Annotated in this window: 421 protein-coding genes, 10 tRNA genes and 8 pseudogenes (2 of these 439 running past the window's edge); 243 read left to right on the top strand and 196 right to left on the bottom strand. The window is 59.2% G+C overall.

What is annotated here, in order from left to right; all coding sequences use genetic code 11:
* Together AB4N44_RS27020 and AB4N44_RS27025 are read left to right on the top strand one after the other, a co-directional pair.
* Window positions 1-469, top strand: partial view of an exodeoxyribonuclease III gene (locus AB4N44_RS27020; protein WP_150773982.1) — the 3' portion only. Its footprint begins 326 nt before the window's first position; only the last 469 of its 795 coding nucleotides appear in the window; its start codon lies off the left edge, out of view; the stop codon is at window positions 467-469.
* Between the two features lie 101 nt (window positions 470-570).
* The gene (locus AB4N44_RS27025; RefSeq protein WP_460111334.1) at window positions 571-1,413 is read left to right on the top strand and encodes an arylamine N-acetyltransferase family protein; all 843 of its coding nucleotides are present in this window, start codon (window positions 571-573) and stop codon (window positions 1,411-1,413) included.
* Here the strand turns inward: AB4N44_RS27025 and AB4N44_RS27030 are convergent.
* Genes AB4N44_RS27030 through AB4N44_RS27040 form a run of 3 tightly spaced genes read right to left on the bottom strand, consistent with a single transcriptional unit; the run spans window position 1,395 to window position 3,120 of the window.
* The gene (locus AB4N44_RS27030; RefSeq protein WP_127926565.1) at window positions 1,395-1,826 is read right to left on the bottom strand and encodes a DUF4952 domain-containing protein; all 432 of its coding nucleotides are present in this window, start codon (window positions 1,824-1,826) and stop codon (window positions 1,395-1,397) included. The genes AB4N44_RS27025 and AB4N44_RS27030 overlap by 19 nt on opposite strands.
* On the bottom strand, window positions 1,827-2,576 hold the full coding sequence (locus AB4N44_RS27035) for a hypothetical protein (protein ID WP_460111331.1): 750 nt from the start codon (window positions 2,574-2,576) through the stop codon (window positions 1,827-1,829).
* Window positions 2,577-2,625: 49 nt separating this feature from the next.
* A complete protein-coding gene (locus tag AB4N44_RS27040; protein ID WP_102900938.1) occupies window positions 2,626-3,120 on the bottom strand; it encodes a PAAR domain-containing protein in 495 nt (164 codons plus the stop codon).
* 210 nt (window positions 3,121-3,330) lie between these two features.
* Between AB4N44_RS27040 and AB4N44_RS27045 the strand changes: the two genes are divergently transcribed.
* Window positions 3,331-4,854: a nucleobase:cation symporter-2 family protein gene (locus tag AB4N44_RS27045; RefSeq protein ID WP_460158142.1), complete on the top strand. Its 1,524-nt coding sequence runs from the start codon at window positions 3,331-3,333 to the stop codon at window positions 4,852-4,854.
* Between the two features lie 144 nt (window positions 4,855-4,998).
* On the opposite strand, the gene AB4N44_RS27050 is transcribed toward AB4N44_RS27045, so the two are convergent.
* A tRNA-Asn gene (locus tag AB4N44_RS27050) sits at window positions 4,999-5,074 on the bottom strand.
* A 219-nt stretch (window positions 5,075-5,293) separates the two neighbouring features.
* Here AB4N44_RS27050 and AB4N44_RS27055 point away from each other — a divergent pair.
* Window positions 5,294-5,524 (top strand): hypothetical protein, encoded by a 231-nt coding sequence (locus AB4N44_RS27055; protein ID WP_127926567.1) that lies wholly within the window; start codon window positions 5,294-5,296, stop codon window positions 5,522-5,524.
* Here the strand turns inward: AB4N44_RS27055 and AB4N44_RS27060 are convergent.
* The gene (locus AB4N44_RS27060) at window positions 5,521-5,721 is read right to left on the bottom strand and encodes a hypothetical protein (protein WP_016983541.1); all 201 of its coding nucleotides are present in this window, start codon (window positions 5,719-5,721) and stop codon (window positions 5,521-5,523) included. The two genes, AB4N44_RS27055 and AB4N44_RS27060, sit on opposite strands and share 4 nt — an antisense overlap.
* A gap of 222 nt (window positions 5,722-5,943) precedes the next feature.
* Complete coding sequence (locus AB4N44_RS27065; RefSeq protein WP_038363598.1) at window positions 5,944-7,140, bottom strand: amino acid aminotransferase; 1,197 nt, start codon at window positions 7,138-7,140, stop codon at window positions 5,944-5,946.
* A gap of 337 nt (window positions 7,141-7,477) precedes the next feature.
* Between AB4N44_RS27065 and uvrB the strand changes: the two genes are divergently transcribed.
* On the top strand, window positions 7,478-9,493 hold the full coding sequence (uvrB, locus tag AB4N44_RS27070; RefSeq protein WP_007913411.1) for an excinuclease ABC subunit UvrB: 2,016 nt from the start codon (window positions 7,478-7,480) through the stop codon (window positions 9,491-9,493).
* A 114-nt stretch (window positions 9,494-9,607) separates the two neighbouring features.
* On the opposite strand, the gene AB4N44_RS27075 is transcribed toward uvrB, so the two are convergent.
* Both AB4N44_RS27075 and AB4N44_RS27080 read right to left on the bottom strand, forming a co-directional pair.
* Window positions 9,608-11,158, bottom strand: coding sequence for an MDR family MFS transporter (locus AB4N44_RS27075; protein ID WP_160039034.1), 1,551 nt, complete (start codon window positions 11,156-11,158; stop codon window positions 9,608-9,610).
* The gene (locus AB4N44_RS27080; protein WP_316917955.1) at window positions 11,148-12,197 is read right to left on the bottom strand and encodes an HlyD family secretion protein; all 1,050 of its coding nucleotides are present in this window, start codon (window positions 12,195-12,197) and stop codon (window positions 11,148-11,150) included. The genes AB4N44_RS27075 and AB4N44_RS27080 overlap by 11 nt, the downstream gene beginning before the upstream one ends.
* Before the next feature lie 227 nt (window positions 12,198-12,424).
* On the opposite strand from AB4N44_RS27080, the gene gltX reads away from it, so the two are divergent.
* The 12 genes from gltX (at window position 12,425) to AB4N44_RS27140 (ending at window position 21,976) form a co-directional block, all read left to right on the top strand.
* Window positions 12,425-13,906, top strand: coding sequence for a glutamate--tRNA ligase (gene gltX / locus AB4N44_RS27085; RefSeq protein ID WP_077571914.1), 1,482 nt, complete (start codon window positions 12,425-12,427; stop codon window positions 13,904-13,906).
* A 203-nt stretch (window positions 13,907-14,109) separates the two neighbouring features.
* Window positions 14,110-14,185, top strand: a tRNA-Ala gene (locus tag AB4N44_RS27090).
* Between the two features lie 79 nt (window positions 14,186-14,264).
* Window positions 14,265-14,340, top strand: a tRNA-Glu gene (locus AB4N44_RS27095).
* A 53-nt stretch (window positions 14,341-14,393) separates the two neighbouring features.
* A tRNA-Ala gene (locus AB4N44_RS27100) sits at window positions 14,394-14,469 on the top strand.
* 80 nt (window positions 14,470-14,549) lie between these two features.
* A tRNA-Glu gene (locus AB4N44_RS27105) sits at window positions 14,550-14,625 on the top strand.
* 182 nt (window positions 14,626-14,807) lie between these two features.
* Complete coding sequence (locus tag AB4N44_RS27110) at window positions 14,808-15,347, top strand: TetR/AcrR family transcriptional regulator (protein WP_007913421.1); 540 nt, start codon at window positions 14,808-14,810, stop codon at window positions 15,345-15,347.
* Window positions 15,348-15,377: 30 nt separating this feature from the next.
* Window positions 15,378-16,211, top strand: a complete 834-nt coding sequence (locus AB4N44_RS27115; protein WP_150773989.1) for an alpha/beta fold hydrolase — start codon at window positions 15,378-15,380, stop codon at window positions 16,209-16,211.
* A 46-nt stretch (window positions 16,212-16,257) separates the two neighbouring features.
* On the top strand, window positions 16,258-16,707 hold the full coding sequence (locus AB4N44_RS27120; RefSeq protein WP_127926571.1) for an acyl-CoA thioesterase: 450 nt from the start codon (window positions 16,258-16,260) through the stop codon (window positions 16,705-16,707).
* 158 nt (window positions 16,708-16,865) lie between these two features.
* Window positions 16,866-17,825 (top strand): tRNA dihydrouridine synthase, encoded by a 960-nt coding sequence (locus AB4N44_RS27125; RefSeq protein WP_150773990.1) that lies wholly within the window; start codon window positions 16,866-16,868, stop codon window positions 17,823-17,825.
* Between the two features lie 121 nt (window positions 17,826-17,946).
* On the top strand, window positions 17,947-18,393 hold the full coding sequence (locus tag AB4N44_RS27130; RefSeq protein WP_127926572.1) for an Hsp20 family protein: 447 nt from the start codon (window positions 17,947-17,949) through the stop codon (window positions 18,391-18,393).
* 188 nt (window positions 18,394-18,581) lie between these two features.
* Window positions 18,582-19,277 carry a DUF1266 domain-containing protein gene (locus tag AB4N44_RS27135; protein ID WP_460111327.1) on the top strand — a complete coding sequence of 232 codons (696 nt, stop codon included), beginning with the start codon at window positions 18,582-18,584 and terminating at the stop codon, window positions 19,275-19,277.
* Window positions 19,274-21,976 (top strand): DUF805 domain-containing protein, encoded by a 2,703-nt coding sequence (locus AB4N44_RS27140; protein ID WP_460111324.1) that lies wholly within the window; start codon window positions 19,274-19,276, stop codon window positions 21,974-21,976. Before AB4N44_RS27135 ends, AB4N44_RS27140 begins: the two co-directional genes overlap by 4 nt.
* On the opposite strand, the gene AB4N44_RS27145 is transcribed toward AB4N44_RS27140, so the two are convergent.
* The 3 genes from AB4N44_RS27145 to AB4N44_RS27155 form a co-directional block, all read right to left on the bottom strand.
* Complete coding sequence (locus AB4N44_RS27145; protein ID WP_460111321.1) at window positions 21,973-23,664, bottom strand: Hsp70 family protein; 1,692 nt, start codon at window positions 23,662-23,664, stop codon at window positions 21,973-21,975. The two genes, AB4N44_RS27140 and AB4N44_RS27145, sit on opposite strands and share 4 nt — an antisense overlap.
* 86 nt (window positions 23,665-23,750) lie before the next feature.
* Window positions 23,751-27,029, bottom strand: coding sequence for a sensor domain-containing protein (locus tag AB4N44_RS27150; protein ID WP_460111319.1), 3,279 nt, complete (start codon window positions 27,027-27,029; stop codon window positions 23,751-23,753).
* A 74-nt stretch (window positions 27,030-27,103) separates the two neighbouring features.
* Window positions 27,104-27,988, bottom strand: a complete 885-nt coding sequence (locus AB4N44_RS27155; RefSeq protein ID WP_460111318.1) for a LysR family transcriptional regulator — start codon at window positions 27,986-27,988, stop codon at window positions 27,104-27,106.
* A gap of 140 nt (window positions 27,989-28,128) precedes the next feature.
* Between AB4N44_RS27155 and leuC the strand changes: the two genes are divergently transcribed.
* The 23 genes from leuC to AB4N44_RS27270 all read left to right on the top strand — a co-directional run bounded on the left by leuC (window position 28,129) and on the right by AB4N44_RS27270 (window position 53,309).
* Window positions 28,129-29,547 carry a 3-isopropylmalate dehydratase large subunit gene (leuC, locus tag AB4N44_RS27160; RefSeq protein WP_016984527.1) on the top strand — a complete coding sequence of 473 codons (1,419 nt, stop codon included), beginning with the start codon at window positions 28,129-28,131 and terminating at the stop codon, window positions 29,545-29,547.
* Between the two features lie 11 nt (window positions 29,548-29,558).
* Window positions 29,559-30,203, top strand: a complete 645-nt coding sequence (leuD, locus tag AB4N44_RS27165) for a 3-isopropylmalate dehydratase small subunit (RefSeq protein ID WP_007913445.1) — start codon at window positions 29,559-29,561, stop codon at window positions 30,201-30,203.
* Window positions 30,204-30,338: 135 nt separating this feature from the next.
* Window positions 30,339-31,106 (top strand): class I SAM-dependent methyltransferase, encoded by a 768-nt coding sequence (locus tag AB4N44_RS27170; RefSeq protein WP_460111315.1) that lies wholly within the window; start codon window positions 30,339-30,341, stop codon window positions 31,104-31,106.
* Between the two features lie 54 nt (window positions 31,107-31,160).
* Entirely contained in the window at window positions 31,161-32,243 is a 1,083-nt protein-coding gene (gene leuB, locus AB4N44_RS27175; protein WP_003226430.1) for a 3-isopropylmalate dehydrogenase, read from the top strand.
* 66 nt (window positions 32,244-32,309) lie between these two features.
* A complete protein-coding gene (gene asd, locus AB4N44_RS27180) occupies window positions 32,310-33,422 on the top strand; it encodes an aspartate-semialdehyde dehydrogenase (protein WP_007913448.1) in 1,113 nt (370 codons plus the stop codon).
* 251 nt (window positions 33,423-33,673) lie between these two features.
* Window positions 33,674-34,684, top strand: coding sequence for an aspartate-semialdehyde dehydrogenase (locus tag AB4N44_RS27185; protein WP_460111314.1), 1,011 nt, complete (start codon window positions 33,674-33,676; stop codon window positions 34,682-34,684).
* Between the two features lie 208 nt (window positions 34,685-34,892).
* Complete coding sequence (locus tag AB4N44_RS27190) at window positions 34,893-37,538, top strand: FimV/HubP family polar landmark protein (RefSeq protein WP_460111312.1); 2,646 nt, start codon at window positions 34,893-34,895, stop codon at window positions 37,536-37,538.
* A 269-nt stretch (window positions 37,539-37,807) separates the two neighbouring features.
* Window positions 37,808-38,632 (top strand): tRNA pseudouridine(38-40) synthase TruA, encoded by an 825-nt coding sequence (truA, locus tag AB4N44_RS27195; protein WP_460111673.1) that lies wholly within the window; start codon window positions 37,808-37,810, stop codon window positions 38,630-38,632.
* Between the two features lie 65 nt (window positions 38,633-38,697).
* On the top strand, window positions 38,698-39,324 hold the full coding sequence (locus AB4N44_RS27200) for a phosphoribosylanthranilate isomerase (protein WP_160039050.1): 627 nt from the start codon (window positions 38,698-38,700) through the stop codon (window positions 39,322-39,324).
* Between the two features lie 204 nt (window positions 39,325-39,528).
* Window positions 39,529-40,449 carry an acetyl-CoA carboxylase, carboxyltransferase subunit beta gene (gene accD / locus AB4N44_RS27205; protein WP_016984535.1) on the top strand — a complete coding sequence of 307 codons (921 nt, stop codon included), beginning with the start codon at window positions 39,529-39,531 and terminating at the stop codon, window positions 40,447-40,449.
* Entirely contained in the window at window positions 40,446-41,753 is a 1,308-nt protein-coding gene (gene folC / locus AB4N44_RS27210; protein WP_460111309.1) for a bifunctional tetrahydrofolate synthase/dihydrofolate synthase, read from the top strand. The genes accD and folC overlap by 4 nt, the downstream gene beginning before the upstream one ends.
* Window positions 41,737-42,387: an SPOR domain-containing protein gene (locus AB4N44_RS27215; protein WP_127926583.1), complete on the top strand. Its 651-nt coding sequence runs from the start codon at window positions 41,737-41,739 to the stop codon at window positions 42,385-42,387. Before folC ends, AB4N44_RS27215 begins: the two co-directional genes overlap by 17 nt.
* Window positions 42,388-42,485: 98 nt before the next feature.
* Window positions 42,486-43,046: a CvpA family protein gene (locus AB4N44_RS27220; protein ID WP_007913461.1), complete on the top strand. Its 561-nt coding sequence runs from the start codon at window positions 42,486-42,488 to the stop codon at window positions 43,044-43,046.
* A gap of 41 nt (window positions 43,047-43,087) precedes the next feature.
* A complete protein-coding gene (gene purF / locus AB4N44_RS27225; RefSeq protein ID WP_007913462.1) occupies window positions 43,088-44,593 on the top strand; it encodes an amidophosphoribosyltransferase in 1,506 nt (501 codons plus the stop codon).
* 73 nt (window positions 44,594-44,666) lie between these two features.
* Window positions 44,667-45,878, top strand: coding sequence for an O-succinylhomoserine sulfhydrylase (locus AB4N44_RS27230; protein ID WP_460111306.1), 1,212 nt, complete (start codon window positions 44,667-44,669; stop codon window positions 45,876-45,878).
* A complete protein-coding gene (locus AB4N44_RS27235) occupies window positions 45,875-46,651 on the top strand; it encodes an SDR family oxidoreductase (RefSeq protein ID WP_077571931.1) in 777 nt (258 codons plus the stop codon). The genes AB4N44_RS27230 and AB4N44_RS27235 overlap by 4 nt, the downstream gene beginning before the upstream one ends.
* 217 nt (window positions 46,652-46,868) lie before the next feature.
* Window positions 46,869-46,944: transfer RNA gene (locus tag AB4N44_RS27240), tRNA-Val, on the top strand.
* Between the two features lie 55 nt (window positions 46,945-46,999).
* Window positions 47,000-47,076: transfer RNA gene (locus AB4N44_RS27245), tRNA-Asp, on the top strand.
* A 94-nt stretch (window positions 47,077-47,170) separates the two neighbouring features.
* Window positions 47,171-47,247: transfer RNA gene (locus AB4N44_RS27250), tRNA-Asp, on the top strand.
* Between the two features lie 487 nt (window positions 47,248-47,734).
* Entirely contained in the window at window positions 47,735-50,566 is a 2,832-nt protein-coding gene (locus AB4N44_RS27255; protein WP_127926586.1) for a xanthine dehydrogenase family protein molybdopterin-binding subunit, read from the top strand.
* Window positions 50,559-51,098: a (2Fe-2S)-binding protein gene (locus tag AB4N44_RS27260; protein WP_122609025.1), complete on the top strand. Its 540-nt coding sequence runs from the start codon at window positions 50,559-50,561 to the stop codon at window positions 51,096-51,098. The genes AB4N44_RS27255 and AB4N44_RS27260 overlap by 8 nt, the downstream gene beginning before the upstream one ends.
* A gap of 2 nt (window positions 51,099-51,100) precedes the next feature.
* Complete coding sequence (locus AB4N44_RS27265) at window positions 51,101-52,336, top strand: c-type cytochrome (RefSeq protein WP_460111304.1); 1,236 nt, start codon at window positions 51,101-51,103, stop codon at window positions 52,334-52,336.
* A 1-nt stretch (window position 52,337) separates the two neighbouring features.
* Window positions 52,338-53,309 (top strand): XdhC family protein, encoded by a 972-nt coding sequence (locus AB4N44_RS27270; RefSeq protein ID WP_150751561.1) that lies wholly within the window; start codon window positions 52,338-52,340, stop codon window positions 53,307-53,309.
* 47 nt (window positions 53,310-53,356) lie between these two features.
* On the opposite strand, the gene AB4N44_RS27275 is transcribed toward AB4N44_RS27270, so the two are convergent.
* Complete coding sequence (locus tag AB4N44_RS27275) at window positions 53,357-54,640, bottom strand: NAD(P)/FAD-dependent oxidoreductase (protein WP_127926589.1); 1,284 nt, start codon at window positions 54,638-54,640, stop codon at window positions 53,357-53,359.
* Between the two features lie 183 nt (window positions 54,641-54,823).
* On the opposite strand from AB4N44_RS27275, the gene AB4N44_RS27280 reads away from it, so the two are divergent.
* The 4 genes from AB4N44_RS27280 (at window position 54,824) to AB4N44_RS27295 (ending at window position 56,985) form a co-directional block, all read left to right on the top strand.
* Window positions 54,824-54,900, top strand: a tRNA-Val gene (locus AB4N44_RS27280).
* A 209-nt stretch (window positions 54,901-55,109) separates the two neighbouring features.
* Window positions 55,110-55,460 (top strand): Rap1a/Tai family immunity protein, encoded by a 351-nt coding sequence (locus tag AB4N44_RS27285; RefSeq protein ID WP_224790141.1) that lies wholly within the window; start codon window positions 55,110-55,112, stop codon window positions 55,458-55,460.
* Between the two features lie 196 nt (window positions 55,461-55,656).
* Window positions 55,657-56,007, top strand: coding sequence for a hypothetical protein (locus tag AB4N44_RS27290; protein WP_150774001.1), 351 nt, complete (start codon window positions 55,657-55,659; stop codon window positions 56,005-56,007).
* 522 nt (window positions 56,008-56,529) lie between these two features.
* Window positions 56,530-56,985 carry a DUF2214 family protein gene (locus AB4N44_RS27295; protein ID WP_460111672.1) on the top strand — a complete coding sequence of 152 codons (456 nt, stop codon included), beginning with the start codon at window positions 56,530-56,532 and terminating at the stop codon, window positions 56,983-56,985.
* 227 nt (window positions 56,986-57,212) lie between these two features.
* Here AB4N44_RS27295 and csrA read toward each other — a convergent pair whose 3' ends face one another.
* Entirely contained in the window at window positions 57,213-57,407 is a 195-nt protein-coding gene (gene csrA, locus AB4N44_RS27300; protein ID WP_003179932.1) for a carbon storage regulator CsrA, read from the bottom strand.
* 250 nt (window positions 57,408-57,657) lie between these two features.
* Between csrA and AB4N44_RS27305 the strand changes: the two genes are divergently transcribed.
* On the top strand, window positions 57,658-58,023 hold the full coding sequence (locus AB4N44_RS27305; protein ID WP_034152756.1) for a sporulation protein: 366 nt from the start codon (window positions 57,658-57,660) through the stop codon (window positions 58,021-58,023).
* A gap of 87 nt (window positions 58,024-58,110) precedes the next feature.
* Complete coding sequence (locus AB4N44_RS27310; RefSeq protein WP_150751558.1) at window positions 58,111-59,013, top strand: siderophore-interacting protein; 903 nt, start codon at window positions 58,111-58,113, stop codon at window positions 59,011-59,013.
* 53 nt (window positions 59,014-59,066) lie between these two features.
* Here the strand turns inward: AB4N44_RS27310 and AB4N44_RS27315 are convergent, their stop codons facing one another.
* From AB4N44_RS27315 to AB4N44_RS27325, 3 genes are all read right to left on the bottom strand, one after another.
* On the bottom strand, window positions 59,067-59,756 hold the full coding sequence (locus AB4N44_RS27315) for an endonuclease (protein WP_095111733.1): 690 nt from the start codon (window positions 59,754-59,756) through the stop codon (window positions 59,067-59,069).
* Window positions 59,757-59,760: 4 nt separating this feature from the next.
* Window positions 59,761-60,030 carry a DUF1654 domain-containing protein gene (locus AB4N44_RS27320; protein WP_166219800.1) on the bottom strand — a complete coding sequence of 90 codons (270 nt, stop codon included), beginning with the start codon at window positions 60,028-60,030 and terminating at the stop codon, window positions 59,761-59,763.
* Window positions 60,031-60,227: 197 nt separating this feature from the next.
* Window positions 60,228-61,316, bottom strand: coding sequence for an asparaginase (locus AB4N44_RS27325; RefSeq protein ID WP_460111299.1), 1,089 nt, complete (start codon window positions 61,314-61,316; stop codon window positions 60,228-60,230).
* A gap of 349 nt (window positions 61,317-61,665) precedes the next feature.
* Here AB4N44_RS27325 and AB4N44_RS27330 point away from each other — a divergent pair, with 349 nt between their 5' ends.
* From AB4N44_RS27330 to AB4N44_RS27365, 8 genes are all read left to right on the top strand, one after another.
* Window positions 61,666-62,115: a hypothetical protein gene (locus AB4N44_RS27330; RefSeq protein WP_127926593.1), complete on the top strand. Its 450-nt coding sequence runs from the start codon at window positions 61,666-61,668 to the stop codon at window positions 62,113-62,115.
* A gap of 200 nt (window positions 62,116-62,315) precedes the next feature.
* Window positions 62,316-63,272 (top strand): sugar ABC transporter substrate-binding protein, encoded by a 957-nt coding sequence (locus AB4N44_RS27335; protein ID WP_077571943.1) that lies wholly within the window; start codon window positions 62,316-62,318, stop codon window positions 63,270-63,272.
* Between the two features lie 56 nt (window positions 63,273-63,328).
* Window positions 63,329-64,882 (top strand): sugar ABC transporter ATP-binding protein, encoded by a 1,554-nt coding sequence (locus tag AB4N44_RS27340; RefSeq protein ID WP_160039060.1) that lies wholly within the window; start codon window positions 63,329-63,331, stop codon window positions 64,880-64,882.
* Window positions 64,879-65,856, top strand: a complete 978-nt coding sequence (locus AB4N44_RS27345; protein WP_127926595.1) for an ABC transporter permease — start codon at window positions 64,879-64,881, stop codon at window positions 65,854-65,856. Before AB4N44_RS27340 ends, AB4N44_RS27345 begins: the two co-directional genes overlap by 4 nt.
* A gap of 3 nt (window positions 65,857-65,859) precedes the next feature.
* A complete protein-coding gene (locus AB4N44_RS27350; RefSeq protein ID WP_127926596.1) occupies window positions 65,860-66,879 on the top strand; it encodes a LacI family DNA-binding transcriptional regulator in 1,020 nt (339 codons plus the stop codon).
* 24 nt (window positions 66,880-66,903) lie between these two features.
* Window positions 66,904-67,821: a ribokinase gene (gene rbsK, locus AB4N44_RS27355; protein WP_460111295.1), complete on the top strand. Its 918-nt coding sequence runs from the start codon at window positions 66,904-66,906 to the stop codon at window positions 67,819-67,821.
* On the top strand, window positions 67,818-68,222 hold the full coding sequence (rbsD, locus tag AB4N44_RS27360) for a D-ribose pyranase (RefSeq protein ID WP_123592850.1): 405 nt from the start codon (window positions 67,818-67,820) through the stop codon (window positions 68,220-68,222). The genes rbsK and rbsD overlap by 4 nt, the downstream gene beginning before the upstream one ends.
* A gap of 31 nt (window positions 68,223-68,253) precedes the next feature.
* A complete protein-coding gene (locus tag AB4N44_RS27365; RefSeq protein WP_016984942.1) occupies window positions 68,254-69,282 on the top strand; it encodes a nucleoside hydrolase in 1,029 nt (342 codons plus the stop codon).
* Between the two features lie 33 nt (window positions 69,283-69,315).
* Here the strand turns inward: AB4N44_RS27365 and AB4N44_RS27370 are convergent, their stop codons facing one another.
* The gene (locus tag AB4N44_RS27370) at window positions 69,316-69,522 is read right to left on the bottom strand and encodes a hypothetical protein (RefSeq protein WP_102901219.1); all 207 of its coding nucleotides are present in this window, start codon (window positions 69,520-69,522) and stop codon (window positions 69,316-69,318) included.
* Window positions 69,523-69,652: 130 nt separating this feature from the next.
* Between AB4N44_RS27370 and AB4N44_RS27375 the strand changes: the two genes are divergently transcribed.
* Entirely contained in the window at window positions 69,653-69,958 is a 306-nt protein-coding gene (locus AB4N44_RS27375) for a hypothetical protein (protein ID WP_007913485.1), read from the top strand.
* A 169-nt stretch (window positions 69,959-70,127) separates the two neighbouring features.
* Window positions 70,128-70,445: an I78 family peptidase inhibitor gene (locus AB4N44_RS27380; RefSeq protein ID WP_150751553.1), complete on the top strand. Its 318-nt coding sequence runs from the start codon at window positions 70,128-70,130 to the stop codon at window positions 70,443-70,445.
* Window positions 70,446-70,517: 72 nt separating this feature from the next.
* Here the strand turns inward: AB4N44_RS27380 and AB4N44_RS27385 are convergent, their stop codons facing one another.
* Both AB4N44_RS27385 and AB4N44_RS27390 read right to left on the bottom strand, forming a co-directional pair.
* A complete protein-coding gene (locus tag AB4N44_RS27385; protein WP_003179963.1) occupies window positions 70,518-70,730 on the bottom strand; it encodes a cold-shock protein in 213 nt (70 codons plus the stop codon).
* 288 nt (window positions 70,731-71,018) lie between these two features.
* On the bottom strand, window positions 71,019-71,321 hold the full coding sequence (locus AB4N44_RS27390; protein WP_460111291.1) for a hypothetical protein: 303 nt from the start codon (window positions 71,319-71,321) through the stop codon (window positions 71,019-71,021).
* 371 nt (window positions 71,322-71,692) lie between these two features.
* Here AB4N44_RS27390 and thrS point away from each other — a divergent pair, with 371 nt between their 5' ends.
* From thrS to AB4N44_RS27435, 9 genes are all read left to right on the top strand, one after another.
* A complete protein-coding gene (gene thrS / locus AB4N44_RS27395; protein ID WP_007913488.1) occupies window positions 71,693-73,615 on the top strand; it encodes a threonine--tRNA ligase in 1,923 nt (640 codons plus the stop codon).
* Complete coding sequence (infC, locus tag AB4N44_RS27400; RefSeq protein ID WP_171057393.1) at window positions 73,615-74,166, top strand: translation initiation factor IF-3; 552 nt, start codon at window positions 73,615-73,617, stop codon at window positions 74,164-74,166. The genes thrS and infC overlap by 1 nt, the downstream gene beginning before the upstream one ends.
* A gap of 60 nt (window positions 74,167-74,226) precedes the next feature.
* Window positions 74,227-74,421 carry a 50S ribosomal protein L35 gene (rpmI, locus tag AB4N44_RS27405; protein ID WP_002553160.1) on the top strand — a complete coding sequence of 65 codons (195 nt, stop codon included), beginning with the start codon at window positions 74,227-74,229 and terminating at the stop codon, window positions 74,419-74,421.
* 28 nt (window positions 74,422-74,449) lie between these two features.
* A complete protein-coding gene (gene rplT / locus AB4N44_RS27410; RefSeq protein ID WP_007913489.1) occupies window positions 74,450-74,806 on the top strand; it encodes a 50S ribosomal protein L20 in 357 nt (118 codons plus the stop codon).
* A gap of 109 nt (window positions 74,807-74,915) precedes the next feature.
* The gene (gene pheS, locus AB4N44_RS27415; protein WP_003226365.1) at window positions 74,916-75,932 is read left to right on the top strand and encodes a phenylalanine--tRNA ligase subunit alpha; all 1,017 of its coding nucleotides are present in this window, start codon (window positions 74,916-74,918) and stop codon (window positions 75,930-75,932) included.
* A 26-nt stretch (window positions 75,933-75,958) separates the two neighbouring features.
* Window positions 75,959-78,337, top strand: coding sequence for a phenylalanine--tRNA ligase subunit beta (pheT, locus tag AB4N44_RS27420; protein WP_460111288.1), 2,379 nt, complete (start codon window positions 75,959-75,961; stop codon window positions 78,335-78,337).
* Between the two features lie 3 nt (window positions 78,338-78,340).
* Window positions 78,341-78,643: an integration host factor subunit alpha gene (gene ihfA, locus AB4N44_RS27425; RefSeq protein ID WP_002553164.1), complete on the top strand. Its 303-nt coding sequence runs from the start codon at window positions 78,341-78,343 to the stop codon at window positions 78,641-78,643.
* Window positions 78,624-78,980 carry a MerR family transcriptional regulator gene (locus tag AB4N44_RS27430; protein WP_003179985.1) on the top strand — a complete coding sequence of 119 codons (357 nt, stop codon included), beginning with the start codon at window positions 78,624-78,626 and terminating at the stop codon, window positions 78,978-78,980. Before ihfA ends, AB4N44_RS27430 begins: the two co-directional genes overlap by 20 nt.
* An 89-nt stretch (window positions 78,981-79,069) precedes the next feature.
* A tRNA-Pro gene (locus tag AB4N44_RS27435) sits at window positions 79,070-79,146 on the top strand.
* Between the two features lie 69 nt (window positions 79,147-79,215).
* Here the strand turns inward: AB4N44_RS27435 and AB4N44_RS27440 are convergent.
* Window positions 79,216-80,397 (bottom strand): annotated as a pseudogene (locus AB4N44_RS27440) (tyrosine-type recombinase/integrase).
* On the bottom strand, window positions 80,283-80,939 hold the full coding sequence (locus tag AB4N44_RS27445; RefSeq protein ID WP_460111286.1) for a hypothetical protein: 657 nt from the start codon (window positions 80,937-80,939) through the stop codon (window positions 80,283-80,285). Before AB4N44_RS27445 ends, AB4N44_RS27440 begins: the two are co-directional and overlap by 115 nt.
* Before the next feature lie 40 nt (window positions 80,940-80,979).
* On the opposite strand from AB4N44_RS27445, the gene AB4N44_RS27450 reads away from it, so the two are divergent.
* Window positions 80,980-81,648, top strand: coding sequence for a hypothetical protein (locus tag AB4N44_RS27450; protein WP_460111283.1), 669 nt, complete (start codon window positions 80,980-80,982; stop codon window positions 81,646-81,648).
* Between the two features lie 6 nt (window positions 81,649-81,654).
* Here the strand turns inward: AB4N44_RS27450 and AB4N44_RS27455 are convergent, their stop codons facing one another.
* Entirely contained in the window at window positions 81,655-82,113 is a 459-nt protein-coding gene (locus AB4N44_RS27455; RefSeq protein WP_460111282.1) for a hypothetical protein, read from the bottom strand.
* A gap of 205 nt (window positions 82,114-82,318) precedes the next feature.
* Between AB4N44_RS27455 and AB4N44_RS27460 the strand changes: the two genes are divergently transcribed.
* The 3 genes from AB4N44_RS27460 to AB4N44_RS27470 all read left to right on the top strand — a co-directional run bounded on the left by AB4N44_RS27460 (window position 82,319) and on the right by AB4N44_RS27470 (window position 84,219).
* Window positions 82,319-83,092: a hypothetical protein gene (locus AB4N44_RS27460; protein ID WP_460111279.1), complete on the top strand. Its 774-nt coding sequence runs from the start codon at window positions 82,319-82,321 to the stop codon at window positions 83,090-83,092.
* Between the two features lie 87 nt (window positions 83,093-83,179).
* A complete protein-coding gene (locus AB4N44_RS27465) occupies window positions 83,180-83,836 on the top strand; it encodes a hypothetical protein (RefSeq protein WP_460111277.1) in 657 nt (218 codons plus the stop codon).
* Between the two features lie 182 nt (window positions 83,837-84,018).
* On the top strand, window positions 84,019-84,219 hold the full coding sequence (locus tag AB4N44_RS27470) for a hypothetical protein (RefSeq protein ID WP_460111275.1): 201 nt from the start codon (window positions 84,019-84,021) through the stop codon (window positions 84,217-84,219).
* Here the strand turns inward: AB4N44_RS27470 and AB4N44_RS27475 are convergent.
* Window positions 84,214-84,555: a hypothetical protein gene (locus tag AB4N44_RS27475; RefSeq protein ID WP_460111274.1), complete on the bottom strand. Its 342-nt coding sequence runs from the start codon at window positions 84,553-84,555 to the stop codon at window positions 84,214-84,216. The two genes, AB4N44_RS27470 and AB4N44_RS27475, sit on opposite strands and share 6 nt — an antisense overlap.
* Window positions 84,556-84,617: 62 nt before the next feature.
* Window positions 84,618-84,919, bottom strand: a pseudogene (locus AB4N44_RS27480) (VOC family protein); the annotation flags it as partial.
* 335 nt (window positions 84,920-85,254) lie between these two features.
* Between AB4N44_RS27480 and AB4N44_RS27485 the strand changes: the two are divergent.
* A pseudogene (locus AB4N44_RS27485) lies at window positions 85,255-85,371 on the top strand (YceK/YidQ family lipoprotein); the annotation flags it as partial.
* 98 nt (window positions 85,372-85,469) lie between these two features.
* Here the strand turns inward: AB4N44_RS27485 and AB4N44_RS27490 are convergent.
* From AB4N44_RS27490 to gspH, 3 genes are all read right to left on the bottom strand, one after another.
* A complete protein-coding gene (locus AB4N44_RS27490) occupies window positions 85,470-86,027 on the bottom strand; it encodes an NADAR family protein (RefSeq protein ID WP_460111271.1) in 558 nt (185 codons plus the stop codon).
* Between the two features lie 77 nt (window positions 86,028-86,104).
* Entirely contained in the window at window positions 86,105-86,716 is a 612-nt protein-coding gene (locus AB4N44_RS27495) for a type II secretion system protein GspJ (RefSeq protein WP_460111269.1), read from the bottom strand.
* Entirely contained in the window at window positions 86,713-87,174 is a 462-nt protein-coding gene (gene gspH, locus AB4N44_RS27500) for a type II secretion system minor pseudopilin GspH (protein WP_460111266.1), read from the bottom strand. The genes AB4N44_RS27495 and gspH overlap by 4 nt, the downstream gene beginning before the upstream one ends.
* Window positions 87,175-87,288: 114 nt before the next feature.
* On the opposite strand from gspH, the gene AB4N44_RS27505 reads away from it, so the two are divergent.
* Window positions 87,289-87,720: a type II secretion system protein N gene (locus AB4N44_RS27505; protein WP_127926605.1), complete on the top strand. Its 432-nt coding sequence runs from the start codon at window positions 87,289-87,291 to the stop codon at window positions 87,718-87,720.
* 6 nt (window positions 87,721-87,726) lie between these two features.
* On the opposite strand, the gene gspI is transcribed toward AB4N44_RS27505, so the two are convergent.
* Window positions 87,727-88,113 (bottom strand): type II secretion system minor pseudopilin GspI, encoded by a 387-nt coding sequence (gene gspI / locus AB4N44_RS27510; protein ID WP_127926606.1) that lies wholly within the window; start codon window positions 88,111-88,113, stop codon window positions 87,727-87,729.
* Window positions 88,114-88,260: 147 nt separating this feature from the next.
* On the opposite strand from gspI, the gene gspG (AB4N44_RS27515) reads away from it, so the two are divergent.
* The 7 genes from gspG (AB4N44_RS27515) to gspF are packed head-to-tail and all read left to right on the top strand — an operon-like array spanning window position 88,261 to window position 96,395.
* Window positions 88,261-88,710, top strand: coding sequence for a type II secretion system major pseudopilin GspG (gene gspG, locus AB4N44_RS27515; protein ID WP_460111264.1), 450 nt, complete (start codon window positions 88,261-88,263; stop codon window positions 88,708-88,710).
* Between the two features lie 8 nt (window positions 88,711-88,718).
* Window positions 88,719-89,705, top strand: coding sequence for a type II secretion system minor pseudopilin GspK (gene gspK, locus AB4N44_RS27520; RefSeq protein ID WP_455805051.1), 987 nt, complete (start codon window positions 88,719-88,721; stop codon window positions 89,703-89,705).
* Window positions 89,702-90,880, top strand: a complete 1,179-nt coding sequence (gene gspL / locus AB4N44_RS27525; RefSeq protein ID WP_455805050.1) for a type II secretion system protein GspL — start codon at window positions 89,702-89,704, stop codon at window positions 90,878-90,880. The genes gspK and gspL overlap by 4 nt, the downstream gene beginning before the upstream one ends.
* Window positions 90,873-91,415, top strand: coding sequence for a type II secretion system protein GspM (gene gspM, locus AB4N44_RS27530; protein WP_150751545.1), 543 nt, complete (start codon window positions 90,873-90,875; stop codon window positions 91,413-91,415). The genes gspL and gspM overlap by 8 nt, the downstream gene beginning before the upstream one ends.
* Window positions 91,412-93,781: a type II secretion system secretin GspD gene (gene gspD / locus AB4N44_RS27535; protein ID WP_460111262.1), complete on the top strand. Its 2,370-nt coding sequence runs from the start codon at window positions 91,412-91,414 to the stop codon at window positions 93,779-93,781. The genes gspM and gspD overlap by 4 nt, the downstream gene beginning before the upstream one ends.
* Window positions 93,778-95,184 (top strand): type II secretion system ATPase GspE, encoded by a 1,407-nt coding sequence (gspE, locus tag AB4N44_RS27540; protein ID WP_316918185.1) that lies wholly within the window; start codon window positions 93,778-93,780, stop codon window positions 95,182-95,184. The genes gspD and gspE overlap by 4 nt, the downstream gene beginning before the upstream one ends.
* Complete coding sequence (gspF, locus tag AB4N44_RS27545; RefSeq protein ID WP_460111259.1) at window positions 95,184-96,395, top strand: type II secretion system inner membrane protein GspF; 1,212 nt, start codon at window positions 95,184-95,186, stop codon at window positions 96,393-96,395. Before gspE ends, gspF begins: the two co-directional genes overlap by 1 nt.
* A 235-nt stretch (window positions 96,396-96,630) precedes the next feature.
* Here the strand turns inward: gspF and AB4N44_RS27550 are convergent, their stop codons facing one another.
* On the bottom strand, window positions 96,631-97,773 hold the full coding sequence (locus AB4N44_RS27550) for a pectate lyase family protein (RefSeq protein WP_127926613.1): 1,143 nt from the start codon (window positions 97,771-97,773) through the stop codon (window positions 96,631-96,633).
* A gap of 198 nt (window positions 97,774-97,971) precedes the next feature.
* Here AB4N44_RS27550 and AB4N44_RS27555 point away from each other — a divergent pair, with 198 nt between their 5' ends.
* A complete protein-coding gene (locus tag AB4N44_RS27555) occupies window positions 97,972-98,727 on the top strand; it encodes a FadR/GntR family transcriptional regulator (protein ID WP_038364752.1) in 756 nt (251 codons plus the stop codon).
* A gap of 4 nt (window positions 98,728-98,731) precedes the next feature.
* Here AB4N44_RS27555 and AB4N44_RS27560 read toward each other — a convergent pair whose 3' ends face one another.
* The 3 genes from AB4N44_RS27560 to AB4N44_RS27570 form a co-directional block, all read right to left on the bottom strand.
* Window positions 98,732-99,625 carry an SMP-30/gluconolactonase/LRE family protein gene (locus AB4N44_RS27560; RefSeq protein WP_160039191.1) on the bottom strand — a complete coding sequence of 298 codons (894 nt, stop codon included), beginning with the start codon at window positions 99,623-99,625 and terminating at the stop codon, window positions 98,732-98,734.
* Complete coding sequence (locus AB4N44_RS27565) at window positions 99,622-100,464, bottom strand: NAD-dependent epimerase/dehydratase family protein (protein WP_150774021.1); 843 nt, start codon at window positions 100,462-100,464, stop codon at window positions 99,622-99,624. The genes AB4N44_RS27560 and AB4N44_RS27565 overlap by 4 nt, the downstream gene beginning before the upstream one ends.
* Window positions 100,465-100,561: 97 nt before the next feature.
* Window positions 100,562-101,287, bottom strand: a complete 726-nt coding sequence (locus AB4N44_RS27570; RefSeq protein WP_122597771.1) for an oligogalacturonate-specific porin KdgM family protein — start codon at window positions 101,285-101,287, stop codon at window positions 100,562-100,564.
* Window positions 101,288-101,648: 361 nt separating this feature from the next.
* Here AB4N44_RS27570 and AB4N44_RS27575 point away from each other — a divergent pair, with 361 nt between their 5' ends.
* The 9 genes from AB4N44_RS27575 to AB4N44_RS27615 all read left to right on the top strand — a co-directional run bounded on the left by AB4N44_RS27575 (window position 101,649) and on the right by AB4N44_RS27615 (window position 112,082).
* On the top strand, window positions 101,649-102,803 hold the full coding sequence (locus AB4N44_RS27575; RefSeq protein WP_460111255.1) for a mandelate racemase family protein: 1,155 nt from the start codon (window positions 101,649-101,651) through the stop codon (window positions 102,801-102,803).
* A gap of 72 nt (window positions 102,804-102,875) precedes the next feature.
* A complete protein-coding gene (locus AB4N44_RS27580) occupies window positions 102,876-104,486 on the top strand; it encodes an ABC transporter substrate-binding protein (protein WP_150707340.1) in 1,611 nt (536 codons plus the stop codon).
* Between the two features lie 84 nt (window positions 104,487-104,570).
* Window positions 104,571-105,584, top strand: a complete 1,014-nt coding sequence (locus AB4N44_RS27585) for an ABC transporter permease (protein ID WP_410479220.1) — start codon at window positions 104,571-104,573, stop codon at window positions 105,582-105,584.
* A gap of 46 nt (window positions 105,585-105,630) precedes the next feature.
* Window positions 105,631-107,241 (top strand): ABC transporter substrate-binding protein, encoded by a 1,611-nt coding sequence (locus AB4N44_RS27590; RefSeq protein WP_150774023.1) that lies wholly within the window; start codon window positions 105,631-105,633, stop codon window positions 107,239-107,241.
* Between the two features lie 62 nt (window positions 107,242-107,303).
* Window positions 107,304-108,221 (top strand): ABC transporter permease, encoded by a 918-nt coding sequence (locus tag AB4N44_RS27595; protein ID WP_038364768.1) that lies wholly within the window; start codon window positions 107,304-107,306, stop codon window positions 108,219-108,221.
* 11 nt (window positions 108,222-108,232) lie between these two features.
* Window positions 108,233-109,072, top strand: a complete 840-nt coding sequence (locus AB4N44_RS27600; protein WP_026000816.1) for an ABC transporter ATP-binding protein — start codon at window positions 108,233-108,235, stop codon at window positions 109,070-109,072.
* Between the two features lie 10 nt (window positions 109,073-109,082).
* Window positions 109,083-109,859: an ABC transporter ATP-binding protein gene (locus tag AB4N44_RS27605; RefSeq protein ID WP_095120124.1), complete on the top strand. Its 777-nt coding sequence runs from the start codon at window positions 109,083-109,085 to the stop codon at window positions 109,857-109,859.
* 23 nt (window positions 109,860-109,882) lie between these two features.
* The gene (locus AB4N44_RS27610; protein WP_460111251.1) at window positions 109,883-110,251 is read left to right on the top strand and encodes a 5-carboxymethyl-2-hydroxymuconate Delta-isomerase; all 369 of its coding nucleotides are present in this window, start codon (window positions 109,883-109,885) and stop codon (window positions 110,249-110,251) included.
* A gap of 13 nt (window positions 110,252-110,264) precedes the next feature.
* Window positions 110,265-112,082, top strand: a complete 1,818-nt coding sequence (locus AB4N44_RS27615; protein WP_460111250.1) for a glycosyl hydrolase family 28 protein — start codon at window positions 110,265-110,267, stop codon at window positions 112,080-112,082.
* 8 nt (window positions 112,083-112,090) lie between these two features.
* Here the strand turns inward: AB4N44_RS27615 and AB4N44_RS27620 are convergent, their stop codons facing one another.
* A complete protein-coding gene (locus AB4N44_RS27620) occupies window positions 112,091-112,369 on the bottom strand; it encodes a hypothetical protein (RefSeq protein ID WP_150774050.1) in 279 nt (92 codons plus the stop codon).
* Between the two features lie 100 nt (window positions 112,370-112,469).
* Window positions 112,470-114,074: an RNA repair transcriptional activator RtcR gene (gene rtcR, locus AB4N44_RS27625; RefSeq protein WP_460111248.1), complete on the bottom strand. Its 1,605-nt coding sequence runs from the start codon at window positions 114,072-114,074 to the stop codon at window positions 112,470-112,472.
* A gap of 204 nt (window positions 114,075-114,278) precedes the next feature.
* Here rtcR and AB4N44_RS27630 point away from each other — a divergent pair, with 204 nt between their 5' ends.
* The 5 genes from AB4N44_RS27630 (at window position 114,279) to AB4N44_RS27650 (ending at window position 119,706) form a co-directional block, all read left to right on the top strand.
* On the top strand, window positions 114,279-115,826 hold the full coding sequence (locus tag AB4N44_RS27630; RefSeq protein ID WP_150774028.1) for a TROVE domain-containing protein: 1,548 nt from the start codon (window positions 114,279-114,281) through the stop codon (window positions 115,824-115,826).
* A 336-nt stretch (window positions 115,827-116,162) separates the two neighbouring features.
* On the top strand, window positions 116,163-117,389 hold the full coding sequence (locus tag AB4N44_RS27635) for an RtcB family protein (protein WP_460111246.1): 1,227 nt from the start codon (window positions 116,163-116,165) through the stop codon (window positions 117,387-117,389).
* Window positions 117,390-117,402: 13 nt separating this feature from the next.
* On the top strand, window positions 117,403-118,191 hold the full coding sequence (locus tag AB4N44_RS27640; protein ID WP_127926625.1) for a nucleotidyltransferase domain-containing protein: 789 nt from the start codon (window positions 117,403-117,405) through the stop codon (window positions 118,189-118,191).
* Between the two features lie 8 nt (window positions 118,192-118,199).
* Entirely contained in the window at window positions 118,200-119,225 is a 1,026-nt protein-coding gene (gene rtcA, locus AB4N44_RS27645) for an RNA 3'-terminal phosphate cyclase (RefSeq protein ID WP_460111244.1), read from the top strand.
* 151 nt (window positions 119,226-119,376) lie between these two features.
* Window positions 119,377-119,706 carry a hypothetical protein gene (locus AB4N44_RS27650; protein WP_016987808.1) on the top strand — a complete coding sequence of 110 codons (330 nt, stop codon included), beginning with the start codon at window positions 119,377-119,379 and terminating at the stop codon, window positions 119,704-119,706.
* Window positions 119,707-119,763: 57 nt separating this feature from the next.
* Here AB4N44_RS27650 and AB4N44_RS27655 read toward each other — a convergent pair whose 3' ends face one another.
* Window positions 119,764-120,177, bottom strand: a complete 414-nt coding sequence (locus AB4N44_RS27655; protein ID WP_150752119.1) for a VOC family protein — start codon at window positions 120,175-120,177, stop codon at window positions 119,764-119,766.
* Window positions 120,178-120,400: 223 nt separating this feature from the next.
* On the opposite strand from AB4N44_RS27655, the gene AB4N44_RS27660 reads away from it, so the two are divergent.
* A complete protein-coding gene (locus tag AB4N44_RS27660; RefSeq protein ID WP_460111240.1) occupies window positions 120,401-122,212 on the top strand; it encodes an ABC transporter ATP-binding protein in 1,812 nt (603 codons plus the stop codon).
* Here AB4N44_RS27660 and AB4N44_RS27665 read toward each other — a convergent pair.
* From AB4N44_RS27665 to AB4N44_RS27675, 3 genes are all read right to left on the bottom strand, one after another.
* A complete protein-coding gene (locus AB4N44_RS27665) occupies window positions 122,209-123,153 on the bottom strand; it encodes an alpha/beta hydrolase (RefSeq protein WP_460111238.1) in 945 nt (314 codons plus the stop codon). The genes AB4N44_RS27660 and AB4N44_RS27665 overlap by 4 nt on opposite strands.
* A gap of 112 nt (window positions 123,154-123,265) precedes the next feature.
* Window positions 123,266-124,264, bottom strand: a complete 999-nt coding sequence (locus tag AB4N44_RS27670) for an NAD(P)H-quinone oxidoreductase (RefSeq protein WP_460111235.1) — start codon at window positions 124,262-124,264, stop codon at window positions 123,266-123,268.
* Between the two features lie 61 nt (window positions 124,265-124,325).
* Window positions 124,326-125,525: a YbfB/YjiJ family MFS transporter gene (locus AB4N44_RS27675; RefSeq protein ID WP_460111232.1), complete on the bottom strand. Its 1,200-nt coding sequence runs from the start codon at window positions 125,523-125,525 to the stop codon at window positions 124,326-124,328.
* Between the two features lie 111 nt (window positions 125,526-125,636).
* Here AB4N44_RS27675 and AB4N44_RS27680 point away from each other — a divergent pair, with 111 nt between their 5' ends.
* Both AB4N44_RS27680 and AB4N44_RS27685 read left to right on the top strand, forming a co-directional pair.
* Complete coding sequence (locus AB4N44_RS27680; protein WP_460111230.1) at window positions 125,637-126,512, top strand: LysR family transcriptional regulator; 876 nt, start codon at window positions 125,637-125,639, stop codon at window positions 126,510-126,512.
* A 179-nt stretch (window positions 126,513-126,691) separates the two neighbouring features.
* A complete protein-coding gene (locus tag AB4N44_RS27685; RefSeq protein WP_224794560.1) occupies window positions 126,692-127,231 on the top strand; it encodes a hypothetical protein in 540 nt (179 codons plus the stop codon).
* 48 nt (window positions 127,232-127,279) lie between these two features.
* Here AB4N44_RS27685 and AB4N44_RS27690 read toward each other — a convergent pair whose 3' ends face one another.
* A complete protein-coding gene (locus tag AB4N44_RS27690) occupies window positions 127,280-128,002 on the bottom strand; it encodes a pirin family protein (protein ID WP_127926633.1) in 723 nt (240 codons plus the stop codon).
* Between the two features lie 214 nt (window positions 128,003-128,216).
* Here AB4N44_RS27690 and AB4N44_RS27695 point away from each other — a divergent pair, with 214 nt between their 5' ends.
* Together AB4N44_RS27695 and AB4N44_RS27700 are read left to right on the top strand one after the other, a co-directional pair.
* Window positions 128,217-129,170 carry a GlxA family transcriptional regulator gene (locus AB4N44_RS27695; protein ID WP_127926634.1) on the top strand — a complete coding sequence of 318 codons (954 nt, stop codon included), beginning with the start codon at window positions 128,217-128,219 and terminating at the stop codon, window positions 129,168-129,170.
* A 90-nt stretch (window positions 129,171-129,260) separates the two neighbouring features.
* Window positions 129,261-130,718: an ATP-binding protein gene (locus tag AB4N44_RS27700; RefSeq protein ID WP_460111227.1), complete on the top strand. Its 1,458-nt coding sequence runs from the start codon at window positions 129,261-129,263 to the stop codon at window positions 130,716-130,718.
* Here the strand turns inward: AB4N44_RS27700 and AB4N44_RS27705 are convergent.
* Both AB4N44_RS27705 and AB4N44_RS27710 read right to left on the bottom strand, forming a co-directional pair.
* Window positions 130,695-133,583 carry an ATP-binding protein gene (locus tag AB4N44_RS27705; protein WP_460111224.1) on the bottom strand — a complete coding sequence of 963 codons (2,889 nt, stop codon included), beginning with the start codon at window positions 133,581-133,583 and terminating at the stop codon, window positions 130,695-130,697. The genes AB4N44_RS27700 and AB4N44_RS27705 overlap by 24 nt on opposite strands.
* Window positions 133,584-133,674: 91 nt before the next feature.
* A complete protein-coding gene (locus AB4N44_RS27710; RefSeq protein WP_460111221.1) occupies window positions 133,675-134,139 on the bottom strand; it encodes a helix-turn-helix domain-containing protein in 465 nt (154 codons plus the stop codon).
* Between the two features lie 248 nt (window positions 134,140-134,387).
* Here AB4N44_RS27710 and AB4N44_RS27715 point away from each other — a divergent pair, with 248 nt between their 5' ends.
* The 7 genes from AB4N44_RS27715 (at window position 134,388) to ycaC (ending at window position 141,049) form a co-directional block, all read left to right on the top strand.
* A complete protein-coding gene (locus AB4N44_RS27715; RefSeq protein ID WP_460111218.1) occupies window positions 134,388-135,371 on the top strand; it encodes an MBL fold metallo-hydrolase in 984 nt (327 codons plus the stop codon).
* Between the two features lie 54 nt (window positions 135,372-135,425).
* Window positions 135,426-136,349, top strand: coding sequence for a LysR family transcriptional regulator (locus tag AB4N44_RS27720; RefSeq protein WP_455805030.1), 924 nt, complete (start codon window positions 135,426-135,428; stop codon window positions 136,347-136,349).
* A 522-nt stretch (window positions 136,350-136,871) separates the two neighbouring features.
* On the top strand, window positions 136,872-137,231 hold the full coding sequence (locus tag AB4N44_RS27725) for a DUF6124 family protein (protein ID WP_127926639.1): 360 nt from the start codon (window positions 136,872-136,874) through the stop codon (window positions 137,229-137,231).
* Between the two features lie 209 nt (window positions 137,232-137,440).
* Window positions 137,441-137,854 (top strand): DoxX family protein, encoded by a 414-nt coding sequence (locus tag AB4N44_RS27730; RefSeq protein ID WP_460111215.1) that lies wholly within the window; start codon window positions 137,441-137,443, stop codon window positions 137,852-137,854.
* A complete protein-coding gene (locus tag AB4N44_RS27735) occupies window positions 137,847-138,473 on the top strand; it encodes an antibiotic biosynthesis monooxygenase (protein WP_460111212.1) in 627 nt (208 codons plus the stop codon). Before AB4N44_RS27730 ends, AB4N44_RS27735 begins: the two co-directional genes overlap by 8 nt.
* 43 nt (window positions 138,474-138,516) lie before the next feature.
* Window positions 138,517-140,355, top strand: coding sequence for an amidohydrolase (locus AB4N44_RS27740; RefSeq protein WP_460111210.1), 1,839 nt, complete (start codon window positions 138,517-138,519; stop codon window positions 140,353-140,355).
* A gap of 70 nt (window positions 140,356-140,425) precedes the next feature.
* Entirely contained in the window at window positions 140,426-141,049 is a 624-nt protein-coding gene (gene ycaC / locus AB4N44_RS27745; RefSeq protein ID WP_007913541.1) for an isochorismate family cysteine hydrolase YcaC, read from the top strand.
* 273 nt (window positions 141,050-141,322) lie between these two features.
* Here ycaC and AB4N44_RS27750 read toward each other — a convergent pair whose 3' ends face one another.
* Window positions 141,323-142,750, bottom strand: a complete 1,428-nt coding sequence (locus AB4N44_RS27750) for a mechanosensitive ion channel domain-containing protein (protein ID WP_460111207.1) — start codon at window positions 142,748-142,750, stop codon at window positions 141,323-141,325.
* 108 nt (window positions 142,751-142,858) lie between these two features.
* A complete protein-coding gene (locus AB4N44_RS27755) occupies window positions 142,859-143,881 on the bottom strand; it encodes an alpha/beta hydrolase (protein WP_460111204.1) in 1,023 nt (340 codons plus the stop codon).
* Window positions 143,882-144,042: 161 nt separating this feature from the next.
* Here AB4N44_RS27755 and AB4N44_RS27760 point away from each other — a divergent pair, with 161 nt between their 5' ends.
* Window positions 144,043-144,942 carry a LysR family transcriptional regulator gene (locus AB4N44_RS27760; protein ID WP_127926645.1) on the top strand — a complete coding sequence of 300 codons (900 nt, stop codon included), beginning with the start codon at window positions 144,043-144,045 and terminating at the stop codon, window positions 144,940-144,942.
* Window positions 144,943-146,536: 1,594 nt separating this feature from the next.
* Here the strand turns inward: AB4N44_RS27760 and AB4N44_RS27765 are convergent.
* The 3 genes from AB4N44_RS27765 to gspG (AB4N44_RS27775) form a co-directional block, all read right to left on the bottom strand.
* On the bottom strand, window positions 146,537-147,037 hold the full coding sequence (locus AB4N44_RS27765; RefSeq protein ID WP_460111201.1) for a hypothetical protein: 501 nt from the start codon (window positions 147,035-147,037) through the stop codon (window positions 146,537-146,539).
* Window positions 147,038-147,102: 65 nt separating this feature from the next.
* Window positions 147,103-148,290, bottom strand: coding sequence for a type II secretion system F family protein (locus tag AB4N44_RS27770; RefSeq protein ID WP_460111199.1), 1,188 nt, complete (start codon window positions 148,288-148,290; stop codon window positions 147,103-147,105).
* A 14-nt stretch (window positions 148,291-148,304) separates the two neighbouring features.
* On the bottom strand, window positions 148,305-148,733 hold the full coding sequence (gspG, locus tag AB4N44_RS27775) for a type II secretion system major pseudopilin GspG (RefSeq protein ID WP_095124788.1): 429 nt from the start codon (window positions 148,731-148,733) through the stop codon (window positions 148,305-148,307).
* Window positions 148,734-148,938: 205 nt separating this feature from the next.
* On the opposite strand from gspG (AB4N44_RS27775), the gene AB4N44_RS27780 reads away from it, so the two are divergent.
* The 22 genes from AB4N44_RS27780 to AB4N44_RS27885 all read left to right on the top strand — a co-directional run bounded on the left by AB4N44_RS27780 (window position 148,939) and on the right by AB4N44_RS27885 (window position 172,974).
* Entirely contained in the window at window positions 148,939-149,547 is a 609-nt protein-coding gene (locus AB4N44_RS27780; protein ID WP_095124787.1) for a lytic transglycosylase domain-containing protein, read from the top strand.
* A 200-nt stretch (window positions 149,548-149,747) separates the two neighbouring features.
* A complete protein-coding gene (gene mnxG, locus AB4N44_RS27785) occupies window positions 149,748-155,582 on the top strand; it encodes a manganese-oxidizing multicopper oxidase MnxG (RefSeq protein ID WP_460111196.1) in 5,835 nt (1,944 codons plus the stop codon).
* Window positions 155,583-155,878: 296 nt separating this feature from the next.
* On the top strand, window positions 155,879-157,801 hold the full coding sequence (locus AB4N44_RS27790) for a YncE family protein (RefSeq protein WP_150752137.1): 1,923 nt from the start codon (window positions 155,879-155,881) through the stop codon (window positions 157,799-157,801).
* 14 nt (window positions 157,802-157,815) lie between these two features.
* Entirely contained in the window at window positions 157,816-158,466 is a 651-nt protein-coding gene (locus tag AB4N44_RS27795) for an SCO family protein (protein ID WP_150752138.1), read from the top strand.
* On the top strand, window positions 158,463-159,083 hold the full coding sequence (locus tag AB4N44_RS27800) for an SCO family protein (RefSeq protein WP_150752139.1): 621 nt from the start codon (window positions 158,463-158,465) through the stop codon (window positions 159,081-159,083). The genes AB4N44_RS27795 and AB4N44_RS27800 overlap by 4 nt, the downstream gene beginning before the upstream one ends.
* 9 nt (window positions 159,084-159,092) lie before the next feature.
* Window positions 159,093-160,643: an ABC transporter substrate-binding protein gene (locus AB4N44_RS27805; protein WP_460111192.1), complete on the top strand. Its 1,551-nt coding sequence runs from the start codon at window positions 159,093-159,095 to the stop codon at window positions 160,641-160,643.
* A gap of 15 nt (window positions 160,644-160,658) precedes the next feature.
* The gene (locus tag AB4N44_RS27810; RefSeq protein WP_460111189.1) at window positions 160,659-161,420 is read left to right on the top strand and encodes a SurA N-terminal domain-containing protein; all 762 of its coding nucleotides are present in this window, start codon (window positions 160,659-160,661) and stop codon (window positions 161,418-161,420) included.
* A 219-nt stretch (window positions 161,421-161,639) separates the two neighbouring features.
* A complete protein-coding gene (locus AB4N44_RS27815; RefSeq protein ID WP_064392623.1) occupies window positions 161,640-162,170 on the top strand; it encodes a response regulator in 531 nt (176 codons plus the stop codon).
* Window positions 162,171-162,251: 81 nt separating this feature from the next.
* Window positions 162,252-163,958, top strand: coding sequence for a GspE/PulE family protein (locus AB4N44_RS27820; protein ID WP_460111186.1), 1,707 nt, complete (start codon window positions 162,252-162,254; stop codon window positions 163,956-163,958).
* Window positions 163,939-164,742: a hypothetical protein gene (locus tag AB4N44_RS27825; protein ID WP_460111184.1), complete on the top strand. Its 804-nt coding sequence runs from the start codon at window positions 163,939-163,941 to the stop codon at window positions 164,740-164,742. Before AB4N44_RS27820 ends, AB4N44_RS27825 begins: the two co-directional genes overlap by 20 nt.
* Before the next feature lies 1 nt (window position 164,743).
* A complete protein-coding gene (locus AB4N44_RS27830; protein ID WP_460111182.1) occupies window positions 164,744-165,289 on the top strand; it encodes a PilN domain-containing protein in 546 nt (181 codons plus the stop codon).
* The gene (locus AB4N44_RS27835) at window positions 165,276-165,824 is read left to right on the top strand and encodes a GspMb/PilO family protein (RefSeq protein ID WP_316918001.1); all 549 of its coding nucleotides are present in this window, start codon (window positions 165,276-165,278) and stop codon (window positions 165,822-165,824) included. The genes AB4N44_RS27830 and AB4N44_RS27835 overlap by 14 nt, the downstream gene beginning before the upstream one ends.
* Window positions 165,824-166,336: a hypothetical protein gene (locus tag AB4N44_RS27840; RefSeq protein WP_316918002.1), complete on the top strand. Its 513-nt coding sequence runs from the start codon at window positions 165,824-165,826 to the stop codon at window positions 166,334-166,336. The genes AB4N44_RS27835 and AB4N44_RS27840 overlap by 1 nt, the downstream gene beginning before the upstream one ends.
* Entirely contained in the window at window positions 166,333-168,180 is a 1,848-nt protein-coding gene (locus AB4N44_RS27845; RefSeq protein ID WP_150752147.1) for a secretin N-terminal domain-containing protein, read from the top strand. The genes AB4N44_RS27840 and AB4N44_RS27845 overlap by 4 nt, the downstream gene beginning before the upstream one ends.
* A 2-nt stretch (window positions 168,181-168,182) precedes the next feature.
* Complete coding sequence (locus AB4N44_RS27850; RefSeq protein ID WP_460158143.1) at window positions 168,183-168,656, top strand: type II secretion system protein; 474 nt, start codon at window positions 168,183-168,185, stop codon at window positions 168,654-168,656.
* Window positions 168,657-168,661: 5 nt separating this feature from the next.
* The gene (locus AB4N44_RS27855) at window positions 168,662-169,036 is read left to right on the top strand and encodes a type II secretion system protein (protein ID WP_095047570.1); all 375 of its coding nucleotides are present in this window, start codon (window positions 168,662-168,664) and stop codon (window positions 169,034-169,036) included.
* Window positions 169,011-169,550 carry a type II secretion system protein gene (locus AB4N44_RS27860; RefSeq protein WP_460111178.1) on the top strand — a complete coding sequence of 180 codons (540 nt, stop codon included), beginning with the start codon at window positions 169,011-169,013 and terminating at the stop codon, window positions 169,548-169,550. Before AB4N44_RS27855 ends, AB4N44_RS27860 begins: the two co-directional genes overlap by 26 nt.
* Window positions 169,547-169,939, top strand: a complete 393-nt coding sequence (gene csgE / locus AB4N44_RS27865; protein ID WP_160039237.1) for a curli production assembly/transport protein CsgE — start codon at window positions 169,547-169,549, stop codon at window positions 169,937-169,939. The genes AB4N44_RS27860 and csgE overlap by 4 nt, the downstream gene beginning before the upstream one ends.
* Complete coding sequence (locus tag AB4N44_RS27870; protein ID WP_095047567.1) at window positions 169,936-170,367, top strand: curli assembly protein CsgF; 432 nt, start codon at window positions 169,936-169,938, stop codon at window positions 170,365-170,367. Before csgE ends, AB4N44_RS27870 begins: the two co-directional genes overlap by 4 nt.
* Window positions 170,368-170,395: 28 nt before the next feature.
* Window positions 170,396-171,256, top strand: a complete 861-nt coding sequence (locus tag AB4N44_RS27875; RefSeq protein WP_038364894.1) for a CsgG/HfaB family protein — start codon at window positions 170,396-170,398, stop codon at window positions 171,254-171,256.
* Between the two features lie 445 nt (window positions 171,257-171,701).
* A complete protein-coding gene (locus tag AB4N44_RS27880; RefSeq protein ID WP_460111175.1) occupies window positions 171,702-172,274 on the top strand; it encodes a hypothetical protein in 573 nt (190 codons plus the stop codon).
* A 328-nt stretch (window positions 172,275-172,602) separates the two neighbouring features.
* Complete coding sequence (locus tag AB4N44_RS27885; protein WP_460111173.1) at window positions 172,603-172,974, top strand: DUF6124 family protein; 372 nt, start codon at window positions 172,603-172,605, stop codon at window positions 172,972-172,974.
* 173 nt (window positions 172,975-173,147) lie between these two features.
* Here the strand turns inward: AB4N44_RS27885 and AB4N44_RS27890 are convergent, their stop codons facing one another.
* The 6 genes from AB4N44_RS27890 to AB4N44_RS27915 form a co-directional block, all read right to left on the bottom strand.
* Window positions 173,148-173,432, bottom strand: a complete 285-nt coding sequence (locus tag AB4N44_RS27890) for a type II toxin-antitoxin system RelE/ParE family toxin (protein ID WP_460111171.1) — start codon at window positions 173,430-173,432, stop codon at window positions 173,148-173,150.
* On the bottom strand, window positions 173,422-173,628 hold the full coding sequence (gene relB / locus AB4N44_RS27895; RefSeq protein ID WP_034152589.1) for a type II toxin-antitoxin system RelB family antitoxin: 207 nt from the start codon (window positions 173,626-173,628) through the stop codon (window positions 173,422-173,424). Before relB ends, AB4N44_RS27890 begins: the two co-directional genes overlap by 11 nt.
* Before the next feature lie 276 nt (window positions 173,629-173,904).
* On the bottom strand, window positions 173,905-175,356 hold the full coding sequence (locus tag AB4N44_RS27900; RefSeq protein ID WP_160039239.1) for a curlin: 1,452 nt from the start codon (window positions 175,354-175,356) through the stop codon (window positions 173,905-173,907).
* A gap of 27 nt (window positions 175,357-175,383) precedes the next feature.
* Window positions 175,384-175,848 carry a curlin gene (locus AB4N44_RS27905; protein WP_455805009.1) on the bottom strand — a complete coding sequence of 155 codons (465 nt, stop codon included), beginning with the start codon at window positions 175,846-175,848 and terminating at the stop codon, window positions 175,384-175,386.
* Between the two features lie 73 nt (window positions 175,849-175,921).
* A complete protein-coding gene (locus AB4N44_RS27910) occupies window positions 175,922-178,150 on the bottom strand; it encodes an Ig-like domain-containing protein (protein WP_460111166.1) in 2,229 nt (742 codons plus the stop codon).
* Between the two features lie 35 nt (window positions 178,151-178,185).
* Entirely contained in the window at window positions 178,186-179,532 is a 1,347-nt protein-coding gene (locus AB4N44_RS27915) for a hypothetical protein (RefSeq protein WP_038364907.1), read from the bottom strand.
* A gap of 417 nt (window positions 179,533-179,949) precedes the next feature.
* On the opposite strand from AB4N44_RS27915, the gene AB4N44_RS27920 reads away from it, so the two are divergent.
* From AB4N44_RS27920 to AB4N44_RS27940, 5 genes are all read left to right on the top strand, one after another.
* On the top strand, window positions 179,950-181,398 hold the full coding sequence (locus AB4N44_RS27920) for an ATP-binding protein (protein WP_460111163.1): 1,449 nt from the start codon (window positions 179,950-179,952) through the stop codon (window positions 181,396-181,398).
* Window positions 181,399-181,676: 278 nt separating this feature from the next.
* A complete protein-coding gene (locus AB4N44_RS27925; protein WP_460111162.1) occupies window positions 181,677-184,484 on the top strand; it encodes a multicopper oxidase domain-containing protein in 2,808 nt (935 codons plus the stop codon).
* The gene (locus AB4N44_RS27930; RefSeq protein ID WP_460111160.1) at window positions 184,481-185,584 is read left to right on the top strand and encodes an SCO family protein; all 1,104 of its coding nucleotides are present in this window, start codon (window positions 184,481-184,483) and stop codon (window positions 185,582-185,584) included. The genes AB4N44_RS27925 and AB4N44_RS27930 overlap by 4 nt, the downstream gene beginning before the upstream one ends.
* Window positions 185,585-185,678: 94 nt before the next feature.
* The gene (locus tag AB4N44_RS27935) at window positions 185,679-187,169 is read left to right on the top strand and encodes a sensor histidine kinase (RefSeq protein ID WP_150752156.1); all 1,491 of its coding nucleotides are present in this window, start codon (window positions 185,679-185,681) and stop codon (window positions 187,167-187,169) included.
* The gene (locus tag AB4N44_RS27940) at window positions 187,138-188,586 is read left to right on the top strand and encodes a sigma-54-dependent transcriptional regulator (protein WP_460111157.1); all 1,449 of its coding nucleotides are present in this window, start codon (window positions 187,138-187,140) and stop codon (window positions 188,584-188,586) included. Before AB4N44_RS27935 ends, AB4N44_RS27940 begins: the two co-directional genes overlap by 32 nt.
* 150 nt (window positions 188,587-188,736) lie before the next feature.
* Here the strand turns inward: AB4N44_RS27940 and AB4N44_RS27945 are convergent, their stop codons facing one another.
* Both AB4N44_RS27945 and AB4N44_RS27950 read right to left on the bottom strand, forming a co-directional pair.
* Window positions 188,737-189,084 carry a hypothetical protein gene (locus tag AB4N44_RS27945; RefSeq protein WP_460111155.1) on the bottom strand — a complete coding sequence of 116 codons (348 nt, stop codon included), beginning with the start codon at window positions 189,082-189,084 and terminating at the stop codon, window positions 188,737-188,739.
* 98 nt (window positions 189,085-189,182) lie between these two features.
* Window positions 189,183-189,320 (bottom strand): annotated as a pseudogene (locus tag AB4N44_RS27950) (helix-turn-helix domain-containing transcriptional regulator); the annotation flags it as partial.
* Window positions 189,321-189,639: 319 nt separating this feature from the next.
* On the opposite strand from AB4N44_RS27950, the gene AB4N44_RS27955 reads away from it, so the two are divergent.
* Window positions 189,640-190,437 (top strand): class I SAM-dependent methyltransferase, encoded by a 798-nt coding sequence (locus AB4N44_RS27955; protein ID WP_460111152.1) that lies wholly within the window; start codon window positions 189,640-189,642, stop codon window positions 190,435-190,437.
* A gap of 125 nt (window positions 190,438-190,562) precedes the next feature.
* Here AB4N44_RS27955 and AB4N44_RS27960 read toward each other — a convergent pair whose 3' ends face one another.
* From AB4N44_RS27960 to AB4N44_RS28035, 16 genes are all read right to left on the bottom strand, one after another.
* Window positions 190,563-191,255, bottom strand: a complete 693-nt coding sequence (locus tag AB4N44_RS27960) for a GNAT family N-acetyltransferase (protein WP_460111150.1) — start codon at window positions 191,253-191,255, stop codon at window positions 190,563-190,565.
* Entirely contained in the window at window positions 191,252-192,442 is a 1,191-nt protein-coding gene (locus AB4N44_RS27965) for a GNAT family N-acetyltransferase (protein ID WP_460111148.1), read from the bottom strand. Before AB4N44_RS27965 ends, AB4N44_RS27960 begins: the two co-directional genes overlap by 4 nt.
* Before the next feature lie 4 nt (window positions 192,443-192,446).
* The gene (locus AB4N44_RS27970) at window positions 192,447-193,136 is read right to left on the bottom strand and encodes a GNAT family N-acetyltransferase (RefSeq protein ID WP_160039263.1); all 690 of its coding nucleotides are present in this window, start codon (window positions 193,134-193,136) and stop codon (window positions 192,447-192,449) included.
* A 68-nt stretch (window positions 193,137-193,204) separates the two neighbouring features.
* The gene (locus AB4N44_RS27975) at window positions 193,205-195,124 is read right to left on the bottom strand and encodes a hypothetical protein (RefSeq protein WP_460111146.1); all 1,920 of its coding nucleotides are present in this window, start codon (window positions 195,122-195,124) and stop codon (window positions 193,205-193,207) included.
* A complete protein-coding gene (locus AB4N44_RS27980) occupies window positions 195,121-196,428 on the bottom strand; it encodes an oligosaccharide flippase family protein (RefSeq protein WP_460111144.1) in 1,308 nt (435 codons plus the stop codon). The genes AB4N44_RS27975 and AB4N44_RS27980 overlap by 4 nt, the downstream gene beginning before the upstream one ends.
* Window positions 196,425-197,426 (bottom strand): polysaccharide deacetylase family protein, encoded by a 1,002-nt coding sequence (locus tag AB4N44_RS27985; protein WP_038369605.1) that lies wholly within the window; start codon window positions 197,424-197,426, stop codon window positions 196,425-196,427. Before AB4N44_RS27985 ends, AB4N44_RS27980 begins: the two co-directional genes overlap by 4 nt.
* A gap of 13 nt (window positions 197,427-197,439) precedes the next feature.
* On the bottom strand, window positions 197,440-198,576 hold the full coding sequence (locus AB4N44_RS27990; protein ID WP_095047547.1) for a glycosyltransferase: 1,137 nt from the start codon (window positions 198,574-198,576) through the stop codon (window positions 197,440-197,442).
* Window positions 198,569-199,537: a glycosyltransferase gene (locus AB4N44_RS27995; protein WP_460111142.1), complete on the bottom strand. Its 969-nt coding sequence runs from the start codon at window positions 199,535-199,537 to the stop codon at window positions 198,569-198,571. Before AB4N44_RS27995 ends, AB4N44_RS27990 begins: the two co-directional genes overlap by 8 nt.
* The gene (locus tag AB4N44_RS28000; protein ID WP_127926681.1) at window positions 199,534-200,901 is read right to left on the bottom strand and encodes an O-antigen ligase family protein; all 1,368 of its coding nucleotides are present in this window, start codon (window positions 200,899-200,901) and stop codon (window positions 199,534-199,536) included. The genes AB4N44_RS27995 and AB4N44_RS28000 overlap by 4 nt, the downstream gene beginning before the upstream one ends.
* Window positions 200,898-201,989, bottom strand: coding sequence for a glycosyltransferase family 4 protein (locus AB4N44_RS28005; protein WP_460111139.1), 1,092 nt, complete (start codon window positions 201,987-201,989; stop codon window positions 200,898-200,900). Before AB4N44_RS28005 ends, AB4N44_RS28000 begins: the two co-directional genes overlap by 4 nt.
* Window positions 201,986-203,575, bottom strand: a complete 1,590-nt coding sequence (locus AB4N44_RS28010) for a GumC family protein (protein WP_460111137.1) — start codon at window positions 203,573-203,575, stop codon at window positions 201,986-201,988. The genes AB4N44_RS28005 and AB4N44_RS28010 overlap by 4 nt, the downstream gene beginning before the upstream one ends.
* A 16-nt stretch (window positions 203,576-203,591) precedes the next feature.
* Complete coding sequence (locus AB4N44_RS28015; RefSeq protein ID WP_038369600.1) at window positions 203,592-204,614, bottom strand: polysaccharide biosynthesis/export family protein; 1,023 nt, start codon at window positions 204,612-204,614, stop codon at window positions 203,592-203,594.
* Window positions 204,615-204,635: 21 nt separating this feature from the next.
* Entirely contained in the window at window positions 204,636-205,283 is a 648-nt protein-coding gene (locus AB4N44_RS28020; RefSeq protein ID WP_435036056.1) for a CpsD/CapB family tyrosine-protein kinase, read from the bottom strand.
* Window positions 205,283-206,029 carry a sugar transferase gene (locus AB4N44_RS28025; RefSeq protein ID WP_038369594.1) on the bottom strand — a complete coding sequence of 249 codons (747 nt, stop codon included), beginning with the start codon at window positions 206,027-206,029 and terminating at the stop codon, window positions 205,283-205,285. The genes AB4N44_RS28020 and AB4N44_RS28025 overlap by 1 nt, the downstream gene beginning before the upstream one ends.
* 18 nt (window positions 206,030-206,047) lie before the next feature.
* Entirely contained in the window at window positions 206,048-207,085 is a 1,038-nt protein-coding gene (locus AB4N44_RS28030) for an NAD-dependent epimerase (RefSeq protein ID WP_460111134.1), read from the bottom strand.
* Window positions 207,082-208,434 (bottom strand): UDP-glucose dehydrogenase family protein, encoded by a 1,353-nt coding sequence (locus tag AB4N44_RS28035; RefSeq protein WP_150774474.1) that lies wholly within the window; start codon window positions 208,432-208,434, stop codon window positions 207,082-207,084. The genes AB4N44_RS28030 and AB4N44_RS28035 overlap by 4 nt, the downstream gene beginning before the upstream one ends.
* A 388-nt stretch (window positions 208,435-208,822) precedes the next feature.
* Between AB4N44_RS28035 and AB4N44_RS28040 the strand changes: the two genes are divergently transcribed.
* From AB4N44_RS28040 to AB4N44_RS28070, 7 genes are all read left to right on the top strand, one after another.
* A complete protein-coding gene (locus AB4N44_RS28040) occupies window positions 208,823-210,520 on the top strand; it encodes a sulfatase-like hydrolase/transferase (protein ID WP_460111131.1) in 1,698 nt (565 codons plus the stop codon).
* Window positions 210,521-210,694: 174 nt separating this feature from the next.
* Window positions 210,695-211,348: an ABC transporter ATP-binding protein gene (locus AB4N44_RS28045; protein WP_435036064.1), complete on the top strand. Its 654-nt coding sequence runs from the start codon at window positions 210,695-210,697 to the stop codon at window positions 211,346-211,348.
* Window positions 211,345-213,816: an FtsX-like permease family protein gene (locus tag AB4N44_RS28050; RefSeq protein ID WP_460111129.1), complete on the top strand. Its 2,472-nt coding sequence runs from the start codon at window positions 211,345-211,347 to the stop codon at window positions 213,814-213,816. Before AB4N44_RS28045 ends, AB4N44_RS28050 begins: the two co-directional genes overlap by 4 nt.
* Window positions 213,806-214,873 carry a lipocalin-like domain-containing protein gene (locus tag AB4N44_RS28055; RefSeq protein ID WP_460111127.1) on the top strand — a complete coding sequence of 356 codons (1,068 nt, stop codon included), beginning with the start codon at window positions 213,806-213,808 and terminating at the stop codon, window positions 214,871-214,873. The genes AB4N44_RS28050 and AB4N44_RS28055 overlap by 11 nt, the downstream gene beginning before the upstream one ends.
* Window positions 214,874-215,067: 194 nt before the next feature.
* Window positions 215,068-215,310: a hypothetical protein gene (locus tag AB4N44_RS28060; RefSeq protein ID WP_127926691.1), complete on the top strand. Its 243-nt coding sequence runs from the start codon at window positions 215,068-215,070 to the stop codon at window positions 215,308-215,310.
* 10 nt (window positions 215,311-215,320) lie between these two features.
* Window positions 215,321-215,518 (top strand): hypothetical protein, encoded by a 198-nt coding sequence (locus tag AB4N44_RS28065; protein WP_064392911.1) that lies wholly within the window; start codon window positions 215,321-215,323, stop codon window positions 215,516-215,518.
* A gap of 85 nt (window positions 215,519-215,603) precedes the next feature.
* Window positions 215,604-216,188, top strand: coding sequence for a hypothetical protein (locus AB4N44_RS28070; protein ID WP_460111125.1), 585 nt, complete (start codon window positions 215,604-215,606; stop codon window positions 216,186-216,188).
* Window positions 216,189-216,529: 341 nt separating this feature from the next.
* On the opposite strand, the gene AB4N44_RS28075 is transcribed toward AB4N44_RS28070, so the two are convergent.
* On the bottom strand, window positions 216,530-217,333 hold the full coding sequence (locus AB4N44_RS28075; protein ID WP_095111611.1) for a glycosyltransferase family 2 protein: 804 nt from the start codon (window positions 217,331-217,333) through the stop codon (window positions 216,530-216,532).
* Between the two features lie 223 nt (window positions 217,334-217,556).
* Here AB4N44_RS28075 and AB4N44_RS28080 point away from each other — a divergent pair, with 223 nt between their 5' ends.
* Complete coding sequence (locus tag AB4N44_RS28080) at window positions 217,557-218,375, top strand: VanW family protein (RefSeq protein WP_460111122.1); 819 nt, start codon at window positions 217,557-217,559, stop codon at window positions 218,373-218,375.
* 52 nt (window positions 218,376-218,427) lie between these two features.
* Window positions 218,428-219,402, top strand: coding sequence for a tetratricopeptide repeat protein (locus AB4N44_RS28085; RefSeq protein ID WP_150774479.1), 975 nt, complete (start codon window positions 218,428-218,430; stop codon window positions 219,400-219,402).
* 70 nt (window positions 219,403-219,472) lie between these two features.
* Here the strand turns inward: AB4N44_RS28085 and AB4N44_RS28090 are convergent, their stop codons facing one another.
* The 17 genes from AB4N44_RS28090 to AB4N44_RS28170 form a co-directional block, all read right to left on the bottom strand.
* The gene (locus AB4N44_RS28090; RefSeq protein WP_150774480.1) at window positions 219,473-220,498 is read right to left on the bottom strand and encodes a hypothetical protein; all 1,026 of its coding nucleotides are present in this window, start codon (window positions 220,496-220,498) and stop codon (window positions 219,473-219,475) included.
* A gap of 124 nt (window positions 220,499-220,622) precedes the next feature.
* Entirely contained in the window at window positions 220,623-220,997 is a 375-nt protein-coding gene (locus tag AB4N44_RS28095; RefSeq protein WP_150774481.1) for a hypothetical protein, read from the bottom strand.
* Window positions 220,998-221,117: 120 nt separating this feature from the next.
* The gene (locus AB4N44_RS28100) at window positions 221,118-221,486 is read right to left on the bottom strand and encodes a hypothetical protein (RefSeq protein WP_460111119.1); all 369 of its coding nucleotides are present in this window, start codon (window positions 221,484-221,486) and stop codon (window positions 221,118-221,120) included.
* Between the two features lie 428 nt (window positions 221,487-221,914).
* Complete coding sequence (locus AB4N44_RS28105) at window positions 221,915-222,343, bottom strand: SMI1/KNR4 family protein (protein ID WP_460111117.1); 429 nt, start codon at window positions 222,341-222,343, stop codon at window positions 221,915-221,917.
* Between the two features lie 172 nt (window positions 222,344-222,515).
* Complete coding sequence (locus AB4N44_RS28110) at window positions 222,516-222,803, bottom strand: barstar family protein (RefSeq protein ID WP_460111114.1); 288 nt, start codon at window positions 222,801-222,803, stop codon at window positions 222,516-222,518.
* 184 nt (window positions 222,804-222,987) lie between these two features.
* On the bottom strand, window positions 222,988-223,161 hold the full coding sequence (locus tag AB4N44_RS28115; RefSeq protein WP_460158144.1) for a hypothetical protein: 174 nt from the start codon (window positions 223,159-223,161) through the stop codon (window positions 222,988-222,990).
* A 270-nt stretch (window positions 223,162-223,431) separates the two neighbouring features.
* Entirely contained in the window at window positions 223,432-223,833 is a 402-nt protein-coding gene (locus AB4N44_RS28120) for a hypothetical protein (RefSeq protein WP_150774485.1), read from the bottom strand.
* A complete protein-coding gene (locus AB4N44_RS28125; protein ID WP_460111111.1) occupies window positions 223,830-228,500 on the bottom strand; it encodes a polymorphic toxin type 47 domain-containing protein in 4,671 nt (1,556 codons plus the stop codon). The genes AB4N44_RS28120 and AB4N44_RS28125 overlap by 4 nt, the downstream gene beginning before the upstream one ends.
* Window positions 228,500-229,237 carry a DUF4123 domain-containing protein gene (locus tag AB4N44_RS28130; protein WP_455804987.1) on the bottom strand — a complete coding sequence of 246 codons (738 nt, stop codon included), beginning with the start codon at window positions 229,235-229,237 and terminating at the stop codon, window positions 228,500-228,502. The genes AB4N44_RS28125 and AB4N44_RS28130 overlap by 1 nt, the downstream gene beginning before the upstream one ends.
* A complete protein-coding gene (locus AB4N44_RS28135; RefSeq protein WP_460111109.1) occupies window positions 229,227-231,269 on the bottom strand; it encodes a type VI secretion system Vgr family protein in 2,043 nt (680 codons plus the stop codon). Before AB4N44_RS28135 ends, AB4N44_RS28130 begins: the two co-directional genes overlap by 11 nt.
* A 130-nt stretch (window positions 231,270-231,399) precedes the next feature.
* The gene (locus tag AB4N44_RS28140; RefSeq protein WP_007919523.1) at window positions 231,400-231,915 is read right to left on the bottom strand and encodes an Hcp family type VI secretion system effector; all 516 of its coding nucleotides are present in this window, start codon (window positions 231,913-231,915) and stop codon (window positions 231,400-231,402) included.
* Between the two features lie 430 nt (window positions 231,916-232,345).
* The gene (gene hglS, locus AB4N44_RS28145; protein ID WP_460111106.1) at window positions 232,346-233,725 is read right to left on the bottom strand and encodes a 2-oxoadipate dioxygenase/decarboxylase HglS; all 1,380 of its coding nucleotides are present in this window, start codon (window positions 233,723-233,725) and stop codon (window positions 232,346-232,348) included.
* Between the two features lie 88 nt (window positions 233,726-233,813).
* Window positions 233,814-235,034 (bottom strand): glycolate oxidase subunit GlcF, encoded by a 1,221-nt coding sequence (glcF, locus tag AB4N44_RS28150; RefSeq protein WP_460111105.1) that lies wholly within the window; start codon window positions 235,032-235,034, stop codon window positions 233,814-233,816.
* Between the two features lie 2 nt (window positions 235,035-235,036).
* The gene (glcE, locus tag AB4N44_RS28155) at window positions 235,037-236,086 is read right to left on the bottom strand and encodes a glycolate oxidase subunit GlcE (RefSeq protein WP_460111103.1); all 1,050 of its coding nucleotides are present in this window, start codon (window positions 236,084-236,086) and stop codon (window positions 235,037-235,039) included.
* Window positions 236,086-237,585, bottom strand: coding sequence for a glycolate oxidase subunit GlcD (gene glcD / locus AB4N44_RS28160; protein WP_460111102.1), 1,500 nt, complete (start codon window positions 237,583-237,585; stop codon window positions 236,086-236,088). Before glcD ends, glcE begins: the two co-directional genes overlap by 1 nt.
* Window positions 237,586-237,723: 138 nt before the next feature.
* Window positions 237,724-238,650, bottom strand: coding sequence for an alpha/beta fold hydrolase (locus AB4N44_RS28165; protein WP_150774494.1), 927 nt, complete (start codon window positions 238,648-238,650; stop codon window positions 237,724-237,726).
* Window positions 238,651-238,671: 21 nt separating this feature from the next.
* Window positions 238,672-240,126 carry a flavin-containing monooxygenase gene (locus tag AB4N44_RS28170; protein WP_460111100.1) on the bottom strand — a complete coding sequence of 485 codons (1,455 nt, stop codon included), beginning with the start codon at window positions 240,124-240,126 and terminating at the stop codon, window positions 238,672-238,674.
* Window positions 240,127-240,303: 177 nt separating this feature from the next.
* Between AB4N44_RS28170 and AB4N44_RS28175 the strand changes: the two genes are divergently transcribed.
* The 3 genes from AB4N44_RS28175 to AB4N44_RS28185 all read left to right on the top strand — a co-directional run bounded on the left by AB4N44_RS28175 (window position 240,304) and on the right by AB4N44_RS28185 (window position 243,694).
* On the top strand, window positions 240,304-241,377 hold the full coding sequence (locus AB4N44_RS28175) for a diguanylate cyclase (protein ID WP_127926705.1): 1,074 nt from the start codon (window positions 240,304-240,306) through the stop codon (window positions 241,375-241,377).
* A gap of 216 nt (window positions 241,378-241,593) precedes the next feature.
* The gene (locus tag AB4N44_RS28180; protein WP_127926707.1) at window positions 241,594-242,832 is read left to right on the top strand and encodes a M20/M25/M40 family metallo-hydrolase; all 1,239 of its coding nucleotides are present in this window, start codon (window positions 241,594-241,596) and stop codon (window positions 242,830-242,832) included.
* A 559-nt stretch (window positions 242,833-243,391) separates the two neighbouring features.
* Entirely contained in the window at window positions 243,392-243,694 is a 303-nt protein-coding gene (locus AB4N44_RS28185; RefSeq protein ID WP_038369113.1) for a hypothetical protein, read from the top strand.
* A 133-nt stretch (window positions 243,695-243,827) separates the two neighbouring features.
* Here AB4N44_RS28185 and AB4N44_RS28190 read toward each other — a convergent pair whose 3' ends face one another.
* The 8 genes from AB4N44_RS28190 to AB4N44_RS28225 all read right to left on the bottom strand — a co-directional run bounded on the left by AB4N44_RS28190 (window position 243,828) and on the right by AB4N44_RS28225 (window position 252,085).
* Window positions 243,828-244,697 (bottom strand): isocitrate lyase/PEP mutase family protein, encoded by an 870-nt coding sequence (locus AB4N44_RS28190; RefSeq protein ID WP_007919546.1) that lies wholly within the window; start codon window positions 244,695-244,697, stop codon window positions 243,828-243,830.
* 167 nt (window positions 244,698-244,864) lie between these two features.
* Entirely contained in the window at window positions 244,865-245,899 is a 1,035-nt protein-coding gene (gene astA, locus AB4N44_RS28195) for an arginine N-succinyltransferase (RefSeq protein ID WP_016983246.1), read from the bottom strand.
* 58 nt (window positions 245,900-245,957) lie between these two features.
* On the bottom strand, window positions 245,958-246,974 hold the full coding sequence (locus tag AB4N44_RS28200) for an arginine N-succinyltransferase (protein ID WP_150774497.1): 1,017 nt from the start codon (window positions 246,972-246,974) through the stop codon (window positions 245,958-245,960).
* Window positions 246,975-247,092: 118 nt separating this feature from the next.
* Entirely contained in the window at window positions 247,093-248,442 is a 1,350-nt protein-coding gene (locus tag AB4N44_RS28205; protein ID WP_007919552.1) for an APC family permease, read from the bottom strand.
* Window positions 248,443-248,519: 77 nt separating this feature from the next.
* Window positions 248,520-249,272: an N-formylglutamate amidohydrolase gene (locus AB4N44_RS28210; RefSeq protein ID WP_127926709.1), complete on the bottom strand. Its 753-nt coding sequence runs from the start codon at window positions 249,270-249,272 to the stop codon at window positions 248,520-248,522.
* A complete protein-coding gene (locus tag AB4N44_RS28215; RefSeq protein WP_460111095.1) occupies window positions 249,256-250,587 on the bottom strand; it encodes a type I glutamate--ammonia ligase in 1,332 nt (443 codons plus the stop codon). Before AB4N44_RS28215 ends, AB4N44_RS28210 begins: the two co-directional genes overlap by 17 nt.
* A complete protein-coding gene (locus tag AB4N44_RS28220; RefSeq protein ID WP_116031288.1) occupies window positions 250,584-251,228 on the bottom strand; it encodes a cysteine hydrolase family protein in 645 nt (214 codons plus the stop codon). The genes AB4N44_RS28215 and AB4N44_RS28220 overlap by 4 nt, the downstream gene beginning before the upstream one ends.
* A gap of 2 nt (window positions 251,229-251,230) precedes the next feature.
* Entirely contained in the window at window positions 251,231-252,085 is an 855-nt protein-coding gene (locus tag AB4N44_RS28225; RefSeq protein WP_016983252.1) for a MurR/RpiR family transcriptional regulator, read from the bottom strand.
* Window positions 252,086-252,416: 331 nt separating this feature from the next.
* On the opposite strand from AB4N44_RS28225, the gene AB4N44_RS28230 reads away from it, so the two are divergent.
* Both AB4N44_RS28230 and cobF read left to right on the top strand, forming a co-directional pair.
* Window positions 252,417-252,971, top strand: coding sequence for a histidine phosphatase family protein (locus AB4N44_RS28230; RefSeq protein WP_460111093.1), 555 nt, complete (start codon window positions 252,417-252,419; stop codon window positions 252,969-252,971).
* The gene (gene cobF, locus AB4N44_RS28235) at window positions 252,971-253,726 is read left to right on the top strand and encodes a precorrin-6A synthase (deacetylating) (protein WP_460111090.1); all 756 of its coding nucleotides are present in this window, start codon (window positions 252,971-252,973) and stop codon (window positions 253,724-253,726) included. Before AB4N44_RS28230 ends, cobF begins: the two co-directional genes overlap by 1 nt.
* Window positions 253,727-253,944: 218 nt before the next feature.
* On the opposite strand, the gene AB4N44_RS28240 is transcribed toward cobF, so the two are convergent.
* Genes AB4N44_RS28240 through AB4N44_RS28250 form a run of 3 tightly spaced genes read right to left on the bottom strand, consistent with a single transcriptional unit; the run spans window position 253,945 to window position 256,525 of the window.
* Window positions 253,945-255,126 carry an acetyl-CoA C-acetyltransferase gene (locus tag AB4N44_RS28240; protein ID WP_460111088.1) on the bottom strand — a complete coding sequence of 394 codons (1,182 nt, stop codon included), beginning with the start codon at window positions 255,124-255,126 and terminating at the stop codon, window positions 253,945-253,947.
* Window positions 255,127-255,137: 11 nt separating this feature from the next.
* Window positions 255,138-255,803 (bottom strand): CoA transferase subunit B, encoded by a 666-nt coding sequence (locus AB4N44_RS28245; RefSeq protein WP_016983256.1) that lies wholly within the window; start codon window positions 255,801-255,803, stop codon window positions 255,138-255,140.
* Window positions 255,804-255,826: 23 nt separating this feature from the next.
* Entirely contained in the window at window positions 255,827-256,525 is a 699-nt protein-coding gene (locus AB4N44_RS28250; protein ID WP_007919568.1) for a CoA transferase subunit A, read from the bottom strand.
* A 272-nt stretch (window positions 256,526-256,797) separates the two neighbouring features.
* Between AB4N44_RS28250 and AB4N44_RS28255 the strand changes: the two genes are divergently transcribed.
* The gene (locus AB4N44_RS28255; protein ID WP_322846715.1) at window positions 256,798-257,685 is read left to right on the top strand and encodes a LysR family transcriptional regulator; all 888 of its coding nucleotides are present in this window, start codon (window positions 256,798-256,800) and stop codon (window positions 257,683-257,685) included.
* Window positions 257,686-257,901: 216 nt separating this feature from the next.
* Here AB4N44_RS28255 and AB4N44_RS28260 read toward each other — a convergent pair whose 3' ends face one another.
* Both AB4N44_RS28260 and AB4N44_RS28265 read right to left on the bottom strand, forming a co-directional pair.
* On the bottom strand, window positions 257,902-258,744 hold the full coding sequence (locus AB4N44_RS28260) for an NAD-dependent protein deacetylase (protein WP_460111084.1): 843 nt from the start codon (window positions 258,742-258,744) through the stop codon (window positions 257,902-257,904).
* A gap of 55 nt (window positions 258,745-258,799) precedes the next feature.
* The gene (locus AB4N44_RS28265; RefSeq protein WP_460111671.1) at window positions 258,800-259,846 is read right to left on the bottom strand and encodes a class I SAM-dependent methyltransferase; all 1,047 of its coding nucleotides are present in this window, start codon (window positions 259,844-259,846) and stop codon (window positions 258,800-258,802) included.
* Window positions 259,847-260,260: 414 nt separating this feature from the next.
* Here AB4N44_RS28265 and AB4N44_RS28270 point away from each other — a divergent pair, with 414 nt between their 5' ends.
* Both AB4N44_RS28270 and AB4N44_RS28275 read left to right on the top strand, forming a co-directional pair.
* The gene (locus AB4N44_RS28270; protein ID WP_150774503.1) at window positions 260,261-261,100 is read left to right on the top strand and encodes an HvfB family MNIO-type RiPP peptide maturase; all 840 of its coding nucleotides are present in this window, start codon (window positions 260,261-260,263) and stop codon (window positions 261,098-261,100) included.
* Complete coding sequence (locus AB4N44_RS28275) at window positions 261,093-261,845, top strand: HvfC family RiPP maturation protein (protein ID WP_460111081.1); 753 nt, start codon at window positions 261,093-261,095, stop codon at window positions 261,843-261,845. Before AB4N44_RS28270 ends, AB4N44_RS28275 begins: the two co-directional genes overlap by 8 nt.
* Window positions 261,846-261,973: 128 nt before the next feature.
* Here the strand turns inward: AB4N44_RS28275 and AB4N44_RS28280 are convergent, their stop codons facing one another.
* Together AB4N44_RS28280 and AB4N44_RS28285 are read right to left on the bottom strand one after the other, a co-directional pair.
* Entirely contained in the window at window positions 261,974-263,281 is a 1,308-nt protein-coding gene (locus AB4N44_RS28280; RefSeq protein ID WP_460158145.1) for an ATP-binding protein, read from the bottom strand.
* Window positions 263,278-264,018, bottom strand: a complete 741-nt coding sequence (locus tag AB4N44_RS28285; protein WP_064392669.1) for a response regulator — start codon at window positions 264,016-264,018, stop codon at window positions 263,278-263,280. The genes AB4N44_RS28280 and AB4N44_RS28285 overlap by 4 nt, the downstream gene beginning before the upstream one ends.
* A 297-nt stretch (window positions 264,019-264,315) precedes the next feature.
* On the opposite strand from AB4N44_RS28285, the gene AB4N44_RS28290 reads away from it, so the two are divergent.
* Genes AB4N44_RS28290 through AB4N44_RS28300 form a run of 3 tightly spaced genes read left to right on the top strand, consistent with a single transcriptional unit; the run spans window position 264,316 to window position 266,195 of the window.
* Window positions 264,316-264,579: a DUF2790 domain-containing protein gene (locus tag AB4N44_RS28290; RefSeq protein WP_077572182.1), complete on the top strand. Its 264-nt coding sequence runs from the start codon at window positions 264,316-264,318 to the stop codon at window positions 264,577-264,579.
* A gap of 27 nt (window positions 264,580-264,606) precedes the next feature.
* Window positions 264,607-264,945, top strand: coding sequence for a hypothetical protein (locus tag AB4N44_RS28295; RefSeq protein ID WP_460111077.1), 339 nt, complete (start codon window positions 264,607-264,609; stop codon window positions 264,943-264,945).
* 38 nt (window positions 264,946-264,983) lie between these two features.
* Entirely contained in the window at window positions 264,984-266,195 is a 1,212-nt protein-coding gene (locus AB4N44_RS28300) for a cytochrome c biogenesis protein DipZ (protein ID WP_455805781.1), read from the top strand.
* Window positions 266,196-266,212: 17 nt separating this feature from the next.
* Here AB4N44_RS28300 and AB4N44_RS28305 read toward each other — a convergent pair whose 3' ends face one another.
* A complete protein-coding gene (locus AB4N44_RS28305; RefSeq protein WP_460111075.1) occupies window positions 266,213-266,674 on the bottom strand; it encodes a GNAT family N-acetyltransferase in 462 nt (153 codons plus the stop codon).
* Between the two features lie 225 nt (window positions 266,675-266,899).
* On the opposite strand from AB4N44_RS28305, the gene AB4N44_RS28310 reads away from it, so the two are divergent.
* Together AB4N44_RS28310 and AB4N44_RS28315 are read left to right on the top strand one after the other, a co-directional pair.
* Window positions 266,900-267,172 (top strand): DUF4242 domain-containing protein, encoded by a 273-nt coding sequence (locus AB4N44_RS28310; protein ID WP_095047497.1) that lies wholly within the window; start codon window positions 266,900-266,902, stop codon window positions 267,170-267,172.
* Window positions 267,173-267,204: 32 nt separating this feature from the next.
* Window positions 267,205-268,017 (top strand): class I SAM-dependent methyltransferase, encoded by an 813-nt coding sequence (locus AB4N44_RS28315; protein ID WP_460111072.1) that lies wholly within the window; start codon window positions 267,205-267,207, stop codon window positions 268,015-268,017.
* Between the two features lie 124 nt (window positions 268,018-268,141).
* Here AB4N44_RS28315 and pcsA read toward each other — a convergent pair whose 3' ends face one another.
* Window positions 268,142-268,864 (bottom strand): phosphatidylcholine synthase, encoded by a 723-nt coding sequence (gene pcsA / locus AB4N44_RS28320; RefSeq protein ID WP_007919592.1) that lies wholly within the window; start codon window positions 268,862-268,864, stop codon window positions 268,142-268,144.
* Between the two features lie 257 nt (window positions 268,865-269,121).
* Between pcsA and AB4N44_RS28325 the strand changes: the two genes are divergently transcribed.
* The 4 genes from AB4N44_RS28325 to ligD all read left to right on the top strand — a co-directional run bounded on the left by AB4N44_RS28325 (window position 269,122) and on the right by ligD (window position 275,009).
* On the top strand, window positions 269,122-269,895 hold the full coding sequence (locus AB4N44_RS28325; RefSeq protein ID WP_150752199.1) for a tellurite resistance TerB family protein: 774 nt from the start codon (window positions 269,122-269,124) through the stop codon (window positions 269,893-269,895).
* Window positions 269,896-270,058: 163 nt separating this feature from the next.
* On the top strand, window positions 270,059-271,435 hold the full coding sequence (locus AB4N44_RS28330; RefSeq protein WP_460111070.1) for an iron-containing redox enzyme family protein: 1,377 nt from the start codon (window positions 270,059-270,061) through the stop codon (window positions 271,433-271,435).
* Between the two features lie 11 nt (window positions 271,436-271,446).
* Window positions 271,447-272,400: a methyltransferase gene (locus tag AB4N44_RS28335; protein ID WP_460111068.1), complete on the top strand. Its 954-nt coding sequence runs from the start codon at window positions 271,447-271,449 to the stop codon at window positions 272,398-272,400.
* Window positions 272,401-272,417: 17 nt separating this feature from the next.
* Window positions 272,418-275,009, top strand: coding sequence for a DNA ligase D (gene ligD, locus AB4N44_RS28340; protein ID WP_460111067.1), 2,592 nt, complete (start codon window positions 272,418-272,420; stop codon window positions 275,007-275,009).
* Here the strand turns inward: ligD and AB4N44_RS28345 are convergent, their stop codons facing one another.
* The 3 genes from AB4N44_RS28345 to sodC all read right to left on the bottom strand — a co-directional run bounded on the left by AB4N44_RS28345 (window position 275,010) and on the right by sodC (window position 276,488).
* Window positions 275,010-275,411, bottom strand: a complete 402-nt coding sequence (locus tag AB4N44_RS28345) for a hypothetical protein (RefSeq protein ID WP_177413854.1) — start codon at window positions 275,409-275,411, stop codon at window positions 275,010-275,012.
* Window positions 275,412-275,491: 80 nt separating this feature from the next.
* Entirely contained in the window at window positions 275,492-275,806 is a 315-nt protein-coding gene (locus tag AB4N44_RS28350; protein WP_008082402.1) for a DUF2388 domain-containing protein, read from the bottom strand.
* A gap of 160 nt (window positions 275,807-275,966) precedes the next feature.
* Window positions 275,967-276,488: a superoxide dismutase family protein gene (gene sodC, locus AB4N44_RS28355; protein WP_127926729.1), complete on the bottom strand. Its 522-nt coding sequence runs from the start codon at window positions 276,486-276,488 to the stop codon at window positions 275,967-275,969.
* 304 nt (window positions 276,489-276,792) lie between these two features.
* On the opposite strand from sodC, the pseudogene AB4N44_RS28360 reads away from it, so the two are divergent.
* Window positions 276,793-277,440 (top strand): annotated as a pseudogene (locus AB4N44_RS28360) (methyl-accepting chemotaxis protein); the annotation flags it as partial.
* Between the two features lie 312 nt (window positions 277,441-277,752).
* Window positions 277,753-278,346: pseudogene (locus AB4N44_RS28365) on the top strand (methyl-accepting chemotaxis protein); the annotation flags it as partial.
* A 178-nt stretch (window positions 278,347-278,524) separates the two neighbouring features.
* Here AB4N44_RS28365 and AB4N44_RS28370 read toward each other — a convergent pair.
* Entirely contained in the window at window positions 278,525-278,956 is a 432-nt protein-coding gene (locus AB4N44_RS28370) for a nuclear transport factor 2 family protein (protein WP_150774513.1), read from the bottom strand.
* Between the two features lie 522 nt (window positions 278,957-279,478).
* On the opposite strand from AB4N44_RS28370, the gene mqo reads away from it, so the two are divergent.
* Complete coding sequence (gene mqo / locus AB4N44_RS28375) at window positions 279,479-281,125, top strand: malate dehydrogenase (quinone) (RefSeq protein WP_127926730.1); 1,647 nt, start codon at window positions 279,479-279,481, stop codon at window positions 281,123-281,125.
* Window positions 281,126-281,289: 164 nt separating this feature from the next.
* On the opposite strand, the gene AB4N44_RS28380 is transcribed toward mqo, so the two are convergent.
* The gene (locus AB4N44_RS28380) at window positions 281,290-281,721 is read right to left on the bottom strand and encodes a nuclear transport factor 2 family protein (protein WP_127926731.1); all 432 of its coding nucleotides are present in this window, start codon (window positions 281,719-281,721) and stop codon (window positions 281,290-281,292) included.
* Between the two features lie 438 nt (window positions 281,722-282,159).
* On the opposite strand from AB4N44_RS28380, the gene AB4N44_RS28385 reads away from it, so the two are divergent.
* A complete protein-coding gene (locus AB4N44_RS28385) occupies window positions 282,160-282,606 on the top strand; it encodes an NUDIX hydrolase (protein ID WP_127926732.1) in 447 nt (148 codons plus the stop codon).
* A 6-nt stretch (window positions 282,607-282,612) separates the two neighbouring features.
* Here the strand turns inward: AB4N44_RS28385 and AB4N44_RS28390 are convergent, their stop codons facing one another.
* From AB4N44_RS28390 to AB4N44_RS28405, 4 genes are read right to left on the bottom strand one after another with little or no spacing between them, the layout of a single operon-like run.
* Window positions 282,613-283,770 carry a DUF3396 domain-containing protein gene (locus tag AB4N44_RS28390; RefSeq protein WP_238704394.1) on the bottom strand — a complete coding sequence of 386 codons (1,158 nt, stop codon included), beginning with the start codon at window positions 283,768-283,770 and terminating at the stop codon, window positions 282,613-282,615.
* A 1-nt stretch (window position 283,771) separates the two neighbouring features.
* On the bottom strand, window positions 283,772-284,713 hold the full coding sequence (locus tag AB4N44_RS28395; protein ID WP_174245055.1) for a PoNe immunity protein domain-containing protein: 942 nt from the start codon (window positions 284,711-284,713) through the stop codon (window positions 283,772-283,774).
* Window positions 284,714-284,718: 5 nt separating this feature from the next.
* On the bottom strand, window positions 284,719-286,290 hold the full coding sequence (locus AB4N44_RS28400) for a hypothetical protein (RefSeq protein WP_127926734.1): 1,572 nt from the start codon (window positions 286,288-286,290) through the stop codon (window positions 284,719-284,721).
* Complete coding sequence (locus AB4N44_RS28405) at window positions 286,287-288,578, bottom strand: type VI secretion system Vgr family protein (protein WP_127926735.1); 2,292 nt, start codon at window positions 288,576-288,578, stop codon at window positions 286,287-286,289. The genes AB4N44_RS28400 and AB4N44_RS28405 overlap by 4 nt, the downstream gene beginning before the upstream one ends.
* Before the next feature lie 130 nt (window positions 288,579-288,708).
* On the opposite strand from AB4N44_RS28405, the gene AB4N44_RS28410 reads away from it, so the two are divergent.
* Together AB4N44_RS28410 and AB4N44_RS28415 are read left to right on the top strand one after the other, a co-directional pair.
* Entirely contained in the window at window positions 288,709-289,920 is a 1,212-nt protein-coding gene (locus tag AB4N44_RS28410) for a helix-turn-helix domain-containing protein (RefSeq protein WP_160039357.1), read from the top strand.
* 31 nt (window positions 289,921-289,951) lie between these two features.
* Entirely contained in the window at window positions 289,952-290,584 is a 633-nt protein-coding gene (locus AB4N44_RS28415; protein WP_127926737.1) for a Vgb family protein, read from the top strand.
* Window positions 290,585-290,706: 122 nt separating this feature from the next.
* On the opposite strand, the gene AB4N44_RS28420 is transcribed toward AB4N44_RS28415, so the two are convergent.
* Entirely contained in the window at window positions 290,707-290,898 is a 192-nt protein-coding gene (locus AB4N44_RS28420) for a hypothetical protein (RefSeq protein WP_038366183.1), read from the bottom strand.
* Window positions 290,899-291,096: 198 nt separating this feature from the next.
* Here AB4N44_RS28420 and AB4N44_RS28425 point away from each other — a divergent pair, with 198 nt between their 5' ends.
* The 3 genes from AB4N44_RS28425 to AB4N44_RS28435 all read left to right on the top strand — a co-directional run bounded on the left by AB4N44_RS28425 (window position 291,097) and on the right by AB4N44_RS28435 (window position 295,114).
* Window positions 291,097-292,593: a helix-turn-helix transcriptional regulator gene (locus AB4N44_RS28425; protein ID WP_460111056.1), complete on the top strand. Its 1,497-nt coding sequence runs from the start codon at window positions 291,097-291,099 to the stop codon at window positions 292,591-292,593.
* Between the two features lie 137 nt (window positions 292,594-292,730).
* Complete coding sequence (locus AB4N44_RS28430) at window positions 292,731-292,988, top strand: DUF1652 domain-containing protein (protein ID WP_150650731.1); 258 nt, start codon at window positions 292,731-292,733, stop codon at window positions 292,986-292,988.
* A gap of 1,532 nt (window positions 292,989-294,520) precedes the next feature.
* A complete protein-coding gene (locus tag AB4N44_RS28435) occupies window positions 294,521-295,114 on the top strand; it encodes a trimeric intracellular cation channel family protein (RefSeq protein ID WP_460111054.1) in 594 nt (197 codons plus the stop codon).
* Window positions 295,115-295,238: 124 nt separating this feature from the next.
* Here the strand turns inward: AB4N44_RS28435 and AB4N44_RS28440 are convergent, their stop codons facing one another.
* Window positions 295,239-296,006, bottom strand: a complete 768-nt coding sequence (locus tag AB4N44_RS28440) for an SDR family oxidoreductase (RefSeq protein ID WP_034152479.1) — start codon at window positions 296,004-296,006, stop codon at window positions 295,239-295,241.
* A gap of 22 nt (window positions 296,007-296,028) precedes the next feature.
* Window positions 296,029-297,096, bottom strand: a complete 1,068-nt coding sequence (locus tag AB4N44_RS28445; RefSeq protein ID WP_150751799.1) for a phosphotransferase family protein — start codon at window positions 297,094-297,096, stop codon at window positions 296,029-296,031.
* 190 nt (window positions 297,097-297,286) lie between these two features.
* On the opposite strand from AB4N44_RS28445, the gene AB4N44_RS28450 reads away from it, so the two are divergent.
* Complete coding sequence (locus tag AB4N44_RS28450; RefSeq protein WP_007911072.1) at window positions 297,287-297,682, top strand: DUF4280 domain-containing protein; 396 nt, start codon at window positions 297,287-297,289, stop codon at window positions 297,680-297,682.
* Between the two features lie 227 nt (window positions 297,683-297,909).
* Here the strand turns inward: AB4N44_RS28450 and AB4N44_RS28455 are convergent, their stop codons facing one another.
* The 11 genes from AB4N44_RS28455 to tssB all read right to left on the bottom strand — a co-directional run bounded on the left by AB4N44_RS28455 (window position 297,910) and on the right by tssB (window position 310,895).
* A complete protein-coding gene (locus AB4N44_RS28455; protein ID WP_150751800.1) occupies window positions 297,910-298,452 on the bottom strand; it encodes a toxin-antitoxin system YwqK family antitoxin in 543 nt (180 codons plus the stop codon).
* Window positions 298,453-298,464: 12 nt separating this feature from the next.
* Entirely contained in the window at window positions 298,465-300,474 is a 2,010-nt protein-coding gene (locus AB4N44_RS28460; protein ID WP_460111051.1) for a type VI secretion system Vgr family protein, read from the bottom strand.
* Between the two features lie 64 nt (window positions 300,475-300,538).
* Window positions 300,539-301,609, bottom strand: coding sequence for an OTU domain-containing protein (locus tag AB4N44_RS28465; protein ID WP_150751802.1), 1,071 nt, complete (start codon window positions 301,607-301,609; stop codon window positions 300,539-300,541).
* 68 nt (window positions 301,610-301,677) lie between these two features.
* Window positions 301,678-302,361 carry a hypothetical protein gene (locus tag AB4N44_RS28470; protein ID WP_174245056.1) on the bottom strand — a complete coding sequence of 228 codons (684 nt, stop codon included), beginning with the start codon at window positions 302,359-302,361 and terminating at the stop codon, window positions 301,678-301,680.
* Between the two features lie 111 nt (window positions 302,362-302,472).
* Complete coding sequence (gene tssH / locus AB4N44_RS28475; protein ID WP_460111049.1) at window positions 302,473-305,013, bottom strand: type VI secretion system ATPase TssH; 2,541 nt, start codon at window positions 305,011-305,013, stop codon at window positions 302,473-302,475.
* Between the two features lie 2 nt (window positions 305,014-305,015).
* Complete coding sequence (tssG, locus tag AB4N44_RS28480; protein WP_150751804.1) at window positions 305,016-306,041, bottom strand: type VI secretion system baseplate subunit TssG; 1,026 nt, start codon at window positions 306,039-306,041, stop codon at window positions 305,016-305,018.
* The gene (gene tssF, locus AB4N44_RS28485; RefSeq protein ID WP_460111046.1) at window positions 306,005-307,798 is read right to left on the bottom strand and encodes a type VI secretion system baseplate subunit TssF; all 1,794 of its coding nucleotides are present in this window, start codon (window positions 307,796-307,798) and stop codon (window positions 306,005-306,007) included. The genes tssG and tssF overlap by 37 nt, the downstream gene beginning before the upstream one ends.
* Entirely contained in the window at window positions 307,782-308,225 is a 444-nt protein-coding gene (gene tssE, locus AB4N44_RS28490; RefSeq protein ID WP_460111044.1) for a type VI secretion system baseplate subunit TssE, read from the bottom strand. Before tssE ends, tssF begins: the two co-directional genes overlap by 17 nt.
* A gap of 15 nt (window positions 308,226-308,240) precedes the next feature.
* On the bottom strand, window positions 308,241-308,738 hold the full coding sequence (locus AB4N44_RS28495; protein ID WP_150650720.1) for an Hcp family type VI secretion system effector: 498 nt from the start codon (window positions 308,736-308,738) through the stop codon (window positions 308,241-308,243).
* A gap of 102 nt (window positions 308,739-308,840) precedes the next feature.
* On the bottom strand, window positions 308,841-310,322 hold the full coding sequence (gene tssC, locus AB4N44_RS28500; RefSeq protein ID WP_007911038.1) for a type VI secretion system contractile sheath large subunit: 1,482 nt from the start codon (window positions 310,320-310,322) through the stop codon (window positions 308,841-308,843).
* A 30-nt stretch (window positions 310,323-310,352) separates the two neighbouring features.
* Window positions 310,353-310,895 (bottom strand): type VI secretion system contractile sheath small subunit, encoded by a 543-nt coding sequence (gene tssB / locus AB4N44_RS28505; RefSeq protein WP_127926750.1) that lies wholly within the window; start codon window positions 310,893-310,895, stop codon window positions 310,353-310,355.
* A gap of 227 nt (window positions 310,896-311,122) precedes the next feature.
* Between tssB and AB4N44_RS28510 the strand changes: the two genes are divergently transcribed.
* Genes AB4N44_RS28510 through tssA form a run of 5 tightly spaced genes read left to right on the top strand, consistent with a single transcriptional unit; the run spans window position 311,123 to window position 318,630 of the window.
* The gene (locus tag AB4N44_RS28510) at window positions 311,123-311,569 is read left to right on the top strand and encodes a type VI secretion protein (protein ID WP_316918068.1); all 447 of its coding nucleotides are present in this window, start codon (window positions 311,123-311,125) and stop codon (window positions 311,567-311,569) included.
* Window positions 311,570-311,615: 46 nt separating this feature from the next.
* On the top strand, window positions 311,616-312,947 hold the full coding sequence (gene tssK / locus AB4N44_RS28515) for a type VI secretion system baseplate subunit TssK (RefSeq protein WP_460111040.1): 1,332 nt from the start codon (window positions 311,616-311,618) through the stop codon (window positions 312,945-312,947).
* A gap of 18 nt (window positions 312,948-312,965) precedes the next feature.
* Window positions 312,966-313,730, top strand: coding sequence for a DotU/TssL family secretion system protein (locus AB4N44_RS28520; RefSeq protein ID WP_460111038.1), 765 nt, complete (start codon window positions 312,966-312,968; stop codon window positions 313,728-313,730).
* Complete coding sequence (locus tag AB4N44_RS28525) at window positions 313,727-317,551, top strand: type VI secretion protein IcmF/TssM N-terminal domain-containing protein (RefSeq protein ID WP_460111036.1); 3,825 nt, start codon at window positions 313,727-313,729, stop codon at window positions 317,549-317,551. The genes AB4N44_RS28520 and AB4N44_RS28525 overlap by 4 nt, the downstream gene beginning before the upstream one ends.
* Window positions 317,548-318,630 (top strand): type VI secretion system protein TssA, encoded by a 1,083-nt coding sequence (tssA, locus tag AB4N44_RS28530; RefSeq protein ID WP_127926755.1) that lies wholly within the window; start codon window positions 317,548-317,550, stop codon window positions 318,628-318,630. Before AB4N44_RS28525 ends, tssA begins: the two co-directional genes overlap by 4 nt.
* On the opposite strand, the gene AB4N44_RS28535 is transcribed toward tssA, so the two are convergent.
* The 5 genes from AB4N44_RS28535 to AB4N44_RS28555 all read right to left on the bottom strand — a co-directional run bounded on the left by AB4N44_RS28535 (window position 318,627) and on the right by AB4N44_RS28555 (window position 322,165).
* Complete coding sequence (locus AB4N44_RS28535) at window positions 318,627-319,595, bottom strand: 2-hydroxyacid dehydrogenase (RefSeq protein WP_150773967.1); 969 nt, start codon at window positions 319,593-319,595, stop codon at window positions 318,627-318,629. The genes tssA and AB4N44_RS28535 overlap by 4 nt on opposite strands.
* A gap of 171 nt (window positions 319,596-319,766) precedes the next feature.
* Window positions 319,767-320,195 (bottom strand): hypothetical protein, encoded by a 429-nt coding sequence (locus tag AB4N44_RS28540; RefSeq protein WP_127926757.1) that lies wholly within the window; start codon window positions 320,193-320,195, stop codon window positions 319,767-319,769.
* 15 nt (window positions 320,196-320,210) lie between these two features.
* Complete coding sequence (locus AB4N44_RS28545) at window positions 320,211-320,693, bottom strand: DUF4822 domain-containing protein (RefSeq protein ID WP_127926758.1); 483 nt, start codon at window positions 320,691-320,693, stop codon at window positions 320,211-320,213.
* A gap of 345 nt (window positions 320,694-321,038) precedes the next feature.
* On the bottom strand, window positions 321,039-321,563 hold the full coding sequence (locus tag AB4N44_RS28550; RefSeq protein ID WP_460111034.1) for a cysteine hydrolase family protein: 525 nt from the start codon (window positions 321,561-321,563) through the stop codon (window positions 321,039-321,041).
* A 218-nt stretch (window positions 321,564-321,781) separates the two neighbouring features.
* Window positions 321,782-322,165, bottom strand: coding sequence for a tautomerase family protein (locus tag AB4N44_RS28555; RefSeq protein ID WP_127926760.1), 384 nt, complete (start codon window positions 322,163-322,165; stop codon window positions 321,782-321,784).
* A gap of 250 nt (window positions 322,166-322,415) precedes the next feature.
* On the opposite strand from AB4N44_RS28555, the gene AB4N44_RS28560 reads away from it, so the two are divergent.
* The 3 genes from AB4N44_RS28560 to AB4N44_RS28570 all read left to right on the top strand — a co-directional run bounded on the left by AB4N44_RS28560 (window position 322,416) and on the right by AB4N44_RS28570 (window position 324,376).
* Window positions 322,416-322,610: a hypothetical protein gene (locus tag AB4N44_RS28560; RefSeq protein ID WP_034152472.1), complete on the top strand. Its 195-nt coding sequence runs from the start codon at window positions 322,416-322,418 to the stop codon at window positions 322,608-322,610.
* A 69-nt stretch (window positions 322,611-322,679) separates the two neighbouring features.
* Entirely contained in the window at window positions 322,680-322,862 is a 183-nt protein-coding gene (locus AB4N44_RS28565; protein WP_150751816.1) for a hypothetical protein, read from the top strand.
* A 233-nt stretch (window positions 322,863-323,095) separates the two neighbouring features.
* Entirely contained in the window at window positions 323,096-324,376 is a 1,281-nt protein-coding gene (locus AB4N44_RS28570) for an HAAAP family serine/threonine permease (RefSeq protein WP_460111031.1), read from the top strand.
* 134 nt (window positions 324,377-324,510) lie between these two features.
* Here the strand turns inward: AB4N44_RS28570 and acnB are convergent, their stop codons facing one another.
* Entirely contained in the window at window positions 324,511-327,120 is a 2,610-nt protein-coding gene (acnB, locus tag AB4N44_RS28575; protein ID WP_042704862.1) for a bifunctional aconitate hydratase 2/2-methylisocitrate dehydratase, read from the bottom strand.
* Window positions 327,121-327,589: 469 nt separating this feature from the next.
* Here acnB and AB4N44_RS28580 point away from each other — a divergent pair, with 469 nt between their 5' ends.
* Window positions 327,590-328,060, top strand: a complete 471-nt coding sequence (locus AB4N44_RS28580; RefSeq protein WP_127926763.1) for a DUF1289 domain-containing protein — start codon at window positions 327,590-327,592, stop codon at window positions 328,058-328,060.
* Between the two features lie 167 nt (window positions 328,061-328,227).
* Here AB4N44_RS28580 and AB4N44_RS28585 read toward each other — a convergent pair whose 3' ends face one another.
* Window positions 328,228-329,091 (bottom strand): universal stress protein, encoded by an 864-nt coding sequence (locus tag AB4N44_RS28585; RefSeq protein ID WP_127926764.1) that lies wholly within the window; start codon window positions 329,089-329,091, stop codon window positions 328,228-328,230.
* A 158-nt stretch (window positions 329,092-329,249) separates the two neighbouring features.
* Here AB4N44_RS28585 and AB4N44_RS28590 point away from each other — a divergent pair, with 158 nt between their 5' ends.
* The 3 genes from AB4N44_RS28590 (at window position 329,250) to AB4N44_RS28600 (ending at window position 332,097) form a co-directional block, all read left to right on the top strand.
* The gene (locus AB4N44_RS28590) at window positions 329,250-329,858 is read left to right on the top strand and encodes a MiaE family protein (RefSeq protein ID WP_127926765.1); all 609 of its coding nucleotides are present in this window, start codon (window positions 329,250-329,252) and stop codon (window positions 329,856-329,858) included.
* 244 nt (window positions 329,859-330,102) lie between these two features.
* Complete coding sequence (locus AB4N44_RS28595) at window positions 330,103-330,810, top strand: winged helix-turn-helix domain-containing protein (protein ID WP_127926766.1); 708 nt, start codon at window positions 330,103-330,105, stop codon at window positions 330,808-330,810.
* The gene (locus AB4N44_RS28600; RefSeq protein ID WP_460111028.1) at window positions 330,811-332,097 is read left to right on the top strand and encodes an ATP-binding protein; all 1,287 of its coding nucleotides are present in this window, start codon (window positions 330,811-330,813) and stop codon (window positions 332,095-332,097) included.
* 132 nt (window positions 332,098-332,229) lie between these two features.
* Here AB4N44_RS28600 and AB4N44_RS28605 read toward each other — a convergent pair whose 3' ends face one another.
* Together AB4N44_RS28605 and AB4N44_RS28610 are read right to left on the bottom strand one after the other, a co-directional pair.
* Window positions 332,230-334,428, bottom strand: a complete 2,199-nt coding sequence (locus tag AB4N44_RS28605; protein ID WP_460111026.1) for a TonB-dependent siderophore receptor — start codon at window positions 334,426-334,428, stop codon at window positions 332,230-332,232.
* Window positions 334,429-334,656: 228 nt separating this feature from the next.
* Complete coding sequence (locus AB4N44_RS28610; protein WP_160039389.1) at window positions 334,657-335,145, bottom strand: GFA family protein; 489 nt, start codon at window positions 335,143-335,145, stop codon at window positions 334,657-334,659.
* A gap of 138 nt (window positions 335,146-335,283) precedes the next feature.
* On the opposite strand from AB4N44_RS28610, the gene glsB reads away from it, so the two are divergent.
* A complete protein-coding gene (glsB, locus tag AB4N44_RS28615) occupies window positions 335,284-336,192 on the top strand; it encodes a glutaminase B (RefSeq protein WP_316918078.1) in 909 nt (302 codons plus the stop codon).
* A 189-nt stretch (window positions 336,193-336,381) separates the two neighbouring features.
* Window positions 336,382-337,884, top strand: coding sequence for an aldehyde dehydrogenase family protein (locus tag AB4N44_RS28620; RefSeq protein WP_460111022.1), 1,503 nt, complete (start codon window positions 336,382-336,384; stop codon window positions 337,882-337,884).
* Between the two features lie 122 nt (window positions 337,885-338,006).
* On the opposite strand, the gene AB4N44_RS28625 is transcribed toward AB4N44_RS28620, so the two are convergent.
* The 3 genes from AB4N44_RS28625 to cynS all read right to left on the bottom strand — a co-directional run bounded on the left by AB4N44_RS28625 (window position 338,007) and on the right by cynS (window position 339,463).
* On the bottom strand, window positions 338,007-338,666 hold the full coding sequence (locus AB4N44_RS28625; RefSeq protein WP_460111019.1) for a carbonic anhydrase: 660 nt from the start codon (window positions 338,664-338,666) through the stop codon (window positions 338,007-338,009).
* A 12-nt stretch (window positions 338,667-338,678) separates the two neighbouring features.
* Window positions 338,679-338,915: a DUF2790 domain-containing protein gene (locus AB4N44_RS28630; RefSeq protein WP_316918081.1), complete on the bottom strand. Its 237-nt coding sequence runs from the start codon at window positions 338,913-338,915 to the stop codon at window positions 338,679-338,681.
* An 80-nt stretch (window positions 338,916-338,995) separates the two neighbouring features.
* Complete coding sequence (cynS, locus tag AB4N44_RS28635) at window positions 338,996-339,463, bottom strand: cyanase (RefSeq protein ID WP_016982959.1); 468 nt, start codon at window positions 339,461-339,463, stop codon at window positions 338,996-338,998.
* Window positions 339,464-339,584: 121 nt separating this feature from the next.
* Here cynS and cynR point away from each other — a divergent pair, with 121 nt between their 5' ends.
* Window positions 339,585-340,472 (top strand): transcriptional regulator CynR, encoded by an 888-nt coding sequence (gene cynR, locus AB4N44_RS28640; protein WP_460111016.1) that lies wholly within the window; start codon window positions 339,585-339,587, stop codon window positions 340,470-340,472.
* A 258-nt stretch (window positions 340,473-340,730) separates the two neighbouring features.
* Here the strand turns inward: cynR and AB4N44_RS28645 are convergent, their stop codons facing one another.
* The 3 genes from AB4N44_RS28645 to AB4N44_RS28655 form a co-directional block, all read right to left on the bottom strand.
* Window positions 340,731-341,060 carry a hypothetical protein gene (locus tag AB4N44_RS28645; protein WP_016982961.1) on the bottom strand — a complete coding sequence of 110 codons (330 nt, stop codon included), beginning with the start codon at window positions 341,058-341,060 and terminating at the stop codon, window positions 340,731-340,733.
* Window positions 341,061-341,570: 510 nt separating this feature from the next.
* Window positions 341,571-342,074 carry a GNAT family N-acetyltransferase gene (locus tag AB4N44_RS28650; RefSeq protein WP_460111013.1) on the bottom strand — a complete coding sequence of 168 codons (504 nt, stop codon included), beginning with the start codon at window positions 342,072-342,074 and terminating at the stop codon, window positions 341,571-341,573.
* A gap of 48 nt (window positions 342,075-342,122) precedes the next feature.
* The gene (locus tag AB4N44_RS28655) at window positions 342,123-344,066 is read right to left on the bottom strand and encodes a DNA topoisomerase III (protein WP_460111011.1); all 1,944 of its coding nucleotides are present in this window, start codon (window positions 344,064-344,066) and stop codon (window positions 342,123-342,125) included.
* A 277-nt stretch (window positions 344,067-344,343) separates the two neighbouring features.
* Between AB4N44_RS28655 and AB4N44_RS28660 the strand changes: the two genes are divergently transcribed.
* Window positions 344,344-345,750 (top strand): serralysin family metalloprotease, encoded by a 1,407-nt coding sequence (locus AB4N44_RS28660; protein WP_460111009.1) that lies wholly within the window; start codon window positions 344,344-344,346, stop codon window positions 345,748-345,750.
* Between the two features lie 290 nt (window positions 345,751-346,040).
* A complete protein-coding gene (locus AB4N44_RS28665; RefSeq protein ID WP_460111007.1) occupies window positions 346,041-346,409 on the top strand; it encodes a DUF427 domain-containing protein in 369 nt (122 codons plus the stop codon).
* Window positions 346,410-346,464: 55 nt separating this feature from the next.
* Here the strand turns inward: AB4N44_RS28665 and AB4N44_RS28670 are convergent, their stop codons facing one another.
* Window positions 346,465-348,087 (bottom strand): MFS transporter, encoded by a 1,623-nt coding sequence (locus AB4N44_RS28670; RefSeq protein WP_007910646.1) that lies wholly within the window; start codon window positions 348,085-348,087, stop codon window positions 346,465-346,467.
* Window positions 348,088-348,221: 134 nt separating this feature from the next.
* On the bottom strand, window positions 348,222-349,883 hold the full coding sequence (locus AB4N44_RS28675) for a GMC family oxidoreductase (protein ID WP_460111005.1): 1,662 nt from the start codon (window positions 349,881-349,883) through the stop codon (window positions 348,222-348,224).
* A 133-nt stretch (window positions 349,884-350,016) separates the two neighbouring features.
* On the opposite strand from AB4N44_RS28675, the gene AB4N44_RS28680 reads away from it, so the two are divergent.
* The 5 genes from AB4N44_RS28680 to AB4N44_RS28700 all read left to right on the top strand — a co-directional run bounded on the left by AB4N44_RS28680 (window position 350,017) and on the right by AB4N44_RS28700 (window position 353,872).
* Entirely contained in the window at window positions 350,017-350,901 is an 885-nt protein-coding gene (locus tag AB4N44_RS28680; protein WP_123593896.1) for a LysR family transcriptional regulator, read from the top strand.
* A gap of 208 nt (window positions 350,902-351,109) precedes the next feature.
* Window positions 351,110-351,457, top strand: coding sequence for a metalloregulator ArsR/SmtB family transcription factor (locus tag AB4N44_RS28685; RefSeq protein ID WP_460111003.1), 348 nt, complete (start codon window positions 351,110-351,112; stop codon window positions 351,455-351,457).
* 10 nt (window positions 351,458-351,467) lie between these two features.
* Window positions 351,468-351,938 (top strand): arsenate reductase ArsC, encoded by a 471-nt coding sequence (locus AB4N44_RS28690; protein ID WP_460111001.1) that lies wholly within the window; start codon window positions 351,468-351,470, stop codon window positions 351,936-351,938.
* 9 nt (window positions 351,939-351,947) lie between these two features.
* Window positions 351,948-352,643, top strand: a complete 696-nt coding sequence (gene arsH, locus AB4N44_RS28695) for an arsenical resistance protein ArsH (RefSeq protein ID WP_460110999.1) — start codon at window positions 351,948-351,950, stop codon at window positions 352,641-352,643.
* Window positions 352,644-352,798: 155 nt separating this feature from the next.
* The gene (locus AB4N44_RS28700) at window positions 352,799-353,872 is read left to right on the top strand and encodes an NAD(P)-dependent alcohol dehydrogenase (protein WP_134173893.1); all 1,074 of its coding nucleotides are present in this window, start codon (window positions 352,799-352,801) and stop codon (window positions 353,870-353,872) included.
* Between the two features lie 49 nt (window positions 353,873-353,921).
* Here AB4N44_RS28700 and AB4N44_RS28705 read toward each other — a convergent pair whose 3' ends face one another.
* The 8 genes from AB4N44_RS28705 to AB4N44_RS28740 form a co-directional block, all read right to left on the bottom strand.
* Complete coding sequence (locus tag AB4N44_RS28705; RefSeq protein ID WP_455805744.1) at window positions 353,922-354,485, bottom strand: GNAT family N-acetyltransferase; 564 nt, start codon at window positions 354,483-354,485, stop codon at window positions 353,922-353,924.
* Window positions 354,486-354,640: 155 nt separating this feature from the next.
* Window positions 354,641-356,056, bottom strand: a complete 1,416-nt coding sequence (locus AB4N44_RS28710; RefSeq protein ID WP_455805742.1) for an ATP-binding protein — start codon at window positions 356,054-356,056, stop codon at window positions 354,641-354,643.
* A complete protein-coding gene (locus AB4N44_RS28715) occupies window positions 356,053-356,715 on the bottom strand; it encodes a response regulator (RefSeq protein WP_007910671.1) in 663 nt (220 codons plus the stop codon). Before AB4N44_RS28715 ends, AB4N44_RS28710 begins: the two co-directional genes overlap by 4 nt.
* 11 nt (window positions 356,716-356,726) lie before the next feature.
* Window positions 356,727-357,371: a tetratricopeptide repeat protein gene (locus tag AB4N44_RS28720; RefSeq protein ID WP_460110996.1), complete on the bottom strand. Its 645-nt coding sequence runs from the start codon at window positions 357,369-357,371 to the stop codon at window positions 356,727-356,729.
* Complete coding sequence (locus AB4N44_RS28725; protein ID WP_460110994.1) at window positions 357,368-358,177, bottom strand: SDR family oxidoreductase; 810 nt, start codon at window positions 358,175-358,177, stop codon at window positions 357,368-357,370. The genes AB4N44_RS28720 and AB4N44_RS28725 overlap by 4 nt, the downstream gene beginning before the upstream one ends.
* The gene (locus AB4N44_RS28730) at window positions 358,164-358,838 is read right to left on the bottom strand and encodes a TenA family transcriptional regulator (protein ID WP_460158146.1); all 675 of its coding nucleotides are present in this window, start codon (window positions 358,836-358,838) and stop codon (window positions 358,164-358,166) included. Before AB4N44_RS28730 ends, AB4N44_RS28725 begins: the two co-directional genes overlap by 14 nt.
* Complete coding sequence (locus AB4N44_RS28735; protein WP_460110991.1) at window positions 358,835-360,316, bottom strand: AMP-binding protein; 1,482 nt, start codon at window positions 360,314-360,316, stop codon at window positions 358,835-358,837. Before AB4N44_RS28735 ends, AB4N44_RS28730 begins: the two co-directional genes overlap by 4 nt.
* Window positions 360,306-360,983, bottom strand: a complete 678-nt coding sequence (locus AB4N44_RS28740; protein ID WP_460110988.1) for a thermostable hemolysin — start codon at window positions 360,981-360,983, stop codon at window positions 360,306-360,308. The genes AB4N44_RS28735 and AB4N44_RS28740 overlap by 11 nt, the downstream gene beginning before the upstream one ends.
* 209 nt (window positions 360,984-361,192) lie before the next feature.
* On the opposite strand from AB4N44_RS28740, the gene AB4N44_RS28745 reads away from it, so the two are divergent.
* The 6 genes from AB4N44_RS28745 (at window position 361,193) to AB4N44_RS28770 (ending at window position 365,951) form a co-directional block, all read left to right on the top strand.
* A complete protein-coding gene (locus AB4N44_RS28745; protein ID WP_460110986.1) occupies window positions 361,193-361,741 on the top strand; it encodes a cytochrome b in 549 nt (182 codons plus the stop codon).
* A gap of 230 nt (window positions 361,742-361,971) precedes the next feature.
* Window positions 361,972-362,184 carry a DUF4287 domain-containing protein gene (locus AB4N44_RS28750; RefSeq protein ID WP_150730017.1) on the top strand — a complete coding sequence of 71 codons (213 nt, stop codon included), beginning with the start codon at window positions 361,972-361,974 and terminating at the stop codon, window positions 362,182-362,184.
* Between the two features lie 13 nt (window positions 362,185-362,197).
* Window positions 362,198-362,677: a GNAT family N-acetyltransferase gene (locus tag AB4N44_RS28755; protein ID WP_123593881.1), complete on the top strand. Its 480-nt coding sequence runs from the start codon at window positions 362,198-362,200 to the stop codon at window positions 362,675-362,677.
* Window positions 362,678-363,254: 577 nt separating this feature from the next.
* Window positions 363,255-363,617 (top strand): DUF6124 family protein, encoded by a 363-nt coding sequence (locus tag AB4N44_RS28760; protein ID WP_016982978.1) that lies wholly within the window; start codon window positions 363,255-363,257, stop codon window positions 363,615-363,617.
* 136 nt (window positions 363,618-363,753) lie between these two features.
* Window positions 363,754-365,295: a phospholipase effector Tle1 domain-containing protein gene (locus tag AB4N44_RS28765; protein ID WP_460158147.1), complete on the top strand. Its 1,542-nt coding sequence runs from the start codon at window positions 363,754-363,756 to the stop codon at window positions 365,293-365,295.
* Complete coding sequence (locus AB4N44_RS28770; protein ID WP_460110981.1) at window positions 365,295-365,951, top strand: DUF2931 family protein; 657 nt, start codon at window positions 365,295-365,297, stop codon at window positions 365,949-365,951. Before AB4N44_RS28765 ends, AB4N44_RS28770 begins: the two co-directional genes overlap by 1 nt.
* Window positions 365,952-366,102: 151 nt before the next feature.
* Here the strand turns inward: AB4N44_RS28770 and AB4N44_RS28775 are convergent, their stop codons facing one another.
* The 6 genes from AB4N44_RS28775 to AB4N44_RS28800 all read right to left on the bottom strand — a co-directional run bounded on the left by AB4N44_RS28775 (window position 366,103) and on the right by AB4N44_RS28800 (window position 372,383).
* Window positions 366,103-367,572, bottom strand: a complete 1,470-nt coding sequence (locus tag AB4N44_RS28775; RefSeq protein WP_460110979.1) for an RES family NAD+ phosphorylase — start codon at window positions 367,570-367,572, stop codon at window positions 366,103-366,105.
* Window positions 367,573-367,833: 261 nt separating this feature from the next.
* On the bottom strand, window positions 367,834-368,397 hold the full coding sequence (locus tag AB4N44_RS28780; RefSeq protein WP_460110978.1) for a hypothetical protein: 564 nt from the start codon (window positions 368,395-368,397) through the stop codon (window positions 367,834-367,836).
* A 69-nt stretch (window positions 368,398-368,466) separates the two neighbouring features.
* Complete coding sequence (locus AB4N44_RS28785) at window positions 368,467-369,459, bottom strand: SIR2 family protein (RefSeq protein ID WP_460110976.1); 993 nt, start codon at window positions 369,457-369,459, stop codon at window positions 368,467-368,469.
* Between the two features lie 239 nt (window positions 369,460-369,698).
* Window positions 369,699-370,805 carry a DNA alkylation repair protein gene (locus AB4N44_RS28790; protein WP_460110974.1) on the bottom strand — a complete coding sequence of 369 codons (1,107 nt, stop codon included), beginning with the start codon at window positions 370,803-370,805 and terminating at the stop codon, window positions 369,699-369,701.
* A gap of 2 nt (window positions 370,806-370,807) precedes the next feature.
* Window positions 370,808-371,413: a glutathione S-transferase gene (locus AB4N44_RS28795; protein ID WP_110720452.1), complete on the bottom strand. Its 606-nt coding sequence runs from the start codon at window positions 371,411-371,413 to the stop codon at window positions 370,808-370,810.
* Between the two features lie 61 nt (window positions 371,414-371,474).
* Window positions 371,475-372,383 carry a MurR/RpiR family transcriptional regulator gene (locus tag AB4N44_RS28800; RefSeq protein ID WP_460110972.1) on the bottom strand — a complete coding sequence of 303 codons (909 nt, stop codon included), beginning with the start codon at window positions 372,381-372,383 and terminating at the stop codon, window positions 371,475-371,477.
* 401 nt (window positions 372,384-372,784) lie between these two features.
* Here AB4N44_RS28800 and AB4N44_RS28805 point away from each other — a divergent pair, with 401 nt between their 5' ends.
* From AB4N44_RS28805 to AB4N44_RS28815, 3 genes are all read left to right on the top strand, one after another.
* Window positions 372,785-373,189 (top strand): TraR/DksA family transcriptional regulator, encoded by a 405-nt coding sequence (locus AB4N44_RS28805; protein ID WP_003225981.1) that lies wholly within the window; start codon window positions 372,785-372,787, stop codon window positions 373,187-373,189.
* A gap of 598 nt (window positions 373,190-373,787) precedes the next feature.
* A complete protein-coding gene (locus AB4N44_RS28810) occupies window positions 373,788-375,011 on the top strand; it encodes a methyl-accepting chemotaxis protein (protein ID WP_460158227.1) in 1,224 nt (407 codons plus the stop codon).
* Window positions 375,012-375,124: 113 nt separating this feature from the next.
* On the top strand, window positions 375,125-375,328 hold the full coding sequence (locus AB4N44_RS28815) for a hypothetical protein (protein WP_122600076.1): 204 nt from the start codon (window positions 375,125-375,127) through the stop codon (window positions 375,326-375,328).
* 6 nt (window positions 375,329-375,334) lie between these two features.
* Here AB4N44_RS28815 and AB4N44_RS28820 read toward each other — a convergent pair whose 3' ends face one another.
* Together AB4N44_RS28820 and AB4N44_RS28825 are read right to left on the bottom strand one after the other, a co-directional pair.
* Complete coding sequence (locus AB4N44_RS28820) at window positions 375,335-375,571, bottom strand: DUF2789 family protein (RefSeq protein WP_150773924.1); 237 nt, start codon at window positions 375,569-375,571, stop codon at window positions 375,335-375,337.
* A gap of 48 nt (window positions 375,572-375,619) precedes the next feature.
* Window positions 375,620-375,871, bottom strand: a complete 252-nt coding sequence (locus AB4N44_RS28825) for a hypothetical protein (protein ID WP_127926808.1) — start codon at window positions 375,869-375,871, stop codon at window positions 375,620-375,622.
* A gap of 422 nt (window positions 375,872-376,293) precedes the next feature.
* Here AB4N44_RS28825 and AB4N44_RS28830 point away from each other — a divergent pair, with 422 nt between their 5' ends.
* From AB4N44_RS28830 to AB4N44_RS28840, 3 genes are all read left to right on the top strand, one after another.
* The gene (locus AB4N44_RS28830) at window positions 376,294-376,743 is read left to right on the top strand and encodes a hypothetical protein (RefSeq protein ID WP_174245057.1); all 450 of its coding nucleotides are present in this window, start codon (window positions 376,294-376,296) and stop codon (window positions 376,741-376,743) included.
* Window positions 376,740-376,937, top strand: a complete 198-nt coding sequence (locus AB4N44_RS28835; RefSeq protein WP_150693539.1) for a hypothetical protein — start codon at window positions 376,740-376,742, stop codon at window positions 376,935-376,937. Before AB4N44_RS28830 ends, AB4N44_RS28835 begins: the two co-directional genes overlap by 4 nt.
* 127 nt (window positions 376,938-377,064) lie before the next feature.
* The gene (locus AB4N44_RS28840; protein ID WP_460110968.1) at window positions 377,065-378,081 is read left to right on the top strand and encodes an ABC transporter substrate-binding protein; all 1,017 of its coding nucleotides are present in this window, start codon (window positions 377,065-377,067) and stop codon (window positions 378,079-378,081) included.
* An 89-nt stretch (window positions 378,082-378,170) separates the two neighbouring features.
* On the opposite strand, the gene AB4N44_RS28845 is transcribed toward AB4N44_RS28840, so the two are convergent.
* On the bottom strand, window positions 378,171-380,303 hold the full coding sequence (locus AB4N44_RS28845) for a TonB-dependent receptor (protein ID WP_460110966.1): 2,133 nt from the start codon (window positions 380,301-380,303) through the stop codon (window positions 378,171-378,173).
* A 92-nt stretch (window positions 380,304-380,395) separates the two neighbouring features.
* Window positions 380,396-380,785 carry a DUF2946 domain-containing protein gene (locus AB4N44_RS28850; protein WP_016982997.1) on the bottom strand — a complete coding sequence of 130 codons (390 nt, stop codon included), beginning with the start codon at window positions 380,783-380,785 and terminating at the stop codon, window positions 380,396-380,398.
* Between the two features lie 94 nt (window positions 380,786-380,879).
* Here AB4N44_RS28850 and AB4N44_RS28855 point away from each other — a divergent pair, with 94 nt between their 5' ends.
* Entirely contained in the window at window positions 380,880-381,320 is a 441-nt protein-coding gene (locus tag AB4N44_RS28855) for a DUF3995 domain-containing protein (protein WP_455805722.1), read from the top strand.
* A gap of 157 nt (window positions 381,321-381,477) precedes the next feature.
* Here AB4N44_RS28855 and AB4N44_RS28860 read toward each other — a convergent pair whose 3' ends face one another.
* The 7 genes from AB4N44_RS28860 to AB4N44_RS28890 form a co-directional block, all read right to left on the bottom strand.
* A complete protein-coding gene (locus AB4N44_RS28860) occupies window positions 381,478-381,840 on the bottom strand; it encodes a Na+/H+ antiporter subunit G (protein WP_122600082.1) in 363 nt (120 codons plus the stop codon).
* Window positions 381,837-382,115 (bottom strand): K+/H+ antiporter subunit F, encoded by a 279-nt coding sequence (locus AB4N44_RS28865; RefSeq protein WP_007910754.1) that lies wholly within the window; start codon window positions 382,113-382,115, stop codon window positions 381,837-381,839. Before AB4N44_RS28865 ends, AB4N44_RS28860 begins: the two co-directional genes overlap by 4 nt.
* Window positions 382,112-382,600: a Na+/H+ antiporter subunit E gene (locus tag AB4N44_RS28870; protein ID WP_160039453.1), complete on the bottom strand. Its 489-nt coding sequence runs from the start codon at window positions 382,598-382,600 to the stop codon at window positions 382,112-382,114. The genes AB4N44_RS28865 and AB4N44_RS28870 overlap by 4 nt, the downstream gene beginning before the upstream one ends.
* Complete coding sequence (locus AB4N44_RS28875) at window positions 382,597-384,276, bottom strand: monovalent cation/H+ antiporter subunit D (protein ID WP_316918110.1); 1,680 nt, start codon at window positions 384,274-384,276, stop codon at window positions 382,597-382,599. Before AB4N44_RS28875 ends, AB4N44_RS28870 begins: the two co-directional genes overlap by 4 nt.
* Window positions 384,273-384,617 carry a Na+/H+ antiporter subunit C gene (locus tag AB4N44_RS28880; protein ID WP_007910763.1) on the bottom strand — a complete coding sequence of 115 codons (345 nt, stop codon included), beginning with the start codon at window positions 384,615-384,617 and terminating at the stop codon, window positions 384,273-384,275. The genes AB4N44_RS28875 and AB4N44_RS28880 overlap by 4 nt, the downstream gene beginning before the upstream one ends.
* On the bottom strand, window positions 384,617-387,535 hold the full coding sequence (locus AB4N44_RS28885) for a monovalent cation/H+ antiporter subunit A (RefSeq protein WP_160039457.1): 2,919 nt from the start codon (window positions 387,533-387,535) through the stop codon (window positions 384,617-384,619). Before AB4N44_RS28885 ends, AB4N44_RS28880 begins: the two co-directional genes overlap by 1 nt.
* A 247-nt stretch (window positions 387,536-387,782) precedes the next feature.
* Window positions 387,783-388,718, bottom strand: coding sequence for a DMT family transporter (locus tag AB4N44_RS28890; protein ID WP_150794649.1), 936 nt, complete (start codon window positions 388,716-388,718; stop codon window positions 387,783-387,785).
* A gap of 85 nt (window positions 388,719-388,803) precedes the next feature.
* On the opposite strand from AB4N44_RS28890, the gene AB4N44_RS28895 reads away from it, so the two are divergent.
* From AB4N44_RS28895 to AB4N44_RS28905, 3 genes are all read left to right on the top strand, one after another.
* Complete coding sequence (locus AB4N44_RS28895; RefSeq protein ID WP_127926819.1) at window positions 388,804-389,367, top strand: helix-turn-helix domain-containing protein; 564 nt, start codon at window positions 388,804-388,806, stop codon at window positions 389,365-389,367.
* Window positions 389,368-390,762: an FAD/NAD(P)-binding protein gene (locus AB4N44_RS28900; protein WP_460110962.1), complete on the top strand. Its 1,395-nt coding sequence runs from the start codon at window positions 389,368-389,370 to the stop codon at window positions 390,760-390,762.
* Window positions 390,763-390,897: 135 nt separating this feature from the next.
* A complete protein-coding gene (locus AB4N44_RS28905) occupies window positions 390,898-391,236 on the top strand; it encodes a hypothetical protein (RefSeq protein WP_127926821.1) in 339 nt (112 codons plus the stop codon).
* Between the two features lie 119 nt (window positions 391,237-391,355).
* Here AB4N44_RS28905 and ppnN read toward each other — a convergent pair whose 3' ends face one another.
* Window positions 391,356-392,729 (bottom strand): nucleotide 5'-monophosphate nucleosidase PpnN, encoded by a 1,374-nt coding sequence (ppnN, locus tag AB4N44_RS28910; protein WP_150751861.1) that lies wholly within the window; start codon window positions 392,727-392,729, stop codon window positions 391,356-391,358.
* 223 nt (window positions 392,730-392,952) lie between these two features.
* On the opposite strand from ppnN, the gene AB4N44_RS28915 reads away from it, so the two are divergent.
* Complete coding sequence (locus AB4N44_RS28915) at window positions 392,953-393,480, top strand: DUF3087 domain-containing protein (protein ID WP_460110960.1); 528 nt, start codon at window positions 392,953-392,955, stop codon at window positions 393,478-393,480.
* Window positions 393,481-393,499: 19 nt separating this feature from the next.
* Here the strand turns inward: AB4N44_RS28915 and AB4N44_RS28920 are convergent, their stop codons facing one another.
* Window positions 393,500-394,387, bottom strand: a complete 888-nt coding sequence (locus tag AB4N44_RS28920; RefSeq protein WP_150751863.1) for an NAD(P)/FAD-dependent oxidoreductase — start codon at window positions 394,385-394,387, stop codon at window positions 393,500-393,502.
* 133 nt (window positions 394,388-394,520) lie between these two features.
* Between AB4N44_RS28920 and AB4N44_RS28925 the strand changes: the two genes are divergently transcribed.
* Window positions 394,521-394,961: an Rrf2 family transcriptional regulator gene (locus AB4N44_RS28925; protein ID WP_095120329.1), complete on the top strand. Its 441-nt coding sequence runs from the start codon at window positions 394,521-394,523 to the stop codon at window positions 394,959-394,961.
* Here AB4N44_RS28925 and AB4N44_RS28930 read toward each other — a convergent pair.
* Window positions 394,958-395,341: a DUF2784 domain-containing protein gene (locus AB4N44_RS28930; protein ID WP_460110958.1), complete on the bottom strand. Its 384-nt coding sequence runs from the start codon at window positions 395,339-395,341 to the stop codon at window positions 394,958-394,960. The genes AB4N44_RS28925 and AB4N44_RS28930 overlap by 4 nt on opposite strands.
* A gap of 186 nt (window positions 395,342-395,527) precedes the next feature.
* Between AB4N44_RS28930 and AB4N44_RS28935 the strand changes: the two genes are divergently transcribed.
* Genes AB4N44_RS28935 through AB4N44_RS28945 form a run of 3 tightly spaced genes read left to right on the top strand, consistent with a single transcriptional unit; the run spans window position 395,528 to window position 396,737 of the window.
* Window positions 395,528-396,226, top strand: a complete 699-nt coding sequence (locus AB4N44_RS28935) for an AzlC family ABC transporter permease (RefSeq protein ID WP_460110956.1) — start codon at window positions 395,528-395,530, stop codon at window positions 396,224-396,226.
* Window positions 396,226-396,537 (top strand): AzlD domain-containing protein, encoded by a 312-nt coding sequence (locus AB4N44_RS28940; RefSeq protein ID WP_162835977.1) that lies wholly within the window; start codon window positions 396,226-396,228, stop codon window positions 396,535-396,537. The genes AB4N44_RS28935 and AB4N44_RS28940 overlap by 1 nt, the downstream gene beginning before the upstream one ends.
* Before the next feature lie 53 nt (window positions 396,538-396,590).
* Window positions 396,591-396,737 (top strand): hypothetical protein, encoded by a 147-nt coding sequence (locus tag AB4N44_RS28945; protein ID WP_455805713.1) that lies wholly within the window; start codon window positions 396,591-396,593, stop codon window positions 396,735-396,737.
* 47 nt (window positions 396,738-396,784) lie between these two features.
* Here AB4N44_RS28945 and AB4N44_RS28950 read toward each other — a convergent pair whose 3' ends face one another.
* The 4 genes from AB4N44_RS28950 to AB4N44_RS28965 form a co-directional block, all read right to left on the bottom strand.
* Window positions 396,785-397,057, bottom strand: coding sequence for a hypothetical protein (locus tag AB4N44_RS28950; protein WP_077573339.1), 273 nt, complete (start codon window positions 397,055-397,057; stop codon window positions 396,785-396,787).
* A gap of 331 nt (window positions 397,058-397,388) precedes the next feature.
* Window positions 397,389-398,069, bottom strand: a complete 681-nt coding sequence (locus tag AB4N44_RS28955; RefSeq protein WP_460110953.1) for an SOS response-associated peptidase — start codon at window positions 398,067-398,069, stop codon at window positions 397,389-397,391.
* Between the two features lie 29 nt (window positions 398,070-398,098).
* Window positions 398,099-398,941 carry an ABC transporter permease gene (locus tag AB4N44_RS28960; protein WP_316918115.1) on the bottom strand — a complete coding sequence of 281 codons (843 nt, stop codon included), beginning with the start codon at window positions 398,939-398,941 and terminating at the stop codon, window positions 398,099-398,101.
* A 61-nt stretch (window positions 398,942-399,002) separates the two neighbouring features.
* Window positions 399,003-399,983 carry an aliphatic sulfonate ABC transporter substrate-binding protein gene (locus AB4N44_RS28965; protein ID WP_460110951.1) on the bottom strand — a complete coding sequence of 327 codons (981 nt, stop codon included), beginning with the start codon at window positions 399,981-399,983 and terminating at the stop codon, window positions 399,003-399,005.
* 294 nt (window positions 399,984-400,277) lie between these two features.
* Between AB4N44_RS28965 and AB4N44_RS28970 the strand changes: the two genes are divergently transcribed.
* From AB4N44_RS28970 to AB4N44_RS28980, 3 genes are all read left to right on the top strand, one after another.
* Window positions 400,278-401,225, top strand: a complete 948-nt coding sequence (locus tag AB4N44_RS28970; RefSeq protein ID WP_460110949.1) for an ABC transporter substrate-binding protein — start codon at window positions 400,278-400,280, stop codon at window positions 401,223-401,225.
* 131 nt (window positions 401,226-401,356) lie between these two features.
* Entirely contained in the window at window positions 401,357-402,256 is a 900-nt protein-coding gene (locus AB4N44_RS28975) for a polysaccharide deacetylase family protein (protein ID WP_150773907.1), read from the top strand.
* Window positions 402,257-402,366: 110 nt separating this feature from the next.
* Entirely contained in the window at window positions 402,367-402,609 is a 243-nt protein-coding gene (locus AB4N44_RS28980) for a DUF1652 domain-containing protein (protein ID WP_102902094.1), read from the top strand.
* A gap of 15 nt (window positions 402,610-402,624) precedes the next feature.
* On the opposite strand, the gene AB4N44_RS28985 is transcribed toward AB4N44_RS28980, so the two are convergent.
* Window positions 402,625-402,987, bottom strand: coding sequence for an NUDIX hydrolase (locus AB4N44_RS28985; protein ID WP_150773906.1), 363 nt, complete (start codon window positions 402,985-402,987; stop codon window positions 402,625-402,627).
* A gap of 226 nt (window positions 402,988-403,213) precedes the next feature.
* Between AB4N44_RS28985 and AB4N44_RS28990 the strand changes: the two genes are divergently transcribed.
* Window positions 403,214-403,411 (top strand): DUF2188 domain-containing protein, encoded by a 198-nt coding sequence (locus AB4N44_RS28990; protein WP_095120340.1) that lies wholly within the window; start codon window positions 403,214-403,216, stop codon window positions 403,409-403,411.
* Between the two features lie 64 nt (window positions 403,412-403,475).
* Here the strand turns inward: AB4N44_RS28990 and AB4N44_RS28995 are convergent, their stop codons facing one another.
* Window positions 403,476-403,715: a hypothetical protein gene (locus AB4N44_RS28995; protein WP_065259780.1), complete on the bottom strand. Its 240-nt coding sequence runs from the start codon at window positions 403,713-403,715 to the stop codon at window positions 403,476-403,478.
* Between the two features lie 184 nt (window positions 403,716-403,899).
* Here AB4N44_RS28995 and AB4N44_RS29000 point away from each other — a divergent pair, with 184 nt between their 5' ends.
* Both AB4N44_RS29000 and AB4N44_RS29005 read left to right on the top strand, forming a co-directional pair.
* Window positions 403,900-404,235, top strand: a complete 336-nt coding sequence (locus AB4N44_RS29000; RefSeq protein ID WP_127926835.1) for a hypothetical protein — start codon at window positions 403,900-403,902, stop codon at window positions 404,233-404,235.
* A 34-nt stretch (window positions 404,236-404,269) separates the two neighbouring features.
* Window positions 404,270-404,920, top strand: coding sequence for a DUF6338 family protein (locus AB4N44_RS29005; protein WP_460110946.1), 651 nt, complete (start codon window positions 404,270-404,272; stop codon window positions 404,918-404,920).
* 138 nt (window positions 404,921-405,058) lie between these two features.
* On the opposite strand, the gene AB4N44_RS29010 is transcribed toward AB4N44_RS29005, so the two are convergent.
* Window positions 405,059-405,958, bottom strand: a complete 900-nt coding sequence (locus AB4N44_RS29010) for a LysR family transcriptional regulator (protein WP_127926836.1) — start codon at window positions 405,956-405,958, stop codon at window positions 405,059-405,061.
* Window positions 405,959-406,077: 119 nt separating this feature from the next.
* On the opposite strand from AB4N44_RS29010, the gene AB4N44_RS29015 reads away from it, so the two are divergent.
* A complete protein-coding gene (locus tag AB4N44_RS29015; RefSeq protein WP_460110944.1) occupies window positions 406,078-407,445 on the top strand; it encodes an MFS transporter in 1,368 nt (455 codons plus the stop codon).
* Between the two features lie 30 nt (window positions 407,446-407,475).
* Window positions 407,476-408,750, top strand: a complete 1,275-nt coding sequence (locus tag AB4N44_RS29020) for a glucarate dehydratase family protein (protein WP_460110942.1) — start codon at window positions 407,476-407,478, stop codon at window positions 408,748-408,750.
* Between the two features lie 104 nt (window positions 408,751-408,854).
* Here AB4N44_RS29020 and AB4N44_RS29025 read toward each other — a convergent pair whose 3' ends face one another.
* Window positions 408,855-409,739, bottom strand: a complete 885-nt coding sequence (locus tag AB4N44_RS29025; RefSeq protein WP_460110940.1) for a LysR substrate-binding domain-containing protein — start codon at window positions 409,737-409,739, stop codon at window positions 408,855-408,857.
* A 157-nt stretch (window positions 409,740-409,896) separates the two neighbouring features.
* Here AB4N44_RS29025 and ydiJ point away from each other — a divergent pair, with 157 nt between their 5' ends.
* A complete protein-coding gene (ydiJ, locus tag AB4N44_RS29030) occupies window positions 409,897-412,923 on the top strand; it encodes a D-2-hydroxyglutarate dehydrogenase YdiJ (protein ID WP_460110938.1) in 3,027 nt (1,008 codons plus the stop codon).
* Here ydiJ and AB4N44_RS29035 read toward each other — a convergent pair.
* Entirely contained in the window at window positions 412,856-413,542 is a 687-nt protein-coding gene (locus AB4N44_RS29035) for a paraquat-inducible protein A (protein ID WP_455805700.1), read from the bottom strand. The two genes, ydiJ and AB4N44_RS29035, sit on opposite strands and share 68 nt — an antisense overlap.
* A complete protein-coding gene (locus tag AB4N44_RS29040) occupies window positions 413,539-414,135 on the bottom strand; it encodes a paraquat-inducible protein A (protein ID WP_077573324.1) in 597 nt (198 codons plus the stop codon). The genes AB4N44_RS29035 and AB4N44_RS29040 overlap by 4 nt, the downstream gene beginning before the upstream one ends.
* A 217-nt stretch (window positions 414,136-414,352) precedes the next feature.
* On the opposite strand from AB4N44_RS29040, the gene AB4N44_RS29045 reads away from it, so the two are divergent.
* Window positions 414,353-415,522 carry a DUF1624 domain-containing protein gene (locus tag AB4N44_RS29045; RefSeq protein ID WP_460110936.1) on the top strand — a complete coding sequence of 390 codons (1,170 nt, stop codon included), beginning with the start codon at window positions 414,353-414,355 and terminating at the stop codon, window positions 415,520-415,522.
* 3 nt (window positions 415,523-415,525) lie between these two features.
* Here the strand turns inward: AB4N44_RS29045 and AB4N44_RS29050 are convergent, their stop codons facing one another.
* A complete protein-coding gene (locus AB4N44_RS29050) occupies window positions 415,526-416,416 on the bottom strand; it encodes a LysR family transcriptional regulator (RefSeq protein ID WP_460110933.1) in 891 nt (296 codons plus the stop codon).
* A 131-nt stretch (window positions 416,417-416,547) separates the two neighbouring features.
* Between AB4N44_RS29050 and AB4N44_RS29055 the strand changes: the two genes are divergently transcribed.
* Both AB4N44_RS29055 and AB4N44_RS29060 read left to right on the top strand, forming a co-directional pair.
* The gene (locus tag AB4N44_RS29055; RefSeq protein ID WP_160039477.1) at window positions 416,548-417,378 is read left to right on the top strand and encodes an oxidoreductase; all 831 of its coding nucleotides are present in this window, start codon (window positions 416,548-416,550) and stop codon (window positions 417,376-417,378) included.
* A 132-nt stretch (window positions 417,379-417,510) separates the two neighbouring features.
* Complete coding sequence (locus AB4N44_RS29060) at window positions 417,511-419,055, top strand: MFS transporter (RefSeq protein WP_160039479.1); 1,545 nt, start codon at window positions 417,511-417,513, stop codon at window positions 419,053-419,055.
* A 693-nt stretch (window positions 419,056-419,748) separates the two neighbouring features.
* Here AB4N44_RS29060 and AB4N44_RS29065 read toward each other — a convergent pair.
* Window positions 419,749-421,140, bottom strand: coding sequence for an aldehyde dehydrogenase family protein (locus AB4N44_RS29065; RefSeq protein ID WP_460110930.1), 1,392 nt, complete (start codon window positions 421,138-421,140; stop codon window positions 419,749-419,751).
* Between the two features lie 103 nt (window positions 421,141-421,243).
* Here AB4N44_RS29065 and ptrR point away from each other — a divergent pair, with 103 nt between their 5' ends.
* From ptrR to AB4N44_RS29080, 3 genes are all read left to right on the top strand, one after another.
* Complete coding sequence (gene ptrR / locus AB4N44_RS29070) at window positions 421,244-422,125, top strand: putrescine utilization regulator PtrR (RefSeq protein ID WP_150751993.1); 882 nt, start codon at window positions 421,244-421,246, stop codon at window positions 422,123-422,125.
* 204 nt (window positions 422,126-422,329) lie between these two features.
* Window positions 422,330-422,920: a hypothetical protein gene (locus AB4N44_RS29075; RefSeq protein WP_150751880.1), complete on the top strand. Its 591-nt coding sequence runs from the start codon at window positions 422,330-422,332 to the stop codon at window positions 422,918-422,920.
* Between the two features lie 55 nt (window positions 422,921-422,975).
* Window positions 422,976-423,524 (top strand): hypothetical protein, encoded by a 549-nt coding sequence (locus AB4N44_RS29080; RefSeq protein WP_460110928.1) that lies wholly within the window; start codon window positions 422,976-422,978, stop codon window positions 423,522-423,524.
* 119 nt (window positions 423,525-423,643) lie between these two features.
* Here AB4N44_RS29080 and AB4N44_RS29085 read toward each other — a convergent pair.
* Together AB4N44_RS29085 and AB4N44_RS29090 are read right to left on the bottom strand one after the other, a co-directional pair.
* A pseudogene (locus AB4N44_RS29085) lies at window positions 423,644-425,212 on the bottom strand (aldehyde dehydrogenase (NADP(+))).
* On the bottom strand, window positions 425,209-425,847 hold the full coding sequence (locus tag AB4N44_RS29090; RefSeq protein WP_150751883.1) for a cysteine hydrolase family protein: 639 nt from the start codon (window positions 425,845-425,847) through the stop codon (window positions 425,209-425,211). The pseudogene AB4N44_RS29085 and the gene AB4N44_RS29090 overlap by 4 nt, the downstream one beginning before the upstream one ends.
* A gap of 98 nt (window positions 425,848-425,945) precedes the next feature.
* On the opposite strand from AB4N44_RS29090, the gene AB4N44_RS29095 reads away from it, so the two are divergent.
* On the top strand, window positions 425,946-426,443 hold the full coding sequence (locus AB4N44_RS29095) for a winged helix-turn-helix transcriptional regulator (RefSeq protein ID WP_150751884.1): 498 nt from the start codon (window positions 425,946-425,948) through the stop codon (window positions 426,441-426,443).
* 6 nt (window positions 426,444-426,449) lie between these two features.
* On the opposite strand, the gene AB4N44_RS29100 is transcribed toward AB4N44_RS29095, so the two are convergent.
* Window positions 426,450-427,073 carry a glutathione S-transferase family protein gene (locus tag AB4N44_RS29100; protein WP_460110925.1) on the bottom strand — a complete coding sequence of 208 codons (624 nt, stop codon included), beginning with the start codon at window positions 427,071-427,073 and terminating at the stop codon, window positions 426,450-426,452.
* A 100-nt stretch (window positions 427,074-427,173) separates the two neighbouring features.
* On the bottom strand, window positions 427,174-428,589 hold the full coding sequence (locus tag AB4N44_RS29105; protein ID WP_127926849.1) for a purine-cytosine permease family protein: 1,416 nt from the start codon (window positions 428,587-428,589) through the stop codon (window positions 427,174-427,176).
* Between the two features lie 235 nt (window positions 428,590-428,824).
* Here AB4N44_RS29105 and AB4N44_RS29110 point away from each other — a divergent pair, with 235 nt between their 5' ends.
* A complete protein-coding gene (locus AB4N44_RS29110; RefSeq protein WP_316918127.1) occupies window positions 428,825-429,736 on the top strand; it encodes a LysR family transcriptional regulator in 912 nt (303 codons plus the stop codon).
* Between the two features lie 18 nt (window positions 429,737-429,754).
* Here AB4N44_RS29110 and argE read toward each other — a convergent pair whose 3' ends face one another.
* From argE to AB4N44_RS29140, 6 genes are all read right to left on the bottom strand, one after another.
* A complete protein-coding gene (gene argE, locus AB4N44_RS29115; RefSeq protein WP_460110921.1) occupies window positions 429,755-430,903 on the bottom strand; it encodes an acetylornithine deacetylase in 1,149 nt (382 codons plus the stop codon).
* Complete coding sequence (locus tag AB4N44_RS29120; protein WP_460110920.1) at window positions 430,900-431,577, bottom strand: DUF1028 domain-containing protein; 678 nt, start codon at window positions 431,575-431,577, stop codon at window positions 430,900-430,902. The genes argE and AB4N44_RS29120 overlap by 4 nt, the downstream gene beginning before the upstream one ends.
* Window positions 431,578-431,697: 120 nt before the next feature.
* Window positions 431,698-432,114, bottom strand: coding sequence for a RidA family protein (locus AB4N44_RS29125; protein ID WP_127926852.1), 417 nt, complete (start codon window positions 432,112-432,114; stop codon window positions 431,698-431,700).
* A 57-nt stretch (window positions 432,115-432,171) separates the two neighbouring features.
* Window positions 432,172-433,491, bottom strand: a complete 1,320-nt coding sequence (locus tag AB4N44_RS29130; RefSeq protein WP_127926853.1) for a flavin-containing monooxygenase — start codon at window positions 433,489-433,491, stop codon at window positions 432,172-432,174.
* A 206-nt stretch (window positions 433,492-433,697) separates the two neighbouring features.
* Window positions 433,698-433,964, bottom strand: coding sequence for a FecR/PupR family sigma factor regulator (locus AB4N44_RS29135; RefSeq protein WP_455805691.1), 267 nt, complete (start codon window positions 433,962-433,964; stop codon window positions 433,698-433,700).
* Window positions 433,965-434,027: 63 nt separating this feature from the next.
* The gene (locus AB4N44_RS29140; RefSeq protein WP_160039497.1) at window positions 434,028-434,846 is read right to left on the bottom strand and encodes an alpha/beta fold hydrolase; all 819 of its coding nucleotides are present in this window, start codon (window positions 434,844-434,846) and stop codon (window positions 434,028-434,030) included.
* 177 nt (window positions 434,847-435,023) lie between these two features.
* Between AB4N44_RS29140 and AB4N44_RS29145 the strand changes: the two genes are divergently transcribed.
* From AB4N44_RS29145 to AB4N44_RS29185, 9 genes are all read left to right on the top strand, one after another.
* Window positions 435,024-435,473 (top strand): winged helix-turn-helix transcriptional regulator, encoded by a 450-nt coding sequence (locus AB4N44_RS29145; protein WP_455805690.1) that lies wholly within the window; start codon window positions 435,024-435,026, stop codon window positions 435,471-435,473.
* Between the two features lie 97 nt (window positions 435,474-435,570).
* A complete protein-coding gene (locus AB4N44_RS29150) occupies window positions 435,571-436,119 on the top strand; it encodes a hypothetical protein (RefSeq protein ID WP_095125771.1) in 549 nt (182 codons plus the stop codon).
* A gap of 48 nt (window positions 436,120-436,167) precedes the next feature.
* Window positions 436,168-436,578, top strand: coding sequence for a lipocalin-like domain-containing protein (locus AB4N44_RS29155; RefSeq protein ID WP_095050056.1), 411 nt, complete (start codon window positions 436,168-436,170; stop codon window positions 436,576-436,578).
* A gap of 155 nt (window positions 436,579-436,733) precedes the next feature.
* The gene (locus tag AB4N44_RS29160) at window positions 436,734-438,440 is read left to right on the top strand and encodes a ShlB/FhaC/HecB family hemolysin secretion/activation protein (RefSeq protein WP_127926856.1); all 1,707 of its coding nucleotides are present in this window, start codon (window positions 436,734-436,736) and stop codon (window positions 438,438-438,440) included.
* A 24-nt stretch (window positions 438,441-438,464) separates the two neighbouring features.
* Window positions 438,465-448,892, top strand: a complete 10,428-nt coding sequence (locus AB4N44_RS29165) for a two-partner secretion domain-containing protein (RefSeq protein ID WP_460158148.1) — start codon at window positions 438,465-438,467, stop codon at window positions 448,890-448,892.
* Window positions 448,893-449,377: 485 nt separating this feature from the next.
* On the top strand, window positions 449,378-450,070 hold the full coding sequence (locus tag AB4N44_RS29170; protein ID WP_460110912.1) for a transposase: 693 nt from the start codon (window positions 449,378-449,380) through the stop codon (window positions 450,068-450,070).
* 224 nt (window positions 450,071-450,294) lie between these two features.
* The gene (locus tag AB4N44_RS29175) at window positions 450,295-450,927 is read left to right on the top strand and encodes an SMI1/KNR4 family protein (protein WP_460110910.1); all 633 of its coding nucleotides are present in this window, start codon (window positions 450,295-450,297) and stop codon (window positions 450,925-450,927) included.
* Between the two features lie 471 nt (window positions 450,928-451,398).
* The gene (locus tag AB4N44_RS29180; RefSeq protein ID WP_191629875.1) at window positions 451,399-451,662 is read left to right on the top strand and encodes a hypothetical protein; all 264 of its coding nucleotides are present in this window, start codon (window positions 451,399-451,401) and stop codon (window positions 451,660-451,662) included.
* Between the two features lie 141 nt (window positions 451,663-451,803).
* Window positions 451,804-452,205, top strand: coding sequence for a hypothetical protein (locus tag AB4N44_RS29185; RefSeq protein ID WP_150773878.1), 402 nt, complete (start codon window positions 451,804-451,806; stop codon window positions 452,203-452,205).
* Between the two features lie 71 nt (window positions 452,206-452,276).
* On the opposite strand, the pseudogene AB4N44_RS29190 reads toward AB4N44_RS29185, so the two are convergent.
* A pseudogene (locus AB4N44_RS29190) lies at window positions 452,277-452,882 on the bottom strand (IS4 family transposase); the annotation flags it as partial.
* 183 nt (window positions 452,883-453,065) lie between these two features.
* Here AB4N44_RS29190 and AB4N44_RS29195 point away from each other — a divergent pair.
* The 4 genes from AB4N44_RS29195 to AB4N44_RS29210 form a co-directional block, all read left to right on the top strand.
* Window positions 453,066-453,302 (top strand): hypothetical protein, encoded by a 237-nt coding sequence (locus AB4N44_RS29195; protein WP_150751900.1) that lies wholly within the window; start codon window positions 453,066-453,068, stop codon window positions 453,300-453,302.
* 192 nt (window positions 453,303-453,494) lie between these two features.
* Window positions 453,495-453,896: a hypothetical protein gene (locus AB4N44_RS29200; protein ID WP_150751901.1), complete on the top strand. Its 402-nt coding sequence runs from the start codon at window positions 453,495-453,497 to the stop codon at window positions 453,894-453,896.
* Between the two features lie 13 nt (window positions 453,897-453,909).
* Window positions 453,910-454,416: a hypothetical protein gene (locus AB4N44_RS29205; protein ID WP_460158149.1), complete on the top strand. Its 507-nt coding sequence runs from the start codon at window positions 453,910-453,912 to the stop codon at window positions 454,414-454,416.
* A gap of 99 nt (window positions 454,417-454,515) precedes the next feature.
* Window positions 454,516-454,524, top strand: partial view of a hypothetical protein gene (locus AB4N44_RS29210; protein ID WP_150751903.1) — the 5' end (the start) only. 360 nt of this gene lie beyond the right edge of the window; only the first 9 of its 369 coding nucleotides appear in the window; the start codon lies at window positions 454,516-454,518; the stop codon falls past the right edge of the window.

Raw genomic sequence — 454,524 nt, forward strand, 5'->3', positions numbered from 1 at the left:
CCTGCCCAACGGCAACCCGCAGCCCGGACCGAAATTCGATTACAAACTGGCCTGGTTCGAACGACTGATCAGCTATGCGAAAGACCTGCAAGGCAGCGATCACCCGGTGGTGCTGGCCGGTGATTACAACGTCGTGCCCACCGACATGGACATCTACAACACCCGCTCCTGGCTCAAGGATGCGTTGCTGCAACCCGAGAGTCGCGAGTGTTATCAGCGTTTGCTTGATCAGGGCTGGACCGATTCGCTGCGGCATCTGTATCCCGAGGATCGCCTCTATACGTTCTGGGATTACTTTCGCCAGCACTGGCAAACCAACTCCGGGCTGCGCATCGATCATCTGCTGCTCAACCCGGCGCTGAGTCCCTATCTGCACGAGGCCGGCGTAGACGCCTGGGTGCGCAACGAACCGCACGCCAGTGACCATGCGCCGACGTGGATTCGTATCGGTTCACGCAAGAAACGCTAGCGGGCGATTGGCGAAATCAATTGTCGAAAACAGTGCCCGATCCCGTATACATGGCGACCATCAACGCAGTGACCTGCGGCCCCATGCATAAGGATCGAGCAATGAGTGAGCCACGCCTGACGAATCTGAAGCTGTACCTGCAACGCCTCGGTTTCGAAACGCCACCAGCACCGACACTCGAGACCTTGCGCCTTCTGCAATTGCGCCACACCGGCGTGTTTCCATTCGAGAACCTGGCGACGATTACCGGTGCTCCGGTGTTGATCGATCTGCCGTCCATCGAAGAAAAAATCCTCGTCGGTGGCCGTGGTGGTTACTGCTACGAACTCAACAACCTGTTCTTTGCCTTGTTGCTTGAACTGGGCTTCGACGTACGCGCTATCAGCGGGCGCGTGGTGATGAATCAGCCGGAAGGCAGCTGGACGGCGCGCACGCACCGCTTGAGTCTGGTGACCATCGACGATGTGCGCTACATCACCGATGTCGGTTTTGGTGGCATGGTGCCGACTGCACCGCTGCTGCTCGACACCGAAGCGGAGCAACCAACGCCACACGAACCTTATCGCATTGAAAAACAGGCCGACGGCTACATGCTGCGTGCCAACGTGGCGGGGGAATGGCGGCCGATGTACCTGTTCGACCTGCAACGCCAGGAAGACATCGATTACACCGTCGGCAATTGGTATGTCTCGACTCACCCTGAGTCACTGTTCAGCCAGCGTCTGATGGTGGCGCGCACCGGGGAGGGCTGGCGCAAGACGCTGAACAACGGCAGCTTCGCTGTGCATCGAATGGGCGCCGAAAGCAAGCGGCGTGAGGTCGCGGACGTCGAGGATCTACTCGATCTGCTTGAGGTTGAGTTCGGGATACGTGTCGCGCGCCCAGAGTTGTTAAGGCCGGTGCTCGGACACCTTATCCAGCCTGGTCAGGGATCCTCAGCGTAAGCATCGACTTGGATCGTGAAGCGATTGATCTTCGCCCACGACTCCCGTTGCCTGACCTCTGTTTCCTCTGAGCCAATGCTGATCAGGTAGTTGATGCCTGTTGCTGGATCTCTGAATCCATTTTGGGTCGAGTCCCAGACACAACAGGCGCGCGTGATCGGCGAAATCCCGAAGTGCTGTTCAAGGTACTGTTCGGCTTTCGAAGCATTGGCCCCGGATACTTCATAGCTGGCGGAAAATGGCTGGCCCATGCGATCAAGCGCCTGTGTGCAGCCTTTGAATTCAACAAACGATGGCTTGTCTGCGAGCTTCGACAGAAAGTCATCACAGCCAAAGTCGGCACTGGCACTGGCACTGCTGGCAATGACCAGCAACAGCGCGGGTATCAATCGGATAAGTAGCAACCGTTTCAATTATTTCTCCACCAGCAATTCACCGACATATTTCCCGCCTTCACCTTTGACTCGCCGGCAGATCAGGTAGTCGTAGACATCGTTCCATTTGATCAGCTCATAAAAGGTGACACAGCCGTCGGACAAATGACCGACATGGATGTAACGGCTGCTGTTGCCTTTTGTGCCTTGCAGTTCGATTGGAAACCAGACGTCGGTGCAATGCAGATTACCTTGTGCCTTGTAGCCACCTGTGGAGATATTTCCGTGGGAGCGGTCGGGTGCCATGATCCGGTGGCGTCCGGGAGGAATCGGGGTAAATTCGCCGCCCCACTGGCTGTTCAGCGTCACCTTCGCCGTTTTTCCATTGAAGCTGACCTGTGCCCATTGCTGCAGAAGTTTGCCTTTGAACTCCGATATCGCATGGGCCGGTGCTCCGGTGTACTTGACCTTAACGGTGGCCGGCGCTGTGGGCGGGGTGTCCATCAGGTACTTCACGGCATTTTCGGTTTTCAGGCTGGCCGTCTGCCCGACGAACTCCGAATTGCCGTCGGCAATCCGGAAGTAGGTTCGACCACCGGACTCCTTGGTGAAGGTCACTTTGGTGTATTCGCAGAGGGCGACAAGTGTGCCCTTAGGCTCGAGTTTGACACTCAGCCAACCGTTTTCGTCAGCCCGTTTGGTGTATTTGGTGACAACGACCGCCGGATGCGTACTGCCACCCTGTCGGTTCGAGGGAGCCTGGTTATTGTTGAGGATTGCCTGCGCCATGCTGGTTACAGCTCCTTTCAGGTGAATTCAGCCGCTGGTTTTTTTCTGCTCAGGCTAGGTCGTCAGGCTCCAGATGCAGCATTTCGCTCGCGCGGGTCGACACTCTTTGAGTCAGTCCGCGCTCATTGGTGACACCGCGGATTACCTTGCCCGACGCGGTGGTGATCTTGTAAGCGAAGTCGGGTACGGGCTCGCCATCGGCGTCCAGCAACGTGAACTGTTCGTCGAAACCCAAGTTGATCGGCGGAACGGGGCTGATCGCTGCGCCACCGCCGCTCTGGCCAATGATGACGGTGCCGGAACCGCCGACGATAACGTCGCCGTGGCTGCCCAGGCTGCCTTGCGTGGCGGCGTTTTTACCATTGATGAAAACGGTCGCGGAAATGTTGCCGCTGATGGAGCTGCCGCAAGAGGCGGGGTCGCCGAGTCGCGCGGCTGGCAAACCATCGAAGAATACGTCGGGGGAGCCGGCAACTATTTTCTGTGCCGCATGGGCAGGGCATGTCGTGGCATCTGTTGCGCGTGCAGCGGGCTTTCCACTCATGGTGATGTCCTTTTCTTGCCCGGCAGCGGGCATCCATTAATCCGTACGGCATGGTGCTTGATCCTGCCACGTGATAGGGGAGCACTCAAGTGGTCAGGCCGTTTGAGTGATGAGTAACCCTCCGCTGTTTTTTTGTATACAAAACCATGGACACTTGTCGCGAGTTTTGAATACAGTGTGCGCATAACAAAAACCAGGGAACCCCCCACCATGAAAACGCCCCATGTTTCACACCAACGGCCCGAGGACGAAAATCTCGGGGTCGGCGCGAATATGGCTTACGGCCTGCAACATGTTCTGACCATGTACGGCGGTATCGTTGCGGTGCCACTGATCATCGGCCAGGCGGCCGGCCTGTCGCCGGCAGACATAGGTTTGTTGATTGCTGCTTCATTGTTTGCGGGGGGGCTGGCGACACTGCTGCAAACCCTGGGTCTACCGTTTTTTGGCTGTCAATTGCCGCTGGTGCAGGGCGTGTCGTTCTCCGGCGTGGCGACCATGGTCGCGATCGTCAGCAGTGGTGGGGAGGGCGGCTTTCAATCTGTGCTCGGCGCGGTGATAGCGGCGTCGTTGATTGGCTTACTGATCACGCCGGTGTTCTCGCGAATTACCAAGTTCTTCCCGCCCTTGGTCACCGGTATCGTGATCACCACCATCGGCCTGACGCTGATGCCAGTGGCCGCACGCTGGGCGATGGGCGGCAACAGCCACGCGCCGGACTTCGGCAGCATGCAGAACATCGGTCTGGCGGCGGTCACGCTGGTATTGGTGCTGCTGCTGAGCAAGGTCGGGAGCTCGACCATCTCGCGTCTGTCGATCCTGCTGGCCATGGTGATCGGCACGGTGCTGGCGGTGTTCCTCGGCATGGCGGACTTCTCCAACGTCACCACCGGCCCGATGTTCGGCTTCCCGACGCCGTTCCATTTCGGTATGCCAACCTTCCACTTCGCCGCGATCCTGTCGATGTGCATCGTGGTCATGGTGACGCTGGTAGAAACGTCGGCAGACATTCTGGCGGTCGGTGAAATCATCGGCACCAAGGTCGATTCCAAGCGCCTGGGCAACGGTCTGCGGGCGGACATGCTGTCGAGCATGTTTGCGCCGATCTTCGGCTCGTTCACCCAGAGCGCTTTCGCCCAGAACGTCGGGCTGGTGGCGGTCACCGGGATCAAGAGCCGTTACGTGGTCGCTACGGGCGGTATCTTCCTGGTGATCCTTGGCCTGCTGCCGTTCATGGGCCGGGTCATCGCGGCTGTGCCGACTTCGGTGCTCGGTGGTGCCGGTATCGTGCTGTTCGGTACCGTGGCGGCAAGCGGCATCCGTACGCTGTCGAAAGTTGATTACCGCAACAACGTCAACCTGATCATCGTCGCTACTTCGATCGGCTTCGGCATGATCCCGATTGCTGCGCCGAACTTCTACGATCATTTCCCGAGCTGGTTCGCGACCATTTTCCACTCGGGCATCAGCTCGTCGGCGATCATGGCGATCCTGCTCAACCTGGCGTTCAACCACTTCACCGCCGGTAACTCGGATCAACAGTCGGTATTTGCCGCAGCGGAAGAGCGCACCCTGCGTTATCGCGATCTGGCGGCGCTGCGTGAAGGTGATTACTTCAGCGACGGCAAGCTGCATGACTGCGACGGCAAGGAAGTGCCGGTGATCGAACGGGATGATCACGATCATGGGCATGGTGCGCCGAAGGTGCAGGTGAAAAGCAGCGAGCATGTCTGACGCTGTAATGGAATAGAAAAGGGCCGATCTGTTTGTTGCAGATCGGCCCTTTTCATTTCGAGATCAAAAGATTGCGATCTTTTTGATCTTTTCGAGCGCCCACAAAAAAGCCCCTGAATCTTTCGATTCAGGGGCTTTGCTATTTGGCTCCACAACCTGGACTCGAACCAGGGACCCAATGATTAACAGTCATTTGCTCTACCAACTGAGCTATTGCGGAATTGGTGCGTATGTTACTGATTCAAAAAGAGAAGTCAAGCACCGGTTGCAAAAATGAGTGAATTTTCGGGATGGATGGCGGTTTGTCAGCGATTGGCGGTTACCAGAACCGTAGCAGAGGTCTACCATGGCCGCCCGGAAGTGGTCACACGCGCTGCCGGCCATTCGCCGCAAAGGTACGTGCCATGAAGCAGTCAATCCGCAACAACGAGGTGTTCGCATGAGCATCGCGCAAATCAGCTTGCCCAAAGGCGTCGGCCCCCACGCCGAAAAACTCTTGGATGCAATCACCCAGGCCAGTACCGCCGAGGAATTGAACCGCGCGGGCGGTAAGGCTGAAGGTTTTGTCCTGGGTCTTGAAAGCACCAAGGCGATCAAAAGCCAGATCGCCGAATCGCTGTACGTCGTCTATGACGATGCCGCGACTCAGCGCGCGACTGAACTGGCTTAACTGCCGAAGGTGATAGTGCCCAGCATCAGTTTGGCGTAGGCCGCAGTGGCTGCCAGTTGCACCAGCCACAGCGCCAGGCCACCCAGAAACACCCCGGCGGCGACTTGCAGCACCAGGCTTTTTTCGCGTTTGGCCGAGGCGCGGGGGATGAAATCATCCAGGTCGTCACGGTCGGCGCGCAGGTTGTCGTTTTTCATGTGGTTTCTCGCAAATTCCAAGGTGTACTCAATCCCTGTAGGAGTGAGCCTGCTCGCGATAGCGTCGTGTCAGCCGAAGATTCATTACCTGACACGCCGCTATCGCGAGCAGGCTCACTCCTACAGTTTGATTTGTGTGCAGTCTAGAGGGTGTGGGGCGTTATCCGGGACAAATAAAAACGGGAAGCCCCAAGGCTTCCCGTTTTTCATCACGCGGCGAGATCAGATGACCTGAACAATCGCATCCGTCACAGCCTTGATGTTGCTCTGGTTCAGCGCTGCCACACAGATACGGCCGGTATCCAGTGCGTAAATGCCGAACTCGTTACGCAGGCGATGCACTTGCTCAGTGGTCAGGCCAGAGTAGGAGAACATCCCGCGCTGACGACCAACGAAGCTGAAGTCGCGGCCCGGTGCTTTCTCGGCCAGCAGGGCAACCATCTGCTCACGCATGCCGCGAATGCGCAAACGCATTTCAGCCAGTTCCGCTTCCCACTGCGCACGCAGTTCCGGGCTGTTCAACACCGCAGCAACGATGCTTGCACCGTGGGTCGGCGGGTTGGAGTAGTTGGTACGGATCACGCGTTTGACCTGCGACAGCACGCGCGCGCTTTCTTCTTTCGATTCGCTGATGATCGACAGCGCACCCACGCGCTCGCCGTACAGCGAGAACGACTTGGAGAACGAGCTCGAAACGAAGAAGGTCAGGCCGGATTCAGCGAACAGGCGCACGGCAGCGGCGTCTTCGTCGATACCGTCGCCAAAACCCTGATAAGCCATGTCGAGGAACGGCACGTGACCTTTGGCTTTAACCACTTCCAGTACGTTGTTCCAGTCCGCCGGGGTCAGGTCGACGCCGGTCGGGTTGTGGCAGCACGCATGGAGGATAACGATCGAGCCGTTCGGCAGGGCGTTGAGGTCTTCGAGCATGCCGGCACGGTTAACGTCGTGGGTGGCAGCGTCGTAGTAACGGTAGTTCTGCACCGGGAAACCGGCGGTTTCGAACAGCGCGCGGTGGTTTTCCCAGCTCGGGTCGCTGATCGCCACAACGGCGTTCGGCAGCAGTTGCTTGAGGAAGTCGGCACCGATTTTCAGGGCGCCGGTCCCGCCGACGGCCTGAGTGGTGATGACGCGACCGGCGCTGATCAGCGGCGAGTCGTTGCCGAACAGCAGCTTTTGCACGGCCTGGTCGTAGGCAGCGATGCCATCGATCGGCAGGTAACCGCGCGAAGCGTGTTGAGCGACGCGAATCGTCTCGGCTTCGATCACGGCGCGCAGAAGTGGAATTCGCCCCTCTTCGTTGCAGTAAACACCCACGCCCAGGTTGACCTTGGTGGTCCGGGTATCGGCGTTGAATGCTTCGTTGAGGCCCAGGATTGGATCGCGGGGTGCCATTTCGACAGCGGAGAACAGGCTCATTATTGCGGCGGCTCTGAATGGAGAATGGAGGGACGTGTCGCGCTCCAGCCGGATGCACTAGAGCGGTGCACAAACGGGGAGCTAGTATAGAGGCCATTACGGAACAATGGCGACAGGCGATTCGGCTTTTAGGGTAAGTTTTTCCGATTATTTCTTGACCGTTAGTCGACTGCTCGTGTCAGAGTCTTTAGCGGATGTAGGACGTTTGCCTTGAAAGAGCGGGCAATCGCCACCACATTGAGCACAATCCAGGTTTTTTCTTGCGCGACACCGGTCGTTTGCGGTCGTCCCCGTGGTGCTCCGCTTTGCTCGGAATGCCGCGATCCCAGAGGTGTATATGTCCGAATTCCAGCTCGTCACCCGCTTCGAGCCCGCCGGCGATCAACCGGAGGCCATCCGCCAATTGGTGGAGGGCATCGAGGCCGGGCTGGCGCACCAGACGCTGCTCGGTGTGACCGGCTCAGGCAAGACCTTCAGCATCGCCAATGTCATCTCGCAGATTCAGCGTCCGACCCTGGTGCTGGCGCCGAACAAGACCCTCGCTGCGCAGTTGTACGGCGAGTTCAAGGCGTTTTTCCCGAACAACGCCGTCGAATACTTCGTTTCCTACTACGACTACTACCAGCCCGAAGCCTATGTGCCGTCGTCCGACACCTTCATCGAGAAGGATGCATCGATCAACGACCACATCGAGCAGATGCGTCTGTCGGCGACCAAGGCGCTGCTCGAGCGCAAGGACGCGATCATCGTCACCACGGTGTCGTGCATCTACGGTCTCGGTAGCCCGGAAACCTATTTGAAGATGGTCTTGCACGTTGATCGCGGCGACAAGCTCGATCAGCGTGCGCTGCTGCGGCGTCTGGCCGACTTGCAGTACACCCGCAATGACATGGATTTTGCCCGCGCGACCTTCCGTGTGCGCGGCGATGTCATCGACATTTACCCGGCGGAATCCGATCTGGAAGCGATCCGCATCGAGCTGTTCGATGACGAGGTCGAAAGCATTTCCGCATTCGACCCGCTGACCGGCGAAGTCATCCGCAAGATGCCGCGCTTCACCTTTTACCCGAAGAGCCACTATGTGACGCCACGGGAAACCCTGCTCGACGCCATCGAACACATCAAGGTCGAACTGCAGGAACGCCTCGAATACCTGCGCAGCAACAACAAACTGGTGGAAGCCCAGCGCCTTGAACAGCGCACCCGTTTCGACCTGGAAATGATCCTCGAACTGGGTTACTGCAACGGTATCGAAAACTACTCGCGCTACCTGTCCGGGCGTCCGGCCGGTGCCGCGCCGCCAACGCTCTACGATTATCTGCCGGCCGACGCTTTGCTGGTGATCGACGAATCCCACGTCAGCGTGCCGCAGGTCGGCGCGATGTATAAGGGCGACCGTTCGCGTAAGGAAACACTGGTTGAATACGGTTTCCGTTTGCCGTCGGCGCTGGACAATCGGCCAATGCGTTTTGACGAGTGGGAAGGGGTCAGCCCGCAGACCATTTTTGTCTCGGCGACACCAGGCAACTACGAAGCCGAGCACGCCGGGCGCGTGGTCGAGCAAGTGGTGCGGCCGACCGGTCTGGTCGACCCGCAGGTAGAAGTGCGGCCGGCGCTGACTCAGGTCGACGACCTGCTCTCGGAAATCAGCAAACGTGTGGCGGTCGAGGAACGGGTGCTGGTCACCACGCTGACCAAGCGCATGGCCGAAGACCTTACCGATTACCTCGCCGACCACGGTGTGCGCGTACGTTATTTGCACTCGGACATAGACACCGTCGAGCGCGTGGAAATCATCCGTGATCTGCGCCTCGGCACCTTTGACGTGCTGGTGGGTATCAACCTGCTGCGTGAAGGCCTGGACATGCCGGAAGTGTCGCTGGTGGCGATTCTTGATGCGGACAAGGAAGGCTTCCTGCGTTCCGAGCGCTCGCTGATCCAGACCATCGGCCGGGCGGCGCGTAACCTCAATGGTCGGGCGATTCTCTACGCTGACCGCATGACCGGTTCGATGGAGCGAGCGATTGGCGAGACCGAGCGTCGTCGCGACAAGCAGATCGCCTTCAACCTGGAAAACGGCATCACCCCACGCGGGGTGATCAAGGACGTTGCCGACATCATGGAAGGCGCCACCGTGCCAGGCTCGCGCAGCAAGAAGCGCAAAGGCATGGCCAAAGCGGCCGAAGAGAACGCCAAATACGAAGCCGAACTGCGCTCGCCGAGCGAGATCACCAAACGCATTCGTGCGCTGGAAGAGAAGATGTATCAGCTGGCGCGGGATCTGGAGTTTGAAGCGGCGGCGCAGATGCGCGATGAGATTGCCAAGCTGCGCGAGCGGCTATTGGCTGTTTGATCTCTAGCGCCGGACAGGGCCTCTTCGCGAGCAGGCTCGCTCCCACATTGGAATTGTGTCGTTCACAAATCCCCTGTGGGAGCGAGCCTGCTCGCGAATGGCGGCGACTCGGTCTTAATGAGACTCCCCAGCCTTCAATCCTTGTGGCAATTTTTTGGTCAACAAAACCGCCAGCATGCTGATCCCCAACGCAATCCCGACAAAGTGAAACGCATCGTTGTAAGCCATGATCGCCGCCTGCTGATGGACGATCTCGCTCAACTTGCCCAACGCCGCCGTGTCACTGCCAAACCGATCGGTCATCGATGCCAGTCGCTCGGCCACTTGCGGATTGGTCGGCACCACCGCTTCACGCAGATAATCGAAGTAAGTCTTGGTGCGCGCATCCAGCAGCGTCGCCAGCAGAGCAATGCCAATCGCACCGCCAAGGTTACGCAGAATATTGAACAGACTCGACGCCGACCCCGCATCCTGCGGCAGGATGTACGCCGTGGCGATCAGCGAAATGGTCACCATGATCAACGGCTGGCCCAGTGCGCGGATGATCTGGATCTGATTGAACTGCGGCCCGGCAAAATCCGGGTTAAGCACCCCCGACGAAAAACTCGCCAGACCAAACAAACCAAACCCCAGCGTGCACAGCCATTTCGGCGAAACAAACTTCATCAGCTTCGGCACCAGCGGAATCAGAAACAGCTGTGGCACGCCCATCCACATGATCACTTCGCCGATCTGCAGGGCGTTGTAGTTCTGAATCTGCGCCAGATACAGCGGCAACAAATAGATCGAACCGTACAGTCCGACACCCATGCCCAGGCTGGAAATACTCGATAAACCAAAGTTGCGATTGCGCAGGATTCCCAAGTTGATCAGTGGATTCGGTTTGGAGATCTGCACGATGACAAAGGTGATCAGACTCACCAGCGCAATGCTGCCCAGCGTCACAATCAGGCTCGATTCCAGCCAGTCCTTGCGATGGCCCTCTTCAAGAAACACCTGCAAGCACCCGAGGCCGATGCCCAGCGTGAGGATGCCGGTGTAGTCGGTGCTTTTCAGTAATTCCCAGTGCGCTGCTTTCTTTTCCAGTCCGTACATCAACCCGGCGATCATGATCAGGCCCGGCGGAATGTTGATATAGAAGATGTATTCCCAACCCCAGTTTTCCGTGAGCCAGCCGCCCAGCGTCGGGCCGATGGACGGCGCGAAGGTCGCGGTCATGGCGAACATCGCCATGCCTTTGGCGCGGTGGTGTTCGGGGAGTTTGATCAGGGTCAGGGTGAACGCCAGCGGGATCAGCGCGCCGCCGGTGAAACCCTGCATGGCGCGGAAGACGATCATGCTCTCCAGGCTCCAGGCCATCGAGCACAGCAGCGATGACAGCAGAAAGCCCAGCGACACCCACACCGCCAGACGGCGCGCCGACAGCAGCTGCACCAGCCACGCGGTCAGCGGGATCATGATGATTTCCGCGACCAGATACGAGGTGGAAATCCACGAGCCTTCTTCCAGCGTCGCCGACAGTGCGCCCTGAATATCTTTCAGCGACGAGTTGGTGATCTGAATGTCGAGCACCGCCATAAAGGCGCCGAGCATCACGCTCATCACCGCAATCCAGTCGCGCCGGGTCGGCTCGCCGACCGGGCGGATCAGCGAATCACCGGCCATTTTCCGGGGCGTCTTTGATGTTCACGGTGGCGGTGACGGACATGCCCGGACGGATCTTGCCGTGCAGCGGGTTGTCGGCCTTGAAAGTCAGTTTCACCGGAATCCGCTGTACGACTTTGGTGAAGTTACCGGTGGCGTTGTCCGGCGGCAGCAGGCTGAACTGCGCGCCGGACGCGGCGAACAGACTATCGACCCGCGCTTCGATCGGCGTATCGCCATAGGCATCGAAGGTCAGCTCGGCTTTTTGGCCGGGTTGCATATGACCGATCTGGGTTTCCTTGAAGTTGGCCTGCACCCAGATGTCTTCGTCCGGGACGATCGACAGCAGATAAGCGCCGGCCTGCACCACTTGACCATTGCGCGCGGCGCGCTGGCCGACAAGACCGCTGATCGGCGCGTGGATTTCGCTGCGGGTCAGGTTGAGTTCGGCTTGCGCGAGATCGGCGCGGGCGTTGGCAATCTGTGCGTCGAGGCGTTTGATTTCCGCGTTCAGGGCGTTGACCTGTTGGCGCTGGCCTTGCGCATCAGCCTGCGCCTTGGCCACTTGCGAGCGAGCAATGTGGGCGTCGGCGGAGAGGGTGGTCACCCGTTCTTCGGAAACATAGCCGGGTTTGCGCAGGGTTTCGGCACGCGACAAATCCATCTGCGAGCGGCCGAGGGTGGCTTGGGTGGTTGCCACTTGCGCATCACTGGAAGCAATCAGACTGGCTTGCTGAGTCAATTTGCTTTGCGCTTGCAGGCGTTCCGCTTCGCGGGTGGCGAGGGCGGCATTGGCGCGATCGATGGCCAGGCGGAAATCATTGGGTTCGAGGCGCACCAGCAACTGGCCTTTTTCGACGTGCTGATTGTCCTGTACCAGCACTTCGTCGATGCGCGCGCTCAACTGGCTCGACACACGGGTGATTTCGCCCTGGACATAAGCGTTGTCGGTGCTTTCATAGAAGCGTCCCTTGAAAAACCAATGGGCGAAAAAGCCCCCGGCGATCAGCAGGACGAGCAGCAGGAAAATCAACAGGCGACGCTTGAGTTGGGCAGGCATGGGCAAACTGTAGTCAGGAATTGTAAGGAAAGTTATCAGCAGGCGAATCTGGCATACAGCCGATAAACGGTAAATGCCATCCTCTGATATTTGCCCATTCACCACGACTTACCGGCGTTCCAGAGGCAAACTTGGCTTAAATGCCCTGCCTGCTGGAGCGGGGCGGGTGTCGCCTGTTACCATTCGCCGCTTGATTGTTTTGCTTTTCATTCTTTTCGAGACATGCCATGACCACCGTCCGCACTCGCATCGCGCCATCGCCTACCGGGGATCCCCATGTAGGTACCGCTTACATCGCATTATTCAACTACTGCTTTGCCAAGCAGCATGGCGGTGAGTTCATCCTGCGGATCGAAGACACCGACCAGTTGCGTTCGACCCGCGAGTCCGAACAGCAGATCTTCGACGCCCTGCGCTGGCTGGGTATCGACTGGAGCGAAGGCCCGGACGTCGGCGGCCCGCACGGTCCATACCGGCAGAGCGAGCGCGGCGAGATCTACCAGAAGTACTGCCAGCAACTGGTCGACATGGGCCATGCGTTCCCATGCTTCTGCACCGCTGAAGAGCTGGATCAGATGCGCGCCGAGCAAATGGCTCGCGGCGAAACTCCACGTTACGACGGTCGCGCGCTGCTGCTGTCGAAGGAAGAAGTCGCCGCCCGTCTGGCTGCCGGCGAACCGCACGTGATCCGCATGAAAGTGCCGAGTGAAGGCGTTTGCGTGGTGCCGGACATGCTCCGTGGCGATGTCGAGATCCCGTGGGATCGCATGGACATGCAAGTGCTGATGAAGACCGACGGCCTGCCGACGTACTTCCTCGCCAACGTCGTCGACGACCATTTGATGGGCATCACCCACGTGCTGCGCGGCGAAGAGTGGCTGCCATCGGCGCCAAAACTGATCCTGCTTTACGAATACTTCGGCTGGGAACAACCGGAGCTGTGCTACATGCCGCTGCTGCGTAACCCGGACAAGAGCAAGCTGTCCAAGCGCAAGAACCCGACCTCGGTGACGTTCTACGAGCGCATGGGCTTCATGCCTGAGGCGATGCTCAACTACCTCGGTCGCATGGGTTGGTCGATGCCGGACGAGCGCGAGAAGTTCTCGCTGCAGGAAATGGTCGACAATTTCGACCTCAAGCGTGTGTCCCTTGGCGGGCCGATCTTCGACATCGAGAAGCTGTCGTGGCTCAACGGCCAGTGGCTGCGTGATCTGCCGGTGGAAGAGTTCGCCAGCCGTCTGCAAACCTGGGCATTGAACCCGGAATACATGATGAAGATCGCGCCGCTGGTTCAGGGTCGCGTCGAAACCTTCAGTCAGGTTGCACCGCTGGGCGGGTTCTTCTTCGCTGGTGGCGTCAATCCGGATGCCAAGTTGTTCGAATCGAAGAAACTCTCCGGCGATCAGGTTCGGCAGTTGATGCAGTTGATCCTGTGGAAGCTGGAAAGCCTGCGTCAGTGGGAGAAGGACAACATCACCGCGACGATTCAGGCAGTGGTCGAATCGCTGGAGTTGAAATTGCGCGATGCGATGCCATTGATGTTTGCCGCGATCACCGGGCAGGCGAGTTCGGTGTCGGTGCTCGATGCGATGGAAATCATTGGCCCGGACCTGACCCGTTATCGTCTGCGTCAGGCGATTGACCTACTGGGCGGCGTGTCGAAGAAAGAAAACAAAGAGTGGGAAAAGCTGCTGGGCGCTATCGCTTAAGCACGCCTGACTCTGCAGGAACCACCGAAGGCCGGGATCTTTTGATTCCGGCCTTCGGCGTTTTTCCCCCCGAATTTACGGGGGAGGGCGGTAAGTGATTGTTATGCCGACGAAAAACTTTGAAAAATTTCAAAAATAAGTTTGACAGGCTTTCGATACGCCCTTAAGATTCGCCCCGTCCTCAGCGATGACATCAACGATGAGGGGCTATAGCTCAGCTGGGAGAGCGCCTGCATGGCATGCAGGAGGTCAACGGTTCGATCCCGTTTAGCTCCACCAATTTACACTTCGAAGCCTGGCCACACCGGCTTCGAAGCGATCAACACTCAGCGTTGATCAGTTGTATAGAAGGGTTTGCGTCCCCTTCGTCTAGTGGCCTAGGACACCGCCCTTTCACGGCGGTAACAGGGGTTCGAGTCCCCTAGGGGACGCCAGTTTTACAGAAGCGATGTTGCAAGATGTCGCTCCGCCGCGAGGCGAAAAATCCGGGGCTTTAGCTCAGCTGGGAGAGCGCCTGCATGGCATGCAGGAGGTCAGCGGTTCGATCCCGCTAAGCTCCACCAATTTTACACGTTCAAGGTCTGGCCACACCGGCCTTGAATCGATCAGTTCTCAGCGCTGATCAGTTGTATAGAAGGTTTGTGTCCCCTTCGTCTAGTGGCCTAGGACACCGCCCTTTCACGGCGGTAACAGGGGTTCGAGTCCCCTAGGGGACGCCACGATTACCCGCTCTGCGGGATTTTATAAGGGTCATTCAATTATTGAATGGCCCTTTTGTTTGTCTGGCGTTTGGCCAACTCTCCTTTTTCCTTACACTGTGCTTCAGACCAGCGGTCATATCCTTGACTTGCAGAATATTATTATGCGAATAATATTCTAGTCGTAATATTCGGAGGCAACGATGAACGATAAAAAAGCTCAAACCCGCGAACGCATCCTTAAGGCTGCCAGCGCCGCACTGATTCAGCGTGGCCCGGCTGACCCGAGCGTGGGCGAAGTGATGGGCGCAGCCGGCCTCACAGTCGGTGGCTTCTACGCGCACTTCGAAAGCAAGGACGCAATGATGCTCGAAGCGTTCAAGCAATTGCTCGGCCGCCGCCGCGACCTGATTGCCGACATGGATGCCGAACTGACCGGCGAAGAGCGCCGCGCCCTGGTCGCTGCGTTCTACCTGTCGCGCAAGCATCGTGATTCCAGTGACGCGGCATGTCCGATTCCAGCTTCGATCGGCGAATTGGGCCGTTTGCCGGAGTCGTTCCGCATCGCGCTGAACGAGCACCTGGAATTGATGATTGCGCAGTTGGCGTCCAGCCCTGAGGACACCGACAAAGCCTTGGCCGATGTGGCCTTGATGGTGGGTGGTCTGGCACTCGCAAGAGCGCTCGGCCCGGGAGATTTATCCGATCGATTGCTGCGCGCTGCCAAGTCGGCGGTGCGTTGACCTGAAGGCAACACGCCTGAGGAGAGAGCGATGAACACGTTGAAGTGGATTCGTGGCGTTAATGGCACCTTGGGCTGGATTGCACCGAAACGGGTTGCGAGCAAAATGCGTCTGGCGTTCATGACGCCGCGCGCGCTGCCATTGCGCGATTGGGAGCTGCCGCTGCTGGCAAGTTCCGAGCGGATCACTTTGCGCTTCGGTCTCTCGGCGCTGCGCTGGGGCCAAGGCCCGGCGGTGTTGCTGATGCACGGCTGGGAAGGGCGGCCAACTCAGTTCGCCGCGCTGATCACCGCGCTGGTCGACGCCGGTTATACCGTCGTCGCGCTCGATGGTCCGGCCCACGGACGTTCGCCGGGGCGTGAAGCCAATGTCGTGTTGTTCGCCCGGGCGATGCTCGAAGCGGCTGCCGAGTTGCCGCCACTGCAAGCGGTCATCGGTCATTCCATGGGCGGCGCCAGCGCCATGCTCGCCGTGCAATTGGGCTTGCGCACCGAAACCCTCGTCAGCATCGCCGCGCCTGCGCGCATTCTTGGCGTACTGCGCGGATTTGCTCGCTACGTTGGTATGCCGCCTCGGGCCCGTTCCGCTTTCATTCGCCAGGTCGAACAAGATGTCGGCATGCGCGCCGCGACTCTCGACGTTGCCCACTATCAACTGGATATGCCCGGCCTGATCGTGCATGCCGAGGACGACAACTTCGTCTCGGTCAAGGAATCGCAACTGATCCACGAATCCTGGTTCGACAGTCGCCTGTTGCGCCTTGAAGGCGGCGGTCATCAGCGTGTGTTGGCCGACCCTCGAGTGGTTGATGGCGTGTTATCACTGCTGGCCGGCCGCAGTCTTCAGGCGCGCCAATCGGCCTGAGCTCCGTTACACTGCCCCGGTTGAATACATTGACCGGGAGTGGGGCATGGGCTGGGATCGGGCAACGCCGTTTACCATTGATCTGCAAGTAGGCGCCGAGGACATCGACGGGCTGGGCCACGCGAATAACGCGGTGTACGTGACCTGGCTCGAGCGCTGCGCCTGGCGCCACTCGCAGCGTCTGGGCCTGGATCTGGTCGAGTATCGGCGACTGGATCGGGCGATGGCCGTGGTGCGCCATGAGATCGATTATCTGGCTGCGGCCTATGAGGGCGATGAGCTGCAATTGGCGACGTGGATTGTTGATTGGGATCAGCGTCTGAAGATGACCCGGCATTTCCAGCTCAAGCGCCCGAGCGACAACACCACGCTGCTGCGCGCGCAAACCACGTTTGTCTGCATTGAACTCTCCACGGGCAAGCCCAAGCGCATGCCGGCCGAGTTCATCGAGGGCTATGGCCCGGCGATCCAGATCCCGGAATCTGCCCGAATCTAAACTGTAGGAGTGAGCCTGCTCGCGATAGCGGTGTGTCAGCCGACATATGCCTCACTGACACACCGCTATCGCGAGCAGGCTCGCTCCCACAAGGTTTCTGCGATTTCTTGCGATATCCAGTAAACTGCCGCACGTTTTTCTTCAAGTAGTGTTTTCCCATGCAAATTGCTCTGGCGCCCATGGAGGGGTTGGTCGACGACATCCTCCGCGACGTGCTGACCCGCGTTGGCGGCATCGACTGGTGCGTGACCGAATTCATTCGGGTCAACGATCAGTTGCTCACGCCGGCCTATTTCCACAAGTTCGGCCCGGAGCTGCTCAACGGTGCGCGCACCGCGTCCGGTGTGCCATTGCGCGTGCAATTGCTCGGTTCCGACCCGGTGTGCCTGGCGGAAAACGCTGCGCTGGCCTGCGAACTCGGCTCCGAAGTGATCGACCTCAACTTCGGCTGCCCGGCCAAGACCGTGAACAAATCCCGTGGCGGCGCCGTGCTGCTGAAAGAGCCGGAACTGCTCAATCAGATCGTCGAACACGTGCGCCGCGCCGTACCCGCGCATATTCCTGTGACTGCGAAAATGCGCCTGGGCTTCGATAGCCCCGACGGTTCGCTGGTCTGCGCCACGGCATTGGCTGAGGGCGGCGCCGAGCACATTGTGGTTCACGCCCGAACCAAGATGGATGGCTACAAACCGCCCGCACACTGGGAGTGGATTCCGCGTGTGCAGGACGTGGTCAAAGTCCCGGTGTTCGCCAACGGTGATATCTGGAGCGTCGAAGACTGGCGTCGTTGCCGCGAGATCAGTGGCGTGGAGGACATCATGCTCGGTCGCGGTCTGGTGTCGCGCCCGGATCTGGCCAAGCAGATCGCTGCCGCCCGCGCTGGCGAAGAAGTGGTCGAGATGACGTGGGCCGAGCTGATGCCGCTGATCCAGGACTTCTGGTTGCAAGCCAAAGCGCAGATGACCTCCCGCCAATCGCCGGGCCGATTGAAGCAATGGCTGGCGATGCTGACGCGCAATTATCCCGAGGCCACCGAGCTGTTCACTGTTCTGCGCCGTGAGACGGAACCGGATCACGTCTCGCGTTTGCTCGGTCTGCCGGTCGCCGAAGCGGCCTGAAAAAAATCTGCAAATAGTCTCTTGAAATCATTTCAGCGGTCCCTATCTAAGGGTTACGCGATGCCGAATTCGGGTCGCGGAGTCAAAAAAACTTGCTGATTGTTTTCAGGAGATTTGAACCATGAGTACTGCATTTTCCCTCGCGCCACTGTTCCGTTCCTCGGTAGGTTTCGACCGTTTCAACGACCTGTTCGAAACTGCCCTGCGCAACGAGCCAGGCAGCAGCTACCCACCTTACAACGTCGAAAAGCACGGTGATGACCAGTACCGTATCGTCGTTGCCGCCGCCGGTTTCCAGGAAGATGACCTGGAGCTGCAAGTCGAAAAAGGTGTGCTGACCATCAGTGGTGGCAAGCGTGATGCCAACGAAGGCGTGACCTTCCTGCACCAGGGCATCGCCCAGCGTGCGTTCAAGCTGTCCTTCCGTCTGGCCGATCACATCGAGATCAAGGCTGCCGATCTGAAAAACGGTCTGCTGAGCATCGACCTGTTGCGCGTGATCCCGGAAGAAGCGAAAGCCAAACGCATCCCGATCAACGGGACGCAGAAGCCGGCGTTGCAGCACTGAGTCATGAGCCGCAACACAATCGCCTGAACCGGCGATGAGCCGCTGAATGAAGGCCCCGATACGTCGGGGCCTTTTTTGTGCGCGCAAGAAAACCGTTGTTCGACTTTGCCACTGGCGGCGGTTTCTCTACAATCCGCGGCAGTTTTGCCGACCCCCATTCCTCACCGGTCGGCCTGGAGCCTTTTTTCATGGACGAGATTCAACAGCGCTGGCTGTGCGCCCTGTCTGCACCCATGGCGGCGATCAATACCGGCGCCAGCTACGACGACCCCGCGTTCTGCGACGATCGCTACATCGACCTGAAGGACAGTTGGGGGATCGATGACCGTGGCCAGCTGTTCGACATGCTCGTACGGATGACCGACGACGGCCATGCCAAGCACCTCAGCGCGGCCTACTTGGCGTGGCAGCGTTGTCTGCCAAGTGAATGGCAGGCTCTGCTTGACGACCTGAGTCCCCGCGAACGCATCCTGCATGAGTTTGCCAGTCGCACGTTCGGCAGTTGCGGGCCGGGCGGGATTTTGTCCTGGGACTATGGCCGCATGGGCTTTCTCTTGCGTTGCGCGGTGCGCAATCAGTGGGTCGACCTGGACGAAAGCAATTGGCTGCACAGTCGTTTGGCCCTCAGAGCGCAATTTCACTACGGTAGCTGGATGGCTTACTTCGACGGCTTTGTCGTGGGCCGGACCTTTTGGTCCTGCCTGAGCGCCAGCGACGATAAGCTGGCGCGCGAACTCGATCGACAAGGCGCCAACGCCCTTAACGTGCGGATTGCCCGTGGCCTTGCCGAGAACATTCCCCAGTTCCTTGCTGATTTGCCGTGGCACATGGAAATTGATTTGCCGCCGCGCCCGGCATCGCTCAAGGAGTTCGACTGGTCATGAGTTGCTGGATCCGCCTGGGCATCGAGCCTACTAACGACGAAAACCTTATCCGCAACGCCTACCGCGCACGTTTGCCGGCGCATCATCCGGAGACCGACCCGCAAGGCTTCCAGGCGCTGCGCGCGGCCTACGAAAACGCCCTGCGTCTGGCGCGTGAAGACGAGGAAGAAGAGCCCGAGGACGAGTACGAGTCCCAAGCCTCAGAACAGACTGTCGTTGAGGTCCCTCCGGTGTTCGGGGATTTTTGCGAGCTGCTGGATGATCCCGCGCGTCGGTTCAATTTCGCCGCGTGGCAGGTATTTGTCCGAGGGCTGGATGAGCTGTCGCTGGACGTGCTCGATGAAGTCAGCTGGGGCCTGTACCACCGGATGGCCGACGCCGGTCCGTTGTCGTACCGCTGCGCGAATCTGTTGGCCAAGCGTATGGCCTGGGATCAACAGTTGCTGGATCTGGGCTTCGACGACGCACATCAGGTGGGGTTCTTTCTCCAGCGAATCGAAACGCCGGACCCGTTTGATACGGATCTGATGAGCACATGGTCAGAGGCAGCCCAGACTGAATCGCTGTGGTACGCCCGTAGCCTCGACTTCATCTTCAACCAGCGTCCACTGCAGGAGTTCGCCGACTTCGCCAGTCAGCACACCTGCCTGCCGTTGCCGGAGGATGCCGCGTTCCTCAAGCGGCTGCTGGTGCAGTTCACTCAGGCAGGTATCGGCGGCCCGACGTTTTTGCAGTGCTGTGTCGAACAGCAGCTTGCTGCACCGGATGATGTCGACTGGCTTTACCTGTTGGCCTGTCAGAGCAGTCTGCTGGGCCGGGACGATCAGGCATTGCCGTGCTGGATCCGGCTGTGGAACGAGCATCGCCATCCGATGGCGGAAAGTCGTCTGCTGGAGCTCTGCGCCAAGCGCCAGCCGACTTTTCTGCCCCTGTTGATTCAGGCATTCGATCGCCTGCAGGGCGTCTGTGACTGGCCAGAGGATCTTGGCGATGACACCCAGGTGTATGGCTGTCCGTCACAACACCCCGAGACGCTGAACCGCTGGCTGGGTGTCGGACGGTTAAAGCTTGAGAGCCTTGCGCAAAGCTTTGTCGATTGGCGCATGAGCGGTGATGAGCTGCCCTTGCTCGCGCAATTGCTGGGCGAAAATTCCGATAGCCGATTGCTGCATTTGTACCGCCACGCCTGGGCGCTGCATCGGGGTGATACGGCGTTGTTGCAGCAGATTGTGGATGCGCCGCTGCCCATTGATGCCCTCGAAAGCCTGGTGATGAGCGGATTCAAGTATCAGGCCGCGCAACACCTGCTCTGGCTGAACGAGGCACCGATAGCGCTGGCCATGAGTGCTTTCTGCGATGCGCATTCAAGTGCCCGGCCATTGCCGCAGGTGCTGACAAAAGGTGAGCCGCACAAAGTCTGTCGTCTGTGGTTGTGTCGCTTGCGGCCTTACAGCGACGCTGCGCTGGAACGACTGGCAGACGCGTTCACGCTGGCCGCGGTCAAAGATGATTGCGACTTGTCCGAACTCGATTTGATTCTGCAGTTGAGCCGTCGCGGGATTCAGTTGCCGCCGGTCGGGCTGGGTGAGGCCACCTGGGAGTGGCACGCGCAGACCTTGTTCTTGCTGGCATTGCTGGAACAACCCGAACGCTGGCTGCAAATGATGGATGCGCAGTGCGTGGAGCGCCTGCCTTTCAATCCGGCCCATCCCTTGAGTCGCCTGCAACCTTTGTTGCGGCGCTTGCAGCGTGAGCAAGGCCACTGCGCCGGCTTGCTCGGATGGCTGCAGGGCAGTGACCCGGTGCACGGCTTGTTGGTGCAGCAATTGTTCAGCGTACAGCAGGCACTCGACAGCGCGCGATTGCCGGCCAATACCCTGCTTTACACCTGCCTCGAAAGTGATCGTGCGGCATGCGGCGATGATTTGCTGGGTTTGATGATGTTCTGGGGCGTGCTCTATCACGACCCGAGCCTGAGTGCCGAACAGCATCGTGCATTGTTGCAGTCGATCGCGGCGGTCAGCTGCGAGGACGATTGGTTCGAAGGCTTCCGCGACGGCTTGATCAAGGGCGAACCGGTGTGGCCGCCGCGCAAAGTGCTGACCGATTTTGGCGTCGACAAACTGCTGGCGTACGAGGCGCTGGACGCGCTCAAGGGCTTGATTCGCTATGGCGCTGCCGGGGTGCCGAAAACGCGCGTCCTGCGCCAACTGCAACAGGGCAAGGACGATGTGCAGAACAGTGTCGGGTTGCGCCTGGCCCTGTGCGCGATATTGTCCTGGTCGGAACGATTACTGTTGGCGAAAAGCGATGTGCAGCCGGTACCGGCGAGAGCGATCTGGCGTCTCGGCTCGCGGTTGGGGCGCAAGGCTTTTATCGCTCAGGTCTTGGGGTGTTTGGTGATTGCTCCGGTGGCAGGTCTGATCAGTGGCACTACGGGCGCAGGCATTCTTATCCTGCTATTGGGCGTGCTGCTGGTGTTCGGCGCTATTCTGCGCCGCTTGCACGACATGGGCCGGGGCATTCCGACGTTGCTGATCTTCATGGCGCTGACGCCGGTTCTGCCATTTTTGCCGTTGGTGTTGTTCGGGCTTGCCGGTGACAAGTTGCCCAACCGCTATGGTGTGCCGCCGGACAGCGGCGATTCCGAGATGCTGTCCGGCGGCTTGCAGGCTGCCTTGCGGCGACTCAACGGCTAGAGGCGCAGTTGATCCAGCGCCTTGTTCAGCTCTGAGCGATGGCTGGCAATCTCCGAGGGTTGCTGGCCGCCGAGCACGGTGGTGAAGTTGTGCAACCATTCGGCAATGTGCTCGCGTTGCGTGCCGAGGCTTTGCATCCATGCCCGCTCCAGACGGGCGAGCAACGTGCGGTTGGGCAACGCATCGCGCGGATGGACTTTCAGTGTCGACAGCCGGTTATGGCTGTCGCGACGTGCTTGCTCATTCAGACCGGTGGGGCTGCGGTCGATGCTGTGACTGTGGCGCTCACCGGTTTCGAGCAGGGTGACGTCCACCTCGAGCAAACCGTTGATGTCATAGCTGAAGCGTACATCCAGCTCCTGGATGTGTTCAGTGGGCGTCAACGTCACATCGAAAGCATCAATCAGAATGTTGTCGCAAACCCACGGCCGTTCACCCTGATAGACGGCGATGCGCAGCAGCGATTGCTTAGGCTGGGTGGTGTAATAGCGCTCCACCCTTGACGTCGGAATGATGGTGTTACGTTCGATGATGGGCGAGAACGCGCCTTTGATGTCTTCGCCACGCATGGTCGCAATCCCCAGCGTATACGGGCAGACATCCGTCAGAATCAACTCTTCAACCGCACCGTCACGCGCCTTGCACGCCGCTTGCGTCGCCGCCCCCAGCGCAACAATCGTGTCCGGATCAAGATGCCGGTAAGGCAGGCGTCCGAACAGCGTGGCGACCATTTGCTGGACTGCCGGCATGCGCGTGGCGCCGCCGACCAGCACCAGGCTGTCGAGGTCGCGAGGTTTGAGGCGAGCATCGCGCAAGGCCTGTTCGATCGGCGCGCGCAAACGCGCCAGCAGCGGCTCCCAGATTTTTACCGCCGCCGCTTCGTCCAGAGACCATTCAAACGTCTTGTCGGCGTGACGCCAACTCAGTTTTTGAATGCCTTCACCGAGTTTGCATTTGAGCTGCTCAAGCGCATCACCGAGGCTGGCCATGCTTTGCGCATCGACCATGGCCGGGGTCAGTTGCCAGTGTTTCAGGCAGGCCTGCAACAGCGCGGCGGTGAAGTCTTCGCCACCGAGAAAGTTGTCGCCGGTGGAGGCGTGCACTTCGATCAGTGGCAAAGCGTATTCCAGCACCGTGACATCGAAGGTGCCGCCGCCCAGATCGAAGATCAGCGTGCGTTCGAATTTCTGCTCATGCAGCCCGTAAGCCATGGCCGCAGCGGTCGGCTCGTTGATCAGGCGTGTCACCGAGAGCCCGGCCAGTTCGGCGGCAAACAGCGTGCGTTTGCGTTGTTCGTCGCTGAAATACGCCGGGACGGAAATCACCGCTTCTGCAACCGGGTGGCCGAGAAAGGCTTCGGCGTCCTGCTTGAGTGAGCCGAGCACCAGCGCCGACAACTCTTCGGGGCTGAACTGACGTGCGCCGAGCTGGACTTGTTTGTCGCTGCCCATGAAACGCTTGAATGCTGCAGCGGTTCGTTCCGGGTGCGTGGTCAGGCGGGCGCGGGCGGCTTTGCCGACCAGAATCGTGTCGTCTTCATCGAGGCTGACCACCGAGGGCGTCAGCACATCGCCCAGAGCGTTGGGAATCAGGCGGGCCTGACCGTCCTGCCAGACGGCGATCAGACTGTTGGTGGTGCCAAGGTCGATGCCCAGCAGAGCCGGGCGGGGGAGGGATGCATCCTGCATGACAGATCTCGAAACGGCGCAAAAAACGCGACCCTACAGGTTGCCGCAAATCGTGGCAATTGCGCGTCTGTTGCAACGTGCACCGGTTATGGCAGGAGCTTTTTCAGATCCTCCAGCGCAACCGGTCGACTGTGCAGATAACCCTGATACAAATGGCAGCCCAAACCCTGCAGGAACGCCAGTTGTTCGCGGGTCTCCACACCTTCGGCAATCACCTCCAGCTCCAGACTGCGCGCCATGGCGACAATCGCGCGAATGATCTCGGCGTCGTTGGGGTCAGTGGTTGCATCACGAATAAACGACTGATCGATTTTCAGCGTGTCCACCGGTAGCCGCTTGAGGTAAGTCAGCGACGAATAGCCGGTGCCGAAGTCATCCATGGCGAAACTCACACCGAGCTTTTTCAGCCGGCGCATTTTGCTGATGGTGTCTTCCAGGTTCTGGATGACGATGCCTTCGGTGATTTCCAGTTTCAGCAGCGAGCAGGGCAGACCGTGGCTGGTCATGCTGTGCTCGATGCGCTCGACAAAATCGTTCTGGCGGAACTGTCGCGGGCTGATGTTCACGCACAGGCTGAACTTGAGCGGGTCGACCAGTTTCAGTGCGATCAGTTGTTTGAAGGCATTGCAGGCCTCGTCGAGGATCCACGTGCCGACCTCGAGAATCAGGCCGCTGTCTTCCAGTACCTTGATGAACTCGGTAGGCGACTGCGCGCCCAGTTCCGGGTGATTCCAGCGCACCAGGGCTTCGGCGCCGATGATGCGGTCGTCGCGGGCATCGACCTGCGGCTGAAAATGCACATTGAATTCCCCGCGCGACAGCGCCAGGCGCAAGTCGGTCTCCATGCGCAGCCGTTCGCTGGCCGCTTTCTGCATGGTGTTGTGGTACATCTGCGTGGTGTTGCGTCCGGAGTCCTTGGCCCGGTACAGGGCAATGTCGGCGCGTTTGAGCAAGTCGGTCGGCGTCGAGCCGTGATCGGGGATCAGCGCCACGCCAATGCTCGGCGTCACCTGCAAGCGTTGGCCGTCGAGGAACATCGGTTCCGACAACAATTCGCGCAGAGTGTCGGCCAGATTGCGCACTTGTGTGCTGACGTCGTTACGCGAACCTTCGAGGCCGCTGAGCAATACCACGAACTCGTCGCCACCGAGCCGCGCGACCGTGTCTTCCATGCGCACGCTGGCTTCGAGCCGCGCGGTGATGATCTTCAGCACCGTGTCGCCGACCGGGTGGCCGAGCGAATCGTTGATGTGCTTGAAGTGATCGAGGTCGAGAAACAGCAAGGCACCGCGCAGGTTGTGGCGCTTGAGCAGGGCGATCTGCTGGCTCAGGCGATCCATCAGCAAGGCGCGGTTGGGCAGGTTGGTCAGCGGGTCGTGATAAGCCAGATGACGAATCTGCGCTTCGGCATTTTTCAGCAGGCTGACGTCGCGCGCGGTCAGCAACAGGCACGCGGTTTCATTGAGGGTGATTGGTTCGATCGAAACCTCCACCGTCAGCAACTCGCCGCGCTTGTTGCGGCCGAGCATTTCCTGATGGTGCACACGGCCCTTGATCTGCAGCTCGGCGAGTAATGCCGAGCGCTGCTTTTCTTCGGCCCAGATACCCACCTGATACACCGTTTTGCCCACCACTTCTTCGGCGCGATAGCCGGTGAGCCGGCAGAAACCGTCGTTGACCTCCAGATAACGCCCGGTGTCGCGCTCGGTGATGGTGATCGCGTCGGGGCTGGAGTGGAACGCTTTGGCGAATTTCTCTTCGCTGGCTTTCAGCGCCGCTTCCGAGCGCTGCTGCTGGGTAATGTCGCGCAGGGTCGTAACGATGCACGGCTGATCGCCGACGCTGATCTGCCGGCTGGAAATCACACAGGTCAGCGACTGGCCGTCCTTGTGTTGCACGATGATCGCGACGTTGCTCAAACCCTGTTCGCGGATCACCCGCTCGATGCGCTGCAGGCTTTTCGCCGAGGCGTCCCACAGGCCGATTTCTTCGGCGGTGTGGCCAATGACGTCGGTGGCGCTCCAGCCGAAGGTCTGGGTAAAGCTGTTATTGATTTCGATGAACTCGCCACTGTCCTGGCGGGTGACGCAGATCGGGTCGGGGCTGACCTGGAACAGCGTGGCGAATTTCTCTTCCGAGGCCACCAGCCGCTGCTCGCGCTCGACCTGATCGGTGATGTCGAGCAGCGTGCCGGCCATGCGCAGCGGCGCGCCGTTGTCGTCACGATAGAGGCGCGCGCGACTTTCCAGATAGCGCGAGCTGCCGTCCGGCAGTTGCACGCGATAGGTCAGTTGGTAATTGCCTGCCGGGCCTTCGCGCAGGCTGCGGTAGGCGTCGCGCATGCTGTCGCGCTCTTCGCCGGGCACGCCTTCGAAAAACTCTTCGAACGACTCATGGAACGGTTTCGGCTCCAGGCCGTGCAATTGCGCGGCGCGGGCCGAGCCGTAGAGCATGCCGCTGGGAATGTGCCAGTCCCAGGTGCCGAGTTGCGCGGAGTCCAGCGCCAGGTCGAGGCGTTCCTGGCTGTCCTTCAAAGCGTGTTCGGCGGCTTTGCGTTCGGTGGTGTCGAGGAAGGTGCTGAGCAGATACGGCTGGCCTTCAAGTTCGACTTTCTGCGCACTGAGAATGCCATCGTGAACTTGCCCGTTGCTGGCGCGAAACTGCACCTCCATGCTGATCAGTTCGCCCTTGGTGTTGGTCTTCTTGACCAGTTCGGCGCGCTGCTCGGGGTGCACCCACAGGCCCAGTTCCAGCGTGGTGCGGCCAATAGCGCTTTGTACCGGCCAGCCGAACAGGCTTTCGAAATACTGATTGGCCTCGCTGATCAGGCCGTCTTCCTGGCGGGTCAGCAGGACCATGTTCGGGCACAGGTGAAAAAGTGTCGCGAAACGTTTCTCCGAGCTGCTCAGCGCCTGTTCGCGTTGACGCTGGTGGGTGATTTCACGAATCACCCCGATCATTCGGGGGCGGCCGTGTTTATCCGGCAGCAGGCTGCCGCTGATTTCCAGCCAGTGCAGGCTGCCGTCAGGCCAGCGGATGCGGTGGTGCATCGCTTGTTCCAGCGGTGCACCGGCAATTACCGCGTGGAAGGCGCGAACGGTTTTCGCCCGGTCTTCCGGCGGCAACAGGTCGAGGTATTCCAGATCTTCGGGCAACGGTTGCCGAGGATCGAAGCCGAACAATGCCTGCGTACCGCGCGACCAGCTGATCTGCCCGCGCTCGATGTCCCAATACCAGGCGCCGAGCCGCGCGCCGTTGAGCGCCGCCAGCAATTGCGGCGCGCTTTCCCAGCTCTGCTCGGAATGACGCGGGTCAATCGCCTGAATACGCGGCATCGGCGGAATTCGGTCAACAGATTTCGGCATTGTGGACAGGCCTTGAGCTGATGGTGGCGTTAGGCACAGGAGCAGCGGCTCTATAGGAGTAGCACAAGTTGGCCTCAAGTCTCTGGCAGATCGATTTGTGCGTCGAGCAGTGCCATAAAGGCTTTTGCCGCATTCGATAGCGTCCGTTCGGTGTGCAGGATATAGCCTAGCTGGCGAGTGAGCTGTATGCCCGGTAAAGCGATGCTCGCCACCTGCTCATCGAGCATGGTGCGCGGCAAAACGCTCCAGGCCAGGCCAATCGAGACCATCATCTTGATGGTTTCCAGGTAGTTGGTGCTCATGGCGATGTTCGGCGTCAGGCCCTGAGCCTCGAATAACCGTTGGACAATATGGTGGGTAAAGGTGTTGCCACCGGGGAAAACCGCCGGATGACCGGCAATGTCCGCCAGGCTGACGGCGCCGTTATTGATCAGCGAATGCTCCGGGGCGACCACAAAGTCCAGCGGGTCGTCCCACACCGGCGTGGCTTTGACCAGTGCGTGCGGCTCCGGCGCGAGGGTGATGACCGCCAGTTCGGCGCGGCCATGGAGAATTTCCTCGTAGGCCACTTCCGAATCGAGGAACTGAATATCCAGCGCCACCTGTGGGTAACGGCGGGTGAATTCCCTCAATAGAGGCGGCAAACGGTGCAAACCGATGTGGTGACTGGTGGCGAGGGTCAGGCGACCGCTGACTTCGCCGGTCAGGTTAGTCAGCGCGCGGCGGGTGTCATCCAGCACGTTGAGAATCTGATAAGCCCGGGGCAACAGGGCGCGGCCGGCCTCGGTCAGGCCGACTTCACGGCCCAGCCGATCAAACAGGCGCACCTTCAATTGCTGCTCCAGCCCGGCGATGCGTTTGCTGATCGCCGGCTGCGTCAGGTGCAGGCGTTCGCCGGCGCCGGAGAAGCTGCCGGTTTCGGCAATTGCGATAAAAGCGTTGAGGTTGGCCAGATCCATGTTCGTATTCCAGTTGGTTATCCAAAGCATAAAAAATATGAATTTGAGTTATTTAATCTAACCCCATAGGATCGGCCTCACAAGCCAAAGGGTTATTGATAAGCCCAGGGCATAGAAACAAGCTGATGAGGAACCGTCTGATGGCCGGCAAAACGCTCTACGACAAGCTCTGGGATTCGCATTTGGTCAAGCAGCGCGACGATGGCTCGGCGCTGATCTATATCGATCGTCACATCATTCACGAAGTGACCTCGCCGCAAGCCTTCGAAGGCCTGCGTCTGGCCGGGCGCAAGCCTTGGCGCATCGATGCCAATATCGCAACCCCGGACCACAACGTACCGACGACCCCGGAGCGCAAGGGTGGCATCGAAGCCATTGCCGATCAGGTCTCGCGCTTGCAGGTTCAGACCCTTGATGACAACTGTGATGAATACGGCATCGTCGAGTTCAAGATGAACGACGTCCGCCAAGGCATCGTCCACGTCATCAGCCCGGAGCAGGGTGCAACCTTGCCGGGCATGACCGTGGTCTGCGGCGACTCGCACACCTCGACCCACGGCGCATTCGGCGCTCTGGCGCACGGTATCGGCACTTCCGAGGTCGAGCACGTGCTCGCCACCCAGTGCCTCGTTGCGAAGAAAATGAAGAACATGCTGGTGCGCGTTGAAGGGCAATTGCCTTTCGGCGTGACCGCCAAGGACATCGTCCTCGCAGTGATCGGCAAGATCGGCACCGCCGGCGGTAACGGCCATGCCATCGAATTCGCTGGCAGCGCGATCCGCGATTTGTCCGTTGAAGGCCGCATGACCATCTGCAACATGTCTATCGAAGCCGGCGCCCGCGTCGGTCTGGTGGCTGCGGATCAGAAGACGGTCGACTACGTGAAGGGTCGTCCGTTTGCACCGAAAGGCGCCGAATGGGACATGGCCGTCGAAGCCTGGAAAGACCTGGTCTCCGACGCCGATGCCAAATTCGACACCGTGGTTGAACTCGACGCCGCGCAGATCAAGCCGCAAGTCAGCTGGGGCACTTCGCCTGAGATGGTTTTGGCCGTTGATCAGAACGTGCCGGATCCGGCCAAAGAGATGGATCTGGTCAAACGCGACTCGATCGTCCGCGCCTTGAAATACATGGGTTTGACCGCCAATCAGGCGATCACCGACATTCAGCTGGATCGTGTATTCATCGGTTCCTGCACCAACTCGCGGATTGAAGACTTGCGCGCTGCGGCGGTGATCGCCAAGGGCCGCAAAGTCGCTTCGACCATCAAGCAAGCGATCGTGGTGCCGGGCTCGGGTCTGGTCAAGGCTCAGGCAGAAGCCGAAGGTCTCGACAAGATTTTCCTCGAAGCCGGTTTCGAATGGCGTGAGCCGGGTTGCTCGATGTGCCTGGCGATGAACCCGGACCGTTTGGAGTCCGGCGAGCATTGCGCCTCGACCTCCAACCGTAACTTCGAAGGCCGTCAGGGCGCCGGTGGCCGTACCCACCTCGTCAGCCCGGCCATGGCGGCTGCGGCAGCGGTGAACGGTCGTTTCATCGACGTTCGTGAATTGATTTAAAGGAGCGCAGCATGAAAGCTTTTACCCAGCACACTGGTCTTGTCGCGCCTTTGGATCGTGCCAACGTCGACACTGACCAAATCATTCCGAAACAGTTTTTGAAGTCGATCAAGCGCACCGGTTTCGGCCCGAACCTGTTCGACGAGTGGCGTTACCTCGATGTCGGCCAGCCGTATCAGGACAACTCCAAACGTCCGCTGAACAAGGACTTCGTCCTCAACGCCGAGCGTTACCAAGGCGCCAGCGTGTTGCTGGCCCGCGAGAACTTCGGTTGCGGCTCCAGCCGTGAACACGCGCCGTGGGCCCTGGAAGAATACGGTTTCCGCAGCATCATCGCGCCGAGCTACGCCGATATCTTCTTCAACAACAGCTTCAAGAACGGCTTGTTGCCGATCATCTTGAGCGACGCTGAAGTCGATGAATTGTTTAAGCAGGTTGAGGCTGAGCCGGGTTATCAATTGCAGGTCGATCTGCAGGCGCAGACCGTCACCCGTCCGGATGGCAAGGTGTACAGCTTTGAGATTGATGCGTTCCGTAAGCACTGCCTGTTGAATGGTCTGGACGATATTGGTCTGACCTTGCAGGACGGTGATGCGATTGCGACGTTTGAGGCCAAGCACCGTGTGAGCCAGCCGTGGTTGTTTCGCGACGCATAATTTGCGTATGGCGAATGGCGCCATCGCGAGCAGGCTCACTCCTACATTTGAAATGCGTTCCCCTGTAGGAGTGAGCCTGCTCGCGATGAGGCCCTCAAAAGCACCACAAGACTCACCCTAAAAAGGAAGTCCCCAATGACCAGCACCGCCCAGCACACCCAGGTCGTACAAAAGCAATTCGGTGAACAGGCCGCTGCCTACCTGAGCAGCGCCGTTCACGCTCAAGGCACCGAATTCGCACTGCTACAGGCTGAGCTGGCCGGGCAGGGCGAGGCCCGGGTGCTGGACTTGGGTTGCGGCGCCGGTCACGTCAGTTTTCACATCGCGCCGCTGGTCAGGGAAGTGGTCGCCTACGACCTGTCGCAGCAGATGCTTGATGTGGTCGCCGCCGCGGCCGTTGATCGCGGTTTCACCAACATTGCCACGGTCAACGGCGCCGCCGAGCGTCTGCCGTTTGCCGATGGCGAGTTCGACTTCGTGTTCAGCCGTTATTCGGCGCATCACTGGAGCGATCTCGGCGTGGCCCTGCGCGAGGTGCGTCGGGTGCTGAAGCCGGGCGGTGTGGCGGCGTTCGTTGATGTGTTGTCACCGGGCAGTCCGTTGTTCGACACTTACCTGCAAAGCGTCGAAGTGCTGCGCGACACCAGCCATGTGCGCGATTATTCCGCCGCTGAATGGCTGCGGCAGGTCAGCGAGGCCGGTTTGCACGTGCGCAGTACCACGCGTCAGCGCCTGCGTCTGGAGTACACCAGCTGGGTTGAGCGCATGCGTACGCCTGAAGTGATGCGCGCAGCGATCCGCCAGTTGCAGCAGTCGATGGGCAACGAAGTGCGCGAATATTTTGAGATTGATGCCGATGGTTCGTTCAGTACAGATGTCATCGTGCTGATGGCCGAGCGATAAGAATTTTTCCGGGCGTGCCGGTAAAGGCGCACCGACTGAAGACACGAGGAAAGCATGAGCAAGCAGATTCTGATTCTCCCAGGTGACGGTATTGGTCCGGAAATCATGGCCGAAGCGGTCAAGGTGCTGGAGCTGGCCAACGACAAGTACAGCCTGGGCTTCGAGCTGAGCCATGACGTGATCGGTGGCGCCGCCATCGACAAGCACGGCGTGCCGCTGGCCGACGAAACCCTGGACCGCGCTCGTGCTGCCGACGCTGTGCTGTTGGGCGCCGTTGGCGGCCCGAAATGGGACACCATAGAACGTGACATCCGCCCTGAGCGCGGCCTGCTGAAAATCCGTGCGCAACTGGGTCTGTTCGGCAACCTGCGTCCGGCGATCCTGTACCCGCAACTGGCCGATGCTTCGAGCCTGAAGCCGGAAATCGTTGCCGGTCTGGACATCCTCATCGTTCGTGAGCTGACCGGTGGCATCTACTTCGGCGCGCCACGCGGCACCCGTACTCTGGAAAACGGCGAGCGTCAGTCCTACGACACGCTGCCGTACAGCGAAAGCGAAATCCGCCGCATCGCCCGTGTCGGTTTCGACATGGCCATGGTTCGCGGCAAGAAGCTCTGCTCGGTGGACAAGGCCAACGTGCTGGCCTCCAGCCAACTGTGGCGTGAAGTGGTCGAGCAAGTGGCCAAGGATTACCCGGAAGTCGAACTGAGCCACATGTACGTCGACAACGCCGCCATGCAACTGGTGCGCGCACCGAAGCAGTTCGACGTGATCGTCACCGACAATATGTTCGGCGACATCCTGTCCGACGAAGCGTCGATGCTTACCGGTTCCATCGGCATGCTGCCGTCGGCCTCGCTGGACTCCAACAACAAGGGCATGTACGAGCCTTGCCACGGTTCCGCTCCGGACATCGCCGGTAAAGGCATTGCCAACCCGTTGGCGACCATTCTGTCGGTGTCGATGATGTTGCGTTACAGCTTCAATCTGCATGACGCGGCCGATGCCATCGAGAAAGCCGTGAGCGTGGTGCTGGATCAAGGCCTGCGCACTGGCGACATCTATTCGGCCGGTTGCACCAAAGTCGGTACGCAGGAAATGGGCGACGCAGTAGTCGCCGCGCTGCGGAATCTGTAATCTCTCGGGCCCGCTGCGAAATTCAATACAAAGCAGCGGCCCACTTTTCAAGAAGGTGTAGTTGCGATGAAACGTGTAGGTCTGATCGGTTGGCGCGGGATGGTCGGTTCCGTGCTCATGCAGCGGATGCTGGAAGAGCAGGATTTCGATCTAATCGAGCCGGTGTTTTTCACCACGTCCAACGTCGGTGGCCAAGGCCCGTCCGTGGGCAAGGACATTGCTCCGCTCAAGGATGCTTACAGCATTGACGAGCTGAAGACCCTCGACGTGATTCTGACCTGCCAGGGCGGCGACTACACCAGCGAAGTGTTCCCGAAGCTGCGCGAAGCCGGCTGGCAGGGTTACTGGATCGACGCGGCCTCGAGCCTGCGCATGAACGATGACGCGGTGATCATTCTTGATCCGGTCAACCGCAAGGTCATCGACCAGCAACTCGACGCGGGCACCAAGAACTACATCGGCGGCAACTGCACCGTCAGCTTGATGCTGATGGGCCTGGGTGGTCTGTTCGAGGCCGGTCTGGTCGAGTGGATGAGCGCCATGACCTATCAGGCGGCCTCCGGTGCCGGCGCGCAGAACATGCGTGAACTGATCAAGCAAATGGGCGCGACCCACGCCGCGGTCGCCGATCAACTGGCCGATCCGGCCAGCGCGATCCTCGACATCGACCGTCGCGTGGCCGACGCCATGCGCAGCGAAGCGTACCCGACCGAAAACTTCGGCGTACCTTTGGCCGGCAGCCTGATCCCGTGGATCGACAAGGAACTGCCGAACGGCCAGAGCCGCGAAGAGTGGAAAGCTCAGGCCGAGACCAACAAGATCCTCGGTCGCTTCAAGAGCCCGATCCCGGTCGACGGCATCTGCGTGCGCATCGGCGCCATGCGTTGCCACAGCCAGGCGCTGACCATCAAGCTGAACAAAGACGTGCCGATCGCCGACATCGAAGGGCTGATCAGCCAGCACAACCCTTGGGTCAAACTGGTGCCGAACCAGCGCGAAATCAGCATGCAGGAGCTGAGCCCGACCAAGGTCACCGGCACCCTGAATGTTCCGGTGGGTCGTCTGCGCAAGCTGAACATGGGTTCGCAATTCGTCGGTGCCTTCACCGTCGGCGACCAACTGCTGTGGGGCGCGGCCGAACCGCTGCGTCGCATGCTGCGGATTTTGCTTGAGCGTTGATCGTTTGAAGCAATGAAAGAACCCGTGCCTTGTGAGAGGTGCGGGTTTTTTTATGCTTTGGATTTCTCGGTTGCCTGGTCTGGCCCCTTCGCGAGCAGGCTCGCTCCCACAGGGGGAATGCATTTCAAATGTGGGAGCGAGCCTGCTCGCGAAGAGGCCGGTGCAGCCGCCCCAAATCCCGGACAGAAATTGCCTGTGCGCCAGTCACCCGGTAAAGTGCCGCTCCCCCCGTTTCGCCAGAGGCTCGCACCATGACCCAGACCCTAGATATTGCCGTGATCGGCGCCACCGGTACTGTCGGCGAAACCCTCGTACAGATTCTCGAAGAACGCGACTTCCCGGTCGGCAACCTGCATCTGCTGGCCAGCAGCGAATCTGCCGGCAGCTCGGTGCTGTTCCGCAACAAGAACGTGCGCGTTCGCGAAGTCGACGAGTTCGATTTCAGCAAGGTCAAACTGGTGTTCTTCGCTGCTGGCCCGGCGATCACTTTGAGCTACGCTGCGCGCGCTCATGCCGCCGGTTGCTCGCTGATCGACCTGTCCGGCGCCTTGCCGGCCGATCAGGCGCCGCAAGTGGTGCCGGAAGCCAATGCCAAAGTGCTCGCCGCTTTGAAAGCACCGTTCCAGGTCAGCAGCCCAAGTCCGTCGGCTACTTCGCTGGCCGTGGTATTGGTGCCGCTGCTCGATCTCATTGACCTGCAATATGTCAACGTCACCGCCAATCTGGCTGTTTCCGCGCAGGGTCGTGAAGCCGTGACCGAGCTGGCGCGGCAGACCGCCGAGCTGTTGAACATGCGCCCATTGGAGCCGACTTTCTTCGACCGGCAGATGGCCTTCAACCTGCTGGCCCAGGTCGGCACGCCTGACGCGCAGGGCCACACGCTGCTGGAAAAACGCCTGGTGCGCGAGTTGCGTCAGGTGCTGGCCAAGCCTTTATTAAAGATTTCCGCAACTTGCGTTCAAGCCCCGGTGTTTTTTGGCGATAGCTTTAGCGTGACCTTGCAGTCAACGTCGGCTGTCGACCTGGCAAAAGTCAACGCTGCACTCGAAGATGCGCCGGGTATCGAGTTGGTCGAGGCCGGCGATTATCCGACAGCGGTCGGTGACGCGGTGGGGCAGGACGTTGTCTATGTCGGTCGCGTGCGCAGCGGTGTCGACGACCCGGCGGAACTAAATCTGTGGCTGACGTCAGATAACGTACGCAAAGGCGCGGCCCTTAACGCTGTGCAGGTGGCTGAGTTGTTGATAAAAGACCTGCTGTAAAAGATACTTGGCAACAATTTGTCGACTGATTCTAGGTGAGCGCTATGCTTGCCCAGATTGCTTGATAACGTGTCACCCTCCGGGACATTCCGGGGCATCAAAGAAATGATCGCGCGCGACATCTGTCGTCGTCGCGCGCAATGCCTTACGGCAGCGGTATTCAACATCTTCTCGCTGGCCGAGGAACGTTCAAACAAAGGATGAGGCTATGGTTCAAGTTCGCAAACTGGTGTTAGCAATAGCGGCCGCCTCGGCGCTGTCCTCCGGTATGGCGCATGCCCTCGGGCTCGGGGAGCTGACCCTGAAGTCGACCCTGAACCAGCCGCTGGTGGCCGAGATCGAGTTACTCGACGTCAAGGATCTCACCGCTGCCGAAGTGGTGCCGAGCCTGGCTTCCCCTGAAGATTTCACCAAGGCCGGCGTCGATCGTCAGGCCTTCCTCAATGACCTGACCTTCACTCCGGTACTCAACGCCAGTGGCAAAAGCGTGCTGCGCGTAACGTCGAGCAAGCCGCTGTCGGAGCCGATGGTCAAATTCCTCGTGCAGGTGATGTGGCCGAACGGCCGTTTGCTGCGCGATTACAGTGTGCTGCTGGATCCATCGAAGTTCTCGCCAGAGACCGCTGACGCCGCCGCACAACCGGCGCCGTCGCAGACCATCACCGCACCGACCACTGGCGCCACGCACCCGACGCAATACACCACCACGCCGCGCGATACCCTCTGGGAAATCGCCGCGAAGGCGCGCAACGGTGGTTCGGTGCAGCAGACCATGCTGGCGATTCAAGCGTTGAACCCTGATGCGTTCATCGGCGGCAACATCAACCGTTTGAAAACTGGCCAGGTATTGCGCCTGCCGGATGCGGTGCAGAGCACGGCGTTGCCACAGTCCAAGGCCATTGCCGAAGTCGCGGCGCAGAACGAGGCCTGGCGCTCGGGCCGTCGTTATGTGGCGAAGCCGGGCACCGGTCAGCAGCAACTCGATGCGACCAACCGTGGTCGTGGCAATACCGGTGCAGCACAGAACGCCCAGGACAATCTGAGTCTGGTCTCCGCTGAAAGCGCCAAGGCGCGCGGTAAAGGCCCGGCGGGTGACGCCAAGGCGCTGAGTAACAAGCTTGCGGTCACTCAGGAAAGCCTCGACACGACCCGTCGTGATAACGAGGAACTGAAAAGCCGCATGTCCGATCTGCAAAGCCAGATGGACAAGCTGCAAAAACTGATCGAGCTGAAAAACAATCAACTGGCGAAACTGCAGGCTGAAGGGGCGGGCGCTGCGCCAGGCGCCAACGCAGCTGCACCGACGGTGCCTGCAATCACGGCTGAACTGGCCGCCACGCCGCCAGCCACTCCGGCAGAAGCGGCGCCGACGCCAGAGTCTGCCATTGCGCCGCCGGCTGAAACACCAGTCGTCGAGCCAGTGGTCGCGCCGAAGCAGCCTGTCGATGAAGAGAAAACCTTCAATGAGCTGCTGACCAACCCGATTCTGCTGGGGCTTATCGGTGGCGGTGCGGTGGTTCTGCTGCTCCTGCTGTTGCTGCTGGCACGTCGTCGCAAAGCTCAGCAGGAAGCCGAGAAACATCTGCGCATGGCCCGCGCCCTGTCAGAAGAGCAAGAGTTCTCCGCCGAGCAGGATCTGCCGGAAAGCAGCTTCGAAGGTCTGGAAACCCCGGCGGCGAGCGTCAAGCTCAACACCCCGGCGCCTGCTCCTGCTCCAGTCGTGGCTCCGGTAGTGGCGCCGATCGTGATGGCTGAGCCGATCGCCGCGCCGCTGGTGGCACCGGCCGCCGAACGTTCCGATGACGTGCTCGACAAGGCGCAATCGCACATCAACGCCGGTCGCCTGAATCAGGCTGCCGCGTTGCTGGAAGAGGGCGTCAGCCTGGAGCCGCAGCGCAGTGATCTGCGTCTGAAGCTGATGGAAGTCTACGGTCAGCAGGGCGATCGCGATGCGTTCGTCGGTCAAGAGCGTCAGTTGGTGGCCAATGGCGACAACTTCGCCAAGGTCGAAGAGCTGAAAAGCCGCTTCCCGGCCATGGCCGTGGTCGCGGCTTCGGGTCTGGCCGCTGCTGCGGTGGCCGCCGAACTGGACGCGCAATACGTCAAGGATCTGCTGCTGGACGAGCCAGAAGCACCTGCGCCAGCGCCAGCTGAAGATGACCTGGACAGCGCGTTTGATCTGAGCCTGGACGATCTCGATAACATCACCCCGGTAGAGCCTGCGCCCGTGGTTGAGCCGGAAGCGCCGGTCGAGCTGGACGAATTCCCGTCCGACGATGACCTGAGCTTCGAATCGGTGCTGCAACAGCAGACCGATATCAAAGAGAATCTGGATGACCTGTCGGACTTCGACCTTGATCTGGACCTCGGTGCCGAGCCGGCGGCTCCGGCAGTTGACCTGGCGGACGATGACTTCCTGCTGGATCTGGACGAAGGCGTGAAGGATCTGCCGCCGGTCGAGGCACCGGTGGTGGCTGACGTGCCACAGGATGATCTGGAGCTGCCGGCCGATTTCGATCTGTCGCTGGCCGACGAAATGGACAGCAATCCTGCGGCCGAACCTGATGCGTTCGCTACCGAACTGGATGATGTCAACGCCGAGCTGGATCGCCTGTCGCAAAGCATGGCCGAGCCGACCTTCACCGAAGCCGATGCCATGAAGGGGGATGATCTTGGCGAAGACGATTTCGACTTCCTCGCCGGCACCGATGAAGCGGCGACCAAACTCGATCTGGCTCAGGCCTATATCGACATGGGCGACAGCGACGGTGCGCGCGACATCCTCAACGAAGTGTTGACCGAGGGTGACGAGAAACAGCGTGGCGAGGCCAAGGACATGCTTTCGAGCTTGTAGTAAGTCCAGCGGTAAACGAAAGCGGCAGCCCATTGAGGCTGCCGTTTTTGTTTGGGCCGGATTCAGTGGTGTCTGAAGGATTGCTATCGCGAGCAGGCTCGCTCCCACCTTTGGAATGCGTTCCCCTGTAGGAGTGAGCCTGCTCGCGACAGGGCCAGAACTGCCAATAGAGAGTTCTGGCATCCCTGAACCACAGCCTTATAATGCCCGCCTTTGCACAAACAGCAGGCTGCCCCACCTTGGCAAACATAGATAACCCGGTCGCCGAAATGGCCCCCGATGGCTTTTACCGCGTCGCGCTGGGCGTTGAGTACAAAGGCTCGCGCTACAGCGGCTGGCAGCGTCAATTGACGGGTGTGGCGACGGTCCAGGAAGAACTCGAAAAAGCCCTGTCGAAAGTCGCCAATTCGCCGGTTTCGCTGCAGTGTGCCGGGCGCACCGACGCCGGCGTGCATGCCTGCGGACAAGTGGTGCATTTCGATACGACGGTTGATCGTTCGCTGAAGGCCTGGGTCATGGGCGCCAATATCAATCTGCCGCATGACATCAGCGTCAGTTGGGCGCGGGTGATGCCAGCGCATTTCCATGCGCGGTTCAAAGCCATCGCGCGGCGTTACCGCTACGTTATTTACAACGATCAGATCCGCCCGGCGCATCTCAACGAAGAAATCACCTGGAACCACCGCCCGCTGGACGTCGAGCGCATGGCCGAGGCCGCGCAATACCTGATTGGCACCCACGATTTTAGTGCTTTTCGTGCCGGCCAATGCCAGGCCAAGTCGCCGATCAAGAAGATGCATCACCTGCGCGTGACCCGGCACGGCAAGATGGTCGTGCTCGACATCCGCGCCAATGCGTTCCTGCATCACATGGTGCGCAATATCGCTGGCGTGCTGATGACCATCGGTGCCGGCGAGCGCCCGGTGGAGTGGATGAAGGAAGTGCTTGAAAGCCGCGAGCGCCGTTCCGGCGGTGTCACGGCGCATCCGTACGGCTTGTATCTGGTGCAGGTCGAGTACCACGATGAATTCCCGTTGCCCGAGCGTTTTATCGGGCCACATTTCCTTACGGGTTTCTCCGAACTTGACGGCTGACGCCCTCGAACGCTTTTGTTACCATCCGGGACTTTCCCGGATTTTGCCTCGGAGTTTTTCTCGAAATGTCAGCCGTTCGCAGCAAGATCTGCGGGATTACCCGCATAGAAGATGCGCTGGCCGCCGTTGAGGCCGGGGCGGATGCGGTCGGGTTTGTGTTCTACGCAAAGAGTCCACGTGCTGTCACCGTGCAGCAGGCGCGGGCGATTATTCAGGCATTGCCGCCGTTCGTAACCACCGTGGGCCTGTTCGTCAACGCCAGTCGCTGCGAGTTGGGGGAAATCCTCGATGCCGTGCCGCTGGATCTGTTGCAGTTCCATGGCGATGAAGTCGCTGAAGATTGTGAAGGCTGGCATCGTCCGTACATCAAGGCGTTGCGGGTCAAGGCCGGCGATGACATTGCGGCAGCGGTTGATGCCTACCCGAGTGCCAGCGGCGTGCTGCTCGACACTTATGTCGAAGGTGTGCCCGGCGGAACCGGTGAGGCGTTCGACTGGTCATTGATTCCGCAGGTTTTGAGCAAACCGTTGATTCTCGCGGGTGGTTTGACGCCGGAGAACGTCGCAGATGCCGTGGCTCGGGTAAAACCCTATGCGGTAGACGTCAGTGGTGGAGTAGAGGCAAGCAAGGGTATCAAGGATCACGCAAAGGTTCGGGCGTTCATCGACGCTGTACGCAAAGCGCCATATTGATGTGACGGCTGGCAGTCTGCCGCCGTCCATCAATGCACTTGCACAAAGCAGGCGCGGCTGAGGGTTTCTGGATCGCACGCAGGTCATGTTTCGCGCTGACCGTGGCTGTCCATCAACCATCGCCACACACATGAATTTAGCTGAAGGGCATACGCGGGGCTGCGAACCAGAGCGTTCGGGCCGCCGGTACTGGAGAAAGAAAGCATGAGCAACTGGTTAGTAGACAAACTGATCCCTTCGATCATGCGTTCCGAGGTCAAGAAGAGCTCGGTCCCTGAAGGTCTGTGGCACAAATGCCCGTCTTGCGAGGCGGTGCTGTATCGTCCGGAGCTGGAAAAGACCCTGGACGTTTGCCCTAAATGCAACCACCACATGCGCATCGGCGCACGTGCACGCATCGACATCTTCCTCGATGCTGAAGGTCGCAACGAACTGGGCGCCGATCTGGAGCCGGTTGACCGTCTGAAATTCCGCGACGGCAAGAAGTACAAGGATCGCCTGACCGCTGCACAGAAGCAGACCGGCGAAAAAGACGCGCTGATCTCCGTCAGCGGCACCTTGCTGGGCATGCCGGTGGTGGTTTCGGCGTTCGAATTCAGCTTCATGGGCGGTTCCATGGGCGCCATCGTCGGTGAGCGCTTCGTGCGCGCCGCCAACTACGCCCTGGAAAACCGCTGCCCGATGATCTGCTTCGCCGCTTCCGGCGGTGCGCGCATGCAGGAAGCGCTGATCTCGTTGATGCAGATGGCCAAGACCTCGGCAGTGCTGGCACGCCTGCGTGAAGAAGGCATTCCATTCATCTCCGTACTGACCGATCCGGTCTACGGCGGTGTTTCCGCGAGTCTGGCGATGCTCGGCGACGTCATCGTCGGTGAGCCGAAAGCCCTGATCGGCTTCGCCGGTCCGCGTGTTATCGAGCAAACCGTGCGTGAAAAGCTGCCGGAAGGCTTCCAGCGCAGCGAATTCCTGCTGGAACACGGTGCAATCGACATGATCATCCACCGTCAGGAACTGCGCCCGCGTCTGGGTAACCTGCTGGCACAAATGACTGGCAAGCCGACGCCGAAATTCGTCGCCGCGCCAATCGAGCCGATTGTGGTTCCACCGGTACCTGCTGGCCTATGACCGAGCGCACCCTTGGCGAATGGCTCGCCTACCTTGAGCAGTTGCATCCGTCGGCCATCGACATGGGCCTGGAGCGTTCGCAACAGGTAGCGTCCCGCATGGGGCTGGGCCAGCCGGCGCCTCGGGTGATCACGGTCACCGGCACCAACGGCAAGGGTTCGACCTGCGCTTTCGTGGCTTCATTGCTGCGGGCGCAGGGCCTGAGCGTTGGTGTCTACAATTCTCCGCACCTGCTGCGTTACAACGAGCGGGTGCAGCTCAATGGCCTCGAAGCCACTGACGCGCAGCTGTGCGAAGCCTTTGCAGCAGTCGAGGCCGGGCGCGGCGACACTTCCCTGACTTACTTCGAAATGGGCACCCTTGCGGCGTTCTGGCTGTTTCAGCAGGCCGGGCTCGATGCGGTGGTGCTGGAAGTCGGGCTGGGCGGGCGTTTGGACACGGTCAATGTGGTCGATGCCGACATCGCGCTGGTCACTAGCATTGGCGTCGATCACGCCGATTATCTGGGCGACACCCGCGAATCCGTGGCTTTCGAGAAAGCCGGAATTTTCCGTCAGGGCAAACCTGCCTTGTGCGGCGATCTGAATCCTCCGCAACCGTTGCTCGACAAGGCGCGTGAACTGGCCTGCCCGTTCTTCCTGCGTGGGCGTGATTTCGACCTCGGCATTACTGATGAGCACTGGCAATGGCGTGGCACCGATGCGCGCGGTCAGGCTGTTGAGTTGCGTGACTTGCCGCTGCTCGATCTGCCGATGGAAAACGCCGCGTTGGCGTTGCAGGCGTACTTGCTGCTCGGTTTGCCGTGGAATGCGCAGCAGATTGTGGCGGCGTTGCAGGCGACTCGTGTGGTCGGTCGACTGGATCGCCGCTCGTTCGAGTGGAACGGCAAGCGTCTGAACCTGTTGCTGGATGTCGGGCATAACCCGCATGCCGCCGAGTATCTGGCCCGTCGTCTGGCCTCGCGCCCACCGGTCGGCAAGCGTCTGGCGGTATTTGGTTTGCTGTCGGACAAGGATCTGGATGGTGTTGTCAGCGAATTGAATGCTAGTGTCCAGCACTGGGCTGTGGCGCCGCTTGATTCACCGCGCGCGCGCCCTGTGGCTGAGTTGCACGCGGCATTGCAGAACCTTGGTGCCGCTGTCACGTCTTATGACAGTGTCGCGGCCGCACTGGAAGGGCAGTGCGCAGTAGCTACCAGCGACGACGAGATTCTGTTGTTCGGATCATTTTATTGTGTCGCCGAGGCCCTCGAATGGCTGTCCCGGCGCTCCACGGAGGAAGCGGCAAATGGCTTTGCTGGATAAAGCGTACAAGCAGCGCATGGTTGGCGCTTTGGTGCTGGTTGCGCTGGCGGTGATCTTCCTGCCAATGCTGTTTTCCCGTCAGGATGAGCAGCGTCAGGTGACGGTCGAGGCGCCTGCCGCTCCGCAAGCGCCTGTCGTGCCGCAAGTGCAAATGGAAACCGTGGCTGTTCCCGAGCCGCAAGCCTTGCCGCAAGAGCCAGTGCCAACGGATGAAGAGGTCGCCGAAGACACGGCGCCTGCTGCGCCCGTCGCACCGGCACCAACGGCTCCCATCATGATCACCAAGCCTGTTGCGCCGCCCGCGGTGGCCAAGCCGATTCCTGCGCCAGCCCAGCCGATTACCTCTGCATCGAGTAAGCCCGACACCACGCAAAGCCGCGTCGATGCCAACGGTCTGTCGGTGAGCTGGTCGGTGCAACTGGCCAGTCTGTCGAGTCGCGCCAGTGCCGAGAGTCTGCAGAAAACCCTGCGCAGCCAAGGCTATAACGCCTATATCCGTTCGGCCGATGGCAAAAATCGGGTTTTTGTCGGTCCGCTGATCGAGCGTGCCGAAGCCGATCGTCTGCGTGATCTGTTGGGTCGTCAGCAGAACCTCAAGGGTTTTGTTGTGCGCTTCCAGCCTGAGCGCGGTTAAAAACTATCGCCTCGATTGAAATGCACTGACAATCGCAGCTTACCGAGAGGCATGCGCTCTGCTAAAATGCGCCGCCTTATCCGTCTGTAGGCTGCACTGTGCCATTTACCTGGGTTGACTGGGCGATCGTTGCAATCATCGCCATCTCCGCTTTGATCAGTTTGAGCCGCGGCTTCGTCAAGGAAGCATTATCGCTGGTGACCTGGATCATCGCAGGAGTCGTCGCCTGGATGTTCGGTGGCTCATTGTCCGAGTACCTCGCCGGATACATAGAAACCCCATCGGCTCGCGTGATCGCGGGCTGTGCCATCATGTTTGTCGCCACACTGATCGTGGGCGCAATGATCAATTATCTTATCGGCGAGTTGGTTCGCGTCACCGGGTTGTCCGGGACCGATCGATTCCTCGGCATGGCCTTCGGCGCAGCGCGTGGCGTGTTGCTGGTGGTCGTGGCGGTCGGGCTGTTGAGCCTGGGGCCGGTACAGCAGGACGGGTGGTGGAAAGAATCACAGCTCGTACCAAAATTTCTATTGGTCGCTGATTGGTCCAAAAACCTGATTCTCGGGTGGAGCAGTCAGTGGCTTGCCAGCGGAATCAGCGTACCCGCTGATATTCCGTTCAAGGAGCAACTCTTGCCGTCGGCGAAAACGCCTCAGTGAGTGTTGTTCAGTTCAGATCCATTAAGTAGGGGTTGCGTCGCATGTGTGGCATCGTCGGTATCGTCGGTAAGTCGAACGTCAATCAGGCGCTGTATGACGCGCTAACCGTGCTCCAGCACCGCGGCCAGGACGCTGCCGGTATCGTGACCAGCCATGATGGCCGGTTGTTCCTGCGCAAGGACAATGGCCTGGTGCGTGACGTGTTTCAACAGCGTCACATGCAGCGTCTGGTCGGCCACATGGGTATCGGCCACGTCCGTTACCCGACCGCGGGCAGCTCGACTTCGGCCGAAGCCCAGCCGTTTTACGTCAACTCGCCTTACGGCATCACCCTGGCGCACAACGGTAACCTGACCAACGTTGAGCAGTTGGCCAAAGAGATCTACGAATCCGACCTGCGTCACGTCAACACCAGTTCCGACTCGGAAGTGCTGCTGAACGTGTTCGCTCACGAGCTGGCCCAGCGCGGCAAGCTGCAGCCGACCGAAGAAGATGTGTTTGCCGCCGTGACCGACGTGCACAACCGTTGCGTTGGCGGTTACGCCGTTGTGGCCATGGTGACCGGTTACGGCATCGTCGGTTTCCGTGACCCGCACGGCATCCGCCCGATCGTGTTCGGCCAGCGTCATACCGACGAAGGCGTCGAATACATGATCGCGTCCGAAAGCGTTTCGCTGGACGTGCTCGGTTTTACCCTGATTCGCGACCTGGCACCGGGCGAAGCGGTCTACATCACTGAAGACGGCAAGCTGCACACCCGTCAGTGCGCGACCAATCCGTCCCTGACCCCGTGCATCTTCGAACACGTCTACCTGGCGCGTCCGGATTCGATCATCGACGGCGTGTCGGTCTACAAGGCCCGTCTGCGCATGGGTGAGAAGCTCGCCGAGAAGATCCTGCGCGAGCGTCCAGAGCACGACATCGACGTGGTGATCCCGATTCCGGACACCAGCCGTACCGCGGCACTGGAGCTGGCCAACCACCTGGGCGTGAAATTCCGCGAAGGTTTCGTCAAGAACCGTTACATCGGCCGTACCTTCATCATGCCGGGCCAGGCGGCGCGCAAGAAGTCGGTGCGTCAGAAGCTCAACGCCATCGAGCTGGAATTCCGCGGCAAGAACGTGATGCTGGTCGATGACTCGATCGTGCGCGGCACCACGTGCAAGCAGATCATCCAGATGGCCCGCGAAGCCGGCGCGAAAAACGTCTACTTCTGCTCGGCAGCCCCAGCGGTGCGCTTCCCGAACGTGTATGGCATCGACATGCCAAGCGCCCACGAACTGATCGCGCACAACCGTTCGACTCAGGACGTGGCGGATCTGATCGGCGCTGACTGGCTGATCTATCAGGACCTGCCTGACTTGATCGAAGCGGTCGGTGGCGGCAAGATCAAGATCGAGAACTTCGATTGCGCTGTGTTCGACGGCAAGTACGTCACCGGCGACGTCGACGAGGCGTACCTGAACAAGATCGAACAGGCGCGTAACGACTCCTCGAAGATCAAGACCCAAGCGGTCAGTGCGATCATCGATCTGTACAACAACTGAGTTGTCACCGGCCCTGAGGGGCCGGTTTTGTATCTGACTTTCAATTTTCGCGAACAGGGCAAGGAGTGACAGCATGAGTCAGGAATGGGATGCCGGTCGGCTGGACAGCGACCTTGAAGGCGTAGCGTTCGATACCCTGGCCGTACGTGCCGGTCAGCACCGTACGCCGGAAGGCGAGCACGGTGATCCGATGTTCTTCACCTCCAGCTACGTGTTCCGCACCGCTGCCGACGCAGCCGCGCGGTTTGCCGGTGAAGTGCCGGGCAACGTTTACTCGCGTTACACCAACCCGACCGTGCGCGCGTTCGAAGAGCGCATCACCGCGCTGGAAAGCGCCGAGCAGGCTGTTGCGACTGCAACCGGCATGGCCGCGATCATGGCGGTGGTGATGAGTCTGTGCAGCGCCGGCGATCACGTGCTGGTTTCGCGCAGTGTGTTCGGTTCGACCATCAGCCTGTTCGAGAAGTACTTCAAGCGTTTCGGTGTGGAAGTCGATTATGTGCCTTTGGCTGACCTGTCAGCCTGGGATGCGGCGATCAAACCGAACACCAAACTGCTCTTCGTCGAATCGCCATCCAACCCTCTGGCTGAGCTGGTCGACATCGCCGCACTGGCGGAAATCGCTCACGCCAAAGGCGCGATGCTGGTAGTCGACAACTGCTTCTGCACTCCGGCGTTGCAACAGCCGCTGAAAATGGGGGCGGACATCGTCGTGCACTCGGCGACCAAGTTCATCGACGGCCAGGGCCGTTGCATGGGCGGTGTGGTAGCCGGTCGCAGCGAACAGATGAAAGAGATCGTCGGCTTCCTGCGCACCGCCGGGCCGACCTTGAGCCCGTTCAATGCGTGGATCTTCCTCAAAGGCCTGGAAACCCTGAACCTGCGGATGAAGGCCCACTGCGCCAACGCGCAGGAGCTGGCCGAATGGCTGGAGCAGCAGGACGGCATCGAGAAAGTCCATTACGCCGGTCTCAAGAGCCATCCGCAGCACGAACTGGCCCAGCGTCAGCAGAAGGGCTTCGGCGCGGTCGTAAGCTTTGAAGTCAAGGGCGGCAAAGAGGGCGCCTGGCGCTTTATCGATGCCACCCGGTTGATTTCGATCACTGCCAACCTCGGTGACAGCAAAACCACCATCACGCACCCGAGCACCACGTCTCACGGCCGTCTGGCGCCGCAGGAGCGGGAAGCGGCGGGCATTCGTGACAGTCTGATTCGCATCGCGGTCGGTCTGGAAGATGTCGCGGATCTGCAAGCCGATCTGGCGCGCGGTCTGGCAGCGTTGTGATCGAATTGTCGACCCCGAAAGCCGGTACCCATGGCCGCGTTGCGCTGGTCACGGGGGCCGCGCGTGGTATCGGTCTGGGGATTGCGGCGTGGCTGATCAGCGAAGGCTGGCAGGTGGTGCTGACGGATCTGGATCGTGCGCGCGGTTCGAAAGTGGCGAAGGTGCTGGGCGAAAACGCCTGGTTCATCGCGATGGATGTTGCCGATGAGGGCCAGGTAGCGCTCGGTGTTGCTGAAGTGCTGGGGCAGTTTGGTCGTCTCGATGCGCTGGTGTGCAACGCGGCGGTGGCTGACCCGCACAACATCACCCTGGAAAGTCTCGATCTGGCTTATTGGAATCGCGTGCTGGCGGTGAATCTCAGCGGACCGATGCTGTTGGCCAAGCACTGTGCGCCTTATCTGCGCGCGCACAACGGTTCGATCGTCAATCTGGCCTCGACCCGAGCGCGGCAGTCGGAGGCGGACTCTGAGGCCTATGCGGCGAGCAAGGGTGGCTTGCTGGCGCTGACGCATGCGCTGGCGATCAGCCTGGGGCCGGAGATTCGCGTCAACGCGGTCAGTCCGGGCTGGATCGATGCGCGCGATCCATCTGCGCGTCGAGCCGAGCCTTTGGCCGATGCCGATCATGCTCAGCATCCAGCGGGCAGGGTAGGGACAGTTGAAGACGTCGCGGCCATGGTTGCCTGGTTGCTGTCGAGGAATGCCGGGTTTGTCACCGGGCAGGAATTCGTCGTCGATGGCGGTATGACGAAAAAGATGATCTATAGCGAGTAGATCGCCTTTTTCTACTGAATTTGCGTTGAATGAACTGACGCCTTCGCGAGCAGGCTCGCTCCCACATTTGGAATGCATACCCCCTGTGGGAGCGGGCTCGCTCGCGAAAGCGGTTTTGCAGGATGGAAACAATTTCGTCTTTTTTAGAAAAACTTCAATCCTGCTATTGACTTAGGTTCGCTACCTGCGTAAATTTCGCGGCCTCGGAGATGCAAACGGGTGATTAGCTCAGCTGGGAGAGCGTCTGCCTTACAAGCAGAATGTCGGCGGTTCGATCCCGTCATCACCCACCACTCCCGAGATACTTGCGTAAGCAAGAGCGTAGGCTGAAAGTGCCTGCACCGACGCGCAGCGGTAGTTCAGTCGGTTAGAATACCGGCCTGTCACGCCGGGGGTCGCGGGTTCGAGTCCCGTCCGCTGCGCCATATTTTACGAGTCAGACGTTGTCTGGTTCGCGATTGCAAAGCACCGAAGCTTGCAGTCAAAACGAGTTACTTGAGCGCAAGCTCAAAGCGATACGCAGCGGTAGTTCAGTCGGTTAGAATACCGGCCTGTCACGCCGGGGGTCGCGGGTTCGAGTCCCGTCCGCTGCGCCATATCTGCTTCAAGGACCACTGAACGCCTTGACGCACCGAAAGCAACCTTTGGTTGATTCGGAATCGATAGCAAAGACCCTGGTCGAAAGACCGGGGTTTTTTGTGTCTGGAATTTGACATTTCCTCTCTTTTTCGCCTGCCCCCACTCCTGAAGCCAACACAAATCCCTGTAGGAGTGAGCCTGCTCGCGATGGCGTCAGTTCAGCCATGCTGCTGGTGACTGACACTCCGCCATCGCGAGCGGGCTCACTCCTACAAGTGTCTACCCGCCTGCTGCGGTGCCACGTCGCATTGATTTTTTGATTCTTTATTCAAATTTTTGTAACTGGTTGTTTGCTGCGAGCGCAGAAACCTTTAAAGTTAACCTTTCGGTCAGCTTTGCACTGTCAACACGCCCTTTGTTTCGCCAAAGAGGGCTTCTGCAAGACTCGAGATTCCCCAGTAGATAACCAGAAGGGCGGACACATAACCGCCCAGAGGATGATCCATGTCCAACCGTGATATATCCCGGCGCTCGTTCCTCCAGGGCGGGCTGGTGGCGGGTGTGAGCGTCACGCTCACGCCGCTCAGCAGTCAGGCGCTGGCTGCCTTGATGGAAAACAGCGTCACCGTGCCGTCCGAGAAATGGCTCGGCAATAACGGCAAGGCGCGTCAGCGTAACGACGCACTGTCCAAGGTCTGCGGCAGCAAAGTCTTTGCCCGCGACATCCGCTCCAAGGACATGCCGGGCTGGCCTGAACAGCAAGGCCACGCCATGCTGCTGAAAACCATCAAGGCTGACCGCATCTACGCCGGTTACGACCTGTCGTGGCTCGGCGCCGATTTGCAGCCGGACCGCATCGTCACCGCCGCGGATCTGGACAAGGACGGCATTGTCTTCCCGGAAGAGCACGCGCCGGACCCACTGCTGCCGGAAGGCAAGGTGCCGATGTTCATCGGTCATCCTGTGGCGATCCTGATCTGGAACGACTTCGAGCGTTTCCGTCAGGCCAAGAACAAACTCAAATTCAATGACAAGGCGATTCGTTACGGTGCCCAAGTGCCGTTCTACGAAGGCGACCCCTATGGCAGCTTCCGCTACGTACGTGTGGGCGGCGCGACCTCGGCAGACGAAGATGAGTTCGCCAGCCTCAAGGACTCGATCCTGTTCCCGATGCTGAAAAACCGTCGTCCGGTGTGGAATTCCCAGCCGAACCTGCACGGCAACCTGACCGAGCGCGGCCTGTTCTACGCCGATCGCATGAAGAAAGAGATCGATACACCGCCGAACAACTGGCTGGTGTTCGACGAGCGCTACAAGACCCCGTCGATCGAACCGGCCGCGATGGAGCCGGACAACGGCAACGGCTGGTACGACCCGAAAACCAAAACCCTGCACTTCGTGGTGGCCACCCAGTGCCCGTTGGAAGCGGCGACCGAGACCGCGAAAATGATCGCGCCGTCGCGCTTCGGTCTCGACAACCTGAACATGCACCCGGGTTATACCGTCGGTTACGGCTCCAAAGACCACAACATCTTCGTTTACTACGCAGCCCTTGCTGCGCTGTATGGCGCCGGCGTGCCAGTGCGTCTGGCCAACGACCGCTACGAACAATTTCAGAGCGGCATCAAGCGTCACCCGTTCGACATTCGCTACCAACTGGCGGTGGACAAGAACGACTACACCTTCAAAATTTTCCGCGCGGAAATGAGCGTCGACGGTGGTGGTCGCATCAACTACAGCCCATCTGTAGCGGCGGTTGGCGCCACGGCCGCGCAGTCGATCTACTACATGCCGCAGAACGATCTGCAAGTCACCGCCTACCACTCGCGTGGCGTTGAGGCCGGTTCGATGCGTGGCTACGGCACTCTGCAAAGCATGGCGGCGACCGAGATGATGGTCGACGAAATCGCCAATCGCCTCGGTGTCGATGCGATTGACCTGCGTCGCAAGAACGCCCTGCGTTCGGGCATGAAAAACACCCAGGGTGCGATCCCCGCTGGTGCTTTGCGCCTGCATGAAATTCTCGACAAGGCCTCGGTGCACGAAGTCTGGAAAAACCGCGACGCGATCAAGAAGCAACGCGAAGCCGCCGACCCGGACAACTGGTACGGCGTCGGTTTCGCCATCTGCCAGAAAGACTTCGGCACCGGTTCCGAAGCGCCGATGGCCAGCATCGAATTCACCGCCGACGGTCGCATCACCCTGCGCCACATCGGCATCGAAATCGGCACCGGAATGTCCACTTCGCAAGCCCTGGTCGTGGCCGATTTCCTCGGCAGCCCGGCGCACGAAGTGAAGACCGGTGAAACCGAATGGAAGGAAATGCAGCTGATCACCAGCGGCAACCCTTACATCATGAGCCAGACCGAGCAGGACAACCTGCTGCGCAACCCGCGTTGGGTTGGCAAATTGGCCTCGGCCTCGTCGGCGACCAACTCGGCTTACTACTTCAGCCACGCCACCCGTGAAGCGGCGCGCGTGCTGTTCAACAACGGTTTGTGGCCGGCGGCCATGGAAATCTGGCGTCAGGGTCCTTACGGCGGTCAAGCCAACCCTTACGTTGTACGTCGCGAAGATGCGCATTGGGTTGACGGCAAACTTACCGCCAACGGCATGCAGCCGTTGAGCTTCGAAGAGCTGGCCAAACACGCTCACGAGCGTGGCCTGGTGACCGGCGCCACCGTTCATGCGTTCAACCGCTGGAGCTGGGCTGAAGCCGAATACAGCATCGACGGTGTGCGCGAGCGTCTGCCGCTCGATGGTCTCGCCGTGAAATACGGTGACGGCGCGCCGAAAGCGAAGAAAGCGTTGATGACCACGTCCGGTTTCCACCTGTTGGATCGCCAGAACATCAATTACCCGGTTGTCCAGTTGAACAACGCCGCGGTGACTTACTACAGCCCGGTCGCCACGTTGGTCGAACTGAAGGTCAACAAAGGTTCGGCAGAAGTCGAAGTGCTCAATCACCACTCGTGGGTCGAGTGCGGTCGTGTGCTGGTCGAAGAGCTGGTCAAGGGTCAGCTCGAAGGCGGTATCGCCATGGGCATCGGCCACGCCTTGATGGAAGAGATGCCGCTGTATGAAGGCGGGCCGGGGGAGGGTGACTGGAACTTCAACCGTTACCGTCTGCCGATGGCGCGTCACGTTGCCGTGTGGAAGCAGACTGCGGAGATTCTGCCGCCGCTGTCGCCAAGCGATCCGTCGAAAGGCATCGCCGAAGTGGTGATGATCCCGATTGTCGGTGCCATCGGTAACGCCGTGGCGCACGCCATCGGTAAACGTGTTCGCGATCTGCCAATCACTGCTGCGCGCATCAAGGAGGCCCTCAATGGCTAACCGTCCGCTTCAACTGACCCTCAATGGTCAATCCGTCGGCCCGGTGGACATCCCTGATGACCTGCCGATGATCGACTACCTGCACGAATACAAAAACCTCACCGGTTCGCGTCTGGGCTGTGGCCAGGGCATCTGCCACGCCTGCGTGGTGATCGTCGATAACCCGGACGGGACCAGCGAAGAGGTGCGCACCTGCATCACTGGCGCGCATTATTTCGAGGGCAAGAAAGTCCGCACCATCGAATCGCATGCCAAGCGCGACGAGGCGGGCCAGGTCACCGAGCTGAACCCGATCCAGCAGCGCTTTGTCGACGAGTTCGCTTTCCAGTGCAGCTACTGCGCGCCGGGCTTCGTCAACGCCGCGACCGTGCTGGTCGAAAAGCTGCAGCGCCAGCCGACCGTACAAAGCAAGCTCGAACAAGTCATCGAGGACAGCCTCGGCCACCACGTCTGCCGTTGCACCGGGTACGTGCGTTATTACAACGCCACCCGCAACGTGCTGACCGATCTCGGCCTGGTCAAGGAGGGTTAAGCATGAAGCTTTTTCTGACCCGCCTGACCCTGGCGGTCGGCCTCGCTGCGCCGGTGTTGTTTGCCCATGCCGATGATCAGGTCAAGCGCGGCGAGTATCTCGCTCGAGCCGCTGACTGCATGGCCTGCCACACGGCAGCGGGCGGCGCACCATTTGCTGGTGGCCTGCCGATTGTGTCGCCGTTCGGCACGATCTACGGCACCAACATTACGCCGAGCAAGGAGCACGGCATCGGTCTGTACAACGATGACGAGTTCTTCGCTGCACTGACCGAAGGCAAGCGTCGCGATGGCGCGAACCTGTATCCGGCGATGCCGTACACCTCGTATCACTTGATGCCGCGTGCAGATTCGGATGCGATTCATGCGTACCTGAAAACCATCGAGCCGATCGAGCGCGCAGCTCCGGTCACCAGCCTGAGCTTTCCGTTCAACGTACGTCCGGGTCTGATTGGCTGGAACATGATGTACGGCAAAGCGCTGAAGCTGGAGCCGGCCGAAGGCAAAAGCGAAGCCTGGAAGCGTGGCCAGTACATGGTCGAAGTGCTCGGTCACTGCGGCGAATGCCACACTCCGCGCGGTCTGCCCGGTGCGATGCAACTGGACAAGCGCCTCACGGGCGGCATCCTCAATGGTTATCTGGCGCCGAGCCTGCTGGCCACGGATCTGGCCGCTCGCGGCTGGAACGAGCAGGATCTGGGCACGTTCCTCAAGCACGGCATGAGTGCGCAGGGGACGATGTTCAACGAGATGTTCCCGGTGTTCCATAACAGCACCCAAGGCCTGAGCGATACGGATCTGGCGGCGATGGCGACGTTCCTGCTCGGCGACAAACCGCCGGCAGCCAAAGCGCTGGTTGAAGTGCCGGTGGAGAAACTCAGCGCCAGTGCCCAGCGCGGCCAGCAGGAATACCTGAACGTCTGCGCCGGTTGTCATGCGGTCGGTGGCGAAGGCAAGCCGCACATTGCGGTGGCCATGCGCGGCAACACCACGTTGCGTCTGGAAGACCCGCGCAACCTGTTGCGGGTGATCGAGGATGGTATCGGCGAGCAGAAGTTCTCCGGTTTCGAGCGCATGCAACCGATGCCGGGTTTCGCCGACAAGCTCAAGCCTGAACAACTGACCGACCTGCTCAACTACTTGCGTCAAGGTTGGGGCGGTCAGTCGGCTGAACTGGCGGTGAGCGACGTGCAGAAACTGCAAGCCGACGCACCGTCCATCGAGCACAAGGCGCACTGACATGCAGCATCTCGATCTACAAGTGGTGCGGCGAGCGCTGGAGTGGTCGGTGGCGGGGCAGCGCATCTGGCTCTGCACCGTGCTGACCACCTACGGTTCGGCACCGCGTGCGCCGGGTTCGCTGCTGGCGGTGAATGACGGCGGACAGTGGATCGGCTCGCTGTCGGGTGGCTGCGTTGAAGAGGATTTTCTCGAACGCGTTGCCGAGGGGGCGTTTCTCGATGCAGTCAATGTCGTGCGTTACGGCGAAGGCGATGATCCGCGCTCGCGGGTCAGTCTGCCCTGTGGCGGCATTCTCGATGTGCTGGTAGAGAAATTTGACGCTGGCTGCGAGGTGCAGGCGCATCTGCGCGAATTGGAGTCGGCGCTGCTTGGTCAGCGTCGCTTGATTCGCGAGGTTGATCTGGCCAGCGGTGCGCGCACTCTGTTCGCTGATTGCGAGCAGGGTGCGCGGATCGAGCGCGAGATTGATCGGGTGCGGATTCGCGTTGGCGCGGCGCAGCGTTTGTTGCTCGCCGGCTATTCCAGCGTGGCGCAGGCGTGTGCCGAATTTGCCGTCGGCCTCGGGTTTGAAGTGATTCTCTGTGATCCTCGCGATGAAGTGCTGGAAGGCGTGGTGCTGGGTGGCGTTGAGATTCGTCGGCAATTGCCGTCGGTGTTTATTGCTGACGGTGGTTGTCATCGTGATACGGCGGTCGTCGCGCTGACGCATGATCCTCGTATCGACGATCTGGCAATGATGGAGGCGGTGCGCACAGAAGCGTTCTACATTGGCGTAATGGGGTCGCTGCAAACATCGCAGAAGCGTTTCGAGCGGTTACGTCGGATTGGCGGCTTGGGGGAGGCTGAGCTGGCGCGGATTCATGCGCCGATTGGTCTTAATCTTGGCAGCAAGACGCCGGCGGAAATCGCCCTGGCGGTGCTGGCGGATATCCTGCGCATCCGTAGCGGGATTGCTCGGGATCAGCTCTGAAACCGTTCAGTGTTGAATAAAAAGGGCCGCTGTTCAGCGGCCCTTTTTTACATCCCGAATTTGTCGCGTAAGCCGTAATACCAAGCGCCCAAGGCAGCAAACGGCGTGCGTAACAGTTGCCCGCCGGGGAACGGGTAGTGCGGCAAGTCGGCAAACGCATCGAAGCGCTCAGCCTGACCGCGCAACGCTTCGGCGAGGACTTTGCCTGCCAAATGCGTGTAGGTCACGCCATGGCCGCTGCAGCCTTGCGAGTAATAAATGTTGTCGCCCAGGCGCCCAACCTGTGGCAAGCGCGACAGGGTCAGCAGGAAATTTCCGGTCCAGGCGTAGTCAATCTTCACATCCTTGAGCTGGGGGAACGCCTTGAGCATTTTCGGGCGGATGATCGCTTCGATATTGGCTGGATCGCGCGCGCCATACACCACGCCACCGCCGAAGATCAGGCGCTTGTCACCCGTGAGACGGTAGTAGTCGAGCAGGTAGTTGCAGTCTTCAACGCAGTAGTCCTGCGGCAGCAGCGCTTTCGCCAGCTCGTCTCCCAGCGGTTCGGTGGTGATCACTTGCGTGCCGCATGGCATCGATTTGGCCGCCAGTTCCGGTACCAGGTTGCCGAGATAGGCATTGCCGGCGACGATGATGAACTTGGCCCTGACCTTGCCTTGCGGCGTATGCACCACCGGATTGGCACCGCGCTCGATGCGCACGGCGGGTGACTGTTCATAGATAGTACCGCCGAGGGATTCAATCGCAGCCGCTTCGCCGAGCGCGAGGTTCAGCGGATGAATATGCCCGCCGCTCATGTCGAGCATGCCACCGACGTATTGATCGCATGCCACCACTTCGCGAATACGGCGTTGGTCGAGCAATTCGAGTTGTGTATGGCCGAAGCGCTCCCAGAGGCGTTTCTGCGATTCCAGATGGCCCATCTGCTTGGCGGTAAGGGCTGCGAATACGCCGCCGTCCTTCAGATCGCACTGGATGTTGTACTTGGCCACACGCTCGCGAATGATCCGGCCACCCTCGAACGCCATATGTCCGAGTAGCTGCGCTTGCTTGGGGCCGACGCTGCGCTCGATCACGTCGATGTCGCGGCTATAGCTGTTAACGATCTGCCCGCCATTGCGCCCCGAAGCGCCGAAACCGACCTTGGCCGCTTCCAGCACGGTGACGCGAAAACCGTTTTCCAGCAGAAACAGGGCAGAGGACAATCCGGTATACCCGGCGCCGATCACACAGACGTCCGTCTCCACATCATCCTGCAAGGCAGGGCGGGGCGGTACGGCATTGGCCGACGCAGCGTAATAAGACTCTGGGTAAGGGGTGTTCGCCATCCTGCAGCCTCTGTTTAATATATTTTACGAGTGCGTCGATCCTACCCGAGTTGAAAAACCTCCGCCAGCCACCGGAAAATCTTCGTCGGAGCCCCGAAATTAAATATTTTGCATATTCATAGGGTTAGGTGAAAAAAAGGTGTTGACACCCCTCCGGAATTCCGTAGAATGCCGCCTCACAGCAGGCACGTAGCTCAGTTGGTTAGAGCACCACCTTGACATGGTGGGGGTCGTTGGTTCGAGTCCAATCGCGCCTACCAAACAAAATCCGCTCTGCTGGGCGGTCTGGAAGGGCTCACCGAAAGGTGGGCCCTTTTTTGTTGTCTGCGATTTGTAAAACGTTTGCAAAACCCCCATCTCAGAACAGCTAATTCGGGTCTGGTCAGGGGCCTCCGATAACATCGCAAGATTATCAATCCAGGCATTATCAATGAAGACATGGATGGCAGTAGGGATAGTACTAGCGGCTATGCAGGCAAGCGGTACGGTATATGCCGACGATAGTGGGGATGGGGTGAAATTTTTAAAGTCTTGCAAAGGACTCCTAAACTACTGGGATGGTAAGCCGACGGAGGCTAGCTATGATGCAGGAGCCATGGGCTACTGCGTGGGAGTCGTACGAGGTGTCCGCGGCACCCTGCAAATTCTTGGCAGCGAATTAAAGGACGGCCGTCTTAGGGTGTGCCTGCCTGAGGATTACACAGAGCAGGCTGGAGTTCGCTCAGTCGTTAACTACCTTGATGATCATCCTGAAAAATTGACGTCCTTAGTTGAGAGCGTCACGATGCTGGCGCTCCGCTCTTCATATCCCTGTAGATAACGGCGGCGCCGCAGTTTCCAATCCGCAGTCACTTTCATGTAGACCGGGGCGGCTATGATTTTTCGACTTCTCGGGTAATCCCTTGATGGTGTGCTGCTCGAGGTCAACGCCCGACTTCAGCTACAGCACAATATCCTCCCGCCGCTGAAGGCTGAGGTATCTGAGTTACCTTTCGAGAAATTCACTTAGGTAGCTCATGTTGCGATTCGAGATTTTCAGTAATGGGCAACGTATCGGGTGGTCCGATCTCGAGCTTGGCGATCCGCCTATGGGGGTTGCTTTTGGTGTGTTTGTACCAAGTCCTGACTACTCCAGCTTCCAGCAGCAAATCAGAGCCTCTACTCAGCGAGACCAGAGACACTTCAACTTTGCTGTACACATTGTGGAAGGGCAGCAGATTCGTGCCTCCGGCGTGTCCATTGCAGACTACTCGGCTGATTGTGGGCCGGATGTAATAGAGATCACCGTTCTAGGTATCGAGTACCCGGACTATGGTGAAATTTTTCCAGCGCACGTTGACGCTTATCGGCACCAATTTGATGTCTAGCTGTATCAGCAATTGAGAGTCTTGGATGGTTTACGGATCTATCGCTGCGCAGGTTATGGCGAGGGATGCTGATCCACTGTGAGTGGTACTTCATCGTTTTGCGGTCCTTGCTGAATTGCGCGCGCATGTCTTCGTTGTGCGCCCATCATGATCGAGTTGCTGCATCGTCGAGCCGGGCAGTTAGCTGACGATTCGCCCGTTCGTCGCCAGCGACCTTTAAAAAAGTGTGGATATTGAACAGGTTACGACTGTTACTAACCAACCGGTTATCAAAAAAACGTTGTTACTGTTGGTGGAATTAAGTAACATCCGCCCCGCGTTCACCACCACGGTTTATGCATTTTTAAATCCCAAGCTTCCATCAGCTGCTTGGGATTTTTTTTGCCTGCGATTTGGCATCTGCTGTTTCAATTCTCCTCGCAATGCGTCATCGCGCCCGGCGATTGCGCCGAAAGCAAATCCCTGCTTTTTCGACTACTACTGACTGGCCGATTTTCAACTCATCTTGATGGGGGTGTATCGATGCTGGTTCATTGGTTTCTTGCAGCTATTCATCTACTGGCTTTTGCCCTGGGCTTTTGGGCGGTTCTGACTCGAGGGACGGCATTCAGCCGCCTTGCTGCTGGCGCAGGTGAGGCAAGGCGCGTTTTGCTCGCCGATAATCTATGGGGTATTTCTGCGTTGATTCTGCTGGTGACAGGTGGAATGCGGGCGTTTGGTGGCTTTGAAAAGGGCACTGACTATTACCTTCATCAGCCACTGTTTCATCTGAAGATGACGCTGTTTGTGCTGATACTGATTGTCGAGCTCGCCCCGATGATCACGTTGATCAAGTGGCGGATCGCGTCCGCACGTGGCGCAGCAATCGATACCGGGCGCGCGAAGCTGTACGCGCGAATCAGTCATGTGGAGGCGTTGCTTTTGGTGCTGATGGTGGTTGCGGCCACGGGCATGGCGCGAGGCGTGACATTCGGTTAGAGGGCGAATTCTCTGCGCGCTATCGGAAACGTCCGACAGCCAGTCTCGGGGATGGCAGGTAGTATCGGGCGGCAAGGAGATAGTGGGGGGATGTAGTGGAATCGGAATTGGATTTGGTGCGTCAGGCGCCGTGCCCAGCGGAGTGGGGAGCGGATGGCAATACGGCGCGTGAATCTCTAGCCAGTCATTCCACAAGGTAAACGGACTGGCTACTGACTGCGATTGGTTCAGGGAGTTTGTGGCTTGTCCGGGGCGGTCAGGCCAGCCTGAATACGTTGGTAAATCTCTTCACGGTGAACGGCAACGTTTTTCGGAGCGTTGATACCAATGCGAACCTGTTGGCCGCTTACGCCCAGAATGGTGATAGTGATGTCATCACCGATGTTTATGCTTTCACCGACTTTGCGGGTGAGTATCAGCATGGTCTTCTCCTTGATTGCTTTGTAGGGCACCTGATTCAGACAGTGCAGAGGTCGGTGGTACGTATAGATTAGTGCGAAGTCTCACGGTTTGGGTGCCTCTTTCTGACGCGCAGAAGCGGCATTAATTCCCAGGGCGTAACTATACAGAGGCTGCAACCATCAATCTCGTTGTTTTGTGCCCATTTTGCGGGGCTCGCGAAGTATTTATGAATGATAAGATCGCGGCTTTGAGAATTTCGAGGAAAGCGTTGTGCGCAAATTGGTTTGGGTAGTCGCGGCACTGGTATTGGCAGGGTGTGGCGAAGGCAAGAACGTAGACGCGCCGAAACCACAGTCGGCCGCAGTGACGGCACCGGCGGCGGTTGCACCACAATGGGATCTCGAGGTGCGCGGCGAAACTCCGCAGGCTGTCAGCGACCTGAGCGGCTGGTTGATTGAGCACGCCTTCGTGCCTACGGTGATCAAGGACAGCAGTGGCAAAGCGCGAATTCTGATTGGTCCCTTCAGCTCGCAAGCCGAAGCTGAAGCCCGAAAAGTACAAGTGGATGCCGCTCTGGTGAAAGCCAAGAAGCAGAATATTGAATCGGTGGTGATTGAGCACCCGCTCACGCCGTAACTGCTGCAGTTCAGCGGAGCGACCTAAAGGACCTCGGATGTGGCTCGTCTTATACGAGTCAGTCACGATTTTCCGAAGGAGCTCCGCATGGCCTCCGCCAATCCTTACAAGCTGTTCGACGTCATCCTGCATCGCAAAACCTTACTCAGCCCGCACATGATGCGGATCACGCTGGCCAGTCCTGCCGTTAAGGAAATGGCCACTTGGGCGCCGGATCAAAGGGTCAAACTGTTTTTTCCTGCGGCTGATGGTTCGCCTGCCAGGCTTGCTCAGGGCGAAGGTTGGTACGCCCGCTTCAAGGCAATGATTGCCGATCGACGTCCGGCCATGCGCACTTACACCATTCGCCATTTGCGTGCAGAACAAGGCGAAGTGGACATTGATTTCGTCCTGCACGGTGAAACCGGGCCGGCTTCGCGTTGGGCGCTTCGGGCGCAGCCCGGTGATTCGATGCAGATTCTCGCCCCGGATCGCCGCTTTTCAGCACGGGACGCCGGAGGATTCGAATGGAAGCCGCCGCAGATCCTCAAGCAGGTTCTGCTGGTCGCCGACGGCACGGCGCTACCTGCGGCCATGGGCATTCTTGATGAGTTGGCTGCTATGGCCGAGCCGCCCCTGACGCAGGCGTTCTTCGAGGTCGACAGTCCTGAAGATATGCTGCCGGTTCCCGATTGGGCGGGGCTCACGGTGCAGTGGCTGATCCGGGGCCAAGCCAGTGCTGGTACGTTGATGGTGGCGGCGGTACAGAAAGCGGTTTCGCCCATTCATGCCTCATCCATCGGCCAGGCTGTCGAGTTGGCCGAGGTCGATATCGATAAAGAGATTCTTTGGGAAATAGCCGAGACAGCCAGTGAGGGTTTCTATGGCTGGATCGCTGGAGAAAGCGCTGCGGTGATGGGCCTGCGCAGGTACTTGATTAAAGAATGCGGGATCGCGCGGCAGTCGCTCAACCTGATGGGGTACTGGCGCTACAACAAGGCAGGCAGCTAGCCACAAAAAAGGCCTCGGACATGACGTTCGAGGCCTTTTCTTTTAAGTGTCGATCAGCCGCAGGCTTTCATGTTCACCGGACCGACAAACTCATTGCCGCGTCCCATCACGCACGCCACGCTCTGATTGCGCTGACGCTCCCAGTCCTGCACCGGGTAAGTCTTGTCCCACGCTTCATACAATTGGCGATCCTGCTTCGATAGGCGCAAGCCGTATTGCTTGCTCATGTAGAAGTAGGTGCGGGCGATCATGCCGCGAATCGACGGGCGAGGCATGACCTTCTTCGCCTTGAAGTCGACCTGGGTCAGACATGAGCCGTACTGCCCGGATTGCACTGGCAACCAACCGTAGCTGAAGTTGCTGCGATCGCCATTGACCTCGCCAATGCTCGGCACCAGGTTATGCAGATCGGCTTCAGCCTTCTGATAGCTGGGGTCGTAACGGGTGCAGTTCTTGCGTCCGCCTTCCTGCCAGCATTGGCGCTGATGGCCGAATTGCCAGGCCGGCACGATGTGCTCCCATTCGATGCGTGATGCACGTTTGGCGTTCTTGCGTGGTACATAACCGCAGGCTTTGAGATCAACCTTGTTGCCGGTGTATTTGCACCCGCAGTAAAACTCTGTGGACTGTGGTGCGTACAGCTTCCAGGCGACCTTCTTGGCTTCGGTAAATGTGCGGGGTGCGCCAGCCTGCGCCCCCATGGTGATGAACAGCAACAGCAATGCAAAACAGCGGACACTCATTGAATCAATCTTCCTTCGGTACAACCCAAAAAATCTGCACGCCACCGTCGTCGCGATAGGCGAGGGTGACGTTGTCGTTCTCGTCGATTTCCTCGAGCAGGCGCTCCCACTCATCCATCGGTTCGTCCGGCAGACGGAAGATCAGTGCGGCTTTGGCTTTTTGGGCAGTGGGAGAATTGATGATTTTCTGAACGCGCATACCCATGCGTTCGTAAGCGTCAGGAGCATCAGGGGAGGTGGCCACGAGGTTATCCTTATTAAGCTGTACGTGCATACAGTATTTAACTGTAAGCATTTTCGCAACTGCTTAAAATTCAAGAAAATCCTCTGACAGCGCTTTTCCTGTTTTGGTGTAGGCCGTGTCGATTTTTTTGTGGGAAAAATGCGAGAGCGTTGTAGGTGACACACCACCCGCCCTAGAGCGAGTGGTGTGCAGGGTGCCCGATCAGGAATGGATCGGGCGAAGATCAATCAGTATTCCCAGAACATCCGTTGCAGCTCTTTGCTGTCATTGGTTTTGGTCAGGGCGACCATCGCCAGGATGCGTGCTTTTTGCGGGTTCAGGTCGTGTGCAACAACCCAGTCGTACTTGTCGTCTGGCTGTTCGGCGTTACGCAGAACGAAGCCGCCAGCATTGACGTGGGACGAGCGAATGATTTGTACGCCATCCTTGCGCAGTGCTTGCAGGGCCGGGACTACGCGAGAGGACACCGAGCCGTTACCGGTACCGGCGTGGATGATCGCCTTGGCACCGGACTGTGCGAGAGCCTTGTAGGCAGTGTCGCTGACGTTGCCGTAGGAATAGGCGATTTCTACGTCAGGAAGGATCTTGATGTTTTTGATGTCGAATTCCGAATCCATGGTGTGACGCTTGGCTGGCAAGCGGAACCAGTAGGATTTGCCTTCAACCACCATGCCCAATGGACCCCAGGCGCTTTTGAACGCTTCGGTCTTGATGTTGATCATTTTGCTGACATCGCGACCGGACTGGATTTCATCATTCATGGTCACCAGTACGCCTTTGCCGTGCGCTTCTTTGCTGCTGGCCACGGCCACGGCGTTGTACAGGTTGAGCATGCCGTCTGCAGACATGGCGGTGCCCGGACGCATCGAGCCGACGACGATGATCGGCTTGTCGGTTTTTTCCACGAGGTTGAGGAAGTAAGCGGTTTCTTCCAGGGTGTCGGTGCCGTGGGTGATGACGATGCCGTCGACGTCTTTGCTGTCAGCCAGTTCGGCCACACGACGACCCAGTTGCAGCAGGTTTTCGTTGGTGATGCTTTCCGAGGCAATCTGCATGACTTGTTCGCCACGCACATTCGCCAGTTTGCTCAGCTCGGGAATACCGGCGATCAATTGTTCGACACCCACCTTGGCCGCCTGGTAGGTGGCGCTGTTGGCGGCGCTCGCGCCAGCACCGGCAATGGTGCCGCCCGTAGCAAGTACCACAACGTTAGCGAGCTTGGTCTGGGTTTCGACTTCTTTCGCCTGAAGGGCGGTGGGCAGGAGCAGGAGGAGGGCCAAAGCGCCCGGAACCAAAGTATTGAAAGCAGATTTCATTATTTTTCTCTCTAGTAGTGAGACGGTGCTGATGCAGGTTCATCTAGATGCACCCCAAGCCGATCTGGATTCTTGGGATGCGATGAAGGGAGCAGGATCTGTACCAGCGCTACTTTGCGTTAGAAAAATGTTTAACCTGATGATTTGCATCAAGATTTTCTCAGTTTGAAAATCCTGCGCACCATCCTCTATCCGGGTTTCCGAACAATGGACGCCTTCGCGTTCGGCTCTCCGAAAAGGACTACTGCTTCTGTCGAGTGATTCGGGTTGCCGGTTTGGGGTTTTCTGCTAAAGAAAGCTTCGCGCAGGCCGATGGGTGTTCAAGGAAACTAAAAGGTAGGGAGTTCACATGTCACTGACGGTCGGTTTTTCAAATCCCGGTGCAGTCACCATCGGCGGCAAAACCGCAGCGACGATCAACGCATTGAGCGAGGCAGAGGCGGACGCCTCTGCCGAGGCGCTGGGTACGGAGAAAGATCAAGGCAACCAGGTCAGAACCGGTGGAGCTGCCGCGCCAGAAGACAGCAAGGCTGAAAGCGGCGACAACCTGAGCGTCACGGTCAAGATGTTGCTCAAGCGAATGCAGGAGCTGCAGAAGCAACTTCAGGAGCAGCAACAACAACTGGCGGCCGCACAAGCCAAGACCTATCCGACGCCTGAGGCCAAATCGCAAGCGGTGATGTCCATTCAGGGGCAAATCGCGCAAACCAGCGCTGCAATGGCAGAAGTGGCCGGTGCACTGGTCAAGGAAATGACGAAGAGTTCTACCAGCGGTAACCTGGTCAGCACCACGGCATAAGCAGCGAAGGGGCGAGTCCGACGATTCGCCCTACAACAAATGACGATTTCTGATTGTTGACAAATGTCGGCGGGATTCGCATAGTTCGGTCTACGCAAACGTTTGCGCGGCTTTTTCGGCGCAGTATCGGCCAGAAAAGCCGGTGTAGCTTACGCCAGCGCAAACGTTGCTCACAATAATCATAAGATCGGAGTGAACCCATGAAGCTGCCATTCGCTGGACGTCTTCTTGCTGTCGCTATGCTGGCTGCCACAGCCGCCGCACTACCTGTCTCCTCGGCATTCGCCGAATCCGCCGAAAAACCTAAAGTCGCGCTGGTCATGAAGTCTCTGGCCAACGAATTCTTCCTGACCATGGAAGATGGCGCCAAGGCCTACCAGAAAGAACACTCCGCCGATTTCGACCTGATCTCCAACGGTATCAAGGACGAAACCGACACTGCCGGCCAGACTCGCATCGTCGAACAGATGATCCTGGCCAAGGTCAATGCACTGGTTATCGCACCCTCCGATTCCAAGGCCATGGTGCCGGTGATCAAGAAAGCCGTCGATGCCGGCATCACCGTGATCAACATCGATAATCAGCTCGATCCGGCCATCGTCAAAAGCAAAAACATCAGCGTGCCTTTCGTAGGCCCGGACAACCGCAAAGGTGCGCGTCTGGTCGGTGAATACCTGGCCAAGCAGCTCAAGGCCGGTGATGAAGTCGGCATCATTGAAGGCGTCTCCACGACGACCAACGCCCAGCAGCGCACCGCCGGCTTCAAGGATGCGATGGACGCTGCACAGATCAAGATCGTTTCCCTGCAGTCCGGTGACTGGGAAATCGACAAGGGCAACAAGGTTGCCGCGTCGATCCTCAGCGAATACCCGGATGTCAAAGCGCTGCTGGCCGGCAACGACAGCATGGCTGTAGGTGCGGTCTCCGCCGTGCGCGCTGCCGGCAAGGCCGGTCAGGTCCAAGTCGTCGGTTACGACAACATCAATGCCATCAAGCCAATGCTCAAAGACGGCCGCGTGCTGGCTACTGCTGACCAGTTCGCTGCGAAGCAAGCTGTGTTCGGCATCGAAACCGCGCTGAAAATCATCAAAGGCGAGAAAGTCGACAGCGGCGCCAACGGCGTGATCGAAACACCGGTCGAACTGGTCACCCAGTAAGTCTTCTGGCGACACAACGGCGCTCGTCCGTCCGGGCGAGCGCATGGAGAGTTTTTATGTCAGTTTCCGCCCCGAACGCTGTCCTCTCGGTCAGCGGTATCGGTAAGACCTATGCGCAACCGGTGCTCAGCGGCATCGATCTGACGCTGATGCGCGGTGAAGTGCTGGCGCTGACCGGCGAGAATGGTGCCGGCAAAAGTACGCTGTCGAAGATCATTGGCGGACTGGTCACGCCGACCACCGGCCAGATGCAATTCCACGGCAAGGACTACCGTCCGGGCAGCCGTACCCAGGCTGAAGAGCTTGGCGTGCGTATGGTCATGCAAGAACTCAATCTGTTGCCGACGCTGTCGGTCGCGGAAAACCTGTTTCTCGACAACCTGCCAAGCAACGGCGGCTGGATCAGCCGCAAGCAACTGCGCAAAGCGGCGATCGAAGCCATGGCGCAAGTCGGTCTCGACGCCATTGACCCGGATACGCTGGTCGGCGAGTTGGGTATCGGGCATCAGCAGATGGTCGAAATCGCCCGCAACCTGATCGGCGATTGCCATGTGCTGATTCTCGACGAACCGACCGCGATGCTCACCGCGCGCGAAGTCGAAATGCTCTTTGAGCAGATCACCCGCTTGCAGGCGCGCGGCGTTTCGATCATCTACATTTCCCACCGTCTCGAAGAGCTTGCCCGAGTGGCGCAGCGCATTGCCGTGCTGCGTGACGGCAATCTGGTCTGCGTCGAGCCGATGGCCAATTACAACAGCGAGCAACTGGTTACGCTGATGGTCGGTCGTGAACTGGGCGAACATATCGACATGGGGCCGCGCAAGATTGGTGCTCCGGCGCTGACGATCACCGGTTTGACTCGCTCTGACAAAGTGCGCGATGTCTCGTTCGAAGTGCGTGCCGGCGAGATCTTCGGGATTTCCGGACTGATCGGTGCAGGGCGCACGGAATTACTGCGTTTGATATTCGGTGCAGACACCGCTGACAGCGGCAGCATTGCACTTGGCTCGCCAGCCAAAGTAGTCAGTGTGCGCTCGCCAGTCGATGCGGTGCGCAATGGCATCGCGTTGATCACCGAGGACCGCAAGGGTGAAGGCCTGCTGCTCAGTCAGTCGATCAGCGCCAATATCGCTTTGGGCAATATGCCGGAAATCTCCAGTGGCGGTGTCGTCAACAACGGCGACGAGATCGCATTGGCGCAACGTCAGATCGACGCTATGCGCATCCGCAGTTCAAGCCCGACGCAGCTGGTTTCAGAGTTGTCCGGTGGTAACCAGCAGAAGGTCGTGATCGGCCGCTGGCTGGAGCGTGATTGTTCGGTGTTGCTGTTCGACGAGCCGACCCGTGGCATCGACGTTGGCGCCAAATTTGACATTTATGCCTTGCTCGGCGAACTGACGCGCCAAGGCAAAGCGCTGGTTGTGGTGTCCAGTGACCTGCGCGAACTGATGTTGATCTGCGACCGGATCGGCGTGTTGTCGGCAGGACGGCTGATCGACACCTTCGAGCGCGACAGCTGGACCCAGGATGACTTGCTTGCCGCCGCGTTCGCCGGCTACCAAAAACGTGATGCGCTGCTCAATGAAGCGGCGCCTAGGGATCTCCCATGAAAACTGCATCTCCTGCCGGCAAACGTGGTGGCAACTTCTATGGCCTTGGCACCTATCTTGGCCTGGCCGGTGCCTTGCTGGCGATGATTGCGCTGTTCTCGGTCTTGAGCAGCCACTTTCTGTCGTATAACACCTTCAGTACCTTGGCCAACCAGATTCCTGATCTGATGGTCTTGGCGGTCGGCATGACCTTTGTACTGATCATCGGTGGCATCGACCTGTCCGTTGGTTCGGTACTGGCATTGGCGGCCTCTACGGTCAGCGTCGCCATTCTCGGTTGGGGCTGGGGCGTGTTGCCGTCAGCGCTGCTCGGCATGGCAGTGGCGGCACTGGCCGGCACCGTTACCGGTTCGATCACCGTGGCGTGGCGGATTCCATCGTTCATCGTTTCCCTGGGTGTGCTGGAAATGGCTCGGGGTCTGGCGTATCAGATGACCGGATCGCGCACCGCGTACATTGGTGATTCGTTCGCCTGGCTGTCGAATCCGATCGCGTTCGGCATCTCGCCATCGTTCATCATTGCCTTGCTGGTGATCATCATTGCTCAAGCAGTTTTGACCCGCACCGTGTTCGGTCGCTACCTGATCGGCATCGGCACCAACGAAGAGGCGGTGCGTCTGGCGGGGATCAATCCGAAACCCTACAAGATTCTGGTGTTCAGCCTGATGGGCCTGCTGGCCGGTGTCGCCGCGCTGTTTCAGATTTCCCGTCTGGAAGCTGCTGACCCGAACGCCGGTTCCGGTCTGGAGCTGCAAGTGATCGCCGCGGTGGTGATCGGCGGTACCAGCCTGATGGGCGGGCGTGGCTCGGTGATCAGCACATTCTTTGGCGTACTGATCATCTCGGTACTGGCGGCGGGTCTGGCGCAGATCGGCGCGACCGAACCGACCAAACGAATCATCACGGGTGCGGTCATCGTGATCGCGGTGGTGCTCGATACTTATCGCAGTCAGCGCGCCAGTCGCCGGGGCTAAGACATGGCAACGATCAAGGACGTGGCAGCCCTCGCGGGAATTTCCTACACGACGGTGTCGCATGTGGTCAACAACACGCGGCCGGTCAGTCAGGAAGTGCGGCTGAAAGTCGAGGCGGCGATCAAGAGCCTCGACTATGTGCCGAGTGCGGTAGCGCGCTCGCTGAAGGCCAAGACCACTGCAACCATCGGCCTGCTGGTGCCAAACAGTCTCAACCCGTACTTCGCGGAATTGGCACGGGGCATCGAGGATTACTGCGAGCGTAACGGCTACTGCGTGATCCTCTGCAACTCCGACGATAACCCCGACAAGCAGCGCAGCTATTTACGCGTCCTGCTGGAGAAGCGCATCGACGGTTTGATCGTCGCCTCCGCTGGCGGTGACAGCGGTCTGGCGCAAGGGCTGGCCGGGGTGAAAACGCCGATGGTCATCGTCGACCGTGGTCTGGACGGTGTCGATGCCGATCTGGTGCGCATCGACCACGAATACGGCGCATACCTGGCGACCCGGCACTTGTTGGAATTGGGTCATCGCGACATTGCCACCATTGGCGGTCCGGCCAGTACCAGCGTGGCGCAGATGCGTCAGGCCGGTTATTGCCGGGCGCTGAAAGAGGCGGGCATTGAAGTTCGCCAGGAGCGCATGCTGGAAAGTGATTTCACCAGTACCGGCGGCTACAACGCGGCAGCGATTCTCCTCGAGAGCAATCCACCGAGCGCGATCTTTGCCGGTAACGACATGATCGGCATCGGCGTGCTGCGCGCCGCAGCGGAGCGCAATGTTCGCGTGCCGAGCGAGCTGTCGGTGATCGGTTTCGACGATATCCAGATGAGCCGTTACGTGTATCCGGCACTCACCACTGTGGGGCAATCGATCCTGCAGTTGGGCGAGATGGCGGCCGAAGTGCTGTTGCGAAGGATTGCTACGCCGACTCTGGGTACCGATCAGCGGATCGTGACCCCGAGTATTGTCTTGCGCGAATCGACCGCCCCGTTGTCCGGCGTGTTCACCGAATACCGCTGAAACCGAATTGACGAGTAATGATGTATGCCAGCAAATGTAGTGGTAATAGGCAGCCTGAACATGGATCTGGTGACCCGGGCGCCGCGGCTTCCCGTCGGTGGTGAAACGCTGATCGGTCATTCGTTTGCCACGGTTTCCGGCGGCAAGGGTGCCAATCAGGCGGTGGCCGCCGCGCGTTTGGGCGCACAGGTGGCAATGGTCGGCTGCGTTGGCAATGACGACTATGGCGTGCAATTGCGTAACGCCTTGTTGGCCGAGCAGATCGATTGTCAGGCAGTGAGTACAGTCAATGACTCCAGCGGCGTGGCGCTGATCGTGGTCGATGACAACAGTCAAAACGCGATTGTCATTGTCGCCGGTGCCAACGGTGCCATGACGCCCACAGTGATCGATCGGTTTGATGCGGTGCTGCAAGCCGCCGACGTGATCATCTGCCAGCTCGAAATTCCCGATGCCACGGTGGGGCATGCGCTCAAGCGTGCCCGCGCCCTCGGTAAAATCGTCATCCTCAATCCGGCGCCGGCCAGTCGTCCGTTGCCGGCAGACTGGTTTGCCGCAATCGACTACCTGATTCCCAACGAGAGCGAAGCGGGCGCATTGAGCGGATTGCCGGTGGATTCTCTGGAAACCGCAGAAGGTGCTGCCAGCAAGCTGATCGCCATGGGGGCAGGCAAAGTCATCATTACCCTCGGTGCTCAAGGTTCGCTGTTCGCCAATGGCAAAGGCTTCGAGCATTTCCCTGCGCCGAAAGTGAAGGCTGTCGACACCACTGCGGCGGGGGACACCTTCGTCGGTGGTTTTGCCGCTGCGCTGGCCAATGGCAAGTCCGAGGCTGAAGCGATTCGCTACGGGCAGATCGCCGCCGCGCTGTCAGTAACTCGTGCCGGTGCGCAACCGTCCATTCCAACCCAATCCGACGTACAGGCTTTTAAACCCGCATGAAAAAGACTCCTCTGCTCAACGTCGCCTTGTCGCGGCTGATCGCGTCCCTGGGCCATGGCGACATGGTGGTTATTGGTGATGCCGGGCTGCCAGTGCCGCCGGGCGTCGAGCTGATTGATCTGGCGCTGACCCATGGCGTCCCGGATTTCATCAGCACCCTGAAAGTCGTGCTCAGCGAGATGCAGGTGGAAAGCCATGCACTGGCCAAAGAAATCTTCGACAAGCAACCGACCGCGCTGAATACGCTGGACGCGTTGAATGAAGAGGGCGCTCTGGGCCGTCGCGATTTGCTCAGTCATGAGCAATTCAAGGTTCTCAGCCGACAGGCTCGGGCGATTGTTCGTACAGGCGAATGCCAGCCGTACTGCAATATCGTCCTCGTCGCCGGGGTTACATTCTGATTTTCGATTCCACATGCACAAGGAATGCGCCATGCAACGCTATGCTCAGAAACTGCATCAACTCATCCGGGGTTTACTGCTTTTGTCCGTAATCACTGCGACCGGCGCTCAGGCGGCGGAAAAAATCGACCTGATCATCGATACCGATCCAGGGGCCGACGATGTGGTCGCCCTGTTGTTCGCGCTGGCCTCGCCAGACGAACTGAACATTCGCGCGCTGACCACCGTGGCCGGCAACGTGCGCCTCGACAAGACTTCGCGTAACGCGCGCCTGGCTCGCGAGTGGGCAGGGCGCGAAGACGTACCGGTTTATGCGGGTGCGCCAAAGCCGCTGATGCGCACGCCGATCTACGCCGAGAACATCCATGGCAAGGAAGGCCTGTCGGGTGTCACCGTGCACGAACCGAAAAAGGGGCTGGCTGAAGGCAATGCCGTCAACTACCTGATCGATACCCTGAAAAAAGCCAAGCCGCACAGCATCACGATCGCCATGCTCGGTCCGCAGACCAACCTGGCATTGGCGCTGATCCAGGAGCCTGAAATCGTTCAGGGCATCAAGGAAGTGGTGATCATGGGCGGTGCGCACTTCAACGGCGGCAACATTACCCCGGTGGCGGAATTCAACCTGTTTGCTGACCCGCAAGCGGCCGAAGTGGTCCTGAAAAGCGGCGTGAAACTCACTTACCTGCCACTGGACGTGACCCACAAGATTCTCACCAGTGATGCGCGACTGAAACAGATCGCTGCGCTGAACAACAACGCGAGCAAGATTGTCGGCGACATCCTCAATGAGTACATCAAAGGCGACATGGAGCACTACGGTATTCCGGGTGGCCCGGTGCATGACGCTACCGTTGTGGCCTATCTGCTCAAGCCGGAACTGTTCACCGGTCGCTCGGTGAATGTCGTGGTGGATAGCCGTGAAGGGCCTACTTTCGGTCAGACCATCGTCGATTGGTACGATGGCCTGAAAGCGCCGAAGAACGCCTTCTGGGTGGAAAACGGCGACGCGCAAGGCTTCTTTGACTTGCTGACCGAGCGCCTGAAACGCCTGAAGTAAACCATTCGCCCGCAGGTGCCAGCCTGCGGGTTTTTACACCCTCTCAGTGTGTTCGTTCTGTTCGCTCGGATAGCGTTCGAAAATCTGCTTGATGAATTGCTTGGCGGCTTCCGTGCCCAGCTCTTTGACCAATAGATCGATACCAATCAGCGCCAGTTCTTCTGTGGTTCCCGGGCTGTAGGAACTGTGGCCGTCTGCCCATTTGGCTTTGATGTCGGCGTCGATGCTGATGGTGGTCATGGGAGCGCTCAAAGGTCGGAAGGTCTGTGCATCGAGTTAACCATTTTGTCGGCCATTTGGCACTGCGACTTAGGCATGAACGGAGCGCTATGCGACACTTGGTATTTCAAGGCTTTCCAAGGACCGTTCTGTGCAGATCGATTTGAATACCCCTGACGGCCTCACGCTCGACGCAGTGCGCCAGTTGCTCGCCTCGGCCAGTGATGACGAGCACACGCAGCTGCGCGTGACCAAGGGCGGTATCGCTTACATTTCTTCCGGCGTTACCGGCGGGCAGGATATCGACGGTTTGCTGTTTCGCCTGGAAACCTGGGCCAAGGGCTCGGGCTACGTGGGCAATGTCGCGGCCAGTGACGAGGTGTGGGTGATGCAGATTTTCAATGCGCTGAAGGACAACTGGCCGAATCCGCCGTATGACTACATCGACGTCTACTGAGCGCCATTAATATTCAGTCACGATTGATTGATGAAGTGACGCATGCCGCTCAGGCACACTCGGCGTTTTTCCGATCGTGGGGCAGGGTGATGGCCTTGGCTGTGAAACCAAACGCCGGATTGGCGGTCGCACGATCTCAGCTTAACCATTTTGAAAACAAGGAGGCTTCATGCCTTTGAAGTTCGCGACACTGGGTGCACTTATGGCCGCTGCCATGTTGGCCGGTTGCAGCACGACCTCCAGCGAGTCGGCAAAGGAAACTGCGGCGACCGAAGCCGGTCACAGCCGCTGTGAAGCAACGGCGGCGGAATTCGCCATCGGCAAGAAAGCTTCGCCAGAGTTGCTGGAGCAGGCACGCAACAAAGCCGGGGCGCAAAATGCCCGCTTCCTCAAGCCGAACGACATGATCACGCTCGAGTACCGCTCTGATCGCTTGAATCTGAACACCGACAACAACCTGCTGATCACTCGGGTCAACTGTGGCTGATTAGCGAAGGCTTTTGTTGCAGGCATAAAAAACCCCGTCACATGGACGGGGTTTTTTTAGTGCGCGCAGAAATTACTCTGGGCGAACCTGTGCAGCTTGCATACCCTTTTGGCCTTTCTCAGCCACGAAGGAGACGGTCTGGCCTTCTTTCAGGCTTTTGAAACCGTCGGATTCGATAGCTTTGAAGTGTACGAACAGGTCGTCACCGCCACCTTGAGGAGTGATGAAGCCGAAGCCTTTTTCATCGTTGAACCACTTAACGGTGCCGGTTTGGCGATTAGACATGGTGTATCTCCAAGAAACATATATTTTTCAGTACTGTGCTGCTCAGGCCAACTGGGCACACCCGGGTATCATAGTCGAAATGTTCGCTTTGGTAGCCCCCCGGACGTGCTGTTTGCCAATCAGTCGTGTTTTCTTTACTGCCTGTTTCTGCTGAAAGCCCCGGTTTACAAGGCTTTGAGCGGAACGTAAAGACGATAAAAAAACCTGTAAAACCTGCATAAAACCTCCGAAAAGGCTCAAATTCAGCCCGTTTCCGGGGCGCTGAGCCGAGTCAGAATGGTTTTTTTATCACTTTTGGGCCGGTGTATTTGCCTTGCATTTGGCAATTTGGCCTAGCGCTTTCTGCTGCAGTTCAGGAGAGGCCTTGTTGTCCATCAGGGCCTGAATGTCAGCTGCAGGATAAGACTTGATGGCATCAGCGCCACAAGCGCAGTGCGATTTGGCCGCAGCAGCACCGATTTGCGGAGTCGCCGCCTGGGTGCACTGCGCCATGTACTTCTCGCGCTCGCCCTTAGGCCAGTCGGCGTGGGCACTCAGCGGCAGCAACATAACGATAGGGGCGACGACGGCGAACAGGGTATTCAGACGCATGCGAGGATGCTCCTTGTGGGTCAATGTCTTGTTATCTGAGGGCTGAAGAGGCCATCAAGTTCAGCACTCTGGCATAAAAACAGACGATTTGCCTTCTGATCAAACAGAGGCATAAGTGACCGCTCATCTGTGCTAGCATGCCGGGCTCAAGCGTTCTCAGGCTCCGGATGACCTACAGTCCCGGCAGCGGTCAACGTGCGAATATTTCGATTTGAATCCCAGTCACTCTGGTTCGGTTTTCCGGTTGGCCGCAAGGCTCCTGCCGCTGTAAGGCAGGCGTTCGTCATTGAATGGCCTGGATCGGATCTTGTACTGGCTCATCCCAACCCACGTGACCTTTGGTAGGGGTCACCACTAGGAGAGGAGGCGCCATGCCAACTATTACTCTTCCCGACGGCAGTCAACGTTCATTCGATCACCCGGTTTCCGTAGCCGAGGTCGCCGCATCCATTGGTGCCGGTCTGGCCAAAGCCACCCTGGCCGGCAAGGTCAATGGGCAACTGGTCGACGCCAGCGACATCATCAGCAGCGACGCGACCCTGCAAATCATCACGCCAAAGGATGAAGAGGGGCTGGAGATCATTCGCCACTCTTGCGCTCACCTGGTTGGCCACGCGGTCAAACAGTTGTACCCGACTGCGAAAATGGTCATCGGGCCGGTCATCGACGAAGGCTTCTATTACGACATCGCCTTCGAGCGTCCTTTCACTCCGGACGACATGGCTGCCATCGAACAGCGCATGCAGCAGCTGATCGAGAAAGATTACGACGTCATCAAGAAAGTCACTCCGCGCGCCGAAGTGATCGAAGTGTTCAAGGCCCGTGGCGAAGATTACAAACTGCGCCTGGTCGAGGACATGCCGAACGAACAGGCCATGGGTCTGTACTATCACGAAGAATACGTCGACATGTGCCGCGGCCCACACGTGCCGAACACTCGCTTCCTGAAATCCTTCAAGCTGACCAAACTGTCGGGCGCCTACTGGCGTGGCGACGCCAAGAACGAGCAATTGCAGCGCGTTTACGGCACCGCTTGGGCAGACAAAAAGCAGCTGGCCGCTTATATCCAGCGCATCGAAGAAGCTGAAAAGCGCGATCACCGCAAGATCGGCAAGCGTCTGGGCCTGTTCCACACCCAGGAAGAATCCCCGGGCATGGTGTTCTGGCACCCGAACGGCTGGACGCTGTACCAGGTGCTCGAGCAGTACATGCGCAAGATCCAGCGCGACAACGGCTACCTTGAGATCAAAACCCCTCAAGTCGTTGACCGCAGCCTGTGGGAGAAATCCGGGCACTGGGCCAACTACGCCGACAACATGTTTACCACTCAGTCGGAAAACCGCGACTACGCCATCAAGCCAATGAACTGCCCATGCCACGTGCAGGTGTTCAACCAAGGCCTGAAAAGCTACCGCGAACTGCCGATGCGTCTGGCCGAGTTCGGTGCCTGCCACCGTAACGAGCCGTCGGGTGCGCTGCACGGCATCATGCGCGTACGTGCGTTCACTCAGGACGACGCCCACATCTTCTGCACAGAAGAGCAGATGCAGGCTGAATCCGCTGCGTTCATCAAGCTGACCATGGACGTTTATCGTGACTTCGGCTTCACCGATGTCGAGATGAAACTGTCCACTCGTCCGGAAAAACGCGTCGGTTCCGACGAGCTGTGGGATCGCGCTGAAGCTGCACTGGCTGCAGCCCTTGATTCTGCGGGCCTGCCGTACGATCTGCAGCCGGGTGAGGGTGCGTTCTACGGTCCGAAGATCGAGTTCTCGCTGAAAGACTGCCTTGGTCGGGTCTGGCAATGTGGTACTCTGCAGCTCGATTTTAACCTGCCTGTCCGTTTGGGCGCTGAATACGTCTCCGAAGACAACAGCCGCAAACACCCAGTGATGTTGCACCGTGCGATCCTCGGTTCCTTCGAGCGTTTCGTCGGGATTCTGATCGAGCACTACGAAGGTGCGTTCCCTGCGTGGCTCGCGCCAACGCAGGCGGTGATCATGAATATCACTGATAAACAGGCAGATTTTGTTGCAGAAGTTGAAAAAACTCTCAACGAAAGCGGATTTCGTGCCAAGTCCGACTTGAGAAATGAAAAGATCGGCTTTAAAATCCGCGAGCATACTTTGCTCAAGGTTCCCTATCTTTTGGTTATCGGAGATAAGGAAGTCGAGATGCAGACTGTCGCTGTGCGTACTCGTGAAGGTGCTGACCTGGGCTCGATGCCCGTCGCCCAGTTCGCTGAGTTTCTCGCGCAAGCGGTTTCCCGGCGTGGTCGCCCAGATTCGGAGTAATTATTATTAAGCGTGAAATGAGACAAGATAAACGAGCTGCACCGAAAGCCCCGATCAACGAGAATATCTCGGCACGCGAGGTTCGGTTAATTGGCGCTGATGGCGAGCAGATTGGCATCGTCTCGATTGATGAAGCGCTTCGTATTGCTGAAGAAGCAAAGCTTGATCTGGTGGAAATCTCCGCAGACGCAATCCCACCGGTTTGCCGGGTGATGGATTACGGCAAATCGATCTTCGAAAAGAAGAAGCAGGTTGCCGCGGCGAAGAAGAACCAGAAGCAGATTCAGGTAAAAGAAATCAAGTTTCGTCCAGGGACGGAGGAAGGGGATTACCAGGTAAAACTGCGCAACCTGGTACGTTTCCTGAGTGATGGGGACAGGGCCAAGGTATCCTTGCGATTCCGCGGCCGTGAGATGGCCCACCAGGAGCTGGGGATGGAACTCCTCAAGCGGGTTGAAGCTGACCTGCTCGAGTACGGTTCGGTCGAACAGCATCCTAAGATGGAAGGACGCCAGCTGATCATGGTCATCGCCCCGAAAAAGAAGAAGTAATCAACAGGGCACGGCAGGCCTTCTGATTATGTTTATCAACTGAATGCGGAGTATCCGAACATGCCAAAAATGAAAACCAAAAGTGGTGCTGCTAAGCGGTTTCTGAAAACTGCTAACGGTATCAAGCACAAGCACGCTTTCAAGAGCCACATCCTGACTAAAATGTCGACCAAGCGTAAGCGTCAACTGCGCGGTAGCAGCTTGCTGCATCCGTCTGACGTGGCAAAAGTCGAGCGCATGCTGCGCCTTCGTTAATTTTAGTCAAGAATAGAGGAAGTAACTCATGGCTCGTGTAAAGCGTGGCGTCATTGCCCGTAAGCGTCACAAAAAAATTCTGAAACTTGCTAAAGGCTACTACGGCGCACGCTCCCGCGTATTCCGTGTTGCCAAGCAAGCGGTAATCAAGGCAGGCCAATACGCCTACCGTGACCGTCGTCAGAAAAAACGTCAGTTCCGCGCTCTGTGGATCGCTCGTATCAACGCTGGTGCTCGTGTTAACGGTCTGTCCTACAGCCGTTTCATCGCTGGCCTGAAAAAAGCGTCCATCGAGATCGACCGTAAGGTTCTGGCTGATCTGGCAGTGAACGAAAAAGCGGTGTTTGCTGCGATTGTCGAGAAAGCTAAAGCCACCTTGGCTTAAGTACCCCCGACAATCACCCGGCCTCACTTCCGTGGGGCCAGGTGGTAAACGTCTTAAATAGGGGAAGAGCCTTCAAGCTCTTCCCCTATTTTGTATCTGGAGTCTGTACATGGAAAACCTGGATGCGCTGGTCTCTCAAGCACTAGAGGCTGTGCAAAGCGCTGAAGATATCAATGCCCTGGAGCAAATCCGGGTTCAATACCTTGGCAAAAAGGGTGAATTGACTCAGGTGATGAAGACCCTGGGGAATTTGCCGGCAGAAGAGCGTCCGCAAGTCGGCGCTCTGATCAACGTTGCCAAGGAACGTGTCACAGGCGTTCTCAATGCGCGCATGGCCCTGTTTGAAGAAGCCGAACTGGCTGCCAAACTGTCCGCCGAATCCATTGACGTGACGTTGCCGGGCCGTGGCCAGACCTCCGGTGGTCTGCATCCGGTGACCCGGACTCTGGAACGTGTAGAGCAGTTCTTCACCCGCATCGGTTACGGCATTGCCGAAGGCCCTGAGGTCGAAGACGACTATCACAACTTTGAAGCGCTCAACATCCCAGGCCATCACCCGGCCCGGTCGATGCATGACACCTTCTATTTCAATGCCAACATGCTGCTGCGCACCCATACCTCGCCGGTACAGGTCCGCACCATGGAATCGAAGCAACCGCCGATCCGCATCGTCTGTCCAGGCCGCGTGTATCGCAGCGACTCCGATATCACCCACTCGCCGATGTTCCACCAGGTCGAAGGCCTGCTGGTTGATCGCGACATCAATTTTGCCGATCTCAAAGGCACCATCGAAGAATTCCTGCGAGTGTTCTTCGAGAAAGAGCTGGCCGTACGTTTCCGCCCTTCGTACTTCCCGTTCACCGAGCCATCCGCTGAAGTCGATATGGAATGCGTGATGTGCAGCGGTAAAGGCTGCCGCGTCTGCAAGCAAACCGGCTGGCTGGAAGTGATGGGCTGCGGCATGGTTCACCCGAACGTGCTGCGCATGTCCGGCATCGATCCGGAAGAGTTCTCCGGTTTTGCCTTCGGCATGGGCGTCGAGCGTCTGGCCATGCTCCGTTACGGCGTGAACGACTTGCGTCTGTTCTTCGACAACGACTTGCGGTTCCTCGCGCAATTTCGCTAGTCGTAACGAATTCTTAGGAGAGCAGGATGAAATTCAGTGAACAATGGCTGCGTGGCTGGGTTAGCCCGCAGGTAAATCGCGACGAGCTGGTTGCTCGTCTGTCGATGGCCGGTCTTGAGGTCGATAGCGTGACCCCGGCCGCCGGTGTATTCAGCGGCGTGGTAGTGGGCGAGGTGCTGAGCACCGAGCAGCACCCTGATGCCGACAAGTTGCGCGTTTGCCAGGTCAGCAATGGCGCGGAAACCTTCCAGGTCGTGTGCGGTGCACCAAACGTGCGTCCGGGCCTGAAGATTCCGTTCGCCATGATCGGTGCTGAACTGCCGGGCGATTTCAAAATCAAGAAAGCCAAACTGCGCGGCGTTGAGTCCAATGGCATGCTCTGCTCGCAATCCGAGCTGCAGGTCGGTGAAGGCAATGACGGTCTGATGGAACTGCCGGCCGATGCGCCGGTGGGCGAAGATTTCCGTGTGTACCTGGATCTGGAAGACGCCAGCATCGAGGTCGACCTGACCCCGAACCGCGGCGACTGCCTGTCCCTGGCCGGTCTGGCCCGTGAAGTCGGCGCGCTGTACGACGCGCCGGTCACCCGTCCGGTGGTCATGAGCATTCCTGCCGTGCACGATGAAGTGCGTTCGGTAGAAGTGCTGGCCCCAGCGGCATGCCCGCGCTATCTGGGCCGCGTTATCCGTAACGTTGATCTGTCCAAGCCGACGCCGCTGTGGATGGTTGAACGTCTGCGCCGCGCCGACGTGCGCAGCATCGACGCTGCCGTCGACATCACCAACTACGTGATGCTCGAACTGGGTCAGCCACTGCACGCTTTCGATCTCGCCGAAATCAATGGCGGCATTCGTGTGCGCATGGCGGAAGAGGGCGAGAAGCTGGTACTGCTCGATGGTCAGGAAGTTAGCCTGCGTAGCGATACGCTGGTCATCGCCGACCACACCCGCGCGCTGGCGATTGCCGGTGTGATGGGTGGCGAGCACAGCGGTGTGTCCGCGACCACTCGCGACGTATTCCTGGAAAGTGCGTTCTTCGACCAGATCGCTGTCGCTGGCAAGGCTCGTTCCTACGGGCTGCACACCGACGCTTCGCACCGCTACGAGCGTGGCGTCGACTGGCAACTGGCCCGTGAAGCCATGGAACGCGCCACTGGCCTGCTGCTGGAAATCACTGGCGGCGAAGCCGGCCCGATCATCGAGACCGTCAGCGAGCAGCATCTGCCGTCGATCGCACCGATCACCCTGCGTTCCCAGCGCATTACCCAGATGCTCGGTATGGAAATGGACTCCGCCCAAGTCGAGCGTCTGCTCAGCGGCCTGGGTCTTGGCATTGCTGCTGACGGTGAAGGCCAGTGGCGCGTAGAAGTGCCAAGCCATCGCTTCGACATCAGCCTGGAAGTCGATCTGATCGAAGAACTGGCCCGTCTGTACGGCTACAACCGTCTGCCGGTTCGTTACCCGCAAGCGCGTCTGGCGCCGCAAGCCAAGGCTGAAGCACGTAGCGATCTGCCGGAGCTACGTCGTCTGCTGGTGGCGCGTGGTTATCAGGAAGCGATCACTTACAGCTTCATCGATCCGCGTCAGTTCGAACTGTTCAACCCGGGCGTCGAGCCGTTGTTGCTGGCCAATCCGATCTCCAATGACATGGCTGCCATGCGTTCGTCGTTGTGGCCGGGTCTGGTCAAAGCGCTGCAGCACAACCTCAACCGTCAGCAGGATCGCGTGCGTCTGTTCGAAAGCGGTCTGCGCTTCGTTGGGCAGCTCGAAGGCCTGAAGCAAGAGCCGATGCTGTCCGGTGTGGTTTGCGGTAGCCGTCTGCCGGAAGGCTGGGCACAAGGTCGCGACACCGTCGACTTCTTCGACGTCAAAGCTGACGTGGAAGCGGTGCTGGGCTTTGCCGGTGCACTGGATTCGTTCACTTTCGCTCCGGGCAAACACCCGGCGCTGCACCCGGGTCAAACCGCGCGCATCGAGCGGGAAGGGCGTGAAGTCGGCTTCATCGGCGCCATCCACCCGGAATTGTCGAAAGCCCTGGGGCTGGATCGTCCAGTCTTCGTTTTCGAGCTGGTTCTGGCGGAAGTGGCGCTCGGTAAAATGCCGAAATTCCACGAGTTGTCGCGCTTTCCTGAAGTGCGTCGTGACCTTGCACTGATTGCGCACAAAGACGTCGCGTCCGCAGCCGTACTGGACGTAATCCGTGAAAATGCAGGCGAATGGCTCACAGATCTCAGGCTGTTTGACGTGTATCAGGGTAAAGGTATTGATCCTGATAGAAAAAGCCTTGCAGTTGGCTTGACCTGGCAGCATCCATCGCGCACTCTTAATGACGATGAGGTGAATTCGACGACGCAAAATATCCTCACCTCGCTCGAACAAAGGTTGAACGCCACGTTAAGGAAGTGACGTATGGGGGCTTTGACGAAAGCTGAGATGGCGGAACGTCTGTATGAAGAGCTGGGCCTGAACAAGCGGGAAGCCAAGGAATTGGTAGAGCTGTTTTTCGAGGAAATCAGGCACGCTCTTGAAGACAACGAGCAGGTCAAATTGTCCGGTTTCGGCAATTTCGACCTTCGGGACAAACGCCAGCGGCCTGGCCGCAACCCGAAAACGGGGGAAGAAATCCCGATCACGGCTCGCCGTGTGGTCACCTTTCGTCCAGGGCAGAAGTTGAAGGCCCGAGTTGAGGCTTATGCTGGAACCAAGTCATAACGACGAACTACCCGTCATCCCGGGCAAACGCTACTTCACCATCGGTGAAGTCAGCGAGCTGTGTGCCGTAAAGCCACACGTGCTGCGCTACTGGGAGCAGGAGTTTCCTCAGCTCAACCCCGTCAAACGCCGCGGAAACCGCCGGTATTATCAGCGCCAGGACGTGCTGATGATCCGGCAGATCCGCGCGCTCCTTTACGATCAAGGCTTCACCATCGGCGGCGCACGCCTGCGTCTGTCCGGCGATGAAGCCAAAGACGACACGACCCAATACAAGCAGATGATTCGGCAGATGATTGCCGAATTGGAAGATGTGCTGGTGGTGCTCAAGAAATAAAAAGCAGCGTTTGAATACTTCCAGTTTTCAAACGCTTGCGCTATATTCTTGAGCGTTCCTCGAGGTGAAGAACGAGTTGCAAAACCAGTCGGGGCGTAGCGCAGTCCGGTAGCGCACTAGCATGGGGTGCTAGGGGTCGAGTGTTCGAATCACTCCGTCCCGACCATATTTTTCAATGACTTAGCCCAATCTGAAAAGATTGGGCTTTTTCATGCGTAGTGACTTTTGCGGGGGTTCATCCCGTTTTTCTCCTCAAGATGATCAGAGCCGGTCCTCGCGAATCGGTTGCCGACACTTTGTTTGCCGCCTCAATCAAATGCTCAAGCTCTGCGGTAGATTAGTGGCTCGTAATGCTGCCGTTCTTGTGCCCAAGTAATGCCTTTCGATCTTCCTCTGTCACGTTCGCTGCACGAAGCCTTTTACCAAAGGTGTGCTTCAGATCGTGAACCCTGATCGACCGGAACCCAGGGTGCGCTGGCGACTTGTGTTCCTTCTCCCATTTCGCCGCCGCCCTGATCCTTGCGCTCTTCCATGCCGTGTCGTTCATGCGTTGCATTGCGGTTGGTCCGTACTCGTCCGTCTGACCGTAAGGAAACACGTACTTTGTGTGCAGACCGCGCTGGCCGTCGATAATCGACATCGCAACCCGATTCAGCACCACCAACCTCTCATCCCTGTTTTTAACTCCCGCCTTTTCGTGCCTCCCACCAAATTCTGATGTGATCAGGAATACGCTCGTTCCCAACTCCGGCACCCGTATCTCCCAATCCCATTGAAGTTTGCAGACTTCCTGCTCCCGGCTTCCCGAGTTCACCTTGTAGAGTGCCATCCTCAACAGGTGATCCGGGATCTCAGCGAACAACATCGACTGCTCTTCCCATGACAACGGGTAGGGCTTCCGGCTCGACCTCTTTTCCTCCAGCATCGAGATCATCGGCACGCTATCCAGCCACGGCCGTTTCTCTGCGTCTCGCCACTTCCTGTGGCACAGGTTCAAGATCCGTACGACTCGCTGCAGAGCGATGTTCACCGTCCTGTTCGATACGCTTGGCTTTACTTTCCCATTCGCTGTTTTGGTTGGCTTCTGCCGATCTCGCTTGAAGGCGGCCAGAGTGCCGTCATCTATCTGCGTGATTGGCAGGACGCCAATGTACGGGTCGAGCTGTTCGATGTGAGACGCAGACAGGGCAATCGAGGCTTGATCCTTGAACTCCACCAGAAATCTGGTGGCAGCCTCCCGCCAGGTTCGAACCTCGCGCACGCCGTAAACCTTTTCCTGTCTGAGGTTTTCCAAGCGGTGGATCAGGTGCTGCTCTGCATCCTGCCTTTCGCTTGAACCAGTGCTTTCCTGAAGTCGCTGACCTCTGATGACTTTGTCGATGTGACAAAGTCCGTTCCTCTCGTAGAGGCCGGAAATTGTTTTTCGCGCCACTTACTTGCTCCTTGGCGCTCACTGCGGGGCTGATTGTTGTCCTGATTGGCCGTTTTTTCAATTGCCATGGACTCGCTGTAGGCGTCAGCCCACTGGTCAAGCTCTATTCGGTCGAACCCAATGCCCTGTTTCCCGATCGGAAATTCGCGGACGTTGGGGCGCATCGTTTTGTTGAATTCATCCCGGCACATGCCGAGATAGGGGCCGCGCATGACTTCGTCGTGATCGCAGTACCACGTTTCGCGCACCCACAGTCGTTCGCCGCGACGGCCGTAAGGGCTAGGCGCGCACTCCTCCAGTTCTTTGGCGCACTCCGCTTCGGTCGCTCCGAACACGCCGAAACCGTAGTGCGGGTTGCGCTGGGCAATTGCCATCCAGCGATGGCGCTCGCCGGCAGCAACGGAAGTGTCTTCGAACGAGATCTGGCAGCCTTTGACCGGTCGCCGCGTTACCGTCTTCCGGCCATCCAGAATGGCGCGCACCATCGGAGCTGATAACAGAATTGGCCGTTCTTTTATTCCAAACATGTAGGTATTCTCCACAATGCCAAATCAAGAGGCTGTTCATATGGAACGTGTTTTTTTCGAGCGATGGCTGTTACTTACTTACTGCCTGTTATTGTTTGCATCTGGATGCATATTCGGTTTTATATTTACCGAAGATGGTCAAATTGGTGTGGTAAGTTTTTTAGGTGCGGTGTCGAGTCTGGCAACGGTTGGAGCAGCCATCACTGCGGTGGTAGCACTAAATTCATGGAAGGCGCAGTTTCAGCTTCAGAAAAAATATGATGCAGTTATCTCTGTAAGAGCTTTTTTACATGAGGCATCGCACCCGCTTATCTACTTGTCGAGCTTGTCGAATCACTTTTCAGCTTATATTTTTTCGCGTAATGATCGAGCCCTCGCTAATAACTACCCCGACGAAATTCAAACGAAGTGGTTTGATCATGCTTCTGAGTTTGGCAAGACCTGGGATGTCATGACTGTATTCCTTTCAAAGCGTGAGCTGGAGAGTTTTGGATGTTCTCCTACTGTTATAAATCAGATGGTTAGAGTTGCAAAAGACGCGCTGATAGACACAGCGTTTGGCAAAGGATCTGGGCTGGAGAATAATGATGAAGCAGCACGGATACTCGGGCTTCAAAACATAATTCGCGTGCATACCGTTAAAATTGAAAGTGCTTATACAGATATGGAAAAGCAGAGTAGAGTTTTGCTCCGAGAGCTTACGTCATGAAATCGGTCAGTCATTGCTGTCCGTGTAGTTGCGCCAGTTCGCCTTCACGCCGTTTACGAGGAATCCCCAGTCACCGCGCCACTTGCTGGTGATGAAGAGGGTGATGACGCCGCCGGGTGATACCTGGTCGATGCGGTGGTATTCGCCGTGGTTGAGGCCTGCAGTGTCGCCTTGGCTGCGCTTGATGAACTCTGTGGCGTTGCTGGTGAGCCATTTTTCGAAATCGAAATTTGGCTCTGGTGCCATCTCCGCCAGTACCCTTTCCTTGCATTCGTCGCTGGCTTCTCGCGGCTCCGTGTACCAGCCGCGCAGGATGATCGTCCGTGCGTTCCACGAGTGATCGTGCAGATCCCGGTCTTCATCCGGCCGCATGATGTGGTGAATGCGGAACGACCACGGGCACCACCACAACGCCGGCTTGTGCGTCTCTCGGCTGTACGGGTTGAACAGCCACCAGCGGCCCATGTACATCTCCCGTTTGTCGCTGACATGATGCGCTGGTACGGGGTGAGTTTGGCGCGGGCTATGAGCCAGTCGGCGATGGCCGGGCGCGGGAGTACCTTGGCGATGATTCGCCAGGAGAGGTTGATCATCTGAATGTCTCTCTGAGTTATATTGAGTTCTCGAGGCGTTTCGAGGTGAGTTCTCTATGGCAATTTGCAAATTGTGTATGAAAGATTCGGAATTGCGCGATAGTCACCTGATTCCGAAAGCTGCCTATAAGAATGCAAGACAGGATAAAAATGACCGGCTTGCATTGATTAGTATTAGGGAAGGTTCTGCTCACTATTCTGATGGACAAATTAAAAGCTATCTTTTATGTGTTTCTTGTGAGCTTCTGTTTTCTCGAAAAGGTGAAGATGTAGTTGGAAGAAGCTGGGCACGTCGTGACGGTTTTCGGCTACTAGACACGCTCAGAGGCCTCAAAGCTCGGTGGGGCGGGCAGCGGTTTTTAGTTTATAGTCCAGTCGACCTCGATCCTGCTTTATTGGATGGGCTTTACTATTTTGCAGTCAGTGTGTTCTGGCGAGCGAATGTGTGGAATCACGGTCAAAAGACCGATCCGTATGTCGGCTGCTTGGGCGAGCGGTATGAAAAAAAATTTAGGAAATTTTTATTAGGGCAGGCACTGCTAAATAACGTTAAGTTAATTGTTAGTGTAAACACTACATCTGATTTAAATTCAATTATTTCATTGCCCAGCGTTAGGAGGCTGGGTGGTGCAAAAGTGCACGTTTTTGATGTGTTGGGGATTCGGTTTTCATTGATCGTTGGGCGAGAGTTGCCAGACGAGCTCACGAAACCATTTCAAATATTTCGATCTGAAATTCTTATTATCTCGGCGGCGCTTGATACAGTGCCCGATTTCATAGAAATACTGAAGTCAGTGCATGAGAAGGTGGTTGCTCGGGGGAATCTGCTTCGTGATGAAGGTGGTTTCTAGCAACCATAGGATCCTCGCCGGCTGGCGTGATTCGTAGAAGTGGGGTATTTGTGTTCGAGCCGGTATGGAGCCGGAGGAGGGCTAAGCGTGGTGAAGAAGTTAGAGTTCTGGGGTGCTTTAGGTACAGTCGTATATCTGATACTGATTGCAATGACAGTTTTTTTTAAGTTTGATGGCTTTATAAACCTTGGACTTAACGAGCTGGGTGACTTCCTTGCAGGAGTGTTCGGGCCAATTGCTTTTTTATGGTTGGTTCTCGGGTTCTTACAGCAGGGGCGAGAACTCAAGTTGAGTTCTGATGCATTAAGGTTGCAAGCGGATGAACTTAGGGCATCTGTAGAACAGCAGTCTCACTTGGTTGATGCTCAAAAATTGAGCCTTGAAAATCACGAGCGTTCGCTTGATCCTTTGCTAATGCTGCAATCAATTAAGGGGGCTCATGACGAGGAGGGTGAGTTCTATTTTCAATTTAAAGTCATTAACAAAGGTGCTTATTGTGAAGATGTGGTAATAAATGTTTCGTCAGAGGATTTCGAGTTTAGCCTGACGCCCGAACCACTGTATGATGATACGTATACGACATTTGTACTATCCGCAGAATCGAGTGACAGAGTTAGCGTTACGATTACATATAGGCGTATTAGCGGAAATATCGGAGTGCAAAAATTTCAGCTTCATAAATCTACACACGAAGACGCAAGTTGGTATGCAATATCTAAGATTAGGTCGCAGGCTGCAGTTTGATTTCTTTCGGAAAGGGCCGGTGGATGTAGGATCGTCTCCGGCACTGTTGAGCTGAGCTGATCGTTCGTCTAACGCTGCGACCCTCGGAATCCAGGTGCCTTCTCACCTAGTAGTGGCAATTTGGTTTGGGTTGGGGTATTACGAGTGACCGGCAAATGGCCCGAAAACGGAGTAATTCAGTTATGGATGATTCAAAAATGTCACAGCAAGAGCTGAGTCAACGACTCGGTATCTACCAAAGCGATGTTGCGAACTACATCAGCGACAACGAACAAACACCAAACGGTGGGCATTTGGTTTATTTCAGGACTACAACTCCAAAGGCATTGCTGAATCGCTTAGGGGTTGGCGATGATTTTATCCTTAGGTTGCCGGCGTCATGACTTCATCGCCTGGATCGGCCGCAAATGCGGCCATGCATCTCTCGTAAAATGCTCGCGACACCTTTCCGGTATTTCATAAGGTGTCGTGACATTCCGCAGCATCGTTGCCTGCGTCTCAAAGTCAGCGGCGATCAGGTTGATCAGAAGCCGCTGGTGAATGTCCTGCTGGTTGTTGATGCCGTGGGCCGCCATGACTCGTTTGAGGTCAGGCTTGAACACCCCGGCCACCTCAACAGTAAACTTCTCGACGCCCAATGCAGCGTCCTTTGCTGCCGCCTTCTCGCGCTTCCTGCGCTGCTTCTTGGCTTCCTCCGTCAGTTCCTTTTCCTCGGCCATGGTCTGCCTCTTCAATTCGCGGCTAACTTGTAGTCATGGTGCCAAGCTCGCTAGTTGAAAAGTTCCTTGGCCAGCGAGTTGAACACTCGCTCTGCCTCGGCAATGTTGTCGACATTCAGCGAAATCGAGTAGCCGCTCATGCCCTGAGTCGGGCGGTCGGGTGTGGTGTCCGAGGTCATAATCATCTGGTCTCCTACCTTCAGACAGGTATTGATGAATCAGAAAATGATGCTGTTTGGGCAGATGCTCGGCGGCGGGCGTTTCGCCGAACGTCATTATGGCCTCGAGTTTTCCCTGTAAGGTTTGCTCGTAAAAGGTGAAGGTCTCGCGGCAATCACCATTGAAAGATCAGGTACGGGTTGATTCTAAGCGTGAAACACCATTAAAAAACAGACATCGCCTCTGCTCGAGAATTGATGCCTTCCTCGACACGTCTATGCGTAGTAAAGGTTCAGCGCAATCAGCTCAAACACAGCCACAAATACGCAGAACGCAACGAATCTTCGGGTAAACACCCGGCGAGGCTTTTCATAGCCTTGATAGTTACTGAATGCGCTGCAAAGGTTTCCCACGAAATCAATAAAGTCCATCAGATCTGCATCCTCGCCTGCGTGCTTCATGCATCTCGCCAATTCCAATCTGGTTGAGATCTCTCATTGTCCTTACGATCGGCCTCGGTAGTCGACGTAGGGCTATACGTTGGTCGGTACATCCAAAGGCAAGTTGATTCCCTTTTTATTGACCGACGCGCCATTTTCATTGGTGGTCGATACCGTATTCTTCCCCTTCGAATATCAATACACCTGCAATTTATGACTTGCGGGTAGTGCAAGCTAAATCGGAATAAATCTCCCGTAGAAAAGCCTTGGCACACGCCAAGGCTTTTTCGTTTCCGACGCCACAGCCGATAAAACTCAGGACGATCCGACCCTGCCGTCCCGAACCTGCATCAGTGCAAACCCCAGAAGATTCAGGCCTTTCCACAGATTCGGATCGTTCACATCCGCGTGATCTTGCGCGAGCCCAATTCCCCAAATGGCATCAACCGGGCTCGCTTCGACAATGACCCGAGATCCAGTGCGCATCAGGTATTCGTCCAGCTCCGGGTTTTGGGAAAACTTGGCTTGGTTTGCCCGGACGACGATGTCGTATCGGTGTTGCAGCCAGCGTTGGTCGTTGAACCCGCGCACCTTGCGGCCGAGGGCTTTGGCGGCGTTCGGGGTCGGGGCCAGCAGCACTTGTGCACGAATTTCCTGGTCGTCGAACAAGGCTGCCTTCTCGGCCATCATGAAGTGTTCGGCTGTCGGGTAGCGTTGCCCCTCGACAACGAATTCGGCTTCGTACCACTGGCTGAAGCACGAAGCCGTGACGGCGTTTTTGCTTCGCTGGTGTCCCCAGAAGAAGGTGAAATCCAGAGGCTCTCCAGCGTTGAAGCGAGCGCGTAGATCTTCGAGAAGTTTAGAGTCGTGCAATGAGATTTCCTCGGTAACTGACTTTCGACGTTACAGTTGCTGTGCGTGTCAGGGCAATACGCAATATCGCCCAGACACTAATCCAGTGGGCCCAATACCTGGCGGTAGTGTTCTTCGCCTTGAAGCGTCTGCCGGGTCAGGCGGATTTCCAGGCCTTGGGGGTTTTCTCTGCGGTTGCCGCTGAGCTGGCGCCAACCCATCTCGGGTTCCCAGACGCGCACTTGCAGATCGCTGATTCCGTCGAGCACCGCCACTGCCTGTTTCGGCGCAGGCAACGGGTAGCGATCACGTGGCGTGGCGGCGGCGCGGTACAGGGTTTGATCTTTCAACCACCAGCGCACGCGCTGCAAGCCGTTCTGCGAGGTGGCTGCACTGCGGATCACGTCAAGACGAAAGCGCTGGTCGTCGGCGCTGCGCACGCTGATTGCCGCTGGCTGCCCGGATCGTTCGTCATCGTTGTCGTTCAACTGTGGTTCGCGCAGTTCGATGCTGGCGCGCAAGGCGACATCTCGTTCCAGTTGATGCAGCGTGCGCAGCAGTGCTTCGGTGTGTTCGGTGCTCGCCTGCAGGTGCGTGTCGGCGCGGGTCACGCTGTCCAGACCGCGCCAGGCAATCAGGCTGACGATCGCCATGAGCATGATCGCGACCATCACTTCGATCAGGGTAAAACCCTCTTGCCGGTTATTCATGGCTGGTTGGCCAAGGTCAATTTGCCCGTGGCTGTGCGCTGCACGGTGAGCGTGTTCTGGCCGTCCGAGAGTTGCAGTTGCACGGGTGAATCGAACCACTCGGCGTTCAGTATCAGCGGCTGCCTGGGTGTCACTCGGACCTTCAGCGATGGCGTTTCCCAGTGACGGGGGCGCAGTTGTGGATCGGCGAGAAAGTGATCCAAGCCTGGGCCTTGTTCATTGCGACGGCTGAAACGAAAGCCGTTTTTCTCCGCCTGCCAAGTGATCGGGCGTCCATCGGCCAGGGCTTCGGCATGGGCGATTTGCAGCAACTGGATCAAGCGATTGGCGTCCTTGCGCAGCAGTTGCGCCGGGTCAGGCTTGATACTCAGGCTGACGGCGGCGCTGGCAATGCCGATGATGATCAACACCACCATCAATTCGATGAGGGTGAAGCCCGTTTGTCTGTCCTTGGTCATACCGCAACGTTCCTTCGTTGTGAATCCATCCTGGCGGATTCGAACCTTCAATCCCGATAGAAAAGCGAATGTTGTCCTGTAGACTGCGACGCAGGACAACAGGGAGGTTGGGTCTTGGCATTTACTTTTCGCTTATCCGCAACGCAGCTTGTGCAATCGGCGGCGCTGATCGCTGCACTGGCAGGGGGACTGTTCTGGTCTGCGCTGTTGCTGACGCCGGCAGAATCCCACGTTCCGGCGGTGGCACCCCACGTGTTGCCGACGCGCGCCGAGACAGCGGCTTTGCAGTGGTTTTCCAACCAGCCGGCACCGTTGGATATCAAGGTTTCCGGAGTGCTCGCAGGGGCGCACGCTGCGGTGGCAATTCTAAGTCTCAACGACGGTCCGCCGCGCAGTTTTCTGGTGGGTGATCGCTTGACCCAAGGGGTGCGCGTGATAGCCATTGAACAGGATGCGGTGGTCATCGAGCGTGGCGGAGAACAGAGCCGATTAAAAGTCAGCACGCTGCCAGACTCCCTATCGCTGCCTCGACTGACTCGACCCTGAGCAGCGTCATTGGCGCTTTTCCTGTGGTTGGCCGAGTAAGGTTTCGAGTCGCGCCAGGGGCGGTGCCTGACGTTCGCGATCGGAAATCAGCAGCGTCACGCGCAGCAGTCGTCCATCGGCGCTCGGCGTCACGCGTTGGTCACAGCGCAATTGCAGGCGACCTTGATCACAGTCGAAGGTTTTCAGGCCCGGGGCAAAATCTCCCTCCAGGCGCAGTTCGGCGAGCCGGGTCTGTGCCGCCAGCAAAGCGATCGAGCGATCGCGCAACAGGCCATTGCTCTGGGTCATCAGGCCCGCAACGCGAACGGCCGCAGACATGGCCACGGCGATGATCGCCAAGGCCACCAGAACCTCGATGAGGGTGAAACCTCGCTCCTTGCGCAACGCTTCCATGCTTGACTCTGCGGGTTGAAACCGGCCCGCAGAATAACACCCGTCCTTTGGCGAATGTGCAGAAAAACAGTGCGTTAATGATTGTTGTACGATGACTGGCTTTTGTTACACTGCGCGCCGAATGTAATCATGCCAAGGAAGGTTGAAATGGATTTCGCGCGCGTCAAATCTCAGTCCGCAGACCGTCGAGGTCAGCAGGGTTTCACCCTGATCGAAATCATGGTGGTGGTGGTCATCCTCGGCATTCTGGCGGCGATGGTCGTGCCCAAGGTGCTCGACCGACCTGATCAGGCCCGAGCCACTGCGGCAAAACAAGACATCGCCGGCCTGATGCAGGCACTCAAACTCTATCGCCTCGACCACGGCACTTACCCGACGTTGAATCAGGGGCTCAAGGTGTTGGTGGAGCGTCCGGCGGATGCGAAAAACAGCAACTGGCGCTCTTATCTGGAGCGCTTGCCCAACGACCCGTGGGGTCGTCCTTACAACTATCTGAATCCTGGCGCGAACGGTGAGATCGACATCTTCTCCCTCGGCGCCGACGGCCAAACTGACGGCGACGGCGTCAATGCCGATATCGGTTCCTGGCAGCTCTGAGAGCGGCCATGAACTCATCCTCGCCACAGGCGCAGAAACAGCGCGGCATGGCCATTATCAGCGCCTTGCTGATTGCCGCCGTGGTTGCGGTGATCGCCGCGGGCATGCTCACGCGGCAGAGCGTTTTTACCCGTTCTCTTGAAGCGGAACAGTCCCGAGTGCAGGGCGCTGCCGCGCTGTTGGCGGGTCTGGAGCTGAGTCGGCAACTGCTCAGGGACGCGAGTCAACAGGGCGCGCAGACCCGGCTCGATCAACCTTGGGCGCAGCCTGTCAAAAGCCATTTGTTGAATTCGCCGGGGGGCGGTTTCGAGGGGCGCATCGAGGATCAGCAGGGCAAGTTCAATTTGCGCAATTTACTCAGCAATGAGCGCGTCGATGGCGGACAGTTGCGCAGCTTCGAACGCCTCTGCGAAATGATCGGAATCGATGCTGCCCTCAGCCAGCGCATCAGCCAGCGAGTCATCGCCTCCTACCCGAGAATGCCCGACCTGCAAGCCGCTGGGCAGAGTATGGCGCAGACGGGTTTCGACGGCGTCCGCGCGACGTCACCGAGTGCGCGTCGCCAGCCATTGCCGGCCACTCAGCCGATGTTGCGCAGCCTTGATGATTTACGTGGCCTCGAAGGCATGAACGAGGAGCTGCTTGGGCGCTTGAATCAGTATGTCAGCCTGATTCCGGCCAAGACCTGGGTCAACGGTAATACCGCCAGCGCCGAGGTATTGGTGGCGGTGGTACCGGGTTTATCGCTCGCGCAGGCCAGGGCCGTGGTGGGAGAGCGCGATCGTGGCCAGTGGTTTCTCAATCGCGGGGACTTCGTCAACCGTCTGCACTTGCCGCATCTGACCGTCGACGGACTGAACGTCGGCATCAGCAGCGATTGGTTTCTGCTGCGCGGACACGCGCGTCGTGACCAGCGCCGCGTCAGCCTGGATGCGCTGCTGCATCGACCCGCCGACGAGATGCCGAAAGTGGTCTGGTCGAGGCTCGGCGTATGACTCGCCTGCGAGTCGCCTTGCCGCCGCTGGCGGGTTTGACCTCAGATTCCGAGATTGAATTTGCGCGTCTGGATCGGCACGACCAGGTCAGTCAGACCGGTGTCAGTACGCTGTTGCTGATTGAACAGGAGTGGCCGTTACAGCCCGTCGAGTTTTTTCTGCATCCGGCGGACAGTGTACTGACCAGTTTGCCGTTGCCACCGCTGGCGCCGGTGAAGATCGAGGCGGCGGTGAAGTGTGCCGCGCAGGCGCTGATCCTGGGTGGCACTGAACAGATGTACGTTGCACACAGTGCTCGTGAGGTCTCAGGACAAGTGTCGCTGGCCTGGCTCGCGCAGGCATCTCTGGATCGTTTCGGGCAGTTATTGACTCAGCACCGATTGAAGCTGCGAGGCCTTTACCCGGCGCCTTATGCGTTGCCGGTGCCAGCGCAGGGGCAGGTCAGCGCGTGTGTATTGGACGGGCAATTGCTGCTGCGCTTCAGCCGTGCGCAGGCTTCGGTAGAACCCTTGGCGCAGGAGCGTCTGGATGAACTCGTCACCAGTGGTCGCGGCTTGCAGTGGATCGGCGCGGATGCTCCTGCAACAGTCGTCGAACCACGACCTGCGGAGCAGCGCTGGTGTGGCGTTGCGCCGGGATGGGGGTTGCATACAGGCATCGGCAAGGCTGCCGGCCCCGCTCGCGGTTGGGGCAAGGCCGTCTTCTGTTGTGCCTTGGCGATCGCGATCTGGGTGTCGGGGCTGAACCTTTACGCGGCCCGTGAAGTGACCGAGGGCGAGCAGCTCAAGGCGCAAATGAGCCAGCGGGTGAAGCAGGCTTTTCCAGAGTTACCGGTGATTCTCAATCCGTTGCAGCAGGCTCGCCAGCAATTGGCAGCCCGGCACAGCGGTGTGGCGGCCGACGCGAATCACGGGTTTGCCTATCTGGTGCAACACGCCGCGAGCGCGCTGCCGTTTATGGCGGGCAGCGTTCAGCGCATGACCTTTGAGCAGGGACGTTTGCAGTTGGAGTTGGCCGCCGATACTGCGCAGGCACCCGCCGACGGCGCATTGCCGGGAGCGCTGACACAGGCCGGGTTGGTCGCCAGGCGCGAAGACAACGTGTGGATTTTCAGCCCGCAGATTGAGCCGGCAGCGGTTGAGGACGATGCCGTCATGGACAGCGACGATGAATAACCTACTGGCGATCTATCGGGCTCGCTGGCTGCTGCTGCGAGCACAGATTCATCGGCATTGGGCGCCGCTGACCTTGCGCGAAAAACGCCTGGTCGCGGGCACCGCATTGATGTTGGGGGGCGTGCTGATCTGGCTGCTGCTCGTCCAGCCACCGCTGAAAAAAATTGAACATTGGCAAACCGAAACGCCGAAGTTGCGTGGCCAGGCCGAGGCGCTGGATCTGTTGTTGCGCGAGGTGGCGACAGCGCCCACTGGGCAAAACTTTGAGGGATCATTGCAGCAATCTCTCGATGGCAGCGGGCTGCTTGGTCACTACCAGTTGCAGGCAATTGGCACCGCTTGGCAGTTGACGTTCGAGGATGCACCTGCTGATGCCGTCATCAGTTGGCTGTTAATCCACCCCGTGCAATTTTCACTTGAAGTGGTCGAGGCTCGTTTGCAGCGTGCAGACGCAGCCAAGGTCGACGATACGGCCGGCACTTTGTCAGGCACCGTTCGCATGGATCAGGCGCTGGGCGCTAAGGAAGCTTCATGAAGTGGTCAGGTTCCAATTATGTACGTACGGCCGCGCCGTTACTGTTGTTGGCACTGAGCGCGTGCAGCAACACCAGCACCACGCCGCAGAATCAGCCGCCGTTGCTGGTCGACAGTGAACTGGGCCGGCCGTTGGCCAACACCCAGCGCAGCGGCGACGCGGTGCTCGACCGCGAGCGCGCACAGGCGCAGGCGCGACCTGTGCCGAAGCCATTGCACAACATCAGCAAGAGTGCGCGCAGTGGTGCGGCGGCGTCGGGCATTGCGTTGCCGAGTAATCCTTTGGGTGATCAACCGGTGACGCTGAATTTTGTCGACGCCGATATTCAAGCGGTGGTGCGGGCTCTGTCGCGTTCCACCGGGCAGCAGTTTTTGGTCGATCCTCGGGTGAAGGGCACGTTGACGCTGGTCTCGGAAGGTCAGGTGCCGGCGCGGCAGGCTTACGATATGTTGCTGGCGGCGTTGCGTATGCAGGGTTTCAGTGTGGTGGATGTTGGTGGCGTGGCGCAGGTGGTGCCGGAGGCGGATGCGAAGTTGCTCGGCGGGCCGATTTACAGCGCTGACAAACCGGCGGGTAACGGCATGCTCACCCGTACGTTTCGTCTGCAATACGAGAACGCGGTGAACCTGATTCCGGTGCTGCGGCCAATAGTTTCGCCGAACAATCCGATCAACGCCTATCCGGGCAATAACACCATCGTCATCACCGATTACGCCGAGAACCTGACCCGCGTTGCGCAGTTGATTGCGAGCATTGATTCGCCGAGTGCGATCGACACCGACGTGGTGCAGATTCAGAACGGCATCGCTGCTGACATTGCGCCGATGGTCGCGGATTTGCTCGATGCACCGGGGAATGATCCGACGCAGAAAATTGCGGTGATCGGTGACCCGCGTTCCAACACCATCATCATCCGCGCCGGCAGTCCGGAGCGCACGGAGCTGGCACGTAATCTGATTTACAAACTGGATAACGCGCAGAGCAATCCGAGCAATCTGCATGTGGTTTATCTGCGTAACGCCCAAGCGGCGAAACTGGCGCAGGCACTGCGCGGTTTGCTGACGGGTGAGAGTGACAGCGGCACCAGTGACAGTGCGCGGTCGGTGCTCAGCTCCATGGGTGCTAGCACTGGCGGCAATGCTGGGCAGAGCGGCCAGAGCGGTACGCAAAGCAGCGGCACAACATCGACCAGCAATAGCAGCGGCAGTACCGGCGGCAGTTACGCACAAGGCAGTGGCGGCACCAGTAGCAGCGCTAATCAGACGAGCGAGCAGAACGTCGCCTTCAGTGCCGGCGGCGTGACCATTCAGGCTGACGCCACCACCAACACTTTGCTGATTTCCGCGCCGGAGCCGTTGTATCGCAACCTGCGCGAGGTGATCGATCTGCTCGACCAGCGTCGTGCGCAAGTGGTGATCGAAAGCCTGATCGTCGAAGTCGGCGAGGACGATGCCAGCGAGTTTGGCGTGCAATGGCAGACCGGCAATCTTGGCGGCAACGGCGTGATCGGCGGGGCGAATCTGGGTGGTTCGGGGATCAACACCAACGGCAAGACCAGCATTGACGTACTGCCTCAAGGGTTGAATCTGGGCTACGTCAACGGCACCGTCGACATCCCCGGCATCGGCAAGATTCTCGACCTGAAAGTGCTGGCCCGGGCCTTGAAGAGCAAGGGCGGCACCAACGTGTTGTCGACGCCGAATCTGCTGACCCTCGACAACGAAGCGGCGAGTATTTTTGTCGGCCAGACCATTCCGTTTGTCAGCGGCAGTTACGTCACTGGCGGTGGCGGCACCAGCAATAATCCGTTTCAGACCGTGACCCGTGAAGAGGTGGGTTTGAAGCTCAACGTACGCCCGCAGATTTCCGAGGGCGGTACGGTGAAGCTCGATATCTATCAGGAAGTCAGCAGCATTGATGAGCGGGCTTCGGCCAGTTCGACGTCGGCGGGGATTGTCACCAACAAACGCGCGATCGATACCAGCATCCTGCTTGATGACGGGCAGATCATGGTGCTCGGTGGGTTGCTGCAGGACGGCTACAGCCAGAGTAACGACGCGGTGCCATGGCTGGGCAGCCTGCCGGGGATTGGCGCACTGTTTCGCAACGAGCGCCGGGCGATTACCAAGACCAACCTGATGGTATTCCTGCGTCCGTACATCATCCGCGACAGCGAAGCGGGGCGAAGCATCACCCTCAATCGCTACGACTTCATGCGCCGCGCCCAGGGCGGTTTGCAGCCAGAACGCAGCTGGGCAATGCCGGACATGCAGGCGCCGCAGTTGCCGACGGCGGCGCAAGGTGTGCCGGCGGTTTTACCTGGGGCGGGTCCGCGCGCAACCATCAAAGCGGTGCCGATCCAATGAGTGCATTGCCTTACGCCTGGGCCAAGGCGCAGCGGATTTTGTTGTGCGATGGCGTGCTGACGGTGTGCCCGTCGACGCCGGGCTGGTCGATCAGCGAGGCGCGGCGTCAGTTTGGTGCGACCACGATTCAGCGGGTGCGCGATGATGAGCTGGATGGTTTGCTCGCCGCCGCTTATGCCGACACTGGTAGTGCAGCGGCGGTGGTTGGGGCTGCGGAAAACGAAGTTGATCTCGATCGGCTGATGCAGGACATGCCGGAAATCACCGACCTGCTCGACACTCAGGACGGCGCGCCGGTGATTCGCATGATCAATGCCTTACTCACGCAAGCGGCGCGCGATGAGGCCAGCGACATCCACATCGAGCCCTTCGAAACCCATTCAGTGGTGCGCTACCGCGTCGACGGTACGCTGCGCGATGTGGTCTCACCGCGCAAGGCGTTGCACGGTGCGCTGGTGTCGCGGATCAAGATCATGGCGCAGCTCGACATCGCCGAAAAACGCCTGCCGCAGGATGGTCGTATCGCCTTGCGCGTGGCCGGGCGGCCGATCGATATTCGTGTTTCAACCGTGCCCACTGGCCACGGCGAACGCGTGGTGATGCGTCTGCTCGACAAACAGGCCGGGCGTCTGCATCTGGAAACCCTCGGCATGGACGCGCAGGTGCTGGCCAAACTCGATCACCTGATCCGCCAGCCCCACGGCATCGTTTTGGTCACCGGGCCAACCGGCAGCGGCAAAACCACCAGCCTCTACGCGGCACTGGCACGGCTCGATGCGAGTACCAGCAACATCCTCACCGTGGAAGACCCGGTGGAATACGACTTGCCGGGGATCAGCCAGATTCAGGTCAACGCCAAGATCGACATGACCTTTGCCCTGGCGCTGCGGGCGATTCTGCGCCAAGACCCGGACATCATTATGATCGGCGAGATCCGCGATCTCGAAACCGCGCAAATCGCCGTGCAGGCGTCGCTGACCGGGCATTTGGTGTTGGCAACCTTGCACACCAACGACGCAGTGTCGGCGGTCAACCGCTTGATCGACATGGGCGTCGAACCGTTTCTGCTGGCGTCTTCAATGCTCGGGGTTTTGGCGCAGCGACTGGTGAGGCGGCTGTGCAATCACTGCAAGGAAGAAGACCCCACCGCGCCCGGCACCTGGCGCCCGGTCGGTTGCGCAAACTGCAATCAAACCGGCTACAGCGGCCGCACCGGCATCCACGAATTGTTTTGCATTGATGACGACATCCGTACCCTGATTCACCAAGGGGCAGGGGAGCAGGCCTTGCGCGCATCCGCCGCGAAAGCCGGGATGTTCAGCCTGCGCGAGGACGGTGAGCGCTGGATTCGCAGCGGCGCCACCGCCCCTGAAGAAATCCTCCGTGTGACACGGGACGCCTGATGAATCGCTACCGTTTTGAAGCCGCCGATGCCAGCGGCAAGATCGAAACCGGGCACCTTGAGGCGGACAGCCAGGCTGCCGCGTTCACAACATTACGCGGGCGCGGTTTGACTGCGTTATCGGTGCACAAGGAAAGCAACGTCGCCCAGCACGGCGGCGGTGGATTGTTCAGCGCCAAGCTCTCGGACAACGATCTGGCCTGGGCCACGCGGCAACTGGCGAGTCTGTTGGGCGCGAGTCTACCGTTGGAAGCGGCGCTGAGTGCCACGGTCGAGCAGGCTGAGAAAAAACACATCGCCCATACGCTCAGCGCTGTGCGTGCGGATGTGCGCAGCGGCATGCGTCTGGCGGAATCGCTGGCGGCGCGGCCACGGGACTTTCCGGAGATCTATCGTGCACTGATTGCGGCCGGGGAAGAATCCGGCGATCTGGCGCAGGTCATGGAACGGCTGGCCGATTACATCGAGGAGCGCAACAACCTGCGTGGCAAGATTCTCACCGCGTTCATCTATCCGGGCGTGGTCGGGCTGGTGTCGATCGGCATTGTGATTTTTCTGCTCAGTTACGTGGTGCCGCAGGTGGTCAGTGCGTTTTCCCAGGCGCGGCAGGATCTGCCGGGATTAACCCTCGCGATGCTCAACGCCAGTGATTTCATCCGCAGTTGGGGCTGGCTGTGTGCCGGGATCATGGCCGCAAGCTTCTGGAGCTGGCGCCTGTATTTGCGCAATCCGGCGGCGCGTTTGAGTTGGCATCATCGGGTGCTGAAGTTGCCGTTATTCGGGCGTTTCATTCTGGGCTTGAACACCGCACGGTTCGCCTCGACGTTGGCGATTCTCGGCGGCGCCGGGGTGCCGTTGTTGCGTGCGCTGGAGGCGGCGCGGCAGACGCTGTCCAACGACCGCTTGAGTTTGAGCGTCACTGAGGCCACGGCGAAGGTGCGTGAAGGCGTGAACCTTGCCGCTGCATTGCGGGTGGAGAACGTATTCCCGCCGGTGCTGATTCATTTGATCGCCAGCGGCGAGAAAACCGGATCGCTACCACCGATGCTTGAGCGTGCGGCGCAGACCCTGTCGCGTGATATCGAGCGGCGGGCGATGGGCATGACCGCGCTGCTGGAGCCGCTGATGATTGTGGTGATGGGCGGGGTGGTGCTTGTTATTGTGATGGCGGTGTTGTTGCCGATCATTGAGATCAATCAACTGGTGCAGTAGTGGTGTGTCTGATGTTTTGGTGCTAACTGGGCTGGCCTCTTCGCGAGCAGGCTCGCTCCCACAGGGGGAACGCATTTCAAATGTGGGAGCGAGCCTGCTCGCGAAGGGGCCAGTCAGGGCAATGAATAATCAAAATTTTCCCAGAACTCCAACTCCACCCCGGCACCATCTTCAAGCAGACATGAAAAAGCCCTCGTCACCGAGGGCTTTTCATTGACACGGTTACATCGATCAATCAGATCTTGCCAGCGCCAGCCTTGGCCTTAACATCGGCCGCGACTTTGTCCGCGTTCAGCGGGGTGTAGCTGTAAGGCGGGGTCCAGCCGATGTTGGTGCCCCACTTGCAGGTCAGCAAGGTGCCATTGAGCGTAGAACCCTGATCAAGGTAGGTGCTGCCACCGTAGTCGCCGGCGATTTTGTCGCAGCCGCTGATGCCGGAGATTTCGAAGGCGTTTTTCTCGGAGAAAATCTTCGAGTTTTTGCCCACGCCGTGCGCGTAGCTGAACGGGTAGACCTTATGGCTGGTGCTGCCCACGTGATAGTTGTTGTACAGATGCACCTGGCCGAAGCGCACGCGTGGCGCGCGTGCAGAGATGTTTTCGAACAGGGTGTTGTGGATCGTGACCTTGAGCTTGCCATCATCGGTGGTACGGCTGTCGCTGGAACCGATCAGGTTGTTTTTCTCGTGCGATTTGAACGCCGAGTAGGAAATGGTCACGTAGTTGGCACCGTTTTTCACGTCCAGTGCGCCGTCGTGGTGTTGCTTTGGACGACCGTTGGCGGTGCCGTTCTGGTCATCGGTGCGGCGGCCATCGGTGAAGGTGACATGGTCGACCCACACATTGTTGGCGCCTTCGATGGTCAGCCCGTCGTACTCGGAGTTCCAGTTGCCGGCGCTGCCGTCATTGGCGTCCCAGATCGGCTCGGGATCCCACGGGTTTTCGAGGGTGATGTTGCGGATGATCACATCGTTTTCCTTGGCATAGAAGAAACCCTCGCGGATCTCCGCCGTGCTGCTCGTACCGACGATGGTCGTCTTGCCCGGGATATCCAGACGACCGCGCTTTTTCATATCGGCGGTCGTCGTATAAGCTTTGCCTTCGCTGATGTCGATCGGCCCGGTAATCTTGATAATGCGACCGTTGGTGCCGACCGAAGCGCTGAGTGCGGCTTTCAGTTCGGCGGCGTTCTTCACGGTATAGATGTTGTTGGCTGCCGCTCTGGAGCCACCCTTGGTACCACCGTTTTGCGTGGCCCAGCCAGTCGTTGCAACATCCAGCCAGATATCGGCCGCTTGTGCAGGCAGGCTGGAAAACAGCAGGCTGCCGACGATGGCGCTGGCCAGTTTGCAGGCCGTGAAGGTTGTTGGTTTTGTCATGAGTAATCAGATCCTTGATTAACTTGAGTGTTTTACACGCGAAATTTCGACGTGTTTCTCGAGCGGACGTCCTTATCGCCATTGCAGCGAATCGAACGTCCGCTACATGAGAAATCCTATCATTGAACTGGTGCGTTGTCGTACAACTGAATGGGCTATGATGCGTAATTATTCGAAAACTCGAGATTTTTGTTGCTGATGGACAGATCCAACGCCACACCCAATGTTCGTCGTCGGCATCGCAGCCTGGCGGAGGACCTGGTCACCGAGCTGTCCCGACGCATTTGCAGCGGCGAACTCGCGCGCGCGACGAAGCTGCCGACTGAATCTCAGGTCATGGCCGAGCACGGCGTCAGTCGCACAGTGGTGCGCGAGGCGATATCGCGTCTGCAGGCAGCAGGCTTGGTGGAAACCCGTCACGGTATCGGTACCTTTGTTCAGGACATTCCCAGCCCGAGCGGTTTTCGCATTGATCCGGACAGCATCGTCACGCTTCAGGATGTCTTGGCGGTGCTTGAATTGCGCATCACTTTGGAGGTCGAGGCCGCTGGCCTGGCGTGTGCGCGGCGTACCGATGAGCAACTGCAACTGATGCGTGATTCGCTGGACGCCATCAATTCCCGCGCCGTCAGTGTCGACTACGCCGTGTCGGCGGATTTTCAGTTCCACCAGCAAATTGCGCTGGCCACCGGCAACCGCTATTTCACCGACATCATGCTGCACCTGGGCGCGAACATTCTGCCGCGCACACGCTTGCATTCCAAACGCCTGGAGAATGACCGCAAGGAGCCCTATCTGGAGCGCCTCAGTCGCGAGCATGAAGACATTTACATTGCGATTGTCCGACGTGATTCCGACGCCGCCCGCGCAGCCATGCGTTTGCATCTGTCCAACAGCCGCGAGCGTCTGCGCCGTGCCTACGAGGCCGCAGACGCGGCGGCGTTGAACGTCTGAAGCCTCAGGCGCGGGCCTTGGGTTCGGGCAGGCCTTGAACTCCCGGGTTGAGGGCGAAGACTCCGCCCGCCAATGGCTGGTCAGCGAGATCGATGCCTTGCGGGCGAATCGAGGTGACAAACAGGGTGTCGAGCCGAGGGCCGCCAAAGGCGCACATCGTCGGTTTCTTTACCGGTACCGGCAGCGCGCGATCCAGTTTCCCCTGCGGGGTAAAGCGCAACACCAGGCCGGCATCAATCGCGCAGATCCAGTAACAACCGTGTGAATCGACGGCAGCACCGTCCGGTCGCCCGGGGTGATTGTTCATGTCGACAAACAAGCGGCGGTTGTGCGGCGTGCCGCTGTCGATGTCGTAATCGAAGGCCCAGATCAGTTGCCGGCTCGGGTGCGAATCGGACAGATACAGGATGCTCCCGTCGGGACTGAACGCCAGGCCGTTGGGCACCACAAGGTCCTCCAGTTGCGGCGCCAGCACCGATGCATCATTCCGGTTATGCGCGTCGTAGCGATACAGCGCGCCGACCGCCTCGGCACCCATAGCGGTTGGCATCGAGCTGGCCCAGAAGCGTCCCTGACGATCGCAGCGACCATCATTGAAGCGCATGCTCGGGCGGGCGTGCTCGACGCCGATGAGCTTTTCCGCAGCCAGACGCCCGTCAGCCTGCGGGCGCAGTTTGAACAGGCCACTTTCCTGCGCGCCCAGCCAATGTCCCGCTTCACTGCGGGCGATACAGGCGAGCATTTCGTCCGCCTGCCAGCAGTCGGTATGGCCGTCGAGCTGCCAGCGATGCAAGCGGCCGGCCGGAATATCCACCCAATACAAGGCATTTTCGTCGGCTTGCCAGACCGGGCTTTCACCGGTGGCGTTGCGCGCATCGACAATCAGTTCAGCACTCATGAGCGCGTCTGCGCCGGCGTTTCAAACGGACCTGCTGCGGTAAAAGCGCCGCCCTGATACAAGCGGTCCGGGTGGTCGGCAGCGAGTGCCGGTTGTTGTTCGACCTTTGCGCGAAAGGCTTCGGAGCTGTCCTGCGGCGCAAAGCCCAGGTGCGCGGCGTGCCGGTTGTTCCACCACTGATCCCGGTTGGCGGACACCCCGTACACCACGCTGTGCCCGACATCGCTGGCCAGCAGTGCGCGGGCGATCAGGTGCTGCAGATCGGTATAGCTCAGCCAGGTCGCCAGCATGCGCAGGTTGCGCGGTTCGGGGAACGAGGAGCCGATGCGCAGGCTCACTGTTTCGATGCCATAGCGGTGGAAATAGAAGGTTGCCAGGTCCTCGCCGTAAGCCTTCGACAAGCCGTAATAACCGTCCGGGCGACGCGGCGAATGGGCGTCGATCTGTTCGTCCTGCGAGTAAAAACCGGTGACGTGGTTGGAGCTGGCGAACACGATGCGCTTGACCCCGTGCAGGCGCGCGGCCTCATAAACATGAAAGGTGCCGCGTATATTCGCCTCGAGAATTTCTTCGAAGGATCGCTCCACCGAGATCCCGCCCAAATGCACGATGGCATCGACGCCCTCGACCAGCGCGGCGACAGCGGCCTTGTCGCTCAGATTGCAGTTGATAACTTCGTCATGCGCGCCGCGGCTCGGCGTCATCGCACTGATGTCCGAGGAGCGGACGATGTCGGCGTGAACCTGCAGTGTTTCGCGCAGAATCTGGCCGAGCCCACCGGCGGCGCCGGTCAGCAGAATACGGTTGAAAGGTTTGGCTTGCGTAGCGTGTGTGGTCATGGTCGGGTCTTCCATTACGCGGTGGTGAAGAGGGTGGGGCGGCAGGGTGTCTGCCCGACAAGCGATGCGCGCTCGCCAGGCAAAACCAGTGCGCGGCTTACATGAAGTTGTATTGCACGCCCAGACGCCAGCGAGCCTGGCGGTCGGGTGAGGTGGACTCGACTTTGATGTCGCCGATTTCCATGAAGGGCGCCCATTGTTTGGTGAGCTTGTATTTGACGATCAGGTTCTGTTCGTAGTCGCTCTTCTTGTTGTCGTAGCGGATGTAGTCGGTCTTGAAATAGATGAACTGATATTCGTAAGCCCACTTGTTGGCTGGCGTGTAGCCGAGCCAGCCTTCGAAGCGGTGGGTGGTCTGGTCATCCTTGTAGTGATCGGGCATGTCTTTGTTGACCTGATCGCGATCGAGTTTGCGCAGGTCCAGGCGATAGCGCGTCGCTACGTAAAAGGCGTCGTCGATCTTGTAGTTGTACTTGAGGCCGAACTTGTAGGCGGTCGCATCCTTGGAGCTGTCCATCTGAAACGCCGGGGTCAGCGTCGACTGCGCGCTGAGCTTGTAGTTGTAGCTCACCGTGAACTCATGGCCGTTGTTGACCATGTTGTCGTAGGCGACATCTTTGCGGTCACCGGCCGTGCGGTATTTCATCTCCGCCTCAAATCCCAGGCCACTGTCCAGGCGGTAGTTGAGCTTGATTCGGTCGGCGTGGGCGCTGTCCTCCTCGGTGTACTGGTGGCGGTAGTTGAGGCTGGCGGAGTCAGCGTTGACAGCGAAGGGCAGGCCGAGGGCCGCGACAGTGACGAGCGTGCGTAGGGTGGTGTTCATACGGTCTTCTTTTTTTGTTTTTGTTAGGGTCGTTTGACGAGTACTACAGGCACCGCGATGTTGCGTATGGCTCTCATTTGAGGCGCAGATATAAGTTATCGTACGACAAGATGACTCGTCTACGTGATTTTGCTGGTTTAGAAACATATTGATACATATATGCCCTGTGAATAGGGGTCTAAAGCAAGTCCTGTTATTCCGTAGTCATCTTTAAATATGGCGCTTTGCTGGACGTTTAGCCGCAAAGGCTTCGATTCGAAGAGGTGTTATTGGGTCTTTTCAAGTGTTGTACGATGACCTATGATCGATCGCAACCGACGACACTCCTGTCACAAATCCAATAAGAAGGCTCAAGACGTCCATGAGAATCACAGCAGTCAACGTCCAGGTTTTTTCCTATCCCACCCGCCGCGCAGTCGACAGCGCCGGTCATGCTCATCCCGGTGATGTCAGTCAGGCGCAAATGGCGTTGCTGCGCATCCAGACCGAAGACGGCAAGGAGGGTTACGCCCTCGGTGCGCCGGAGCTGATTCGTCCTTATGTGCTGGACGGTTTTGTGCGCAAGGTGCTGGTCGGGCAGAACGCCTTTGATCGCGAAAAGATCTGGCATGACTTGGCGCACTGGCAGCGTGGTAGCGCCAGCCAGTTGACTGATCGCGCGCTGGCATTGGTCGAGCAGGCGTTGTGGGACTGGGCGGGGCGCAAGCTCGGCGTGCCGGTGCACAAGTTGATCGGCGGTTTTCGCGACAAGGTGCCGGCGTACGGCTCAACCATGTGCGGCGATGAATTGCCTGAGGGCCTGGCGACGCCGGAAGACTACGGACGCTTTGCCGAAACGCTGGTCAAGCGCGGCTACAAGGCGATCAAGTTGCACACCTGGATGCCGCCGGTCTCGTTCGCACCGAGCCCGCGCATTGACGTCAAAGCCTGCGCGGCGGTGCGCGAAGCGGTGGGCCCGGACATCGCCTTGATGCTCGACGGTTATCACTGGTACAGCCGCACCGAAGCGTTGTACATCGGACGCGAACTGGAAAAACTCGACTTCGCCTGGTTCGAAGAGCCGATGATGGAAGAATCCGCCGAATCCTATGCCTGGCTGGCGGGGCAACTGGACATTCCGGTACTCGGGCCGGAAACCTTGTCCGGCAAACACCTGAGCCGGGCCAGTTGGGTCAAGCACGACGTTTGCGACATCCTGCGTGCCGGCGTTGCCGGGGTCGGCGGGATCGGGCCTTGCCTGAAAGTCGCGCACATGGCCGAGTCGTTTGGCATGGACTGCGAAATCCATGGCAACGGCGCAGCCAACCTGACGGTGGTCGGCGCGATCAGGAACTGCACCTGGTACGAGCGCGGCTTGCTGCACCCGTATCTGGATTACGACGAGGTGCCGGCGTACCTCAAGCGCCTGGTCGACCCGATGGACAGCGATGGTTTTGTGCATTTGTCCGACCTGCCGGGTCTGGGCGAAGACATCGACTTCAACTTCATCGAGATGAACACGCTTAAAAGCTTCTGACGTGTACGCGGGCTGCCCGGTGCATGCCGGGCTGTCCGAGAGCCCTATAAATATAAGAAAGGCACTCTCGCTATGAACATTCTTCCTTCGCTGTGGGCGCGGGTTCTGGCGGCTACCCTGACGGTGACCGCGCTACCTGTCGTCCATGCCAAAACCCCGGCCGATCAATTGATCGTCGGCATGAGCATGATCAATCTGCTGTCCCTCGACCCGGCGGCGGCCACCGGCCTGGACGTGTCGGAGATCAATGCCAATCTTTATGACATGTTGCTGGTGCAAGACGTCGCTGCGCCGGATCAGCTGTTACCGGCACTCGCCGAGCGCTGGCAAGTCAGCGACGACCGCAAGACCCTGACCTTCAATCTGCGCCAGGGCGTGCAATTTCAATCGGGCAACCCGTTGAGCGCCGAAGACGTCGCCTGGTCGTTGCAGCGCGTGCTCAAACTCAATCTCGCATTGGCGTCGACCTGGAAGGCTTACGGTTTTACCGCCGACAACGTCGAGCGTTCGATGCGCGCGACCGATGCCAATACCTTCGTCATTGAATTGCCGCGACCCACCGATCCGCAGTTGGTGCTCAACACGCTGGCGACGTCGCCCAGCGCCTTCATTCTCGACCGTAAAAAAGTCCTCGAGCATCAGAAGAACAATGACCTGGGCGCCGCCTGGCTGGTGACGCACGCCGCCGGCAGTGGTGCCTTTGTGCTCAATGACTGGCGGGCCAACGACGTGATTCTGATGAGCCGTTTCGACGGTTATTGGGGTGGCCCGGCCAAGCTCAAGCGTATCGTCATGCGCAACATGACCGAGTCGCAGTCGTTGCGTCTGATGATCGAGCGGGGCGACCTCGACATTGCCAAAGGCATGTCGGCGCCGGACATTCAGGCCTTGCAGAAAAGCGACAAGGTCCGCACGCAAACTCTGCAACGCGGCACGCTGTACTACGTCGCGCTGAGTGTGAAGCAGCCGATGTTCGCCGACGCGCGCGTGCGCAAGGCCGTGCGCTCGTTGATCGACTATCAGGGCATCAACCAGACCGTCATGCCGCACTACGGCGTGATCAATCAGCGGCCGATGCCGTTGGGACTGGCCGCGCGCCTGCCGGATCCCGGTTATCGACTGAATGTCGATGAGGCAAAAAAACTCCTCGCTGACGCCGGTTACCCGAACGGGTTCAAAACCAGTATTCGCGTGCTGGCCGAGCCACCGTTCATCAACATTGCCTCCAATCTGCAATCGACGCTGGCGCAGGCCGGGATCGAAGCCAGCATCATCACCGGCACCGGTAACCAGATCTACGGCGCCATGCGTGAGCGCAGTTTCGACATCATCGTCGGTCGTGGCGGTGGCGGCGCCGAACGTCATCCCCATTCGAGCCTGCGCACGCTGGTGTACAACCCGGATAACCGTGACGAAGCCAAGCTGAGCAACTTCCAGGGCTGGCGCACTTCGTTTTACAGTCCCGAGTTGAATCAGTTGATCGAGAGTGCCGAAGTCGAGCCCGATGCGCAGAAACAGCAGGCGCAGTATCAGGACATCCAGCAGCAACTCGATCAGCAAGTGGGCGCGATTCTGCCGGTCTCGCAGATGACCGACACGGTGCTGGTCTACGCCGATGTTGCCGATTTCCAAGGGCACACGGCCGCGACCACGCGCTACAAAGACGTCTACAAAAAACGCTGAAATGCACGGATGAACTTCGCGTGCCGGGTGCACCGGTGACCGTTTTATCAGGAGCTGACTATGTTTGTTATGACTGCCTCTGCCATGGGAGCCCGCGCCTCCAATACTGCGCGGCGTGCCAGCACGGTACTGGTGACGTTGCTGGGCCTTTTGGCGCTGACGTTTATCATCGGTCGGGTGATGCCGCTCGATCCGGTGCTGGCGGTGGTCGGGCCGGACGCCGACAGTTCGACCTACGATCAGGTGTACCGGGCGATGGGGCTCGACAAGCCGATCTGGACCCAGTTCGGCCTGTACCTCAACGACTTGCTGCACGGCAATTTCGGCAACGCGCTGTTGACCGGGCACCCGGTGCTCGATGACATCCGCCGGGTGTTCCCGGCCACCATCGAACTGGCGACCCTGGCCATCCTCTTCGGTGTGCTGATCGGTTTGCCGCTGGGTGTATGCGCGGCAAGTAATCAAGGGCGACTTGGCGATCATGTCGCGCGAGTGATTACCCTGTTCGGCTATTCCACGCCGATTTTCTGGCTGGGCATGATGGGCCTGCTGGTGTTTTACGCCTGGCTCGGCTGGGCCGGGGGCGCCGGTCGCATCGACCTGGCGTACGACGGCATGGTGCCCGAAGTCACCGGGCTGTTGCTGATCGATTCGGGCCTGGCCGGTGATTGGGAAGCCTTCGCCAGCGCCTTGCGCCACATCGTCTTGCCGGCGCTGATCCTCGGGCTGAACTCGGTGGCTTACATCAGTCGGATGACGCGCAGCTTCATGCTCGAGCAACTGTCCCAGGAATACATCATCACCGCTCGGGTCAAGGGTTTGTCGCGCCGCCAGGTGGTCTGGGGTCACGCCTTTCGCAACATCCTCGTGCAATTGCTGACGGTGGTGGCGCTGGCTTACGGCTCGCTGCTCGAAGGCGCGGTGCTGATCGAAACGGTCTTTGCCTGGCCGGGTTTCGGCCAGTACCTGACCAGCAGCCTGATGCTCGGCGACATGAATGCGGTGATGGGCTGTGTGCTGGTGATCGGTTTGATTTTTGTCGCGCTCAACCTGATCAGCGATGCCTTGTACAAGGTCTTCGACCCGCGCACCCGTTAACACGCCTGGCAGCAGCACTAAAAATTATAAAAAGAAGGATTTTTCAATGACGACTGCATTTACCAAACTGCACGCTGGCCTGTTGGCGGCGGTCCTGGCGCTGGTGCCGATGACCCAGGCCAGCGCCAAGACGCCGGCCGATCAACTGATCGTCGGCATGAGCATGGTCAACCTGTTTTCCATCGATCCGGCCAACGCACCGGGCCTCGACGCTTCCGGCGTCAATGCCAATCTTTACGACACCCTGGTCAAGCGTGATCAGGGCAATCCGGAACAGCATCTGCCGCAACTGGCCGAGCGCTGGACGATCAGCGACGACGGCAAGCAGATAACCTTTCATTTGCGTCAGGACGTCAAGTTTCACTCCGGCAATCCGCTGACCGCTGAAGACGTGGCCTGGTCGTTGTACCGGGTGATGAAACTCAATTTCGGCCTGGCCACGACCTGGAAAGCCTACGGTTATAACGTCGACAACATCCAGTCACTGATCCGTGCCAGCGATGCCCACACGCTGGTCATCGACTTGCCGCAAACCATGGATCCGCTGTTGCTGATCGACTCGCTGGCGATCTCGCCGAGCGCGGTGGTGATCGATCGCAAAACAGCGTTGGCGCATGAGAAAAACGCTGACCTCGGTGCTAACTGGCTGGTGACCAACGAGGCCGGTAGCGGCCCCTTTGTGCTGAGCAAATGGACGGCGAACGACTCGCTGTTGCTGACCCGGTTCGACGGTTACTGGGGCGGTGCTGCCAAGCTCAAACGCGTGGTGGTGCGGCACATGACCGAATCGCAGTCGCTGCGTCTGATGCTGGAGCGCGGTGACCTCGATCTGGCGTATGGCATGGCCGCACCGGACATCCGCGCCATCGACGGTTCGGAAAAAATCCACGTGCAGTCACTGCCGCGCGGCACCATGTACTACGTCGCGCTGAGCATGAAGCAGCCCGAATTTGCCAACCCCAAAGTGCGCGAAGCGGTGCGCAACCTGATCGACTACAAGGGCCTCGACGAACAAGTGATGCCGTATTACGGCCAGCTGAATCAGCAGCCGATGCAACTCAGTCTGGCGGCGCGCCTGCCGGATCCGGGTTATCACATGGACGTCGCCAAGGCGAAAAAGCTCCTCGCCGAAGCGGGTTATCCGGACGGCTTCACCACGACCATTCGCACATTGTCAGAGCCGCCCTTCATCGATATCGCCGCGCGTCTGCAGGCGACGCTGGCCGAGGGCGGGATCAAGGCCAGCATCGTCAACGGCACGGGCAACCAGGTGTACGGCGCCATGCGTGCGCGCAACTTCGACATCATCGTTGCGCGCGGGGCCGAGCGCTATCCGCATCCGTATTTCAGCCTGCGCACGTTTGCCTACAACCCCAACAACAGCGATGACGCCGGCCTGCCGAATTTCCAGGGCTGGCGCGCGTCGTTTTTCAGCCCGCAGCTCAATAGCCTGATTGATCAGGCCGGGGTCGAACGTGATGCCGGCCAGCGCCTGAATCTGTATCACCAGGCACAGAAAATCTACGACGAGCAGGTCGGTCCGATCATGATGATTTCGCAGATGACCGACACCGTGGTCAGCGCCGCCGACGTCAAGGGCTTCGCCGGTGATGATGCCGAGGCGACGCGTTATCTGGGGGTCTACAAACAACGCTGAACGCTGCCCGGTGCGTCGGCGTACGCGCCGGGTGATCCTCAATTCAATCCGAGAACATGCCCATGATTGCCAACATGTCTTCTACTGATTCGAGCGCCAAGCGGCGGTTGGATCGTACCCCCGGATCCAGCTTCGACGCCTTCTGCAAAAGTGCCCTGAAAGTCTTGCGGCACCTGCTGCGCAACCCGATGACCCTGGCCGGATTGCTGGTCGCGCTGGTGCTGGTGGTGGTGGCGCTGTTTGCGCCGTGGATCGCCACCCATGATCCGGTGGCGCAGAACCTCGCCAATGCCCTGCAGGCGCCGGGCGCTGCCCACTGGTTCGGCACCGATGAATACGGCCGGGATATCTTCAGTCGGCTGGTCTACGGCTCGCGCATCACGCTGTACATCATCACCCTGGTGACCGTGATCGTCGGCCCGATCGGGCTGTTTATCGGCACCGTCTCCGGCTACTACGGTGGTGTGGTCGACACGGTGTTCATGCGCCTCACCGACATCTTCATTTCCTTTCCCAGCCTGGTGCTGGCGCTGGCGTTTATCGCTGCGCTCGGTCCGGGCCTGGAACACGCAGTGGTAGCGATTGCGCTGACGTCGTGGCCGCCGATTGCGCGATTGGCGCGGGCCGAAACCCTGTCGTTGCGCAAGGCTGACTTCGTCGTGGCGGTCGAGCTGCAAGGGGCTTCGTCCACGCGAATCATCCTGCGGCACATCGTGCCGATGTGCATGTCGTCGGTGATCATCCGCCTGACCATGAACATGGCCGGGATCATCCTCACCGCAGCGGCTTTGGGCTTTCTTGGTCTCGGTGCGCAAGCGCCGTCGCCGGAGTGGGGCGCGATGATCTCCACTGGGCGTCGCTACATGCTCGAGTGCTGGTGGCTGGTGGCTGTTCCGGGGGCCGCAATCATGTTGGTCAGCCTGGCTTTCAACCTGTTGGGCGACGGCCTGCGGGACATTCTAGATCCGCGCAGCGAGTAATCGGAGGCTGTATGTCTGCAATCAAATTGAACGTCGAAGGGCTCAATGTGCGCTTCGTCAATGCTCAGAAAGAAACCCATGCCGTGCGCGACGTGTCCTTCACCCTCGGGCGGGAAAAACTCGCCATCGTCGGTGAGTCGGGCTCGGGCAAATCGACGGTCGGTCGCAGCCTGCTCAAGCTGCATCCGGCCAGCGCGCGGATCACCGCCAAGGCCATGCAGTTCGGTGAAGTCGATCTGCTGTCGGCCGGCGAAAAGGTCATGCAGAAGATTCGTGGCCAGCGTATTTCGATGATCATGCAGGACCCGAAATACTCGCTGAACCCGGTGGTCAAGGTCGGCGATCAGATTGCCGAGGCGTATCTGGCGCACCACAAGGCCAGCCGCAGCGAGGCCCGCGAGCGGGTGCTGGAAATGCTCGAAAAAGTGCATATCCGTGATCCGCAACGGGTCTACAACCTGTACCCGCATGAGGTCTCCGGTGGTATGGGCCAGCGCATCATGATCGCGATGATGGTCATCACCCGTCCACAGGTAATCATTGCCGACGAGCCGACCTCGGCCCTTGATGTGTCGGTGCGTCAGCAAGTGCTCAACGTGCTGGAAGAACTGGTCGAGCAGCAGGAAATGGGTCTGATTTTCGTCAGCCACGACCTCAACCTTGTGCGCAATTACTGCGATCGCGTGTTGGTGATGTACGCCGGCAGGGTGGTCGAATCGCTCGCCGCCGGCGATCTGCAACATGCACAACATCCCTATACCCGCGGCCTGATGGCGGCGTTGCCGAGCATGGACAACCGACGTGAACGGTTGCCGGTGTTGCAACGCGATCCACTGTGGCTGACTTGCTGAGGAATCGACCATGTCCATGATCCAAGCACACGCGCTGAACCTGAGTTTCGGTGCCGGCCCGGCCCTCAATCAGGTGCTGCACGACGTCAGCCTCAGTGTCGCCGACGGCGAATCCTTCGGTCTGGTGGGGGAGTCCGGCTCCGGCAAGACCACCGTGTTGCGCTGCCTGGCCGGGCAGTACCGGCACTGGACGGGCGAGTTGAGCATTGCCGGCGCGCCGCTGCAGCACAAGATTCCCAAGGAACATTTCCGTCAGGTGCAGATGGTGTTCCAGGACCCTTACGGCTCGCTGCATCCGCGCCACACCGTTGACACGGCGCTGCGTGAGCCGCTGATTATTCACGGCGTACGCGACAAGGACGACCGGATCAACGAGATCCTGCTCAAGGTCGGTCTGAACGACAGTTACCGTTTTCGCTATCCGCACCAGTTGTCCGGTGGCCAGCGCCAGCGCGTGGCAATTGCCCGTGCGCTGATTCTCGAGCCGCGGGTGTTGCTGCTCGATGAGCCGACCTCGGCGCTGGATGTCTCTGTGCAGGCGGAGATTCTCAATCTGCTGGCGGATTTGCGCCGGCGCGAGAAACTCACCTACCTGATGGTCACTCACGATCTCGGTGTGGTCACGCACCTGTGTGATCGAGTGGCGGTGATGCAGCAGGGCAAGATCGTCGAGCTGCTCGACAGTCAGGCGCTCAGCCAGGATCTGGCAAGCCACGCCTACACGCGAATGCTGGTGCAGGCCAGTCGAGATTTCAGCGAGGAGTCGGTGCGCCAGCTCGCTGGTTGAACCGATCCATCAAGGAGCGCGACATGCCGCATTGCCTTATCGATTGCCCGCAAAGCCTGGCCCAGCGTGTCGGCGAGCAAACCCTGCTCGCTACCGTGCATGACGCCCTCGATGCCTTCGGCCTGTTCAAGGCCGGCGACATCAAGGTGCGCCTCAATACGTTCGAGCATTACCGCTGCGGTACGGGGCAGGACGATTTTGTCCACGTCGTCCTGTCGGTGTTGTCCGGGCGCAGTGCTGAACAGCGCCGGCGTCTGGCCTCGGCGACCGTGGCGGCGCTGGTCGCTTTGCTGCCGGACGTCGAGTCGCTGTCGATGGAGGTTGTGGAAATGCCCCGCGAGACGTTCGTCAATCGCAGCCAATATCTGCAAGAAGCCGGATTGTCGGCCTGAACAAGGAGTGCTCATGCCTTATCGAAATGTTGTTCCGACGCAGCGCAAACAGCCTTTGGCCTTGTCGCTGGCAGCCACGTTAACGCTGGTTTGCAGTGTGCCGTCGTGGGCGCTGGAGGCGCCGGCAAAACTGCAGGTGCCGACCCTGGCCTACGATGATCAGCAGATCATCCTGGTCTGGGAAAAGCCCGCCGATCACGCCGATATCAGCGACTACCGGGTCTACGCCAACGGTGTGTTGCTGGGGGGCAGCAACGCCAACAATGACCGCGTCTCGCCGGCCAAACCTTACATCGACCGCTTCTACGAACAGGATGTTGCCGGTTTTCATCATCGCATCGGCATTCACAGTTACACCGCGCAAGGCTTGAAACCGGATACGGCCTATCGGTTCACCGTGCGTTCGGTGGGCGCCGATGGCACAGAGTCGGCAGACAGTCCGGCCGTTGTACAGCGGACGAGCAAGGTCGCCGCCGTGTTCGATGTCAGGAAGTACGGCGCCAAGGGTGACGGCAAAAGCCTTGATACTTTGGCGATCCAGAACGCCATCGACGCCTGCACCCCCGGCTGCAAAGTATGGTTGCCCAAGGGCACCTACAAAAGCGGGGCGCTTTACCTGAAGAGCAACATCACCCTGGAAATCGCCGAGGGTGCAACGCTGTTGGGTTCCGAGCGTGCCGAAGACTATCCGCTGGCCGGCTACATCCAGTATCCGTATTCGAGTACCGTGCGCCCGGCGTCGCTGATCAATGCCTTGCCGCGTGATCCGCGTCAGCATCAGTCGTTCGAAAACATCCGCATCGTCGGCAAAGGCACGATTGACGGCAACGGCTGGAAGCGCCGCGCTGATGTCGTCGACGAACGCGGTCAGCCATTGCCGTTCTACCTGCCCAGCGACAATACCCGCTACCAGCAGGACGGCATTCTGGCCAAGGCGCAAGTCGAGCAAGCGGTGGCAAGCGGCATGAACGTCAAGGATGCCTACGGGCAGATGCGCTCGTCGCTGATCACCCTGCGCAACGTGAAAAACGTGTTCTACGGCGGTTTCACCGTGGTGAACCCGGCATTCCACGGGATCATGAACCTGGAAACCGAAAACGTAGTGCTGGCCAATACCACGCATAAAACCTACGACGCCAATAACGGCGACGGCATCGAATTCGCCAACAGCAAGGGCGCGCTGGTCTTCAACAACTTCTTTGATACCGGCGATGACTGCGTCAATTTTGCTGCGGGCACCGGGGCTGATGCCGTGCAGCAAAAGCCGCAGGAAGATGCCTGGATCTTCAATAACTACTTTCGCAAGGGTCACGGCATGGTGGTTGCCGGCAGCCATACCGGCGCGTGGATTCAAAACATTCTGGCCGAAGACAACGTTTCCGATGGCACCGATGCCGGACTGCGCATGAAGAGCACCAACTTCATGGGCGGCGGCGCGCGTAACGTGATCTTCCGCGACTCGGCGATCCGCAATACGCTCAAGCAGGCGTTCATTTTCACCCTCGACTACAACGATCCGAACGCCAAGCTGGATTACCAGCGCTCAACCATTCCCGGGCAGTTCCGCGATATCCGCGTCGCCGACGTGAGCGTCGAAAATGCTCAAGGCAAGGCGATCGAGGTCAAGGGCGACAGTCAGAACGACGCCTGGCATCAGGGGTTGGTGTTCGAGCGCGTGCGCTTCAGTGGTCCGGCCAAGGCACAGATCGACGGGCTGAAGGATTCGCTGTTCGACCATGTGTCGTTCAGCGGGTATGGCGCTGCCAACCCGTGGGAAATCACCGGGAGTGTCGGGCTGACGTTCACGAATGTGCAGCCACCACCTCCGTAGAACCCTGATCAAGGTTTCGGCGATTTACCGAGGTCTTCCGAGTCGCTCGAAGTGGCAGCATCTTTTGCCGTTTCATGCGACTCGGCGCCGGAGTTCGAGCCCGACGCCTCTTCACCTTTCTTGTCGGCCTTGTCTGCGTTGGATTGAGCTTTGCCGGCCTGATTCACGCCGGGAAGCGCGGTCGGTGGCGCGGCAGACTCGTCAGCAGTCTTCGTGGCTGCCGCGGCGAAAAGCGGGCAGGCCGCGAGCAGGCCAGCCAGGGTGATCGCTGCAATTTTGCTGTTCATGATGGTCGTCTTCCGGTCGAAGCGGATGGTGATCATTGGAAGCGCCCTGCGAGCGAAGGTGCCCGCGGTTGGACGAGCGGTTAGTCGCCTGCCGTCCGCATCATGTGAGGTCGACGATCTGGCTCCACTCAAGCCCGAACCGGCCGAGGTATTTCCTCAGTCGATCGGCATCGTTGGCTTGTACCTTGGCCTGGCGCGATATTCCGAACAGTCGGCGGCCGGCATCGGACAAGCTGTCCGCCTGCCGGCACACCTCGATCACTGCCTTCAATTGCAAGCGGTCAAACAGATCCATGCTTTCGGCGTCCCCCGGCAATTCTCCTGAAATCGCCTGCGGTTGCGCCAAGCCCCACGCGTAGCGCAGCCGATCAATTTCCTCCTGCACCTGTGCCTCGTCGATACGTCCGCTGTCGGCCAGGGTCGCCATCCGCGTGATCGAGGCGGACAGTTCGCGGAAGTTGCCCAGCCACGCCGCCTCGCGAGAGCTGGCGAACGCCAGATAACTGCGTCGGGCTTCCAGGTTGAAACGCACCAGTTGCCCGTGTTCGCGGGCGTGGCGTTCCAGCTCGAAATCAATGTTCGGTTCGATGTCTTCGCGGCGACCGGCGAGGCCGGGCAGGTCGAACGTCCACAGGTTGATGCGCGCGTACAAATCTTCGCGGAACAAGCCATCAGCGACCCGGCTGCGCAGATCGCGGTGAGTGCCGGCGATGATCAGGAAATCACTTTCGACCTCCTTGTCCGAGCCCAGCGGAAAGAAGCGTTTTTCTTCAATCGCCTTGAGCAGCATCGCCTGTTCGTCTGCGCCCAACTCGCCGATCTCATCGAGAAACAGCATGCCGCCATCGGCGGCGCGCAACAGGCCGTCGCGGGCGTTCTGTGCGCCGGTGAAGGCGCCTTTGACATGGCCGAACAACGCCGACATCGCGCCATCGCCACGCAGGGTGGCGCAGTTGACCTCGACAAAGCGCCCCTGCATTTGATGGCGGCTGCGTTTGAGTTCGTAGATGCGTCGGGCGAGGAAGGATTTGCCGGCGCCGGTCGGGCCGATCAGCAGCATCGGCGCCTTCGAGCGCACGGCCACGCGTTCGATTTGCTCGATCGAGCGGTTGAAGGCGGCGTTGCGTGTGGCGATGCCGGACTTCAAGAACTCCAGGCCTTCGAGGCGCTTGTTGGCGAAGCGCGAAGCGATGCGATCGTAGCGCGACAGGTCGAGATCGATCAGGGCATGCGTGCCGATGGCGTGATCGCTTTCGCTGTTGCGCTTGGCCGGGGAGGTCTGGATCAGCCGCGCCGGCAGATAGCGCGCCTCGGTCAGCAGGAACCAGCAAATCTGCGCGACGTGGGTGCCGGTGGTGATGTGGACGAGGTAATCCTCGCGCTCGGTGTCGAAATCGTAGGCGGTGGTGAAGTCGTGCAGTGCGCCGTAGACCTCTTCGAAATCCCATGGGTTGCGCAGTGACATCGGGTGCAGGCGCACCTCGGTCTCTGGTGAAACCTGCTGGATGTCGGCGCGCACCCGCTCGGCGAGGCTGACGTCGCGGGCGTCGACGCCGTGAATCAGCTCGAGCCGGTTGATCAGCACGTTCTGCTGTTGGCACAAGCCAACGCTGGGGCGCCAATGGCTCCAGCGATTGGCGCCCTTGCCGACGCGATCAAGGGTGGCGCCGATAAAACCGATGGCGACGGTGTGCTTGTTTGGCATGTTTATCTCAAAAGATAAAAGACGATATCCAATAATAAGTATTCGGTGAGGGTTTTGTCGTCAATTCATTCGATGAAAAACGGATGAGTAAATAAAGACGATATAAATCAATAAGATATAAATATTTTTCGAGGGAAATCAAAAGCTGGCACAGCCGCTGCAATACCTGTCGCAACGAACAGGACAACACAGCGAGACGCCAAGATGGCCAACTCAAATCTCTTCAACAAGCAATCGAATCACTTGCCGGCCTGCGACACCTTGAATGCTTCCGGTGCCAGCGCTTATGCCTACAGCCCGAAGCACCAACTGGCGCAATTGGCAGTCACCGGTTGCCTGAACCAGACCTTCTACGCCTCCGCAGAAAGTCAGTTGGACCAAGTGTTGAAGCTGGTGGCCGAACTCGACAGTCGCTTCGTGGCGAAAGCCGCGATCTACGCTCGCAAGAAAGGCCACATGAAAGACATGCCGGCATTGTTGCTGGCGGCATTGACCGCGCAGCGTTCAAGTCTGGTGCCAGAGGTTTTCGAGCAAGTCATCGACAGCGGCAAGATGCTGCGCAATTTTGTACAGATCCTCCGTAGCGGTGCCACCGGGCGTAAATCCCTTGGCTCGCAACCCAAGCGTCTGGTGCAGAACTGGCTGAACAGCGCGACCGAGCGGCAACTGCTGCAAGCGTCGATCGGCAATCAACCGTCGTTGGCGGACGTGGTGAAGATGGTTCACCCCAAACCTGCCGAAGCGTGGCGCGAAGCGTTTTTCGCCTGGTTGATTGGCAAACCGGTGGAGGCAAAGGCCTTGCCGGAGCTGACCCGCGATTTGCTGGCGTTTCGCAGCGGCGCGAGTGATGAAGTGCCGGCGGTACCGTTTCAGTTGCTCGGCAACGAAACACTGAGCAAGGAGCAATGGGCCACTCAAGCCCGCAACATGGGCTGGCAGGGATTGCGCATCAACCTCAACAGCCTGGCGCGCCACGGCGCGTTTGAAGTACCGGGTTGCATCGAATATGTTGCGGCGCGGTTGGCTGATCCACAGGAAGTGGCGAAGGCGCGGGTGTATCCGTACCAGTTGTTGTCGGCTTATCGGATGATGGGCGAAAACACCCCGGCAGCGATCCGCGACGCCTTGCAGGAGGCGCTGGAGTTGTCGCTGGCCAACGTGCCCACGCTTAAGGGCGCGGTGGTGGTTTGCCCGGATGTGTCGGGTTCGATGGGCAGCCCGGTGACCGGTTATCGCCCTGGTGCGACCTCGCAGGTGCGCTGCATCGATGTGGCGGCGTTGGTCGCTGCAGCGGTATTGCGCAAGCAGCCGGCTGCCCGTGTGATGCCATTCGAGATCAACGTGGTAGGTATCCAGCTCAACCCGCGTGACAGTGTGATCAGCAATGCCGAGAAGCTCGCCGGCATTTTTGGCGGCGGCACCAACTGCTCGGCACCGCTGAAGAGGTTGGCGGACAGCGAGGCCAGGGTCGATACGTTGATCATGGTCTCGGACAACGAATCGTGGATCGATTCGCAGCGTCGCGGCGCCAGCGAGACGATGCGGCAATGGGAGCGGATCAAGAAGCTCAACCCACAGGCCCGGCTGGTGTGCATCGACATCCAGCCAGGTCCTGCAACACAGGCGGCGGATCGCGATGACATCTTGAATGTCGGCGGTTTCAGCGATGCGGTGTTCGACGTGATCGAGCAGTTCACCAGCGGCCAATACAGTGCGCAGCACTGGGTCGAGGCGATCGAAAGCGCGTCATGAATTGATTGATCACCGGCGCTGAATGCCGATGGGACTACATCCAAAACGTCTCATCAAGCCCTTGTCAGCGCCAGTGACGGCACGAATGCCTGATGGCTGTACATCTTAGGCCGGTTAAGTCCGGAGCGCGGCAACGCGCAACAGTCATCAACTTTTGTCGTGCCACCTTTTTTGCAGTTATTGGCAGCGAATGCGACAGGTACTCCATCGGAAAGCGGGTTCGACTCCCGCCTCGGCAACGGGGGCTCAACTGGCAGAGCCACAGTGCCTGTGTTTTTGTCGCTGCGACTTACAGAACAACGCCGAATCATCGGCCAATGAATAAAGAATGAAGACATGAAAGAACACACTTACCAACTGCTCGAAGTCGCCAACGGCAAACCGATCAAACTCTGGACCGAAGGCGTCCCAGTGGAAAACGAGGCCCGCGAGCAGTTGATGAATACCGCGAAAATGCCGTTCATCTTCAAGCATCTGGCGGTCATGCCGGACGTGCACCTGGGCAAGGGCTCGACCATCGGCAGCGTGATCCCGACGCTAGGCGCGATCATTCCGGCTGCGGTCGGCGTCGACATCGGTTGCGGCATGATCGCCGCGCGCACGTCGCTGACCGCCGCTGATTTGCCGGACAACCTGCTGGGTCTGCGCAACGCCATCGAGCAAGCGGTGCCGCATGGCCGCAGTTCAAACCGTTCGCGACGCGACAAGGGCGCCTGGGATGAAATCCCGCAGCAAGCCGATCAGGCCTGGGCGGGGTTGCAGCCACGGTTCAAATTGATTACCGACAAGTACCCGAAACTGGCCAACACCAACAACCGTGGGCACCTCGGTACGCTCGGCAGCGGCAACCACTTCATCGAAGTGTGCCTGGATGAAGCCAACCGGGTCTGGTTCATGTTGCACAGTGGCTCGCGCGGTGTCGGCAACGCCATCGGCAACCTGTTCATCCAGATGGCTCAGGCGGATATGCGTCAGCACATCGCCAACCTGCCGGACCGTGACCTGGCCTACTTCGAAGAAGGCAGCCAGCACTTTGATGATTATGTGGAGGCGGTGGGTTGGGCGCAGGACTTCGCCAGGCAAAACCGTGAGCTGATGATGCGCGCAGTGATTCAGGCGACACGGCAGATTATTCGCAAGCCGTTTGAAGTGGCGCTGGAAGCGGTCAACTGCCATCACAACTATGTGCAGAAAGAGCGGCATTTTGGTGAAGAGGTGCTGGTCACCCGCAAAGGTGCGGTGTCGGCGAAGAAGGGCGAGTTTGGGATCATTCCGGGCTCGATGGGCGCCAAGAGCTTCATCGTTCGCGGTCTGGGCAACGAAGAGTCGTTCAGCTCCTGCAGCCACGGCGCCGGCCGCACGATGAGCCGCACCAAGGCCAAGAACACTTTTACCGTCGAGGATCAGATTCGCGCCACTGCCCATGTGGAGTGCCGCAAGGACGAAGCGGTGATCGACGAAATTCCGATGGCCTACAAGGACATCGACAAAGTCATGCACGCCCAGCGTGAGCTGGTGGAAGTGCTGCACACCTTGCGTCAGGTGGTGTGCGTCAAAGGATAAAGGAAAGCAGGTCATGGAATTGCAAGAGCGCCATCCGCTGTGCGCCACGATGCGTGCGCGGGTACTGGAAGAGCTGACGCGCATAGAGCGTGAACGCAATGTCACGGTGTTATACGCCTGTGAGTCAGGCAGTCGGGCCTGGGGTTTTGCCTCGACCGACAGCGATTACGACGTGCGGTTTGTCTATGTGGAGAAGCCCGAGTGGTTCGTCCAGGTCGATGCGCCGCGTGATGTGATCGAACGTCCGCTGGACGATGAACTCGACGTCAGTGGCTGGGAACTGCGCAAGACCCTCGGGTTGTTGCGCAAATCCAATCCGACCTTGCTGGAGTGGCTCGACTCGCCGCTGGTTTATCGCAGTGAAACCGCGCAGGTGGCACAACTGCGCGAACTCGCCGAAGCGTTCTACAGCCCGCCCGCCGCGCGCAATCACTATCTGTCGATGGCGAAGAAGAACTTTCGCGGTTACCTGCAAGGTGAAACCGTACGGTTCAAGAAGTACTTCTACGTGCTGCGGCCGCTGCTGGCGGTGCGCTGGATCGACCAGGGCCGCGGCCGGCCGCCGATGACGTTCGCCGACCTGCTGACCACCGTCGACGACCGCGCGCTGCTCGCGGAAGTCGACGAATTGCTGGCCCTTAAACGCAATGCCGACGAGAGCGCCTACGGGCCGCGTCGTCCGGCGTTGCACGGGTTCATCGCCGCCGAGCTTGAGCGCGAAGTGCCCACATTACTCAGAACTTCGGAAGACTCGCGACGCCTGGATCGGTACCTCAGGGAAACCGTCAGGTTGTACGCGTAAGGAACGCAATGAAACAGGAAGTGATAGAACTGGACGGTGCCATCGGTGGCGGCCAAGTGTTGCGCAGTGCCTTGAGCCTGTCGATGGTGACAGGCCGGGCGTTTCGCATTAAACAGATTCGTGCCAAACGCAGCCGTCCGGGACTGCTGAGGCAACATTTGACGGCGGTCATGGCGGCGGCTGAGGTCTGCGGCGCGACGGTTTCCGGTGCGCAGTTGGGCTCGCAAGCGTTGAGCTTTGAGCCCGGCGCGATTCGCTCTGGCGATTACCAGTTCGCCATCGGCACGGCCGGCAGTTGCACGCTGGTGTTGCAGACCTTGTTGCCAGCGCTGTTGCGGGCACCAGAGGCGAGTCGGGTGCGCATCTCGGGTGGCACGCATAACCCGCTGGCGCCGCCGACCGATTTCCTCACGCGCAGTTGGCTGCCGCTGTTGCGGCGTATGGGCGCGAACGTCGAGCTGGACTTGTTGCGACATGGATTTGTCCCGGCAGGCGGTGGCGAGATTGAAGTGAACGTGCAACCGTCGAGCCTGACGCGGCTGGACCTGTGTGAACGCGGCGAGGCCATTTCGCAACAGGCGTCGGCGCTGACCGCTGGGCTGGCACCGATGGTGGCCGAACGTGAGTTGAGCCAGGTGGCCAAGCGTTTGAGTCTGCCGCCTGCGGCGCTGCAACATGTCACGCTTGATCCGGCGCGGGGGCCGGGCAATGTGTTGTTGCTGGAGTACGCATTCGAGCACGTCACCGAGGTATTCAGCGCGTTTGGCCAAGTGTCGTTACGGGCAGAAAAAGTAGCCGACGCCGCGATCAATCAGGCCGCCGACTGGTTGCGCAGTGGTGCTGCGGTGGCCGAGCACCTTGCCGATCAGTTGCTGTTGCCCATGGCGCTGGCCGGTGGCGGCTCGTTCACCACGCCGCGCATGACCGAGCATCTGCACAGCAATATCGCGGTGATCGAGGTGTTTTTGCCGGTTCGCATCGACTGTCGGGAGGAGGGCGCGGATCATTTGCGCGTTGAGGTCAGCGCCAACTGATCGTCGGGCCAGGGGCGGTGGGATTTCATCAGAAAATCCCACCGCCATTTTTTACGTCCGTAAAAAACTCGCGAAAGGCGGCAAATTGCTGGCCCCCGGATTTTTGCTTCCCCGGCAAAATCGCCTTTTTTCAAAAGGTTAGGTTGGCTCTATGCGGACGATTGTCATCACCGTTGCAACGCTTTCCCTGGCTGTTTTCGCGGTGGGAGTGCAGGCAAAAGAACTGAGCAAAAGCCATCGCTTTGCCTGCACCTGGGGCTCGGACATTGCTGCCGGTGCCCAGCAATCGAAGTTGTCGGGCGTCTCGCTGTACGGCGCACGCAAACAATTGCAGGTGCGCCGATTCCAGCAACCGTGGATGCGCATGACCGCGATGGGGATTACCGAGCAAACCTACAACAGCACGTCGAAGCTCAAGCCGGCGGCGGTCAAGCAGACCTATTACGAACAATGCGTGCGCCACGAACTGGCCCAGCGATAACGCAGAAAGCCCAACCTGTTCAGGTTGGGCTTTTTCATGCCTGACGAAATGCCAGGGTCACTTTTCACTTTCGCAATTGACCATCCACGAAACGCCAAAACGATCCACCAGCATGCCGAAGCGCACCGCCCAGAACGTCGCTTCTAACGGCATGTCGACGCGCCCGTCCTTGGCCAAGGCGTTAAACACTCGATCGGCTTCAGCAATGCTGTCGACATTCAGCGAAATCGAGCAGCCGCTCATGCCCTGAGTCGGGCGGTCGGGAGTGGTGTCCGAGGCCATGATCATCTGGTCTCCGACCTTCAGACAGGTATGGATGATCAGAGAGTGATGCTCTTTGGGCACATGCTCGGCGGCGGGTGTCTCTCCGAACGTCATCATCGCCTCAAGCTTCCCTTGCAAGGCTTGCTCGTAAAAGGTGAACGCCTCACGGCAGTCACCATTGAAGATCAGGTACGGGTCGATTCTCATGTCTCTGCTCCCGGCAGTCAGGCGCGGAGCGTGGCGGGGGTTCGCCGGGTTCCGCGTAGGGCGGTTAAAACATAGCAGAGCGTTGGACGCCGGAAAGGCCTGAGTCTTCCAGATGTTTTTGTTCTGAAAAACGCGTCGACAATAACGCGCTCGTCGTTTGAAGTTCAGTCGTAGCGCTGGAGTACCATAACGCACCGCCATCACCAGCAGAGTCCAATGCCCCATGCCTGATCTATCGCGTTTCACCTCTTTGTTCGATCAGGCGCAGCGAGCCTTGCGCCTGGTTTGGGGGACATCGCGTGGCTTGTTTCTGGGGCTGGTGCTGGCAACGCTGGTGGCCGGCTTGCTGCCGGCACTGGCGGCATGGTTGGGGCAGCGGATTGTCGATGCCGTGGTGGCGGCGATGCAGTTACACGCACAACAGGGCAGTGCGCCGCTGTGGCCGGTGTTGCGTTATGTGTTGTTGGAGGCCGGGGTGTTGGCGCTGTTGTCCGGCACACAACGAGCACTGTCGGTGCAGCAGTCGCTGCTGCGGGTGCAACTGGGGCAGAAGGTCAATACGCTGATCCTGGAAAAAGCGCAGACCCTGTCACTGGTGCAGTTCGAGAACTCCGAGTTCTACGACAAACTGGTGCGTGTGCGTCGCGAGGCGTCGACCCGGCCACTAGCGCTGGTCATGAAGTCGTTGGGACTGATTCAGAACCTGATCATGCTGATCAGTTTTGGTGTGCTGCTGGTGCATTTCTCCCCTTGGGCGCTGGTGCTGCTGGTGGTCGGTGCGTTGCCGGTGTTCTTTGCCGAGGCGCATTTTTCCGGTGACGCCTTTCGGTTGTTCACCCGCCGCGCGCCGGAGAGTCGGCAGCAGAATTACATCGAAACCTTGCTGTCCCACGAAACTTATATCAAAGAGGTCAAGCTGTTCGGCTTTGCACCGTTGCTGCTGCAACGCTACCGCGACACGTTCGCCAGGCTGTATGTCGAAGACCGGCGCCTGACACTGCGGCGCGACGGCTGGGGTTTCGGCCTCGGCCTGCTCGGTACTGCGGCGTTCTACGTGGCCTATGCCTGGGTGGTGATCGATGCCGTGCATGGCCAGATCAGCCTCGGTCAGATGACCATGTATCTGGTGCTGTTCAAACAAGGCCAAAGCGCCGTGAGCAGCAGCCTGAGTGCGATCAGCGGCCTGTACGAAGACGGCCTCTATCTGACCAGTCTTTATGAATACCTGGCCGAACCGGTGCAGTTGGATACCGGCCACCTGACTGTTGGAGTGTGCCCGGGCGATGGTTTGCGCTTCGAAAATGTCGGCTTCCGTTATCCCGGTGCCAGTCGGCCAGCGCTGGAAAACATTGACCTGCAACTGGTGCCAGGCAAGAGCATGGCGCTGGTCGGCGAGAACGGTTCAGGCAAGACCACACTGATCAAGTTACTGACCCGGCTCTACCGCCCTGATCAAGGGCGCATCCTGCTCGATGGCAGTGATTTGCAGGATTGGCAGGAGACCGCGTTACGTCGACGAATTGGCGTGATTTTTCAGGATTACATCCGCTACCAGTTCAGCGTCGGAGAGAATATTGGCGTCGGCGATACCTTGGCGTTCAACGACGCGCAACGGTGGAAAGAGGCTGCTGCCCAAGGCATGGCGGCCCCTTTCATCGAAGGGCTCGACAAGGGCTATGCCACGCAACTGGGACGCTGGTTTGCCGGTGGACAGGAATTGTCTGGCGGGCAGTGGCAGAAGATTGCCTTGTCCCGCGCTTACATGCGCCGTGAGGCCGACATTCTGATCCTCGATGAGCCGACTTCCGCCCTTGATCCGGCGGCCGAAGCGGCGGTGTTCGAGCATTTCAGCCAGCACAGCGAAGGTCGCATGACGTTGCTGATTTCCCATCGATTTTCCAGCGTGCGCAATGCCGACCACATCATCGTCCTGCAACAAGGCCGGATTCTGGAGCAGGGTGGCCACGATCAACTGATCGCCGCGGCCGGGCATTACGCGCAACTGTTCGATTTGCAGGCTCGCGGCTACCGTTAAGTGTCCCGTCCGCTGCGCACAGTCGCAGGCCCGGCAACCCGAGGGACGGGTGGGCTTTGCATCAAGTTGTCGAGCGCCTTGCGATAATTCTGCCCGCCGAGCGCCATGCTGTTGTTGTGCGTCGCGCCCGGCACCAGCAACAGGCGCTTGGGTTGTTGCGCGGCGTTGAACAGTTGTTCGCTGAAACGCGGTGGCACGAAAGCATCAGCCAGGCCGTGCACCACCAGCAGTGGCATATGAATATCGGCGATCTTGTCGATCGAATCGAATTTTTGCGACAGCAGCCAGCGTACCGGCAGGGAAGTGTTGGCCACGGAGGCGGCAACATCCGCCAGCGTGGTGAAAGTGGACTCGATCACCAGCCCGCGCACAGGAAGCGCGGAATGATCGCGGGCGGCGGTCTGCCCGAGTTCTGCGGCCAGATCGATCGCCACGGCGCCACCGAGGGAATGTCCGTAGATCAGGCGTTTGGACGGATCCGGTTGCAGCAGTTTGAAGCGCCCCCACGCCACCCGCGCATCTTCGTAAACGCTGCTTTCCGATGGCAGATCACCGTGACTCTTGCCGAATCCGCGATAGTCGATGGCCAGCACTGAATAACCCGCCGCGCGCAGTTGCTCGATGCGGAACAGCTGCCCGGTGAGGTTCCAGCGCACGCCATGCAGATAGAGAATGGCCGGCGCGTTGGCCTTTTCCGCCGGCCACCACCAGGCATGAATGTTCTGCCCGGCCTTGAAGCTCTTCGGTTGCAGGTCGAGTTCCTGCACGCTGCCGGGCAGGCCGCGATACCAACCGGCAGTGCCCGGTTCGATGCGAAACAGCAGTTTGCGTTCGGTGTGTTCGAGTACGGCACAACTGGTCGGCACGCCGATAATCAGCGCGGCCATGCAGGCAAACGCCAAACGGCGGCGGCGCAGACGCGTCATGAAGGACAGGAACATTAAACGTTTCACCCGAGCGCAGACAAAGAACGCTTTTTACCAGATGACTTGGTCTGCGCGTGAATTTTTCGACCACCGTCCCGGCGCAACGATTACAAAATGCTGCAACGACTCACACCACCCGTAGCACGATCTTGCCGATATGGTCGCCGGCCTCCATGTGCGCGTGAGCTTGAGCCGCGTCGTTGAGTGAATAAACCTTGTCGATCATCGGCAGGCAGCGCCCGGCAGCCAGTGCTGGCCAGACGTGCTCGCGCAGTTGAGCGGCGATCTCGGCTTTTTCGGCAGCGGTGCGGGCGCGCAAGAGAGATCCGGTGATGGCCGCACGTTTGGCCATCATTGCCAGCAGATCAAAGTCGTTGGCCCGCGCGCCGCCGAGGAAGCCGAGCATGACCAGACGGCCATCCATCGCCAAAGCGCTGACGTTAGCGTTGAGGTACGAACCGCCCATGATGTCGAGAATTACATTAACGCCATGACCTGCTGTTTTCTCGGCGATCACCTCAGCGAAGTCCTCATCGCGATAATTGATCGCTTGACCACCCAGTTCGCGAATCGCTGCGCATTTGTCCGGGCTGCCGGCGGTGGCAAACGCTTCTATGCCGAATTCTCGGCACAGCATCAGTGCGGTAGTTCCGATGCCGCTGGTGCCACCATGAATCAATGCGCGTTGACCACGGCTGGCGCCGCCGAGACCGAACAGGTTGGCCCACACGGTGAAGAAGGTTTCCGGGATCGCGGCTGCCTGCACCCAGTCCACGCCATCAGGAATCGGCAGGGTCTGGCCGGCCGGGACTGCACAGTATTCGGCATAACCGCCGCCATTGGTCAGCGCGCAGACTTTGTCGCCCACGGCGAACTGGCTGACACCTGCCCCGAGTGCCACGACTTCACCGGCGACCTCCAGCCCGGGAATCGGGTTCATGCCGGGTTTCATCGGGTATTTGCCGGCACGCTGCAAGGCGTCCGGCCGGTTGATTCCGGCGGCGTGTACGCGGATCAATACCTCGCCTTCTGCGACGGCTGGAAGCGGCACGCGTTTGGGTTGCAAGACGTCGGGGCCACCGGGTTCGATGATTTCGATTCGGGTCATTTCGTTGGGCAGGGACATATCGATTCCTGTTGGCATAAGTTCTGTAGATGGGAGCGTACTGCGCGCGCAATGATTCCCTTCAATTTGCACAGCAGCGCTGCTCAATACGGGCAGGCAGCCATTTCATGGCCTGCTCCAGCAGCAACGCCACGACGATCGCGACAGCGGCAATGATGAACAACAATGCGTGGTGACCGCCGCTGGCATTGAACAGCGCTGAATAGGCAAATCCGGCCAACGCCTGAAACGTGGCGAACGAAACCGTGGCACGGCTCCAGGCGATTTGCTGGCGATGGTGCTCCGGCACCAGTTCATGCACCCGCGCCAGGGCCAGCGGCACGATGCCAGGCGGAAATGAACCGAGAATCACCGCCAGCAACGCCAACGCCAGAAACGAATGGGAGATCGCCAGCAGTCCGAGGGCAAGCGCCTGCACCACCAGCACCAGACGAATGCCGGACCTTGCGCCAAGCTGATCGGCGAGAAAGCCATAACTCACCGGGCCGACAATCGCGCCCAAGCCATACATCACCCAGATCAACGCACCGATATGCGCACCGGCACCGAGTCCACGCGCCACGTAATCCACCAGAAATACCATCGCCGGTACCAGGCCGGCAGCCATAAAGGCGTATTGGGCGAACAGCAAGTACACCCCGCGCGGTGTCGGTTCTGCGGACACCGCTTCTTGTGTAACGACCGGGTGGAGGAAATCAGACGGCCAGCCAAACCAGCTCAGCGCGGTCAGCAACAGGGCCAAAGCCCCGAGGCCCAGCCACGTCGCCTGCAAACCCAGGCTCAACAGCGGCGGCACAAGCGTCCCGGAGCCGGCAATGCCGAGACCGATGCCGAGGAAGATCGCGCCACTGGCCAGCCCTTTACGCGCCGCCGGAACATGCGGCAGGACCGTCGCGGCGACCAGCACCATGATCGCGCCGCCGGCGATCCCCGACAGCAGCCGCCAGCCGAAGAACCAGCTCACCGACAAGGGAAACGCACAGGCAAAAAATGCGGCGGTGACGATCAGCATCATCAACCGCAAGGCATTTTTATTGCCGAGCTGGCGCGCTGTCGGCCGACCGAGCAGCGCGCCGATCAGGTAACCCACCAGATTGGCCGCACCGAGGTAAACCACATCATTGGCGCTAAACCACTGCGCTTCAATCAGCGATGGAATCAACGGCGTGTAAGCGAAACGCGCCAGACCGATGCTGACCAGGCTGGCGCACAGGCCAGCAAAGATCGGCAACCAGATACCGGTGGGACTTGGAGTGCGCATGTCAGCAATCTCGTGGAAGGTTTATGGCGCTCAGCATATCGGCTATCGTTGCTGCGTTAATGCAGCGATTAAGCGGCACGCTGATGCGTATTTGCATCGCCTGGAGACAGCATGAATTGGGATGACGCACGGGTATTTCTCGCCGTTTGCCGCGAGTCGACACTGCGCGGGGCCGCACGGATTCTGGGGGTGGATCAGGCGACCGTCGGGCGGCGGATCGCGGCGCTGGAAAAGTCACTGGGCGCGACGTTGTTTTTGCGCACCTCCGACGGCTACGCCTTGACCGCCGTCGGCGAAGCGGCGCTCAGAAGCGTGGAGAAGATGGAGCATTCGGCACTGGAACTGGAACGGCAGATTCAAGGCCTGGACGATCGCCTGACCGGCACGGTACGCGTCAGTACCACCGATTCGCTGGCCATCGATTTTCTGATTCCGGCGATTGCCCGTTTGCACGAGCAGCACCCGGACGTGTGCGTGCAGCTGGATGCGTCCACACAGATTCTTAGCCTGGCCAAGCGCGAGGCGGATATCGCCGTGCGCAACACCCGGCCGGACAATCCGGACCTGATCGCTCGGCGAATTGCCCGATGGCCAGTGGGGCTGTTCGCTTCTCAAGCCTATATAGACGCCAATGGCGTGCCGCAGCCGGGCACGGCATTTGAAGGGCATGATCTGGTGGTTTATCAACCGTATCTGCAAGGCAAAAAGGACCTGACGTTGGTATCGGAGCCAATGAGTCGCGGTCGTATCGTTGCCAGCCTCAGTTCCAGTTTGCTCGTTCGTCGTTCGATTGCAGCAGGGTTGGGTGTAGGAGAAATCCCTGTGTACATGGGCGAGCGCGATGGCCTGATCAGGCTTTGGCCGGAGCGCACCACGCCATTGCCCTATGAGGTATGGCTGGTAACCCACGCGGACCTGCGCCATACCGCGCGGGTGAGGGCGGTGATCGAGAAGATTGTCGATGTGTTCGCGTCGGAGAATGACTAGACAGGAGCTGTTTTGACAGGGCTACAACCTCTGATGAAACGGCCTACACCAGAGGCAGAATCTCCCGGCTTGTCAGCATTCTGGATGCGGCCTATCGTTTCATCAGCTCGGTGAGGGGCGCACGCTCGCACTGATGTCAATACCAGGGACGGTATCGGTTTAACCAGGAAGGTGTCGAGTTGAAAGCCAGTGAAGCGAGTCAGTACCCATACAGTGAACCATTGAACGAAATCCGGAATACACAAACCATGAGCACGATAAGCCGCGAAGAGTTCGATGCCAGGATCGAGACCATTGAGACGAGAATGGATGCTCGGATGGAAGGTGTATCGATGAGAATCGATGCGTTTCTGGCGGCTCAGGCAGAGCGGGACAAGGCCAACGGCCGGATTCAGTCAGAGATGGACAGGGCTCAAGCCGAGCGGGACAGGGCTCAAGCAGAGCGAGACAAACGTTTCGAACTGATGTCGTCTGCCATCCAGACCATTGCAGAAGAGTCGAAAGAAGCGATCAAACAAGCGAGTACCACGAAAGCCAACGTCTGGGCAGCGACTGCCGTTCAATTGGTAGGGCTCGTTGCGATCGTCGTCGGTGCCTGTTATGCCAATCAAGCCAACATGTATGCAGCGATCCAGACCACGTTGGCGGCGATTCAGGCGGGCAAGGAGTTCACCGTCCCAATGCCCCCGACGCTGCCATGGCTCAACCCGCCACAATAAAAACGGCCTTCATCGGAAGGCCGTTTTTGTGGGCATAGAAACTCCACATCATGGCATCTGCGGCAACTCCTGCGGCCGCAAGTCGAACACCAACACCTCGGCATCGACACCGTTGCTCAAGGTCAGCAGCTGTTCCTCGCGAACCCGCACGCCGTCGCCTTCACGCAGTTGCTGGCCATTGAGTTCGACACTGCCGCGCGCTACATGCACATAGGCATAGCGGTTGGCCGCCAGTTCCAGCGTGGCGCTTTCCTTGCCGTCGAACAGCCCGGCGAAGACCCGTGCATCCTGGCGCACTTTCAGTGAACCGTCGTGGCCGTCCGGCGAAATGATCAATTGCAGACGACCGCGTTTTTTCCCGGCGCTGAAATGTTCCTGTTGATAGCGCGGTTTGGCGCCGCTGACTTCTGGCACGATCCAGATCTGCAGGAAGTGCACCGGTTTGGTCGCCGAATGATTGAACTCGCTGTGCGCCACACCGCTGCCGGCGCTCATCAGTTGCACGTCACCCGGGCGGATAACCGAGCCGGTGCCCAACGTGTCCTTGTGTTCCAGCGCACCTTCCAGCACATAGGAAAAGATCTCCATGTCGCGATGCGGGTGCTGGCCGAAACCTTTACCGGCAGCAACGCGGTCGTCGTTGATCACCAGCAGGTCGGAAAAACCCTGTTCGCGAGGGTCGCGATAGCTGGCGAAGGAAAAAGTGTGAAAGGACTTCAACCAGCCATGATTGGCGAGGCCACGATCGGAGGCTTTGCGAAGGGTCAGCATGATGAAATCTCCTTGCGGGACGTGAATTCGTCCGAGTGAGGAGAAGGTTACTGGTTACTGTTCAGTGCAATAAGTAGATGGAAATTGAAAGACTGTCCTGATCAGGTTGACAGTTGTGCGACGCGCTTCGCATAAACTTTTGCGCCCCGAATGTCGTACTTGTCCATAATGTCTGGCCTGTCTCATGTCTCCTTGATTTAAGTGATGTCTTCCCATGAAAACCGTGGCAATGGTGCTGTTTCCCGACTTTCTCCTGCTCGACATGGCCGGGCCATTGGAGGTTTTTTCGGTTGCCAACCGCTACCTGAAAGCCGAAGCGCATTATCAATTGATCACGCTTGGCACTGAACGTGGCCCGCTGCGGGCATCCAATGGCGTGTTGGTACATGCTGATCGGGCCATTGATGATGCCGATACAGAGCGTTATGACTTGCTGCTGGTGCCGGGAGGCCCCGGTGCCTACAACCAGCAGTTTCCGGCGCTGTTCGCCTGGCTCAAGGGCGCTGTTCAGCGCGTCGATCATTACGGTTCGATCTGCACCGGCGCCTTTGTACTGGGCCATGCCGGATTGCTGGACGGTTATCGGGTGACCACCCACTGGAACTACACCGAACGGCTGATCAAGGGCTTTCCGAGAGCCCATGTCACCACGGATCAGATCTATGTCGAAGATCGCAATCTGATCACCTCGGGCGGTGTCACGGCCGGGATCGATATGGCGCTCGCCGTCATCGCCCGCGATCACGGCAAAAAACTTGCCCAGGATGTGGCCAAAGTCCTGCTGGTGGTGATGAAGCGGCAGGGCGGGCAGGCGCAGTTCAGTCCGCTGATGGCTGCCGTGGCGCCGCAGGAAACCCCGATCACCCGCGCGCAAAGCTACGTGCTGGAGCATCTCGACGAAGCGTTCACGGTCGAGCGCATGGCCGCCATCGCCAACATGAGTGCGCGGCACTTTGCACGGGTGTTCGCCCGTGACATCAGCATGACGCCGATGGAGTTTCTGCAAAGTGCGCGCATCGACTGCGCGCGCAATCTGCTGGAAACCAGCGATCTGCCGCTTAAAACCGTGGCTTACAAAAGTGGCTTCGGCAGTGTGCGGCACATGCGTTCGCTGTTCGCTGAAAAGCTCGGCCTGACCCCTGCGCAATACCGCGAACAGTTCAGCTAGAGCGCTTGTGTCCGTCTGGCGCACCCGGATGTCCGTGCTGCGCCTCGTGTAGCGGTTGTCGCGTCATCTGAGGCTGCCAAGATAGTTGGCATGGATAGCCTCAACGATTTGAACACGGCGTCGGTGCTGCATTTCGGCCCTTACGCCTTCCACCTGCGGCAACGGCTGATACTCGATGGAGATCGGCCCTTGCGCATGGGCGGTCGCGCGCTGGACATTCTGCAAGTGCTGGTCGAGCGTGCCGGTCGAGTGGTCAGAAAGGAGCAATTGATCGCTCTGGTATGGCCAACCTCGGTGGTCGAGGAGATCAACCTGCGCGTGCACATCGCTGCGCTCCGGCGGGCCTTGGGTGACGGCGAAAATGGTCAGCGTTACATCGTTAACGTGCCGCAATGCGGTTACAGTTTTATCGCCCCGGTGCGTTGCGACTGCGCCGCGCAAGTGGCCTTCGAGGGCTTGCAGACACCCCAGCATAATTTGCCGGCTCGACTGACCTCGGTCACCGGTCGTGACTCGCTGGTTGGCGGGTTGGTGCGACAAATGCCGCTGTGTCGGCTGATGACCATCACCGGAGCGCCGGGCGTAGGCAAGTCCACCGTGGCGCTACGGGTCGCGGAACTGCTTTTGCAGTACTACAGAGACGGTGTGTGGCAAGTAGATCTGAGCTTGATCGACGACGACACGCCGCTGCTCGACCATGTGCTGCGCACCCTGGAGAGTGATTTGACCGGGCTGTCGACCCGCCATGCGTTGCTGCTGCTGGATAACTGTGACCAGCGCCGCGACGCTTGCAGAGCAGCGGTTGAAACGTTGCTCGAAGCCGCGCCTCGTCTGTCGATACTCGCCACCAGTCGTGAGGCCTTGCAGGTCAGTCTGGAAACCCTGCAGCGTGTGCCACCGCTGGCCATCCCGAAACGCTCGGCGACCGATTGCATCACTGAAGCCATGGGCCATTCTGCGGTGCAGTTGTTCGTCAGTCGTGCCCGGGCGCGACAGCATGATTTCAGCCTGCGTGAGCAGGACGTCAAAGTCGTGGTCGAGATCTGTCGGCAACTCGACGGTTTACCGCTGGCAATTGAACTGGCCGCGGCGCAGATCGATGCACTGGCGTTGCTAGGCTTGCAGGCGCAAATGGCCCACGGCCTGCAAGTGCTCAGCCATGGCCGGCGCACTGCTGTGCCCCGGCATCAATCGATGCAAGCGGCATTCGACTGGAGCTATCAGCGCTTGAGTGAGCAGGAACAACGCGTGCTGCGGCGTTTATCGGTGTTCAAACTGACATTTACGCTGGAGGCTGCGTTGGCGGTGATCAGTTGCCCGCAACTGGCGGTGTCGGAGCTTGCCGCGATCATCGAAGGCCTGGCGCAGAAGTCTTGGCTGTCACTGGAACGCGGCGCCAGTGCGGGCCGGTACCGGATGCTCAATACCACCCGATGCTATGCCCGCAAGCAACTTGAGCGCAGCGGTGAGGGAATTGATCTTCAACGCCGGCATGCCCGTTACATCAAGCGGATGCGTCTGGCCTCAGGCGTGCACGCCCTCGCGTAATTCGTCGATCAGCAAGCGCACCTTGCGCAGGTCCGGGGTCGCGTAGCCTTCGGTGAAGCGTTGATAGATCGGAGTGAGCAAATCCAGCGCCTCGCGACAGCGCGACTGGCGCTGCCAGAGTTGCGCCAGTGACGTGGCGCTGCGCAGTTCCCAGGCGAGCGCGCCTTGGGTGCGAGCGATGGCCAGGGATTGTTGCAGGAGTGCTTCGGCCTCCTTGAGGGCCTCTTCGCGAGCAGGCTCGCTCCCACATGGCGTCTGAGTACACCCAAAATCCCTGTGGGAGCGAGCCTGCTCGCGAAGGGGCCCGTCCAGACAACCCGGATCGTCACTCAATAACGCATCTGCCCGAGCCCGCAGAATCTCCGCCGTGCTCCACCCGGCATCACCACTCAACGCCCGCTCAAACAGCGCGTCATCCATAAAGCGGCCATCCAGCGTCACCATGATTTCCCTGATCAGCCCGCTGCTGTCCGTCGGCACCGGTGCCTTGGCTTGCGCGTCAATCACCTGCGCGTAGTGCCGCGCCCACGTGTTGAACAGCAGCACCGAATGTTTCTGCGACTGCTCGAACAGCAACTGCAACAGCGCCCGGGCGTTCTGCTGATCGCCGTTGTAATGAGCGATCAGGCAACTCGCCAGCGCGAGGGTGTAGCAAATCGAGGTGCCATGGTCGATCTGAACGGCGATGTCGAGGGCCTGCCGCGCCGTGCGCCAGGCTTGTTCCGGCAGACCTTGCATCCATAAAACCCGTGCCAGCACCGTCAGCGACGCGACGCTCTGGTCGTACTGCACGCCAAAACCGTGAGTGAAACGATTGACATGGCCGCTGTGCGCCATGCGCTGGAGGACCTGTTCGGCGTGAATGCGCGCCTGCAACTGGTCGCCGGCATAGTGCAGGGCCAATACGCGCAAGCGGTGGGTACTCAGTGACAACAGCGGGTCGCCGTGCAGGCCGAGGCGGTCGAACTGTTCACTCTGGGCCAGCGCCATGCGGTAGTGCCCGCAACTGAGGTTGACTGCCATGTGCCCGGACACCGCGCGCAACTGCCCGGCAACGTCGTCGTGCTCATTGGCCAACTGGCGAGCTTCGGTGAAAGCTTCGATGGTTTCCGCCGTGCCACCCCAGGTGTGATAGCAGGCACTGCCAAGGGCCAGTTTGAGGGCGACTTTCAGGCGCGGGCAGGGTTCGCCGAGTTCATCAAACAGGCTCAGCGCCCGGCGCACATAGGCGCCGTACTCCTTGAGCAGCGACAACTCCTGCCACAAGGGTGCCGACGCCGCCGTCAGCCGAATCCCCAAACCACCAGGGCCGACACCGTTAAGGCTCCAATCCAGCGCTGCGCGCAAATCTTCCAGCCCTCGGGCGTAGCGATCGATCCATAACAATGTCGGCGTGCTTTCCCAATCGTTCTGCGCCTGCTGCATCAACGCCAGACAGCGTTCGGCATGCCGTTCGCGGGTTTCTTCGCATTCGGCAGCGTGATCGAGTTTTTCCAGCGCGTAACGCCGGGTGGTGTCGAGCAAGCGGTAGAACACGTCCTCGTCACCGACCTCGACGGCGAGCATGGACTTGGCCACCAGTTGCGTGATCGACACAAACACCACGCCGGGGTCGATCTGTTGGCCGACGATAACGGCCGCCGCGGATTCCAGGGTGAACCCCCCGCGAAACACGCCCAAACGGCGCAGGCAGGTTTGCTCGCAAGGGGCGAGCAGATTGAAACTCCAGTCCAGCGTGGCGCGCAGAGTGAGGTGGCGCTCCAGACTGGTTTGATTGCCCGCTGCCAGCGGCGGCAAACGGCCCTGCAATTGGCTCAGCAGACCGTCCAGTCCGAGTTCGGCGACCTGCGCGGCCGCCAGTTCCAATGCCAGTGGAATGCCGTCGAGCCGATGGCAGATCTCGATTGCCTGCGGCAACTGGGTATCGCTCAGTTCGAAGCTTTCGTGCGCGGCCGTCGCTCGTTCGACGAACAATTGCAGCGCCGAAAAATTCAACGTTCGCTCACGATCCAGCGTCGTTGTCATCGGCGGGTATTCGAGGGAGTCCAGACGCTGCACGTATTCGCCTTCAGCCCGCAGACTTTCGCGGCTGGTGGCGAGGATATGCACGTGCGGCGCCCCGCGCAGAATGCTTTCACTGAGCGCCGCAACGGCATCAATCAAATGCTCGCAGTTGTCGAGCAGCAATAGCATCTGTCGCTGTTGCAGGCCCTTGACCAGCGCTGTCTGCGGGTCGCCTTCGAGAAGTGCCAGATCAAGCAGGGCGGCCAGGTGTGAGCAAATCAGCCGGGGATCGTTGAGCGGTGCCAGGTCCACCAGCCGAATACCGTCGCGGTAATGCCCGATCAACTGCTCGGCCACGCGCAGGGCCACAGTGGTCTTGCCGATTCCGCCGGAGCCGACCAGGGTGATGCAGCGTTGACGCGGCAACTGCCTCATCAAATTGTCGACCAGCGGCTGACGGCCAATCATCCGCGTGCGCCGCAAGGGCAAGTTGTGCCGACCATCAGCATCGCCCACAGGACGCTCCTCCATGGATTGCAGTAAAACCGGTGCGACAAAACTGTAGCCGCGTTGCGCCACGGTGATGATGTAACGCTGGCCGGCCTGACCGTCCCCGAGCGCCTTGCGCAGCGCTGCCATGTGCACACGCAGGTTGATGTCTTCAACGACACTGTCAGGCCAGACCCCGGCCATCAATTGCTGCTTGCTCACCACTTCGCCGGCGTGGGCCAGCAGAATCAGGAGAATGTCCATCGCCCGTCGGCCCAGGCGTAACGGCTGCTCGCCTTCGAGCACCCGCCGTTGTCCGGGATGAATCCGATAGGGGCCAAAACCGAGGGCCTGATTCGGCGAAAGACTCAACAGCTCACTCCTGCGGTGCTGCGGCGGACAGGGCGGATTAGCGGCGGGCGCGTGCACAGGCCTTCTAATCCGGGGTGTCCCGGCATAATCCTCAGGTTTGAGCGTCAGTGCAACGGGGGCCGCGATCAAAACACGGCGGGCTGTGAACGGTGAGTCTGGGTTCACGCATGATCTGGCAGCGCCAGGCAAACGGATTGATGCCTTCGCTGCGGGTGAACATATGGCAAAAATGCGCCTGATCGCAGAATCCGCATTCGAGGCTGATTTGCGTCAGGCTCAGGTCGGTGTGCTGGATCAACAGCTTGGCCCGCGCGATGCGCTGGGTGCGAATCCAGTCCTGCGGCGACAATCCGGTGCTGCATTTGAAGGCGCGGGAAAAGTGGCTGCGTGACAGTGAACAGGCGCGGGCCAGCTCGGTCACTTCCAGGCTTTCGCCCAGACGTTCTAGGATCAGTTGTTTGACCTGTCGTTCGCGCTGCGGACTGAGCCCGCCGATCCCGGTCTTGCGTGGTTCGTTGGCAGGGGCGAGGGCGACGCTGTGCTGTAAATGAGCCATGGCCAAAGTCCGTGTCGATGGGGAATGCACGGTCGGCGCATCCCCTCAGGTCAAAAAAACAACGTTGCGCAGAGGGCTTCATTGTTGGGCGAGGGCGGGGGGCTGACGAGTTAATCGTTGTTAATTCCAGCGCATTGACCTGAACTCAGCACATCCCTGCAAGTCTGCGGCCCGCTGTTTGCGGCACGATGACTGCAAGCGTGGCGAACCGATGGGGCGTCGCAATCGGCAGGTCCAGGGGAAATCAAATGAAAGGCATCTTTAAAGCAGCGGCGGCGCTGACGTTCGCGCTGGCAACGTCCAGCGCCATGGCGCAGGCACCACAGCAGGGCACTCAGGCGCCGGGATATTTCCGCCTGGCCTTGGGGGATTACGAGGTCACCGCGTTGTTCGATGGTTACAACGACCTGTCACCGAAGCTGTTGCAGGGCATGAGTCAGGGCCAGATTCGTGCGCTGCTGGCACGCCGTTCGATTGAAACCCCGGGTGTCCAGACGGCGTTCAATGCGTTTCTGGTCAATACCGGCAAGCAACTGATTCTGGTCGATAGCGGCGCCGGGCAATGCATTGGCGCCACCGCCGGACAGCTTCTGGCGAATATGCGGGCGGCCGGCTACCAGCCAGAGCAGGTCGATACGATCTTGCTGACGCACCTGCACCTCGATCATGTCTGTGGTCTGGTCGATGCACAGAAACAAGCGTTGTTCACGAATGCCACGGTGTACGCGGCCAAGGCTGAAGCGGATTACTGGCTCGATCCGGCCGCGCTGGCCAAAGCTCCGGCCGGCGCCAAAGAGTTTTTCAAGATCGCCCAAGACTCCACGGCGGCCTACGTCGCCGCCGGTCGCTTCAAGACGTTCGCCGCTGGCCAGTCGCCGTTGCCGGGAATAGTCGAAGCGACACTCGAAGCCGGCCATACGCCGGGCAGCACCACCTACCGTTTCACCTCGCAGAACCAGAGCATCGTTTTCATGGGGGATCTGGTGCATAACCTGGCTGTGCAGTTTGAACATCCGGAAGTGTCAATCGGCTTTGATGTCAACAGTGCGCAAGCGATCAACGCGCGTCAGGCAGTCTTCAGTGCGGCGGTGGCCAGCAAGACGTGGGTGACGGCGGCGCACCTGCCGTTTCCGGGCATCGGTCACATCCCCGCGCAAGGCAAACACTTTCAGTGGGTGCCCGTGGAATACGGTCCGTACAAGCGCGCGGCCAAGGTGCCGTTAATCGAGTAAAGTGCGCAGCGCCCACCCGCAAAAACAGCTGACACCGAAAAGGAAAACATGCCCATGAACCGTAACGATCTGCGTCGCGTCGACATGAACCTGCTGGTGATTTTCGAAGCGCTGATGTTCGAAAAGAACCTGACCCGCGTCGCCGAAAAACTGTTCATGGGGCAACCGGCCGTCAGCGCGGCGTTGGGGCGTTTGCGCGATCTGTTCGATGATCCGCTGTTGTTGCGCAACGGGCGTGGCATGGAGCCGACCGCGCGGGCGCTGGCGATTCTCAAGGAGTTGCAGCCGGCGATGGACGTCATCTCTGGTGCGGTGAGCCGGGCCAAGGAGTTCGAACCGGCGAGCAGTTGCGATGTGTTTCGCATCGGCCTGTCGGATGACGCCGAATTCGGCCTGTTTCCACCGCTGCTGCGCCAGCTTCAGCAAGAGGCGCCGGGGATTGTCGTGGTGGTGCGGCGCGCCAATTATCTGCTGATGCCGGCGCTGTTGGCATCGGGGGAAATCTCCGTCGGCGTCAGTTACACCACTGAATTGCCGGCCAACGCCAAGCGCAAAAAACTGCGCGACATTCCCTGCAAGGTTCTGCGCGGTGACGACCGTCCGGGGCCGCTGACGCTGGATGAATACTGCGAGCGCCCGCATGCGATGGTGTCGTTTTCGGGTGACCTGAGCGGCAATATCGACATGGACCTGGCCAAGGTCGGCCGTACGCGCCGCGTGGTGTTGGGCGTGCCGCAGTTCAGCGGTTTGCGCGCGTTGCTCGCCGGCACAGAGATGATTGCCACCGTGCCGGATTACGCAGCCTGCGCGCTGGTTGAAGGGTGTGCGTTGCGCGCCGAAGATCCACCGTTTCCGATCGATGCGGCGCAATTGTCGATGGCGTGGAGCGGGGTGCATGACAACGATCCGGCGGAGAAATGGCTGCGCGCGCGGATCAGCCAGTTCATGGCGGCGCCGCTGGATATTCCAGTGATTTGAATCCCTGACAAAATTCCAGCAAGCACGCAAAACCCCTGTGGGAGCGAGCCTGCTCGCGAAAGCGGTGTGTCATTCAAAGAGCATTTATCAACTGACCCGACGCCTTCGCGAGCAGGCTCGCTCCCACATTGGCTCGGTGCGATCCATAGATTTTCGGTGGTTTAAACACCGCCGTTTAAGCAACACCCTCAGACACTCTTTCAGGCTACGCAACCTTGCGCCTTTGCCTACAGCTACGCCAGAATCCGCCGGCTTGTGCGCTTGTGGTCAGGTCTCTATCGTTTGGTGGTCGCTGAATAGTTCAGCGATCGGGTTTAGCGACCCGAATTGGATACAGGCGCACAGTGCACCCTACGTCTTTGCAGATTGTCTTTTTGCAATTGATGTTATGGCGGCTGCGCGCGGGAGGCCTTCGGGTCTGCCGGGTTCCTGTTCCTCCCGGTTCGCTAACCTGCGTGCAGCTGCCACCATTATTTGTTTAGCGACAAGTCATGGTGGTTAACCCAGGGCAGGAGATTCACCATGTTCAAAGTCACCCCCAACCCGCCAGACATCGACCCCACATCCCCCTACGAATCCATCGATTCCCGAAAACTCCACGAAGCCGCCGACCGCGCCCTCGACCACTACCTCCTGCCACCCGGCTCCACGCCACCTCCACGCAGAACCCGTGGCATGTATGCCGTAACCGCCGACACCAAAAACGAAGAACTGCTGACCGATGCCAGCGAAACACTCGCCTCGGCCAAAACCATCGCCCAGGACGTCGCCCACCTGTTGCCCGCACCGCAGCGCCGGGCGTTGTTGGGGATTGCGCAGTTGATCATGCTCGGTGAGCTGGCGGTGAACCGGGTGCTGGATAACCTGGAGTTGCCAGGCTAACCCTGACCACTGATCGTTCCCACGCTCTGCGTGGGAACGCCTCAACGGACGCTCCGCGTTCGGCTCTGGAAGGGACGCGGAGCGTCCCGGGCTGCATTCCCACGCAGAGCGTGGGAACGATCAATGCCGTAGAACTGAGCACACCCATCCAATTTCCTCCCGACCATCATTGGCATGATTCCAGCCAATGACATTTCAAGGGTCGGGTCATGAATGCCTCAACAGATGAACTGGCACGCGACATCGGTTTGCTGTTCCTGCGGGTCAGCGGCGGATTGTTTCTGCTGTGGGTCCACGGCTTGCCCAAGCTGCTCGACTTCACCGCGCAACTGCAATTGATTGAAGACCCGTTCCACCTCGGTTCTCACCTCACCTTGATCCTGGCGATCTTCGCCGAAGTCCTCTGTCCGCTACTGATCGTCGCCGGGTTACTGGCGCGATTGGCCTGCGTGCCTATTCTCTTTGTGCTGCTGGTGGCGTTGCTGGTCGTGCATCCGCAATGGAGTGTGGCCGAGGGGCAGTTCGGCTGGTTGCTGCTGATCCTGTTTACCACTGTGTTGATCGCCGGGCCGGGACGGCTGGCGATTTCTGTTCGTTTGCCCGGAGTGTTGCGTTATGCCTGAAGTCCTCAATCCACAAGCACCGGGGGCCGATGAGACGGTCACGCTGATCATCAAACACCGGGTCAAGGCCGGTTTCGAGTCGGCATATGAAGCCTGGCTGCGCAATATCGTCCGTGTAGCGGGGCAGCGCGAGGGCCATCTGGGCGTTGATGTGGTACGCGGCAAGCGCGGCCGACTCGACTTCTACACCTGCGTGCTGCGCTTCAGCAGCACCGAAGCGATGCAAGGCTGGCTGGAGTCGCCGCAGCGACAGGCACTGGTCGCCGAAGCGGCGCCGATGCTGGCTGACGGCGATCAGACTGAAGTCGCGCCGATCAACGAATTCTGGTTTACCCCACTGGCCGATGCCGCTTCGCCGCCGCCGCGCTGGAAGCAAGCAGTGGTCACGCTGCTGGTGATTCTGCCGCACACCTTGCTCGTGCCGTTGATCTGGGGGCCGTTGCTGGCGTTGCATCCGCTTCTTTCCAACTACGTGGTCGCCACGTTCCTGATCACCCTGACCATCGTTCTGTCGGTGGTGTACGTGGTGATGCCGCCGGTCACCCGTTTGTTTACGCCGTGGCTCGAAGCCAACCAGGCCCATGAACACCTCGATTCCCAAGAAACCTCGCCACGCTGAGCGCGCGGGGTTTGCTCCTTTTCACTTTGCTTGAGGAACTGCGATGAGCGCCGATCTGATTTTATTCAATGGCCAGTTTCACACCGTTGACCGCACCAAACCGCTGGCCAGTGCCGTGGCGATCACTGACGGCCGCTTCGTCGTCGTCGGCAACGACAACCAGGCCATGGCCCTGCGCGGGCCGAACACGCAAGTGGTCGATATGCACGGCCGCTGCGTGATCCCCGGGCTCAACGACTCGCACTTGCACCTGATCCGTGGCGGTTTGAACTACAACCTCGAATTGCGCTGGGAAGGCGTGCCGTCGCTGGCCGACGCGCTGCGCATGCTCAAGGATCAGGCTGACCGCACGCCGACCCCGCAATGGGTGCGCGTGGTCGGTGGCTGGAACGAATTCCAGTTCGCTGAAAAACGCATGCCAACCCTCGAAGAAATCAACCAGGCCGCACCGGACACCCCGGTGTTCATCCTGCATTTGTACGACCGCGCGCTGCTCAACCGCGCCGCCCTGCGTGTCGCCGGTTACACCCGCGACACGCCAAACCCGCCGGGTGGCGAGATCGTTCGCGATGCCAACGGCAACCCGACCGGCATGCTGGTCGCACGACCGAACGCGATGATCCTGTACTCGACGCTGGCCAAGGGGCCGAAGCTGCCGCTGGAATATCAGGTCAACTCGACCCGCCAGTTCATGCGCGAACTCAATCGCCTCGGCCTGACCAGTGCAATCGATGCCGGCGGCGGTTTCCAGAACTACCCGGACGATTATCAGGTGATCGAGCAACTGGCCAAAGATGACCAGTTGACCGTGCGTATCGCCTACAACCTGTTCACCCAGAAGCCGAAAGAAGAGCTGAGCGATTTCCAGAACTGGACCGGCAGCGTCAAGTTGCATCAGGGCGATGACTTTCTGCGGCACAACGGCGCCGGCGAGATGCTGGTGTTCTCGGCGGCGGACTTTGAAGACTTCCTCGAACCGCGCCCCGATCTGCCGCAGACCATGGAAGAAGAGCTGGAGCCGGTGGTGCGCCACTTGGTGGAACAGCGCTGGCCGTTCCGTTTGCACGCCACTTACAACGAATCCATCAGCCGTATGCTCGACGTGTTCGAGAAGGTTAACCGTGACATTCCGTTCAACGGTCTGCCGTGGTTCTTCGACCATGCGGAAACCATCACCCCGCAGAACATCGAGCGCGTGAAAGCGCTGGGCGGCGGTATCGCGATCCAGGATCGCATGGCGTTCCAGGGTGAGTACTTCGTCGACCGCTACGGCAAGCAAGCCGCCGAGGCGACGCCACCGATCAAGCGGATGCTTGCCGAAGGCGTACCGGTCGGCGCCGGCACTGATGCCACGCGGGTGTCCAGCTACAACCCGTGGACCTCGCTGTACTGGATGGTCAGCGGTCGCACCGTCGGCGGTCTGGCCTTGTACGAAGAAGGTCTGCCGCGCACCACCGCACTGGAACTGTTCACTCATGGCAGTGCCTGGTTCTCCTCGGAGCAGGGCAAGAAAGGCCAGATCAAGGTTGGGCAACTGGCGGATCTGGCGGCGCTGAGCGCGGACTTCTTCCATGTCGAGGAAGAAGCGATCAAGTGGATCGAATCGGTCATGACTGTGGTCGGCGGCAAGATTGTTTATGCCGCCGACGACTTCGAAGACCTCGGCCCGCGTTCGATTCCAGTACTGCCGGACTGGTCGCCGGTGGTGAAAGTCCCGGGCCACTGGCGGCCGAACTCGCCATTGCAGGCGCAGGTTCACCAATGCAGCGGGCCGTGCGCGGTGCACACCCACAGCCATGAAAAGGCACGGATGTCGAATGCGCCGGTCAGCGACTTCGCCGGTTTCTGGGGCGCGTTTGGCTGTTCCTGCTTCGCTTTCTGATTTCCCCTAAAGCGCTGGCCATCCGGTCGGCGCTTCACGCTTCATCCATCCGTCCATCAGGAGTTTCCCCATGAGCGTTCCTTACACACGTCTGAACAAAGATGACGCGGTTGTACTGCTGGTCGATCACCAGACCGGCCTGATCTCGCTGGTCCAGGATTTCACTCCGAACGAATTCAAGAACAACGTGCTGGCGCTGGGCGACATCGCCAAGTTCTTCAAACTGCCGACCATCCTGACCACCAGTTTTGACGCAGGTCCCAACGGCCCGATCGTGCCTGAATTGCGCGAGCAGTTTCCGGATGCGCCGTTCATTCAGCGCCCGGGGCAGATCAATGCCTGGGATAACGAAGATTTCGTTAAAGCAATCAAGGCTACCGGGCGCAAGCAACTGATCATTGCGGGTGTGGTGACTGACGTTTGCGTAGCGTTCCCGACCTTGTCGGCTATTGCTGAAGGTTATGAAGTGTTTGTGGTGACTGACTCGTCGGGCACTTTCAACACCACCGTGCAGCAGGCGGCGTGGGCGCGGATGTCGGCGGCGGGTGCACACTTGCTGAACTGGTTCTCGGTGGCGTGCGAGCTGCAGGGTGACTGGCGCAATGATATGGAAGGTCTGGCGCATCTGTTGTCGGAGCGTCTACCGAACTATCGCAATTTGATCAACAGCTATACCAAGTTCACTGCCAAGTAATCGGCTGATCCTGAAAAGCCCCTCACCCTAGCCCTCTCCCGGAGGGAGAGGGGACTGACCGAGGGGATCTTTCGAGGTACGCCGACGTGCGATACCGAGCCGAACTCCGGTCTTGAAAACCCCGGAGATCGGCTTCTTTCGTGGTACGTCGACCTGCAATACCGAGTCGAACACCAATCTTGAAATACATGGAGATCGGCTCCCTTTCCCCCTCGCCCCCCTGGGGGAGAGGGCTGGGGTGAGGGGGAGGCTTTTGATCTTGATCTTGCCGCTTCAACGCTTCTGCAACCAACCCAAAAACCCACCTTTCCTCACCGCCACCGGTTTGCCCATCAACGCGAGGCGACTGTTCTGCTGACGCACCGCCTGCAACTTGTTCAACGCCCGACCCACCTCCGTGCGCTGTTCCATGCACTCACGAGTCAGGCTCTTGTCGAGACGATAAATGATGCTCGACGTCAACGCCGTGAACGTCGCCTGCGACGGCGTATCCGCCAGAATGCTCTGCTCGCCCATGACCTCACTCGGCCCCATCCGCCCGGCCTCGACCTTGCTGTCGCCGTCCGCCACGGTGGCACTGACCACCCCGGTGGCAATCACAAACAGACTGTCCGGCACTTCGTCCAGATCCAGCACTACCTGGCCCGCCGCGTACTGCTGCGCAACCATCGACTCGGCGAGGCGATCTCGTTCCTCACTGCTCAGCGAGCGGAAGATTTTCACCTCATCGAGCAACGCGCGGGCGCGGGTCGAGGGTTCGATCACGCCATCCGGATGCCGCGAAATACCCGCTGCTTCGAGATGCCTGTGGGCGAGGTCGAACAGTTGATTGCGCACTTCGCTTTTCTTGCCCAGATCGGCGATGAACCCGCTGGCGACGTATTCCGACATGGTTTCGCCGGCCTCTTTCAACACGGCTTTTGGCGCCGGGCTGAGAAGAAGAGAGCTGCTGCCCTGCAAGGTGCGATCAAGCGCATCGAGTACCCGACGCGGGCGGATGTGATTCGGCACCTGAATGCTGATCGACACGCCGTGCATGTTGTTCGGGCGGCTGAGGTTGACGATCTTCGCCTTGGCCGCCACCGAGTTTGGCACCACGGCCATGGTCCCGGCGCTGGTCAGCAGGTGCGTGGCGCGCCAATCGATGTCGAAGACCTTGCCTTCGACGCCGTCGATCACCACGAAATCATCCACCTGATAGGGCTTGGTGGTGTTGAGCACAATCCCGGAAAAAACATCGGCCAAGGTGCTTTGCAGCGCCAGACCGACAACGATGGCCACCACACCGGACGTCGCCAGCAAGCCTTTTACCGGCAGCTCCAGCACGTAACCGGCTGCGGCGACAGTAGCGACAAGAAACACCAGTGCGCCGATCACGTCCTGCAGCAAGCGACCGCTGTGACCGATACGGCGCATCAGCGCCAGCCCGATCACTTCGGTCAACACGCGCGCAGCGTACAACCACCAGAGAATCCCCAACGCCGTTGCGCCCAGTTGTGCGACCCGGTCATCGACGAACACCGGCGCTTGCAACGGACTGACACCGGCGTTGATCACCAGCGCGGTGAACGCCAGAAACAGCGCCAGCCGCACACCGACTCTCGGGGCACGATGGGTGAAGGGCGTGAAGTGCCAGAGCATGGCGTCGAGCAGCAGCAGGGCGGCGCTCCAGGACAGCAGGTGGGTGTAGAAAAGGGTCATGACCGAAGCTCCGCAGTGTCTGCCAATAAAAAGATCGCAGCCTGCGGCAGCGCCTACAGAAAATTGCATTCCAATGTAGGAGCTGCCGAAGGCTGCGATCTTTTGCTGTTAAGGCTGCAAGTGGGTTTTCAACTCAGCCGCCGCCTGACGCACGGCCGCTTTCACTTCCGGAATCTGACTCAGCGGATTGAGCAAACCGAAGTCATGAATCATCCCGTTGTAACGCACCGAGGTCACCGCCACACCGGCCGCATCGAGGTGCCGCGCATAGCCTTCGCCTTCGTCACGGAGCACGTCGAATTCGGCGGTCTGTACCAGTGCGGCAGGCAGGCCTTTAAGCTGTTCGGTGCTGGCGTTGAGCGGCGAAGCGTGGATCTGCGCACGCTCGGCCGGGTTGGTGGTGTAGTTGTCCCAGAACCACTGCATCATGCCTTTGGTGAGGAAGTGGCCCTCGGCAAATTGCTGGTAAGAACCGTCGTCGAACTGCGCGTTGGTCACCGGCCACATCAGCAGCTGGAAGCGCAGCGCCGGGGCTTTCTGTTCCTTGGCCATCAACGCCACGACCGCCGCCATGTTGCCGCCGACGCTGTTGCCCGCTACCGCCAGACGCTTGCCGTCGACACCGATGTCCTTACCGTGCTCAGCCACCCATTTCGTCGCGGCGTAGGCCTGGTTGATCGCGGTCGGGTACTGCGCTTCCGGCGACGGCGTGTAATCGACGTACACCGCAACCGCGCCAGAGCCCACCACCAAGTCACGAATCAAGCGTTGGTGCGTCGGGAAATCACCGAGCACCCAGCCACCGCCGTGGAAGAACATGAACACCGGCAACTCGCCTTTGACCTTGGCCGGCCGCACCACTTTCAGGTTGATCGTCTGGCCGTCGACCTTGATCGCCTTGTCGCTGACTTCAACGCCCGACAGATCCACGTTCACCGAAGCCTGGGCGCCGGTCAGCACCGCACGGGCGTCTTTCGGGCTCAGTTGCTCCAGTGGTTTGCCACCGCCGGCGGCGAGGGCGTTGAGGAAGGCCTGGGTGTTGTGTTCGACACCGCTGCTTTCGGCGGCGAAGGCATTGCCGATGGACAGGGCGAGGAGGGACGCGGTGAGGGTTTTCTTGACGATGTTCATGGTGGAAATCCTTTTGAATGTTTTTGAATTTTTATGCCTGGGTTGCGGGCTGCTGTGGCGCTGGGCTTCAGGCCTCAGCAACACCGTGAGCACAGATTAATGAGCTGCCGAAAAGTGAAAAAGCGGCTATAAAGCGTTTAACTGTCCACCAGAGAGTGACAATGAACCCGTTCGAAGACATGCGTATTTTTTGCCAGGTCATGGACTCCGGCAGCTTCACCTCAGCGGCCGATCAATTAGGCCTGTCCAAGCAGTTCGTCAGCCGACGCTTGATGCAACTGGAGGAGCGTCTTGGCGTGCGGTTGTTGAATCGCTCCACCCGGCGTCTGGACGTGACGCCGCTGGGGCAGAGTTACTACGAATCGGCATTGCGCCTGCTCGGCGAAGTCGAACAGGTGGAGCAGGGCATCGCCGGGCAAACCGCCGAGCCACGCGGGACGATTCGCTTGAGTGCGCCGCTGTCGTTTGCGGTGGCGCATCTGGGCTGTCTGTTGCCTCTGTTCTTGCAGCGCTATCGGGAGGTCACGGTCGAGGTGGACTTGAGTGACCGCCCGGTGGATTTGCTCGGTGAGGGCTACGATCTGGCGCTGCGCATTGGCGTGCTGGAAGACTCGACACTGATTGCCCGACGCATCGCGTCGATCGAACGGGTGTACTGCGCCAGCCCGGCGTATCTGGCCGAACGTGGCACGCCCCTCGAGCCGGAAGACCTGCATAGCCATGACTGTTTGCCGTACGGGCATAGTCGTTCGGTGCAGTGGCGCTTCAACGCGGGGCAGGGCAAGCCTGTGTTGGTCAATGTCACCGGGCGCATGCGCGTGAACAACGGCGAGTTGCTCAGGGACGCGGCAGTGCAGGGGATGGGCATTACCTATCTGCCGACTTTCATTGTCGGCGCAGCGTTGAAGGATGGTCGACTGGTGCCGGTGCTGGATGATCTGCGGCCGGAGCCGCTGACGCTTTCAGCCGTTTACCCGCAACATCGCCAGGCCTCGAGACCGGTGCAGGCGCTGGTTGAATTTTTGCGAGAGCGCCTGAACCATAGCCACGTCGCTCTCTGAGCCTTACGCAGATCAAAACTGTAGGAGTGAGCCTGCTCGCGATAGCGTTCTGTCTGTCACAGCTTCAGTGTCTGAATGACCGCTATCGCGAGCAGGCTCACTCCTACAATTGATGGTGGTCGTCTGCGGAATCTGCGCATGCCACAAAACCCTTGTGGGAGCGAGCCTGCTCGCGAAAGCGTTGTGTCAGTCAAAACATCATTGGCTGACCCACCGCATTCGCGAGCAGGCTCGCTCCCACATTTGATAAGGGTCTTCTGCGGAATCTGCGTACGCCACAAAGCCCTGTAGGAGTGAGCCTGCTCGCGATAGCGTTCTGTCTGTCACAGCTTCAGTGTCTGAATGACCGCTATCGCGAGCAGGCTCACTCCTACAATTGATGGTGGTCGTCTGCGGAATCTGCGTACGCCACAAAACCCTGTGGGAGCGAGCCTGCTCGCGAAAGCGTTGTGTCAGTCAAAACATCATTGGCTGACCCACCGCATTCGCGAGCAGGCTCGCTCCCACATTTGATAAGGGTCTTCTGCGGAATCTGCGTAAGCCACAAAACCCTGTGGGAGTGAGCCTGCTCGCGAAAGCGTTGTGTCAGTCAAAACATCATTGGCTGACCCACCGCATTCGCGAGCAGGCTCGCTCCCACATTTGATAAGGGTCTTCTGCGGAATCTGCGTACGCCACAAAACCCTGTGGGAGCGAGCCTGCTCGCGAAAGCGTTGTGTCAGTCAAAACATCATTGGCTGACCCACAGCATTCGCGAGCAGGCTCGCTCCCACATTTGATAAGGGTCTTCTGCGCAATCTGCGTACGCCACAAAACCCTGTGGGAGCGAGCCTGCTCGCGAAAGCGTTGTGTTAGTCAAAACATCATTGGCTGACCCACAGCATTCGCGAGCAGGCTCGCTCCCACATTTGATAAGGGTCTTCTGCGGAATCTGCGTACGCCACAAAACCCTGTGGGAGTGAGCCTGCTCGCGAAAGCGTTGTGTCAGTCAAAACATCATTGGCTGACCCACAGCATTCGCGAGCAGGCTCGCTCCCACATTTGATAAGGGTCATCTGCGTAATCTGCGTACGCCACAAAACCCTGTAGGAGTGAGCCTGCTCGCGATAGCGTTGTGTCTGTCACAGCTTCAGTGTCTGAATGACCGCTATCGCGAGCAGGCTCACTCCTACAATTGATGGTGGTCGCCTGCGTAATCTGCGTACGCCACAAAACCCTGTAGGAGTGAGCCTGCTCGCGAAAGCGTTGTGTCAGTCAAAACATCATTGGCTGACCCACCGCATTCGCGAGCAGGCTCGCTCCCACATTTGATAAGGGTCTTCTGCGGAATCTGCGTACGCCACAAAACCCTGTAGGAGCGAGCTTGCTCGCGAAAGCGTTGTGTCTGTCACAGTTTCAGTGTCTGAATGACCGCTATCGCGAGCAGGCTCACTCCTAAAATTGATGGTGGTCGCCTGCGTAATCTGCGTACGCCACAAAACCCTGTGGGAGCGAGCTTGCTCGCGAAAGCGTTGTGTCAGTCAAAACATCATTGGCTGACCCACAGCATTCGCGAGCAAGCTCGCTCCCACAGGTTTTGTGGTGCTTCTAAAAATCAGTTGGCGCGCTTGTCATCGCCCGGCTCTCCGCCGACATGTACGCCACGATCATCGCCGACTTCGCCCGCGCGGTGGACCCCGTGGTCATCACCGACTTCACCAGCGCGGTGGACGCCATGGTCATCTCCCGCTTCAGCATGGGTGCCGCTGCGGCCGGATGAGGCGCTGTCGCCCGAGTGCCCCGAGCCGTGGTCGCTGCCGCTGTGGCCACTGTTGCCACCGCCACCGCCACCGCCACTACCGCTGTTGCCGCCACCGCCGTGACTACCTCCGCCGCCACTTCCGCCCCCACCATTTCCACCGCTGCCACCGTGACCGCCGCCCCCGCCACTTCCTCCGCCGCCCCCTCCGCTACCGCCACCACTGCCTCCACCACCACTTCCACCATCCTTGGCATGAGCACTGGAAACCCCGGACAAACTGTCGGGAATCAGCACGGTGGACGCCGACAGAACTGCGCCGATGGCCATTGCGAGCACGAGCTTTTTAATGTGCATATCGTTCTCCGTCTTGTTGGGAACGTAAAAGTGTGTTGTTGCAGAGACCGGCCCCGTTCCCGAGGTCAGTGAATACTCGAAGCCAGTTCGAAAATCGGGATGTACATCAGGATCACGATGACCCCGATCAGCAGGCCGATAAACGTCATCAGCAGCGGTTCGAACAACTTCACGAACCACTCCAGCCAGCGGCTGATTTCCTCGTCGTAGAAGTCGGCGCTGCGTTCCATCATCTGCCCGAGGTTGCCCGACTGTTCGCCGGCCCGAAGCAGCCGTAACGACACTGGCGTCACCAGATGATTGAGCTCCAGCGCGGTAGACAGTGACTGCCCCTCGCGCACCCGCTCGCAGGCCTGATCCAGCCGCGTCCGCGAAGCGACGGTGAGCAAGCCGCGCACCATGCTCATGGCGGTCACCAGCGGAATCCCGCCTTGCAGCAGAATCCCCAGCGAACGATAAAACCGCGCCAGTTCATACATGAAAATCCGTTGATGCACGGCCGGCAGTTTCTCCACCAGTCGATCCAGACCACGGCGAAACGCCGGTTGCTTTTGCAGCACGGCGAGGGCGATGACAATCGCCGCCAACCCAGCGAAGAATTCAGCCTGATGCGCATGCAAAAACATGCCACTGCTCATCAACACCTGCGACAGCCACGGCAGGTTATCGCCCAAGCCTTCAAACACCAGACTGAAACGCGGCACCACATAACCCATCAAGAACAGCACCACGCCACCGCCGACTATCAGCAACAGCATCGGGTAGATCGAGGCGCTGATGATCTTCTGCCGCACCTCGTCCATGCGCTGGCGATAACTGACGTAACGGCCCAGCGCATCGCCGACCGCACCGGTCTTCTCGCTGGACTGCACCAGCGCCACGTACAACGGCGGGAACACCGCCGACAACTGGCCCAGCGCCTGCGAAAACGATTTGCCCTCGTACAGCAGGCGCACCAGCTCACTCAAGGTTTTCCGGGCAGCGGGGGCGGTTTCTTTTTCGGCGAGGCTTTCCAGCGCATCGATCAACGGTAGGCCGGCGTTGAGCAGCGTGGTCAGTTCCTGGCTGAACAACACCAGATTGAACGTCTCACGCTGGCGCAGTCGTAGCGAGCGCCAATGCTTGTCGGCGTGCGAGCTGAGCACACGTAAACCTTGATCCTCGGCAATGCGCCGCGCCTCGCTGTCACCCGGCGCCTCCACACTCAAGGACACCACGCCCGCCTTGCCGACCGCTTTCACATGAAATCGCATGGGCCGCGCTCCGCTCATTGCCAGTTGGTCACTTCGGCGTTTTCGCCTTCGCCGCCGGGCTGGCCGTCCTTGCCCATCGACAGCAAGTCGTACTCGCTGTTTTCGCCGGGGTAGCGGTAGGCGTAATTACGTCCCCACGGATCCTGCGGCAGTTTTTTCTGCAAGTACGGCCCTGTCCATTTCGCCTCGTCACTCGGCGCGATGACCAAGGCTTGCAAACCCTGTTCGGTGGACGGGTAGTGGCCGACTTCCAGCCGATAGATATCCAGCGCTTTGCTCAGCCCTTCGATCTGCGCCTTGGCCACTTTCACTTCGGAGCGACCGAGTTGGGCGAAGTATTTCGGCGCGACGATCCCGGCCAACAGGCCGAGGACCACCAGCACCACGAGCAATTCGAGCAGGGTAAAACCGCGTTGGCTACGCGGACGAAATTGCAGCTTCATGATGACCTCCCGTGAGTGGCAGCCGTGTCGCCAGAAGGGCTTATGCAATTGCCATGCTCAGCCCCACTGAAAATTACTGGATTGGCTGAAACCCTTGTAATCCGGGCATCTCCAGAGTCGGCACAGTGCTTGCGTATGGCTCAAACGTGATCGGCCATTGGGGCATTTCCCCCAATTTATCGGGGTCGATCCGGGGAGGCCCGACATGAAATTTCTCGCCAGCGGATTGCTCGGATGTGTGCTGCTCAGCGGCGCCGCGCAAGCCGATGTGTTCATTTCGGTGGACGCCAAGGGCAGCTATGTACTGTCCAACGTTCACCGGCCCGGACGCACTTACGAACGGGTGGTCCGCGAGGCTGAAATGCCTGTGGCCAGCCTCGATCAGCAGCCGCAAATGATCGCCAACCAGCCCTACGCGGAACTGGTTTCGGCGGCGGCCAAGGTCAATCAATTACCCGAGGCGCTGCTGCATGCAGTGATCAACGCCGAGTCTCGCTACAACCCCGGTGCCACTTCACCCAAAGGTGCGGGCGGGCTGATGCAGTTGATGCCCGACACCGCACGGGAGCTGGGCGTCACTGACGTCTACGACCCCAAGGCCAACATCCAGGGTGGGGCCAAATACCTCAAGCGCCTGATGACCCTGTTCGACAACGACATTGCCCTCGCCGTGGCGGCCTACAACGCCGGGCCAGACGCGGTGCTCAGCCGTGGCCGGGTGATTCCGCCGTTCGCCGAAACCCAGCGATATGTACCGAATGTGTTGCGTCAGTACCGGCGTTTGCAGGGCCTGGCGATGGACGCGCCGTTGTGACCCTAACCCGGTTTCCCCCACTTTCGGGGCAAACCGTGGAGGCCCGAAAAGTGGGGAAAACGGGTGGGGAATATCCCCCGGATTTTCAAGTGGCCGCAGTAACTGATTGAACGCTAATGCAATTTTTTGTGGCACGCGGATTGCTCCGAGGCATTTGTCGAGAAGTGTTCCCAAGAGCACCCACTACGAGGTTACTGATCATGGCTGGCTTTCCTCACGCTCCGTCCCTGATTAACTGGCTGCTGATTCTGGCCTCGATGCTCAGCGTCGAGCTGGCCGGCGCGGCCGTACGTTGCGAGCGCAACCTGGTGGCCAACGTCGTCGCTTTCGATCAGCCACTGATGTTCAACCGCCTCGGCGCGCAGAACATCAACGGCATGATGTTCGCCCTGCGCCGCGATGTGGTCGATGAACATGAGCAGTCGCTGGCTTACGGCGGCGCCGCAGTGCCGGGCAAAGTCTCGTTGCGCCCGGACAAGCGTCCACGGCCATTGGTGTTGCGCGTGGCCGCCGGCGATTGCCTGACAATCAATTTGCAGAACCTGCTCGACTATCAGGCCAACCCGAACAAGCACTTTGAAAACGAGGGCGAAGAAGAGGGCGCGGAAAACGCCAACGGCGCCGAAGACTTCAAAGTCGATGAGCAGGTGGCGGATCGTCACGTCGGTTTCCAGGTCAATGGCCTGCAAGCGGTGAACAGCATCGATGACATTTCTTCGTTCACCGGGCGTAACGCCAACACCCTTGTGCCTCCCGGCGCGAGCCGTTCCTACACCTTGTTCGCCGAACGTGAAGGCGCATTCGCCGTCAGTAGCCGTGGCGCAACGTTTGGCGGCGAGGGCGCGGCCGGCAACGTTGCCAACGGACTGTTCGGCCAGGTTGTCGTACTGCCCAAGGGCGGCCGCAGCTATCGCAACACCCTTACCGAAGAAGAAATGCGCCTGGCCACGACTGGCCGCGCACCCACCGGCCAACCGATCGTTGATTACCAGGCGCGCTACCCACAGCGCGAACCGTGGTTGCGCGAAGGCAAGGCTGGCACGCCGATCATCGGCATGGTCGACGGCAATGAAATCATTTCCAGCGAAAGCGACGCGATTGTCATGGGCAGCAACGCCGACGGCAGCTTCCCATCCAGCACCTATCCGCTGGAATCGGTCGGCAAACGCAACCCGGCAATCCCCAACCGCCTCGAAGCGTTCCGTGATTTTGCCTCGCAATTCCAGGATGAAACCGCCGCCACTCAAGCATTCCCGGCGTACTGGGCTGATCCGGTGATGGCCCATGTGCTGGAGCCGACCCGCGACTCGTTCATGATCAACTATGGCTCCGGCGGCATGGGTGCCGAAGTGGTCGCCAACCGCTTGGGCGTGGGGCCGATGCACGACTGCCTGTCGTGCGCCTATGAAGAATTCTTCCTCAGCTCGCACACCGTCGGCGATGTGGCGATGCTGGTGGATGTGCCGGCCAACACCGGGCTTGAGAGCATCGCCCCCGGCCAGATACCGCGCGCCGATCAGATCGGCGTGAAAGCCACCATGGCCCTGTATCCGTCGGAGCCGTCGAACGTCAACCACAGCTACATCGGTGACTTCGTCAAATTCCGCAACACCCACAATGGCCACGAGCAACACATCTTCCACCTGCACGGCCATCAGTGGCTGTTCAACCCCAACGACGACAATTCCGATTACGTCGACGCCCAGGGCATCGGCCCGGGCGCCGGTTATACCTATGAAATCGCCAACGGTGGTTCGGGCAACCGCAACCGCGTGGCCGGCGATGCGATCTATCACTGCCATTTCTATCCGCACTTTGCCCAAGGCATGTGGGCCATGTGGCGGGTCCACGATGTGTTCGAAGAAGGCACTCGACTCGACGTTTCGCAGCAGGGCGCCGACGGCTATCACAGCGAACCGTTTGCCTTGCGCAGCGGTAAACCGGCGGCCGGCGCACGCGCCTTGCCTGACGGCGAAATCGTCGCCGGCACACCGATTCCGGCGATTGTGCCGCTACCGGGCAAAGCCATGGCGCCAATGCCGGGCAAAGTCGTGGTGGTGCCGAAAATCGGCGAAACCCTGGTCGCCGGCAATGATGACGACGATGACGAAGAAGAGGGCGATGACGACGGCGAGCACCATGGCGGCAACGCCGGCGGTCAAGCCATCGGCTCGCTGGCGCTGGTCGATCGCAGCGAAGCCAACCGCAACGCCGACGGCAGCCTGAAAAACCCTGGCTATCCGTTCTGGATCGGCGGCATGGAAAGTTCGGTCGGCCAACGTCCGCCAACCCCGCCGCTGGACATGCTCGACGCCGCCACCGCGCAATCGCTCAAGGCCAGCGGCAAAGCGCTGTGGGCCAACCTTGACCCGGCGCAGTCCGGCGGTTGGGATGGCGGCTTGCAACGGCACGCACTCGACGGCGTCGCGGCCGGTGGCGAAGCGCACACCGTGACCACCTCGCTGGATTTCTCCAAGGAAGTCACCCGTGCCAAGCCGATTTACCTGCCGGAAGAAGGCACCGAAGTCGAACAGGCCGCGATGGCTTTCCACGCGAAAAAAGACCATCCAAGCTATGCCTTGCTGCCCGGCAATCAAGTGGTGGCCAAGGCGTTCCGTACCAACGGCGCCTTGCCAATGGCCGGCGCGCCGTACTACGAACCGTGCATGGACGACCGGCAAAAACGCCTGACCAGCAGCGCCGGCAGCGGTGAGTTTGCCAGCGGTGAGCGCATCGACGGCATGTCCTTCGTCGGCGCCTCGACCTTCACTGCCGACCGCCCACGGATCTACAAAGCCGCGAACATCCAGTTCGACGCGGTGTACAACAAGGTCGGTTATCACTTTCCGCAGGCGCGCATTCTGGCGCTGTGGGAAGACGCCTGGCCGGTGATCACCAAGCAGCGTCCGCCAGAGCCGCTGGTGATGCGCATGAACACCTTCGACTGCGTGCAATACCAGCAAACCAACCTGGTGCCGGCCACCTATGAGATGGACGACTATCAGGTGCGCACGCCGACCGATGTGATCGGCCAGCACATTCACCTGCCCAAGTGGGATCTGACCTCGGCGGACGGCTCGTCCAACGGCTGGAACTATGAGGACGGCGTGCTCTCGCCCGGCGCCGTGCAGGAGCGCATTCACGCGATTCGCGAGTTTAACCAGTGCGCTGGTACCGACCCGCGCGACGGCACTCAGGCCTGCCCGAAAGCCAAGAACCATCCGTTCTTCGGCCAATACGGGCGCGCCGATTGGCTCGGTGCGCGCACGGCGATGCAGCGCTGGTTCGTCGATCCGGTGGTCAACGCCAAAGGCGTCGATCGCGGCCTCGGCACCATCTTCACCCACGACCACTTAGGCCCATCGACGCACCAACAGATCGGTTTGTACGCGACTGTGCTCGCCGAGCCGGCCGGTTCCACCTGGTTCCACGCCGAAACCGGCGAGCCTCTCTATAGCGGCGCGCGTCAGGATGGCGGCCCGACCTCGTGGCAAGCGGTGATCAACACCGGTGACCTCGATGGCGACGGCAAGAACGACAGCTTCCGCGAGTTCTTCCTCGAGTACAGCGACTTCCAGCACGCCTATGAAGCTGGCGTCTATGTCGGTGCCGGTCCCAACGGTGTGCCGAATGCGCAGGCGTTCCCGGCCACCGCCGACAGCTTCCGCTACGCGATCAACCCGCCAGTGCGCAACAACGCCAGCAACTTGCTAGAGGGCGTGCTGGAAGTGCAGGGCGGTCAGGTCCCGGGCTGCCCGAGCCGGCCATGTCCGCAGGCGATTTCGGTGGATGATCCGGGCATGTTCGTCGTCAACTATCGTAACGAACCGCTGGCCCTGCGCGTGTACGACCCGAACAAGGTCGGCCCGGACGGCAAGCGCGGCATGCAGGCCGACGGCCTCGGTGGTGATCTGTCGTTCGCCATGCAAAGCCGCACCGACCGCGCAATTCCGGCGATGAACCTGGCGCCGAATCTGCTCACCTCCGCGACCGGCCCTACCGGCGGCACCACGTTGTTCCCGCCACACATCAACAAGGGCGGCGCCGAACCCGGTGACCCGTTCACGCCGATGCTGCGCACCTATACCGGCGACAACGTGCGGCTGCGGGTGCATGCCGGCGGCCATGAAGAAGAGCACAACGTCACCCTGCACGGTGTGAAATGGCTGCAGAGCGGTTCCGGTTTCGGCAACAGCTCCAACTCCGGCTGGCGCGCGTCGCAAATGATCGGCATCTCCGAGCAGATGGGCTTCATTGCGCCGGTGTCGATGCTGTCCAGTTCGGCGGCGACCACGGGCGACTATCTGTACTCGATGGACGCCTCGATCGAAGGCTACTGGAGCGGTATCTGGGGCGTGATGCGCAACTACACCGCCAAACGCAGCGACTTGTTCGCTATCCCTAATAACCCAAGCCCGGCGGGCATGCGCAACACTGTGGCGTTCGAGGGCAGTTGCCCGCGCTATGGCGCCAACCCTAACGGCATTGGCACCCGGCCAACCGTGCAGCGCAACTATGAAGTGGTCGCGGCGCTGGCCAACGACATTCTCGGCAATGCGCTGGGCCTGACCATCGGCGATCCCGAAGGGCTTGGCCAGCATGTCGGCGGGTCGCTCAATCCAGCGGGCGGTACCCTGGTGCTGAACTCGCGCACGGTGAGCATTCCGCAGGTCACGGTGACCGATCCCGAGGATGGCGAAACCATCACCATTGGCGGGCAGAGCGGGCCGCTGCATGACCCGACCGCGATTCTGTATGTGCGCAAATCCGATCTCGATCCGGTGAGTGGCAAGCTGAAACCCGGCATCCCGGTCGAACCGCTGGTGCTGCGCGCAGCGGCGGGAGATTGCATCAACATCACTCTGGAAAACCGCCTGCCGAGCGTCATGCCTGACCTGACCCAGACGGCTGTGATGCAGGGCATGGTCAAGCGTGATCGCAACAGCGGTCTGGGTTCGACTACGTTCAGCAATAACCTGATGCGGCCGTCCAGCCACGTCGGTCTGCACGCGCAGTTGCTGGCGTATGACATCACCAAATCCGACGGCGCCAACGTCGGCGCCAACCCGATCCAGACCGTGCCACCGCGTGTCGGCAGCAGCGGCGCGTACCCGACCCGTACTTATCAGTACTACGCCGGGCACCTGGAGCGTGAAGGCAAACCGGTGACTCAACTGGGGCGCAGCGTCGACAACATCAACGCCACGGCGGTGGAGTTCGGCGGCTTGAACATCACCCCGGCGGACGTGATCAAGCAGCCGCAAAAAGGCCTTGGCGGGGCGATGAGCATCCTGCCGATCGGCGCGACGTGGGTCGACGATGCGCGCAAGGTCAACGCCACGGTCACCGCGCCTGGACAAACCAGCTACCGCGACTTTGCGATGGTCTGGCACAAGGCGTTGAACACCCGTTGGGCCAATGGCCGTCCGGTGGAAGGAATTGCGGCTGAAGGCTTCGGCGTGCCGACCGATCCGCAGGACAACTCGAGCATGGCGATCAACTACAAGACCGAACCGCTGTGGTATCGCTTCGGCCTCGCCCCGGATGCACCGTTCGGGCATGCCGATGGCGCGGGTTACGGCGACATGGTCAACGCGCACATGGCTTACAGCAATGCGCTGGTTGGCGGTGATCCGCAGACGCCAGTGCTGTATGCCAAACCGGGGCAGCCGTTGCGTACGCACATCCTGATGCCGAGCGGTGGCAGTCGTGGCACCACGTTCCAGCTTGACGGGCATGTCTGGTCGGTCAATCCGTTCCAGGCCGAGAAGAGCGATGTCGGTGGTTATCCGATGGGTTCGCCGGGCGTCGGCTCGGTGCGCTTCGGCTACAACCCGATGTCGATGTACATCGGTGCCCACGAAAGCATCCTGCCGGCCGCGCACTTCAGCTTCATGATCCCGAGTGCTGGCGGCAGTAATGCGATCCCGGGGGATTACCTGTTCCGCGACTACGCCGCCTACGGCAATACCTCCGGGTTATGGGGACTGCTGCGGGTGACCAACGAACCGGAACCGGCGCCGCAGGGGCAGTAGCAGAACGGCAATGTCCCGGTGGATGCAAATCCCTTGTGGGAGCGAGCCTGCTCGCGAATGGGAGCAACCCGGTTTTTGAGGGTGAGGCAGAAGACGCCATCGCGAGCAGGCGAAGGCCTACAGGGGCCGGTGGTGGGTAGTGAGGGAGTGGGATGGATGCAAATCCCTTGTGGGAGCGAGCCTGCTCGCGAATGGGGGCAACTCGGTTTCAAGGGTGCCGCTGAAGACGCTTTCGCGAGCAGGCTCGCTCCCACAGGGTCGGTGTTTTGCCAGGTAAAGAAGCAGGGGAGTGCGAGATGAACAGGATCATCAACATCATCGGTATTTGCTCGCTGGCCATGGCCGGGGCGTTGTTGACGCTGAGCGAGGTTGCGCTGGCACAAACCGGCATCGGGCAGACGTTGAACCGTGACGGTGTGGCGGTGGATTTCAACCTCAAGCCGCTGGCCGCCGACGGCAAACTGCGTGAAGGCGAATTCGCCGATGTGCAGTTCCGCGTCACTGACAGCGCCTCCGGCCAGCCGCTGTCCGGGGTGGCACCGGGTGCCTGGGTCGATCCGCAAGCCCTTGCCGCCGATCAGGCTCAGGGCCGCGATCAGAGCTGCAAAGCCCGGGTCGGCGTGTTCCTCAAGTCCAACATCGGCGCGCGGCCATTGTTGGATCTGAACAGCTATTTCCTGCTGGTGATGAACCGCGACGCGAGCATCGCCGTGGTCGATCCGTCGGTATCGGTCGGCGGCATCACCAGCACCCTCGCGCGGATCGAACTCAAGCAACCGCCGATGGACTGGGTCACCCCCAAAGACAACAAACGCGTATTCGTCTCGATGCCGACAGCGGGCGAAGTGGCCGTCATCGACAGCGAACAATTCAAGGTTCTCGATTCGATCAAGGCCGGCAGCCAACCAGTGCGCGTGGCGCTGCAACCCGATGAACGTCTGCTGTGGGTCGGCAACAACGCCAGCAAGGCGCAAGACTCCGGCGTGACGGTGATCGACAGCCAAAGCCTCAAACCCCTCAAACATCTGCAGACCGGTCGCGGCCACCACGAAATCAGCTTCAGCAAGGACAGCCGCTTTGCCTTCGTCAGCAACCGCGACGACGGCACCGTCAGCGTGATCGACATCGCCAGCCTGAACATCGTCCAGCAGATCAAAACCGGCTCCCATCCGTTATCCGTCGCTTACTCGCCATTGTCCGGCGCGGTCTACGTAGCTGACGGCAAGGACGGTACCGTGAGTGTGATCGACGCTAGTACTCACGCCATCCGCCGGGTGATCAAACTGCAACAAGGCCTCGGCCCGATGGGCTTCAGCGCCGACGGCCGCTTCGGGGTAGTGCTCAACACCGTGGAAAACCGCGCCAGCATCATCGACGCCGCCACCAACACCGCCATCCATGATCTGGACGTCAGCGCCGAACCCTACCAAGTGGTGTTCACCCAGGCCTACGCCTACATCCGCGGACTCGCTTCACCGAAAGTCACCATGATCAACCTGTCCTCCCTCGGCGAAGGTCGCCAGCCGATCAGCCAGGGTTTCGAGGCTGGCCCGCAAGCGCCGCGCCTGGCCGGGGATTTACCGCTGGCCTCAAGCCTGGCGGTGTCGCGTGACGACAACGCAGTGTTCGTGGTCAACCCGGTCGACAACACCACCTATTTCTACGCCGAAGGCATGAACGCGCCGATGTCCGGTTACCCCAACCGTGGCCAGATCGCCCGCGCCGCCATGGTTATCGATCGCAGCCTGCGCGAAGTCTCGCCGGGGCTGTACAGCGCGCGGGTGAAGTTGCCGGCGGCGGGGCGCTTTGACGTGGCGTTTCTGCTCAACCAGCCGAACATCATTCACTGCTTTACCGCGCAAATTGATCCTGACGGCAAACCGCAAAAACACCTCGGCCAGCCGAAAGTCGAGTTCCTCCTCGACAAGACGGCCGTGGCACTCAACGACCCTTACGTCGTGCGTTTCCGCATCGTGCAAGGCAAAGACAAAGCCCAGCGCAGCGGCGTCAAAGACGTGCAACTGCGCTACTACCTCGCGCCCACCTCGCATCCCCGCGAAGTGGCGGCGCTGGAAGTCGCCGACGGCGTATACGAGGCGCCAATCACCCTCGACCGCAGCGGCGCCTGGTATCTGCATGTGCGCGCGGCGTCGCTGGGTGCCGGTTTCGATGACAAGACCTTTGCCAGTGTTCGGGTAGCCCCCGGCCAGGCCCGTTGAAGAGGAGTTTCGACATGAACCGATTTGCATCCACTGGCCTGCTGACCCTGTGCCTGTTGAGCCTTGGCATTCAACAAGTCCACGCTCATTCGGCCGACGAACACGCCGGACACAAAGCCCCCGCCAGCAGCACTCAGGAACACGCCCAGGTGAAATTCGCCAACGTGCCGCTGCTTGATCAAAACGGTAAAACCGTGCGCCTCGAACAAGACCTGGTGCAGGGCAAAATCGTCGTCATGAGCTTTATCTACACCAGTTGCACCACGGTGTGCCCGGTGGTCTCGTCGATCATGGGCAAGGTGCAGAAACAGCTCGGCGCGCGCGTCGGCGACGAAGTGCAACTGGTGTCGATCAGCATCGACCCGCAGCGCGACGACCCGAAACGCCTGCAGGATTATGCGCGCACCTTCCAGCGCGGGCCGGGCTGGAGCTGGTTGACCGGCTCGCCGCAGTCGATCAATGAAACCCTCAAGGGCCTCGGCAGCTTCAGCGGCGACCTGAAGAGTCATCAACCGCTGATCCTCGTCGGCGACGGCGACAGCCGCCACTGGATGCGCTACTACGGCTTCACCGACCCGGCGCTGCTGGCCAAGGAAGTGGAAAAACTCAGCGGCCTGCGCACCCACGCCAAACACACCGCCATCGCCATGGAGCAACAGCCATGAGAACGCTCGACTGGATCTCCCTGACCGTGTGTTTCTGGATTCTCAGCAACGTCGCGTTCGCTCACGAAGGCCACGTCTCTGAGCCGCAAGCCGCTGTGGCCGCCGCCCCGGCCAAAGGCACTCATGACGCGAAAACCTGGTTCACCGACACGCCGTTGCAGGATCAGAACGGCGAGACCCTGCGCTTCTACAGCGATGCCCTGCAAAACCGCATCGTGCTGCTCAACGTGATCTTCACCAGTTGCAACGACGCCTGTCCGCTGATCACCCAAAAGCTCAAGGAAGTGCGCGAGTTGCTCGGTGACAAGGCGCAGGACATTACCTTCATTTCCCTTACCAGTGACCCGCTGCGCGACACGCCAGCGGTGCTCAAGGCTTACACCTTGAAGCAGGGTTCCGATGACCCTCATTGGCTTTTTCTTACCGGCGACAAGGCGCAGATGGACCTGGTATTGAGCCGCATCGGCCAGATCGTGCCGACCCCCGAGCAACACTCCACGCAGTTGATCGTCGGCGATGTCGCCAATAAACGCTGGAGCAAAATCCGCCCCGACGCCCCGGCTGCCGCCATTGCCCAGCGCTTGCAGTTGCTGACAATGCCCGTGGCTGGCCGCTGAGTCCGCGCCATGAACCTGCGCGGTGTACTCGCCCTGATCCTGCTCGCTGGCGTCAGCCTTGGCGCGAGCGCTGCGCCGCTGACCCCGGAAGAAGCGGCGGGCAAGCGTCTGTACCGCCAGGGTCTGTCGGCCAGCGGCGAAGCGATCATGGCGCGGGTCGGTGCGGCAGATGTGTTGCTGCCGGCGACCAGTCTGCCGTGCGCCAATTGCCATGGCGCCGATGGCCTCGGTCGACCGGAAGGCGGGGTACGTCCGCCGCCGCTGAACTGGGCGCGACTGACCAGCACCTACGGCCAGCGACAGGTCAATGGGCGCAGCTATCCGGCCTACAGCGAAAGCACGCTGGCCACGGCCATCGAGCAGGGTCGCGACCCCGGCCACAATCGCCTCGACCCGAGCATGCCGCGCTTTCTGCTGTCGATGAAGGATCAGCGCAACCTCACCGCGTACCTCAAACGTCTCGCCGATGAGCGTGATCCCGGCCTCGACGCCGAGACCTTGCACCTCGGCACGCTGCTGCCCAGTCAGGGCCCGCTGGCGGAAGAAGGCATGACCATCGCAGCGATACTTAACGGCAGCGTGGCGCGGATCAATCAGGACGGAGGCATTCATGGACGGCAGCTGCGTCTGACCGTGGTCGATCCCGGCCCGGATCGCGCCAGTGCCGAACAAGCCCTGCAGCAGTTGATCGAGCAGGAACAGGTGTTCGCCCTGATCGCACCACTGGCACCGGCCCTCGACAGTGAACTGGGGCCGCGCCTGGAACAGGCCGGCGTGCCGCTGATCGGCGCCTTGTCGTTGCTCGGGGCGATGCAGGCCAGTCCGCAGATTTTCGAGCCGTTGCCGGGTTTGCGCGAGCAATTGATCGCGCTGGCCGACTACGCCACGGCCAGCCTGCGCGTGCTGCAAGGGCCGACCCTGATTGCCTATCCCGATGACCCTTTACAAGCGCAAGCGGCAACCACCCTCGCTCAATACTTACAGGATCACGGCTGGCAGAAAGTCCTTCTGCAAGCCTACGACCCGGCAGCAGAGGCTTTGCCGCTGGGTTCGCGATCGGTGTTCTATCTGGGCAATGGCGGCGGCTTCAGTCGTTTGGCGACGCGGCTGCAAAGCGCCGGGCAAGTGCCGTATCTGTTCGCCGCCTCAAGCCAGGTGGCCGGCGATCTGCTGCAAGTGCCCGACGGCTTCACCCGACGGGTATTTCTCGCCTATCCGTTCGTGCCCAGCGACTGGACCCAGGCCGGGCGCATGGCCCTGACACTGCTGCGCGAAGGCCAGGGCCTTGGCGCCCAGCACGCGGTGCTGCAAGTCGGCGCTTACGCCTCGATGTTGCTGCTCAGCGAAGGCATGAAACAGGCCGGTCGCGACGCCAGCCGGGAAAAACTGGTGGCGGCGCTGGAAGGCCTGCATGACTTCGACACCGGCCTGACCCCGCGCCTGAGTTTCGGCCCCGGTCGGCGCCTGGGCTTGAGCGGCGCGCATGTGGTCACCGTGGATTTGCCCGATCAGCGTTTCTATCTGGTCGCCCCTTATAAACCGATTGTTGCCAGCCCCTGAACGGAGGGCCCGATCATGAAACGCATAACGCTGATCTTGCTGCTGACTTGCTGGCTGCCGCTGGCGTGGGCCAATAACGAACCGGCCGTGGCCCGGGTCAATGGCGAGGAGATTTCCGGGTTTCGCTTCGAGCGCTTCTTCGCCGAATACCTGGAAGATCAGGGCCGCGCCGTGGCGAGCATTCGTAGCCCCAGGGCCTATAAAGAGCTGCGTCAGGCAGCGCTGCAAACGCTGATCGACAAAGAACTGCTGTGGCAGGAGTCGCAAAAGCGCGGTGTGCAGATCGACGATCAAGTGGTGCGTCAGCAAGTCGAGCAGACCCGCAGTGCCATCGGCGGCACGGATAAATTCGTCCGGCGCTTGCAGGACGCCGGTTTCGATGAGGCATCCTTCACCGAGTACACCCGCCGCGAAATGGCGGCGCAGCAGATGTTCGCCGAACTGATCCGCGCCAATACCTTGCAACCCCGGCACCTGCTGATCCGTGTGCCCGCGCAAGCGGATGCAGCCACAGTCGCCGCAGCGCGTCTACGCTTGTTGCAAATGCGCGCCTCGATTGTCAGTGGGGCGAGCTTCGCCAGCGATCCGGTGCGTTCACCGTTCGGCTGGCATGTGATTTATTTGCCGAACCACCTGGAGGCCGCCGATGTCCCAGATTTGCAGGGGCTGGATACAGTCAGGGCACAGCTCGCCCGACAGCAACAGACCCAGGCTCGTCGTCAGGTGCTCGCGCAATTACGAGTGCAGAACAGGATCGAACGAATTGACGACGACTGAAGGTTCCCCCCCAATAGTGGGGAATGGCTTCGATGCCCATTCAGGTGCTTCCCCGTTTCTGGGGAACGGGGTACCGGGACGAGCGGGCATTGTCATTAAATTCAAGGACATGAAGACGTAAAATTACCGGCACTCAGCCTGGCATGAAGTGTGCGTTACCGATGGTAAGGCGCACTCTCAGGGCGGGGTCATCGGACCTGCTGTTTCAAGGAGTCGACCTTGGTTAACAAAGTACTGGTTGTCGAAGACGAACAGCTGCTTGCACAGAACCTTCAGGATTATCTGTCGGCGCAGGGGCTGGACGTCCGGATTGCACATGACGGAGCGACGGCGATCGGCCTGGCCGAAACCTTTGCCCCCGACGTGCTGGTGTTCGATTACCGCTTGCCCGATATGGAAGGCTTTGAGGTGCTCGACGCGGTCCGCCAGAACAGGACGTGCCATTTTGTGCTGATAACGGGTCACCCGACCGCTGAAGTCTGTGAGCGGGCGCGGCAACTGGGGGTCAGCCACATCCTGTTCAAACCGTTTCCTTTGGCGGAACTGGCCCGAGCTGTCTGCGACCTTCTGGGCTTCAAGCGCGAAGCGAAACCCGGTGCAAACCCTTCCGAGGGTTTCGTCGAACGACGCCAGAGCAGGACCGAGAGCTTCCCGTTGCAGTTGTACGATGGCAGTTGGGTGTTGGCGGATCGGCGACGGCAGTCGCGACCCATGGCGCCGGACGACGATCAAATGCTCACCGGGGAGTAATGGCGCGAACAGACGTTCCGGCACTTGCCGCCACGGTTTGCCGCGCCGACAGGGCTCTAAGCCCCGGTTGGAGAGCAAGCCATGGAACGTCTGTCCGTTGTCGTCGAACCGCTGCTGGCCGAATGCGCCCCCGAGCGCTTTTCCAGTGAACAGCTTGCCCAGGCCCGGGCGCGGGCCGCCACCTCTGGCGAACGCGTGCTTGAAGCCCTTTGCGTACTCTGTGAACTGGCGCCGATGCCGTTCATTCATACCCTCGGCGCCACCCTGCATTACCCGGTGCTCGACACCGACAGCCTGTTTCAAGCGACGCCGGTGTTCGACCGCGTCACCCTCGCACAATGCCTGAAACGCGAATTCATCCTGCTGCGCCACAACGACGAAGTCATCGGCGTGTTTGCCGACCCCTTCGACCCGGCGCGGCTGGCCTGGATCGACGATTGCCTGCACGGCGCGCCGCTGCATCTGGTGCACGCCGATGATCTCAAGGCCTATCTGGCCCGCCACGAAGAAAGCTTCCACGCGGTCGAATCGCTGAACGCCCAAGGCGACACCCACCACGAAATCGACACCCTGCAAAGCCTGTCGCTGACCAGCATCAGCGAAGACGCCAGCAGCGTGGTGAAACTGGTCAACTCGACCCTCTACGACGCGCTGAAAATGCACGCCAGCGATATCCACCTCGGCACCACCGGCCACGGTCTGGTGATCAAGTACCGCATCGACGGCGTGCTCAACAACATCAGCAAAGTCCAGGGCAACGAGTTCGCCGAGCAGGTGATTTCGCGGGTCAAGGTCATGGCTGAGCTGGACATCGGCGAAAAACGCGTGCCGCAGGACGGTCGCTTCAAGATCGGTATCAGCGGCCGTCAGATCGATTTTCGCGTGTCTATCATGCCGAGCATCTTCGGCGAAGACGCGGTGCTGCGTGTCCTCGACAAACAGGACCTCGCTGACAAGGTCTGCGGCGTGCAATTGCAGGCGCTGGGCTTTGAAGATGAAACCCTGCGCCAGTTGCGCCGCCTCGCCGCCGAACCCTACGGCATGGTCCTGGTGACCGGCCCGACCGGCAGCGGCAAGACCACCACGCTGTACGCGATGATCACCGAGATCAACCACGGCGTGGACAAGATCATCACCATCGAAGACCCGGTCGAATATCAATTGCCGGGGGTGCTGCAAATCCCGGTCAACGAGAAAAAAGGCCTGACCTTCGCCCGAGGCCTGCGCTCGATACTGCGCCACGACCCGGACAAGATCATGGTCGGCGAAATCCGTGATCCGGACACCGCGCAGATCGCCGTGCAATCGGCGCTTACCGGCCACCTGGTGTTCACCACCATCCACGCCAACAACGTCTTCGACGTGATTGGCCGTTTCACGCAAATGGAAATCGACCCCTACAGCCTGGTCTCGGCGCTCAACGCGATTCTCGCCCAGCGCCTGATCCGGCTGGTGTGCGCCAGTTGCAGCGCGCCGGTCAATCCAAGCGATGAAGAGCTGCGCGCCTCGGGCCTCGATCCGCAGAAAGTCGATCACTACCACTTCGTCCACGGCAAGGGCTGCGGGCACTGCCGGGGCAGCGGTTATCGCGGGCGCACGGCGATTGCCGAGTTGCTGCACCTCGACGACGAACTGCGCCAGATGATCGTCGAGCGCCAACCGATCAAACAAATCAAAGCCCTGGCCTGTGCACGTGGTTTGCGCCTGTTGCGTGAATCGGCGCTGGAGCTGGTGGAACAAGGTCGCACCACGCTGGAGGAGATCAATCGTGTCACTTTTATCGCGTGAGCGTTTTGTCGCCGTGCTCGGCGCCAGCGGTGTTGGCCTCGGTCAGCGGTGCGGCAGCGACACCCTGTGGCTGGGCAGCGTCGGGTACATCGACGAAGGCTTCCAGAGCTACGCGGTGGCGCTGGACACCCTCGATCGCCTGCTCGGTGAACACGCCCGCGCTGGTGCCGAATTGAGCGTGGTCATCTCCGGGCACTTCAGCCGTTTCTGCCTGGTGCCGTGGAGCGCGCAGATCAGCAGCCCTGAGGAACTGCGCGGCTTTGCTCAGTTATGTTTTGAAGACCTGTTTGGCGCGCCCACCCAGCCGTGGAGTCTGGTGCTATCCGCCGAACCGGCCGGTTACGACCGCATCGCCAGCGCTTTGCCGCAGGACTTGCTCGAACGTCTGCGCACGCTGGTCAGCGGTCGCGGTTTGCGCCTGCGCTCAGTGCAGCCGTACCTGATGGCGGCGTTCAACCGCTTCGACAAAAGCCTCGATGCCGGCGACTTCCTGTTCGTCGTCGCCGAGCCGCAACGCAGCGTGTTGTTGCTGGCGAGGGAAGGGCGCTGGGCCGGCGTGCGTTCGGTGGGCGGCAGCGACAGCGATGCCGCGTTGAATGCGCTGATCGGTCGCGAACGCCAGCTGCAAGCCTCGACCAGCGAACGCGCGTTCAACGTTTATCTGCATGCACCGGCGCGCCTCGATACGCATCCGGACGTGGCGGGTGTGCAACTGCGCACCCTTGAAGACGACTCGATGAACGTGCGTGACGGCTTGTACGTCATGTCCCGGGCGGTGGCCTGACATGCGCGCGCTCAATCTCGATTTTCAGCCACGGCCACGTTCCGGCCCGTTGGGTTGGAGCCTGCTTGGCGGCGGTGTGCTGCTGGCGGCGCTGTGCTTCGGCATGCAACAGCACCTCGACGCGCACACCGAACAGCAACAAGGCCACCTGCAAACCACCCAGCGCCAGCTCACCGGCGACAGCGGCGCCAAGTCCACCTTGAGCCCGGCGGAGACCCGTGAGCAAGCGGCAAACCTCGCCGAAATGCGCAAGGTCTCGCAGCAACTGCGCCGGCCGTGGGAACGCCTGTTCGCCATGCTCGAAGCGATGCCGCGCGATGACGTCGCGCTGCTGACCCTGACCCCGGATGCGCGCAAAGGCCAGGTGCGCATCAGCGCCGAAGCACGGGATCTGCAAGCGATGCTCGACTTCCACAAACGTCTGGAAGCCAGCGACGAGCTGTCCGACGTGTCGCTGCTGAGCCACGAAATCGTCGTCAAATCGCCGGAGCAACCGGTGCAATTCAACCTGTCGGCGACTTGGGAGATTGGCGATGCGAATCCCTAGACTGATCGTCCACGAATACCTGCAAGGCCTCGGCATTCCGGGCCTCGCCGGGCTGGCATTGCTGCTGGTCGCCGTGGCTTGGGCACTCGGTGGCTTGCTGCCGGGTTGGCAATCATTGCAGCACCTGAGCCTGCAGACTCGGGAAGCGAGCGCGTATCTGGCCAAGGTTGAAGACGGCAGCATCGCGCCACCGGTGGTGCCGCAACGTCAGCTCGACGACTTCCGCAACAAACTGCCGGCGCAGCCGCAAGCCACCGTCGCCATCGACCGCATCTACGCCCTCGCAGCGCAAGAACACATCACCCTGGCGCGCGGCGAATACGCCCTCGGCGTCGACCCGAAAACCCATCTGGCGCGCTATCAGATCCTCCTGCCAGTGCGCGGCAGCTACCCGCAATTACGCCGGTTCCTGCACGCCTTGCTCGGCCAGTTGCCGGCGGTGGTGGTGGAAGACCTCGAGTTGCAACGCAAGAAGATTGGCGACACCGACCTCAATGGCCGGATCCGTATGACCCTTTACCTGTCGAGGTCGTGATGAATACCAAGCGCGTGACAGGTTGGTTGGCGTTCTTCGGCGTAGCTGCTGCGCTGGCGTGGTTGCCGGAATATTTCTCGCCAAGCGAAGACGCCGATTCCAACGAAGTCGCCGTCGCCACGCCGGGGAAACCCCGGGGCGCGCTGCCGGCCAGTAACGCCAAAGCCAAGGATGCGTCGATCAAGGACCTGAGCCCGGCCGGCGACTTGTTCGCGGCCAAATCCTGGAAGGCCGCGCCGACTCTGGCCACGGTCACCGAAATGGCCATCAATCCAGCAACTGTGGTGCAAGCCCCGAGCCTGCCACCGGTGCCGTTTCAGTTCGTCGGCAGGCTGCATGACCGCAGCGACCTGCAAGTGTTTTTGCAGAACGGCGAAAAGATCTACGTCGTGCGCAACGGGGATGTGATCGACGACACCTGGAAGATCACCGGCATTTCCGATGTGGAATTGAGCCTGGTCTACCTGCCTTTGCATTTGTCGCAGACCCTGTCTGTGGGGAGTACGCAATGAACCGTTCCCGTTTGCTGATGAGCCTGGGCCTGTGTGCCGGGCTGGCCGCGTGCAGTTCCGCACAAGTGGCCAACAAGGAAGCCGCCGACCTGATTGAACAGGGTCAGTACGAGGCGGGGCTGGCGCGAATCGAAGAAGGTCTGCGCGAAAACCCACGGGACACCGAGCTGCACTTGCTGCTCAACAGCGGTCGGGCCAAGGCGATTACGGCGTTGCTGACGACCGGTGATACCGACCGTTCGCGCCGCGACTTTGCTTCGGCGCGGGTGGCCTACAACCGCGTGCTGACCATCGAGCCGAACAACCGCCGCGCTCAGGATGCCCTGAAGCAGATGGACTACCTGCGCAGCATGGACGAAAAACTGGAACTGGCCCGTGGCGACCTGCGTCGCGGCGACATTTACGGCGCTGATCGGCAGGTCAAACAGATCCTCGAACTCGACCCGAACAACGAGGGCGCGCTTGAGCTGCAAGGCAATATTCGTCTGGTGCAGAGCCGCAATGTCATTCCTTATCCGCAACTGCGCACCAAGCTCGATCGGCCGGTGACCCTGGAGTTTCGCGACGCCAACCTCAAGACCATTTTCGAAGTGCTGTCGCAAGTTGCCGGGCTCAACTTCATCTTCGACAAAGACCTGCGCCCGGACATGAAAGCGACGATTTTCGTGCGTGACGTGCGCATTGAAGACGCCGTGACCCTGCTGCTGCAACAGAACCAGTTGCACCAGAAAGTGGTGAACGAAAACACCTTGCTGATCTACCCGGATTCACCGCAGAAAGTGAAGGATTACCAGGAACTGGTGATGCGCACGTTTTACCTGACCAGCATCGACGCCAACACCGCGCTGAACATGGTCAAAACCATGCTCAAGACCCGCGACGTGTTCGTCGACGAACGCCTCAACACCCTGACCATGCGCGACACCGAAGACGCCGTGCGCATGGCCGAGAAACTGCTGCAGTCGCAAGACCAGTCGAACCCGGAAGTGGTGCTCGAAGTGGAAGTGATGGAAGTCGCCACCCAGCGCATTCTCGACCTCGGCCTGCAATGGCCGAACACCTTCGGCGTGGTCAACAGCGACGGTTCGGCGGTGACCCTGCTTGATCAACTGAAAGGCATCAATTCCAGCCGGATTTCGATCTCGCCGTCGCCGCAAGCCAAAATCAACGCGCAGGACAATGACATCAACACCCTCGCCAGCCCGGTGATTCGTGTGAGCAACCGCGAGCAGGCGCGGATTCACATCGGTCAGCGTGTGCCGATCATCAGCGCGACTTCGGTGCCGTCGACGCAAGGCCCGGTGATCACTGAGAGCGTCACTTACCTCGACGTCGGTCTGAAGCTCGAAGTGCAACCAACCGTGCACCTGAACAACGAAGTGGCGATCAAAATTGCTCTCGAAGTGAGTAACGCCACGCCGCTGGAGCCGACCCGGCAGGGCACGATCCCGGTGCAGGTCGACACCCGCAACGCGCAAACTTCACTGCGTCTGCACGACGGCGAAACGCAGATCCTCGCCGGCCTGATGCGCAACGACCACGGCGCCACCGGCAACAAGATTCCGGGCCTCGGCGACATTCCCGGCATTGGCCGGCTGTTCGGCAGCAACAAGGACACCGTCGGCAAATCCGAACTGGTGCTGTCGATCACCCCACGGATCGTGCGCAACCTGCCGTACCAGAGCCCGTCGGACATGGAGTTCTCCACCGGCACCGAAACCAGCATGCACATCCAGGCGCCGGATCGTTCGCAGAGTTACGTGATGCCGTCGCCTGCCGCGCAGCCGCGTGCCGTCGGTGAGTCGGCCGTGGCCACCACCCGTGTCACCGTCGAGAAGCCTTGATCATGAACGCCTCCCAACGCGGTTTCAGCCTGATCGAAGTCGTGGTGACGCTGTCCCTGATCGGTCTGTTGGCGAGCATGGCCGCGCCACTGACCGAGACCCTGGTGCGGCGTGGCAAGGAGCAGGAATTGCGCAACGCGCTGTACCAGATTCGCGATGGCATCGACGCCTACAAGCGTGCCTTCGATGCCGGCTATATCGAGAAGTCGCTGAACAGCAGCGGCTACCCGCCGAACCTGCAAGTACTGGTCGAAGGCGTGCGCGATGTGCGCAGCGCCAAGGGCGCCAAGTTCTACTTTTTACGCCGCATCCCGCGCGATCCGCTGGTGCCGGCCAAACGTGATGACGAAGGGGGTTGGGGCGTGCGCGCCTACAACAGTTCGGCTCAGAACCCGCGCGATGGCGAGGACGTGTTCGACGTCTACTCCCACGCCCGGGGCAAGGGCCTCAACGGCATCGCCTACCGCGAGTGGTGAACCTCATGCGCCGGGAAAAAGGTTTTACCTTGCTGGAGCTGATGGTGGTGATGGCGATCATCGCCACGCTGATGACCATCGCGCTGCCGCGCTACTTCAACAGTCTTGAAGCGTCTAAGGAAACCACCCTGCGCCAGAGCCTGTCGGCGATGCGCGAGGCGCTGGATCACTTTTACGGTGACACCGGGCGCTATCCGGATTCCATCGAGCAACTGATCGAACAACGTTACCTGCGCAATGCGCCACTTGATCCGATCACCGAGCGCAAAGACCAGTGGGTGCTGATCGCGCCACCGGACGGGGTTGCCGGTGGTGTGGCCGATATCAAGAGCGGTGCTACCGGGAGGGCGCGTGATGGCAGCCAGTTTTCCGAGTGGTAACCGCGCGCAGCAGGGTGGTTTCACCTACCTCGGCGTGCTGTTCCTCATCGTAGTGATGGGCATGGGCCTGGCCAGTGCCGGTGAGTTGTGGTCGACCGCTTCGCGCCGTGACCGTGAACGCCAGTTGCTCTGGGTCGGCACTCAGTACGCCCAGGCGCTGCGCAGCTATTACCGCAGTTCGCCGGGGCTGGCGCAGTACCCGAAAGAACTGGCGGACCTGCTTGAAGATCAGCGCTTTCCCGAGGCCAAGCATCACCTGCGTCAGCTCTATCCGGACCCGATCGGTCAGGGCGAATGGGCGCTGCAACGCGGTTTCGACGGACGCATCACCGGCCTCAACAGCCCTTCGGCCGAGCTGCCTTTGAAGCAATCGGGCTTCCCGACGCAGTGGTCGGATTTCGACGGCATGCAGCGTTATTCGGATTGGCAGTTCGTCGCTGAAAAAGCCTTTCTTGAGGGCACCAATGGCCCGGCCAAAGGCCAGTCGAATCTGCCACAGGCGTTGCAGCCATGACTCGCCAATGGTGGTGCGCGTTGGTCCTCACCGTGGTGGCGGGCTGCGTCCAGGCCGGTGAAGAAGACGAAATGATGGGCTTCATTGTCGACGACACGATCTCGCACATCGGCCACGACTTTTACTACTCGTTCAGTGAACGCCTGCGTGACACCAGCCGGATGGATTTCAACCTGGTGGTGCGCGAGCGGCCCGACGCGCGCTGGGGCAGCCTGGTGACCGTGGAATATCAGCAACGCCTGGTTTATCGGCGCTTCCTGCCGCCGAACACCGTGGAACTGAAGGACGAGGCCTACGCGGCCGCCGACTGGGTTCGACGCCAGGTTGTCCAGCGCAAGCTGGAGGCTCTGTTGCAGGACACCACCGACCTTGAGAAGGACGAACTATGAACAGCACAACGTTCTCACGGCGCAGCGGATTCTGGATCTCGGGGTTGTTGATCGGGCTCGCCAGCGCTGCCGCTGTCCAGGCCACTGAACTGGTCTACACGCCGGTCAACCCGTCGTTCGGCGGCAACCCGCTCAACGGCACCTGGTTGCTCAACAACGCCCAGGCGCAAAACGATCACGACGATCCGGACATCCAGAGCCGTTCGGCGGTGGCCGGCACCTCGGCGCTGGAGCGCTTCACCAGTCAATTGCAATCGCGGCTGCTAGGGCAGTTGCTGGACAACATCTCCACCGGCAACACGGGGAGCCTGTCCACTGACTCTTTTATCGTCAACGTCATCGACGACTCCGGGGCACTGAGCATTGAAGTGACCGATCGAGCGACCGGTGAGGTTTCGGAAATTCAGGTGAACGGCCTCAACCCGTGACGGGCTGACGGTTCCGGGGAGAACGGACATGAAAAAGATCATCGCGTTAGGGCTGCTGTTGGCGACATTACAAGGGTGCAGTCTGCGTGAGCCGATGTCGGCCGAGCAGGACACCGAAACCCCGACCCTGACCCCCAGGGCCTCGACTTATTACGACTTGCTGAAGATGCCGCGGCCCAAGGGGCGGTTGATGGCGGTGGTGTACGGTTTCCGTGACCAGACCGGGCAGTACAAGCCGACGCCGGCGAGTTCGTTTTCCACCAGCGTGACCCAGGGCGCGGCGTCGATGTTGATGGACGCGATGCAGGCCAGTGGCTGGTTTGTCGTGCTTGAGCGGGAAGGGCTGCAGAACCTGTTGACCGAGCGCAAGATCATTCGCGCGTCGCAGAAGAAGCCGAATACGCCGGTGAATATTCAGGGTGAGCTGCCACCGTTGCAGGCGGCGAACATGATGCTCGAGGGCGGGATCATCGCGTATGACACCAATGTGCGTAGCGGTGGGGAAGGGGCGCGGTATCTGGGGATCGATTTGCAGCGTGAGTATCGGGTGGATCAGGTGACCGTGAATTTGCGTGCGGTGGATGTGCGTAGCGGGCAGGTGTTGGCGAATGTGATGACCAGCAAGACGATTTATTCGGTGGCGCGCAGTGCGGGGATTTTCAAGTTTATCGAGTTCAAGAAGTTGCTTGAGGCTGAGGTTGGGTATACGACAAATGAGCCGGCGCAGCTTTGTGTGTTGTCGGCGATTGAGGCGGCGGTGGGGCATATGGTGGCGCAGGGGATTGAGCGGCGGTTGTGGCAGGTGGCGGGGGACGCTTCTGTGCCTGGGCAGGATGATGTGTTGAATCGGTATTTGAGCCAGAACAAGATTGATCCGGAGGCGGAGTGAACGTGGCGGCCTTCGGGCCGACCAGGTTCTGGTTGGGCGGGTGCATATCCGTTGCTGCGGTAACGGCTGCTTAGGGTTCCGCCCTTACGGCGGGTCACCTTTTCCAAACGCCGAAAAGGTTACCCAAAAGGCTTGCTCCTGCGTGCGGCCCGCTCGCTGGGGCTCGGGGTTCCTTCGCTGCGGGATCGATCCGGGCGCAGCGCCTACGGTTTGCTTCGCTGCACCTCCTCTCGCTGTGTTTGGCTGCGCCAAACGGTCGCTGCGCTCCCACGCCCGGATCAATCCCTCCAATCAGCCTTCCGACGTCGCCCGTGGATCAAGATCAAGAGCAGGCGAGCTGGCACTCGGCCTATTGAGTGGTGAAGAGCGGGGCGTGGTCGGCTTTGGGTTTGTGGTGCTCTTGCCCCTCACCCCAGCCCTCTCCCGAGGGAGAGGGAGCCGATTTTTGGGCCTTTCAAAATCTGAGTTCAACGCGGTATCGCACGTCGGCGTACCTCTACCAAACCACTCGGTCAGTTCCCTCTCCCTCCGGGAGAGGGCTAGGGTGAGGGGCTCTTGCTTCAACGCTTCAAAACCTGAATTCAGCTCGGTATTTCACGTCGGCGTACCTCTACCAAACACCACGGTCAGTCCCCTCTCCCTCCGGGAGAGGGCTAGGGTGAGGGGCTCTTGCTTCAACGCTTCAAAATCAGAGTTCAGCTCGGTATTTCACGTCGGCGTACCTCACCCAAACACCTCGGTCAGTTCCCTCTCCCCCCGGGAGAGGGCTAGGGTGAGGGGCTCTTGCTTCAACGCTTCAAAACCTGAATTCAGCTCGGTATTGCACGTCGGCGTATATCTACCAAACACCACGGTCAGTCCCCTCTCCCTCCGGGAGAGGGCTAGGGTGAGGGGCTCTTGCTTCAACGCTTCAAAATCTGAGTTCAGCTCGGTATTGCACGTCGGCGTACATCTACCAAACACCACGGTCAGTTCCTTCTCCCTCCGGGAGAGGGCTAGGGTGAGGGCTGCGATCTGAAGTGTGTTTAAAGAAGTGTCTGAATCAGCGGAACCTTCCCACAAGGTTTTCAGGTTGTCCGTCGGACGTCCTGTCTCTAGCCTGTGTTCGTCGCTGCCAATTCAGCGACCGGGCATGGAAACCCGAAGACACGAGAGAGCAGATACGCCTTTCATAACGTATGCTTGCGCACTTTCATTGTGTGCACTCTGTTATGGCGGTTGTGCGCGGGAGACATTCGTGTCTGCCGGGTTGCTCTCTCCCGGATTTCCAGCCTGCGTACAGCTGCCACCCATTTTTCCTGGAAGTCGAATGGGCCAGCTGCAACTATCAATGAGAGAGAATCACCATGAAAAAACCAACACCCAACCCCCCAGAACCAGACACCAACACCACATCCCCCTACGCCTCAGTCGACAGCAAAAAACTCCACGAAGCCGCCGACCGCGCCCTCGATTTCTACCTCAACCCAACCGCCCACATCATGTCCAGCGCCAACGAGCCGGAACCCATGTACCTCGCCAACCCCAGGTACAACACCGAATCCCTGTTCGCCAACGCCAGCGAAACCCTAGGCTCGGCCAGCGAAATGCTCATCAACTTCGCCGCCTCGCTGGAAACCTCACACCGCAAGACTGCACTGGGTATCGCACAAGTCGTCATGCTGGGCGAACTGGCGGTGAATCAAGCTCTCGATCACGTCGAGCTGAAGGATGGCTGATTGATCGTTCCCGCGCGCAGCAAAGGAATGCAGCCCCTGACGCTCTGCGTCAAATTCGCGAGTTGGAACGCGGAGCGTCCCGAGAGGCATTCCCACGCAGAGCGTGGGAACGATCAAAAAAACCGTACCTCCACGGGAAGCACGGTTTCTTGTGTTGAGACGAGGAAGCGATCTTAACCGGGGTCGCGTCGAGGGTACTCCTGACGCGCATGCAAGATGCTCACAATCTCAATTTGGTCCGCCACTTGATAAACGACGAGATAGTTCGGGCTCACCACAATCTCTCGAGTGCCGGGAGAGCGGCCTTTGCGATACAGGTGTGGATGCCAACAAAGCGCAGATGTAGTTTTTACGACGCACTTGTGAAGTGCAGTCGCCGCTACAAAATTTCGCTCGCCAATGTACTTCAGGATTTTCGAGAGTTCGACCCGAGCCTTGGGTCGCCACTTAATCTGCATCAGCGCTTTTGCGCATTGATTCCATCAAGGCATTGATTTCCTCCATCACTTGCTCATGGGGAATACTCGGACGCGGATCATCGAGAGAGGCCTGTACTTCGGCCCGAAACCAACGGTCATAACTCGCAGCCTGCTCCTCGGGATCAAGATCCGAAACAACCGGGCACAGTGGGTCGATCAAGGACGGGTCGATCATAGAGCCTCCGGGTTTGGTGCCTCGAAGTCTATTCGTTAACGGCATCGCTGTCGTCGCTGTCTGGATGAATTGCATGTAGGCCAAGCTCCATTAGGATCAAGTTGTCCCGGCAAATCCTAGAGCCTACACTTCCGACGGCCAACCGCCAGAACTTGTCAGAAAACTCCCCGAATTTCTGAAAACGTTCCGTTTTCCGTAGGACGCAACTCAAACGTCAGCGCAAAAAAAACCGCGACCCCCCTCACCAGAGAATCGCGGCCCATCAACACCCAACCCCTACTGCTGCAAAACCGTCGCCTGGTTAGCCGACCCGAACTGCTGAATATTCGCCGTCTGCGTGACCCCGCTCTGATCGACATTGGCAATGTTCCCCGTGCCGCCCTGGGTCACATACGCCACGTTCATCGTATCCGCCTGTTTAACAGTGATCATGTTGTCGCTGCCATACAACTGCGCGGTATACGCCTGGTTCCCCGAGCCAGACTGATCAAACTCAGCGCTGTTGCCCGTGCCATTCGAAGAACCCTGCACCAGGTTGCCAGTGCCGCGCTGATCGGAAATCAAAATGTTGTCGCTACCATTCTGATCAAAATACAGCTCGTTATACGACTCAGCCTGACTGACCGTGGTCTTGTTGCCAGTCCCGGTTTGATGCGTGGTCATGACTTGCCCAACGCCATCCTGAGTGAAGCTGGCGATGTTGCCATTGCCCGCCTGAGTAACTGTCGCGCGTTGGCCGCTGCCGAACTGGCCGCCGGATTGCGGGCCTTTCCAGTTGCTGGCGTAGACCTTGTTGTCGTTGCCCACGGAGGTGGCGCTGAGCACGTGGCTGTCGCCGTTCTGGTAGGTGAAGTGCACGTTGCCGTTACCGACCTGATACAACGCCAGTGTCGAGTTGACCGATTCGAATTGGTCGGCGTAGATGGCGTTTGTATTCCCGACCTGGGTGACGGCGGCGGTGTTGTTTTCGCCGAAGCTTTGGTCGACCACGGTTTCGTTGCTGTCGCCGTACTGGTTGACGGTGGCTTGGCTGGCCAGTTGCGCGTCCTGCCAGATTTCAGTGCCGTTGAGGTTACCGAACTGGTTGATGGTGATGTTGCCACCAGTGCCGTTGCGCTGGTCGCCGTAGGCGTAGTTGCCTTCGCCGGCCTGGTTGATGCCGATCTGGCCGCCGTTGTGCAGCACTTGTTCGGCGGTGCCGTAGTTGGCCGTGCCGTATTGGGTAATCACTGAACTGTTGCCGCTGCCTTCATAAAGTTGCTCGATGTTGGCTTCGTTGCTGTCGCCGAACTGGAAGGTTTTGCCTTCGCTGCCGTTCTGTGAATCCTGATAGATGAACGAGAAGTTGCCGGTGCCTTGCTGCTGTTGCAGCGCGTTGTTCGGTGAGCCGAAGCCCAGCGACTGGCTGGCGTGGGCGGTGTTGAAGGCGCCGACTTGTTGCTGGGTGATGGTGGCGTTGTTTTCGTAAAGTTGTTCCGCGTAAGCCGCGTTGTAATCGCCGACTGCGTCCTGGGTGATCACGCTGGTGGCGTGATCTTGCACGGCGGCGGCGTCGTTGCCTTGGCCCAGCTGGGTTTGGGTGGCGGTGCTGAACGGGGCCTGGGTCTGTTTCACGTCGGCGATGTTGGCGGTACCGACCTGGCTTTGGTTGGACAGGCTGTCGTCGGCCATGGCCTGGGCACTGATCATGACCAGGATGGCGGCGGTGAGGGGCGTCAGTTTGAACATGATGAACTCTCCGATGATTGGCAGTGCTTAGCGATATTGCTTGACCGAAACGCTCATGCCGTTGCCCGACTGGGTCACGGCGCTTTGCAGCCCCGCGCCGGCCTGCTCGATGCTGGCGTCGTTGTTGTTGCCGTTTTGCGAAATCTGCGCGCGGTTATGGCTGCCGTTTTGGGTAATGGAGGCGGCGTTGCCGGAACCGTTCTGGTTGATCAGCGCCATCAGGTCGCTGCCCTGTTGCAGGATGTACGCCTCCTGATTGCTGCCCGACTGCACGATCTGCCCGAGCAGCGACTGACCGTTCTGTTGCAGCAGGGCGACGTTGGCCTGGCCGAGCTGGTCGATCAGGGCTTGCTGACCCACCGGTGGGGGCAGTTCGCCGAGGTCGCTGCTGGTTGGTGCCAGGTCATCGTTTTCCATCAGGTCGTCGGCGCGCACACCTGCATTGCTGCACAGCAGAAGCAGGCAAAGCAGGGCGGCGGTCGGCGTGTTCATGGCGAAAATCCTGTGTGGCGTTATCCGGTTGCGAAGCACGCCCCAGCCACCTGCAAGTGGCTGGGGCGCAGGCCTACAGCGTGGTCACCGAGACCGTGCGCACGGTGCCCTGGGAGGAGCGGATCGTCGCGGTCGGGTTGGCCGATGGCACCACCAGCGTGTTGTTCAGCGTCAGCCGCCAGCGTCCGGTCAACGGCACCGTGGTGGTGCCAAGGGTGACCAGCCCGGAAGGGGTGGTGACCTGCACGGTGATGGTGTTGCCAGTGGTCACTGACGAGGTGCCGGTGAAGTCCCAGTTGAAGCGTCCGCCGGAGCGTGCCTGCACCGTCGACGCGGTGACGGCGAACGTTTCTGCCGCTGGCCGTGGCGAGACTTGCACGGTGACTGTGGCCGGCGTCGACAGGGCACCGAAGGCGTCCCGGGCGATGTAGGTGAAGGTCGTGGTGAATGCCGTGGTCACGGTGGCCGGTGGGGTGTAGGTGATCACCGTGCCGTCAGTGCTGACCGTGCCGCGTCCGGCGGCGGGTTGGGTCAGACTGTTGACGGCCAGCGGCACGTTGCCTTCCGGATCGGTATCGTTGGCCAGCACGTTGATTGGAATCGCTACGCCCAGTGTGGCGACGCTGTCGGCGACGGCGGTCGGTGCCTGGTTCGGTGCGACGGTGATGGTTACGGTGGCCGGGTTGGCCGAGGCCAGGCCTTTGGCGTCCTGCGCTTTGTAGGTGAAGGTGGTGGTCAGTGGCGCGTTGACTACCGCTGGCGGGGTGTAGACCACTGAAGTGGTGCCGTTGAGCGCGACGCTGCCTTGGCCGGCGGCCGGTTGAGTCAACGCGGTGATGCCCAGCGGGTTGTTGCCATCAGGATCGCTGTCGTTGGTCAACAGACTGAGGGTGATCGGCACGCCGAAGCTGGTGCTGCCGCTGTCGGCGTTGGTGATCGGCGCTTGGTTTTCACCCGTGTCCGGCGCGCTGCCGACCACGACGACCGCTTCGGTGTCACCACCGCCAGCGGCAGATTTCACCGTCACGGTAGCGGGTGGCTGAGTCAGGTCGGCGACGGTGATGCGCTGCAGAGTGCCGGTTTTCGACAGACGCCCGTAGCCTTGGGCAACCATGTCGGGGATCGCCACTTCATCGCTCGAGGTAGCCTCGATCAGCAGGCTGTGGTTGGCCCAGTTGTAGCGCGCGGTCTGCACTTTCACCACGTCGGTGAGCTTGGCCGACACGGCCGTCGGACGCGTAGTGCCGGCGGGGTTGGTGGCGGTCACGACGACTACCGGAGGTACCGCGCCTGTGCCCAGTCGGTGGCCGAAGAACAGACCATTGTTGTCACCCAACAGACTGGTCTGGCACGGCGTTGGCGGTGGGCCGGGCAGCAGCGCCACGGTTTCACGGAAGCACAGGGTCGAGCTGTTACTGGCCTTGGCAAACACTTCGGCACGCACGCCGGCGGCGGTGCGGCGATAGGTGGCGCGGTCGATTTCCACCTGCGTCTGCTGACGGTTGTCGAGTACTTTGCCGGACAGGCTGAACACGTTCGACTGGATCGTCCCGGCCGGCCCGGTGATGCGCAGGAAGTTGGTGTTGAACGGGCTGCCGGTCACCGCTTCGTTGAGGTTCGGGTCGCCGACGAAAGTTTCCGTGGCGCCGGTGTCCGGGTTCACTTCGGTGTACGGACCGTTGACGCTGCGCAGGAACGGTCCGATAGCGCCATTGACGGCACCGGTGAAATTGCCCGGTGCGCCGATGCCGATGTCGCGGGTGATGTTGATCGCGCGGCGTCCGGGTGCGGTGACATTGACCGTCTCGACGCCATACGGGTGCGTGATGGTGTAGGTGCCGGCAACGGGTACGTTCACCCGGATGCGAATCCGCGCAAAGCTTTGCTGATCACCGTCCGCGGGATTTTCCGAGGCGAATGCCGCTTCGATCCCGGCGACATAGGCGTCCACACCATAACCGGCAGCGTTGTCGGCAATCGTGGTTTCGGCCAGGAACCAGAAGGCTTCCGGCGGCCAGTTGTCTGGGAAAATCATCGGCTGGGCGTCGTCGTAGATGCCTGGCTCGGCCAAGAGAATGCACATGTAGGCCGGCGGCGTGGTCGCGGCAACGCGCGAACTGGCAGCACGCGACTGACAGAGCTCCATCGATAGCTGATTTTCGTCCTGATACCACATCGGGAATTTCCCGGTGGCGAAGGTGTAGGGACCGGGGTCGACGGCGGCGAGTTGCGCGTAGGCACTGCCGGTCAGCGAGAGAGCGAGCCCGAGCGCGTTGAGCGCAAAGCGTGGCCACTTGTTCATGATGCCTCCTGATGCGGATCTGGGCATGTGAGCGTTCATTGCACGATGACCACTTCTTCGGTATCGCTGCCGCCGTTGGACGACGTCACCCGAACCTTGGCCGGTGGGATCGGCGAGATCCCGGTGGCCAGGGTTTTCACCGCGCCGTCGCCGCCCAGCGCACCAATGGCGGCGCCGCTGCCGGAGGTGGCGGTGAGTACCGGCGGCGAGGTTTCGTCACTGGTCGAGGCGACCACGGTCAGTTGTCCGGAGCTGAGGCTGTATTGTGCGCTCTGGATCACCACCAGGTCGGTCAGGGTCATGGGCAGAGTGGTCGGCGTGCTGCTGGCGATGGCCAGGTGGTTGTCGGCGGTCACTTGCAAGGTGGTTGGCAAGGTCGGGTTGACCGAGGACTGCGCGTACCAGCTGCCGGTGCTGTTGGCTTCGGTCATGTTCAGCACCGGGGTGCTGCTGGTTACGGCGACGGTGCCCGGCGCTGGCGGCGCGAGAACGAACACATCTTGCTGGGCGACCGGCGCACTGGTTCCCGCTGTACGCGAGTAAGTGCTGCGCTGGGTGATCATTGGCGTAGGCCGGACCACCGTCGACAACTTGCCGGAGACGGCGAACACGTTCGTCCGCAGATCGAGGCCGTTAGGGCCTTCGATGCGCACGTAGTTAGTGTTGAACGGGCTGCCGGTGACTGCCTCGTTGAGGTTCGGGTCGCCGACGAATTGTTCGGCGGCACCGGTCAGCGGGTTGGTCTCGGTGTAGGGACCGTTGACGCTGCGCAGGAACGGGCCGATGTCACCCTTGAGCGCGCCGTCATAGGTTTTCGGCGTGCCGATACCAATGTCGCGAGTCATGTTGATCGCGCGCCGCCCGGGGGTGTCGATGTTGAACACGTCGACGCCATACGGGTGGGTGATGACATAGGTGCCGGCGGTCGGTACATCGACGCGAATACGGATTCGGGCGAAGCTGACTTGATCGCCTTCAACCGGTTCCTCGGCAGCGAACGCGGCCTCAATGGCGCTGACGTAGCCCAAATCAATACCCCGTGCGGCGTCGACGAGGGCCGTTTCGCCGGTGAACCAGAACGCTTCGTCGGGAAAGTTTGTCGGGAAGACAATCGGTTGCGCGTCATCGAACACGCCGGGGGTCGGCAGCAGCGAGCACATGTACGACGGCGCGCCGGGGGCGCTGGGTACTCGGGAGCTGAGCGCTTTGGACAGGCACAGATCCAGGGTGCGACCGTGGGAGTCCTGATACCAACTGGCGAAACCACCGTTGGCCGGTGTGTACGGACCCGGATCAACAGCAAACAAAGCAGCCTGGGCGATGCCCTGGGCCAATGCGCTCACGACCAGGACAGTCGCGGTTTTGGACAGTAAAGGGTGCATGAGTTAATCCCTCTATCAAAGTACCTGCCCCTTGGGGATGGGTCAGTTGCACAGGGCCTGTACACCTTCCATGCCAAGGTGCGGTGAATGGGCTGGAGAGGGCCGGGATAGAGGGCTTGACGCGCAGAAGGGTCAGGTTTTTGGCCCGCGGGGAAAGGGCGTCATTCCCCAGAATCGGGGACGGTGGGGATGACATTGAACGTCTGTCAGATGAAGAACCTGTGGGAGCGAGCCTGCTCGCGAATGCGGACGTCCTGTGACGAAAATGTCGACTGACCTGCCGCCTTCGCGAGCAGGCTCGCTCCCACAGGGATTTGTGGAGGTTTGGGCGGCCTTATCGGGGCGATATCCCCGCAACCGGGCAAACCCCCACCCGTGGGCTATAACCCTATAGGGACGTATAGAGAAGTCGCCGCCATGAACATGCAGTCGAAATCGCTACCGGCCGAGGAGGGCAATCTGCGCTTGAGCTCGCGCAAGCAGTCGTTCAACCTGCTGCGCTGGTTTTCGCTGATCAGCATGGCGGTGATTGGTACCGTGGCCATCGCGCTTGGTGCGGTTTCGACGCGTTTTGTCATTGATGAAAGCGTGCAGCGCGATGCCTTGCTCACCGCGCAGTTCATTCAGGCGATCGCCTCGGCCGAGGTGCGCCACGTTTCCATTCCCAATGTGCGGACCATGGGCGAATTGCTCGATCCGCGTCAGGACATGCACTTTCCCGACGTCAGTCCGCAAGCCCGGGCCGATGCTCGGGGTGAATTTCTCGATCACATCGAACACTTGCCGGACGTGATTCTCGCCAATATTTATGCGCCCGACCGCCAGGTGATCTGGTCGACCAACCCGGTTCTGATCGGTACCAGCATTCATGCTGACGAAGACCTCGATCGTGCCTTCAACGAAAAGATTCCGGTATCCGCCAGCTACCACGACGTCGACAAGGCCCGCGAAGAACAGAAATTCATCACGCCACCGGACTACATCTTCATCGAGAACTACATTCCGCTGTTTGACGCCGAGGGCAAGAACGTCACAGCAATGGTCGAAATCTACAAGGAGCCCAAGGATCTGATCGCCCGCATGGAGCGCGGATTGGTTCTGATCTGGCTGGCCACCGCACTGGGTGGCGGGCTGATTTATCTGGGCCTGTACTGGATCGTGCGGCGCGCGGCGATTCTGCTCGCGGCCCAGCAAAAACAACTGATCGCCAACGAAACCTTTGTCGCCCTGGGCGAGATGTCTTCCGCCGTGGCGCACAGTCTGCGCAATCCGCTGGCGACCATCCGTTCCAGCGCTGAACTGGCGCTGGAGTTCGACGCCGGCCCGGCGCAGAAGAACATCAACGACATCATCGGCCAGGTCGACCGCATGTCGAAATGGGTGCGCGAGCTGCTGCAGTCACTGCGTCCGCTCAACGATGATCCGGAACCGGTGAACCTGGTGGCGGCGTTGCACGAAAGCCTAGTGGCGTTCGAACAACAGATCGCCAGGGCCGGGGTGAGGGTAGTGTTTCATCCGCAACATACACCGATGGTGCTCAGTCAACCGGTGCAACTGACACAAATCCTCAACAGCCTGCTGGCTAATGCCCTCGAGGCCATGGATAAGGGCGGCACATTGACCGTCAGCCTTGAACCCAGCGATGACCGGGGTGTGTGCGTGGTGCTCAGCGATACCGGTAAAGGCATGAACGAAGAGCAACGGACCATGGCCTTCCGGCCGTTTTTCACCACCAAAACCGGTGGTCTGGGCGTCGGCCTGGTACTGGTCAAGCGCATCATGGAGCGCTTCGGCGGCGGCGTGACCCTCGACAGCCGCGAAGGCGAGGGCACCACCGTTCGTCTGGCCTTCCAACTCGTCCCCTGACTCACATATTCCCCCTGTAGGAGCTGCCGAAGGCTGCGATCTTTTGATCTTGATCTTAGAAACCAAGATCAAAAGATCGCAGCCTTCGGCAGCTCCTACATGAGGTTTGCATTACCTCAAAAAATTTATGAACTTCCCCCACCAGTGGGTGTCAAGCCCCGGTCACCGGGAAGTGGGGAAACCCACGGCATCCCCAAGCCCCTGTTACAACTGGAAATAATTTCTTGGCGCACTAGTTGCAAAACACCATCACCCCTTCCTTGATGAGGCGGCTGGTGATGGACAGAACAACGCGTGACCCAAGCAACACCTTCCTGCTGACGCCGTTGAGCGTCTTTCTGATGTTGACCCTCGGCACCATGGCCAGCGTTCGCGCCAGCCCCATCGATGACGAACGACAGCCAGAAACCTCCGACCCGTCGGCGTACTACGACGAACCGGCTGATCGTGCCGGGGCGCTGAATAATATCTTGACCCTGCCCGAGGCCAACGAAGATTCCTTCGACTTGCCCGACGGCGTCAAAGGCAGCCGCGACTCGACCCGCACGGAAAACATTCTGCCGCCGACGGTGCAAACCAGTTTCAACTACCCCACCAACGGCAAGCCGAGCCCGCTCTATGGCGCGCAGCCGTTCACCCAGCAGTTGACCCTGTTCGAAGAATTCGGCCCGGAAAAACTCGACCCGACCACGCCGGCCGCGCCGCTGCCGTTTCCGCCCGCCGCGATCGGCCCGGCACCGGCCCAAGATCCGAACAACGTCGCTCGCAGCGCACCACCCGGCACCGCCCTTGATGCGTTCCTGCGGCAACCGGGGCTGACGCCATTCCCCAGCCAGTTCGCCAACGTCGTCGACCGCAACCCGTGGCAGGCGCAGATCGAGGTGTACCTCAACCGGCACATCGGCTCGTCCGCCGAAGGTCGGCCACCCGGAAAAGGCTGGGCGCACCAGCGCTGGAACGAGTTCTACCCGCAAGTCGCTTACAAAACCGTACAGACCGGTGCACGCCTCAATGGTGGCCTGCGTGACAGCGTGCAAATGCACCATTACGCCGTCGGTGAATTCGGCCCCGGCGGCCTGTATCACAACGTCGCCGGCGTACCGCTGACCGATGGCACCGCCAAAGGTGTCGACCCGCGTTTCCACCCGGCCATGCCGGCGCAAAACCACAACTCGGTGTGGACCTTCGACGGCACGTTGCCGCCAAAACTGTTGATGGTGCGCTACGGCCAACCGGTGATGATGCGTCACTACAACGGCTTGCCGATCGACCCGTCGGCCAACCGTGGATTCGGTTTGCATACGATCAGCACCCACGAGCACAACGGTCACGCGCCGGCGGAAAGCGACGGCTATGCCAACGCGTTCTTCTTCCCGGGGCAGTTCTATGACTATCGCTGGCCGATCCAGCTTGCCGGTTACGACAGCATCAACACCAAGGCTGAAGACCCACGTGCGGCGTTCCCTTGCGCACCGGGTGAAACCTTGTGGGTCAACGACCTGGCCCCCGCGAAGAAAACCTGCGACCACGGCACGATCAAAATCCGTGGCGACTGGCGCGAGACTATGAGCACCCACTGGTTCCACGATCACATGCTCGATTTCACCGCGCAGAACGTCTACAAGGGCAACGCGGCGATGATGAACTACTACAGCGCGCTGGATCGCGGCAACGAGTCGGTGGACGACGGCGTCAACCTGCGTCTGCCCAGCGGCAGCGCCTTGCCATGGGGCAACCGTGACTACGACGTCAACCTGGTGTTTGCCGACAAGGCCTGGGATCAGGAAGGGCAGTTGTGGTTCAACCCGTTCAACACCGACGGCTTCCTCGGTGACCAGTTACTGGTCAACTGGCAGTGGAAACCGACCCTCGACGTGCGCGCACGCAGCTATCGCTTCCGCATTCTCAACGGCTCGGTGTCGCGCTACTTCAAACTGGCGCTGGTGCGGGAAATCAAAGGCAGCGGTGGCGAGTTTCAGGGGCCGAAAAACTCCGGTGTGTCGTACAGCCGTGTGCCGTTCCACATGATCGCCAACGACGGCAACATCATGGAGCACAGCGTACCGTTTGACGGCAGCATGGATCTCGATGCCGATGGCGATAAACAGAACCACAACGCGATCCTGCCGACTCAGGGCATCGCCGAGCGCTTCGACATCATCGTCAACTTTTCGAAAAACGGCATCAAGCCAGGCGATAAGCTGTTCTTCGTCAACCTGCAGGCTCACGACGACGGCAAGGGACCCAAAGACGTCATCCCGTTGGGCGACATCCTGTCGGAGAGATACCTGGCGGTGATCAAACAGACCAGCAAGGGCCCGCAGTGGGACAGAGGCGATCCGGCGGTGGGCAAGGTCTTGCAGCTCAACGTCAAGGCTTACACCGGCCAGGATCTGGCGATGAACCCGGCAGCCTACGAACCGGCCAAACCCGGCAAGGCTGAAGGGCTGGTGATGATCCCGCTGAAGCTCCACCGCGAAAACGCCGCCGACAAAGCCGTGCTAGCCAAGGCTCGCCACCGCACCTTCACCTTCGGCCGCTCCGACGGCACCGATGAAGCGCCATGGACGGTCAAGACCGATGGCGGCTTCGGCTTTCACATGGACCCGCGTCGCTTGAATGCTTCGACTCAGCTGTCCAGCGGCCCGACCGATGCCGGTATCACCGGGTTCGGCACCCTCGAAGTGTGGAACATCAAGGCCGGCGGCACGGGCTGGAGCCATCCGGTGCATGTGCACTTCGAAGAGGGGATCATCCTCAGTCGCGGCGGCAAGGCCCCGCCAGAGTGGGAAAAATGGGCGCGCAAGGACGTCTATCGCATCGGCTCGGAAAAGGACGGTCTGGACAGCGTCGAAATGGCGATCAACTTCCGCGAGTTTGCCGGGACGTATATGGAGCACTGTCACAACACTCAGCATGAAGACAACTCGATGCTGCTGCGTTGGGACCTTGAGAAGCCCGGGCAACTGCAACTGATGCCAACCCCACTGCCAAGCTGGGACGGTGTGCGCTACGTCAACTCTGCCGCGCTGCCTACCTTCCGCAACGGTGACGGTGTTGGCCCACAAGTGGTGGTCAAACCATGAACCGCCGGCACGCTGACCGCCTACCGCAGCATACCCCGCGCTCCCGGGCGCTGGGCATGCACCTGGTGCTGATGCTGGTGGCCTGTGTGCTCGGCAGCCGTGTGCTGCTGGCACACCAGGCCAGCGTCGGCGAACCGTCAGCGGCCAGTGAATCCGCCACCCCGTGGGGTGGCGACTATTTCCCCAATACCTTGCTGACCGATCAGGACGGTCGGCAGGTGAATTTCTTCGATGACCTGATCAAAGACAAAGTGGTGGTGATCAACTTCATCTTCACCTCGTGCAGCGACTCTTGCCCACTGGAAACTGCACGCTTGCGCCAGGTGCAGAAACTGCTCGGCGATCGGGTCGGCCAGGACATCTTTTTCTACTCGATCAGCATCGATCCGCTCAGTGACACCCCCGAAGTGCTCAAGGCCTATTCGCAGCGCTTCAAGGTCGGCCCCGGCTGGAAGTTTCTCACCGGCGAGTTCGAAGACGTCACCGACTTGCGCAAGAAACTCGGGCTGTTCATCGAAGGTGTCGACAACGGTCGCAGCAAGGATCACAACCTCAGCCTGATCGTCGGTAACCAGAGCACCGGGCGCTGGATGAAGGCGTCGCCGTTCGAAAATCCGTGGATCCTCGCCGATCAACTGGCCAACACCCTGCAGAACTGGAAGCAGCCGAGCATCGAGGAAAGCTACGCCAATGCCCCGGACATTCGCCCGCCCAGCAACGGCGAAGAACTATTCCGCACCCGCTGCGCCTCGTGCCACAGCCTTGGCCCCATGGATGGGCAGGGCCTCGGCATGCGCAGCATTGGCCCGGACCTGATCGGCGTGACCCGCAAACGCGACCCGAAATGGCTCAATCGCTGGATTCGCGAGCCGGATCGCCTGCTCGCGGAAAAAGACCCGATCGCGTTGCAACTGTATGAACAATTCGAGCGAATTCCGATGCCCAACCTGCGCCTCGACGAGCCGTCCGCGCAGTCGATCATCGACTTTCTCAGTGAAGAAACCGAGCGCCAGCATCCGTCCACCGCTGCCGTGGCCGACGGGGCGTTGACGCCAGTAAAACCGAGCGATCCAGCCGCAGCGGTGAGTCGTATGCAGTAGCGGCGAAATAGCATCATTGAACCGTGTGTCGCGGTCAGAGCCACCTACACTGATCTCTGTACGCGACTCGATAGAAAAACTCCAGGGCACTCCCATGCAGCGACTGGAAGCACAAAAAACCTCTGCACCGAACCCATCGGTCGCAGGCAAGGGCTGGCGCGAGCAGTTCAATCTGCTGCGCTGGTTCTCGCTCGCGAGTTTTTTCATCATCGCCGCCGTGGCGCTGGGGTTGGGTTATATCTCCACGCGCTTCGTGGTCACCGAAAGCGTCGAGCGCGACGCGCTGCTGACTGCGCAATTCGTCCAGGCCATCGGCGCGGCGGAAATGCGTCACGCGAAAATCAATCCGAACCGGACGATGGGCGAAATGCTCGACCCGCGCCAGGACAACCACTATCCCGATGTTGACCCGGCGTTACAGGCTTCGGCACGCACCGAGTTTCTCGATCACGTCGAACACTTGCCGGACATTTTGCTCGCGACCGTTTATGCGCTGGATCGCACGGTGATCTGGTCAACCAACGCTGAGCTTATCGGCGTGCACATCAAGGATGACGATGAGCTCGACGAGTCATTCGAGATGAAAGTGCCGGTGTCCTCCAGCTACCACAAGATCGACGATGAGAAACCCGAACAGCAAATGTTGCGCGAACCGAAATACCTGTTCATCGAGAACTACATCCCGATGTTCAACGCCGACAAAAGCAAAGTCGTCGCGATGGTTGAGGTCTACAAGGAGCCGGCGGATCTGGTCGATCGCATCGACCGTGGGTTCGCCTCGATCTGGGCGGCGACTTGCTTCGGCGGTGCGGCGATTTTTCTCGCGTTGTTCTGGATCGTCCGCCGCGCGGCGAAATTGCTGCAGAGCCAGCAGCAACAACTGATCAGCAACGAAACCTTTGTCGCCCTCGGCGAGATGTCCTCGGCGGTGGCGCACAGCCTGCGCAATCCACTGGCGACCATTCGTTCCAGCGCCGAACTGGCCCAGGAGGTGGCCAGCCCCGGCGCGCAGCGCAACATCGGCGACATCATCAGCCAGGTCGATCGCATGTCGCGCTGGGTGCGCGAATTGCTCGTGTCACTGCGGCCGATGAATGACGACGGCGAGGCGGTGGATCTGGTGTTGGCGGTTGAAGATACCTTTGGCGCATTTGATGCATTGATTAAACGCAGTGGCGTCGAAGTGCGATTCAGTCCGCAAAACTGTGCGCCGGTCGTCAGTCAAAAGGTGTTGCTCACGCAAATACTCAATAGCCTGTTTGCCAATGCCCTGGAAGCCATGCCCAAGGGCGGTGTGCTCAGCGTCGAATTCGAATCGCCGCAGCCGGACCGCGTGCGCATGACCCTGAGCGACACCGGCAAGGGCATGAGCGCGCAGCAGCAACTGTTGGTGTTCAAACCGTTTTTCACCACCAAACAGGGCGGCCTCGGGGTTGGCCTGGCGTTGGTCAAAAGAATCATGGAGCGTTTTCAGGGCTCGGTCGTTTTGACCAGCAAAGAGCAGGAGGGAACCCGCGTCAGTCTCAACTTCAAAGTGGCATCGGGAGGGGAATATGGAACACAGCATTCTGCTGGTCGAGGATGACGAACTGTTGGCCGAAAATATTCAGACCTACCTGGAGCGCAAAGACTTCGAGGTGACGGTCTGCCATTCGGCCGAAGACGCGCTGGGGCAACTGGAAACCTTCATGCCCGACATCGTGCTGACCGACAACTCGCTGCCGGGCATGAGCGGGCACGAGCTGATCCAGAAGCTGCGCATCAGCGCGCCGGATCTCAAAGTGATCATGATGACCGGCTACGGCAACGTCGAAGACGCCGTGGTGGCGATGAAGGAGGGTGCCTTTCATTACGTCACCAAACCGGTCGCGCTGACGGAACTGAAACTGCTGCTCGACAAGGCCCTGGCCACTGAACGAATGGAGCGCACTCTGTCGTTCTATCAGGAGCGCGAGGCGCAGAAATCCGGGGCGCAGGCGCTGATTGGCGACTCGGCGCCGATGCAGTATTTGAAGAACACTATCGGCCAGTTGCTCGACGCCGAGCGACGCATGGCCAACACCGATCTGCCCCCGGTTCTGGTCGAAGGCGAGACCGGCACCGGCAAAGAGTTGGTGGCCCGGGCGTTGCACTTCGACGGCCCGCGCAGCAAAGGCCCGTTTATTGAATTCAACTGTGCGTCGATCCCGTCGAATCTGGTGGAGTCGGAACTGTTCGGCCATGAGAAGGGCGCGTTTACCGATGCCAAGGACCGCCGGGTCGGGCTGGTGGAAGCGGCGGACGGCGGCACGCTGTTTCTCGATGAAATCGGTGAGATGGATCTGCTGTTGCAGGCGAAGATTTTGAAGTTGCTGGAGGATCGCACCATTCGCCGGGTCGGTTCGGTGAAGGAGCGTAAGGTCAATCTGCGGGTGATCAGCGCGACCAACTGCAACCTTGAGCAGATGGTTCAACAGGGCAAATTCCGCCGTGATCTGTTCTTCCGTCTGCGGATCATTTCGATCAAGGTGCCGCGTCTGTATGCACGGGGCGATGACATTCTGTTGCTGGCGCGGCACTTCCTCGCCAGTCACGGCAAACGCTATGGCAAACCGAATCTGCATTTCAGCCAGCAGGCCGAGGAGTTGCTGCTCAGTTACACCTGGCCGGGCAATGTGCGCGAATTGCGCAACATGCTTGAGCAAACGGTGTTGCTGGCGCCGAGCGACACAATTGCTGCGCATCAATTGAACGTGTGCATGAGCCTTTGTGACGAGTTGCCGCCGCAGCATCAGCATCAGCATCAACACCACGAACCTGTGTCGCCCTACGAACCGCGTCCGGCGAGCAATATGGAGTCGATGAACCTGCCGGAAGTCGAACGCGACATGGTGCGCAAGATGCTCGACAAGACCGACTGGAACGTCACCAAATCTGCACGCCTGCTGGGCCTGAGCCGCGACATGCTGCGCTACCGCATCGAAAAACTCGGCCTCGCCCGCCCGGATAAACGGCAGTGGTAGCCCAGGCACACCGCATTTCCCCTGTGGGAGCGAGCCTGCTCGCGAAGAGGCCATGTCAGCCGACATCAATGTTGACTGGTCCACCGCATTCGCGAGCAGGCTCGCTCCCACAGGGTTTTGTGGTGTCTGGTTAATACTTGGTCGTCAGAATCAATGCTGCTGCCGACTCAAACACTCCAGCACACAACCCGGATCCAGCACCTCGTCATTCACATAAATCCCGCGCTCGGCATCGTACGTGCGGATAAACACCCGCACCGTCGCATCCGCCACGGTCGGCAACTGCGAATCGGAGAATTCATGGTCACCCGGAAGCACCACAAAATCCCGCGGCGCCGTATCGTCGTAAGGCTTGGGCGGCGTGGAACTCAGTGAATACGGAGCAGGGTGGGCGAAGGGCTGGTTGGGCCCGTAATAATTGAAATTGCTGTCCAGCGCTTGCGCCTGAGTGGCAGCGAGCAGACAGCCGGTCAACAACAGCCGTTCGAGCATTAGCATGGCGGCACCTGCGAGTGCGGTTTTCCCCAAGGCTATTAACTATAGCTGCCCGACATTCAAACAACCGGGAGATTGATCGCATGCCCCGGCTGTGCGCAGGCCTTGAGCACATAGCCGATTGCGCGAAGAAACTCTTCGTTATCCCCGTCTGCAAGAACCTGGGACAGGTATTCGCTGATGGCTTCGTCACTGTCCAGCAATGCTGCCACGTCGAAATTCGTTAACGTCTGGCTCATGGTTAAACCTCCTTAGCCATTTTTTGTGCGCGTCGGATGTCTGCGCTTCGTGAGGATATCCATGTGAGCCGAGTTGAATAGTCAGCCGTGTCCGTTATCTGTTTTGATAATTCGCCGACACTTGTAGGCATAAACACTCAGATATGTAGGAGCTGCCGCAGGCTGCGATCTTTTGATCTTGACCTTTAAAAACAAGATCAAAAGATCGCAGCCTGCGGCAGCTCCTACACGAATTGGCTTACAAGTTTGCAACAACCGCAATTGCCGGGCTGATCTAGACTCGGATCCGCTCAATCACGAGCATCGTCCGGAGTGCGCCATGGAAGTGCCCAACAATAAAACCGCCATCGAGAGCAATCGACAGGCGTGGAACGATTCCGCCCGCCATCATCAGGATTCGCCTGACTGGCAGGCTTTGCTCAGTGAGGTTGGACAGGTGAATTTCTCCTGCCTCGATGAGACCCTGAGCGGGTTGCTGGAGGTCGGCGGCAAAGATGTGATTCAACTGGGTTGCAACAATGGCCGCGAGAGTCTGTCGCTGTTTGCGCTGGGTGCCAGAAGCGTGGTCGGTGTCGATCAGTCGGCGGCGTTTCTCGAACAGGCCCGCGAGCTGAACAAGCGTTCACCGCACAACGCTGAATTCATCGAAACCGATATCCATCATCTGCCGGCGTCTTTGCACAATCGCTTCGATGTGGCGCTGATCACCATCGGTGTTCTCAACTGGATGCCCGACATCGGCGAATTCTTCCGCCACGTCGCGTCGACCCTGAAACCGGGTGGCAAACTGGTGATCTACGAAACCCATCCGTTCCTGGAGATGGTCGATCCCGACGCTGAGGATCCTTACCGCCTCGCCAGTTCGTATTTTCGCGCCGAGCCGTTTGTGCAGGAAGAGCCGATTGTGTATGTCGGCAAGGTTGAACAGCAGTCGGCGAAGTCGTATTGGTTTGTGCATACGCTGGGGGCGATTTTCAGTGGTGCCATCGGGGTAGGGCTGAACATTGCGCACTTCAGGGAGTATGCGCATTCGAATCGGGAAGAGGTGTATGACCGGTATCTGAATCGAGAGGCGCAGATGCCGATGTGCTTTACCCTGATCGCCACCAAGGTCTGATTGATCGGTGCGGCAACCGGCCTCATCGCGAGCAGGCTCACTCCTACATTTGAAATGCATACCCTTGTAGGAGTGAGCCTGCTCGCGATGGCGGCATCAAAGCCGCCACAAATATCCAGACTGAATCAAGCCTGCGCCGCCACCGTCACTGCCGGTCTTTCCGGCTTGCGCAGCGCCTCCAGTCTCGAGTTGCTGTAGTTCGATTCGCGGAAGAAACGCCAGTGCCCGAACAGGTCGTAAACATGGGTGATATGCCCTTGTTCCTGATAGCCCAGGCGAATATGCATCTTCAGCGCCTGTACATTGGCGTTGTCGCAGATATCCACGACTTTTTTAAAGCCTCGGGCAGACATGACTTGCCAGAGTGCGGTCTGTGCATCGACGGTCAAGCTACTGCCGAAATAGTGCCGGGTAATTTCGGCACCGAACTGAAAGTATTCACCGGGCTTGACCGGGAACGTGCAGCGGTAGAAGTGGCGGTCGTAATAGTCGCGAGTGCTGGCCCAGACGAACCCGACGGTGTGATCGTCCTGGTCCAGGTACATGTGCCCCGTATGCCCTTCAGCGGCCAGTTCGGCCATGGTCTCCACGCGGTCACCAAAGTACTTGCCGAATGCCTTGGCGTTGTCCTCGGTGATGTCGACTCTGCGCAAACCTTCACAGGGGCGCAGTTTGTTCGCGGCAATCGGCGTGACCAGGTCGCGCTCCATCCACAGCAGTTCACGGTGAGCGAACACGTAACGTTTCCACAGCGCGCCAAGGGTGCGGCGCAGGCCTTTTTGTTTGATGCGCAGAAGCAGATTTTCGATGACGCTCATGATGCCCTCCGAGGCGATAGCCCAGGTGTGTTGGATGGTGTTGCCGGTTGAATTTCGGATGTGTTCGCCGCTGTCGAGTTGCCGGCACGCGGTGCGCGCCATTTTTGCAGGGCCGGTTTGACGTGGTGCCAAAGGCGTAGCCCCAGGCCCAGTAGCAGACCGCTCGGGCGCCATGAGTAGAAACTCCAGCGCCAGTGTTCCAGTTGCCCGGTCATGCGTTCGTGCAGTTGATGGCTGGAATTTTCCAGGCTGACCCGCGATGCATCGATCCAGCGCCAGTGTTCATTCAGCCCCCAGCGAATCCATTCCTCCAGCAATACCCGGCCGCTACCGAGGTCGGCGTATTGCGGCAAAAATGCCAAGTTGTAATCGTAGAGCCGGCCCTGTTCGAGCAGGCCGAGGCGATAGCTGATGCAGCGGCCGTTCAGCACCAGCGTCACGACCCGCACCAGGCCTTGAGCGGCGAGGGCGGTGAAAGCGCTTTGCATCCACTGACGACTGCGTTCGGTGGCGAAAATCCCGACGCCCTCGTCACCTTTCCAACTGACCGACTCGACTTCCTGCAGCGCTTCTAAAATCGTGGGCATCGACAGCGCATCGGGGGTGATTCGCCGCACTTGCGCACCGCATGCGGCAATCCGTTTGCGCGCCCGACGCAGCTTGTAGCGCGGGTCGCCGGAGATTTCCTGATGATCGGCGTCGCTGATCAGATGCACCGGTACTCGGCAACTCAGGCGTCGTTCAGCCGTGGAACTGCGCGCCATCCATTCGGTGAGCGCACTTTCTTCACCGGCAGGTTCCGACAGTTCATTGAGTTGCAGCAGCGCATGGGGCAGATGCTCACGGATCAGCACCAGTGCCTTGTGCATGTCTTCGCTGCCGAGCAACGACAGCAAGGCCAGGCGATCGGCCATTGGATAACCCAAGTGATGCAAAACGCGAAACGGTACGCCAGCGAAGCGTTCGCGGCTGGCCACCAGTGGCAGGCAAAGCAGCAAATGCTCGGCTTCCCAGCCGAGCAGAATGTGCAGGCGCTGATCCTCGCCCAGGGCCTGCTCTGCCGCGCACAACCAGCCAAGGTTGTTGAACGGCGTGTGGTCAGCTACGCGCAAGCGCAGTGCTTCGTAGGCTGTTGCCGGGAAGTCGGCAGCGCACAGGGAGGTGCGCCATTCGAATCGCATCACCATGGGTTCAGGCCGCCGTTGCTTTGACAGGTGGTCGGGAAGTTTTACCCAGCGCCGCCAGACGCGAGCCGCTGTAGCGGGTTTCGCGGTAGAAGCGCCAGCGGCCGAACAGCGTGTAGATATTCATGATCCGCTGTTGTTCGGTATAGCCCATGCGCAGGTGCAGCTTGAGCGCCGGGACGTTGCTCGAGTCACAGACATCGACCACTTTGCGGCAGCCTTTCAAGGCCATGGCTTCCCACAGGCGCAGTTGCAGATCTACCGACAATTCGGTGCCCCAGTAGGCACGAGTCAGTTCGCCGCCGAACTCGAAAAATTCGCCGGGTTTAACCGGGAACCGGCAACGGTAGTAATGCCGATCGAAATAGTCGCGCGGCGTGCCCCAGATAAACGCCACGGCATCGCCTTTGTCGTCGACATGCATATGCCCGGTGTGACCGTCACTGGCCAGCTCGGCCATGACGCCGACGCGGTTGCCGAAGTAGCGGGCAAAGGCGCTGGCGTTGTTTGCGGTGATCTTCAGCATGCGCAATGGCGGGTAAGGTTTGAGGTTGTGCGGCGGCACGGGACTGACCAGATCGCGCTCCATCCACAGCAGTTCCTGATGGTCAAAAATGTACATTCTGCGGATCTTCGCCAAGGTCGCTCGCAGGCCTTTACGACGGATATGTCCGCTGAGTCTTTGCAAAACATCCATGGTCTCTTCTCCTGTTGAAGGTCCCACGCACAGCAAGACGCTCGCGGGACAGAACATCGAAGGGCGGTTCATGAAGCGCTCCAGTTCAGGGCGAACAGGGTTTGCCCCGGTAATTCGAAACGTACGCGCCCGTTTTCGCAGGCAAACGGTATGTCGTGGCTGCGATTGTCAGCGCCGAAGAAACGCAGGGCGCTTTGGTTCAGCGGGCACCGGGCGCCGCTCAGATCAACCCGTTGCAGGCGCGTGCCTTTGTTCACCCCGAGCAGTGCGCGCTGCTCGTCGCCGGCCATCGCCAGGACATCCACCTCAAAAGCGTCGTTATCCAGTTGCAGCACTTGCGGCAGCCAATGCCGGGCGATGAATTGCTGGGCAAGGCCCACCGGTTTCAGCTCGAAGCGACCATCGTCATGTATGCGCACCATGCCTTTGCCGTAGGGCGGTTCGTCGGCGGCCTGAAACCAGTTGAGCATGCTCAGCAGTCCATCCTGAGAAGCGTTGATGACCACCGAGGCCCACCACAGCGCGGTGTAATGGGTTTCCTGATCGTAGGGGCTCAGGGCTGAGCCACTGGACAGATTGGTCTGATCCAGCAGCAACGCTTTGCGTGGCTGACCTTTAGCGTCCAGCCCCACCAGGTCTGCTGCGCGGCGTACGCTGTCGCGGTAGACCCGGGTCGCCAGCAAGTCGCGAATCATCCATTCATGCCAGGCCAATGCATCGACTTGATCGGCGGATTCACTGAGTAGACGCCGCGCCCAATCGATGCCGCGCTTGTCTGCTGCGTTTTCGGTGAACGGCCCGTTGACCAGCCGCGAGCTGGCCGGCATTGCGATGCGCACGCCGGCCTTGGCGTTGGCTGGGTCGCTGCGCACCTGCCGCACCATGCTGCTGAAGATCGCCCGGTATTGTTCGTAGCTTGAATAGTTGAGATTAGGCTCGTCGGCGAAACCGATGTAATGCGTGCCTTTGCCACCCAGGGCGCGAGTGCCGGCGAGCCAGGCGTCGAGGCCGCTGTTGCTTTGACCATCGGCGCGCAGATCGGCCTGACGCCCGGTGCCGGCGAGCAGGGTGATGTCCTGGCGAATGCCGAAGCGATTTTGATAAAGCTGACGGAACGCGTCTTCGAAATGTGGATTCTTCGCGGTGACGTCAACGAAGCTGTAGTAGCTCGCAGCGGTGGGTTTCAAGGCATCGAGTACGGCGTGACTGGCCGGCGGCGGTACGAGGTAAGGCAGTGCGATTCCCAGATCCGGCGTGCGTCCGAGGACTTTGTCGTGCAGGGTCAGACGCGTCTGTCCCGGTTCTGACTGCAAGGGTTTGAGCTGCTGCGGATTCTGCGCAAACAGATTCGCCGTGCCATCGAGCCAGAATGCTGCTTTGCCCCTACCTTGCAGAAGCAGGCGCCAGACTTGCGGTTGTTCGCTGACGGGCAGCGCGACTTGATCGAACTGCCAATAGGCACGATAGGGTTTCAGTGCCAATGACAGTTGCTGTCCATCGCCAACCCGCTGTGCCTGCAAACCGCTGACGCCGCCATGGAACTTGCCGGCCAGCACCGCGTGTTCGCCGGGTGCGACGCTGAAATACAGCTCAGTGGCGTTACGTACTTCCGCGCTGAAATGCACCTTGGCCGGGGCAAACAGCGCCACGGTTTTTTCGTCATGTTCGATCCGGTAACCGCGGAAACTGTAGCCGGGAATCTCCAGTTGATAACTCGCAGCGCCAGGTGCCAGCGGCCAGCTCTGGCTGCCACGGGTTTCATTGGCCTTGATCAACCGTTCGCCCTGCAACTTGCCCTGACCGTCGAGCAGGTAAAGATGCTCTTCGTTAGCCTCTGCCTGCCACGCGGGCACCCAGCTGACGGTCACGGTGTCCGCGCGATCGGCCTGCAGATACAAACTGCCGTCGCGGATATCGCCCCAGCGCATCGACGCCGCGTAGGCGTCCAGCGTCAGGCCGAGTCCGAACAGCAGGGCCAGGCGTTTCATGCTGTCTTCCGACGTTGCAGCATCAACCACATCGGGGTGATGTCGCTGGGCAGGATGATCAAGGTTTGCCAGAACGGCACGTTGCTCAAGCGGCAATAAAGCACCAGCATGGCCACCGTCACCGCCAGATAGGCGATTGATGAAGCCGCCGCTGCACCGACAATGCCGTAGGCAGGAATCAACAGCAGATTCAGCGCCAGGTTGAACAGAGCGCCGACGCCCATCAGCAACGACACCGTGCCGGGGCGATCCTTGCCAATCAGATCCAGGCGCAGAATGCTCGCATAGCACAGGCCCAGCAGGCCGGGCAGCAAGGCGAGCAGCGCCGGATACGCCGGTTGATACGCCGCACCGAACAGGGTGACGATCAGCCATTCGCCGATCACTGCCATGGTGATGCAGGCGCCGAGCATCACCGTGGCGGTCAGGCGCAGCGCCAACGGCGTGACCTTGTCCATGCCTTTGTCCTGTTGCAGCAGTCGCTTCATCAGCGGTGTGGTGACTGCCTCCGGAACGATCAGCAACAGTTCGGCGGCGGCGCTGGCCATGGCGTAGTGGCCGAGCGCGGTACTGCCGAGGAGGGCGCCGATGAACAAGTAGTCGGAGCGCAGAATGATCTGTTGAAACAGCAGATCCGGATGGCTGCGCGCACTGAAGCGCAGCAGCTCGTTCTGGCTCGCACGGTCCCATTGCAGTTGCAGCGGTTGTGCGCGTTTGAGCCACATCCAGCCGACCAGCACCACCAGGCTGATGCCGGCCAGCCAACTGATCAGCGCGGCTTCGAGTGCTGCCTCCTTCCACATCCAGAACAGCGCAACAAACAACAGCAGCGGCGCCAGGGATTCGATCAGACGCAGAACATTGAAGGCGACCACGCCGCCCGATGCGTTGTGCAAGGTCAGCAGACCGCTTTTGAGCACGGTCAGCGGCACCGCCAGCAGCAACAGCCACGCCAGCAGACCGAGCTGCATCGTCACATCGAGTTCGCTGCCGAACTCACGGGCCAGCGCGACCACCAGCAAGGTCAGCAGCCCGGCCAGAAGACAACCGAACACCAACACCTGAGCGAGCAACACGCCCATTGGCCGCTGATTGGCCGCTTGATAACCGACTGCCGAATTCAAGCCGCCGCTGGTCGCCGCGCTGATCAGATCCGGCAAGGTGCTGAGCAGGGCGAACAAACCGCGTTCACTCGGGCCGAGAATCCGTGCCAGCAACACATTGCGCAGCAGGCGCAAGGCGATCATTGCCAGTTTGGTGCCCATGCTCAGGGCCAGATGCTTGAGGTAGCTGCCGCGACTCATGGCCGTGCCCCGCGATAAATGCGCCACGACAACAGCGCCGGATTGCACGCGATGCGCTGACTGACGCCGAAGCGCGGCAGGTTCAGCGGGTCGCCTTCGCCGCGATAAATGCCGGTGCCGGTGCCGAGGGCGAACGGATAATCGTGATTGGCGATCTGCTCGCGCACGCGTTCATCGTTGTCGCCGTTGGGGTAGCAATACACCGGCAGTGGGCGGTTGCAGCCGTTGTACAAGGCATCACGGCTGCGGCTGATTTCTTCGTTCAGGCGCTGATCATCAAGGCCGGTGAGGATGGCGTGGCTGGCACCGTGCGGGCCAAAGCGCACCAGACCGGAAGCCTCCAGCGCGCGCACTTGATGCCAGTCCAGCGCTTGCGGCTGTGATTCGGCTGGGCACTCATCGGTGAGTTTTTCCAGTTCCTGCGGGTCAAGCGTCTTCAACCCTTGGAGGAAATGCAGCAGCGCCAGGCTGCGGCGGTCGACATCGATGTCATCGAGCAGTACCGGCAATGGGTGATGCATGAACTGCAGGCACTCGATCAAGTGCATCCGCGCTTTTTCACCGTGGCTGCCCCACAGGGTTTCGCCAAGGCTTTCCCACCAGAAACGCTGACGGCTGCCGATGAAATCGGTGGAGAGGAAAATGCTCGCCGGTACCTGATGTTTCTGCAGCAGCGGGAAGGCGTTGACGGCGTTGTCGCGCCAGCCGTCATCAAAGGTCAGCGCCACCCGTGGGCGCTCGCTGCGCAGCGAATTGGGCTGGAGGATTTCCATCAGCGGCACGCAATCGAAATGCCGACGCAGCCACAGCAGTAAATGCTCGAAGGCCTTGGGCCCGACGCACAGTTCATTGCGGTGCGGGAGGTTGGCGGCACGGTCGTTGGCCAGTACCCGGTGCAGCATCAGAATGACCCCCGCACCGTGCAACTGATTGCGCCCCACTGACGAGTTGAGATAGAGCCAGCCGCTGGTGCGTTTTAGCAGTTGTTTGATCGCCATGGCATGAGTCCTCTCAACGATTCTGGTCAGGATTCCACTGTGCGTAGCGTTGCCCGCGCAGGAACTGCCACAGACCGACGCTCATGCCGGCCAGCGTCACCAGCAGGAACGCCGCGAGGCGGAACGGTTTCGGTAAACGGTGTTGCGAATCCAGCAGGCCGGCGATGGCCACCGCGTAACCGAGCAATTGCGCAACCAGGCTCAGGCGATAGAAACCGTGCTCGTTCCACAGCCAGAAATTGCTCAGCAGCAGCGGCAGCAAGAGTATCGGCGCGAGGCGGCGGATCAGTTTGTGGCTGATCAAGGCGATGGAATAAAGGCCGTACTTGAACGGATTCAGCAGGGCGCTGCGTTGCGCGAGGCTCTGCAGGCCACCGACGGTGACCCGCTGGCGGCGGCGCCATTGCTTGCCCGCTTCGTCGACGCCCTGGTCGATCACTTGCGCCTGGGGTACGTAAACGATGCGTTTGTGCGCGACCGGCGCGCAGGTACTGATGAAGAAGTCGTCGTTGACCTCGGCCGGTACGTTCTGGAACAGCTCGCGGCGCAAGGCGAGCAGGGCGCCGTCGGCGGAGACCATGCAGCCGGTGCGATTCTCGACCCGGCGCAACCAGCCTTCGTAATGCCGATAGAGGCTGTCGCCAATACTCAGGCCACCACCGGTGACCGGGATCACCATATGCCCGGCGCAGGCACCGACCTGCGGATCGCTCAACGGCGCGAGCAAATGGCCGAGGGTGTCGCGCGACCATTGGTTGTCGGCGTCGGTGAACACCAGAATATCGCCGCTGCTCACGGCAACGCCGGCATTCAGTGTGGCGGCTTTGCCCTGGCGCGGCAGGTCGAGGACGGTGATGCGCGGATCGATCACTTTGTGCGCGCAGGCCACGGTGTCATCGCTCGAGCCGTCGCTGGCGAGAATGATCTGCAGCGTCGCCGGTTGATAATCCTGGGCCAGCAGGGTGCGCAACTTGTGCTCGATGTGTCGCGCCTCGTTGTGCGCGGCGATGACGATGCTGACGTTCAGCGGCGGTGCCGGCGCGTGCCGCCAGGCCGGGAACAGCGGCGCCAGCAAGGTCAGCAGCAGCGGATAGCCGATGTAGGCGTACGCCGGCAGCACAAGGCACAGGCAAAAAATGAATTCAGCCACGGGCGGGCCTCCTGGCGTTCCAATGACACAGACTGAGAACAAGTGCCGCGCTGGGCAGGTGCAAGCGTAACCAGTGCAGACCCCACAGTTGCAAGGTGAGGCGAGCATTGTGGTGCTTGATACTCTGCCGCACGCTGAGCATCAGACTCGGCAGCAGGGTCAGCACCAGCAGGATCACCGCGAGCTGCGCGAGGCCGACGAGCAAGGCAACGATCAGTAGAAAATCCGTCATCCAGACCAGCAACGACAGCAGCGGAAAACGCAGCAGGCGCAGGCTCATGCCATGGGTGCGCAGCAACTGCAGGTGGCTGCCCTGGCGCCACAGCTCCTTGCCCATCCACTCGCGCCAGTTCATTTCGTAGCCCCAATGCAGGGCGATGCTGTTACTGGTCGACAGCAGCCGTGCGCCCTGTGTGCTCAGACGCAAGGTGTATTCCTTGTCTTCGCCGGTGCGCAGGGTTTCGTTGAATCCGCCGACGAGGTCAAACCAGCGTTTGCGCATCAACAGGTTGGCGCTGGGCAGCCAGTCCACGGTGCGACTGGCGTGCGCTGATGGACGCAACATGCGCCGTTGCCAGGCGGTCGCGTACCACGGCGCGGCGGCGGGGGTGTGCAGATCCAGGCCAAAAATGTCGCCCTGATTCTGCGCTTCGAGAGCGAACAGTTCGCTCAGCCAGTCTTCGGGCATTTCGATATCGGCATCAATGAACGCCAGCCATTCACCGCTGGCAACCGTTGCGCCACGATTGCGCAAGGCGCCGATCAGCAGACCGGGCAACACCAGCACCTGTGCGCCGAATGCGCGGGCGATCTGTGGCCCGTCATCAGTGGAACCGTTGTCGACGACGATCAGTTCACAGTCGATGTCGGCGGCGTTCGCGGCTTTGCGAGCGGCCAGGAGGGTGCGGCCGATGTGCCGTGCCTCGTTGTACATCGGAATGACGATGCTGATCCGGCTCATGCCTTGGCCTCCGTCAGCGGTGCTTGCTCGGCTTTCAGGCGCAGCACCCAGGTCAGTGCAAGCATGATCCACAGGTATTTCAGGTTCGGCGCGCTGAGAAACATCAGAAACAACGTCAACGACAGAAAACTCATTCCCAGATGGGTGATCAGGTCGGCGTGCTGCCATTCACGCCGTTGCAGCCATTCGCGTCGTGCGCGGATCAGGTTGTAGAAACCCTGTACGAGCATGCCGACAAACAGCAGGCCGGCTGGAATCCCCAATTCGCTGAAAATCTCCAGATAAGTGTTATGCGCCCGGCGATACAGGTCGCCGATCTTGCGGTTGGCCGAGAATGCCTTGGCATAACCAGTGGTCGCATAGTGCAACGGGAAGGTCCCGGGGCCCGAGCCGAGCAGCGGATGCTCGCGGATGATCTGGCTGCCGACGACAATGTACGAGGCGCGACGGCCGAGGGATTCATCCTGAGCCTTGGCCCCGGCGCTCAAGATACTCAGCGACTGGATGCGCGCGAGATATCCGGCAGGCATCGCATAAATCGCCAATGGCAGCACGATGGCGGCGCCGAGCATGGCGAATCCGAAATGCCGGGGACGGATACGGTTGAGGTGCTGGCGGTAATGCCAGACCCCGATCGCCAGACTCAAGGCCAGTACCACCAGCCCTGAGCGCGACTCCGTTTTGGTCATGCCGCCGAGCAGCAAAAGGCAGCAGCCCGCCCAGAACAAACGCTGCAGCAGATTCGGGCTGCGAATCACCAGCAGCAGGCCCAGCGGCACGGCGAAGGCGATCAGCAGAGCAAAGGCATTCGGGTCTTCGAGCAGGCCGGCGGCGCGGCCCTTGTCCTGGAATCGGCTGGAAAACATCGCCATCGCGCAGGTCGTGCTGACGCTGAGCGTGACCAGCCTGGCGAACAGATCGAGGTTCAGCTCGCGGCCGATCAACAAGGTGATCACGAACAGAATCAGGCCCACGCTCAGCTCACGCAGATGACTCTGTGACATGCCCATGTTGTCGGTGGCGAGCAGGCTCAGCAGGTACAGCGCCATGAAACCGATCAGGTAGCGCCACAGATTGCTGCGCAGACGCTGCGATGGAATCTGATGCAATGCCAGTTGCAACGCCAGGATCAGCGCCAGCGAAGCACCGAGGAATTTGCTCCCGGAAAACGCGCTGTCCTTGAAGAACCCTTCAAACGGCACCAGCGCGGCAATACCCAGCAGGCCCCAGGCCGGTTTGCGGTAGAGCACCGTGAAACCCAGCAGCCCCAGCACTGCCCCCGGCGCCAGATACGGATAAGGACTGACCAGCAAAGCCATGCAGACCAGTGCCAGCAGGCTGACGATCGAGAGCGGGAAAATCATGCGCGTGCCTCCCGTGCCGTGTGGATGTACAGCTGCGACCAACGTTCGGCCAAAGCCTTGAGGTCGTAGCGTTCCTGTTGTGTGCGTCTGGCGTTATCGCGCAGCTGGGCGGCCAGCTTCGGTTCGGCCAGCAATGTGTCGAGCTGACGGGCGAGGGCGGCGGTATCGGTCGGTGCGGCGAGCAGGCCGTTGTGGCGGTCCTGCAAGACATCGGGAATGCCACCGACCGCGAACGCCACCACCGGCACACCGGCCTGCATCGCTTCAAGCAGAATCATCGGCGTACCCTCGGTGCGCGAGCTGATCACCAGCGCATCGAGTTGCTGCCACCAGCCTTGCATCGCCGTTTGATAGCCCGGCAAGCGAACCCGCTGTGGTAAACCGGCAGCGTCGATACGCGCCTGCAAGGCCTCACGTTCCGGACCGTCACCGAGCATCACGGCGTCCAGTTGCGGATGCTGGTGACACAACGCAATCAGCGCATCGAGAAACAGATCCGGGCCTTTCTCGCTGCTCAACCGGCCGACGTAACCGACCAGCCAGCGTTGTCGTTCCAGCGCCGGCGGCAGCACTGGCGCCGCTGGCAAACCGTTGGCAATCACCTGCAACTTCTCGGCACGGACGCCGGCCTGACGGTGCAGCGCAGCAATGCTTTGCGCGACGCAGACCACTCGCTTCACCGAGGCCGTGCGGCACAGTTGCAGGCTTAGCCAGGTGTAGAGCTTCTGCTTGCGACTGCGCGGGGTGAAACCGTGTTGAGTGATCACCAGCGGCAGGCGCAACAGAGCTGCGCCGACCCAGCCGAACAGTAGCCCTTTGAAGTTGTGCGTGTTGAGCAACGGCTTGTCACCACGGCGCTGATGCAAGTGCCACAGCAGTCCGCCGAGCCCGGCACAGGCGCGAGCGTCCACCCCGGCCTGGCGAAAGCGCTCGATCAGCTCTGCTGGCCCGTCGAGGAACAGCACTTGATGCTGCCCCGGCGTCGCCAGGCAATGATCCAGCAACATCCGCTCGGCTCCGTAGAAGCCGCCGCTGCTGAGCAAGTGAATGATCGGCAGGGCGACGCACGGGGTGGACGCCGCGTTCAATTGCGCACCCAGTGAACCAGGCTCGGCACGGTCCAGTTCTTGTGCGGATTGCCCGGCTGCGACGTTTCTTCGTTGAGCACCAACAGCACCGGCAGGCCCAGTTCATGGCTGATTTGCGCCGGATGCTTGAAGCGGTGATCGAAGAACTCACGTACATAGACGAAGGCAATGGCCAGCAGCAGTCCGGTGAGCAGGCCGAATGGGATGATCAGCATCGGTTTCGGAAACGCCGCCTCGGTCGGTTCATACGGCGGGCTCAAGACACGGGCGTTGGACAAGTCGTTATCCAGCGCGCGCGTCGTGCTGCTTTCGGCAAAGCGTTGCGCATAGGTTGAGAACGCTGCGTGCAATGCGCCGATCTCGGTGTCCATCTGGCGCAGCTTGCTTTGGGTCTGCTGCAATTGATGGATGCGATTCTTGAACTCGGCAATGCGCGCGGTTTTCTGCTCGATGACCTGGCTGACCACCGACAGGTCGATCGTGCGTTCCTGGATGCGGTTATTGACCACTTTGAGTAACTGCTGGCGTGTGCGGGCAATCTGCTCGCGGGCCAGCAACATCGGTTCGCTGCTGGGCTGAAATATCGCCAGGTCGTTCATATAGCGGCTGACCTGAGTGGTCAGCGCCTCGCCCATCTGCCGGATCTCGCGATCTTCGAACGCGATGTTGTCCACCGTCGTCGTGAAGGTGAACGGAAAGGTGTAGTCATTGAGTTTGTTGGTGTTGGCGGTGGCCAGGCTGGTTTTCAGGTAATCGAGCCAGCGCTGGCTTTGCAGCAAGCGATCGCGATACAGGTTGAGTGCCTGCTCTTCGGTGTTGATCGCGTTGAGGCGAAAGGTGATTTCCTCTTTCGGATCGGACGAACCGACGCTTTCCAGCAGGCTCAACCGTGCGCCTTCCAGACCGTCGAGGCGGACCTGATACTGATGCTTCTTGGTCTCGTAGAACGATTGCGGCAGCTCGATCGATTGCAAGGCCTGACGATCAACCAGATAGTTGCGCAACAGCGTGGCAACGAACGTCGTGCCTTGGGCGGGATCTGGGAAGCTGTAGACGATCGAGATGACATTGGAACCCGGCAGGGTTTCGATCTTCAGATTGTCGATGGCTTCCTGGGTCAAGCCATCCAGCACCGTGTCGCGCACCGGATCGGTTTCCATGCCCAGTGCATCACGCAGCGGATTGATCACGTATTCGCGCAGCGGCGTGCTGACATAACGATTGAACGGTTCGGCCAGTTTGCTGAGCATCCCCGGCGGCGGGTTGTACTGACCCTGATCGCGCAGTTCGCTGATGGTCTGACGAATCAGCGCCGGCGAACGGAGGATATTGCTTTCGGTTTCCATGTCCGCCAGCGATGGCGGAATGAAGGTGGCGTTGTCCTGGGTCAGCGAGGTGGTCGCATCGCCCTGGGAGAGTTTTTTCGACTGCACGATCACCTGCGCGGTGATATCGAAGCTCTGTTTGAGCAACAGCGGCAGCAACAGCGCGATCACTGCAAAGATCAGGAAGATGCGCTTCACCAGTTGCTTGTTGGCGAAGAAAATCCTGAAGAACTCGTGCAGGTAATTTTCTTTTGGGTTCATGTCGTTCACCTGAGAGTCAGTTGTCACTGCCTTTGTTGTCGACGCGGTAGCCGAAGCTGAACCCCACGCCCTGGAACAGCACCACATCGGCCAGTTGGCGGGCGAGTTCGCCGGCGCTGGCCAGTTTGGTTTTCGGTACGTAGAGCATGTCGTCCGGTTGCAGGTAGGCGATCTGTGGCGCATCGCCCGACAGTGCTTTTTCGACGTCGTAATTCATGGCCTGCACCTGATTGCCGTTGCGCCGCATGATCACTACCGAATCGAGACGCGCCTTGACATTGGTACCGCGCGCCAGGGTCAGCGCCTCAAGCACCGACACCGGCCGGCGGATCGGGTACGAGCCCGGTTGAGCGACTTCGCCGAGCACGTAGATCTCGTTGCCAGCGGTGGATTTCAGCAGCACATCCACCGTCATCCGCCCCGGCAATTGCGCGTACTTGCTGTTGAGGAAGGTTTCCAGTTGATTGACGGTCATGCCTTGCAGCGGCACAGCGCCGATTTCCGGAAAACTCGCATAGCCATCGGTGCCGACGGTGATTTCGCGGCTCATGCCGGTGGCGGGGTGGTTCAGCGCGCTTTTGAGGTTTTGCTCGTTGCTCAGCGGGCTCAGAATCTGCACCGAGAGCTGATTGCGGTTGGGCTGGAACAGCTGCTTGCGTTGATAGGCGCGCTGGATTTCCTGCCGCGCCTCGTCACTGGTCAAACCGGCGATTTTCACCGAGGTGTTGGCGCCCGGCAGTTCGATGGTGCCGTCAGGCAGCACCAGTTGCGTGCCGTTGAGCTGACTGGCGGCGGTGAAGTTCAGGCCGATCTGGTCACCCGACTGCACGCGGTAAGCGTCCGAGCCGCTGGTACTGATGTGGAAAATCACATCCAGCACGTCTTTCGGGCGCAGGGTCTGCTCGACCCTCGGCATGTCGGTGGCTTGCGCATTGGCCGGTGTGGCAGTGAGGATATTCACCGGCATGTTGCGGGTGTCGGAATTGCTGGAGCAGCCTGCAAGCGGCAGCAACAGCAGGACAAGCATTTTGGCGTTCATGGCGTCATCCTTTGCGTTCGCTTACAGGTTTTTGTAAAGCCATTTGGGCATGTAGTACTTGCGCCGGTTGAACACGCTACCGACCACTTTTGCCCCGGCCTGAGTCAGGCGTTGCACCGCGGCTTGCGCGACTTCCCAGCGGGTGTCTTCGGCGCGTACGACAAGCACCACGCCATCGACTTGCGTGCTGATCACCAGCGTGTCGGCGTCGGAGTACACCGCGTCGCCGTCGATCACCACAAAGCGGTACTGGCTGCCCAGTTGATCAAGCAACGGGCTCAGCCGCTCGGCGGTCAGGTGCTCCAGGGTGCGGATCGGCCGGCCGTTGGGCAGCACGTGGAACGGCAGGCTTGAGACCTGCACCACGCAGTCCTGCAACAGCGGCGGTTTGTCGGGGTTGAACAGCAAGTCGCGCAGACCGCGCTCCTTGCTCAGGTTCAACTGCTGGGTGAGATTGCTCGCCGACTGACTGGCATCGACCAGCAGCACTTGGCCGCTGCTCATTTGCGCCAGTTGGCCGGCCAGCGCCAGGGCACTGGTGGTGGTGCCTGAGCCGGGGTTGGCGGCGGTCAGGAACAGGATCCGCAGATCGAGATCCAGCACGGTCGAGGTCAGGTTCGATTCGCTGGGGGTGGCGATGCTCAGGCTTTTGTTGGTTGAACCGTCCATTAGCTTGCTCCGTGGCCGCTGAATACTTTGAAGGGGGTTTTCAACAGAATCTTCAGATCAAGCAGAAGGCTCTGCTCGGCGATGTAGCTGAGGTCCAACTCAACGCGCTGGTCGAAGTCGATATTGCTGCGTCCGGAGATCTGCCACAGGCCGGTCATGCCGGGGTAGATCGCCAGACGCGCGAGGTGATTGTCCTTGTAGCGGTAGGCGTTGAACGAGGTCGGACGCGGGCCGACCAGGCGCATGTCGCCGGTCACTACATTGATCAGGTTGGGCAGTTCATCAAGGCTGGTGCGCCGCAGGAAACCGCCGATGCGGGTGATGCGCGGGTCGTGGTCGATCTTGAAATCGATCGCGTCGGCACCGTGTTTGTTGAGGTGGCGCAGCGATTCTTTCAAGTCTTCGGCGTTGGCGACCATGGTGCGGAATTTGTACATGCCGAATTTGCGCCCGCGATAACCGGTGCGTTTCTGCACGAACATCACCGGACCTGGGCTGCTGAACTTGATGACCAGCGCCAGACCCAGCAACAGCGGGGAAATCAGCACCAGGATCAGCAGCGCCCCAAGGCAGGCGACCACGCGATTGGTGCGTGACAGTTGCCATGGCCGACCGCCGTCGCGGCCGGTGAACCAGCCGCGACCCTGGCGATGAATCGCCGCGTCGAGACGCATTCGGTGCTCGGGATCCACGCGCTTGTCGCGGCGCATTTCTAGGATCGGTACACCTTTCTCATGTCCAGTCATGGAGTCCTCCACATGAATTCAGCCGCGAACGGCGCGTGGGCGATAGGCAGTGGGGTAGTAGTCGCGGAACCAGGCGATAAAGCGCCCGAGTCCCTCATCCAGCTCTATCCGGGGCTGAAATCCGGTGGCCTGGGCCAGATCGCTGGCCTCGGCGCAAGTGTTGAGCACGTCGCCCGGTTGCAGCGGCAGCAACTCGACAATGGCGGTCTGACCGAGGTGCTTTTCCAGCAGCGCCAGATAGGTTTTCAGCTCGACCGGGTGCTGCCCGCCGATATTGAACAGACGCCACGGCGCCATGCTGCTGGCCGGGTCGGGCTGCTCGCGATCCCACTGCGGATTGACCTGCGGTGGCTGCTCGATGAGGCGGGCGATGCTTTCGATGATGTCGTCGATGTAAGTGAAGTCGCGCTGGTGCTCGCCGTAGTTGAACAGCTTCAGCGGCGTGCCTTCGCTGATCGCCCGGGCGAACTGGATCGGCGACATGTCGGGCCGGCCCCAAGGCCCGTACACAGTGAAAAAGCGCAGGCCGGTGCAGGGAATGCCGAACAGATGGCTATAGCTGTGCGCCATCAACTCGTTGGCTTTTTTCGTCGCGGCGTACAGCGACAGCGGATGATTGACGCCGTCCTTCACCGAGTACGGCGTGTGCTGGTTGGCGCCGTAGACCGAACTCGATGAGGCGTAGATCAGGTGTTCGACCGGGTGATGCCGGCAGCTCTCGAGAATGTTGAGGAAACCGGCGAGGTTGCTGTCCAGATAGGCCCGTGGATTGTCCAGCGAGTAACGCACCCCAGCCTGCGCGGCGAGGTGGATTACCACTTGCGGACGTTCGCGGACAAACAGCGCTTCGATGGCCGAGGTATCGGCCAGGTCAACCGTCGCGAGCTGGAAATCGCCGGCCTGCTCGCGCACCCACTGCACGCGGTCGTGCTTGAGCTGCGGGTCGTAGTAGCCGTTGAAGTTGTCCAGACCGACCACCGCGTGCCCGTCGCGCAGCAGCCGCAACACGCAATGGGCACCAATGAAACCGGCCGCACCGGTGACCAGCACCTTCATGGCCGCAGTCCTTCAGGGGCAATGTGGCGCAGACCGATGCCGCTGTAATGCAGGCCGGCGGCTGCCACTTGTTCCGGGTTGTACAGATTGCGGCCGTCGATGATCACCTTTGAGCGCAGCTTTTCGGCGAGCAACTCGAAATCGACCACGCGGAAGTTTTTCCACTCGGTGCAGATCACCAGTGCATCAGCGTCTTCGAGGGTGTCGTCACGGGTGGCGCACAGGTGCAGGTCGTTGCGATAACCGTAAATGCGTCGGCATTCGGACATGGCTTCCGGGTCGTAAGCCTGCACGCTGGCACCCTCGGCCCACAGCGCATCCATCAGATAACGGCTCGGTGCTTCGCGCATGTCATCGGTGTTCGGTTTGAACGCCAGGCCCCAGATCGCGATGGACTTGCCGGCCAGCCCTTGCGGGAACAGTGCTTTGAGTTTGCTGAAGAGGATGTGCCGTTGCAGGTCGTTGACGTCGGTGACGCTGCGCAGCAGTTTCAGCGGCATGCCGTTGTGTTCGGCGGTGTGCAGCAGGGCGCGCAGGTCCTTGGGAAAGCACGAGCCACCGAAGCCGCAGCCCGGATAGATGAAGTGGTAACCGATGCGCGGATCAGAGCCGATGCCTTTACGCACCGCTTCGATGTCGGCACCCAGCAGTTCGGTGAGATTGGCCAGCTCATTCATGAAGCTGATGCGCGTGGCAAGCATGGCGTTGGCCGCGTACTTGGTCAGCTCGGCGCTGCGGTTGTCCATGAACATCAGTTTTTCGCGGTTGCGGCAGAACGGCGCGTACAACTCGCTCATCTGCTCGCGGGCCGCGTCGTCGTGGGTGCCGACGATGATCCGGTCCGGGCGCATGCAGTCGGCGAGGGCGCTGCCTTCCTTGAGGAATTCCGGGTTGGACACCACGCGCACCGTGAGACTGCTCTTGTCGCGGCGTTGCAGTTCGCTATTGGCGGCGGCGAGCACTTGATCCGCCGTGCCGACCGGCACCGTCGATTTGATGATCAATGTGCGATCGGCCTCCATGTGCGAGGCGATTTGCCGGGCGACGTTGAGCACGTGGCTGAGGTCGGCAGAGCCATCCTCATCGGCCGGGGTGCCAACGGCGATGAAGATCAGCTCGGCATGCTCGACCGCGTCGCTGGCCTGGGTGCTGAACAGCAGACGGCCGGCCTTGATGTTTTCCTCAAGCGTGCTGGACAAACCGGGCTCACTAATGGGCGGCACTGCTTGTTGCAGTTGTTTAATTTTGTTTGGGTCAATGTCCACGCATAAAACGCGATGACCGACATCTGCAAGTGCGGCGGCTTGTATAAGTCCGACATAGCCAGTGCCAAATACGCTCACGTCCATCTGCGCACCTCAATAACACCAAAAGTTAACTACGGAATGAGATAGTTAAAGGGGTATAGCGCAGCGTTTGAAAAGCGTGTCAGCAAAATGACATGTTGCATCTGTATAACACTTGAGCATTTTTTGGCGATTGGCCATCAAGTCATTGCTGCGATTGAATTTGTTGCTTTTGTGCAGATTTGTTCAGATTTCAAATATGCGATAAACGGTCGAAAGCCGCTAATTTAAAGGCTTGTGGCGTCGTCGATGTGTCAGATTTGAGTCACCGGTTTTTTGACGCTTTGCCTGATGAAACAGTCAATTCTTGCGCTTTGATGGCCGGGTGCTAGTGTCAGGTTCTGACTGACAAACCTTTGACTCCCTGCCGTTTTGCCCGATCGGTATCGCCATGTTCAGATATGCCAAAGAAGTGTTGTTAATTGTTTATTTGTTGATGTATTCCGAATATTACATTGATCGGTTAAATGCTATCGGCCTCGGTTTTGCTGTACTTCTTTTTGGCGCGATGTTTTTGGCGCTTACTTTTGCGTTATATCTAATGGCGTATATAAGGCAGACTCTCATTCGCCACGTGTTCGCATTGGCGATGTTTGTCTCGGCAGTGTTTTTCGATGTTTATACCCGGGTCACGGCGGATTACCTGACCTACAGCGGTTTCGTCTCATTGGTTTACTCCGGCGGTTTTATCCAGGAAGCGGCGTACCAGTACCGGGACGCGCTCCTGCGTGGCGTGCTCAGCGGTTTGCTGTTGCTGTTCGGCATCGGTCTGAAACCACGCCATGGGCTGGCGATTCCCAACGCGTTACGTGTGGCGGCGCCGGTGTGCGGCGTGTTGCTGCTCAGTGCCGTGCTGTTCTTGCGTGCGGGAGAGGGCGCGCGTGGCTTGCCGATCATGTACACGCCGCTGGCCTATCTGAATCTGTTTGCCTATGAAGCGCTGCATAACACGGTCGGCCCGCGCGAACCGGTGACACTGGCGCGCACCTCGCAAGCCGTCGGCCATGACATCGTGTTGATCATCGACGAAAGCATTTCCGGCAATTACCTGGACATCAACGCGCCGTTCGGTGTGCACAGCAACCTCAAACAAGCGCGTCCCGGCGTCGACATCTTCAATTACGGCTACGCCGCGTCCATCGCCAATTGCAGCGCCGACACCAACGTGACCTTACGTTACGGCGGCACCCGCGCCGACTACATGCGCATCAACAGCACACTGCCGTCGATCTGGCAGTATGCGAAGAAGGCCGGGCTGCGCACCGTCTACATCGATGCCCAGCGCACCGCCGGCAATCTGCAGAATCTGATGACCGATACCGAAAAGAAGGACATCGACCAGTTCGTGCAATTCGACCAGACCAGCGTGCGCGATCGCGACATGGCGGCAGCGGCGAAGCTGATCGAATTGCTCAACGATGACAAGTCGGAGCTGGTGGTGATCAACAAGGTCGGCGCGCACTTCCCGGTGCATGACAAATACCCGGATGCGTTCATGGCTTACCGCCCGACCTTACCGCGCGGGCAGTTCACCGAGGTGGCCGATACCGGCGAACGCAACGGTTTCAATGGTCAGCCGGATGACTGGGTGCTGTACCGCAATGCCTACAAGAACACCGTGTTGTGGAACGTCGGCGAGTTTTTTGCGCGGGTGTTCGCCGAGGGCAATCTGAACAATGCGCTGCTGATCTATACCTCTGATCATGGCCAGGATTTGCATGAGCGCGGTAATCCGGGCTTGAACACTCACTGCGGTGGCGATCCAGTGGAGGAGGAAGGATTGGTGCCGCTGGTGGTGATTCAGGGCAGCGATCTGAAAACGCTGGACTGGTCGGCGCAACTGGCGGCGAACAAGGATCGTTCCAGCCACTACAACATTTTTCCGACCCTGCTGCAGTTGATGGGCTATGACCTGGCGGGGATCGAGGCTGTTTATGGCAAGCCACTGAGTGTCGCGACGGCGGATGAATTCACCTTCAACTACCGCTTCAATGCGCGGTTGGGGGCCAAGCCTGAGTGGAAGCACATTGATCTGGGCAGCATTGTCACGCCGATGCAGGCGCCGGCGAGTGTGGCAGTCGGGCAGTAAGTTTTGAGTTGGCTGGGCTGACGCTTTCGCGAGCAGGCTCGCTCCCACATTTGAAATGCGATCAACCTGTGGGAGCGAGCCTGCTCGCGAAGGGGCCGGTCAATTCAACGCTGAATTCAAGTCTGTCATCGCCATCCGCTATCCTTGCCCCACACTGACCGATCAGGTGGCGGCATGCTTCGTGTTGAAAACGTCTTCAAAAGCTATCTCACCCCGCAAGGCCCATTGCCGGTGCTGCAAGGCATCGACCTGACGCTCGAATCCGGCGGCAGCCTGGCGCTGATGGGCGAATCCGGCAGTGGCAAAAGCACCTTGCTGCACTTGGTGGCCGGTCTCGACAAAGTCGACAGCGGCAGCATCCGCAGTGGCGAGCATCGGCTGGAAAACATGAACGAAGCGCAACTGGCGAACTGGCGGCGCACAGAAATCGGTCTGGTGTTCCAGCAGTTCAACCTGATCGGCAGTTTGCGCGTCGAAGACAATCTTGCGTTTCAGGCGCGTCTTGCCGGGCGGCATGAGCCGCGTTGGCAGGCGCATCTGGTGCAGCGTCTGGGGCTCGGCGATTTGCTCAAGCGTTATCCCGAGCAACTTTCCGGTGGTCAGCAGCAGCGTGTTGCGTTGGGCCGGGCATTGGCCTCGCAGCCGAAATTGCTGCTCGCCGATGAGCCCACCGGCAGCCTCGATGAAGCCACCAGCGATGAAGTGCTGCGGCTGTTGCTGGAGTTGCTCGACGACACGCCGACCACGTTGTTGATGGTCACTCACAGTCAGCGGGTTGCGGCGCGATTGGCCCAGCGGGTGGTGTTGTCCAACGGGCGGCTGACGTGATCGTCTTTGCGCAAACGCTACGTGCGCTGCTCAGCCATTGGCGGCGCCATCCGGTGCAGTTTTTCAGCGTGCTGACCGGGTTGTGGCTGGCGACCAGTCTGCTGACCGGCGTCGAAGCACTGAACAGTCAGGCGCGTGACAGCTACGCAAGGGCCAGCCAGTTGATCGGCGGCGAACCGCAGGCCAGTCTCAGTACGCCGAGTGGCGCGACGTTCGCGCAACAATGGTTCGTTGATCTGCGCCGACAGGGCTGGCCGGTGTCGCCGCTGTTGCAGGGTCGGTTGCTGCTCAAGGGTTTTGAAAATCAGCGGTTGCAACTGATGGGCATTGAACCGGTGTCGCTCCCCGCCGATTCGGCGGTGGCCGGGCAGGCGCTGCCCATCGAACGGATCGTCGAGTTTTTCACGCCGCCGGGCAGCACGTGGATTTCACCGGAAACGCTGCAAGCGCTGGATCTGCGTGAAGGCGACACGGCGCAAACGGCTAATGGTCTGCGATTGCCGCCGTTGCTCGCGCAAAAGGACATGGCGCCCGGCCTATTGCTGGTGGACATCGGCGTCGCGCAAACCCTGCTGGAACAACCCGGACAATTGTCGCGGCTATTGCTGCCCAAGGATTTTCACGCCGAGCTGCCCGCCGTGTTCAAGGGACAGTTGCAGCTCAAAAGCAGCGGCGAGGAAAACAATCTGGCGCGACTCACCGAGAGTTTTCACCTCAATCTCGATGCCTTGGGTTTTTTGTCATTCGTGGTTGGCTTGTTCATCGTCCACGCCGCTATCGGGCTGGCGCTTGAGCAACGGCGCGGTCTGCTGCGTACGCTGCGCGCCTGCGGGGTCAGCGCGCGGATGTTGATCTTTTGCCTGATCGTTGAGCTGGGTGTGCTGGCACTGATCGGCGGACAATTCGGCGTGATCAGCGGCTATTGGTTGGCCAGTGTCTTGCTGCCGGATGTCGCCGCCAGCCTGCGCGGATTGTATGGCGCCGAAGTGGCGGGGCAGTTGCGCCTGAGCACCTGGTGGTGGTTCAGCGGCATCGGCTTGAGCCTGCTTGGCGCCTTGCTCGCCGGGGCCAATAGTCTGTTGCGTGCCGCACGCTTGCCGTTGTTGGCGGTGGCCGATCCGCAGGCCTGGCATCAGCAATATGCGCGATGGTTGCGCCGTCAGGGCTGGCTGGCAGCCTCGTTGGGTTTGATTGCCTTGGTGGCATTGATCTGGGGCGACAGTCTGGCCAGCGGTTTTGTCCTGATGGCCGGATTGCTGATCGGTGCCGCATTGGCGCTGCCGGTGTTGCTCAGCGCGCTGTTGAATCAGTTGCTCGGACGCAGTCGCTCGGTGCTCGGTCAGTGGTTTCTCGCCGATTGCCGCCAGCAACTGCCGGCATTGAGTCTGGCATTGATGGCGTTGCTCCTCGCGCTCGCTGCCAATATTGGTGCGGGCAGCATGACGGCCGGTTTTCGCCAGACCTTCGATGACTGGCTAGAACAACGTCTGAGCGCCGAGTTGTATATCAACCCGAGCAATCCGGCACAGTCGCGCGAAATGTACAGCTGGCTCAAGCAGCAGCCGAACGTCGCGGCAGTGCTGCCCAACTGGCAAGTCGCGGTGACGTTGCAGGGCTGGCCGGCGGAGGTGTTCGGCATCATCGATCACGCGCATTATCGCCAGCATTGGCCGTTGCTCGATGTCAGTGGCAGCGACCCGTGGGCGCATCTGTCTACCGACGATGCAGTGATGGTCAGCGAACAGCTGGCGCGTCGGCTGAAGGTGCGGGCGGGTGATCGACTGACGATTCCTGCGCCGAATGGTGCGTGGTCGCCGCGCATCGTCGGCATCTACGCCGACTACGGCAATCCCAAGGGGCACTTGCTGGTCAACATCAACCACCTGCTGCGCGGCTGGCCGCAGTTGACGCCGAACCGGTTCAATCTGCGCATTGAGCCGCGGAACATTCCGCCGTTGTTGAATGGCTTGCAGGCGCGCTTTCAACTCGATGACAGCCGCATCGTCGATCAGGCGCGGCTCAAGGGCTGGTCGGTGCAGGTTTTCGAGCGGACCTTTGCGGCGACGGCGGCGTTGAACAGTCTGACCTTGGCGGTGGCGGGCGTGGCGCTGTTCATCAGCCTGCTGACGCAAAGTCAAAGTCGCCTCGGCCAACTCGCACCGCTTTGGGCGCTTGGCGTAACGCGGCGGCAATTGATGCTGCTCAATCTCGGTCAGACCTGGCTGCTGGCGGTGCTGACGCTGGTGTTGGCGTTGCCACTGGGGATTGCGCTGGCGTGGTGTCTGGACGCGGTGATCAACGTGCAAGCGTTTGGCTGGCGGCTGCCGTTGCGGGTGTTTCCGTGGCAATTGCTGCAGTTGATGGGGTGGGCGTTGCTGGCGACGTTGCTGGCGTCGGCATGGCCGCTGTACTCGCTGTACCGCACGCAACCGGCGGACCTGCTGAGGACGTTTGCCCATGAGGATTAGCGTCGTTGTGCTAATGGTTTTGCTGCTGCTCGGTGGTTGCGATCAATCTGCGCCGGAGCAGAAAGGCTTTGCCGGGATGGGCGATCAGGCGTTGGCTTTCACGCCGGTGGTGCCGGGGCGGGTGTTCAGTTTTCCGGCGGATCACGTTGCGCATGACGGGTTTCGCATTGAGTGGTGGTACGTCACCGCCAATCTCAAGGATCAGCAGGGCAATGAATTCGGCGTGCAGTGGACGTTGTTTCGCAGTGCGCTGAAACCTATGGCGGAGCAGGCCGGGTGGGCTGATCAGACGATCTGGCTGGGGCACGCGGCGGTGACTTCGAGCACGGTGCATCACGCTGCCGAACGTTACGCCCGAGGTGGAGTAGGGCAGGCCGGTGTGCGGCTGGCGCCGTTCGAGGCGTGGATTGATGATTGGCGATTCGCCAGTCAGGCGCAGGATCCGCTGAGCGACCTGCAACTCAGCGCGCGCGACAAGGATTTCGCCTATCAACTGCACCTCACGTCCAGTCGTCCGTTGGTGTTGCAGGGCGACAAGGGTTTCAGTCAGAAATCCGAAGAAGGTCAGGCGTCGTATTACTACAGCCAGCCGTTTTTTCAGGCCAGCGGCACGTTGCAGATCGACGGCCAGAGCTACACCGTCAGCGGCCCGGCGTGGCTTGATCGCGAATGGAGCAGCCAGCCGCTGACCGCCAATCAAACCGGTTGGGACTGGTTTTCCCTGCACCTGGACAGTGGCGAACACGTGATGCTGTACCGCATTCGCCAGAAGGACGGCGCGCCGTATCTCACCGGCACGTGGATCGCCGCCGATGGCCAGACGCAAACCCTGCACAGTTCGCAGATCCGGCTCACCCCGCAAGACACCGCCAACGTCGCCGGCCGGGCGATGCCGGTGAAATGGTCGATCAGCATCCCCGACAAACACCTCGACATCACCCTCGACGCGCTCAACCCCAATGCCTGGATGAACCTGCGCATTCCGTATTGGGAAGGCCCGGTGCGCATCCGCGGCAGCCATCCCGGCCAGGGCTATCTGGAAATGACCGGCTACTGACAGCGCCTCGTAGAAACTGCGAGTTGTAACGGGCGCAGAATCCGGATCTGACCGAGATCAAAATGTGGGAGCGAGCCTGCTCGCGAAAGCGCCCGCCCAGACACCACAGAGAAATTGGCCGGAACTCCGCTACTTCTCAACCCCTCTACCAAATATCTCTCACACCTTTGCGAAACGCCGTCGAGGACTCCCCCATGAGCGACGACCTGCAACCTCCAGACCTGAATTCCTGGCAACGTCTGTTCGACGACGAAACCTACTGGCAGCAATCCCCCGACGCCCACTACTTCGACCTGCAACGCATCGCCGACGACCTGCTCGGCCAAGGCGCCATCGACCTTGAACAATGGCAGTTCCTGCGTGCCAAGGCCGACGACCTGCACAAGGATTCACCCGCCATCAACGTCGCCCGTGAACTCGACGACCCCAAAGCCTGAGGACAACCCCATGAAACCCATCACCCAAGGCGAACACCCCGACGAACCCCGGCCACCCGGCGAAACCGAACGCGACAACGACGCCCTGCGGCCCACCGACCCGAAACAGCGTGAAAACAGCGGCAAAGGCACGCCCAGCGGCGAATCCACCGCGCAGGACACCGCAAAACAACAGACCTCTTCAACACAAACCAAAGCCAAGCCCTGAACAGCGTCTATGCTCAGTGGCACGTTCGTCGCCGAAGCCAATTCGGCGCCGGGCGCTGCCATTCATCACAGGGAAAGTATTGCTTATGAAGCTCGACGCATTGGCCAAGGCCATCACCCTCGCAACCGTACTGTCCGCCACCAGCTTCGGCGCCTTTGCTGCCGATATTCCGCTGTCTGCCACTGTTGAAGCAGATCAGGTCATCACCAAAGTGATCTCCGTCGATGCCGCCAACCATCAGGTTGTGCTCGAAGGTGCCGAAGGCAAGCCGGTTCACGTTCAGCTCACTGATAAGGCGAAAAACCTCGCCAATCTCAAGCCCGGCGATCAGGTCAACATTCAGGTACAGCGTTCTGTCGCCGCTTACCTCGACACCGATGTGGATAAAGGTCTGCCTGGCACCACCGAACGTACCGGTGAGTTGCGTAAGGCCCCGGGCAGCGATAACCCCGGTGGCGAGGCGTATCGTCAGGTTCAGGTGCAATTGAAAATCACCAAAATTGATTGGAAGACAAATCAGGTGACCCTGCAAAACCCGGCGGGCGTGTCGAAAGTTCTCGACGTGAAAAAGCCTGAAATCCAAGTCAAACTGAAAGATCTGAAAGAAGGGCAGAGCGTTATTGTCACTTACACCGATATCTTGAAAGTGACCAGTCAACACGAAAGTTGAGTATTAGCTCTACAGAATGATTGTTCTTGTACAGGTTTATGTATGAGAACAATCATATAAAAAAGTCTGTCGGAAGTTTCCCGGTAAATATCGGTGGTACACACTTTTTAACTTTCTGGTACATAAATTTCATGTTTAAGCATGAGGACATATCTGCCAACTTCCATTAAAATCCCTCCCGTTCGCCCAGTGTCAGGGCTCTTTACCGGTGCATGGATTGCCAGGCCATTACACTGGGCGAACACCTCTACGGAGTAGTTGTATACAATTTCTGCAAGCAAAAAGGGCGACTTTAAAAGTCGCCCTTTTTGTTTGCGGTGGATTAAACCGAGATTTGCACGTCAGGCTTGCTGCTCTTGAAAGCGCTTCAGCGTGGCCTGATACATTTTTGTCCTGCGGTGATTTTTCCCGTAGGTGCCCGCCGCCGCGACGGTGCCTGCCTGGATGTGATCCAGATAGCTGAAAATCTTGCGCGGTGATAGAAACTTGATGCCATAGCCCAGGCTGCTCATTCGATCTTGCAACGTGTAGCCGGGCACGAGGTCATCCATGCAGAAGTGCAGGCCTTGGGACTTCATCAAGCGCGCATTCCACAATGTGCAGAAACTTTTCAGATGCGTTTCTTTGTACGGCCTTGGCATTTTCGAACGCATACCCAGACGCACTTTCGCTTTACGAACATAGTGCTTGCAGAAACGCGAAGTTAAACGCCAGGTATCACGCACAATCCCGCGATTGAGTTGTTCGACACAACCGACTGCAGCCATGTCCGGCGTTTTCGTGCACTCGCGCATCATCATGGCAAACACTTCCTTGTCATAGACAAAGGTGTCGGTGTGCAACAGAAACAGATAATCGGTGTCGACTTTTTCCAGTGCCAGATCCAGTGCTTTACCGTGCGCAATATGGCCAGCTTCCTTGCCCGGCGAAGGCCGTTCGATCAAGTTGATCCAGTCGAGCGAACGCAAGTAATCGAGACTGGCATCCGCCGAATCGTTATCCACCACCCACACCGGAATGCGTTGCTCCTGGACGTGCTCGCGCAGAAGTTCGAGGCACATTTTAGTGATGTCCGGGGTTTTGTAATTTACCAGGACAAGGCTGAAATTCGACGCTGGCTGGGCTGGTAAATCAAACGCTTTCATGTCGGAAGGACTCATCTGCGATTCAAGGGCAACAAGGTTTCTTGGCCGCGATCGTAGCGATGCAACCTTAGGCGAACCTTAATTTGCGGATGTGACGGTAAATGTATGCCGAAGAAAGACGACTGATCTTATGAAATGCATGGGGTGCTGCCGGTCATTCCCGGATAAAATGCGCGCCCCCTCACGGTTCAAGGAAGAAACGGCGCACGCCGTTGTGTCACGGATGAAACCACTTTCCCTCTACCACCCGGGCTTGTACTGGCTGCGCGTGTGGCAAAAAAGACTGTTCCGCCAAATTGCCTGGCGCTGTTCCAGCAAACGCTACGCACGCCCCGTCGCCACGGCCGAGCGCCTGCCATTTCGCTACCTCAAACACACCTCGAAACTCATCCGCAAACTCGGCGACTCGGACCTCGCCCTGCAACACAACAAAGTCATCAACCTCAAACTCGCCGTCGCCGCCATTGACGGCGTCATCATCGCCCCCGGCGAACACTTCTCCTTCTGCCGCCTCGTCGGCCGCCCGACTGTGAAGCGCGGCTACGTTGAAGGCATGGAACTGTCCTTCGGCGAGGCACGACGCGGGGTAGGCGGTGGAATTTGCCAACTGAGCAACCTGATCCACTGGATGGCGATTCATTCACCGCTGGTGGTGGTCGAGCGCTCCAACCACAGCTTCGACCCGTTTCCGGATGAAGGGCGGGTGCTGCCGTTCGGGTCAGGGGCGGCGATCTTCTACAACTACGTTGATCTGGTGCTGCATAACCCGACGGATCGGAGCTTTCAGCTGAAGTTGAACGTCGGCGAGACACAACTCGAAGGGGAGTTGTTGTGTGATCGGGTGAGAGAATATCGCTATCACGTGTTTCAAGAGGCGCATCGGTTTGTGCGGGAGGGTGCGCGGGTGTATCGGGAGAATGAGATTTGGCGGGAGGTGCGGGAGAAGGGGCAGGTTGGGGAATTGGTGGAGAGGGTGAGGTTGTATCGGAATCGGGTGGTGGTTAAGTACGAAGTTGAAGAACAGATGTTAGAAACGAAGTAGTATTTTTCGCCATATTTTTTGTTGGAATTCTTAAGCCACAAGGAAGTAAAAAATGAGTAACTGTTTCAAAACCGTCGGTGCGGCGGGTGCTGCGTTGTTTTCAATGGTCATCGCTTGCAACACATGGGCACAAGCGCCGCGCGACTTGTATGACGGCATGAAGGCAGGCAAATGCGCACCGAACTCGGAACGTCTGCATGAGCAAGCAGTTGCGGGCGATCTTGACGCGCAGACTCAGTTTGGCAAAGCCATTCAGGAGAACCTCTGCGGGGTGGTTGAGCAATGGTCGCCAGGCATGCCGGAAGTGTGGTTCCGCAAAGCTGCAGAGCAAGGTAATGCTGAAGCGCAAGTCGGACTGGCTGAGGAACTTCGTTGGGATCGAAGCGTTGAGGGTGAAGACGCAGGTGTTTACTGGGATCTGAAAGCTGCGGAGCAGGGGAACGCCAAAGCGCAGTTCAGCTTGGCGCAGCTTTACCACAGAGGTGGTCAATCAATTAAGAATCTGAAGGATATGGACAAGGCATTAGCGTATTACCATCAGTCCGCAGAGGGTGGGTATGCCCTGGCCTACATGCTGCTCGCAAGCATCTATGAAGAAGGCGATGGGGTTGCGCAGGATGATGTAGCTGCGGCGAAGTGGTATCGAAAATACGCTGAGACTGGTGATAAATCAGGGCAGTTTTACTTCGCCAAGATGCTCGCTGCAGGGCGTGGCATAAGCCAGGACGAGGCCCAGGCGTTTAGCTGGTTCGGTAAATCAGCAGCTCAAGGCGATAAATACGCGCAGTTCGAAATGGCGCAAATGCTGGAGCAGGGACGTGGTACGGCGCGGAACGAGCGTGACGCGGCCAAGCTTTACCGCAAGTCAGCGGATGCAGATCTTGGCACGGCGCAACTGGCACTTGGGAAAATGTACGCACAAGGGCGCGGCGGCTTGCCCAAGAGCAAATCCAAGGCCAAATACTGGATACTCAAAGCAATTGACCGCAGTGCCCCGGGAGCTAAAGAAGAGCTGCAAAAGCTTTAATGTGCAAAGGAAGGGTATCTTGATTTGAAAGAGGGCGATCGTGGTATCGCCCTTTTTTTATTTGGATAAATCAGACTTCTTGTCGCCAAGCAGAGAGCGTGATCACTGTGCCTTCGTCTTTTCTATTACTGATTTCAATCTTGTAGGTGCCGCCACCAATATAGCCTTCAACGAGTGCCTTTCTCTGGTTGCCGCTGATTTCGGCATCCTTCGCATGCTGCTGATAGAAGTCGATGACGTCCGCGTACTCTGTAAAAGTCCGGAGAATGACTTCGAATTCATGTTGTGGACGGCCGGCTATTTTGTCCCAATCACCTTCAATCGGCGTGCCCTCCATCCCCGGCGTCGTGAAAACACCGTGGGCGCCAGCACCTATCAGGTGAGCCCGCTGCGGAAGCATCGCTAGCATGGCTTTGGGAAAGTCGGAAGGTAACTGTGCCGCTGTCCACGCTCCCTGTTCCGGTTTGGTTGCAGCGTATTCAACGCTGGCAATTTTCTGCGCGTTGGCTCGGCGCTCCGGATCATCACTTTCCGCCCATATCGCCATCATCGGAGGCAGTTGTTTGCTCCAGCCAATCAAAGATTCGGCATCAGCTTGTTTAGCGCCTTGCGGTTGGAAAATGGTCAGCACGGTTTGCGGGGCATCATTACAGGTCAAAGCCTCCTCACGCGACTTGACCGTACAGTGGCCATTGACCAGCCCGACAGCGACCAACTGGCCCTTGTCGTTAAGCAACAATGCGCCGCGCTCAAACCCATTGTTGCCATCATCCATGGCAGTAATCATTTTGCTGCCGGCCGGCACACCGTCCGCAAACGTCGACATTTCCGAATCAAGCGCTTCCAGAACTTGCTGCACAATCATCGTGTTGTCGTTGGTGTAGCTACCGGTTTGATAGCCAAAAAAATTGACCAGTGCAGTGCGCACCGCTGGATCCTGGTTGAGCTTTGGCGCACGTTCTGCGGCGGGTTCATTTGAAAGTAACAGGGCCGTGGTGCCGTCGGGGCGTTGTTCGGAGCGAAGGGACAGTGCAGTCGCATTAAGGGAGAAGGTGAGGGCGAGGAGGATGGAAAATGGGCGATTCAAGCGTTTCAAGGGTACAGTCCTTTGATTGTTCAGTCCGGGGGAGTAGAGGTTAAACAACGAGATTTCTCAGGGGCTGCCTGCGGTTCTCTCGTTTTTTCTAAAGCAAATACCAGGCTTGTCGGGATTAAAGTTTTTAGTCCTCGTTGAGCCACTCGGCATTTTGCACCATGGCTTCTTCTAGCCACTTATCGAAGCTAGCGTAGGTGGCGTGAAGTTCCCAGCCCTCTGACGCATAAGCATGAATTATCAACACATGGGGCTGCCCAGAAAGATCCTCTCCATCAAAACAGGCGATGTCATCATTCGCGTTGAATTTGGCGAAGGGGATCAATGTGCGTTTTGGATAAAGCTGTTTGAGTGTTTTGTACCAGTTGTTGATTTTACCTTCGTTGTATACCAGCAGCCACCAAGGTTCGATGTCTGTTTCTGGGTCAGTGGATGCAAAATGGAGGAAGTTTGTAGGGTATGGGTAGGCGGGCAGGTCATCGATGTTGAGATGGATTTTCATAAGTGATTAATCAGCGTCATTCAGAAAAAGGGGGCAGATTTATTTTAACTTTAGAAAATAAATCTGTCCTCCTTTTGGTCCTTTTTGGTCACCTTTTTACAGTGGGTTCCGTCTAAAGAATTAGAGGCTCTCTATATTGGTTGGGCCGCCGTCATCAATGAGTTTTCTCATGCGGCGATTATAGAGTTCAAGGTGTTGAACATCATTGTTGGCTTCGATTGTTTTTCTCAGAAAGGTCATGGTATGTGAAATTTTCTGTTTCTCACTATCAGCAGCATCGCGTACAAGATCAAATCCATATTTTGACAAGAAAGGATGTTTATTTCTTAGGTAATAATAGCAGCCAATGTTTTCAAGCAGGTCGCTGGCGTCATTTTTTGTAAACTCAACCGAGTTTAAGTATACGCTAAATGAATTTCTCAATATTTCGATCGAGCTTTCTAGCGATTTTAAATAGCCGCATAGTCCTTGCCAATTTATGATATGCAACTGGGTTCCCCAGTCGGGGTCTCTTGTGAAATATTGGCCATTACCTCTGAAATAGTCAGGGAGTTAATTCTTTTTCAAAGCTATTTCAAAGTTGGTTGGCATGGAAGTTTTTCGCAGTCGTAAAATTTGCTTAGAGGTATGTTCACAGAGAAAAGGGGACAGATTTATTTTCATTTTTTAGAAAATAAATCTGTCCCCTTTTTTGGTCCTTTTTGGTCAGAAGCTCATAAAGTGCAGATTACCTTCAGAAAAAGAAAACGTGGTCTGTCCCTCGTTTACGCTGCGAACAGCAGCATCGTTTAGTAGCTGTAAGAAAGAAACTTTGCTATTTCTAAATAAGGTTAAATGCACTGTGTCTCTCCAAACTACCTAGCATGATGTACGCAAAGTCGGAGCGCGGATGCGTACGGTTATTTCCGTCCCTTTTTCTACTCACTCCATAAATCAATAAAATCATCAAAGTTATTAGAAATTAAGTGGGTTTTACTTGAATTTGGGTCAAAAATTTCAACCGTAATTGAGGGCGTACTGAAATTCAGGCAAACAAGGTAACCGCCCGCATCCCGTGCGATAGGGACCAATCCATTCGGAAGCCCTGGGGGTTTTTCTGCCCCTGAGTACCATGAGATGGTATACGGGGTTGCGTCGGGCGAAAATGAAAAGAACTCGCTTATGCAAGTTCCTTCGTCGTCATATGAAAATGAAGACACCTCAGGAGAGGCTTCGTCAGAATATGTAACTAAGTCCAAGTAGGACTCTGGGAAAATTACACTAAGTAGTTTTTCTACTTGGGAAATCGTATTGGCATCCACTGAGGATCCCTGTTCAATCCCAAAAGAACTCCAGTCGAACTTCATGTCAGCCCTCCGTAATTATTTCTTTCCATCTGCAAAGCCCCCTTTGTTTCCGGGGTGGAACATCTTCTGCCAAAGAGCATTCCATTGAGGGCCTTTCAATTGTTCATGTTATTCAGGGACAGACCACCTTCAGACAAAATAAAACGTGGTCTGCTTCCCGTTTACAGCTTTACTATTTCAGTTGGTAACTAAAATTCTCATCCGGTCCAAAGTCTTCATCTTGAGTTTTGACTCGATCAAGAATAATTAATATTTCTCTATATGAGTCGTCCATTAGTTCTTCTGAATGTTTTGAGTTTGTCCAAATTAATTCAATTGGGCGCTCTACATCGGTGCTGAGTAGATCCCAGAGCGCATTAAGATTGTTTTCATAGTATTGAGTAACAGAAAAAGCAGACGCTATCCGCTTATGGAATTCTTGCTCAGATGAGATGGAGAATCCATCAAGCTCAACTATCATTTTAATTTACTTCCTCTTTCCAATACCAGGCGTTACAGGGACAGACCACGTTAAATAGCGAGAAAGAGGAGAGTTTCCAAAGGGCAGATTATAGATACAAAAAAAGAAACCGTGGTCTGTCCCGTTTTCTACTCATGATTCGCTGAATTTTATTAGAGTATTTTTCCTCAATAACTGCTTCAGTTCAATCAGGTTGGGAAGCTGCGGCGATTGCCACCTCGGAGAACGTAGAGTCAAGAAGTTTTTTTAAAAGCTCTATCGCTTCGGGCGATCGCAACTCTCCGAGAGCAGCAGCGCTTCTTTCTTGCCAGTATTCCTCTTTTAAAAGAATTGATTCATTAAGTTGTTGCCAGTCCATGGCGTTAATTTCCTTAAACTCCATGAGCTACCTGTTCAGTAATGTACTCATTCCAATTTGAGTCTTCATTTGCTCCAATCCAGTAGTTATATTCTTCGTAAACCTTGCTGTTCATGTTGTTCAGGGACGGATCACGCTAAATAGCGAGAAAGAGGTGAGTTCCCCGACGGCAGATTATGGATGTAAAAACTGAGATCTGCCCCGTTTAAGATAAGGAGTCGTGGTCTGTCCTTGCTTTATTTCTTTCGGTTGCCTAGAGTCGATTTGTTTTTATTGAGTGCTATCGCTGGTATGAACGCAATCATGATCATCCATATAGATTAGCACTTTGAAGTTATCGTCGACTATCCAGAATGGGAATCCAGTCGTTTCGGAAAATAGCGTTTTAAGATCTGCAGAGGTTGCTAGTTTCCAAGCGTGAATCTTACTGTCCTGAACTATTAGTAAGGGGTTTTCAAAATTTTCGAGAATGTCTACTTTTTTCCAGAAGTCTGGATCGTGTTTTTTTTGGGGGCTCCTCAAGAAAAAAGGGTCGAGGCCCTTTGTTTCAGGAGAAAAAAATGATGCCGTTAGCTTCATGATCAATTTAGATAGTTCGTTCTCGCGTACTTTCTCATGCGCTAAGTTCTGCTCTGATAATGCCGAATCGATTTCTTTTTCTAGGTAGTTCATTGAGGATCTCCAATTCTCGCGCGTGATACAGGCACAGATTCTAACAATATGTGTCCTCTAACAGCCCCACCTGTTCCACGCTTACCTGGCGTTTGGTAACCGACATGAGGATCTGCCGGACCATCACCAGAAGGAACGAGGCGAGGATCATCTATGTTTACTTCTGCACCCTTATTTCTGCCCTCTAATACGCGCCATTCTGTTGGGTAAGATTTTCCATATTGGTCTTTGCCCCATTTGGTAACTGAAAATTCGTTTTTAGGCACGCCTGTTCGAGTAAATGCCTCGTCCAATCCTTTGTGCATTTGCTGGTATGACGTCCCAGGTGTACCCCTCCAGTCTAAATCAACCTCAGAATTGAATTTCCATGTTCCGCCTGGGACAGGCTGTGGACAATTTGTCGGGCCGCTAGCTAGACCTAAAGGGTCTACCCACCCCGTAGGGTTAGGCACGTACTGGTAGCTATTCAACCCACCCGCAAGCTTGATCGGATCCGGCGTCAAAAACCGTCCAGTTCCCGGATTGTAGTAGCGGTGCCGGTTGTAATGTAACCCTGTCTCGGCATCGAAATACTGACCCTGGAACCGCAACGGGTTATCGATCTCGCTGACGTCCAGCGCGGCGAGATTACCGTAGGCTCGGTACTTCGCCGACCACATGATCTCGCCGCTGTAGTCGGTGAGCTCCTGCGGTGTGCCGAGGTGGTCGAGTTGGTAATAGAACGGCGTTGCTTTACGTGGGCCTTCGCCATCGAGCATCGCCAATGGGCGGAAGCTGCCCGGTTCGTAGATGTAGCTGCGGTAACGGTTTTCGGCGCTTTCGGCAATCAGGCGTTCGCCTTGCCACAGGAATTCGGTGATGTGGCCGTCGACGGTTTTTTCTATACGTCGACCGAAGGCATCGTACTTGTAGGTTGCAGTGCTGCCACCCGGTAGGCTAACGCCGATCAAGCGGTGCTGGCAGTCGTAACGATACTCGGTGACGAGTTTCTGTCCTGTGCCACGGCGTTCGCGACTCAGGTTGCCGTACGCGTCGTACTCGTAGTGACGATCACCCTGCATCAGCAGGCGGTTGCCTTTGACGTTGGCGAGGTTTGCTGTGCCTTCATTGCTTTGGCCCAGCAGGTTGCCCGCCGGGTCATGGGCGAAGCTTTCCGGAGTAGCACCGCGCACGCTGATGAGTCGATCGAGCGGGTCGTAGTGGTAGCTGCGATTGCCTTTGCGGCTGTCATCAATGCCAGCGAGGTTGCCGTTGGCATCGTAATTATAACGACGCTGGAACAGGTTCTTGTCTCGCTGGCCAACAGTGTGGGCTTGCAGGCGGCCTTGTTCGTCGTACTGGTATTGGCTGAGCAGCAAACCTTGCTGACGTTTTTGTTCGCGCCCAGCACTGAACTGGTGAGAGGTCAGGCGCGAGCCATTGAGGTCGATGCTGCTCAGTTGTCCGCCCGGTTGGTGACGGTAATCGAGTTTGCTGCCGTCAGGGAGGCGGCAGTGTTTGAGCTGACCAACGCTATCGTACTCGTAGCGCAGGGTGCCCCAACCTTGGTGTTCTTCGATGAGGCGGTCTTGCAGGTCGTATTTGTAGGCGAGCGGCCAGTTGCCGTCATCGACGTTTACGAGGCGACCGAGGGCGTCGTAGCTGTAGTGGATTTCTTCGCCATCGGCCAGGGTTTTCACCAGCAGCCGGCCAGCCGCATCGCGCTGATACTCAGTGACCAGTTCGCTGCCATCGTCGCCGAACTCGGTTTTCTTCAGCAGTTGGCCGTTGAGGTCATACTCGTAAGCCGTGCGACGACCGTCGAAGCCTGTTTCCTGCTGGATCAGGCCGTTCGCGTAGTAGTCGAGGTGGTATTGCTCGCCGCGCTCGTTTTCGATTTCAGTCAGCAGCAGACGAGAGTTGTCATAGCGATAGCGAAGTTGGCTGCCGTCCGGATTGATGCGGCGGCAGACCAGATGCAGGTTGTCGGCGTATTCGTACCGAGTGATGCGGCCGAGTTCATCGCGTTCAGCGGTGACATTACCGTAGGCGTTATAGGTAAACGCACGGGTTGCACCGCCCGGCAGTGTAACTTGGGCGAGGCGATTAGCGGCGTCCCACTGGTATTGGGTAATGGCGCCGGACTCTTCCTGGCGGGTAATCTGCCGACCCAGCGCGTCGTAGCGATACTTGCGCTGGCCGCCATCGGGTAGGCGTTCTTCCAGCAACTGGCCGAGGTTGTTCCAGCCGAGTTGATGACGGCTGCCGTCCGGGTGGCGAATCTCCAGCAGACGCCCCTGGCCGTCGTAGCTGTATAGCGTGGCATTGCCGTCCGGATCGATTTGCTGGGTGATATCGCCTTGACGGTTGCGTTGGTACTTCCAACTGGCTTTGCCGCGATGAACATCACTGACGAAACCGTTGACGTATTCATACGTGGTGGCTTCGTCTTCCGGCGGGATGACGGCAGTCATCAAGCCGTTGTCGTTGTAGCGGTACTCGGTGACGGCACCCAACGGATCCTTTTCCGCGATCAATTGGCCTTTGTCGTTGTAGGCCTTGAGATGCTCGGCACCGTCCGGGTCGATCTTGCTGATCAGTCGTGCCTGATCATCGTGGGTGTACACCTCTTCGCTGCCGTCGGCGTTGGTGACAGTCACGCTGCCTTTGTCATCCCAGGCGTAGTGCGCCTCCATCTGCGAGAAGTTGGCCCAGTGATGTGTGCAACGAGACAGTTTGCCTTCGTTCTCCCACTCCCAGTAGAACGCAGCGCCGCCCGCCAGTTGCCGCTCGAGAATGACGTGCTGTTCGTTGTAGCGATAATGTTCGGCTTCACCGGCCGCGTTCTTCGCCTCGATCAGACGATGCTGAGTGTCATAGCTGTAGGTGACCAGCGTTTGCACCGTATTCCAGGCGTCTTCCAGATTATCCGCGGGCAGGAACTGCTGATAGTCGATCGCGACGATGTGTTTTCGGTCGTAGCGCAGAAGCAAGGCGCGACCGGCGCCGTTGTCGAGGCGTTTGATACGACCATGGATATCGCGTGTGACGTGCAGTCTATTGCCATAGCTGTCGCTAATGGCGATCAGGGTGGCGCCTCTGCTGTTAAAGCGGAAGTGGTAGAACGATGGACGCTTGCCGGCCTGGGCCAGAATCAGTTCCGATGGATCGTCACCGAGGAAAATTGCCGCGCGCGAGAGGCTGTTGGTGATGGCCGGGCGTTGTTCGGTTGGAAGTGGGAAGGGGGTTGAGCGGTTTTCGTGGTCGGTCCAGGTGACTTCATCGCCATTGATTTCGATGCGATGAGCCAAGGCATGGCTCCAGCCATAACCCAAGCCGCAGTCGATTTCCACCGCGCTGGTTCTGTAGAGACGCGTCCACTCAAATGGCAGTAGCCCGTCGAGTTGACCGTCGGTCAGCGTCAATAACTCTTCGCCGGTAACCATCGAAACCGGGCACTTGTCGACGCGCGTACAGGACACAGGCTCCGCGCTTTTATTAGCGGGGGTCGTGGCTTGTCTAGATGCATCGTCAGCGTGCGCCGCAGTTCCTATCCGAGCATTCGATTTTCCATCGAAGCGAACTTGCACTGTTCCTTGCTTAATCTGCCTTCCTATTCCGCGCGCCGCAACTGGAACATACTTGGTAACGTATGCCATGAAGCCCTTAATAATTTCGAAGATCGACTTAACAAAATTAACTACGGCGTTGAGGACGATTTCTCCATATTTCTTTATGCGTGCGACCAGATAAATCAGGCCAGTTCCTTCAGCGGCCACCGTCAAAACGATCGAGATGACGATATCGATGGCAATGCCGACGACTGCCGCCGTAGTCATTTTCGCGGCATCACCTGCTGTTTTCATTGGGGGCAAGCTAGCCAGCCAAATAACCGCTGTATGCATCATCAGGAAAAGCGCTGCTTCGTCACTGGCCAAAAGCATGGCCTTTTTCATGACTTCAGGGGCGGTTTTTGCTACTTCGATAAGCTCTTGTGCACCTTCGCCGAGTTTTTTACCAAACTTGCCGGGGTCCTGAAGGATATCCAGGACAAGTTTGATCCCATCCCAAACGCCTTTAATTGCCTCCCAACCACCGTCAAGGATGCCGCTACCAATAGCCATGACCGTGCCGGAAAGAGATAGGCTTGACCACTGCTGGCGATATCCGCCAGGCCCGGTCCATTTGTTGCGCAGAAAACCTTCGAGTTCACTGTTGAGTCCCTTGTACGAGTCAAACAGTGTGTCAATCTGCGCTGGCGTTACTTCGTTATGAACACGGATTACGTATTTTTTACCCGGGACCCCACCTGACCAACTGGCTTTACCCTGAGCATCAAGCTTGACCTTGTTGATGGCGCCGCCACCCTCTGGAACGATCTCGACTTCAATATTCCCCACGGGAATATCATAAAGAGATTCGAATTTGCTCTCGATCAGCATAGGGCCTTTCAGCGGGCATTGAGCCACGACGCTGAAATTGTCATCTGTCATGCTTACCGCGGTCGAGGATCTGCCGGCTTTGAGGATCCGTTCCATACCCAGCAGGGAAGGTTTATCGGTCTTGTGGCTGACTTCATCAGCCAGACTTGCGTACCAGGAATGGGTTTGCTTCTGGTAAATCGTCAGGCTGTTCTTGAAATTCTTCAGTTGGTTGTCAACGAAGGCAATGCGTTCCTTTGCGACCATCAGCCTTGCTCCAGAATCAGGTGATTTAACAGTGCTTCTTTAAGGTTTTTCGGTGCGTCCGGACGGCGCACGAAACGGCTGATTTTCAGCTTCAGGTTGTTCTCGGGCCAAGCGGTATAAATGTCTGGTCGGTCTTCTTCCAGCCACTGCATCAAGTTGCTGATCAGCGTCGTCGGGTTTTCCTTGGCCAAGCCATCCAGTAACGGCTTCGGCACCTCCCACCACGGCCAGTCCCGCACGTTCGGCACAACCCGCGTCCCAACCTCCAGCGACTGCCCATTAATCAAATACCGCTCAAACATCGGCAGCACTTCCCCAGCCTTCTCCCCCAATCCATGCAGAATCGGATAGATATGCCGCCCATCCCAAAACCGGAAAAACACCTCGGTCCCGTCCGGCATCTTCACCTGTGTCAGGCTGCGCAGATGCTCGAAAACGTCGTTCGGCTCGGAACGCGACACCGCCAGCCAGCCCCAATCGAGGGCATCGGTTTCAGCGATCCACGGCAGGAACGCGGAATTGGCTTTGAGTTCGGTGACATACGGCATCACCGGTTGCCAAGTGGAGTAGGGCGTGCCGCCCCAGATCGGGATGAGCTGGGCGGTGGGTTCGGTCAGGTAGAGATTTTTCAGCGCGTCGGAGCCACTCGCCGCACTAATAACCAGATACAGGCGCTCGCCAGTCTGCAACGGCTGTTGCGCCAGCCAATCCTTGGGCGTAATTCGATCAGATGGCACAGGCACCTGCCTTGCATTTTTCGCATTCTTCGCAGAACGGCGCGTTACGTTTGAGGGTGTTGATCTGGGCCGGGGTCAGGACCTGGCCAGCCTTGTCGGCGTCGGCCTGTTTCAGCACGCCGGGCATCAGCGGGGCTGCGCCGGTGCCGCTGCCGGGGCTGCCGCCGGAGTTCATGTTGATCACCGGGCCGCTCAGGGTCACGCCGCCGGCGTCGATCTTGATGAAGCTGCCGCCGCCGATCAGGGTCAGCTCTGCGCCGGCTTCCATTACCACTTTCATGCCGCTGCTGAGGTGGATTTCTTGCCCGGCGTCGATGAACTGGCCGGTGCCGATCTTGATGTGCTGATTGACGCCCACGGTCAGGTGGTCGTTGGCGCGGGTTTCGACTTTGCGGTCGGCGTAGACGGTGTGGTGTTCTTCGGCCTTGAATTCGCTGTAGCTGTTCTTTTCGACGGTGTCGTGGCGTTCGTTGCCGACGCGGATTTTCTGGTCGTGCTCGATGTTCTCGTCCCAGTCGCGCTGGGCGTGCAGGTAGATCTGTTCCTGACCTTTTTTGTCTTCGATGCGCAGTTCGTTGTAGCCGCCACCGCCCATGGAGCTGAGGGTCTTGAAGGTGCTGCGGGTCTTGTTCGCCGGCAGCTCATACGGGACGGTGTTTTCCTTGTGGTACAGGCAGCCGCTGATCAACGGTTGATCGGGATCGCCTTCAAGGAAGGTGACCAGCACTTCCATGCCGATACGCGGGATGGCGATGCCGCCGTACTGGGCGCCGGCCCAGGCGCTGGAGACGCGCAGCCAGCAGCTGGTTTTGTCATCGGCCTGGCCTTCGCGGTCCCAATGAAACTGGACTTTGACGCGGCCGTATTCGTCGCAGTGGATCTCTTCGCCTTTCGGGCCCGTGACCACGGCGCTCTGGCTGCCGAGGATGCGCGGTTTTGGATGGCGCAGGGGCGGGCGGTTCGGCACGTCCCATGGGGTCGCCTGGAAGCGGTTGCGATAGCCCTGGTGGAAATCGTCTTTCAGCGCGGTGGTGTCGCTGGTTACCGACTCTTCGAGAACTTGCGGCTGCTTGCCTTCGTGGAGGACTTCGGTGAGCAGCCAGAGGTCATTCCATTTGGCTTTCGGGTGCGCGGTCAGGGCGAGGAAGTGGCCGCTGACCAGCAACGGTTGATCGCTCTTGCCTTCGGCGAGCTGGAAGTCGCTGCGGTGACGTTCGAGGGCGCGTTTGGCCAGGTGTTTGCCGCGTTCGCGGTCGATGAAACGGCCCGGATAATCGTAATCTTCAAGGTCGGGCAGGGCGTCGCCACGGTTTTCGCTTTCGAGAGTAAGGCGTGGTTTTTCGAAGTCGTAATCGCGGCGGGTGGTGCGGCTGGTGCGGGTTTCCAGGCGCAGGTCGAAGCGCTTGATCACCGGGTCGCTGGCGACCATGCCGGAGTCTTGCTGATAGGCCACAGGCTTGAGTTTCGGGAACACCGTCTGGTCATCGCCGAATACCAGTTTGTGCGCCGTCGCCGTGTGCTCGAAGTGGTAGTGGATACCTTCTTCTTCGCACAGGCGCTGGATGAAATGCAGGTCCGATTCATCGTATTGCACGCAGTAGATGCGCTCGGGATAAATCGAACCGGTCTTGAATTCGTAGGCGTTGCTTTGAATACCGTGCTCTTCGAGGACCATACCGATGATTTTCGGCACGCTGAGGTTCTGGAAGATTCGCTGGTTGACGCGATGCGCCAGGTAGGACAGTTGCGGGCGCAGGGTCACCGAATAACGGGTCAGGCGTTTGCCGGAATCGCCTTGCGCGGCGCGGTAGATCTGGCCGTGGATGCCGCTGCCGTCAGGCGACAGTTGCAGGAAGGCCGGTTTGTGCAGCAGGGTTTCGAGGTCCAGCGACGGCTGCTCACTGACCAGCTCCACCTCGAACACAAAAGGCTGGCTGATGGCTTCGCGGCCTTGCAGGGTGAATACCTGAAAGTCAGCGGAAAGACCTTCGATGGTCAGGGCAAAATGGGTTTCATTGGCCGGCGCGAACATCCCTTGTTCCTCGTGCTGTACAGCGGCGTGAGTCGACGACCGCAAAACGGCTCAACTTACGCGAAATTCTGGAGGGCGAAAACAACATCGACCAGCAGAGCTGGCCGATGCTTGTAACGATCAGCCGTAATTAAACGACTGGAGCACGCCAGTCATCGGAACCCGAAGTACCGGATACTTCGTGGGTCCAGGTGATTTTGCGGTAGGTGAACTGCACTTCTTCCAGGTGGGTGAAGTGCGAGTTGCCTGGATCCTGGCAGTTGTGCATTTTGTTGTTGATGGCGACGATGATCGCGTCTTCCAGTTTGGTGGTGTAGTAGTGCTCTTGGGTGCCTTGAGCAGAAGTACGGAACCACTGGATAACGATTTCGCTCATGCGCTCGCCGGAGGTCAGAGCGGCTTGTAGCAGAGGCGAAGCCTTGTCGTAGACCTTGGTGATCACAACTGGCTTGTGAACGCGCTGACCGGTTGGCTGACCGGATTGTGGGTCACGCGGGATGATCACGTCGTGGCTGAAAGCCTGAACCATAACCTGGTCTTCGTGGCCTTCCTGGTAGGTGTTGCCTACGGAGTCAGCGGTGAAAGCGCCTGCAGTGATCAGGCCTTGTTTTTCGCCGGTAACCGACATGTACGCTGGTGTTGCCATGGGGTGCTCTCCTTGCGGAATAATTTAAGGTGCCCGGGAGGCGAAATCGCCCGGTGGGTGCCTGACTGTTATCAAGGAGCGTGCCAACAATTGTGGCGGCCATACGGGCCGGGGTGTTTGACTGATTTTTCAGGCGCTTGTGCGAAATAAAGCGCTCGTCCAATGCAAAAGTGCGCAAGAAGTTGCGCAGTACTGCGCAACTTCTTGCGCACTTGGCTGCAGGCCTTGTACCACGGTGCTTTCAGAGGTTTTTCCGGTCGATTTTGCAAAACAAGTGCGCAACTTCTTGCGCACAGTGGCCACGCGCCATTATTTGGTCGAGGCGGCTGCTTAAAACTTTTAGATCAAAAGATCGCAGCCTGCGGCAGCTCCTACAGGGGAAATGCATTCCAAATGTAGGAGCTGCCGCAGGCTGCGATCTTTTGATTTTTCAACGCGCAAATTGGGTCAGACACTCATTGATCGAACGCTGCTGCGTCGCCGCATACAACCCCAACTCATCAATGGTCGCGCGTCCCAGCGCCTGCTCGAAGGCCTTTCGATTGGAATGCTCGCCATAATGCGCCTGCGCCGCGTCGCCAAGGTTCGACTGAAAAATCCCCGCTGCACTCACCGGCAGGAAATCTTCGTACACCAACGGTTCCGCTTTCACACAACCATCGCGCAACAAGTCCTCCAGTGACGACTGCCCAAGTCCCCCAGTAGCCAGACCTTTTTCCGTGGTGAAAAAACGAAAGTACGCCAACCCTTGTTCTCGCATACCCTCGACACTGTCAGGGAATTCGCCAAAGTGCTGAGCCATCAGCGCGTTGTAACGTACGGCGTTGGCTTCGTTGGGGAAGTCGCCGAGTTCATCGCGCGCTGCATTCAGCAAGCGGTCATACAGCGCCCTGCCTTTGGGCGTGAGTGCCGCGCCGCGCTGTTCGATTTCGCCGAAACGCGCGCTGTGACTGCCACGGGTCACGCTTTGATCGGTGAAGGCAATCGGCTCGTCCAGCGCCTTGAAACTGGTTTGGCGCAAGAGGATCGGGCACTGCCGGCGCGGCGGGCCTTCGATGACCGCTTTCGGGGTGATGCCATGGGCTGGCATTTGCTCCTGGACGCGGTCGATGTCCAGCGTGCGCGGCGTCAGGTGATTGATGTGCGGGCCTTTGAACGCCACGACGTCGGCGATCAAGCGGTGTTGGGCGCTTAAAGTCTGATATTGCGCAGCAGTTACCGTAGCGCTGTGATGCCAGCGAAAAGTTTCCAGTGCCTGCAGGACGAATGCCTCGGCCTCGCTTTCATTCAAACCACCTGCGGTTTCAGCTTGCGCGATCAGGCGCAACGCCTCCGAGGTAAAGATCGAACGCTTGGCCAATACCGATTCTGCAAAGGCGCGCAGTTGCGCATCCTCAATCAACTCCAGGCGCAACAACGACGTGAACACCCGAAACGGGCTGACTTGCAGCGCCTCTTCATGCACCGCGCGAAACGCTGTGGAGTGCACGGGCACGCCCGCCGGAGTCAGGTCGTAATAACCCACCGGCTGCATGCCCATCACCGCAAACAGACGGGCGAGGGTGGCCAGTTCCGTCGCGGTACCGACGCGAATGGCGCCATGGCGCTCCATGTCCAGTCGTTCGATTTCACCGGTGCTATCGAGCTGCCGGGCGATGTCCGGCTGACGTGCGAGCACTTCGCGGTTGGTCTGTTCCACCAACTGCATCAGCGCGCCGTACAGCGGCACTTCTTCGCGGTACATGTCGGACATCGCTTTGGAGAAGCGTTGACGGATCAGGTCGGGGCTGACGAACGGCTGCACGGTCATGAAAAAAATTCCTGCCACGGTCACGGAATGGATGAGGGAAAAGATCGCAGCCTTCTCGCACGCGGGCAAACGAAGAATCCTACGAACTTCATTCTGCCAATGACTGATCCACCAGTTCGATCCAGTGCATCACCCGCGTGCGTCCGGCACTGGCCAGATGGCTCTGGCAGCCGACGTTGGAAGTGACGATCAGCTCAGGGCGGCCGCTTTCCAGCGCGTTGAGGCGGTTGTCGCGCAGTCGCCGGGCCAGCACCGGTTGCGTCAACGAATACGTACCCGCCGAGCCGCAGCACAAATGGCCGTCGGGCACGGCGGTAAGATTGAAACCCAGGCGCGTCAGCACGGCTTCCACTGCACCGCCCAGTTTCAACGCATGCTGCAAGGTGCAAGGGCAATGCACGGCAATCCGCCGTTCAGTGGCGGCGCAGATCTGTTCGAGCGGTTCCTGCGCGAGTATCTGCACCAGATCCAGCGTCCGCTCGCTGATTTCCTGTGCCTTGGCCGCATACACCGGATCGTCTTCCAGCAAATGCCCGTAATCCTTGATGAATGCGCCGCAACCGCTGGCGGTCTGCACAATCGCTTCGGCGCCGTTTTGCAGGTGCGGCCACCAGGCATCGATGTTTTGCCTGGCGCGGTCGAGGCCTTTGGCTTGCGCGTCGAGGTGATAGTCCAGCGCGCCGCAACAGCCGGCCTCGGCCACCGGTGTGACACTGATGCCCAAGCGATCCAGCACCCGCGCCGTCGCGTCATTGGTGTTTGGCGACAACCCCGGTTGTACGCAGCCTTCAAGTAGCAGCACTTGCCGGGCATGGCGCGGGGCGGGGCGCAAACCGGAAAGCGGCAGATGCTGCGGCAGTTTGCTTTCCAGCATTCGCGGCAACAGCGGCCGAAACGTCGTGCCCACCCGCAGCAAGCCTTTGAACAACCCCGGATTCGGCGCCAATGCGCGCAAACCTTCGCGCAACAGGCGCTGAGCTGCCGGACGCGGCACCGCTTGATCGACCACCGCGCGGCCAATGTCGAGCAGGTTGTGATAGTCGACGCCGGACGGGCAGGTGGTTTCGCAGTTGCGGCACGACAGGCAGCGGTCCAGGTGCAGTTGCGTCTGCGCCGTCGCGGGTGCGCCTTCGAGCACTTGCTTGATCAGGTAGATGCGCCCGCGCGGGCCATCGAGTTCATCACCGAGCAACTGATAGGTCGGGCAGGTCGCGTTGCAAAAGCCGCAATGCACGCAGGTGCGCAGAATCTTTTCTGCCTCGGCGGCGCGTGGCAGTTGTCGCGATTGTTCGCTGAGGGTGGTTTGCATGACTAAAACTCCGCGTACATGCGCCCGGGGTTGAACAGCCCTTGCGGGTCGAGTTGCACCTTGAGTTGCCGGTGATAGCGCAGCAGTGTCCAGGCCAGCGGCTGGAACGGCGAAGGGCTGGCGCCATGGGTGAAGCAGGTGGCATGGCCGCCGAGTTCCTGAGCGAGGATATGAATGTGCGCCGCGTCGGATTTCAGCCAGCGTTGTGCACCGGCCCAGTCGATCAGTTGCTCGCCGGGCAGATCCAGGGGCCCGAGATTGTTCGGCAACGACAAGCGCCACAGCGGCAGACCTTCGTTGAAAAAACCTAGACGCTGCTCATTCAGATCCCGCCAGAACCCTGAATCCAGCGGCTCACCACCAAGGCGTTGATGCGCCGCCGTCACCGAACCTTCGCCGCCCTCGAGACGCAGATACAGACTCTGGCCATCGTGGCAGGCGGCACTGATTGGCAGCGGTTGCTGACCCCACTCGGCAAGCCTGGTCAGCGCCCGCGCGCACTCCATGTCGAGGCGAATGCTCAGGCACTGGCGCGGTTTCGGCAGGACTTTCAGCGAGACCTCGGTGAGCACGCCGAGGCAGCCATAACTGCCGGCCATCAGCCGCGACAGGTCATAACCGGCGACGTTTTTCATCACTTCGCCGCCGAAGCGCAGGTGCTGACCGAGGCCGGTGATCACCCGCGTGCCGAGGACGAAGTCGCGCACCGAGCCAGACCACGGCCGCCGAGGCCCGGACAGCCCCGTGGCGATCATGCCGCCGACGGTCGCGCTGTCGGCGAATGCCGGCGGTTCGCAAGGCAACATTTGTCCGGCGGCATCCAGCGCCGCCAGCAGCTCGGACAACGGCGTGCCGGCGCGCGCCGTGACCACCAGTTCGGTCGGCTCGTAACGGACGATGCCGCGGTGGGCGCGGGTGTCGAGTACTTCGCCGGCGACCTCGCGGCCGAGAAACGCTTTGCTGTTGCCACCCTGAATTTTCAGCGGCGTGGCATTGGCCCGCGCCTCGTTGACCTGATCGAGCAGGGCGCTGGCGGCGTCGACATCGGCCATCAGAAACGCTCCAGTTCGGGGAAGGGCAATTGCCCGGCGTGAATGTGCATCGCGCCGAATTCGGCGCAGCGGTGCAGGGTCGGAATGTTCTTGCCGGGATTGAGCAGGCCTTGTGGGTCGAACGCGCCTTTTACCGCATGGAACAGGCTCAGTTCGTCGCTGTTGAACTGCGCGCACATCTGGTTGATTTTCTCGCGGCCGACGCCGTGTTCGCCGGTGATGCTGCCGCCGACCTGCACACACAGTTCGAGGATCTTGCCGCCCAAGGCTTCGGCGCGATGCAGTTCGCCGGGTTGGTTGGCGTCGAACAGAATCAGCGGGTGCATGTTGCCATCGCCGGCATGGAACACGTTGGCCACGCGCAAACCGTATTCTTCACTGAGGCGGGCGATGCCTTGCAGGACGCCGGGCAATTCGCGGCGCGGGATGGTGCCGTCCATGCAGTAATAGTCCGGTGACAAACGGCCGATGGCCGGAAAGGCATTTTTGCGCCCGGCCCAGAACCGTACGCGCTCGGCTTCGTCACGGGCCTGACGCACTTCGGTGGCGCCGGCGGCGGTCATGACCTCACGCACCCGTTGGCAATCGTCGTGGACATCGGCCTCGACACCGTCGAGTTCGCACAGCAGAATCGCCTCGGCATCGACCGGGTAACCGGCGTGGATGAAATCTTCAGCGGCGCGAATGGCGAGGTTGTCCATCATCTCCAGCCCGCCGGGAATGATCCCCGCCGCGATGATTTCGGCGACCGCGCGGCCGGCCTTTTCCACTGAGTCGAAACTGGCCAGCAGGACTTTCGCGACTTGCGGTTTGGGCAGCAGTTTGACCGTGACTTCGGTGATGATCCCCAGCAGGCCTTCGGAGCCGGTGAACAACGCGAGGAGATCGAAACCCGCTGAGTCGAGCGCATCCGAACCGAGGGTCAGGCGTTCGCCTTCGATGGTCAGCACTTCGATTTTCAGCAGGTTGTGCACGGTCAATCCGTACTTGAGGCAATGCACGCCGCCAGCGTTTTCGGCGACGTTGCCGCCGATCGAACAGGCGATCTGCGACGATGGATCCGGCGCGTAATACAGGCCGAAGGGCGCCGCTGCCTGAGAGATCGCCAGATTGCGCACCCCCGGTTGTACCCGCGCGGTGCGGGCGGCGGGGTCGATGTGCAGAATATTATTGAAGCGCGCCATTACCAGCAGCAGGCCCTGTTCCAGCGGCAAGGCGCCGCCGGACAAGCCGGTGCCGGCGCCACGCGCAACCACTGGGACGTTCTTCTGATGGCAGAGTTTGAGCAGGGTTTGCACCTGCTCGAGTCGACGCGGCAGGGCGACCAGCATCGGCGTGGTGCGGTAGGCGGAGAGACCGTCGCATTCGTAGGGTTTGAGTTCTTCGTCTCGCCACAAGATGTCGAGGTCTGGCAGCGTTTGCTGCAATGCCTTGAGGAATTCGGCCTTGTTCACCTGCGGCAATGGACCGTCGAGGCGTTCGTCATAAAGAATATTCATCTCAGGCTTACCCCTTGCTGGTCGTTCCCACGCTCTGCGTGGGAATGCAGCCCGTGACGCTCCGCGTCACTGGACGCGGAGCGTCCCTTGAGGCATTACCACGCAGAGCGTGGGAACGATCAGGGGCCGGGCGCGTTGTCATCTCTGGCTTCCCAAAAACTCGCGATAAAGCTCTGCCGTATTCCCCGGCTGTTCAACCATCGGCATGTGCCCGACGTGATCCCAGACATCCACGCGCAAATTGGCGATGCCCTTGCTCCAGACCGGCACGCTGCTGACATCGATCAGCCGATCCTTGCGGCCCCAGAGCAACAGCGCCGGGCATTTGATGTCGGCGAGTTTCGGCTCCATCGGCGGGCTGGCGCGAAAATCGCGGAAGATCTCCTCGAGTTCATCGCGTTGTTGTTCGTAGCGCTGGGCGATGGCGTCCAGCACCAGGTTCGGTACCCACGGCGGCGATTCCATGGTCATTGCATAAAACCGGCGAAACTCCTCCCGGGAATTGATCAGAAACGGGTTATGCCCGCGCGCCAGATGCCGCTCCATGTCGCTGACCTCGGGCGCGGTGACGCCTGCCGGGTCGATCAGCGCCACCGAGGCGATGCGGTCGGGATAAGTCGCCGCCAGCCACGCGGCAATGTAGCCGCCCATCGAGTTGCCGATCACATGGACTTTCTCCACGCCGCAAACGTCGAGCAACTGGATCATGCGTTTGGCCTGCAACGGAATGTCGTAGCCGCCGCCCGCCTTGAAGCCGGTTTCACCATGGCCGGCAAGGTCCGGGATGATCACCCGATACTGGCGCACAAAGTGCCGGGAAAAGCGCAGCCACAGGTTCTTGTCGGCGCTGTAGCCATGCAGCATCAGAATCGCGCTGGCCGCTTCGTACGGCCCTCCTTGCCAGGTCGAGACGGTCATCTCGGCGATCGGCACTTCGATCTTGTGCAATTTGTACAACTTGGCCTCGATGGCCATGTTCAGGTCGTACAGCCAATGACCGACCGCCGGATAACTCAACCAGCTCCAGGCCACGAAAACCGCGAGGGCGACAAACAGCAAAAGCATCGACGTCTTCCTTTTACGTGTTCAGGACAGAATGTGGTCGGCCGGTTTCAGCGCTCGGGTCAAGCGGTGATAGCTGAAACTGAAGCCGGGAAACATCGCGATCACATGACCGCTCTTGCTTTGATACCAACTGTGGCAGCCGCCGGACTTCCAGACCGTGCGCTCCATCTCCCGATGAATCATCTCAGTGTAGGTACGTTCCGCATCACGGCGCACTTCGATGCTGCGCAGACCCTTCGCCCGCACGGTGCGAATGCAGTCGAGGATGTAGTTCATCTGCGACTCGATGATGAACAGCGCCGAGGTGTGGCCGATGCCGGTGTTGGGGCCGGTGACGATAAACAGGTTGGGGAAGTCCGGCAGGCTGGTGCCCAGATAGGCGCGCGGGTATTGCGCCCAGACCTCTCTGAGTTGCACGGCGTTTTTTCCGCTGACCGGGTAGGAAATCACCCCGTCGGTGGCGTCGTATCCGGTCGACCAGACGATCAGATCAACATCGATGTGTTGGCCGTCCTCAGTGTTGATGCCGCTTTCGTCGATGGAAGCGATGCCTTGTTCGCGGGTATGCAAGGTGACATTCGCACGACTCAGCGCCGGGTAATAGGTGCTGGAAACCAGCACCCGTTTGCAGCCGATGGTGAAGTCCGGAGTGAGTTTTTCCCGCAGCGCCGGGTCCGGCAACTGGCGTTTGAGAAAACGCAGGGCGTGCTGCTGGACCATGTGAATCGCCGCTTTCGAGTATTTGAACGCGATGACCCGGGTTTCGAATTGCCAGTAAATCAGCCAGCGCAACAGTTTGTAGGCGGGTTTGCGGCCAAGCAGCCAGCGTTGCAACGGCCCGAACTGGCGATCGGCGCGGGGCAGCACCCAATGCGGCGTGCGCTGGAACACGTGCAGTTGCTCGACCTGCGGCGCAATCGCCGGAATCACCTGCACCGCACTGGCGCCGCTGCCGACGATGGCCACGCGTTTAGCGCGGTAGTCGTAGCTGTGATCCCAATTGTTTGTATGAAACGTCTTGCCTTGAAAGCGCTCCTGGCCGGGAAAGTGCGGAATGACCGGTTGGCTCAATGGCCCGGTGGCATTGATTAGGAACTGCGCATAAAGGGTGCCTTTGCGGGCGGTGTGCACGGCCCAGCGTTTTTCCGTGTCGTCCCATTCGACGCGCTCGACATTGGCCCCAAGCTCCACGCGTTCGCGCAAACCGAATTGCTCGATGACATGCTCGGTGTAGCGGTGCAGTTCGGCCTGCCCGGCGAACATCTGTGACCAGCGGTACGGCGCAAACGACAGCGAATACAGCGGCGACGGCACGTCCACCGCCGCGCCGGGGTAGGTGTTCTGGCACCAGGTGCCGCCAAAGAAGTCCCGTCGCTCCAGCAGGCGAAAATCGTCGATCCCGGCCTTGAGCAGGTTGACCGCAGCACATTGACCGCCAAAACCGCTGCCGATGATCAACACGTGATAGGTGTGCATGGGCCTCCTTCTTATAGTTGTTTTTCCATTTTGCTCCTTTCATGTATAGCCAAATATTTGCACGGCGTGTGGCCCTGATGTCGCTCTATTCAGCCCGCTGGCCGGTGATGGCTATTTAACGTCGCCCTGTTAGACTTCCAGCACATCCGTCCTGCGGTGTGCGTGATCGAGGTCCTTATGGGAAATACCGGAGGAAAGGGACTTTCATTGGCCAGGAGGCTTTATACATCGCGCATCCTCGGGTTGATTCTGGGGCTTGTGTGCGTGAGCGTGGCGATGTACTCGCTCGATCCGCCGCTGTGGGTCTGGGCACTGATGTTCTTCAATGGCCTGGTCTGGCCGCATCTGGCGTTTCAATGGGCGCGCCGCGCCCGGGTTCCTTACCACGCTGAACACCGCAATCTGTTGATCGACGCCTTTTTCGGCGGCTTTTGGCTTGCCGCCATGCATTTCAATCCGTTGCCGACTGCCACGACCATTTCGATGATGGCGATGAACAACGTCGCTATCGGTGGTTCACGTTTTCTGTTGGCAGGTTCTGCGGCGCAGTTGCTCGGGGTCGGCGTCGGGCTGGTGGTGTTTGCTCCGGCATTCGTTCCGCAGACCACGCCTGCGCAAATGTATGCCTGTTTCCCGTTACTGCTGTTGTACCCGCTGGCGCTGGGCTGGATTTGCTTTCGCCAGGCCTACACCCTCGGTCGACATAAACGCGAATTGCTTGCCCTGAGCCGCACCGACAGCCTGACCGGGCTGCTCAACCACGGCGCCTGGAAGGATCAACTGGAGATCGCTTTTCAGCGCTGCAAGCGACAGAAGCAGGGCGCAGCGATTGCGTTGATCGACATCGATCACTTCAAGGCAATCAACGACACTTACGGCCACGTTGCGGGCGACATCGTGTTGCGCCAGTTGAGCAAATTACTTAAACAAAACCTGCGGGCGACTGACGTTGCCGGGCGCTATGGCGGTGATGAGTTCTGCGTGATTTTGCCGGATCTGCCGTTGTTCAACGCCGCGCAAGCTATGGAGGCGTTGCGCGAGCGCTTTGCGATTCTGGGTTATGAGCAGAATCCAGCGTTGAAGGTCAGTTTGAGCATTGGCCTGGCGGCGTACGATCCGGCGCATGCTGACGCGACGCGGTGGCTCAATGATGCCGATCAGGCGTTGTATGAAGCCAAGGCAGGCGGGCGTAATCGGGTGATCTGCAATTGCGATGACAAGCCCCGGCAGACATTGCTGGATTCGGTTTGATCCGCATCACAACAAATCCATTGTGGGAGCGAGCCTGCTCGCGAAAGCGCTGGGTCAGCCAACATTGATATCGCCTGACACGACGCCTTCGCGAGCAGGCTCGCTCCCACAGGGGGTTGTGTGTTGTGGGTTAGATCAGTGTCGCATTCGGTGTAGAGCCTCGCGCCGATGTCGGGTACGGTTAAATCCCCTCCGACGCGAAACAAGGATCGCTTCATGACGTGCTCATTTTCTCGCTCCCTGCTGGCTGCCAGTCTTGGCCTGTCTCTCGCTTTCTCCGCTGCCCACGCTTTCGCCGAACCGCACAAACAAGTGCTCGCCGATGCCGAGCAATACCAGCCAGAAGCGCTGAAATTGCTGGAGCGGCTGGTCAATATCGACTCCGGTTCCGGCTATGAACCGGGCCTCAAGCAAGTCAGCGACATCGCCATTGATGAGTTGAAAAAACTCGGCGCGACCATCGAACTGGTGCCCAACACGCCGGAAAAATCCAACCATGTACTGGCCACGTTCAAAGGCACCGGCAAGGCGAAAATCCTGCTGATGGCGCACATGGACACGGTGTTCAAGGAAGGTTCGGCGGCCGAGCGGCCGTTTCACATCAAGGATGGTCGTGCTTACGGGCCGGGGGTGATGGATGACAAGGGCGGCATCGTCGCCGGGATCTATGCGCTGAAAGTCCTGAAAAACCTCGACTTCAAGGACTACGCGCAAATCACTTTCCTGCTCGACGCCAGCGAAGAAACCGGTTCGGACGTCGCCACCGACCTGATCAAGAAAACCGCCAAACAGCACGACGTGACCCTCAACCTCGAGCCGGGCCGCCCGGCCGATGGCCTGGTGGTATGGCGCAAGGGCAGCGCGACGGCGCTGGTCGAGGTCAAGGGCAAAGCCGCGCACGCTGGCGTCGCGCCGGAGCTGGGGCGCAACGCCGCGATGGAGGCCGCGCACCAGATTCTGCAACTGGGCAAACTTGGCGATGAGGCGAAGAAAACCACCATCAACTTCACCGTGCTCAAGGCCGGTGACCGCACCAACGTGATTCCCGATCAAGCCACGGCCAAGGCTGACGTGCGCGCGGCGGTGCCGGAGGAGTTCGACCGGATCGAGAAGGATCTGGCGCGGGTGTCGCAGGACAAGCTGATTGCTGAGACGGAAGTGAAGACCACTCTGCAACGCGGCTTGCCACCGATGCCGCAGACGCCGGAGTCGGACCGTCTGATGGCCATGGCCCAGGGGATTTATGGCGAGATTGGCCGCAAGTTGACGGAGGAGGGCAGTGGCGGTGCGGCGGATGCGAGTTTGTCGGCCGGGGTCGGCACGCCGACGCTGGATGGTTTCGGGATTGTTGGCGGCAATATTCACACGCCGGAGGAATACGCCGAAGTGGCGAGCGTGGCGCCGCGGATTTATCTGTTGTCGCGGATGATTATGGAGTTGGCCAAGCCGCGGTGAGTGGGTTTGTGGTGTGACTGATGCGGGTGGGGTGTCAGGTGCATTTGCCCTCACCCTAACCCTCTCCCAGAGGGAGAGGGGACTGACCGTGTTGTTTGTGGTCCATGTGGCAACCAGCAGATCAAGTTGAATGCAAATCCGCATTCAACGGGTCTCTCACGTCGGCGTAGATCCAGAGCATCCCCCAATCAGTCCCCTCTCCCTCAGGGAGAGGGCTAGGGTGAGGGGCTTTTGTGGGAAAAGTGGAAGGCGCGGGCGGCGTACAACTTTCCAAGACGTTTCCTACAACGTACCCTGTTGCCGCATTTCGGTATCGACCCCTATAGTTCGGGCTCGCGGAAAAACACCGCGAACGACCTTGGCCGGTCGATACAGAGACGTACAGTCTGCCCAACATATTCAGTCGATGTTTGTCTGTGATGTTGTGTTATGGCGGCTGTGCGTGGGACACCTTCGGGTGTGCCGGTTCCTGTATCCGGTCGGCCAACCCGCGTACGGCTGCCACCTTCCTCGTTTGGCCGCGACTGGTGGTAGCTCTCTCAATACAGGAGTTATACCAATGTGTGATCAAGTAATGCCCCGCTTCCTCCCCATCGACACCTACGACGCCGAATCCCCGGTGCTCTTCCTCAACACTCACTCAGAACTCAGCGACATGGCCGCCTGTGCGATGCACCGGTTTGTGGTTGTGCGCGATCTGGCCGACACCTTTGCCAGTCTCAATCTCAAGGGCATTTCCGATTGTGATCTGACGCGTGTGACCAGCGCGGTGCATCTGTTGATGCGCGAGGGCTGTGCGATTCTGAATGTGATTCAGGCGCGGGCGGTGCAGCGGGAGGAGGCTTACAAGACGCCGGTTTAGCGGTGTAGCGGCTGTTGCTATCGCGAGCAGGCTCACTCCTACAGTAGATCTTCAGTGCACACAGTATTTGTGTTCAACACTGATCAATTGTAGGAGTGAGCCTGCTCGCGATGGCGTCAGCCCGGCCAACCCATCACTCCTTGACGCTCATGTATTCCTTGGCCCAGAGAATGTATTCCTCCGGTTGGGTATAGGTGTGCGTCAACTCGGTCGCGCTCAAATCGGACGCCTGGGTAAAGATCTGCCGCTGTTCGCGCAGGCTGTCATACGTCGCTTTGATCGCCGCAAAGTACGCACCATGCCCATCAATGGTCACGCGCACACCGAGTTCGGCCAGACGTTTGTCATCGCGCAACGCCGGGTTGCCGTAGGTCACCAGCATCAGCGGAACGGTCAGGTGTTCGGCGATTTGCTCGAGCTGATCGAAATCCTGAATCCCGACCATGCAGATGCCGTCAGCCCCGGCAGCCTGATACTGGCGAGTGCGGCTGATGATTTCCTGGTTCGGCAGGATGCCGGCGTTGGTACGGGCGATGATCGCCATTTCCGTATCAACCCGGGCTTCCAATGCCGCGCGGATCTTGCCGACGCCTTCGGCAACGGTGATCAGGTCGGTGGATTTGCGGCCGAATTGGGCCGGCAGCAAGGTGTCTTCGATGGTCAGGGCGGCGACCCCGGCGCGTTCCAGTTCAACGATGGTGCGCATCACGTTGAGGGCGTTGCCGTAGCCGTGGTCGGCGTCGGCGATCACCGGCAATTGGGCGACGCGGCCGATGCGGGTGGCCTGTTCGGCGAACTCGCTGAGGGTGATCAGGGCAAAGTCCGGGGCACCGAGCACCTGCAACGAGGCCACGGAACCGCCGAGGATACCCACTTCAAAACCGAGGTCAGCGGCAATGCGCGCGGACATCGGATCGAACACCGACGCCGTGTGATAGCAGGTGTCAGAGGCCAGCAGTTGACGGAAGTTACGGCGCAAATCTTGATGGGAAAGCCTGGTCATACGAGTTCCACCAATACAAAGGAATGGAAAGGCTTGAACAAAGGTGTCAACGCCGAAGAATGAAAAGGCTATCACGCGAATGGGTCAATGATCATGACGAATTTGCAAGGGACAGGTTGTCGCGGACTCTTTTGCTGAAAGGATTTACCTTTTTGCGGTGATTACCGTCAGGCCGCCACCGCCTGTTGCTGTTGATTGGGCAACATCGCTGCGCGCACCGAATTGCCCGGTTGCAGTTGCAGGCGCTTGGCGGTGAGGCGGTCGATCACCAGGCTGCTGCCGACCCGGCGGGCGCGGGCGACGGTGATGCGGCAGTTTTCCAGACGACGGTTGTGAATCAGCCACAACGGTGCCTGTTCATCCGGGCTGCCGAGGCTCAGGGTCAGCTCGACACTCTCGCGCACGGTGCGGATATTGCGCACCGGCGCTTCGATCACCGGGCCGCCGTCGAAGATGTCGATGTAGCCTTTGTGGGTAAAACCTTCGGCCTGAAGGATTTTCAGCGCCGGCTCGGTATTCGGGTGTGCCTGGCCGATCGCCGCCTGCGCCTGTTCGGTGAGCATGCAGGTGTACAGCGGCTGGCGCGGCATCAGTTCGGCGATGAACGATTTGTTGCCTAGCCCTGACAAGTGATCGGCATGGCTGAAGTCCATCTGGAAGAAATGCCGGCCCAGACTGTCCCAGAACGGCGAACAACCGTGTTCATCGGCGCTGCCGCGCAGTTCGGCAATCATCTTCTCGCCGAACAGGTGCGGAAACTCGGCAACGAACAGCAAACGCCCCAGCGACAACAGGCGGCCATTGCTGCCGTGGCGCTGATCATGGCCGAGAAACAACGAGCACAGCTCCGATTGGCCGGTGAGTTCGTTGTTGAGAAACAGCGTCGGTATCTGCCGTTGAATGCCCAGATCCGGCGCCGAACTCACCGTTAACCCGACCCGATAGTTGTACCAGGGCTCGCGCAGGCCGACCGCCCCGGCCAGTGCGCTGACGCCGACCACGCGCATGTCGTCGTCTTCGAGCACAAACAGATAGTCCGCGTCGGCCCGTTCCACCTGTTCGGCGAACGCTCGTTGCGCCCAGCGGACCCGGTGGGACAGGCGATCTTCGTTGGCCGGCAGGGTGGTGAACCCCGGGCCGGCCTGTTGCACCAGCGCCATCAAGGCTGGCAGGTCGCTGACTTTGACCGGGCGGACAATCATGCTGTAACTCCTTCGCGCCTGTTCGGGCACTGTCGTTGGCTGCGCAACCGGGCGGGTTTCACAGGGCAATCAGCCGAATCGGGCTGCCATTGGTCACGTTCAGCGCCGCACACATTGCAGGGGTGAGGGACAGCGGTTGATCGGGTTGGTAATCGAGTTCGGCAATCATCGCCCGGAAGCCGTGCAGCGCGTCATTGCTCAGCAGATAACGGCCACGGGCATCGATCTGTGGCTGTTGCTGCACCGTTGCCATCTGGCTACGCGCGATCGAACGGATATTGGCGGTGCGCGCATACAGAGTCGGGCCCGCGTCGAACAGGTCGATGTAGCTGTTGGTTTCGAAGCCTTCACGCTCAAGGATGTCGAACGCTTCCTGACCGTCCGGGTGGATACGACCGATACAGTCTTGCGCCGCTTGCGGCAGCATCGGCACGTAAATCGGGTATTGCGGCATCAGTTCGGCGAGAAAGGTGCGGCTCTGCAGCCCGCACAGGCGTTCGGCTTCAACGTAGGGCAGGTCGAAGAAGTGTTTGCCCAGTGCATCCCAGAACGGCGAATGACCTTCCTCATCGCTGTAGCCGACGATTTCGGTAATCACCGCCTCGGCGAAGCGCGGCGCATGAGCGGCCATGAACAGCAGGCGCGCCCGTGACAGCAACTCGGAGAACGGCGTGCGCACCAGATTGGCGTCGATGTGAAAGCCGCGCAGCAGTGTGTGATCGTTGAGATCGTGGCACAGCGACAGCGCTGGCACGCCGTGTTCAATGTTCAGCTCGCGGGAAGCACTGGTGAAGTGGCGGTTGCGCAGGCTGTAGAACGGCTCGTCAAAACCCGCCGTCGCGAGAATCTCCGAGCAGCCGACCAGTCGCTGGTCGTCCAGGTCTTCCAGCACGAAGAAGTAGTTCTCCGGGCCGTGGGCCGCCGCCGCGCTGGCAAACGAGGCGCAGGAACCGGCGATTTTCGCGCGCAGGCGCTCGCTGTCGTCCGGCAGGGAGGTCACGCCCACCAGACTGTCGCGGGCCAATTGTTGGAGCTGGGGCAGGTCAGTCTGCTCGACTGGGCGTAAGACCAGCATGGATGTACTCCTGTATCAAAAGGTTCGGCAAAGTCGCCGAACCTGACTATCACTGTCGGTTTCCACGCGATAAATCGGCGGTCGCCTGATTTGTTGTCAGACGCCGCTCTTTTTCTTGTCAGCCGTTGCTCGGGTCAGGCAGCGCGGTACTGGCGCCGAGCTTGTTGAGGAAGAACAGGTACACCAGACCCAGAGCAATCCAGATCAGCCCGAGTTTCTGCGCATCGACGCCCATGTTGTACATGATGGCCGCGACGATGATGAAGCCGACCACCGGGCAGATCAGGTGACGCACGACCTGACCGGACTTTTGCCGACGCCAGTAGTAGTTGATCACTGTCAGGTGCAGCAGCATGAAGCCGCTGAGCGCGCCGAAGTTGACCAGCGAGGTCAGGGTGTCGACCGAGTTGATGAACAGGTAGCAGATGACCAGCGACAGCACCGCCACCAGATAAATGCTCAGGTACGGCGTGTTGTGTTTCGGGTGAACCTTGGCCAGCACTTTTGGCAGTTTGCCGTCGCGCGCCATGCCGAACAGCAAGCGCGAAACCGCGGCTTGCGAGGTGATGGCCACGGCCACGCCCCAGGCCAGCGCCGTCGCGACAGCTGTCAGAGTCGCCAGCCAACTGCCGGCGGCGATTTCGGCGATTTCATAGAACGCGGTGTCGGCGGATTTGAAGCCCATGCCGGCCGCCAGATCGGTGGCAATCCAGGTTTGTGCGACGAAAATCACCCCCATGACCACCAGCGTGATCAGCGCGGCTTTGCCAACGCTTTTGCCCGGATCACCTTTGATTTCTTCGGCGAGGGTAGAGATCGCATCGAAGCCGAGGAATGACAGCACGGCAATCGACACCGCTTGCATTAGCAGGGCGAAGTTGAAGGTTTCCGGGTGATACAGCGGCGCCAGGGTCAGCTCGCCGTTACCGCCACCGTTGTGCAGGGCATTCCACGCGTAGAACAGGAAGATGCCGAGTACTACCAGTTGCGCCAGCAGGAAGATGATGTTCATCCGCGCGGTAAAGGTGATGCCGCGCAGGTTGACGAAGGTCGCGCTGACCAGAAACGCCAGAATAAAGCCGACTTTCGGGATGTCCGGGTACAAATGGTTGAGCGCCATCGCCGCGTAGACGTAAAGCAGCGGCGGAATCAGCAGGTAATCGAGCAGCATCAGCCAGCCGGCGATGAAGCCGACGTGCTGATTGAGGCCGCGTTGCGCATAGGAATACACCGAGCCGGCAATCGGAAAGGCCTTGGCCATGCTGCCGTAGCTCAATGCGGTGAACAGCATTGCCACCATGCCGATGATGTACGCCAGCGGCACCATCCCCGGTGCCTCGGCGTTAACGTAGCCGTAAACCCCGAACGGGGCGATGGGGATCATGAAGATCATCCCGTACACCACCAGGTCGGTCAGCGTCAGGCTACGTTTCAACTCTTGCTTGTAGCCGAATTCTTCAATTTCCATGAAGCGCAACTCCTTGTCAGCCAGTCGGTCGTTTTAGTTGTTATCGGTCCATCGTTTACAGCGTCAGCAGTCTTTCATTACAGCAATGGCGCGAGGTATCCGGCCCAGCGCGATACGGCTTCGGGGCTGCGCAGCAAGTCGTTGCGCACCTCGATCAGCACCGAGTCGAGGCCACGGGCATCGCCGTGCACGGGCACGGTCATGTCGCCCAGCGGATCAATCCTGTACGGCTGATTACCGGCCACTTTCAGCGGGTGTTCGCCGAGTCCATCAAGCAAACGTTGCGCGTAGGCCTTGGCCTGCCCGAACAGCACGCCGGCTTCCAGTGGTCGCGGCTGGCCGTAATACACCGGGGTGAAACTGTGAATCCCCACCACACGCACTGCCTGGCCCTGAGCAACACGCTCGTCGATCAAGGTTTGCAAGCGCGCGTGAAACGGCTTGAACAGGGTCTGACGGCGGTATTCGCGGGTGGCTTCGTCCAGCTCGCGGTTGCCCGGCACCTGATAAATCTCGCTCTGCGCCGGAATGCTGTCGGGGGCGTGGCGTGGCCGGTTCAGGTCGATCAGCAGGCGCGAATAATTGGCGCTCAACAGGGTGGCGCCGAGCCTTTCCGATAACTGCTCGGCCAGTTGCAACGCGCCGATGTCCCAGGCGATGTGTTCGCGGGCGGCGCTAGCGTCCAGGCCCAGATTGTTCAGGGCCTCGGGGATGTAGCGGCTGGCGTGTTCGCACACCAGAATCAACGGGTGCGTCGAGTCGGCGCGGCTCAGGTTGTAGGCCGGACGGGTGTACAACCCCAGTTCGGCGGATTCAGTACAGGCGTGCATAGTGCTCACACAAGTCAGCGGGCGAGAGCTGTTCCGTCAGCGCCAGTTCCTCGGTTTTCAGGGCGTAGTAGGTGTCGAGCAGCGGCTTGGGCAGCCATTCGGTGAAGGCGCCACTGTTGCGCAGCCAATCCAGCGCCTGGGCCAGCGAGGCGGGCAGGGCGACGATGCCCCGGGCCTTGCGTTGCTCGTCGTTGAGTGAATCGGGAATTTCATTGGTGATCGCGTTCAGCGCCAGGCGTTGTTCGATACCCAGTCGCCCGGCGATCAGCAGTGCAGCCATGGCCAGATGCGGTGAGGCAGTGGCGTCCATGGCGCGGAATTCGAGGTTGAACTGGTTGGCCACGGGCTTGCCACCGAGGGTCACGGTCGGACAGATGCGCAGCGCTGCTTCACGGTTCTGTTGGCCGAGACAAGCGTAAGAGGCGCTCCAGTGATGCGGCTGCAAGCGTTCGTACGACACCGGAGTCGGTGCGGTAAACGCACACAGAGCCGGCAAGTAATGCAGGATCCCCGCCGCCCAATGCTGGCCGAGGCTCGACAGACCATTGCTGGTACCAGCGTCGTAGAGCATCGGCAGACCGCCCAGATCGAGCAGGCTGACGTGCAGATGCACGCCGTTGCACACCGCGTCGGCGGCGGTCTTCGGCGCAAAGCTCAAATCGAGACCCATTTGCCGGGCGATCTCGCGGCTGATCTCGCGCACGTTGACGGCACGATCGGCCGCCGCCACGCCGAGCGTCGGGCGGCAGGTGATTTCGTACTGGTGCTTACCGTACTCGGGCAGAAACATTTCCGGCTCGACACCGCCGGCGCGCAGGGCACTGAGCAGCCAGCCACCGAACTCGGCACCTTGGCGCTGGGCTTCGAGGGAGAACGCCAAGTGCTCAGCAAAACCGGCGTGCAGGTTGAATTCGTGTTCGAACGCAGCGTTGACCTGCAAGCCCAGCTCATCGCGATAACGCTCGATTTCGTCGCGCAACAGCGTGCGCGGGCAGGCGCCCCATGGGCGGCCATCGGTTTCGCGAATATCGCCGTGGATGAAATCCAGCGCCGGTGCGTCGGCGTCCGGGCCGTTGCCGACAGTGACGCGGCTGCTCAAATCCGGAATCAATCGCAGGTCGCCATAAGCGCCCCACGGATTGGTTGAAGCAATGATGTCCTGCGGCGTCAATGCGCTATTGGCCGGCACCCAGCCGCAACCGGCGGCTTGGTAATGCTCCAGCTCATCAGTGGGAAACGAGCGACCACGGGTGATGCCGATCAGGTCAGTGGTGACCAGCGTGGTCATCGGCAGCGGCGTCAGGCGCGTGCTCATGGCCGCATCTCCTGCAAGCGGGCGAGCACGGTGTCGGTGTCGGTAATCCAGCAGTAACCCTTGATCGCATTCAGGCAGGCATGGTGGCGCTCGGCGCTGTAAGTGGCGCAGGCATCTTCCACCAGCGTGACCAGATAGCCACGGTCGGCGGCGTCGCGCACGGCCATATCGACGCATTGGTCGGTGACGATGCCGGCGATGATCAGGTGGCGGGTTTCGAGGTTGCGCAGCACGTAGTCGATGTTGGTCGAGTTGAACACCCCGGACGAGGTCTTCGGCAGGACGATTTCGTTTTCCACCGGGCTCAGGTCTTCAATGATCCGCGCCTGCACGCTGCCTTTGGGCAGGTGCATGTCCGAGAGCTTGTGATCGAGCGAGCGGTCGCGGCCATCGGCGGTAAGGCTTTCGATAATGGTGTGCAGCACGTTCTGCCGCGCCTCGCGAAAAGCACTGAGCAAGCGACGTTGATTGGGTACCACCTGCATGTGCGCGCGGGTCAGGAAATATTCGGCTTCAGGGCCATTGAGGTGCGCGTCGAACTGCGGCTCGAGCCAGGCACGCTGCATGTCCACCAGCAACAGCGCGGTGTGATCGGTGACAAACGGCAAGTCCCGCGGCGAGCGGTGGGGAAGGCTGAACATCCTTATTTATCCTCCAGCAGGTGGGTGTTGAAGTCATTGCGCAGGGCATCGATGCCTTCCAGGCGATCGGCGAGGTTTTCGGTGCGCAGGGTCAGGCAGGCAATCAGTGCTTCGACCTGAGCCAGCGCCGGCACCATGGTGTCGAACGGCGAGGCCGATTCGACCGGAGCGCTGATGATCAGGTCGGCCAGTTCGCGCAGCGGCGAGGCGTAGATGTCGGTGAACAGCACCACACGGGCGTTGTTGTTCTTCGCGGCACTGGCGACGCGCAGGGCCTGAGTCTGGTAGCGGCGATAATCGAACACCAGCACTACGTCCTGGCGTTGCAGATCGAACAGACGATCGGGCAGTTGCGCGTTGTCTTCCAGAGCGAAGCAACCGGGGCGCAGCAGGCGCAAGTGATTGAGCAGGTAAGTGGCCATCAGGCTGCTGAAACGCCCGCCGAAGCAATACACCTGATGCCGCGCGTCGAGCAGCCAGTCGGTGAGAATGCGCACGTCTTCGGGTTGGGTCAGCGATTGGGTTTCGACCAGCAGGCGATGGCTGTCGCCCAGATAGTGGCTCCAGGCGTCGTCCTTGTGCTGATGGGCGCGCGGTTGCAACAGCGTACGCGGCGAGCGCAGACGATGATCCATGTCGCTGAGCAGGGCATCCTGAAATTCGGCATAACCGCCGAAGCCGAGTTTTTTTACCAGCCGCACAATGGTCGGATCGCTGACGCCGGCGTGTTCGGCCAGACGCGCCATCGGCCCCAGACCGTTACGTGGGTACTGATCCAGCAAGGCGCGAACGACTTTGCGCTCCGACGGCGTAAGATCCAGGCCGGGGTCGGTGATCAGGTCTCTGAGAGGGGGCATCCGGGCTCCTGCTGGATGGAGGGTGTTGAATTCGCTTCATAATCCGTTAAAACAGTATTTATGTAACTGACGTTACATGTCTAGTGAATTTTTCAGTGTGTTGAAAAGGCTCCAGAATGGAGCGAGATGCCCGTGTAACAAGGGCTACATGTAATTCGATCGGCCTTGTAGTCCATTGCCCACAACGCTGTCAGATATTGCCGTATTCCTGCCGTCGTCGTTTTTTGCCGGTGGCTATCCGGCAGCCCCGCGACCCTCGGTTTACGGCACAATTGCTCACAGAACGGCTTGGCACCGTTGATTTTCATGAAGGCCTACCGGAGCGATGCCTGTGCAGACCACTCGTTTGACATTGATTTGCCATGCGCGAACCGTCGCACAGAAATTGGCGTGTTTTCCTACGAATGAACCTGTTGAAAATAGTGGGTTGGCGCCAGGATCTCTGGCCGACCGTTTCGATGCCTCGCGGCGCTTGATTTGCGCGCCGGAATTGCGCACGCAACAGACGGCGGCATGGTTTGGTGCGGATGCGCAAATTGAAGAGGCGCTGCGCGATTGCGACTGGGGCCGCTGGCATGGGCTGTCGATCAAGTCCCTGCAGGGCTCGGAAGCCGCCGCGCTGCATGCCTGGCTGGAAGATCCCCACGCCATACCCCATGGTGGTGAGTCGGTGGCGCAGTTGTGTGAACGCGTGGCGCAGTGGCTGACCAGCCTGCAAAGCACGCCGGGGCATGTAGTGGCGGTGACGCATCCGTTTGTCATCCGCGCTGCGCTGATCCACGTGATGCGCGGTTCGGCATTTCATGAGATTGATGTCGAACCGCTGTCGATGCTCGAACTACGCTTCACCGGGCGCTGGCGCCTGTGTCTTAAAGGAGCTTTGTGATGAAACAACTGCTGGTGATCGGCATCGGTGCCGGTAATCCCGACTACATCACGATGCAGGCCGTGAAGGCGCTGAATCAGGTCGACGTGTTCTTCCTGATGGATAAAGGCCAGAGCAAAGACAAACTGATCGACCTGCGCCGTGAGATCTGTGAGCGCTACATCGACGACCCCGACTATCGCTTCGTCGAAGCCCACAGCCCGGAACGCGAGCGCGGCGATGTCGACTACACGGCCAGTGTCGATGAGCTGAACCGTGCCAAGCAGCAGACCTTCGAGCGGCTGATCAATGACGAATTGTCTGATGGCCAGTGCGGCGGTTTCCTGGTGTGGGGCGACCCGGCGCTGTACGACAGCACCGTGCGCATCCTCCAGGCCATTCTGGCCTCGGGCACCTGTGCCTTCGAGTTTGCGGTGATCCCCGGGATCACCAGTGTTCAGGCGCTGGCGGCGCAACACAAAGTGCCGCTGAACACGATCGGCCGTTCCATTGAAATCACCACCGGGCGGCGTTTGGCGGCCGGGCAGGTGAGTGATGCGGACAGTCTGGTGGTGATGCTCGATGCTGAAGATTCGTATCACCACGTCGCGGATCGGCAAACCGAGATTTACTGGGGCGCCTACCTGGGCACGCCGGACGAGATTCTGATCAGTGGCAGGCTGGCGGATGTCGCGGATGAGATCGAGCGGGTGCGCAAGGCGGCGCGGGCGGAGCATGGGTGGATCATGGATACGTACTTGCTGCGTAAGCCTTAGATTTTCGCTGGCCGGGCTGGCCCCTTCGCGAGCAGGCTCGCTCCCACAGGGGAACGCATCTCAAAATGTGGGAGTGAGCCTGCTCGCGATAGGGCCGGAACATTCAACGCACATTTCGAACAGGCAAAAAAACACCCGGTGCAACGCAAGTCGCACCGGGTTTTTGTTGCCAGCGAGCGGCGGATGTCGTGGATCCGCCATTCACCGTTGAACACTGGTTAAGCGCGTTCCAGCGCCAGCGCCACACCCTGGCCGCCGCCGATGCACAGGGTCGCCAGACCCTTCTTCGCATCACGCTTGATCATTTCATGCAGCAAGGTCACCAGCACACGGCAACCCGATGCACCGATCGGGTGACCCAAGGCGATGGCACCGCCATTGACGTTGACCTTGTCCAGATCCCATTGCAGATCCTTGGCCACCGCAAGCGATTGTGCGGCGAACGCTTCGTTGGCTTCGATCAGGTCGAGCTGGTCGATGTTCCAGCCAGCCTTGTCGAGGCAGCGGCGGGTGGCCGACACCGGGCCCATGCCCATGATTGCTGGATCAACGCCTGCGTTGGCGTAGGCGGCGATTTTCGCCAGAACCGGCAGGCCGAGGGCTTTGGCTTTCTCGGCGCTCATCAGGATGACCGCAGCAGCGCCGTCGTTCAGCGACGAAGCATTACCGGCGGTGACGCTGCCGTCCTTTTTAAAAGCCGGACGCAGTTTCGCCAGGGATTCGGCAGTGGTGTCGCCACGCGGTTGCTCATCAACCTTGAACGCCACCGGATCGCCTTTGCGCTGCGGGATCAGGATCGGGGTGATCTCATCGACAAAGCGGCCGGCTTCAATCGCGGCGGCGGCTTTCTGCTGCGAGGCTGCCGCAAAGGCATCCTGCTGCTCACGGCTGATCTGGTATTTGTCGACCAGATTCTCGGCAGTGATGCCCATGTGGTAATCGTTGAACGCATCCCACAGACCGTCACTGATCATGGTGTCGACGATTTGCGCGTGGCCCATGCGCAGACCGGTGCGTGCGCCCGGCATCACGTAGTTGGACAGGCTCATGTTTTCCTGGCCGCCGGCGATGATCACCTCAGCGTCGCCGCAACGGATCGCCTGTGCGCCGAGGTGCAGGGCTTTCAGGCCCGAGCCGCACACTTTGTTCAGGGTCAGCGCTGGTACGGCGTGGGGCAAGCCAGCCTTGATCGCCGACTGACGCGCCGGGTTCTGGCCGGCGCCGGCAGTCAACACCTGGCCCATGATCACTTCATCAAGCTGCGCACCGTCCAGACCGGTCTGCTCGAGTAGCTGGCGGATCACCGCCGCGCCCAGATCAACGGCGGAAACGCTGGCCAGGGAACCCTGGAAACTGCCGATCGCGGTACGCGTGGCGGCAACAATTACGACGTCTTGCATTTTCGAATTCCTCACTGGGCAGCGAACTGCATTTCCGGTACGTGATCCGGGACGATCAGTTTACCAGCGGTTTTGGCGACGATTTCCTCGACGCTGACGCCAGGTGCGCGTTCCTTGAGGACAAAAGCGCCATTTTCGATTTCCAGGTACGCGAGGTCGGTCAGCACGCGCTTGATGCAACCGGCGCCGGTCAGCGGCAGGCTGCATTTGGCGAGCAGCTTGGACTCACCATCCTTCGATGCGTGGGTCATGATCACGATGATGTTGTCGGCGCCAGCCACCAGATCCATCGCGCCGCCCATGCCCTTGACCAGTTTGCCGGGAATCATCCACGAGGCGATGTTGCCTTCGACGTCCACTTCGAACGCGCCGAGCACGGTCAGGTCGACATGGCCACCCCGGATCATCGCGAAGGATTCGGCGGAGTTGAAAATCGACGCGCCGATGCGCGCGGTTACGGTCTGTTTGCCGGCGTTGATCATGTCGGCATCGATGGTGTCTTCGGTCGGAAACGGGCCCATGCCGAGCAGGCCGTTTTCCGATTGCAGCATGACTTCCATGCCTTCGGGAATGTAGTTGGCGACCAGGGTCGGAATGCCGATGCCGAGGTTCACGTAGAAGCCGTCCTGCATTTCGCGGGCGACGCGCTGAGCCATTTGTTCGCGGGAAAGTGCCATTTTTTATTCTCCGTCAGCCTGAATTATTTGCGGATGGTGCGCTGTTCGATGCGTTTTTCGAACGTGCCGCAAATGACCCGATCGACGTAGATGCCCGGGGTGTGGATCTGCGAGGGGTCGAGTTCGCCGGGTTCGACGATTTCTTCGACTTCAACCACGGTGATCTTGCCGGCGGTGGCGGCCAGCGGGTTGAAGTTCTGCGCGGTGTGACGGTAGACGACGTTACCGAAGTGGTCGGCTTTCCAGCCTTTGACGATGGCGAAGTCGCCAGTGATGGATTCTTCCATCAGGTACTTGCGACCCTTGAACTCACGCACTTCCTTGCCTTCGGCGACCGGAGTGCCGACTCCGGTGGCGGTGAAGAAGGCCGGAATGCCGGCGCCGCCTGCGCGCATCTTCTCGGCGAGGGTGCCTTGCGGGGTCAGGATGACTTCGATGTCGCCCTTGAGCAGTTGCTCTTCGAACAGCTTGTTTTCGCCGACGTAGGAGGCGATGACTTTGCTGATCTGGCGATCGGTGAGCAGTACGCCGAGGCCGAAACCGTCGACGCCGCAGTTGTTGGAGACGACGGTGAGGTCGCGGGTGCCTTTGCGTTTGATCTCGGCGATCAGGTTTTCCGGAATGCCGCACAGACCGAAGCCGCCGGCGATGACGGTCATGCCGTCCTCAAGCCCGGCCAGGGCTTCCTCGTAGGAACTCACGCGCTTGTCGAAACCTGCCATATGCACCTCTTTTATTATTTGCGGGCGGCTGGCTAGCCGAATGGTTGGAGTGTCGCGCTGAAGGATATATTTGTTAAGTTGATTTTTAAGGTCGATTGATTGATAAAGCTCAATAATCGCGTTATGGCTTGTTGCTTAACGCTTGACCGTTCCCACGCTCTGCGTGGGAATGCCTCTAGGGACGCTCCGCGTCCAGTGACGCGGAGCGTCACGGGCTGCATTCCCACGCAGAGCGTGGGAACGATCATCACCGACGATCCTGAGGCTTCAGTATGACCATCAAACAGATCCGCGCCTTCCTCGCCGTCGCCCAGAGCTTGAGTTTCGCCGTGGCCTGCGAGCGCCTGCACCTGTCGCAATCAGCCTTGAGCCTGACCATCAAAGCGCTGGAGGAGGGCCTGGGCGGACGCCTGTTCAGCCGCAACACGCGCAACGTCGCGCTGACTGCCGAAGGTGAATCCTTGCTGCCTCTGGCGCGACGGCTGATTGCCGACTGGGACAACGCCGAAGACGAAATGCGCCAGCGCTTCAGCTTGCAGCGCGGGCGAGTGACGCTGGCGGCGATGCCGTCGTTTGCCGGTAATCTGCTGCCGCCGATCCTCAAAACGTTTCGCGCGCGCTATCCGAACGTCAACGTCACGGTCAATGACGTGATCAACGAGCAAGTGCTGGAGATGGTTCGTGATCGTCAGGTGGAACTCGGCGTGGCGTTCGAGCCGATGCAAAACACGGCGATGACGTTCACGCCCTTGTACATGGATCGCTTTGTTGCGGTGGTATCGAAGGATTCGCCGTTGGCCCAGCGCGCTGAGATCGATTGGCAGACGTTGCTTCAGGAGCCGTTTATCACCTTGCAGCGGCCCTCGACGGTGCGGGTGATGCTCGAAGAGCACTTACAGGCGCGGGGTATGAAGTTGCCGGTGGAGTTTGAGAGCCATCAATTGGCGACCGTCGGGCGCATGGTCGCCAGCGGTCTGGGCGTCAGCGCCGTCCCGGCGTTGTGTGCCGAGCAGATGCAAGAACTGGGCGCCCATTGCCTGACGCTGGACGACTCGGTGGAGCGGGCGATTGGTGTGCTGACCGAGCCGGGCAATGAACTGTCGGCAGCGGCGCAGGCGTTGTTCGATATTCTCAAGGCTGAAGATCTGCGGCAACTGTGAGATCTACCCCCTCACCCCAACCCTCCCGAAACGTCGGACCGCCCCCAGGGGGGCGAGGGGGAAAGGGAGCCAATTGGGGATTTCTCAAATCCTGAGTTCGACTCGAAATTTTCAGGTCGACATATTGCTTGAGAACAACACGGTCAGTTCCCTCTCCCTTGGGAGAGGGCTAGGGTGAGGGGCCTGGGTCCTGAGTCGAGCACAAAGTGCAGCAACTCACCGATCCAGCACTTCCACCAACAACGGCAAAAGCTGTTCACACGACGCTTCAATCTTCAAATCCAGCAAATCATCCGCCCGGGTCTTGCCCAGATTGATCGCAATCAACGGCTTGCCACGATCGGCAATCACCCGGCACAAACGAAACGCCGAATACGCCATCAACGAAGACCCCACCACCAACATCCCCGCCGCATTTTCCGCCGCCGCCATCGCCCTTGCCGCCGTGGGCTGCGCGACGTTCTCGCCGAAAAAAACCACGTCCGGTTTCATCCGCTCGCCGGCGCAATGCGGACAGTGCGGTACCTGAAAACGCGCCTCGAACGCCGGGTCGAGCAGGGTGTCGCCATCCGGTGCCTGCACGGCATCGACCCCGGCCAGATACGGATTGTGCAATTCCATCAATTGCTGAATCGAATCACGCTCACTGCGCTGGCCACAGTCCAGGCAGAGGACGCGATGCAGGCTGCCGTGCAGTTCGATCACATCGTGACTGCCGGCCTGATCGTGCAGGGTGTCGACGTTCTGGGTGATCAAATCGCGGATCAGCCCACCGTGCTGCAAATCGGCCAATGCTTCGTGAGCCGCGTTCGGCTGCGCCTGACGCACCCTCGGCCAGCCGAGCATCGCACGTGCCCAATAGCGACGGCGTGATTCGGCGGCGGCCAGAAACTCCTGATACATCATCGGTTGTCGGCCGCGGCGTACACCGTCGCTGTCGCGGTAATGCGGAATGCCCGACGGCGTGCTGATACCGGCCCCGGTCAGCACGAGGAAGTCGCCATCGGCCATCACCTCTTGCAAGGTGTCGAGGTGTTCGCGGGTCGGGCTGTCGATCATGGTCAGCGCTCCGGAGAAGGACGTTGCCAGCAGGTTAGCACGCGACCCGCGCGGGTTACTTGCGTGCCTCCAGAATCAGGTTGAACGGTGTTTGCGTGGCCCGGCGGAAGTGCTTGAACCCGGCCTCGACAAACACTTTGCGCAAACGCATTTCCCCCGCCTGCGCACCCAGGCCGAGGCCGACTTCCTGCGACAGCGAGTTCGGTGTGCAGATAAACGTCGAGGCCGCGTAGAACAGGCGTCCGACCGGGTTGATGTTGTCGTCCAGCGTGTCGTTGGCGAATGGCTCGACCAGTAACACCGTGCCGTCATCTTTCAGCGAGTCATAGGCGTGACGCGCGGCGCCGACCGGGTCACCCATGTCGTGCAGGCAGTCGAAATAGCAGATCAGGTCGTAGTCGTTGCCGGGGTAGCTCTTCGCCGAACCCCGAAAGAACTTCGCCCGGCTGCTGACCCCGCCTTCCTCGGCGCGCTGGGTGGCGACAGTGATCGAGGGCGCGTGATAGTCGTAGCCGACGAAGCGCGAGTTGGGATAGGCCTGGGCCATGATTACCGTCGACGCACCATGGCCGCAGCCGATATCGGCGACTTTGGCGCCTTCCTCCAGTTTTGCCACCACACCGTCCAGCGCCGGCAGCCATTCGGCGATCAGGTGGCCTTTATAACCCGGCCGGAAGAACCGCTCGGTGCCGCTGAACATGCACGGATGGTGATCACCCCAGGGCAGGGCGCCGTTGCCGCGCATGGCTTTGACCAGTTTGTCCTTGTCGTGGAAAAACGACGCCACCACTCCAAGGCCACCGGCGACGTAGACCGGCGAGTCTTCGACGGCCAGCGCCAGGGCCTGCTCTTCCGGTAAACGGAACTGGCCGTCGTGATGTTCCATATAGCCGGAAGCCGCGTGAGCGCTAAGCCATTCGCGCACCAGACGCGGGTTACAGGTGGTTTTCGCCGCGAGGGCATCGGCACTGATCGGCTGACTGTCGGCCATTGCCCGGTACAAGCCGAGTTCTTCGCCGACGATGACATTGGCCAGCATCGCCGCGCCGCCCATGTCGTTGACCAGTTTGCCCATGAATTGGTTGAGCTTCGCCTCGTCCATCATGTGTGCTCCTGAAACAGGATCACGGTCCGGCGGCGTCGAAGGTCGAGGCGTGCGCCACCGGGCGGTGGTCACGGAGTTGAGCAGGGCACGGCTGACGTCCTGCGTCCCCCTCGACTGGGTAATAAAGGAGTCTAGCCCCGGTCCGGGGCTGGCGCTGTATTTGTAAACACTGAAGAACCTGTGGGAGCGAGCCTGCTCGCGAAGGCGGCATTTCAGGCAGTTCCTATATTGGTAGTGCCGACGCTTTCGCGAGCAGGCTCGCTCCCACAATATTGATCGGCAGCAAGTCTGTATCACCGTGTATCGCCGTCATCGCCGGATACACAGGGCTGCAAATGCCCGGTCATCTGCACACAACCGCGATACAGCCAGCGGCTCAAATGTGGAAAATCCACTGCTGAGACACATCCCATGCAAACGCCGCCCTCATCACGGCCACCCAGCGTCGGCCTCGGCCTGCGCCGTGGCTTGCTGAAAGACCTGCAAGCTGCCCGCACCGGCGATTTCGATTTTCTCGAAGTTGCCCCGGAGAACTGGATCGGCGTCGGCGGCGCCCATGGCGCGGCGTTGCGTGAACTGGCCGAACGCTATCCGTTGTCCTGCCACGGTTTGTCGCTATCACTTGGCGGGTCGGCACCGCTGGATGTCAGCTTCTTGCAGGAAGTCCGAGTGTTTCTCGATCGTTACAACGTGCCGCTGTACAGCGAACACCTGAGTTATTGCAGTGATGACGGGCATCTTTACGACTTGCTGCCATTGCCGTTCACCGAAGAGGCAGTGCACCACGTCGCCGCGCGAATCCGTCAGGCTCAGGACATTCTCGGTCGGCGTCTGGCCGTGGAAAACGTCTCCTACTACGCCGCCCCCCGTCAGGATATGGATGAAGTGACTTTCACCAACGCCGTGCTGCGTGAGGCCGGTTGTGACCTGCTGCTGGACGTCAACAACGTGTACGTCAATGCGATCAACCACGGCTTCGATCCGCAATCGTTTCTCGCCGCTATCGAGCCGGGCCGGGTGGTCGGCATGCATGTGGCCGGGCATTTCGATGAGTCGGATACGCTGAAAATCGACACCCACGGTGCCTCGGTAAAACCGGCAGTGTGGTCGCTGCTGGCCGAGGCCTATGCGCGGTTTGGTGCGCAGCCAACGCTGCTCGAGCGGGATTTCAACTTTCCGGCGTTTTCCGAGTTGGTCGTCGAGTTGCAGACCATTCGCCACTTGCAAGCGGAGGGTAGCCTTCGTGGATAACCTGATGCAGCAACAACAGGCGTTGACCCGATATTTGCGCGACCCCGAGCATCAATCGCCACCGGCCGACATGAACGCGGCGCGGGTCAACGTCTATCGCGATCTGGTGTTCAACAACGTATCGCAACTGTTGAGCGGCACGTTTCCGGTGTTGATCCGGATCATCGGTGAGCAACGCTGGGGTCTGCTGGTGCGCGGCTTTTTGCGCGACTGGCGGGCGCAGACCCCAAAGTTTGGCGAGATTGCCGAGACGTTTCTCGACTATCTGGCCACGCCACCGCAGGTAATGCGCGAAGGTGAGTGGCCGGCGTTTTTGCTGGAGCTGGCGCATTACGAATGGGTCGAGATGGTTTTGCAGCAGTCCGATGCTCAGGCGCTGCCGGCGACCGATCCGGCGCTGTTGCTGGACCGCCCGTTGCAGATCTCGGCACTGGCCTGGCCGTTGGCGTATGCGTGGCCGGTGCATGAACTCGATCCAAACCATCAGCCCGCCACGCCACCGGACCAACCGACGTTTTTGCTGGTGCGGCGTGCGGCGGACTGGAGTGTGAAGTTTTCCGAGTTGAGTCCGCTGGCCTGGCGGTTGCTGCAGCGCATCACCGAGTTTGCACCGTTGACAGGGCGCGAGCAGTTGCAAGGTCTGGCGCAAGAGGCCGGGCAGTCGGCGAGCGCTTCGTTCATGGACAGTGGACTGGCGTTGTTGCAGCAGATGCATGAGGACCAGGTGATCGGTCTGGCATCTTGAACACTTAAACCGCGCCGCACACTGTGGGAGCGAGCCTGCTCGCGAAAGCGATCTTTCAGTCAACTTGAGCATCGACTGACAGGACGCCTTCGTGAGCAGGCTCGCTCCCACAGGGACTTTCGCTGTTCTCAGGGGTGCAGGGGGAGTTTCAGTTCCGCACACAACCCGCCGCCCTCGCGGTTGCTCAAGGTCAGCGCACCCCCCAGCGCCATGGCCAGTTGCTGGGCGATGGCCAAGCCGAGGCCGGTGCCGCCGGTATCGCGATTACGTGAGTTCTCCACGCGATAGAACGGTTGCAGCACTTGCGCCAGTTCGGCGTCGGCGATGCCCGGGCCACGGTCCATGACGGTAATCGCCAGACTGCCCTTGTTGGCTTCGACCCAGACTTCGGCGGCGCCGGCGAATTTCAGCGCGTTGTCGGTCAGATTCACCAATACCCGGCGCAAGGCATGGGGCCGGGTGTCGATGACCACCGCACTCTTGCCGACCAGTTGCACCTGTTTGCCCATGTCCTGATAGTCGAACACCAGGCTTTCGAGGAAAGAGTCCATGTTGGTCCGGCGGCTTTCCTCGGTCGAGCCGTGGATGCTGCGCGCATAGGCCACGCCTTCGCGCACCAGATGCTCCATCTCGCTGAGGTCATTCCACAGTTTGTCTTTCTCGGCGCAATCGTCCATCAGCTCGGCGCGCAGTTTCATCCGCGTGATCGGCGTTTGCAGGTCATGGGAAATCGCCGCCAGCAATTGCATACGCTCTTTGAGGTAAGCGGCGATGCGCGCCTGCATCGCGTTGAATGCACGGGCGGCGTAGATCACTTCGGTCGGGCCGCTTTCGTCGAGGTTGATCGGGTGGGCGTTGGGGTCGAGGGTTTCCACGGCGTTGGCGAGGCGCGTCAGCGGACGCACCGCGATGCGCACCGCCAGCCAGCTGCAGGCGATCATCAGCGCCAGTTGCCCGAGCAAGACCACCGGCAACCAAGGCGATAACGGGACCATGGCGGGGCGCACGTCGATGGTCACCGGGCTGCCGTCGCTCAGGCGCAGGTGGCCCTGAAAATGTTTCTTCGGCCCGGGAATGTCGGTAAAGGTCAGCGGATAGCGTTCACCAATGGCTTCGGTAATCGAGGTGACGGCTACCGGCACATCACTGGCCTCGATCGGCGTGCCCGGTTCACCTTCGCTCAACAGGTAGCCATAGTTTTTTCGCGCCAGACGCTCGAGCCAGGCCGGGCGCTCTTCGGCAGGCAAGCGATCGAGGATCGCAATCGAGGTCGACACGTCGGTTTCCAGATTGCCGAGCATGGTGTTTTTCGCACTCTGGTAACGCTCGTAATACTGCGCGCCGAACGACAATGCCTGGGCCAGCAGCAAGCCGATCAGGAAAATCAGCGACAGGCGCGAGGGGAGGGTACGTGGCCAGTGCAGATTGACGCTCATGCCGGCGCCCCGAGAATTTCGACTGGCAGCGAGAACACATAACCTTCACTGCGCACGGTCTTGATGTAGGCCGGCTCGCGCGCATCATCCAGCAGACGCTGGCGCAAACGGCTGACCAGCAAATCGATCGAGCGGTCGAACAGATCAGCGTCACGGCCTTGGGTCAGATTGAGCAGTTGATCGCGGCTGAGCACCCGTTGCGGGTGATCGAGAAACACCCGCAGCAAACGGTATTCGGCGCCGCTGAGGGCGACCATGGTGCCGTCCTTGTCGAGCAGGTGGCGGGCTGAGGTGTCCAGCTGCCAACGGCCGAAAGCCAGCAAGCGACCGGCCTCGGTGACCACCAGATTCGGCGGCAGCATCCGCGTGCGGCGCAGCACGGCGTTGATCCGCGCCAGCAACTCACGGGCGGCGAACGGTTTGGTCAGGTAATCGTCGGCGCCCATTTCCAGGCCGATGATGCGGTCGGTTTCATCGTTGCGCGCGGTCAGCATCAGTACCGGCGTGGCCTTGTGTTTGCCCACGCGCAGTTCCCGGCACAGCTGCAGGCCATCGTCGCCGGGCATCATGATGTCGAGCACGATCAGGTCGACGGTGTTGGCTTCGAGAAAGCTGCGCATCTGCCGGCCATCGGCGACCACGGTGGTGCGCAGGCCGTTTTTCTTCAGGTAGTTGCCCACCAGTTCGCGGATCTCGCGGTCGTCATCGACGATGAGAATGTGATCGACATGTTCCATCGGGTTCGAACCTCTATCAAAGGGGAATGCCGTGCAGTCTATCGAGCCTCGCGCGGCTCGCCTGCCTGCCTTTGTATTGCAGTGTATCTGCCGTGACGACGGATACATGAACACGCAAAAACGCAGTTTTTTCAGGGTTTTGTATCGCTGTGTATCCCCCGCCGAGCGGGATACACAGCGATTGAAACGCGGCCTTTCCTGACACAGACGCGATACCTCTCGAGCCTCAAATAGGCTCCATCGAGGCCCACACAGATCGCCTCGGCTCAAACCCACTGAAGCCTTGAGGAAAACGCCATGAACAACAAATCCGTAATCGCCGCCTGCCTGTTTGCCGCGCTCAACATCTGCACGCTGTCGGCCCGTGCCGAAGCCGCTGTCACCGCGCAAACCTACACCTACGGCACCCACCTGGATATCCAGAAAGTTCTCTCGCTGAAACAGGACAACTCGGTGACGTGCGGGATTGTCGAGGCGCGCATGACCTACCTCGATTCGGCCGGTCAGACCCGCGTGCTCGATTACAGCAAATTCGCCGACGGCTGCAACAACGACAATTGAGTCATCACTCTTTAGAAGGAAACAACCATGAACAACGTATCGCGCTTTTTGACCGCTATCGCTTTCTCCCTGGCCGGCGTCGCCGCCCATGCCAACGCTGCGGTTGAACAGCATAGCTGTCACAGCAGCACCTGCTTCCAACTGACGCCGGTGGCCAAGCAAGGCACCGATGGCTTGATTGCCGCGGACGGTTCCAGCCGCACGCCGCAGGGCCAGATGTTTGCCGCAGACGGCTCCAGCCGCACGCCGCAGGGCCAGATGTTTGCAGCGGACGGCGCCAGTCGCACACCACAAGGCCAGATGTTTGCCGAGAACGGCGCCAGCCGCACACCGCAGAGCCATTGGCTGGAAAGCCAGAACGTCTGAATGCTTCATCACAGTCATTGAACCAGGGTGGACTCACTATGTACCTCATCGCATTCCTCGGCGGTCTGCTGACCGTGCTCAGCCCCTGCATCCTGCCGGTGGTGCCGTTTCTGTTTGCCGGTGCCCAACGCAGCCGCACCTCGATTCTGCTGACCCTCGGCGGCATGGCGCTGACCTTCGCGCTGATTTCCAGCCTGGCGGTGGTCAGCAGCGAATGGGTGATCCAGGCCAGCAACAACGGGCGTTACGTCGCGTTGATCGTGATGAGTGTGTTCGCCCTGTCGCTGATCTCGGCGCGCGTCGGTGACTGGTTGACGCGACCTTTGGTGATGCTCGGCAACCGCCTCGATCCGGACTCCCGGAAGAAGGCCGGGCCGATGGCTTCGATCATGCTCGGCGTAGCCACGGGGCTGCTGTGGGCACCGTGCGCCGGACCGATTCTCGGCGTGATCCTCACCGGCGCCATGCTGCAAGGGGCGAATGCGCAGACCAGCCTGTTGCTGCTGGCCTACGGTGTCGGCAGTGCATTGTCGCTGGGTACGCTGATCTTCACCGGGCGCGGTTTGGTCAATCGCCTGAAACCGTCGATTCCGTTCACTGGCTGGTTGCGCCGTGGTGCCGGGGTTGCGGTACTGGCGACGGCAGCGGTGATTGCCACCGGCTTCGATAAAACCTTGTTGGCGAAGACCTCCTCTGAAGGCGTCGCCAGTGTCGAAAAAAACGTCTTGGAGAACGTGCCGAAAGTGCTCGACTACTTCATCAGCAAAGTCCGCGCGGACTCGCCGATGGAGCAGGGCAAAGGGCCGATGCCGTCGCTCTCCGGCGCGGTGCAATGGCTGAACTCGCCCGAGCTGAGCGCTGAGTCCCTGCGCGGCAAAGTAGTGCTGGTGGACTTCTGGACCTACGACTGCATCAACTGCCAGCACACCCTGCCGTACGTCAAAGACTGGGCGAAGAAATACGAAAAAGACGGGCTCGTGGTGATCGGCGTCCACACCCCGGAGTACGGTTACGAGCGGATCATCGACAACGTCAGGGATCAAGTGAAAAAACTCGGCATCACCTACCCGGTGGCCATCGACAACAACTACGCGATCTGGCGTAACTTCGACAATCAATACTGGCCAGCGCACTACCTGATCGACGCCAAGGGGCAGGTGCGTTACAGCCACTTCGGCGAAGGTCGCTACGAAGCGCAGGAGCAGATGATCCAGCAGTTGCTGCAGGAGGCAAAGGCGCCTGCGGCCTGATCAGCAAAACCAATGGCTCAGAGGTCACGCACCATGAGCCATTGTTCGGTGTCCCAGGCGCGAAAACGCTCCAGCACCTGCCAGCCGCGTTTGGCGTAGTAGTCCTGCTTGTTCTGCGTGTGCAGATACAGGCGCGCAAAGCCGCAGTCTTTCGCCTCCTGACAAATCCCTGCAATCAAACGTTCCGCCAGACCTTGCCCGCGTGCTTCAGGGCTGACGAACACGCAGGCCAGCCAAGGTCCGAGATCGGGGCGCAGAGCGAGGTCATCACGTGCCAGTGCGGCGCCGCCGAGCAGATGTTCACCATCCGTGGCGATCAGGCAGGACCAGTCGCCATTGCCTTGGCCCTCGGCAAATTCACGCTGCCATTCGGCCAGCGGATGGTCGACGTATTCGTAGGGAAATTGCTGGTGGATCCATTGGGCATAACGGTCGCTGTGGTGCATGTGATGCGCGAGCCAATCGATTTGCAGTGACATCAGTCGAATCCGTTCCAGAAGCGAGAACGCATCAGAAACCAATCCCCGAACATTGGCAATCCTCAAGGTGTTCCAGACCCTTTACAGATTTCCACCGCTCATCGGCAAACCCCCGGTTTTACCGGGTTGCCAGACGATTGGCAGGGACGCCGAGCGGTCTCGGCGCGATAGTGCGTGAGCAGGGTCACTGCCGGCCTTGCCCCATAACAAGAGCGCGAGGTTGCCATGCCTAAATTCGTGATTGAACGCGAGATTCCAGGGGCTGGGAAGCTGTCGGAAGCAGAACTCAAAGCCGTGTCGAAAACGTCCTGTGATGTATTGCGCGAACTCGGCCCGCAGGTGCAGTGGCTGCAGAGCTATGTCACCGCAGACAAAATCTATTGCGTGTACATCGCGCCGGATGAAGAGCAGGTGCGTGAACACGCCAGGCTTGGAGGATTTCCTGCCAACAGTGTGGCGCGTGTGATGACGGTCATCGATCCGACGACGGCCGAATGATCACCGACCCACCCGCAGCGGAGTTCACGCTTATGAGCACCCCGATTGATCTGACTGCCTTGAAAGAACGCCAGAAAGTCGCCTGGGCCAGTGGCGACTACGCCGTGATTGGCACGACGTTGCAAATCGTCGGCGAAAACCTCGCCGAAGCCTGCGACCTGCGTTGCGACGAGGAGGTGCTGGATGTCGCTGCCGGCAACGGTAATGCAACGCTGGCGGCGGCGCGGCGCGGTTGCCTGGTCACCTCGACCGACTATGTCGCGGCGCTGCTGGAACGGGGGCAGGATCGTGCCCGCGCGGAGCATCTGGACGTGACGTTTCAGGTGGCCGATGCCGAAGCGCTGCCGTTCGCCGACGAGAGCTACGACGCCGTGCTGTCGACCTTTGGCGTGATGTTCGCACCGGATCAGGACCAGGCTGCTGCTGAACTGGGCCGGGTTTGTCGCCGTGGCGGGCGGATCGGTCTGGCCAACTGGACGCCGGAAGGTTTCGTTGGCCAGATGTTCAAAACCCTCGGCCGGCATCTGCCACCGCCTGCCGGTGCTCAGCCGCCGTCGAACTGGGGCTCTGATGCGTGGCTGCACAAGCATTTCGATGACCGCGATTTTCTGCTGCGTGTGACGCGGCGCGAGTTCAATTTTCGCTATCGCTCGGCCGCGCACTTCATCGACATCTTCCGCCATTGGTACGGGCCGGTGCACAAGGCCTTCGCGGCACTGCCGCCGGAGAGCGGGCAGGCGCTGGAAAATGATCTGGCGGATTTGCTCAACCGTTTGAATCGGGCGGGGGAGGAGTCGCTGGTGGTGCCGAGCGAGTATCTGGAGGTGGTAATCACTAAACGCTGAATGAAGATCCCTGTGGGAGTGAGCCTGCTCGCGATAGCGGTCTTTCAGTCAAAAATATTCAGCTGACAGACCGCTATCGCGAGCAGGCTCACTCCTACATTGGATGTGTGTTGGATTCTGGAGCCTATTTCACCTGCGGCCGATCAAACCACTCCAGCGCCGTGCGCCAGATGCAGATCCCCAGAAAGTACGCCGACATCAGCAACCACAAGCCCATCACCAACGGGTTGATCACCGGGTGGTTGAGCACCAGCGACAAACTGCACAGCAGCCAGATCGCCGTCACCGCAATGTTGATCGGCATGAACCGCCGTACACGGAATGGATGGAGGAACTTCATCCGCGTCACGGTCAGCAACGCCAGGCCGATCACCGTCAGAAAAGTGATCCACGGTCCGGGCCCGATGATGTACAGACACAGCGCGACCACATTCCACGCCGCCGGAAACCCGACAAAGTAGTTGTCCTTGCTCTTCATGTTGACGTTGCAGAAGCAGAACAGCGACGACACCAGAATCAGCGACACGGTCAGCAGCAGGGTGTAGTCGGGCAACGGAATGTAGCGATAGATGAACAGCGCCGGGATGAACACGTATGTCAGGTAATCGATCACCAGATCAAGGATCGAGCCGTCGAAGCTCGGCAGCACCGATTGCACGTTGACCTTGCGCGCCAGTGCGCCGTCGAGGCCGTCGACAATCAGCGCCACGCCCAGCCACATCAGGCAGTGGGTCGGCTGGTTTTCCAACAGGGCGAGGGTGGCCAGAAAAGCGGTGACCACGCCAGTCGCGGTAAAACCATGGGCGCCCCATGCTTTGAGCCTGGCGATGTGTACGGTCGATATCACGGGGGCGTTCTCCAGAAAGTGATGCAAGCCGGGTATCACCCTCGGTTAGAAGGGCGCCGGCAAACCGGGTTGGGGTTGCAGCTATCGACCGGTCTGGCCGGGATAAGGTTCAGCATCCTTGAATCTTAGCTGGCCGGTGCAAAAATACGCAGGCGAAATCCGCCAAGGTTTTGCGTGTCAGCCAAACGGTGCTGGCGCTCTGGCTTCAGGGGGCTATCGTTGCCAGACGGTCACTGCCCTTGCCTGAGGATGACATCATGAACACCAGCGATTTGCTTGAACAACTGCTGCGAGGCCAAGCCTCGGCGGGACAACAATCTTCAGCCTCCGCCGGTGCTGGTTTGGGTGGCCTCGGTGGCTTGCTGGGTGGTCTGCTCGGTGGCGCGGATTCAACCGGTACACGTGGCGGTGCGCCGGCGGGCGGGTTGGGTGGATTAGGCGGTTTGCTCGGTGGTTTACTCGGCGGCGGTGCCGGTGGTGGCCTGGGCGGCGCGTTGGGTGGGGCGCTGGGTGGCGGGGGCGGTACGCAAAGTCGTTCCGGCGGCAGCAATTATGCGGCGCTGGCCTCGCTGGGAATGATGGCGTTCCAGGCGTATCAGGCCTGGCAACGCAGCCAGGCCAGTTCGGCCCCGCAACAAACGCCGCAAACGGCTAACCTCCTGGCCGGCCCGGAGATTGAAGAACACAGCCACGCGGTGCTGCGTGCCTTGATCGCCGCGGCCAAGGCTGACGGGCGTATCGATGAATCCGAGAAACACCTGATCAGCAGCGAAATCGGCAAACACACCGACGATCCGCAGTTGCAGCAATGGCTCGATGCCGAAGTCGCCAAGCCGCTGGACCCTGATGACGTGGCGCAGGCGGCCAATGGGGATCCGGCCGTCGCCGCCGAAATGTACCTGGCCAGCGTCATGCTGGTTGATGACCAGCAGGACGCCGAGCGCAGATATCTGGATGAGCTGGCAGCAGCATTGCAGATCGACCCGGATTTGCAGGTGCATCTGGAACGGCAGGCCAAAGGTTCGGCCTGAAGTCACGTTAAATAAATCATTGTCACCAGCAGCTCCGCCAAGGAGCTGCTTCGCCGTCCGTCCGGGCAATTTTCACGTCGATTGAATTTTTCGCAGGCGCTGCCTCTCTGCTGCTGTAGAGGCGTGTGGAACAGCGTCCTGCCAACCGACCGAGAATTTTGCCATGACTGTCCTGACACATCTGCAAGCTGCGCCTGCCCAACCGCATCTTATGAATGCCGCCGGGAACATCCGACAGGTCTATGACGCGTTGTTGCGCGATGACAACTCCCAAGACCTTGCACAGGCTTTTTTACAGGAACAACTGCAACACGCCGCGCAACTCAACGACTCCCTGCCCGAAGATCCCACGACCTGGCACGCCTGGGTGGCCGGGCATTGCGCCGATGTCGCCCGGCAATACGCCGACTATCTGCAACAGCGCAAGGACGGCGGGCCACGGCAATTTTTCCGTGGCAAGGCGCAGGCGCTGTATTTCCTGCAAGCGGTGGCACCGACCAAACTGGTCGACGGCGCCTGGCTGTCTGGCTTGTTGCCGCGCTGGCAGGATCCGCGTTTCCAAGGCCTGCTACGCACCTTTCTGGAAGAACTGGGCGAGGGCAATCCGGCGCAGAACCACGTGGTGATCTACCGCAAACTGCTCGCCGAGCACGACTTGCAGGACAGCAGCGCGATCGACGATGAACGCTACCTGCAAGGCGCGATACAACTGGCGCTGGGTGTCTGTGGCGCGGATTACTTGCCCGAAGTGATCGGCTACAACCTCGGCTATGAACAGCTGCCGCTGCACTTGCTGATCAGCAGTTACGAACTCAGTGAGTTGGGGATCGATCCGTACTATTTCACCCTGCATGTAACCATCGATAACGCTAGCACCGGCCATGCGAAGAAAGCCGTGCAGGCGGCGCTCGATCTGCTGCCGCTTGAGGCCGATCGCGGCGAATTTCTGCGTCGGGTGGCGCTGGGTTATCGGCTCAACGACCTGGGGCAGGGCAGTCGCGCGATCATTGAAGGTTTCGACCTTGAGCGGGAGTTGCTGGCGATGCTCGAACGCAAGTGTCCGTTCGCCCAGCACATGCATTCCGATTACTGCCGCTTCGAAGGGCAGACCGTCAATCAGTGGCTGGCTGCACCGGAGCAATTACCCGGATTCCTGCAGGCATTGCAGAACAAAGGCTGGATCAAACGCCACGAAGACCCACAGGCCAGTCGCTTTTGGCAGCTGATTGCAGGCGATGGTGCGGCGATGTTTGGCGTGTTCAATGCCTACGAGAAACAACTGGTGCACGACTGGATTGCTGGTGACTGGACCTCTTCGGATAAAACCAAACCCGCTCGACGGCACAGTCAGACCGCAGCGGCCATCGAAGGGCTTGAACAGGATCCCGACGTACAGGCGCTCAACGCCGCGCTGCAAGGTAAGGATGCAATCGCGCAGATGGCGATTCTGATCCCCTGGCTTGCTCCGGCCCGCCACGCACATCCGGCCGGACTGCTCGCTACCCGCCGTTTTATCGAACTCAAATCCCGCTTGCCTTAAGGACATCACCGATGAATCAGGAAGAACAACTTTGCCCCAACGATCTTGTGCTGCTGCAACTGGGCAGACGCTTGGTGGCAGACGGATATCGGTTCACCACGCCGACGCCGTTGACCCATCAACGGGTCAACCAGCGTGACGAGGGCCAGATGGCCGACTCGTTGCGCGACGTTTTTGGCTGGTCGCGTCCATTCGCGCCGGGGTTGTTGTCCGCCGATGAACAGCGGCAACTGCAGGACGCGCAGGTCATTGATAATTACGAAGGCCACCTGAAGAGTCGCGTGCGCTGGTCGAGTCTGGATGATTTGCTGTTCGTGCATTCGGCGTTCCCTACCGACGCGGCCGACGCGGTTTTTTTCGGTCCGGACACCTATCGTTTCGCCCAATTGATTCACGCCCACTTGCAACAGAACTTCGCGCCCATCCATCGCGCGGTGGACATTGGTTGTGGGGCGGGCGTCGGAGCGATTCTGATCGGCCGTGCCCGTCGCGAGGCGCAGGTGCTGGCGCTGGATATCAACCCCGCAGCGCTGCGCTTGACTTCGATCAACGCTGCACTGGCGGAGGTCGCCAACGTCGAGGTGCACGCCAGTGATCTTTTGCAGGGTGCCGACGGCGAGTTCGATCTGATTGTCGCCAACCCGCCGTACATGGCCGATCCGGCTGAGCGCGCTTATCGTCATGGGGGCGGGACGCTGGGGGCAGGGCTGTCGCTGCGTATCGTCGAGCAGGCGCTGAACAGGCTGGCGCCCGGCGGTTCGCTGTTGCTCTACACCGGTGTGGCGATGGTCGATGGTCGCGATCCGTTTCTCGACACCGTGCTACCGCGACTCGATGAAAAGCGCTTCGGCTGGACATACCGCGAACTCGATCCGGATGTCTTCGGCGAAGAACTGCTCAATCCCGGTTATCAACGGGTCGACCGCATCGCCGTGGTGGCGCTGACCGTGACCCGAATGGGCTGAAGCAAGGCAGGTGCGCGATGAACAGAAATCTCGACGACTACAACCGCATGCGCGACTTCTCGGCGACGTCGGAACCGGCGGCCGTCAAGCGTTCGGGGCGCAAATCCGCCACGGATCATGCCTTGCAGTTCTGCATCCAGAAGCACGATGCGTCGCACCTGCATTACGACTTTCGCCTGGAACTCGATGGTGCGTTGAAGAGCTGGGCGGTGCCGAAGGGGCCGTCACTCGACCCCAAGGTCAAGCGGCTGGCGGTGCATGTCGAGGATCATCCGCTGGATTACGCAACGTTCGAGGGCAGCATTCCCGAAGGGCATTACGGCGCTGGAGATGTGATTGTCTGGGATCGTGGCGTGTGGATTCCGCTGGAAGATCCGCACAAGGCCTACGAAAAGGGCAAGCTCAAGTTCGAGCTGCAAGGCGAAAAGCTCGGCGGTGTCTGGAACCTGGTGCGCACGCACATGCCGGGCAAGAAAGAGCAGTGGTTTCTGATCAAGCATCAGGACGATGCCGCGCGGCCGCAGGATGATTACGACGTGCTGCTGGCCGAGCCGGACAGTGTGCTGAGCGAACGCACGATCGTCGACAAACCCAAACTGGCCGCCGAGCAAAGCAAAACGCTGAAGAAACCTGCGGCGAAAACCCGCAAGCCCGCGAGCGGCAAGCTCACCGGTGCGCACAAGGCCAGACTGCCGACGCAGCTCAAGCCGGAACTGGCCACCCTGGTCGACAGCGCGCCCGAAGGGCAGTGGAGCTACGAGATCAAATTCGACGGCTATCGGATCATGGCGCGCATTGATCATGATCAGGTGCAGTTGTTTACCCGCAATGGTCATGACTGGACGCACAAGTTGCCGCAACAGGCCGCAGCCCTGGCCTCGCTCGGTCTTGAATCAGCGTGGCTGGACGGTGAAATGGTCGTCGCCAACGAACAAGGCGTGCCGGACTTTCAGGCCCTGCAAAATGCTTTCGAGGCCGGGCGCAGCGGCAACATCATCTACTACCTGTTTGATCTGCCGTATCTCAACGGCGTCGACCTGCGTGAAGTGCCGGTCGAGGAACGTCGCGCCGCATTGGCCACGGTGCTTGGCAGCCATGAGCAACCGTTGTTGCGCTTCTCCGAAGCCTTTGACGAAACGCCGGACGCGCTGCTCAACAGCGCCTGCCAGATGCAGATGGAAGGCCTGATCGGCAAACGTCTCGGCTCGCCGTATGTGTCGCGGCGCAGCAGCGACTGGATCAAGCTCAAGTGCAAACATCGTCAGGAGTTCGTGATCGTTGGTTACACCGATCCGAGAGGTTCGCGCAGTGCGTTCGGCGCCCTGTTGCTGGGGCTGCATGATCGTGACAGTGGCGAGTTGCGTTACGCCGGCAAGGTCGGCACTGGCTTCAGCGAGTCAACGTTGAAAAGCATCCTCGCCCAACTCAAACCCTTGCAGGTGAAGAAAGCCGCTGTGGTCAATCCGCCCAGCGGTTTCGAGGTCAAAGGCGTGCACTGGCTCAAGCCAAAGCTGCTGGCGGAGGTTGCGTTTGCCGAAATGACCAAGGACGGCTCGGTGCGCCACGCGGTGTTCCATGGCTTGCGCGACGACAAACCGGCCAAGGGCATCACAGAGGAGCGAGCGAAACCGGTGAAGACTGCAGAGAAGAAAACCGCCGCGAAAAAAACCACGAAAAAAGCCCCGGCGAGCAAAGCCGACACCGCGCCGTCGCAACTCGGACTGGCCACCGGCAAGGTGCGCATCACCCACCCGGATCGTGTGATCGACGCGGTCAGTGGCACCACCAAAATGCAACTGGCCGAGTATTACGCCAGCGTCGCCGAATGGATCCTGCCGCAACTCAAGGATCGCCCGGTGGCACTGGTGCGCGCGCCGGACGGCATCGCTGGTGAATTGTTTTTCCAGAAGAACGCCGAACGCTTGGCAATACCCGGCATCACCACGCTGGACAAAGATCTCACCGGGCAACCGGTGATGCTGATCAACAACGCCGAGGCGCTGATCGGCGCCGTGCAGATGAGCACCGTCGAACTGCACACCTGGAACGCCACCACCGTCGATCTGGACAAGCCTGATCGCTTCGTCCTCGACCTTGACCCGGATCCGTCGCTGCCGTGGAAAAGCATGGTCGAGGCGACGGCACTGACGCTGACTGTGCTTGATGAACTGGGATTGAAAGCGTTCCTGAAAACCAGTGGCGGCAAGGGCATTCATCTGGTGGTGCCATTGACCCGCAAACTCGGCTGGGATGAGGTCAAGGACTTCAGCCATGCCATCGTCAGCCATATGGCCAAGCTGTTGCCGGATCGCTTTTCGGCGGTGTCCGGGCCAAAGAATCGTGTCGGGCGGATCTTCATCGATTACCTGCGCAACGGTCTGGGCGCCACCACCATCTGCGCTTACGCCGCGCGCACCCGCGAAGGTCTGCCGGTGTCGGTGCCGCTGTTTCGCGAGGAAGTTGCCGAGATCAAGGGCGGTAATCAATGGAACGTGCGCAACGTTCATGAGCGTCTGGCGGAGGTCGGCGACGCGCCATGGGCCGAGATGAAGAAAACCCGGCAGAGCATCACCGCCGAGATGCGCAAACGGGTCGGACTGAAAAAATGATCAGGTGTCGCGCAGCAAGTCGTGGGCATTGAGCAGTTCGAAGGCGATTTCGGGATGGTTTTCCAAGCCGCGACGAATGGCGGCGGGGATGGCCGCGCGCGTCTTGCGGCACAGGCCCGGCAACTCTTCGATCTGAATGGCAATGCCGCGCATGGTGCGCACTTCGTTGAAACCAGGGGCGACTTCGACGCGCAATCCCAGTTGTTCATACATGCGTTGTTTCAGGTGTTCGAGATCGGCGAGGTCTTTGAGTTTTTCCAGCCGCGCCAGCAGGATTTTCTCTTCTTCGCGGGTCAGGCGCAGGATGCGCAAATCCGCGCCGGGTGTCTCCAGCAACGGATCGCGCCCGCAAATGCAGGCGCCGGGCGGGCAGGGTGAGCGCAGAGGCGCAGAAGTCGTCATGGCCTCCATCATAGAGGCCGTCGGACAGTTTTGCCTATGCGCCTTCAGCGGCCGTCCATCGGCTGCTTCATCCGTGACGGCTACTGATTCAGGCCTTCGTAATGCACCAGAATCGCGTTGGCGAGATCTTCATCACTGGCGTTCAGGCCAGGATTGTCTTGGCGAACCTGTTGCAGCACCGACTCAAGATAAACCCCACGAATGGCCCCGCCACTGGCGACAAATGCAGACAAGTCGTCACGGGCCGGAATCACCATTTTGTGATCCTTGAAGGTCGAGTACAGCGACGCGGAGACACCGGCCGAGGTGGCGACATCTCCGGCATCGACTTTGGCCAGAGCGGAACCAACGGGCAGGCATAGGAGTAAAGAAGAAACGAGCACTAACTTGCGCATGACGGTGTTCCTCCACAAGCGCGAAGCAAAAAGGGAAGGACTACATAATGTGAGAGGGGCGCGGCGAGCGGGAGTTCCGTGGGGCTGGAAAGTCTGCGTTATTGCAAAACAGACGCGGGCAACGCGATTACGGGTTGCCCGGCCTTTAGACTGTGATGGCTCAGATCACCCCGCAGGCCATGCGATCACCGCCACCGCCCAGCGGTTTGGGCATGTCGGCGTGGTTGTCGCCACCGGCATGGATCATCAGCGCATGGCCCTTGATCTCGGAGATCTTTTTCAGGCGCGGCGCCAATACCGGGTAGTTGGCGATACCGTCCGCCGTCACGTAAACCGCCGGCAAGTCGCCCAGATGGCCGTCGGCGTAGGGGCCGAGGTGCTTGCCGGTTTTCTGCGGATCGAAATGCCCGCCAGCGGCGAGTGCGGCGCCTTTCACGCCATCCTTCATACCGGCTTCGCAACTGCCGTTTTCATGGACGTGAAAACCATGGATGCCGGCCGGCAGGGATTTCAGATCCGGGGTAAACAGCAGGCCATACGCGGTTTCACTGATGGTGACCGAGCCGATCGCTTGCGGTGCACCGTCGGCGCTGACCAGATTGATGGCGACTTTTTCCGTCGCCGCCTGTGCGCTGCCGATGGCCAAAGTGCCAAGCAAACCCAACCACAATGCGCGTTTCATAGCGTTTCCTTTTGCTGCATGAGAATTCGGAACGACGGACTCATAGCCTGCCGGCATTAACCGGCGATGAAGGCGTTAGCCGTGCGCGTTGAAAATTGAGACTTGTCGCGCAATCCAAAAGTTTTGCGGCATTTGGCCCTCATGCCGACACCTGCTGACACGCTCTGGCACGGCAGACCTGCGCAAATAGGCTTAACTGAAGGTCTGACAGGCGTTTGCGGGCGTGGCCAAGGAGGAAAAACCGGTGTCGATCAAACTGCGTTTAGTGTTGCTGATTGTGACAAGTCTGCTGACGGCCTTGATCGTGAGTCTGGTCAGTTACGTCGGCAACCAGCGGATGGCTTCGGCGGTCAGCGACAACGCGGTCAGCATGAGCGCGCTGCGCAACCACATGGAAGCCGACATGATGCACGACGCCCTGCGCGCCGATGTCTACTCGGCAATGCTCGTGGGACTGAGCAAAAGCACCAGCACGGCGGCCGAGGTGCGCGATTCGATCAACGAACATGCGGGGCATTTTCGTGAGGTGCTCGAGGAGAACCTCAAGCTGCCGATCAACCCGACATTGCGTACCGCACTGGAGCAGATCAGACCGAGCCTCGACACCTACATCAACACCGGCGAGCGGATTGTCAGGCTGGCACTCGACAGTCCCGATGCCGCTCAACAGGAACTGGGCACGTTCAACACGGCGTTCAGTCAGCTCGAAGAGCAGATGGCCGCGCTCAGCGAATTGATTGAAACCAATACACGGCAGACCAGCGCAGGCACCGAAGCGGCGATCCGCAATGCCAACGTCGCGCTTGGCGTGGTGTTGCTCGCCAGTCTTGTGCTGCTGTTGATTCAGGGGCGCTGGGTGATTCTGAGCATCATGGGACCGTTGAAGACCGCCAGTCGCATCGCCGAAAGCATCGCCCACGGCAATCTCAGTGAGCCGATCGCCGAGCCGTCCGGCAAGGACGAAGCCAGTGTCCTGATCCGCACGCTGGCGACCATGCAGCGCGATTTGCGCAACATGATCGATGTGGTGCGGCGCAATGCTCATGGCGTCAGTGGCATGAGCGAACAACTCAGCCAGGGCTGCCATCAGGTCGCCGACAGCAGCCAGCAACAAAGCGTCGCCGCTGGCACCATGGCCGCCGCCGCGAGCCAGATGACCGCGAGCATCGAGGAAATCACCCGCCATGCCGAACGTGCCCTGAGCATGGCCAATCAAGCCGAAACGCTGGCGAAAGAGGGGGGTGGTGTGATTCATCAAGTGGTCAGCGACATGGACGATATCGCGCGCTCGGCGCAACAGTCGGCACAGGTGATCCGCACGCTGGATCAGGAATCCGAAGCCATTTTCAACATCATTCAGGTGATCAAGAGCATTGCCGACCAGACCAACCTGCTGGCGCTCAATGCCGCGATTGAAGCGGCCCGCGCCGGCGAGCAGGGCCGGGGCTTTGCCGTGGTGGCTGACGAAGTGCGCAGTCTGGCGGCACGCACCAGTGCCTCAACCCAGGAAATCGCGGCGATGGTCGCGCGCATTCAGCACAGTACCCGCGAGGCGGTCAGCAGCATGGAGGCGGGGGTGGCGCAGGTCGACAAGGGCATGGCGGTGACGGCGGATGTCGAGCGCGCTATTCGCGAAATCCTTGAGGCGACGTTGAGCACGACACAACTGGTCAACGACATCACCCGCACGATTGGCGAGCAGAGTCAGGCCAGTAACGAGATTGCCCATCAGGTGGAAATGATTGCCGGGATGTCCGAGGGCAACAGCCGGGTGATCGGGCAAACGGCGAATACTACCGATGAGCTGTCGAGCCTGGCGGGGCAGTTGGCGCAATCGGTGGATCGGTTTCGGTTGTAGCGGTGAGGGCAGTCAGGCGCTTTTTTGTTGGCCGGACTGCCGCCTTCGCGAGCAAGCTCGCTCCCACAGATTTCGTGGTGTAAATACAATATTCGCTGCGCCACCGAACATTGTGGGAGCGAGCTTGCTCGCGAAGAGGTCAGTTCAGCCAACACTAACGCTGGATAAATTCACACAATCAAAACTTGAACGCCTGCCGCCCCACCAGCAACCACTTGCCGTCCTGCTTCTGCCAGATCTGAAAGTTCTCGATCTCGGTCGGTATCACTTCAGTGCCCTTCAACGCCTGCGCGGAAAAGTGGTGGCGCACCAGCGCGGTATCGCCGGACAGGGTGATGGTCTGGTTCTGCATTTCCAGGGTCTTGAACGCGCTCTTGCCGGTCTCGATATCGGCGATGAATTCTTTCTTGTCCTGAATCTTGCCGCTGGAGTGGCCGTAGGTCAGGTTGGGCGCGGTGAGGGCGTTCAGTTCAGCGATGTCCTTGTGCAGCATCGCCTGGGTCAGATGATCGACCGCTTGGGCGACATCCTTTTCTGCCGGGGCCGAGGCGGCCATGGCGTAACCGTTGAAGGCACAGAGAAAAACGATCAGTAGTCGAGTCTTGGTCATTGCGGTTGTTTCCTTGTTGTTATGGGGTGGACGACTTGTTTGTCGGTCGTCGTACAACCTAGCAGATAATTTCTGAGTAAGGCACTGCGCAAAAGCACTCAATCGCTGGGCAACTACACTTGAATGCTGGAGGGTTTGAGTCGCTGCACTGATCGGAGGGTCATGTTCAGCGTCTGGCGGCCGATAAGTCCCTGAGCGGAAAAAGACTCTCAAGTCGGGAACAGACGCGCGGGTTTGCCCTGACGTGATATTCTTCGCGCCAACTTGGTTTGACCTTATTCAGTTTGCTTGCCTCTGGGCGGGCCGACGGAATCCCTGTCGCTCAAGTAGCTGAGCCAATAATGATAAGAAGTCAGTTCAGAAGGGACATTAACTGAGGTCGATGCAGCATGTCGGCCTTGTGTGCCCACCCGTCAAAATTGAAGTGTGCCGGAATCTGCGACGCTAGCCTGAGCGTCATCAAAGCGGATCGCATGCAGATAACAGCGGCGGGCGGAAGGCGTTTTATCATAGGTGCAACAGATGTTTAAAAAAGTGAACACAGCCCTGCTGGGTCTGGCTTTGGCGATGGGGATGACATCCGCCAATGCTGACGAAGCAAAGAAAGTCGACGTTCTGCTGATCGGCGGCGGCATCATGAGCACCACCCTCGGTGTGTGGATCAATGAGCTGGAGCCAAGCTGGTCGATGGAAATGGTCGAGCGCCTCGACGGCGTCGCCCTCGAAAGCTCCAACGGCTGGAACAACGCCGGTACCGGTCACTCGGCGCTCGCCGAGCTGAACTACACCCCGGAAGACGACAAAGGCAACGTAACGATCCCGAAAGCCGTCGAGATCAACGAAGCGTTCCAGGTCTCCCGTCAGTTCTGGGCCTGGCAGGTTCAGCAAGGCGTTCTGAAGAACCCTCGCTCGTTCATCAACACCACTCCGCACATGAGCTTCGTGTGGGGCGATGACAACATCAAGTTCCTGAAAAAGCGTTACGAAGCCCTGCAAGCGAGCCCGCTGTTCGCCGGCATGCAGTACTCCGAAGACCCGGCTGTGATCAAGAAGTGGGTCCCGCTGATGATGGAAGGGCGTGACCCGAACCAGAAAATCGCGGCCACCTGGAGCCCGTTGGGTACCGACATGAACTTCGGCGAAATCACCCGCCAGTTCGCTGCCCACCTGCAGACCAAGCCTAACTTCGATCTGAAACTGTCGAGCGAAGTGCAGGACATCACCAAGAATGCCGACGGCACTTGGCGCGTCAGCTACAAAAACCTGAAAGACGGCACTAAAACCGAAACCGACGCCAAGTTCGTCTTCATCGGCGCTGGCGGCGGCGCACTGCACCTGCTGCAGAAATCGGGCATTCCTGAAGCCAAGGAATACGCTGGCTTCCCGGTAGGCGGCTCGTTCCTGGTGACCGATAACCCTGCCATCGCTGAACAGCACCTGGCCAAGGCCTACGGTAAAGCGTCGGTTGGCGCGCCACCGATGTCCGTTCCGCACCTGGACACCCGTGTTCTGGACGGCAAGCGCGTCATCCTGTTTGGCCCATTCGCGACCTTCAGCACCAAGTTCCTGAAAGAAGGCTCGTACCTGGACCTGCTGACCAGCACCACCACCCACAACATCTGGCCTATGACCAAGGTCGGCATCAAGGAATACCCGCTGGTCGAGTACCTTGCTGGCCAACTGATGCTGTCGGATGAAGACCGTCTGAACGCGCTGAAGGAATACTTCCCGAACGCCAAAGCCGAAGACTGGCGCCTGTGGCAAGCCGGCCAACGCGTGCAAATCATCAAGCGTGATGAAGCCGCTGGCGGCGTGCTGAAACTGGGCACCGAAATCGTTGCTGCACAAGACGGCTCCATCGCCGGCCTGCTGGGCGCATCGCCAGGCGCGTCGACCGCTGCACCGATCATGCTGAGCGTGCTGCAGAAAGTCTTCAAAGACAAAGTCGCAACGCCAGAGTGGCAAACCAAGCTGCACCAGATCGTTCCAAGCTACGGTACTCAGCTGAACAGCGATCCAGCCAAAGTGGCTGCAGAGTGGGCTTACACCGCCAAAATCCTCGAACTGCCGACGCCTCCAGTGATCGGTCAGGTGGCTGCTCCGGCCGCACCTGCAGCTGAAAAAGCTGAAGCTCCGAAGGAAAACGCTGCACGTGACATGGCGCTGTAACTAGCCGCCAGTTGCACAAAGCCCACTGAACCGGCGACGGTCAGTGGGCTTTTTTATGGCAAATAGTTTTGTAGGAGCTGTCGAGTGAAACGAGGCTGCGATCTTTTGATCTTGATCTTGCTTTTGAAAGATCAAGATCAAAAGATCGCGGCCTGCGGCAGCTCCTACAGGGCTTTTGCGGACGCCAGATAAGCGCCGAGGCGCCGACCCATCTCTTCGCCCAACGCCTGCAGTCCACTCAACGGGCGAACCATCACCTCGAACTCGACAATCTTGCCGTGCTCATCAAAGCGAATCATGTCGATGCCTTTCAGCTCTTTCGCCCCGACCCTGGCGCTGAACTCCAGAATCACATTCAAGCCATCGGCAGTCGCCAGTTCGCGGTGGTATTTGAAGTCTTCAAACACCTCAAACACGGTATTGAGGATCATCGACACTACCGGCGCGCCCGGGTATGGCGTGTGCGCCATCGGCGAGCGGAACACGGCTTGCGGGTCGAGCAGACCGGGCAGGGCACTTAGGTTGCCGGTGTGGATCATTTCGTGCCATTTGCCTAGCGATTCAGCGACGTTGGGTTGCAGGTTCAGATCGGTCATGTTCACTCCAGGATTTTTCTTGTTGTTGTCGCGACGGCAATGACTCTAGATCAACCACGCCGAAATTGAACCCTTGTGCCGCGATCTGAATATCGGCCCATGGCCCATGCGGATCAGATGCGCATCTGATCCGTATTTTTTCACTGGATCTGCCTCTGTTACCAGCTCAGTCATCCGCTCAAAATAGCCCCACGGTTCGGCACTCGCGGCAGTCCTTCATCCCGAAGCGCCCAGTGCACCGCAAGCTCAGCATTGAGGAGAGCAACATGAACAAGATGGCGATTTTTCTGGGTGGCTTTCTGACACTGACCATTCTGATCGGCCTGCTCGCAACGATTTCTCCGGTCTGAGGCGAGCCTTTTCCAGTGACGTCCACGGGTGTGTCGCGCAAAGCATGTTTAAATGCCGCGCCCCCACACCTGTAAATGGACTTCAGTCATGGCCGAACACCGCATTCGCGCGCTCGCACTTTGCGTTTTTCATCACAACGGCAAAATTCTGGTTAACGAATTTCGCGACCCGGTCAGCCAGCAAACCTGCTTTCGGCCCATCGGCGGCGGTATCGAGTTCGGCGAGACGAGCGCCGAAACCATCGTGCGTGAAGTGCAGGAGGAGTTGGGGCTGACCATGACGGACATGCGTCTGCTCGGCACACTCGAAAGTCTTTTCGTTTACAACGGCAAACCGGGACACGAAATTGTCCAGGTATACGACGCGACGTTTGTCGATCAGGGCGTCTACGACCACGCACAGATCGATGGCCATGAAAGCGACGGCGCGCCCTTCACCGCGCGCTGGCATGACAGCTCAAGCTTCAGCGAGCAGGCGCCCTTGGTGCCAAAAGGCTTGCAGGAGCTGCTGAGGAGCACCGGATTGCTCGGCTGAATCCACTCACGCTTCCCCCGACCAATACCAAAGCGTATCGCCCCAATTCGAGCCACTGAACCGAGGCATTATTTCCCCCAAGTCGAAGTAACGTCGGGAGTTTGCCTGTGCGGGGCTGAACCAATAACCCGCGGCGCTACAAGGCTGACCGGCCTCTATTCGTGCTGGAGTTTTCGAATGCGCATCGTCTTGGTCGAATCGCGCGTACCAGCGCTCGGTACTGTCTTGTTCGAAGCAGTTACCGTAGGGTGAATAAGTGTGCAGTTGATCGGGTTTTGGATTACGAAGCTGTTTCAAAACGCGGTTCACCGCTACATAGGTTACGGGCAGAGGTTCATGGATAGCGCCCAGTTCGGGTAAAGCGCCGGCGCGAATGATCAGTCCGCCCTGATAATCCAGCATCTCGACGTCGCCACGTCCGCTTAAGGCGTGGCGTAATCCGTCTTTACCTCCCAGTTGCTCGGTAAATCGAGTGCCTACAATGGTGTACCAGTTGACACCTTTGATGTGATCAAGCAATTCTCGTTTGAAGTTGTGCACCATTGAGTCAACTTCCAGACCGACATATTGCTGCGCCAGTTGAAATTCCATGGGCATGTAACGATCGAAGTCGTAGGGCAGTATGCTCGAGAGTCCGCCGTAGCCATGTTCGGCTTCAACCTGATCGCACAAGTAAACCAGCCATTCTTCAAAGCGCGCGACGCCATCGGGCTCTTTCAGGAAACTCCAGGGCAATGTCATCTTCAGGTATGAGCGTTTTTGATCGCCATGCATCTCGAACGAGTTCAGTGCGGACAGGCTGTACGCAGCAGCTTCGTTCGCCGTTGCGGCGCTGCTGATGTGCCATTCGTATTGTTCGTTTGGCCCTGACTCGCGGATTTTTTCCTGGGTTTTGCTGAATCCGGAATCTGTCAGCTTCTTGTAGCGGTCGTCGAACTGTCCCTTCAGATGCTGGCCGAACTCTTCCTTGAATCGGGTGAAGCATTGCATGACATTGCGCTTGCTTTGCAGCGAGTAGCCTTCCTTGAAGTAGAGGGTTGCGATCAGCCCGAGTCGTACAACGGGGGTGTTATCGGGTAGCTCAAACGTCAGGTTCGCAGATTGTTCACTCAGGTTGTTCAAGCTCTCCCTGATCGAACCTTCGTCCTGAAGGACTGACTTCAACTCAAACTTCCCCCGACCAATACCAAAGCGTATCGCCCCAACGGGAGTCGTTGATCTTCGGCATGAGTTCACCCTGTTGGAAATGACGGCGGGAGTTCGCCTGAGCAGGAGTGAACCAATAGCCGGTCCGGCTGCATGCATCGCCGGCAACGATTCGGCCAACTTGTGTCATTCGTGGGCTTTGGTGATTTCTCGCATAGTCGACCAGATCTTTTGGATAAACCATATGGTCGACTTTGCTGTCGTCGATGCCATACAAAAACGCGATGGCGGCGGCCTCGATTGCCCAATAGCCAACGTAATTGCCGTCTTCTCCTTGTAAATGAGTGTCGTGCCACGGTGCTTGTTTAAAAGCGGGGTACCAGCCCTGGCAATACTTTTTCAGCAGGGCGGACGCCTCTTCGCGCGTGTCGGCGTAGATTGCTTGTATTAGCGGGGTGTATACGTCGTGATACCACTGGTCAACGTCATGACGGTTGGGCAGTACCTTCTTCAACAGATCTTCGAATAGCGTGTCGTCCCCGGCATAACCTGCGTTGTCCAGCATTTTGACAAAGCGTACGAGCAAGTCGTTACGGTGCAGCAGAATACACAGACCGATTACTTGCACAGCTTCTTCGTACTGATCTGGCCAGTCATCGATAGCCAACGGAGAAATCTGTGGCGCTCCTTCGAAGTCGGCGAGGGTTTGCTGGCGCACTTCATATTTTTCGATCAGGTCCTCAAGTAACGGAACCAGAGACTCAATGTCCATTCCTGCGGTGTAAGTTGCCAACAATTTGTCCAAAGCCAGACTTTGGAAGTATCGGGCACGCTGGGATGCTTCCTCTTCATCGGAGTCGGATTTGAAACGATTGGTCTTGAAGAACTCGATGACTTCGTCATGTTCTTTCAGGAAGTGGTTGTACTGATGATCAGAGAAGAATTTCTGGCGTTTGCTCATTGATGTCATGCCTCAAGCTTGAGGGAGTCCCTCGCGCCATATTTTTTTGCCAAGGACTTTTTGCGCTTGTTTACAGCCGCTTTCACCTCGGTTTCGTTGTAATGAAACGCCTTGTGTGTGCGATGGGTGCTTTCTGCAAGATTCTGAAACCGCGCTTCGGCATGGTCTTTCGGGCTTGCGCTGGAATGATAAAGCGGGGAATAAAACAGATGGCGACTGTAAGAGGCCAGGACCTGTGCGGCAAGTGCGCGACCAGCCACAGCCTTGTTCAGGTTTTGGGTGATCCACTGACTGCTCATTTGAACCAGTATTTCTTTGATCTTGGCAGAGGGGGCCGGTGAGCGGCTGGATGCCTGTGGTTTGTTTTTTCCGGTTCTCATCGACGTTGAGGGCTTGCTGGCACCGGCCTCAGGGGTATCTTCGATCGGTTCAAGCAGTTGGCTTGCGTCGGCGATGCGCGTTACGCCCGATATGCCCGATTCTCCCAGTTTGGAGGCGATGCCGGGTTTTCGAGTGTTATTGGCTCTACGCATGAATTTTGGTGCATCTTCTTCGCGGCTCGCCTTCGCTTCGACAATCGCGAATTTTTCGCCGCCATTGTTCGCTGGCTTCGCGCGCCAGACCGCGTCGATACCGGTTCCATTGGCGCCGTCAGACAGTTTGTAAAGGACATGCCTGGCTTTAGGGCTGCCTCCCGAAGAAAGTTTTCCGGTTTTCGTGGCACCCGGCAGCCCCTCCAGCCATTTGCCATCCGCCCCCTTGTCATGTCCATCCCAATCTTTGCCCCAACCGAATTCGACTGCGCAGATGTAATCGGCGATATGTTCGCCGCTGACGCCCAAGCCTTCATTCAAAATGCTCGAAGGCGCCTGAACGCCGACCTTGGAGGATTCGACACGGTTGGAGTGGGTGCCGCTGGCGCCGTCCTTGCCTTGAGTGCCGACGGAGGAATCGCGGTTGGCGGGTTTTTCCGCGCGCCGTGGGTGACTGGTGCCAGACGACGCGGCGGAGCTGTTGCGCTGCATGCCTTTCCATTTGATCAGGCGTTTTTCAACAATGCCAAGCATCGCCGGCATGTTGTCTCGGGCGGTAGCGAGGACGGTCACCACGGCGGTTTGAACCCAACCCGGCGAGCCCTTGTAAACAGAGGAACTTCTGATCGCGGAAATGATGTCGTCCATTTCCGCACGCAGTTTGCCGGCGTTGAAAATACGTGACAGGAGTTCTTCCGGACTGGTCTTGATGCCGCATTCCTGCAGAACGAACCGCAGCAGATCGAACAAAACCGGGGCGAATCGTTGAGGGTTGCGGTTGACGATACGCATGCTTTTTTTCAAGCCGTCACCCGCGCCGGGTATCCAGCCGATCACTGCCAGGAGCAAGTCGAACTGGGCATCTTCCTTGGCTCCGGGCGTGTCCGATTTGTACAGCAGAACGGCGGATTCAATGGTGTCGTACACGTCAATGGCCTGGCCCAGAAATGGCACCGCACCCATCGCAATGCCTTTGCCCAGTTCGATAGCCGCTTCCTGATAAGCCCCGGTGCGGTCGTCGTTGCTGCTTGTTTGTTCGCTCATGCCAGCCTCCCTGCGGCTTTTTCGACCAATGCCTGTAGATCAACGGTGGCGGGGTCAAGACCCAGTTTTCGCAGATCTTCGTCGATTTTATCGTCAGAAGCGTCAACCACGGCCACTGCCGGACGATCATAGGGACGAGGGTCTTCACCGTAATAGACTTTCGCGGGGCCTTTTGGCACGTCTTCCAGCCGGGCGAATCCGTCGCTGTCGAGCACACCTTCGCGAGTCGAACCATCGGCGAATTCAACGCGATAAGACGCGCCGGGTACGGGTTCGAGATTGTCGTAGTGCAGGTTCAGTTCAAGCCAGGTGGGATTGGTTTTGGCCCGTTCCATCAAGTTGCCGGCCGTGTCAGTCGCCGCCAGTCCGGGAATCAGCGGAGCAAGAATGGCGATCCCGGTCCCCACGCCAGGCGCGCCGCCGGTATTCACCTTCACCTCAGCCCCGCTAATGGTCACACCACCGGCATCCACCTTCACAAAACTCCCGCCAGCCTTGGCCGTGAGTTCCATGGCGCCTTCGACCACAACCTTCTGGCCGGCGTAGTAATGGATTTCTGACCCGGCCTCAACAAACTGCGCAGTCCCCACCTTCAGATGCTGCGTCACACCGACGGTCAGGTGATCATCCGCACGCATTTCGCTAATCCGGTCCAGATGCGTAATCCGGTGCTCTTCAACCTTGAACTCGCTCAGCGTATTGGCTTCGACGGTGTCGTGCCGTTCGTTACCGACGCGAATCTTCTGGTCGTGCTCGATGTTTTCGTCCCAGTCGCGCTGGGCGTGGATGTAGATCTGCTCGGCGCCTTTCTTGTCTTCGATACGGAATTCGTTGTAGCCCTTGCCGCCCGGTGAACTCAGGGTCTTGAAGGTGCTGCGGGTCTTGTTGGCCGGCAGGTCGTAGGGGACGACGTTTTCTTTGTGGTACAGGCAACCGGTGACCAGTGGCTGGTCGGGATCGCCTTCGAGGAAGGTGACGAGGACTTCCATGCCGATGCGCGGGATGGCGATGCCGCCGTACGCGGCGCCGGCCCAGCCGCTGGCGACGCGCATCCAGCAGGTGGTTTTGTCGTTGGACTGGCCGTCGCGGTCCCAGTGGAATTGCACTTTGATCCGGCCGTATGGGTCGCAGTGGATTTCTTCGCCTGCGGGGCCGGTGACGACGGCGGTCTGGCTGCCGAGGACTTGCGGTTTCGGGTGTTCAAGGGCAGGGCGGTAGTGCGCGTCCCACGGGGTGGCGAGGAAGCTGTTGCGGTAGCCCTGGTGGAAATCGCTTTTGTTGTCGGTGACGTCGCTGGTGACGTTTTCGCCGAGCACTTGCGGCTGTTTGCCTTCGTGGAAGACTTCCAGCAGCAGCCACAGGTCGTTCCACTCGGCGTGCGGGTGTTCGGCGAGGGTGAGGAAATGGCCGCTGGTGAGGGTTGGTTCGTCACCTTTGCCTTCGGCGAGTTTGTAGTCGCTGCGATGGCGTTCGAGGGCGCGGGTGGAGAGGAACTTGCCGCGCTCGCGGGTGGTGAAGCGGCCGGGGTAGTCGTAGTCCTCGAGGTCCGGGGCGAACTCGGTTTTGACCGCGCCTTCGGGGAGGATCTTCGGTTTTTCGAAGTCGTAGTCGCGGCGGCTGACGCGGGTGGTGCGGGTTTCCAGGCGCAGGTTGAAGCGCTTGATCACCGGTTTGTCGGCGGCCATGCCGGAGTCTTGCTGGTAGCTCACCGGTTTCAGCTTGCGGAACACGGTCTGGTCGTCGCCAAACACCAGTTTGTGGCCGCTGCTGCTGTGCTGGAAGTGGAAGTGAATGCCTTCTTCTTCGCACAGGCGCTGGATGAAATGCAGATCGGATTCGTCGTACTGCACGCAGTATTCGCGTTCCGGGTACTCGGCGCCGAGCTGGAAGCTGTAGGCGTCGGCGAGGATGCCGCGATCCTCCAGCACCTGGGCGATGATCTTCGGTACGGTCAGTTGCTGGAAAATCTGCTGATCGTGGTTGTGCCGCAGGTAGGCCAGTTGTGGCACCAGGCTGAGGCTGTAACGGGTCAGGGTCTTGCCGGAGTCGCCTTGCTCGATGCGATAGACCAGACCGTGGATCTTGCCTTCGCCGGTGGCGCCGAAGGTCAGGACGCCGGGCTTGTGCAACAGCTCTTCGAGTTTGAGGTCGGGGCGGGCGCTGACGAGTTCGAGGTCGAAACGGAACGGTTGGTTGAGGGCTTCGCGACCGGTGAAGCTGAGGACTTGCAGGTCGGCGTTGGCGCCTTCGACAGTGAAGGTAATGTGGCTAGCGTTTGCATCCAGCATGCTCGACTCCATCCATTGGAAAAGCTGTGCCGATGTTGCAACAACTGAAACAGCCGATCAAGCGTCCAAACGCGCCATAATCAGCGATCAGACTCAGCTCACGATTCAGCCATCGAGGGACGGACGAGCCATGGATTCGCTGATCAACGCCGCCGGCCGCGCGCTGTCTGCTGGTGACCCGCTAGGCGCGTTGAACTACGTCGCTCTGCGTGATGACCCGCCGGCGCTGGCCCTGCGCGCAATTGCCATGGCTCAGCTCGGTGATCTGCCCCGCGCCAAGGCGTTGTTGCAACGGGCGATAAAGGCGTTCGGCAGCAATGAACCGTTGTCGCGGGCGCGTTGTGTGGTCGCCGAGGCCGAGGTGGCGCTGGCAGCGCGGGATCTGGGCTGGCCGGTGAAGGCGCTGGAGGCGGCGCGGCGGGTCTTGCAGGCGCACGGTGACGGCGTGAACGCGGCGCACGCGCGCTATTTGCAGATTCGCCGGTTGCTGTTGATTGGCGAGCTGCAAGAGGCCGAAACGTTGCTGGGTGAAACTGACCCGGCGCCGTTGCCGCCGGCGCTGCGTACTGCTCATGAGTTGATTGCCGCCGGGATCGCCGTGCGTCGGGTCCAGGCACACAAGGCCCGCGCGGCGCTGGCGCGGGCGCAGGCTGCGGCGCAACAGGCCGGGATCGCCGCACTGCGCGCCGAGGTCGATCAGGCCAGTCACATGCTCGCTGCGCCGGCAGCGCGGCTGAGCGTTGCCGGTCAGGCGCAACGGGTGAATCTGGCGCAGGTTGAAGCGTTGTTCAACTCGTCGACACTGATCGTCGATGCCTGTCGCTACAGCGTGCGCGGTGCCGGCATGACGGTGCCGCTGGCCACGCGGCCGGTGCTGTTCAATCTCGCACGATTGCTTGCGCAAGCCTGGCCGGACGATGTGGCGCGCGAAACGCTGTTCGCCACAGCCTTTGGTTTTGCCCTCACGGATGAGTCGCACCGTGCCCGCTTGCGGGTCGAAATCGGCCGGTTGCGTGCGGCGTTGGCACCGCTGGCGAGCATTACCGCAACGCCAAGAGGCTTTGCGCTGGTGGCCGCGGATGTGGCGTTGCTGACCCTGCCGGTCGAGGACAAATACGCGGCGTTGCTGGCCTTGCTTGCCGACGGCGAGAGTTGGTCGAGTTCGGCGTTGGCACTGGCCTTGGGCAACAGTCAGCGCCAGGTGCAGCGGGCGTTGGAGGCATTGGCGCTGGTGGGCAAGGTGCAGGCCTTCGGTGTCGGCCGGGCGCGGCGCTGGATGACGCCGCCAATGCCGGGTTTCGCGACGATCTTGTTACTCCCGGTGTCGCTGGGCAATGGCTAGGCTGGACCCACACATCCACGAGGAAGCCCCCATGAAACACGCAAACGCAGAAATCCTTCGCGAGTACGGCCCGTTTGATGACATCAAAGGCATTCACGGCGTGACCTTCGATGGCCAACAGGTCTGGTTCGCCAGCGACGGACAGCTCAACGCACTGGATCCGACCAGTGGCGAAACCGTGCGCACGCTCAAGGTCGGTGCCGACGGTGGCACCGCCTTCGACGGCCAGCACCTGTACCAGATTGCCGACCGCCACATCCACAAAATCGACCCGGCCACCGGACGCGTACTGCACACCATTCCGGCACCGGGCAATGGTGGTGACTCAGGCATGGCCTGGGCGGACGGCTCGTTATGGGTGGGGCAGTATCGCGAGCGCAAGATTCATCAGATCGATCCGCAGACCGGCGAGATCCAGCGCACGCTGGAGTCGAACCGTTTTGTCACTGGGGTGACCTGGGTGGATGGTGCCTTGTGGCATGGCACTTGGGAGGGAGATGAAAGTGAGCTGCGACATATCGATCCGCAGGACGGTGAGGTGCTCGAGTCGCTGAAGATGCCGGCGGGGCAAGGTGTCTCCGGGCTGGAGGCGGACGGTGCCGATCGTTTCTATTGCGGTGGCGGTGACAGTGGGCGGGTGAGGGCGGTGCGTCGGCCTCAATGATCAAGGTGTCTGCACCGGCCTCTTCGCGAGCAGGCTCGCTCCCACAGTGATTGCGGCTGAACACAAATTTTTTAAACGACTCCAAACCCTGTGGGAGCGAGCCTGCTCGCGATAGCGGAATGTCAGTCACCGCTGTTTCGACGGCGTTCGATACCGTCCGGATTACCGATGTCCAGCAACCTTCTTTCCACCAGGACATTCTCAAGGGCCTGACGCTCGACCGGCGCCATTTGGTGTTCACGTTTTTTCAGCTCCAGCAGAATCGGGCTGGACCAGGTGCGGTAGGTCTGTTCGATGTTGCGACGCGACGTCATCAGTCTCTCCTTGATCAAGAGCCCGGTGTTGCGGGCAGGGGCTCAATCCGATGAGGTATTAACGTTAGACGACAAAGCCGGAAGTCGCGAATGCACCGCGATCCCTTGTAGGCGTTGTTGCGCAAATTAATGGCTCGGCACGATCACGGGTGGCTGCGGTCGTACTCTTCACATGGGCGTATCACTTGTGGAGATCCAATGAGCCAGGAAGTCCTGACCACCGAAACCAACCGCCGCCAGTTGCAGCAGATCATCGCCGGGCTGTCCGACGGGGTGATTCTGCTGGAGCTGGATCAGAGCATTCTCTGGGCCAACGAAGCCGCGCTGGCCATGCACGGTGTCAGCCGGATCACCGATCTTGGCCACAATGCCGACGAATACGCCAAAAAATTCAACCTGCGCTATCGCAACAATCACTCGATCACCGCGGAAAACTACCCGATCAGCCGGGTGGCGCGCTGTGAGAGTTTCAATGACGTGCTGATCGAAGTATCGCCGACCGATGATCCGGAACGTATCTGGGTGCACAGCGTGCGCAGCATGATTCTCACTGATCGCGAAGGGCAGCCCGAGTCGCTGGTGCTGATCATGAGCGACGTCACCGACTGGGCCAACGCCGAGCAGCGCTTCGAAAAGACTTTCAATGCCAACCCCGCGCCGGCGGTGATCTGCCGCCTCAGCGACCTGCGTTACATCAAGGTCAATCCCGGTTTTCTCGAGATGACCGGCTATACCCGCGAGCAAGTGATCGGCACCTCGGCCTATGAAATCGACATCTTCGAGCAGGCCGAGAAAAAGGATCTGGCGATTCAACGTCTGCGTGACGTCGCGACCATTCCGCAGATGCAGGCCGAACTGCGTCTGCCCGATGGCGGCAGCAAGCAAGTGATCGTCGCCGGCCAACCGCTGACGCTCAACGATGAGGATTGCATGCTGTTTTCCTTCGTCGACATGGAGCCGAGGCATAGGGCCGAGGTGGCGTTGCGTCAAAGCGAGGAGCGTTTTGCCAAGGCGTTTCGCTTGACGCCGGTGCCGATCCTGATTTGCAGTGCCGACGAGCAGCAAGTGATCGACGTCAATCAGGCGTTCCTCGAAACCCTGGCCTACGACAGTGAGGACATGCTCGGCAAAACCGTGACGCAGCTGGATTTCATCGATGACAGCGGTGCGCGCACGCGGTTGCTGGCCGCGCTTGAGAAAAACGGTCGAGTGGATCGGGTGGATGTGCGGGTGCGCAAGAAGGATGCGGAACTGCTCGAGTGTGCGCTGTCGGCCGACACTGTGAATATTCAGGACATACCGTGCTATTTGCTGGTGTTGATGGACATCACCGAGCGCAAGCGCACCGAGCTTGAGCTGGTGGCGGCGATTGAAGAGGTGATGAAAGATGCTTCGTGGTTCAGTCGGACGCTGATCGAAAAACTGGCCAATGTGAAGAAGGTCAACTCGCCGCAATTGCCTAGCGTTTCGTTTACCGATCTGACGGCGCGTGAACGTGATGTGCTGGGGTTGATCTGTGAAGGGCTGGCGGACAAGGAGATCGCGGCGCGGCTGAAACTGGCGCCGAACACCGTGCGTAATCATGTCGCGACGGTTTATTCCAAGCTGGATGTGCACAGTCGCAGCGAGGCAATTGTCTGGGCGCGCGAGCGTGGATTGTTTGCCGGGGATTCGAGCGTTAAGGGCCAGCGATAGGGTGCAAATGCACTAGTTGATCTGGTGCAATTTGAGGTGTTGATGTCGGGCGGCTGTTCTTAGTCTGTTGGGGTGCGGTGCGAGCCTTTTGAGGTTTGTGGTCGCGTCCCTTCGAAGTTGCTAAAGGAACAGCCGCAATGATGAATCTTGTGCAGTTGCGCGCACAGCTTGAGCGTAGTTTTTCGCCGCTGGCGTGTGAGTGTCTGGTCGATGGTGATCATTCGCTGACGGTGAAGCTGTATCACCCGGTGTCGGGGCAGGTGGATCTGGTGATCAGCGGGTTGAAGCTTGATGCGTTGCGTACGCCTGAGGCTGTTGAGGCGTTGGTTGAAGAGTTGCGGTATGAGCTTGAGAGCAATTCTTTGCGTTTGTTTCGGGATCCGGATTTGGCTTAGGGCTTTTAGGCTTGGCGGCCTTTGGGCCGACCATGCTCTTGGGGTTTTGGGTGTATATCCGTTTCTTCGGGTGCTGCGGCTGGCGGTTCCGCTCTTACAGCGGGTCACTTTTTCAAACGCCAAAAAGTAACCAAAAGGCTGGGCCCCGGCGTTCGGCCCACTCGCTAAAGCTCGGGGTTCCTTCGTTCCGGGATCGATCCGGGGGCAGCGCCTACGGTTTGCTTCGCTGCACCTCCTCTCGCTGTGTTTGGCTTCGCCAAACGGTCGCTGCGCTCCCACCCCCGGATCAATCCCTCCACTCAGCCTGCCGAAGGGGCCAGCACGGCAAGATCAAGAGCTGCAGCCGAGCTAACGCTCATCCTGTTGAGTGGTGAGGAGCCGAGGCGATGCGAGGTGGGAGGTGCCTTGCTTTTGCTTTTCTGTGGGAGCGAGCCTGCTCGCGAAGGCGGCCTGACAGCCGACCTGTTTTTTGCAGATGTACTCGGTTCCACTGTGGGAGCGAGCTTGCTCGCGAAGGCGGCCTGACAGCCGACCTGTTTTTTGCAGATGTACTCGGTTCCACTGTGGGAGCGAGCCTGCTCGCGAAGGCGGCCTGACAGCCGACCTGTTTTTTGCAGATGTACTCGGTTCCACTGTGGGAGCGAGCTTGCTCGCGAAGGCGGCCTGACAGCCGAGCTGTTTTTTGCAGATGTACTCGGTTCCACTGTGGGAGCGAGCCTGCTCGCGAAGGCGGCCTGACAGCCGACCTGTTTTGTGCAGATGTACTCGGTTCCACTGTGGGAGCGAGCCTGCTCGGGAAGGCGGCCTGACAGCCGACCTGTTTTTTGCAGATGTACTCGGTTCCACTGTGGGAGCGAGCTTGCTCGCGAAGGCGGCCTGACAGCCGACCTGTTTTTTGCAGATGTACTCGGTTCCACTGTGGGAGCGAGCCTGCTCGCGAAGGCGGCCTGACAGCCGAGCTGTTTTTTGCAGATGTACTCGGTTCCACTGTGGGAGCGAGCCTGCTCGCGAAGGCGGCCTGACAGCCGACCTGTTTTTTGCAGATGTACTCGGTTCCACTGTGGGAGCGAGCTTGCTCGCGAAGGCGGCCTGTCTGGCAAAGCGAATCCCAGCCTGCCAACCCTCGCTGATTCCAACGCAAAATCGACAGCCATACCCCTCCGATCCGGCCGATTCACTGGCGCTTGCGGGGGCCTCGGCTATAAAGAATGAGTGGTCAGGTCTTCCGTGGTCGGTTCGGTCGCGGGAGTTGCTCTTCCATTCATCGCGGATCGTCCTATGAACCTTCTTGGGAAACGCGTGTTGCCGTTGGCTTTTTTTGCTGTGTTGCTGGCGGGTTGTGCCAGTCCACCGCCACCTCCACCGGTAGCGCCACCTCCGCCACCGGAACGTACTTGCCAGGTCCTCGAAAACACCGAGGTCGCCGGTGACGTGTACGCCGACGGGCAGGTTACTCGACACATCACTACAACCCGTTGCGTCACGCAGTAGCGCCGGCGGGGCGTAAGTCCCGGGTTGAGCGGATTGTGCTGGTGGCCGACCTGGTCGGCACGGCGGTGTTTGCTGTCGAGGGTGCGATTGCGGCAATGCGCAGTCAGCTCGATTTGCTCGGGGTGATGGTGATTGCGTTTATCGTCGCCCTTGGCGGCGGGGTCACCCGTGATCTTTTGATTGGTGCGACGCCACCCAATGCCGTGGCCGATTGGCGTTACCCGGCGCTGGCGTTTTTCATGGGCGGGTTGGCGTTTGTCTTTCATGAGCAGGTGCTGGGTTGGTCTGGATCGACGCTGATTGTGCTCGACGCTGCGGGGTTGGCATTGTTCGCCGTGGCGGGTGCGCAGAAAGCGTTGAATTTCGGCATTACGCCGTTTGTGGCGATGCTGATGGGCACGATCACGGGGGTTGGCGGCGGGGTGATTCGCGACATTGTGCTGGCGCGGATACCGGTGGTGTTGCAGGTGGATTTGTATGCGAGTTCGGCGTTTGTCGGTGCGGCGGTGTTGATCGTTGCGCGCAGGCTGGGCGTTTCGCCGGTAGCGGCGGCATTGCTGGCGGGGGCGGGGTGTTTGACGTTGCGTTTGCTGTCGGTGCATTTCGGCTGGCAATTGCCGAAAGTCATCGCCTGATACAAAACTCTTGTAGGAGTGAGCCTGCTCGCGATAGCGGTGTGTCAGATCATAAATGTTGACTGACACACCGCTATCGCGAGCAGGCTCACTCCTACAGGGGGTTATGTATTTGCTTTGGGGATCAGGACAGGAACCCACCGTCGACGTTGAGCGCAACCCCGGTGGTGTAGCTCGACGCATCACTGGCCAGGTACAACACCGCACCGGCCATTTCACTCGGATCCGCCACACGCTTGAGCGGAATCTGCGTCAGTGCTTGCTTGAGGATCGCGTCGTTCTTCACCAGTGCCGAGGCGAACTTGGTGTCGGTCAGGCCCGGCAGCAGGGCGTTGCAGCGGATGCCAAACTGCGCGCATTCCTTGGCGAAGACCTTGGTCATGTTGATCACCGCCGCTTTGGTCACCGAGTAGATGCCCTGGAAGATCCCCGGCGAAATGCCGTTGATCGACGCGACGTTGATGATGCTGCCGCCACCGTTTTCGCGCATCAGTTTGCCGGCTTCGACCGACATGAAGAAGTAGCCGCGAATGTTCACGTCGACGGTCTTCTGGAACGCGCTCAGGTCAGTGTCCAGCACGTTGCAGAATTGCGGGTTGGTCGCAGCATTGTTGACCAGAATGTCGAGGCGGCCGAACTGTTCCTTGATTCCGGCGAAGACTTGGCTGATCTGCTCCATTTCACCGATGTGGCAAGCCACGGCTGTTGCCTTGCCGCCAGCGGCGATAATCGCGTCGGCAACGTGTTGGCAGCCGTCGAGTTTGCGGCTCGAGACGATAACGTGGGCACCTTGCTGGGCCAACAGTTTGGCGATGGCTTCACCGATGCCACGGCTGGCGCCGGAAACGAAAGCGATCTTGCCGTCGAGGTCGAACAACTGAGTCTTGGACATAAGGGTTCCTTGGTGTGGGCCGTCAGAGGCTCGATTTCGCAATGACTTGCAGGCTCATCTGCTCCAGCAGTTTGTTCATGTGAATGAACTGCGCGAAGCGTTTGTCCTGGGTCTGGCCATGGTAGAAGCGGTAGTAGATCTGCTGCACGATGCCGGCCAGGCGGAACAGGCCGTAGGTGTAGTAGAAGTCGAAATTGTCGATCTGGAGGCCCGAGCGTTCGGCGTAGTAATCGACGAATTCGCGGCGCGTGAGCATGCCCGGCGCGTGGCTCGGCTGGCGGCGCATCAGTTGCACCGGCGCCGGGTCGTCCGCCTCTATCCAATAGGCGAGGGTGTTGCCCAGGTCCATCAGCGGGTCGCCGAGGGTGGTCAGTTCCCAGTCGAGCACGCCGATGATCTGCATCGGGTTGTGCGGGTCGAGAATGACGTTGTCGAAGCGGTAGTCGTTGTGGACGATGCTTGAGGTCGGGTGGTCGGCCGGCATCTTGTCGTTGAGCCAGGCTTTGACCTTTTCCCAATGCGGCGCATCCGGGGTCAGGGCTTTCTCATAGCGCTCGCTCCAGCCTTTGATCTGGCGGGCAACGTAGCCTTCCGGCTTGCCCAGGTCGCCGAGGCCGCAGGCGTTGTAGTCGACGCGGTGCAGTTCTACAAAACGGTCGATGAAGCTTTTGCACAGCGCTTCGGTTTTTGCCGAATCGAGGCCCAGTTCCGGCGGCAGTTCCGAGCGCAGGATGATCCCTTTGACCCGTTCCATCACATAGAACTCGGCGCCGATCACCGATTCGTCGATGCAGTGCACGTAGGCTTTCGGGCAATACGGGAAGCCGTCACGCAATTGATTGAGGATGCGGAATTCGCGGCCCATGTCGTGGGCCGATTTGGCCTTGTGGCCGAACGGCGGACGGCGCAGGACGAATTCCTGTTCCGGGTATTCCAGCAGGTAGGTCAGGTTCGACGCACCGCCGGGGAACTGGCTGATCGCAGGCTGGCCGCTGAGGCCCGGAATATGTGCCTTGAGGTACGGATCGATCAGGCTGGCATCGAGTTCTTCGCCAGAGCGGATACGGGTGGACTGGTCAGTAAGCGCCATGCTTATCCCTTCTGCTTATTTTGGAGGCCAGACATCATTGGCTAATCTAATGGGGCGCTCGGGCGGTCACAAGCGCGGGTCGGTCTTATAGGTTAGCGTGTTGCCGGATAATCACCTTTGGGAATGTGCGCGACGGGCTGCGGCAGACTAAGGTTTAGCGGGTATGCCATGGTCGAAAAGGAGCTTTGAAATGGGCTGTCCGCAAGTCTGTGCCACGGCCACGTTGCAGTGCAGCTTCGGTGCCGCGCCGTCGATGCTCAATGTGTTGCCGGTCAACCGCACGCTGACCGGCGGGATGCCGGCGGCGAACATCATGGATCACATTCCGCTGGTCAACATCCTGCCGTTCGGTGTGTGCATGAGCATGGCCAATCCGATGGTGGCCGCTGCGACCGCGGCCGCGTTGGGGGTGTTGACGCCAATGCCGTGTATTCCGGCGACGGCCACGCCGTGGATTCCCGGCGGGGCGCCGACGTTGCTGTTGGGAGGGATGCCAGCGATCGATGCCAACTCGACGTTGATGTGCAACTGGGCGGGCGTGATCAAGATTGTGGTGCCGGGGCAGATGCAGATGTTGATTCCCTGAACCGCTACCCTCACCCCAGCCCTCTCCCGGAGGGAGAGGGAGCCGACCGAGGTGTCTTTCGTTGTACGTCGACCTGAACGACCGAGTCGATTATCAGCACTGACTCGGCCTATCCAAGGAACGGGTCGATTATGGATTCACTGCATATCCTTCACGTCGGTGAACCTCTTCAATATCCCCCAGTCGGTCCCCTCTCCCTCAGGGAGAGGGCTAGGGTGAGGGGCTCTTCAGGCCTGCTGCGGATCCGCCCACTGCCGATACCACCAGCGCACCCGCGAAATCGGCTTGCCATCCGCACCCAATGGCCGCCCGTCCTCGGCAAAACCTTGCTCCGGCTCCAGCAGTTGGCCATTCACATAGCGCGCTTCCACCGCCGGTTTGCCATTCGGATGAAAGCGCTGATAACGCCCCTCACGTACGCCATCGCGATAGAATTCCGCCTCCGCCACTTGCCCATCCGGGAAGTAATTGAACGCTTCGCCATGCAACAACCCGCGCCGATACGTCGCCTTGCGCTGCAGAAAACCTTCTGGCGCATAAAAGCTGGCCACCCCCTGCAGCTTGTCGCGCACAAACGGCATCTGCGCGCAGACCTTGCCGTTGGGGTGATAGAGCAACGACGTGCCTTGCAGCTCGCCCTGGCTGTAATGCAGATCGGCTTGTTTGCGCCCGTCATCCTTGATGTTCAACGGGCCATCGAGTTGACCGTCCTGCAAGCGCCCCTTGAGCTGTTTGTCATTCTGCTGAAGATCCAGCGGTGTGATCGCCATGGCTGCTCCTTGTCAGTTGACCTGCACCAGACCGCCCTTGATGGTCAGCATGCCGCCGCCATCCACGGTCTGCGAGGCTGCGCCCTTGTTGGTCAGGCTGATGCCGGCGTCGTTGGTCAGCGTGGTTCCGGCCTTGTTGTCCAGTGAAGTACCGGCCTGATTGGTCAAGGCCGTTCCAGCCTTGTGGGTGATCGAGGTGCTGGCGGACGTCGCCAGATCGGCGCCGCTCTTGATCGTGAAGCTGCCGCCACTTTGCAGGGTCAGGGTGCCGCTGACCTTGATCGTCAGGTTGCCGTCGACCGTCAGGCTGTAATCACCGGTGACCTTGTCGGTGTAATTGCCGCCGGTGCTGTGATTCTGGTCGGCGCCGACTTTCACCGTGCGGCTGTCCTTTACATCGAGGCTGTCGCTGCCGGTCTGAATCGTGACGCTGCGTTTGCCTTTTTCCAGCGTCACCGTCTCGTCGCCGTCCTTCACTGTGCGGGTGCGCGCGTTCTGCACGGTGAGGGTTTCGTCGTGGCCGACGGTGGCGGTAGTGTCGTTGAGCACGTTGAAGTTGAAATCCTTCTGCGCCTGCAAGAACACTTCTTCAGCGTCCTTTTTGTCCTCGAAGCGCAATTCGTTGAAACCGCCGCCACCCTTGGACGACTGAGTCTTGATCCCCGATTGCGTCTGATTGGCCGGGAGGGCATAGGGCAGGGCGTTGTCGCCGTTATAAACGCAACCGGTGACCAGTGGCCGGTCCGGATCACCGTCGATAAACGTGACGATGACTTCCTGGCCGATGCGCGGGATGAACTGCATGCCGAAGCCTTTGCCGCTCCAAGGCAACACCACGCGCACCCAGCAGGAGCTGGTTTCATCGTTCTTGCCGTCGCGATCCCACGGGAACTGCAACTTGATCCGGCCGTATTCGTCGGTCCAGATTTCCTCACCGGATTTACCGACGACGATTGCAGTCTGCGGATGCATGCGCGGCTTTGGCGTCACACGTTGCGGGCGAAACGGCGTGGCTTTGGGGATGGCTTCGAAGCGGTTGCGATAACTGTCGTGGCTGGCGTCATGGGTGACTCGCGTCACCACCCAATCGATGTTCAGACTGGCATCGTCGTGCCCGTCGAGGGTGAACCAGTGCCCCGGCACCAGCCATCGACAATCGCTTTCCCCGACAAAGCGTTTCTCTTCGCTGCGCAAGCCGTCAACCCGTTGCTTGGTCAGCGCATCACCGCGCGCCTTGGCGTTGTAGCCGCCCGGATGCTCGTAGATCGAAAGCGGCCCGGCCACAGCTTCGGCCTGGTCGTACAGTGAGGTTGTCGGCGTGGTGAACTCATAATCCGTCGCCCGATACACCCCGGCCACAGCTTGCAGGCACACCTGCCCGGAGCGAATGCCGTGCAACTCACGCTCACCCAGACCTTGCCCCAAATACTTGACCGTCGGCCCGTTGGGGATCTGTACGAAGGCATCGTTGCTGTCGCCGAGCACCAGCGTGTGCTTGCCTTCATCGTGGGTGAAGAACCAGAAGATGCCTTCTTCTTCCATTAACCGCGAGACGAAGGCGAAATCGGTTTCGCCGTACTGCACGCAGTATTCGCGAGGGGTGTAACTGCCGGTCAGCGAGAGTTTGAAATCGGTGAAGCCGTGAGCCTTGAAAATCGTCGTGACGATGTCCGACGTGGCGAGGTTCTGGAATACCCGGTTGTTGCTCGCGAGGGTCAGCCACCACAGCCACGGTCTGAGCAGGATCTTATAGCGCTCGGCTGTGGCATCGGCGGGCAGTTGGCGGATCTCGGCTACCAGTGCGTCGAACTCGCGCATCTGCGCATCGTTGTGCAGAGTGGTGGTGACGTGGGTAGCGATAGCGCTGGTCAGCGTAAGAGAAGTGCCGTCGTTGAGACCGTTGAGGGTTTGTGAACCCAATATGTTCAGGGCTTCGTCGCCTGAAAACGACTCAGGGAACAGCGCCGACAGCGAAGTGGCGGTGAGTGAAATCGTAGTGCTGCTGTCGGTGGCGCGAGGCATGAATTGGCCTTTGGTGAGCTTTCAGTTCATGGAGGACGGTGACGATTTTTTCCGCTGGCAGCACTCACGGCGTGGTGTAGTGATTGCCGTTTCTGTATTCAATTTGAATGGGCGCTGTTTCAGTCGTTGCATTGAACGCAATCATTGAAGTAAATCCCTGATTGGGGATCATGACGTTGATCTTTACATTATATATTTGCGCAATGATCGCTATTTCTATACCTCCACCCCAAGTTCCGGATAGTCGCATGTTTGTAATGTACGCCACCGTGATGCCCCAGGTTTCACAGAAGGCCGGGTTGTTATCCATGTACAAGCAAACGTAGTTTCTGAGGTCCTCGTGTGATATTCCATGCATACCCCTTTGCTGAAGACATCTTGAGAGCGTATGGAACAAACAGTTGCCATCTGTGGGTATTCCATTTTCATCACGAGATTCACTGATTGGTAGTCGCGGAAGATCTGATGAAAAACCGTTGCTTTTCTTGAGTAACTCGATGTCCTTGGGTGAAATCAGGTCAGTGTCTATCGTGCTGAATATGCCGAACCATGGTGCGTCGGAAGGCGCGTTAAGGGCTTCATTTTTCTTGGTTTTGGCTTTGATGATGAGATTGACGACTTTGAATGTACGACGAGTGGTCTGAAATATGCTTAGAGGGGAGCGGGCGAGGTTTTTGTTGGAAGCCTTGATTGTTCCCTTGTTGGTCCAACCATTGGATTGAGTCTGGCCAATACCCCAAGACATGTCGCCGCTTTCCGCCTTTCCGGTTGACCACCCGTGGGTGTAAAGCTCCTTGATCCATTGGGGAGCATAAACTTCGACGAGTACCGCATAGTTACTACGCCCGAACATTTTGTTGAGGTAGGCTTTGCTGTAGTTGCGGAATGATGCGAATCCCTGATGGCCAGCGGCGGATAACACGGTGCCGAACCGGAACGCCTCGAACTCTTCGGCGGTCATCGCCCGATAGAAACAGGTTTGGTTCTCAGCGGAATTCAGCGGAGTGGAATCATCGAAACGAGCAGGTGCAGAGTAAATGGTGTACTCCAGCGGTTTGCTTTGATGGGGGTCGATGGTTAGCCGAAACTCATCAATAATGCTTTCGATCGTAATTATCTTTTTGAAGTTGCACATGATGCACCGCTTCTCGGTTGGGGATGGGAGGGACTGTTTGTTTATTTATGGGTAGACGTTGTCAGCGCTTACCCGATGTCCATCATGTCGGGAGTCCAGTCAATATCCATTGCTTCGCTGACTTCGGCGTCAATCTCCATTTCGTTATAGGAAAATTTCACCTGCTGGTTTTTGCTGCTATCCCAGTAGTAAGTAACTTTTGCGAATGACTGTTGATGAAGATGTTTGCCCCCTGGCGTGCGGGTTGTTTTTCGACCTGTATGGGCGCCTGCATTTTTAACGACACTATTGTTCATTGTTCTGCCGTGCATGGTGGTGTACAGGTTGTACTTGTTTCCAAGCAGCTTATGTAGCCTGCCGACGAAGCTGTCATAAGAGGGCTGAAAAACTTTTTCGGTGGTGGATTGATCTGTGCCGAGTGCCAATTTGCACGAAGTCACCGAAATGACGTCTGGCAAGTTGGTGCCGAGCCCACACTCACTGAGATACCAGGCAACCTGATCAACGGAGAATGATCCCAGCGTTTGCTTGGAATGACTGCCATGACCACGCACGTAGAGACGCCATGGCCCCATCGTTCCGGACGCTGTCTGTGCGACGGTTTGAGGGGATGTTGTATTGGCAATGAACGAGTGCGAAGTGACCCCGGTTGTATTTCCTTTGGCGATTATGGAGTTCGTCCCGTTATTGATGGTGTCGTCACCGTGTCCTGAAAGGAAAGACAGGAGGACTTGCGATAGGTATTTGGACATTTTTTATCTGCCGCTGGATGGTTGAAAGGCCCGTCTGGACGGGAGCATCGCTGAGAATGAACCGCTGTTAGCACGCAACTACTGAGATTGGTTTCTCCCTATCACGTCAAGCTATTCCAACACCCACTCTGCCAACTTCCCCGTCACCTGCGTCATCAACACATTCTCGACATCCCGCGCACCCGCCGCGCTGCACTTGGCGAGCACCGCTTTGACAATTCCCGAATCAAACTCGAACTGTTTGCCGGTCGCTGCCTTGTAGCGGCCACGCAACTTCTCAAGTTTGGCGAGCACAATCCCTTCCAGCGTCGCCTCATCCAGCGGCCGATAGGCAACCACGGTCATGCGCGCCAGAAACGCCGGGCGGAAGGCTTGCAGCAGGACCTTGTGCAGGGCTTCGTTGAAGGCTTCGGAGCCGAGTTGTGCAACCGGCGTATCAAGTAGAAGCTCAGCGCCGACGTTGCTGGTGGCGAGCATCACGGTGTTCTTGAAATCGACCACCAACCCGGTGCCGTCCTCCATCAAGCCCTTATCGAACACGTTGTAAAACGCCTCGAGCACATCCGGGTGTGCCTTCTCGATCTCATCCAGCAACACCACCGAATAGGGTTTGCGCCGCACCGCTTCGGTCAGCACACCGCCGCTGCCATAACCGACATAACCCGGTGGTGCGCCTTTGAGTTGGCTGACGGTGTGGGCTTCCTGATATTCCGAAAGATTGATGCTGATCAGGTTGCGTTCACCGCCGTACAACGCATCGGCCAGGGCATAAGCGGTTTCGGTTTTGCCCACGCCCGTGGGGCCGACCAACAGGAACACACCGACTGGTTTTTGCGGGTCGGTGAGTCCGGCGCGGTAGGCTTGCAAGCGTTGTGCGATGGTATTGAGCGCGGTGCTTTGGCCCATCACCCGCTGGCCCATGCGCTGGCCGAGGGTGCGCACAGCGTGGGCTTCGTCGGCAAGCATTTTGCCGACGGGGATGCCGGTCCAGCCGGCAATCACGGCGGCGACGGTTTTGGTGTCGACCTGTTCCGGCACCAGTGGATCGTCCTGACGAATCGCGTCGAGTCCGGCCTCAAGGCGCAACAGCTCGGCGGCGAGATGATCGATGCGGCTGTCGGTGGCTTCATCGGGTTTGTCGCTGTCGGCACGTTCGCTCAAGGTCAGCAGTTCACGACGCGTGTCGAGCAGTTCGCGTACGGCTACGCGCTCTTCGCCCCAGCGGGTTTCCAGTTCGCGGATGGCTTGCACATTGGTCTTCGATTCACTTTCCAGCAGCGTGATGCGTTCGCGGTAGTCCAGCCCGGTGGCCTGTTCGCGGCGCAGACGGTCGACTTCTTCTTTCAGACTTTGCTGGCGGTGGCGCAGGCTCTCCAGCGGCGGCGGCACATCATGCTGGCCGAGGGCGACGCGGGCGCACGCGGTGTCGAGCACGCTGATGGCTTTGTCCGGTAACTGGCGGCCGGAAATGTAGCGGTGCGAGAGCTTCACCGCTTCATGAATAGCGGCATCGAGCACCTGTACGCCATGGTGCTGTTCAAGTTTGGCGGCCACGCCGCGAAGCATTTCCACGGCAGTGATTTCGTCCGGTTCTTCAACCTGCACCAGTTGAAAGCGGCGGGCGAGGGCAGGGTCTTTCTCGAAATATTTTTTGTATTCCATCCACGTCGTGGCAGCGAGGGTGCGCAACTCACCCCGAGCCAGCGCCGGTTTCAGCAGGTTGGCGGCATCGCTGCCACCCTCGGCACCGCCAGCACCGATCAGGGTATGGGCTTCGTCGATGAACAGGATGATCGGTTTGTCGGCACTGCGCACGGCGTCAATCACGCCCTTCAAGCGCTGTTCGAATTCACCTTTGACCCCGGCACCGGCCTGCAACAGACCGAGGTCGAGCACCCGCAGGCTGACTTCCTGCAACGACGGCGGCACATCCCCGGCAGCGATACGCAGGGCCAGGCCTTCGACCACGGCGGTTTTACCCACACCCGGTGCGCCGACCAGAATCGGATTGTTTTGCCGACGGCGCAGCAGAATGTCGATGCACTGGCGAATCTCACCGTCGCGACCCACGATCGGATCAATGCGCCCGGCATGCGCGTCGGCCGTCAGGTCCTGGGTGTATTGATCGAGCACCGAGTCCCGGCGTGGGGCTGAATTGGCCGATGAACCCGGACGCGCACCGACATGTTCACGAGAGTTTTCCGTCCATTCCAGCAGATTCGCCCTGAGTGCTTCCTTGGGAATCCGCAGCAACGACGAGGCGCTGTTGAGCAACAAGCTGCGGCGCTCATCGCGATCGATCAACGCCAACAACAGCAGCCCGGAACGAATGCTGTCGAGCCCCAGCACACTGGCCTGCACCACTGCATCTTCGAGCAAACCGAGGGTGTGCGACGACAGCGCCGGTGTGCGCGTACTGCCCGCCTTGAACAGGTCCAGCGCCTTGTTGATCTCCGCCGTGAGCGCATCACGTTCCAGGCCGAAACGCGGCAGCAGAAAAGCCAAATCACCGCTCTCGATGTCGAGCAGTTCCAGCAACAGATGTTCGATCTCGACAAAGTGATGGCCGCGTTGCAAACAGCGCTGCGCGGCGCGTTCGAGGGCGCGACGGTTGTCCGGGTTGAGGCGTCCGATCAGGCTGGCCAGTTCCATGTTCAGGTGATCTCCAGCTGACGAAGGCGGGTTTCGATGGTTTGCACGCCGAGGCTGGCCTGACGCTGCAAACCGCCGTTCCAGCTCAGCAAAACCGGGGTCTGGCGAGCGAGTTTCAGCGGCCCGGCCCCGCGCACCCGCAGCACCAGTCTGACGTCCAGATCCGGGCCGAAATACAACCCGGCGAGGCTGGCCAGTGCCGGGTGTGATTCGCCATCCGGTAGAAAGCGCGCCGCCTGTATCGATGGCAACGGCCCGAGGGTCAGGCGAATGCCGGCGTGTTCATCCCAGACCCGCGTGCCAGCCACGGCGCTGCGGCCCAGTTGCAAGTTGCGTCCACCCGGTTTGATCACGCTGCGGCTGGCCGGCGGGATCTGTCGCCAGGCACCTTCGTAAGCGCTCAATTCGACCGGCACGCCAAACTGCTCGCGGACAATCGCGGCGAACCCCGCCAGTGAGCGACGGCCATCGGCAAACAACGCCGTGCACGCGAGCACGGCGCAGTCGGGAACAGCCTGGCGCTCCTGCAAAGCCTTGGGCAGCAAACCGGTCAGTGCGCGCAATTGCGCCTGCACCGGCGAAGCCCCCGGCGTGACAAAACCCAACGCGACCCGGTGTTTGCGCATCACTTTGTAGAGCAGGCTGAGCAAGCGATGCTGGAACAGATCGAGAAACGCGGCCGGTGCATGATCCTTGGCCCGCGCCCGTTGTTGCAGCCAATCCTGATAGGCGTAGGGGAGAGGGCCGTCCGGGCCGCCGAGACCGAATATCGGTGTGTCGAGTGTCAGCGGTTCGCCAGGCTCTTCGTGCAGGGCTTCGATCTGGCTGGCGGCAAACGCCGGTGTCAGTGGCCCGCGCAGTTTCAGCGCTTCGGTCTGCGGCGAGGTGCCGCTGCCGAGTGGATCGGCCTGCGGCTGCTCGCGTTCGAGCAACAGCAACGCCTGCAGCCATTCGAAGGCCTGTGGCTCACGGCGCAGGCGTTGGCTCAGGGTCAGAGCGACAGGGGCATGCCGGCTTGGGGTTGCCATGCCTTGACCTCCTTGTCGGACTGCATCAGGACGGTGCGCACAAAGCGATTGGCCGTGGCGTACAGGGAAAAGAATTGCGCCAGCACCGCCGAAAACAGCACCGCGCTGCTGCCGACAAAGTGCTGCGGATCAAGCTGCAACTGCACTTCCAGACCATTGCGCCAGCCGCGCCAGGCATCGGCGCCGACATGGCCGATCACCCGTTCGCAGCTGAGTTGCAGCAGACCTTCGATCTGTCTCAAGGCGCTGGCCTCATCGCGCAGATTGTGCAAATGCAGAATCTCTTTCAAGGCATCCAGCGCCTGTGGCCCTTCGACCAGAGATAGATGATTGAGGGTCAGTTGCGACACCAGACGCCAGCGCGAATCACCGTCCAGCCGCGGCAGACTCTGCGCACTCGGCGAATTGCGCAGGCGTGCCCAGGCGACCGGGCCGGGGCGCTCGAAGCCCAGCGGCGTACCGGCCGGCAGACTTTGCGCCAGATACCGGTTGGTGCAGAGCAACTCGGCGGTAAGGCTGTAGTCGGGCAGGTCAGTTTGCGGTTCAAAACGGGTGTCGACCACGCTCACCAATAAATCACTGCCGAGGCGGTTTGGCGTCATGCCGTTGACCCGTCGTGCATGCCAGTAGCGCTGCTGGTCGCCAGCGCTGTGCTGGCTGCCGTAATACGCCGGCAGGCGCTGCACGCCGGTGCGGGTACTGGCGCGCATGCCGCGAATGCTGTGGATCTCGACGCTGTTCTCTCGGTGACTGTCGGCGATCAGTCGATACTCGCTGCGCGTACCATCGGGACGCAGCGGTTCGGAAGTCCGTGGGAAGAGGTTGATCACCGGCGCGCAGCCCAAGGTGATGTCGCTGGCCTGCAAGTGCAGGCGGCTAGCGGGGGCACGGTCGAAAACGATGTACAGATAGAGGGTCTGACTGTCGCTGGAAACTCCGCGCAACGGCAGATCGAAAAAGTGGAATTTGTCCGGGAAAGCAAAATACTCGGCCAGCAAGCGCATGCCCGGATGGACACCGTCTTCATCCGGCAACAGTGCTTCGTCATCGCTGAAACCGACGATGTTCGGCAAGCTTTTCAGCACCGTCGGAACACTGCCCGGCGACCCCGCCAGCACCTGCACCGCATGCGCGCCGAGCAGGTCATACAGGCAGGCATTGACCACCGGTGACGCGGCCAGATGGATGCGCAATTGCTCAATGCCCAGATCTGCCCATTGGCTCTCGCCCAGGCAACGCAGGCTCAAACGCAACGCCGAGCGCGACTGCGCGACGCCGGTTAACGCCTGGGCTTCATCGCTGCCCAGCAGCAGTGCCTCGCTGACTTCGATCGGCCATAAACGAACGGCGGCCGAGGTGCGAAAGTGAATGCTCTCGCCTTTGCTGGTGGTGACGAATAACGGCGTATCACGGGGCAGGGTATAGCCGTCGTCGAGGTTGCCTTTGCTCGGGTCCGGCTCGAACTGCACGATGGCGCAGGACGGCAACGGCCGCATCGCCAACGGATAAAGTTGTTCGAGCAACGCATCGCTGAACTCGGCGTAGTCGTCATCCAGGCGCCGTTGCAGGCGTGCGGCGAGCAGTGCAAAACCTTCCAGCAAACGCTCAACGTGGGGATCGGGGCATTCGCCCGGGGACAGTTCCAGGCGCCGTGCGACTTTTGGATAGCGTTCGGCAAACTGGCTGCCGGCGTGACGCAGCCAGGTCAGTTCGCGTTGGTAGTAGTCGAGCAGTTGCGGGTCAATCGAGTCGCTCATGGCGCACCTCCAGCCCCTCGCCGCCGGGCTCGATGACAAACGCCACCGGCCAGTGCTGCTGGCCGCTGCGCAACTCGCCGAGCAAGCGAATGCGCATTCGCTGCGGATGTTCGGGTAACGGATTGACCTGAACTTCGCCCAACAGCAGGCGCGGTTCAAAATGACTGATGGCTTCGCGGATATCTCGCGCCAGCTTGCGCCGATCATCGCTGCGCTGCTGTTGCAAGGCGCTCCAGTCGGCGATGCCGTAGTCGATCACACTCGCTGGCGTGGTCCGTGTGAGTGGGCCACGGCGGGTGTTGAACAGGCGCCCGAGCTCGGCGTGCACCGAGTCGAGCAAGTCCTGCTGATCGAATGCGCGCGGGTTCTCGGCCTCGCTGGACTCGAGGCGTTCGAACAGCGGTGCGCGCATGCCGGTGCCTGCCATGGCCAGGACGCCGGGTTAGCTGACAAGCTTGTTGGCGGCCATGTCCCAGGTCGACGCAGCGGTGCCTTCCTTGGTGCCGTCGTCTTTCTGCGCGGTGAGTTCCCATTTGATCTTGGTGAAGTTCAGCGACACGGTTTCCACCGGTTTGCCACCGGTGCCGCCGCTGACGCTGACGTTGGACAGCACCACGTTGGTGAGGGTGTAGACGATGAAGGGCATCAACTGCCCGCTACCCTCGGCGGCGTTGCGGCCGATGGTGATGACTGCTTCGGGGATCGGTTTGCCGGCGCAGCAGTACTCGTTGAGCGAGGGTGTCGAGCTGTCGACGAACTTGGTAACCGTGAATTCACCGATATGCGGTTTGCCGGAGGTGCGCTCCGAGTTGCTGACGTCGTTGGTGACTTGCATTGCCACATTGTGGCTGTAGGACATGACTTCGATCTTGTCCGCAAAACCTTCGAGCAGGCTGTCGCCTTTGATGTCGCCGCCGAGGTCGAGAATGATTGCATCCATCGCTTGAAACTCCTGAAGAAATTCACATTAGGCAAATGGGCTGAACACGGAACCCGTGGCGAGGGGATAAATCCTCTCGCCATCAGGGTTTTCTCTGGAGCTTTAAGCGGCAACCGGCGGCGGCAACGTCGCCACCAGACGGATCGACGCGGTCAACTCTTCCAGCTGGAAGTGCGGCCGCAGGAACACCGTCGCCCGGTAGGCGCCAGGCTTGCCGGCGACTTCGGTGACGTCCACCCGCGCTTCACGCAACGGGTACTGCGCCTTGATTTCCTGTGGCGCGTTGTCGTTGATCAGCACGTAGTCGGCGATCCAGTTGTTGAGGTAGGTCTGCACGTTGTCGCGGGTCATGAAACTGCCGACCTTGTCGCGCATGATCACCTTCAGGTAATGGGCGAAACGTGACGCAGCGAGCACGTAGGGCAGCATCGCCGAGATCCGCGCGTTGGCATTGGCCTCGTTGGTGTTGTAGACCTTGGATTTGTTGGTGGTCTGGCCACCGAAGAACACCGCCACATCGCTGTTTTTCTTGTGGCACAGGGCGATGAAACCGAGGTCGTTAAGCTCTTTCTCGCGACGATCGGTGATCGCCACTTCGGTCGGGCATTTCAGCGACAGATCGCCGGAGCTGGTGCGGAACGTATGCGCTGGCAGACCTTCCACCGCGCCGCCGCCTTCAGCGCCACGAATCGCCGCGCACCAGCCGTACTTGGCGAACGCTTCGGTGATGCGTTGCGACAGCGCCCACGCGGCATTGCCCCACAGGTATTTGCTGTGGTCGGTGCCGTTGACGTCTTCGACGTAGTTGATGCCTTCCACTGGCGAGGTGTCCGGGCCGTAGGGCAGGCGCAGGAGGAAATGCGGCAGCACCAGAGACACGTAACGCGAATCCTCGCTCTCGCGGAACGAGCGCCACTTGATCAGTTCCTGGCTCTCGAACACCTTTGACAGATCACGCGGCACGGCCAGTTCGGTGAAGCTGTTCATGTCGAACAGGCGCGGGCTGGCGGCGGCAATGAACGGTGCATGCGCAGCGGCGGCAACGTTCGACAGCTTCTCCAGCAGGCCAATGTCCTGCGGATGGCGGCCGAAGGTGTAATCACCGACCAGCAAGCTGAAGGGATGGCCACCGAAGGTGCCGTATTCCTCTTCGTAGATCTTCTTGAACAGCGCGCTCTGGTCGAATTCGACGGCTTTTTCCAGGTCGTTCTGCAACTCTTTCTGCGTGACGTTGAGCAGGCGCAATTTCAGCCGGGTGCTGGTTTCGGTGTTCTGCACCAGCAGGTGCAGACCACGCCACGAGGCTTCGAGTTTTTGCAGATCGGGGTGGTGCAGCACCTCGTTGAGCTGGGCGCTGATCAACTCGTCGATCTGGCTGATACGGTCGTTGATCATCGCCACGGTGTCCTTGTCGATGGCCATGCCTTCGTCAAGCACCTGGGTGGCGAATTCCGCGAGCATGTCGCGGGCGTAATCCTGCTGACTGTCATCGTGGGCCATGCGGCCGTCGAGAATGATCTGGTCGAGCAGGGAAAGTGTCTCGGTCGTACTGTCGCTGGCTTGTTTCTGAGCTGAAGCGGGCATGGCGAATTCTCCCCTCGATTAAGTGGACGATCAGGCTTGCGGTTCGGCCGGCGCCTCGGCATCAGCTGCCGGGGTAGCGGTGTCTGGGCGGGCCGATTTGATTTCCTGCAGGCCTTCGGTGTTGGCGATGACGTCGCGCAACAGCTTGTCCAGGTCATCGTTGCCGTCGAGTTTGGTCAGCAGATCGCGCAGGCGCTGGCGGGCCTCGAAAAGGCGCCGCAGCGGCGTGACTTGCTCCACCACCTTGACCGGGTCGAAGTCGTCGATGTGTCTGAAATTGAGTTCGATGTTGAGCTTGCTGTCGTCGCCGCTGAGGGTGTTGTTGACCTGCAACGTAGCGCGCGGACCGATCGAGGCGAGTACGTCGTTGAAATTGTCGCGGTCGATTTCGGTAAAGCGCCGCTCAGTCAGTTTTGCCAAAGGTTCAAGTGGCTTGCCCGACAGATCGGCGAGAATCCCGACCACCAGTGGCAGTTCCTTTTTCTCGATGGCATTGCCGATTTCGACGTCGTAGGTGATTTGCACTCGGGGTGGGCGCACCCGGTCGAGCTTGTGCTGAGTACTTTCTGCCATGTCGGCGGACTCCGATGCGATGAGCGGGCGCAATGCATCGGGGAGGCCCGTTCATCGCTTTCCCTTGCTGGACCGTAGGTTAGAAAGGGAGGCAGATGACCTGTCGTTCCTTTGACAAACCTTCTTGATTCGGCTGTAGGAACCGAACTACCCAAGACGCTAGAACAGGTCTATAAAAATGCAAGCAAAAACATTTTTTGACAGGTTCGCGAAAAGGAAAATTCATTTTGCGTAGACGACTTTTTCTAACACTGCTGTTTGCGTCCCTGGCCGGTTGCTCACTCTTCGGGCCGAAGGTCGACCTCGACAGCCTGACCCTCGACGTCGCGCCCAAAGCCAACGACGACACGCCGATTGCCGTGGACTTCATTGCGGTCGCCGACCCCGACCTGCTCAAGCAATTGTCGGGCATCAGTGCCAGCCAGTGGTTCGCCGGGCGCGAACAGTACCAGCGCGACTATCGTCAGTTGATGAGCGTGTGGGGACTGGAGCTGGTGCCGGGGCAATTCATCGACCGCCAACCCTTCCCGTTGGGGGGCAAGAAGGCCGCTGGACTTTTGGTCTTCGCCAGCTATACCACACCCGGAGCACACCGCTTGCGCCTCGACGATCAGAGTGAGGCGTGGCTGAAATTCGACAGCCGCGAGATGAGCCTGGTCAACGCCGAACACTGACACACCACCGCTGCCGCCGGATTGCGGCCTTGTCGAAGGGAGTCGTATGAGTCTGCTACCTGACGCGGTTTGCTGGCACGAAGGCATGCAATTGCTGCCACAGCATTTTCAGTTGCAAGGGCTGCGGGCGGAAGCGCTCGGCGCGCATCTGGCGCAGGCGTGCAATCCGTGGTTCTGGGGTGTCAGCCATATGGAGTTCGATCCCTCGGCGCTGAGCGCTGGCGTGGTGCGCGTCTTGTCGCTGCAAGGGACGATGCCCGACGGCTTGCCGGTGGATTTGCAGGCCGGAATCGGGCCGGCACTGGAACTGGATGTGAGTGCGGCGATCGATGCCACCGACGATGTCACTGTCACCGTGTACCTGGCGATCAGCCCGATGTGGCGTGCCGGGCAGTTGCTGCCGCTCAAGGGCCGCTTGCAATCGGTGGTGGGTGACGCATTGCCGGATCTCACCAGTGGTGAATTTCCTGAGTCGATCACCGTGTGGCGACCTAATCCACGCCTGTGCACGCAACTGAACAAAGCCGATTCGATCTGCCTGCCGTTGCTGAAAATCCGCAAGGAGGGCGGCGGCTTTCTGCCGCTGACTTACACCGCGCCAACACCGCTGCTGCTGCCGGAGTCTGCGTTGGGGCGACGCATCGCCGGCCTCTGCGCGCGGGCGCGGGAGAAGTGCCTGTTTCTCGGCGGCCGTTTGCGCCAGGCGCAACAGGCTGGCAATCAGGACGACGCGCTGGAAATCCGCCGGCAGTTGACCGCGTTGTGGGCACGCCTGCCGGAAGTCGAAGGCGCGCTGAGCAGTCGCGTTGCTCATCCGCAGTCTCTGTATGTGCACCTGCTCGGCCTGGCTGGCGCCTGGGCGGCGCTCGATCCGCTGGCCGGTGTGCCAGCGTTTGCACCGCTGGATTTTCTCGAGTTGCAGCGCGGTTATGACGTGGTGCTGCAATGGCTGGAAACCACCCTCGAACTGATCCGCGCCGGCTACCGCAGCCTGCCGTTCGAGCGCGGTGAGCACAGCTTTTCCATCCAACTGCCGGACGAGCAGCCGAGTCAGCGTCTGGTGATCGGTCTGCGCATGCCCAACGGTGCCAGCGAACAAGCGGCAATTGACTGGTTACGTGGCGCGATCATCGCCTCGGCGCCGCACATTGCGCTGCTCAGTCGTCAACGCATGAGCGGTTTGCCGCACCAGGTCATGAGCCGCAGCGAACAGGTGGCCTACAGCGTCGGCGAGGACACGCGGCTGTTTGTGATCACGGCCGAAGGCACGTGGTTCGACGCGCAACTGCCGCTGGTCATTGCGGCACCGGCGGCGAAGCTGACCAGCAGTCCGTGGCAAGTGGTGCTGTTTGTCGCCCAGAACAGTGAAAGTGCCTGATCACACAAGGAACGCCGTATGTCGCAAGGAAGTGCCGCAAGCCTTGGGTTGCAGGACGCACCGTTGAGCAGCGCGTTCCGCCAGACGTGGCAGCAATGGCAACAGGACTGGGTGCAATTGCCCAAGGACAGCGAGGACGAAGCAGCGCTGGTGGAGACCGTGGTCGAATTGTCCACGCAAGCGTCGCAGCGGTTGTGGCGCACCGCTTATTCGCGGGTCGGTGATTCGGCGACCGATCAGGTCAAGGCGCTGGTCTATGCGTTCGTCGCGCTGGTCGACGAAACCCTGCTGTTCACGCCGTGGCCCGGGCAGTCGGCGTGGCAGGACAAACCTTTGGAGTCGCGTCTGTATTCCAGTCGTCAGGCCGGCGAACAAGTGCCGTCGGCGATTCAGACATTGCTCGACGAACAGCAACCGACCAGCCGCGATCTGGCCAACGTGTATCTGCAGTGCCTGATCCTTGGTTTCCATGGGCGTTTGCGGGGCGAACACAGTCAGGCGCAACTGGAGAAATGGCGGCTGGCGCTGTACACCTTTGCCTGGCAGGACGAGGCCAGCTATGCCGATGTCAGTCAGCGTCTGGCGCAGCCGTCGCTGACCACGCCATTGCAACTGCCGGTGCGCACGGCGCTGCCGGATGGCTTTCGCCTGGCACTGGGGATTCTGGCGATGGTTTTGTTACTGACCGGGCTTGGCCAGTTCCTCTGGCGGGACATTCGTTCGGAGCTGGACCCGGTGCTGCAGATCATCGACTCGGTGGCGCCAGCGGAGCAAGACTCATGAGTACCCTGACGATAGTCGCGTGGGTGGTCGCTCTGCTGCTGGTTGTGGTGATCATCGCCGTGGCGGTGTGGTGGCTGCGCACCCAGAGTGGCGCAGCGATCCGCAGTTTCTACGCAGCCGTGCGGCAAATGGAGCAGGAGCAGGGCAGTCACGATCGCTATCAGATGCCCTGGCTGCTGATGCTCGGCGACGAAACCCAGGGCACGCAACTGGTCAGTGAATGGCGTCTGCAACCGACCGACAAACCGGCGTGGTTCGGCCGCTGGTGGTCGGACCCGGAAGGCGCTGTGCTGGTGGTGCCGCAGGCATTGTTTCTGCCCGACGACGGTATGCATTTGCAGCGTGGCGGCTGGTGGCGATTGCTCGGTTTGATCTTGCGGATGCGCAGCAAGCGGCCGCTGGACGGGGTGGTCTGGCTGGTGCCGGTCAGTCGCCTGAGTAATCTCGAACAGGCTGCCAGCCTCGGTCTGGCCGCGCGCCGGCGCTTCATCGATCTGCTGCAACGTTTTGGCTTGAGTGTGCCGGTGTATGTGGTCATCACCGGACTTGAAGAACTGCCGGGGTTCCAGGAGTTGATCAGCGCGCTGCCCGACGAGGCCCGCGAACGAACCCTTGGCTGGTCGTCGCCTTATTCGCGCGATGCGGTTTGGCAAGGGCAATGGAGCGATCAGGCGCTTGATCGCATCCATCGCGCTGTGGCGGAAGCCATCATCGAAATCGGCACCTTGTCCGGCCAGTTGAGCGCCGATCTGTACGCCTTGCCGGAGCGTCTGGAAACCTTGCGACGCGGTTTGCAGAGTGTTCTGGAACCGGTGTTTCAAGGCAACGCTCAGGGTGAGGCGCCGTGTTTTCGCGGTGTCTATTTCAGCGCCAGTCAGGCCTCGGAGGATGCCAAGGACGGATTCTCCGCCGACGACAGCGGCTTGCAGCAAAGCGTGTTCGTGCGCCAGTTGTGGCGCCAGCGCCTGGTCGGCGAGCGCGGGCTGGCGCAAGGCGTGCCGCGTCTGCTGCGTTTGCGTCAGCGCTGGCAGCGGCTGACGGCCGGCGTAGCGCTGGTGATCGGGGTTATCTGGGCCGTGGCGATGCTTTGGGTCTGGCACGTGTCGGTCAAGGATGCCCACGAACTGGCGCGGCAGATGCAAGGCGCGCAAAAGGGCTACGTGGCGATCAGCGATGAGGCGCAGCGGGTCGACTCGACCCGGCGTAACGTGCAGACATTCTGGCGCGTGCTGGAGCGTGCGCCGCACTGGAACTATGTTTCTCTGGTGTTTCCGACGTCGTGGTTTTCCTCGCTCGACAATCAGCTTGAGCAGCAAGTCTTGCAATCCACCCAGCGCCACATCATGGTGCCGCTGCATGATCTGTTGAGCGCGCAACTGGCGCAGATCAAGGCGATCCGCAGCACCGATCGGCGCAGCAGCGTCGAAAGCGACGACCCGGCGCAGTGGCAGAACTATCTGAAGGCGAACGATCTGGTGGATCGGGCCTTGCGTCTGGAACAGCAGAACCAGTTGTTCAATCAAGTGCAGAACAACCCGCGCGCGCCGCTGGACGACCTGGTGCAACTGAGCAACAACGCGCTGTCGCTGAACCTCAACACGGGCACCTTGCCCTACGCGGCGTTCTACAATCGGCTACTCGTGGCCGGGGAAGACGGCAGCTTGCAGGCGCTTGATCTGAGCGTCGACCGGCCGCAGATCGTCAGCAATTTTTCCGGACTGATGCAGCGCTGGCTGGATCAGTATTTTCTCGCCGACAACTTTGTCAGCAAGGCTGGCTACCTCAAATTGCATCTGGATCAATTGCAAGCCGGCAGCGGCAACAGCCTGCGGGAGCTGGAAGACCTGACCGCGCGGGTCGACGATCTGCAAGCAGCGATCGCCCTGACCAATTCGACGTGGAGTCGCGGCAAGGGCCAGGAATTGGTGCCGGGTTATGGTGACTTCCTCGCCAAAGTGGGCAAGAGCACATTGTTGGGCGCGCAAGTCCAACAAGACCTCGACACGCAAGCGTCACGCTTGCAGCAGAGTTTCCGCGATCAATGGATCGCCCAGATCGGTTCGCGGGACAACCTGCTGGTGCAGCAAGTCAGCGGGCAGCTGGCCTTGCAGGAACAAGTGATCAAGCTGGATAACGCGATACAGGCGCTGTTCAAGCGTGACTTCGTTTCGGTCGCCCTGCGTGCCAGCGAAGACAACGTCAATATGCAAGGCCAGACCGTGGACGGCGATGACCTCAATGAGTCGCTGAAGTATTTCGCCGACTACAACAGCTACATCGCCGAAGAACTGCCACGCATTCCACCGGACTATCGCGTTGCGGTGCTCAAAGCCGCCGAGCGTGCCGCCGCCCAGGCAATGTGGTTGAGCCTCAAGGATCACAACGACCAGGCGCACCCTTACGCTGTGTTCAATGTGCAGGCCGAGCAAGCCATGGCCCTGCAGAAAGCCTTTGTCGAGGTGCACCGCGCGGATCTCTCCACGCGCCTGCAAGCGGCGCTCAATCGCCGCGCGATGGCGCAGATTACCGGGGGGATCGAGGAAATCACCGCGCAACCGCTGTTCGGTGGCCGTGCCGAAATCAGCCAGTGGGACGGTTCGAAAAACCTCGGCTTGCAATTGTTCGGCGCCAGCGATGTGCAGGATCTGAAGCTGAGCCTCAAGCAGCAGTTCAACACCATGCTCGGCATCACTGAGCGGCGCACGTCTTCGTTACAGTGGTTGACGACGCAGCAAGCCAACCTCTCGGCACTGGATTACGAACGCGTGACGCAGTTCAGCGCACTGAACGATGAACTGCGTAAATACAAGGAAGCCAATCCGGCCAGTTCGCCGGCGCAGATCGAGCAACTGGTCAGCCGTGATTTCATCGAAATGGACGTCAACTCCTGCCTGCAAATGTTGCAGACCGCCAACGTCGCCGGCGGACGCGGCACGTTGGCGATGCGCGCGGTGGAGCTGCAACAGGAAGCCATGCAGCGTTGCCAGCAGTTGCAAGTGCAACAGGCGGCAGCCGCGTGGAATGAGCTGGCCAACTACTTCAATCAATACCTCGCTGACCGCTTTCCATTCGCCAACGGCGTGCAGATGCCGGATGCCGAGCCGGCGCGGGTTCAGTATTTGCTGGAATTGATCGACAAGCGCTTACCGGTCGCCCAGGCCGGACTGGCCACGAATCGGACGCCGGAGCGCGTGGCCGCCGCAGACTTTCTCAATCGTTTGAAGCAGGCCAGCACCTGGCTGACGCCGCTGTTCGTACGCGACAAGAGCGGCATCCTCGGCGTCGAGCTCGACGTGCGCTGGCGCACCGATCGCGATAATGAGCAGGGTGCCGATCAAGTGATTGCCTGGGGTTTGCTCGCCGGCAATCAGCAGATCAACTACCCGGTCGCGGCCGAGCAGCCGAGTCTGCGCTGGATGGTCGGTCAACCCATCCGCCTGACCCTGCGCTGGGCGCGCAACGGCAAGGAACGCCCGGTCAACGACCCGCTGCAACCGAATCTGGTGGTGCGCGATCTGGAGGCCGGTTGGGAGTATGGCGGGCCATGGTCGCTGCTGCGGATGATGCGTGCGCACTTTTCGGTGCAGCGTCAGCCGAGCATGGATTACACCGACTTCCCGCTGACACTGCGCCTGCCAGTGACCGCCTCGACCGACAGCGTCACCAGCGAATTCACCCGCATGTTTGTGCGCTTGTCATTGATGAGCCAAGGATCGAAATTGCCGCTGTCGATTGCACCGTTGCCCACCCGTGCACCGCGCTCACCGTTTCAGGTGACCGGCAGCACCGCCGCCCTTGAATCGCAGAAGGAGGACCTGTGAGCCTGCCATCGACCGCTGTGCCAGACCTGATTGATCAACTGCTCGCGCCGATCAGCGCGGATGCGCCCTGCGGCGTCGATTTGCGTTATGAGCGTGAATTCGATCAGTTGCGCGACTTGCGCCGCGAGGATGATGCCAGCCTGCCGACCGGGGTCTGGCAGTCGACACTGAAGCGGGCGAACTGGCCGGAGGTCGAGAAGCTCACCACTGCTTTATTGCTCGAACGCAGCAAGGACTTGATGCTCAGCGCCTGGCTCGGCGAAGCGTGGCTGCACCTGCAAGCACTGGACGGTTTGCCCGGCAGCCTGGCGCTGATCGCCGGTTTGTGTGAGCGCTTCCCCGAGCATTTGCATCCGCAAGCCGAGGAGGGCGATCAGTCGTGGCGCGTGATTCCGCTGGAATGGCTGGTGCGTCGCTACAGTGAAGTGTTGCTCACTCGCGTGCCGCTGTTCGGCACGCGCAACAGCGATTTTGAAGCCTATACCCTGGAAGTCTGGCGACGTTTGCAGATTCAACAAGTGCAGGTCAACGACAGCAAGAATGCCAAAAGCTCGGCAGAAACTGCACGCAACGAACAGAAAAAACTCAGCGACCAGATTCGCGCCACACCGCTGGCGTTCTGGTTGCGCACCCAGGGCAACCTGCTGCTGAGCCTGCAACACCTGCAACGACTCGACAGCTGGAGCGATGCTTATCTGGGTGAGCAAGGTCCGGGATTGCGCCCCTTGCAGGACATCATTCAAGCGCTGCTGAAGCTGGTTCAGGAGTTTATCGCCATGCACCCACAACAACCGGCACCGCCAGCACCCGTGGTCGAAGCCCCCGTCGCCATGCCACAGCCTGAAGAGCCAGCGCCGGTTGCCCAGGTATTTCGCGAACCGGCCAACCGCGAGGAAGCGTATCGGCAATTGCTGCTGATCGCCGAATACCTGGCCCGCACGGAACCTCACAGTCCCGTGCCCTATCTGATCCGTCGCGGCGTCGAGTGGGGTAATAAACCGCTGAGCGAATTGCTGGGTGAGTTGATCAGCGCCGATGCTGAATCACGGCGCCTGTGGACGTTGCTCGGCGTGCTCTAGTGCACGCGCTGGTTGCTGAGTTTCGGTGGCAGCGCAATGGGCGTCAGTACCGGCTCGCCGGAGAAGAACGCCACGAGGTTTTTGCCTACCAATTCGACCGTGCCTTGCGTCGCTTCCGGTGACAGGCCGGCGACGTGTGGCGTCAGCAGCACGTTGCTCAGGGTTTTCAGCGCATCCGGCACTTGCGGTTCGTCGTCGAACACATCGAGTGCGGCGCCGGCGATTTTGCGCTGTTCGAGGGCAGTGATCAGATCCGCCGTAGCGATGACGCTGGCGCGGGCAATGTTGACGATGAAGCCTTTCGGCCCGAGTGCATCGAGCACCGCGCGGGTGACCAGATGTTGGGTGCCAATGCCGCCGGGCGTGGCGACAATCAGAAAGTCCGAAGCCCGGGCCAGTTCGGTCGGTGTCGAGCAGAACGCATAAGGCACATCGCTGCGCACCTGGCGGCTGTGATAGCTGATTTCCATGTCGAAGCCGAGGTTCGCGCGTTTGGCGATCGCCAACCCGACGGCGCCCAGCCCGAGGATCCCCATGCGTTTGCCAGCCAGCGACGGGCGCATGATCTTTGGCCATTCACCCCGGCGTACTGCGGCATCACAACGCGGGATATCCCGGACCAGTGCCAACAACATCGCCATTGCATGGTCAGCCACCGACGAGGCGTTGACCCCGGCGCCGTTGGTGACGGTAATGCCACGGTTGCTGGCGGCCTGCAGGTCGACCTGTTCGTAGCCGGCGCCGATGACGGTAATGATCTTCAAGGCGGGCAGGGCGGCGATCTCTTCGGCCGTCAGGCCCAGCGGACCCCGGGTCAGCACCGCATCGATGCGGCTGCCTTGGGAGGCAATGGCGTGCGCACGTTCGGCGGGCGTGGGGGCGAGAATCAGGTGAAAGCCCTGATGTTCGAGAATCGGCAAATAGTCATTGATGGTTTCAACCAGTACCAGAACGGTTGCGGGCATTGCGCGGCTCCTGTGAACGTCGGCGGGTAGGTCGCGATAGTCGTTTCAGAGTGCTGAATCCGCAGCGACTTGGCAATCGTTGTCATTCGCGCAGTGGTGCTTTGATTCTGGACGGCTTCGGGCAAGAAGCAAGGGGTGACAGCACACCGGTGATCCGGTGCGCTGTCGGCATCATTGGGCCGCTTGGGCTTTGGCTTGTTCAGCCATCGCGATCGGCTTGATATCGTAGGTCGGATAGAACTCGGTGCGGTAACTGCCCCATGCGGTGTTTTCCAGCGCAAGGTTCACTTCCGCCAGACGCGAGACAGGAAAGCGCACGGTCACGACCTGGCCGATACCCATCATGATGTTCCAGCTCACCACCTCGACTCCGGCCGGGGGAAAGGTTTTATGGAACCCCTGTTGTGCGAGCTGGGCCTTGAGTTCACTTAACGGTCGGGTTTGATCATGTTTCAGAAACACGGTCAGCATCATCGCGTTGTCGGCCGTGGCGACGGCATCTTTTGCGGGTTGGGTAGCGGCTTGCGCGCTGACCCCGGCGCAATAGACGGAAGAAATCAGTAACGACGACATCAGCAGGGTTTTAAGTGACTTTTGCATATCGTACTCCTGGTTTTATTGTTTGATGGCGGACTTGGTTTCTATCGTTCCGGTATAGGGCGCGTGAACGACATGAATGCGTACGAGAGGGTTGTTGTCGACCATGTCGCGGGGTACTTCCCGAGAATACGTGAATTCAATTTTGTTCAATGTTTCCAGACGCCTGACAACTGTTTTGGTCGGGCCGATATCGGGTACAAGAATGTGCTGTTGCTGATCGCCGGTGACAAAGAAATAACCGCCACCACCGTTGTTGTATTTTGACTCGCCTGTCTCGGTGTAAAAGAACTCATATCGATTGCGCTCGGGATCCCACGTCGATATGCCAACGACACCGGGGTACTTCGCTTTGACGTCGGTTTCAGGGGCGCCGTCGACATAGACCTTGGTCGTCAGCCATCGCGGCGAGGAGGCCAGCTCGCGGATGTCGGCATTGGCGCTGGTGAGCGGGACGAGCAACGCGGCCAACAACAGGCCGGTCATCATGTACTTTTGCATGTTGTGTCCTCTTGATTGCACTTTAATTGTCAGTCGTTGAAATCAGGGCGATAAAAATATAGACCTGCTGCGGAATATTGTTCAATGGCTGGGTAGTTGCTTGTAACAAATGGCTGGTATTCGATTTTAAGTAATGTTTTGTTGCGAGTTTTTTGGCTGTTTAAGTTGTAGGAACATTCTGAAGGATTGGTGGCTGATTGACTTGTTTGTTGGCGTTTCCGGTAGTTAATGTCGCTGGCCCCCTTAATTGATTACACAACGCTGTAGGACAAGGAATGGCGTAACAAATGTCTGGTTGACGCAACCGTAGCAAGTCAAGTTGCGTCAATTTCAGCGAGGACTTCCTCAGAACGTCACTTCATCGCTGTCGACTAATCGTGCGAAGGTGGCACCGAGGGTGGCGTTGTGATGTTTGATGATCGCTTCGGCGGATAGCGCGGCAGTGTCCATGCAAGTGTGGGCGTCAGCGACCAGCAATGGTCTGAAGCCCAGATCGGCAGCGCTGCGACAGGTGCTGTCGATGCAGAACTGGCTTTTCATGCCGACCACATAGAGCTCTTCTACCTGTGCGGCCTGGAGTTGCCGCGCAAGGTCAGTGCCATGGAAAGCATTGGGTCGGGATTTATCGAAGAGGGTGTCGATTTCAGCGTCCAGCTCAAGCGCTGGCAGTAATTGCCAGAAAGGACTGCCAGCGGCAATCGGTGAGCCGTCCGGGCCAGTGTGGCGCGCGGCGAAGATCGGTACTTGATTCCTGCGGGCCTGAGCGACCAGGCGCTGGATGTTGGCCAGAACCCGTTCGCCTTGGTAGGGCTTTTCCGGTCCGTGGAACAGACCGACCTGCATATCGATGATCAACAGTGCTGCGGGCATGGTGTTTCTCCTTGGGGGCTGCAGATGCCGCACGGACGGGAGAAACAACAAGGCCCCGTCCATTGCTGGCGGGGCCTTGGGTTTGCTGCGCTGGATTTACCTCAGGCAGAAACACCACGACCCGCCGGTGGCGGTCGTGGTGGTACGGGTGAGTTGCAGCGCGCGAATGTTCATGGGCCGATCATGCTGACGCTGATACCGGGCTGTCAATGAGCGGATCAAGTGACGTACTGCGCGACGCCATTGCCGAATGACCAGTTCTCTTTTTTTACCTCGACCAGATTGATGAAGACGTCTTCCAGGCGCACCGCCAGTTGGGTGTGCAGGCTTTCGGCGATGGTTTTGAACAGCAACTGTTTTTTCTCTATCGAGCGCCCTTCGCTGATGGTGATCTGAATGAACACCACGCCGTCGCTGCGCTGGATTCCCAGATACTGCGGGTCATAGACGAAATGCTGGCTGTCGTGCTCGGTGAGGATCTGAAAGTTGTCGTGCTCCGGCACATCGATACAACTGCGCAGGGCGGAATAAATCTGCTCGCCGATGCGTTTGGCGAACGTGGGGTCGGGGTTTTGTTTGATGTCGATGCGAACGAGGGGCATGGGCAGAGACTCTGGGGGAGGGGACTCATTCACGCTAGAACATATCAACCAAATTGAAAGTGTGGGGTGATGACCTCGTTGTTGTTTTTGTATGAGGCTACCTACGAAACTCGCGGATTTTACCTACGCATTTGGCAGAGCCATCTGCTATCGGGCAGACGGTTAACGCGAAATCATGGGGCAGCAATGGGAGGTGGTCCAGGATGGAAAAACTTCCCGAGCGTTAACTGTCAGCAGCCAAGGAAGGTTCATGCATCTGGATGACCACAAAAATGTGGAACTCGAAAGGCTACAAACGGAAACCCAAAAGCTCGGCGCGGAGAGGCGCAAGCTTTTGGCGGAGGAAGCAAAACTGAAACTTGAGACTTTCTTGTATCCCCTTGTGGTGGGGGCTGGGGCATTAACTGCAATTGCCACCGCCGTTGGGCTTTATTTGAAGCTGTAAGAGAGCGCAGCAGGTTGCAGTTGCGCATGCGTGTTGATTCAGAGCACCAAAAAAAGGGAAGGGGGCAGTATGAGCACAGAGGAAAGCAGAGCCAGGATAAACCGACTGTATCAAGAGGAGTTTGAGTTCAGAGAAGCCATGAAGCCCTTTCGCAAAGCCGAAAGGCGTGAAACGGTTTTGCTGTTTAGCCTTGGAATGTTGATGGGCGCGGTGGGGATCGCTTTCGTGATGGTGTTGGCTCGAACCATCTGAATACCCTTGCATGTGCCTGTTAACGACATCACGAATACCTGTTTGCGACAGATAATTTCCCGAAAACGACGCCAAACGGATCTGCTCCGCACAACCATTCCTCAGCTAAGTCTTTGCTTCTGCTCATTTATCGCGGAGAATCGCGCCCCTGTTTCGGCCGGAGCATGTCTGTCGGTTTTTTCCGACGCGTCCTGACCGAGTGGCAAGTGACCGGAATGCGGAGATCCGACCGGATGAATGATCAGGCCAATAGCGTCGAAGAGCGCTTTGATGCAGCAGCACCCGCTGAACTTTCGAGCTGGAATCGCCAGGACACCACCTGGATGTTGGGACTGTTTGGGACGGCCATCGGTGCCGGCACCCTGTTTTTGCCGATCAACGCAGGTCTGGGTGGCTTCTGGCCGCTGGTGATCCTTGCGCTGCTGGCCTTCCCGATGACGTTCTACGCGCACCGTGGCCTGACCCGCTTCGTGCTGTCCGGTCGCGAAGGCGCCGACATCACGGAAGTGGTGGAGCAGCATTTCGGCATCAAGGCCGGCGCGCTGATCACCTTGCTGTACTTCTTCGCGATCTTCCCGATCCTGCTGATCTACAGTGTCGGCCTGACCAATACAGTCGCCAGTTTCCTCGAACATCAACTGCACATCACGCCACCGCCGCGCGCGCTGCTGTCGTTCGTGCTGATTCTCGGCTTGCTGGCGGTGGTGCGGTGCGGTGAGCAGGCGATCGTCAAGGCGATGAGCCTGATGGTTTACCCGTTTATCGTCGCGTTGCTGTTTCTTGGGGTGTACCTGATTCCGCACTGGAACGGCGGCATCCTCGCCACCGCTTCGCACGTGCCGGCACCGTCGGCGCTGCTGCACACGCTGTGGCTGGCGATTCCGGTGATGGTGTTCTCGTTCAATCACTCGCCGATCATTTCCGCGTTTGCAGTGGATCAGAAGCGTCAGTACGGCGTGCATGCTGATGAGCGCAGCTCGCAGATCCTGTTCCGCGCCCATGCGTTGATGGTGCTGATGGTGCTGTTCTTCGTCTTCAGTTGCGTACTGACGTTGTCGCCGGAGCAATTGGCGGAAGCCAAAGAGCAGAATCTGTCGATCCTGTCGTACCTGGCCAACCACTTCAACAATCCGACCATTGAATTCGCGGCGCCGCTGATTGCGTTCGTAGCGATCTCCAAATCGTTCCTCGGTCACTACATCGGCGCCAGTGAAGGCCTGAAAGGCTTGATCGTGAAGAGCGGCAAGCGTCCGGGCGCCAAGGCACTGGATCGCATCGTGGCGGCGTTCATGCTGGTGATCTGCTGGATCATCGCGACCCTGAACCCGAGCATTCTGGGCATGATCGAGACCATTGGTGGTCCTGTGATCGCGGCCATTCTGTTCCTGATGCCAATGTACGCCATCCGTAAAGTGCCAGCGATGGCGCGTTATCGTGGTCAGGCGTCCAACGTGTTTGTCACGGCTGTAGGTCTGGTAGCGATTTCGGCACTGGTGTACAAGCTGGCTGTCTGACTGATCTGTGCGGCTGCGAGTCTGCCATCGCGAGCAGGCTCGCTCCCACAATGTTTAGCGTGATGCTTACGCAACAGGCATAAAAAAACGCCGCTCATCTCACGATGGGCGGCGTTTTTCATTGCGTTGTTACGTTAGGCTTGAACGACCGGGATGTTGGCGTTCGCAGCAGCTTCACGGAACTCGGCGATCTGGTCGAAGGACAGGTAGCGGTAGATATCGGCCGCCATGCTGTCGATCTTGCCAGCGTATTCCATGTACTCCTCGACGGTCGGCAGGCGACCCAGGATCGAAGCAACGGACGCCAGCTCAGCCGAAGCCAGGTAGACGTTCGCGCCGTCGCCCAGACGGTTCGGGAAGTTACGGGTCGACGTCGACACCACGGTGCTGTTCGGCTCAACGCGTGCCTGGTTACCCATGCACAGCGAGCAGCCTGGCATTTCCATGCGTGCGCCAGCCTTGCCGTAGATGCCGTAGTAGCCTTCTTCGGTCAGTTGGTGAGCGTCCATCTTGGTCGGCGGCGACAGCCACAGACGGGTTGGCAGCTGACCCTTGACCTGATCCAGCAGTTTACCGGCAGCACGGAAGTGACCGATGTTGGTCATGCACGAACCGATGAACACTTCGTCGATCTTCTCGCCAGCAACGCTGGACAGCAGACGGGCGTCGTCCGGATCGTTCGGCGCGCACAGTACCGGCTCGCTGATGTCGGCCAGATCGATTTCGATGACTTCGGCGTATTCGGCGTCGGCATCGGCTTCCATCAGTTCCGGGTTGGCCACCCAGGCTTCCATCGCTTGAGCACGACGTTCCAGGGTACGCGCATCGCCGTAGCCTTCGCCGATCATCCAGCGCAGCAGGGTGATGTTGGAGTTCAGGTACTCGGTGATCGACTCTTTCGACAGCTTGATGGTGCAACCGGCAGCCGAACGTTCGGCCGAGGCGTCGGACAGTTCGAACGCCTGCTCCAAGGTCAGACCTTCCAGACCTTCGATTTCCAGGATGCGGCCGGAGAAGGCGTTTTTCTTGCCTTTCTTCTCGACGGTCAGCAGACCGTTCTGGATAGCGAAGTAAGGAATGGCATGAACCAGGTCACGCAGGGTGATGCCAGGTTTCATTTTGCCTTTGAAGCGCACCAGGATCGATTCCGGCATGTCCAGCGGCATAACGCCGGTGGCCGCAGCAAACGCAACCAGACCGGAACCGGCCGGGAACGAGATGCCCATCGGGAAACGGGTGTGCGAGTCACCACCGGTACCGACGGTGTCTGGCAGCAGCATGCGGTTCAGCCACGAGTGGATGATGCCGTCGCCCGGACGCAGGGAAACGCCGCCGCGGGTCATGATGAAGTCAGGCAGGGTGTGGTGGGTGGTCACGTCGATCGGCTTTGGATACGCCGCGGTGTGGCAGAAGGACTGCATCACCAGATCAGCCGAGAAGCCCAGGCACGCCAGGTCTTTCAGTTCGTCACGGGTCATTGGACCGGTGGTGTCCTGAGAACCTACTGTAGTCATCTTCGGTTCGCAGTAGGTGCCAGGACGAACGCCTTGGCCTTCTGCCAGACCGCAAGCCTTGCCGACCATTTTCTGCGCCAGGGTGAAACCCTTGGTGCTTTCAGCTGGGGCTTCTGGCTTCTTGAACAGGTCGAATGGTGGCAGACCCAGTTCGGCGCGAGCCTTCTCGGTCAGGCCACGGCCGATAATCAGCGGGATACGGCCGCCGGCACGTACTTCGTCCAACAGCACCGGGGTCTTCATTTCGAAGGTGGTCAGGACTTCGTCGGTGCCGTGTTTGCAGACTTTGCCAGCATGCGGGTACAGGTCGATCACGTCGCCCATGTTCATGTTGGAAACGTCGAACTCGATTGGCAGTGCGCCGGCATCTTCCATGGTGTTGTAGAAGATCGGAGCGATTTTGCTGCCGAAGCAGAAACCGCCAGCGCGCTTGTTCGGCACGTAAGGTACGTCGTCGCCGAAGAACCACAGTACCGAGTTGGTGGCCGATTTACGCGACGAACCGGTACCGACCACGTCACCGACGTAGGCGATCGGGAAGCCTTGACCGCGCATTTCTTCGATCTGCTTCATCGGGCCGATGGCGCCCTGCTGATCAGGAACGATGCCGTCACGGGCCATTTTCAACATGGCCAGGGCGTGCAGCGGGATGTCTGGACGCGACCAGGCATCTGGAGCAGGGGACAGGTCGTCGGTGTTGGTTTCGCCGGTTACCTTGAAGACGCGCAGGCTGATCTTGTCGGCCAGGGTCGGGCGGTTCTTGAACCACTCGCCGTCAGCCCAGGATTGCAGCACGGCTTTAGCGTGAGCGTTACCGTTCTTGGCTTTTTCCGCGACGTCGTGGAACGCATCGAACATCAGCAGGGTGTGCTTGAGTTGCGCGGCAGCGACTGGCGCCAGCTCGGCGTCGTCCAGCAGGTCAACCAGAGTCACGATGTTGTAGCCGCCCTGCATGGTGCCGAGCAGTTCTACAGCGCGCTTTTTGTCCAGCAGCGGGGAGGAAACTTCGCCCTTGGCCAGTGCAGACAGGAAGCCGGCTTTTACATAGGCCGCTTCGTCCACGCCTGGTGGAATGCGATTGGTGATCAGGTCAACGAGAAATTCTTCTTCGCCAGCCGGAGGGTTTTTCAGCAGCTCGACCAGGCCTGCTGTTTGTTCGGCGTTAAGCGGCTGGGGAACGATACCCAGGGCTGCACGCTCTTCGATATGTTTGCGGTAGGCTTCAAGCACAGTTATTACCCTCATCAGTGGTCCCAAATGGGTGTCCGGGACGCTCATCCCGAAATTGCCGTACTCATGCTCCTCACGACGTTGTGGGTCGTTCGGCCAGAATTACCGGCAATTCCTTACAGAAGCTGCTTTCAAAGTTTTACGCCTGCAGAACGGGGAGCTGATGAGGGTTGGCGCTGGATTTTTCCCCGCTGGAAAAATCCCTCGCCAACACCGCTCTGAAGGAACGACTGTGCTCGTGACGCTTTGAAAACAGCTTCTAACGGACATTGGCGCCTTAAAAGGCTGGCTGATTCTACGGCAAAAAAAATTTAAAGGTAAGTCGCGCTCTATTGGACTTTCGTGGCAATGCGCGTGGCCGGGCCAAACACTCAGTACGGCTGAGACCCTGATGTTTGAGGGGTGATCAATGCCCGACAAAGGGCTAAGATGCCGGTCTGTTCCGCGTTTCAGTGCCTCTGCCTACTTTATGCCCAATCAGACCATCAAGACCCCCTGCGTCGGCCTCTGCTCCACTGTTTACGGTGATCTGGTGTGCCGTGGCTGCAAGCGTTTCCACCACGAAGTGATCCATTGGAATGGTTACAACGAGGAAGAAAAACGCGCGGTTTGGCTGCGTCTGGAGCAATTGCTGTCACAAGTGATGGCGGGCAAGGTCGAGATTTTCGATTCGGCGCGCCTGCGCGAGCAGCTCGAACAACGCAAGATCCGCTTCGTGCCGCATCAGTCGGAATATTGCTGGGCGTATCAGCTGATTGCCCGGGGTGCGCGAGTGATCATTAATCTGGAAGCGTACGGAATGGTGTTGCTGCCGGAGTTTCGCGACTGGAGCCTGCCGGAGTTGCGTGATGCCATTGATCGGGAATTCTTCCTGCTGTCGGAAGCGCACTACCAGCGCTACATCGCCCCGGGCTTTCTCAAGGACGCCTTCGGCGCCTGAAGATCGAAAGCTTCGCGAGCAGGCTCGCTCCCACAGGGGAATGCATTCCAACTGTGGGAGTGAGCCTGCTCGCGATAGCGGTAGTGCATTCAAAGAAGGTGGTGACTGACAGGACGCCATCGCGAGCAGGCTCACTCCTACAGGGATCGCATTTCAAATGTGGCTGTTCAGTGCTTCACCGCCAGCTCCACCAGGTGATCCTCAACCTCCTGCGGTTTCAGCACCAGCACATCGCTCTCCAGCGCATCCAGAATCACTTCCGCTGTATTGCCGATCAACGCCCCTGACAACCCGGTGCGCGCCACCGTGCCAATCACGGTCACTGCCGCCTGCAGCTTGTGCGCCATGAACGGGATCAACACATCCGCCGGGCCTTCCTCTATGTGCAGATGCTCATCGTCGACATCGAATTCAGCCTGAAACGCCCGGCATTGCTCGCGATAACGCGCCGCGATGGTTTCACTCAGTTGCAGCGTCGGGTCAGCCGCCGACAGCATCGGCGACGGATGGGCGCTGATCACGTGCAGATGCGCCTTGGCCAGACTGGCAATGTCGTAGCCATGATCAATGATTGTCGTGTGCAGATGCCGGTGTTCGCCATCGGCATTGCCCACGTCCACCGCCGCCAGAATCACCTTGTCCTTCCAGGAACCTGCGGTTTTCACCAGCAGCACCGGGGTAGGGCAGTGGCGCAGGAGTTTCCAGTCGGCCGGGGTCAGCAGGGCTTTTTTCAGCGAGCTGTCGGGGAAATGCTGCTTGATCACCAGCCCGCAACCCTCGGCCTGCTGCACATCGATGATGGTTTCATGCAGGCTCTCGTTCCACGCCTGTTCGGTGGTCACGCTGTAGCCGTCGGCCACTAGTGCGGCTTTGAGCACACCGAGCATGCCGGCGTGGTCGTGCTTCTTGTCGCACACCAGCAGGTGCAGATGGGCCTGGGTCACGCCAGCGATCAACTTGGCGCGCTTGAGCGCCAGGCTTTCCGAATGTTCGGGTTCGATGACCACCAGAATGCTGCGAATGGCTTGCATGAGCGGAGTCTCCAGCAAAGAAAAGTCACGGCGTTGCACAACTATAGTTGCTGCTCGATCATCCGCGACTTGATGCATATCAACGCGCGCGACTGGTGGTCTGCGGGCAGGCCGGTATAATCGGCGCCTTTCGCTCGAACACCTTTACCGTGAGCCCCATGATCCTTCCCGAAATCCACGAATTCCTTGGCTGCCGCACGCCCGACGCCTGGGTTCAGGCGGCACTGGCCGATCAGGAAACGCTGCTGATCGACCACAAGAACTGCGAGTTCAAAGCCGCCAGCACCGCCCTGAGCCTGATTGCCAAGTACCATTCCCACGTCGACCTGATCAACATGATGTCGCGTCTGGCCCGGGAAGAACTGGTTCACCACGAGCAGGTCATGCGCATCATGAAACGGCGCAAGATCGAACTGCGCCAGCTGCATGCAGGCCGTTACGCATCGGGTTTGCGCAAGGTTGTGCGCAGCCATGAGCCGGTGAAACTGGTCGATACGCTGGTGGTCGGCGCGTTTATCGAAGCGCGCAGTTGCGAACGTTTCGAAGCGCTGGTGCCGCACCTGGACGAAGAACTCGGCAAGTTCTACTTTGGCCTGCTGAAAAGCGAGGCGCGGCATTTTCAGGGTTATCTGAAGCTGGCCTATCAGTACGGTGATGCAAAAGACATTGCCCAGGTCATCGACAAGGTCCGTGCCGCCGAGCAGGAACTGATCGAATCGCCGGATGAAGAGTTTCGCTTCCACAGCGGTGTGCCTGCCAACACTTAAAGATCAAAAGATCGTCCGAACGCGGCCCGAGCCTTTGGCAGCTCCTACACTTGGAAATGCGTTTCCCTGTAGGAGCTGCCGAAGGCTGCGATCTTTTGCTTTTGAATGTTAAAAACTCTTAAGAGTATGAAACATCACCGAAAACCGGCCCCAGCGGCCGGTTTTTGCTGCCTGAAACAAACGCCACCCCCACGAAAGCCGCCATAATGCCGACCACTTCACACATGGGTGGCAGACGGGCGTTATGGATAACCTGGGTTTTGGCAAAGTCCTGTTGGTGGAAGACGATGAGCGTCTGGCGGCACTGATCGCCCACTTTCTCGAACAACACGGCTACGAGGTGCGCACCGTGCTGCGCGGTGACCTGGCCGTGGCTGCCTTTCTGGAATTCAAGCCGAAAGTCGTGGTGCTCGACCTGATGCTGCCGGGGCAGAGCGGTTTGCACGTGTGCCGCGAGATTCGCAGCGTGTCGGACACGCCGATCGTGATCCTGACGGCCAAGGAAGACGATCTTGACCACATTCTCGGTCTGGAGTCCGGCGCCGACGACTACGTGATCAAACCGATCAAACCACCGGTGTTACTGGCCCGGTTGCGAGCGCTACAACGACGGCAGATGCCGGACAGTAACGTGGTCAGTTTTCTTGAGTTCGGCCAGTTGAGCATTGACCGCAGCTGTCGTGAAGTACGGCTGGCGGGCGAGGTCATTGAAATGACCACCATGGAATTCGAGCTGCTGTGGTTGCTTGCCAGCGCGGCGGGCAAGGTGCTGTCGCGCGATGACATTCTCAATCGCATGCGCGGGATAGCCTTCGACGGGCTCAACCGCAGTGTCGACGTGTACATCAGCAAGCTGCGCAACAAGCTCAAGGACAACCCCCGCGAGCCGATCTGTATCAAAACCGTGTGGGGCAAGGGTTATCTGTTCAATCCGTTTGCGTGGGAGCTGTAGATGCTGCGGTTATTTCTCGGGCTGTTTCTGGTCATGACGATTGGTCTGGTGCTGGCGTTGCAGACGGTTGAACGCACCTTTGATGCCTTGCTCGATTATCAGATGCAGGACTACAACCGCGAGGCTGTGCGGGGGCAAGCGTGGACGTTGGCTCAGCAGTTGCGTGACCTCGATGGCCCGGCGCGGGAAAAACAGCTGGAAACGATTCGCCCGCATTACGGTTTGGGGCTGACGCTGGTCGATACCTCTGAACTGGCCCTCAGCGACGAGGAAAAAGCCGAGCTGGCCAAAGGGCTGCTAGTGATCCGCGACAAGTACAGCCAGTACATTTCCGCCATTGACGATGGCCCGCAACTGCTCAGCATCCGTTTGCCGGCCGAGCCGAGCCTGATGCCGTTCTACATCGCCGCTGCCTACCTGATGATTGCTGTGCTGATCGGCTTCGTCCTGTTTTTCTGGGTGCGTCCGCACTGGCGTGATCTGGAGAAACTGCGCCTGGCCGCCGAGCGTTTTGGCGACAACGATCTGTCCGTGCGCATTCAATTGTCGAAACGCTCGAACATCCGCGATCTGGCCGAGCACTTCAACCTGATGGCGGCGCGCATCGAAGGCCTGATCGCCAATCAGCGTGAGCTGACCAATGCCGTGTCCCACGAGTTGCGCACGCCGATCGCGCGGTTGTCGTTTGAGCTTGATCAGCTCAAGCAGCAGTCGGACCCCAGCCAGAACCGCGAGCTGATTGCCGATATGTATGCCGACCTCGGCGAGCTGGAGGAAATGGTTTCGGAACTGTTGACCTACGCCAGCCTTGAGCGCGGCGCGACGGTGATCAAGCGCGAAAACATCCAGGCTGCCAATTGGCTCGACAGTGTGGTCGGCAGCGTGGCGCTGGAGGCCGAAGCGGCGGGGGTGCAGTTGTTGATCGGTGATTGCCGGCTCGACACCGTGCGTATCGAGCCGCGATTCATGGCGCGGGCGGTGATCAATCTGCTGCGCAACGCGATTCGTTATGCCGAGCAGCGGGTTGAAGTGACGCTGGTGCGCACCGGTGATTATTACGAAGTGCGGGTCAACGACGATGGGCCGGGCGTGCCGGTGGACGGGCGGGAGAAAATCTTTGAGCCGTTTTCGCGACTGGATGCCAGTCGGGATCGGCGTACGGGTGGGTTTGGTTTGGGCCTGGCGTTGGTGCGACGAGTGTCGCAGTCTCATGGCGGGCAGGTTGAAGTGGGCGATTCGGCGTGGGGTGGGGCGTCGTTCCGGATGACCTGGGAGCATCTGGATTAATGATGTGATCTGTGCCGGCCTCTTCGCGAGCAGGCTCGCTCCCACAGTGATCTGCGGCGTTCACAAATCCAATGTGGGAGCGAGCCTGCTCGCGAAGGCGCCATCCATGGCGCTGTTTATTTCAGCCCAGAATCAAAAATCCCACTTGGTCGTCAGCATCAAATTGCGCGGCTCACCGTAGAACGTGGTGTCGAAGTTGCCCAGTCCCGTCAGATAACGCTTGTCGAAGACGTTGTTGGCGTTGACCGTGAAGCTCAGGTGCTCGTTGTACTGATAGCGGCTCATCAGGTCGACGAGGGTGTAGCCGCCCTGTTTGATCCGCGTGTAGTCGCCGGCCGGGGCGCTGTAGATCTTGCCGTAGAACGCGCTCTGCCAGCTCACGCCGCCACCGACGGTGACCTTGTCCAGCACGCCGGGCAAACGGTAGGTGGTGAAGGTGCGCACCGTATGTTCAGGCTTGGTGGTCGACAACGGATAACCGTACATGCGCTGTTCATCGGCATCACGGGTACGCGCGTAGGTGTAGCCGGCGGAGACGTTCCAGCCTTCGGCCAGTTCGCCGGCCAGTTCCAGCTCCACGCCTTTGGTGGTGGCGCCGTCGATGGCTTTGTAGATGCCTTCGTTGGTCACCGCGTTGGTGCCGATCGATTCGGCAACGCCGTCCTGCTCGATGCGGAAAAGCGCCAGGCTGGCGTTGAGGCGACCGTCGAAATACGCCGCTTTCAAACCGGTTTCGTAGCTGTCGCCCTCGACCGGGGCAAGGGTCGAGCCATTGGCGTCCTTGTAGGTCTGCGGCTGATAAATGCTGGTGTAGCTGGCATACAGCGAGTAGGTGTCGTCGAGGTCATAAATCACCCCGGCGTAAGGCGTGACCACGCCGTGTTCCTTGTAACTGGTGTGGGTGTCGTCGAGGCCGGCCCCGGGGTTGTAGCGGTAGTCTTCGTTGTACTTGAAGGTGCTCAAGCGGCTGCCGAGGATCACCGAGAAATCGTCGGTCGGGCGCAGGCGCGTGGCCAGATAAATACCGTTCTGGCTCTGGGTGCGCTCGTACTTGCCGTTTTTCGGGAAGTCCTGTTTCGGCAGATTGCCGTCCCAGTCGTAAATGCTCCCCGGTACTTCGGAAAACGCACTGGTGTCGTAGGTCGAACCGGTCTGGCGCGAGTGCGAGGTCATCACGCCAGCGATCAGCTCATGCTCGCGACCACCCAGGGTGAAGGGGCCGGAGACATTGACGTCAGCGGTGTTCTGCACACGATGACCTTCCCAGCGCCCCCAATACATGAACATGCCTTCGCCCGTGGCGCGATTCGGATTGCCGCCGCTGGCCGAGGCCAGACGCGTGTCGTGATCGGTGGTTTTCTGGTCGAGGCTGACCTTGAATTTCCAGTCGTTGGCCAACGCCTGTTCCAGCGAGGCGAAATAGGTGATGTTGTCGAAATCGCGGCGGCTCCAGTCCGCGGCGGAGTTGAAGTGGCGACCAAAATCGGTTCGCCCGCCATCGGCGAAATACACCGGGTTACCGGTCCACGACGAACCCCGTGGTGTGGTGCTGGATTTGTCGACGCCGAAGGTCAGCAGGGTGTCGTCGCTCAGGTCGGCTTCGAGGATGCCGTAGAACAGGTCTTTGCGCTGGCTGTAGTGATCGAGGTAAGAGTTTTGATCGGAATAGGCGCCGACGAAACGTCCGCGCACGTTGCCCGATTCAGTCAGCGAACCGGAAATATCACCGACGGTGCGGTAGGCATCCCACGAACCAACGGTGCCGCTGATAGAGGCTTTGAATGCCTTGGTCGGCTTCTTGCGGATCAGGTTGACCGTGGCCGACGGGTCGCCGGAGCCGGTCATCAGGCCGGTCGCGCCTTTGATGATTTCAATGCGGTCGATGCTGGCGGCGTCGTCGCCATTGTTCGGGTTCTCGCCGTAGACGCCATCGTAGGGGATGTTGACGCCGTCGTACTGGAAGTTGGTGATCGCCAGGCCGCGCGCGGAAAACTCGGTACGGTCGCTGTCGTACTTCTGCATGGAAATGCCGGGGGTGTTGCGCAGCGCATCACCAATGCTTTGTACACCGCGATCGTCCATTTGCTGACGGGTGATCACCGTCACCGACTGCGGGGTTTCGCGAATCGACAGCGGCAGGCCGGTGGCCGAAGACATGGCGCCGGTGGTGTAGGAGCGGGTGTCTTCGGTGGTGGCGCCGAGGCCTTGCGCGGAAATATTGGTGGCGCCCAGTTGCAAGGTCTGCTCGGTTTTTTCAGCGGCGTTGGCAGAAATGCTCAGCAGGGCCAGTGCCAACGGGCACAGGACAAAACGAAAACGGACGTGCGACATGGAGATCCCTTTGCATCGAATCGATCGGTAGTTGAAGTGCTTCTGAGGGGTTAACCGAACGAACAACGCAAAGGGGAACTGCTGGAACAAAAAATAGTGAAGCAGTGGAGTTCCCCTGTAGGAGTGAGCCTGCTCGCGATAGCGGTCTATCAGCAACATTGTTGTTGTCTGGCACACCGCTATCGCGAGCAGGCTCACTCCTACAGGGGGTAGGCTGGAGTTGCGAGGTCAGCAGGCCAAACCGAGGCGTTCATGCCACTGCGCAATGGATTCTTCGGGGTAGACGTCGAACTGTTTGTCTTTCGCTTTGGCCTCGACTTCGACCCAGGGTGCTTTCGAACCGAGCATCAAATGCGTGTGCTCCGGCGGCACCGGCAAAGGCGTGTCGATGGCCGAGGCGAACGGGTGGATCAGCTCCGGCCATTCCGGGCTGAACAGCCACAAGCCGCTGCCGCACAGTGAACAGAAGTGCCGCTCAGCCGTGCTGCGATGGGCGCGTTTGTCGCCCTCGTCTTTCATCTTCGCGTGATAGACGCTGATGTGTTTGCGCCCGCGCACCTTGAGGCTGGTCGCGTCGCCGCCGAGGTTGATCGCATAACCGCCACCGCCCTGGGTCTTGCGGCAGATCGAGCAATAGCAGCGTTGATAAGGGTAGGGGTGGGCGCTGGTGAGGCTGAACGTGACCTCGCCGCAATGGCAGGAGCCTTCGAGATGCATGGGTGCTCTCCGGTTTCTGAATGTGCGGTTGAGCCTAGAACATTCAGTGCGATTGCGGCCGGTGTGATTCGACGGGCGGGCGCAGCGTCTAGCCCCAGTGTCCCCGCAATCCCATGGGGCGAGACTTCGGAACCCGGCATGCAAGCGCTGTTGAACGAGATTCTTGACGCTGTCCGCCCGCTGATCGGGCGGGGCAAGGTGGCTGACTACATTCCCGCCCTCGGCACTGTGCCGGCCAATCAACTGGGCATCGCCGTGTACGGCAATGACGGCGAGATGTACTGCGCCGGTGACGCCGAGACACCGTTCTCGGTGCAGAGTATTTCCAAGGTGTTCAGCCTGGTGCAGGCGATCGATCATTCCGGCGAAGCGATCTGGGAACGCCTCGGTCACGAGCCGTCCGGGCAACCGTTCAACTCGCTGGTGCAGCTGGAATTCGAGCGCGGTCGGCCACGCAATCCGTTCATCAATGCCGGAGCGCTGGTGATCTGCGACATCAACCAGTCACGCTTTGCCGCGCCGACCCTGTCGATGCGCGATTTCGTCCGGCGCCTGTCCGGCAACCCGCAGATCATGATCGACGGCAAAGTCGCCGATTCTGAATATCAACACCGTGCGCGCAATGCGGCGATGGCGTATCTGATGCAGTCGTTCGGCAATTTTCACAACGATGTCGAAGCGGTGCTGCGCAGCTATTTCAGCCACTGCGCGTTGCGCATGAACTGTATTGATCTGGCCCGGGCGTTTTGCTTTCTGGCCAACGACGGCTTTTGCAAACACAGCGGCGAACAGATCCTGACGCGTCGGCAAACCCAGCAAGTCAACTCGATCATGGCCACCAGCGGGCTGTATGACGAAGCGGGCAACTTCGCCTATCGCGTCGGCTTGCCGGGCAAGAGCGGCGTCGGCGGCGGGATTGTTGCGGTGGTGCCGGGGCAGTTCACGGTGTGCGTGTGGTCGCCGGAGTTGAATGCTGCGGGGAACTCTCTGGCGGGGATGGCGGCGCTGGAGATGCTTAGCGCGCGGATTGGCTGGTCGGTGTTCTGATCCGGCCACACAAACACCACAAAACCCTGTGGGAGCGAGCTTGCTCGCGAAGGCGTCAGGTCAGCCAACATTGATGTATCAGATCCACCGCTTTCGCGAGCAGGCTCGCTCCCACAGGGTTAGCGGTTGCTTTGGAGGATTGTGTTCCTATACATTTTCCGGCCGCTCCCTGCATGGTGAATCCGCTTCATGTCTCTTGCGCTCGAACGTCTAGTCGCTGGCACGCCGATCCCTTTCGCTGGTAACCGCGTCACCGTGGTCAGCCCCGAACTGGCCGCGCGGTTTCAGCCCGGTGACCACCTGCTGGTGGAGCAGGTCAGTGGTGAGTTGCTGCTGATCCCCGTGGCGGATCAGCAAGCGGCGTCCGTGGCGATCGAACGCGCGGCAGCGGCATTTACCGCGTTGTCGGCGGTGTCCGATGAGGCGATCAGCCAGTTTTTCGACCTGTTTGCGCAGCGTCTGGAAACCCCGGCGTGCTGGGCGCACATCGAAACCGCCAACCGCGCCGACATCGAAAGGGCCAAGGCGCGCGGCCGCTCCACCACCCGCCTGCTCGCCGATGAGCGCATGCGTCGCGATATGATCGCCGGCCTGCGTGCCTGGCGAGACGCAGCGGCGACGCGCGGTAAAGTCATCAGCAGCGTCGAGCACGACGGCTGGAAGGTTGAGCAAGTGGTCTCGCCGTTGGGCATCGTCGCGTTTGTCTTTGAAGGCCGGCCGAACGTGTTCGCCGACGCCGCCGGTGTCTTGCGCACCGGCAACACCGCCGTGTTGCGCATCGGCAGCGATGCGTTGGGCACCGCGCAAGCCATCGTCACTCACGCCTTGAACCCGGCGCTGGCCGATGCCGGTCTGCCGGCCGGTGCGGTGTCCTTGGTGGAAAGCGTCAATCATGCCGCCGGTTGGGCGATGTTCGCTGACCGACGTTTGTCGCTGGCGGTGGCGCGTGGTTCGGGTCGTGCGGTCAGTCAACTGGGCAGCATTGCCCAGCAGGCCGGCACCGCCGTCAGCCTGCATGGCACGGGGGGCGCGTGGTTGATCGCCGATCGTGCTGCCGATGCCACACGTTTTGCCGCCGTGGTGCGCAACTCGCTGGATCGCAAGGTGTGCAACACCCTCAACGTCTGTCTGATCCAGCGTGATCGCGCGACGGAACTGGTGCCGCTGTTTCTTGATGCGCTGCAACAGGCCGGCACCGCGCGTGGCCAGGGTTGCAAGCTGCACATTGTCGAAGGCAGCGAAAGTTACCTGCCGAGTGAGTGGCAGAACGCGACGGTCGAGGTCTATCGCGCCGAGGGCTATCAGACCGAGGCACTGGCAGAACCCTTGGCAGAATCCGAGTTGGGCCGCGAGTGGGAATGGGAAGAAACCCCGGAAGTCAGCCTGATGATCGTTGACGATGTGGATCAGGCGATTGCGCTGTTCAACCGCTACAGCCCGCAATTTACCGTGTCGTTGATCAGTGAGGATGCAGCCGTACAAGAGCGTTTCTACAACGCGGTGAATGCGCCGTTCGTGGGCAATGGCATTACCCGTTGGGTCGATGGGCAGTATGCGTTGAACAAGCCGGAGCTGGGTCTTTCGAACTGGGAAAGTGGGCGCTTGTTTGCGCGCAGTGCGATTCTTTCGGGGGATGGCGTGTTCACTGTGCGCAGCCGCATGACCCAGATCGATCTCACAGTAAAACGCTGATCTGGCGGACATTGATCGTTCCCACGCTCCAGCGTGGGAACGCAGCCCGTGACGCTCCGCGTCACTGGGCGCAGAGCGTCCCCCGAGGCATTCCCACGCAGAGCGTGGGAACGATCAGTTGCTCAGGCCGCGTGGGTGGTTTGTGCATGGATCGCGCAAGTCGCCGGTTGCTCGGCCAGCGGCACAAACGTGCGGCGGTCCGAGGCCAGCGCATCGACCGAGCCGGTCTCGATGTCATACACCCAGCCATGCAGGTTCAGCAGGCCTTTCTCCTGAGCCAGACGCACGCTCGGGTGGGTCTGAATGTTCGCCAGTTGCGCGATCACGTTCTCGCGCACCATCGAACTCAATTTTGCCGCGTCATTGGCGTGCGGCCGCGCCTCGTTAACCACTTTCGCCGACTCGGCATGCTGCAGCCAGCCGCTGACCGCAGGCAGGTGATCCATGCATTTGCACTTCGCGATCGCGGTCATCGCACCGCAGTCCGAATGCCCGCAGATGACAATGTCGGTCACCCCGAGCACCGCCACCGCATATTCAACCGTCGCCGAAACCCCGCCCGGATGCGGGCTGTAGGACGGCACGATGTTGCCAGCGTTGCGGATCACAAACAGCTCGCCAGGTTCTTGCTGGGTCAGCAGTTCCGGCACGACACGGCTGTCGGAACAGGTGATGAACAAGGTGCCGGGCTGTTGCGTGGTCGCCAGGTGTTTGAACAGTTCGGTGCGTTGCGGAAACGCTTCGTTCTGGAATTTCAGGAAGCCATCAATCAGGTTTTTCATGGTGTTGTCCTCTCAGTTCGAGCAACCGCTGCCGAATTCGCTGTATTGAAGAATGTGTTTGCCGCCGTGGCTGTCCAGATACGTCATCTCCACCGGCACCACGCCACACACATCGGCAACCGGGGTAATGCTCAGCACTTGGGCGATATCCAGTTGCATGCCGTAGCGGTAGGCGACGGCCTCGTCAGCGGCAGATGCCTGGGCGCAAACGCCGCCGAGCAGGGCCAGAATCAACAGAATTTTTTGCATGGGGCAGCCTCCAGATGTGTTGGTGACGGGTAGCCATTTGAGGTGTGTTGGCCCGCACGCAGGGTGCGGGCCGATGTCGATCAGAACGGACGCAGGGGCAGGAACTTGCCGTCGAGGGTGACCACAGCGCGGGAGCCGCCTTCCGGGTCTTCGACTTTCTTGATGTCGAGTTTGAAGTTGATCGCGCTGATGATGCCGTCGCCGAACTGCTCGTGAACCAGCGCTTTGAGGGTTGTGCCGTAGATCTGGATCATCTCGTGGAAGCGGTAGATGGTCGGGTCGGTCGGTACGCCGCTGAGGCTGCCACGCAGGGGGATGATCTGCATCGCCGCGACGTCTTCAGCGCTCAGTTCAAGCTTGTCGCCGACCACTTGGGCGGCGTTTTCTGGCAGCGGGTGCTGGCCGAGCAGGGCAGCGGTGACGTACGCCAGGCTGAGGCCGGTGCCGTCGGCCAGATCCTGCCACGACAGATCTTTGCGTGCCTTGGCGTCGAGAACGCGGGTGGTCAGGGCCAGGCTGGTGTCGTTGTAGGCGTGGGACTGTTGCATGGTGTCACTCCTTTCAGGGGTTGGCTTGCTGTGTGGGATTGATCTTCTGCCGATTCATCCATAGCGTCCAAGACCGATATACAATGCTTGGCATAAGCCCTGCCTATAGATGGTGTTTCCCATGCTGCTGCGACATCTGCGTTACCTGCTCGCTGTTGCCGATCACGGCGGCTTTACCCGTGCCGCCGAGGCATTGCATGTTTCACAGCCGACCCTGTCGCAGCAGATTCGCCAACTGGAAGAAACCCTGGGGGTGAACCTGTTTGATCGCACTTCGCGCACGGTAAAACCGACGGATGCCGGTGTGGCCTACATCGAATGTGCGCGGCGAGTGTTAGTGGAACTGGAGGCGGGCAAACGCGCGTTGCATGACGTGAAGGATTTGTCTCGCGGGACGTTGCGTCTGGCGATGACGCCGACGTTCATGGCGTATCTGGTCGGGCCGTTGGTGCGCGACTTTGCCGCGCGGTACCCGGGGATTCATTTGCAGATTTTCGAGCTGTCGATGGACGACATCGAGGCGGGGCTGGCGGATGACTCGCTGGATATTGCGATTGCGTTTACGCCGGTGCGCAGTCCTGAGATCGAGTGCATTCCGGCGTTTACCGAAACGCTGGGGATCATGGTCGGGCGTAAGCATCCGCTGTATGACAGTGCGGCGGTGCTGACACCGGAGGATGTCGCTTCGCTGGATTTCGCCTTGTTGGCGCCGGACTTCATCACGCGGTTATCGGTGGATGAGTATTTTCGCCAACACGGGATTACGCCGCAGGTGCGGATCGAGGTGAATTCGGTGAGTACGTTGCTTGAAGTGGTGCGTTGTTCGCCGCTGGCGACGATGTTGCCGCAGGCGATTGCCACCGAGGATCGGGCGTTGTGCCGGTTGCGCGTCGAGAGTGATGTGCCGCAGCGTGGGGCGGCGTTGTTGCGGCGGCGCAATAATTATCACAGTGCGGCGGCAGTGGCGTTTGTGGAAATGGTGTTGGACATGGGAAGCCCCTCACCCTAACCCTCTCCCAGAGGGAGAGGGGACTGACCGAGGGATGCTGGAGTAATACACCGACCTGAAAGTGCTCTGCTGAATCCATAATCAACTCGGTGTGTCCGGTTGACGAATGACTTTATACAACTCGATCGGCTCCCTCTCCCTCCGGGAGAGGGCTGGGGTGAGGGGCTACAATTCCAGTCACGCCAAATCAATGCAAGCGAACAAAAAAAGGCCTGCTTCCTTTAAGGAAGCAGGCCTTTCAATTATTTGATGACTAACTCAGCAAAACCGATCAATCACCCGAACTTCATTGTGGTTCTGCATCGAATCCCACGCCTGTTTCAGCGTTTGCAGAACATTACCGATGAAGTCCTTGTCAGCCGCGGCTTTCTTGCCAACATAACCGTGGCCGCGACGGTACATCTTCAGGCGGGCCAGCAGGTTCTGATGGTTGCGGTCGAACTCTTCTTCGCCAGCATGAGGCGCCAGGCAGTCGATATGCACCTGACCCGACTTGCTGATCCACAGAATATGGCTGTCGTGGCTGTCTTTTTGCGCAGCGAACATACGAGCCAGTTCTTCGATAGTAGGTTGATTGTTCAGATTCATGATATTGCCCCTTGACCAGTCTGGTGATCTTTCAAAGTTGATTCGCTAATACAGGTAGCCCATCGGTTAGTTGATCCCTGGCACCGAAACCAGGACGTCAGCGCTCGCCCGTGGAAAGTACGGGGTCGTGCATCTGTTGCATGTAGTCGTGTTGAATAACTGCTACGCAATAGCGTCACAACGAGGAGAAGCAGCGAAAACCGGGAGGCTCCTTGACGACATTTACCGTGTCGACCACAAGCGTCTTGAGAATTTTCGCCAGCGCTTCTCGTCCTTGTACTGGACGTTCAGGCCAGGTCAGCTTCTTCAATCTGCCTTGTGGGCAGCGTGTATCCGGAAAAAACAACTCGGCGGTCAGACGAGTTTGCTCAAGCGTGTTACCGATGTTCCCGATCGGGGAACGTCTTCATCATGCAAAAGCAAAACGATGCCGTCAACGGTTTTGTAGTGATTATTTTTGTTCACTACATATTGTCGGACAAAGCTGTTTTGGAATGAGAAAGAATCCGTTCAGGCAACGGAAAAAGGCGTGCGCAGCCCGTAGAAGGTGCACGGATAACCGTCTACTTCGCGCTGCTGCAGGGTGAAGTGGCCATTGCTCATCAACGGAATCAGCCTGGCCCAGAAGCGCTGCGCCGGCAGGTTGGCGTCGATGTGGAAAATCTGCCATTGACCGGGGATCTGGCTCAAGAGGGCAGAGACGACAAACTGCGCGACGCCTTGGCCACGAAAGCGTCGCGCGATGAAAAAGTAGCCGATGTTGTGTTCGGCGTCGGGAATGTGGATTTCGTTATCGACGGTCACGAAGCCGGCCAGTTCGCCGTCGACCTGAATCAGAAATGGTTGGGTGGCCGGGTGGCGCCAGTAGTCGATTTTCGGCTGGATGGAGAAGAAACCATGCGCAGCGAGCTTCAGCGGCAGCCATTCGCTGAAGTCGTACATGTAGAACTGCATGAGGTTTTCGATGATCTCCAGCTCATCGCGCTGGGCTGGATGCAGTTCGATATTGGCCATACGCCGGGTTCCTGAAAGTGATGAGCCTTGCAGAAACAGTAGCGGGTTTTATTTGCCCGTCGGTTTCGCCGTGCGTTTGGTGGTGCCTGCGGTTTTGCTGCGCGTCGATTTACGTTTCTTCTTCCACGGTGCTGCGGCTTTGCCGGCGGGTGGCGGGCCGCTGATGGTCAGGCTGAGGCTGGAGCAGCGCGTCACCTGTTTGCTCATCCATGCCGCTTGTTTGGTGACGAATTCTTCCAGACTCATTTCGCCGCTTTGCACCATGTCCAGCGCCTGCTCCCAGATCGCCGTGGTGCCGGGGTCAGCAATTGCGCGGGGCACTGCGTCGATCAGGCTGAACGCCGCCGGCGTAGCAGCGAGGGCCTTGCCGTTTTTCACCAGATAGCCACGGTCAATCAAACCCTGAATGATCGACGCGCGGGTGGCTTCGGTGCCGATACCGGTGGTGTCCTTGAGTTTCTGTTTGAGCAGCGGATCCTCGACCAGTTTGGCAACGTTTTTCATCGCCTTGATCAGATCGCCCTCGGTGTAGGGTTTGGGCGGTTGCGTCCACAAATCCTTGAGCTTCACAGCGGCGATGGCGCATTCGACGCCTTGGCTAAGGGCCGGCAAGGTTTGCGGTGCGGGTGCTTCGCGGCCCTTCGCCGCTGCCAGCGCTTCGGGCAGAGCACGCTTCCAGCCCGCTTCGATGATTTGCTTGCCGACCGCGCGCAATGCTTCACCGGCGCAATCGAAGTCGGCCTGGGTGCGATCGTATTCATGATTGGGCAGGAACTGCGCCAGATAGCGCGCGCGGATCAGCGTGTAGACCGCGCGGTGCTTGCCGGTCAGGCGTTCAAGATTCTTCGCAGCAGCGGTGGGGATAATGCCGTGGTGAGCGCTGACCTTGGCGTCATTCCAGGCTCTGGATTTTCGTTGCGGCTCCAGAAACCCGTTGAGCGCTTCAAGGCCTGGATCTGCCTGACGCAATGCCGCAAGAATCCCCGGCGCCTCACTGTGCTGGCTTAGCGGCAAGTAGCCGCAATCACTGCGCGGGTAAGTGATGACCTTGTAGGTTTCGTAGAGTGCCTGAGCAGTGTCGAGGGTTTCCTGCGCGCCGAGGCCGAGCTTCTTTGAACAGACTTCCTGCAAGGTGCCGAGATCGAAGGGCAGGGGCGCCACTTCGCGCATGCGCTCGGTTTTCAGCTTGACCACTCGGGCACTGGCAGCGCCGTTGATGGCGGCGGCCGCTTGCTGGGCCAGCGCCTGATTCAGGCAGCGCTCCTGATCGTCACAGACATCCGACGGCGCCCGCCACTGTGCGGTAAACGGAATGCCGTTGTGCAGCAGATCGACATCGATCGCCCAGAATGGCACCGGCACGAAATCGGCGATGCTGCGGTCGCGATCCACCACCAGCCGTAAGGTCGGTGTCTGCACCCGGCCTACTGGCAACACGCCTTGATAACCCGATTGTCGCCCGAGCAGTGTGAACAGTCGGCTCATGTTCATACCGATCAGCCAGTCCGCCCGCGAGCGGCCCAGCGCCGAGTGATACAGGCTGAAGGTCTCGGCCCCCGGTTTCAGCGCGGCCAAGGCTTTGCGGATCGAGGCTTCGTCCAGCGCCGACAGCCACAAGCGGCGGATCGGCCCGCGATAACGACAATGCTCGACCAGTTCCCGGGCGATCATCTCGCCCTCACGGTCGGCGTCGGTGGCGATGATCAGTTCGCTGGCCTCGCCGAGCAGACGCTTGACCGCTTTGTACTGGCTGGCGGTGCGCGGCTTGACGGTCATTTTCCACTTGTCCGGAATGATCGGCAGATCGGCCAGCACCCAGCGCTTGTAGCGCACGTCATAGGCATCCGGCGGCGCGGTTTCGAGCAAGTGGCCGATGCACCAGGTCACCGTGACATCCGTTCCCAGCCAGCAGCCGTCGCCGCGACGTCTGGCGCCGAGCACGGCCGCAATGTCTTTGGCCTGGGAGGGTTTTTCACAGAGGTACAGCCGCATAACCACCATCGTCGATCAAGGTCCGAACAGGTGCACAGAATGGCCGGACTTGGCGTTAGGGGCAACTTTTATCTGTATGGATATACAGATAAAAAGCATTGCAGCAGGTGACGGGCAATACAGGGACGCAGGCAGGGCTATCGAGAAATTGAGTAGCACCCGGTTTGCGTGTGTGTCAGGTTTTTCGGCGATTCAAACACGCGAGTGACAGGACGATCTCGCCAGAAGATCGCCGTGGTCTGTCGACACTGACTACTCAGAAACAAGGAAGTCCATCATGGCTCAAGCCAAATCCAAAACCAGCAGCGCCTTCGACGAAATCGATACGTTCAGCCACCTGTATGACCGTGGCGTCGGGCTGGTCAATGGCAAACCTTCATTCACTGCCGATCAGGCTGCGGATGAAATCCTGCGTAAAGGCCTGTCGTGGGGCGACAAGAACGCTGACGGCAAGATCGACCTCAGTTACACCTTCCTGACCGAGAAACCGGCGAACTACAACGTCAAACTGGGCAACTTCAGCGAGTTCAGTGCCCAGCAAAAAGCCCAGGCCGTGCTGGCCATGCAATCCTGGGCTGATGTCGCCAACGTCACCTTCACTGAAGGCAAGGGCGGCGATGGCCACATGACCTTCGGTAACTACGATGTCAGCACCGGTGGCGCAGCGTTCGCTTACCTGCCGAGCGGCGGCAGCTACGACGGCCAGTCGTGGTACTTGATCAACGATCAGTATCAGGTCAACAAAACCCCGGACACCAACAACTACGGGCGCCAGACCCTGACCCACGAGATCGGCCATACCTTGGGCCTGTCACACCCGGGCGCGTACAACGCCGGTAATGGCAACCCGACCTATAACGACGCCAAGTACGCCGAAGACACTCGCGGCTACAGCCTGATGAGCTACTGGAGCGAAGCCAATACCGACCAGAACTTCAGCAAGGACGGCAGCGGCGCGTACGCTTCGGCGCCATTGCTGGACGATATCGTCGCGGTGCAGAAACTGTATGGTGCCAACTACGCGACCCGCGCCGACGACACCACCTACGGTTTCAATTCCAACGCCGAGCGCGATTTCTACAGCGCCACTTCGGCGTCCTCCAAAGTGGTTTTCTCGGTGTGGGATGGCGGCGGTAATGACACGCTGGATTTCTCCGGTTTCAGCCAGAACCAGAAGATCAACCTCAATGAAGGCTCGTTCTCCGATGTTGGCGGCCTGGTCGGTAACGTTTCCATTGCTCACGGCGTGACAGTGGAAAATGCCCTCGGCGGTTCAGGCAATGACCTGCTGATCGGCAACGCCGTTGCCAACGAACTGGTTGGCGGTGCCGGTAATGACATCCTTTATGGTGGTGGCGGTGGCGACACGTTGTGGGGCGGTGCAGGTGCAGACACCTTCGTATTCGGTGCTGCCAGTGATTCGACCATGACGGCGCCGGACTGGATCATGGATTTCACCAGCGGCCTGGACAAGATCGACTTATCGGGGATCGCCGGTTTTGCCACGGGCGCGGCGTCGCTGAACTTTGTCAGCGGATTTACCGGGCATGCGGGCGACGCGATCCTGACTTACTACGCGCAGACCAATCAGACCAGCCTGATGGTTGATCTGACGGGACAGGGTTCGGTGGACTTTGCCGTGGGTGTGGTGGGGCAAGCGGTGGCGACTGATATCGTTGCGTGATGCCTGAAGAGCGGCCCTCACCCTAACCCTCTCCCAGAGGTAGAGGGGACCGATTGGGGGATATTGGCGAAATTCACCGACTTGAACGATTGGCTTTGAATCCATAATCGACGAGATTTTTCAGGTCGATGGATTTCGCCAGACAACTCGGTCAGTCCCCTCTCCCTCCGGGAGAGGGCTAGGGTGAGGGGCTTTTGACGTTGATGGGCCGTTCAGCTGTAAACCCAACCCAACCCGCACCAATGGGCTATACCTGAACCGGTCTCTTCGCCGTATCCAGGAGAACCCCCATGAAAACCTCCGGCCCCAGTCCTGTGATTGCCCTCGAACAACTTCCCGGCTGCCTGATAGTTAAATTCCACGGTATCCAGGTCGCCGCTTCTTCCCACGTCATGATTCTCAACGAAGCCAATTACCCGCCGGTCTATTACGTCCCCCGCGAAGACATCGACGAAAAGTACTTCGCCCGCACCGACCACACCAGTTATTGCCCGTACAAGGGCGACGCCAATTACTTCAGCCTGCAAGTGCCGGGGCATGAAGGGGCGAACGCGGTGTGGACTTACGAAAATCCGAAAGTGTCAGTCGCTTCGATCCGCGACTACGTGGCGTTTTATCCGGATCAGGTGAAGTTCGAAGTGATCAAGGCTGATGCCTGAGCAAAAAAAACGGCGAGGGTAAAAGCCCTCGCCGATTGATGTGTCTGGTTGAGTTTCAGTTCTTGTCGAGATCGATATTCTTCGTCTCACGCAAACAGATCATCCCCACCACCAGGCTCACCCCGGTAATCAGCACCGGATACCACAGCCCGTAAAAGATGTCCCCCGTATAAACAACCAGCGCAAACGACACCGTCGGCAAGAACCCGCCAAACCAGCCGTTACCAATGTGGTACGGCAGCGACATCGAGGTGTAGCGAATGCGCGTCGGGAACAGTTCGACCATCAGCGCCGCCAGTGGGCCGTAGCACATCGCCGAGATGATGATCAGCGCCACGATCAGGGCGACGATCATCGGTTTGTTGATTTGCTGCAGATCAGCCTGTTGCGGGTAGCCGGCCAGGGTGATCGCACCGCGCAGTGCAGCCTCATCGAAGCCGTCGAGTTTGACGTCGCCGACGCTCACCTGCACGGCGCTGCCAGCAGGCGCAGCGGCGCTGGAGTAGGGCAGGCCTTGCTTGACCAGGAAGGTTTTGACCTTGTCGCACGGGCTGTCGAATTTGGCTTTGCCGACCGGGTCGAACTGGAAGGTGCAAGTCGCCGGATCCGCCAGCACGGTGATCGGTGCCTGACGGCTGGCCTGATCGATCGCCGGGTTGGCGTAGTGCGCGAGGGACTTGAAGATCGGGAAGTACAGCGCCGTGGCCAGTAGCAAGCCGAGCATCAACACCGGTTTACGTCCGACCTTGTCCGACAGCCAGCCGAAAAAGATGAAGAACGGTGCGCCGATGACCACGCTGATGATCAACAAAGTGTTGGCCACCGCCGGGTCCATTTTCAGGAACTGGGTGAGGAAGAACAGCACGTAGAACTGCGCCGCGTAGAAGGTCACCGCTTGGCCGGCGTTGATGCTGAACAGGGCGATCAACACGACTTTGAGGTTTTCCCATTTGCCGAAGGATTCGCGGATCGGCGCCTTCGAGGTTTTGCCTTCCTCTTTCATTTTCAGATAGGCCGGCGACTCGTGCAGGCTCAGGCGGATCCAGGTGGAAATGCCCAGCAGCACGATCGACAGCAGGAACGGAATACGCCAGCCCCAGACTTCAAACTGATCGCCGGTGAAGTAGCGGCAACCGAGCACCACCAGCAGCGACAGCAACAGACCGAGGGTGGCGGTGGACTGAATCCAGCTGGTGTGGAAACCGCGTTTGCCGATTGGCGCATGCTCGGCCACATAGGTCGCAGCGCCGCCGTATTCACCGCCGAGCGCCAAGCCCTGAAGCATGCGCAGCACCACCAGAATGATCGGCGCGGCGATGCCGATGCTGGCGTAGGTCGGCAGCAGGCCGACGCAGAACGTCGCCACACCCATCAGAATGATCGTCGCGAGAAAGGTGTATTTGCGCCCGATCATGTCCCCCAACCGACCGAACACCAGCGCCCCGAACGGCCGCACGATAAAGCCTGCGGCGAAGGCCATCAGCGCAAAGATGAACGCGGTGGTGTCGTTGACCCCGGCGAAAAATTGCTTGCTGATCACTGCCGCGAGCGCGCCGTAGAGGAAGAAGTCATACCACTCGAACACCGTCCCCAGTGAGGAAGCGAAGATGACTTTGCGTGTATCCGGGCTGGTCTCGACGCTGCGCACGGCGTCCAGCGGCTGAACGTGTTCTGACATATCGGTATCCCTCACAGTGATTGTTTTTGTTGTTCCACTGGTGTTGCGTGTTCGGGTGATGCGCGATGCTTTGAATCTGTTGATGACTCCTGTGGGAGCGAGCCTGCTCGCGAAGGCGTCGTGTCAGTCAACGTTTATGTTGAATGTGCTACCGCATTCGCGAGCAGGCTCGCTCCCACATTTGGACTGTGTACAGGTCCAGCCAGGATGAGTTGTGCCGCTTTCTCGGCAATCATCAGCGTAGGCGAACACGTGTTACCCGAGGTAATGCGCGGCATGATCGACGCATCGGCAATGCGCAAACCGGGCACGCCGTGGACGCGCAGTTGCGCATCGACCACCGCATCGCCGTCATTGCCCATGCGGCAGGTGCCGACCGGATGGAAAATCGTCGTGCCGATTTTCGCTGCTGCTTGCTGCAACTCTGCTTCGCTTTGCAGGCTGGCGCCGGGCAGATATTCCACCGGTTTGAACGCTTGCAGGGCAGGGGCGCTGACGATGCGGCGGGTCAGGCGAATCGCATCAGCCGCGACGCGTAAATCTTCTGGATGACTGAGGTAGTTGGGCTGAATCAACGGCGCTTCCTGCGGATCCACCGAACGAATATCGATGCGTCCACGACTCTGCGGACGCAAATCGCAAACTGAGGCGGTGAAGGCAGGGAAGCTGTGCAACGGTTCGCCAAAACGCTCCAGCGACAATGGCTGCACGTGGTACTCAAGATTCGCCGAGGTCTGCTCCGGCCCCGAACGCGCAAACGCGCCCAACTGACTCGGCGCCATCGACAGCGGCCCGCTGCGGTCATACAAGTAACGCAGGCCCATGCCCATCTTGCCCCACACGCTGCCGGCGATCTGGTTCAGTGTGCGCGCATTTTCCAGCTTGTAGATCAGGCGCAATTGCAGGTGATCCTGCAGGTTGCCGCCGACGCCTGGCAGCTCATGAATCACGCCGATACCGAGGCGTTCGAGCAGTGGGCGCGGGCCAATCCCGGAGCGCTGCAAAATGCTTGGTGATCCGACCGCGCCGGCACACAGGACGATCTCCTTGCGCGCCTTGAACTGCTTGGTCTGACCTTCATGACGGGCACTGACTTTTGTTGCGCGACCGTCCTCAAGCAACACCCGATCCACCTCAACCCCGGTCAGCACCGTCAGATTCGCCCGGTCACGCACCGGTTTCAAAAACGCCTTCGCCGCGTTCCAGCGCACCCCGGATTTTTGATTGACCTGAAAGTAGCCGCAACCTTCGTTGTCGCCCTGATTGAAGTCGTCGATGCTGGCGATGCCGCTCTGCTCGGCGGCACTGCGAAACGCATCCAGAATCGGCCACGACAGGCGCTGCTGTTCAACCCGCCACTCACCCTTGGCGCCGTGAAATTCAGCCGCGCCGGCAAAATGGTTTTCGCTCTGTTTGAACAGCGGCAACACGTCATTCCAGGCCCAGCCCGGATTGCCCTCGGCCGCCCAGCCATCGTAGTCGTTGGCCTGGCCGCGCATGTAGATCATGCCGTTGATGGACGAACAACCGCCCAGCACTTTACCGCGCGGATAGCTCAGCTCGCGGCCGTTGAGACCGGGTTGTTCTTCGGTCTTGAAGCACCAGTCGGTGCGCGGGTTACCGATGCAGAACAGGTAACCGACAGGAATGTGAATCCACGCATAGTTGTCGCGCCCGCCGGCTTCGAGCAACAGCACGCGCTGCTGCGCATCTGCCGACAGTCGATTGGCCAGCAAGCACCCGGCAGGGCCGGCGCCGACCACGATGTAGTCGTATTCATCGAGGGAAGTCTGCATTCCCTGACCTCGCTTTTTGTTTTTATTGTCGGACACTCTAGTTGTTAGCTTTCGTTAAAAGAATGTTAGTTTTTGCGCAGCCGCTGTGCGTTTTCAAACAGCCTGCATAGACCATAGCCGACAAGGACACGCCATGTTCGACTGGAACGACCTGCGGTTTTTTCTCGAACTGCAACGCAGCGGCCGCCTGCTCACCGCCGCCCGCCGCCTCAACACCACCCACGCCACCGTCGCCCGCCATATCGAAGCCATCGAAAAAAGCCTCGGCACCGCGTTGTTCGTCCAGCATGCGCAAGGCTACGAAATGACCCCGGCGGGGGAAGCGTTGCTTAAACATGCTGAGGCGATGGAAAACGTTGCCTTGCTGGCGCAGGAAGAGATCACCCAATCCACCGCGCCACTGGGCAAGATTCGTGTCGGCGTCACCGAAGGGCTGGGCATCAAGTTTCTCGCCAGCCGCATGATCGGCTTGTTCGAGCGCTATCCGGGATTGGAAGTGGAACTGGTCGCGGTGCCGCGCTTTGTCAGCATCCTTAACCGTGAAGCGGAAATCAGCATTCACCTCGAACGCCCGGCGGCGGACATGCTCGTCACGCGCAAACTCACGGACTATCGCCTCGCGTTGTACGCCAGCCAACGCTATCTCGATAAGGCGCCGCCGCTGCAAAGCCGCGAAGACCTCGGGCGGCATGCGTGGATCGGTTATGTCGATGATTTGCTGTTCAGCCAGGAACTGATGTTTCTCAACAGCTTCTGCCGCAGCCCTCGGGTTGTGTTCCATAGCACCAGCGTCATTGCCCAGCAGGAAGCGGCGCGGTCGGGATTGGGCATTGCGGTGTTGCCGTGCTACATGGCGTCATCTGACCCTGACCTTGTCCCATTACTGCCGGATGAAAGCATTGAGCGCAGTTACTGGATCAGCACGCGGCGCGAGTTGCACAAGTCGGTGCGGCTGCGGGTGGTCTGGGATTATGTGGTGGGGTTGTGTGAGGCGGAGCAGGGGCTTTTACGCGGTTAACCAGCTGTATCCAAATCCCCCTGTGGGAGCGAGCCTGCTCGCGAAAGCGGTGTATCTGATACGCAAATCTCGCCTGACCCACCGCCTTCGCGAGCAGGCTCGCTCCCACAGGGGTATGCGCATATCACACGAGATGTGTGTCATCTCCGGGTTGATTTATATATGGATATCCGTATATTCGGATTTCCGTATGTGATGAGCCCGTCCCATGATCACTCCCACCGAAGTCTTCAAGAGCCTCGCCGACGAAACCCGCGTCCGCGCCATGCTGCTCATCGCCGAACAAGGTGAACTCTGCGTCTGCGAGCTGATGTGCGCACTCGGCGACAGCCAACCGAAAATCAGCCGCCACCTCGCACAACTGCGCAGTAATGGCTTGCTGCTCGATCGTCGTCAGGGCAAGTGGGTCTATTACCGCCTTAACCCGGAGCTGCCAGCGTGGGTGCGCGAAATCCTGCAGGTGACGTCCAGGGCCAACGCCGATTGGCTCAAAGACAACACTGCCCGTCTGCAAAACATGGATGGCCGTCCTGTCCGTGAAACCGCCTGCTGCTAAGGAGCAAACCATGCGAATCCTGTTCATGTGCACGGCCAACAGCTGCCGCAGCATTCTCTCTGAAGCCATGTTCAATCACTTGGCGCCCGCCGGGTTTGAAGCGGTCAGTGCCGGCAGTTTTCCCAAAGGCCAAGTCCTGCCGCGCAGCCTGTTGACCCTGCAAAAGCATGGCATCGCTATCGATGGCTTGCACAGCAAGGGCAACGATGCCTTCGAAAGCAACCCGCCGGACATCGTCATCACCGTGTGCGACAAAGCCGCTGGCGAGGTCTGCCCGGTGTATTTCGGCCCGGCGCTGAAATCCCATTGGGGGCTGGAAGATCCCTCCGAAGTGAAGGGCGACGAAGCCACTGTCGACGCGGCTTTTCACGCGACCCTTATGCGCATCGGCCAACGCTGTCAGGCCTTCCTCGATCTGCCTTTCCACTCGCTCAGCCGCGACCAACTCAAGGCTGAGCTCGACCGCATCGGCGCGCTTTAAGGAGGATTTATGTCCGAACTGCCCAACCTCGATCTCAATCTGTTCGATAACGCCAAACCGTCGCAAGCGGGCGTGCACAAACCGCGCATCCTGCTGCTCTACGGCTCGACCCGCGAACGCTCCTTCAGCCGTTTGCTGGTAGAGGAGGCCGCGCGCCTGCTCGAACATTTCGGCGCTGAAACGCGCATCTTCAATCCGTCCGGCCTGCCACTGCCCGACGACGTTCCGGTCGACCATCCCAAAGTGCAGGAACTGCGCGATCTGGTGCTGTGGTCGGAAGGCCAGGTCTGGTGCTCACCCGAACGCCATGGCGCGATGTCCGCTGTGTTCAAGGCGCAGATCGACTGGGTGCCGCTGGAACTCGGCGCGGTACGCCCGACCCAGGGTAAAACCCTGGCCGTGATGCAAGTCTGCGGCGGTTCGCAGTCGTTCAACGTGGTCAACCAGTTGCGCGTACTAGGCCGCTGGATGCGCATGTTCACCATCCCCAACCAATCCTCGGTGCCCAAGGCCTACATGGAGTTCGACGACACCGGGCGGATGAAACCGTCGCCGTTCTACGATCGTGTGGTCGATGTGATGGAAGAGCTGGTGAAGTTCACCGTGCTGCTGCGCGATCAACAGGCGCATCTGGTCGACCGCTACTCCGAGCGCAAGGAAAGTGCTGAGCAACTGATGGCGCGGGTCAACCAACGTTCGATTTAAGGCCGTCCCGTAGCGAGGGTCGGCCGCGTTCACGTGCGGCAACGGCGGGCGCAATCCAGCTTTGATTGATGGTGATCAACCTTGTGTCGGTCAGTTCGGCGCAGCCTTGGAAAGGTGCTGAACTCAGTGCAAACACCTGCACAGGAGTCTCGATCATGGCCATGATGAAAGCGGCGATATTCGTCGAAAAGAATCGCATCGTGCTGGATGACAAACCGATCCCCGAGGTTGGCCCGCTGGACGCGCTGGTGCGTATCACCACCACGACAATCTGCGGCACCGACGTACATATCCTGCGTGGCGAGTATCCGGTGGCCAAAGGTTTGACCGTCGGTCACGAACCGGTGGGCGTGATCGAGAAGCTCGGCTCACAGGTGCGCGGATTTTTCGAAGGCCAACGGGTGATTGCCGGCGCCATCACCCCCAGCGGCCAAAGCTACGCCTGTCTGTGCGGCTGCGGCTCCCAGGACGGGCCGGACACTCGCCACGGTTTTCGCGCCACCGGCGGCTGGAAATTCGGCAACATCATCGATGGCTGCCAGGCGGAGTACGTCTTGGTGCCCGATGCCTTGGCCAACCTGTGTCCGATCCCCGATGGGCTGAGTGACGAACAGGTGCTGATGTGCCCGGACATCATGTCCACCGGGTTCTCCGGCGCCGAACGTGGTGAAGTCAGTATCGGCGACAGCGTTGCGGTATTCGCGCTGGGGCCTATCGGCCTGTGCGCGGTGGCCGGGGCGCGGCTCAAGGGCGCGAGCGTGATCATTGGTGTCGACGCGGTGGCCGAGCGCATGAGTGTCGCGCGGCAGTTGGGCGCGACCCATGTGGTCAATTTCAAGGACGGCGACGTGGTCGAGCAAATCATGGCGTTGACCGATGGGCGCGGCGTGGATGTGTCCATCGAAGCCTTGGGCACCCAAGGCACGTTCGAGTCTGCGTTGCGGGTGTTACGCCCGGGCGGACGCCTGTCGAGTCTGGGGGTTTACGCATCGGACCTGCGCATTCCCTACGATGCCTTCGCGGCAGGGCTGGGCGATTACAGCATCGTCAGCACCCTGTGCCCCGGCGGCAAGGAACGCATGCGCCGGTTGATGGCGGTGGTGCAAAGCGGTGGTGTCGATCTGTCGCCGCTGGTGACCCACCACTTCAAACTCGACGATATCGAAGCCGCGTATGAACTGTTCGCGCATCAGCGCGATGGGGTGATGAAGGTAGCGATCACGCCGTAATCGGCAACGCGCCCCGCAACGTTTAAAGGTGCGGGGCGCAGGAATGTCGCTACAGACTCAGGCGATGAATGACTTGATGGGCATCATCAGGATCGCTGTGGGTTTCAAAGCCCAGTGATCGGGCGAGGTCGCGCATGGCCGTGTTGCTGGCGGAATCCACCGAATACAGATGCTTGAAACCGTTGTGCCGGGCAGCCTTGATCAAATGTTCCATCAGCAACGTGGCCAGGCCCAGGTGCATCCACTCATCGGCGACCGTGACGGCGCATTCACAGTCCTGTTCGCCCGTGGCGGCGTAGCGGCTGATGCCGATCTCGATCAATTCGCCATTTTCGTGAACCAGTGCGATGAAGGCCGCGCGTTGTTTGTAATCGACGTCCATCAACTGATCGAGCAACGCGGTGCCCGGCTCACTGATCTGCGCAAGAAAGCGCAGGTGTCGGGACTCGGGCGACAAGCGCTTGATGAACGCGTATTCGCGTTCGCGATCCTCGGCGGCCAGGGCACGGACCAAGACGTGGCGGCCATCCCTGAGCGACTCGATCCAGTATTCACCTAGGTGCGCGGCATAGGCCGGCGCCGCGCGGTCATTGTGGTCTTTGACAGTGAGCATGAGATGAGCCTCCATCGGGGCTGAACGAGCAACGCGCAGGAGAGTGCGCTGAGTCTGTTCTACACCGATGTCAGCCCCGGAAGCTGATCTGGATCAGATTCCGACGCGCGGCCACTGTTTTACCGGACGGTGGCGCTCCTGGCGCCGCGACAGGCTCAGCCCTTAGACGGCTCGCGGGTGCTGCGTTGCGATGCGGGGCGCGGTTGCCCGTCAGGGATCGACAAGGTCGCACGCAGGCCGCCCTCAGCGCGGTTGACCAGAGTGATTCGTCCGCCCAACTGCGTGGCAATGGTGTTGACGATGGTCAGTCCCAGCCCCGCACCGTGGGCATTGCCGCGACTGTAGAAGCGTTCGAACAAGCGTGCCCGGTCCGTTTCATCAATGCCCGGCCCCTGATCTTCAACGCTCAAGTGATAGAAACCCTCGGCCTGACTGAGCAGCACGGTGATCACACCGTGTTCGGGGGAGAAGTTCGCAGCGTTGGTGATCAGGTTGTTCAGGGCAATGTCGATCGTGCCGGGGCTGGCCATGATGTTGAACGGCTGGGCGCTGTCTTCGAAGGCCAATTCCAGGTGCTTGCTCAGCAACCATGGCGTCAGCTGCACCAGGCTGTTGCGCACGGTTTCGCTGAGGTCGATGGGTTGCAGCGGCGGTGGATTGGGTTTTGGTTCCAGGCGCGCCATGGTCAGCAACTGGTTGACCAGACGACTGGTGCGGTCGACCCCGGCGATCAGAAACGCCAGCGACTCGCGGCGTTCCTGCTCGGTGCCGGCCTCCTGCAGGTTCTGCGCATGCACGCGCAGCACCGCCAGCGGCGTACGCATCTCGTGGGCGGCGTCGGCGATAAAGCGCCGTTCACGGCCGAGCACTTCCTGGATCTGCGCGAGCATGCGGTTGAGCGCTGCCTGCATCGGTTCCAGCTCACTGGGCAGCGGCGCCAGTTGCAACGGTTCCAGCGAACCGCTGTGACGGGCGCGCAAGGTCTCGGCCATGTTCGCCAAGGGCTTGAGGCCCCAGCCGATGGCCAGCCAGACCATCGCCGCGAGCAGCAGGCTGCCGACCACGTTCGGCCACAGCGTGTGGCGGACGATGCGGTCGACCAGATCGGCGCGCACATCGTCGCGTTCACCGACCCAGATGCGCAGGCCGTTCTGTTTGTCCTCAAGGAGAAAGGCGCGCCAGTGCCGATTGTTCAGATCCACCACGTCGCTGAAGCCGGGCTGAGTCGGTGGCGCCCTGAAGGACGGTGCGCTGGCGGTGTGCACCAACACATCACCGGCAGGATTCCACACCTGAAAAGCGATTTTGCGTTCGTAAGGATGACCTTCGCCGCGCGGCACCGCTTCGCCCAGCGCCGAGTTGAACGCCTGGTACAGTTCGGCGTGCTGTTTGCTGGCCAAGGGCATGCGCATCACGCCTTGCAGCAGGCGCGCGTTCTGCGCCAATTGCGCGTCGTAGACTTCGGCGATTTCGTGGTTGCTGTCGTGCAGGTTGAAGGTGCTGAGCACCGCGAGACCGGCCAGCAACAGGCCGATGATCAAGGTCAGCGTGCGGCGGCGGATCGAGGTCATCGACGCTCCTCCACCAGATAACCGACACCGCGAATGGTGCGGATCAGGTCGGTGGAAAACTTCTTGCGCAAGTGGTGGATGTGCACTTCGAGGGTGTTGCTTTCGGCTTCTTCGTTCCAGCCGTAAAGCAGCTGCATCAGTTGATCGCGGGTCATGACCCGGCCCGGCGGTGATAGCAGTTCGTGCAGCAACTGATATTCCTTGGGCGTCAGGGCCACGGGCTGGCCCTGATAGCTGACTTGCTGGGTGCCGGGGTTGAGGCTGATGCCGGCATGCTCGATCAACGCCTGGGCGCGCCCGGCACTGCGCCGCAACAAGGCGCGCAAGCGTGCCTTGAGTTCGTCCAGGTCGAACGGTTTGATCAGGTAGTCGTCGGCCCCGGCGTCAAGCCCGGCGATGCGATCTTCGGTGGCGTCACGGGCGGTCAGAATCAGCACCGGCAGATTCGAACCGCTGTCGCGCAGGCGGCGCAGCACTTGCAGGCCGTCCATGCGCGGCAGACCGAGATCCAGCACGGCGACATCGAAGGTTTCGCTGAGCAGCGCATGCAACGCACTGCTGCCGTCCTTGAGCCAGTCGACGGTGTAACCCTCGCGGCCCAGCGCCTGATGAATGCCTTCACCCAGCGCGACGTCATCCTCAACCAGTAATAAACGCACGCGGACTCCTGTCAGTCGAGTTTCTTGTTCACGTCCATCAGCAGGGCGGCGATCTCTTTGCGGCGCCCGGCATCGGCACTTTCCCGGCCCGGGCGCGGCGCGGCTTGCTGAGCTTTGATCAGCGCTGCTTTGGCTTCAGCGTAGCGCTTCTGACGGTAGAGGTGATCGCCCCAGAAGTACAGGCTGTCGATGCCGTTGGGGTTGAGTTGCAAGGCTTGCTTGAGCAGTTGCTCGGCCTTGTCGATGTCGCCGAAGCCGATGGGCCAGCCGGGCACACGGTCATACAGCGCGGCGAGGCTGGTGTAGGCCGAGCCTTGCAGGGCTTTGGGGTCGAGGGTCAAGGATTTTTCCAGATCGGCCTTGGCGTCCTTGGCTTTGCCCAGAGCGCCGAGTCCGCCTTCGGCACCGGCCCAACTGCTGGTGACGATGCCTTTCCAGATCCACGCTTCGGCCACCGCCGGGCGTTGCGTGGTGAACGTGTTGGCCTCGTTGGCCAATTGTTCGAACGCGGCGGCGCGCTGTTTTTCCGCCACTTCATATTGGATGTGCGCCCAGCTCTGCTGGATGCCCTCGAGACGTTGCTGGTCGGCCGGTTCCAGCGCCCAGACGCTTTGACTGAGGGCGGCGAGCAACAGGCATGCGGATAGTTTTTTCATGGCTTTGGCGACTCGTTGTCAGGTTTTTCACTGAGGCGGCGGATCAGCGGCAACTGCTTGCGCAGGCCTCGATCGACCAGATGCGGGAGCAGATTGTTCAGGCGGACGAAGAAGCGTTCCGGCCAGCCCAGGTAGAGGTCGCGACGATCACCGGCAATTGCATGGATCACCGCCGAAGCCACGGTTTGCGGATCGTCGACGTTCGCCTTGAGTGCGTCGTTCAACGCTTGTGCGGCGGCGCTGTTCATCGAGGTGCGCGTGGCGCGCGGCGCGACGTACAGCACGCTGACCCGGGTGTCAGCGAGCTCCCGGCGCAGCGCCTCGGAAAATCCGCGCAAAGCAAACTTGGTCGCGCAGTAACTGGCGTAACCCGGGTAGCCGATCGAGCCGTAGGTCGAGCCGACGTTGACCACCATGGCGCTGTCGGCCTGCTTGAGCAGCGGCAACAGCAGTTTGGTCAGGCACATCGGCGCACTGATGTTCACCGCCAGCATCGCGTTGATGTCGCTGTCATCCAGCTGTTCGAGCATGGCGAAGTGATTGACCCCGGCGGCGTTGATCAGCAGGTTGATGCCACCGATGGCTTCGGCGGCGACCAGCACTTTGCGCCGGTCGCTGAGGAAGGTCAGGTCGGCCGCGACCCAGCACAACGACTCGGGATAGCGCTTGAGTAGCGGCAGCAGTGCCTCTTGATGCCGCGCCACCGCGAGCACGTGGGCACCGGCAGCGCACAAGGTTTCGGCGATGGCCAGACCGATGCCGCCACTGGCACCGGTCAGCACCACCCGCGCATCACGCAGCTGCATGTTGAGCCTCCGCGTCACGCGGCAAGCCACGGAACATGTCGGTGTACAGGCGATAGACGACTTTCGAGGCATGGATCACGGCGGCTTGATCGGCAGGATCTTCGAGCTGATTCATCAGCCGCCGATAGGTTTGCATGTGCTCGATGTCGAGCGAACCGTGGGAACTCAGATAACTGAACGCCGTTTCCGGCAACGCCAGGCGCTCGCGAATGCTGCCCGCCGCGTGAGTGGCCAGGGCGATGCTGGTGCCTTCGAGCACATTGACCATGCCGAACAGACCCACCGGATTGCCCCGGGCGATCAGGTCGTAAAGGAAGCTGACCATCAGCTCGATCGACAACGACGGCTGACCGTCGCGCACCGCATCGCGATCGCCGCCACACGCGGCGATGTCGTTGAGCACCCAGTGCTCATGGCCGTACTCGTCTTCGATGTACTCGGCCACCGCTTTGCGCAGCCATTCCAGACGCGACGGCAGGCGTGCACCGCAAGCCATCATCAGCGGCACGGTGTGGCGCACGTGGTAATACGCTTGCGCGAGAAATGCCCGATAGCTGTCGAGGCTGACCGTGCCTTGCAGGGCATCGACGATGATCGGCAGGTTGAACAGTGCGTGGCGTTCCTGTTGCGTGGCTTCTTGCAGGGTGTCAAAAAAACTCATGATGCGGACTCCTCGGAAACAGCGGATTCGGTCAATTGCGCGTGGTACTGCGCGACGATGGCGTCGCGGCGTGGGCGGCCATTGGCGGTGAGCAAGCCATTGGCGGCGCTGAAGGGGTGCGGCAGGCGCGTCCACTGATGCACCTGGGCGTAATCGGGCAAAGCCTCGTTGGCTTCGGCGACGGCAGCGGCCAGTTCGGCGTCGGTGCAGTCCGGGCGATGCGGCCAGAGCAGGGCGTGATTGCGCGGCAAGGCCTCGCCGTAAACGAACGCCTGGGCGATGTGGCGGCGCTGGGTCAGCTCGGACTCGACCCATTCCGGGTTGACGTTGCGCCCGAAACTGGTGACGAACTGGTGCTTCTTGCGGCCCTTGAGATAGAGAAAACCTTCCGGGTCGAACTCGCCCAGATCGCCGCTCGGCCACCATTCCTCGGCGTACGGCGCGTCGCCCAGATAACCGAGCAGTGTCGAGCCCTTGATCAGCACTTCGCCGTCCTCGGCCAGCCGCACTTCGACATGCGGCAACGGTCGGCCGACGCTGCCGGGGCGGCGCGCACCGGGTCGATTGAGGCACACCACCGAGGCGCATTCGGACAGGCCGTAACCTTCATAAACCGGCAGCCCGACTCGTTGCGCGCGATGCAGCAGATCCCCCGAGACCCGCGCACCGCCGACAGCGGCAAAGCGCAGGGTTTGCGGGTCGAAGGCTTTCTGCTCGGCGGCGCTGACCAGTAACAGCAGCAACTGCGGCACCAGGATCAGACTCTCCGGTGCACGGCTGGCCAGATAACCGAGCAGACGCGGAATCTCGACGCCGCTGGCGCCCTGAATGCCGAGGGTTTTCTGGCTCGGCAAACTCAACATGGCGCCGGCATACAGCACGGCGTAACAGCCGAGGTTCTCCAGCAGAATCGCCAACGGCAACAGCGCCAGATGATGCTGCGGACCGGTCACTTCGCTGGCCTGATGCAGCTCCCGTGCAACGCGCAGCAGGCTCTCGGCGCTCAGGCACACACCTTTCGGCGTGCCGGTGGTGCCGGAGGTGAAGGTGAGTTTTGCGGTACCGGCCGGCATGCGACTGGGGCCACTGAACGAACGGCACCAGAACTCGCCACGTTGTTCATAGCCGGCCGCGAGCAGTTCTGCGTCCAATTCTGGCTCGGCGATCACCCGTTCGGCCTGGCTCTGTTCCAGACAATGGGTGCGCTGCGCCGCAGTGAAAAACGGCGGCAGCGTCACGCAGGTCAGGCCTTCGAACAGCACAGCCAGATCCCAGAGCATCGCGTCGACGCCGTTGTCCAACGCCAGCGCAATCACCTGCGCCTGCTCATCGCGCAGGCGCTCTTGGCGATAGAGCACCTCGGCATACAGGGTGGCGTAATCGAGTTTCAGCGTGTCGCCCCACAGGGCGGTCGCGTTGTCATTGCGCCGGGCATGGTCGCGCAGGGTTTCCTGGAAGCGTTGCAGGTCAAGCGACATGGCAGGCTCCTTCAATCGAGCCCGGCAAACCCAGGCGGGCAAACAGGCCGATATTGCGCAAATGGACGAACCCGGCGCGGATGTTGCCGACGTGCACCCAAGGTTTACTTTCGTAATAACTGCCCCAGTGTTGACGCTCGTCACCCAATCGTTCCGGGTCAGCGGCGCACAATGTCACTGGCTTCAGACCCAGGCGATGGAAGCTGTTGACCAGTCCGATGTTGCCGGTGAACGTCACCCATTCCAGGCCGCCCATGGCCAGCAGGTAGGTGATGGCGATGATGCTCAGGCGCGCGCTGCCGGTGTCGCTGGCGGCGAGGTTGCCGACTTCGACGATGGCGCTGCGTTCGACCGGACGATCCGCCGCCGCACTGATCAACGGCTCGATCGGCTCATCCAGATAGCGCTCAAGGAACAGTGATTCCAGATGCGCGCGACGCACCCCGGCCACGGCACACAACTCGCCATCGCCGTTGTGCATGCCGAACAGCTCGGGCATGAAGTGGCGGATATCGGCGCCATGGGCCTTGCGAAAACGTTGCTGGATAAAGGCTTCGAACGGCTCTCGCAGGGCATCGTCGGGCCGGGCGCCGGTCAACGTCATCTGCGGCGTTTCGGCTTGACCGAAGCGCAGGGGCAGGGGGATGTTCCAGTCAAATTCGGGCATGGGCAGAACGCCTCCCTCAATAGGTTTGAGGCGAGTATCGGAGGCATTTCTTAACGAAGTCTGAAGGTGAAAAAAGGTTAACCTGAGGGTCTGTCTTCAGACTCTCTTAAGACTGGGCGGGCAGGGTAACGCCGTCGGTTCGCCCAACAACCGGAGCGAGGCGGTCGAACGAATCGGCCGTCACTCACGACAATCAAGAGGCGCAGCTTATGTCCCGCGACATCGCCGTAACCCGTTACGGAAAACTCTCAATCACCCTGCACTGGCTGATGCTGGCGCTGTTTGTCGGCGTCTACGCCTGCGTCGAAATCAAGGGCTACCTGCCCAAGGGCAGCGAAGCACGCGGCTTGCTGATGGGCTTCCACGGCCTGTTCGGCGCGAGCATCTTCGCCCTCGTCTGGCTCCGCCTGCTCGGCCGCCTCAGCCCACGCCCGCCGATCACCCCCAAGCCACCGGCGTGGCAGACCGGCATCGCGCACCTGACACACCTGGCACTGTACGGCCTGATGATCGCCACGCCGATCCTCGCCTGGCTGATGCTCGCCGCCGCCGACAAACCGTTCCCGTACTTCGGCTTCCACGTCCCGGCGCCCGTGGCCATCGACCCGGACTTCGGCAAACAACTGAAGTACTGGCATGAACTGATTGGCAGCACCGGCTACTGGCTGATCGGGCTGCACGCGCTGGCGGGGTTGTTCCACCATTATTGGGTGCGGGATAACACCCTCGTGCGGATGCTGCCGGGCCGCACCGAATAACCCTGATCCACTACAACCCCTGTGGGAGCGAGCCTGCTCGCGAAAGCGGTGTGTCAGCCTACGATGATATTGGCTGACACGGCCTCTTCGCGAGCAGGCTCGCTCCCACAGTTTTTTGTGGTGCCTGGCAGAGCGGGGCAGTTGCCGGAGCCGCACTTCGCGTCCACTCTATGACCTGCCGACAAGGAGCGTCCGCCGACCCTCCGTCGTGACCACAGGGAGCTTGCAGCATGAGCGAAGACAACAAGGTAAAAGGCCCGGCGTCGTACTTCCCCTCCATCGAGAAAAAATACGGCCAGCCCATCGAACACTGGCTAAACCTGCTCGCCAGCATCACCGACAAGAAACACATGGAACTGGTGGCGTGGCTCAAGGAAGAACATGGCATGGGCCATGGTCATGCCAACGCATTGGTTGCGCATCATCTGGCGGGTAAAAAGTGAGGGCAGGGCAGCGATGAATTTCTCCCACCGGCCAGTGACGGCCGACGACGTCAACACCCTCTGCAGCTTTCCCCAGGGCGAACAAGAACTGTTCTTCATGTTCCCTAAAGCCAACTTCCCGCTGACGGAAGAGCAAATGCACAGCGCAATCAGCCAGCGCTTCGACTCCACGGCTTTTCTGGCCAACGGCGAATTCGTCGGCTTCGCCAACTTCTACCGCGCTGAGCACGATGGCATCTGCTGCATCGGCAACGTCATCGTCGCACCCTACGCCCGAGGTCAGGGGGTTGCGCGATACATCGTTGAGACCATGACCGCAGCGGGGTTCGAAAAATACCAGGCCAAGGAAGTGCAACTGTCTTGCTTCAATGAAAACACCGCAGGCCTGCTGCTTTACCCAAAACTTGGCTTCGTGCCGTACTCCATCGAAGAGCGCCCGGCGCCGGGTGGCAAACGTTCAGCCCTCATCAACATGAAACGCCACCGACCCTAACCATCCCCCAATCCCTGTGGGAGCCGGGCTTGCCCGCGAAGACGCCAGCCCGGCCGCCCCAAGCCCCGAGCCCAACACAAAACCTGTGGGAGTGAGCCTGCTCGCGATAACGCCAGCCCAGCCACAGCAAGTCTCGCGCCGACCACAAATCCCCTGTGGGAGCGAGCCTGCTCGCGAAGTCGCCCACCCAGTCACCCCATCAACCACTGACCGAAATAAACAGTAAAAGCCACCACTGTTTAAACGAAGCCTCAAGTAACCACCGAAACCCTACAACGCCTTGCGCCGTTACCTACGACTAAGCCAGAATCCGCCGGCTTGTGCGTCTAGGTCGCGGGTTCTATCGTCTGTCGGTCGCTGAAAAACAGCGATCGGGTTTGGTAGCCCTGAGTTTTCGTAGATTGCATAAGCATCATGATTCGCAGTGTCTGTTCGACACGGCTTTATGGTGGTCATGCACAGGGCGTCTTCGGGCGCGCCGGTTTTCTACGTCCCGGTCTACCAACCTGCGCATGGCCGCCACCCTCGTTTGGTAGCGAGAGTGATGGCTCCTTTTTTTGACGTAGGAGCTTCATCAATGATCAAACCAACACCCAACCCACCCGAAACCGACCCCACATCCCCCTACGAATCCCCCGATTCCAAGCGATTCCACGAAGCCGCCGAACGCGCCCTCGACCACTACCTCAAACCCGCCAGCCAAATCATGGCCAGCACCCAACAACCCGAACGCATGTACCTCGCCAACCCGAAGTACAACAGCGAATCCCTGCTCGCCAACGCCAGCGAAACCCTCGGCTCCGCCAGCGAAATGCTCCTCAACTTCGCCGCCATGCTCGACACCCCCCACCGCAAAACCGCACTGGGCATCGCCCAAGTCGTGATGCTCGGCGAAATCGCCGTCAACCAAGCGCTGGATAACGTCGAAATCGCCAGCTAACCCCCACCCCGACGAGGGGAAACCCTCGTCGAACCCCGCTGTCACACCTTGGCTGGCACACGGCCACGGCTTGCGCCCCCCAGCCTCGGCTGTCACCCTTCGGGCCGTTCTCAAGGATCAGAACCAGGAATCACGGATGAGTGGCTACGTACCCAACCCCCCGAAAAACTACCGCTACGAAGAAGCCAAACCCGTCGATATTCACGCCCAGCGTTGGGCGGAATATGAGAAGCACGGGAAAGAACCTGCGCGCGAACCTGAGAAAATCGGGATTGCGTTGAGGATTGGAGTTTTCTTTGATGGCACTGGGAATAATGCGAATAACACGGCGGCTGGATTGCTGTGTGGGGCGCAGCATCCGATTGCGCCTCAGGATATTTCTGTCAGTTGTCAGCCCTATATGAAAGATCCGGACAGCAGTTATGGCGCCGGGCCTACCAACGTAAAAAAATTGTTTTCACTGTATGAAGAGATCAAAGAAGACGGGGGGGAAGGTTCTTTGAGGCGCGTTTCGCGTGCTATCTACATCGACGGTATCGGTACGGAGAACGATAAAAAAGACAGTGCGCTGGGTTCCGGTATGGGGCGCGGTGACACAGGAGTCGCCGGCCGTGTACAGACATCCTTCACGCAGATCATCCACATTGTTGAAGAAGCATTGAAGGAAAATTCAAACAGCGAAATTGCTTCTCTGACTTTTGATACGTTTGGCTTTAGTCGGGGAGCCGCTGCAGCGCGGCACTTTTCGAACGAGGTTGTCAGAGGCAAGCAAGGACCGTTAGGGGCGTTACTAAACGGCAGCGCCAGAGACTTCAGCCGAACCTTTGATAGTCAATACGGAAGCGGCATCAACATGGGGTTCATCGGGCTGTTCGACACCGTACCCTCGATCGCCGGTTTCACGAATTTTGGGCGAGTGAAAAGTCCTATCGCTCCCGGTGTGAAGCTCTATCTGGATCGGAAGTATTTCAAGGACGTTGTCCACTTGGTTGCTCGTGATGAATGCCGCGCAAACTTTGCGCTCAGCCGGGTGAAGCCCGCTCACCCGGAGTTCACCTTTCCCGGCGTCCACTCTGATATCGGCGGCAGCTATCTCGACGAAGTTGAAGAGTGCGTGCTGGTGAGCCCCATGCAAACCCTGGCGGTATCTACTTTTACCGACGTCGCAAGCACCTCGATCTACCGTGATGCTGCACGAGCAAAAAGTGAATGGGTTGCAAAGGGATGGCCTGCTCATTTGCTGGAAATTGTCACCCCCGCGTCTGTAGAACTCCCACGTGAAAATCAAGACAGGCTTTCCCCCGGTCAGAAGCGCGTGTTCGCAGCTCTGCAACTCAAACGCGCAGTTAGCGGCAAGCTTTCGAGGGTTTATTTGAAAGTCATGTATGAATTGGCAAAAGAAAAAGGTGTTCGCTTCATCGACATTCCCGATGATGGTGAGTATTCCGTACCCGAGGAGCTCCAACCGCTATGCGATCGATTTGTCGCCGGTGATTACACAACCACTCCAGAGGAAGAGGCACTTCTTAAACTGAGGTACATTCATACCTCCGCCAACTGGAATCATCCCCTCGGAAGAAGAGATGGAAGTGGCATCGACGCCGTTTATATCAATGCCCCCACGGAAGACGGGATTCGCGTACAACACCCCCATGTACCTGACTGGACGCTTTGGTAATGAAATCAATGATTGCCCTCTTGGGCGTTTTACTGTTGTCGGGGTGCCAGTCCGGAGGAGCCGAAACCGGCGGAAACGACCCAAAATACCCATGGTGGGAATTAGTGTTCGTTGAGCCGAACTACATGAAAGTTTGGGTAGAGGACAGCTCCGTTCAGGACATCAACGACAAGGTATTTTCCAAAGCCGGCAAAAGCACTGCCGCTTCAGGAGAACCCGACATTGGCACCGAGTCAGCACGTGGCTGGGGAGCTGTGACAGGATCGGGAATGCCGGTAACAGGGGCCGACCTTCCAAAACGCATTTCCGTACGTTGGCAGTCCATCACTGAGCAGAAAACCTATCGCGGGTTTATTGATATTCCTGAAAAAGCCACACAGTTGATGGTGACATCCACACATCAACGCTGCCCGGAAACCCCAGATAAAACCGCTCGATTCATGGCGTCTCTTTACGTAGGCCTTGCTCCTGGCGGTGTTATACAGGCTTGGGTAAAAGACTCATGCCGAAATCCTATCAAGGTCGCTCGAGGCCAAGGCGAGGTTGAGCCGCTAGGTGCGCAGCAAGGAAAAAACGGTGGTCGTTATGCTTATCCAGTGAGTGAGAAGGCTAAGCTGTACGTCGAAAAGTACGGCATACCGTACGGGAGTTGGTAGTAGACACGCAGGTGACACTTCTCTTGCCTGTCTTTCACTGGCGTTGTTTTGAGTAGTCATCTTTGACAGCTACCGCGTGAATGCTGGTTTCAATAAAGGTCCGCTTTCCGCCAAAAAGCGGACGGTAACAAAGCAAACACCCTCAAAATATTTAAAAATCGTCGGCGCTAAGATGTAACTTTCGATTTGGACTTGCAGTGTCTACCCTCACCATGACTGCTTTTGCTTCCGCTTTCACCTCTACCGCTTTGATGGCATGAACTTGCAAGGTTTGCAGGTCGAGCCTCAGGCAAGGTTCTCGATGCTTGGCATGGATCTGGCTCGAGTCGTAGCAATCCAGAAAAGGGAAATCGAATTCAGCTTTTTCAGTTGGTACAGCCGGCTGATTTATTTGAAGGGTATAACAAGGGTACACATCTCCGGTGTCTGAATCATAATCCACCACTTGAGCATTGAACTCAGTGGAAGGTGGATAGCCCAGCGACTCCACGCGCGCCGCCTTGTGAAACAAGACAACGTTAACTCCGACCCCATCCTGCACAGAGGGGAAAATGATGCCGTCCACGTTAGGTGTTTGAAGCGAAGCCAGATAGTCGGCCACCGCTTGGGTGATCAAATACTCGTGATCCTGTTCGTTTGGCATCACCGGGAGTACCAAGCGTTTGCTGAGTGTTTGCAGAAAGTCGTGACGCGCTAACTCCTTTGCATAGACCGGATTAAAAATGCTTCCTTCACAGCGAAGACCTTCCAATGCGCGTAGATCAAGCAATGTGATTGAACGAATGATGTTAAACTTTGCCGTTACTACATTACTTCCAACTACCGGGCGAACCTCGGCTAACGCAGATTCTAAATCAAGAGCACCATAGAAGACCGCAATTCCGGATGAATTCATCCTGCCTGGTTTGGCAAGCCGTCCTGGAGGTGGCCCGAGCTCCTCAATCGGCTTAACTAGCGCGCTTTGCAACGACTCAGCAGAGTAGAATTCACGCGCACGATAAAGCGCAGAAATATTCTCGCCGAGACCTGCTTTGATTAGTGCCAACCCATTAGTGCGTGAGCGGGTTTTGTGCAAATCGGCGAAGACTGAGTTCAGGATTGTCAATGCTTCCTGATTGAAAAGCCTACTTTCATGCTTCAGTGCGTGCTCTAGTCGAAACCACAACTCATCCCAATCTCCAGCGGAAGAGCTCTTCCGTATGTAGTAGGAATCAAAGGCGAACTCGCATTCATCATGCGGGTCGCTTGGGTCTCGGTTATCGTATTTTACGTTGAGAATCTCAAGCACGTCGGATGCAATGTTTTCTTCACACCCTACTATATCTGCTATCACATCTAAGATGGGATCGCCTTCCCGATCCCAGTCATAATCAATCTCGCTGTCTCTATGCATCGCGTACTCGAAGGCATTCGGCTCTTCAGCAGTACGTTCGTAGTGGGCTTCGAAAGCCAATTCGATCTGAGTTGCAAGTTCTTCAATTTCAATGCACGGAGAACTAGTTTCATCACAGTAGGAACACTTGCCGGCAACTTTAACTGCAATTTTTTCCTGCAAAAAACTTTCGCCAATGCAACCCGCACAAACCCTTTTCGGTTCATCGTCGTAAAAATTATTTTTCATTTCAGCCCTCCCTCGGAGTAGATCTATTCTGCTCCACAGTACGAAACCGCTCAGCCCTGCACCAGTGCCCTCGTAGGGTATTAGCTGAGACAGTATGGATCGGCAGCAAGTTAATATTTCTCACCGGAAGTACGTTGCTGATGATCTTGACTAAGGGCGGGCAGCAGCCACTAGCCAACGTCCGCCTTCGACCCAAGGCACTAAATGTTCGTTTTCAGTCTGTAAAAAGAATTTACTGTAATCAATTTTACTTTGTTTCACTCAACGTGCGGTTGCCAGAGGGTGCACGCCAATATCCTTCGAGAACGTTTCCATTAGACGCTGATGCGATTCGCGCACAAGAGTCGGGTCGACTGCTGCTTTGCTAAAGCAACTTTCCCATTCGGAATTCCACCCTTTGAGCCAAGCGTCTCTGCGACGCTCGAAAGGTGTTCGGAGACAGCTATCGCGGCCCCAGCCAGTATTTGTCTCGAAGCAAAGGTTTTGAAACTCGATGCATGAAGCAAAAAACTCATCGCTGAACAACGGAGCGGCAAGGTGAATCTTCTTGTCGATGATGCGCTTCATTGCAATTACATCGGGTGGGGGGATATCTCGCCAATTACCAACGTATGTGTAGTAGCACAGTAGGTCATTGAGCTGAGGTGCAAGATCATCATATATAGCAAGTCGCTTTTCAGTCAGTTTTTGACTGCGCCACTGCAGATGTTCAAATTTTTTCGTAACTCGATGAATGTAAACACCGAAAATAGCTAAAGCACCTGGCACCAAGAGGCTCGAGGTGAGCTTTGCAATTTCCAACCAACTCCATGCACCTAGTTCCATAAGCACTTCCGGATTCCAATTTGATGTTTGTCGCCACTTTTTTTATTTTATAAATATTAAGATTTTAGCTTAGTATGTTTGATCCCATTGTGTGAATGTCAAAATATTTGCCAAGTAGTAATGGTGAAAGTTTGTTGTCTTAAATTTTTGAGCCCAGTAATCAAATCGTTGCTGCTGGGTCTGGCCTATGCCCGACCATTCGACGATTACAATGTGCTTAGATTGGGCGTGTGCCGCGATCACATCATTCAAATGACTGTCTTCGCCAGAGTAGCCGAAAACAATAATCTCCTGCGATTCGTTAAGGCTAAAGTTTAGATAATTCCAGTATGTCGACAGCACTATTGATGAGCCGATTACCGATCGTTTATGGCGTACATGTGTGAGAACTATATGGTCTGAGCCCTCGGGAGAATAGGGGTCAAGTTCATTACGGTCTCTTTTTCGCGCTAGCCCATGGTGATCGAAAAATAAGGGGGAGCCATGAAGGTGCAAGTAGTATCCAAAGTTATTATTATATAGTCGTACAAGTGCGTCAGAGCTAAATCCAGCCCCAACCATGCCATCTACCAATGTCGTAGTGTTATAGGTGCCCATTAAATTAGCATCTAAAAATGCACCATATAACAGTTTGTCGTAATTGAGGGTTGCTATGTGGGATTTTGTATTTCGGACAAAGCGAATTAAAGGCTCTAAGAATGGCTGAGGCAGTTCACCATGGTACAAATGCAATCTAGTAGCAACTTTGTGTATGTAATTTCCGACTGCAATAGGGAATTGAAGGCCTTCTTGTGAAAGCCAATGCACGTTCATTCTCTGAGATCTATTTATACTGCTAAGAGTTTTACAGGCAGAAATTACCAGATGCAGAGGGTCGAGTTGGTCTTCTCTTTGAGGTATTGCGCCGACGGCCCCCATGCACTGACTGATTAAGTCTTTATGGATGTCTGATATAGCAAACGGATCATTCCATACATCAGCCATTGCATTTGTGAGTGAAAAATGGCGTGGATCCAATGCCATTCCTAGCCCATTTCCGAAAACTAAAGTCTTTCTAGGCATCCTTACCCTCTCTGCTTCATTCGTCAGGTGTTTTGGACTGTAGAGGCATGTTGCCATCTTTTGCCAGGTTTAGGGAAGGGCGGAGAAGAATGAAACGCCTCGGATTTTATAGACGCATCTGACTGGCTCCTTTTGGCCGAAAGCAGTCACCCATGAGCGTCCGCTTTTGGCCTATAGCTGCCCATCCGTAACTCCCTGTCAGTCCGAGTACTGCCAAATCAACGAATCCACACGCGGCCTCATCCAGCAACAATGTCAAACGCAACACTCCCCAAAACCTCCCCATTAACCATAACCCGCACCCCATGCCGCCCAACAAAATGCTTCCGCGTCGTAAAATCCTTAATCACCTGCCGCCTCCCCACAACCACACTCTCAAACCCCGCCAACCCCACCGTCTTCAACTTAAAAACCTTCCCCGATACCCCGCCATTCGCCTTCACATAGTCAATCGCATAATCAATCACCAACCGCTGCTCATGCGCCACGGTCGACTTCACCACAAACGACAACGTAATCGCTTCCCCCAACCTAACCACCGCCGGCTCAACCCGCACATCCAACAACTCAACCTCAGCCTTCGCCCCCGCGCCAATTACCGTTAACGCCCTTAAATCCCCCTGCTTAATCAAACTCCGCAACGCATGCTTCGCAATCCAGGCCGTGTGCTTGTTCTCCAGCGACCAACCCTCAATCGTGTCCAACACCCACTCCGGATGCACCTTCGTCACATCATTCAAATGATTCGCCACGGACTTGCGCACGTACAAACTCTCATCCGCTTTCAACCGATCCAGTATCCCCGCGGCCAACTGCGGATCCGCCTGCACCGCGTCCAACCGAAACGACCAGGGCAGGCGAGGGCGGCTGCCTTCGCTGGCGAGGCGTCGAACGTGGTGATTTTCTTCGCGGGTCCAGTCGTGCATCCGTTCCAGCGAGCGCTCGAGGTCGCTGCGCAGAAAGTGGCGGATGGCGAATTCGGAGGAGCCGAAGGTGGTGAAGTACTTCAGGGCATCCATGGCGGTGTCGAACGCATGCCCGCCGTAGCTCGCGACGTAGTGCGGCAAACACATGCTGACGAATCCGCTGTTCAGCCTTGGCGCGAGTTCGAAAAGTACTTCCAGGGAATCTTGGTAATCCAGCGGCAACACCGCATGCAGGCTTTCACTGACACGCGCCATGCGTTGCATCACCGATAATTCGGCGAGTCCGTCCTGGGCATGTTTGAGAAATGCCTTGGCCTTGAACGCCGGGTACACGGCGCTCATTTCGCGGGCGATGTGCTGCAAGCGCTCGGCGTTGAAGATTTCCTTTAACGCCGGGGCGGCGGTGTCGGTGGTGCTCATGGTCAGGTCATCGGGGTGCTGACGAACGCTTCGAGGGTTTCGGCGTAGGCGGTGTATTGGGCGATGTGGGGGTAGCGGCGGGTGTCGATCTGGTCGGGGACGACGAGGTCGGTGAAGCTCCAGGCGACGGCGAGGCTGATGCCGGCCTGGGTGAGGGTGCCGTCGGTGGGCAGGCCGGTTTTTTCCAGTTCTTGCTCGAGGGCGGTGAAGGCGGCGGCGAGTTGGCCTTCGACGCGTTCGACCCACGGCTGGTATTGAATGTCGGCCGGGCGCAGGTTGCGTTCGTAATAAAGCTGCACGGCTTTTTCGCAGGCGGCGAGGCTGAGGCCGATCAGACGCAGGGCTTGGGCGCGTTGTTTCAGGTCGGTTGGCAGCAGGCTTTTGCCGGAGCTGGCTTCGAGGTAGTCGAGGATGAGGGTCGAGTCCATCAGGACCACGCCGTCGTCGAGGATCAGCGTGGGGGCTTTGACCACCGGGTTGATCTGCTGGAATTGCTCGAAGTGGCGGAACACCGAGACCGACTCGTGTTCGAGGTCGATGCCAAGGCGTTTGGCCGAGATCGCCACGCGGCGCACGTAAGGGGAGTCCAGCATGCCGATCAGTTTCATGACGCGTTCCTTCAAGTCAAACCGGTGGGAAGGCATAACCTAGCTGACGTTGAGGCAATTGTCAGTCGTCGAAGCCGGGTTGTTCGTGAATCTCATCGACATTCAGTTCCAGCCGATACGCCACCGCCACAAACAACGCCTGACATAAACACAGCGTCGCACTCAGCGAACGAAAGGCGAGGGCGCTGCCTTCGTTGACCAGCAATACGCTGTGGGCGAGTTTCGCCAGCGGCGAGAGGTGGCTGTCGGTGAGGATCAGGGTGTTGGCCTGCTGTTGTCGGGCGAAGCGCAGGCAATGTTGGGTTTCCTTGGCGTAGGGCACGAAGCTGATGGCGATGACCAGGTCGTTCGCGCGCACGCTGCGCATTTGCTCGCGATAACTGCCGCCTAGCCCGGACACCAGATGAATTTTTTTCTGAGTGTGTTGCAAGTTGTAAACGAGGTAGTCGGCGACGGCGAAGGAGCGGCGCACGCCGACGACATAAATGTTATCGGCGTTGACGATCAGGTCGACGGCTTTTTCGAACGCGGCGTCGTCGAGTTCGCGGCCCAGGCGTTCGATGCCGGAGCGCGTGGCGTCGATGCATTCGCGGGCGAGGTCGCCGGCGCTGGCTGGCTGCGACTGGTTGGCGATCATGCTGCGGATGCGTTGCTGGTAGTTTTGCACCGGTGAGGCTTTGTGCGTGTAGGCACTGCGGAACAGTGCCTGCATTTCGCTGAAGCCGCTGAAACCGAAGCGTTGCGAGAAGCGCACGATGGCGGACGGGTGCACTTCGCACTCGCGGGCGATGTCGCTGATGCGGTCGACCATGATCCGGTCGCTCTGCTGGCTGATGTAGCTGGCGATGCGTTTGAGCTGGCGCGGCAGGGCGTCGTATTCGTCGGTGATCAGTTGCAGCAGGCGCTCGGCATTGATCGGAGGGCTGGCGAGTGAAACCTCGTCGGAGACCGGCAGATCGGGGCGGGGCATAGGTCATCCTTCAGGCTGGTTGATCACACGGTGGGCCTGATAGTAGGGGGGCTTTTGCAGGTCTGCTTTGCTGAAACGATGCAGTGCGTGGTAAAAAATCGCGTCTGAACGCTGCGCGGTTAGCCGTTTGTCTTCTATATACAGCCGCTCGACTGAATTTCTTGCTATAAACGCACTCCGATGGCCGTGTAAACGCTGTGTCAGAGCAGTTTCCGGCCTTTGTCGGACAAATTCCCTGTATTTACAGTTGCTGAGGCCTCATTCGGGCCTTAGACTGCCGCCCCTCGTAAATTGAGTGCCGGGTGGCATTTGCAATAAACGATGCCTTTTCGCCGACCGCACGCGGTTCGCCGAAACGCTCCCTAATTCGCCTTAATGCACGTTTTTTTATAGAGATATCAATGACAAAGGACAAGTTGCTGGCCATGCCGGCAGATGACTACATGAATGCCGAGCAGCACGCTTTCTTCACTGAGCTGTTGCAGAACATGAAAGTCGAAACCCACGAGCGCATTGAGCAAAACCGTATCGCCATCGAAAGCCTGGACACCCCGGCTGACCCGGCGGACGCGGCTTCGGTTGAAGAAGAGCGCACTTGGCTGGTGAACGCGATCGATCGCGACCAGCGCATGCTGCCGCAACTGGAACAAGCCCTTGAGCGCATCAAGGAAGACAGCTTTGGCTGGTGCGACGACAGCGGCGAGGCCATTGGCCTGAAGCGCCTGCTGATCAGCCCGACCACCAAATACTGCATCGAAGCTCAAGAGCGTCACGAGCAGATCGACAAGCACCAGCGTCAGGCCTGATTTTTCCGGCGCTGTGATCGCGGGCAAGTCCGCCCCACAAGGTTCAACACCGAACCTGTGGGAGCCGGGCTTGCCCGCGAAGCTTTTTATCGTCCGCAATATTTCCGCGCGATTCCATTGACCTGCCACAGACCCCACGACTAACGGACCATGGATAATGGCGTTGTAGTGGCGTTTAATGCAGTCACAACAATGAGAACAAGCGTGGGGTGTTGATATGACGAGAGATGGATCTCTGGTTGGGGCTTTGCCTGCACCAGTGCTTTTGCCGAAAAACCGCTGGATCGCACCGGCCCTGCAAAGCATCGCCCTGATGCTGTTGCTGGCCGGCATGTCCCTGGCCGGATGGTCGCTGTACATTGGCATGCCGCTGGCGGTGCTGATTGTCTGGCTACCGCGCCTGCGCTCTCGCGCCATCCCCGATACCCAGCCTGCCGACAGCGGCAGCGCAATGTCCGAACTGACCCGCGACCTTTCCTACACCACCAGCCATAACGCTTTGTCGGCGGCGGGCGTGGCGTTTTCGGTCAAGGAGCTGGCGAGCAAACTCGAATCGCAACTCGATGCGGCAGCGCAAATTGTCAGCAACGCCGAGGTGATGATCGCGACTGAACACGCCACTTCACAGCTCAGCCGTGCAGCGCTTGAGGCGGCCAGCCAGGCGCATCACAGCAGCGCAGCGGGGCGCACGGAACTGGTGGATTCGATCGCGCGTATGCATCAACTCAGTCAGCGCGCCAATGCCAGCCGTGAATTGATCGAAGCCTTGAGCCTGCGCAGCGACGACATTCAGCGCGTGACCCTGGTGATTCAGTCGATTGCCAGCCAGACCAATCTGCTCGCATTGAACGCGGCGATCGAAGCGGCGCGGGCCGGTGAGCATGGTCGTGGTTTCGCGGTGGTGGCGGACGAAGTGCGCGGGTTGGCGGCGCGTACGGCCTCGGCAACCGGTGAGGTCGGTGAGATGGTGGCTGACATTCAGCAGCGCACGGCGCAGGTCGTGGAGCAGATTCGTGAGCTGTCGAGTGATCTGCAGACCGGTGTCGAGCAGGTCGAACACACCGGTCAGCATCTGCAGAACATCGCGCGACTGGCCGCCGGGGTGGAAACCCAGGTCGGTGAAATCGCCCAAGGCGCGGAAACCAATCGCGAACAACTCGACAGCCTGTTCAAGGCTATCGAGCAGATGCGTAGCGACCTGGCGATCAGCGATCAACAGACTCGCCGTCTCGCTGCAGCCGCCGTGCAAATGGAAGGGCAGGCGGAAACCATCAGCGAGCGTCTGGCCGAAGTCGGGCTGGATGACTATCACCAGCGCATTTACGATCTGGCCCGCGAAGGCGCAAGCCAGATTGCTGCGCGATTCGAGGCGGATGTCGAGCAGGGGCGAATCAGCCTTGAAGACTTGTTTGACCGCCAGTATCAGCCGATCCCGAATACGCAACCGGCGAAGTTTCAAACCCGTTTCGACCGTTACACCGATCAGGTGCTGCCGGCGATTCAGGAACCCTTGTTGCCGCGTCACGAGGGGTTGGTGTTCGCCATCGCCTGTACGCAGCAGGGTTATGTGCCGACGCACAATCAGCTGTTCAGTCAGCCGTTGACTGGCGATGCTCAGGTCGATGCGGTGAACAACCGCACCAAGCGCAAGTTTGCCGACCGCACCGGGATTCGCTGCGGCAGCCATCAACAACCGGTGTTGTTGCAGACTTACACCCGCGACACCGGTGAGCTGATGCATGATCTGTCGGTGCCGATCATGATCAAGGGCCGGCACTGGGGTGGATTGCGTCTGGGCTATAAGCCGGAAAGTCCGCGCTGAGGGATTGTTACCTCCGGTGCAATGAATCTGTGCACGGAGCTTGCTGTTTCCGCCCGCAAGAAACCATTAACCTGCCCGCTTAGTTAGGGTGCTAATGATTTCGGGAGGGCTGCATGCAGTGCAGAGTTGATGTCGCCGTGATGATCGGCAGTGGCGTGCCTGCCGGATTGCGCGCAATGGGTCGGAGCGTCTGCTGGGTGGTGTTGCTCAATGGCGAGCGTCGCGGCACGGCTTTTGCCAGCCGCGACGAGGCCGAGGAGTGCAAGGCTGCGTGGCTTGCACAACTGCATGCCGAACCGAGTGACAGCCTGCACTGATCAGGACTACTTGCCGCGGTGCAGGCGTACATTCAGTTCATCGACCATTACCGCTTCTTCACCGTCGGCCCTTAACCATTCCTTGAGCAATTGCGCCTGTTGCGGTGACCAGAAGTCGGCGTCGATCAGTTTGGTGTTGGCGTCCAGTGGATGCGCCTCGATGAAATCGTCGATTGCGTTATCGTCTGAAGGCAACCCCAGTTGACCGAACAGGGTTTTCAGATCGTATGCTGGCAGTTCCATCGTGTACTCCTTCGGTGGGCGCCGGTATGGCGCGGTCGTTCGCTCTCTTTATCTGAGGCAACCACTCGCCAGTAGTTCGATCTTTGACTCCAGTGAGCGGGCGAGGGCGCAGGCTTCGTTGTGATCTTCGCGGAAACCTCTTACACGGCCGGTCGATGTTTCCTTTATGTGGAAGAAGGCGTTGCCGGCCGGTACGACTTGAAAGCGTGGGCAATGGTCGTTCATATCAGTGGCACGCAGGATCAGCGGTGATTCGATCCGGGCGTCTGTGGTCATGGCAAAGTGAGTCCGAGTGCACATATGAAGTCCTTTTCATCAGTTGGCCGATGTTTACAGGCCGTTTCGGGTAGTCGGAATGAGCATCGCTGCTCTAGAATCGCCAGTACCTGTTGACGACAGGGCTTATCTAAAGCAATTTTTCGCCAGCGATATGTCGGAAAAGTGCTTTTTTTCGTGAGAATTTTCCCTAAAGTTCGTAGTCAGACAGCTCTTGCCAGCGGTGAGGATTTTTCCTTCAAGCTTTGGCGAAAAAGGGATGAGTTTCGCGAGTGACAATCCAGTAGTCTTACGGACCTCGCGCTGAATCAGCACTCTGCTCGATTCGGGTTTTTATTTGAGTCATCTGGTAGTTACATCGGCCTGGCTTTTTTTTGCCGTGCGCGTTTTCCGTGTGCGGTTTTTTCAGATGTGGGGATGTTTCTTTGGCAGTCAGTAATCTCGATATGCATGCTTTGTTCGTGTTGGGTGATTTGCGTGCAAAGCTGGTCAAGCTGTTCCAGTCGCGTTTTGTTTACATCACCGAACAGAACGCCGAAGGCATTTACGTGGCTGAGATCGACACCGAAAGCGCTTTGGTGGTCGATGACAAACCGGGGCTCAAGCTCAAGGTCGGCGATCATTTCAGTGCATCGGTCTTGCCCAGCCGCGAAGGCGGCAAGATGGATATCCGTTTTCGCGAAATCAAACTCACGGTGTATGGACTGGGCGATTACGCCTTTGTCGACACTGCCGACGGGCACGCGATCCTGTTCAAGGAAGGTCACAGCGTGGTGACCGTGTTTGCGGCCAACCAGCAGTTGCAGGAAGGGCTGACCAAGACCCTCAAAGCCGTTACCGCCAAAGCCGCCAAGTGGCGCAAGGGTGAGCTGGTGACGTTCAAGGCCAGCGAGTGAGCCGCTCGGATTTTCATTCGCAGAACCTCGACACGGCGCGCGAGGAGGCTCGGCGTTTGTTTACCGCCAAGGCCGAGTTGCAGGGCGCCTGGCTGAACTGGGTGGCTGCGCAGATTTATCAATTGCGTCCCGCGGAATACGCCAGCATGGTCAGACGCGAGCTGCAAAGCCTGCAGGAAAAGTCTGATTCATAACCTCGTCCGGAGCGCGGCCCGGAAAAAGCAGGAACCTCGGCTACAGTCAGTTGACTGAGTATTCAGAGGCTTGCGGTCTTCTGTCAGGCCAACCTGCCATTGCTGTGAACAGCACGAGGTGCAATGCATGAACGGATTTCGACGGTTATTGGCCGCCAGCGTGGCCACGTTCGGTTTGCTGACATCAGCGCAATCGGTGACGGCCGCCCAGGCGCCGATCCACTTTGCTGACCTGAACTGGGAAAGCGGCAGCCTGATTACCGATGTACTGCGGATCATCGTCGAGAAGGGTTACGGACTGCCGACCGATACGTTGCCTGGCACCACCATTACTCTGGAAACCGCACTGGCCAACAATGACATCCAGGTCATTGGCGAAGAATGGGGCGGGCGCAGTCCGGTATGGGTCAAGGCCGAAGCCGAAGGCAAAGTCGTCAGCCTCGGCGATACGGTCAAGGGCGCGACTGAGGGTTGGTGGGTGCCGGAGTACGTGATCAAGGGCGACCCGGCCAAGGGCATCAAGCCGCTGGCGCCGGACTTGCGCAGTGTCAGTGACCTTAAAAAGTACAAGGATGTGTTCAAGGATCCGGAGAACCCGAGCAAGGGACGGTTCCTCAACAGTCCGATCGGCTGGACCTCGGAAGTGGTCAACAAGCAGAAGTTGACCGCTTATGGTCTGCAGGACGATTACACCAACTTCCGCAGTGGCTCGGGCGCGGCGCTGGATGCCGAGATCAGCTCATCGATTCGTCGCGGCAAGCCGGTGCTGTTTTACTACTGGTCACCGACTCCGCTGCTGGGCAAATTCAAACTGGTGCAACTTGAAGAGCCGCCGTTTGACGCCGAAGCGTGGAAGACCCTGACTGACGCCGATAATCCCAATCCGAAACCGACCCGGTCGCTGGCATCGAAGCTGTCGATTGGCGTGTCTACGCCGTTTCAGAAGCAGTATCCGCAGATTGCCGAGTTCTTCAGCAAGGTGGATTTTCCGATCGAACCGTTGAACAAGGCATTGGCCGAGATGAGCGAGAAGCACACGGCGCCGCGTGATGCGGCGGTGGCGTTCATGAAGGCCCACCCGGATGTGTGGCAGGCCTGGTTGCCGAAGGATGTGGCGGAGAGGGTTGCGGCTGATTTGAAATAGAGGCTGATGCGGCTGGCCTCATCGCGAGCAGGCGAAGGCCTACATTTGGAAAGCATTCCCCTGTAGGAGTGAGCCTGCTCGCGATGCTTTTAAAACTTCGTTTGCACCGCCAATTCAAAGGTACGCGGTGTTCCGAGGTAATACGCTGGCGAAACATGCGCAAACTCGGCATACACCTCATTGCTCAGATTACGCACGCGCCCGGTCACGGTGGTGTGCGAATCAACCTTGTAGCTGAGGAAGCTGCCGAACAAGGTGTACGACGGCACCGTCATGGTGTTGGCCGTGTCCGCATACACCGACGCCACATATCGTGCATCAACCCCACCTTGCCACTGCGGCGAAAAGTCATAAGTCAGCCACAGATTACCGACCCGATCCGGCACATTGGTCGGCGTATTGCCCTTGCGTGAAACCACCACACCGGCGGCATTCTTTTCGGTGAAATCATCGTACTGCGCGTCGACCCAGGCGAAGTTGCCTTCAGCCAACAGCTTGTCGGTGATCCGCAACGAACTGGCGATTTCCACCCCTTTCGACGTCTGTTGACCGACCGGAATACTGCCGGCCGGATCTAGCGGGTCGGTCACCGCGAAGTCTTTTCGCTCGATGGTGTAAGCGGCAATCGTCGCCGAGCCGCGTCCATTCAGATAATCGAATTTGCTACCAATCTCCCACTGCTTGCCGGTCGAGACGTCGAAATTCTGCGTGCCATTCGGTTGCTCGGCGGCGGTGCTGTATTGCACGTAGACGTTGGCCGAGGGAATGAACTGGTAGGTCAGGCCGGCGCGGCCGGTGACTGGCTCCCAACTGCGCTTGAGGTGTTTCGGGTTGGCAGCGGTCACGGTGCGATGGTTGGTCACGTCGAGGTCAATGTCGTCATAGCGCAGGCCGGTGAGCAGCGACAGTTTGTCGGTCAACGCCAGCCGGTTTTCCATGAACAATGCTTTGGTGGTGACCTCGTTGGTCTTGTCGCTGATCAATTTCGGGTTGGTGCCGGGAATGTCGTAGAAATGCCCCGGACGGTAGTTGTTCGGGTCCACCGTGCTCGGACCTTTGATGTTCAGCGGCGAGTTGGTGGTCTGGTTGACCTTGTATTCAAAGCCACCCGACCACGTCGTATCCAGACCGAACAGCGTGTTGTCATGGCGCAGCTCGAACTGGTTGCCGTTCTGCTCGCCCTGATGGCGTACTTGATACGCGGTGGAGCGATTCACCGCTGTGTTGTCGGCGTTGTACTGGTAGGTTTCGAGATTGCGGTAATCGCGCTGGCTGTCGAGGTGATACAGCGTATTGCGCAGGGTGGTGCTGTCGTTGATGCGGTAGTCGATGATCGAACGGACCCAGATCGTTCGCTGCTCGTAACGACCGTCCTCGACGTTGTAGTTGTTGAAGCGGTTGTGTTTGTCGATCTTCAACTCACCGGCCTTGGGATTGAGCACGGGCGTGCCCCAGTACGGACTGTCTTCGTGTTCGTCCTGATATTCCAGTGCCAACGTGTGCGACAGGTCGGGCGTGAGATCGCTGAGCAGCGAGAACGCCACGCTCCAGGCATCGCGCTCCTGGCGGTCGATGTAGCCGTTGCTGGTGTTGTGGCTGACGTCGAGTCGCGCGTAGTGCTGCACGTCGGCGCTTGGGTCAGTCAGGGCATGGTTAAGGCCGAACGCGGTTTCGGTGGTGTCGTAGGTGCCGTAGCTGATCCGGCCTTCAACGGCCTGTTCATCGCGGCTGGCCAGTTTGGTCACGTAGTTCAGCGAACCGCCGACCGAGCCTGCGCCGTTGATCAGCGATGACGGGCCGCCGACCAATTCCACTCGGTCGTAGATCCACGAATCGACAGGACGGGCGAGGCCACCGGAAACGTTGACGCCGTTGAACATCTGGGTGATCTGGCTGCTGGTGAAGCCGCGATAGGAAACAAAACCGCCAAACCCTGGCGGCGCGCTGGCGTTGACCCCGGGCAGGGTGTTGGCGGCGTCCTGGAAGTTCTGTGCGCCGTGGCGCTCGATGTCGTTGCGATTGGCGATGGCCACCGAGGCGGGCGTATCGCGCACGCTCAAGCCGAGGCGTGAGGCCATGCCGCTGGACTGGTCGAGGCTCAGGCCCGGTTCTGCGCCGGATTCACCGTCGATGGTGATCGGCGCCAGATCCACGGTGGATTGCGCCCAGACGTTGACGGACAGGCAGCCGCACAGGCTCGCCAGCAAAGTGAGTTGTTTCATCATTGAATCCTGAATGCTTGTCTAGGAGTCAGCGCACAGGCAAACGCCGCGCGTTGGCGCAGTGGGCTGACAAATCAAAAAGGCAAAGACACTCAGGCGAGAGGTGGGGCGCGAGGGTTGGCCGAAGGCCAGGTGAAGCGGGCGGGGAGGTCAGCGCTGACGATGGGCGCCAGCGGTGGGCTGTGCTGTTCCGGCAGGATTGCCAGGGTCAGGCTGGAATTGAACGCCGGGCCCATGCCGCCGCCGACCGAGCACAGCGGGCAGCCAAACGCCTTGGACAGGGTCGGTAGTTGTTCTTCGGTGGGATTGCTGGCGAGCGGCGCTTGAGTGGCCGGGTCGACTGTACAGAACTGGCCGCCGATGCCGTTGAGTTGCATGCCGACCATTTGTCCGTGACCGATGCTGCAGGCGAACACGTTGAACAGGACGCAGCAATAAAGCATCCAGGCCAGCAATGAGCGATCGGAACGGGAGAATTTCATGGGGCGGCACTTTACCGTACCGCTGATCGGTCGTGCACTTGAAAAAAATCCGACTAGGATGATTTGTTCAAATCCCTTTCCAAGGATTTCAACCATGACCTTTGTGTTGGCTCAATGGCTGGTGACTACTTTCGCGGTGATCGCCTTGATGCATGTGTATTGGGCGCTGGGCGGGCAGTGGGCGGCGGCAGTAGTCGTGCCGCAGGTGCCGGTGCGTGGATTGGTCGCAACGGTGCGACCGGCGTTCAAGCCTTCGGGCTGGCTCACGTTGATCGTGGCGGCGGCATTGCTGGTGATTGCTGGGTTGGTGTGTATGCGGGTTGGCTGGGGAGTGCCGGCGGTAAGTCACAAGGCGCTGCAATGGGTGATCAGCGCGATTGCGTTGTTGATGTTTGCCCGGGCGATTGGAGATTCGAATCTGGTCGGGTTTTTCAAGGAAGTGAAGGACTCGCGGTTTGCGCGGCTCGACACCTGGGTGTATTCGCCGTTGTGTGCGGTGTTGGGGGCGGGGTTGTTGGCGGTGGCTTGGGTTTGAAACTGATCTGAAATTTGTGATGACCTGGCTGGCCCCTTCGCGAGCAGGCTCGCTCCCACAGTGATTGTGGGTATTCACAGATATGTGATTTCACCCAAAACCCTGTGGGAGCGAGCCTGCTCGCGAAGGGGCCAGACCAGACACCGAAAGCTCTGGACTAGCTACCGCTTTCAGTCCGTCGGCTACTGACCTCGGCCGGCACATCATCCCCAGCCATGCGCTTGCGGAACAACGCCGCCCGCGCCAGCAGCAAGGTCGTCACCGGCACAGTGATCGCCAGCAATATCGGAATCAGCCAGGCATGCACCACCGGACCGGATTTCAACGCCGAAAAGCAGATGATCGACGCCAGCGCCACACACCATGCCCCCAGCGTTGAAGCCAGCGCCGGCGGGTGCATGCGCTGGAAGTAATCTTTCATGCGCAATAATCCGATCGCACCGATCAACGCAAACAGACCGCTGAGCACCAGCAGGATCGCCACCGGAATTTCGACCCACAGAGACAATTCAGCATTCATTCGATCACCTCGCCACGCAGCAGGAATTTCGCCAGGGCAAACGAGCCGACGAAGCCGAACAGCGCAATCAGCAGCGCCGCTTCGAAGTAAGTGTCACTGGAATAACGAATACCCAGGGTCAGCATCATCAGCATGGCGACGATGTACAGGTAGTCCAGCGCCAATACCCGATCCTGTGCCGACGGGCCTTTGAACAGGCGCACCAGGGTCAGCACCATCGCCAGCGAGAACAGGAACAGCGTTAGCAGAATCGCGTTCGACAGTAATGGGCTCATTCGAAAATCTCCATCAACGGCCGTTCGTAGGTGCTCTTGAAGTGCTCGATGAATTGCGCTTCGTCATCCAGATCCCAGACGTGCAGCAGCAGAATGCTGCGATCCAGCGCCAGCTCTGACCACACTGTGCCGGGCACCACTGTGCAGATCATCGCCAGGGTCGCCAGGCCATGGGCATCGCGCAGGTCCAGCGGTACTTTGACAAAGCCCGAGCGCGGAGGGCGACGACCGGCATTCAGTACGCCCCAGGCGACGATCAGGTTGGACATCACCACATCACGGCCCACGACCAGGAACAGGCGCAGGATCGTCCCCGGCCGGCGAATGCGCGCTCGTTTCGGGCGCAATTTGCGCATCATCAACGGAGCGGCAAAGCCTAGTATCGCGCCGAGCAACAGGTTGCCCGGGCTGATCGACAGGTTCAGGGTCAGCCACAAGGCGCAAAGTGCCAACGACAGCAGCGGTGCAGGAAACACACGGTTCATGGCTGCACCTCCAGCATCGCGGCTTTCGCTTCCGGACTCGGTACGGCACGGGTGCCGAGCACCGCCATCACGTACTGCTGCGGGTTGTGCAACGCCTCGGCGGTGGCCTGGGTGTAACGCAACAGGGGTTCAGCCTTGAAGGTCAGGACGATGCTCAGTCCCAGCAACAGGAAGATCGGCGCGCATTCGAGTTTGCGCAGCAGCGGCGAAGGGCGCTCCTCCGGGGTCCAGAAGCGCTGGATGCCGAGGCGCGAGAACGCCATCAACGACGCCAGTCCGGTGAGGATCAGCAGCGCCAGCAATGCCCAAGCCGCGTTGGAAATCGGCGCACCAGTGCCTATGCCCAGCGGATTGAGCAATGCACCGATCAGGCTCAGTTTGCCGATAAAACCGGACAGCGGCGGCATGCCGATGATCAGCAGCGCGCAAGCAATAAAGCTCAGGCCGAGAAACGCCATGGTCCACGGGATGACCTGCCCGACCACAGCTTTTTGCTCGTCGTCGAGGTTGATGCCTTTGGGCGGTTGCAGGGATTCCTGCGGGCGCGGCAGCAGTTCGCTTTCGTCTTCCAGCGGGATTTCATTGGCCGAGCGCGAACGTTCGATCAACTCGGCCAGCAGGAACAGTGCACTCAACGCCAGAGTCGAGCTGACCAGATAGAACAGCGCCGCGCCGATCAGGTTCGGCTGGGCGAACCCGATTGCCGACAGCAGAATCCCCGCCGACACCAGAATGCTCAGGCTGGCCATACGCTCCAGGCGTTGTGCGGCGAGAATTGCCAGCGCCGCGCAGGCCATGGTCGCCATGCCGCCGTAGATCAGCCATTCGCCGCCAAAGAACGCCGAGGCACCGGCTTGCCCAGAGAACAGCAGGGTCCACAGGCGCAGCAAGGTGTAGACGCCGACCTTGGTCATGATCGCGAACATCGCCGCCACCGGCGCACTGGCCGAGGAATAGGCTGGCACGAGCCAGAAGTTCAGCGGCCACATGCCGGCCTTGGCCAGGAACGCGACGGCGAGAATCCCGGCGCCGGCGTGGAGCAAGCCCCGGTCGGCTTCCGGCACCAGCGGAATCTTCAGCGCCAGATCGGCCATGTTCAGCGTGCCAGTGACACCGTAGATCAGTGCCGCGCCAATCAGGAACAGCGATGAGGCGAGCAGGTTGATCGAAATGTAATGCAGCCCCGATGACACCCGCGCCCGCCCCGAGCCGTGCAGCAACAGGCCATAGGACGCGGCGAGCAACACTTCGAAGAACACGAACAGGTTGAACAGGTCTGCGGTCAGGAACGCGCCGTAAAGACCCATCAACTGAATCTGGAACAGCGCGTGGAAGCTCGAACCGGCGCCGTCCCACCGGGCCATGGCAAACAGCAGGGCGCTGACGCCGATGATCCCGGTCAGCACCAGCATCAGCGCCGACAGTCGATCGACCACCAGCACAATGCCGAACGGTGCCTGCCAGTTACCCGGCAGGTACACGCCAATGGAGCCGGGCACGCCGTTGGTTTGCGTCCATTGCAGCAACAGCACCGAAATGAACAGGCCGACGAGGCTGGAGAACAGGTTGATTTTTGCCTTCAGCGGTCGGTGCCGCTCGCCGAGCATCAGCATGATGGCGGCGGTCAGCAGCGGCAGCAGAATCGGTGCGGCGATCAGGTGAGTCATCGCCATCATTCTTTAGGCTCCCGGCCGTCGACGTGGTCGGTGCCGGTCAGGCCGCGCGAGGCGAGCAGAACGACGAGGAACAGCGCGGTCATGGCGAAGCTGATGACGATCGCGGTGAGTACCAGTGCCTGTGGCAGCGGGTCGGTGTAGTGCAGCAAGTCTTGGGTGACGCCATCCTTGATTACCGGCTCCTTGCCGATGAACAGGCTGCCCATGCTGAAGATGAACAGGTTGACGCCGTACGACAGCAGGCACAGGCCCATGACCACTTGGAACGTCCGTGGGCGCAGGATCAACCAGACGCCGGACGCGGCGAGCACGCCGATGGCGATTGCGATGACTTCTTCCATCAGACGGCTCCTTTGCTGGCGACGGACTTGGGCAGCGATGCGGTCTTGTGACCCCGCACCGATTGGTGGGCGAGGGCGGTGAGGATCAACAAGGTCGAACCGACCACCACGCCGTACACGCCAACGTCGAAGAACAGCGCGCTGGCGATATGGATGTCACCCAGCACTGGCAAAGTGAAATGCCAGGTGTGAGTGGTGAGGAACGGATAGCCGACCAGCATCGCCCCCAGGCCGGTGGCGGTGGCGAACAGTAACCCGGTGCCCATCCAGCGCAGCGGCCGTAGACTCATTTGCGCCTCGACCCACTGTGTACCGGCGACCATGTATTGCAGGATGAACGCCACCGACATCACCAGACCGGCGACGAAACCGCCACCCGGCTGGTTGTGCCCGCGCATGAACAGGTAGAACGACACCACCAGCGCAATTGGCAGCAACAGACGCACCAGCACTGCCGGCACCATCATGAAGCCGAGCGCGGTGTCGCTGGCCGAACGCGGGTTGACCAGATCGGTGACCACGTCCGGCGCCAGCAAGCGTTGCTGGGCGGGCAGTTGCAGGCTCTCTTTCGGTGGGCGGAAACGCCGCAGCAGAGCGAACACGGTCAGCGCCACGGCGACCAGCACGGTGATTTCGCCGAGGGTGTCGAAGCCACGGAAATCCACCAGCATCACGTTGACCACGTTGCTGCCACCGCCCTCGGGCATGGCGCGGCTGAGGTAGAACGAAGAGATGTCGTTCGGCGTCTGCCGCGTGAGCATCGCGTAGGACAGCAGCGCCATGCCACCACCGACGGCAATCGACAGCAGCAAGTCGCGCAGACGACGAATGCGTGCCTTGCGCAGGCTGCTTGGCAGTGGCGAGACTTCTTCGATACGGCGTGGCAACCAGCGCAGGCCGAGCAGGATCAGCACGGTGGTGACCACTTCTACCGCCAGTTGCGTCAGCGCCAGATCGGGCGCGGAGAACCAGACGAAAGTCACGCAGGTCATCAAGCCGCAGACGCTGACCATGGTCAAAGCGGCGAGACGGTGATACTTGGCCTGCCACGCGGCGCCGAGGGCACAGGCAATCGCCAGCAGCCACAAGGTCACAAAAACGATCGAGCCGGGAATCTTCGGCCGGTCGCCCCAACTCAGGCTGCTGTGCAGCATCGGGATCAGGCCGGCGAGCACCGCCGCCAGTACCATCAGGAACAATTGCATCTGCAGGCGCTTGGTGCCGAGGCGCCGCTCGAGGCGGCGGGCCATGCGCATCATCACTACCAGACTGCGCTCGAACAGGCGCTTGCCGTTGAAACGACCTACCAGCGGCGGGTATTTGAAACGTCCGCGCTTGAGCTGATTGCGCAGCAACAGATAGACGACGATGCCGCCAGACATGGCGATCAGGCTCATGATCATTGGCGCGTTGAGGCCGTGCCAGATCGCCAGACTGTATTCCGGCAGCGTGCCGCCAACCACTGGCAATGCAGCAGCGGCAAGCAATGGACCGACGATCTGCGCCGGGAAAATCCCCACCAGTAAGCAAGTGAACACCAGCAACTCGACCGGCGCCCGCATCCAGCGCGGCGGCTCGTGCGGGGTGTGCGGCAGGTCGGTGGCCGGCGGGCCGAAGAACACATCGACGGTGAAGCGCAGCGAGTAGGCAACGCTGAATGTGCCGGCGATGGTCGCGACAATCGGCAGCGCCGCTTCGACCCACGCCGTGGCGTTGATGAACACGGTTTCAGCGAAGAACATTTCTTTCGACAGGAAGCCGTTGAGCAACGGCACCCCGGCCATCGAGGCGCTGGCAACCATGGCCAGCGTCGCGGTGAATGGAATCAGTTTGATCAGGCCGCTGAGTTTGCGGATATCGCGGGTGCCGCTTTCGTGGTCGATGATGCCAGCGGCCATGAACAGCGAAGCCTTGAACGTCGCGTGGTTGAGGATGTGAAATACCGCCGCCACTGCCGCCAGCGGACTGTTCAGACCCAGCAGCAAAGTGATCAGGCCGAGGTGGCTGATGGTCGAGTAAGCGAGCAGACCTTTGAGATCGTTCTGGAACATCGCGCAGTACGCGCCGAGCAACAGCGTACACGCGCCGGCCCCGCTGACGATGTAGAACCATTCTTCACTGCCGGACAGTGACGGCCAAAGTCGGGCGAGCAGGAAAACCCCGGCCTTGACCATGGTCGCCGAGTGCAGGTATGCCGAAACCGGTGTTGGCGCCGCCATTGCGTGCGGCAGCCAGAAATGGAAAGGGAACTGCGCGCTTTTGCTGAGTGCGCCGATAAGAATGAGGGGTAAAAGGATAGGGTAGAGGGCGTGTGCACGAATCATGTCGCCGGCGGCCAGGACCTTGTCGAGGTCATAGCTGCCGACGACATGGCCGAGAATCATGACCCCCGCCAGCAGGCATAACCCGCCGGCACCGGTGACCATCAACGCCATATAAGCACCGCGACGGGCGTCGGCGCGGTGGTGCCAATAGCCGATCAACAGGAACGAGAAGAGGCTGGTCAGTTCCCAGAAAAACACGATCTGGATCAGGTTGCCGGAGATGACCAGGCCGAGCATGGCGCCCATGAATGCCAGGAAAAAGGCGAAGAAACGCGGCACCGGATCGTCCGGCGACATGTAATAACGGGCATATAAAGAGACGAGGGTGCCGATGCCCAGCACCAGCATCGAGAACAGCCAGGCGAAGCCGTCCATGCGCAGAACGAAGTTCAGACCGAGGCTGGGCAGCCACATGAACTCTTCGCGGATCACACCGCCGTGGGCGATTTGTGGGTACAACAGCGCGACTTGGACGGTACCGATCAAAGCGACCAGGCCTGCCAACAGGGATTCGGTATTACGCGCGTTATGAGGCAGCACCGCTGCCAGACAGCTGCCAATGAATGGCAGAAGCAGTAGAACTATCAGGGACATAGGCTTCTAATCTGCGGAAGTTTGTGAAGCATCATACGTGCCAGCTCCCCGATCACCAAACGCGAGGATGTCTCAGAATCCTACAAAGTAGTCTGGAATTTTCTGTTTGGCATTGTTTCAGGAAGGTCGATGTTGCTTGGAATGGCCTCATCGCGAGCAGGCGAAGGCCTACATTTGGAATGCGTTCCCCTGTAGGAGTGAGCCTGCTCGCGATAGCAATAATTCAGACTGTGAAGATTTCGGAGCTTTATCCCTGTGCTTCCCGCTCCAGCTCCGCTTCGGCTTCTGCAACCTTACCCTTGGTCTTCAACTCACTGACAATCACCGCCGCCACAATCAACCCCGCACCCACCAGCGCAATCGCCGGCAAGCGCTCCCCGGCAATCCGCCCGACAATCCCGGCCCACACCGGCTCGCCCGCATAGATCAACGTCGCCCGAGTTGGCGAAACACTCTTCTGCGCCCAGTTCATCGCCACCTGAATCGCCGCACTCGCCGCGCCCAACCCCAGCGCAGTCACCAGCAGGGTCCAGGAAAAGTCCGGAATCATTTCCCCGGTCGGCACCACCAGCAGGAATGACAGCACGGAAGTGGTTGCCAGTTGCACAACGGTCACCCGGCGCACATCCACCTGGCCGGCGTAGGTGCTGATCAGAATGATTTCGGCGGCAATGGCAATAGCGCTGATCAGCGTGGCGATTTCGCCCGGACTGAAATTCAGCGCTGCGCCGGATGGACCCGACAACAACATCAAACCGGTAAACGCCAACATGATGCCGATGCTCGGCATCAACCCCGGCCGACGACCGAGCACCAGCCATTGCAACAACGGCACGAACGGTACGTACAACGCAGTAATGAACGCCGATTGACTGCTCGGGATCGTTTGCAGTCCGACCGTCTGCAGGCCGTAACCGAGCATGATCGCCACGCCGATGAAGGCGCCAGCCTTGAGTTCGAACAGCGTCAGTTCGCGCAGATGACGCCATGAGAACAGTGCGACGATAGCCGCCGCAGCGGCGAAGCGCAGGCCGACAAAAAACATCGGGCCGCTGACGGTCATCGCATGCTGAACCAGCAGGAAAGTACCGCCCCAGATCATGGTGATCAGCACCAGCACGCACTCGGCTTTGCTGAAACGAGAGAAACGAAGGGGAGTGGGGGAGCTGTTCTGCGACGTCATGACCTTGCGCACTATAAAAAGGAGGCCGCACAATGCGCCCAACGTTGCGCAGTATACTGCGCAACCTCACTGAGTGAGCAATATAGTGCACAAAGATTCAACGCAACGGGCGTCCGTCCTGCAACACGTCAGCCTGAATGTGCGACGCCTACGTCATGCCGCCGACATGAGCCAGACTGCGCTGGCGGAAAAATCCGGGGTCAGCCGGCGCATGCTGGTGGCGATCGAGGCGGGCGAGAAGAATGTCAGCCTGACCACGCTGGATCGCGTCGCCGAGGCGCTCGATGTGGCGTTCAGCGATCTGATCCAGGCGCCGGATGCCCGCGACCCGAGCCGCATCAACGAGGTGGCATGGGCGGGCACCCACCCGGGCAGCAAAGCGGTGTTGCTTTCCAAAGCCACGGCGACCCGCGAAGTCGAGCAATGGGAGTGGTGCCTGCAACCCGGCGAGGTCTATCCGTCGCAAGCGGATGCCGAGGGCTGGAGCGAGCAGATTTTCGTCTTTGAAGGTTGCCTGACCCTGATGCTCGGCGATCAGCCGCAGCACATCGGTACAGGTGAGTTCTTCATGTTTGCCAGTAACCAGCCGCATTCCTATCGCAATGATGGGGAAGTTGCGGCGCGGTTTGTGCGTAATGTGGTGATTTGAATGAGTCAGAGCGCAGACATCCTGATTATCGGCGGTGGCCTCAGCGGCACGATGTTGGCGGTGCAATTATTGCGACTGCCTGGCCGGCGCAAGGTCCTGATCGTTGAACCGCGTGCGGAACTGGGACGGGGCGAGGCGTACAGCGCGGTCGAGTTAGGTCACACACTCAATGGCAACGCCGCACGCATGAGTGTTGATCCGGATAATCCTGATGATTTGACGCAATGGCTGACCGAGCACATTGCCGGTGGTGGCTGGCCTGAATCGGCCGAGCAGGATGTGCCGGTCAGCGAACTGTTCCCGCCGCGTGGTTTGTTTGGTGTCTATGTGCAGCAACGTCTGGCTGAAGCGCGCACTGTCGGGGCGCATTATGGTTCGAGCGTTGAACACATTCGCGCGGAGGTCGTCGACCTGCAAGTCGAGGCCGATTCGGTGCAGCTCACACTGAGCAATGGTCAGGCACTGCGCGGTGGCTACGCGGTCTTGGCGACTGGAATGTTCCCTGCCGCGCGAACCCAGCAGAAAGCCTCCAGCGGCCTCAACGCCGCGGCGCTCGATCCTTGGGATGTCGCGGCCATGCGCCAGCTCGATCCGCAATCCACCGTGATGATCATTGGCTCCGGCCTGACCATGGTCGATGCCGTGGTATCGCTGGAGCAAGCCGGGCATCGCGGGCCGATTGAAGTGTTTTCCCGCCATGGTTTATTGCCCCATGTACGCCGACAACCGCCGGCCTGGGTGGATTTTCTTGGCGACGATCACAGTATTCGCGCACCACGGCAGTTGTTGCGTGAATTGCGTCGGCAATGCCAGGCAGCCATTGCCCAAGGCATTGATTGGCAGGCCCCGCTGGACACAGTCCGCGTACACATCGCCCGGCTGTGGAGTCAAGCGAATGACGTGCAGCGGCGACAATTCGTACGGCATGTTCGGCCGTGGTGGGAGAGTCACCATCATCGATCACCGCCGTTGAGTGCGGCGTTGGTTGAGCGTCTTTATAAAGAAGGGCGATTGCGCATTCAGGCTGCTTCGTTCAAAGGGCTTGAGCAAAATGTGGAAGGTGGTGTGAGTATTCGCATTCGGCGTCGCGGTGAGTCGCAAACCTGCGTGGTGCAGGGCGCCGCGTTGGTCAACTCCAGTGGCATCGAATACGACTGGCGTCGGGTGGCGCGACCGTTGCCGCAACAGGTGCTGGCGCGCGGTCTGGTGCAGCCGGGACCGTTGGCGCTGGGGATTGCGGCGGCGGTGGATGGTGCGGTGCTGGATGCCGAAGGGCTTGCGGCTGACCGATTGTTTGCCATGGGGCCGCCATTGCGCGGGATGTCGTGGGAGAGCACGGCGGTGACGGATGTGGCGTTGCAGGCGAAGGCGTTGGCTTTACGACTGGTGCGTTAAAGCCGAGGTTGCCGTTGGTCGGAATAAAGACCCCACCTGTAATTTCTGACAGTTGTGGATCTTCGCCGGCATGGGCCTAATCGCTTCGTACGCGATAGCTTCGCGTGCTCAACCAATTTTTAAAGGAATAAAGAGATGGCTAAGGCTCTTGAACCACTTGTAATCAACGAAGCTGTAGACGGCATCATAAAACTGACCGATGTCCCAGATGGCGCTACTGCACGGATCCCGCCGGGTCCTCTGGCGGAGGATGGTCCCATTACCCCATTTTTCGTTCAGGTTGTTTTAGATGGCAAGTTGATCGGTGAAGGATTTACCGGTACCACTCCTCATTCGGAGACTATCGAAATAAAGGTGTCTCGCGCAGACTTACTGAAAAACATAGGCCCGCAGGGCGCTGAGTTTGCCTATAGGGTGGATTTGGGCGGAAATCCAGTGGACGCACCTTTTACGAAGTACGAAATTACTCATTAGGTTAGATGTCTGTCTGGAGAATCCATTGGCATCCGGCGTTTAGGGCGCCGCATGTCAATGGGAGTCTAACTTTGATCGCTGGCAAAACAGCTCCCAAGGTTTTGGGTGTGCTGTAAGTGTTACGCCACCACCCTATAGCAAGGCACATACGCCGCGCCGCCCGGCAGTTTCATCCGGTGCTGGGCGACGAAGGCTTTGAGCAGCGCATCGAGCGGTTGCATGATCGCCGCATCACCACGGATCTGGTACGGCCCGTGTTCTTCGATCAGGCGAATGCCCTTGTCCTTGACGTTACCGGCGACAATGCCGGAGAACGCCCGACGCAGGTTCGCCGCCAGTTCGTGCGGTGGCTGGTCGCGGTGCAGTTTCAGGTTGGCCATGTTTTCGTGGGTCGGATCGAACGGGCGCTGGAAGCCTTCGTCGATTTTCAGCAGCCAGTTGAAGTGGAACGCGTCGTTGCGCTCGCGGCGGAACTGCTTAACCGCTTTCAGCCCCTGAGTCATCTGCCGTGCCACTTCGGCCGGGTCGTCGATGATGATTTCGTAGTGTTGCTTGGCTGCTTCACCCAGGGTGGCGGTGACGAAGGCGTCGAGCTGTTCCAGATACGGCGCCGCATGTTTCGGTCCGGTGAGGACCACCGGGAACGGCAGCCCTTTATTGTCAGGGTGCATCAGTATGCCCAGCAGGTAGAGGAACTCTTCCGCCGTACCCGCACCGCCCGGGAAGATGATGATGCCGTGGCCGACACGCACGAAGGCTTCCAGACGTTTTTCGATGTCCGGCAGAATCACCAGCTCGTTGACGATCGGGTTCGGCGCTTCGGCGGCAATGATGCCCGGCTCGGTCAGGCCGAGATAACGACCGCCGTGAATACGCTGTTTGGCGTGGGCGATAGTTGCGCCTTTCATCGGGCCTTTCATCACGCCCGGGCCGCAACCGGTGCAGATGTCGAGGCTGCGCAGGCCGAGTTCGTGGCCGACTTTCTTGGTGTATTTGTATTCTTCGGTGTTGATCGAGTGACCGCCCCAGCACACAACGATTTTCGGCTCGACGCCGGGACGCAGAGTGCGTGCGTTGCGCAGCAGGTGGAAGACGTAGTCGCTGATGCCTTGCGAGGTGCTGAGGTCGATGCGTTGGCTGTCGAGTTCGTTTTCGGTGTAGACGATGTCGCGCAGGGCACTGAAGAGCATTTCGCGGGTGCTGGCGATCATTTCGCCGTCGACGAACGCGTCGGCCGGAGCGTTCAGCAGCTCCAGGCGTACGCCGCGATCCTGCTGGTGAATGCGGATTTCGAAGTCCTTGTAGGCTTCAAGGATAGTCTTGGCGTTATCGACATGGGCGCCGGTGTTGAGGATGGCCAGGGCGCACTGGCGGAAGAGGGTGTAGGTGCTGCCGGATCCGGCTTCGCTCAGTTGCTGGACTTCACGTTGAGAAAGGGTTTCCAGGCTGCCTTTCGGGCTGACCGAGGCGTTGATTACGTGTCGTTGGGTCATGCAATGATCCTTAAAACGATGTCATCACGAAGCTGAGCAATGGCATCCGAATAGTGTGTATCCATGAATGAAGATGGCACGATCTGCGCTATACCGCCATGTCCCCTTTGGACGCTGAAAAGATGAAGAGGAGCCCCAGCATAGCTAAATCCGTCGTAGAGGCGATAATGCCCCGGCCGCTTTTTTCTGTTAGCCCTTTTGTCGCCCAAGGAAGTCATTTGTGATGTTCGAGATTCAGCCAATGGATGCCGCCACCTTTCGCCAGCAGACCCGACGCAGCACGATCATCATCGCCGTGCTGTTTCTAGTGCTGGCGATGTTGTTCTCAAGCGTGGCGGTGGCGTTGTTCGGCGAACCTGGCGGCGATAACCTGCGCTTCAATGTCGGCGGGGTTTTTCTGGCATTTCTGCTGACTGCGGGGTTACTGCGCGGGCGCTTCTGGAATCAGAGCTGGATGGCGCCAGCGGTGTATAGCTGGCGACTCAAGCGCAACCTGATGAGCATCACCAATGTGATGCATCAGGTGACGGCGGCGGTGGAGCAGAACGATCCGGTGGCGATGAAGGTTTTGCGTTTCTACCACTTGGGGTTGACGCAAATGCACGAACTGGACGGTAACTCCAGCGATCATGGGCAGCTGTGGCGGGAAGTCGAGGCGCACAAGGAACGGATGCAGGTGCTGGGTCTCGACACCGAGCAGACGCGCCTGGATCCGGCCTGGCTGGAGGCGTTGAAGCCAACTTCGCGCTGAAACGTCCGCAGTATAAGTTTCAGCCAAAGATCAGTGAGCGATGAGTGCCTGCACCGGCGCGGGCCCCATCGCCAACTGCCAGCGCTACTGAACCGGCAGCCAATGCCGCATCTCCGCAGGCAAATACGCCGGCGACGCTGGTTTGTTGTGTCGCGTCAGTCTGAATAAACGGTCCCATCGGGCCATCCTCGAATGTACATCCCAGTTGTTCAGCCAGCGGGCTGGCCATGCGTGTGCGTGGCATGGCGAACAGGCCTGCAACAGCGATGACCTGACCATCGCTGAGTACCACGTCCGCACGCTCGCCACGGATGTGACTGACCGGCCGGGTTTCCAGGGTTACACCGCGGCGATCCAGTTCCGCCAATTGTTCGGCATCCGGCTCGAACACGCCGTTGGTGAAGAACGTGGTCGGGCCCCAATCCCGCAGTAGCAGGGCGTGATGAATCGACATGGGTGACGTCGCCAATACGCCGATCGCGTCTTGATTCAGTTCATAACCGTGGCAGTACGGGCAATGAAAAACACTTTGGCCCCAGCGTTGCCTGAGACCGTCGATGTCCGGCAACTCGTCGATGACGCCCGAGGCCAGGATCAGTCGCTTGGCGCTGAGCCATTGTCCGCTCTCGGTGCGCAGATCGAATCCGCTGTCAGTCCGAGTCGCTTCAACTGCTGTATCCGTTAGCCATTGCACGCTGGGGTAAGCCAGTAACTGTGCGCGTGCTTCGTCAGCAATTTGCCCCGGTGCACGTCCATCCTGGCCGAGGAAACCGTGGGATGTTTCGGCAAAACGGTTGCGTCGCAGTCCTGAATCCAGCACCAGCACATTGCGTCGGGCGCGGGCCAGTTGCAGGCCGGCGGACAGCCCGGCATAGCTGCCGCCAACGATGATGACGTCGTACACCATGAGCGAATCTCCTCTTGAATTTTCAGAGTACACCGTAAGTTACGAGAAATATTGCTGTCAATAGTCTCGTAACTTCAGACCTTGCAAGCGATACTCGGCGCATCTTCGCAACGGCTTGAAAAAAGGATCATCGATGAGAAACGACACGCGGTTATCGCGCATGCTCCATGTGTTGATTCACATGGCTCGCCATGAAAAGCGCGCGACCTCGGAAACCATCGCCGGCATGCTTGGCACCAACCCGGTGGTGGTGCGGCGCACCATGGGTTTGCTCAAGGAGCAGGGGTTTGTGACGTCAGAGAAGGGCCATCAGGGAGGCTGGGCGCTGGCCAAACCGCTGGCGCAGATCACCCTGCTGGATATCCACCAGGCGTTAGGCACGCAGTCGATTTTTTCCATCGGTTTGTCGACGGATCACCCGGAGTGTCTGGTCGAGCAAGCGGTGAACGCCGCACTGACACGCACCTTCGATGAGGCGCAGGCGCTGTTGCTGTCGCGGTTGGGTGGCATCACCTTGGCGGACCTGGCAGCGGATTTCGAGGCCCGCTTCAAGTCAGTCGGCGAGGATAATTAAAGCGGCGAAGCGGCGCGCCGATGTTTCCATGAGCGAAATGCCCGCCCATACACCAGCAGGTTGACCGCCAGCACCACGCTGCCGAGCGCCAGTTGAATCTGTGGGGTCAGCCCGGCCGGATAGATGATCGGCCAGATGTAATGCTCGATAAAGCCGCCGGCGTATTCAGTCTGTCCGGCGGCGTGGCGCATGAGGTTTTCCCAGTAGGTCAGTGGGCAGGTCAGGTGCAACACCTCGACCGCCACGCCCCAGGCGGCCGCCGGCAAATGCAGCCACATCACCCGTGGCCATTTGAGTACCAGCAGCCCGCCAGACAGCACGAACAGAATGAAGCACAAATGAAACAGCACCAGCCCGTCGGCTGCGATTCGGTACAGCATGTCGTCTCCCTGACGCGATTGTGAATGGCGCTATGTTACGCCGCTCAGGGCATTAAAAGTCAGTGCGAAAGTCAGCCTATTCCGCGCGCATCCGGACGATTTCCCACAAGTGCGCAAGATTGTTCAAGCCAGAAAAGCGAATTTACTGGCACAGTCGCCGACCGTTTTCCTGGTTGAAGAACGTTTATGTCTGACTCAGTAATGCCGCGCAGTGCGTTCCTTCGCGGCGCTGCGGCGATCATGCCGTTGTCTCTGGCCACCGCGCCATGGGGGCTGCTGGCCGGCTCCATGGCGATCGAGGCCAACCTCACGCCGCTGCAAGGGCAGGGCTTGTCGAGCATCGTGTTTGCCGGTGCGGCGCAATTGGTCGCGATCGGCATGCTCAAGGGCGGTGCGGGGATTTTCTCGATTCTGCTGACCACGCTGCTACTGACCTCGCAGCACTTGCTCTATGGCATGAGCATGCGCTCGGTGATTTCGCCGCTGCCGGGGCGCTGGCGCATAGGTCTGGGCTTTTTGCTCACCGATGAGTTGTTTGCACTGACCAGTCAACATGATCGCCAGCAGTTCAATCGCTGGTATGCGTTGGGCGTCGGTTTGACGTTCTACATCGCGTGGAATCTGTTCACTCTCGCCGGCATTGTCCTCGGCAGCAGCATTCCAGGGCTTGAGCACTTGGGGCTGGATTTCTCGATTGCCGCCACGTTTATCGCGTTGATCACGCCGGTGGTGTGTAACGTACCGACGCTGGTGTGTGTGGCGGTGTCGCTGTTTTGTTCGGTGCTGTTCAGTTACTGGCAGTGGGGTTCGGCGCTGGTGTTGTCCGGACTGGCCGGAATGACCGCCGGGTTTATCTGCAACAAGCTGTATCGGGAGCGCACATGATGGTTTGGGCAGTGATTTTTGGCATGGGGCTTCTGGTGTTTCTCAATCGCTACGTGTTTCTCGAGCCGCGCTTGCCGGTGCGTCTGAGCAGTAATGCGCGGCAATTCCTCGGTTTTGCAGTACCGGGGATGCTTACCGCGATCTGTGGGCCGATCGTCTTCATGCCCGACAAACAGTTGAATCTGCAGTGGGATAATCCTTATCTGCTTAGTTCGCTGGTAGCGATCGCACTGGTGATCTACACGCGCAGTACTTTGCTCAGCATGTTGTTGAGCATGGCGTTCTTCTTTTTGCTGCGCTGGTGGTTGTAAGTTGTCTGTTCTACGCTTCAGGGATGGAGATTAACTGATAACGGGAGGTGCGCATGGCGACTGAGCAAAAGCATCCAGAGACGGATGACGAAGATACGGATGAACCGACACAAGAAGAAATAGAGTGGGAGAAGCACAAGGAGCAAACTTGGAAGCACGATGACGGCAGAGAGCTTTCAGATCCTGATCGCAAGTTTTGAGTGATTTCTACGAAAAAGCCCCGAAAATGCGGGGCTTTTTTACGGTTTCAAAGATCGTCCAACTGCGTGAAGTCGGGGTGTGTGGCCCGATATCCCAAGGTTCGATCAATCCACGCATTCAGCTCGTTGACCATCACCGGCGCATGGCCAGGATACCCTTCGAGGGTGGTGCGCAGGATGCGTTCGATATCAGGTACGGAACGCAGGTTTCGGGTCTTGATGTAGTGGCCGATAAAACAGTCGAGTTCAAAGCGTTCTGTCATGGACAGATAAATACACTCCAGGCCGCTGACCTGTTTGATTGCAAAATCGTCGCGCAACTTATTTCTCTGCAAGGCTTGTAGACGTTAGGGGGTTCCTGGTTTGTTGACTCTTTGGTCAACTGGTATACCAAATGGAAATGCGGCGCGCATGCTAGCCGTAGTGCATCTAAATGTATGTATGACGGTTGAAATGTCAGACAGGCGGTTAGTTCATTCGAACGTGTGTTTTATGTGCGCCGTCTCAAAAATGAAACAGGGTTTGTAACGGCAGTGATTCGCTTTATGAATTGCTCAAATTTGCAATAGCTTTATTTCTTATAACGCTGCGTCAAAAGATCGCAGCCTTCGGCAGCTCCTGCATTGATAGACGCGTGAAGTCGGCAAATGTTTAAGTCTGCTCAATAATCAAACTGGCCCCCTGATTGCGCACGTTACCGACAGCTTTGCCGACTTTGTACCATTCGAACACTTCGCTGCATTCACCTTCAAACAGCAGCATTTGCTCGGCGCGTTCAACCGGCGTCGCCGGATCGAGCCACTCGCGCGCCAACTCTGCGCGGAACACCACCGGTCGGCGATCATGGATATCGAGCATGCCGCCGACGGCATTGGCGGTGATGATCACGAAGCCGTCGTCATCCCGGGCTGCTGTTTCAGTTGTCGGAAATTGTCCGATGGCGGCGCAGAAAACTGTCCCATGATCCGCCCGACGGATCAGCCACGGTTGTCGGGTTTTGTCCTCGGTGTCGACCCATTCAAACCAGTTATCGACGGGCACAATCAAACGATGGCGCCAGATCGCCCGGAAGAACGGGCCGTGGGCGACTTTCTCCACCCGGGCATTGATGGGTGGGGGGCGATCCTTGGCCCAGTGCGGGCGCCAGCCCCAGCGCAGATTGTCGGCATGCAGTTGCTGTCCTTGTTGATGCAGGACGGCCAGCGCGGTGGTCGGCGCCGCGTTGTAGCGACTGAGCGGCGCATCGCCGACGTGATTGATCAAGGCGTCGGGAATGCTCAGCACCGCGACAAAGTCGTGAATGCCACGGTACTGCGAGAGTCTTCCGCACATGGGCTGAATCTCCGGTGGGAGATTTCAGCTTAGTCGCTGGCGTCCTGACCGGTGAAGGTGTCACGCCATTTCAACCAGCGACGTTCGAGCATGGCCAGCAAGCCGTCACTGAGTTTGCCGAGCAAGGCGAGCACGATGATCGCGGCCAGCACGATGTCCGGCCGCGAGGTTTCCCGACCGTCACTGAGCAGATAGCCTAAACCCTTGGTGGCCGCGATCAATTCCGCCGCCACCAGAAACATCCACGCCAGGCTCATGCCGCTGCGTAACCCGGTGAACAGGCCGGGCAGGGCGGCCGGCAGCAAGATCCGTCGTACCAGTTGCAAGCGGCTGAAGCCATAGATGCGCCCGACTTCCACCAGTTTGCGATCAATGTTGCGAATGGCTGCGACCACGTTGACGTACACCGGAAAAAACGCGCCGATGGCAATCAGGACGATTTTCGACGTCTCGTCGATGCCCAGCCACAACAGCAGCAGTGGCACCCAGGCCAGGCTCGGAATGGAACGCAGGGCGGCAAACGTCGGCTCCAGATACGCCTCGGCCTCACGGCTCAAGCCAACCCAGGCAGCAAACACCAGCGCCAGACTGGCGCCAATGGCAAAACCCAGCAACACGCGAATAAGGCTGGCGCCGATGTGTTTCCACAGTGCGCCTTCGGCAAGGTCGGTGAGGGTCAGGGCGATCTCGCTCGGCGCCGGCATCTGGTAGGACGGCAACCAACCGATGCGTACGATAATTTCCAGTGCAACGATGATCAGCAGGGGCAGGGCCAGGCCTTTGCAGCGGCGCTGCCACGTCGGATTCAAACTCGCAGGACGCTGGCGCGGTACGGCAAGTGGCGCGGGCAAGTCTTTGCTGTGGGTGGTCATGGTTTTGGCTCCGCTCACGACAAATCCGCGACGGGCGCGGAGTTGTTGTGAGGCTGATCAGTTACTGGTGGGCGACGGCTTGCTGCACACCGCTGTCGAGCAATTGATCGATGACTTGATCGACATTCACCCCACGGCGCACCAGTTCCTCGGAGACCAGAATCGGCGCCGCTGCCTTGGAGGCGCTGATGTCCTGCTGAGTGAGTTGCGGGTTGCTCAGGTCCGTTCGCGACAGTTGCAGCCTGGCCACATCCAGCGGTAAGCCGGACTCCTTGGCGAGGAGGGCGGCGAACTCATCAGGGTTTTTCACGGCCCAGTCGCGGGCCTGTTCGTAAGCCTTGATGACGGTGTCGATGGTCTGCGGGTGTTCCTTGGCGTATTGCTCGGTGACGCTGACCACGCCGTAACTGTTGAACGCCGGGTTGCGGTAGAGCAGGCGCGAACCGGCCTGCACCTGACTGGCGGCCATGTGCGGATCGAGTCCGGCCCAGGCGTCGACATCGCCTTTTTCCAGCGCGGTACGACCATCCGGGTGTTGCAGATGGACCAGTTCGACATCGTCTTTTTTCAGCCCGGCCTGTTGCAGGCTGCGCAGGGTAAACAGGTAAGGATCGGTGCCTTTGGTGGCGGCGATCTTTTTGCCCTTCAGGTCAGCGACGGTCTGGTACGGCGAATCCTTGCGCACCACCAAGGCTGTCCATTCGGCGCGGCTGTAGACGTAGACGGATTTGATCGGGCTGCCATTGGCCCGACTCAGCACGGCGGCCAGGCTGGCACTGGAAGCGAAATCCACGCCGCCGCTGTTGAGGTATTCCAGCGAGCGGTTGCTGCCCTGGCTCAGTACCCAACTGACCTTGGTCTGCGGCAAGGCCTTTTCGAGGAAGCCGAAGTGCTTGAGCACCAGACTGACCGGCGAGTAATAGGCGTAGTCGAGATGCACTTCCGCCGGCGCGGTCTCAGTCGCATGGGCGAACGGTTGCAGGCTCAGCACCATGGCGCTGGCGGCCAGCAGTGGTCTGAAATGAGAGAAGAACGATGTCATGGGGCGCTCCGGCAAAGGCACAGGTTTCTTATGTCCAAAAAGATATTTTTATCGAATGCTTCCTGCATGACTGGAATATTGCAGGCTCTGTGCCATGTGCTTGAAAGTGCCGTTTTACAAGGGTTTGAAGGCCGGATGCAGGATTTGCGCTGTTGCATGGGCAACAGTGTGATTCGCTACTGTTGCCACGCGAACAGCAGGCATCAAGCGTGATGAGCTTATGCGTTAATCGAATTTCAACACCGAGAAATAACAGCGTTATGGTCTATGCAATTTCCCTTTGCAGGACAAGCCATGAAGCTTTCTCGTTTGCTACGCAGTGCGTTATTAACAGCACTGTTCACCTCGCCGCTTTCCTACGCAGTCGACCCATTGGTCCTGCATGTCGGTGATCAGAACTACTACAACATTCGAGCTTCAGTAGAGGCGTCCGGCGTATTGAAAGACGCGCCTTATACTGTCGACTGGAAACACTTCCAGGCCGCAGCACCCTTGGCGGAAGCCTTGCAGACCGGCTCGCTGGATCTGGGTTTTCTCGGTGATTCCGGCTTTCTGTTTCTGGCCGCCAAGCAGGCGCCAGTGAAGTTGATCGGCGTCTCGCGGCAGAATCCCGACACCATCGCGTTGCTGGTGCCGAAGGATTCGCCAGTGAAAACCATCGCCGATCTGAAGGGCAAGAAAGTCGCCTACTGGCCCGGAGCCTGGAGTCAGCAGTTGACCTTGCGCGCCCTGGAGCAGGGCGGTCTGCCGGAAAACTACGTCGACTTCGTCAAGTTGATGCCGATCGATGCCGCCGCAGCCCTGCCACAGGGCAGCATTGACGCTTTCCCGGTGTGGGAACCGTACATTTCCCAGCAGATCGTGTTCTCCGGCGCGCGACCGATCCTGACCGCAAAAAACCTGATGCCAGGGCTCAGCGCAATCGCGGCGTCGACACCGTCCATCGACAGCAAACGCGCAGCGATTGCGGATTTTCTCGGACGTTTGAAGCAGGCGCGGGCCTGGGTCGACAGCCACACAGATGAATACGCCGATCTGTGGGCAAAGAAAGCCAATCTCGATCAGCAGGTGTCGCGCCACTGGTTGCGCCAGGCGCACATGACCGTCGGGCCGGTGGACCAGCAGGCTGCGACGGACCTGCAAAGCACCGCCGATTTTCTGTTCAAGGTGAAAGCGCTGCCGGCACCGTTGGCCACCGCCGGGATTATCGACACGTCTTTTCAGCAGGCATTGGCTCACTGAGCGAGCGCCGGAACCAAACCCTGTGTACCTTATCCAACCTCGGCTCGAATATCCGAGCGCAGGGATGGATAAGGGCGAGGGAGTTTTGCCAATCGATCACATGACGGCCGTCGCCGTGCTCAAGGCAAAACATGACATCCGGATTCAAACTTCTTTGTGCTGCGCTGATTGCGCTTGGGCTGGCCGGTTGCATCGCCGCCCCGATGGAAATGACTGCGCAAACCGAAACGCGCCTGAAAACCCAGGCACCGGTGCGCTTTCTGTTGACGTTTGACGATGGCCCCAGCGCTTCGAGTTTGTGGAATCCGTCGGCCACGGTGCTCGACAGTCTCAAGGACAACCCGCTGCAGCCGGGTATCAAAGCGGTGTTCTTTGTGCAGACACGCGCGCCGCGAGCGGGCAACAGTGATATCGGCCGCAGCATCATGCGTCGCGAGCATGACGAGGGGCACATCCTGGCGTTTCACACGGCGACCCATTGGCACACCAATCATCGCTTGCTCGACCCACAACAGCTTGAAGAATCGCTGGGCAACGGCACGGCCGATATCGCTGCCATCACCGGCGCACCACCGACACTGCTGCGCCCGCCGTTCTGGAATTACGACAAGCGCACCTTCGCTGCGTATCAGCAGCACGGCTTGCACGTTTTGCTCACGGATTTAAGCGCCAACGACGGCAAGATCTGGGGTTTCAATGCCAGCCCGCGACGTCGGGCCAACATGCTGCGGCAATTATCGGAAGTCCGTGAACGTATCGCCCTTGGCGAATTGCCCACCGTGGACGGGGTCATCCCGGTCGTGGTGACGTTTCATGATCTCAACCGCTATACCGCGCGGCACACGCGCGAATACCTGCAGATTCTGCTGGATAGCGCGGCCGCCACGGGCGTGAGGCTGGCGGACAAACCTTTTTATGATGATCACGTCGCGCTGGAGAAGGCCGCACTGGCGCGCACGGTGGAGAACAGCTCGGAGGCGGTGAATTTGCCGGGGATGTGGAACTGGATCTGGGATCATGACGCGCACTGAGGGTGAATCGGAAGTTGTGACCTGGTTGGCATTTTTGTATCGAGCAAGACATACATTGCTCATCTATGCTCATCGGGTCGACCGACTCATCGCCTGCGAGGCGTTCAGCCATGCTTGCCATTGACGATATCTGCCGGATTGTCGAATCCGGCTTTCCTGCGTTCAAGTGTGACTGCATTGCAGGCACTCAGGGGCTGCTGCAAATCAAGGTATATGAGCCGGACAGCGGGCGTGTCGAACTGCTGCTCAATGGCGTTTCCCCGGAACACCTCGTCACGATCCGTGACATTTCCAACTTCATCGGTGAATTACGCACCGAAATCAGCGCGGGCCGCCGAGCGTTCGCTGGTTAACGCCTCATAAACGCCTCATAAACGCCGTTGAAACGCTTGAACAATGCGCAGCGTCGCTTCGCTGGTTCTCAGATTGCGCACCGCATCCAGCGGATGCCAGATGCAATCGATGATCTCGTTCTGTGGACGCACTTGCTCAAAGTCCAGCACGGACGCCTCGTAGACATGATGCCGCGTGCTGCCGCTCTGCAATTCCATTAAATACAACACATCGTCGGCGTCCAGGCCGGTTTCTTCTTGCAGTTCGCGCACGGCAGCCTCCGCTCGGGTTTCCCCGTGCTCGACCTTGCCGCCGGGCAATGTCCAGCGGCAGTGGGGTTTGCGTACCAGGAGAATGTGGCGATCCTGCTCGCATATAACGGTTGCACGTACTTTCATCTGTTACCTGTTTTTACTGCTTGTCACAAAATAGAAATAAAACTGCAATATTTGAGCCGAAGCGTGCGACAAAGGTTTCATTGGAGTTTGGAGCGTTCGCTGTGTTGAAAAGTGCCAGATCCTTGACTGTTGCGGCTGGCGACATCCGGTCGGCATTTCGGGCGGGTCAGGGTGTAAGGTAAAAGCGTGAAGCTGGATCTGACCGTTAGCAAAAATGGAGGTATCCATGAGCATGCCGATGTTGAACAAGATGCACATGAACGGCTATGACGTGCTTAGCGTGAACAATGGCCCATGGCGGGTTTGCACTCAGGGCGATCGGCTGGCGTCGTTTGGTAGCCGGGAAGAGGCGCTGGCCTATGCCGCAGCGCTGCCTGGCTACAAAAAACGCACGACGCGCGCGCAAAGTCACAAAACCCACTGACAGGCTGGCTGTAATGAAAGAGCCCCGGCAATTGTCGGGGCTTCTGTTTTTGGGGAGGGTGGTCTCAGTGGACCTTGGTCCGGCTGATGGCGCGGGCTTTCACTTCCCTGGCATAGAGTTGCAGCCGTTCTTCATCGCTTTGCAGCACCTCGCAGGATCTCAGCACAGTTTGCGCATCCGCCTCGTTGCCGGATTTGCGCAGTTGTTCCGCGATACGTTTCAGGTCGACCGCCGACCATCGCAGGTCCGATGCAACGCTTTGCAGGTCGCGTTGAAGTTCGTGTTCGTATTCATTGAGCCGCATGATCACCTCCAGAACATTCTCGGTAGAAAAGAGTAGTCGCATTTTTCATCGATGGGCAAAGCGCGTTCGTCAGCACGCCGAGCGGTTGTGAAAAGTTGTGCAGATTACGCTGACGGCGCGGTGCCACGATGGATGTGCGCCGGCTTACGCGCTACATTCACTTTTTTCAGATCAGGAAAACACTATGCGGATATGGATCGGGACGTTGGCGTTGGCCCTGTTGGCGGGTTGCTCGTTGCCGGCGTCGTTGGTGCCGGGTGAGCCGAATGTCAACAAGACCAGTGACAAGGCACCCAAGGACTATGCCGCGTGTGTATTACCGTTGTGGCAGAAGGATGTCGCCAAAACCTCGCAGACATCGATTTCCAACGGCTATCGCATCACCGCGCCAAGCATCATCACGGCCGATGAGATTCTCGACATCGTCAAATACAAGAATGGCAGCCGGGTTTCGTTGTATCAGGGGCCGCCGTGGGCGAAGTCCGGGTCGTTGCGCCAATCGGTACGTGATTGCCTGTAACGGCATTTCCGGATGCAAAAAAAGCAGAAACAGCATGGGCGGTTTCTGCTTTTTTTTGGTTGCTTGCGGGCTGAAGGTCAGTCGGAAATATCGGTCAGGGAAATGCTGCGGCTCAATTTGCACGACAAGAATCCTGCGCCCTGCGTGGATTTTTTACTCACTGACGGCGTTCAAACGACCGGATACGTTCGGGCAGATTGTGCAGGCGCTGATTTTTACGTTTGTGATTCAGGGCGCGGTACTGGGGATTGGGGCAATTTTTCTGTGGGTGGGGTCGAAAGGCTTTTCCGTAGGGAAATGGGATGCTCGGGCGGAGGCATTGTGGGCATTTATTGTTTCAGTATGTCTCGCCGGGCTTTTCTGTTATTTGGCTTCAAACGGGGTGTTGCATGTGTGGCTACGCAAGCGAAACCTGACACGTAAAAGCTCCCATCCCAGCGAGTGGTACAGCGCTTTTGAGCGACAGGATCGCCTTGTCACTTTGCAACTGAATGACGAGAGGCGATTGTTTGGCTGGCCCTTGGAGTGGCCTTCTGGCCCCTCGGAAGGGCAATTTATCTTGCTGAATCCACAGTGGCTTGGCGATGGTGGCGAGGTGCTCACTTTTGGCGCCGAATCAATGGTGATAGATTCCTCAAAAGTTCAGTGGGTCGAATTCAATTCTGTCGAGGAGGTTGTTTCATGAGCGCAAAAGCACCCAACCCCATGCCGCCTCACGTGGCGCGTCTCTTCGTGGGCCCAGACGGCAAGCCGTTGGCAAAACCGCTGGTCAAAGGGCCGAGTGCGCCTCCACCGCCAAAGCGCTGATCAGCGCCGCCAGCCACTAGCCCCAACCCTCAGCCACCGCCCGGCGAATCGCTTCCAGCAACATCGCAAACGCCGGGTTGTCGTTGTTCTCCCGCCAGATCAGATGCAGCTCGCTCTGCACCCCTTCGCCCAGATCGATATCGCGAAACACCACATTCTTGAACACCACACTGGTAGCGCAACGCGGCACCAGCGCCAGGCCCATGCCGGCGTTGACCAAGGCCAGAATCGTCAGAGAAGAACCCAGCCACTGCACATAATCCGGCGCGACCCGTGCCGAGCGCAGCATGCCGGTCAGCAGTTCATTGAACGGCGGATACGCGGCGTGGGAGTACATCAGGAACGGTTGTTTATCCAGGTCACTGACCGCCACTTCAGCCGCCGTTGCCAATGGATGTCCACTCGGCACCGCCAGTACAAACGGCTCGCGCACCAGGCATTCGGTGGCGTAGCCCGGCTCCAATAACGGCGCACGGGCGATGCCCAGATCGATGCGGCGGGCGCGCAGGGCTTCGTGTTGCTGGTAAGTGTTCATTTCCGACAGATCGATTTTCACCTGCGGCTGTTTCAGTCGCGCCTCGGCGATCACCTTGGGCAGAAACTCATACACCGCGCTGCCGACAAAACTGATGTTCACCGAGCCGATATCGCCCTCGGCAAACCGTCGGGCGGTGACGGCTGCCTGCTGCGCGCGCTCCAGCAGGTTCTGTGCTTCGATGAAAAATGCACGGCCGGCGGCGGTCAAGGCGACGCTACGGGTGCTGCGGGTGAACAGCTCGACGCCGAGGTGATGCTCAAGCAGCTGGATCTGCCGGCTGAGCGGCGGCTGCGTCATGTTCAGTCGCTCGGCGGCGCGGCGAAAGTTGAGTTCGGTAGCGACAGTGGTGAAGCAGCGCAGCTGGGTCAGTTCGAACATTGATCTAATCCGGGTATCAATCGAATGCCAAGTTAGATTAGACGGGATCAATGATCGCCGTCCATGATCGGCCCATCGCTTTACGCCATCCCTAAAAAAACAAGATCGGGAGTCGCCCCTTGAAAACCCTCCAGAGTCCGCTGGACGTCACGGTTCTCGCCCGTGCCGCCGCCAAGGTCAAGCGTCACGTGCTGCCGCTGTTCGTGGTGATGTTCATCGTCAACTACATCGATCGGGTCAACATCGGTTTCGTACGCAGCCACATGGAAACCGATCTGGGCATCGGCGCGGCGGCTTACGGCCTCGGCGCCGGTTTGTTCTTTGTGGGCTACGCGCTGTTCGAAGTGCCGTCCAACATGCTTCTGCAGCGTTATGGGGCGCGGGTCTGGCTGACGCGGATCATGTTCACTTGGGGCGCAGCGGCCATGGCCATGGCCTTCGTCAGAGGGGAAACCAGTTTCTATGTGTTGCGCTTTATTCTCGGTGCGGCGGAGGCGGGGTTCTTTCCGGGAATCATTTATTACTTCACCCAATGGCTGCCGGCCTCCGAGCGCGGCAAGACCATGGCGGTGTTTCTCAGCGGTTCGGCCATTGCCTCGGTGATCTCCGGCCCGGTCTCCGGTGCGTTGCTGCACATCAGCGGCCTCGGCCTGCATGGCTGGCAGTGGATGTTTTTGATTGAGGGCGCGGCTTCAGTGGTGCTCTGCGCATTCGTCTGGTTCTGGCTGCAATCGCATCCGCGTCAGGCCAAGTGGCTGAGCGAAGAAGAGCGCGAAGCGCTGGTGGCGGCGATTGCCGAGGAGCAGCGCGCTCGTGAGGCGTCGCAGGTGGCCAAACCGTCGATGTTCAAGCTATTGGCGGATCGGCAGATTGCGCTGTTCTGTTTCATCTATTTCTCCATCGCTCTGACCATTTACGGCGCGACGTTCTGGCTGCCAAGCATGATCAAGAAGATGGGCAATCTCGGCGACTTCCAGGTCGGCCTGCTCAACTCGATCCCGTGGATCATTTCGATTGTCGCCATGTACGGTTTCGCGGCGATGGCCGGCAAGTGGAAATTCCAGCAAGCCTGGGTCGCCCTGACGCTGGTGATCGCAGCCGTCGGTATGTTCATGTCGACCACCGGCGGGCCGATCTTCGCCTTCGTCGCGATCTGCTTCGCCGCCATCGGTTTCAAGGCAGCGTCGGCACTGTTCTGGCCAATCCCGCAAAGCTATCTGGATGCGCGTATCGCCGCTGCAGTGATCGCGCTGATCAACTCCATCGGCAACCTCGGCGGTTTCGTTGCGCCGACGGCGTTCGGCATCCTCGAAGAAACCACCGGCTCCATCGAGGGCGGACTGTACGGCCTGGCGGCGACGTCACTGGTCGCTGCGGTGGTGATCTTTTTTGCCCGCACGGCGCCTGGCGCGAAAGGCAAAAATCTCGCAAAGCCGCATGAGGTCACCGCCGTTGTTGCGACGGCCAGCCCGGCCGCGAGCCACTGAATTGATTGTTGATCTGTCAGGAGCGTTATCTTGAAAATCACCCGCGTAACTGTGACCCCGATTGCCTTCCGCGATCCGCCGCTGCTCAACGCCAGCGGCATCCACGAACCCTTCGCCCTGCGCTCGATCATCGAGATCGAAAGCGACAACGGCTACATCGGCCTCGGCGAAAGCTATGGCGATGCCCCGGCGCTGGCGATCCAGCAGCAGTTGCAGGCGCAACTGATCGGTCTCGATCCGTTCAACCTCAACCAGTTACGCGCGATCGTGCAGGCCACCATTGCCGCCAACAAACCCGCCACTATTGCCGGTGCCGAACTCGCGCCCGGTTCTCATGCCAGCAAAGCGGTGAGCAATGCTTATTCGGCGTTCGAAGTAGCCTTCCTCGATTTGCAGGCGCATTACCTGAATGTGCCGCTGGTGGACCTGCTCGGTGGCGCGATTCGCGATGAGGTGCCGTTCAGCGCCTATCTGTTCTTCAAGTATGCGCAGCATGTCGATTCGCCCTACAAACCGGACAACTGGGGTGAAGCACTCAGCGAGCAGCAGATCGTTGCGCAGGCCGCGCGGATGATCGAGGCGTACGGTTTCAAAAGCATCAAACTCAAGGCCGGGACGTTGCCGCCGGAGCATGAAGTGGCGTGCATCAAGGCGTTGAAAAAGGCCTTCCCCGGCTACCCGTTGCGCATTGATCCGAATGGCAACTGGTCACTGGAAACCTCGATTCGCATGGCCGAGTTGCTCGGCAATGATCTGCAATATTACGAAGACCCGACTCCGGGCCTCGACGGCATGGCTGAGCTGCACAAGCGCACCGGTCTGCCGCTGGCAACCAATATGGTGGTCACCGATTTCGACGAGTTCCGCCGCAGCATCGCGCAAAACAGCGTGCAGATTGTTCTCGCCGACCACCATTACTGGGGCGGCCTGCGCGACACGCAGACCCTGGCGAAGATGTGCGACGTGTTTGGCCTCGGTGTGTCGATGCATTCCAATTCGCACCTGGGCATCAGCCTGATGGCAATGGCCCATGTGGCGGCGGCGGTGCCGAATCTGGATTACGCCTGCGATACGCATTACCCGTGGCAGGAGCCGGATGAAGAGGTGATCAAGGGTGGCAAGCTGCCGATTGTCGATGGCTGCGTGAAGATCACCCGCGCACCGGGGCTTGGGCTGGAGCTGGATCATGAGCAGTTGGGCAAGCTGCATGATCAGTACCTGACGTGCGGGATTCGTCAGCGTGATGATGTGCGGCAGATGCAGCGGTACAAGCCGGATTGGAAGGCAGTTAAACCGAGGTTTTGAGGTTGCCATTGCCGGCCTCTTCGCGAGCAGGCTCGCTCCCACAGGGGAAATGCATTCCAAGGTGTGGGAGCGAGCCTGCTCGCGAATGGCGGCAACTCATTCTTTCAGAGTGTATGCACCAGCCAATCCCGAAACGCTTTCAGCGACGGCAAATTCTCATTGCGCGGCGGATACACCAGGTAGTAGCTGCGCCGGCTGTTGATCGGCTCGCCCAGTTGCAGCAACTCACCGCTGAGCAACTCATCCTCGACCAGAATCCGCGGCACCAAACCCACGCCAATATTTGCCCGCACCGCCTGAATCAGGTGCGAGGTCATTTCAAAGCTCGGCCCGATACGCATGCTTCGGTGCGGCAGACCCTGATGGCTGAACCATTCCGCCCACGCCTGGGCATTACTGCTGACATTGAGCAGCAGTTGCCCGGCGATGTGTTGTTCGGCGTCGTCGCGCTCAGCATCGGACAGTTGCGCACTGGCGATCACCACCAGTTCCTCGGTGTGCAAGGGCAGGGCCGTCAGCCCCGGCCATTCACCGCCACCGACGCAGATCGCCGCATCGATTTCGCTGGTATCGAAGTCAATCGCTGCGATACGCGAATGCAAATGCACGGTCATGCCCGGATGCGCGGTGTAGAAATCTTTCAACCGTGGCAGCAACCATTTCGAGCCGAAGGTCGGCAGCGTCGCCAGGCGCAGACTGTGAATGCCCGAGCCAAACGCCATCGCCTGCAATGTCGCACTACGAATCTGCCCGAGCGCTTCGGCGAGTTCGCGCTGATACATGCGGCCGACATCGGTCAGCACCACTTGCCGACCTTCGCGGCTGAACAAGCGCATGCCGAGCATCTTCTCGAGAATCTGCACCTGCCGGCTGACCGCACTCTGCGTCAGCGACAGTTCGTGGGCGGCGCGGGTGTAGCTTTCATGGCGCGCGGCGGCCTCGAAAGCCAGCAATAACGACATGGAAGGGGTGAGCGTGCGCGGATTCATTCGTAAAAGTCATCAATAGCGGGTCGAATTTACGGTTGTCCCGGCGTTCGCCAGCAATGAACATGGGCACCATGAGATGGCGGAGCCTGACGCAATCATTCGTTGCGTACAACTGTTCACCGCCACGCGGCCCGATTTGACCGAGATAACCTGACCGATGATTGCCCAGCTGTCCCCCGCCAAAGCCCTGACCAGCGATTACCAACAGTTCCTCAAAGCCCTGAAAACCAGCGGCTTTCGCGGTGAAATCAGCGCTGATTACGCCAGTCGTGTGGTACTGGCGACTGACAATTCGATCTATCAGCGCCTGCCGCAAGCGGCGGTGTTTCCGCTGGACGCCGAGGACGTGGCGCGGGTAGCGCGGTTGATCGCCGAGCCGGCGTATCAGCAAGTGGTGATCACCCCGCGCGGTGGCGGCACCGGCACCAACGGCCAATCACTGACCGACGGCATCGTCGTCGATCTGTCGCGGCACATGAACCGCATCCTCGAAATCAACGTTGAGGAACGCTGGGTGCGCGTGCAGGCCGGGGTGGTCAAGGATCAGCTCAACGCCGCGCTGAAGTCCGCCGGGCTGTTTTTCGCCCCGGAACTGTCGACCTCCAACCGCGCCACCGTCGGCGGCATGATCAACACCGATGCCAGTGGCCAGGGCAGTTGCACCTACGGCAAGACCCGCGACCATGTACTTGAACTCGACATGGTTTTGCGCGGTGGCGAGCGTCTGCACGGTTTGCCTCTTGAGGAAAGCGAACTTGAAGCACTGTGCGCCCGCGAAGATCGCGTCGGTGAAGTCTATCGCTGCGCGCGGCAGATCATTGATGAGCAGGGTGAGCTGATCAAAGAGCGTTTCCCCGATCTCAACCGTTGCCTGACCGGTTATGACCTGGCGCATCTGCGTGAGGCGGATAACCGTTTCAACCTCAACAGTGTGTTGTGCGGCGCTGAAGGCTCGCTGGGTTTTGTCGTCGAGGCGCGGCTGAATGTATTGCCGATCCCCAAGCATACGATGCTGGTGAACATCCGCTACGCCGGGTTCATGGACGCCTTGCGCGATGCGCGGGCCTTGATGGCGCTCAAGCCGCTGTCGATCGAAACCGTGGACTCGAAAGTCTTGCTGCTGGCGATGCAGGACATCGTCTGGCACGGCGTTGCGGAGTATTTCCCGGAAAGCGCCGAGCGGCCGACCTTGGGCATCAATCTGGTGGAGTTTTGCGGCGACGATCCGGAGGACTTGCAGCGCCGGGTCGAAGCATTTGTCGACCACTTGAGCAGCGACCGCACGGTTGAGCGTTTGGGTCATACGCTGGCGGTCGGTCATGCGGCGGTGAACAAGGTCTACGGCATGCGCAAGCGCGCGGTGGGCCTGCTCGGTAACGTCGCCGGCGAAGCGCGGCCACAGCCGTTTGTCGAAGACACGGCGGTGCCGCCGCAGCATCTGGCCGAGTACATCGCCGAACTGCGCGACCTGCTCGACAGCCACGATTTGCAGTACGGCATGTTCGGCCACGTCGATGCAGGCGTGCTGCACGTGCGGCCGATTCTCGACATGAAAGACCCGCAACAAGCCGCGCTGGTGCGTCCGGTGTCCGATGGCGTCGCCGCGTTGACCCAGCGTTACGGTGGCCTGCTGTGGGGTGAGCACGGCAAAGGCTTGCGCTCGGAATACGCGCCGGCATTTTTCGGTGAGCTGTATCCGGCACTGCAAGCCTTGAAGGCTGCGTTCGACCCGTTCAACCAGTTCAACCCGGGCAAGATCGCCACCCCGGCGAACACCGGCGCTGCGCTGCTGAAAATCGACGAGGTCACGTTGCGCGGCGAACTCGACCGGCAGATCGACGAAAAGGTCTGGCAAAGCTACGGCGCGGCCATGCATTGCAACGGCAACGGCGCCTGCTACAACTTTGATCCCGACGACGCGATGTGCCCGTCGTGGAAAGCCACCCGCGAACGTGCTCAGTCGCCCAAGGGCCGCGCCTCGTTGATCCGCGAGTGGCTGCGTTTGCAGGGCGAGGCGGGCGTTGATGTGTTGTCCGACGCCATTCGCAAACCGGCGTTTTTCAGCACGTCGTGGCAGCGCTGGCGCAACAGCCGTGCCCAGTCCGAGGATTTCTCGCACGAAGTTTATGACGCCATGGCCGGTTGTCTGGCGTGCAAATCCTGCGCGGGGCAGTGCCCGGTCAAGGTCAATGTGCCGGAGTTTCGCTCGCGGTTTCTGGAGCTGTATCACAGCCGTTATCTGCGCCCGGCGCGGGACTATCTGATCGCTTCGCTGGAGTACAGCATCCCGCACATGGCGCGGATTCCGGCGCTGTACAACGGGTTGATGGGCGCCTCATTCGTTCGCAGCTTGCTGGAACGGGTCGGCGGCATGATCGACGTGCCGTTGCTCAGTCGTTTTGATTTCCATGCGGCGATGCGCCGTTGGCAGGTGCAACCGGCGAAGGTTTCGACGTTGTCGGCGCTGACCGAGGCGCAACGTGCGCGCAGTGTGGTCATCGTGCAGGATGCCTTCACGCGTTACTTCGAAGCGCCGCTGTTGGCCGATCTGGTCGAGTTGATTTCGCGCCTGGGTTATCAGGTCTATCTCGCGCCGTTCAGCGCCAACGGCAAGCCTTTGCATGTGCAGGGCTTCCTCTCGGCATTCAACCGCGCGGCGTTGCGCAACGCTCGGCAACTGCGTGAATTGGCCGATGTGGGCGTGCCGTTGCTGGGCCTCGATCCGGCGATGACGTTGGTGTATCGCCAGGAATACCTGAAAGTGCCGGGCATGGAGCAATGCCCGGAGGTGGCATTGGTGCAGGAGTGGTTGCTCAAGGTGATGCCGGAGCAGGCGCCACAGGATGCAACCGCGTCGTTCCGACTGCTGGCCCACTGCACCGAGAAAACCAACGCCCCGGCCGCGACGCGGCAGTGGGAGCAAGTGTTCGAGCGTGCGGGTTTGAAGCTGGCCACGCAGGCCACCGGTTGCTGCGGCATGTCCGGCACTTACGGTCACGAGGCGCGCAATCGCCAAACCTCAGCGGTGATCTACGAGCAGTCCTGGGCACGTCAGGTAGCGGCGTCGGCAGAGCAGGGCGAAGCCTTGGCGACCGGTTATTCGTGCCGCAGTCAGGTCAAGCGCCAGTCGGATCAGGCACTGCGTCATCCGTTGCAGGTGCTGCTTGAGGTTCAACGTCGCTGAGGTCGTCGTCCGTGTCCTTGTCCCAGATCAGGCGCGGGTCGAAGCTCATCGCCGCGAGCATGGTGAACACCACGACCAGGCCAAAAAACAGAATGCCCGGTCGTGGCTCGATATCGCCCAGCGCCTGAAACTTCACCAATGCTGCGACCAGCGCCACCACCAAAACGTCGAGCATCGACCAATAGCCGATCAGCTCGACGAAACGGTACAGCTTCGAGCGCTCTTTGCGCGCCCAGGCGCTGTCGCGTTGCACGGTCATCAGCAGCAACGTCAGGGCCACGAACTTGACTCCCGGCACGGCGATGCTGGCGATGAAAATGATCAGGGCGATGTCCCAAGCGCCGTGCTCCCAGAACTCCAGCACGCCGCTCATGATCGTGCTGTCGGCGCCACTGCCGAGCATGGTGGTGTTCATCACCGGCAACAGATTGGCCGGCACGTAAAACGCCAGCGCCGCGAGCATGTAGGCCCAAGTGCGCGCCAGTGAATTGGTCTTGCGCCGGTGCAGCGGCGCATCGCAGCGCGGGCATTCATGCGGCTCGTCGGTCATGTCGCAGGCCAGGCCGCAGCTGTGGCACAGGCACAGATTGAGTTCGCGGGCAGTCGGTGGCCGTTTCATAGAATGTCCCAGAGATCGCGGATATCGCGGCCGGCAATCCTGATCATCATCAGGCTCAGCACGGCCAGCGCGAACAGGCCGATGCCGGGCAACACATCGAGCAATCCGGCCAGTTTGAACACCGCCACCATCGCCCCCAGCAGGCAGACTTCGAGCATGCTCCACGGCCGCAGGGTTTCCAGCCAGCGCATGCACAGCTTGAAGCCCGGTGCACGTCGCGATGACAGCGCGAAGCTGAGCACCCAGATCAGCAGCACCAGTTGAAACGCCGGGGCAATGATGATCGAGATCGCCGCGACCATCGCCATAAAGGTGATCGGCCCCTGACTCAGCGCCAGCACCGAATCCCACAGCGTCGCGCTGTTTTTCAGGCCTTTGAGGCTGATGCTCATCACCGGATAGAAGTTGGCGAACAGCCACAGCATCGCCGCCGTGAACGTCAGGGCCAGACGCTGTTCAACAGTCAAACCGTTGAAGCGCTGCAGCACGCCACCGCAGCGCACGCACGAGGTTTTCTGGTGTTTGGCCAGCACGGCTTTTTCGTACACACAATCGCAGTGCTCGCAGATGATCAGGTGTTCGGTGTTGACCATGGACAGCGCTCGACAGCAGGCCGCAAGGGCAGGGGACTTGATCACTATAGAAGCCTGAGGCTATTGGGCAACTTGCCCGGCTTGATCGGCTGAGGTTTTTCTGAGAATCGCTATCGATTGGGCTTGGGTTTTTGCTGGTTATTGTTATAAGGTAACGCGAATTTCAGGGGTGGTCCTTGTAGGCACCCGGTGTTATCCCTTCGATTGCGAAACGCTCATGACGATTGTGCTTCCTCGTTCTGCCCCGTTGGCCACTGGCCGGCTGATGTCCATTGACGCCCTCAGAGGCCTGGTCATTCTGTTCATGCTGCTCGACCACGTGCGCGAAACCTTCTTGCTGCACCGTCAGGTCAGCGACCCGATGGACATTGCCAGCACGGAACCGGCGCTGTTTTTCAGCCGCACGTTGGCGCATTTGTGTGCGCCGGTGTTTGTGTTGCTGACGGGATTATCGGCGTGGTTGTTCGGAGAAAAGTACGCGGGCAAGTCTGATGTCAGCGCCTTTCTGTTCAAGCGTGGTCTGTTTCTGGTGCTGCTGGAGTTCACCCTGGTGAACTTCGCGTGGACCTTCCAACTGCCACCGAGCGTGATTTATCTGCAAGTGATCTGGGCGATCGGTTTGAGCATGATTGCCTTGTCGCTGCTGGTCTGGCTGCCGCGCTGGCTGTTGCTGACGTTGAGCCTGATGATCATCGCCGGACACAACCTGCTCGACACTGTGCATTTTCCGCTGGAGTCAGCACTGCACGTGCCCTGGGCGATTTTGCATGATCGCGGCTGGATCGACGTCAGCGACACTCTGCGTCTGCGCACCTCCTATCCGTTGTTGCCATGGATCGGTGTGATTGGTCTGGGTTATGCGCTGGGACCGTGGTTTGCTCGCGGCGTTGAAGCGAGTTTGCGTCAGTGGCAACTGCTGATCGCGGGGAGCGCAGGACTGCTTGGCTTTGTCGGGCTGCGGTTGATCAACGGCTATGGCGAGAAACCGTGGGCCGTGGGCGACACGTCGGTGCAAACCCTGATGAGCTTTTTCAACATCACCAAGTACCCACCGTCGTTGCTGTTTATCGCGCTGACCGCGAGCGTCGGGCTGTTGCTGCTACTGGCATTCGAACGCTTGCAGGATCGTCGCTGGATTCGCTGGTTGACCGTGTTCGGTTCGGCGCCGATGTTTTTCTATCTGCTGCATCTGTACGCGTTGAAGGTGTTGTACCTGATCGGCGTGGCCCTGTTCGGGCTGAATCAGGGCAGCTATTTCGGCTTCTCTTCAGTGGTGGCGATCTGGCTGGCGGCAGCGCTTCTGTCAATTGCGCTGTTTCCGGCCGTGCGCTGGTTCTCGGCATTGAAGGCCCGTCGTCGCGACATCACCTGGTTGAAGTACCTGTAAGCGCTAGTGCCGGTTGCGCACGAAGTCGATAAACGCCTTCAGCGCTGCCGGCACATGACGGCGGCTCGGGTAGTACAGGTGCAGACCCGGATAGTACGGGCACCAGTCTGCCAGCACTTGCACCAGCCGCCCGCTGGCGAGGTGTTCGCTGACCATGTCTTCGAACACATAGGCCAGGCCCAGCCCTTGCAGCGCGGGGCCGACCATCAGGCTGACATCACCGAGGGTCAGCGGGCCGTTGACTTCGATTTCCTGAGTAATGCCGCCGCGTTCAAGTTCCCAGCGATACAGCGATCCGCTGGGAAAACGGTGGCGGATGCACGGCAGTGCGTGCAGGTCCTCGGGCTTTTGCGGTGCCGTGTGGCGCTCGAAAAATGCCGGTGAACCGACCACCACGGAGCGCATTGTCGGGCCAATCGGCAGCGACACCATGTCGGCCTCCAGCCGATTACCGAAGCGCACGCCGGCATCAAAGCCGCCCGCGACAATATCCAGCAGCGCATCGCTCTCGACCATTTCCAGGCGAATGTCCGGATATACCTGCAAAAACTCACTGGCAATCGGTAGCAGCACCAGCTCACAGGCTTGCCGCCCGCAGGTGATGCGCAGGTTGCCTGAGGGTTTATCGCGGAAATGGTTGAGGTCTTCCAGCGCATCGTCAATATCACGGAACGCCGGTTTCAACCGCGCATACAGACGCTCGCCAGCCTCGGTCAATGCCACGCTGCGGGTGGTGCGATTGAACAGGCGCACGCCGAGCCGGTTCTCCAGCGCTTTGACCGAATGGCTCAGGGCCGAGGGCGTGAGGCCGAGTTCGATGGCCGCTTTGCTGAAGTTCAAGTGCTGCGCGGTGTACAGAAAGACCGACAGATCGGCTGCCGAAGGTGATTTCATCTGTGAATACCTTTCACAAAGTTATGCAAAATTGTTGGGATTATCACATCAGTAGCACGGCCTTAAAGTCGCATCAACTCATCAAGAAGACCTGGCACCCTCGCCAAAGGTCGCAGACAGGAGGAGTTGAAATGCGTACCTGGTTTATTACTGGCGCTTCCCGTGGTTTTGGCACCCTCATCGCAGAACGCGCCTTGCGTGCCGGTGACGCGGTGATCGCTACCGCGCGCAACCCGCAAGACATCACCGATCGTCTCGGCGAGCAACCGAACCTGCTGGCGGTGCGCCTCGACGTCACCCGCGAGGACGAAGCGCATCAAGCGGTTGCTGAAGGGATCAAGCGGTTTGGCTGTATCGATGTGCTGATCAACAACGCCGGGTTTGGCGTGCTGGGCGCGGTGGAAGAAACCAGCGCCAGCGAGACCGAGCGCCTGTTCGCCACCAACGTGTTCGGCCTGCTCAACGTCACCCGCGCCGTGCTGCCACACATGCGTGCACAGCGCAGTGGCCGGGTAATCAACATCTCTTCGATTGGCGGCTATCAGGCGTACATGGGCTGGGGTGTTTACGGCGCGACCAAGTTCGCCGTCGAAGGCATTACCGAAGCGTTGCATCAGGAACTGGCACCCTTGGGCATTCAAGCCACGGTGGTCGAGCCGGGTTTCTTCCGCACCGATTTCCTTGATGAACAGTCGTTGATCAAAACGAAACTTGAACTGCCGGACTACGACGAAACCGTGGGCAAGATGCGAGTGTTCGCCGAAGCGGCCAATCATGCACAACCGGGTGATCCGCTGAAGTTTGCCGAAGCGATGCTGGCACTGGTCAATGCGCCGAACCCACCGCTGCGACTGGCATTGGGCAGTGACACGGTGGCGCGGATCGAGGCGAAGAATCGGCTGGTGGCGCAGGAGTTGGCTGATTGGAATGAGCTGGCGCTGTCCACCGACTTCGCCAACTGAACGCCTGAGCTGTGAGAGCGAGGTTGCTCGCTCTCATCTCTTTCGTGCGCAGACTTCGGTGGATTTTTCTGTGTATTTCGCGCCTTATTCGCTGCGTGACGCAGCTTTGTGATTTCTCAAAGGATGGAACGAATGATTTCTTTGACTCAGCCGCACGGAACGCGCGACAAGTTGCTCATACTCGCGGCCGTGTGCCTCTCGGCACTGGTCTTGCCGTTAAGTTTTACTGGCGGCGCGGTAGCGACACCGGCCATCGGCCGTGACTTGGGCGGCAGTCCGGTGGCGCTGACCTGGATCACCAATGCGTTCATGTTGTCGTTCGGCAGTTTGCTGATGGCCGCCGGCGCATTGGCTGACGTGTACGGACGCAAACGCCTGTTCACCTACGGCATGTTGCTGTTTACCGCCGCCTCGATCGCGCAGAGTCTGGCGCCTTCGGTGTTCTGGCTGGACGTGTTGCGTGCCGTTCAAGGTGTGGCGGGGGCAGCGGCGCTGGCCAGCGGTTCGGCGGCACTGGCGCAAGAGTTCGAGGGGCATGCCCGGACCCGGGCGTACAGCGTACTCGGCACGACGTTCGGCATCGGTCTGGCCTTCGGGCCGCTGGTGGCGGGCGCGCTGATCGAGGCGTTCAACTGGCGGGCGATTTTTGTCTTCACCGCGTTGATTGGAATCATCGCGTTGGTTTTCGGGGTGCCGCGTATGCGCGAAACCCGCGACCCGGATGCCAAAGGGCTGGACTGGCCGGGCACGCTGCTGTTCAGCGCAATGCTGGCGCTGTTCACGTTTGGCCTGATCCAGGCACCGGACAGTGGTTGGGACAGTCCGCAGGTGATCGGTTTGCTGGGCGCTTCGGCCGTGTTGCTGGCAGCTTTCGTGATCGTCGAAATGCGTGTCGAGCGGCCGATGCTCGATCTGACCCTGTTCCGTTATCCGCGATTCATTGGCGTGCAGATGCTGCCGATCGGCACTTGTTTCTGCTACATCGTGCTGGTGGTGATGTTGCCGCTGCGCTTTATCGGCGTTGAGGGCCTGAGCGAGATCGACGCCGGTCTGCTGTTGCTGGCGTTGTCGGCGCCGATGCTGGTGGTACCGATGCTAGCCGCATCGATGGCGCGCTTCGTTTCCGCCGGTATCTTGTCCGGTGCCGGCTTCCTGATTGCCGCCGTGGGCCTGCATTGGCTGAGCCTGTACAACGTCGGTGACGCGAAATTTGCGCTGGTGGTGCCGATGCTGCTGATCGGTATTGGCGCCGGTTTGCCGTGGGGGCTGATGGATGGATTGTCGGTCAGCGTCGTGCCGAAAGAACGCGCCGGCATGGCAGCGGGCATCTTCAGCACTGTGCGAGTGGCGGGAGAGGGCATTGCCTTGGCGATTGTCGCGGCACTGCTGGCGTCATTGCTCCACGCTGATCTGTCGAGTGCCGTGCACGCGCTGGCGGGCAGTGCCGAGGCGTCGCTGATTGCCGAGACCGCGCACCGGGTGACCACCGGCGATATGGCGCATGCGATCAACACCGTTCCGGGGCTGGCCAACGGACGTCTGGTAGAAGGGTACGCTGCGGCGTTTCAGTATCTGCTGCACATCCTGACGGTGATCACGCTGGTGTCGGCGGCGGTGGTGCTGGGGTTGTTGAGCAAGGATCGCAGCGTCGCAGCACCACAACAGGCTGCCGCATAAACCCACTGTGGGGGCGAGCCACCTATTTTCAATCTGTCTGCAAATCCCTGTGGGAGCGAGCCTGCTCGCGAAAGCGGTGAGTCAGCAACGGATGTGTTGACTGACACTCCCGCTTCGCGAGCAGGCTGGCTCCCACTTTGGATTGTGCCAAGCCAACTATTTTCAATCTGTCCGCGAATCCCTGTGGGAGCGAGCCTGCTCGCGAAAGCGGTGAGTCAGCAACGGATGTGTTGACTGACACTCCCGCTTCGCGAGCAGGCTCGCTCCCACTTTGGATTGTGCCAAGCCAACTATTTTCAATCTGTCCGCGAATCCCTGTGGGAGCGAGCCTGCTCGCGAAAGCGGTGAGTCAGCAACGGATGTGTTGACTGACACTCCCGCTTCGCGAGCAGGCTCGCTCCCACTTTGGATTGTGCCAAGCCACCTATTTTCAATCTGTCCGCGAATCCCTGTGGGAGCGAGCCTGCTCGCGAAAGCGGTGAGTCAGCAACGGATGTGTTGACTGACACTCCCGCTTCGCGAGCAGGCTCGCTCCCACTTTGGATTGTGCCAAGCCAACTATTTTCAATCTGTCCGCGAATCCCTGTGGGAGCGAGCCTGCTCGCGAAAGCGGTGAGTCAGACAATGCAGATGTTGACTGGACCGGCCTCATCGCGAGCAGGCGAAGGCCTACAGGGTTTTCCGGTGTGTGGATTATTTGCGATCCAGCCAAACGGTCTGGGCGTTGCAGAATTCGCGCACGCCGAAGTGCGACAGCTCTCGGCCGAAGCCGCTCTTCTTCACACCACCAAACGTCACGCGCGGATCGCTGGCCGAGTAGCCGTTGATGAACACGCCGCCGGTGTCCAGTTCGCTGGTCAGTTGCTGGGCCAGTGCCACGTTGGCGGTGTAGATCGTCGCGGTCAGGCCGAATTCGCTGTCGTTGGCCAGGGCCACGGCATGCGCGCAATCGCGGGCGGTGATGATCGACGCGACCGGGCCGAACAGTTCCTGTTTGAACGAGGTCATGCGGTCGGTGACGTCGGCCAGCACGGTCGGTTCGTAGTAGTTGCCCGGGCCTTCGGACTTGCCGCCGCCGAGCAGCAGGGTGGCGCCTTCTTCCAGGGTGTCACGCACTTGCTGGTCGAGTTCATCCCGCAGGTCGAAACGCGCCATCGGACCGATGTAGGTCTCAGCTGACAGTGGATCACCGACCTTCAACTTGCGTGTGGCTTCGACGAACTTGCGGGTAAATTCTTCGACCACGCCTTCTTCGATGATCAATCGTTTGGCCGCCGCGCAGACTTGGCCGGAGTTCTGATAGCGACCGATGACCGCCGCTTGCACCGCTTCGTCCAGATCGGCGTCATTGAGCACGATAAACGGATCGGAACCGCCCAGTTCCAGCACGCATTTCTTCAGCGCGGCACCGGCCTGAGCACCGATCGCCATACCGGCACGCACGCTGCCGGTCAGCGTCACGGCGGCAATGCGTGGGTCAGCGATGGCGGTGGAAACGCCTTCCGGGGTGACGTTGATCACTTCAAACACGCCTTCAGCGAAACCGGCGCGGGTAAAGGCATCGCGCAGCAGATAGGCGCTGCCCATCACGTTCGGCGCGTGCTTGAGCACGTAAGTGTTACCGGCAATCAGCGCCGGAACGGCACCGCGCAATACCTGCCAGATCGGGAAGTTCCACGGCATCACCGCGAGAATCGGGCCGAGCGGACGGTACTCGATGCGCGCCTTGCCACCTTCAACCTGCGTCGGCTCAGCGTCGAGCATCGCCGGGCCGTGTTCGGCGTACCACTCGCAGAGCTTGGCGCATTTCTCGATTTCACCACGGGCTTGAGCAATCGGCTTACCCATTTCCAGGGTGATCATGGTAGCCATGGCATCGGCGGTTTCACGCAACGCGCCAGCGAGGGCGCTCAACAAACGCGAGCGATCCTGCAACGGCTTGCGCTTCCACTTGCCAAAGCCATAGGCAGCGCGGGTCATCGCGGCGTCGAGGGCGGCAGCGGATTCAAACGCGTAATGACCGATCTGCTCGCCGTTGGCGGGATTGATCGAGATGGCGTGGGTCTGGCTGGAAATCTGGCTCATGGCATCGTCCTGCAGGTTCGTCGGATGAGCCTAGAGTAGGGTGGTGTTTGTTTTCTGGAAACTGAATAATAAAGATCATTTCTTTCACGATTGGAGAATGACTGTGGATCTGGTGCAGCTGGAAATCTTCAAAGCCGTTGCCGAACACGGCAGCATCAGCGCCGCCGCCGCGCAGATCCATCGCGTGCCGTCGAACCTGACCACGCGGATCAAGCAGCTTGAGCAGGATCTCGGGGTTGATCTGTTTATCCGCGAGAAAAGCCGTCTGCGTTTGTCCCCGGCGGGGTGGAGTTTTCTTGAATACGCACGGCGCATTCTCGATCTGGTGCAGGAGGCTCGGGCAACGGTGGCGGGCGAGGAGCCGCAAGGCGCATTTCCGTTAGGCTCGCTGGAAAGTACGGCCGCTGTGCGCATTCCCGAGTTGCTCGCGGCGTACAACCAGTTGCACCCGAAAGTCGATCTCGACCTGTCGACGGGGCCCTCGGGGACGATGATCGACGGCGTGCTGTCCGGGCGCCTGGCTGCAGCGTTTGTCGATGGCCCTGTTTTGCATCCAACGCTGGAAGGCGTGCCGGCATTCGAAGAAGAGATGGTCATTATCGCGCCGCTCAATCACGCGCCCGTAAAACGTGCAGCGGATGTGAATGGCGAGAATATCTATGCCTTCCGCTCCAACTGTTCCTACCGTCACCACTTTGAAAAATGGTTCAGCACCGATGCCGCTGTGCCGGGCAAGATCTTCGAAATGGAGTCGTACCACGGCATGCTCGCCTGTGTCAGCGCCGGCGCCGGACTGGCGCTGATGCCGCGCAAAATGCTGCAGAGCATGCCCGGCAGCGCTACCGTCAGCGTCTGGCCGCTGGCGGCGGACTTTCGCTATCTGACCACGTGGCTGGTGTGGCGGCGGGGCACGGTGTCGCGCAGTCTGAGCATGTTTGTGCGGTTGCTGGAGGAGCGCGGAGTAGTGCGGGCTGAGTCCCCTTAGATTGCTTCGAAATGCGATGGAGTCAGATTTCGTGATCTGGAGCTTGAATTTTTTCTTGCCTGTGGCTGCTATGTACAAATTGAATGCTAAAGTGCCATCGTTTTCTTGTAGCAATTGTTATCATTGATTTTTTTGATTTTCAGTGCTTGCGCGCCTAGAAGAAATTTCTTTTGTTGTGCTGCATATTATAGGGAGGGAATGGTTTTGGCTTCGGAGTATATTTGGTGGGAAAAAACTGTTGAGTATAAATTTTTGCTCGATCTAACCCGCACTGAAGGGTTGGATTTTGCAACTCCATTGAGTGGTATCGAGGAAAAAGCCGGGGATGGAATCTTCGCCAAAGATGAAAAAATTGTACTGGTTGAGTTTAAACGCTCATCCGCTGAGCTTGCGTCCGAAAAAAAGAAGTTTTCCAGTTTTTCAAATGCGTTGACGCAGATGGAAGGAAAAGATGCTCATCATCTCCTGATTTACGGATCAATGTCCGATACTGCAGACAGCCTAGCGCTGAATGCACAGACATATTTTTCCGGGGATGTGCTTGCAGACCCTTTAAAGCTTTTTGATCGTGGTGTGAGCGAAGAAGTGTTCAGGGAGTATTTGAAACAGTTTTTCAAATTGAAACGACTAGATGACCGCTCCACCGATACTTCGACTTCTACCTCGGTAAAGGCTGTGCTGGGGCTGTCTGCTCGGGGAGGAGAAAGCATCTCGCTCGTCGAGTATCTCCGGATTTCTTTGCCTGAAATTTATCGGGACCTCAAGAAAGCGAAGACACTGGAATTTAAAATTTAAGTTCAAAGAGGAATTGCAGACAGTTGTTTTTGAAAAAAAGTCCGAGGGTTGCGGAGTGCTCGTTAAAGATATGTTAAAAAATTTTGTGATGATTTTGACTGCAATTGTAGCGGCTTGGCAGCTTTATAGTTTCGGGCGTAGCGATGGTAAAGAAATTAATCAATCCATCGTCGAATTTTACAAAGCTAAATTAGAGGAAATAAGTAAGGTTGCGGCGGAGTCCACTGCTCAGGTGACTTCACTGAAGCTTGAACTTCAAAAAACATCCGAAGTCGTGAAGGTTAGAGAGCACACGCCAGTGGATGCCAAGGCTCTGGCGGATGTTTTAAAAGGAAACGAAAAAGAAGGAATAAGTGCGTCGTTGGAGGCGGGTCAAACCAAGAAGTTATTCGATGACGGACTATATGTTTCTTTGGTTGGAATTACATACATTCCCTCGCCTCCGAGTTATGCAGCCACTATTGTGGCCGGAAGCCCAGGAAAAAAAGTACTTCGTTTGGATAATGCGGAAGTAGGCACAGTGGCCAGTTACGAAGGATACGAAATCAGGTTGGTCGCCACGAGTACTTTTTCCGTTGGTCTCCAGGTTGAAAGGCGTCTATGACGCGTGCAATCGCCGCCGTGATCAAGGCTTCGCACATCATTTTGGGTGTTCCGGCCTTATTTGTTTTTGCAGTAAACAATGCCGGGCTCATGCACAAGAGTCCGGCATTTTTTTGCCTGTCATAAACTCCCGTCGATACTGCGCGGTAAGTTCAGCGGATTAATCTCGCGCAATACCTCTGGCAACAACTCATCCGGAAACCCCTGATACGCCACGGGCCGCAAGAAACGTTCGATCGAGGTCATGCCGACCGAGGTGAAACGGCTGTCCGACGTCGCTGGAAACGGCCCGCCGTGCACCGTGGCGTACGTCACTTCCTGTGGATGCGCGAAGGCGTTGACCACGATGCGTCCGGTGCGGCGTTCGAGGATCGGCAGCAGGCGCCGCGCGAGTTCCAGGTCCGCGTCTTCAAGGTGGATGGCGGCGCTGAGCTGTCCCCTGAACGAGCGGGCGACTGCCAGCAGTTCATCGGCATCACTGACCGCCACCAGCAGCGCCGACGGGCCGAACACTTCATGGGCCAGTGCCGGTTCGCCGAGCAAATGCTGACCCTCGATTTCCAGCAAAGTCGCACGCCCGGCGTATGTGGCATCGGCCGGCGAGCCCACGGCGATCACCTGCGCGCCGGCACCTTCCATCGCCATCAGACCCTCGACGTAGGCACCATGAATGCCCGGCGTCAGCATTGTCCGTGCCGGTGCCTCGCTGACCCGTTTGCGCATGGCGCTGCGCAGCTCTTCAAACCCGGCACCACGAATGGCAATCAGGATCGACGGACACAAACAGGCCTGGCCGACGTTGACCAGCATCCGTTCGATAAAGCCGTCACCGATCTCGGTGCCGCGAGCCGCCATGGCCTCGGGCAGGATGAAGGTCGGGTTGACGCTGGTCATTTCGGTGAATACCGGAATCGGCTAGGGACGCAACTGTGCGCGACGATAGAGCGCCATGCCGCCCTGTTCAGATCCGGTAAACGTCACAGCCTTGATCAGCGGATGATCGACCAGCGCTTCGCCAATAACATTGCCGCCACCACGCACCATCGAGAAAACACCTTCGGGCAAGCCATGGGCCTGCACGGCTTTACGAATGGCCCGCGCCTGGATTTCCGAGGCGCCGGGATGCGCGTTGTGTGCCTTGAGAATCACGGTGGCGCCGGCCGCCAGTGCCGACGCGGTATCGCCACCCGCCACCGAGTAGGCAATCGGGAAGTTGCTCGCGCCGAAAATCGCCACCGGGCCGATGGCGATTTTTTGCAGGCGATGATCCATCCGTAGGCGCGGCTGACGCTGGGGTTGCGCCGGGTCGATCGCCAGTTGCAGAAAGCGCCCCCGGCGCACCACATCGGCGAATTGGCGGAACTGGGTCGCGGCTCTCAACGCTTCGCCCTCAAGCTGAGCTTCGGGCAGTCCGGTTTCCTGCGCAGCGCGTGCGGCCAAGTCGCTGCGTACTGCGTCGAGGTTGTCAGCGATGCTCTCGAGGAACGCCGCGCGTTCGGCCAGCGAGGTGTGGCAGTAGCGGTCAAACGCCGCATCGGCGAGTGTCGCTGCCTGATCAACCTGTGCCGCACCGCCGAAGGCGAAGTCCGGTTCGATCAATTGATCGGTGGCCGGATTCAACGCTTTCATCGTGCCTTCGGTGGCGGCGACATCCGCCGCGCCGATCAGCAAATGGCCGGTCAGACTCATTTCGATTCACCCTGGGATTTGAGACGGGCGATGAGTTCGTCCGTGCTGGCAATCACGTGAGCGAACGTCGGGCCGTTGAGCTCGTGGGCGGCGTGCATCATTTCCGCTTTGAAGGCCGCTGTTGCATCGCGGACCAGAGTGACGTGATAACCCAGTTCCGAGGCATAACGCGCGGTGGCTTCGATGCAGGTGTTGGCCAGCAGGCCGACGATGATCACGTGGGTGACGCCTTGCTGCTTCAGGCGAAAATCCAGGTCGGTGTTGGCGAAACCACTGGAACCCCAGTGTTCCTGAACCACGATATCGCCGGCCTTTGGGGCGAAATCAGGGTGCCATTCACCGCCCCATTCTCCGCGGGCAAAGTGGTGCATGTGCATGATCTTGCATTGGGTCGGGGTAGGGTGGTCCCAGCTTTCGTAGTCGCCTTTTTCCCAGCGATGATGGGGTACGATGACCACCGGAATTTTCAGCTCGCGCACGGTGCGGTCGAGTTTGCGCAGGTTATCGAGCAGGCCGTTCTGTTCGGCCATGGGTTTGATCAAAGGGAAAATCTTGCCGCCGTCCGACAAAAAATCGTTGTACGGATCGACCAACAGGTAGGCGGTTCTGTCCAGTGGGTAGGGGGTATTCGACATGGCTGCTTGCTCCGGCAATGAGATTATCGGTGCACAGGGCTTGTCCTGGCATCGTGTAGATATGATAATCATAGTAACTGTAAAAGAGGCAAGCCCTGATGGCAGTAAAAGATAGTCTTCCTGACACGCTGTGCCCGATCTCCCGGGCCGAGACGATCGTCGGCGACCGCTGGACGGTGCTGGTTTTGCGCGAGTTGTTCATGGCCAATCATCGCTATGACGAGATCCAGGCGCAGACGGGCGGTACGCCGCAGATGGTCGCCGCGCGTCTGAAATGTCTGGAAGCGGATGGGCTGGTCGAACGACGCTTGTACAACGAGCGACCGAAACGCTACGAGTATCACCTCACCGCGAAAGGTGAGGCGTTCTATCCGGTGATCATTGCACTGCGGGCGTGGGGAGAGACCTGGTGCAAAACACCGGAGGAGGGACTAGCGGTGAACATGACCCACAAAAGCTGCAACCACAGCGCCGGCCTCGGGCCGCTGTGCGAGCACTGCGGCGAACCGTTGCGTCGGCAAGATCTGATCAGCCAGCCACAAGCAGCCTACGCCGCCGAACGGCAGGCGCGGCGTGAGGCGTTCAAAAGCAAATAACCTTGATCAAGGCGTGCCGTTTTTACCGTGCAGCACGTAGCCGGGGCGCAGGCTCAAGCGCTCGTAATAGGCTTTCACCGCGGCAAAATCCGGGTGAGCCAATGGTGTTTCGAACCATCGGTTCACCGACAGTCCGATCGGGATATCTGCCAGTGAAAACGTCTCGCCGCTGACGTAGGCACCGGTCGACTCCAACTGTCGATCAAGGATCTCCATGTTCTTCGACCATTGCTCGATTCCGACGGCCAGCGCCGCGCTGTCCTGATGCTCCGGCGATTGCCGCACCAGCGACAGAAACGCATATGACCACGAGCGGTTCAGCTCCGAAGCCTGCCAGTCGATCCACTGATCAATCCGCGCCCGAGCCATCGGCTCCGTCGGATAAAACTGCGCGCCGTCGTAGCGCGAGACCAGATAACGAATGATCGTGTTCGACTCCCACAGCGTGAAATCACCGTCCTGAATCACCGGCACCATGGCGCAGGGATTCAGCGTGAGAAACGCCGCATCGTTGGTCGATTTGAACCCTGACCCCCAGTCTTCCCGTGTGAAGGGAATCTGCAATTCAGCGCACGTCCACAGCACTTTGCGCACGTTGATCGATGAGGCTTTACCGAGTATTCGCAGCATTGGATGTCCCTTTCCTCAGAGTCTTCAGACTTGAAGAAATACCATACCGAAATAAAGAAGGCCCGCACTAAGCGGGCCTTGGTTTTTCATCAAATCAATCTCACAGACTGCTCGCCAGTTTCCCGCCCATCATCCGCCGACGGTAGGACGTATCCCGATTCGCCAGCCAGAAGTACAACGGCGAGGTCACCAGCAGCCCCACCAGCCACGACAGATCCGCACCGTTGATGTGTGCCGACACCGGGCCGACGTACAGCGGTGTGTTCATGAACGGGATCTGCACGGCGATGCCGATCGCGTAAGCCAGCAACGCCTGCGGGTTGTAGCGGCCGTAGATGCCGCCGTCGACCTGGAAGATCGACTGGATATCGTACTGGCCTTTGTGGATTGCGTAGAAGTCGATCAGGTTGATCGCCGTCCACGGCACCAACACCACCAGCAACACCAGCACCATGTCGACGAAGTGGCCGATAAAGTCTTTCGAAGCGCCGACGGCGGCGAAGCAGCAAGCCAGCAACACAATGATCGAGATCACTGCGCGGCTCTTGGCGGTGGGGATCCAGCGGTAGGCGAAGGTCTGCACCAGGGTGATCAGCGACAGCACCGCGCCGTACAGGTTGAGGGCGTTGTGGCTGATCACGCTGAGCAGGAACAGCACCAGCATCAGCGGGCCAATCGAGCCAGTGGCGAGTTTCACTGCGTCCATGGTGTCCATGCCCACAGGCGTCGCCAGCACTGCGACGGCACCGAAGATGAACGCCAGACTCGACCCCAGCGCCGACCCCAGGTACGTGGTCCAGAACGTCGACGAGACTTTCACGTCCGCCGGCAAGTAACGCGAATAATCGGACACGTAAGGCGCAAACGCGATCTGCCACAGTGCGGCGAGCGAAACGGTGGCCAGCCAGCCGGACAGGTTGAAGCTGCCACGGGTGAGGAAGTCGTCAGTCTGAATGTGGGTGAAGATGTAGCCGAAACCGACGACGATGCCGATCCCCAGCACCCAGGTGCCGATGCGGTTGAGCACGTGGATGAAGCGGTAACCGATGATGCCGATGATCCCCGAGCCGAATGCACCGATGACGATGCCGACCGGCACTGGAACGCTGTCGACCACGCCATGCAGCGACTTGCCGGCGAGGACGATATTGGAAGCGAAGAAACCGATGTACATGACGCCGGCAATCAACACCACCAGCAGGGCGCCGAGAGAGCCGAACTGGGCGCGACTCTGGATCATCTGCGGGATGCCCATCTGCGGGCCTTGTGCCGAGTGCAGCGCCATCAGCACGCCGCCGACCAGATGGCCGACAAGAATCGCGACGATGCCCCAGACCAGATTCAAGTGGAACAACTGCACGCCCAGCGCACCGGTGACGATGGGCAACGGCGCGATGTTGCCGCCGAACCAGAGCGTGAACAGATCCCTGACCTTTCCGTGGCGATCTTCGGGGGGCACGTATCCTATCGTGTGTTTTTCAATCAGCGGAGCGGAGGATGCTGCAGGGGTAGCCATGACGAACTCCAAGGCAAGGATGAGTACGTGGACGTACTTCGGCGAGCGCCGGCACGGGCGGCGCATTTCTTGTTGAAGTGATCATGTGCAAAGCGTCGGGATAGATAAATTAGTAAGTTTGTTGCTTCAGACCTTAAAAAAAATATGCTTCGGATGGCGCGGGCGTCCGGTATGTTCAAACCTGATCGTGCGCCAGGGAAACAGGGCGAACACCCGCGCTCTTTGGGAGACTCAAATGGCCGCCTACAACCTGCGCCAGCTCAAGTACTTCGTCACTACCGCCGACTGCGGCAGCGTCGCCGAGGCCTCGCGCAAGCTCTACATCGCGCAGCCGTCGGTATCGACCGCGATCAAACATCTGGAAGAAAGCTTCGGTGTGCAGCTGTTCATCCGCCACCACGCCCAAGGGGTTTCCCTGACGCCGAGTGGCTCGCGCTTCTATCGCAAGGCGCTGGAGTTGCTGCGGGTCGCCCATGAGTTCGAGCAGAATGCTTTGGCCGACAACGACGTGGTCGCGGGGCAGATCGATATCGGCTGTTTCGAAACCGTCGCGCCGCTGTATCTGCCGCGCCTGATCGCCGGGTTCAAGGCGCGTTGGCCGGGGGTGGAAATCCGCATTCGTGACGGTGAGCAACAGGAGTTGGTGCAAGCGCTGACCGCCGGAAGTATCGATGTGGCGATGATGTTCGAGCACGATCTGGACAGCACCATCGAAACCGCACCGCTGATGCCGCCGCAACAGCCTTATGCGTTGTTGCCGGCCAGCCATCGCTTCGCGCAACAGGCGAAAGTTTCGCTGCATGATCTGGTGCTGGAACCGATGATCCTGCTCGATGTAGTGCCGAGCCGCACCTATTTCGTGAGCATTTTCGAAGAGCGCGGGCTGGCGCCGAATATCGTCTTCAGCTCACCGTCGATCGAAATGGTGCGCGGCATGGTCGGCAACGGTTTCGGCTTTTCGATTCTGGTGACCAAACCGTTCAGCGACTACACCTACGACGGCCAGCAAGTCGTCTGTGTGCCGCTGGCGGAAAACGTCACCGGATCGGGATTGTCCGCAGCCTGGCTGCGGCGGGTGCAACTGACCAAACCGGTGCAGTTGTTTGTCGATCATTGCCGCGAAGAGTTGGCCCGACTGCACCCGTGAGTGCCGTCGGGCCGATAGTCAGAGGCTGATAAACGCCAGCATTCGTTGCAGCATGGCATCGCAGGCTTGCAGTTGATCGAGGCTGACAAACTCATCGGGTTTATGGCCCTGGTCCATGCTGCCGGGGCCGCAGACCACCGTGGGAATCCCCACCGCATCAAACAGTCCACCCTCGGTACCGAACGCCACGGTGCCGAAATCCTTCGAGCCGCAAAAAGCCGAAATCAACTCGGCTGCCTGACTCTGCGCATCTGTGGCCAGCCCCGGATACGCCGACAAGGCGCTGAAGCGGATATCACTCTGCGCACTGACCGCGCGCATGCGCGGCAGCACTTCGCGCTCGGCATAGGCTTTCAGCGCTTCGGCAACCAGCGCCGGATCCTGCGAGGGCAGGGCGCGGATCTCGAAATCGAAACGGCAATCGGCGGGCACGATGTTCAAGGCCTTGCCGCCGCTGATCACACCGGTCTGCACCGTGCTGTAGGGCGGATCGAAGCGCGGATCGTGATGCTCCGGCGCTTTCAACTGCTGGCCGAGCCGACCCAGTTCAGCGATCAGTTCGGCGGCGTATTCAATCGCGTTGACCCCGAGCGGCGCATAGGCCGAATGGCACGGATGGCCGTGCACATCGCAGCGCATCGCCAGTTTGCCCTTGTGGCCGAGCACCGGTTTCAGCTCAGTCGGCTCGCCGATGATGCACAGCAACGGTTTGATCGGGCGTCGCTGCAAGACCTCAAGCAACGAGCGCACGCCGAGGCAGCCGACTTCTTCGTCATAAGACAGGGCAATATGCACCGGCAGGCGCAACGACGCCTGCACCAGCGCCGGCACCAATGCCAGCACGCAGGCGATATAGCCCTTCATGTCCGCGGTTCCGCGCCCGAAAACTTTGCCGTCGCGCTCGGTCAATTCGAACGGCGGCAGCGTCCACGGCTGGCCATCGACCGGCACCACATCGGTGTGCCCGGACAGCACAATGCCCGGTTGATCCATCGGGCCGATCGTGGCGAACAGGTTGGCTTTGCTGCGCTCATCGTTGTAGATCAGCGCGCATGGCACGTCGAAACCTTCGAGGTAATCGCGAACGAATTCGATCAGTTGCAAGTTGGATTCACGGCTGGTGGTATCAAACCCCACCAGCACTTTGAGCAACTCGACGCTGTTCATCGGTCATCACCGGCCACGCCATAACCCGGCGCCTTGGCCGGATCGAGGGCGCGGTCGATGTAGTCCTGAAGCTGCGGCTCGTAAGCGTTCCAGAGTTTTTGCAACTGACCGATCGGGTCTTCATCAGCCCAATCCACGCGCAGGTTGACGATCGGCCAGGTCTGTTCGCCGACCACCACGACCGCGGCCGAATGCACCGGGCCGGCTTCGCCACCGAGCGCTTGTGCGGCGTGCAGGGCCTTGAGCAGGCGATCAGCGAGTTGACCTTCGCCGTCCTCGAAGGCGCTGACCATGGCTTCGATCACCGAACGCCCGGCGAGCATGTTGCCGGCGGCGACGCACTGCTCGCCGCTGACGGCGTTGTGCACACCGAGGGTTTGCGCACCGCTGAAATGCGCGGTCTGGCCGAGGTGGTTGATCGCGGTGATCTGGCGGTACTGGCTGTAGCCGTTGCGGGTCAGGACTTTGTCCAGCGCATTATCGGGGGCCAGGCCTTGCTCCATCAGCGCAAGGACTTCCGGGCCGAGGGACGGCAGGGTGATGTTCTGGCTCGACACCGCGCCAACGCCTGGCAGCAGCCACGGGCAACGGGCACCCACGGCGATGCTGGAGGAACTGATGGCGACCCCGAACTGGCCGGTTTCGGCGCAGCGAGCTGTGATTGAAAAGGTCATCTAATGAACTCCTTGTGTGTCTGGACTGGCCTCTTCGCGAGCAGGCTCGCTCCCACATTTGAAATGCATTCCATTGTGGGAGCGAGCCTGCTCGCGAAGGCCATAACGCGGTGAACCTGCTTACTCAGGAATCACCGCAATCACATCAATCTCCATCAGCCACTGCGGCTGCCCGAGCGCCGACACCACCAGCCCGGTGGAAATCGGGAACACGCCTTTGAGCCACTTGCCGACTTCGCCATACACCGCCTCGCGGTAACGCGGGTCGATCAGGTAGGTGGTGGTTTTGACGATGTGGCTCATGTCGCTGCCGGCTTCTTCGAGCAGTTGCTTGACGTTGCGCATGGCCTGTTCAGCCTGCGCACGCGGATCACCCAGACCGATCAGATTGCCGTCGAAATCCGTGCCGACCTGCCCACGGACATACACGGTGTTGCCTGCACGCACGGCCTGGCACAGGTCGTTGTCCAGCGTCTGGTTCGGGTAGGTGTCTTTGGTGTTGAACATGCGGATGCGAGTGTGGGTTGGCTTGCTCATGTGCAGCTCCTGAAAGAGGGGTTGCCCGGCGCAATCGGCGCCGGAGCGAAAAGGACATTAAGCGTCGACGGTGTCAGCGGCCTTGTTGTGGGCGTTCGAATGCAGTGCGGCTTCACGCTGCTCGGCATCGCGATAGTCCAGATACTTGCGCTGGGTGGCGATGTGATCGGCGACGTGCTTGGCGTCGTGCCACACGCCCCAGATGAACGACGAACCACGACGCGACTGCCACGGCAAACCAAGGAAATACACGCCCGGCTCACTCGACACACCGCGCTGATGCACAGGCTTGCCCTTGTCATCGAACGCCGCGACTTGCAGCCACGAGTAATCCACGGCAAACCCGGTGGCCCAGATGATCGAGGTGATGCCAGCCTTGGCCAGATCCAGATCGGCCAGCGGATTTTTCACGCATTCAGGCTCAGGGTAGGTTTCGCGCGCTTGCGGTTCTTCCGGCAGATCCAGCCCGTTGCGCTCGATGTAGGCATCGGCGGCATCCAGCAGCGCCAGATAATTTTCGTCGCCGCGAGTGAGGTTGCCGACCAGGTCCTGCCTGAAGGTCACCACGCCGTTATTGAAGGATTCGGTAACGCCGACCAGGGTCATGCCGCGATGGGCCAAACCACGGAAATCGATGGTGCGACCGCCATGGGCACCACTGACCGCGATGGTCACGTGCTCGCGTCCCGGCTTCATCGCCGCTTGATCCCACTCGCCGAGCACGCCCAGCCACCAGCAGAAATCACGATTGCGATAAGCGCGCGGTGGGCGGTCGTGGGCGCCAACCGACAGGTAAACCTGCTTGCCGGAACGTTGCAGTTCATCGGCGATCTGCACGCCGGAAGAACCGGCACCGACCACCAGCACGGCACCCGCCGGCAATTGCTGCGGGTTGCGATAGTCAGCGGAATGGATCTGCAACAGACGTGCGTCTTGGGGGGCAATCGCCGGGATCACCGGTTTCTGAAACGGTCCGGTAGCGGCGACCACACGGTTGGCTTCGATCACACCTTCGGACGTCTCGACAGTGAAACCCGGGCGACCGACATTGCGCACCACGCTTTTTACGTCCACGCCGGTACGGATCGGCGCATTGAATTTCTTCGCATAGGCTTCGAAGTAGTCGGCTACACGTTCTTTCGGGGCGAAACCGTCAGGGTCGACGTCATCGAATTCCAGGCCGGGAAAGCGGTCGTGCCACGCCGGGCCGTTGGCCACCAGCGAGTCCCAACGCCCGGTGCGCCAGCGTTCGGCAATGCGATTGCGCTCCAGCACCAGGTGCGGCACGCCGAGTTTGCTCAGGTGCTCGCTCATGGCGACGCCTGCCTGGCCGGCACCCACGATCAGCGTGTCTGTTTTTATTATTTCAGGGGTCATCTCTACATCCTTCCTAGCAAGGCAGTGGGATTCGGGCCGCTGTTGGCTTGTCCGTTTGGCTTGAGGTCAGACTAGGGAGAGGGGGGGTATCGGTAAAATATTATTAAGCTGGGATGTGAAGATAAAATTCTGATGCAGAGAGCCGAAAGCCTTTAACCATGCGGGCTACAGCTTTGCAGGCGGGAAGGGAGGGGTGAACCTGACTCTTAAATTTCACGCTTGTGTTGTGGCGGCAGCCCATGACCGGTGAGGAGTTTTTTCGCCGTCTCGGGCTCATCCGGCAATTGGCCGCTGAGCTCCCAGATCTCGAGCATTTTGGCGTACTCGAAAGCGTGGCGCGGGTCGCGCTCTATCCAGCGCTGGAAATCCTGGCGTACAGCCGGCGGACAATCGTCATCGTGCAGACGCATGCACCAATCGGCGGCTTGCAGAGAGAGGTCTTCGTCCATTTCGTTGCGGTCGGAAGGGGTCATTGAACGAGGGTAACAAAAAAGTCCGTCAAGCCGATGCCGACGGACTTTTTTAATGCCGAATTTTCAGCGTTTGAGAAACGCTAGCAAATCCTCATTCAATGCCTGCGCATGCGTCACCGCAAAGCCATGTGGCGCCCCGGCGTAAACCTTCAACTCGGCGCCTTTGATTTGTGCAGCAGCCTGTTTGCCGGTGGTTTCGAACGGCACGATCTGGTCGCCGTCGCCATGGATCACCAACGTCGGCACGTCGATTTTCGCCATGTCCGGACGGAAGTCGGTTTCCGAGAACGCGGTGACGCAATCCACGGTGCCTTTGAGCGACGCCAGCAGGGCGACGTTCAGCGTTTGCGTGAGCACGCCGTCGGAGACTTTCTGGCCCTGGTTGGTGCCGTAGAACGGCGCGGCGAAATCAGCGATGAACTGCGCACGATCTTGCAGCAAACCAGCCTTGATGCCATCGAACACGGCGGTATCGACGCCCTGTGGGAAGTCGGCTTTCTTGCCGAACAGCGGCGTCACCGCGCCCAACAACACCAGGCCGGCAACGCGCTCGCTGCCATGCCGGGCGATGTAGCGGCTGACGTCGCCACCACCCATCGAGAAGCCCACCAGTGTCACGTCGCGCAGGTCCAGGTGGTTGATCAGTTGCGCGATGTCGTCGGCGAAGGTGTCGTAGTCGTAACCGGTCCACGGCTGATCGGAACGGCCGAAACCACGGCGGTCGAAGGCGATGGTGCGGTAACCACGGCTGCTCAGGTATTCCATCTGGTATTCCCACATGTCGGCATCCAGCGGCCAGCCGTGGCTGAACAGCACGGGTTTACCGCTGCCCCAATCCTTGAAGTAAATCTCGGTGCCGTCTTGCGTGGTGAAAGTGCTCATGGAAACTCCTGCTTCAGGGTTCGCTGCCGAAATGGCGGCATTCACTATCAGCGCAAAGCGATCCGGCTACTTGTATGCAGGTGCTGGTTTTACGCCGGCACAGTCGTGGATCTGCTGCAGAGTTGTATGATGCAACCCAAAGTCACACGTTCGGCCACTGAAAGGGAGTACGTTTACGTGAAACGCAAAAGTTTGCAGGGCAATGCCTGCCCGGTAGCCCGGACGCTGGACCTGATCGGCGACTGGTGGTCGTTGCTGATCATTCGTGACGCGCTGGACGGAATTCGGCGTTTCAATGATTTTCAGAAGAGTCTGGATATCGCCAAGAACATGCTCAGCGCGCGCCTCAAGGGGCTGGTGGAGCAGGGGATTCTGCAGGCGATGCCAGCTGCCGACGGCGGCGCCTATAAGGAGTATGTGCTGACTGAGCGCGGCAAAGCCTTGCAGACCGTGATCGTCGCGCTGTCGCAGTGGGGCGGCGAGTTCATGTACGCGCCGGGTGAGCCGGGGTCGGTGATGGTTGATGCAAAGGATCGTCTGCCGATTCGCAAGCTGGCGTTGACCTCGGCCGATGGTCGCCTGCTGGCACCGGAGGACGTCGCGACGCGACTGGGTGTTGAGCACTGACCAACAAAGGTTTGACGCCAAAATGATGGCCAACTAATATCGCGCCACTATTTTGATGTCATTCTTGGCGCCCGTCCTTAATCGAGAAACTTCGTCCGTGAATAAACGCGCATTACTGCCTCTGGCTGTGATTTTTACGCTGGCAGGCTGCCATTCCAATGTTCGGGATTCTTCTCCAAGCCTGCTGAAAGATGGTGTTCAACTGGGCCAGAACAAAGTGGCAACGGATGACCAGCACGCCAAGGTCATCATGAAAGCCTCCGGTGGCACCCATCCGGTGGAGTTTTCCATCCGGCGTGCGGATGACCCTGACCGTCGAATGGAGGTTCTTGGCACCGTCGTTGATTCAGGTCGGGGCCATGTTTTCGGCTGGATCGCCAAACTCAATGAAGTGGCGAACAGCGCCACGGTCAAGCGCTTCCCGCAAGTGGAGGCACAAGCGGATGCCGACAAGCCCTTTGAAGTTTCGGGGTATTCGAACAGCCGGGTTACGGGAGGTATTTATACCTGCGGGCCGCTGACCACTGTTTTCACTCCCGAGCGTGGCAAGGTCTACCAGGTGGAGTTCCAGTTCAGCGGTGAGCATTGTGAACAGCACGTTTATGACGTTACTCAGCCCCGGCAGCGCACGCTCGTAAAGAGTTGAGTCGGCACGCACAGCGCACTGAATTTATCGAAAAAAAGGAAACACCCTGTGAAACGGAATCTCTCCCTGGCACTTATTATTCTGGCCGCGACATTGTCTGGCTGCGCCACTAATAAGCCGGTCGTTGACCCATCGCTGGTCGGTTCATGGAAAGGTCAGCGCGACGAAAACGGCAAATGCCAGTTCATGTCCTGGAAAAACCAGTTCAACGCCGACGGTACTTTCTCCATCACCTTTTTCCGCGACGCCAAGCAGACACAGAAGGTGCAAACCGAGCATGGCACCTGGACAGCTACCAATGGCAAAAGTGTGCTGAGAACCAATGGCGTCGCCGCACCTGATGTTTACACCTACAAGCTTACTGATGCTGACACGGTGCATTACGTCAATGTGGAGAAAGGCCCTTCGGCGGATTGCCAGGAAGATTATGCTTTTGATGAGCACCGTATTCGCGGGTAAGCCAGTCAGAAGCATTGCGGGGCTGCAACGGTCCCGTTTGTTCAATCCTTGATACAAACCCGACAAAAGGTCGAAACGATTGTTTGACGTCAAAATGATGGCCATCTAATATCGCGCCACTATTTTGATGTCACTTTCGTCTCGAGGGATCGAACATGTCCTCACCCGCCCTCGTGGCGAGGTTGTGCGTAGCTTTGCTGTGCCTGTCTCCACTTCAGATTGCCGTCGCCGCTCCTACCCCCGGTGACACTGACCTTATCCGTGACCGCCAGAACCGCCTGCTCGAAGAGCAGCAGCGGCGCCTCGAAGAACTCAAGGACCTGCCCGGCAAGGACGCCAAGCCTGCGCAACCGGCAGCCCCCACCGATACCCGCTGTTTCCCGATCAAAGACATCGAACTCAAAGGTGCCGACAGTCTTACCGAGCGCGACAAGACTCGCCTGCTCAAACCCTATATCGGTGAATGCCTCGGTGTGCCGCAGCTCAACGAGCTGCTCAAAGTCATCACCGATCACTACATCGAGAAAGGCCTGGTCACCAGCCGCGCCTACCTGCCGCAGCAGGATCTGTCCACCGGGCATCTGCAAGTGCTGGTGGTCGAAGGCAAACTTGAAGGCATGAAGGGGGCGGAAAACAGCCAGCTCTCGGAGCGCGAACTGGCCATGGCTTTCCCCGGCAAAACCGGTGATCTGGTCAATCTGCGCGAGATCGAGCAGATGGTCGATCAGCTCAATCGTCTGCCATCCAATCAGGCAAAAATGGAGCTGGCGCCCGGTCAGAATGTCGGTGGCAGTGCAGTGCTGGTCAACAACACCCCGCAGAAGCCATGGCGAGTCGGGCTGTCACGCAACAACGACGGCCAGCGCAGCACCGGCGAGCAACAGTGGGGCACCACGTTTGACTGGGACAGCCCGCTTGGCCTGGCCGATCAGTTGAGCCTGCGTGGCGGTCACGATGCGATGACTGACCATCAGCACACCTCCCGTAACGCCATGCTCAATTACAGTTTGCCGTGGGGCTGGTGGACGTTCAGCTACACCTACAGCCAGAGCGAATACCGCTCGCAAATCGCCGCCAACCTCTACAACTTCAAACAGACCGGCGACAGCGAAAACCATCAGTTGCGCGCCGAGCGGGTGATCCACCGCGATGCCGTCAGCAAAACCTCGCTCAGCGCTGGCCTGTCGTACCTGCGCACCAATAACTTCATCGAAGACAGCAAGCTCAAACTGAGCAGCAACCGCATCAGCGAAGCGCAGTTCGGCTTCAACCACGGTCGCCGCGTCGGCAGTGCTTTCGTCAACTTTGACGCCGGCATGCAAGAGGGCATTGGCGCCTTCGACGCTCAAGGCAGCCATGATCCGGGACCGGGTGAGCCGAATGCGCGCTATCGCAAATACACCGCCACCCTGAGCTACCTGCAGCCGTTCAAACTGTGGGGCGAGTCCTTCAGCTTCAGCAGCCTGATGACCGGCCAGCGCAGTGAAGACGTGCTGTTCAGCCCGCAACGCACCAGCCTTGGCGGCTCGTCGTCGATTCGTGGTTATAAGGACCAGTCGCTGTCCGGTGACAGCGGTGGTTACTGGCGCAATGACCTGCGCTGGAGTCGTCCGGTGACTGTCGAGTGGCTGCAACCGGTGTTCTCCGAATACGGCACTAGCCTCGGTTACGACCAGGGTGTGATCCAGAACGGTCGCTATAACGGCGATCAGCACGGGCGCATGTCGAGCAATTCGCTGGACCTGTTTGCCCGTGGTCAGCACGTCGCCGCCAGCGTGACCTTTGCCCATTCCCTGGAACGCCCGGACGCGCTGACCGAGCGTGAAGCACCGATCTATTTCCGTCTGGATTTCTTCCTCTAATACCGCCCGCCCCGAGATTCTGAAATGGACATCCTTCAACCGGCCTTTCTGGCCGGTCAGCCTGCTGCTGCCGAAAAAAACCGCGAACACTTCCTCGGCATGCCCAAGCGCGGGCTGGCGTTTCTCTTGGCGAACGTCATGTTCTGGCAACCGATGTGGGCGCAGGCCGACGGTATTGTGGTGGCCAATCCGAACACCTCGCTGGATCGCGCCGGCAACGGCGTGCCGATCATCAATATCGCCACGCCCAATGCCAGCGGCCTGTCGCATAACCAGTTCCATGATTACAACGTCGGCGCGCAAGGACTGATCCTCAATAACGGCTCGACGCAGAATACGATCACGCAATTGGGCGGGCATATCGTCGATAACCCGAACCTGAAAAACAGCGGTTCGGCGCAGGCGATTCTCAACGAAGTCATCAGCGGTAACCCGAGCCAGTTGCGCGGTTACACCGAAGTGGCGGGGCAGTCAGCACGGGTCATTGTTGCCAACCCTTATGGCATTACCTGCAACGGGTGCGGTTTCATCAACTCGCCGCGCGTGACCCTGACCACCGGTAAACCGGTGCTCGACAACGGTCGGCTGGATCGCTTTCAGGTGGATCAGGGCACGGTGGCCATCGACGGCGCGGGCCTTAACGCGACCAATGTCGACCGCTTCGAAATCATCACCCGCAGCGCGAAGATCAACGCCGAGATTCAGGCGCAGAACCTGACGATTGTGGCCGGTCGTAACGACGTCAACGCACAAACTCTCAATGTCACCGCCCGCGCCGATGACGGTAGCGCCAAACCGCAACTGGCTATCGACTCATCTGCATTGGGCGGCATGTACGCCGGGGCGATCAAACTGGTCGGCACCGAGGCCGGGGTCGGGGTGAAACTCGACGGCAAACTGATTGCCAGCGGCGGCGACATCCAGCTCGACGCCAACGGCCAGTTGAGCCTCGCAGAAACCTCGGCCACTGGCGCCGTCAACGTCAAGGCTGCCAGCCTCGATACCCAAAGCGCGATCTATGCAGGCACCGCGCTCAATGTGCAGACTCAAGGCAACCTGACCAACCGCCAGACCCTCGCGGCCCGCGACAGCATCAGCCTCAGCGCCGGCGGGCAATTGACCAACGCCGGCACCATCGAAGCGGGCGTCAACGCCGACGGCAGCCGCAATGCCAGCGGCGATCTGAGCCTGACCGCTCAGCATCTGGACAACACCGGCAAGAGCTTGCTCGCCAGCCGTAATCTGACGGTCAACGCCGCCACCCTGAACAACCAGAACGGTACGCTCAGTGCAAAAAACATCGCCCTCACCGGCGGGTCTCTGGACAACCGCAGCGGTCAGATTCTTGGCGATCTGGGCCTGAACATCGATCTCAGCGCGGCGCTGGACAACCGTGATGGCGTGCTCGGTTCCGGGCGGGCGGTAGACCTCAAAGCCGCCAGTGTCGATAACCGCGATGCCGGCTCGGTGGTCAGCGATGGTGGTCTGACGCTGCGCGTCAGTGGCTTGCTCGACAATCGCAACAAGGGCGAGATTACCGCCAAAGGCGCGACGAGCCTGACCAGCCAAAGGCTGGACAACAGCGGCGGCAATTTCAGCAGTCTCAATGGCTTGGTGATTACGCTTGATGATGCGCTGACCAATGCTGGCGGCGTCATCAGCAGTGAAGGCACGCTGACCCTCAACGCCGGGCGTATCGATAACAGCACCGGCAACCTGAGCAGTGCTGGCAAGCTCACGATCACCAGCGCGGGAGCATTGCTGAATCGGGCAGGTTCGATCAGCACCGATAGCCTATTGGCCGTCAACAGTGCAAGCCTGGACAACAGTCAAAAAGGCCTGATCATCGGTAAACAAGACAGCCGGGTCGATACCGGTCTGTTCGACAACAGCAATGGTCAACTCCTCGGGCAACAAGGTTTGACGTTGCGCGTAGCGCAAGCTTTGAACAACGTCAAAGGGGTGATTTCCGGCGCGTCCGTGGACAGCCACAGCGCCAGCTTCGACAACCATGATGGTCTGATCAGTAGTCGCGGTGTGTTGCTGCTGACCACCGACAAAACGCTGGATAACCAGCAGGGTACGGTGATTGCCGACGGCCAGCTCACGCTCGCGGCCGGTGTTCTGGACAACCGGGTCGGTAACATCGCCGGCAAGTCGGACGTCAGCGTGCAGGCACAGAACCTCAACAACCAGAAAGGCAAGTTGATCGCCACCGGCGTGTTCAAACTCAACGCCGATCAACTTGATAACCGTCAAAACGGTCTGTTGGGCTCGACCAAAGCCATGACCTTGACCGTTGGTGAACTGGACAACCGTGGCGGCGAAATCAGCACCAACAGCGATCTGCTGCTCACCGGTAAAAAACTCGACAACAGCGATGGCGGCAAGCTGTTTTCCGGCAAGGCGCTGAAGCTGACCATCGATGAAGTAATCAACCGCAACAAAGGCCTGATCGATGCGGGCACGCTCTTGAATGTGCAAGCGCGTACTCTGGCCAACAACGGCGGTGAATTGCGCAGTCAGCAAACCATGCTCCTGACCGCCGCCGACGCCTTTGATAACACCCAGGGCAAGGTCAGCAGTGAAGCGACGTTGACGGTCGACGCCGCGCAGATGAGCAACGCTCAAGGCAGTCTTTCCAGTGCCACTGATTTGAAACTGGTCAGCCGTGGCGGCGTGGATAACCAGGGCGGCAAGGTTGTCACCGATGGTGCACTCCTCATTGAAAGCGCCAGCCTCGACAACCGCCAGCAGGGCACGCTCAGTGGTAAAGGTGCCGTCACCGTTACCACCGGCGCCTTCGATAACAGCAACGGCCTGCTCAGCAGCGCCGATACACTGAACCTCGTCGCCGCTCAGGTCACCAATGCTGGTGACGGCATTATCGGCAGTCAAGGTGCTTTGACGGCTTCGGTTACAGGACTCGATCAACAGGGCGGCAAGCTGTTCAGCAACACGCGTCTTAGCCTGGATTTGAATCACGGTCAGTTGAACAACGGCGGTTTGATCAACGCCCCTGGCGCACTGCTGCTCAAACAACTCAACGGCGTCAACAACCAAGGCGGGACGATTTCCAGCGCTGAAGCTTTCACGCTGACCGCGCAAAGCCTGGATAACGGCAACGGCAATCTCTTGAGCAATCAGGGCCTGACCCTGCGCATTGCCGCAGCACTGGATAACGTCAAGGGCATGATTGGCGCCGCTTCCATTGATGTCCGCGCGGGAAGCGTGAACAACGGCGGTGGTGGCCTGATCAGTCGTGGCGATCTGGACATCACCGTCGACGGCCAACTGCGTAACGACGCCAAAGGCCTGATCAGCGCTGCAGAAGCACTGCGCATCGACAGTGCCGAGCTCAACAACCGTGACGGTGGCTTGATCAATAGCAAAGGCAATCTGACGCTGAAGGCGACGGGTCTCGACTCCAGCAATGGCGGCGAAGTCTCCGCCAACGGTGACGTTGACCTGACACTGACCTCGTTGACCCAGAAAGGTGGGCGACTGCTGAGTGACCAATCGATCACCGTGGATCTGGCCAACGGCGACCTCGACAACCAAAACGGTCTGCTCACCGCCAAAGGCCCGCTGACCCTCAAGCGCCTGCGCGATCTGAGTAACCAGAACGGCGAAGTCTCCAGCAACCTCGGTTTTGACCTCATCGCCCGGGCGGCAAACAACAGCGCCGGCAAAATCATCAGCGGTGAAAAACTGTTGGTACGCGGCACCGAACTGATCAACCAGAAAGGTCTGCTGTCCGGCTGGCAAGGGCTCACTGTCAACGGCAACAGCCTCGATAACCGCGACAGCGGCACGCTATCCAGCAAGTACGCCGATGTCACTGTTGATCTCAAGGGGGCGCTTCTCAACAGTGGCGCGGGTGCTGTGGTCGCCCAGGGCAATCTGAGCGTCAATGCTGGCAGCGTCGATAACAGCGACAAGGGCAACCTCAGCAGTGGAGCAGGGCAGACCCTGACGCTGGCCGGTGCGCTTAATAACAATCAGGGCGGCCTGATTGCCAGTGGCGCAGCGCTGGATATCGTCAGCACGGCATTCAGCAATATCGGCGGTGTGATCAATGCACAGCAGCTCTTCAATGCCACGGCATCGAGCCTCGACAATCGTGGCGGACAGATCGCCAGTAACGATGCGATCACCCTCAACCTGAGCGGTGACCTGAACAACAATGCCGGTAAACTCGCTGCTGCCGGTCCGCTGTTGATCAAGGGCGTAACTGATCTGCACAATCAGAACGGCCAGCTCGCCAGCCAGAAAACCCTGGAACTGCGTACCGGCTCGCTGGATAACAGCAACAAGGGCACGCTCGCCGCCAACGACCACTTGCTGATCACCGCGACGGGCGCCGTCAGCAACCATGCCGACGGCCTCATCTACAGCAAGAATGCCGATGTGCAACTGCACGCGGCCAGGCTGCTCAACGGCAAAGGTTCGATCCAGAGCGACAGCGGTCTGACCCTGGAAATCAGCGGCGACTTCGACAACCAGAGCGGCAAAGTCATCGCCCAGAACGGTGATGTGCTGATCAAGGCTGCCAACATTGATAACCGTGGCGGTACGCTCGCCAGCATCAAAGGTGCACTGGAAGCGCGCACGGTTGGTGTTCTGCGCAATGGTTTCGACCTGAACAACAATCGTCAGGGCGGCATCATTCAGGCACAGAGCCTGACGCTGACGGCATTGGCGGGCCTCAACAACAACGGCGGGCGGATCTCGGCGCAAGCGGCAGACAGCAGCATCACCACGGCGGCGCTGGATAACGGCGCTGGTGTGCTTTATGCGAAAGGGCTGCTGGGTGTTACCGGCGCGAGTCTCGATAACAGTGGCGGACAGATCGCCGCCGAGCGTATCGACTTCGGCCTCAGCGGTGCGCTGCGCAATGGCGCGGGCGTCATCGAAAGCAACAGCCAACTGAGTGTCAAAGCCAGCGCGGTTGATAACCAGAACGGTCGCCTGCGCTCGCTGGGTACCACCGGCAACACCGTGTTTCAGCTCGGCGGCTTGCTCGACAACCGTAATGGCGTCCTGGAAACCGCCAACACTGACATGACCCTGGCGGTCGGTAGCTTCCTCAACGGCGGCGGGCAGCTCAACCATGTTGGGCGCGGCAAGTTCGATATCTCCACAGCCAATGTGCTTGGCGCTGGTGGCAGCATCGTCACCGGTGGGCTGCTGGAACTCAATGCCGATACCTGGAACAACACCGGCGCAATTCAGGCCGGTCGCCTGAACGTGAACGTGCGCGAATTCAGCCAGAGCGCGAGCGGCAAACTGCTGGCTTCGGAGTCTTTGCAGGCTCGGGGCGGCAACTGGACCAACAACGGACTCATCGCCAGTGATGGCACCCTCGACATGCAGTTGGGCGGTGTTTATGCGGGCACCGGCCGCTTGACCAGCCTGCGTGGCAGCGAATTGACCGTTGCACAGATGAATATTGGTGCGGGCGGCAGTTTCGCTGCAGGCGCGACATCGACCCTCCGTGTCGGCGGGCAATTGCTCAACTCGGGACGCATTTCCTCAAGCGAAGATCTGACCGTCAACGCCGGCAGCGTTGTCAACTACGGCAGTCTGGGGGCGGCGCAGAACCTGTCCATCAACACGCCTTCATTGCTCAACGATCGTGGACTGATTTTCAGCGGCAATGACATGACGCTCAGCGTCGGCAATCTCACGAACCAGAACGGTGATTTCTACGGGCTGGGTAACGTGACCGTAAAGGGTTACGGCACCGCGCAAGCCAGCCAGGTGTTGAACCTGTCGGGTTCGATGGAGAGCGGCAAAACCTTCAAGATCGACGCTGCCAACTTCGCCAACCGCACGTCCGGTGACGACGGTACCCAAAACTTTGCCCTGAATCGCAAGCTGGTTTCCGGGTTTATCGCCGTTCAGTGTGGCGATTGTTCGGGCAGCACTTACGACGTCAACTTTATTGCTCGTGAAGTCTTCGAGGGTGGTCAGGACAACGACAATACGGCCTCTTCCTTGCTGACTGCCGGTGGCGATTTTGTCTTCAACGGCGGTGAGTTCCTCAACAGCAAAAGTACGCTCAGCGCTTCCGGCAACATCACCATCAATGCCAATAACCTGAGGAACGTCGGCGCGGTCAGTGGCAGCATCGAGCGCACCCGAATCTACCATACTGGCGCAATTTACTTAGGCACTTTCAACGCCTTCATGCCTGAGGTGATTGGCTACAACCAGCGCAATAACCCTGACTTTCCGAACGTCTATTACATTGACGGCAGCGGGAACATCGCTCAGGGTGTCGTTTCATCGGCAAAAGGGCGAGAGCCTGGTCATGATGGCGGCACGACCTATGTCGTCGTAATCAAGGATTCGGTGACCAACAAGTCCGTCTCCTCCTTGACCCAGTCCGGATATTCGTGGGGAAATACCAGTCCTCAATCCCAATACGACCCCAACAACCTCGTGGAAATGCCCACCAGATTGCAGGGGTTCACGCTGACTGATGATAAAGAGCGTCCCCTGGACGGCGCAAGTACTGCTGCCGGTCGCAATGCGGTTATCCAGGCAGGCGGCAAAGTCGCGATCACGGCCGCCCGGACCATTGAAAACGCCGTCATCCATGAGGACTACGGCTCAACCGGCGGAACCAACAAAGTTGCCGACACCAAGGTCGGGAACAGCGGCACCACTGTTATCCGCATCAACAGTCAACTGCCACCAGACCTCGCGCAGCAGCAAGTCAATCCACTGAGCTTGCCAGGCTTCTCCCTGCCCACCGGGGAAAACGGCCTGTTTCGTTTGAGCGGGCAGGGCAGCAGCACTTCATCGTCCGGCAACGGTCCCGCGCCAACCTGGACGGTGGGCAGTGAAGCGATCAGCGCTCAGGACCATATGGCCGTCGCTACCAGTGGCGGTCCGCGCAATCTGTTTATTGACGCGCCGGCCCAGGTCTCCGACAGCACCCGCGCAGTCGATACATTCCGTCGCACGCCGAGTGTTGGTAACGACGCCAAAGACTCGATCGACAACCGCCCGGTGACCCGCGTCACCGGCCTGCCGGACACGAAGGCACCGTCCAACGCGCACAAATACCTGATCGAAACCAACCCAGTACTCACCGACCTTAAGTCGTTCATGAGCTCGGATTACCTGTTGGAAAAACTTGGCTACAACCCCGACCAGAGCGCCAAACGTCTGGGCGATGGCCTCTATGAACAGCGTCTGATCCAGCAAGCCGTGACCGCCCGCACCGGCCAGGCTTTCCTCGACGGCCAGACCTCCAACGAGGGCATGTTCAAGTACCTGATGAACAACGCCATCGCCAGCAAGGACGCGCTCAACCTGTCGGTCGGCGTCGGCCTCACGTCGCAGCAAGTCGCGGCGCTGACGCACGATATTGTCTGGCTCGAAGAGCACGAAGTGAATGGCGAAAAAGTGCTGGTGCCGGTGGTGTATCTGGCCCAGGCCAATGGCCGTTTGGGCCCTACCGGGGCGTTGATTGCCGGTAATGATGTGACGCTGATTGCCGGTGAGAACCTGGACAACGTCGGGACGTTGAAGGCCACGAATAATCTGTTGGCGACGGCGGGTAAGGATCTGGTTAACAGTGGGTTGATTGAGGCAGGTAATCGTCTGGATCTATTGGCGACCAATGACATCGTCAACAAGTCTGGAGGGATTATTACAGGTCGCGATGTCAGCCTGACCACCCTCAAAGGGGACGTGCTTAACACCCGGACGATAACGACTTCTGCCAATGCCACCCGATTTGGCATCCAGATGCATGACTATGCCGATAACGCTGCAAGAATCGAAGCCTCGAATAACCTTACTGTTAAAGCTGCTCAGGACATCAACATTCTTGGTGGTGTCATGCAAAGTGGTCGCGACATGGTACTGAATGCCGCTCGAGACTTGAATATATCCTCGGTGCAAGTATCCAATAGTGTTTACCAGGACGCGAAGCACAACAGCAGCGATGTGACCCAATTGGGCGCTGAAATTGATGCTGGAGGCGATTTCAAAGCTGATGCCAAACGCGATATCAATGTCATTGCCAGTCAAATCGATGCCAAACGTGATGTGACGATGAAGGCAGTCGGCGATATCGTCATCACGTCGGCTGCGGATGAAGAACACTCACTGTCCAAAAACAAAAAGGTCACCCGTCAGGAAGATCATGTCAGCCAGGTCATGTCCGGGATTTCGGCAGGTGGCGACGTCAAGCTGGACGCAGGCAATGACCTCAGCGTGATCTCCAGTCGGGTTACCGCAGGTGACGAAGCCTATTTGGCAGCAGGCGACAAACTCGAAATACTTGCATTGCAAGACTCTGACTATTCGCTCTATGACAAGAAGAAAAAGGGTAGTTTCGGCAAGCTTCAAACCAAACGTGACGAAGTGACCAAGAATACTCATATTGGAAGCGAAATCTCGGCTGGAGGTGACCTGACCCTGAAAAGTAAGGGCGACCAGCTGTATCAAGTGGCGGAACTTGAAAGTGGCAAGAACATCATTCTGGACAGCGGTGGCTCCATTACATTTGAAGGTGTGAAAGACCTGCATCAGGAAAGCCACGAGAAAACCAACAATAACGCGGCATGGGTGTCATCGAAAGGTAAGGGTAATACCGATGAAACGCTGCGTCAGACCCATATGACGGCAGGCGGGATAATCACGATCAAAGCAGTTGAAGGACTGAAGATCGATATCAAGGACGTCAACCAGCAATCTGTTAGTCAAACCATCGACACCATGGTCAAGGCTGATCCGCAACTGGCCTGGTTGAAAGATGCTGAAACACGGGGTGACGTCGACTGGCGGCTGGTCAAAGAAATTCACGAGTCGTTCAAATACGACAATTCAGGTCTCGGTCCGGCTTCGCAAATGATCATTGCGATCGTCATGGCCGCAGTGGTTGGACCGGCGGTTCTCGGTGCCTTGAGCGGAACAGTTGGAACGGCTTGGGCAGCTGGTATTGCTGCCGTTGCTTCCGGTGCGGCAACAAATGCGTCGGTCAGCTTTATCAATAATGGTGGCAATCTTGGAGCGGTATTTGCTGACGTTACTTCCTCCGACGCTCTGCAGGGATACGTTATTTCCGGTCTCACCGCAGGGTTGACCTCTGCCTATTTGAATGACCTGACAGGCATAAAAGTCGATCCAGTTACCAACAAAGTGATATCACCGCCATTGACCACTTGGACGGGTGTGGGGCAATTCGCTGGAAGTCAAGTATTGCAGGGCGGTACGTCTGCACTGATAACCAAGGCTCTGGGTGGCGATGCAAATGTCAGCGATGTACTGAAAACTGCGTTGTTCAATACATTGGCGGCAGTCAGTTTCAATCTTGTAGGTGATCTCACCAAGGATGTCATCGATGACGGATCTGCGACAAAGGTTGTCATTCACGCAATGGTAGGAGGGCTCCTTGCCGAGGCGACCGGAGGTGATTTTGCGACAGGTGCGCTTGCCGCCGGTGCAAACGAAGCATTGATTGGTTACCTGGATAATCTGGTTAAAGGCGATCCGAATCTCCTGACGATGAGTTCTCAAATCATTGGAGTTCTGGCCGGCTCGGTTCAAGAGAATGTCACTGCAAACACATTGGCGAATGCCGCTTGGGTCACAAAGTTTGCTACGCAGTTCAACCGTCAATTACACAAGGAAGACAAGGACCTTGCCGCCCAATTGGCCGCGCGTAGTGGTGGAAAATACACGGTTGAGCAGATTGAAGCACAACTGAGATTGTCTTCCGTCAATGGTACGAATATCACTGGTGGAACAGACATCGTTGTGCCAAGTTCTGGGATCTACGATACCGGTGGCAATTGGATTGATTTGGGCAATGGCATGTATTTGCAGAACTTTGCGCCTGCTGATAAAGACATAATTGCCTTTATCAAAGAAAGTACCGGTGCGTACTCATGGGCACTATCGGCCGAGACAGGATTTGGCTCTTTGAATGACAAGCATGATTGGTCGAAGACACCGAGCGGACCGGGTAAACGAGACGCTTTGACTGGCTATCCTCTGGACGAAGACGGTGGCTACAGAGTGCCGATAGCTATCGACGGAAAGCTCTATACTCCGAAATTTCAGTCGTGTGCTACCGCAGAATGCATTGCGTCCGGAGCGAACATTGATTTAAGCGATATAAATACGCTCAAATGGATCCGGGCGGCGAATGTGAAGATGGCCAGCGATGTTTCGGACCTTACCTCGCTCCTGGCGATTTTTACCCCTGCAGGCATCTCGGTGACCATGTCAAATACATCAATGGCAGCTTCACTACTTGCGGGCTATCTCAATGACGAAACAGTCACTGCTGTGACAAGTACCGTGTTAAGTATCGGATTTGAACGTTACGCGAGATCGAAAGGCGTGGATGAAATCACGGCAGGCAGAGTATCAAACGCTTTGGGGCTGGCAAAAGTTTGGGATAAGTTGGCAAAGGGGGAGTTTTAATGCCCGGGCGTATGAGTTTTTTGGGGCTTTTATTCAAATATCCCAACTGTGTAGGTCTGATTTTGTTGGGTGCCAGTTTTGCTAACGCGGTGCTGAGATTTGATGGAAGCTTCAAGCGTTTTTTTACAATGGTAGTTGTTCAGGTTTTTTTTGGTCAGGGCGTATGGAACTACTTGTGCGGCCGTCGAATTGCCATAGGTCCCAGTAGTTTGGGGAAGAGTTCAAATCCGGAGTGGCGTGCGTTGTTGGCGTCATTTGCATTCGGCCTTTATATGATCGTGTTTTTTTTGGGGTTTTAAGCGATGTGCTTTTGAAGAGATAAATGGGCTCTCCCCGTTTATCTCCCGGAAATTGCAGGGAGCAGAGGGTAAAGGGGGACAGACCACGTGTAACGTAATTGACTGCAACAATAGGTAAAAAATTGCCGTCATTTGTACCTTGCGGCCCGCTAAGCTTTCAGTTCGACCAATTGAAAGGATTCATCGATGCCGCGTAGACCCCGAGTTTTGATACCAGGCGTACCATTGCACTTGATTCAGCGAGGAAACAATAGATCTGTCTGTTTTTTTACCGAGGAAGATTACCTTTTTTATTTGGAGCTTTTGGTCGAGCAGGCTTCTAAAAATGATTGTGATATTCATGCTTGGTGCTTAATGACCAATCACGTTCATTTGTTAGTCAGTCCTCATAATGCCAACAGCGAAAGCCTGCTGATGAAAGGTGTCGGGCAGCGATACGTCCAATATATAAATCGTACGTATAGTCGCAGCGGAAGTTTGTGGGAAGGCCGGTTTCGTTCATGCCTTGTTGAGAGTGAACGATATTTGTTGTGCTGTTATCGATACATCGAAATGAATCCCGTCAGAGCGAAAATGGTAAATCACCCGGCAGAATATCGCTGGTCAAGTTACCGTGTTAACGCACAATCAGAGCGATCACACACTGTTACTCCTCATGCTCAGTATTTGGCGCTTGGAGGGCAGGGCGGGCAGCCGGCAGATGCTTACCGCGAACTGTTCAAAAATGACTTAGAATCAGAATTGGTTGACCAGATTCGTGACGCGACCAATGGAAATAATGTTTTTGGCGGTTCAAAGTTTGCTGTTGATGTCGAGGCAATGATCGGTCGTCGCGTGCAGCGAGGGAGCCCGGGGCGGCCAAAAAAATCGACCATCTAGTGAAAACGTGGTCTGTCCCCATTTTTTCCCCATTTTTTCCTTTTGGACGGGGGTTAAGGGAAATATGAATAAAAGGGTACAAGCCATATTTCGAAAGTACTCCGAAATGTGGTCTGTCCCCGTTTTTCACCGTTTTTCACCGTGGGGCAGGCGCTTGTATTGGCGCTCAATGCAGAGAGTTGCCTAACGGGACGAAGGTTAGAATAGAGGTGATAGATTAGATTATGAATAATTTGGATAAGTTGTTATCGATTGCAAGTTCATCCTTGAGTGAGTGTGAACCAGAACTGTCTGGGCCAATACGCAACATGGCAGGGACTTCGGCGGAACAACTTTTTGATGTACTGCGTCAGCGCAATGGCTTCTATGCTTTTGAAGGCGCGCTGCATGTTTTTCCAAGCGATTCCAGTCAAAGTGAAATGGGCATATCTGATTGGAATCACGCTGACCTGTGGCGCAGTAGCTACAAAGGCCTAGCCGATAACGTTGTCTTTTTTGCTGAAGATATCTTTGGTGGGCAGTTCTGTATCAAGGATGGCAATATCTACATTTTTGATCCGGAAACTGGCTCTTTAGAGTACTTGGCTGCGGATGTTGAAAGCTGGGCTGAAGTAGTTCTGCACGACTATGAAGTATTGACAGGCTATCCGTTGGCTCATCAGTGGCAAAAGCGCAATGGTCCAGTTCGTGCAGGGATGCGTTTGCTGCCCAAGGTGCCTTTTGTAATGGGCGGTGATTTTTCCTTGGATAATTTATATGTTGCCGATGCTGTAGAAGGCATGCGGCTCAGAGCGGATATAGCCGATAAGATTAAAAATTTACCAGACGGTACTCAGGTTAAATTCAGTCTGGACTGACAGAGAATGAGTGAGAATGGATCAGGTTTATACAAGATTTGGTCTGTTTTATCCGCAAAAGAAGTAATGACTTTGATGTGCAGGATGACGATCCAGTCAAAGAAGCAAGTCTTGGGGGTATTGGTAAATGGGGACAGACCCTGAGGGATCCCCACAAATCTATGGATAAATGGGGACAGACCACGTTTAGAAGGCACTCCAAAAACGTGGTCTGTCCCCTTTTTACCCTTTTTATTTTGATCCTTTGCAAGGATGCGGACGGGGCGGACATGATTTTGCATTGGGCAACGCAAGATTTGATTGAAGATCTTGTAGAGCGAGATCGACTAGCAATGGTCGAGTTTTTAAGGCGCATAAACACTGATGGAAAAACTCGTGCAAACTACGTTAAGAGGATAAATGGGGACAGATCACGTTTAGAAAGTGCTCTGAAAACGTTGTCTGTCCCCTTTTTACTAGTTAGGAATGATTATGAGCAGTGGCGGCACACTAATAGAGCGATTTGTCGCCCAAGAGTTGGACGACAGCGTTCGCTCTATTCTGAACGATGCTTTTGATAAGCGGATTTGCTCAAAGAGCGTTCTGCTCAGGGAGTTCGAATTTAATTGCTTTGACGTTTCTTTGGACTTTGAAAAAGGCGTCGTCACATTGCAAGATGTTCTTTCCGCTGGAGAGAGTAGCTTTCTTGATATACCGATACGTGATTTTATCTCTGCTTGCGGTTTGAAGGGATAAATGGGGGTAAATGGGGACAGACCACAGTTAGCAAGCACTCCAAAACGTGATCTGTCCCCTTTTTCCCCTTTTTACACCAGCTTTTTTTGAGTGGAAATGCGGGTTTGCCTGAAGAACGTTTCAACCCTAGGTAATAGCGTTATGGACAAGAGATTAAAGGCGCTGTGTGTGCAGCTTGGGAAGATGAGTTCTGAGTTGGCTGCCGAGTGGATGATTTCAACCTACCCAGTTGACGCTAGGGAATGGGGGGAGGCACTGTTACTCATACCCCATCGCACCTGGAAACGTTCTGACCAAAAGCGGTTGGCAAGATATTATTTTTGTAAGTTACCATTTTCAGGGGGGAGAGGATATGAAGTCTTCGCTTCTATTATGCCGCTGCAGATTTTAGTTGCCTGCATTTTGGAGCATCTACCTACAGAATCATCAAGAATTGAACTGCTTTGCTATTATCTGGTTCCTGTTCTTAAACGGTTTGCTAAAAATGAATCCGATCGTCAGATGATTGTTGAGTTTGTTACGAAGCTTCATGTGAAGGAATAAGCGATGTAAATGGGGGCAGACCACGTTTAGATAACACTCCAAAAATGTGGTCTGTCCCCCGTTTTCCCTCAAGCATACAAATTCTTCACCGGTTGCCAGTCAGTTTGATCGCGACGATAAAGTTCGCGATTCCTTATCCGCGCGACGTAATACCAGCCCTGCGCGGCGACAGCCTTCATCCACGGTCGCCGAAAACCCGCATCGGTGACCAGAATCGGGACGCAGTCATCTGGTAGCAATTCGGCCAGCGTTTTGAGTAGGCGGTTTTGATACTTGGGACAGCTCTCGTGCTCATGAACGCTTTCATAAACAGGAAATGAGCGCCCCGCCAGAGGGATCGATGCTCTTAGCAAAAAGGCTGTGCCTGAAGCGTCAATTCGAGACCAGTCGCCCAGGATCAAAGGATGCTTCAACGAACCCAGCAATGCCCGAAGCATTACCCAATAGAACAATGGACGCTCTGATCTCAAGTGTTGATTTCCCAGCAACCGATCCACGCGCTTGATTGAATGCTTGGGGTAAGCGTGCCCCGTCATGAAGCGACCAAGAGCGGTCAGCGTCAGGCGACGTCCATGCAGTAACGAACTGACACAACTCATTACTGATGTCAGGCGGCGAGAATGGATAGAGGGCAGTGCTTGAGCGAGCGCTCTGTGTAAAAATCGGATGGCCTGCATGGGTTCGGTTTCTTGTATTTGTGTGGTGCAAACCAAGTTGCCGACTCATGCAGGTCTCTTCAATATTCCAACTTCTTGATTTTCTGTAAGAAAAATCGGGGATCCCTCAGGGACAGACCACATTTAGACAGGAGATAAATGGGGGCAGATTCGTTATTCAGGTCGCTAAATTGAGAGGTGTACGTGGCTATTTATATAGAGATGGACAAGGTTTTAGAGACTGAAGAGTATGTGGAATATACGTTTGGCCGGGGCGGCGATGTAGGTCTGATAAGGCTAGATAAAATAAAGGAAACTATAAGCGTCATAAAGGAATGCCCGTTGGATGTAAGCGGAAAATGGTCGGAAAGAGCGGGTATGAAGCTCGCTCGGCTCTTCGTAAAAGGCGAGTATCCTGATAAGACCCAGTGGGCTTCTTGAGAATGGATAGAAGGAAAATGGGATAAATGGGTACAAGCCCTGGGGGACTCCCCGTACTAATGGAATTTTATCCCGGTTTGTTGCGTCTCTGCTGATTAGCGGAATAAGATGATTGATGATTTTAAGCCAGCCACATAAGTCTGATTGAAGGTTACATGGAACAGGTAGGAATGGGGGCGGGGGATCATAATTATGTCATTATCAGCGATAATCATTTCATCAGAAAAGTTGACCACAGACGATTTTAAGGAAATCATCCTGGCACAGGGTGGGTTCGTGAGTTCCGGCATGCCTCATCGGGGCACCTTTGGTCAGGGCGATTCAAGCATCTGGTTGTCCTTGCATTCAAGAGATATTCTTGAAGAGTTTTATGATGCCGAAGATCTGCAGGAGTGGCAGGATGTTTTAGGAGACACTCCGCAGGTAATGATTGAGGTTGATCTGGATCATACTGAGCACGCCAAGTTGATGTATGTGGAGGTTTTTTTGAGCTTTGCGACGGCGTGCTCCTGTATATTAAATGACGTGGACGATGCTATTCTTTCGCGAAGCGCGGTTTATGCAAAATATAAAAACCTCTTAGGAGCGCCATAAGGAAAGTGTCGGATTGGAAGCGGAGGATAAGTGGGGTAGAACACTTTTAGAGAATATTCCGAAAGCGCGCCGTGTCCCCGTTACCCTTTATTGCATGTGGATTATAAATGACGAAGACTTTTTTTATTATCAATCGCTTCCTGACTCGATACCTGTAGAAGATGTGGCAAAGGAGCTACATGAACTGCTGATGGAGAAGTCTTTATCTGGAAAGTCAAAGCATGATTTTTTAGTGGCTTTGTTAGAGCTCAGTGATCGTCAGTGGCACACCTATGAACCGTTGTGCGAGCCACTAAAGACTCAAATTGAAAAAGTCTTGATCAGTGAGTGGGATGGGTTTGATTTCGAATTTGCTGAGGGATCGATCGTCGTTGCGGCAAACCTTGGGTTGGTTGGACTGTTTGACTTTATATCAAGCCAAAATATCAGTGAGCTGTCCTCAGAAGTGGCTATCGAGATCAAAGAGGCAATTACTGAGCTGGGTGATAATATCGCTGATCCGTACAGTGGTATGAAATAAATGCGGGTAGACCATGTTTAGCGAATATTTAGAAACGTCGGCTGACCCCGTTTTTCACCGTTTTCCAGGTCAACGTAGCCTCATCGGAGCCTGAGCCATTTGAAATTA

The organism is Pseudomonas sp. S3_C06 (assembly GCF_054667675.1).

Excerpts from the sequence above, each read along its gene's own strand:
- AB4N44_RS27460 (WP_460111279.1), top strand. The coding sequence starts at position 82,319 with ATGAAAGATTCGGAATTGCGCGATAGTCACCTGATTCCGAAAGCTGCC.
- AB4N44_RS28055 (WP_460111127.1), top strand. The coding sequence starts at position 213,806 with ATGAGGATTAGCGTCGTTGTGCTAATGGTTTTGCTGCTGCTCGGTGGT.
- AB4N44_RS27580 (WP_150707340.1), top strand. The coding sequence starts at position 102,876 with ATGAACATTCTTCCTTCGCTGTGGGCGCGGGTTCTGGCGGCTACCCTG.
- AB4N44_RS28255 (WP_322846715.1), top strand. The coding sequence starts at position 256,798 with ATGACCATCAAACAGATCCGCGCCTTCCTCGCCGTCGCCCAGAGCTTG.
- AB4N44_RS27470 (WP_460111275.1), top strand. The coding sequence starts at position 84,019 with ATGGATGATTCAAAAATGTCACAGCAAGAGCTGAGTCAACGACTCGGT.
- AB4N44_RS27700 (WP_460111227.1), top strand. The coding sequence starts at position 129,261 with ATGGATAGCCTCAACGATTTGAACACGGCGTCGGTGCTGCATTTCGGC.
- AB4N44_RS29065 (WP_460110930.1), bottom strand. The coding sequence starts at position 421,140 with ATGAGCCAGATTTCCAGCCAGACCCACGCCATCTCGATCAATCCCGCC.
- glcD (WP_460111102.1), bottom strand. The coding sequence starts at position 237,585 with ATGAATATTCTTTATGACGAACGCCTCGACGGTCCATTGCCGCAGGTG.
- AB4N44_RS28990 (WP_095120340.1), top strand. The coding sequence starts at position 403,214 with ATGAGCATGCCGATGTTGAACAAGATGCACATGAACGGCTATGACGTG.
- AB4N44_RS28380 (WP_127926731.1), bottom strand. The coding sequence starts at position 281,721 with ATGACCGATCTGAACCTGCAACCCAACGTCGCTGAATCGCTAGGCAAA.
- AB4N44_RS27985 (WP_038369605.1), bottom strand. The coding sequence starts at position 197,426 with ATGGCGATCAAACAACTGCTAAAACGCACCAGCGGCTGGCTCTATCTC.
- AB4N44_RS28665 (WP_460111007.1), top strand. The coding sequence starts at position 346,041 with ATGAAAACCTCCGGCCCCAGTCCTGTGATTGCCCTCGAACAACTTCCC.
- rbsD (WP_123592850.1), top strand. The coding sequence starts at position 67,818 with ATGAAAAAGACTCCTCTGCTCAACGTCGCCTTGTCGCGGCTGATCGCG.
- AB4N44_RS28790 (WP_460110974.1), bottom strand. The coding sequence starts at position 370,805 with ATGAGCACCACCGACACCGCCGCCCCGGCGTTAAAGGAAATCTTCAAC.
- AB4N44_RS28185 (WP_038369113.1), top strand. The coding sequence starts at position 243,392 with ATGTGTGATCAAGTAATGCCCCGCTTCCTCCCCATCGACACCTACGAC.
- AB4N44_RS29120 (WP_460110920.1), bottom strand. The coding sequence starts at position 431,577 with ATGACCTTTTCAATCACAGCTCGCTGCGCCGAAACCGGCCAGTTCGGG.
- AB4N44_RS28065 (WP_064392911.1), top strand. The coding sequence starts at position 215,321 with ATGAAACCCATCACCCAAGGCGAACACCCCGACGAACCCCGGCCACCC.
- AB4N44_RS27855 (WP_095047570.1), top strand. The coding sequence starts at position 168,662 with ATGCGCCGGGAAAAAGGTTTTACCTTGCTGGAGCTGATGGTGGTGATG.
- AB4N44_RS29160 (WP_127926856.1), top strand. The coding sequence starts at position 436,734 with ATGTCCTCACCCGCCCTCGTGGCGAGGTTGTGCGTAGCTTTGCTGTGC.
- AB4N44_RS28035 (WP_150774474.1), bottom strand. The coding sequence starts at position 208,434 with ATGGACGTGAGCGTATTTGGCACTGGCTATGTCGGACTTATACAAGCC.
- AB4N44_RS27810 (WP_460111189.1), top strand. The coding sequence starts at position 160,659 with ATGAAACGCATAACGCTGATCTTGCTGCTGACTTGCTGGCTGCCGCTG.
- AB4N44_RS27585 (WP_410479220.1), top strand. The coding sequence starts at position 104,571 with ATGGGAGCCCGCGCCTCCAATACTGCGCGGCGTGCCAGCACGGTACTG.
- AB4N44_RS28180 (WP_127926707.1), top strand. The coding sequence starts at position 241,594 with ATGACGTGCTCATTTTCTCGCTCCCTGCTGGCTGCCAGTCTTGGCCTG.
- AB4N44_RS28595 (WP_127926766.1), top strand. The coding sequence starts at position 330,103 with ATGGATAACCTGGGTTTTGGCAAAGTCCTGTTGGTGGAAGACGATGAG.
- AB4N44_RS28430 (WP_150650731.1), top strand. The coding sequence starts at position 292,731 with ATGATGAATCTTGTGCAGTTGCGCGCACAGCTTGAGCGTAGTTTTTCG.
- AB4N44_RS27475 (WP_460111274.1), bottom strand. The coding sequence starts at position 84,555 with ATGGCCGAGGAAAAGGAACTGACGGAGGAAGCCAAGAAGCAGCGCAGG.
- AB4N44_RS27315 (WP_095111733.1), bottom strand. The coding sequence starts at position 59,756 with ATGAGTGTCCGCTGTTTTGCATTGCTGTTGCTGTTCATCACCATGGGG.
- AB4N44_RS27550 (WP_127926613.1), bottom strand. The coding sequence starts at position 97,773 with ATGACAAAACCAACAACCTTCACGGCCTGCAAACTGGCCAGCGCCATC.
- AB4N44_RS27155 (WP_460111318.1), bottom strand. The coding sequence starts at position 27,988 with ATGGATCTGGCCAACCTCAACGCTTTTATCGCAATTGCCGAAACCGGC.
- AB4N44_RS27630 (WP_150774028.1), top strand. The coding sequence starts at position 114,279 with ATGGCCAACTCAAATCTCTTCAACAAGCAATCGAATCACTTGCCGGCC.
- AB4N44_RS28285 (WP_064392669.1), bottom strand. The coding sequence starts at position 264,018 with ATGGAACATGTCGATCACATTCTCATCGTCGATGACGACCGCGAGATC.
- gspF (WP_460111259.1), top strand. The coding sequence starts at position 95,184 with ATGAATCGCTACCGTTTTGAAGCCGCCGATGCCAGCGGCAAGATCGAA.
- AB4N44_RS27675 (WP_460111232.1), bottom strand. The coding sequence starts at position 125,525 with ATGCGCACTCCAAGTCCCACCGGTATCTGGTTGCCGATCTTTGCTGGC.
- AB4N44_RS28845 (WP_460110966.1), bottom strand. The coding sequence starts at position 380,303 with ATGAAACAACTCACTTTGCTGGCGAGCCTGTGCGGCTGCCTGTCCGTC.
- AB4N44_RS27925 (WP_460111162.1), top strand. The coding sequence starts at position 181,677 with ATGGACAGAACAACGCGTGACCCAAGCAACACCTTCCTGCTGACGCCG.
- rpmI (WP_002553160.1), top strand. The coding sequence starts at position 74,227 with ATGCCAAAAATGAAAACCAAAAGTGGTGCTGCTAAGCGGTTTCTGAAA.
- AB4N44_RS28120 (WP_150774485.1), bottom strand. The coding sequence starts at position 223,833 with ATGAACTACCTAGAAAAAGAAATCGATTCGGCATTATCAGAGCAGAAC.
- gspE (WP_316918185.1), top strand. The coding sequence starts at position 93,778 with ATGAGTGCATTGCCTTACGCCTGGGCCAAGGCGCAGCGGATTTTGTTG.
- AB4N44_RS28850 (WP_016982997.1), bottom strand. The coding sequence starts at position 380,785 with ATGAAATTCTCCCGTTCCGATCGCTCATTGCTGGCCTGGATGCTTTAT.
- ligD (WP_460111067.1), top strand. The coding sequence starts at position 272,418 with ATGAACAGAAATCTCGACGACTACAACCGCATGCGCGACTTCTCGGCG.
- AB4N44_RS27665 (WP_460111238.1), bottom strand. The coding sequence starts at position 123,153 with ATGTTCCTGTCCTTCATGACGCGTCTGCGCCGCCGCCGTTTGGCGTTT.
- AB4N44_RS28105 (WP_460111117.1), bottom strand. The coding sequence starts at position 222,343 with ATGAAGTTCGACTGGAGTTCTTTTGGGATTGAACAGGGATCCTCAGTG.
- AB4N44_RS29130 (WP_127926853.1), bottom strand. The coding sequence starts at position 433,491 with ATGACCCCTGAAATAATAAAAACAGACACGCTGATCGTGGGTGCCGGC.
- AB4N44_RS29180 (WP_191629875.1), top strand. The coding sequence starts at position 451,399 with ATGAGCAGTGGCGGCACACTAATAGAGCGATTTGTCGCCCAAGAGTTG.
- AB4N44_RS27755 (WP_460111204.1), bottom strand. The coding sequence starts at position 143,881 with ATGAACATCGTCAAGAAAACCCTCACCGCGTCCCTCCTCGCCCTGTCC.
- AB4N44_RS28820 (WP_150773924.1), bottom strand. The coding sequence starts at position 375,571 with ATGGAACTGCCAGCATACGATCTGAAAACCCTGTTCGGTCAACTGGGG.
- AB4N44_RS28550 (WP_460111034.1), bottom strand. The coding sequence starts at position 321,563 with ATGCCCGCAGCACTGTTGATCATCGATATGCAGGTCGGTCTGTTCCAC.
- AB4N44_RS28165 (WP_150774494.1), bottom strand. The coding sequence starts at position 238,650 with ATGCTTTTGCTGTTTGTCGCCCTCGCGGTTTTCGTGGCCTGGAGCTGG.
- AB4N44_RS28025 (WP_038369594.1), bottom strand. The coding sequence starts at position 206,029 with ATGACTGGACATGAGAAAGGTGTACCGATCCTAGAAATGCGCCGCGAC.
- AB4N44_RS28470 (WP_174245056.1), bottom strand. The coding sequence starts at position 302,361 with ATGTCCAAATACCTATCGCAAGTCCTCCTGTCTTTCCTTTCAGGACAC.
- AB4N44_RS28560 (WP_034152472.1), top strand. The coding sequence starts at position 322,416 with ATGCATCTGGATGACCACAAAAATGTGGAACTCGAAAGGCTACAAACG.
- AB4N44_RS27875 (WP_038364894.1), top strand. The coding sequence starts at position 170,396 with ATGAAAAAGATCATCGCGTTAGGGCTGCTGTTGGCGACATTACAAGGG.
- cynR (WP_460111016.1), top strand. The coding sequence starts at position 339,585 with ATGCTGCTGCGACATCTGCGTTACCTGCTCGCTGTTGCCGATCACGGC.
- AB4N44_RS27430 (WP_003179985.1), top strand. The coding sequence starts at position 78,624 with ATGCTGGAACCAAGTCATAACGACGAACTACCCGTCATCCCGGGCAAA.
- AB4N44_RS27025 (WP_460111334.1), top strand. The coding sequence starts at position 571 with ATGAGTGAGCCACGCCTGACGAATCTGAAGCTGTACCTGCAACGCCTC.
- AB4N44_RS27190 (WP_460111312.1), top strand. The coding sequence starts at position 34,893 with ATGGTTCAAGTTCGCAAACTGGTGTTAGCAATAGCGGCCGCCTCGGCG.
- AB4N44_RS27215 (WP_127926583.1), top strand. The coding sequence starts at position 41,737 with ATGGCTTTGCTGGATAAAGCGTACAAGCAGCGCATGGTTGGCGCTTTG.
- AB4N44_RS27615 (WP_460111250.1), top strand. The coding sequence starts at position 110,265 with ATGCCTTATCGAAATGTTGTTCCGACGCAGCGCAAACAGCCTTTGGCC.
- astA (WP_016983246.1), bottom strand. The coding sequence starts at position 245,899 with ATGATTGTCCGCCCGGTCAAAGTCAGCGACCTGCCAGCCTTGATGGCG.
- AB4N44_RS28225 (WP_016983252.1), bottom strand. The coding sequence starts at position 252,085 with ATGCCCCCTCTCAGAGACCTGATCACCGACCCCGGCCTGGATCTTACG.
- AB4N44_RS27575 (WP_460111255.1), top strand. The coding sequence starts at position 101,649 with ATGAGAATCACAGCAGTCAACGTCCAGGTTTTTTCCTATCCCACCCGC.
- AB4N44_RS27290 (WP_150774001.1), top strand. The coding sequence starts at position 55,657 with ATGTTGCGATTCGAGATTTTCAGTAATGGGCAACGTATCGGGTGGTCC.
- gspI (WP_127926606.1), bottom strand. The coding sequence starts at position 88,113 with ATGGAAGCGTTGCGCAAGGAGCGAGGTTTCACCCTCATCGAGGTTCTG.
- AB4N44_RS27330 (WP_127926593.1), top strand. The coding sequence starts at position 61,666 with ATGTCACTGACGGTCGGTTTTTCAAATCCCGGTGCAGTCACCATCGGC.
- gspM (WP_150751545.1), top strand. The coding sequence starts at position 90,873 with ATGAATAACCTACTGGCGATCTATCGGGCTCGCTGGCTGCTGCTGCGA.
- AB4N44_RS28010 (WP_460111137.1), bottom strand. The coding sequence starts at position 203,575 with ATGAACCCAAAAGAAAATTACCTGCACGAGTTCTTCAGGATTTTCTTC.
- AB4N44_RS28930 (WP_460110958.1), bottom strand. The coding sequence starts at position 395,341 with ATGCTGTACCGAATCGCAGCCGACGGGCTGGTGCTGTTTCATTTGTGC.
- AB4N44_RS28865 (WP_007910754.1), bottom strand. The coding sequence starts at position 382,115 with ATGAGCCCATTACTGTCGAACGCGATTCTGCTAACGCTGTTCCTGTTC.
- AB4N44_RS28030 (WP_460111134.1), bottom strand. The coding sequence starts at position 207,085 with ATGAAGGTGCTGGTCACCGGTGCGGCCGGTTTCATTGGTGCCCATTGC.
- AB4N44_RS27620 (WP_150774050.1), bottom strand. The coding sequence starts at position 112,369 with ATGAACAGCAAAATTGCAGCGATCACCCTGGCTGGCCTGCTCGCGGCC.
- AB4N44_RS29170 (WP_460110912.1), top strand. The coding sequence starts at position 449,378 with ATGCCGCGTAGACCCCGAGTTTTGATACCAGGCGTACCATTGCACTTG.
- AB4N44_RS28205 (WP_007919552.1), bottom strand. The coding sequence starts at position 248,442 with ATGGAAATTGAAGAATTCGGCTACAAGCAAGAGTTGAAACGTAGCCTG.
- AB4N44_RS27715 (WP_460111218.1), top strand. The coding sequence starts at position 134,388 with ATGAAAGGCATCTTTAAAGCAGCGGCGGCGCTGACGTTCGCGCTGGCA.
- glcE (WP_460111103.1), bottom strand. The coding sequence starts at position 236,086 with ATGGCCGATGTCGACGCCGCCAGCGCCCTGCTCGATCAGGTCAACGAG.
- hglS (WP_460111106.1), bottom strand. The coding sequence starts at position 233,725 with ATGACCGTGCAGCCGTTCGTCAGCCCCGACCTGATCCGTCAACGCTTC.
- AB4N44_RS28070 (WP_460111125.1), top strand. The coding sequence starts at position 215,604 with ATGAAGCTCGACGCATTGGCCAAGGCCATCACCCTCGCAACCGTACTG.
- AB4N44_RS27380 (WP_150751553.1), top strand. The coding sequence starts at position 70,128 with ATGCCTTTGAAGTTCGCGACACTGGGTGCACTTATGGCCGCTGCCATG.
- AB4N44_RS27935 (WP_150752156.1), top strand. The coding sequence starts at position 185,679 with ATGCAGCGACTGGAAGCACAAAAAACCTCTGCACCGAACCCATCGGTC.
- AB4N44_RS27150 (WP_460111319.1), bottom strand. The coding sequence starts at position 27,029 with ATGCCGAAATCTGTTGACCGAATTCCGCCGATGCCGCGTATTCAGGCG.
- AB4N44_RS27120 (WP_127926571.1), top strand. The coding sequence starts at position 16,258 with ATGGGCTGGGATCGGGCAACGCCGTTTACCATTGATCTGCAAGTAGGC.
- AB4N44_RS27720 (WP_455805030.1), top strand. The coding sequence starts at position 135,426 with ATGAACCGTAACGATCTGCGTCGCGTCGACATGAACCTGCTGGTGATT.
- AB4N44_RS27770 (WP_460111199.1), bottom strand. The coding sequence starts at position 148,290 with ATGCGATTTCATGTGAAAGCGGTCGGCAAGGCGGGCGTGGTGTCCTTG.
- AB4N44_RS28440 (WP_034152479.1), bottom strand. The coding sequence starts at position 296,006 with ATGTCCAAGACTCAGTTGTTCGACCTCGACGGCAAGATCGCTTTCGTT.
- AB4N44_RS28675 (WP_460111005.1), bottom strand. The coding sequence starts at position 349,883 with ATGCAGACTTCCCTCGATGAATACGACTACATCGTGGTCGGCGCCGGC.
- ydiJ (WP_460110938.1), top strand. The coding sequence starts at position 409,897 with ATGATTGCCCAGCTGTCCCCCGCCAAAGCCCTGACCAGCGATTACCAA.
- AB4N44_RS28690 (WP_460111001.1), top strand. The coding sequence starts at position 351,468 with ATGCGAATCCTGTTCATGTGCACGGCCAACAGCTGCCGCAGCATTCTC.
- AB4N44_RS29135 (WP_455805691.1), bottom strand. The coding sequence starts at position 433,964 with ATGACCCCTTCCGACCGCAACGAAATGGACGAAGACCTCTCTCTGCAA.
- AB4N44_RS28965 (WP_460110951.1), bottom strand. The coding sequence starts at position 399,983 with ATGACATCGTTCTTCTCTCATTTCAGACCACTGCTGGCCGCCAGCGCC.
- AB4N44_RS29055 (WP_160039477.1), top strand. The coding sequence starts at position 416,548 with ATGCGTACCTGGTTTATTACTGGCGCTTCCCGTGGTTTTGGCACCCTC.
- AB4N44_RS27945 (WP_460111155.1), bottom strand. The coding sequence starts at position 189,084 with ATGCTAATGCTCGAACGGCTGTTGTTGACCGGCTGTCTGCTCGCTGCC.
- AB4N44_RS27230 (WP_460111306.1), top strand. The coding sequence starts at position 44,667 with ATGAGTCAGGAATGGGATGCCGGTCGGCTGGACAGCGACCTTGAAGGC.
- AB4N44_RS28290 (WP_077572182.1), top strand. The coding sequence starts at position 264,316 with ATGAACAACAAATCCGTAATCGCCGCCTGCCTGTTTGCCGCGCTCAAC.
- AB4N44_RS27940 (WP_460111157.1), top strand. The coding sequence starts at position 187,138 with ATGGAACACAGCATTCTGCTGGTCGAGGATGACGAACTGTTGGCCGAA.
- AB4N44_RS27750 (WP_460111207.1), bottom strand. The coding sequence starts at position 142,750 with ATGACCCTTTTCTACACCCACCTGCTGTCCTGGAGCGCCGCCCTGCTG.
- AB4N44_RS27610 (WP_460111251.1), top strand. The coding sequence starts at position 109,883 with ATGCCGCATTGCCTTATCGATTGCCCGCAAAGCCTGGCCCAGCGTGTC.
- tssE (WP_460111044.1), bottom strand. The coding sequence starts at position 308,225 with ATGGCAGGCACCGGCATGCGCGCACCGCTGTTCGAACGCCTCGAGTCC.
- AB4N44_RS27110 (WP_007913421.1), top strand. The coding sequence starts at position 14,808 with ATGAACGATAAAAAAGCTCAAACCCGCGAACGCATCCTTAAGGCTGCC.
- AB4N44_RS28015 (WP_038369600.1), bottom strand. The coding sequence starts at position 204,614 with ATGAACGCCAAAATGCTTGTCCTGCTGTTGCTGCCGCTTGCAGGCTGC.
- AB4N44_RS27565 (WP_150774021.1), bottom strand. The coding sequence starts at position 100,464 with ATGACCACACACGCTACGCAAGCCAAACCTTTCAACCGTATTCTGCTG.
- AB4N44_RS27350 (WP_127926596.1), top strand. The coding sequence starts at position 65,860 with ATGGCAACGATCAAGGACGTGGCAGCCCTCGCGGGAATTTCCTACACG.
- AB4N44_RS27285 (WP_224790141.1), top strand. The coding sequence starts at position 55,110 with ATGCAGGCAAGCGGTACGGTATATGCCGACGATAGTGGGGATGGGGTG.
- AB4N44_RS27650 (WP_016987808.1), top strand. The coding sequence starts at position 119,377 with ATGCGGACGATTGTCATCACCGTTGCAACGCTTTCCCTGGCTGTTTTC.
- AB4N44_RS27730 (WP_460111215.1), top strand. The coding sequence starts at position 137,441 with ATGAATGCCTCAACAGATGAACTGGCACGCGACATCGGTTTGCTGTTC.
- AB4N44_RS27740 (WP_460111210.1), top strand. The coding sequence starts at position 138,517 with ATGAGCGCCGATCTGATTTTATTCAATGGCCAGTTTCACACCGTTGAC.
- AB4N44_RS27035 (WP_460111331.1), bottom strand. The coding sequence starts at position 2,576 with ATGGCGCAGGCAATCCTCAACAATAACCAGGCTCCCTCGAACCGACAG.
- AB4N44_RS28455 (WP_150751800.1), bottom strand. The coding sequence starts at position 298,452 with ATGGCGATCACACCGCTGGATCTTCAGCAGAATGACAAACAGCTCAAG.
- AB4N44_RS27365 (WP_016984942.1), top strand. The coding sequence starts at position 68,254 with ATGCAACGCTATGCTCAGAAACTGCATCAACTCATCCGGGGTTTACTG.
- AB4N44_RS28985 (WP_150773906.1), bottom strand. The coding sequence starts at position 402,987 with ATGAAAGTACGTGCAACCGTTATATGCGAGCAGGATCGCCACATTCTC.
- rbsK (WP_460111295.1), top strand. The coding sequence starts at position 66,904 with ATGCCAGCAAATGTAGTGGTAATAGGCAGCCTGAACATGGATCTGGTG.
- AB4N44_RS29185 (WP_150773878.1), top strand. The coding sequence starts at position 451,804 with ATGGACAAGAGATTAAAGGCGCTGTGTGTGCAGCTTGGGAAGATGAGT.
- AB4N44_RS28940 (WP_162835977.1), top strand. The coding sequence starts at position 396,226 with ATGGTTTGGGCAGTGATTTTTGGCATGGGGCTTCTGGTGTTTCTCAAT.
- AB4N44_RS28410 (WP_160039357.1), top strand. The coding sequence starts at position 288,709 with ATGGATTCGCTGATCAACGCCGCCGGCCGCGCGCTGTCTGCTGGTGAC.
- AB4N44_RS28245 (WP_016983256.1), bottom strand. The coding sequence starts at position 255,803 with ATGGCACTTTCCCGCGAACAAATGGCTCAGCGCGTCGCCCGCGAAATG.
- AB4N44_RS28315 (WP_460111072.1), top strand. The coding sequence starts at position 267,205 with ATGAGCACCCCGATTGATCTGACTGCCTTGAAAGAACGCCAGAAAGTC.
- AB4N44_RS28785 (WP_460110976.1), bottom strand. The coding sequence starts at position 369,459 with ATGCCTAGAAAGACTTTAGTTTTCGGAAATGGGCTAGGAATGGCATTG.
- leuC (WP_016984527.1), top strand. The coding sequence starts at position 28,129 with ATGGCCGGCAAAACGCTCTACGACAAGCTCTGGGATTCGCATTTGGTC.
- AB4N44_RS28085 (WP_150774479.1), top strand. The coding sequence starts at position 218,428 with ATGAGTAACTGTTTCAAAACCGTCGGTGCGGCGGGTGCTGCGTTGTTT.
- AB4N44_RS28300 (WP_455805781.1), top strand. The coding sequence starts at position 264,984 with ATGTACCTCATCGCATTCCTCGGCGGTCTGCTGACCGTGCTCAGCCCC.
- AB4N44_RS28610 (WP_160039389.1), bottom strand. The coding sequence starts at position 335,145 with ATGCATCTCGAAGGCTCCTGCCATTGCGGCGAGGTCACGTTCAGCCTC.
- gltX (WP_077571914.1), top strand. The coding sequence starts at position 12,425 with ATGACCACCGTCCGCACTCGCATCGCGCCATCGCCTACCGGGGATCCC.
- csgE (WP_160039237.1), top strand. The coding sequence starts at position 169,547 with ATGACTCGCCAATGGTGGTGCGCGTTGGTCCTCACCGTGGTGGCGGGC.
- argE (WP_460110921.1), bottom strand. The coding sequence starts at position 430,903 with ATGAACAGCGTCGAGTTGCTCAAAGTGCTGGTGGGGTTTGATACCACC.
- AB4N44_RS28535 (WP_150773967.1), bottom strand. The coding sequence starts at position 319,595 with ATGCCCGCAACCGTTCTGGTACTGGTTGAAACCATCAATGACTATTTG.
- ihfA (WP_002553164.1), top strand. The coding sequence starts at position 78,341 with ATGGGGGCTTTGACGAAAGCTGAGATGGCGGAACGTCTGTATGAAGAG.
- rplT (WP_007913489.1), top strand. The coding sequence starts at position 74,450 with ATGGCTCGTGTAAAGCGTGGCGTCATTGCCCGTAAGCGTCACAAAAAA.
- AB4N44_RS29105 (WP_127926849.1), bottom strand. The coding sequence starts at position 428,589 with ATGGCTACCCCTGCAGCATCCTCCGCTCCGCTGATTGAAAAACACACG.
- AB4N44_RS28345 (WP_177413854.1), bottom strand. The coding sequence starts at position 275,411 with ATGACGACTTCTGCGCCTCTGCGCTCACCCTGCCCGCCCGGCGCCTGC.
- AB4N44_RS29100 (WP_460110925.1), bottom strand. The coding sequence starts at position 427,073 with ATGCTGCGAATACTCGGTAAAGCCTCATCGATCAACGTGCGCAAAGTG.
- AB4N44_RS28460 (WP_460111051.1), bottom strand. The coding sequence starts at position 300,474 with ATGCCTCGCGCCACCGACAGCAGCACTACGATTTCACTCACCGCCACT.
- AB4N44_RS28280 (WP_460158145.1), bottom strand. The coding sequence starts at position 263,281 with ATGAGCGTCAATCTGCACTGGCCACGTACCCTCCCCTCGCGCCTGTCG.
- AB4N44_RS29095 (WP_150751884.1), top strand. The coding sequence starts at position 425,946 with ATGGCAGTAAAAGATAGTCTTCCTGACACGCTGTGCCCGATCTCCCGG.
- AB4N44_RS27885 (WP_460111173.1), top strand. The coding sequence starts at position 172,603 with ATGAAAAAACCAACACCCAACCCCCCAGAACCAGACACCAACACCACA.
- AB4N44_RS27835 (WP_316918001.1), top strand. The coding sequence starts at position 165,276 with ATGCGAATCCCTAGACTGATCGTCCACGAATACCTGCAAGGCCTCGGC.
- tssB (WP_127926750.1), bottom strand. The coding sequence starts at position 310,895 with ATGGCAGAAAGTACTCAGCACAAGCTCGACCGGGTGCGCCCACCCCGA.
- AB4N44_RS28270 (WP_150774503.1), top strand. The coding sequence starts at position 260,261 with ATGCAAACGCCGCCCTCATCACGGCCACCCAGCGTCGGCCTCGGCCTG.
- AB4N44_RS27695 (WP_127926634.1), top strand. The coding sequence starts at position 128,217 with ATGAAAACCGTGGCAATGGTGCTGTTTCCCGACTTTCTCCTGCTCGAC.
- AB4N44_RS28395 (WP_174245055.1), bottom strand. The coding sequence starts at position 284,713 with ATGAGCAAACGCCAGAAATTCTTCTCTGATCATCAGTACAACCACTTC.
- AB4N44_RS27310 (WP_150751558.1), top strand. The coding sequence starts at position 58,111 with ATGGCCTCCGCCAATCCTTACAAGCTGTTCGACGTCATCCTGCATCGC.
- AB4N44_RS27055 (WP_127926567.1), top strand. The coding sequence starts at position 5,294 with ATGAGCATCGCGCAAATCAGCTTGCCCAAAGGCGTCGGCCCCCACGCC.
- AB4N44_RS28555 (WP_127926760.1), bottom strand. The coding sequence starts at position 322,165 with ATGCCCCTCGTTCGCATCGACATCAAACAAAACCCCGACCCCACGTTC.
- AB4N44_RS27980 (WP_460111144.1), bottom strand. The coding sequence starts at position 196,428 with ATGAGTCGCGGCAGCTACCTCAAGCATCTGGCCCTGAGCATGGGCACC.
- AB4N44_RS27760 (WP_127926645.1), top strand. The coding sequence starts at position 144,043 with ATGAACCCGTTCGAAGACATGCGTATTTTTTGCCAGGTCATGGACTCC.
- AB4N44_RS27320 (WP_166219800.1), bottom strand. The coding sequence starts at position 60,030 with ATGCACGTACAGCTTAATAAGGATAACCTCGTGGCCACCTCCCCTGAT.
- gspK (WP_455805051.1), top strand. The coding sequence starts at position 88,719 with ATGAACTCATCCTCGCCACAGGCGCAGAAACAGCGCGGCATGGCCATT.
- AB4N44_RS28265 (WP_460111671.1), bottom strand. The coding sequence starts at position 259,846 with ATGGACGAGGCGAAGCTCAACCAATTCATGGGCAAACTGGTCAACGAC.
- leuD (WP_007913445.1), top strand. The coding sequence starts at position 29,559 with ATGAAAGCTTTTACCCAGCACACTGGTCTTGTCGCGCCTTTGGATCGT.
- AB4N44_RS28920 (WP_150751863.1), bottom strand. The coding sequence starts at position 394,387 with ATGGTGTACGACGTCATCATCGTTGGCGGCAGCTATGCCGGGCTGTCC.
- AB4N44_RS27970 (WP_160039263.1), bottom strand. The coding sequence starts at position 193,136 with ATGGATGTTTTGCAAAGACTCAGCGGACATATCCGTCGTAAAGGCCTG.
- AB4N44_RS27170 (WP_460111315.1), top strand. The coding sequence starts at position 30,339 with ATGACCAGCACCGCCCAGCACACCCAGGTCGTACAAAAGCAATTCGGT.
- gspH (WP_460111266.1), bottom strand. The coding sequence starts at position 87,174 with ATGACCAAGGACAGACAAACGGGCTTCACCCTCATCGAATTGATGGTG.
- AB4N44_RS28570 (WP_460111031.1), top strand. The coding sequence starts at position 323,096 with ATGAATGATCAGGCCAATAGCGTCGAAGAGCGCTTTGATGCAGCAGCA.
- AB4N44_RS27370 (WP_102901219.1), bottom strand. The coding sequence starts at position 69,522 with ATGACCACCATCAGCATCGACGCCGACATCAAAGCCAAATGGGCAGAC.
- AB4N44_RS28660 (WP_460111009.1), top strand. The coding sequence starts at position 344,344 with ATGGCTCAAGCCAAATCCAAAACCAGCAGCGCCTTCGACGAAATCGAT.
- AB4N44_RS28080 (WP_460111122.1), top strand. The coding sequence starts at position 217,557 with ATGAAACCACTTTCCCTCTACCACCCGGGCTTGTACTGGCTGCGCGTG.
- AB4N44_RS27325 (WP_460111299.1), bottom strand. The coding sequence starts at position 61,316 with ATGAAATCTGCTTTCAATACTTTGGTTCCGGGCGCTTTGGCCCTCCTC.
- AB4N44_RS28780 (WP_460110978.1), bottom strand. The coding sequence starts at position 368,397 with ATGGAACTAGGTGCATGGAGTTGGTTGGAAATTGCAAAGCTCACCTCG.
- AB4N44_RS28900 (WP_460110962.1), top strand. The coding sequence starts at position 389,368 with ATGAGTCAGAGCGCAGACATCCTGATTATCGGCGGTGGCCTCAGCGGC.
- AB4N44_RS28905 (WP_127926821.1), top strand. The coding sequence starts at position 390,898 with ATGGCTAAGGCTCTTGAACCACTTGTAATCAACGAAGCTGTAGACGGC.
- AB4N44_RS28450 (WP_007911072.1), top strand. The coding sequence starts at position 297,287 with ATGGGCTGTCCGCAAGTCTGTGCCACGGCCACGTTGCAGTGCAGCTTC.
- AB4N44_RS28890 (WP_150794649.1), bottom strand. The coding sequence starts at position 388,718 with ATGACGTCGCAGAACAGCTCCCCCACTCCCCTTCGTTTCTCTCGTTTC.
- gspL (WP_455805050.1), top strand. The coding sequence starts at position 89,702 with ATGACTCGCCTGCGAGTCGCCTTGCCGCCGCTGGCGGGTTTGACCTCA.
- AB4N44_RS28075 (WP_095111611.1), bottom strand. The coding sequence starts at position 217,333 with ATGAAAGCGTTTGATTTACCAGCCCAGCCAGCGTCGAATTTCAGCCTT.
- AB4N44_RS28600 (WP_460111028.1), top strand. The coding sequence starts at position 330,811 with ATGCTGCGGTTATTTCTCGGGCTGTTTCTGGTCATGACGATTGGTCTG.
- AB4N44_RS29110 (WP_316918127.1), top strand. The coding sequence starts at position 428,825 with ATGGCCGCCTACAACCTGCGCCAGCTCAAGTACTTCGTCACTACCGCC.
- AB4N44_RS29140 (WP_160039497.1), bottom strand. The coding sequence starts at position 434,846 with ATGAGCACTTTCACCACGCAAGACGGCACCGAGATTTACTTCAAGGAT.
- AB4N44_RS28885 (WP_160039457.1), bottom strand. The coding sequence starts at position 387,535 with ATGTCCCTGATAGTTCTACTGCTTCTGCCATTCATTGGCAGCTGTCTG.
- AB4N44_RS27075 (WP_160039034.1), bottom strand. The coding sequence starts at position 11,158 with ATGGCCGGTGATTCGCTGATCCGCCCGGTCGGCGAGCCGACCCGGCGC.
- AB4N44_RS29005 (WP_460110946.1), top strand. The coding sequence starts at position 404,270 with ATGGGCGGTTTCTGCTTTTTTTTGGTTGCTTGCGGGCTGAAGGTCAGT.
- AB4N44_RS27560 (WP_160039191.1), bottom strand. The coding sequence starts at position 99,625 with ATGAGTGCTGAACTGATTGTCGATGCGCGCAACGCCACCGGTGAAAGC.
- AB4N44_RS28420 (WP_038366183.1), bottom strand. The coding sequence starts at position 290,898 with ATGACGTCGCGTCGCAACATCGAACAGACCTACCGCACCTGGTCCAGC.
- AB4N44_RS27135 (WP_460111327.1), top strand. The coding sequence starts at position 18,582 with ATGGACGAGATTCAACAGCGCTGGCTGTGCGCCCTGTCTGCACCCATG.
- AB4N44_RS28385 (WP_127926732.1), top strand. The coding sequence starts at position 282,160 with ATGGCCGAACACCGCATTCGCGCGCTCGCACTTTGCGTTTTTCATCAC.
- AB4N44_RS28670 (WP_007910646.1), bottom strand. The coding sequence starts at position 348,087 with ATGTCAGAACACGTTCAGCCGCTGGACGCCGTGCGCAGCGTCGAGACC.
- uvrB (WP_007913411.1), top strand. The coding sequence starts at position 7,478 with ATGTCCGAATTCCAGCTCGTCACCCGCTTCGAGCCCGCCGGCGATCAA.
- AB4N44_RS28775 (WP_460110979.1), bottom strand. The coding sequence starts at position 367,572 with ATGAAAAATAATTTTTACGACGATGAACCGAAAAGGGTTTGTGCGGGT.
- cobF (WP_460111090.1), top strand. The coding sequence starts at position 252,971 with ATGAAACAACTGCTGGTGATCGGCATCGGTGCCGGTAATCCCGACTAC.
- AB4N44_RS28525 (WP_460111036.1), top strand. The coding sequence starts at position 313,727 with ATGAGTACCCTGACGATAGTCGCGTGGGTGGTCGCTCTGCTGCTGGTT.
- csrA (WP_003179932.1), bottom strand. The coding sequence starts at position 57,407 with ATGCTGATACTCACCCGCAAAGTCGGTGAAAGCATAAACATCGGTGAT.
- AB4N44_RS28520 (WP_460111038.1), top strand. The coding sequence starts at position 312,966 with ATGTCGCAAGGAAGTGCCGCAAGCCTTGGGTTGCAGGACGCACCGTTG.
- AB4N44_RS27200 (WP_160039050.1), top strand. The coding sequence starts at position 38,698 with ATGTCAGCCGTTCGCAGCAAGATCTGCGGGATTACCCGCATAGAAGAT.
- AB4N44_RS29200 (WP_150751901.1), top strand. The coding sequence starts at position 453,495 with ATGTCATTATCAGCGATAATCATTTCATCAGAAAAGTTGACCACAGAC.
- AB4N44_RS28370 (WP_150774513.1), bottom strand. The coding sequence starts at position 278,956 with ATGACCAAGACTCGACTACTGATCGTTTTTCTCTGTGCCTTCAACGGT.
- AB4N44_RS27765 (WP_460111201.1), bottom strand. The coding sequence starts at position 147,037 with ATGCACATTAAAAAGCTCGTGCTCGCAATGGCCATCGGCGCAGTTCTG.
- AB4N44_RS28605 (WP_460111026.1), bottom strand. The coding sequence starts at position 334,428 with ATGTCGCACGTCCGTTTTCGTTTTGTCCTGTGCCCGTTGGCACTGGCC.
- AB4N44_RS27845 (WP_150752147.1), top strand. The coding sequence starts at position 166,333 with ATGAACCGTTCCCGTTTGCTGATGAGCCTGGGCCTGTGTGCCGGGCTG.
- AB4N44_RS29060 (WP_160039479.1), top strand. The coding sequence starts at position 417,511 with ATGATTTCTTTGACTCAGCCGCACGGAACGCGCGACAAGTTGCTCATA.
- AB4N44_RS28650 (WP_460111013.1), bottom strand. The coding sequence starts at position 342,074 with ATGGCCAATATCGAACTGCATCCAGCCCAGCGCGATGAGCTGGAGATC.
- AB4N44_RS28855 (WP_455805722.1), top strand. The coding sequence starts at position 380,880 with ATGACCTTTGTGTTGGCTCAATGGCTGGTGACTACTTTCGCGGTGATC.
- mqo (WP_127926730.1), top strand. The coding sequence starts at position 279,479 with ATGTTTAAAAAAGTGAACACAGCCCTGCTGGGTCTGGCTTTGGCGATG.
- relB (WP_034152589.1), bottom strand. The coding sequence starts at position 173,628 with ATGATCGACCCGTCCTTGATCGACCCACTGTGCCCGGTTGTTTCGGAT.
- AB4N44_RS28215 (WP_460111095.1), bottom strand. The coding sequence starts at position 250,587 with ATGAGCACGCGCCTGACGCCGCTGCCGATGACCACGCTGGTCACCACT.
- AB4N44_RS27605 (WP_095120124.1), top strand. The coding sequence starts at position 109,083 with ATGTCCATGATCCAAGCACACGCGCTGAACCTGAGTTTCGGTGCCGGC.
- AB4N44_RS28825 (WP_127926808.1), bottom strand. The coding sequence starts at position 375,871 with ATGTGCACTCGGACTCACTTTGCCATGACCACAGACGCCCGGATCGAA.
- AB4N44_RS28760 (WP_016982978.1), top strand. The coding sequence starts at position 363,255 with ATGATCAAACCAACACCCAACCCACCCGAAACCGACCCCACATCCCCC.
- AB4N44_RS27670 (WP_460111235.1), bottom strand. The coding sequence starts at position 124,264 with ATGTCCCTGCCCAACGAAATGACCCGAATCGAAATCATCGAACCCGGT.
- arsH (WP_460110999.1), top strand. The coding sequence starts at position 351,948 with ATGTCCGAACTGCCCAACCTCGATCTCAATCTGTTCGATAACGCCAAA.
- AB4N44_RS27115 (WP_150773989.1), top strand. The coding sequence starts at position 15,378 with ATGAACACGTTGAAGTGGATTCGTGGCGTTAATGGCACCTTGGGCTGG.
- AB4N44_RS28110 (WP_460111114.1), bottom strand. The coding sequence starts at position 222,803 with ATGATAGTTGAGCTTGATGGATTCTCCATCTCATCTGAGCAAGAATTC.
- AB4N44_RS27130 (WP_127926572.1), top strand. The coding sequence starts at position 17,947 with ATGAGTACTGCATTTTCCCTCGCGCCACTGTTCCGTTCCTCGGTAGGT.
- AB4N44_RS27270 (WP_150751561.1), top strand. The coding sequence starts at position 52,338 with ATGCAGCATCTCGATCTACAAGTGGTGCGGCGAGCGCTGGAGTGGTCG.
- AB4N44_RS27975 (WP_460111146.1), bottom strand. The coding sequence starts at position 195,124 with ATGAAACGCCTGGCCCTGCTGTTCGGACTCGGCCTGACGCTGGACGCC.
- AB4N44_RS28405 (WP_127926735.1), bottom strand. The coding sequence starts at position 288,578 with ATGCTGGATGCAAACGCTAGCCACATTACCTTCACTGTCGAAGGCGCC.
- AB4N44_RS28175 (WP_127926705.1), top strand. The coding sequence starts at position 240,304 with ATGGGAAATACCGGAGGAAAGGGACTTTCATTGGCCAGGAGGCTTTAT.
- AB4N44_RS28815 (WP_122600076.1), top strand. The coding sequence starts at position 375,125 with ATGCAGTGCAGAGTTGATGTCGCCGTGATGATCGGCAGTGGCGTGCCT.
- AB4N44_RS28880 (WP_007910763.1), bottom strand. The coding sequence starts at position 384,617 with ATGGAAGAAGTCATCGCAATCGCCATCGGCGTGCTCGCCGCGTCCGGC.
- pheT (WP_460111288.1), top strand. The coding sequence starts at position 75,959 with ATGAAATTCAGTGAACAATGGCTGCGTGGCTGGGTTAGCCCGCAGGTA.
- AB4N44_RS27600 (WP_026000816.1), top strand. The coding sequence starts at position 108,233 with ATGTCTGCAATCAAATTGAACGTCGAAGGGCTCAATGTGCGCTTCGTC.
- AB4N44_RS27965 (WP_460111148.1), bottom strand. The coding sequence starts at position 192,442 with ATGGTGATGCGATTCGAATGGCGCACCTCCCTGTGCGCTGCCGACTTC.
- thrS (WP_007913488.1), top strand. The coding sequence starts at position 71,693 with ATGCCAACTATTACTCTTCCCGACGGCAGTCAACGTTCATTCGATCAC.
- AB4N44_RS29035 (WP_455805700.1), bottom strand. The coding sequence starts at position 413,542 with ATGAAACGGCCACCGACTGCCCGCGAACTCAATCTGTGCCTGTGCCAC.
- AB4N44_RS28725 (WP_460110994.1), bottom strand. The coding sequence starts at position 358,177 with ATGCAGCTGCGTGATGCGCGGGTGGTGCTGACCGGTGCCAGTGGCGGC.
- AB4N44_RS27340 (WP_160039060.1), top strand. The coding sequence starts at position 63,329 with ATGTCAGTTTCCGCCCCGAACGCTGTCCTCTCGGTCAGCGGTATCGGT.
- AB4N44_RS27335 (WP_077571943.1), top strand. The coding sequence starts at position 62,316 with ATGAAGCTGCCATTCGCTGGACGTCTTCTTGCTGTCGCTATGCTGGCT.
- AB4N44_RS28325 (WP_150752199.1), top strand. The coding sequence starts at position 269,122 with ATGAACACCAGCGATTTGCTTGAACAACTGCTGCGAGGCCAAGCCTCG.
- AB4N44_RS28045 (WP_435036064.1), top strand. The coding sequence starts at position 210,695 with ATGCTTCGTGTTGAAAACGTCTTCAAAAGCTATCTCACCCCGCAAGGC.
- AB4N44_RS27710 (WP_460111221.1), bottom strand. The coding sequence starts at position 134,139 with ATGGCTCATTTACAGCACAGCGTCGCCCTCGCCCCTGCCAACGAACCA.
- AB4N44_RS28095 (WP_150774481.1), bottom strand. The coding sequence starts at position 220,997 with ATGAAAATCCATCTCAACATCGATGACCTGCCCGCCTACCCATACCCT.
- AB4N44_RS29045 (WP_460110936.1), top strand. The coding sequence starts at position 414,353 with ATGACGATTGTGCTTCCTCGTTCTGCCCCGTTGGCCACTGGCCGGCTG.
- mnxG (WP_460111196.1), top strand. The coding sequence starts at position 149,748 with ATGGCTGGCTTTCCTCACGCTCCGTCCCTGATTAACTGGCTGCTGATT.
- AB4N44_RS28735 (WP_460110991.1), bottom strand. The coding sequence starts at position 360,316 with ATGTCGCTTGACCTGCAACGCTTCCAGGAAACCCTGCGCGACCATGCC.
- AB4N44_RS28060 (WP_127926691.1), top strand. The coding sequence starts at position 215,068 with ATGAGCGACGACCTGCAACCTCCAGACCTGAATTCCTGGCAACGTCTG.
- AB4N44_RS27860 (WP_460111178.1), top strand. The coding sequence starts at position 169,011 with ATGGCAGCCAGTTTTCCGAGTGGTAACCGCGCGCAGCAGGGTGGTTTC.
- truA (WP_460111673.1), top strand. The coding sequence starts at position 37,808 with ATGGCCCCCGATGGCTTTTACCGCGTCGCGCTGGGCGTTGAGTACAAA.
- glsB (WP_316918078.1), top strand. The coding sequence starts at position 335,284 with ATGCAAGCGCTGTTGAACGAGATTCTTGACGCTGTCCGCCCGCTGATC.
- AB4N44_RS28755 (WP_123593881.1), top strand. The coding sequence starts at position 362,198 with ATGAATTTCTCCCACCGGCCAGTGACGGCCGACGACGTCAACACCCTC.
- AB4N44_RS28840 (WP_460110968.1), top strand. The coding sequence starts at position 377,065 with ATGAACGGATTTCGACGGTTATTGGCCGCCAGCGTGGCCACGTTCGGT.
- AB4N44_RS28335 (WP_460111068.1), top strand. The coding sequence starts at position 271,447 with ATGAATCAGGAAGAACAACTTTGCCCCAACGATCTTGTGCTGCTGCAA.
- AB4N44_RS27840 (WP_316918002.1), top strand. The coding sequence starts at position 165,824 with ATGAATACCAAGCGCGTGACAGGTTGGTTGGCGTTCTTCGGCGTAGCT.
- AB4N44_RS28980 (WP_102902094.1), top strand. The coding sequence starts at position 402,367 with ATGCTTGCCATTGACGATATCTGCCGGATTGTCGAATCCGGCTTTCCT.
- AB4N44_RS28585 (WP_127926764.1), bottom strand. The coding sequence starts at position 329,091 with ATGCAAGCCATTCGCAGCATTCTGGTGGTCATCGAACCCGAACATTCG.
- ppnN (WP_150751861.1), bottom strand. The coding sequence starts at position 392,729 with ATGACCCAACGACACGTAATCAACGCCTCGGTCAGCCCGAAAGGCAGC.
- AB4N44_RS28720 (WP_460110996.1), bottom strand. The coding sequence starts at position 357,371 with ATGAAAAAACTATCCGCATGCCTGTTGCTCGCCGCCCTCAGTCAAAGC.
- AB4N44_RS27590 (WP_150774023.1), top strand. The coding sequence starts at position 105,631 with ATGACGACTGCATTTACCAAACTGCACGCTGGCCTGTTGGCGGCGGTC.
- AB4N44_RS27060 (WP_016983541.1), bottom strand. The coding sequence starts at position 5,721 with ATGAAAAACGACAACCTGCGCGCCGACCGTGACGACCTGGATGATTTC.
- AB4N44_RS27900 (WP_160039239.1), bottom strand. The coding sequence starts at position 175,356 with ATGTTCAAACTGACGCCCCTCACCGCCGCCATCCTGGTCATGATCAGT.
- AB4N44_RS27680 (WP_460111230.1), top strand. The coding sequence starts at position 125,637 with ATGAATTGGGATGACGCACGGGTATTTCTCGCCGTTTGCCGCGAGTCG.
- AB4N44_RS27955 (WP_460111152.1), top strand. The coding sequence starts at position 189,640 with ATGGAAGTGCCCAACAATAAAACCGCCATCGAGAGCAATCGACAGGCG.
- AB4N44_RS29125 (WP_127926852.1), bottom strand. The coding sequence starts at position 432,114 with ATGAGCAAGCCAACCCACACTCGCATCCGCATGTTCAACACCAAAGAC.
- AB4N44_RS27185 (WP_460111314.1), top strand. The coding sequence starts at position 33,674 with ATGACCCAGACCCTAGATATTGCCGTGATCGGCGCCACCGGTACTGTC.
- AB4N44_RS27910 (WP_460111166.1), bottom strand. The coding sequence starts at position 178,150 with ATGAACAAGTGGCCACGCTTTGCGCTCAACGCGCTCGGGCTCGCTCTC.
- purF (WP_007913462.1), top strand. The coding sequence starts at position 43,088 with ATGTGTGGCATCGTCGGTATCGTCGGTAAGTCGAACGTCAATCAGGCG.
- gspD (WP_460111262.1), top strand. The coding sequence starts at position 91,412 with ATGAAGTGGTCAGGTTCCAATTATGTACGTACGGCCGCGCCGTTACTG.
- AB4N44_RS28465 (WP_150751802.1), bottom strand. The coding sequence starts at position 301,609 with ATGTGCAACTTCAAAAAGATAATTACGATCGAAAGCATTATTGATGAG.
- AB4N44_RS28830 (WP_174245057.1), top strand. The coding sequence starts at position 376,294 with ATGCATGCTTTGTTCGTGTTGGGTGATTTGCGTGCAAAGCTGGTCAAG.
- AB4N44_RS28190 (WP_007919546.1), bottom strand. The coding sequence starts at position 244,697 with ATGACCAGGCTTTCCCATCAAGATTTGCGCCGTAACTTCCGTCAACTG.
- AB4N44_RS28590 (WP_127926765.1), top strand. The coding sequence starts at position 329,250 with ATGATCCTTCCCGAAATCCACGAATTCCTTGGCTGCCGCACGCCCGAC.
- AB4N44_RS27735 (WP_460111212.1), top strand. The coding sequence starts at position 137,847 with ATGCCTGAAGTCCTCAATCCACAAGCACCGGGGGCCGATGAGACGGTC.
- AB4N44_RS27850 (WP_460158143.1), top strand. The coding sequence starts at position 168,183 with ATGAACGCCTCCCAACGCGGTTTCAGCCTGATCGAAGTCGTGGTGACG.
- AB4N44_RS28745 (WP_460110986.1), top strand. The coding sequence starts at position 361,193 with ATGTCCCGCGACATCGCCGTAACCCGTTACGGAAAACTCTCAATCACC.
- AB4N44_RS28240 (WP_460111088.1), bottom strand. The coding sequence starts at position 255,126 with ATGCAAGACGTCGTAATTGTTGCCGCCACGCGTACCGCGATCGGCAGT.
- AB4N44_RS28800 (WP_460110972.1), bottom strand. The coding sequence starts at position 372,383 with ATGCCCCGCCCCGATCTGCCGGTCTCCGACGAGGTTTCACTCGCCAGC.
- rtcR (WP_460111248.1), bottom strand. The coding sequence starts at position 114,074 with ATGCCAAACAAGCACACCGTCGCCATCGGTTTTATCGGCGCCACCCTT.
- AB4N44_RS28170 (WP_460111100.1), bottom strand. The coding sequence starts at position 240,126 with ATGCACACCTATCACGTGTTGATCATCGGCAGCGGTTTTGGCGGTCAA.
- AB4N44_RS28295 (WP_460111077.1), top strand. The coding sequence starts at position 264,607 with ATGAACAACGTATCGCGCTTTTTGACCGCTATCGCTTTCTCCCTGGCC.
- AB4N44_RS29175 (WP_460110910.1), top strand. The coding sequence starts at position 450,295 with ATGAATAATTTGGATAAGTTGTTATCGATTGCAAGTTCATCCTTGAGT.
- folC (WP_460111309.1), top strand. The coding sequence starts at position 40,446 with ATGACCGAGCGCACCCTTGGCGAATGGCTCGCCTACCTTGAGCAGTTG.
- AB4N44_RS28630 (WP_316918081.1), bottom strand. The coding sequence starts at position 338,915 with ATGCAAAAAATTCTGTTGATTCTGGCCCTGCTCGGCGGCGTTTGCGCC.
- cynS (WP_016982959.1), bottom strand. The coding sequence starts at position 339,463 with ATGCAACAGTCCCACGCCTACAACGACACCAGCCTGGCCCTGACCACC.
- AB4N44_RS27140 (WP_460111324.1), top strand. The coding sequence starts at position 19,274 with ATGAGTTGCTGGATCCGCCTGGGCATCGAGCCTACTAACGACGAAAAC.
- AB4N44_RS28305 (WP_460111075.1), bottom strand. The coding sequence starts at position 266,674 with ATGTCACTGCAAATCGATTGGCTCGCGCATCACATGCACCACAGCGAC.
- AB4N44_RS27725 (WP_127926639.1), top strand. The coding sequence starts at position 136,872 with ATGTTCAAAGTCACCCCCAACCCGCCAGACATCGACCCCACATCCCCC.
- glcF (WP_460111105.1), bottom strand. The coding sequence starts at position 235,034 with ATGCAAACCACCCTCAGCGAACAATCGCGACAACTGCCACGCGCCGCC.
- AB4N44_RS28250 (WP_007919568.1), bottom strand. The coding sequence starts at position 256,525 with ATGGCAGGTTTCGACAAGCGCGTGAGTTCCTACGAGGAAGCCCTGGCC.
- AB4N44_RS27805 (WP_460111192.1), top strand. The coding sequence starts at position 159,093 with ATGAACCTGCGCGGTGTACTCGCCCTGATCCTGCTCGCTGGCGTCAGC.
- AB4N44_RS27125 (WP_150773990.1), top strand. The coding sequence starts at position 16,866 with ATGCAAATTGCTCTGGCGCCCATGGAGGGGTTGGTCGACGACATCCTC.
- AB4N44_RS27690 (WP_127926633.1), bottom strand. The coding sequence starts at position 128,002 with ATGCTGACCCTTCGCAAAGCCTCCGATCGTGGCCTCGCCAATCATGGC.
- AB4N44_RS28330 (WP_460111070.1), top strand. The coding sequence starts at position 270,059 with ATGACTGTCCTGACACATCTGCAAGCTGCGCCTGCCCAACCGCATCTT.
- AB4N44_RS27455 (WP_460111282.1), bottom strand. The coding sequence starts at position 82,113 with ATGGGCCGCTGGTGGCTGTTCAACCCGTACAGCCGAGAGACGCACAAG.
- AB4N44_RS28645 (WP_016982961.1), bottom strand. The coding sequence starts at position 341,060 with ATGAATCTGAACAATCAACCTACTATCGAAGAACTGGCTCGTATGTTC.
- AB4N44_RS28260 (WP_460111084.1), bottom strand. The coding sequence starts at position 258,744 with ATGATCGACAGCCCGACCCGCGAACACCTCGACACCTTGCAAGAGGTG.
- AB4N44_RS29010 (WP_127926836.1), bottom strand. The coding sequence starts at position 405,958 with ATGTTCGAACTGACCCAGCTGCGCTGCTTCACCACTGTCGCTACCGAA.
- AB4N44_RS27040 (WP_102900938.1), bottom strand. The coding sequence starts at position 3,120 with ATGAGTGGAAAGCCCGCTGCACGCGCAACAGATGCCACGACATGCCCT.
- AB4N44_RS27495 (WP_460111269.1), bottom strand. The coding sequence starts at position 86,716 with ATGAATAACCGGCAAGAGGGTTTTACCCTGATCGAAGTGATGGTCGCG.
- AB4N44_RS28685 (WP_460111003.1), top strand. The coding sequence starts at position 351,110 with ATGATCACTCCCACCGAAGTCTTCAAGAGCCTCGCCGACGAAACCCGC.
- AB4N44_RS27445 (WP_460111286.1), bottom strand. The coding sequence starts at position 80,939 with ATGTTTGGAATAAAAGAACGGCCAATTCTGTTATCAGCTCCGATGGTG.
- AB4N44_RS28655 (WP_460111011.1), bottom strand. The coding sequence starts at position 344,066 with ATGCGGCTGTACCTCTGTGAAAAACCCTCCCAGGCCAAAGACATTGCG.
- AB4N44_RS28625 (WP_460111019.1), bottom strand. The coding sequence starts at position 338,666 with ATGAAAAACCTGATTGATGGCTTCCTGAAATTCCAGAACGAAGCGTTT.
- AB4N44_RS28620 (WP_460111022.1), top strand. The coding sequence starts at position 336,382 with ATGTCTCTTGCGCTCGAACGTCTAGTCGCTGGCACGCCGATCCCTTTC.
- AB4N44_RS28310 (WP_095047497.1), top strand. The coding sequence starts at position 266,900 with ATGCCTAAATTCGTGATTGAACGCGAGATTCCAGGGGCTGGGAAGCTG.
- tssC (WP_007911038.1), bottom strand. The coding sequence starts at position 310,322 with ATGCCCGCTTCAGCTCAGAAACAAGCCAGCGACAGTACGACCGAGACA.
- AB4N44_RS27635 (WP_460111246.1), top strand. The coding sequence starts at position 116,163 with ATGAAAGAACACACTTACCAACTGCTCGAAGTCGCCAACGGCAAACCG.
- AB4N44_RS27595 (WP_038364768.1), top strand. The coding sequence starts at position 107,304 with ATGATTGCCAACATGTCTTCTACTGATTCGAGCGCCAAGCGGCGGTTG.
- AB4N44_RS28220 (WP_116031288.1), bottom strand. The coding sequence starts at position 251,228 with ATGTTCAGCCTTCCCCACCGCTCGCCGCGGGACTTGCCGTTTGTCACC.
- AB4N44_RS28740 (WP_460110988.1), bottom strand. The coding sequence starts at position 360,983 with ATGCCCGAATTTGACTGGAACATCCCCCTGCCCCTGCGCTTCGGTCAA.
- AB4N44_RS28125 (WP_460111111.1), bottom strand. The coding sequence starts at position 228,500 with ATGGTCGCAAAGGAACGCATTGCCTTCGTTGACAACCAACTGAAGAAT.
- ycaC (WP_007913541.1), top strand. The coding sequence starts at position 140,426 with ATGAGCGTTCCTTACACACGTCTGAACAAAGATGACGCGGTTGTACTG.
- AB4N44_RS28400 (WP_127926734.1), bottom strand. The coding sequence starts at position 286,290 with ATGAGCGAACAAACAAGCAGCAACGACGACCGCACCGGGGCTTATCAG.
- AB4N44_RS28805 (WP_003225981.1), top strand. The coding sequence starts at position 372,785 with ATGACAAAGGACAAGTTGCTGGCCATGCCGGCAGATGACTACATGAAT.
- AB4N44_RS28945 (WP_455805713.1), top strand. The coding sequence starts at position 396,591 with ATGGCGACTGAGCAAAAGCATCCAGAGACGGATGACGAAGATACGGAT.
- AB4N44_RS29040 (WP_077573324.1), bottom strand. The coding sequence starts at position 414,135 with ATGGTCAACACCGAACACCTGATCATCTGCGAGCACTGCGATTGTGTG.
- AB4N44_RS27570 (WP_122597771.1), bottom strand. The coding sequence starts at position 101,287 with ATGAACACCACCCTACGCACGCTCGTCACTGTCGCGGCCCTCGGCCTG.
- AB4N44_RS28915 (WP_460110960.1), top strand. The coding sequence starts at position 392,953 with ATGTTCGAGATTCAGCCAATGGATGCCGCCACCTTTCGCCAGCAGACC.
- AB4N44_RS28020 (WP_435036056.1), bottom strand. The coding sequence starts at position 205,283 with ATGGACGGTTCAACCAACAAAAGCCTGAGCATCGCCACCCCCAGCGAA.
- AB4N44_RS27080 (WP_316917955.1), bottom strand. The coding sequence starts at position 12,197 with ATGCCTGCCCAACTCAAGCGTCGCCTGTTGATTTTCCTGCTGCTCGTC.
- AB4N44_RS28710 (WP_455805742.1), bottom strand. The coding sequence starts at position 356,056 with ATGACCTCGATCCGCCGCCGCACGCTGACCTTGATCATCGGCCTGTTG.
- AB4N44_RS28935 (WP_460110956.1), top strand. The coding sequence starts at position 395,528 with ATGTCTGACTCAGTAATGCCGCGCAGTGCGTTCCTTCGCGGCGCTGCG.
- AB4N44_RS27870 (WP_095047567.1), top strand. The coding sequence starts at position 169,936 with ATGAACAGCACAACGTTCTCACGGCGCAGCGGATTCTGGATCTCGGGG.
- AB4N44_RS27345 (WP_127926595.1), top strand. The coding sequence starts at position 64,879 with ATGAAAACTGCATCTCCTGCCGGCAAACGTGGTGGCAACTTCTATGGC.
- AB4N44_RS27795 (WP_150752138.1), top strand. The coding sequence starts at position 157,816 with ATGAACCGATTTGCATCCACTGGCCTGCTGACCCTGTGCCTGTTGAGC.
- AB4N44_RS27255 (WP_127926586.1), top strand. The coding sequence starts at position 47,735 with ATGTCCAACCGTGATATATCCCGGCGCTCGTTCCTCCAGGGCGGGCTG.
- AB4N44_RS28875 (WP_316918110.1), bottom strand. The coding sequence starts at position 384,276 with ATGATGGCGATGACTCACCTGATCGCCGCACCGATTCTGCTGCCGCTG.
- AB4N44_RS28705 (WP_455805744.1), bottom strand. The coding sequence starts at position 354,485 with ATGCTCACTGTCAAAGACCACAATGACCGCGCGGCGCCGGCCTATGCC.
- AB4N44_RS28995 (WP_065259780.1), bottom strand. The coding sequence starts at position 403,715 with ATGCGGCTCAATGAATACGAACACGAACTTCAACGCGACCTGCAAAGC.
- AB4N44_RS27265 (WP_460111304.1), top strand. The coding sequence starts at position 51,101 with ATGAAGCTTTTTCTGACCCGCCTGACCCTGGCGGTCGGCCTCGCTGCG.
- AB4N44_RS28495 (WP_150650720.1), bottom strand. The coding sequence starts at position 308,738 with ATGGATGCAATCATTCTCGACCTCGGCGGCGACATCAAAGGCGACAGC.
- gspG (WP_460111264.1), top strand. The coding sequence starts at position 88,261 with ATGGATTTCGCGCGCGTCAAATCTCAGTCCGCAGACCGTCGAGGTCAG.
- AB4N44_RS27295 (WP_460111672.1), top strand. The coding sequence starts at position 56,530 with ATGCTGGTTCATTGGTTTCTTGCAGCTATTCATCTACTGGCTTTTGCC.
- AB4N44_RS27450 (WP_460111283.1), top strand. The coding sequence starts at position 80,980 with ATGGAACGTGTTTTTTTCGAGCGATGGCTGTTACTTACTTACTGCCTG.
- AB4N44_RS28000 (WP_127926681.1), bottom strand. The coding sequence starts at position 200,901 with ATGATTTTCCCGCTCTCGATCGTCAGCCTGCTGGCACTGGTCTGCATG.
- AB4N44_RS27065 (WP_038363598.1), bottom strand. The coding sequence starts at position 7,140 with ATGAGCCTGTTCTCCGCTGTCGAAATGGCACCCCGCGATCCAATCCTG.
- AB4N44_RS27800 (WP_150752139.1), top strand. The coding sequence starts at position 158,463 with ATGAGAACGCTCGACTGGATCTCCCTGACCGTGTGTTTCTGGATTCTC.
- AB4N44_RS27390 (WP_460111291.1), bottom strand. The coding sequence starts at position 71,321 with ATGCGTCTGAATACCCTGTTCGCCGTCGTCGCCCCTATCGTTATGTTG.
- AB4N44_RS28860 (WP_122600082.1), bottom strand. The coding sequence starts at position 381,840 with ATGAATGCTGAATTGTCTCTGTGGGTCGAAATTCCGGTGGCGATCCTG.
- AB4N44_RS28135 (WP_460111109.1), bottom strand. The coding sequence starts at position 231,269 with ATGTTCGCGCCGGCCAATGAAACCCATTTTGCCCTGACCATCGAAGGT.
- AB4N44_RS29165 (WP_460158148.1), top strand. The coding sequence starts at position 438,465 with ATGGACATCCTTCAACCGGCCTTTCTGGCCGGTCAGCCTGCTGCTGCC.
- AB4N44_RS28200 (WP_150774497.1), bottom strand. The coding sequence starts at position 246,974 with ATGCTGGTCTTACGCCCAGTCGAGCAGACTGACCTGCCCCAGCTCCAA.
- AB4N44_RS27905 (WP_455805009.1), bottom strand. The coding sequence starts at position 175,848 with ATGAACACGCCGACCGCCGCCCTGCTTTGCCTGCTTCTGCTGTGCAGC.
- AB4N44_RS27145 (WP_460111321.1), bottom strand. The coding sequence starts at position 23,664 with ATGCAGGATGCATCCCTCCCCCGCCCGGCTCTGCTGGGCATCGACCTT.
- AB4N44_RS27790 (WP_150752137.1), top strand. The coding sequence starts at position 155,879 with ATGAACAGGATCATCAACATCATCGGTATTTGCTCGCTGGCCATGGCC.
- AB4N44_RS28810 (WP_460158227.1), top strand. The coding sequence starts at position 373,788 with ATGATCGCGACTGAACACGCCACTTCACAGCTCAGCCGTGCAGCGCTT.
- tssH (WP_460111049.1), bottom strand. The coding sequence starts at position 305,013 with ATGGAACTGGCCAGCCTGATCGGACGCCTCAACCCGGACAACCGTCGC.
- AB4N44_RS28750 (WP_150730017.1), top strand. The coding sequence starts at position 361,972 with ATGAGCGAAGACAACAAGGTAAAAGGCCCGGCGTCGTACTTCCCCTCC.
- AB4N44_RS28115 (WP_460158144.1), bottom strand. The coding sequence starts at position 223,161 with ATGGACTGGCAACAACTTAATGAATCAATTCTTTTAAAAGAGGAATAC.
- AB4N44_RS27640 (WP_127926625.1), top strand. The coding sequence starts at position 117,403 with ATGGAATTGCAAGAGCGCCATCCGCTGTGCGCCACGATGCGTGCGCGG.
- AB4N44_RS29090 (WP_150751883.1), bottom strand. The coding sequence starts at position 425,847 with ATGTCGAATACCCCCTACCCACTGGACAGAACCGCCTACCTGTTGGTC.
- tssF (WP_460111046.1), bottom strand. The coding sequence starts at position 307,798 with ATGAGCGACTCGATTGACCCGCAACTGCTCGACTACTACCAACGCGAA.
- AB4N44_RS27930 (WP_460111160.1), top strand. The coding sequence starts at position 184,481 with ATGAACCGCCGGCACGCTGACCGCCTACCGCAGCATACCCCGCGCTCC.
- AB4N44_RS27780 (WP_095124787.1), top strand. The coding sequence starts at position 148,939 with ATGAAATTTCTCGCCAGCGGATTGCTCGGATGTGTGCTGCTCAGCGGC.
- AB4N44_RS28210 (WP_127926709.1), bottom strand. The coding sequence starts at position 249,272 with ATGCACGCCTGTACTGAATCCGCCGAACTGGGGTTGTACACCCGTCCG.
- pheS (WP_003226365.1), top strand. The coding sequence starts at position 74,916 with ATGGAAAACCTGGATGCGCTGGTCTCTCAAGCACTAGAGGCTGTGCAA.
- gspG (WP_095124788.1), bottom strand. The coding sequence starts at position 148,733 with ATGAAGCTGCAATTTCGTCCGCGTAGCCAACGCGGTTTTACCCTGCTC.
- AB4N44_RS27915 (WP_038364907.1), bottom strand. The coding sequence starts at position 179,532 with ATGCACCCTTTACTGTCCAAAACCGCGACTGTCCTGGTCGTGAGCGCA.
- AB4N44_RS28770 (WP_460110981.1), top strand. The coding sequence starts at position 365,295 with ATGAAATCAATGATTGCCCTCTTGGGCGTTTTACTGTTGTCGGGGTGC.
- AB4N44_RS28565 (WP_150751816.1), top strand. The coding sequence starts at position 322,680 with ATGAGCACAGAGGAAAGCAGAGCCAGGATAAACCGACTGTATCAAGAG.
- AB4N44_RS28700 (WP_134173893.1), top strand. The coding sequence starts at position 352,799 with ATGGCCATGATGAAAGCGGCGATATTCGTCGAAAAGAATCGCATCGTG.
- AB4N44_RS27920 (WP_460111163.1), top strand. The coding sequence starts at position 179,950 with ATGAACATGCAGTCGAAATCGCTACCGGCCGAGGAGGGCAATCTGCGC.
- AB4N44_RS27555 (WP_038364752.1), top strand. The coding sequence starts at position 97,972 with ATGGACAGATCCAACGCCACACCCAATGTTCGTCGTCGGCATCGCAGC.
- AB4N44_RS28140 (WP_007919523.1), bottom strand. The coding sequence starts at position 231,915 with ATGGCAACACCAGCGTACATGTCGGTTACCGGCGAAAAACAAGGCCTG.
- AB4N44_RS27830 (WP_460111182.1), top strand. The coding sequence starts at position 164,744 with ATGCGCGCGCTCAATCTCGATTTTCAGCCACGGCCACGTTCCGGCCCG.
- AB4N44_RS27995 (WP_460111142.1), bottom strand. The coding sequence starts at position 199,537 with ATGAGCCGGATCAGCATCGTCATTCCGATGTACAACGAGGCACGGCAC.
- AB4N44_RS28680 (WP_123593896.1), top strand. The coding sequence starts at position 350,017 with ATGTTCGACTGGAACGACCTGCGGTTTTTTCTCGAACTGCAACGCAGC.
- AB4N44_RS28970 (WP_460110949.1), top strand. The coding sequence starts at position 400,278 with ATGAAGCTTTCTCGTTTGCTACGCAGTGCGTTATTAACAGCACTGTTC.
- tssG (WP_150751804.1), bottom strand. The coding sequence starts at position 306,041 with ATGGCAACCCCAAGCCGGCATGCCCCTGTCGCTCTGACCCTGAGCCAA.
- AB4N44_RS28445 (WP_150751799.1), bottom strand. The coding sequence starts at position 297,096 with ATGGCGCTTACTGACCAGTCCACCCGTATCCGCTCTGGCGAAGAACTC.
- AB4N44_RS28425 (WP_460111056.1), top strand. The coding sequence starts at position 291,097 with ATGAGCCAGGAAGTCCTGACCACCGAAACCAACCGCCGCCAGTTGCAG.
- AB4N44_RS28765 (WP_460158147.1), top strand. The coding sequence starts at position 363,754 with ATGAGTGGCTACGTACCCAACCCCCCGAAAAACTACCGCTACGAAGAA.
- AB4N44_RS28730 (WP_460158146.1), bottom strand. The coding sequence starts at position 358,838 with ATGAGTTTTTTTGACACCCTGCAAGAAGCCACGCAACAGGAACGCCAC.
- leuB (WP_003226430.1), top strand. The coding sequence starts at position 31,161 with ATGAGCAAGCAGATTCTGATTCTCCCAGGTGACGGTATTGGTCCGGAA.
- AB4N44_RS28545 (WP_127926758.1), bottom strand. The coding sequence starts at position 320,693 with ATGCAAAAGTACATGATGACCGGCCTGTTGTTGGCCGCGTTGCTCGTC.
- AB4N44_RS27820 (WP_460111186.1), top strand. The coding sequence starts at position 162,252 with ATGGAACGTCTGTCCGTTGTCGTCGAACCGCTGCTGGCCGAATGCGCC.
- AB4N44_RS28040 (WP_460111131.1), top strand. The coding sequence starts at position 208,823 with ATGTTCAGATATGCCAAAGAAGTGTTGTTAATTGTTTATTTGTTGATG.
- AB4N44_RS28580 (WP_127926763.1), top strand. The coding sequence starts at position 327,590 with ATGCCCAATCAGACCATCAAGACCCCCTGCGTCGGCCTCTGCTCCACT.
- AB4N44_RS28350 (WP_008082402.1), bottom strand. The coding sequence starts at position 275,806 with ATGCGCAAGTTAGTGCTCGTTTCTTCTTTACTCCTATGCCTGCCCGTT.
- AB4N44_RS27655 (WP_150752119.1), bottom strand. The coding sequence starts at position 120,177 with ATGAGAATCGACCCGTACCTGATCTTCAATGGTGACTGCCGTGAGGCG.
- AB4N44_RS27385 (WP_003179963.1), bottom strand. The coding sequence starts at position 70,730 with ATGTCTAATCGCCAAACCGGCACCGTTAAGTGGTTCAACGATGAAAAA.
- AB4N44_RS29025 (WP_460110940.1), bottom strand. The coding sequence starts at position 409,739 with ATGAATCCGCGCACGCTCACCCCTTCCATGTCGTTATTGCTGGCTTTC.
- AB4N44_RS27890 (WP_460111171.1), bottom strand. The coding sequence starts at position 173,432 with ATGCAGATTAAGTGGCGACCCAAGGCTCGGGTCGAACTCTCGAAAATC.
- AB4N44_RS27275 (WP_127926589.1), bottom strand. The coding sequence starts at position 54,640 with ATGGCGAACACCCCTTACCCAGAGTCTTATTACGCTGCGTCGGCCAAT.
- AB4N44_RS29050 (WP_460110933.1), bottom strand. The coding sequence starts at position 416,416 with ATGAAATCACCTTCGGCAGCCGATCTGTCGGTCTTTCTGTACACCGCG.
- AB4N44_RS28960 (WP_316918115.1), bottom strand. The coding sequence starts at position 398,941 with ATGACCACCCACAGCAAAGACTTGCCCGCGCCACTTGCCGTACCGCGC.
- tssK (WP_460111040.1), top strand. The coding sequence starts at position 311,616 with ATGAGTCTGCTACCTGACGCGGTTTGCTGGCACGAAGGCATGCAATTG.
- AB4N44_RS27260 (WP_122609025.1), top strand. The coding sequence starts at position 50,559 with ATGGCTAACCGTCCGCTTCAACTGACCCTCAATGGTCAATCCGTCGGC.
- AB4N44_RS27660 (WP_460111240.1), top strand. The coding sequence starts at position 120,401 with ATGCCTGATCTATCGCGTTTCACCTCTTTGTTCGATCAGGCGCAGCGA.
- AB4N44_RS28975 (WP_150773907.1), top strand. The coding sequence starts at position 401,357 with ATGACATCCGGATTCAAACTTCTTTGTGCTGCGCTGATTGCGCTTGGG.
- AB4N44_RS28415 (WP_127926737.1), top strand. The coding sequence starts at position 289,952 with ATGAAACACGCAAACGCAGAAATCCTTCGCGAGTACGGCCCGTTTGAT.
- AB4N44_RS28540 (WP_127926757.1), bottom strand. The coding sequence starts at position 320,195 with ATGCAAAAGTCACTTAAAACCCTGCTGATGTCGTCGTTACTGATTTCT.
- AB4N44_RS28955 (WP_460110953.1), bottom strand. The coding sequence starts at position 398,069 with ATGTGCGGAAGACTCTCGCAGTACCGTGGCATTCACGACTTTGTCGCG.
- rtcA (WP_460111244.1), top strand. The coding sequence starts at position 118,200 with ATGAAACAGGAAGTGATAGAACTGGACGGTGCCATCGGTGGCGGCCAA.
- AB4N44_RS29000 (WP_127926835.1), top strand. The coding sequence starts at position 403,900 with ATGCGGATATGGATCGGGACGTTGGCGTTGGCCCTGTTGGCGGGTTGC.
- AB4N44_RS28925 (WP_095120329.1), top strand. The coding sequence starts at position 394,521 with ATGAGAAACGACACGCGGTTATCGCGCATGCTCCATGTGTTGATTCAC.
- sodC (WP_127926729.1), bottom strand. The coding sequence starts at position 276,488 with ATGAAACGCGCATTGTGGTTGGGTTTGCTTGGCACTTTGGCCATCGGC.
- AB4N44_RS28795 (WP_110720452.1), bottom strand. The coding sequence starts at position 371,413 with ATGAAACTGATCGGCATGCTGGACTCCCCTTACGTGCGCCGCGTGGCG.
- accD (WP_016984535.1), top strand. The coding sequence starts at position 39,529 with ATGAGCAACTGGTTAGTAGACAAACTGATCCCTTCGATCATGCGTTCC.
- AB4N44_RS27960 (WP_460111150.1), bottom strand. The coding sequence starts at position 191,255 with ATGAGCGTCATCGAAAATCTGCTTCTGCGCATCAAACAAAAAGGCCTG.
- asd (WP_007913448.1), top strand. The coding sequence starts at position 32,310 with ATGAAACGTGTAGGTCTGATCGGTTGGCGCGGGATGGTCGGTTCCGTG.
- AB4N44_RS27045 (WP_460158142.1), top strand. The coding sequence starts at position 3,331 with ATGAAAACGCCCCATGTTTCACACCAACGGCCCGAGGACGAAAATCTC.
- AB4N44_RS28870 (WP_160039453.1), bottom strand. The coding sequence starts at position 382,600 with ATGAACCGTGTGTTTCCTGCACCGCTGCTGTCGTTGGCACTTTGCGCC.